This window comes from Actinoalloteichus hoggarensis (assembly GCF_002234535.1).
Lineage (GTDB): Bacteria > Actinomycetota > Actinomycetes > Mycobacteriales > Pseudonocardiaceae > Actinoalloteichus_A > Actinoalloteichus_A hoggarensis.
Genome location: NZ_CP022521.1, coordinates 1,322,108 through 1,783,480, shown reverse-complemented (window position 1 = coordinate 1,783,480; position 461,373 = coordinate 1,322,108). Strand labels below are relative to the sequence as shown.

Annotated in this window: 385 protein-coding genes, 7 tRNA genes, 4 pseudogenes and 1 riboswitch (1 of these 397 running past the window's edge); of the genes and pseudogenes, 151 read left to right on the top strand and 245 right to left on the bottom strand. The window is 70.9% G+C overall.

Features of this window, described 5'->3' with window-relative positions; translation table 11 throughout:
- The 3 genes from AHOG_RS07950 to AHOG_RS07940 form a co-directional block, all read left to right on the top strand.
- Positions 1–1,104 carry the 3' portion of an RNA polymerase sigma factor gene (locus tag AHOG_RS07950; RefSeq protein ID WP_093944265.1) on the top strand. 327 nt of this gene lie to the left of the window's left edge, so 1,104 of the gene's 1,431 nt are visible here — the last part of the coding sequence; its start codon lies off the left edge, out of view; it ends in the stop codon at positions 1,102–1,104.
- A gap of 366 nt (positions 1,105–1,470) precedes the next feature.
- Positions 1,471–1,758, top strand: a complete 288-nt coding sequence (locus AHOG_RS30465) for an SDR family NAD(P)-dependent oxidoreductase (RefSeq protein WP_245856623.1) — start codon at positions 1,471–1,473, stop codon at positions 1,756–1,758.
- Between the two features lie 862 nt (positions 1,759–2,620).
- A complete protein-coding gene (locus AHOG_RS07940; protein ID WP_075739782.1) occupies positions 2,621–2,800 on the top strand; it encodes a DUF7455 domain-containing protein in 180 nt (59 codons plus the stop codon).
- 129 nt (positions 2,801–2,929) lie between these two features.
- On the opposite strand, the gene AHOG_RS07935 is transcribed toward AHOG_RS07940, so the two are convergent.
- From AHOG_RS07935 to AHOG_RS07920, 4 genes are all read right to left on the bottom strand, one after another.
- Positions 2,930–4,090, bottom strand: coding sequence for an ROK family transcriptional regulator (locus tag AHOG_RS07935; protein ID WP_093940768.1), 1,161 nt, complete (start codon positions 4,088–4,090; stop codon positions 2,930–2,932).
- Positions 4,091–4,098: 8 nt separating this feature from the next.
- The gene (locus tag AHOG_RS07930) at positions 4,099–5,538 is read right to left on the bottom strand and encodes a sugar ABC transporter permease (RefSeq protein ID WP_093940767.1); all 1,440 of its coding nucleotides are present in this window, start codon (positions 5,536–5,538) and stop codon (positions 4,099–4,101) included.
- Between the two features lie 103 nt (positions 5,539–5,641).
- A complete protein-coding gene (locus tag AHOG_RS07925) occupies positions 5,642–6,421 on the bottom strand; it encodes an ATP-binding cassette domain-containing protein (protein WP_245856622.1) in 780 nt (259 codons plus the stop codon).
- A gap of 77 nt (positions 6,422–6,498) precedes the next feature.
- Positions 6,499–7,620, bottom strand: coding sequence for a sugar ABC transporter substrate-binding protein (locus tag AHOG_RS07920; RefSeq protein ID WP_093940765.1), 1,122 nt, complete (start codon positions 7,618–7,620; stop codon positions 6,499–6,501).
- 347 nt (positions 7,621–7,967) lie between these two features.
- Here AHOG_RS07920 and AHOG_RS07915 point away from each other — a divergent pair, with 347 nt between their 5' ends.
- Positions 7,968–8,774, top strand: coding sequence for an FkbM family methyltransferase (locus tag AHOG_RS07915; RefSeq protein WP_157736710.1), 807 nt, complete (start codon positions 7,968–7,970; stop codon positions 8,772–8,774).
- 194 nt (positions 8,775–8,968) lie between these two features.
- Here AHOG_RS07915 and AHOG_RS07910 read toward each other — a convergent pair whose 3' ends face one another.
- Positions 8,969–10,726 carry a DEAD/DEAH box helicase gene (locus tag AHOG_RS07910; protein ID WP_093944264.1) on the bottom strand — a complete coding sequence of 586 codons (1,758 nt, stop codon included), beginning with the start codon at positions 10,724–10,726 and terminating at the stop codon, positions 8,969–8,971.
- Positions 10,727–11,020: 294 nt separating this feature from the next.
- On the opposite strand from AHOG_RS07910, the gene AHOG_RS07905 reads away from it, so the two are divergent.
- Positions 11,021–12,481, top strand: coding sequence for a YihY/virulence factor BrkB family protein (locus tag AHOG_RS07905; RefSeq protein WP_093940763.1), 1,461 nt, complete (start codon positions 11,021–11,023; stop codon positions 12,479–12,481).
- A 270-nt stretch (positions 12,482–12,751) separates the two neighbouring features.
- On the opposite strand, the gene AHOG_RS07900 is transcribed toward AHOG_RS07905, so the two are convergent.
- Positions 12,752–13,015 (bottom strand): DUF3039 domain-containing protein, encoded by a 264-nt coding sequence (locus AHOG_RS07900; protein ID WP_093940762.1) that lies wholly within the window; start codon positions 13,013–13,015, stop codon positions 12,752–12,754.
- Between the two features lie 39 nt (positions 13,016–13,054).
- On the opposite strand from AHOG_RS07900, the gene AHOG_RS07895 reads away from it, so the two are divergent.
- From AHOG_RS07895 to AHOG_RS07885, 3 genes are all read left to right on the top strand, one after another.
- Positions 13,055–13,978, top strand: a complete 924-nt coding sequence (locus tag AHOG_RS07895) for a pseudouridine-5'-phosphate glycosidase (RefSeq protein WP_093940761.1) — start codon at positions 13,055–13,057, stop codon at positions 13,976–13,978.
- Positions 13,975–14,898, top strand: coding sequence for a carbohydrate kinase family protein (locus AHOG_RS07890; RefSeq protein WP_093940760.1), 924 nt, complete (start codon positions 13,975–13,977; stop codon positions 14,896–14,898). The genes AHOG_RS07895 and AHOG_RS07890 overlap by 4 nt, the downstream gene beginning before the upstream one ends.
- Positions 14,899–15,062: 164 nt before the next feature.
- Positions 15,063–15,884 (top strand): sporulation protein, encoded by an 822-nt coding sequence (locus tag AHOG_RS07885; protein ID WP_157736709.1) that lies wholly within the window; start codon positions 15,063–15,065, stop codon positions 15,882–15,884.
- 135 nt (positions 15,885–16,019) lie between these two features.
- Here AHOG_RS07885 and AHOG_RS07880 read toward each other — a convergent pair whose 3' ends face one another.
- Entirely contained in the window at positions 16,020–16,346 is a 327-nt protein-coding gene (locus AHOG_RS07880) for a DUF3099 domain-containing protein (protein WP_093940758.1), read from the bottom strand.
- Between the two features lie 185 nt (positions 16,347–16,531).
- Between AHOG_RS07880 and AHOG_RS07875 the strand changes: the two genes are divergently transcribed.
- The 3 genes from AHOG_RS07875 to AHOG_RS07865 all read left to right on the top strand — a co-directional run bounded on the left by AHOG_RS07875 (position 16,532) and on the right by AHOG_RS07865 (position 18,926).
- Positions 16,532–17,200 (top strand): lysophospholipid acyltransferase family protein, encoded by a 669-nt coding sequence (locus tag AHOG_RS07875; protein WP_093940757.1) that lies wholly within the window; start codon positions 16,532–16,534, stop codon positions 17,198–17,200.
- 57 nt (positions 17,201–17,257) lie between these two features.
- Positions 17,258–17,683, top strand: coding sequence for a D-aminoacyl-tRNA deacylase (gene dtd, locus AHOG_RS07870; protein ID WP_093940756.1), 426 nt, complete (start codon positions 17,258–17,260; stop codon positions 17,681–17,683).
- A gap of 268 nt (positions 17,684–17,951) precedes the next feature.
- Positions 17,952–18,926 (top strand): sigma-70 family RNA polymerase sigma factor, encoded by a 975-nt coding sequence (locus AHOG_RS07865; protein ID WP_093940755.1) that lies wholly within the window; start codon positions 17,952–17,954, stop codon positions 18,924–18,926.
- 780 nt (positions 18,927–19,706) lie between these two features.
- On the opposite strand, the gene AHOG_RS07860 is transcribed toward AHOG_RS07865, so the two are convergent.
- The gene (locus AHOG_RS07860; protein ID WP_245856621.1) at positions 19,707–20,174 is read right to left on the bottom strand and encodes a hypothetical protein; all 468 of its coding nucleotides are present in this window, start codon (positions 20,172–20,174) and stop codon (positions 19,707–19,709) included.
- A 127-nt stretch (positions 20,175–20,301) separates the two neighbouring features.
- Entirely contained in the window at positions 20,302–20,697 is a 396-nt protein-coding gene (locus AHOG_RS07855; protein WP_093940754.1) for a VOC family protein, read from the bottom strand.
- A 178-nt stretch (positions 20,698–20,875) separates the two neighbouring features.
- Between AHOG_RS07855 and AHOG_RS07850 the strand changes: the two genes are divergently transcribed.
- From AHOG_RS07850 to AHOG_RS07840, 3 genes are all read left to right on the top strand, one after another.
- The gene (locus AHOG_RS07850) at positions 20,876–21,793 is read left to right on the top strand and encodes an SPFH domain-containing protein (protein ID WP_093940753.1); all 918 of its coding nucleotides are present in this window, start codon (positions 20,876–20,878) and stop codon (positions 21,791–21,793) included.
- Between the two features lie 4 nt (positions 21,794–21,797).
- Positions 21,798–22,040 (top strand): type II toxin-antitoxin system antitoxin, encoded by a 243-nt coding sequence (locus tag AHOG_RS07845; RefSeq protein ID WP_093940752.1) that lies wholly within the window; start codon positions 21,798–21,800, stop codon positions 22,038–22,040.
- A 363-nt stretch (positions 22,041–22,403) separates the two neighbouring features.
- Positions 22,404–23,492 (top strand): 3-deoxy-7-phosphoheptulonate synthase, encoded by a 1,089-nt coding sequence (locus tag AHOG_RS07840; RefSeq protein WP_093940751.1) that lies wholly within the window; start codon positions 22,404–22,406, stop codon positions 23,490–23,492.
- A 253-nt stretch (positions 23,493–23,745) separates the two neighbouring features.
- Here AHOG_RS07840 and AHOG_RS07835 read toward each other — a convergent pair whose 3' ends face one another.
- On the bottom strand, positions 23,746–24,216 hold the full coding sequence (locus AHOG_RS07835) for a hypothetical protein (protein ID WP_093940750.1): 471 nt from the start codon (positions 24,214–24,216) through the stop codon (positions 23,746–23,748).
- A gap of 101 nt (positions 24,217–24,317) precedes the next feature.
- Complete coding sequence (locus AHOG_RS07830; RefSeq protein ID WP_093940749.1) at positions 24,318–25,124, bottom strand: sulfite exporter TauE/SafE family protein; 807 nt, start codon at positions 25,122–25,124, stop codon at positions 24,318–24,320.
- 251 nt (positions 25,125–25,375) lie between these two features.
- On the opposite strand from AHOG_RS07830, the gene rpsT reads away from it, so the two are divergent.
- Complete coding sequence (gene rpsT / locus AHOG_RS07825) at positions 25,376–25,636, top strand: 30S ribosomal protein S20 (protein ID WP_093940748.1); 261 nt, start codon at positions 25,376–25,378, stop codon at positions 25,634–25,636.
- An 895-nt stretch (positions 25,637–26,531) separates the two neighbouring features.
- On the opposite strand, the gene holA is transcribed toward rpsT, so the two are convergent.
- A complete protein-coding gene (holA, locus tag AHOG_RS07820) occupies positions 26,532–27,512 on the bottom strand; it encodes a DNA polymerase III subunit delta (protein ID WP_245856620.1) in 981 nt (326 codons plus the stop codon).
- 413 nt (positions 27,513–27,925) lie between these two features.
- Positions 27,926–28,054, top strand: a riboswitch (SAM riboswitch).
- Between the two features lie 11 nt (positions 28,055–28,065).
- Here holA and thrC (AHOG_RS07815) point away from each other — a divergent pair.
- Positions 28,066–29,322, top strand: coding sequence for a threonine synthase (thrC, locus tag AHOG_RS07815; protein ID WP_093940747.1), 1,257 nt, complete (start codon positions 28,066–28,068; stop codon positions 29,320–29,322).
- A gap of 1,248 nt (positions 29,323–30,570) precedes the next feature.
- Here thrC (AHOG_RS07815) and AHOG_RS07810 read toward each other — a convergent pair.
- From AHOG_RS07810 to AHOG_RS07765, 10 genes are all read right to left on the bottom strand, one after another.
- Positions 30,571–32,940: a ComEC/Rec2 family competence protein gene (locus tag AHOG_RS07810; RefSeq protein WP_093940746.1), complete on the bottom strand. Its 2,370-nt coding sequence runs from the start codon at positions 32,938–32,940 to the stop codon at positions 30,571–30,573.
- Positions 32,937–33,911: a ComEA family DNA-binding protein gene (locus tag AHOG_RS07805; RefSeq protein WP_245856619.1), complete on the bottom strand. Its 975-nt coding sequence runs from the start codon at positions 33,909–33,911 to the stop codon at positions 32,937–32,939. The genes AHOG_RS07810 and AHOG_RS07805 overlap by 4 nt, the downstream gene beginning before the upstream one ends.
- 146 nt (positions 33,912–34,057) lie before the next feature.
- Positions 34,058–34,918, bottom strand: a complete 861-nt coding sequence (locus AHOG_RS07800) for a DegV family protein (RefSeq protein ID WP_093940744.1) — start codon at positions 34,916–34,918, stop codon at positions 34,058–34,060.
- An 8-nt stretch (positions 34,919–34,926) separates the two neighbouring features.
- Complete coding sequence (gene octT, locus AHOG_RS07795; protein ID WP_245856618.1) at positions 34,927–35,766, bottom strand: diglucosylglycerate octanoyltransferase; 840 nt, start codon at positions 35,764–35,766, stop codon at positions 34,927–34,929.
- Positions 35,763–36,377 (bottom strand): histidine phosphatase family protein, encoded by a 615-nt coding sequence (locus AHOG_RS07790; RefSeq protein WP_093940743.1) that lies wholly within the window; start codon positions 36,375–36,377, stop codon positions 35,763–35,765. Before AHOG_RS07790 ends, octT begins: the two co-directional genes overlap by 4 nt.
- Positions 36,374–36,805: a ribosome silencing factor gene (gene rsfS / locus AHOG_RS07785; RefSeq protein ID WP_093940742.1), complete on the bottom strand. Its 432-nt coding sequence runs from the start codon at positions 36,803–36,805 to the stop codon at positions 36,374–36,376. The genes AHOG_RS07790 and rsfS overlap by 4 nt, the downstream gene beginning before the upstream one ends.
- 131 nt (positions 36,806–36,936) lie before the next feature.
- Positions 36,937–37,521, bottom strand: coding sequence for a nicotinate-nucleotide adenylyltransferase (gene nadD / locus AHOG_RS07780; protein ID WP_093940741.1), 585 nt, complete (start codon positions 37,519–37,521; stop codon positions 36,937–36,939).
- Positions 37,522–37,608: 87 nt separating this feature from the next.
- Positions 37,609–37,833: a ferredoxin gene (locus AHOG_RS07775; protein ID WP_093940740.1), complete on the bottom strand. Its 225-nt coding sequence runs from the start codon at positions 37,831–37,833 to the stop codon at positions 37,609–37,611.
- 232 nt (positions 37,834–38,065) lie between these two features.
- Entirely contained in the window at positions 38,066–38,176 is a 111-nt protein-coding gene (locus AHOG_RS29835; protein ID WP_221438501.1) for a cytochrome P450, read from the bottom strand.
- Positions 38,177–39,129: 953 nt separating this feature from the next.
- Positions 39,130–40,515 carry a glutamate-5-semialdehyde dehydrogenase gene (locus AHOG_RS07765; protein ID WP_245856617.1) on the bottom strand — a complete coding sequence of 462 codons (1,386 nt, stop codon included), beginning with the start codon at positions 40,513–40,515 and terminating at the stop codon, positions 39,130–39,132.
- A gap of 93 nt (positions 40,516–40,608) precedes the next feature.
- Here AHOG_RS07765 and AHOG_RS07760 point away from each other — a divergent pair, with 93 nt between their 5' ends.
- Positions 40,609–42,720 carry a RecQ family ATP-dependent DNA helicase gene (locus tag AHOG_RS07760; protein ID WP_093944261.1) on the top strand — a complete coding sequence of 704 codons (2,112 nt, stop codon included), beginning with the start codon at positions 40,609–40,611 and terminating at the stop codon, positions 42,718–42,720.
- 386 nt (positions 42,721–43,106) lie between these two features.
- Here AHOG_RS07760 and AHOG_RS07755 read toward each other — a convergent pair whose 3' ends face one another.
- The 11 genes from AHOG_RS07755 to AHOG_RS07705 all read right to left on the bottom strand — a co-directional run bounded on the left by AHOG_RS07755 (position 43,107) and on the right by AHOG_RS07705 (position 59,790).
- Complete coding sequence (locus tag AHOG_RS07755) at positions 43,107–44,747, bottom strand: DUF7937 domain-containing protein (protein ID WP_157736707.1); 1,641 nt, start codon at positions 44,745–44,747, stop codon at positions 43,107–43,109.
- 429 nt (positions 44,748–45,176) lie between these two features.
- Positions 45,177–46,307 carry a glutamate 5-kinase gene (gene proB, locus AHOG_RS07750; protein ID WP_093940737.1) on the bottom strand — a complete coding sequence of 377 codons (1,131 nt, stop codon included), beginning with the start codon at positions 46,305–46,307 and terminating at the stop codon, positions 45,177–45,179.
- The gene (obgE, locus tag AHOG_RS07745) at positions 46,304–47,746 is read right to left on the bottom strand and encodes a GTPase ObgE (protein ID WP_093940736.1); all 1,443 of its coding nucleotides are present in this window, start codon (positions 47,744–47,746) and stop codon (positions 46,304–46,306) included. Before obgE ends, proB begins: the two co-directional genes overlap by 4 nt.
- Positions 47,747–47,874: 128 nt before the next feature.
- Positions 47,875–48,132, bottom strand: a complete 258-nt coding sequence (gene rpmA, locus AHOG_RS07740; RefSeq protein ID WP_093940735.1) for a 50S ribosomal protein L27 — start codon at positions 48,130–48,132, stop codon at positions 47,875–47,877.
- A 14-nt stretch (positions 48,133–48,146) separates the two neighbouring features.
- Positions 48,147–48,458, bottom strand: a complete 312-nt coding sequence (rplU, locus tag AHOG_RS07735) for a 50S ribosomal protein L21 (protein ID WP_093940734.1) — start codon at positions 48,456–48,458, stop codon at positions 48,147–48,149.
- Positions 48,459–48,602: 144 nt separating this feature from the next.
- Entirely contained in the window at positions 48,603–50,141 is a 1,539-nt protein-coding gene (locus AHOG_RS07730; RefSeq protein ID WP_093940733.1) for a hypothetical protein, read from the bottom strand.
- Positions 50,128–52,401, bottom strand: a complete 2,274-nt coding sequence (locus AHOG_RS07725) for an ABC transporter permease subunit (protein ID WP_157736706.1) — start codon at positions 52,399–52,401, stop codon at positions 50,128–50,130. Before AHOG_RS07725 ends, AHOG_RS07730 begins: the two co-directional genes overlap by 14 nt.
- Positions 52,402–52,596: 195 nt before the next feature.
- Positions 52,597–53,937 carry an ABC transporter substrate-binding protein gene (locus tag AHOG_RS07720; RefSeq protein WP_093940731.1) on the bottom strand — a complete coding sequence of 447 codons (1,341 nt, stop codon included), beginning with the start codon at positions 53,935–53,937 and terminating at the stop codon, positions 52,597–52,599.
- Positions 53,934–54,608, bottom strand: a complete 675-nt coding sequence (locus AHOG_RS07715) for a P-loop NTPase family protein (protein WP_093940730.1) — start codon at positions 54,606–54,608, stop codon at positions 53,934–53,936. Before AHOG_RS07715 ends, AHOG_RS07720 begins: the two co-directional genes overlap by 4 nt.
- A 988-nt stretch (positions 54,609–55,596) precedes the next feature.
- Positions 55,597–58,452, bottom strand: coding sequence for a translation initiation factor IF-2 N-terminal domain-containing protein (locus AHOG_RS07710; protein WP_093940729.1), 2,856 nt, complete (start codon positions 58,450–58,452; stop codon positions 55,597–55,599).
- 195 nt (positions 58,453–58,647) lie between these two features.
- A complete protein-coding gene (locus AHOG_RS07705; RefSeq protein ID WP_093940728.1) occupies positions 58,648–59,790 on the bottom strand; it encodes a TIGR03936 family radical SAM-associated protein in 1,143 nt (380 codons plus the stop codon).
- 387 nt (positions 59,791–60,177) lie between these two features.
- Between AHOG_RS07705 and AHOG_RS30460 the strand changes: the two genes are divergently transcribed.
- Positions 60,178–60,684, top strand: coding sequence for a S8 family serine peptidase (locus tag AHOG_RS30460; RefSeq protein ID WP_157736705.1), 507 nt, complete (start codon positions 60,178–60,180; stop codon positions 60,682–60,684).
- A 677-nt stretch (positions 60,685–61,361) separates the two neighbouring features.
- Here AHOG_RS30460 and idi read toward each other — a convergent pair.
- From idi to AHOG_RS07660, 9 genes are all read right to left on the bottom strand, one after another.
- Complete coding sequence (gene idi, locus AHOG_RS07700) at positions 61,362–61,931, bottom strand: isopentenyl-diphosphate Delta-isomerase (RefSeq protein ID WP_093940727.1); 570 nt, start codon at positions 61,929–61,931, stop codon at positions 61,362–61,364.
- A 182-nt stretch (positions 61,932–62,113) separates the two neighbouring features.
- Positions 62,114–64,081: a TIGR03960 family B12-binding radical SAM protein gene (locus AHOG_RS07695; protein WP_093940726.1), complete on the bottom strand. Its 1,968-nt coding sequence runs from the start codon at positions 64,079–64,081 to the stop codon at positions 62,114–62,116.
- A 100-nt stretch (positions 64,082–64,181) separates the two neighbouring features.
- Positions 64,182–65,036 (bottom strand): ABC transporter permease, encoded by an 855-nt coding sequence (locus tag AHOG_RS07690; protein ID WP_093940725.1) that lies wholly within the window; start codon positions 65,034–65,036, stop codon positions 64,182–64,184.
- A 1-nt stretch (position 65,037) separates the two neighbouring features.
- Positions 65,038–65,871, bottom strand: a complete 834-nt coding sequence (locus tag AHOG_RS07685) for an ABC transporter permease (protein ID WP_093940724.1) — start codon at positions 65,869–65,871, stop codon at positions 65,038–65,040.
- Between the two features lie 2 nt (positions 65,872–65,873).
- Positions 65,874–66,806 (bottom strand): ABC transporter ATP-binding protein, encoded by a 933-nt coding sequence (locus AHOG_RS07680; RefSeq protein WP_245856615.1) that lies wholly within the window; start codon positions 66,804–66,806, stop codon positions 65,874–65,876.
- A gap of 237 nt (positions 66,807–67,043) precedes the next feature.
- Positions 67,044–67,454, bottom strand: a complete 411-nt coding sequence (ndk, locus tag AHOG_RS07675) for a nucleoside-diphosphate kinase (RefSeq protein ID WP_093940722.1) — start codon at positions 67,452–67,454, stop codon at positions 67,044–67,046.
- A gap of 109 nt (positions 67,455–67,563) precedes the next feature.
- Positions 67,564–68,124, bottom strand: a complete 561-nt coding sequence (locus AHOG_RS07670) for a DUF4233 domain-containing protein (RefSeq protein WP_245856614.1) — start codon at positions 68,122–68,124, stop codon at positions 67,564–67,566.
- Positions 68,121–69,488: a bifunctional tetrahydrofolate synthase/dihydrofolate synthase gene (folC, locus tag AHOG_RS07665; protein ID WP_093940721.1), complete on the bottom strand. Its 1,368-nt coding sequence runs from the start codon at positions 69,486–69,488 to the stop codon at positions 68,121–68,123. Before folC ends, AHOG_RS07670 begins: the two co-directional genes overlap by 4 nt.
- Entirely contained in the window at positions 69,485–72,136 is a 2,652-nt protein-coding gene (locus AHOG_RS07660) for a valine--tRNA ligase (RefSeq protein ID WP_093940720.1), read from the bottom strand. Before AHOG_RS07660 ends, folC begins: the two co-directional genes overlap by 4 nt.
- A gap of 185 nt (positions 72,137–72,321) precedes the next feature.
- On the opposite strand from AHOG_RS07660, the gene AHOG_RS07655 reads away from it, so the two are divergent.
- Complete coding sequence (locus tag AHOG_RS07655; protein WP_093940719.1) at positions 72,322–73,290, top strand: hypothetical protein; 969 nt, start codon at positions 72,322–72,324, stop codon at positions 73,288–73,290.
- A 178-nt stretch (positions 73,291–73,468) separates the two neighbouring features.
- Positions 73,469–75,784: an FdhF/YdeP family oxidoreductase gene (locus AHOG_RS07650; protein WP_093940718.1), complete on the top strand. Its 2,316-nt coding sequence runs from the start codon at positions 73,469–73,471 to the stop codon at positions 75,782–75,784.
- A gap of 104 nt (positions 75,785–75,888) precedes the next feature.
- Here AHOG_RS07650 and AHOG_RS28400 read toward each other — a convergent pair whose 3' ends face one another.
- Together AHOG_RS28400 and AHOG_RS07645 are read right to left on the bottom strand one after the other, a co-directional pair.
- Positions 75,889–76,050, bottom strand: a complete 162-nt coding sequence (locus AHOG_RS28400; RefSeq protein ID WP_157736704.1) for an MFS transporter small subunit — start codon at positions 76,048–76,050, stop codon at positions 75,889–75,891.
- A complete protein-coding gene (locus AHOG_RS07645; protein ID WP_093944258.1) occupies positions 76,047–77,426 on the bottom strand; it encodes an OFA family MFS transporter in 1,380 nt (459 codons plus the stop codon). The genes AHOG_RS28400 and AHOG_RS07645 overlap by 4 nt, the downstream gene beginning before the upstream one ends.
- Positions 77,427–77,862: 436 nt before the next feature.
- Between AHOG_RS07645 and fdhD the strand changes: the two genes are divergently transcribed.
- Both fdhD and AHOG_RS07635 read left to right on the top strand, forming a co-directional pair.
- Positions 77,863–78,711: a formate dehydrogenase accessory sulfurtransferase FdhD gene (gene fdhD / locus AHOG_RS07640; protein ID WP_093944257.1), complete on the top strand. Its 849-nt coding sequence runs from the start codon at positions 77,863–77,865 to the stop codon at positions 78,709–78,711.
- A gap of 161 nt (positions 78,712–78,872) precedes the next feature.
- Positions 78,873–79,781 (top strand): alpha/beta hydrolase, encoded by a 909-nt coding sequence (locus AHOG_RS07635; protein ID WP_093940717.1) that lies wholly within the window; start codon positions 78,873–78,875, stop codon positions 79,779–79,781.
- A 138-nt stretch (positions 79,782–79,919) separates the two neighbouring features.
- Here AHOG_RS07635 and AHOG_RS07630 read toward each other — a convergent pair whose 3' ends face one another.
- From AHOG_RS07630 to AHOG_RS07590, 8 genes and pseudogenes are all read right to left on the bottom strand, one after another.
- Positions 79,920–80,525, bottom strand: coding sequence for an RBBP9/YdeN family alpha/beta hydrolase (locus AHOG_RS07630; RefSeq protein WP_093940716.1), 606 nt, complete (start codon positions 80,523–80,525; stop codon positions 79,920–79,922).
- Positions 80,526–80,920: 395 nt separating this feature from the next.
- The gene (locus tag AHOG_RS07620; RefSeq protein ID WP_157736703.1) at positions 80,921–81,370 is read right to left on the bottom strand and encodes an acyl-CoA thioester hydrolase/BAAT C-terminal domain-containing protein; all 450 of its coding nucleotides are present in this window, start codon (positions 81,368–81,370) and stop codon (positions 80,921–80,923) included.
- Positions 81,371–81,800: 430 nt separating this feature from the next.
- Positions 81,801–82,142 (bottom strand): annotated as a pseudogene (locus AHOG_RS30455) (acyl-CoA thioesterase/BAAT N-terminal domain-containing protein); the annotation flags it as partial.
- 478 nt (positions 82,143–82,620) lie between these two features.
- The gene (gene clpX, locus AHOG_RS07610) at positions 82,621–83,901 is read right to left on the bottom strand and encodes an ATP-dependent Clp protease ATP-binding subunit ClpX (RefSeq protein ID WP_093940713.1); all 1,281 of its coding nucleotides are present in this window, start codon (positions 83,899–83,901) and stop codon (positions 82,621–82,623) included.
- 158 nt (positions 83,902–84,059) lie between these two features.
- On the bottom strand, positions 84,060–84,686 hold the full coding sequence (locus AHOG_RS07605; RefSeq protein WP_075739729.1) for an ATP-dependent Clp protease proteolytic subunit: 627 nt from the start codon (positions 84,684–84,686) through the stop codon (positions 84,060–84,062).
- Positions 84,687–84,732: 46 nt separating this feature from the next.
- Complete coding sequence (locus tag AHOG_RS07600) at positions 84,733–85,332, bottom strand: ATP-dependent Clp protease proteolytic subunit (protein WP_093940712.1); 600 nt, start codon at positions 85,330–85,332, stop codon at positions 84,733–84,735.
- A gap of 188 nt (positions 85,333–85,520) precedes the next feature.
- Complete coding sequence (tig, locus tag AHOG_RS07595) at positions 85,521–86,954, bottom strand: trigger factor (protein ID WP_093940711.1); 1,434 nt, start codon at positions 86,952–86,954, stop codon at positions 85,521–85,523.
- Between the two features lie 423 nt (positions 86,955–87,377).
- Positions 87,378–87,454 (bottom strand) — tRNA-Pro (locus AHOG_RS07590).
- Positions 87,455–87,604: 150 nt separating this feature from the next.
- On the opposite strand from AHOG_RS07590, the gene AHOG_RS07585 reads away from it, so the two are divergent.
- Positions 87,605–87,678 (top strand) — tRNA-Gly (locus AHOG_RS07585).
- Positions 87,679–87,758: 80 nt separating this feature from the next.
- Here the strand turns inward: AHOG_RS07585 and AHOG_RS07580 are convergent.
- The gene (locus tag AHOG_RS07580; RefSeq protein WP_093940710.1) at positions 87,759–88,556 is read right to left on the bottom strand and encodes a peptidoglycan recognition protein family protein; all 798 of its coding nucleotides are present in this window, start codon (positions 88,554–88,556) and stop codon (positions 87,759–87,761) included.
- Positions 88,553–88,708: a hypothetical protein gene (locus tag AHOG_RS28395; RefSeq protein ID WP_157736702.1), complete on the bottom strand. Its 156-nt coding sequence runs from the start codon at positions 88,706–88,708 to the stop codon at positions 88,553–88,555. Before AHOG_RS28395 ends, AHOG_RS07580 begins: the two co-directional genes overlap by 4 nt.
- A gap of 503 nt (positions 88,709–89,211) precedes the next feature.
- On the opposite strand from AHOG_RS28395, the gene AHOG_RS07570 reads away from it, so the two are divergent.
- The 3 genes from AHOG_RS07570 to AHOG_RS07560 all read left to right on the top strand — a co-directional run bounded on the left by AHOG_RS07570 (position 89,212) and on the right by AHOG_RS07560 (position 92,713).
- Positions 89,212–91,611: a phosphoketolase family protein gene (locus tag AHOG_RS07570; protein ID WP_093940708.1), complete on the top strand. Its 2,400-nt coding sequence runs from the start codon at positions 89,212–89,214 to the stop codon at positions 91,609–91,611.
- 250 nt (positions 91,612–91,861) lie between these two features.
- On the top strand, positions 91,862–92,290 hold the full coding sequence (locus tag AHOG_RS07565) for an ASCH domain-containing protein (RefSeq protein WP_093940707.1): 429 nt from the start codon (positions 91,862–91,864) through the stop codon (positions 92,288–92,290).
- A 42-nt stretch (positions 92,291–92,332) separates the two neighbouring features.
- Complete coding sequence (locus AHOG_RS07560) at positions 92,333–92,713, top strand: hypothetical protein (protein WP_157736701.1); 381 nt, start codon at positions 92,333–92,335, stop codon at positions 92,711–92,713.
- Between the two features lie 246 nt (positions 92,714–92,959).
- Here the strand turns inward: AHOG_RS07560 and AHOG_RS07555 are convergent, their stop codons facing one another.
- Genes AHOG_RS07555 through modA form a run of 3 tightly spaced genes read right to left on the bottom strand, consistent with a single transcriptional unit; the run spans position 92,960 to position 95,639 of the window.
- A complete protein-coding gene (locus AHOG_RS07555) occupies positions 92,960–94,012 on the bottom strand; it encodes an ABC transporter ATP-binding protein (RefSeq protein ID WP_093940705.1) in 1,053 nt (350 codons plus the stop codon).
- The gene (locus AHOG_RS07550; protein WP_093944256.1) at positions 94,009–94,773 is read right to left on the bottom strand and encodes an ABC transporter permease; all 765 of its coding nucleotides are present in this window, start codon (positions 94,771–94,773) and stop codon (positions 94,009–94,011) included. Before AHOG_RS07550 ends, AHOG_RS07555 begins: the two co-directional genes overlap by 4 nt.
- Before the next feature lie 56 nt (positions 94,774–94,829).
- Positions 94,830–95,639, bottom strand: coding sequence for a molybdate ABC transporter substrate-binding protein (gene modA, locus AHOG_RS07545; RefSeq protein ID WP_093940704.1), 810 nt, complete (start codon positions 95,637–95,639; stop codon positions 94,830–94,832).
- Positions 95,640–95,886: 247 nt separating this feature from the next.
- On the opposite strand from modA, the gene AHOG_RS07540 reads away from it, so the two are divergent.
- A complete protein-coding gene (locus AHOG_RS07540; RefSeq protein WP_093940703.1) occupies positions 95,887–97,107 on the top strand; it encodes a GNAT family N-acetyltransferase in 1,221 nt (406 codons plus the stop codon).
- A 236-nt stretch (positions 97,108–97,343) separates the two neighbouring features.
- Positions 97,344–98,102: a hypothetical protein gene (locus AHOG_RS07535; RefSeq protein ID WP_093940702.1), complete on the top strand. Its 759-nt coding sequence runs from the start codon at positions 97,344–97,346 to the stop codon at positions 98,100–98,102.
- Positions 98,103–98,742: 640 nt separating this feature from the next.
- On the opposite strand, the gene AHOG_RS07530 is transcribed toward AHOG_RS07535, so the two are convergent.
- The 3 genes from AHOG_RS07530 to AHOG_RS07520 are packed head-to-tail and all read right to left on the bottom strand — an operon-like array spanning position 98,743 to position 100,395.
- Positions 98,743–99,552, bottom strand: coding sequence for an Fpg/Nei family DNA glycosylase (locus AHOG_RS07530; RefSeq protein ID WP_093944255.1), 810 nt, complete (start codon positions 99,550–99,552; stop codon positions 98,743–98,745).
- Positions 99,552–99,917, bottom strand: a complete 366-nt coding sequence (locus tag AHOG_RS07525; protein ID WP_093940701.1) for a hypothetical protein — start codon at positions 99,915–99,917, stop codon at positions 99,552–99,554. The genes AHOG_RS07530 and AHOG_RS07525 overlap by 1 nt, the downstream gene beginning before the upstream one ends.
- Positions 99,918–99,921: 4 nt before the next feature.
- Positions 99,922–100,395, bottom strand: a complete 474-nt coding sequence (locus tag AHOG_RS07520) for a ribose-5-phosphate isomerase (protein WP_093944254.1) — start codon at positions 100,393–100,395, stop codon at positions 99,922–99,924.
- Between the two features lie 113 nt (positions 100,396–100,508).
- On the opposite strand from AHOG_RS07520, the gene AHOG_RS07515 reads away from it, so the two are divergent.
- The 3 genes from AHOG_RS07515 (at position 100,509) to AHOG_RS07505 (ending at position 103,514) form a co-directional block, all read left to right on the top strand.
- The gene (locus tag AHOG_RS07515) at positions 100,509–101,273 is read left to right on the top strand and encodes a 2-phosphosulfolactate phosphatase (RefSeq protein ID WP_093940700.1); all 765 of its coding nucleotides are present in this window, start codon (positions 100,509–100,511) and stop codon (positions 101,271–101,273) included.
- Positions 101,274–101,456: 183 nt separating this feature from the next.
- Positions 101,457–102,281: an MBL fold metallo-hydrolase gene (locus tag AHOG_RS07510; protein WP_093940699.1), complete on the top strand. Its 825-nt coding sequence runs from the start codon at positions 101,457–101,459 to the stop codon at positions 102,279–102,281.
- A gap of 345 nt (positions 102,282–102,626) precedes the next feature.
- Positions 102,627–103,514 carry a hypothetical protein gene (locus AHOG_RS07505; RefSeq protein ID WP_093940698.1) on the top strand — a complete coding sequence of 296 codons (888 nt, stop codon included), beginning with the start codon at positions 102,627–102,629 and terminating at the stop codon, positions 103,512–103,514.
- A 19-nt stretch (positions 103,515–103,533) separates the two neighbouring features.
- Here AHOG_RS07505 and AHOG_RS07500 read toward each other — a convergent pair whose 3' ends face one another.
- Complete coding sequence (locus AHOG_RS07500; protein ID WP_093940697.1) at positions 103,534–104,964, bottom strand: aldehyde dehydrogenase family protein; 1,431 nt, start codon at positions 104,962–104,964, stop codon at positions 103,534–103,536.
- A 114-nt stretch (positions 104,965–105,078) separates the two neighbouring features.
- A complete protein-coding gene (locus AHOG_RS07495; RefSeq protein ID WP_093940696.1) occupies positions 105,079–105,708 on the bottom strand; it encodes a mycothiol-dependent nitroreductase Rv2466c family protein in 630 nt (209 codons plus the stop codon).
- Positions 105,709–105,888: 180 nt separating this feature from the next.
- Between AHOG_RS07495 and pepN the strand changes: the two genes are divergently transcribed.
- A complete protein-coding gene (pepN, locus tag AHOG_RS07490; protein ID WP_093940695.1) occupies positions 105,889–108,447 on the top strand; it encodes an aminopeptidase N in 2,559 nt (852 codons plus the stop codon).
- Positions 108,448–108,506: 59 nt separating this feature from the next.
- Here pepN and AHOG_RS07485 read toward each other — a convergent pair whose 3' ends face one another.
- Both AHOG_RS07485 and ctaJ read right to left on the bottom strand, forming a co-directional pair.
- A complete protein-coding gene (locus AHOG_RS07485; protein WP_093944253.1) occupies positions 108,507–108,998 on the bottom strand; it encodes a DUF5130 family protein in 492 nt (163 codons plus the stop codon).
- Positions 108,985–109,266, bottom strand: a complete 282-nt coding sequence (gene ctaJ / locus AHOG_RS07480; protein ID WP_093940694.1) for an aa3-type cytochrome oxidase subunit CtaJ — start codon at positions 109,264–109,266, stop codon at positions 108,985–108,987. Before ctaJ ends, AHOG_RS07485 begins: the two co-directional genes overlap by 14 nt.
- Before the next feature lie 693 nt (positions 109,267–109,959).
- Between ctaJ and AHOG_RS07475 the strand changes: the two genes are divergently transcribed.
- Complete coding sequence (locus tag AHOG_RS07475; protein ID WP_157736700.1) at positions 109,960–110,349, top strand: hypothetical protein; 390 nt, start codon at positions 109,960–109,962, stop codon at positions 110,347–110,349.
- Positions 110,350–110,376: 27 nt separating this feature from the next.
- Here the strand turns inward: AHOG_RS07475 and AHOG_RS07470 are convergent, their stop codons facing one another.
- Positions 110,377–111,048 (bottom strand): HNH endonuclease, encoded by a 672-nt coding sequence (locus AHOG_RS07470; RefSeq protein WP_184450917.1) that lies wholly within the window; start codon positions 111,046–111,048, stop codon positions 110,377–110,379.
- A gap of 214 nt (positions 111,049–111,262) precedes the next feature.
- On the opposite strand from AHOG_RS07470, the gene AHOG_RS07465 reads away from it, so the two are divergent.
- The 8 genes from AHOG_RS07465 to AHOG_RS07430 all read left to right on the top strand — a co-directional run bounded on the left by AHOG_RS07465 (position 111,263) and on the right by AHOG_RS07430 (position 120,233).
- A complete protein-coding gene (locus AHOG_RS07465; protein WP_093940692.1) occupies positions 111,263–113,383 on the top strand; it encodes a prolyl oligopeptidase family serine peptidase in 2,121 nt (706 codons plus the stop codon).
- Positions 113,384–113,664: 281 nt separating this feature from the next.
- Positions 113,665–114,036 (top strand): hypothetical protein, encoded by a 372-nt coding sequence (locus AHOG_RS07460; RefSeq protein WP_093940691.1) that lies wholly within the window; start codon positions 113,665–113,667, stop codon positions 114,034–114,036.
- Positions 114,033–114,671: a DUF3558 domain-containing protein gene (locus tag AHOG_RS07455; RefSeq protein WP_093940690.1), complete on the top strand. Its 639-nt coding sequence runs from the start codon at positions 114,033–114,035 to the stop codon at positions 114,669–114,671. The genes AHOG_RS07460 and AHOG_RS07455 overlap by 4 nt, the downstream gene beginning before the upstream one ends.
- Before the next feature lies 1 nt (position 114,672).
- Positions 114,673–116,076 (top strand): PPE domain-containing protein, encoded by a 1,404-nt coding sequence (locus AHOG_RS29030; protein ID WP_169725782.1) that lies wholly within the window; start codon positions 114,673–114,675, stop codon positions 116,074–116,076.
- 115 nt (positions 116,077–116,191) lie between these two features.
- Positions 116,192–116,971 carry an ESX secretion-associated protein EspG gene (locus AHOG_RS07445; protein WP_093940689.1) on the top strand — a complete coding sequence of 260 codons (780 nt, stop codon included), beginning with the start codon at positions 116,192–116,194 and terminating at the stop codon, positions 116,969–116,971.
- A 73-nt stretch (positions 116,972–117,044) separates the two neighbouring features.
- Positions 117,045–118,001 carry a mechanosensitive ion channel family protein gene (locus AHOG_RS07440; protein ID WP_093944251.1) on the top strand — a complete coding sequence of 319 codons (957 nt, stop codon included), beginning with the start codon at positions 117,045–117,047 and terminating at the stop codon, positions 117,999–118,001.
- A 39-nt stretch (positions 118,002–118,040) separates the two neighbouring features.
- Complete coding sequence (locus AHOG_RS07435) at positions 118,041–118,442, top strand: globin (RefSeq protein ID WP_376700038.1); 402 nt, start codon at positions 118,041–118,043, stop codon at positions 118,440–118,442.
- Positions 118,443–118,637: 195 nt separating this feature from the next.
- The gene (locus AHOG_RS07430) at positions 118,638–120,233 is read left to right on the top strand and encodes a glycoside hydrolase family 13 protein (protein ID WP_245856613.1); all 1,596 of its coding nucleotides are present in this window, start codon (positions 118,638–118,640) and stop codon (positions 120,231–120,233) included.
- 80 nt (positions 120,234–120,313) lie between these two features.
- Here the strand turns inward: AHOG_RS07430 and AHOG_RS07425 are convergent, their stop codons facing one another.
- The 7 genes from AHOG_RS07425 to AHOG_RS07395 all read right to left on the bottom strand — a co-directional run bounded on the left by AHOG_RS07425 (position 120,314) and on the right by AHOG_RS07395 (position 137,113).
- Entirely contained in the window at positions 120,314–120,967 is a 654-nt protein-coding gene (locus AHOG_RS07425) for a DUF8185 domain-containing protein (protein ID WP_093940686.1), read from the bottom strand.
- Complete coding sequence (locus AHOG_RS07420) at positions 120,960–121,376, bottom strand: acyl-CoA thioesterase (protein ID WP_093940685.1); 417 nt, start codon at positions 121,374–121,376, stop codon at positions 120,960–120,962. The genes AHOG_RS07425 and AHOG_RS07420 overlap by 8 nt, the downstream gene beginning before the upstream one ends.
- Positions 121,377–121,496: 120 nt before the next feature.
- Positions 121,497–126,485, bottom strand: coding sequence for an NAD-glutamate dehydrogenase (locus AHOG_RS07415; RefSeq protein ID WP_093940684.1), 4,989 nt, complete (start codon positions 126,483–126,485; stop codon positions 121,497–121,499).
- A 282-nt stretch (positions 126,486–126,767) separates the two neighbouring features.
- Positions 126,768–132,680: a hypothetical protein gene (locus AHOG_RS07410; protein ID WP_093940683.1), complete on the bottom strand. Its 5,913-nt coding sequence runs from the start codon at positions 132,678–132,680 to the stop codon at positions 126,768–126,770.
- Between the two features lie 7 nt (positions 132,681–132,687).
- Positions 132,688–134,364, bottom strand: coding sequence for an energy-dependent translational throttle protein EttA (gene ettA / locus AHOG_RS07405; protein WP_093940682.1), 1,677 nt, complete (start codon positions 134,362–134,364; stop codon positions 132,688–132,690).
- A gap of 205 nt (positions 134,365–134,569) precedes the next feature.
- Positions 134,570–134,998, bottom strand: a complete 429-nt coding sequence (ssb, locus tag AHOG_RS07400) for a single-stranded DNA-binding protein (RefSeq protein ID WP_093940681.1) — start codon at positions 134,996–134,998, stop codon at positions 134,570–134,572.
- 183 nt (positions 134,999–135,181) lie between these two features.
- Entirely contained in the window at positions 135,182–137,113 is a 1,932-nt protein-coding gene (locus tag AHOG_RS07395) for a bifunctional copper resistance protein CopD/cytochrome c oxidase assembly protein (protein ID WP_093944250.1), read from the bottom strand.
- 514 nt (positions 137,114–137,627) lie between these two features.
- Between AHOG_RS07395 and AHOG_RS07390 the strand changes: the two genes are divergently transcribed.
- Together AHOG_RS07390 and AHOG_RS07380 are read left to right on the top strand one after the other, a co-directional pair.
- Positions 137,628–137,703 (top strand) — tRNA-Arg (locus tag AHOG_RS07390).
- A gap of 1,323 nt (positions 137,704–139,026) precedes the next feature.
- The gene (locus AHOG_RS07380; RefSeq protein ID WP_093940679.1) at positions 139,027–139,473 is read left to right on the top strand and encodes a PaaI family thioesterase; all 447 of its coding nucleotides are present in this window, start codon (positions 139,027–139,029) and stop codon (positions 139,471–139,473) included.
- A gap of 13 nt (positions 139,474–139,486) precedes the next feature.
- Here AHOG_RS07380 and AHOG_RS07375 read toward each other — a convergent pair whose 3' ends face one another.
- Positions 139,487–140,608: a cytochrome P450 family protein gene (locus tag AHOG_RS07375; RefSeq protein WP_093940678.1), complete on the bottom strand. Its 1,122-nt coding sequence runs from the start codon at positions 140,606–140,608 to the stop codon at positions 139,487–139,489.
- 841 nt (positions 140,609–141,449) lie between these two features.
- Positions 141,450–142,367, bottom strand: a complete 918-nt coding sequence (locus tag AHOG_RS07365; protein ID WP_093940677.1) for a helix-turn-helix domain-containing protein — start codon at positions 142,365–142,367, stop codon at positions 141,450–141,452.
- 141 nt (positions 142,368–142,508) lie between these two features.
- Here AHOG_RS07365 and AHOG_RS07360 point away from each other — a divergent pair, with 141 nt between their 5' ends.
- Positions 142,509–143,414 carry an MBL fold metallo-hydrolase gene (locus AHOG_RS07360; RefSeq protein WP_093940676.1) on the top strand — a complete coding sequence of 302 codons (906 nt, stop codon included), beginning with the start codon at positions 142,509–142,511 and terminating at the stop codon, positions 143,412–143,414.
- 53 nt (positions 143,415–143,467) lie between these two features.
- On the top strand, positions 143,468–144,907 hold the full coding sequence (locus AHOG_RS07355; protein WP_093940675.1) for a carboxylesterase/lipase family protein: 1,440 nt from the start codon (positions 143,468–143,470) through the stop codon (positions 144,905–144,907).
- A 583-nt stretch (positions 144,908–145,490) separates the two neighbouring features.
- Here the strand turns inward: AHOG_RS07355 and AHOG_RS07345 are convergent.
- Positions 145,491–146,516 (bottom strand): AraC family transcriptional regulator, encoded by a 1,026-nt coding sequence (locus AHOG_RS07345; protein WP_093940673.1) that lies wholly within the window; start codon positions 146,514–146,516, stop codon positions 145,491–145,493.
- A gap of 143 nt (positions 146,517–146,659) precedes the next feature.
- Between AHOG_RS07345 and AHOG_RS07340 the strand changes: the two genes are divergently transcribed.
- The gene (locus AHOG_RS07340) at positions 146,660–147,550 is read left to right on the top strand and encodes an enoyl-CoA hydratase/isomerase family protein (RefSeq protein WP_093940672.1); all 891 of its coding nucleotides are present in this window, start codon (positions 146,660–146,662) and stop codon (positions 147,548–147,550) included.
- Positions 147,551–147,766: 216 nt separating this feature from the next.
- On the opposite strand, the gene AHOG_RS07335 is transcribed toward AHOG_RS07340, so the two are convergent.
- Complete coding sequence (locus AHOG_RS07335; RefSeq protein ID WP_157736698.1) at positions 147,767–148,597, bottom strand: alpha/beta fold hydrolase; 831 nt, start codon at positions 148,595–148,597, stop codon at positions 147,767–147,769.
- A gap of 442 nt (positions 148,598–149,039) precedes the next feature.
- Entirely contained in the window at positions 149,040–149,897 is an 858-nt protein-coding gene (locus tag AHOG_RS07330; protein ID WP_311770139.1) for a helix-turn-helix transcriptional regulator, read from the bottom strand.
- An 86-nt stretch (positions 149,898–149,983) separates the two neighbouring features.
- Here AHOG_RS07330 and AHOG_RS07325 point away from each other — a divergent pair, with 86 nt between their 5' ends.
- Positions 149,984–150,733 (top strand): SDR family oxidoreductase, encoded by a 750-nt coding sequence (locus AHOG_RS07325; protein ID WP_169725826.1) that lies wholly within the window; start codon positions 149,984–149,986, stop codon positions 150,731–150,733.
- Positions 150,734–150,764: 31 nt separating this feature from the next.
- Entirely contained in the window at positions 150,765–150,974 is a 210-nt protein-coding gene (locus AHOG_RS07320) for a tautomerase family protein (protein ID WP_093940669.1), read from the top strand.
- 952 nt (positions 150,975–151,926) lie between these two features.
- Here AHOG_RS07320 and AHOG_RS07315 read toward each other — a convergent pair.
- A complete protein-coding gene (locus AHOG_RS07315) occupies positions 151,927–152,409 on the bottom strand; it encodes a hypothetical protein (RefSeq protein ID WP_093940668.1) in 483 nt (160 codons plus the stop codon).
- Positions 152,410–152,760: 351 nt separating this feature from the next.
- Here AHOG_RS07315 and AHOG_RS07310 point away from each other — a divergent pair, with 351 nt between their 5' ends.
- The 3 genes from AHOG_RS07310 to AHOG_RS07300 all read left to right on the top strand — a co-directional run bounded on the left by AHOG_RS07310 (position 152,761) and on the right by AHOG_RS07300 (position 156,042).
- Complete coding sequence (locus tag AHOG_RS07310) at positions 152,761–154,407, top strand: DNA-3-methyladenine glycosylase 2 family protein (RefSeq protein ID WP_093944248.1); 1,647 nt, start codon at positions 152,761–152,763, stop codon at positions 154,405–154,407.
- 592 nt (positions 154,408–154,999) lie between these two features.
- Positions 155,000–155,440, top strand: coding sequence for a hypothetical protein (locus AHOG_RS07305; RefSeq protein WP_093940667.1), 441 nt, complete (start codon positions 155,000–155,002; stop codon positions 155,438–155,440).
- The gene (locus AHOG_RS07300) at positions 155,437–156,042 is read left to right on the top strand and encodes a flavodoxin family protein (protein ID WP_093940666.1); all 606 of its coding nucleotides are present in this window, start codon (positions 155,437–155,439) and stop codon (positions 156,040–156,042) included. The genes AHOG_RS07305 and AHOG_RS07300 overlap by 4 nt, the downstream gene beginning before the upstream one ends.
- Positions 156,043–156,206: 164 nt before the next feature.
- On the opposite strand, the gene AHOG_RS07295 is transcribed toward AHOG_RS07300, so the two are convergent.
- Positions 156,207–157,067: an SDR family oxidoreductase gene (locus AHOG_RS07295; protein ID WP_093940665.1), complete on the bottom strand. Its 861-nt coding sequence runs from the start codon at positions 157,065–157,067 to the stop codon at positions 156,207–156,209.
- Between the two features lie 399 nt (positions 157,068–157,466).
- Complete coding sequence (locus tag AHOG_RS07290; protein WP_093944247.1) at positions 157,467–157,934, bottom strand: SRPBCC family protein; 468 nt, start codon at positions 157,932–157,934, stop codon at positions 157,467–157,469.
- Positions 157,935–158,256: 322 nt separating this feature from the next.
- Between AHOG_RS07290 and AHOG_RS07285 the strand changes: the two genes are divergently transcribed.
- Complete coding sequence (locus AHOG_RS07285; RefSeq protein ID WP_093940664.1) at positions 158,257–159,048, top strand: hypothetical protein; 792 nt, start codon at positions 158,257–158,259, stop codon at positions 159,046–159,048.
- Positions 159,049–159,097: 49 nt separating this feature from the next.
- Here AHOG_RS07285 and AHOG_RS07280 read toward each other — a convergent pair whose 3' ends face one another.
- The gene (locus AHOG_RS07280; RefSeq protein ID WP_093940663.1) at positions 159,098–159,859 is read right to left on the bottom strand and encodes an AfsR/SARP family transcriptional regulator; all 762 of its coding nucleotides are present in this window, start codon (positions 159,857–159,859) and stop codon (positions 159,098–159,100) included.
- Positions 159,860–160,415: 556 nt separating this feature from the next.
- On the opposite strand from AHOG_RS07280, the gene AHOG_RS07275 reads away from it, so the two are divergent.
- Positions 160,416–161,432, top strand: coding sequence for an LLM class flavin-dependent oxidoreductase (locus AHOG_RS07275; RefSeq protein ID WP_093940662.1), 1,017 nt, complete (start codon positions 160,416–160,418; stop codon positions 161,430–161,432).
- A gap of 509 nt (positions 161,433–161,941) precedes the next feature.
- Here the strand turns inward: AHOG_RS07275 and AHOG_RS07270 are convergent.
- The 12 genes from AHOG_RS07270 to AHOG_RS07215 form a co-directional block, all read right to left on the bottom strand.
- On the bottom strand, positions 161,942–162,706 hold the full coding sequence (locus AHOG_RS07270; protein WP_245856612.1) for an ABC transporter permease: 765 nt from the start codon (positions 162,704–162,706) through the stop codon (positions 161,942–161,944).
- A gap of 145 nt (positions 162,707–162,851) precedes the next feature.
- A complete protein-coding gene (locus AHOG_RS07265) occupies positions 162,852–163,805 on the bottom strand; it encodes an ABC transporter ATP-binding protein (RefSeq protein WP_211290550.1) in 954 nt (317 codons plus the stop codon).
- Positions 163,802–164,344 carry a MauE/DoxX family redox-associated membrane protein gene (locus AHOG_RS07260; protein WP_093940661.1) on the bottom strand — a complete coding sequence of 181 codons (543 nt, stop codon included), beginning with the start codon at positions 164,342–164,344 and terminating at the stop codon, positions 163,802–163,804. Before AHOG_RS07260 ends, AHOG_RS07265 begins: the two co-directional genes overlap by 4 nt.
- 52 nt (positions 164,345–164,396) lie before the next feature.
- Entirely contained in the window at positions 164,397–164,810 is a 414-nt protein-coding gene (locus AHOG_RS07255; RefSeq protein WP_093940660.1) for a lasso peptide biosynthesis B2 protein, read from the bottom strand.
- On the bottom strand, positions 164,807–165,064 hold the full coding sequence (locus tag AHOG_RS07250) for a lasso peptide biosynthesis PqqD family chaperone (protein WP_093940659.1): 258 nt from the start codon (positions 165,062–165,064) through the stop codon (positions 164,807–164,809). The genes AHOG_RS07255 and AHOG_RS07250 overlap by 4 nt, the downstream gene beginning before the upstream one ends.
- Positions 165,061–166,884 (bottom strand): asparagine synthase-related protein, encoded by a 1,824-nt coding sequence (locus AHOG_RS07245; protein WP_093940658.1) that lies wholly within the window; start codon positions 166,882–166,884, stop codon positions 165,061–165,063. The genes AHOG_RS07250 and AHOG_RS07245 overlap by 4 nt, the downstream gene beginning before the upstream one ends.
- A 365-nt stretch (positions 166,885–167,249) precedes the next feature.
- Entirely contained in the window at positions 167,250–167,390 is a 141-nt protein-coding gene (locus tag AHOG_RS07240) for a lasso RiPP family leader peptide-containing protein (RefSeq protein ID WP_157736697.1), read from the bottom strand.
- 86 nt (positions 167,391–167,476) lie between these two features.
- Positions 167,477–168,343, bottom strand: a complete 867-nt coding sequence (locus tag AHOG_RS07235; protein WP_093940656.1) for an AfsR/SARP family transcriptional regulator — start codon at positions 168,341–168,343, stop codon at positions 167,477–167,479.
- A 445-nt stretch (positions 168,344–168,788) separates the two neighbouring features.
- Positions 168,789–169,706, bottom strand: a complete 918-nt coding sequence (locus AHOG_RS07230) for an alpha/beta fold hydrolase (RefSeq protein WP_093940655.1) — start codon at positions 169,704–169,706, stop codon at positions 168,789–168,791.
- 896 nt (positions 169,707–170,602) lie between these two features.
- Positions 170,603–171,817, bottom strand: coding sequence for an NAD(P)/FAD-dependent oxidoreductase (locus AHOG_RS07225; RefSeq protein WP_169725825.1), 1,215 nt, complete (start codon positions 171,815–171,817; stop codon positions 170,603–170,605).
- A 159-nt stretch (positions 171,818–171,976) separates the two neighbouring features.
- The gene (locus tag AHOG_RS07220; protein WP_093940654.1) at positions 171,977–172,768 is read right to left on the bottom strand and encodes an ABC transporter permease; all 792 of its coding nucleotides are present in this window, start codon (positions 172,766–172,768) and stop codon (positions 171,977–171,979) included.
- A complete protein-coding gene (locus tag AHOG_RS07215) occupies positions 172,765–173,739 on the bottom strand; it encodes an ABC transporter ATP-binding protein (RefSeq protein WP_093940653.1) in 975 nt (324 codons plus the stop codon). The genes AHOG_RS07220 and AHOG_RS07215 overlap by 4 nt, the downstream gene beginning before the upstream one ends.
- Positions 173,740–173,850: 111 nt before the next feature.
- Here AHOG_RS07215 and AHOG_RS07210 point away from each other — a divergent pair, with 111 nt between their 5' ends.
- Both AHOG_RS07210 and AHOG_RS07205 read left to right on the top strand, forming a co-directional pair.
- Positions 173,851–174,255: a GntR family transcriptional regulator gene (locus tag AHOG_RS07210; RefSeq protein WP_093940652.1), complete on the top strand. Its 405-nt coding sequence runs from the start codon at positions 173,851–173,853 to the stop codon at positions 174,253–174,255.
- Positions 174,252–175,394 carry a DUF1648 domain-containing protein gene (locus AHOG_RS07205; RefSeq protein ID WP_093940651.1) on the top strand — a complete coding sequence of 381 codons (1,143 nt, stop codon included), beginning with the start codon at positions 174,252–174,254 and terminating at the stop codon, positions 175,392–175,394. The genes AHOG_RS07210 and AHOG_RS07205 overlap by 4 nt, the downstream gene beginning before the upstream one ends.
- Before the next feature lie 57 nt (positions 175,395–175,451).
- Here the strand turns inward: AHOG_RS07205 and AHOG_RS07200 are convergent, their stop codons facing one another.
- Positions 175,452–176,534 carry a LysR family transcriptional regulator gene (locus AHOG_RS07200; protein ID WP_093940650.1) on the bottom strand — a complete coding sequence of 361 codons (1,083 nt, stop codon included), beginning with the start codon at positions 176,532–176,534 and terminating at the stop codon, positions 175,452–175,454.
- Between the two features lie 765 nt (positions 176,535–177,299).
- Between AHOG_RS07200 and AHOG_RS28380 the strand changes: the two genes are divergently transcribed.
- Both AHOG_RS28380 and AHOG_RS29285 read left to right on the top strand, forming a co-directional pair.
- Positions 177,300–177,599 carry a hypothetical protein gene (locus AHOG_RS28380; protein WP_157736696.1) on the top strand — a complete coding sequence of 100 codons (300 nt, stop codon included), beginning with the start codon at positions 177,300–177,302 and terminating at the stop codon, positions 177,597–177,599.
- A gap of 263 nt (positions 177,600–177,862) precedes the next feature.
- Positions 177,863–179,293, top strand: a complete 1,431-nt coding sequence (locus AHOG_RS29285) for a protein phosphatase 2C domain-containing protein (RefSeq protein ID WP_093940649.1) — start codon at positions 177,863–177,865, stop codon at positions 179,291–179,293.
- 184 nt (positions 179,294–179,477) lie between these two features.
- Here the strand turns inward: AHOG_RS29285 and AHOG_RS07190 are convergent, their stop codons facing one another.
- The 3 genes from AHOG_RS07190 to AHOG_RS07180 form a co-directional block, all read right to left on the bottom strand.
- Entirely contained in the window at positions 179,478–179,864 is a 387-nt protein-coding gene (locus tag AHOG_RS07190) for a nucleotide pyrophosphohydrolase (protein ID WP_093940648.1), read from the bottom strand.
- Between the two features lie 162 nt (positions 179,865–180,026).
- The gene (locus AHOG_RS07185) at positions 180,027–181,637 is read right to left on the bottom strand and encodes a carboxylesterase/lipase family protein (protein ID WP_311770138.1); all 1,611 of its coding nucleotides are present in this window, start codon (positions 181,635–181,637) and stop codon (positions 180,027–180,029) included.
- Positions 181,637–182,257, bottom strand: a complete 621-nt coding sequence (locus AHOG_RS07180; RefSeq protein ID WP_093940647.1) for a TetR/AcrR family transcriptional regulator — start codon at positions 182,255–182,257, stop codon at positions 181,637–181,639. The genes AHOG_RS07185 and AHOG_RS07180 overlap by 1 nt, the downstream gene beginning before the upstream one ends.
- Before the next feature lie 283 nt (positions 182,258–182,540).
- Between AHOG_RS07180 and AHOG_RS07175 the strand changes: the two genes are divergently transcribed.
- The 6 genes from AHOG_RS07175 (at position 182,541) to AHOG_RS07150 (ending at position 188,807) form a co-directional block, all read left to right on the top strand.
- Complete coding sequence (locus AHOG_RS07175; protein ID WP_093940646.1) at positions 182,541–182,984, top strand: helix-turn-helix transcriptional regulator; 444 nt, start codon at positions 182,541–182,543, stop codon at positions 182,982–182,984.
- Between the two features lie 10 nt (positions 182,985–182,994).
- On the top strand, positions 182,995–183,405 hold the full coding sequence (locus AHOG_RS07170) for a VOC family protein (protein WP_093940645.1): 411 nt from the start codon (positions 182,995–182,997) through the stop codon (positions 183,403–183,405).
- Positions 183,406–183,468: 63 nt separating this feature from the next.
- Positions 183,469–185,877 carry an ATP-binding cassette domain-containing protein gene (locus AHOG_RS07165; RefSeq protein ID WP_093940644.1) on the top strand — a complete coding sequence of 803 codons (2,409 nt, stop codon included), beginning with the start codon at positions 183,469–183,471 and terminating at the stop codon, positions 185,875–185,877.
- Positions 185,878–186,011: 134 nt separating this feature from the next.
- Positions 186,012–186,590, top strand: a complete 579-nt coding sequence (locus AHOG_RS07160) for a TetR/AcrR family transcriptional regulator (RefSeq protein ID WP_211290549.1) — start codon at positions 186,012–186,014, stop codon at positions 186,588–186,590.
- 238 nt (positions 186,591–186,828) lie between these two features.
- A complete protein-coding gene (locus tag AHOG_RS07155; RefSeq protein ID WP_093940642.1) occupies positions 186,829–187,698 on the top strand; it encodes an SDR family NAD(P)-dependent oxidoreductase in 870 nt (289 codons plus the stop codon).
- Between the two features lie 197 nt (positions 187,699–187,895).
- Positions 187,896–188,807 (top strand): alpha/beta fold hydrolase, encoded by a 912-nt coding sequence (locus AHOG_RS07150; protein WP_093940641.1) that lies wholly within the window; start codon positions 187,896–187,898, stop codon positions 188,805–188,807.
- 306 nt (positions 188,808–189,113) lie between these two features.
- On the opposite strand, the gene AHOG_RS07145 is transcribed toward AHOG_RS07150, so the two are convergent.
- Both AHOG_RS07145 and AHOG_RS07140 read right to left on the bottom strand, forming a co-directional pair.
- Entirely contained in the window at positions 189,114–189,773 is a 660-nt protein-coding gene (locus AHOG_RS07145) for a response regulator (RefSeq protein ID WP_093940640.1), read from the bottom strand.
- Positions 189,770–190,924, bottom strand: coding sequence for a sensor histidine kinase (locus AHOG_RS07140; RefSeq protein ID WP_245856611.1), 1,155 nt, complete (start codon positions 190,922–190,924; stop codon positions 189,770–189,772). The genes AHOG_RS07145 and AHOG_RS07140 overlap by 4 nt, the downstream gene beginning before the upstream one ends.
- Before the next feature lie 577 nt (positions 190,925–191,501).
- Between AHOG_RS07140 and AHOG_RS07135 the strand changes: the two genes are divergently transcribed.
- The 3 genes from AHOG_RS07135 (at position 191,502) to AHOG_RS07125 (ending at position 193,607) form a co-directional block, all read left to right on the top strand.
- On the top strand, positions 191,502–191,858 hold the full coding sequence (locus tag AHOG_RS07135) for an ArsR/SmtB family transcription factor (RefSeq protein WP_211290548.1): 357 nt from the start codon (positions 191,502–191,504) through the stop codon (positions 191,856–191,858).
- On the top strand, positions 191,855–192,364 hold the full coding sequence (locus AHOG_RS07130; RefSeq protein ID WP_093940637.1) for an SRPBCC domain-containing protein: 510 nt from the start codon (positions 191,855–191,857) through the stop codon (positions 192,362–192,364). Before AHOG_RS07135 ends, AHOG_RS07130 begins: the two co-directional genes overlap by 4 nt.
- Before the next feature lie 298 nt (positions 192,365–192,662).
- Positions 192,663–193,607 carry a ketopantoate reductase family protein gene (locus AHOG_RS07125; protein WP_093940636.1) on the top strand — a complete coding sequence of 315 codons (945 nt, stop codon included), beginning with the start codon at positions 192,663–192,665 and terminating at the stop codon, positions 193,605–193,607.
- Between the two features lie 69 nt (positions 193,608–193,676).
- Here AHOG_RS07125 and AHOG_RS07120 read toward each other — a convergent pair whose 3' ends face one another.
- Positions 193,677–193,913 carry a hypothetical protein gene (locus AHOG_RS07120; protein ID WP_093940635.1) on the bottom strand — a complete coding sequence of 79 codons (237 nt, stop codon included), beginning with the start codon at positions 193,911–193,913 and terminating at the stop codon, positions 193,677–193,679.
- On the opposite strand from AHOG_RS07120, the gene AHOG_RS29830 reads away from it, so the two are divergent.
- Positions 193,912–194,304: a hypothetical protein gene (locus AHOG_RS29830; RefSeq protein WP_157736695.1), complete on the top strand. Its 393-nt coding sequence runs from the start codon at positions 193,912–193,914 to the stop codon at positions 194,302–194,304. The two genes, AHOG_RS07120 and AHOG_RS29830, sit on opposite strands and share 2 nt — an antisense overlap.
- A gap of 121 nt (positions 194,305–194,425) precedes the next feature.
- Here the strand turns inward: AHOG_RS29830 and AHOG_RS30450 are convergent.
- Positions 194,426–194,539 (bottom strand): annotated as a pseudogene (locus tag AHOG_RS30450) (protein-L-isoaspartate(D-aspartate) O-methyltransferase); the annotation flags it as partial.
- Positions 194,540–194,599: 60 nt separating this feature from the next.
- On the opposite strand from AHOG_RS30450, the gene AHOG_RS29825 reads away from it, so the two are divergent.
- The gene (locus AHOG_RS29825) at positions 194,600–194,755 is read left to right on the top strand and encodes a hypothetical protein (RefSeq protein ID WP_245856610.1); all 156 of its coding nucleotides are present in this window, start codon (positions 194,600–194,602) and stop codon (positions 194,753–194,755) included.
- Between the two features lie 280 nt (positions 194,756–195,035).
- Here AHOG_RS29825 and AHOG_RS07100 read toward each other — a convergent pair whose 3' ends face one another.
- The 8 genes from AHOG_RS07100 to AHOG_RS07065 form a co-directional block, all read right to left on the bottom strand.
- On the bottom strand, positions 195,036–197,027 hold the full coding sequence (locus AHOG_RS07100; protein ID WP_093944242.1) for a beta-galactosidase: 1,992 nt from the start codon (positions 197,025–197,027) through the stop codon (positions 195,036–195,038).
- 118 nt (positions 197,028–197,145) lie between these two features.
- On the bottom strand, positions 197,146–198,081 hold the full coding sequence (locus tag AHOG_RS07095) for a carbohydrate ABC transporter permease (RefSeq protein ID WP_211290547.1): 936 nt from the start codon (positions 198,079–198,081) through the stop codon (positions 197,146–197,148).
- A gap of 5 nt (positions 198,082–198,086) precedes the next feature.
- Positions 198,087–199,019 (bottom strand): ABC transporter permease, encoded by a 933-nt coding sequence (locus AHOG_RS07090; RefSeq protein ID WP_245856609.1) that lies wholly within the window; start codon positions 199,017–199,019, stop codon positions 198,087–198,089.
- Between the two features lie 85 nt (positions 199,020–199,104).
- The gene (locus AHOG_RS07085) at positions 199,105–200,757 is read right to left on the bottom strand and encodes an extracellular solute-binding protein (RefSeq protein WP_093944241.1); all 1,653 of its coding nucleotides are present in this window, start codon (positions 200,755–200,757) and stop codon (positions 199,105–199,107) included.
- Positions 200,758–200,831: 74 nt separating this feature from the next.
- On the bottom strand, positions 200,832–202,817 hold the full coding sequence (locus AHOG_RS07080) for a glycoside hydrolase family 31 protein (RefSeq protein ID WP_245856608.1): 1,986 nt from the start codon (positions 202,815–202,817) through the stop codon (positions 200,832–200,834).
- Positions 202,818–202,993: 176 nt separating this feature from the next.
- Entirely contained in the window at positions 202,994–204,004 is a 1,011-nt protein-coding gene (locus AHOG_RS07075) for a LacI family DNA-binding transcriptional regulator (protein ID WP_093940628.1), read from the bottom strand.
- A gap of 197 nt (positions 204,005–204,201) precedes the next feature.
- Complete coding sequence (locus tag AHOG_RS07070; RefSeq protein ID WP_245856607.1) at positions 204,202–207,348, bottom strand: glycoside hydrolase family 3 C-terminal domain-containing protein; 3,147 nt, start codon at positions 207,346–207,348, stop codon at positions 204,202–204,204.
- 255 nt (positions 207,349–207,603) lie between these two features.
- Positions 207,604–208,515, bottom strand: a complete 912-nt coding sequence (locus AHOG_RS07065) for a DUF6807 domain-containing protein (protein WP_211290546.1) — start codon at positions 208,513–208,515, stop codon at positions 207,604–207,606.
- Between the two features lie 614 nt (positions 208,516–209,129).
- Between AHOG_RS07065 and AHOG_RS07060 the strand changes: the two genes are divergently transcribed.
- Positions 209,130–211,709 (top strand): glycoside hydrolase family 9 protein, encoded by a 2,580-nt coding sequence (locus AHOG_RS07060; RefSeq protein WP_245856606.1) that lies wholly within the window; start codon positions 209,130–209,132, stop codon positions 211,707–211,709.
- A gap of 302 nt (positions 211,710–212,011) precedes the next feature.
- Here the strand turns inward: AHOG_RS07060 and AHOG_RS07055 are convergent, their stop codons facing one another.
- A complete protein-coding gene (locus AHOG_RS07055; protein WP_211290620.1) occupies positions 212,012–212,404 on the bottom strand; it encodes an NUDIX hydrolase in 393 nt (130 codons plus the stop codon).
- Positions 212,405–212,836: 432 nt separating this feature from the next.
- Between AHOG_RS07055 and AHOG_RS07050 the strand changes: the two genes are divergently transcribed.
- The 3 genes from AHOG_RS07050 to AHOG_RS07045 all read left to right on the top strand — a co-directional run bounded on the left by AHOG_RS07050 (position 212,837) and on the right by AHOG_RS07045 (position 215,652).
- Positions 212,837–213,058 (top strand): heavy-metal-associated domain-containing protein, encoded by a 222-nt coding sequence (locus AHOG_RS07050; RefSeq protein WP_093940624.1) that lies wholly within the window; start codon positions 212,837–212,839, stop codon positions 213,056–213,058.
- Position 213,059: 1 nt separating this feature from the next.
- The gene (locus tag AHOG_RS29020; protein ID WP_169725823.1) at positions 213,060–213,221 is read left to right on the top strand and encodes a hypothetical protein; all 162 of its coding nucleotides are present in this window, start codon (positions 213,060–213,062) and stop codon (positions 213,219–213,221) included.
- A gap of 145 nt (positions 213,222–213,366) precedes the next feature.
- Positions 213,367–215,652: a heavy metal translocating P-type ATPase gene (locus AHOG_RS07045; RefSeq protein ID WP_245856912.1), complete on the top strand. Its 2,286-nt coding sequence runs from the start codon at positions 213,367–213,369 to the stop codon at positions 215,650–215,652.
- A gap of 336 nt (positions 215,653–215,988) precedes the next feature.
- Here AHOG_RS07045 and AHOG_RS07040 read toward each other — a convergent pair whose 3' ends face one another.
- Positions 215,989–216,450: an NUDIX hydrolase gene (locus AHOG_RS07040; RefSeq protein ID WP_245856605.1), complete on the bottom strand. Its 462-nt coding sequence runs from the start codon at positions 216,448–216,450 to the stop codon at positions 215,989–215,991.
- Positions 216,451–217,062: 612 nt separating this feature from the next.
- Between AHOG_RS07040 and AHOG_RS07035 the strand changes: the two genes are divergently transcribed.
- Positions 217,063–218,439 (top strand): acyltransferase family protein, encoded by a 1,377-nt coding sequence (locus tag AHOG_RS07035; RefSeq protein ID WP_093940623.1) that lies wholly within the window; start codon positions 217,063–217,065, stop codon positions 218,437–218,439.
- Positions 218,440–218,719: 280 nt separating this feature from the next.
- Here AHOG_RS07035 and AHOG_RS07030 read toward each other — a convergent pair whose 3' ends face one another.
- Entirely contained in the window at positions 218,720–219,349 is a 630-nt protein-coding gene (locus AHOG_RS07030; protein WP_157736694.1) for an NADPH-dependent F420 reductase, read from the bottom strand.
- Positions 219,350–219,712: 363 nt separating this feature from the next.
- On the opposite strand from AHOG_RS07030, the gene AHOG_RS07025 reads away from it, so the two are divergent.
- The 4 genes from AHOG_RS07025 to AHOG_RS07010 all read left to right on the top strand — a co-directional run bounded on the left by AHOG_RS07025 (position 219,713) and on the right by AHOG_RS07010 (position 227,515).
- Entirely contained in the window at positions 219,713–221,683 is a 1,971-nt protein-coding gene (locus tag AHOG_RS07025) for a maltotransferase domain-containing protein (RefSeq protein WP_093940621.1), read from the top strand.
- A 398-nt stretch (positions 221,684–222,081) separates the two neighbouring features.
- Positions 222,082–224,268: a 1,4-alpha-glucan branching protein GlgB gene (glgB, locus tag AHOG_RS07020; RefSeq protein WP_093944237.1), complete on the top strand. Its 2,187-nt coding sequence runs from the start codon at positions 222,082–222,084 to the stop codon at positions 224,266–224,268.
- Positions 224,269–224,287: 19 nt separating this feature from the next.
- On the top strand, positions 224,288–225,844 hold the full coding sequence (locus AHOG_RS07015) for a neutral zinc metallopeptidase (protein ID WP_157736693.1): 1,557 nt from the start codon (positions 224,288–224,290) through the stop codon (positions 225,842–225,844).
- A 213-nt stretch (positions 225,845–226,057) separates the two neighbouring features.
- Complete coding sequence (locus tag AHOG_RS07010; RefSeq protein ID WP_245856910.1) at positions 226,058–227,515, top strand: neutral zinc metallopeptidase; 1,458 nt, start codon at positions 226,058–226,060, stop codon at positions 227,513–227,515.
- A gap of 883 nt (positions 227,516–228,398) precedes the next feature.
- Here AHOG_RS07010 and AHOG_RS07005 read toward each other — a convergent pair.
- The 4 genes from AHOG_RS07005 to AHOG_RS06990 form a co-directional block, all read right to left on the bottom strand.
- Positions 228,399–229,241: a TrmH family RNA methyltransferase gene (locus tag AHOG_RS07005; protein ID WP_245856604.1), complete on the bottom strand. Its 843-nt coding sequence runs from the start codon at positions 229,239–229,241 to the stop codon at positions 228,399–228,401.
- 887 nt (positions 229,242–230,128) lie between these two features.
- Positions 230,129–231,151, bottom strand: a complete 1,023-nt coding sequence (locus tag AHOG_RS07000; protein ID WP_093940618.1) for a tetratricopeptide repeat protein — start codon at positions 231,149–231,151, stop codon at positions 230,129–230,131.
- Between the two features lie 82 nt (positions 231,152–231,233).
- Positions 231,234–233,081, bottom strand: coding sequence for a coenzyme B12-dependent isobutyryl-CoA mutase large subunit (gene icmA / locus AHOG_RS06995; RefSeq protein WP_093944235.1), 1,848 nt, complete (start codon positions 233,079–233,081; stop codon positions 231,234–231,236).
- A 193-nt stretch (positions 233,082–233,274) separates the two neighbouring features.
- Positions 233,275–233,586, bottom strand: a complete 312-nt coding sequence (locus AHOG_RS06990; protein WP_093940617.1) for an MTH1187 family thiamine-binding protein — start codon at positions 233,584–233,586, stop codon at positions 233,275–233,277.
- A 331-nt stretch (positions 233,587–233,917) separates the two neighbouring features.
- On the opposite strand from AHOG_RS06990, the gene AHOG_RS06985 reads away from it, so the two are divergent.
- The gene (locus tag AHOG_RS06985) at positions 233,918–234,436 is read left to right on the top strand and encodes a MarR family winged helix-turn-helix transcriptional regulator (RefSeq protein ID WP_093940616.1); all 519 of its coding nucleotides are present in this window, start codon (positions 233,918–233,920) and stop codon (positions 234,434–234,436) included.
- Positions 234,437–234,464: 28 nt separating this feature from the next.
- On the opposite strand, the gene AHOG_RS06980 is transcribed toward AHOG_RS06985, so the two are convergent.
- On the bottom strand, positions 234,465–234,800 hold the full coding sequence (locus AHOG_RS06980; protein WP_093940615.1) for a DUF3817 domain-containing protein: 336 nt from the start codon (positions 234,798–234,800) through the stop codon (positions 234,465–234,467).
- A gap of 252 nt (positions 234,801–235,052) precedes the next feature.
- On the opposite strand from AHOG_RS06980, the gene AHOG_RS06975 reads away from it, so the two are divergent.
- Positions 235,053–236,621: a DNA polymerase IV gene (locus AHOG_RS06975; protein WP_211290544.1), complete on the top strand. Its 1,569-nt coding sequence runs from the start codon at positions 235,053–235,055 to the stop codon at positions 236,619–236,621.
- A gap of 143 nt (positions 236,622–236,764) precedes the next feature.
- Here the strand turns inward: AHOG_RS06975 and meaB are convergent, their stop codons facing one another.
- From meaB to AHOG_RS29820, 3 genes and pseudogenes are all read right to left on the bottom strand, one after another.
- Positions 236,765–237,718, bottom strand: coding sequence for a methylmalonyl Co-A mutase-associated GTPase MeaB (meaB, locus tag AHOG_RS06970; protein ID WP_376700037.1), 954 nt, complete (start codon positions 237,716–237,718; stop codon positions 236,765–236,767).
- 19 nt (positions 237,719–237,737) lie between these two features.
- Positions 237,738–238,925, bottom strand: a complete 1,188-nt coding sequence (locus AHOG_RS06965; RefSeq protein WP_184450910.1) for an acetyl-CoA C-acetyltransferase — start codon at positions 238,923–238,925, stop codon at positions 237,738–237,740.
- A gap of 310 nt (positions 238,926–239,235) precedes the next feature.
- Positions 239,236–240,038 (bottom strand): annotated as a pseudogene (locus AHOG_RS29820) (DUF1028 domain-containing protein).
- A gap of 381 nt (positions 240,039–240,419) precedes the next feature.
- Between AHOG_RS29820 and mce the strand changes: the two are divergent.
- Together mce and AHOG_RS29815 are read left to right on the top strand one after the other, a co-directional pair.
- Positions 240,420–240,872, top strand: a complete 453-nt coding sequence (mce, locus tag AHOG_RS06955; protein ID WP_093944233.1) for a methylmalonyl-CoA epimerase — start codon at positions 240,420–240,422, stop codon at positions 240,870–240,872.
- Positions 240,873–241,389: 517 nt separating this feature from the next.
- Entirely contained in the window at positions 241,390–242,811 is a 1,422-nt protein-coding gene (locus AHOG_RS29815) for a coiled-coil domain-containing protein (protein WP_245856603.1), read from the top strand.
- Positions 242,812–242,833: 22 nt separating this feature from the next.
- Here AHOG_RS29815 and AHOG_RS06940 read toward each other — a convergent pair whose 3' ends face one another.
- Both AHOG_RS06940 and AHOG_RS06935 read right to left on the bottom strand, forming a co-directional pair.
- The gene (locus AHOG_RS06940) at positions 242,834–243,619 is read right to left on the bottom strand and encodes an alpha/beta fold hydrolase (protein WP_093940610.1); all 786 of its coding nucleotides are present in this window, start codon (positions 243,617–243,619) and stop codon (positions 242,834–242,836) included.
- Positions 243,620–243,715: 96 nt separating this feature from the next.
- Positions 243,716–244,468: an alpha/beta hydrolase gene (locus AHOG_RS06935; RefSeq protein ID WP_093940609.1), complete on the bottom strand. Its 753-nt coding sequence runs from the start codon at positions 244,466–244,468 to the stop codon at positions 243,716–243,718.
- Between the two features lie 249 nt (positions 244,469–244,717).
- On the opposite strand from AHOG_RS06935, the gene AHOG_RS06930 reads away from it, so the two are divergent.
- Positions 244,718–245,032, top strand: a complete 315-nt coding sequence (locus AHOG_RS06930; protein WP_376700036.1) for a hypothetical protein — start codon at positions 244,718–244,720, stop codon at positions 245,030–245,032.
- Between the two features lie 145 nt (positions 245,033–245,177).
- On the opposite strand, the gene dhaM is transcribed toward AHOG_RS06930, so the two are convergent.
- The 9 genes from dhaM to AHOG_RS06885 form a co-directional block, all read right to left on the bottom strand.
- Positions 245,178–246,035: a dihydroxyacetone kinase phosphoryl donor subunit DhaM gene (gene dhaM, locus AHOG_RS06925; RefSeq protein WP_093940608.1), complete on the bottom strand. Its 858-nt coding sequence runs from the start codon at positions 246,033–246,035 to the stop codon at positions 245,178–245,180.
- Positions 246,032–246,733 (bottom strand): dihydroxyacetone kinase subunit DhaL, encoded by a 702-nt coding sequence (gene dhaL / locus AHOG_RS06920; RefSeq protein ID WP_245856907.1) that lies wholly within the window; start codon positions 246,731–246,733, stop codon positions 246,032–246,034. The genes dhaM and dhaL overlap by 4 nt, the downstream gene beginning before the upstream one ends.
- Positions 246,733–247,731, bottom strand: a complete 999-nt coding sequence (gene dhaK, locus AHOG_RS06915) for a dihydroxyacetone kinase subunit DhaK (protein WP_093940607.1) — start codon at positions 247,729–247,731, stop codon at positions 246,733–246,735. Before dhaK ends, dhaL begins: the two co-directional genes overlap by 1 nt.
- A 102-nt stretch (positions 247,732–247,833) precedes the next feature.
- A complete protein-coding gene (locus AHOG_RS06910; RefSeq protein WP_093940606.1) occupies positions 247,834–249,354 on the bottom strand; it encodes an aldehyde dehydrogenase family protein in 1,521 nt (506 codons plus the stop codon).
- Positions 249,355–249,472: 118 nt separating this feature from the next.
- Positions 249,473–250,492: a hypothetical protein gene (locus tag AHOG_RS06905; protein ID WP_157736692.1), complete on the bottom strand. Its 1,020-nt coding sequence runs from the start codon at positions 250,490–250,492 to the stop codon at positions 249,473–249,475.
- An 85-nt stretch (positions 250,493–250,577) separates the two neighbouring features.
- Complete coding sequence (locus AHOG_RS06900; RefSeq protein ID WP_093940604.1) at positions 250,578–250,865, bottom strand: hypothetical protein; 288 nt, start codon at positions 250,863–250,865, stop codon at positions 250,578–250,580.
- 46 nt (positions 250,866–250,911) lie between these two features.
- Entirely contained in the window at positions 250,912–252,591 is a 1,680-nt protein-coding gene (locus tag AHOG_RS06895; RefSeq protein WP_093940603.1) for a sodium:solute symporter family protein, read from the bottom strand.
- A gap of 167 nt (positions 252,592–252,758) precedes the next feature.
- Positions 252,759–253,418 (bottom strand): endonuclease NucS, encoded by a 660-nt coding sequence (gene nucS / locus AHOG_RS06890; RefSeq protein ID WP_093940602.1) that lies wholly within the window; start codon positions 253,416–253,418, stop codon positions 252,759–252,761.
- A 78-nt stretch (positions 253,419–253,496) separates the two neighbouring features.
- Complete coding sequence (locus tag AHOG_RS06885) at positions 253,497–254,723, bottom strand: S8 family peptidase (protein WP_169725822.1); 1,227 nt, start codon at positions 254,721–254,723, stop codon at positions 253,497–253,499.
- 204 nt (positions 254,724–254,927) lie between these two features.
- Here AHOG_RS06885 and AHOG_RS06880 point away from each other — a divergent pair, with 204 nt between their 5' ends.
- The gene (locus tag AHOG_RS06880) at positions 254,928–255,464 is read left to right on the top strand and encodes an NUDIX domain-containing protein (protein ID WP_093940600.1); all 537 of its coding nucleotides are present in this window, start codon (positions 254,928–254,930) and stop codon (positions 255,462–255,464) included.
- A 332-nt stretch (positions 255,465–255,796) separates the two neighbouring features.
- On the opposite strand, the gene ehuA is transcribed toward AHOG_RS06880, so the two are convergent.
- The 5 genes from ehuA to murA all read right to left on the bottom strand — a co-directional run bounded on the left by ehuA (position 255,797) and on the right by murA (position 261,460).
- A complete protein-coding gene (gene ehuA / locus AHOG_RS06875; protein ID WP_093944230.1) occupies positions 255,797–256,612 on the bottom strand; it encodes an ectoine/hydroxyectoine ABC transporter ATP-binding protein EhuA in 816 nt (271 codons plus the stop codon).
- Positions 256,613–256,644: 32 nt separating this feature from the next.
- Positions 256,645–257,310, bottom strand: coding sequence for an ectoine/hydroxyectoine ABC transporter permease subunit EhuD (gene ehuD / locus AHOG_RS06870; protein WP_093940599.1), 666 nt, complete (start codon positions 257,308–257,310; stop codon positions 256,645–256,647).
- Positions 257,307–258,005 (bottom strand): ectoine/hydroxyectoine ABC transporter permease subunit EhuC, encoded by a 699-nt coding sequence (gene ehuC, locus AHOG_RS06865; protein ID WP_184450908.1) that lies wholly within the window; start codon positions 258,003–258,005, stop codon positions 257,307–257,309. Before ehuC ends, ehuD begins: the two co-directional genes overlap by 4 nt.
- Positions 258,006–258,023: 18 nt before the next feature.
- On the bottom strand, positions 258,024–258,941 hold the full coding sequence (gene ehuB, locus AHOG_RS06860) for an ectoine/hydroxyectoine ABC transporter substrate-binding protein EhuB (RefSeq protein ID WP_093940597.1): 918 nt from the start codon (positions 258,939–258,941) through the stop codon (positions 258,024–258,026).
- A 1,250-nt stretch (positions 258,942–260,191) separates the two neighbouring features.
- Positions 260,192–261,460 carry a UDP-N-acetylglucosamine 1-carboxyvinyltransferase gene (gene murA, locus AHOG_RS06855; protein WP_093940596.1) on the bottom strand — a complete coding sequence of 423 codons (1,269 nt, stop codon included), beginning with the start codon at positions 261,458–261,460 and terminating at the stop codon, positions 260,192–260,194.
- Positions 261,461–261,521: 61 nt separating this feature from the next.
- On the opposite strand from murA, the gene AHOG_RS06850 reads away from it, so the two are divergent.
- On the top strand, positions 261,522–262,097 hold the full coding sequence (locus AHOG_RS06850; RefSeq protein WP_093940595.1) for a cob(I)yrinic acid a,c-diamide adenosyltransferase: 576 nt from the start codon (positions 261,522–261,524) through the stop codon (positions 262,095–262,097).
- Positions 262,098–262,414: 317 nt separating this feature from the next.
- On the opposite strand, the gene AHOG_RS06845 is transcribed toward AHOG_RS06850, so the two are convergent.
- On the bottom strand, positions 262,415–262,825 hold the full coding sequence (locus tag AHOG_RS06845; RefSeq protein WP_093944229.1) for a DUF2550 domain-containing protein: 411 nt from the start codon (positions 262,823–262,825) through the stop codon (positions 262,415–262,417).
- Between the two features lie 54 nt (positions 262,826–262,879).
- Positions 262,880–263,245, bottom strand: a complete 366-nt coding sequence (locus AHOG_RS06840; RefSeq protein ID WP_093944228.1) for a F0F1 ATP synthase subunit epsilon — start codon at positions 263,243–263,245, stop codon at positions 262,880–262,882.
- A 113-nt stretch (positions 263,246–263,358) separates the two neighbouring features.
- Between AHOG_RS06840 and AHOG_RS06835 the strand changes: the two genes are divergently transcribed.
- On the top strand, positions 263,359–263,877 hold the full coding sequence (locus AHOG_RS06835; RefSeq protein WP_093940594.1) for a SigE family RNA polymerase sigma factor: 519 nt from the start codon (positions 263,359–263,361) through the stop codon (positions 263,875–263,877).
- The gene (locus AHOG_RS06830) at positions 263,874–265,271 is read left to right on the top strand and encodes a hypothetical protein (RefSeq protein ID WP_093940593.1); all 1,398 of its coding nucleotides are present in this window, start codon (positions 263,874–263,876) and stop codon (positions 265,269–265,271) included. Before AHOG_RS06835 ends, AHOG_RS06830 begins: the two co-directional genes overlap by 4 nt.
- A gap of 154 nt (positions 265,272–265,425) precedes the next feature.
- Here the strand turns inward: AHOG_RS06830 and atpD are convergent, their stop codons facing one another.
- The 15 genes from atpD to rpmE form a co-directional block, all read right to left on the bottom strand.
- On the bottom strand, positions 265,426–266,847 hold the full coding sequence (gene atpD, locus AHOG_RS06825) for a F0F1 ATP synthase subunit beta (RefSeq protein ID WP_093940592.1): 1,422 nt from the start codon (positions 266,845–266,847) through the stop codon (positions 265,426–265,428).
- 1 nt (position 266,848) lies between these two features.
- Complete coding sequence (locus AHOG_RS06820; RefSeq protein WP_093940591.1) at positions 266,849–267,787, bottom strand: F0F1 ATP synthase subunit gamma; 939 nt, start codon at positions 267,785–267,787, stop codon at positions 266,849–266,851.
- An 11-nt stretch (positions 267,788–267,798) separates the two neighbouring features.
- Entirely contained in the window at positions 267,799–269,448 is a 1,650-nt protein-coding gene (atpA, locus tag AHOG_RS06815) for a F0F1 ATP synthase subunit alpha (protein WP_093944227.1), read from the bottom strand.
- Between the two features lie 232 nt (positions 269,449–269,680).
- Positions 269,681–270,508, bottom strand: a complete 828-nt coding sequence (locus AHOG_RS06810; protein WP_093940590.1) for a F0F1 ATP synthase subunit delta — start codon at positions 270,506–270,508, stop codon at positions 269,681–269,683.
- Between the two features lie 55 nt (positions 270,509–270,563).
- Entirely contained in the window at positions 270,564–271,106 is a 543-nt protein-coding gene (locus AHOG_RS06805; protein ID WP_245856602.1) for a F0F1 ATP synthase subunit B, read from the bottom strand.
- A gap of 29 nt (positions 271,107–271,135) precedes the next feature.
- Entirely contained in the window at positions 271,136–271,411 is a 276-nt protein-coding gene (gene atpE / locus AHOG_RS06800) for an ATP synthase F0 subunit C (protein ID WP_245856601.1), read from the bottom strand.
- 81 nt (positions 271,412–271,492) lie between these two features.
- Positions 271,493–272,296, bottom strand: a complete 804-nt coding sequence (gene atpB, locus AHOG_RS06795; protein ID WP_093940588.1) for a F0F1 ATP synthase subunit A — start codon at positions 272,294–272,296, stop codon at positions 271,493–271,495.
- Between the two features lie 310 nt (positions 272,297–272,606).
- Positions 272,607–273,095, bottom strand: coding sequence for a Cg1360 family ATP-synthase-associated protein (locus AHOG_RS06790; protein WP_157736691.1), 489 nt, complete (start codon positions 273,093–273,095; stop codon positions 272,607–272,609).
- 452 nt (positions 273,096–273,547) lie between these two features.
- Positions 273,548–274,714 carry a glycosyltransferase family 4 protein gene (locus AHOG_RS06785; protein WP_093940586.1) on the bottom strand — a complete coding sequence of 389 codons (1,167 nt, stop codon included), beginning with the start codon at positions 274,712–274,714 and terminating at the stop codon, positions 273,548–273,550.
- A gap of 17 nt (positions 274,715–274,731) precedes the next feature.
- A complete protein-coding gene (locus AHOG_RS06780; RefSeq protein WP_093940585.1) occupies positions 274,732–276,015 on the bottom strand; it encodes a serine hydroxymethyltransferase in 1,284 nt (427 codons plus the stop codon).
- 93 nt (positions 276,016–276,108) lie between these two features.
- On the bottom strand, positions 276,109–276,756 hold the full coding sequence (locus AHOG_RS06775) for an L-threonylcarbamoyladenylate synthase (RefSeq protein WP_093940584.1): 648 nt from the start codon (positions 276,754–276,756) through the stop codon (positions 276,109–276,111).
- 357 nt (positions 276,757–277,113) lie between these two features.
- The gene (locus AHOG_RS06770; protein ID WP_211290541.1) at positions 277,114–277,392 is read right to left on the bottom strand and encodes a hypothetical protein; all 279 of its coding nucleotides are present in this window, start codon (positions 277,390–277,392) and stop codon (positions 277,114–277,116) included.
- A gap of 259 nt (positions 277,393–277,651) precedes the next feature.
- Positions 277,652–278,524 carry a peptide chain release factor N(5)-glutamine methyltransferase gene (gene prmC, locus AHOG_RS06765; protein ID WP_093940582.1) on the bottom strand — a complete coding sequence of 291 codons (873 nt, stop codon included), beginning with the start codon at positions 278,522–278,524 and terminating at the stop codon, positions 277,652–277,654.
- Between the two features lie 305 nt (positions 278,525–278,829).
- Positions 278,830–279,906: a peptide chain release factor 1 gene (prfA, locus tag AHOG_RS06760; protein ID WP_093940581.1), complete on the bottom strand. Its 1,077-nt coding sequence runs from the start codon at positions 279,904–279,906 to the stop codon at positions 278,830–278,832.
- An 83-nt stretch (positions 279,907–279,989) separates the two neighbouring features.
- Complete coding sequence (gene rpmE / locus AHOG_RS06755) at positions 279,990–280,202, bottom strand: 50S ribosomal protein L31 (RefSeq protein ID WP_093940580.1); 213 nt, start codon at positions 280,200–280,202, stop codon at positions 279,990–279,992.
- Positions 280,203–280,471: 269 nt separating this feature from the next.
- Here rpmE and AHOG_RS06750 point away from each other — a divergent pair, with 269 nt between their 5' ends.
- Positions 280,472–280,825, top strand: a complete 354-nt coding sequence (locus AHOG_RS06750; protein ID WP_157736690.1) for a hypothetical protein — start codon at positions 280,472–280,474, stop codon at positions 280,823–280,825.
- Between the two features lie 455 nt (positions 280,826–281,280).
- Here the strand turns inward: AHOG_RS06750 and rho are convergent, their stop codons facing one another.
- From rho to AHOG_RS06715, 6 genes are all read right to left on the bottom strand, one after another.
- Positions 281,281–283,299: a transcription termination factor Rho gene (gene rho, locus AHOG_RS06740; RefSeq protein ID WP_093940577.1), complete on the bottom strand. Its 2,019-nt coding sequence runs from the start codon at positions 283,297–283,299 to the stop codon at positions 281,281–281,283.
- Positions 283,300–283,777: 478 nt separating this feature from the next.
- Positions 283,778–284,656, bottom strand: coding sequence for a homoserine kinase (gene thrB / locus AHOG_RS06735; RefSeq protein ID WP_093940576.1), 879 nt, complete (start codon positions 284,654–284,656; stop codon positions 283,778–283,780).
- Positions 284,653–285,741: a threonine synthase gene (gene thrC, locus AHOG_RS06730; RefSeq protein WP_093944226.1), complete on the bottom strand. Its 1,089-nt coding sequence runs from the start codon at positions 285,739–285,741 to the stop codon at positions 284,653–284,655. The genes thrB and thrC (AHOG_RS06730) overlap by 4 nt, the downstream gene beginning before the upstream one ends.
- A 17-nt stretch (positions 285,742–285,758) precedes the next feature.
- On the bottom strand, positions 285,759–287,066 hold the full coding sequence (locus tag AHOG_RS06725; protein ID WP_281258079.1) for a homoserine dehydrogenase: 1,308 nt from the start codon (positions 287,064–287,066) through the stop codon (positions 285,759–285,761).
- Between the two features lies 1 nt (position 287,067).
- Positions 287,068–288,489, bottom strand: a complete 1,422-nt coding sequence (gene lysA, locus AHOG_RS06720) for a diaminopimelate decarboxylase (protein ID WP_093940575.1) — start codon at positions 288,487–288,489, stop codon at positions 287,068–287,070.
- 2 nt (positions 288,490–288,491) lie between these two features.
- Entirely contained in the window at positions 288,492–289,436 is a 945-nt protein-coding gene (locus AHOG_RS06715) for a DALR anticodon-binding domain-containing protein (protein WP_093940574.1), read from the bottom strand.
- Positions 289,437–289,657: 221 nt separating this feature from the next.
- On the opposite strand from AHOG_RS06715, the gene AHOG_RS06710 reads away from it, so the two are divergent.
- From AHOG_RS06710 to AHOG_RS06695, 4 genes are all read left to right on the top strand, one after another.
- Positions 289,658–290,587, top strand: coding sequence for a thioredoxin-like domain-containing protein (locus AHOG_RS06710; RefSeq protein WP_093940573.1), 930 nt, complete (start codon positions 289,658–289,660; stop codon positions 290,585–290,587).
- Between the two features lie 14 nt (positions 290,588–290,601).
- Positions 290,602–291,408 (top strand): DUF305 domain-containing protein, encoded by an 807-nt coding sequence (locus tag AHOG_RS06705; protein ID WP_245856600.1) that lies wholly within the window; start codon positions 290,602–290,604, stop codon positions 291,406–291,408.
- Positions 291,409–292,265: 857 nt separating this feature from the next.
- Complete coding sequence (locus AHOG_RS06700; protein WP_211290540.1) at positions 292,266–293,579, top strand: NAD(P)/FAD-dependent oxidoreductase; 1,314 nt, start codon at positions 292,266–292,268, stop codon at positions 293,577–293,579.
- On the top strand, positions 293,576–294,508 hold the full coding sequence (locus AHOG_RS06695; RefSeq protein WP_093940572.1) for an RNA polymerase sigma-70 factor: 933 nt from the start codon (positions 293,576–293,578) through the stop codon (positions 294,506–294,508). The genes AHOG_RS06700 and AHOG_RS06695 overlap by 4 nt, the downstream gene beginning before the upstream one ends.
- Before the next feature lie 63 nt (positions 294,509–294,571).
- Here AHOG_RS06695 and AHOG_RS06690 read toward each other — a convergent pair whose 3' ends face one another.
- Positions 294,572–295,495 (bottom strand): cation diffusion facilitator family transporter, encoded by a 924-nt coding sequence (locus tag AHOG_RS06690; protein WP_093940571.1) that lies wholly within the window; start codon positions 295,493–295,495, stop codon positions 294,572–294,574.
- Positions 295,496–295,806: 311 nt separating this feature from the next.
- On the opposite strand from AHOG_RS06690, the gene AHOG_RS06685 reads away from it, so the two are divergent.
- Positions 295,807–295,879, top strand: a tRNA-Arg gene (locus AHOG_RS06685).
- Between the two features lie 288 nt (positions 295,880–296,167).
- Here AHOG_RS06685 and AHOG_RS06680 read toward each other — a convergent pair.
- The 3 genes from AHOG_RS06680 to AHOG_RS06665 form a co-directional block, all read right to left on the bottom strand.
- Positions 296,168–297,253, bottom strand: coding sequence for an amidohydrolase family protein (locus tag AHOG_RS06680; protein WP_157736689.1), 1,086 nt, complete (start codon positions 297,251–297,253; stop codon positions 296,168–296,170).
- A gap of 630 nt (positions 297,254–297,883) precedes the next feature.
- On the bottom strand, positions 297,884–298,306 hold the full coding sequence (locus AHOG_RS06670) for an ectoine synthase (protein ID WP_093940568.1): 423 nt from the start codon (positions 298,304–298,306) through the stop codon (positions 297,884–297,886).
- Positions 298,307–298,349: 43 nt separating this feature from the next.
- On the bottom strand, positions 298,350–299,543 hold the full coding sequence (locus tag AHOG_RS06665; RefSeq protein ID WP_245856599.1) for a Glu/Leu/Phe/Val dehydrogenase dimerization domain-containing protein: 1,194 nt from the start codon (positions 299,541–299,543) through the stop codon (positions 298,350–298,352).
- Between the two features lie 496 nt (positions 299,544–300,039).
- On the opposite strand from AHOG_RS06665, the gene AHOG_RS06660 reads away from it, so the two are divergent.
- Entirely contained in the window at positions 300,040–300,882 is an 843-nt protein-coding gene (locus tag AHOG_RS06660) for a PhzF family phenazine biosynthesis isomerase (protein WP_093940566.1), read from the top strand.
- A gap of 182 nt (positions 300,883–301,064) precedes the next feature.
- Here the strand turns inward: AHOG_RS06660 and tatC are convergent, their stop codons facing one another.
- Positions 301,065–302,021 (bottom strand): twin-arginine translocase subunit TatC, encoded by a 957-nt coding sequence (gene tatC, locus AHOG_RS06655; RefSeq protein ID WP_245856598.1) that lies wholly within the window; start codon positions 302,019–302,021, stop codon positions 301,065–301,067.
- Between the two features lie 95 nt (positions 302,022–302,116).
- Positions 302,117–302,359, bottom strand: coding sequence for a Sec-independent protein translocase subunit TatA (gene tatA / locus AHOG_RS06650; RefSeq protein ID WP_093940565.1), 243 nt, complete (start codon positions 302,357–302,359; stop codon positions 302,117–302,119).
- A 227-nt stretch (positions 302,360–302,586) separates the two neighbouring features.
- Here tatA and AHOG_RS06645 point away from each other — a divergent pair, with 227 nt between their 5' ends.
- Entirely contained in the window at positions 302,587–303,627 is a 1,041-nt protein-coding gene (locus AHOG_RS06645) for a CHAD domain-containing protein (RefSeq protein ID WP_093940564.1), read from the top strand.
- 101 nt (positions 303,628–303,728) lie between these two features.
- Here the strand turns inward: AHOG_RS06645 and AHOG_RS06640 are convergent, their stop codons facing one another.
- Complete coding sequence (locus tag AHOG_RS06640; protein WP_157736688.1) at positions 303,729–306,278, bottom strand: glycoside hydrolase family 5 protein; 2,550 nt, start codon at positions 306,276–306,278, stop codon at positions 303,729–303,731.
- An 816-nt stretch (positions 306,279–307,094) separates the two neighbouring features.
- Here AHOG_RS06640 and AHOG_RS06635 point away from each other — a divergent pair.
- The 3 genes from AHOG_RS06635 to AHOG_RS06625 all read left to right on the top strand — a co-directional run bounded on the left by AHOG_RS06635 (position 307,095) and on the right by AHOG_RS06625 (position 310,479).
- Positions 307,095–308,393, top strand: a complete 1,299-nt coding sequence (locus AHOG_RS06635) for a Bcr/CflA family multidrug efflux MFS transporter (RefSeq protein WP_245856597.1) — start codon at positions 307,095–307,097, stop codon at positions 308,391–308,393.
- A 74-nt stretch (positions 308,394–308,467) separates the two neighbouring features.
- Positions 308,468–309,076 (top strand): LOG family protein, encoded by a 609-nt coding sequence (locus AHOG_RS06630; RefSeq protein ID WP_245856596.1) that lies wholly within the window; start codon positions 308,468–308,470, stop codon positions 309,074–309,076.
- A 77-nt stretch (positions 309,077–309,153) separates the two neighbouring features.
- Positions 309,154–310,479 (top strand): cytochrome P450, encoded by a 1,326-nt coding sequence (locus tag AHOG_RS06625; protein ID WP_093940561.1) that lies wholly within the window; start codon positions 309,154–309,156, stop codon positions 310,477–310,479.
- 1,121 nt (positions 310,480–311,600) lie between these two features.
- Here the strand turns inward: AHOG_RS06625 and AHOG_RS06620 are convergent.
- Both AHOG_RS06620 and AHOG_RS06615 read right to left on the bottom strand, forming a co-directional pair.
- On the bottom strand, positions 311,601–314,867 hold the full coding sequence (locus AHOG_RS06620; protein ID WP_157736687.1) for a S8 family peptidase: 3,267 nt from the start codon (positions 314,865–314,867) through the stop codon (positions 311,601–311,603).
- Between the two features lie 299 nt (positions 314,868–315,166).
- On the bottom strand, positions 315,167–315,973 hold the full coding sequence (locus AHOG_RS06615; RefSeq protein WP_184450906.1) for a DUF6319 family protein: 807 nt from the start codon (positions 315,971–315,973) through the stop codon (positions 315,167–315,169).
- A 168-nt stretch (positions 315,974–316,141) separates the two neighbouring features.
- Here AHOG_RS06615 and AHOG_RS06610 point away from each other — a divergent pair, with 168 nt between their 5' ends.
- Positions 316,142–316,672, top strand: a complete 531-nt coding sequence (locus AHOG_RS06610; RefSeq protein ID WP_093940559.1) for a hypothetical protein — start codon at positions 316,142–316,144, stop codon at positions 316,670–316,672.
- A gap of 51 nt (positions 316,673–316,723) precedes the next feature.
- Here AHOG_RS06610 and AHOG_RS06605 read toward each other — a convergent pair whose 3' ends face one another.
- The gene (locus tag AHOG_RS06605; protein WP_093940558.1) at positions 316,724–316,945 is read right to left on the bottom strand and encodes a DUF3618 domain-containing protein; all 222 of its coding nucleotides are present in this window, start codon (positions 316,943–316,945) and stop codon (positions 316,724–316,726) included.
- A 153-nt stretch (positions 316,946–317,098) separates the two neighbouring features.
- Between AHOG_RS06605 and AHOG_RS06600 the strand changes: the two genes are divergently transcribed.
- Both AHOG_RS06600 and AHOG_RS06595 read left to right on the top strand, forming a co-directional pair.
- Positions 317,099–317,515, top strand: coding sequence for a hypothetical protein (locus tag AHOG_RS06600; RefSeq protein WP_093940557.1), 417 nt, complete (start codon positions 317,099–317,101; stop codon positions 317,513–317,515).
- 79 nt (positions 317,516–317,594) lie between these two features.
- Positions 317,595–317,668, top strand: a tRNA-Leu gene (locus AHOG_RS06595).
- Between the two features lie 269 nt (positions 317,669–317,937).
- Here the strand turns inward: AHOG_RS06595 and AHOG_RS06590 are convergent.
- Both AHOG_RS06590 and AHOG_RS06585 read right to left on the bottom strand, forming a co-directional pair.
- Positions 317,938–318,489: an arsenate reductase/protein-tyrosine-phosphatase family protein gene (locus AHOG_RS06590; protein ID WP_169725821.1), complete on the bottom strand. Its 552-nt coding sequence runs from the start codon at positions 318,487–318,489 to the stop codon at positions 317,938–317,940.
- A 287-nt stretch (positions 318,490–318,776) separates the two neighbouring features.
- Positions 318,777–319,526 carry a chitinase gene (locus tag AHOG_RS06585; RefSeq protein WP_093940555.1) on the bottom strand — a complete coding sequence of 250 codons (750 nt, stop codon included), beginning with the start codon at positions 319,524–319,526 and terminating at the stop codon, positions 318,777–318,779.
- Positions 319,527–319,926: 400 nt separating this feature from the next.
- Here AHOG_RS06585 and AHOG_RS29810 point away from each other — a divergent pair, with 400 nt between their 5' ends.
- On the top strand, positions 319,927–320,928 hold the full coding sequence (locus tag AHOG_RS29810) for a Pr6Pr family membrane protein (RefSeq protein ID WP_093940554.1): 1,002 nt from the start codon (positions 319,927–319,929) through the stop codon (positions 320,926–320,928).
- Between the two features lie 137 nt (positions 320,929–321,065).
- Entirely contained in the window at positions 321,066–325,565 is a 4,500-nt protein-coding gene (locus AHOG_RS06575; protein ID WP_093940553.1) for an nSTAND1 domain-containing NTPase, read from the top strand.
- Between the two features lie 419 nt (positions 325,566–325,984).
- On the opposite strand, the gene AHOG_RS06570 is transcribed toward AHOG_RS06575, so the two are convergent.
- From AHOG_RS06570 to AHOG_RS06550, 5 genes are all read right to left on the bottom strand, one after another.
- On the bottom strand, positions 325,985–327,427 hold the full coding sequence (locus AHOG_RS06570; RefSeq protein WP_093940552.1) for a GH1 family beta-glucosidase: 1,443 nt from the start codon (positions 327,425–327,427) through the stop codon (positions 325,985–325,987).
- 7 nt (positions 327,428–327,434) lie between these two features.
- Positions 327,435–328,313, bottom strand: coding sequence for a carbohydrate ABC transporter permease (locus tag AHOG_RS06565; RefSeq protein WP_211290539.1), 879 nt, complete (start codon positions 328,311–328,313; stop codon positions 327,435–327,437).
- 26 nt (positions 328,314–328,339) lie between these two features.
- Complete coding sequence (locus tag AHOG_RS06560) at positions 328,340–329,329, bottom strand: carbohydrate ABC transporter permease (protein ID WP_093940550.1); 990 nt, start codon at positions 329,327–329,329, stop codon at positions 328,340–328,342.
- Positions 329,330–329,363: 34 nt separating this feature from the next.
- Positions 329,364–330,641 (bottom strand): extracellular solute-binding protein, encoded by a 1,278-nt coding sequence (locus AHOG_RS06555; RefSeq protein ID WP_093944221.1) that lies wholly within the window; start codon positions 330,639–330,641, stop codon positions 329,364–329,366.
- Between the two features lie 358 nt (positions 330,642–330,999).
- Positions 331,000–331,740, bottom strand: a complete 741-nt coding sequence (locus tag AHOG_RS06550) for a DUF305 domain-containing protein (RefSeq protein ID WP_245856595.1) — start codon at positions 331,738–331,740, stop codon at positions 331,000–331,002.
- Positions 331,741–331,909: 169 nt separating this feature from the next.
- Between AHOG_RS06550 and AHOG_RS06545 the strand changes: the two genes are divergently transcribed.
- Positions 331,910–333,394 carry an LVIVD repeat-containing protein gene (locus AHOG_RS06545; protein WP_376700035.1) on the top strand — a complete coding sequence of 495 codons (1,485 nt, stop codon included), beginning with the start codon at positions 331,910–331,912 and terminating at the stop codon, positions 333,392–333,394.
- Positions 333,395–333,673: 279 nt separating this feature from the next.
- Here the strand turns inward: AHOG_RS06545 and AHOG_RS06540 are convergent, their stop codons facing one another.
- The 4 genes from AHOG_RS06540 to AHOG_RS06525 all read right to left on the bottom strand — a co-directional run bounded on the left by AHOG_RS06540 (position 333,674) and on the right by AHOG_RS06525 (position 341,533).
- Positions 333,674–336,817 carry a type I restriction endonuclease subunit R gene (locus tag AHOG_RS06540; protein WP_093940549.1) on the bottom strand — a complete coding sequence of 1,048 codons (3,144 nt, stop codon included), beginning with the start codon at positions 336,815–336,817 and terminating at the stop codon, positions 333,674–333,676.
- Positions 336,817–337,878: a restriction endonuclease subunit S gene (locus AHOG_RS06535; protein ID WP_157736685.1), complete on the bottom strand. Its 1,062-nt coding sequence runs from the start codon at positions 337,876–337,878 to the stop codon at positions 336,817–336,819. Before AHOG_RS06535 ends, AHOG_RS06540 begins: the two co-directional genes overlap by 1 nt.
- Positions 337,879–338,036: 158 nt before the next feature.
- Positions 338,037–339,788 (bottom strand): N-6 DNA methylase, encoded by a 1,752-nt coding sequence (locus AHOG_RS06530; protein ID WP_221438495.1) that lies wholly within the window; start codon positions 339,786–339,788, stop codon positions 338,037–338,039.
- A gap of 413 nt (positions 339,789–340,201) precedes the next feature.
- On the bottom strand, positions 340,202–341,533 hold the full coding sequence (locus tag AHOG_RS06525; RefSeq protein WP_157736684.1) for a tetratricopeptide repeat protein: 1,332 nt from the start codon (positions 341,531–341,533) through the stop codon (positions 340,202–340,204).
- 324 nt (positions 341,534–341,857) lie between these two features.
- Here AHOG_RS06525 and AHOG_RS06520 point away from each other — a divergent pair, with 324 nt between their 5' ends.
- Entirely contained in the window at positions 341,858–342,358 is a 501-nt protein-coding gene (locus AHOG_RS06520; protein ID WP_245856594.1) for a GNAT family N-acetyltransferase, read from the top strand.
- A gap of 617 nt (positions 342,359–342,975) precedes the next feature.
- Here AHOG_RS06520 and AHOG_RS06515 read toward each other — a convergent pair.
- From AHOG_RS06515 to AHOG_RS06505, 4 genes and pseudogenes are all read right to left on the bottom strand, one after another.
- A pseudogene (locus AHOG_RS06515) lies at positions 342,976–343,857 on the bottom strand (EamA family transporter); the annotation flags it as partial.
- Positions 343,858–343,908: 51 nt separating this feature from the next.
- Entirely contained in the window at positions 343,909–344,082 is a 174-nt protein-coding gene (locus AHOG_RS29010) for a hypothetical protein (protein ID WP_245856861.1), read from the bottom strand.
- Positions 344,083–344,194: 112 nt separating this feature from the next.
- Positions 344,195–346,198 (bottom strand): 4-alpha-glucanotransferase, encoded by a 2,004-nt coding sequence (gene malQ, locus AHOG_RS06510; protein WP_093940545.1) that lies wholly within the window; start codon positions 346,196–346,198, stop codon positions 344,195–344,197.
- A gap of 202 nt (positions 346,199–346,400) precedes the next feature.
- Positions 346,401–347,315, bottom strand: a complete 915-nt coding sequence (locus AHOG_RS06505; RefSeq protein WP_211290538.1) for an EamA family transporter — start codon at positions 347,313–347,315, stop codon at positions 346,401–346,403.
- A 712-nt stretch (positions 347,316–348,027) separates the two neighbouring features.
- On the opposite strand from AHOG_RS06505, the gene AHOG_RS06500 reads away from it, so the two are divergent.
- The 7 genes from AHOG_RS06500 to AHOG_RS06470 all read left to right on the top strand — a co-directional run bounded on the left by AHOG_RS06500 (position 348,028) and on the right by AHOG_RS06470 (position 353,603).
- Positions 348,028–348,228 carry a hypothetical protein gene (locus AHOG_RS06500; RefSeq protein WP_093940544.1) on the top strand — a complete coding sequence of 67 codons (201 nt, stop codon included), beginning with the start codon at positions 348,028–348,030 and terminating at the stop codon, positions 348,226–348,228.
- On the top strand, positions 348,225–348,764 hold the full coding sequence (locus AHOG_RS06495) for a GNAT family N-acetyltransferase (protein ID WP_093940543.1): 540 nt from the start codon (positions 348,225–348,227) through the stop codon (positions 348,762–348,764). The genes AHOG_RS06500 and AHOG_RS06495 overlap by 4 nt, the downstream gene beginning before the upstream one ends.
- 31 nt (positions 348,765–348,795) lie before the next feature.
- Entirely contained in the window at positions 348,796–350,136 is a 1,341-nt protein-coding gene (locus AHOG_RS06490) for an AMP-binding protein (protein ID WP_093940542.1), read from the top strand.
- Between the two features lie 29 nt (positions 350,137–350,165).
- On the top strand, positions 350,166–350,687 hold the full coding sequence (locus tag AHOG_RS06485; protein ID WP_376700034.1) for a PH domain-containing protein: 522 nt from the start codon (positions 350,166–350,168) through the stop codon (positions 350,685–350,687).
- A complete protein-coding gene (locus AHOG_RS06480) occupies positions 350,684–352,765 on the top strand; it encodes a PH domain-containing protein (RefSeq protein ID WP_245856593.1) in 2,082 nt (693 codons plus the stop codon). The genes AHOG_RS06485 and AHOG_RS06480 overlap by 4 nt, the downstream gene beginning before the upstream one ends.
- A complete protein-coding gene (gene orn / locus AHOG_RS06475) occupies positions 352,762–353,415 on the top strand; it encodes an oligoribonuclease (RefSeq protein ID WP_093940541.1) in 654 nt (217 codons plus the stop codon). The genes AHOG_RS06480 and orn overlap by 4 nt, the downstream gene beginning before the upstream one ends.
- Before the next feature lie 112 nt (positions 353,416–353,527).
- Positions 353,528–353,603, top strand: a tRNA-His gene (locus AHOG_RS06470).
- Between the two features lie 551 nt (positions 353,604–354,154).
- Here AHOG_RS06470 and AHOG_RS06460 read toward each other — a convergent pair.
- Positions 354,155–355,207 (bottom strand): L,D-transpeptidase, encoded by a 1,053-nt coding sequence (locus tag AHOG_RS06460; RefSeq protein WP_245856592.1) that lies wholly within the window; start codon positions 355,205–355,207, stop codon positions 354,155–354,157.
- A 565-nt stretch (positions 355,208–355,772) separates the two neighbouring features.
- Here AHOG_RS06460 and AHOG_RS06455 point away from each other — a divergent pair.
- Positions 355,773–355,848: transfer RNA gene (locus AHOG_RS06455), tRNA-Lys, on the top strand.
- A 51-nt stretch (positions 355,849–355,899) separates the two neighbouring features.
- Here AHOG_RS06455 and AHOG_RS06450 read toward each other — a convergent pair.
- From AHOG_RS06450 to AHOG_RS06420, 7 genes are all read right to left on the bottom strand, one after another.
- Complete coding sequence (locus AHOG_RS06450; protein WP_093940538.1) at positions 355,900–357,084, bottom strand: tyrosine-type recombinase/integrase; 1,185 nt, start codon at positions 357,082–357,084, stop codon at positions 355,900–355,902.
- Entirely contained in the window at positions 357,084–357,278 is a 195-nt protein-coding gene (locus AHOG_RS06445; protein WP_093944213.1) for a helix-turn-helix transcriptional regulator, read from the bottom strand. The genes AHOG_RS06450 and AHOG_RS06445 overlap by 1 nt, the downstream gene beginning before the upstream one ends.
- Positions 357,279–357,298: 20 nt before the next feature.
- A complete protein-coding gene (locus AHOG_RS06440; RefSeq protein ID WP_093944212.1) occupies positions 357,299–358,888 on the bottom strand; it encodes a replication initiator in 1,590 nt (529 codons plus the stop codon).
- 56 nt (positions 358,889–358,944) lie between these two features.
- Positions 358,945–360,477, bottom strand: coding sequence for an FtsK/SpoIIIE domain-containing protein (locus AHOG_RS06435; RefSeq protein ID WP_093940537.1), 1,533 nt, complete (start codon positions 360,475–360,477; stop codon positions 358,945–358,947).
- Between the two features lie 471 nt (positions 360,478–360,948).
- Positions 360,949–361,401, bottom strand: coding sequence for a hypothetical protein (locus AHOG_RS06430; RefSeq protein WP_093940536.1), 453 nt, complete (start codon positions 361,399–361,401; stop codon positions 360,949–360,951).
- A complete protein-coding gene (locus tag AHOG_RS06425) occupies positions 361,398–361,610 on the bottom strand; it encodes a hypothetical protein (protein ID WP_093940535.1) in 213 nt (70 codons plus the stop codon). Before AHOG_RS06425 ends, AHOG_RS06430 begins: the two co-directional genes overlap by 4 nt.
- A gap of 13 nt (positions 361,611–361,623) precedes the next feature.
- Positions 361,624–362,019, bottom strand: coding sequence for a hypothetical protein (locus AHOG_RS06420; protein WP_211290537.1), 396 nt, complete (start codon positions 362,017–362,019; stop codon positions 361,624–361,626).
- Between the two features lie 184 nt (positions 362,020–362,203).
- Here AHOG_RS06420 and AHOG_RS06415 point away from each other — a divergent pair, with 184 nt between their 5' ends.
- Both AHOG_RS06415 and AHOG_RS06410 read left to right on the top strand, forming a co-directional pair.
- Positions 362,204–362,956 (top strand): DUF5919 domain-containing protein, encoded by a 753-nt coding sequence (locus AHOG_RS06415; protein ID WP_093944211.1) that lies wholly within the window; start codon positions 362,204–362,206, stop codon positions 362,954–362,956.
- Between the two features lie 4 nt (positions 362,957–362,960).
- Complete coding sequence (locus AHOG_RS06410) at positions 362,961–363,431, top strand: NUDIX hydrolase (protein ID WP_093940533.1); 471 nt, start codon at positions 362,961–362,963, stop codon at positions 363,429–363,431.
- 669 nt (positions 363,432–364,100) lie between these two features.
- Here AHOG_RS06410 and AHOG_RS28365 read toward each other — a convergent pair.
- Entirely contained in the window at positions 364,101–364,667 is a 567-nt protein-coding gene (locus AHOG_RS28365; RefSeq protein WP_157736683.1) for a hypothetical protein, read from the bottom strand.
- Positions 364,645–365,619, bottom strand: coding sequence for a hypothetical protein (locus tag AHOG_RS28360; protein ID WP_157736682.1), 975 nt, complete (start codon positions 365,617–365,619; stop codon positions 364,645–364,647). The genes AHOG_RS28365 and AHOG_RS28360 overlap by 23 nt, the downstream gene beginning before the upstream one ends.
- A gap of 1,089 nt (positions 365,620–366,708) precedes the next feature.
- Between AHOG_RS28360 and AHOG_RS06400 the strand changes: the two genes are divergently transcribed.
- Positions 366,709–367,179, top strand: coding sequence for an NUDIX hydrolase (locus AHOG_RS06400; protein ID WP_093940531.1), 471 nt, complete (start codon positions 366,709–366,711; stop codon positions 367,177–367,179).
- Between the two features lie 294 nt (positions 367,180–367,473).
- On the opposite strand, the gene AHOG_RS06395 is transcribed toward AHOG_RS06400, so the two are convergent.
- Together AHOG_RS06395 and AHOG_RS29800 are read right to left on the bottom strand one after the other, a co-directional pair.
- A complete protein-coding gene (locus tag AHOG_RS06395; protein WP_093940530.1) occupies positions 367,474–367,971 on the bottom strand; it encodes a hypothetical protein in 498 nt (165 codons plus the stop codon).
- Positions 367,972–368,284: 313 nt separating this feature from the next.
- Entirely contained in the window at positions 368,285–368,596 is a 312-nt protein-coding gene (locus AHOG_RS29800; RefSeq protein ID WP_245856591.1) for a hypothetical protein, read from the bottom strand.
- A gap of 111 nt (positions 368,597–368,707) precedes the next feature.
- Between AHOG_RS29800 and AHOG_RS06385 the strand changes: the two genes are divergently transcribed.
- A complete protein-coding gene (locus AHOG_RS06385; RefSeq protein WP_245856590.1) occupies positions 368,708–369,400 on the top strand; it encodes a DJ-1/PfpI family protein in 693 nt (230 codons plus the stop codon).
- Here AHOG_RS06385 and AHOG_RS06380 read toward each other — a convergent pair.
- Complete coding sequence (locus AHOG_RS06380) at positions 369,389–369,793, bottom strand: VOC family protein (protein WP_093940527.1); 405 nt, start codon at positions 369,791–369,793, stop codon at positions 369,389–369,391. The two genes, AHOG_RS06385 and AHOG_RS06380, sit on opposite strands and share 12 nt — an antisense overlap.
- An 84-nt stretch (positions 369,794–369,877) precedes the next feature.
- On the opposite strand from AHOG_RS06380, the gene AHOG_RS06375 reads away from it, so the two are divergent.
- On the top strand, positions 369,878–370,222 hold the full coding sequence (locus tag AHOG_RS06375; protein WP_093940526.1) for a hypothetical protein: 345 nt from the start codon (positions 369,878–369,880) through the stop codon (positions 370,220–370,222).
- A gap of 1,106 nt (positions 370,223–371,328) precedes the next feature.
- Here AHOG_RS06375 and AHOG_RS06365 read toward each other — a convergent pair.
- The 5 genes from AHOG_RS06365 to AHOG_RS06345 all read right to left on the bottom strand — a co-directional run bounded on the left by AHOG_RS06365 (position 371,329) and on the right by AHOG_RS06345 (position 380,059).
- Positions 371,329–373,110: a glycoside hydrolase family 6 protein gene (locus AHOG_RS06365; protein ID WP_157736680.1), complete on the bottom strand. Its 1,782-nt coding sequence runs from the start codon at positions 373,108–373,110 to the stop codon at positions 371,329–371,331.
- 736 nt (positions 373,111–373,846) lie between these two features.
- Entirely contained in the window at positions 373,847–374,440 is a 594-nt protein-coding gene (locus AHOG_RS06360) for a flavoprotein (RefSeq protein WP_245856589.1), read from the bottom strand.
- 454 nt (positions 374,441–374,894) lie between these two features.
- Positions 374,895–376,013, bottom strand: coding sequence for an aromatic ring-hydroxylating oxygenase subunit alpha (locus AHOG_RS06355; RefSeq protein WP_093944209.1), 1,119 nt, complete (start codon positions 376,011–376,013; stop codon positions 374,895–374,897).
- Positions 376,014–376,325: 312 nt separating this feature from the next.
- Positions 376,326–378,827: a GcvT family protein gene (locus AHOG_RS06350; RefSeq protein ID WP_093940524.1), complete on the bottom strand. Its 2,502-nt coding sequence runs from the start codon at positions 378,825–378,827 to the stop codon at positions 376,326–376,328.
- 485 nt (positions 378,828–379,312) lie between these two features.
- Complete coding sequence (locus AHOG_RS06345) at positions 379,313–380,059, bottom strand: IclR family transcriptional regulator (protein ID WP_245856855.1); 747 nt, start codon at positions 380,057–380,059, stop codon at positions 379,313–379,315.
- 193 nt (positions 380,060–380,252) lie between these two features.
- Here AHOG_RS06345 and AHOG_RS06340 point away from each other — a divergent pair, with 193 nt between their 5' ends.
- The 7 genes from AHOG_RS06340 to AHOG_RS06305 all read left to right on the top strand — a co-directional run bounded on the left by AHOG_RS06340 (position 380,253) and on the right by AHOG_RS06305 (position 388,099).
- Positions 380,253–380,570 carry a bifunctional 3-phenylpropionate/cinnamic acid dioxygenase ferredoxin subunit gene (locus AHOG_RS06340; protein WP_093940522.1) on the top strand — a complete coding sequence of 106 codons (318 nt, stop codon included), beginning with the start codon at positions 380,253–380,255 and terminating at the stop codon, positions 380,568–380,570.
- Between the two features lie 5 nt (positions 380,571–380,575).
- Entirely contained in the window at positions 380,576–381,847 is a 1,272-nt protein-coding gene (locus tag AHOG_RS06335) for an NAD(P)/FAD-dependent oxidoreductase (RefSeq protein WP_311770137.1), read from the top strand.
- Between the two features lie 644 nt (positions 381,848–382,491).
- Positions 382,492–384,141, top strand: a complete 1,650-nt coding sequence (abc-f, locus tag AHOG_RS06330; protein ID WP_093944208.1) for a ribosomal protection-like ABC-F family protein — start codon at positions 382,492–382,494, stop codon at positions 384,139–384,141.
- A 170-nt stretch (positions 384,142–384,311) separates the two neighbouring features.
- Positions 384,312–384,902 carry a hypothetical protein gene (locus tag AHOG_RS28355; RefSeq protein WP_157736679.1) on the top strand — a complete coding sequence of 197 codons (591 nt, stop codon included), beginning with the start codon at positions 384,312–384,314 and terminating at the stop codon, positions 384,900–384,902.
- Positions 384,903–385,097: 195 nt separating this feature from the next.
- Positions 385,098–385,439 carry a hypothetical protein gene (locus AHOG_RS06320; protein WP_093940519.1) on the top strand — a complete coding sequence of 114 codons (342 nt, stop codon included), beginning with the start codon at positions 385,098–385,100 and terminating at the stop codon, positions 385,437–385,439.
- 307 nt (positions 385,440–385,746) lie between these two features.
- Positions 385,747–386,841, top strand: a complete 1,095-nt coding sequence (locus tag AHOG_RS06315; protein ID WP_093944207.1) for an NAD(P)-binding domain-containing protein — start codon at positions 385,747–385,749, stop codon at positions 386,839–386,841.
- A 502-nt stretch (positions 386,842–387,343) separates the two neighbouring features.
- Complete coding sequence (locus AHOG_RS06305; protein ID WP_157736678.1) at positions 387,344–388,099, top strand: thioesterase II family protein; 756 nt, start codon at positions 387,344–387,346, stop codon at positions 388,097–388,099.
- A 55-nt stretch (positions 388,100–388,154) separates the two neighbouring features.
- On the opposite strand, the gene AHOG_RS06300 is transcribed toward AHOG_RS06305, so the two are convergent.
- From AHOG_RS06300 to AHOG_RS06225, 16 genes are all read right to left on the bottom strand, one after another.
- Positions 388,155–388,397, bottom strand: coding sequence for an MbtH family NRPS accessory protein (locus AHOG_RS06300; RefSeq protein ID WP_245856587.1), 243 nt, complete (start codon positions 388,395–388,397; stop codon positions 388,155–388,157).
- A gap of 121 nt (positions 388,398–388,518) precedes the next feature.
- Positions 388,519–391,695 (bottom strand): type I polyketide synthase, encoded by a 3,177-nt coding sequence (locus AHOG_RS06295; RefSeq protein WP_093940515.1) that lies wholly within the window; start codon positions 391,693–391,695, stop codon positions 388,519–388,521.
- Positions 391,688–395,806, bottom strand: a complete 4,119-nt coding sequence (locus AHOG_RS06290; protein WP_093940514.1) for a non-ribosomal peptide synthetase — start codon at positions 395,804–395,806, stop codon at positions 391,688–391,690. Before AHOG_RS06290 ends, AHOG_RS06295 begins: the two co-directional genes overlap by 8 nt.
- The gene (locus AHOG_RS06285) at positions 395,803–396,408 is read right to left on the bottom strand and encodes a chorismate--pyruvate lyase family protein (protein WP_093940513.1); all 606 of its coding nucleotides are present in this window, start codon (positions 396,406–396,408) and stop codon (positions 395,803–395,805) included. Before AHOG_RS06285 ends, AHOG_RS06290 begins: the two co-directional genes overlap by 4 nt.
- Positions 396,409–396,561: 153 nt before the next feature.
- Positions 396,562–397,446: a beta-ketoacyl-[acyl-carrier-protein] synthase family protein gene (locus AHOG_RS06280; RefSeq protein WP_093940512.1), complete on the bottom strand. Its 885-nt coding sequence runs from the start codon at positions 397,444–397,446 to the stop codon at positions 396,562–396,564.
- Positions 397,443–398,669, bottom strand: a complete 1,227-nt coding sequence (locus AHOG_RS06275) for a beta-ketoacyl-[acyl-carrier-protein] synthase family protein (RefSeq protein ID WP_093940511.1) — start codon at positions 398,667–398,669, stop codon at positions 397,443–397,445. Before AHOG_RS06275 ends, AHOG_RS06280 begins: the two co-directional genes overlap by 4 nt.
- Positions 398,659–398,910, bottom strand: coding sequence for a hypothetical protein (locus tag AHOG_RS06270; RefSeq protein ID WP_157736676.1), 252 nt, complete (start codon positions 398,908–398,910; stop codon positions 398,659–398,661). The genes AHOG_RS06275 and AHOG_RS06270 overlap by 11 nt, the downstream gene beginning before the upstream one ends.
- A gap of 5 nt (positions 398,911–398,915) precedes the next feature.
- The gene (locus AHOG_RS06265) at positions 398,916–399,179 is read right to left on the bottom strand and encodes an acyl carrier protein (protein WP_093940509.1); all 264 of its coding nucleotides are present in this window, start codon (positions 399,177–399,179) and stop codon (positions 398,916–398,918) included.
- Between the two features lie 17 nt (positions 399,180–399,196).
- On the bottom strand, positions 399,197–400,615 hold the full coding sequence (locus AHOG_RS06260) for a class I adenylate-forming enzyme family protein (protein WP_093940508.1): 1,419 nt from the start codon (positions 400,613–400,615) through the stop codon (positions 399,197–399,199).
- Positions 400,616–400,834: 219 nt separating this feature from the next.
- Positions 400,835–401,908: a methyltransferase gene (locus AHOG_RS06255; RefSeq protein ID WP_157736675.1), complete on the bottom strand. Its 1,074-nt coding sequence runs from the start codon at positions 401,906–401,908 to the stop codon at positions 400,835–400,837.
- A gap of 515 nt (positions 401,909–402,423) precedes the next feature.
- Positions 402,424–403,521 carry a tRNA 2-thiouridine(34) synthase MnmA gene (gene mnmA, locus AHOG_RS06250; protein WP_281258077.1) on the bottom strand — a complete coding sequence of 366 codons (1,098 nt, stop codon included), beginning with the start codon at positions 403,519–403,521 and terminating at the stop codon, positions 402,424–402,426.
- 1 nt (position 403,522) lies between these two features.
- Positions 403,523–404,902, bottom strand: coding sequence for a cysteine desulfurase family protein (locus AHOG_RS06245; RefSeq protein ID WP_093940506.1), 1,380 nt, complete (start codon positions 404,900–404,902; stop codon positions 403,523–403,525).
- 204 nt (positions 404,903–405,106) lie between these two features.
- Positions 405,107–406,066 carry an electron transfer flavoprotein subunit alpha/FixB family protein gene (locus tag AHOG_RS06240; protein WP_093940505.1) on the bottom strand — a complete coding sequence of 320 codons (960 nt, stop codon included), beginning with the start codon at positions 406,064–406,066 and terminating at the stop codon, positions 405,107–405,109.
- Between the two features lie 28 nt (positions 406,067–406,094).
- On the bottom strand, positions 406,095–406,877 hold the full coding sequence (locus AHOG_RS06235) for an electron transfer flavoprotein subunit beta/FixA family protein (protein WP_093940504.1): 783 nt from the start codon (positions 406,875–406,877) through the stop codon (positions 406,095–406,097).
- A gap of 502 nt (positions 406,878–407,379) precedes the next feature.
- Positions 407,380–407,715, bottom strand: coding sequence for a hypothetical protein (locus tag AHOG_RS28350; protein WP_157736674.1), 336 nt, complete (start codon positions 407,713–407,715; stop codon positions 407,380–407,382).
- A gap of 596 nt (positions 407,716–408,311) precedes the next feature.
- Entirely contained in the window at positions 408,312–408,980 is a 669-nt protein-coding gene (locus tag AHOG_RS06225) for a TetR/AcrR family transcriptional regulator (RefSeq protein WP_093940502.1), read from the bottom strand.
- A gap of 90 nt (positions 408,981–409,070) precedes the next feature.
- Here AHOG_RS06225 and AHOG_RS06220 point away from each other — a divergent pair, with 90 nt between their 5' ends.
- The 4 genes from AHOG_RS06220 (at position 409,071) to AHOG_RS06205 (ending at position 413,144) form a co-directional block, all read left to right on the top strand.
- Positions 409,071–409,937, top strand: coding sequence for an SDR family NAD(P)-dependent oxidoreductase (locus tag AHOG_RS06220; RefSeq protein WP_245856586.1), 867 nt, complete (start codon positions 409,071–409,073; stop codon positions 409,935–409,937).
- A 197-nt stretch (positions 409,938–410,134) separates the two neighbouring features.
- A complete protein-coding gene (locus AHOG_RS06215) occupies positions 410,135–410,548 on the top strand; it encodes a PPOX class F420-dependent oxidoreductase (protein WP_093944204.1) in 414 nt (137 codons plus the stop codon).
- Positions 410,549–410,841: 293 nt separating this feature from the next.
- Positions 410,842–411,594, top strand: a complete 753-nt coding sequence (locus AHOG_RS06210; RefSeq protein WP_093940501.1) for a class I SAM-dependent methyltransferase — start codon at positions 410,842–410,844, stop codon at positions 411,592–411,594.
- Positions 411,594–413,144 (top strand): 1,4-alpha-glucan branching protein domain-containing protein, encoded by a 1,551-nt coding sequence (locus AHOG_RS06205; protein ID WP_093944203.1) that lies wholly within the window; start codon positions 411,594–411,596, stop codon positions 413,142–413,144. The genes AHOG_RS06210 and AHOG_RS06205 overlap by 1 nt, the downstream gene beginning before the upstream one ends.
- Before the next feature lie 81 nt (positions 413,145–413,225).
- Here AHOG_RS06205 and AHOG_RS06200 read toward each other — a convergent pair whose 3' ends face one another.
- Positions 413,226–413,444, bottom strand: coding sequence for a hypothetical protein (locus AHOG_RS06200; RefSeq protein WP_093940500.1), 219 nt, complete (start codon positions 413,442–413,444; stop codon positions 413,226–413,228).
- 91 nt (positions 413,445–413,535) lie between these two features.
- Here AHOG_RS06200 and AHOG_RS06195 point away from each other — a divergent pair, with 91 nt between their 5' ends.
- Positions 413,536–414,849 carry a glycosyltransferase family 4 protein gene (locus tag AHOG_RS06195; protein WP_093940499.1) on the top strand — a complete coding sequence of 438 codons (1,314 nt, stop codon included), beginning with the start codon at positions 413,536–413,538 and terminating at the stop codon, positions 414,847–414,849.
- Positions 414,850–414,931: 82 nt separating this feature from the next.
- The gene (locus tag AHOG_RS06190) at positions 414,932–417,937 is read left to right on the top strand and encodes an AfsR/SARP family transcriptional regulator (RefSeq protein WP_093940498.1); all 3,006 of its coding nucleotides are present in this window, start codon (positions 414,932–414,934) and stop codon (positions 417,935–417,937) included.
- Positions 417,938–417,992: 55 nt separating this feature from the next.
- Here AHOG_RS06190 and AHOG_RS06185 read toward each other — a convergent pair whose 3' ends face one another.
- From AHOG_RS06185 to AHOG_RS06165, 4 genes are all read right to left on the bottom strand, one after another.
- On the bottom strand, positions 417,993–418,814 hold the full coding sequence (locus tag AHOG_RS06185; protein ID WP_093940497.1) for an acyltransferase: 822 nt from the start codon (positions 418,812–418,814) through the stop codon (positions 417,993–417,995).
- Between the two features lie 401 nt (positions 418,815–419,215).
- The gene (locus AHOG_RS06175) at positions 419,216–420,265 is read right to left on the bottom strand and encodes a class I SAM-dependent methyltransferase (RefSeq protein WP_093944202.1); all 1,050 of its coding nucleotides are present in this window, start codon (positions 420,263–420,265) and stop codon (positions 419,216–419,218) included.
- A 16-nt stretch (positions 420,266–420,281) separates the two neighbouring features.
- Positions 420,282–421,061: an enoyl-CoA hydratase/isomerase family protein gene (locus tag AHOG_RS06170; protein WP_093944201.1), complete on the bottom strand. Its 780-nt coding sequence runs from the start codon at positions 421,059–421,061 to the stop codon at positions 420,282–420,284.
- Positions 421,062–421,166: 105 nt separating this feature from the next.
- Complete coding sequence (locus AHOG_RS06165; RefSeq protein ID WP_245856853.1) at positions 421,167–421,940, bottom strand: ABC transporter ATP-binding protein; 774 nt, start codon at positions 421,938–421,940, stop codon at positions 421,167–421,169.
- Positions 421,941–422,180: 240 nt separating this feature from the next.
- On the opposite strand from AHOG_RS06165, the gene AHOG_RS06160 reads away from it, so the two are divergent.
- The 10 genes from AHOG_RS06160 to AHOG_RS06110 all read left to right on the top strand — a co-directional run bounded on the left by AHOG_RS06160 (position 422,181) and on the right by AHOG_RS06110 (position 432,493).
- Positions 422,181–422,696 carry a YbaB/EbfC family nucleoid-associated protein gene (locus tag AHOG_RS06160; protein ID WP_093940494.1) on the top strand — a complete coding sequence of 172 codons (516 nt, stop codon included), beginning with the start codon at positions 422,181–422,183 and terminating at the stop codon, positions 422,694–422,696.
- Between the two features lie 157 nt (positions 422,697–422,853).
- On the top strand, positions 422,854–423,171 hold the full coding sequence (locus tag AHOG_RS06155; protein ID WP_093940493.1) for a WXG100 family type VII secretion target: 318 nt from the start codon (positions 422,854–422,856) through the stop codon (positions 423,169–423,171).
- 9 nt (positions 423,172–423,180) lie between these two features.
- Positions 423,181–424,281, top strand: a complete 1,101-nt coding sequence (locus AHOG_RS06150) for a WXG100-like domain-containing protein (protein WP_093940492.1) — start codon at positions 423,181–423,183, stop codon at positions 424,279–424,281.
- Positions 424,282–424,374: 93 nt separating this feature from the next.
- On the top strand, positions 424,375–425,241 hold the full coding sequence (locus tag AHOG_RS06145; protein WP_093940491.1) for a hypothetical protein: 867 nt from the start codon (positions 424,375–424,377) through the stop codon (positions 425,239–425,241).
- Positions 425,242–425,715: 474 nt separating this feature from the next.
- Entirely contained in the window at positions 425,716–426,078 is a 363-nt protein-coding gene (locus AHOG_RS06140) for a hypothetical protein (protein WP_093940490.1), read from the top strand.
- A 26-nt stretch (positions 426,079–426,104) separates the two neighbouring features.
- Entirely contained in the window at positions 426,105–426,581 is a 477-nt protein-coding gene (locus tag AHOG_RS06135) for a hypothetical protein (RefSeq protein WP_093940489.1), read from the top strand.
- 420 nt (positions 426,582–427,001) lie between these two features.
- Positions 427,002–429,182, top strand: coding sequence for a glycogen debranching protein GlgX (glgX, locus tag AHOG_RS06130; protein ID WP_245856585.1), 2,181 nt, complete (start codon positions 427,002–427,004; stop codon positions 429,180–429,182).
- 828 nt (positions 429,183–430,010) lie between these two features.
- Positions 430,011–430,610, top strand: coding sequence for a cysteine dioxygenase (locus AHOG_RS06120; protein WP_093940486.1), 600 nt, complete (start codon positions 430,011–430,013; stop codon positions 430,608–430,610).
- Positions 430,607–430,999, top strand: coding sequence for a rhodanese-like domain-containing protein (locus tag AHOG_RS06115; protein ID WP_093940485.1), 393 nt, complete (start codon positions 430,607–430,609; stop codon positions 430,997–430,999). Before AHOG_RS06120 ends, AHOG_RS06115 begins: the two co-directional genes overlap by 4 nt.
- A gap of 324 nt (positions 431,000–431,323) precedes the next feature.
- Positions 431,324–432,493 (top strand): hypothetical protein, encoded by a 1,170-nt coding sequence (locus AHOG_RS06110; RefSeq protein ID WP_093940484.1) that lies wholly within the window; start codon positions 431,324–431,326, stop codon positions 432,491–432,493.
- Between the two features lie 226 nt (positions 432,494–432,719).
- Here the strand turns inward: AHOG_RS06110 and AHOG_RS06105 are convergent, their stop codons facing one another.
- Positions 432,720–433,103 carry a hypothetical protein gene (locus AHOG_RS06105; protein WP_093940483.1) on the bottom strand — a complete coding sequence of 128 codons (384 nt, stop codon included), beginning with the start codon at positions 433,101–433,103 and terminating at the stop codon, positions 432,720–432,722.
- A gap of 11 nt (positions 433,104–433,114) precedes the next feature.
- Entirely contained in the window at positions 433,115–433,753 is a 639-nt protein-coding gene (locus AHOG_RS06100; RefSeq protein ID WP_093940482.1) for an NAD(P)-dependent oxidoreductase, read from the bottom strand.
- A gap of 104 nt (positions 433,754–433,857) precedes the next feature.
- On the opposite strand from AHOG_RS06100, the gene AHOG_RS06095 reads away from it, so the two are divergent.
- Positions 433,858–434,436, top strand: coding sequence for a TetR/AcrR family transcriptional regulator (locus AHOG_RS06095; RefSeq protein ID WP_093940481.1), 579 nt, complete (start codon positions 433,858–433,860; stop codon positions 434,434–434,436).
- Between the two features lie 419 nt (positions 434,437–434,855).
- Here AHOG_RS06095 and AHOG_RS06090 read toward each other — a convergent pair whose 3' ends face one another.
- From AHOG_RS06090 to AHOG_RS06055, 6 genes are all read right to left on the bottom strand, one after another.
- A complete protein-coding gene (locus tag AHOG_RS06090) occupies positions 434,856–435,461 on the bottom strand; it encodes a helix-turn-helix domain-containing protein (protein ID WP_157736673.1) in 606 nt (201 codons plus the stop codon).
- A gap of 318 nt (positions 435,462–435,779) precedes the next feature.
- Positions 435,780–436,061: a hypothetical protein gene (locus AHOG_RS06080; protein WP_093940478.1), complete on the bottom strand. Its 282-nt coding sequence runs from the start codon at positions 436,059–436,061 to the stop codon at positions 435,780–435,782.
- Positions 436,062–436,296: 235 nt separating this feature from the next.
- Positions 436,297–436,557, bottom strand: coding sequence for a hypothetical protein (locus AHOG_RS06070; RefSeq protein WP_157736672.1), 261 nt, complete (start codon positions 436,555–436,557; stop codon positions 436,297–436,299).
- An 8-nt stretch (positions 436,558–436,565) separates the two neighbouring features.
- A complete protein-coding gene (locus AHOG_RS28345) occupies positions 436,566–437,129 on the bottom strand; it encodes a hypothetical protein (RefSeq protein WP_157736671.1) in 564 nt (187 codons plus the stop codon).
- Positions 437,130–437,203: 74 nt separating this feature from the next.
- Positions 437,204–437,764 (bottom strand): flavoprotein, encoded by a 561-nt coding sequence (locus AHOG_RS06060; protein ID WP_093940474.1) that lies wholly within the window; start codon positions 437,762–437,764, stop codon positions 437,204–437,206.
- Entirely contained in the window at positions 437,764–439,008 is a 1,245-nt protein-coding gene (locus AHOG_RS06055; protein ID WP_093940473.1) for a helix-turn-helix domain-containing protein, read from the bottom strand. The genes AHOG_RS06060 and AHOG_RS06055 overlap by 1 nt, the downstream gene beginning before the upstream one ends.
- 260 nt (positions 439,009–439,268) lie before the next feature.
- Between AHOG_RS06055 and AHOG_RS06050 the strand changes: the two genes are divergently transcribed.
- Positions 439,269–439,778, top strand: coding sequence for a hypothetical protein (locus AHOG_RS06050; RefSeq protein ID WP_093940472.1), 510 nt, complete (start codon positions 439,269–439,271; stop codon positions 439,776–439,778).
- A gap of 147 nt (positions 439,779–439,925) precedes the next feature.
- Positions 439,926–440,657, top strand: a complete 732-nt coding sequence (locus AHOG_RS06045) for a class I SAM-dependent DNA methyltransferase (protein WP_093940471.1) — start codon at positions 439,926–439,928, stop codon at positions 440,655–440,657.
- 148 nt (positions 440,658–440,805) lie between these two features.
- Here AHOG_RS06045 and glgP read toward each other — a convergent pair whose 3' ends face one another.
- Positions 440,806–443,364 carry an alpha-glucan family phosphorylase gene (glgP, locus tag AHOG_RS06040; protein WP_093940470.1) on the bottom strand — a complete coding sequence of 853 codons (2,559 nt, stop codon included), beginning with the start codon at positions 443,362–443,364 and terminating at the stop codon, positions 440,806–440,808.
- A 290-nt stretch (positions 443,365–443,654) separates the two neighbouring features.
- Between glgP and AHOG_RS06035 the strand changes: the two genes are divergently transcribed.
- Both AHOG_RS06035 and bcp read left to right on the top strand, forming a co-directional pair.
- The gene (locus tag AHOG_RS06035) at positions 443,655–443,897 is read left to right on the top strand and encodes a hypothetical protein (protein ID WP_157736670.1); all 243 of its coding nucleotides are present in this window, start codon (positions 443,655–443,657) and stop codon (positions 443,895–443,897) included.
- 11 nt (positions 443,898–443,908) lie between these two features.
- The gene (gene bcp / locus AHOG_RS06030) at positions 443,909–444,394 is read left to right on the top strand and encodes a thioredoxin-dependent thiol peroxidase (protein ID WP_093940468.1); all 486 of its coding nucleotides are present in this window, start codon (positions 443,909–443,911) and stop codon (positions 444,392–444,394) included.
- Between the two features lie 165 nt (positions 444,395–444,559).
- Here the strand turns inward: bcp and rdgB are convergent, their stop codons facing one another.
- Together rdgB and rph are read right to left on the bottom strand one after the other, a co-directional pair.
- Complete coding sequence (gene rdgB, locus AHOG_RS06025; protein WP_093940467.1) at positions 444,560–445,195, bottom strand: RdgB/HAM1 family non-canonical purine NTP pyrophosphatase; 636 nt, start codon at positions 445,193–445,195, stop codon at positions 444,560–444,562.
- On the bottom strand, positions 445,192–445,950 hold the full coding sequence (gene rph, locus AHOG_RS06020; protein WP_093940466.1) for a ribonuclease PH: 759 nt from the start codon (positions 445,948–445,950) through the stop codon (positions 445,192–445,194). Before rph ends, rdgB begins: the two co-directional genes overlap by 4 nt.
- Before the next feature lie 277 nt (positions 445,951–446,227).
- Between rph and AHOG_RS06015 the strand changes: the two genes are divergently transcribed.
- Positions 446,228–447,190, top strand: coding sequence for a magnesium transporter CorA family protein (locus AHOG_RS06015; RefSeq protein ID WP_093944200.1), 963 nt, complete (start codon positions 446,228–446,230; stop codon positions 447,188–447,190).
- A 42-nt stretch (positions 447,191–447,232) separates the two neighbouring features.
- Here AHOG_RS06015 and AHOG_RS06010 read toward each other — a convergent pair whose 3' ends face one another.
- The 3 genes from AHOG_RS06010 to AHOG_RS06000 form a co-directional block, all read right to left on the bottom strand.
- On the bottom strand, positions 447,233–448,003 hold the full coding sequence (locus AHOG_RS06010; RefSeq protein WP_093940465.1) for an MBL fold metallo-hydrolase: 771 nt from the start codon (positions 448,001–448,003) through the stop codon (positions 447,233–447,235).
- 191 nt (positions 448,004–448,194) lie between these two features.
- Positions 448,195–448,980 carry a glutamate racemase gene (murI, locus tag AHOG_RS06005; RefSeq protein WP_093940464.1) on the bottom strand — a complete coding sequence of 262 codons (786 nt, stop codon included), beginning with the start codon at positions 448,978–448,980 and terminating at the stop codon, positions 448,195–448,197.
- 1 nt (position 448,981) lies between these two features.
- Positions 448,982–449,641, bottom strand: coding sequence for a rhomboid family intramembrane serine protease (locus AHOG_RS06000; protein WP_245856584.1), 660 nt, complete (start codon positions 449,639–449,641; stop codon positions 448,982–448,984).
- 397 nt (positions 449,642–450,038) lie between these two features.
- Between AHOG_RS06000 and AHOG_RS05995 the strand changes: the two genes are divergently transcribed.
- The gene (locus tag AHOG_RS05995) at positions 450,039–450,956 is read left to right on the top strand and encodes an SMP-30/gluconolactonase/LRE family protein (protein WP_245856583.1); all 918 of its coding nucleotides are present in this window, start codon (positions 450,039–450,041) and stop codon (positions 450,954–450,956) included.
- 126 nt (positions 450,957–451,082) lie between these two features.
- Here the strand turns inward: AHOG_RS05995 and AHOG_RS05990 are convergent, their stop codons facing one another.
- The 7 genes from AHOG_RS05990 to clpS all read right to left on the bottom strand — a co-directional run bounded on the left by AHOG_RS05990 (position 451,083) and on the right by clpS (position 455,619).
- Positions 451,083–451,367 (bottom strand): hypothetical protein, encoded by a 285-nt coding sequence (locus AHOG_RS05990; RefSeq protein ID WP_157736669.1) that lies wholly within the window; start codon positions 451,365–451,367, stop codon positions 451,083–451,085.
- Positions 451,368–451,556: 189 nt separating this feature from the next.
- Positions 451,557–452,507: a PLP-dependent cysteine synthase family protein gene (locus AHOG_RS05985; protein WP_093940461.1), complete on the bottom strand. Its 951-nt coding sequence runs from the start codon at positions 452,505–452,507 to the stop codon at positions 451,557–451,559.
- Between the two features lie 35 nt (positions 452,508–452,542).
- Complete coding sequence (locus AHOG_RS05980; RefSeq protein WP_093940460.1) at positions 452,543–452,821, bottom strand: MoaD/ThiS family protein; 279 nt, start codon at positions 452,819–452,821, stop codon at positions 452,543–452,545.
- 81 nt (positions 452,822–452,902) lie between these two features.
- Positions 452,903–453,358 (bottom strand): M67 family metallopeptidase, encoded by a 456-nt coding sequence (locus AHOG_RS05975; RefSeq protein ID WP_093940459.1) that lies wholly within the window; start codon positions 453,356–453,358, stop codon positions 452,903–452,905.
- A 371-nt stretch (positions 453,359–453,729) separates the two neighbouring features.
- On the bottom strand, positions 453,730–454,755 hold the full coding sequence (locus AHOG_RS05970; protein ID WP_245856582.1) for a P1 family peptidase: 1,026 nt from the start codon (positions 454,753–454,755) through the stop codon (positions 453,730–453,732).
- 4 nt (positions 454,756–454,759) lie between these two features.
- Positions 454,760–455,323 (bottom strand): DUF2017 domain-containing protein, encoded by a 564-nt coding sequence (locus AHOG_RS05965; RefSeq protein WP_093940458.1) that lies wholly within the window; start codon positions 455,321–455,323, stop codon positions 454,760–454,762.
- Complete coding sequence (clpS, locus tag AHOG_RS05960; RefSeq protein WP_075739447.1) at positions 455,320–455,619, bottom strand: ATP-dependent Clp protease adapter ClpS; 300 nt, start codon at positions 455,617–455,619, stop codon at positions 455,320–455,322. The genes AHOG_RS05965 and clpS overlap by 4 nt, the downstream gene beginning before the upstream one ends.
- 102 nt (positions 455,620–455,721) lie before the next feature.
- On the opposite strand from clpS, the gene AHOG_RS05955 reads away from it, so the two are divergent.
- Positions 455,722–457,029, top strand: coding sequence for a nicotinate phosphoribosyltransferase (locus AHOG_RS05955; protein WP_093940457.1), 1,308 nt, complete (start codon positions 455,722–455,724; stop codon positions 457,027–457,029).
- Between the two features lie 387 nt (positions 457,030–457,416).
- Here the strand turns inward: AHOG_RS05955 and AHOG_RS05950 are convergent, their stop codons facing one another.
- Positions 457,417–458,010: a TetR/AcrR family transcriptional regulator gene (locus tag AHOG_RS05950; RefSeq protein WP_093940456.1), complete on the bottom strand. Its 594-nt coding sequence runs from the start codon at positions 458,008–458,010 to the stop codon at positions 457,417–457,419.
- Between the two features lie 94 nt (positions 458,011–458,104).
- Between AHOG_RS05950 and AHOG_RS05945 the strand changes: the two genes are divergently transcribed.
- The 3 genes from AHOG_RS05945 (at position 458,105) to AHOG_RS05935 (ending at position 461,296) form a co-directional block, all read left to right on the top strand.
- Positions 458,105–459,163, top strand: coding sequence for a zinc-binding dehydrogenase (locus AHOG_RS05945; RefSeq protein WP_093940455.1), 1,059 nt, complete (start codon positions 458,105–458,107; stop codon positions 459,161–459,163).
- A gap of 74 nt (positions 459,164–459,237) precedes the next feature.
- The gene (locus tag AHOG_RS05940) at positions 459,238–460,278 is read left to right on the top strand and encodes a S66 family peptidase (RefSeq protein WP_184450901.1); all 1,041 of its coding nucleotides are present in this window, start codon (positions 459,238–459,240) and stop codon (positions 460,276–460,278) included.
- Positions 460,279–460,870: 592 nt separating this feature from the next.
- Complete coding sequence (locus tag AHOG_RS05935; RefSeq protein WP_157736668.1) at positions 460,871–461,296, top strand: Rv1352/Rv1906c domain-containing protein; 426 nt, start codon at positions 460,871–460,873, stop codon at positions 461,294–461,296.
- Positions 461,297–461,373 lie beyond the last annotated feature (77 nt).

Sequence of the window (461,373 nt, the reverse complement as noted above, 5' to 3'; positions counted from 1 at the left end):
GTCGAGCTCGACCCGGCGCCCGGCAGCGACGACCTGGCCGAGGTCGCGGCGGATCTCACCGACGACATCACCGAGGTCGAGGCCACCAGCGAAGAGGTGGCCAAGGCCAACAGCGGTGACTTCGTCTGGGACGAGGAGGAGTCCGAGGCCCTGCGTCAGGCACGCAAGGACGCGGAGCTCACCGCCTCGGCCGACTCGGTCCGTGCCTATCTGAAGCAGATCGGCAAGGTGGCGCTGCTCAACGCCGAAGAGGAGGTCGAACTCGCCAAGCGGATCGAGGCCGGTCTCTACGGCGCCGAGCGGCTGCGCAAGGCCGAGGAGGAGGACGAGAAGCTCTCCCCCCAGATGCGACGCGACCTGCGTTGGATCGTCCGGGACGGCGAGCGGGCGAAAAGCCATCTGTTGGAGGCCAACCTCCGGCTGGTCGTCAGCCTCGCCAAGCGCTACACCGGCCGAGGCATGGCATTCCTCGACCTCATCCAGGAGGGCAACCTCGGGCTGATCCGCGCCGTCGAGAAGTTCGACTACACCAAGGGCTACAAGTTCTCCACGTACGCCACCTGGTGGATTCGACAGGCGATCACGCGGGCGATGGCCGACCAGGCTCGCACCATCCGCATCCCGGTGCACATGGTCGAGGTCATCAACAAGCTGGGTCGCATCCAGCGGGAGCTGCTTCAGGACCTGGGCCGCGAGCCCACGCCCGAGGAGCTCGCCAAGGAGATGGACATCACGCCCGAGAAGGTGCTGGAGATCCAGCAGTACGCTCGGGAGCCGATCTCGCTGGACCAGACCATCGGCGACGAGGGCGACTCGCAGCTCGGTGACTTCATCGAGGACTCCGAGGCCGTGGTCGCGGTCGACGCGGTCTCGTTCACCCTGTTGCAGGATCAGCTCCAGTCCGTGCTGGCCACGCTGTCCGAGCGGGAGGCAGGCGTGGTGCGCCTGCGGTTCGGCCTGACCGACGGTCAGCCCCGCACCCTGGACGAGATCGGCCAGGTATACGGCGTCACCCGGGAACGCATCCGGCAGATCGAGTCGAAGACGATGTCGAAGCTTCGACACCCGTCCCGGTCGCAGGTGCTTCGCGACTACCTGGACTGATCGGACGGCACCGTCCCGGAACCACCGGGCAGGGCGAAAACGCGGCTCCGAGTCGGCTCTCGACTCGGAGCCGCGTCGCGTTCGCGGCCGCCTCCGTCGTCAGCGCCCGCTCGCCGACCAGCTGCCTCCCCGTCGGTGCCGCGTCGACTCCGGGCTTGGCGGGAAGCGCGGCGGGAAACGGCCCCTCTGCCGTGGGACGACGACAATCGGGTTTCGTGCGGAGGAGAGCCGGATGCGGCAGGTCGCCGTCGTCACCGGCGGCGGGCGGCGCATCGGCGAGGCGATCGCCACCGGATTCGGGGGCCTGCCGATCACCACGTCTGCGTTGTCACCAACCACCGCGACGAGCGCGGCGCCCTCGGCGTGGTGGCCGATATCAAGCGACACGGTCAGGCCGCGCGTGTGGTCCGCGTGGACACCTCGGCCGAGAACGACGTCGAACGGCTCTCCGACGACGCCACGGCGATGCTGGGCCCCGTCACCGGCCTCGTCGACGACGCAGGGGTAGCCGGTGTCGCCGGGCCGCTCGCCGAGCTGGAGGCCGCAGCCCTGCGACGGGGTGCTCGACGTCAACGTCGTGGGGTAGTGCTGTGCGCACGTCGGGCCGTGCGTGACATGTCACCGCGTCCGGAGGGAGCGGCGGGGCGACCGTGAACATCCTCGGCGGCTGCCGCACTCGGCAGCCCCGGCGAGTACGTCCACTACGCCGCGGCCGAGGCCGCCGTGGACTCCTTCATGGCGGACCTGCCTCACCACGGCGACGGCGGGAGGGCGGGTCAACGCGGTGGCTCCCGGGATCGTGGGCACCGAGATCCTGGCCGCCACCGTCGAACGGCTGTTCACAGCAGGCGCCTCCTACGTCACAGGCGCCGTTCCGCGGGTGTCCGCCAGGCCGCCGAACCCGGCGGCCCACAGGTGGCCGCCGGATACGGTCGCATCTCGTCCACGGGGCCGCCGACGTCTGCGACTTCGTCGACGAGCACTGCGGGCTCCGCTCGTCGGCCCCGTGCACGCCACGCTGGAGCCCCAGCGTGGCCAGCCGTGTCCCGCCGTACGCCAGGCAGCCCATGAAGGCTGCCGTGCGGAGTGCGGCGATGAGCAGCAGGGCACCGCGGGCGGCGGGCGGGCCTGTGATCGGCGAGCGGACGCCCCTGCCGTCGGCGTCCGATCGAGGATCCGCCGGTGCCGGCTGTAACCTGTTCTGACCTGCCGGTCTTGATCTCGAATCGGGGATGAGGACGCCACCAGGCACCACAAATCGACCGAGGGTGACGATTAGGTCACTCACGGTGATGAACCGTACAGGCGCTAGGCCATCCGGGAAGTGGCGACTGCTGCAACCGGGTGTTAAGACGTGATCCGGCTCGCCGCGACGCGCGGGAACACTGACGAGACGCCGAGCGTCTGTAAGAGTGGGTGGCAGCGAACACCACGGCTCGTCCACGACGAGCCCGCGGTGGACGCGGCAGGCCCGACGGCGTCGGAATCCCCGACCCGGGACGGAGGGAGAGGCAACATGACAGGAACGCTCACCCGCCCCGAGCTCACCGCTGCAGACCGCTGCGACCGCTGCGGGGCGGCAGCCCAAGTTCGCGCCGTCCTCCCCTCGGGTGGCGAGCTGCTCTTCTGCGGCCACCACGCGAGGGAGCATGAAACGCGTCTTCGTGAGCTGGCAGCCGACATCCAGGACGGCTGATACTCACTGTCGGACTCGAACGCTCCGGGCGGGCACCCACGACGGGTCCCGCCCGGACCTCTGTTCGGACCCTTTCGCTCAGCGGCCCGGACCGGTCGAGGGCCTCGAAAGACCGCGCGCCGCGCGATCTCAGCCTGCCGCGATGACCCGTTCGAAGGCGAGTTCGGCGGCGCCCAGCAGGCTGGCCTGGCCACCCAGCTGAGCCGGGCGAATACGCACCGACCTGGCGGCGGCTCGACCGACCAGGCTCCGGTCTCGAGCCCGCGATTCCACGTTCGTCACGAGATCGGGAGGCAGTTCGGCGAGCAGGCCGCCGAGCACGACGAGTTCCGGCGCCAACAGGTTCACGAGGTTGACGACCCCGACGCCGAGCCAGTTCGCGTACTCGCCGAGTCTCCGGTCCGTGTCCTCTCCCTCCGCGATCGCGCGGAGTTCCGTGACAAGGCGACGACGCGAGGCGTCCGAGGGCAGTCCGAGCGCCCGAGCAAGGGCCTGCTCCCCCACCTCGGTCTCCCAACAGCCTCGGCAGCCGCAGTAGCAGAGGCGCCCGCCGGGACGCAGGACCATGTGACCCACCTCGCCGACGTGGCCCGTCGAACCTCGCAGCGGAAGTCCGCCGGTGATCACTCCGCCGCCGACGCCGACGTCGGCGGACAGATAGACCACGTCGCCGACTCCCCGCGCCACGCCGCGGCGGTGCTCGGCGAGCGCGCCGAGATCTGCGTCGTTGCCGACCGCCACCGGGAGACCCAGCGCCGCACCGAGCCGCGCGCCGATGGGCACCTCGCTCCAGCGCAGGTTCGGAGCTTCGTGCACGAGGCCGTCCGCACCACGCACGATGCCCGGCACGGACACCGCCGCCTCGGCCGGTCGCAGCCCGCCGAGGCTGAGAGCCCCCGCCACGGCGGCCACCAGGTCGACGACCGCTCCCGGTTCGGTGTCCCCGCGCTGGGCACGACGATGCCTGCCGACCAGGATTCGACCGCCGAAGCCGACGACCGCGACGGTGATCCGCTCCACCGCGACGTCCACCGCCAGCACGCACAGTGACTCCGGGCGGGGCGAGACCAGCAGCGAGGGGCGACCCGCCGTGCCGTCGGGCGCCACCGCACGCTCGGTGACCAGTCCCGCCTCGGTCAGCCCGTCCACCAGCGCCTTGATGGTGCTGCGATTGAGACCCAGTTCGGCGGCCAACTCGGTGCGGCTGCCGGGACCGAGGGTGTGCAGTCTCCGCAACAGGGCGCTGCGATTGTGCCTGCGCACACCATCCGGCCGGGCTCCGAGTGCCATGGGAGCGACTACCGGCCGAGCGCGGCGGCTCGTCGACGGGAGACGGCGTCGACGCTGGCGGCGAGCAGCAGGACCAGGCCGGTCACGATGGAGACCACGGCCGCGGACTGGCCGAGAAGACCGAGACCGTTGTCGATGGTGGCGATGACGGCACCGCCGATGACCGCGTCGCGGACCCGGCCCTTGCCGCCGAACAACGAGGTACCACCGATCACCGCGGCGCCGACCGCGAAGAGCAGCGTGTTCCCGCCGCCCGCCTGCGGGTCGACGGAGCCGACCTTCGAGGAGTAGATGATCGCGCCGACGGCCGCGACGGTGGAGCACACCACGAACACACTCATCCGCAGCTTCGCGACGTCGATGCCCGCGCGCCGAGCGGCCTCCCGATTGCCGCCGATGGCGTAGAGATGCCTGCCGTACCGCGTACGGTCCAGGACGAACGTACCCAGGACGAGCAGCACCAGCACGATCGGCACGACATAGGGCACGCCCGCGATCACGATGGTGTCGCTGTTGGACCGGTTCGTGGTCAGCAGCCAGGTGGCCAGCGCGCCGAGCACGAGGACGGCGCCGACCCGCACCAACACCAGCGGGGTCGGCTGGGCGACCAGATCGTGACGCAGTCGGTTGAAGTGGCGGACGAGCAGCAGCGTCGCGTAGCCGCCCGCCGCGATGACGAAGAACAGCCAGCTGCCCCAGACGGGCAGGTTGCCGTTGGCCACCGAGAACATCACCTCGTTGCGCAGCCCCAGCGTGCCGCCCTGGCCGATGAGCTGAAGCACCACGCCGCCCCAGGCGAGGAACAGCGCCAGCGTCACGACGAAGGCCGGGATGCCGACGCGGGCGACGAGAAAGCCGGTGATGCAGCCGATGGCCGCACCGACGCAGACGGCCAGCAGCATCTCCAGCCACGGGTTGGCGGGCACACCGAGCAGGACGAGCAGCAGCCCGAGAATCGCCAGGCCCGCGCCCGCCCACACCCGCATCACCAGGGCGAGGGTGGCGGCGACGACCAGCCCGCCGCAGAAGACGATGAACACGGTGCTGCCCATGGCGCCCAACAGGTTGCCGCCCTCGACGAGGTGCAGGGCCATCACGGAGGCCGCCACCCCGGACGCGGTGCCCGCCGACAGGTCGATGTCGCCCATCAGCAGGACGAAGACGAGGCCCATCGCGATCACCGCGGTGCCCGCGCCCTGACTGAGCAGGTTGGCGAGGTTGCCCAGGGTCAGGAAACGGTCCGAGAGCAGGGTGAAGACGACGAAGAGCGTGGCCAGTCCGAGTAACGCGGGCAGCGCGCCGAGCTGTCCGCCGCGCAGGCGGGAGACGTAGTCGCGCAGCGCCCCGGCGGTGTCCCGTCGGGTGGTGTCGATGCCGAAGCCCTCCGCGGGCGGATCGGTCGTGGTGGAGGCCGATGTGCTGGACGAGGCGGCTGGACCCTCTGTCATGTCGTCATCCTTGTGCGATGAGGGCGGCGCTCAGGCGGCGCTGCCATGGTCCGAGTGGCGAGAAGGACCGGATCGCCCGGTCCGGCCCGCAGGCGGCTGCGGGTCAGAGCGCGACGTTCTCCGAACGGCGGAGCCCGATGTCGCCCGATCGTCCTGCGGTGATCAGCTCGACCACCTGACTGTTGTTCGTCTCCTTGACCGGCAGCTCCGCGACGAGCCTGCCGAGGTAGAGGGTCGCCACTCGGTCGGCGACCTCGAAGACGTCGTTGAGGTTGTGGCTGATCAAGACCACGCCGAGACCCTGTTCGGCGAGCCTGCGCACCAGGTCCAGCACCTGTCGGGTCTGAGCGACGCCCAGTGCGGCGGTCGGCTCGTCGAGCAGCACGACCCGGCTCTCCCAGAGCACCGCCTTGGCGATGGCGACGGTCTGGCGCTGCCCGCCGGACAGCGCGGCGACCGAGGTGCGGACCGAGGAGACGGTGCGCACGGACAGGGAGGACAGCGTGCTGCGGGCCGCCTTCTCCATGTCCGCCTCGTCGAGCAGCCCGCCGCGCAGCCGTTCGCGGCCGAGGAACATGTTCTGCACGATGTCGAGATTGTCGGCGAGAGCGAGGTCCTGATAGACGACCTCGATACCGAGTCCGGCGGCGTCCTTCGGATCGTTGATCCGCACGGGCCTGCCGTCGAAGAGGATCTCTCCGGAGTCGATGGGATGGATGCCGGCGATGGATTTGATCAGGGTCGACTTCCCCGCGCCGTTGTCACCGACCAGCGCCGTGACCTGGCCGGGCCGGACGGAGAAGTCCACGTCGTGCAGGACGTGCACCGGTCCGAAGCTCTTGTTGACCGCGCGAAGTTCCAGGATCGGGCTGTCTTCGGACACGGGACACACCTTTCGAGCAGTGGGGGCAGGCCGTCGGGGACCGCACGCGGCGGCCCCCGACGAGGACTGACGAGGAATCAGGAGATGCCGTACTCGGTGCAGGCGTCGGCCACCTCGCCCGCGCACAGGTCCTCGACCGACACCCATTCGTCGTCGACGACCGTCTGGACGTTGTCGGTGGTGATGAGCACCGGTTCGAGCAGCACGGAGGCGACCTCACGATCGCCCTCGGTGTCCACACTGACGTCGGAGGCCAGCGCGTCCGCGGCCTCGGTGTCGCCCTGGGCGAGCGGGACGGCCAGATCGACCAGTGCCTGCGCCTCGGTGAACACCGGCTTGTAGACGGTCATGCACTGGTCGCCGAGCAGGATGGACCGCAGCCCCTCCGGCGAGGCGTCCTGTCCGGTGACCGGGACCTCGCCCGCGAGGCCCGCCTGCTGCAGAACGGTGATCACGGCGCCCGCCAGGCCGTCGTTGGCGGCGACGACCCCGTCGACCTCGCCGCCGTTGCGGGTGAGGATCTGCTGGAAGGTCCGGCCGCCGACCTGGTTCTCCCACTGGTCGATGGGCTGGCTCTGGACCAGTTCGTACTCGCCCGAGTCGTAGAGCGGCTGGAGGATCTCGCGCTGCCCCTCCTGGAAGAGGGTCGCGTTGCTGTCGGTCGGCGAACCCTGGATCTCGATGATCTGAGCGCCGGGCTGATCGCCGAGACAGCCGACGAGGCCCTCACCCTGCAACCTGCCGACCTGGGTGTTGTCGAAGGACACGTAGTACTGCGCGTTGCCGCCGAGGGTGAGCCGGTCGTAGTCGATGGTCGGGATGCCCGCCGCCTCGGCCCGCTGCTGGACGGCCGCACCGCTCTCGTTGCTCAGGTTGGTGAGTGCGAGGACGTCGACACCGCGTTGGATCATCTGGTCGGCGATCGTGGAGAACCGCTGGATGTCGCCCTGTGCGTTCTGGACGTCGGCCTCGACGCCTGCTTCGGCGAAGGCGTTCTCCAGGTACGGCTTGTCGAAGCCCTCCCAGCGAGCGGAACTCTCCGTGTCGGGGAGGATGACGCCGACCACCAGGCCGGTGTCCGCCGCGCCACCCCCGGTCGAACCGGTGTCCTCGGGCGTGTCGGCGGCCTGGTTTGCCCCGCATCCTGCGAGGACGAGAACCAATCCGCTGGTCAAGGCCAACATGCTCCTGACGCGCATGGCCTCCCCTTCTCTTCGTCGAGCACCGAGCGCAGCAGCTTCTGCACTGAGGGTGGGGAAATGTTGTGCGCCACAACGTAACCCCCGAATGAGTGATAGGGAACACGTAAGTGCCGGCAATTTGACGAACTTTGGTCACGATCTGGCAAAACTCGCCGCGATCGACGGACACGACTCACCCATGTGAGCAAGAACCACGCAAGCAGGACACGACAGTTGGTTCGGGGCGCCCCTGTTCCACACGCAGGTCGCCTACGCTCTCCCTACGGTTCGCCGACGGTCCTCTGTGCGCGAACCCGCCCCTGCCTCTGCCAGACGCATTCGGCAGCCAGACTCCGGAGACCAGATTGAGTGACCCAGCGCCCCGCCTGCGGCCGGTCCCGCCCCTGCCGGAGAACTCCGGCCCCTTCGTGAACGGACGGACGAGAAACCTCGTCAGAGTGCTGCGGTGGCTCGCAGGCCGGACCTCCTTCGTGGAGACGGAGATCCTCGGTCTCGACGCGGTCGTCCGCCCGGGAGACGTCTGTCTGGACATCGGCGCCGAATACGGCCTCTACACCTACCAGCTGATGCGACTCGTGGGCGCGCAGGGGGCGGTGCACACCGTCGAGCCGCAGCCGAGCCTGGTCAAGGCACTGCGGCTCGCCCTACGCGGGCTCGGCGCGAACAACGTGCAGGTCCACGCGACGGCCGTGGGCGCCGACTCCGGCGCGGGCGTGCTCAGCCTGCCGCGCCGCAACGGCCTGCCGGTGCACGGCCGGGCCTTCCTCACCACCGGAGCGAAGAACCACGGCCCGAACACGGAGTTCGCCTCCAACCGGCCGATCCGTGTCCCGGTGACCACTGTCGACGAACTGTGCGCGAACGAGGGCCTGGCCGAGATCCACTTCATCAAGGCCGACGTCGAAGGCGCGGAACTCGCGTTGCTGGACGGCGCCGCCCGGGTGCTCAAGGAGAACCGCCCCGCGCTGCTGCTCGAGATCGAGGACCGGCACCTGGCGAAGTTCGAGCATCGCTCGGAAGACCTCCTTGCCCGGCTCGCGGGACTCGACTACGTCCCCTACGTGTGGGAGAGCGGCTGGCGGAAGACCGACCGGGTCACGGAGCGGCATCGCAACTACCTGTTCAGCGTCCGTCCCATCGCCGCCCGCTGAGCGACGGCCCCGCACTCCGATGCGTCCGGCCACACCGGGTTCCCGGGGTAGATCAGGATGCCTCGCGCCGTGGGTTCGTCGCGGCCCTCGGGCTCGCCGCGATCCCCGAGACACCCGTCCGGCGTCTCGCGGCGCGGACCACGCCGAGGCCCGCGCAGGCCGTCGAACAGGGTGACGGTCCGCGCGGTCTCTTGTCACCAGGACCGCAACGTCGCGATGCGCTCCTCGAGCTGATCGATGGTGGCCATCGCGGTCGGCGGACCACCGCAGTACTTGCGCAGCTGATTGTGAATCGCCCCGTGCGGCTTCTTCGTTCGATGGTGGTAGAGGCCGACCAGGGTGTTCAGCTCCTTGCGCAGCTCCGCCAGCCGTTCGGTCTTGTTCCGGCTGCGCGCGGGCACCGCCGCAGGGGCCTTCGCCGCCGCCTGCTGGGCCTGGGCCTGGCGGGCGGCCGCCGCGTCGAGCTGCTGTTCCTGCCGCTGCCGCAGCAGCGCCCGGACCTGATCCGGTTCGAGCAGCCCCGGCAGCCCGAGGTAGTCCTCTTCGTCGGAGGTCGCGGCGAAGGCCGCCGTGCCGAACGACGAGCCGTCATAGATCAGCTGGTCCAGCTCGGCCTCGGCACCGAGCGAAGTGAACGCCTTCTCCTCCTCGCCGGGCTCGTCCCGCTGCCGGTTCGCCTCGGCGAGCAGCTCGTCGTCCCAGCCGTTCTTCTCACGATGCGGCTTGCCGATGACGTGATCCCGCTGCGCCTCCAGCTCGCTGGCCAGGTCCAGCAGCACCGGGACGCTGGGCAGGAACACGCTGGCGGTCTCCCGAGCTCCCGGCGGACCCGCCGCGGGCTTGCGGGCTCGGACGAAACGACCGATGGCCTGCGCGAAGAACAACGGCGTCGAGGCGCTGGTGGCGTACACGCCCACCGCGAGGCGAGGTACGTCGACGCCCTCGCTGACCATGCGCACCGCGACCATCCACCGGTCGTCGGAGAGCGAGAACTCGCCGATGCGGCTGGAGGCCTGTGGATCGTCGGACAGCACCACCACCGGCTCGACGCCGGTCATGGTGGCCAGGATCTTCGCGTAGGCCTTCGCCGAGACGTGGTCCGAGGCGATCACCAAGGCGCCCGCGTCGGGCATCCCGCCCGACCTGAGCTGGGAGAGCCGGGTGTCCGCCGCCTGCAACACGGCGGGAATCCACTCCCCTGCCGGATCGAGGGCGGTGCGCCAGGCACGGGCGGTCTCCTCCGCGCTCAGCGGCTCGCCCAGCCGAGCGACGTACTCGTCCCCCGCGCTGGTCCGCCAGCGAGCCTCCCCGGAGTACGCCAGGAAGAGCACGGGTCGGACCACCCCGTCCCGCAGCGCCTCGGCGTACCCGTAGGAGTGATCGGCGCGGCTGCGTGGCGAACCTTCGCCATCCGGCTCGTACGTGATGAACGGGATCGGCGTGTCGTCGCTACGGAACGGGGTTCCGGTCAGCGCGAGTCGCCGGGTGGCGGGGGCGAAGGCCTCTCGCACGGCGTCGCCCCACGACTTGGCGTCGCCCGCGTGGTGGATCTCGTCGAGGATCACCAGCGTCTTGCGCCGCTCGGTGCGCACCCGGTGCAACGTCGGGTGCGCCGCGACCTGCGCGTAGGTGACCGCGACGCCGTCCAGATCGGCAGAGCTGGCGCCCGCCGCGTTGCGGAACGAGGAGTCCATCGCGATTCCGGCCCCGGCGGCGGACTGAGCCCACTGATGCTTCAGGTGCTCTGTCGGGGTCACCACGGTGACCCGCTCGATCACCCGGTCGGCGAGCAGTTCGGCGGCGATGCGGAGACCGAAGGTGGTCTTCCCCGCACCCGGTGTCGCCACCACGGTGTAGTCCTGCGGCGAGTCCCGAAGGTATTTCGTGAGCGCCCGGCGCTGCCAGGCCCGCAAGGGCCGCTCACGTTGATCGGCCGCCACCGGAGGGTCCATGGTCGGGGAGGCGGCGTGGCCGTCCGACGGCGAGTGAACCACGAGGTGCTGCACCTCCTTGCTGGGCGGGCGTGTCCGGCTGCGGACAGACGAAGGCCCTCGTGACGGAGACTCCCGCGACGGCGTCGGGGCCTCGGTGAGGGCAGCAGGCAGCTTACCCGCCGAAGGTGTCGTCCGGCCGCCACCACGCACGCCCGGCCCACAGCCTTCGCCCGGTCCCCATGGCACCGCGGCACGCCGTGTGGACGGCCGGTGATCGGCGCAGACGGCCCATGAACCATCCTGGACATCACCATGGACCAGGTCGACGACACCGACGCCGAGCAGCGACGCGACGAGTCCTCGCGAACACACCCCGGGGCTGCCGCGTTGACCCGACGGACACTGCGCCGCGCCTGGGAGGACGATATCGGTGCGGAGGCCGCGGAGGCCGCGTTCTGGTCGACCTTGTCGCTGCCGCCGCTGCTGCTCGGCCTGCTCGGCAGCATCGGATTCGTCGGGAGCTGGTTCGGCCCCGACGTCGTCGCCGAGGTCCAGGCCCAGATCCTCGAGTTCTGCGCCCATGTCTTCAGCCCGACGCTCGTCGACGAGATCATCGCTCCCACCGTCACGGACATCCTGACCCAGGGGCGAGGCGGGATCGTCTCCCTCGGCTTCCTGACCTCGCTGTGGGCAGGCTCCTCGGCGATGGCCTCCTACGTCGACGCCATCACCGTCGCCTACCAGCAGTACGACGTCCGCAACCCCGTCTGGCAGCGGGTGGTCGCGCTCCTGCTCTACGTGGCCGGGCTGATCATGGCGATGATCACGCTGCCGGTGTTGGCGCTCGGACCCGATCTGCTGATCTCACTCCTGCCGGAGGAATGGCAGCCGGGTGTCAACCGGCTCGGCGACTGGATGTACTACCCGATCGCCGGGTTGCTGCTCACGATCACCATCACGACGTTGTACAAGGTCGCGCTGCCCCGCAAGCCGCCATGGCACCGAGGGCTGCCCGGCGCCGTGCTCGCCGTGGTGGTGTTCCTCGTGGCCGGAGTCGTGCTTCGGCGCTACATCGCCTGGGTCTCCGACAACGGCTACAGCTACGGCGCGTTGAGCACGCCCATCGCCTTCCTGCTGTTCACCTTCTTCCTCGGCTTCGCCATCGTCCTCGGCGCACACCTCAACGCGGGCATCGACGAGATGTGGCCGCCGCCGCCCACTCACCGGGAGAAGCAGCGCAGGCGACGCGAGCAGTTCGATCGGGTCACGGCCCGGCTGCGACTCGAACGCGGCCGACAGGCCTGGCGCCGACGCCATCGCGTGCCAGGAGCAGGCGGGGACACGGCACCGACGTCGCGCGCTGCCGGGGCGGACGACGCCGAGGACGCCCCAGGCCGGTCCGCGACGGCGCGACGGGCGGAGCGGGCGGCGTCGCCCGAGGTCGCGGCGACGAACCAGCTGCCCGCACCCGGCGGACCGACGGACTTCGAGGGGCCGACGGACCTCAGGGGGCCGGGGACGAACGCGGTGCCGGGCGATGCGGTGGAGGCCGCGTCGAGCAGCGGGGCAGCACCAGACTCGGCCGCATCCACGCGGCGGCGGCCCGCCGAGCCCGATCCCCCGCCGGGGACTCCGCGGATCGACCCGGCGGCGCGGCCGACCGCACGGCCCGTCGACGCCGGAGGCATCGGCACCGACGCCGCAGGCAGGAACGGCGAGATCGAGGCAGGGCCCGACGATCCGACGACCGGGCCGGAGGAGTCTCAGTCCTGAGGCGTCCGACACCGCCGCTCGTCACGCGAGAAGCGGCACGGACCCGAGGGCCCAGCCGAGAAGAGGCGGCACGGGGGCCGAGCGCGCGGTCAGCCAGGCGCGCGATGACACCGGCCGGGCCGAACACGCGAAGGACCGGCTACCGGTTCATACCCTGACGCTGCCGGACCTGGGCCCGTCTCGGCGTCGCCAGGACCGACGGCACAGCAGCTGACCAGCTCGGATGAGCATCACGGAAGCAGTCGTGCGCCGACGGAGCCGGGACCGTGGTCAGTCCTTGCCGCCGGGCGGCAACGACTCGAAGATCTTCTTGCAGTCCGGGCACACCGGCGAACCGGGCTTCGGCGACCGCGTGACGGGAAACACCTCACCGCACAGCGCCACCACCTGCGAACCCGTCACCGCGCTCTCGGTGATCTTGGCTTTGCGCACGTAGTGGAACATCTTCGGCGTGTCGTCGCTGGTCGTGTCGACGCCCTCCGGGCGCGTGTCGACATCGGGGAGCGTCTGCGTCGGAGTACTCACATCGTCCATGATGCCCCAGGCAATCGGCCATGGACTACAGGAGGCGTTGTGACAGCACGGCAACTGCTCGTGAACGAGGAGGTCGCCGACGCTCTCGCGCAGGGACGGGGCGTGGTGGCGTTGGAGAGCACTCTGCTGGCGCACGGCCTGCCCGCCGGGCGCAACCGGGAGGTGGCCGCCCGACTGGAGTCGGTGATCCGCACCGCAGGCGCCGCCCCCGCGACGATCGCGGTGCTCGACGGTGTGGCCAGGATCGGGCTGTCCGACTTAGAGCTGGACCGCGTCTGCGATCCCACCGCCGACCTGGTCAAACTGTCCCGCCGCGACCTGGGTCCGGCCCTGGGCCTGCGCGGCAGCGGCGCGACGACGGTGGCCAGCACCGCGGCCCTGGCCCACTCGGCGGGCATCACGCTGTTCGCCACCGGCGGAATGGGCGGGGTGCATCGCGGTGCGGAGACGAGTTGGGACGTCTCGGCCGACCTGGACGTGCTGGCATCCACCCCGGTGACGGTGGTCTGTTCCGGGGTGAAGTCGATCCTGGACATCCCCGCGACGCTGGAAGTGCTGGAGAGCCGCTCCGTACCGGTCCTGTCCTACCGTACGGACGACTTCCCCGCCTTCTACCTGCGTGATTCCGGTCTGCCCTCGCCATGGAGGGTGGACAGTCCCGAGGCCGCGGCAGCCGTCGTCGCCGCTCATGGATCATCGGTCCCCGGCAGCTCCGGCGTGGTGCTGGCCAATCCGATCCCCGCCGTGCACGAGATGCCCCGAGACCTGCACGACGAACTGTTGCGCAGCGGCCTGGAGCTCCTCGCTGCGCGGGGTGTGCACGGCAAGGACGTCACGCCGATGCTCCTGGAGCACTTTCATCACGCGAGCGGGGGCGTCAGTCTCGATGCCAACGAGGAGCTGGTGGTCTCCAACGCCGAACTCGCGGCGGCCGTGGCCGTGGCGCTCACGGAGTCACCATGACGATTCGGCCGCGCGTGGTCGTCGTCGGCGACACCGGCCTGGACGTCGTCGCCTCGCACCGCCAGCCGCTGGCCATGGGCGGCGACACGAGGTCGAAGGTCAGGCTCACGGCAGGCGGGGCGGGCGCCAACACCGCGGTGTGGCTGGCCCGCGGCGGGGTGGAACCGCTACTGGTCGCCAGGGTCGGCGACGACTCGGCGGGCAGACAGGCCGCCGCCGAGCTGACCTCGGCAGGCGTGCGGTGTGCCTTCACCGTGGACCCCGACGCGGCGACCTGCTGCGTGGTGGTGCTGGTCGACGCCACCGGTCAACGCACGATGTTGCCCGACCGAGGGGCCAGCGCCCGGATCTCGCCGGACGACCTCGATCCGGGGCTGCTCGACGGCACCGCGGGCCCGAAGCCCGTCCACCTGCACCTTTCGGGATACCTGCTGCTCGATCGCACCTCTCGGCCGGCAGGGGTGGCCGCGCTCCAGGCTGCCAGGGCGGCGGGACTGACCACCTCGGTGGACCCGCAGGCCGCGGCACTGCTGCGGGCCCAGGGCACCGAGGACTTCCTCGCCGCCGTCGCGGACGTCGACCTTCTGCTGCCCAACACCGACGAACTGGCGGCGTTGACCGGCTCCGCCGAGCCGGAGTCGGCCCGGGCGCTGCTGGACCACGTCCGTGCCGTCGTGGTCACGACCGGGGCTGACGGGGCGACGTGGATCGACGCGCGACGGCAGGTCTCCGTCGAGGCACCGGCCGTCGAGTGCGTGGACTCCACCGGGGCGGGCGACGCCTTCAACGCGGGACTTCTCGGCAGCAGGCTGCGCGGCGCCGACCCGGTCGAGGCCTTACGGGCGGGCGTCTCCATGGGCAGCAGCGCGGTCCGACACGTCGGCGCTCAGCCGGCGGCCGCTGCCCACGCACCGATCTGACGCCGGAGTCCGCCGACGCCGCCCCGACCACGGCGCCTGCCGCCCCTCGTTCGCGCGACGATCTCGCAGTTCGGCTCCCCTCATCCGATCGGGGGATGAGAAGATCGCGCCCGGCAGGGGCCGACGGCAAGGTCGGGGCGGCCCGCGCATGCGGAGGAGAATCCATGCTCAAGAAGGTGCTGGCCACGTTCGGACACGGTGGTGCGACTGTCGAAGTGCTGCCGTCGGTGCCGGAGATCGCTCCGGGCGAGACCGTGCAGGGCGGAGTACTGCTGCTGGGCGGTCAGACCGAGCAGGAGCTGGGCTCGCTGTCGATCGACCTGGTCGCCGAGGTCCACATGGCGGAGAACAGCACGCTCGCTCCGGCGGCGCACCCGACCGTCACGCTGCCGTTCACGCAGATCGAGCTGGGCAATCGGCGCATGATCGCCCCCGGCGAGTCGGTCATGGTGCCCTTCGAGCTCTCCATCCCCTGGGAGACGCCGATCACGATCAGTCGGACCGGCTATCTCAGCGGGATGGCCGTGGGAATCCGCGCGGAGGCCGACCTGCTGCGGACGATCGTCGACGCGGTGGCGATCGCGCCGATCGTGGTGACTCCGCTGCCCTCTCAGCAGCGCATTCTCGACGCGATGACCAACATCGGCTTCACGCCCAAGGCGGCCGACCTCGAGTACACCTCCCTGCGCGGTGTGGATCAGCAGCTCCCGTTCATCCAGGAGATCGAGTACGAGCCGCCGACGGAGTTCGCGGAGCACGTGCACGATGTCGAGTTGACCTTCATCGCCAACGCGACGGATCTTCAGGTGGTGCTCGAGGTCGACAAGCGCGTCAGGGTGATCAAGAGCGAGGACTCCTCCGCCCGCGGCGAGACGACCATGGGCGACTTCTCCCTGAGCCACGACGACTTCGACACGGTCGACTGGGAGGACCGGCTCCAGTCGTGGCTCACGAACGTGGCTCGGACCCCCGCGATCCTCGGCTGACCTCGTCGACGAACGGACACCGCGCCGATGCCGTCACACCGGGTGTCGGCGGGTGCCCTCCAGGTCCCGCCGTCTGCCCGGGACGGCCTGCCCGTGTCGGGCGCCCGCCACGAGAGCGAGCGAGCAGGCGGCGGCTCACTCGGCGGAGTCGATCACCGGATGGCTCGTGCGCTCCACCGCCCGGGCCTCCCGGCGGAAGCGGTTGACGTCCTCGCGTTTGCGCGGCGGGGCGTCATTGGCGACCAGCACCGCCATCCACGGCAGCGGAATGGACAGCAGCAGGAACCCCAACGCGAGCCACCAGATCTGGTAACTCAGCGCCGCGGCGATCACGCAGCCGAGCCGGACCGACATCATGATCGAGTACTTCCGCCGCCTCCTGGCATGCTCGACCTCGTGCGACGGCGCCGCCTCGGTGATCAGAATCGGGCCGTCGTCCTGGTCGGATCCGCTCACGGTCATCACCCCTGCCTCCGGACGCCATCGTGCCACTGCCGCCCGGGCTCGCGGGCGGACGGCCCGTACGGTGGTGCGAATCACGGGTCACGAGCACACCGAGGAGGCACTCGTCGGGTCAAGATCGTGAGTCGATCCTCACCGGCGGCGCGGGAGCACCGTCGAAGACCAGCGCTGAAGGGAAGACCGCCGTGCTCTACGGGCTGACGAAGAAGGTGCTCGCACCGCTGCTGCGGTGCGTGTTCCGTCCCCGCGTCGAAGGTCTGGAGAACATCCCGGCGACCGGGCGCGTCATCCTGGCCAGCAATCACCTCTCGGTCATCGACAGTCTGATCATCCCCCTGGTGGTCCCGCGTCGCGTCTCGATCCTGGCCAAGGCCGAGTACTTCGAGGCGACGAGCGTGGGCGGCAGGCTGCGCAAGTGGTTCCTCGGCAGCCTCGGCCACATCCCGGTGCGACGCGGCGACGGACGGGCCGCCCGCAACGCCCTGGATCAGGCCGAACAGGTGCTCCGCGACGGCGGCGCCTTCGCGATCTACCCCGAGGGCACCCGGTCGAGTGACGGCAGGATGTATCGCGGTCGCACCGGGGTGGGACGTCTGGCCCTGAGCACGGGAGCCCCAGTCGTCCCCGTCGCGCTGAGCGGCACCGATCAGATGCAGCCCATCGGCAGGCGGCTGCCGAGGATCCGTCCCGTCACCGTGCGGTTCGGCCCCGCGCTGGACTTCTCCCGCTACGACGGGATGGCGACATCGGTGCCGATTCAACGCTCGGTGACCGACGAGGTCGTCTACCGGATCATCGAGCTGTCCGGGCAGGAGTACGTGGACAGCTATCACCGGCAGGCCGATGCGGCCTGACGCGGCTCGGAACCCGACCGTGCATCGGCCGGGTTCCGCGAGTGACGGAGGTGTTCGGTGCGCGCGGTGGTGTCGCGAGTCACCCGAGCGACGGTTCGGGTGGACGACGAGATCGTGGGAGACCTCAGCGAGCCCGGCCTGCTCGTGCTCCTCGGTGTCACCCACACGGATGAGATTTCGCGGGCGGTCGCGATGGCCGCGAAGCTTCATGAGCTTCGAATCCTGCACGGCGAGCGGTCCTGTGCTCAGGCTGGAGCCCCGCTGCTGGTGGTCAGCCAGTTCACCCTCTACGGGGACGCGAGGAAGGGCCGCAGGCCCTCGTGGAGCGCCGCGGCCCGGCCGGAGCGGGCCCGGCCGCTGGTCGACGAGGTCGTCGCTGAACTGCGACGACGAGGCGCCCGGGTGGAGACGGGCCGGTTCGGGGCGGCCATGTCCGTGGAGAGCGTGAACGACGGCCCGTTCACGGTCGTCGTCGAGCTCTAGGCGTCGGGGCGGCCCGCGTCGTCGGCGCCCGTCGGAACTTCTCTCAGGCGATCCTCAGGCACGCCGGAGCAACCGCTGTGATGACGACGACGTCTTCTGACTGAGCGGCTCGGGAACGAATCCAGCCCCGAGCACGTTTGCCATATAGCCGACGTTCCGAATCCACGACCCGATCAACGGCGCGCCCTGGCACGGCGCTCCGCAGCGCTGGCAACGCTGCGGCGTCCTGCCACAGTTTGCCGACATCCCGTGACAGGGAGGGAAGTCCATGACCATCCCGCAGACCATCCCTACCGCCGAAGCCTACGCCGAGGCCGACCTCGACGCACAGGGCCCTGCCGCCGACCTCGTACGGGTCTACCTCAACGGGATCGGCAGAACTGCGCTGCTCACCGCTCAGCAGGAGGTCGATCTCGCCAAGCGCATCGAGGCGGGCGTCTTCGCCCAGCACATGCTGGACACCGCGAAGCGCCTCTCACCTGCGCGGCGGACCGACCTGCGGGCGCTGGTGCGAGACGGTCACCGGGCGAAGAATCACCTGTTGGAGGCCAACCTCCGGCTGGTCGTCAGCCTCGCCAAGCGCTACACCGGCCGAGGCATGCCGCTGCTCGATCTCATCCAGGAGGGCAACCTCGGCCTGATCCGCGCCGTCGAGAAGTTCGACTACACCAAGGGCTTCAAGTTCTCCACGTACGCGACCTGGTGGATTCGACAGGCGATCACGCGAGGCATGGCCGACCAGGGCCGCACGATCCGACTCCCGGTCCACCTCGTCGAACAGGTGAACAAGCTGGCGAGGATCAAGCGCGACCTGCATCAACGTCTCGGGCGCGAGGCTACGCACGAGGAGCTGAGCGAGGAGTCCGGCATCCCCGCGCACAAGGTCGGCGACCTGCTCGACCACTCGCGCGATCCGGTGAGCCTCGACATGCCGGTCGGAGCCGAGGAGGACGCGCCGCTCGGCGACTTCATCGAGGACTCGGAGGCCACCGACGCGGAGAACTCGGTCATCTCCGGGCTTCTTCAGGACGACCTCCGCCGGGTCCTGAGCACCCTGGACGACCGTGAACAGCACGTGATCCGGCTCCGCTACGGGCTCGATGACGGTCAGCCGCGCACGCTCGACCAGATCGGCCGCAGTTTCGGCCTCTCGAGGGAGCGGGTTCGCCAGATCGAGCGCGAGGTGATGGCCAAGCTTCGTCAGGGCGACCGAGCTGAGCGGCTGCGCGCCTACGCGAGCTGATCCTCAGCCGCATCACCCGAACAGCCGCGTTGACTTGTGATGCACATCACGGCACTGTGTGGTACGACAGCGTGAAGCGGGGGCGGGCGGAAGGATGCCGTCCGCTGCCGCATCCTTCCGGGAGGTCGGACTCGTCGGGGGCGGGTCCGACCTCCCGTCCACGTGACCGCGCCCGAGGCAGGCGCCGTGCGCGCTTCTGCGTGCCCTGGCGTTCGCTCTGGGCTAAGGCGCGCGCGGATGCTCACAGCCCGCATCGAGCAGTCCTTCGCCGAGCACGGGGGATTCCGCCTGACTCGCCGGGTCCTTCACACGAAACCGCCCGCAGGCCCGGCCGGACTGCCGAGCGCAGCCCCGCCCGGTCATGTCCTGCCACCACCCGGCTCGCGTCGCCCGAGGGCGATCCGTGGTCGACCTCCTCGACGCGAGAAGTCGGGGCGCCACCCGCCGCGGTCGCGCACGACGCAGGCCGACCACCTCATCGGCGCGAGGCCGACGGCGGCGAACACCTCGTCACCCGCGGCTCTCGCGGCCGACCCCGCCTTCGCCACCGTGGGGACGGCCTCAGGTTCGATGGCGAGGCCGGGACTCGTCCTGACGAGCGCCCACGCCCTCGAACATGACGATGAGCCCCGTCGACCTCCGTCTCCTTCGATCCGCCACCGCGTCATCCCGTCGCTCCGGCGCAGTCGCCCGACGCAGCACGATGCCCGGCCCCGCGGTACGCGGGACCGGGCATCGGCTGGGGGGCTGGCCAGCAGGTCGATTCGGATCCGTTCGATCTCAGCTCGTCTCGAGGATCACCGTGCGCTCGCCGATCGGCTCGGCGAGCTCGACGCTCACCGGTCGGATCCGGATGTCCATGGTGCACACCGCCTCGTCACCCGGTCCGGTCTCGACGAGGGCGACGGTGACCGACTCCGCGGTCTCCTCCACGAGTTCGGCGCTGACGACGGTGCAGCCGCCCTCCTGGCCGTTGGCACCGACCACGGTGCCGTCCTCGCTCGTCCACACCTCCACCGGGTAGTCGTCCGGCAGCGCGGAGCTGTCCACCTGGTTCGTCGCCACCGGCGCGGCGTCCTCCGGAGCCTCGTCGATCGGCGGGATCGGCGGGGAGGACATGTCCCGGCTGTTGGACTCGGTCGTCTCGGTCGGCTCTACCGAGGGCGTCCCGCCGTATCCGACATCGTCTCCAGTATCGGCGCACGCGGAGACTGCCAGAAGCAGGACGCCCGCACTCACTGCATTCATCAGGCGTCTCATGCCACTAGGACGGACCAGCTCGGATCGTCGGTTGCTCCGAATGCGGCAGTTATCCGTTCGTTACGTCAGGAGGTTCGGCGATCCGGAGGCGGCGTCCGACACCGTGGCAGCGCCCTCAGCCTCGAAGCTGCTCCGACGTCCGGACATCCCGACGCAGCGGATGATCGGCCGGGATCTCGACCAAGACGATCCGCATCCCGTCCGGGTCCTCGATCCAGGCTTCGTCAAGACCCCACGGCTCACGGCGAGCATCCCGCTTGATCTCCAGTCCGGCGCCGCGCAGTTCCCGCAGCGTCGCCGCGAGGTCCCGGACCTGCAACCACAACGACTGATCGGGGCTCGCGCCCCCACCGCCCTCTCCCGAGACCTCGAGGAAGCCGGAGCCGAGGAAGAAGACGGTGCCCACGGCGAACTCGCGATGGACCGCCAGTCCGAGAGTGTCGCGGTAGAAGGCGACGGTGCGGACGCGGTCCACCGGCCGCACCAGGACTCGACCGCTCAAGACCTCCATCAGTCCCGCTCCCCGTCTCCGTGCCCTCGGCCTCGCACACGCCGCCTGCCGATCGGACGTCCAGCGTCGCATGATCAGGCCGCCACGACCAGCGCGGGGACACGGAACCTCGCCCGACTGGAAATCTGATATCAGTTTGCTATAGTCGCGGGCAGTCAAGGACAACAGGAGTACACCAATGACCAACACGACCTCGGCCGTCGATCAGGTGGCCATGCCCGCACCGTCGGTTCGCGAGCAACGTGCCTTCGTGCTGCCGGGCGGACTCATGGCACTGCTCGGCATCATCCTCCTCGGCGGAGGCGTCGCCGTGGGCCTCGCGGGCATCGGCGACCAGAACGGCCTGTTCATCGGAACCGCCGTCGGGCTGCTGCTCATCGGGTTCTTCGTACTCGCCGGGCTGATCATGGTGCAGCCGCGTGAAGCGAGAGTGATCCAGTTCCTCGGCCGCTACACCGGGACCGTCCGCCAGGACGGGCTGCGCTGGGTCAACCCTCTCACCAGCCGCACCAAGGTCTCGACCCGGATCCGCAACCACGAGACCACGGTCCTCAAGGTCAACGACGCCGGCGGCAGCCCCATCGAGATCGCCGCCGTGGTCGTCTGGCACGTGGAGGACTCGGCGCGGGCCATGTTCGAGGTCGACAGCTTCGTCCGCTTCGTTCAGACCCAGACCGAGACCGCCGTTCGACACATCGCGACCAGCTACCCCTACGACAGCGACGACCCGACCAGCACGTCGCTGCGGGAGAACGCCGAGGACATCACCGAGCAGCTGTCGACCGAGATCGGCGTCCGTGTCGAGTCGGCAGGTGTCCGCGTGATCGAATCCCGCCTCACCCATCTCGCCTACGCCCCGGAGATCGCGCAGGCCATGCTGCAGCGCCAGCAGGCAGGCGCCGTGGTGGCCGCACGCACTCGCATCGTCGAAGGCGCCGTCGGCATGGTGGAGATGGCGTTGGACAAGATCGCCGAGCAGGGAGTCGTCGAACTCGACGAGGAACGGAAGGCAGCCATGGTCAGCAATCTCCTCGTGGTCCTGTGCGGCGACCGGTCCACCCAACCGGTGGTCAACACGGGCTCGCTCTACCACTGACGCCGTGGCGGACCGCAAGAGCTTCCTGCTGCGCCTGGACCCGGCGGTGTACGACGCGCTGACGCGGTGGGCGAACGACGATCTGCGCAGCACCAACGCACAGATCGAGTTCCTCCTCCGCCGATCACTGACCACGGCCGGTCGGCTGCCCAAGGACGCAGGCAAACCCGCCCGACGCGGCAGGCCGCCGAAGAAACAGACCGACCCACCCCCGAGCACGAATTCCGAACAGGAACCGGAGGACTGAGCCCGGCGGCACGCCGGCCGCCGGGCTCGATCCGGTATGGGGGCGCCCCCGCCAGGAGCCGACAGCGCCACCGACCGGCGGTGATGAACTCGCGTCGACCAGGAAAGACGAGACCGCGACGCCGCGACGGTCGACCGGACGCGGAGGCGGCCGTACACCTCGGGTAGCATCATCGCCGTGCAGCGCTATTGGTGGTTTACCGAGCCGGCCCTGGATGGGCCGGGCGGCGAGACCACCCGCTGACCGCAATCCCATCCAGAGCCGGCGAACAGGGTTCTTCCACCCTGTTCTCGCGTGCACTGCCCACTGACGGCAGGCCGGCTCTGTCGTAGCAAGGGCGCGGTCTGCGGAAAGGCGCCGATCGTGACCCTCACTCTTCCTTCCGACTCCGACCTCATTCGAGATCGCCACATCGCCGAGGTCCGGCCGCTGGTCTCCCCCGCACTGCTGCGCGACGAACTGCCGCTGAGCGAGCGAGCCGCCCAGGTGGTCACCACAGGCCGTGACGAGGTGATCGACGTCCTCACCGGCCGCGACGACCGTCTCCTCGTCGTCGTAGGGCCGTGCTCGGTACACGACCCCGACGCGGCGCTGACCTACGCACGTCGACTCGCGACGCTCGCAGAGTCGGTGCGTGCGGACCTGCGCATCGTGATGCGGGTCTACTTCGAGAAGCCACGAACCACCCTGGGATGGAAGGGTCTGATCAACGACCCCGACCTGGACGGCAGCTTCCAGGTGAACAAGGGGCTGCGGCTGGCCCGCCGCCTACTGCTGGACATCCTCGAACTCGGGCTGCCCGTCGGCTGCGAGTTCCTCGACCCGATCACTCCGCAGTACATCGCCGACACCGTGAGCTGGGGTTCGATCGGCGCGCGAACCGCGCAGAGCCAGGTGCATCGCCAGCTCTCCAGCGGCCTGTCGATGCCCATCGGGATCAAGAACGCCACCGACGGGGACGTCCAGGTCGCGGTCGACGCCATCCGAGCGGCCGCATCCAGCCACGTCTTCACCGGCATCACCGACGGCGGCCTGGCCGCCATCCTCCGCACCACGGGCAACCCCGACTGCCACGTGGTGCTGCGCGGCAGCTCCGCGGGGCCCAATCACGACGCGGAGTCCGTCGCCGCCACGATGGCGCTGCTGGACAAGGCAGGCCTGCCCGCTCGCACCGTCATCGACGCCAGCCACGGCAACAGTGGGAAGGACCACCGCAGGCAGCCGGTGGTCGCGGCAGAGGTGGCCTCGCGCCTCGCGGCGGGTGAGAGCGGGGTCGTCGGCGTGATGCTGGAGAGCTTCCTGCTGGCCGGGCGGCAGGACCTCAGCCCAGGGCGGGAACTGGAATACGGTCAGAGCATCACCGACGCCTGCATGGACTGGGAGACGACCGAGTCGACGCTCCGGGGGCTCGCCGCTGCCATCGCCGAACGCCGGTCGGACCGACGCGGGTAGCCGAGGCCGAACGAGCCAGGCCCGGCAGGACGGCACGGGGAGAGTGAGACAGCGGCCGATGCGGTGGGCGGAGGGTCGGTGTTCGACCTCGCGTACTCGGGTCTCGTCGGCTGCCTCCTCTTCTCCTCGCAGCCGCGCCGTCGTGTCCGCCGGCCGGCCCGCCGTCGCCTGCTCAGCCGTCGCCTGCTCAGTCGTCGCCTGCTCAGTCGTCGCCTGCTCAGTCGGTAACCCACCCGGCCGTCACCGTCAGTGATCAGACGAGACCTTCGAAGGCATCATCGAGATAGGCCCCGAAGTCGGGACCGCTCCGGTTCCCGAGTACGTGCCGCATCCACGCCGCACGCTCGTAGCCGATGACGGCGAGCTCCCACACGTTCGCCACCAGCACCTCCCGGATCTCGGAGAAGGCCTCCGGGCGCTCCACCGACGAGCGGAACGAACGCTGCCACAGTTCGTGGGAGCGCATCCACCAGTCCACGGACACGACACACTGATCCCGAGAGTCATGAGCCATCAGATAGGCGACGCCGTGTGCCCCCTGATCGGCCCGGACCGCCGTGAGGACCTCCACCGCACGTGTGACGCCCGCATCGACCAGCTCCGCTCTCGGATATCGCGAGCCCTCCGCGATCCCGTAGCACTTGATCCGCCAGCCGCCCGCCTCCTCGATGCCGAGGAAGCGAACCGGACGCGGGGTATAAGACGTGTCTGGCCGAGGCTGCACGCGGACATCCTCTGGCGGCGGACACCACTTGTCGACCTCCCGACGAGAACCGATACCGGACCTATGCGGTCGCGGTCGTCCTATCCGTCGAGACATCAAGATCAGGTACCGAGAAACAGGCGTGCGCCGAGGGTCACCGCCATCGCGGCGACCACGGACAGGAAGACCTTCCGGACGAACACCGAACCCCTGCTGGTCGCCAGCAGTGCGCCCGCGACGCTGCCCGCGACGTTGCACACCGCCATCACGAGCCCCAGGCCCCACAGGACCTTGCCCGCCGGGATGAAGTAACAGAGTGCGCCCACATTGGTGGCGGTGTTGACCAGTTTGGCCGTCGCCGAGGCGTGTAAGAACGCGAAGCCGAGCAGGCCGACCAGCAGGAACACCAGAAAGGAGCCGGTGCCGGGGCCGGCCAGCCCATCCCAGAAACCGATCGCCAACCCGCCGAGGCCCGCCAGCACGATCTGCGCGCGCCGGCCGAAGCGGGGCGTCTCCACCGATCCGAGCGACGGCTTGCGCCAGGTGTAGATCCCGACCACGACCAGGGCGAACAGCACCACCCCGTTCAGCATTCGACCGGGCAGCAGATTGGCGAAGACGGCGCCCCCGACCGCACCGACGAAGGCGATCAAGGCCATCGGCACGGCGATCCACCAGTCGATACGGGTCCGCCGGGCATAGGTCGGCACCGCGGACGCCGTGCCCGCGAACGCCGCGACCTTGCTCGTAGCAAGGCTGAAGAGGGTGTCCCCGCCCGGCATGACCAACAGCAGGGCGGGCAGCTGAATGAGCCCCCCACCGCCCACGATGGCATCGACGGCACCCGCCGCGAACGCGGCGACGCAGAGGAACAGCAGCGCGGCCGGCGACACGTCGGCGAAGCCAGGCCAGTCGAGGGGGGTGAACACCTGACGAGCCTACGGAGCGTCGCCCTCGCCCAGAGGGTCGTGCGCGGCGAGAATCGTCACAGCCCTACCGCGTCGACGGGCGCAAAAGCCCTGTTCCGCGTGCTGTTAGACTTCGCCGTCGTGCCGTGTGGCATTCCGCAAGGGAGGAAGGCCGCCCTCGCCCGTCGAGCCTCGTCGCTCGTCGATCCGGCAGGCGGCGCCACAGAGAACGCGGCACGACAGAACACACATCGAGACCGAGGGGTTGTCGCGTGGCGAACATCAAGTCACAGGTCAAGCGGATCAGGACCAACGAGAAGGCCCGGCTGCGGAACAAGTCGGTGAAGTCCTCGGTCAAGACCGCGATCCGCAAGTTCCGCGAGGCCGCCGACGCCGGTGAGAAGGACAAGGCCATCGCGCTGAGCCGCGAGGCCTGCCGCAAGCTGGACAAGGCTGCCAGCAAGGGCGTCATCCACGCCAACCAGGCCGCGAACAAGAAGTCGGCCATCGCGCAGCGCGCGAACAAGCTCTGAGCCGACCCGAAAGGGCCTCGGCCCGCACGGTGTCCGGATGATCGACGACCCGACGAGCTGTCACGGTGAGCAGCCGATGTGACGAGCCATCGTGGCCCTCCGGAACCGACACGGAGCGGTGTCACGCATCAGCGGAAAGGGCGTCTCGGGATAGCCGAGACGCCCTTTTCGCATCCGGCCTGGCTTACCATGCACGGTCCGCCCTCGACCACGAACAGGTTCCCGCCCGGGCGATCCGCGCCTCGTCGGCTGGCTCGCATGATCCCGTGCGACGCCGAGATGCCAGCCGCTCCCTCCCATGTCCTCGGCGAGTCGGCGCCGAAGCCGTGCCACAGCTCACCCGGACGGGACACCCGTCATGCGTTCGGAGGAGAGTCGTCCCGAGCGCCGCTGAACGAGCTGCCGCCGATCTCGCGAAGAAGATCACGAATGCGGGCATCCACGGGCCCCATCCCGCGGCGCACGGTCCCGGCGGTATCCGCCGAGGGCCACAGCCCGAGTCCGGAAGCGTCTCGCGATGACAGGTCGGTCACGCCCGCGTTCGTGGTGGCCGACGTCCGCCGAGTCCGTCCGACAGCGCTGACCGGACGGGTCGCCGCCGGCTGGGGCGCGACAGGAACGACGGCACCGCACCCTCCCGCCGCACCGCCGGTTCGGCCGAGGCCGCTCGCACCCGGCAGCGCATCTCCTCACGACACCACCGCAGGTCGGGCACCGCGTAATCACCTTGATCAGCGGTGCCATCCCGATCCGGCGATCGCTTCCGGCGACCTGCCTGCCCTGATGAAGAACCGCCGGGTCCGTGCAAGCGGCCACGCGGGTCCCGTCGCCGCACGGCATCGGCACGCCCTCCGACTCCGGCCCACTCGCCGATGGCGGCGCCCAGCCTGGCAGGTCAGTGGCGGGCCCGCGCCTCGATGATGCCGAACACCGCACGCTCCAGTGCATAGCTCGCGTCGGCCGCCTGCCCTTTGACCTCCCCGTTGAGCCGAGCGACCAGGCGCATCGCCTCGGCGAGCCCGGACTCCTCCCAGCCGCGAACCTGGGTACGCACCTTCTTGATCTTCCACGGAGGCATGCCCAGCTCCCCCGCGAGTTGGAACGGGTCTCCGTTGCGGGCTCCGCGTACCAACGCGATGCTGCGCACGGCGTCGGCCAAGGCGTCGGCGACGAGGACGGCGGGCACGCCCAGCGCCAACGCCCACCGCAGTGCTTCCAGCGCACCTGCTCGATCCCCGGTCACGGCCTTCTCCGCCACCGCGAACCCCGTCACCTCGGCCCGGCCACGGTGGTACCGACGCACCGTCGCCTCATCGATCGGTCCCTCGGTGTCGGCGACGAGCTGGGTGGCGGCCGCGGCAAGCTCCCGAAGATCGGATCCGATCGTCTCGACCAGCGCGGAGACGCCGCCGGGATCGATACGCCCGCCTGCCTGACGGACCTCGTTGCGGACGAAACCCTCCCGCTCGGCCGCCCTGGTGATCTTGCCGCACTCCTGGACGGCCACGCCCGCCTTCCGCAGGGTGGCAGGAAGCTGCTTCGCCGCCTTGGCGCGGCCGCCGCCTGAATGGACGATCACCAGCACGATCCCGTCCTCGGGCTGCGGGCGATACGCGATCATCGCCTCCGCGAGCTCCTGGCCGGTGTCCTGTGCCGCGTCCACGACGACCACCCGACCCTCCCCGAACAGCGACGGGCTCACCAGCTCCGTGAACCGGGGAAGGGTCAGCTCGGCAGCCTTGACCCGCACCGTCTCGGTCATCGGATCGGTCTGCTTGGCTGCCTCGGACGCCGCCCGCACCGCACGCTCGACGAGCAGCTCCTCCTCGCCGAGGACGAGCTGAACCGGAGCAGGCTGGGCGACTCGCGTGTTCACCCGTTCATCCTGGCACGGGTCACCGACCGACCCTCCCGGAGCCGCATCCAGCCGCTGCTGAGGCTCACAGGCTGTGGATTCGCCGGACCGGTCTCGAGCCTGCGGCAAGAACCCGAGCAGGCGGAACGGCCATCCACGCCTTTCGCCGTGTGTCCGTTCTCCCGGGCGTCCGCTCCCCGGCCGACGAACCCGGGATCGCTGATCACGGCCGTCCTCGCCCGGAGCTCGCCCGCGAGCAGTCCGCCTGGACCGGCTCGTGTGCCCGTCGCCGCAGTGCACGGCGTCCTTCTCCGCGCACGTCGCCACGGTTCCACACCGGGGGCACCGAGTCGCCGCCCTGACCGGTCCCACTCCTCGGACCGAGGCTGGTTCGGACCCGTTTCGATGCCCTAGGGTTGGCGACACAACTGAACACTTCATCCAGAGGGGTAGAGGGTCCGGCCCTGCGAAACCCCGGCAACCGGCGTCGAAGCGCGACCACGTCCTGTGGCATTCGACGATCACGGTGCCAATTCCGGCCCGCACCGCGGGAAAGATGAGGAGAGGCCTCGCCATGACGACGACCCTGCGCACGAATGCCACGCTGGATCTCGGTCCCGCCGCCGCCCTGTCCTGTCGGGAATGCGGCAATCGGACTCCGTTGGCCGCCGAGTTCGCCTGCGCCGAGTGCTTCGGTCCGCTGGAGGTGGCCTATGAGTTCGGCACGATTCGCCGTGAGGACATCGAGGCCGGTCCTCGTTCCATCTGGCGGTATCGCGGACTGCTTCCCGTCCCCGCCGACGTCGACGACCATGCCAACACCCAGCCCGGCCTGACCCGCCTGATTCGCGCGGACCGCCTCGGTGCCGAACTGGGGCTGAAGAACCTGTGGGTCAAGGACGACACCGGCAACCCCACCCATTCGTTCAAGGACCGTGTGGTCGCCGTGGCCCTGGCGGCCGCCCGGCAGCTGGGCTTCACGGTGTTGGCCTGCCCCTCCACCGGCAACCTCGCCAACGCCGTCGCCGCGGCGGCGGCCCGAGCCGGCTGGCGCTCGGTCGTGCTGATCCCCTCCTCGCTGGAACGGGCGAAGGTGCTGACCACCGCCGTCTACGACGGGGCGCTCATCGCCGTGGACGGCAACTACGATGACGTGAACCGCCTGGCCACCGAGCTGGCCGCCGAACACGAGGACTGGGCGTTCGTCAACGTCAACGTGCGGCCGTATTACGCCGAGGGGTCGAAGACACTCGCCTTCGAGGTCGCCGAGCAGCTCGGTTGGCGCCTGCCCGAACAGATCGTCGTGCCGATCGCCTCAGGGGCGCAGCTCACCAAGGTCGACAAGGGCTTCCAGGAACTGGGCACGCTGGGTCTGGTCGAGCCGACGCCATACCGCGTCTTCGGTGCTCAGGCGACCGGCTGCTCCCCCGTGTCGACCGCGTTTCGATCGGGCGGCGATGTGGTGCACCCCGTGCGGCCGGACACGATCGCTCGCTCGTTGGCGATCGGGGCGCCTGCTGACGGCCCGTACGTACTGGACGCGGTGCGACGAACGGGCGGAGCGATCGACGACGTCAGTGATGACGAGGTGGTGGCAGGCATTCGCCTGTTGGCCCGGACCGAGGGCGTCTTCACCGAGACCGCGGGCGGCGTGACCGTGGCCACGACGAAGAAGCTCGTCGAGGCGGGCAAGCTCGACCCGGAGGCCGAGACAGTCCTCCTGATCACCGGCGACGGGCTCAAGACACTCGACGCGGTCGCGGACCATGTCGGCCCCAAGGCCACGGTGCCGCCCTCCTCGAAGGCAGTGCACGAGGCGCTCGGATACTGACCGAGGCACACGCCGTTCCACCGCCTTACCAGCACTCGCGGGGCGTCGGATGCGGGGCAGGGCTCGTGGCGGCGCAGGCGGGCAGAGGGCGCAGGCAGTTGGCAAGGAACAGGGCGTAGGGCACCGGCGATCTGGGTACGTCAGCGGTCACGCTCCAATTGGCGGGTCAGCAGCGAGCTGGCGGGTCAGCAGCGAGCTGGCGAGTCAGTTGATCCGGCGCGGCAAGTCGCTCGGTGCGACGACTCGGTCGGGTGAGGGACGCCGCCTGCGGCAGACGACGTGGCACGCGGTCTTCCGCGGCCACGACTCGATCGCTTCCGACGACGAACCCTGCCGCAGGACAGACGACGTGTCAGGGCCGACGGCGGGCGGCCCGGGCGACAGACTTCGGGCCATTGAGCGTGATCGAAGGCCCACGCCCACGCCCACGCCCACGCCCACGCCCACGCCCACGCCCACGCCCACGCCCACGCCCACGCCCACGCCCACGCCCACGCCCACGCCAGGATGATCGGGTGTCGCTGCTGTCCTCCCCTCCCCTCCCCCTCCCCTCCCGCCCCGCCTACTCGGCTGTCTCCTTTTCCGACATCGGCTTGCCGACTTCCGACATCGGCTTGCCGACGAGTGATGTCGGCGGCGGCCATGCCCCCGGCTTGCTGCAAGGCGCGGGCGGTCTCGTGCGCAGACACCGTGATGCCACGCCACAGCGGTGCGGCACCCCGGTCGATCCGGCGGCCGAAGTCGAACAGCAGCCGCAGGGTGGCGCCCCTCCCACGGACTCAGCTGTTCCTGACGGCTTCAGCGCCGCCGACGGCCCTGACCTGACTCACGGCCTCGTGTCCGTCCTCGAGATCACCGAGTCGCCGGGGTCGCTCGGCGTCGAAGCACGCGGACGCAGGACTGCCCGAACAGCCGTGGACCGAGGGCGGCGGACACGAACGTCGGCGCCTGCCCGTCCCTGCGCCCCTCGGCACGCGAGCATCGACCCACGAACGTCATCCGTTCTCGCCACACGAACGCAGAGGGACTCGCCAGGGCCGGTCCGCTCCTCAGAGCAGGAGCAGCATCCGATCTCCCCGAGAACGGGCATCGAGGCCCCCGGTCGTGGCCGGTATGGCCGCGACCGCGCGCCGTCCCCCCGGCCACGCCGGGGGCGCCGCCCGACGCAGCCCGTCCGCGCAGGCAGGAGAGGACGCGACAGGCTCGCCTCGCCAGTGGTCACCGATCGCCGCGCCCGCGCCCGGCGAGCTACGACGTGCTCCCCGGAGACCGTCGGACGACGACCGGATCGCCGCCGCGAGCGGCCACCGCGACGTCGCCGCCTTGATCGGTACGCAGTACCACGGAGCCCAACGCGGACAGCTCCTCCACCACCATCGTGCTCGGATGCCCGTAGCGATTGTCACCTCCCACACTGATCAACGCCGTTCGCGGACGAACCGCCGCGAGAAATCTCGGAGCGGTGTACCGCGATCCGTGATGCGGAACCTTGAGCACCTCGGCCTCGAGATCCACCCCCGATCGCAGCAGCTCCGCCTGTCCGGCCAGCTCTATGTCGCCCGTCAGAAGCACCCGGCCCGCCCGGGTCGTCGCCCGCAACACCACAGAGTGGTCGTTGACCTCCGTTCCCGAATCCTCATCGACCCTCGACGAGGGGTTCACCGGCCCCAGCACCTCCAACCGCAGCTCTGGCCAGGCCAGCCGTCGTCCGACATCAAGCGCGACGACGGGCACGTCCGCCGCTGCGGCGGACTCCAGCACCTTCGCGTGGGCCCATTCGGGCACCCGGACCGGGCCCACCGCGATCGCCTCGACGTCCCGACCGGTCAACGCCGACGTGAGCCCGCCCACATGGTCGGCATGGAGATGACTCAGGACGATCAGAGCGATGGACCGCACCCCCAGATCGCGAAGACAAGCGTGCACCGCCCCGGTGTCCGGTCCGACATCCACCACCACCGCACGACCGGGTTCCCCCGTGGCCAACACCACGGCGTCGCCCTGCCCGACGTCGCAGGCCACCACCGTCCACTCCTTCGGAGGCCAACCCGAATAGACGAACCTGCCCGGCAACAGGAACAAGACCGCCAACAGCACCGTCGCCACCAGCAGCACACGAAGCCGCCGGAAGCGCACGGCCACCACCAGGGCCAGCAGGACCACCGTGAGCAGTACCCCGCCTGTCACACCGGCAGGCCAGTCGAGCCGTGCCGCGGGAACGGCAGCGGCATGCCTGCCGACCGCGACGAGCCACCACACCGCAGGCCCCGCCAGACGCACGAGCATCTCAGCGGTGCCCAGGTGAAACGGCGAGGCCAGCGCAGCCAACACCCCCAACAGCGTCGCGGGCGCGACCACGGGCCCGGCCAACAGATTCGCCAGGATCGAGATCAGACTGACCTCCCCGGACAGCCCGGCGATCAGCGGTGCCGTGGCCACCTGCGCCGCCACCGCGACCGCGAGCGCCTCGGCGATGCCGATCGGCACACCCCGATCGCGCATCGCCCCCGCCATCCCGGGCGCCAACAGCACCAGGCCCGTCGTCGCCGCGACCGACAGCGCGAAACCCGGATGTGTCGCCAGCTCGGGCAACACCAGCAGGAGCCCGATCACCGCGCCCGCCAACGCGGGCAGCGCACAACGCTGCCTGCCCAGCACCAGCGCGAGCAGGGTCACCGATCCCATCGCCGCCGCCCTGAGCACGCTCGGCTCCGGACGAGCGAGGATGACGAACCCGACCAGTGCCACCGCCGCAGCCACCGTGGACGGAAACGGGCCCAGGCTCGCCGCCCGGCAGACCAGCAGCACCGCTCCGCACAGGATCGCCAGGTTGGCGCCGGACACGGCGGTCAGATGTGTCAGCCCCGCCGCCTGGAACTCCTCCTCCACCTGAGGCGACTGCCGCGTGGTGTCACCGACCACCAAGGCGGGCAGCAGGCCCGCCGGATCGGGATGCAGAACCTCCGACGCCGTTCGCAGGCCGTCTCGCACCGTGTCGGCCGCACGCTGCCACCATGAGACGGGCCCGACGTCGAGCGGCGGGCCACGCACCCGAAGCACCGCCACCGTCAGGTCACCGGGACGGGGCGGCGACAACGTCCCCTCGGCCGTCGCCCGCTGCCCCGGCAGAAGCTCGGACCAACCGGCCTCGTCGGCGAGAGCGATCAGCCGTCCACTCGTCTCGTCCCGCTGTCCGTCGACGTCCATCGACGTCAGCCGAGCCCGCAGCAGCAGTCTCCCGTCGCCCGGGTCGCTCCCGTAGCCCGCGGTCGCCAGCCGTGCCGGGTCATCGGTGAGCCGTATCCGAACCCGTGCCTCGTCGCCATGCTCAGCCGCCTCCCGCAACGGGTGCGTGCTCGCGTGACGCTCTCGTACTCCTACACCCGTCGCCGCCGCGGCGGCGAGCAGACCCGCCGCGAGGACACCCGCCGTCATACGTCTTGCGAGCCGCACCCCGCGTCGCGCGCACAGCAGACTGCCGAGCATCAGCAGCACAGCCAGAGCACCACAGCAGAACGCAGCCGCATGGCCGACGTGCACGCCGATCAGAGTCACTGCCCAGACCGCTACGGCAGAGGGCACCAGGCGGAGATCCCGACGCATAGTCGACTTCGTCATGACCGCACCAGGTCTTTGAGTCGCTCATAGCGCGTCGGACCGATCCCGTCGACGTCCCGGAGGTCCTCCACCGAGGAGAAGCCCCCGTGTGCGGCTCGCCAATCGATGATGGCCTGTGCGGTGACGGGACCAACACCGGGAAGCGTGTCGAGCTGAGCTGCCGATGCGGTGTTCAGATCGAGCGGGGCGGCCCCCGCCGACACCTGGGCGGCCCCGCCGCTCACCGCACCCCCGATCACCCCGCCGTCGGCTCCGGCTCCGGGCGGTAGGGGCGCGTCGACATGGATCTGCTCGCCGTCGGCCAGAGAGCGCGCGAGATTCACCGTGTCGAGATCGGCATCGGGATGTGCGCCGCCCGCCGCCTCGATCGCGTCGGCCACCCGGGCAGGCGCGGTCAACGTGACGAGCCCCGGAACGCCCACCCGGCCGACCACGCTCACCACGAGCTCGGCGGGCTCCGGTGTGGCGCTCGTCGAGATCGCGGCCGCCTGCGGCGAGGCACCGCCGTCGGTCGCGTCGTCGACCGAGGCCAAGGGCAGGGCGGGCAGCCGTTCCTCCGACGACGTGGGCCGCCACAACAGCCCGACCAGGACGACGGCCACGGCGATCACCGCGACGAGCCCCACCGCGAGCGCACCCGAACGGCCCGGGTCGAGCCTGGCGGATCCGATGGCCGCGGGCACCCAGCGTCGGACGAGCCTGCCCGGTCTCGACGGTGCGGCAGGGGACTCGACCGGGGCGACCGGGCCGAATCCCGGCGGGCCCGCGCCGCTGCGGTGTCTGCCGCCCGTGACCGGCCTGCGGGCCGGCACCACACCGAGTCGCGCCGCGTCGGGTCGGGAAGAACCCGGCCGGCCCTCCGCCGCTCCGTCCGCCGGGGTGTCCGCACAGTCTTCGCCCGTGACGATGACATCGAGTCGTCGTCGAGGTGCGGCACTGGTCGGCCTGCGTGCCATCGTCGTCACAGCCATGGACGCACCGTATGGAGCAGAGGGGCGGACAGGAGTGGCGACAAGATCAAGATGTGGATGGACGAGGCGATGTGGACAACTCGCCGGGGCGACACGCACACACGGTCAGGCCGGCGGGATCGGGGCGTAATGTCGAAGGCTTGGGATCAGCCCGCGCCGTCGGGGCCACCGGGGAGGACGACGGCGCCGAGCACGCCCGGCCCGGTATGCGCACCCACCACCGCGCCGAGTTCCGAGATCAGACACGCACGACAGCCGGGCACCCGTTCCTCGATCCTCGCCGCCAGCTCCACGGCACGTTCCGGAGCGTCGAGATGGTGAACGGCGACACCCGTCTGCCCCGGCCCCGCCGCCTCGGCGACGTGATCGACCAGTCGGCTCAGCGCCCGCGTCGAGGTGCGAACCTTCTCCAGCGGCACGATCCGCCCGTCGTCGACGTGCAGCAGGGGACGCACGGCCAGCGCGGTGCCCACGAACGCCGCGGCCGTGCCGATGCGGCCACCACGCCGCAGGTGTTCCAGAGTGTCCAGGCAGAAGAACGTCCTCGTGCGGGCGGCCGTCCGTTCGGCGACGCGTGCCACCTCGCCGCCCGTCGCGCCCGACCGTGCCGCGTCGGCCGCCACGAGGACGGCGAAGCCGAGGCCCATCCCGGTGGACCGAGAGTCGATCACCTGCACGCGATCGGAACCGACCTCCTCGGCCGCGAACCAGGCCGCGTCCCAGGTTCCGGAGAGTTCTGAGGACAGATGGATGGAGACGATCTCCTTCGCCCCGTCGCGCAGCAGTTCGCGATAGACGGCGGCGAACTCGACGGGAGTTGCGCGGGAGGTCGTCACCTGGCGATGTGCTCGCAGGTCGGCGGCGAGCTCGGCCGCGCCCATGTCCACGCCGTCCCGCAGCGATCGACCATCCACCAGCACGTGCAGCGGCACCACCCGCACACCCCTGCGCTCCGCGAAACCCTCGGGCAGGTAGGCGGTGGAATCGGTCACGACGGCCACGGTCACGGTGCGGCCTATCCCAGGGCTCGCTGAGCAGTCGGCGGGCTGCCGCCGTGATCAGGCGCGCACGCGACGTCGATCGGCCGCGCGCCGACGGCGTCGTCCAGCCGGACGGCACGGTCACGACCGGCGGTCGCGGTCAGCAGCTCCGCCACGGCGACACCCACGTCCTGGTGGGCCTGCCAACCCCAGTGCAGCCCGTCGGGGTTGCCCGATCCTGCGTCGAGGTGGCCTCGCACCAGCGTGGGGAGGTCGATCAGCGGGGTGTCGGTGCGTGCCCCCCAGCTCCGGACCGCCGCGACCGCCCGCGCATGCCCGGTGTGGACCAGGGCGTACTCGGCCGCCCGATGCACCGAGGGGAGCATCGCGATCACCGGCAGGTCCGGACGCAGCGCGGCGATCGCCGCCCGGCAGTCCTCCAGGTAGCGCACCGTCAATCGCGGCGGAAGCGCCACCGGTCTGCCGTCCAGCATCCGGACCAGGCTCGGCTGCAGCCGCCGGTAGCCCGCACGGACTCGACGTCGCAGGCCGTCGGGGCGCAGATACCGCATCGCCTCCCGCAGCGCGGTCGGCAGTGGTGAGGGGAGAGTGTCCATGCTGCCCACGGCGAGGATCACCGCCCGCGTCCGCGGGAGCGCCGCCCAGCACCTCGGGTCGCGGGTCAGTGCCCACCAGGCGTCCCGTGCCGTCCACCCGAGTCCCGCGATCAGCTCGGTGGTCGCCCCGAAACGCGCAGCGGCGACGTTCGGCCACAGCCTCGCCTCGTCGGACGGATGCGGCCCGCGTGGTCCGTGGAAGGCGAGGGAGTCACCCAGCACCAGCAGAGTTCCCCTCGCCGGCTCCACCCGACTCACTCGACGACACCCGTGTTGTACTGGCGCAGCCGCCACTGCATGCCGTCGCTCAGCCGTCGTTCCAGCACCGTCCAGTGACAGTTGCCGACGCCGACGAGCAGCCGCCACTCGGCCGGGTTCAGGCCCAGCAACCTGCCGGTGAGCGCGACGATCAGGCCGCCGTGGGCACACAGCATGGCGGTCCCGTCGTGTTCCGCGTCGAGTTCCGCCACGACGATCTCGGCCCGGTCGGCGACCTCGACTCGGCTCTCGCCGCCCGGCGGGCGCCACCGGGGGTCCTCACGCCAGCGCGTCAGGGCGCCGGGCCAGCCCTCCTCCACCTCGATGCCGCTCAAGCCCTGCCAGTCACCCAGGTGCGTCTCGCGCAACCTGATGTCGACCCGCATGTCGATGCCGGTGATGGCGTGGAACGCCGCGGCCGTGTCCGCGGCGCGCCGCAGATCGGAGGTCACCACGATCGCGGGCTCGAAACGAACCAGCGCAGGCGCCGCCCGGCGGGCCTGGGCACGCCCCGTCTCGGTGAGCCGGGTGTCGAGATGTCCCTGCAGCCTTCCCGAGGCGTTGTGGTCGGTCTCGCCATGCCGCCAGAGCACGAGTCGTGACAGCGTCACGCCCGGTCTTCCCCGGTGTCGGCCGTCGACTCGGCGTCCCGCGTCGTCGAGTCCGCCGCCTCACCGGCGGGCCCGTCGTCGAACGGCACCCGAGGGCAGTCCTTCCACAACCGTTCCAGCCCGTAGAAGGCGCGCTCCTCCGCGTGCTGGACGTGCACGACGACATCGACGAAGTCCAACAGCACCCAGCGTCCTTCGCGGGCGCCCTCCCGGCGCACCGGCTTCACGCCCACGGCCCGGAGCTTCTCCTCGATGCCGTCGACGATGGCCGACACCTGGCGCTCGTTGGGCGCCGAGGCGATCACGAAGCAATCGGTGATGACAAGCTGATCGGACACGTCCAGCACCACGATCTCGTGGGCCTTCTTGTCCGCCGCCGCACGGGCGGCGACGAGCGCCGTCTCGCGCGCCTCGTCGGTCGCAACCACAGTTCTCCCTCCGCGGCGGGCACACTCGTCGCCCGCTCGAATGCCTGAGCGTACCGGTGTGGCACGCCGCGCCGACGCGCCGAGAAGGCCCGCCGACGTGCCCCGGCCCTCGGCGGATCACGATGGCGGGATCAGCCCTGGTACAGGCTCCGTTTGGAGATGTACTGAACGACTCCGTCGGGTACGAGGTACCAGACCGGCATGCCGTCCGCCACGCGTGTGCGGCAGTCCGTGGAGGAGATCGCCATCGCGGGGACCTCGATGAGCGTGACCGATCCCGCAGGCAGGTGGTGGTCCACCAACTGGTAACCGGGCCGGGTGACGCCGACGAAGTGAGCGAGGGCGAACAACTCCTCGACACGACGCCACGACAGGATCTGTTCCAGAGCGTCGGCGCCGGTGATGAAGAACAGCTCGGCGTCCGGGTGCCGGTGCTGGAGGTCCTTGAGGGTGTCGACGGTGAAGGTCGGCCCGCTGCGGTCGATGTCGACGCGGCTCACCGAGAAACGCGGATTCGACGCCGTCGCGATGACCGTCATCAGATAACGGTCCTCGGCCGCGCTGATGGTCTGGTCATCCTTCTGCCACGGTCTCCCGGTGGGGACGAACACCACCTCGTCCAGCTGGAAGCGCGCCTGCACCTCGCTGGCGACCACCAGGTGGCCGTGATGAATGGGATCGAAGGTGCCGCCCATCACACCGACACGTCGACGCACAGGACGCACTGCCGAGCTCACCGCCGTCGTTTCGGCCACGAGCGGGCAGCTTACCGGTCGGTGTGACGGGCAGCGGCCGTATCCGACTCAGTCCGTCGGCGCGAGGACCTTCCCGCCCACAACCTCACGTACCAGGATCGCCTCGACGGGGCAGCTCTCCGCCGCGTCGATCACCTCGTCGTGGGCATCGATCTCCTCGGCGACGGCACTGGCCGCCGCGCCCTCCAGCCGGAAGTGGTCCGGCGCGGTGCCCGTGCACATTCCCGAACCGACGCACACACCCTGGTTGACGTCGATCTTCCAGCGACTCATGACGTGATCCTCCCTACCAACCGATCGGCAGGCCGCGAAGCCCCCGGATCAGCATCCCGCTCTTCCATTGGAGAGCATCCTCCTCGACGCCGAATCGAGAAGCCCCGGCATCCTCCGCGGCATCGTCTCCAGCGCGACCTGAAGCCCCATTCTCGCCAACTGCGAACCGGGCCAGTGATGGCTGCCGCACCCGCAGCCGAGATGCGGGTTCGACTCACGAGCCACGTCCATGTCATCGCATCCGCGACGGCGGCTCCTCCATGTTCGCCGAGGACAGCGCCATCAGGACGGCCGCCCCCGCGCCGAGCTGGACGTCCTCCCGTGCGTAACGGGCGGCGGGCACGGTGGAGGGGACACCACAACGGCTCTTCGACGGTCGACGCCGATCAGAGACGGCTCGGCACGCAGCCGCTCCGGCAGCCCCGGCTTCGGGAACAGCAGACACAGGAAACCGGGAATCGGGGTGGCGACGGTCTCGTGTCCCGCCGTGAGGAGGCCCCCCACAGCACCGTCTCGTCGTCGATGAACGGGCCGTCGCCGTCCCTTGACCGGACCGTCGACCCCAACAGGTCGTCGGTCGGATCGCGACGACGGCGAGCGACCGACTCCGTCGGATCGTTCTGCATGGAGATCCGCTGCCGTCGCACCTCCTCGACAGGGGCTCCAGTGGTGGCCGGCGACGTGGGCACCCAGGTCGTCAACAGACCCCGATCCTCGACCGGCCCGCCCGTCAGCTCACGGATCACGGCGATCGGAACCGGCAGGGAGAAGTGTTCGGCCAGGTGGACAAGCGGATCACGCCGCGGCATCTCCCCGATGAGCCGCTCGGCGGTCTCCTGCGCACGAGCCGCAGCTGTCGAACACGCCTGCTGGTGAGTGCCTCGCCCGCCAGCGCACGCACCCGGGTGCGGTGGGGCGGGTCCAGGGCCATGATGCCCACGTCGTTCCGATGTCTGCCGAGCCTCGGATGGTCACGGCCCACGGCGGCGGCACGACTGAACCGGGGCCCGGCCAGGACCGTCCTCGCGTCGTCGTGCCGTCGCGAGCCGGCCGTCCTCGCCGAACGGCAGGCTCACCAGGGAGGGGTTCGGTGGTGCACAGCACCGCGTGGACCGGGTCGAGCACCAGCCGTCGACTCTCCTCGGAGGGCAAGACCTGACCTCGTGGGGTCATCGTTCGCCGAATTCGCCACTCACGGTGTCTGTCCACCCCCGGACAGCACCGAGAGCAGCAAGACGACTCGGTGAATACGCTCCTTCGGGCGGACCGCCCGGCGCGACGGTCCCCGCCGTCGCCTCAGGACCTGGGCCGGACCTGCCCGTCGCCCCAGACCACCCACTTCGTCGAGGTCAGCTCCGGGAGCCCCATCGGTCCCCTGGCGTGCAGTTTCTGGGTGGAGATGCCGATCTCGGCCCCCATGCCCAGCTCCGCGCCGTCGGTGAACCCCGTGGAGGCGTTGACCACCACCGCCGCGGCGTCGACCCTGGCGACGAACCGGCGAGCGGCACGGAGATCGGTCGTGACGACGGCCTCGGTGTGACCCGAGCCGTGCCGGGCGATGTGCTCGACCGCCTCGTCCAAGGAGTCGACGACCTTCACCGCCAGGTCCATCGAGAGGTACTCGGTGTCCCAGTCCGCCTCGACGGCGGGCACCGACTCCGAGAGCAGACCGGCCGCGACGGTGTCGGCGTGCAGGACGACCTCGGCGGCACGCAGCTTCGCACCCACCATCGGCAGGAACGCCTGGGCGACCTCCCGGTGCACCAGCAGCGTCTCCGCCGCGTTGCAGACGCTGGGGCGGCGCGTCTTGGAGTTCAGCACTATCCGGACCGCCTGATCGAGGTCGGCCGCGGCGTCCACGTAGACGTGGCAGTTCCCGACCCCCGTCTCGACGGTCGGCACGGTGGCCTGTTCCACCACGGCGGCGATGAGACCCGCCCCACCGCGTGGGATGACCAGGTCCACCAGGCCGCGAGCGGTGATCAGGTGGCGGACCGACGCCCGATCGTGGCACGGCAGAAGCTGGACGGCGTCCGCGGGCAGGCCGGCGGCGTCGAGCACGTCACGCAGGATCGCGACGAGCGCGGCGTTGGACCGCTCGGCGGAGGACGATCCACGCAACAGGACCGCGTTACCCGACTTCACAGCGAGCCCGGCGGCGTCCACCGTCACGTTCGGCCTGCCCTCGTACACCATGCCCAGCACGCCGAGCGGAACGCGAAGCTGACGCAGTTCCAGGCCGTTGGGCAGCACGCCGCCACGCACCACCTCGCCCACCGGGTCGGGCAGCTCGGCGATGTCCCGAAGACCCTGGGCTACCGTCGCCAGTCGCTCCTCGGTCAGCGTCAGCCGGTCCACGAGGTTCGCGGACATGTCGTTCTCCCGGGCGGCCGCCTGATCCACCTCGTTCGCGGCGAGAACCTCCGGGGCATGGTCCGCCAGAGCCTGCGCCATCGCCACGAGCACGGTGTCCTTCTCCGCGCTCGCCACCAGGCCCATGTCGACGGCTGCCGCCCTGGCTCGCCGGGCCGCGTCCAGAACCTCGGCACGCAGCGCCTCATCCGTGTCCGCGTCGGCGGCCGGGGCCGGGCCGCTCGCCGACTGCTCGGCGGAGGAGCGAGCTGCGGCGGCGTTCGCGGCGGCGTCCTCGGAGAACCGCTCACCCATCGTCGTGCTGGTCATCTGCCCAGCGTAGAGCCTTCGCATCACCGGCATCGAGTGACTTCTCGACGCCCGGTCGAAGGCGCGACGGCGGGCTGCGGTATGCCTGACACCGTGGACGAGCAGGGGTTGCGAGAACTGGCCGAGGAGCGGTTGCGCGCGTTGGCGGGCCCGCACGCACGATTGCGCGAAGACCAGTGGGCCGCGATCAGTGCGCTGGTGGTGGACCGCAGGCGGGCGCTGGTCGTGCAGCGCACCGGATGGGGGAAGTCGGCCGTCTACTTCGTGGCGACCTCGCTGCTCCGCGAACTCGGCGAAGGCCCGACGATCATCGTGTCGCCGCTGCTGGCGTTGATGCGCAATCAGGTGGAGGCCGCCGCCCGCGCGGGCGTGCACGCCGCGACGATCAACTCGGCCAACGTCACCGAGTGGGAGGCCGTGCAGGACTCGGTCGCCGCAGGCGAGGTCGACGTGCTGCTGGTCAGTCCCGAGCGCCTGAACAACCCCGACTTCCGCGACACCGTGCTGCCTGCTCTGACCGAGAGCGCGGGCCTGCTCGTCGTCGACGAGGCACACTGCGTCTCGGACTGGGGTCACGACTTCCGGCCGGACTACCGCAGGCTGCGGACACTGCTCACGGAACTCCCCGAGGGAGTCCCGGTGCTGGCGACGACGGCGACGGCCAACGATCGGGTCGTGCACGACGTCACCGAGCAGCTCGGAATGGGGCAGGCCGACGCGCAGACGCTCGTGCTGCGGGGTCCGCTGGACCGGGAGAGCCTGCACCTGGGTGTGCTGCGGCTGCCGAGCGCCGAGGCCCGGCTCGGCTGGCTCGCCGAGAACCTACCGCGGCTCACCGGCTCGGGGATCGTCTACACGCTGACCGTCGCCACCGCCGACGAGGTGGCCGCCTATCTGCGTGAACGCGGACACGAGGTCGTCGCCTACACCGGGCGCACCGAAGCGACCGAACGGGAGCAGATCGAGTCGGACCTGCTGGCCAACCGGGTCAAGGCGGTGATCGCGACGTCCGCTCTGGGCATGGGGTTCGACAAGTCCGACCTCGGCTTCGTCCTCCATCTGGGTGCACCCGCATCCCCCATCTCGTACTACCAGCAGATCGGCCGGGCCGGCCGTGGCGTGGCCCGCGCCGACGTGCTGCTGCTGCCCGGACGGGAGGACGCCGAGATCTGGCGCTACTTCGCCTCACTGGCATTCCCGCCCGAATCGGTCGTCACCGAGGTGCTCGCCGTGCTGAACGCCGCGGAGCGCCCGCTGTCGACCTCGGCCCTGGAGCCCAGGGTCGAGCTGTCCAGGAACCGGCTGGAGGTCGTGCTCAAGGTCCTCGACGTCGACGGCGCGGTACGGCGGGTACGCGGCGGCTGGGAGGGGACGGGCGAGTCCTGGACCTATGATGCCACGCGATACCAGCGCATCGAGCAGGCCCGACAGGCCGAGCAGCAGGCGATGCTCGACTACCTCGACTCGACGAGGTGTCGGATGGAGTTCCTCCGCGTCCAGCTCGACGATCCGGCCGCGGCGCCCTGCGGCCGGTGTGACAACTGCACCGGCACACGCTGGTCGGGCGCGGTGTCGGCCGCCGAGGAGAGCGCGGCGGGCGAACGCCTGCGCAGGCCCGGTGTGGAGATCGGCACGCGCAGGCAGTGGCCCGCCGGGATGCCCTCGTTGGGCGTCGAGGCCGTCGGCAGGATCGACGCGGGACAGGCCGCCGAGCCGGGACGGGCCCTGGGCAGGCTCACCGACATCGGCTGGGGAACGCGGCTGCGTGAACTGCTCGCGCCGGGTGTCAGGGACGATCGACCGGTGCCCGAGGACATCGTCGCGGCCTGTGTCTCGGTGCTGGCGTCCTGGGACTGGGCACGGCGACCGGTGGGGATCGTCGCCGTGGGCTCCCGCACACGGACTCGGCTCATCCGCGGCCTCGCCGAGCGCATCGGCGCACTCGGCAGACTGCCCATCCTCGGAGAGGTCTCCGCGGTCGGAGAGGCTCCGCGTCGAGCCAACAGCGCACAGCGGGTCGCCGGTCTGTGGGACGCCTTCGCGGTGCGAGAACCCCTGGCGGCCAGGCTCGCCGCCGTCGACGGTCCCGTGCTGCTGATCGACGACCGGGTCGACACCGGCTGGACCATGACGATCACCGCGCGGCTGCTCCGACAGGCGGGAGCGCCCGCCGTCCTGCCCTTCGCCCTCGCCGTCACGAACTGAAGGGCAGACCCGGTCAGGCGGTGGATCGTCGTCCACGGCCCGCGTCGCGCGGCATCCTGCTCGCACCGTCGGCTCGGGTCGAGCCCGCGGGCGGACGCGGCAGGGCGCTCCGGCGGACGTCGCCGGTAGTGCGCCGCAGTCGGTGCGCCCCCACCCGTCGCGCCCGCGCGGGGCAGGCCCGGGCCTACGTCCAGGACCGCGGCAGGACTGTGCTACCCGGGTCCGGTACCGGCCCTCCGAGCGCGGTGCCCGGCTTCAGGCTCCGGCGCACCGAGGGGTGTGCCCGCGCCGAGGCGCACACCGCCCCTGGCGAATCCCGGCGGCCTCCGCGCGCAGAAGGTCCGCGACGCGAGGCGGTCTCCCGTTAGGTTCGGCAGTCCGGTCGATCACTCGGCCTCGGCCGTCGCCGCTCGGGCGGTGTCGGGCGTGGACTCGCTCTTCGTCGCGGCCGCGGCGGCACGACTCGGCACGCTGTCAAGGCTCTGCACGACTGGTGTGGCGCCTGGCTCCGCGTCCGCCCGCGGCTCGGCCGGAACATGCTGACTCACGACCTCGCGCGGCGGCACACCCGTCGATTCCGCGTCCCGGCCCCCGGCCGCGTCGGCGGCCCGACCAGGCTCCGCGGCGGTGACGGACGTCGTCGATCCGGTCGATCCAGCCATGTCGGCCCGCACCGACTCCGGAGACCGAGCGGCCGCCGCCGTGCCGGCGCCGACGCTCGCCGCGTCGAACACCCGGATCGGTCCGGTTGTCGGGGTCGCCTCCTCCGTCCCCCTCGGGACGGCGAATCCGCGAGGCTGCCCGGGGGGACCGTCGAAGCGACGCAGCGTGATCCGACCTTGCAGTCCCGACGGGAAGGCGAGGGCCGCGAGCACGACGGCGGGCAGGGCGAAGCTCACGCCGAGCGACACCGGGTCGACAGGCGCCGCATCGAGGATGACGACCCAGACGACGAGCTCGACCAGTCCGATCATCAGGAACACCACGGCGGCGATCAACGCGGTGACACGACCTCGGTGAGGGTCCCGGCGCAGGACGGCGTGGGCCGTCAACGACCAGACGATCAGGGTCATCGTCGTGATCAGGCTCAGCACCTGTGCGCCACGCTGGGACTCGACGTCGAGGAAGACGATGACGCCGTAGGTGAATCCGGCCACGCCGGTGACGGCGATCAGCTCCAACGCTCGCGACGCCACGCCGAGCCGCAGGGCGTCGGGCGCGGTCTGGTTCATGGTCCTGACCACCCCCGGCGCGGCGGCGAGCGCGGCGGCCGCGGGCCAGAAGACCAGACCGCTCAGCGGGCGGTAGATCGACTCGACGGCTGGAGCGAACAGCATCGCCGCCGCCACCGTCGCACCCAGCCACATCACGACGCGGCGCCATCCGAGGTCGCCCATGACCATCCCGGCGAACGGCGGCACCGTGAACACGATCATGACCACCAGCAGCGACGCCAGGCCGGTCATCGTCGCCGTCGGCACCCCACTCGACACATCGATCAATCCGAGCACGGTGCTCAGCAGCAGGCACAGGACGATCAGCGTCGCGACCGCGACCGCGGCGATCCGCCACGCCTCGTCCACACCGCGCGGCACCCTGGACAGCTCCGCGACGCGAGGGGCCGCGGCCAGCAGCACACCGGCCAGACCGACGCCCAGTCCCGCGCCGAACCCGCCCGCCGTGCCTGAACCGAGCACCAGCCCGTCGATCGAGACAAGACTTTCAGGGACTCGGCCCACCACGATGTCGACGACCAGAGTCGTCACGACCACGGCCAGGTACGGCAGCGCGAACGACGCCCGCAACAGCCAGGTACGCAGCAGGTCGGCTCGCCCGGACAACGCTCCGGAACGGAGGATGTACGGCACGGCGGGCGAGAAGAGCGCGAGTATCGCGGCCAGCACCACGTCGATCCGCTCCGCGGCCAGGCTGTGCCCGTCCCACGGCAGAACCAACGACACGAGGATGAGGACCACCGCGACGCCGTCCCGGACTCGGTCCGACAGCGGGATACGAGGATAGGTCACAGGCACACCGGATCGGCTCGTGTCGAGCCCCCGCCGCGCGTCGCCTGCCTGCGGCCGTCCCGCGACGGGCGGCGGGATCACTCCGCCGGATCGAGCCCGCGCGCAGTCGACGCAGCGGCTCCCACCTGCCGTCGCCCGCCCACAGCCGTCACACACGTTCACGGTCTTCCCCTGTCCGCTCGTTCGCGGGGCGAGCGCAGGCCCGCCCCTGAGCCTCCTCCGGGTGTCGACGTGTCGTCCACCGACACTCTCGGTCACCGGACGCCGCCCATTCTGGCCCTGCCGACCGGACGTCTCGTCGTCGGGATCACCAAGGATGCGGTCGACGGCCGAGGCGACCGCATGCCGGGGGTCGGCAGCGATGTCGTCGAGGGCGTCGGCCTGGCGGAAGTCCTCGGAGCCGCCCGTGCGGTTCCGGGGTGGCGGCGGTCAGTGCACGACGACGAGGTCGTCGGCATGCACGACCTCTCGGCGGAACTCGGCGGGCAGATCACGACTCGAGCGGCCGATCAGCTCCGGAAGCTCAGCCGCGTCGTAGGCGACGACCCCGCGGGCCACGACCCGCTCGGTCGCGTCCACCAACTCCACGACGTCGCCTGCGTGGAATTCGTCCGTCGTCCCGGTGATGCCTGCCGCGAGCAACGACCGGCGACGCTGCGTGACCGCCTCCACCGCGCCGTCGTCCAGTCGCAGTCGCCCGGTCGCGCTGGCGGCATGGCCGAGCCAGAAACGGCGGGCGGACAGTCGAGGACCGGTGACGGCGAAGGCCGTGCCCACGTCGGCGGGGCCCAGTGCCCGCACCGCCGCGTCGGCGCCTGCCAGCAGTACCGGAATGCCCGCGGACGACGCCAGACGTGCCGCGGCGAGCTTGGACGCCATTCCGCCGGTGCCCAGTCCGTCCACCCGACCCGCGCCGGCCCGCACCTCGTTCAGATCCGCGGCCCCCGCGACCTCGGTGATCCGGCGAGCCCCGCCGCGTCGGGGGTCGCCGTCGTACAACGCGTCCACGTCGGAGAGCAGCACCAGCGCGTCGGCACCGACGAGGTGTGCGGCCAGCGCGGCCAGCCGATCGTTGTCGCCGAAACGGATCTCGTCGGTCGCGACCGTGTCGTTCTCGTTGACGACCGGCACCACACCGAGCGCCAGCAGCCGTTCGAACGTGCGTTGAGCGTTGCGGTAGTGCGACCGGCGGACGACGTCGTCCGCGGTCAGAAGCACCTGGCCCACCACCCGTTGATGGCGGCCGAACGACGTGGCGTAGGCGTGGGCCAGCGCGAGTTGTCCCACGCCCGCGGCCGCCTGTTGTGTCGCCAGGTCCTTGGGTCTGCGCGCCAGTGCGAGCGGCGCGAGCCCGGCCGCGATGGCGCCGGAGGACACCAGAACCAGCTGACCGCCGCGCGCGCAGCGCTCCGCGACCGCGTCGACCACCGCGTCCAGCCGTGCCGTGTCCAACCCGCCCGCGGCGGTGGTGAGCGAGGAGGAGCCGACCTTGACGACGAGTCTGCGCGCCGCACCGACTCGCCGTCGAGTCTCCGACCGCTCCTCCGCGCCACCGCTCATCCCGTCGTGTCCTCCACGTCGATCCCGCGCCGCAACCGCGAGGCGGCCTTTCGTTCCTTCGCGGGCACTCGGTCGTTGCGTTCCAACCGCCGGTCGGTTCCCCGGCCGGTCATGGCCGTCGTCACTCCCGCCGGAGTGCTGGGCTCCCAGTCGAAGGTGAGTCCGCCGATGGTCACCGACGCACCGGGCTCGGCACCCAGTGCCGCGAGCTTGTCCTCGACGCCGAGGCGGGCCAGCCGGTCGGCGAGATACCCCACGGCCTCGTCGTTGTTGAAATCGGTCTGCAACACCCATCGCTCCGGACGGTCACCGCGGACCACGAAGGCACCCGGCTCGGCGGGATTCGGCGTGACCGTGAACCCGCTGTCGTCGACGGCGGTGGGGCGCAGCACGAGACGGGTCGCCTCCGGGACGGGCTGGGCGGCCCGGTATTCGGCCACGATCGTGCCGAGAGCGAAGGTCAGCTCGCGAAGTCCCTCTCGGGTGGCGGTGGAGACCGGGAACACCCGAAGCCCCCGCTCCTCCAGGTCGGGACGGACCATGTCGGCCAGCTCCCGGGCCTCGAAGACGTCGATCTTGTTGAGCACGACGATCCTGGGACGGTCCGCCAGATTCCCGCCGAGCGAGGGCGTGTAGCGGGCCAGCTCCTCCTCCAGCGCCTCCAGATCGGAGACCGGATCGCGACCCGGTTCCTCCGTCGCACAGTCCAGCACGTGGACCAGCACCGCACACCGCTCGATGTGCCGAAGGAAGTCGAGCCCGAGCCCCTTGCCCTGGCTGGCTCCCGGGATGAGCCCCGGCACGTCGGCCATGGTGAACACGGTCTCGCCCGCCGTGATCACCCCCAGGTTCGGCACCAGGGTCGTGAACGGATAGTCCGCGATCTTGGGACGGGCGGCGGAGAGCACGGCGATCAGGGAGGACTTGCCCGCCGAGGGGAAGCCGAGCAGACCGACGTCGGCCACCGACTTGAGCTCGAGAACGAGATCGCGTTCCTCGCCGGGCTCGCCCAACAGCGCGAAACCCGGAGCCCTGCGAGCCTTGGACGCCAGCGCGGCGTTGCCCAGCCCGCCCCGGCCGCCCTGCGCCGCGACGAGACGGGTCCCGTCACCGGTGAGATCGGCCAGCACGTTGCCGTCGGTGTCGGTGACGACCGTGCCGTCGGGCACGCGCAGCTCCAGGTCGACACCGGTCGCGCCGTCCCGATTGCTGCCCTGGCCTTGACGACCGTTGGTGGCGTGGGCGTTAGGCCGGTAGTGGAAGTCCAACAGCGTGTGCACGTTGGAATCGACGACGAGGACGACGTCACCGCCGCGCCCGCCGTTACCGCCGTCCGGGCCGCCCAGCGGCTTGAACTTCTCGCGGTGCACGGAGGCACAGCCGTTGCCGCCGTTGCCCGCGGCCACATGGATCACCACGCGGTCGACGAAACGAGACACGGCGGTACTCCTTCCCTGAGTCTTTCGGCCCAGGGATTCACCGGGCCGAGACGACACAGGGCGAGGGGCGGGCCGGAACTCCTGGCCCGCCCCTCGCCCGGGGTCGTTGACGTCGTCTGCGGCGGGACTCAGCCCTGCGCCGGGACGATGTTGACGGTCTTACGACCACGCTTGCTGCCGAACTCCACCGACCCGGCGGACAGTGCGAACAGCGTGTCGTCGTTGCCTCGGCCGACGTTCACACCGGGGTGGAACTTGGTGCCCCGCTGGCGCACCAGGATCTCACCCGCGCTGACGACCTGACCGCCGAAGCGCTTCACACCGAGCCGCTGGGCGTTGGAGTCGCGGCCGTTCCGGGAGCTGGATGCGCCCTTCTTGTGTGCCATGGCTGCTCAGGTCCTCACTTGTCGGAGATGCCGGTGACCTCGACGCGGGTCAGCTTCTGCCGGTGACCCTGCCGCTTGTGGTAGCCGGTCTTGTTCTTGAACTTGTGGATGCGGATCTTGGGGCCCTTGGACTGCTCGACGACCTTGCCGGTCACCGAGAACTTCTCCAGAGCGGTCGCGTCGTGCGTGATGTCGTTGCCATCGACGACGAGCAGCGCCGGGAAGTTGACCTCGGTGCCCGGCTCGCCCTCAAGCTTCTCGACCTCGACGACGTCGCCGACAGCCACCTTGTACTGCTTGCCGCCGGTCTTGACGATCGCGTACATCAGGACGGAAGTCTCCTGCTACTCGACGATGATGGACGGCGTGCGAACACAGAAGAACAAAGCGGATTTCTGTGTGACCTCGCACTGCTGGGTCAGCCCGGACGGGCGACCGGCGCTCAGATTACGTGCCCGCCGGGCAGAGGGTCAAACCGGGGTGGCGTCCGCTGCGGCGGACCCCGGCCCACGGCCAGCACGAAGAAGGCGTTCTGCCTGGTCACGGTGCCGATGAGCGAGCAGAAGTCCGGGCGATCCCGCCGGCTCGGCGTGCCGCAGTCCGATGCTGCGGTCGATGTGCTCGAGCGCGAGAGCCGCCGCGCGCGTCTCGGTCCACGGGCCCGGTTCGTCGGACAGCTCGGCGCCGAGGTCCGGCTGGACGAGCAGCGCCGTGCCCCCATGCAGGAGGCAGCGAGCCAGACCGGCGTCCTCGCCGATCCCCTCGAAGAGATCCCGGGCCGCGCGCCAGCGGCGGCAGGCGTAGGCCCGGTCGCCGAGCCGCCACTCGGCGACTCCGCCGAGCTCCACCGCGTGGGCCTCCGCCGAATGGTCCTCGAGCTGTCTGGCCAGCCATTCCGCCTCGGTGAAATGGTGACGGGCGTGCTGCGGCTCGCCGAGACGCAGGCACAGCACACCCAGGTTGATCCGGACGCCGATCCAGGCGTGCAGGTCGGAGGCGGGCAGGCGCTCGACGGCGTCGCGGAGGCAGCTCTCCGCCTCCTGTAGGGCGTCATCCTCCTGATGGGCCGACAGCTTCCCGTCGACCCTGCCGTGCTCCGCCTCACGGAGGCGCAGTACGGCCCAGGCGTTGTTCTCTCGCCCGGAGAGCGACCCCGAGTCCGTCATGCTGATCGCGCCGAGTTCCTCCTCGGCTCGCTCGCCGTACCCGTCGAGTCGCAGCGCGGCGGCCCGGGTGATCCTCGCGAGGCCGCGCAGCTCGGCGTCCGGCCGCCCGGCCGCCCGACGAGCCGTCCGTCTCGACCATCCGTCGAGACCGCCGCCCCGCCGTCGAACGGCTCGTTCGCAGCCCTCCTCCATCGCGTCCGCGAGTCTCCTCAGGTCGGCGGTCCGCCGCTGCCGGACCAGCCAGGACTCCACCGCCCCCGCGATCACCGCGAGCCGGCGCCGTTCGGCCGCTCGCGCACCACCTCTGCTCAGCAGCTCGATCATTCGATCCGCCTCCGCGGCGAACCACTCCTCGGCCCCGCGTCTGCTGCCGGGGACGACCAGGTCGGCGGCGTGGAACTCGGCCCGCCGGGCATAGAAGCGGATCGCCGCGGCATCGGTGCCTCGGCCGTCCCCTCCTCCTCGACGGCCGGGGAGGACCCGACCCGGGCGGCCCGCGTGTGCGGAACCACCTGCCGCCTCGGTGGGCGCCACATCGGCGGGTCTGCGACGCCGCCACGAGCGCAGCGCAGCGACGCCGATCCACACGAGGGCGGCCGTGCAGGCACACGCGGCGACGATGATCGTCAGCGAGATCCGACTGTCTGGTCGAGCGAGGACGACCTCGGCGATCGCGGCCGAGAGGAGTCCCAGGGGCAGCCATGCCAGGATCTTGACGATCCGTTCCCGCACCTCGTCGTTGCCGCGAGGACCGTCGGGAAGACCGCTGCTGGGAGGACCGCCGTCGCCAAGGCCGTCGGCGCCGCGAATCTCGCCGCCGCCGGGCGCATCACCGCCCGCCACGGCGCCGCACCCCCGTCAGCCCTCGGACGGCCGTCCGCCAACCCGCCGCGAGCACGACCAACGGCACGATGAGCGAGAACACCGCCGCCGCCGCGATCGGACCCGCCGAGGTGTGGAACCAGCGGGTCTCGCCCCACAGCAGCAGCGTCAGCGGCGAGGCGGGCGATCCGCCCAGCAGCAGCCCCAGCACCAGATCGTTCCAGACCAGGACGAACTCGAGGACCGCCACGGCCACGACGGCGTCCCAGTGTCGTCGGACGAGTCCTAACCCGCCGGTCCGCCTGCCGTCCGCCGCGGCCGCCCGTCGATCAGGTGCCGAGGACGTCGTGAGGAAGGCCCCGCGCATCAGCAGGATCGCGAACGGCAGTCCGGCCGCCGTGTGCGCGAGGATCAAGGCGAGGTTGAGCGAGGTCCCGGTCAGGTTGGTGGCGGCGAGCCACTCCGACATCGGCGCGGCGTACAGCTGCACGGGCGCCACGGCGAGCAGCGCAAGCACGATCACGGCGGCGCTGACCAGGCGTGGCCCCACTCCGCTCCAGGCAAGAGCGTGCCCCACCGAGCCCGCGATCACCGCAACCAGCAGCGCGGTGGTCCCCGCCATGAACAGACTCGAGCCGAGCGCGCCGACCAGTCCGTTGTCCAGCGCACCGCGGAACGAGTCGGCTCCCAGACCCTGGACGCCGCCCGCCCAGAATCCCGCCGCGGCGGCGTCGGCGGGTGCCCGCAAGGCGGTCCCGACGAGCACGATCAACGGAGTCAGCCAGATCAGTCCCAACAGGCCGAGCAGGACCGCGACCGACCGGCGCAGCAGGGTCCGCTGCCGCATCGGCGGACCGATCAGCGGCACCCGCTCGGCGGGAGCAGGCATCGGAAGGATCACGCTGGTCACACCACGCGCCCGCCGCACCCCCCACACCGCGGCGAGCGCGACCACGGCGACCATGCCGAACAACAGGGTGGCCATCGCCGCCCGCTCCCCCGGCGTCGCCTCCGGCGATCGCCACCAGAGCAGTGCACCGACCTCGACGTCCGGCTGAAGCGGGCCCGGGACCATGACCAGCACCAGGTCGAACAGACGCACCGCGGCGACCACCAGTGTCAACAGGACGACGGTGATCACCGGCCTCAGCAGCGGCACGATCAGTCGTGTCAAACGCTGTGCGGGGCGCAGTCCCTCCGCCTTCGCGATCCGCACCAGATCCGGAGGGATCGCGTTCAGCCGTGTCCGGAACAGCGAGACGGCGAAGCCGAGCCAGGCCCAGGTGAAGGCCAGGACAAGGGGAATCCAGATCACCTCGGCCCGGTACGGCTGCGGGCCCGGCCAGGCAGGCTCGATCGACGACTGCGGGATGATCAGACGGTGGTCGACGGGCTCGGTCGCCGCGGGCGGTCCGAGCGGGAGGACGAACCTGCCCCGGTCATCGGTCACCGTGTCCACCGGATCGGTTCCGGCGGCATCGGCACGCACCGTGACGCCGGGCAGCGGGCCCGCCTGGTCACGCAGGGTCCCGGTGATCCGGTCGGGCCCGGAGTCGTCCGATTCCGCACAGGCCGCGGTGTCGTGGGCGACAGGCTCCGGCGGGGCCGACGAGCCGACAGCCGACTGACCCGGTGTCGTGCGAGTGGTCAGCACTCGAAGGTCGACATGACAGCCCGCCCGATAGTTGAACGTCGTCACCAGATCGCCCTGGTCGTACAGGCGGGACTCCTCGGGGGCACGCTCGTCAGGCCGCGCGCCCTCGGCGGGGGCACGGTCGGCGAAAGCCTCGTAGCCTGCGACGGCGAGGGCACTGATGACGCCTCGGTCCGGATCGGGATCGATGAGCAGCCGGAAGGCCGCACCCGTCACCAGCATCGAGGCGGCGAGCGGGATGAGCAGTGGCAGGGTGAGCAGCCGCGAGGCTCCGCCGACGAACCGGCCGAGCGCGGCCACGATCAGCCCGAGCAGGGCGACGCCGACGGCCGCCACGGCCCAGAGCCCGCTGCGGAGCAACGCGGCACGCATCGCCGGGTCGGCCAGCACCGCGACGTAGTGCGACATGCCGACTCCGCCGGACGGCCAGTCCATGCGGACGCTGCGCCACACGGTCGTCAGGATCGACGCGACGAGCAGCAGGAACAGCAGCACCGCGACCGTGTTCGCCACCACGCGCAGTCCGGTGGCGGACAGGAAGTGCGCCCGTTGCGGCCGAGCCGCCACGCCGTGCAGCCGAGGTCCGGTGATGTCGCGTCCGGCCGTCTCGAATTCCACGTCGCCCACGTCGGGGACGGGTTCCGTCGCCGAGGGCGTCTTCGGGGCACGGTCCGCCGGTCCGGTGAAATCGCGTCGAGAGCCGGCATCCGACTCCGCCTGCTGTCGCGGGGCGAACAGAGCGGAGCCGTCGACGGGCCGCTCACCGCGCCCGGACGGTCGCTCGGGAGGGTCGTCGCCGCCTTGGACCGGCTCGGCCACGTGTCAGCCCGCCGGCGTTCGGGCGCCGCCGCGCACCGGCCGGTCCATCCGCTCGCCGAGTTCCCACGCGAGCCGGGCGACACGCCGCGCATCGGCGCCCTCGACCTCGCGCAGGAAACGCTGCAGCTCGCCCCACAGCCTGCTCCCGCGCGCACCGAGCTGATCGGAGAGATCGAAGAAGAGTCCGTCCGGCGGGTCGCGAACCTCACCCGCCAGCCGCGCGAGCCGCGGATGCCGGTAGCGGTTGTCCGGCAGGTCGGTCCGGAGCGACAGGAAGCCGCCCTCCCCCGCCCAGATCGCGGCGGCCTCGGCCCCCGCCAGCCATTCGACGAGATCCGTCGCCGCCTGTGGGGCCCGCGTGGTCACCACGGCGACGTCGCCGCCGATCACCAGTGGCGCGGGGCCGTCGGGCTCCGCCCGGGGAAAGGGGAAGAGGTCCCACTGCCAGCGCTGCCCGTGGGCGGTGGGACCGTGCTCGGCGATCACCGAGTAGACGAAGTCGGAGCCGGTCGTCATCACGGCCTCGCCTCTGGCGAAGACGTCGAGCACCGCTTCGTCGAGCTGGGTGGCCAGCGCCGACACCGCTCCGCCCGCCAGCGCGTACGGGGCGCCCCACATCGTCCCGACCCTGCGCAGCGCCTCTTGCACGCCGTCCTCGACCCAGCCGACACCGGTCTTCGTCAGGGCCCGATAGGCAGCGGAGTCGACGCCGAGGAGGACGTTCTCGAAGAAGTCGGTGAGCACCCAGCCGTCGGCAGCGCCCAGGGCGAGCGGTGTGCGACCTTCCTCGGTCAGCGTCGCGTTGAGCGTGATCCACTCCGCCCAGGTGGTAGGGACGGCGACACCGAGATCGGCCAGTGCCTGTGGTCGATACCAGACGCAGGACTTGTGCGCGATCTTGAAGGGCAGTCCGTACCGACGACCGTCGACCGACATCACCGCACGCCAGTCCTCCGGAGCCGCATCATCGTCGAACTCCAGGGGAAGCAGGCTGCCCGAGGCGACACCGGAACGCAGCAGGCCGGGCCTGGGAAGCATGATCACATCCGGGGCGCCCACCGGCCGCTCGCCGAGGGCCGCGGCGATGTCGTCGCCCATCGGCACGATCTCGGTGCCGACACCGTGCTGGTCGGAGAAGACGTCGAGGACTCGCCGGAACGATGCCAGTTCCCGTCCGCTCCAGGTCACCGCGACACGCAGGGACCCGGTGACCGCAGAGCAGCCGGCGATCGGACCGGTGCAGGCGAGAGCACCGAACGGCAGAGCCAGCGCGCCGAGCACGACGCGCCGGGAGACGCCGACTCGCCGGGCACCATCGGCGCCGCACGGCATCTCCCGCTTCACGAGGCCGCCTCACGACGTCGGGTGTGGCGCCGTCCGGATGCCCGTCGCCCCCGGCCCGGCGTGACGGGCTCGGCGGCGGACTCGGCAGGCGACGTGAGGTCGACGACGTCGACGGCGGCCACGAATCCGTCGAGCCGACGTCGATCGTCCGTGACGACCAGCAGCGCGACGCCGCTCCGGGCGGCTGCGGCGTCGAGTCGGCCTGCCCACCGGGGAAACCCTGTCCGGTCCTCCACGATGACGGCGGGACGCCGCCGGAACAACGCTCTGGCGAAGCCCGCCTGCTGGCGTTGGCCGGGAGTCGCCCGATGCGGATAGCGGTCCAGACTCATCAACAGGCCCGCACGCTCGGCGGCCGTGTCGGCCTCGTCGACGAGTCGAGGGGTCGCGCCGCCGCCTGCACGTAGGCGGCCGAAGACGATGTTCTCGCGAAGACTGAGATGTGGGAGCAGCCCGCCGTCGGCCGTGACGAGGCCGATCAGCGGCTGCGCCCCGTCGACGCCGGCGGCATCCGGTCGGGCCCTGGACCGGCCGCCGACGGTGACCCGACCGGCCCCACCATCTCCCGTTCCGACCACCGCGTCGGAGAATCGACGTAACGTCGCCGAATCCGGCAGGACCACACCCGCGAGTCCGCCGACGGCCACGGTGAGGCTCACCGAACGAGTCATTCCATCGACCCGAACGGCGTCGAGAGACAGACCAGCCCCCATCCGATACCCCCGCACGGCACAGTGTTCCGCATCACAGTGAGCATAACGCCCGATCGAGTACCGTGAATTCCGACTGGGGCCGTCCGCGAGCAATGCGTGGCCGCGAGCGGTCTCGCTCGCCGCGCTGAAGTCGCGGAATCGACGTCGACAGCGGCCGTCCGCATCCTCCGACGCGACAGCTGAGCACGGCAGCAGGCCAGGCCGCATCGTCGCGGCGAAGGACGACGTGGGATCGAAGCAGGCCGCGACCGCGAAGGGGCCGCCACTCGGGCGGCGACACCGAATCCCTCGCCAGCCGCCTGCGGCACCTTCTCACCCGATAAGTCGCATTCGATGGGATCGGCGAAGAATCGACTCCGCCGGTCGGCCGAACGTCATTCCGCCGGATCTCGTTCCGTACGCGGAACTCGACGAATCAGAAGCAGGGAAATCAGAAGGGCGACCGTGACGACTTCCGACGGACGTTCATCCTCGATTCGTCGACCGGAGCGTCCGTAGACGCCTCGCAGTCCTCCATCGGGTGGACAGTGCCCGTTCGACGAGAGACCGGGCGGCCCGTTCGACGAAGGACCAGGCCGTGGTCCGCAGACACGGCGGACCCGCATGAGCACCGCGACATGGAACGCCACCGGGGCCGACCGATTCGCCCCAGTCCACGAGTCGAGCCTCCCGCGTGCAGGCAGCGCCGTTCCCGGAGCGCCTTCGTGGCGTCCGCCACAGGCGTTCGCGAGGCACGAACACACTCCACTCGATCGATATCTTGCCGATCTAGAACATGTGTTCGATAGTCGTGTCATGAACGTCTACGTGCTCATCGTCCTCAGCGCAGTCATCGCCCTCGCCTCGTCGACGGCGTTCCAGCACCGACCGTCCCAGCACCGACGACCCCGACTGCGGCTGAGAAAAAGCACGACGGGGCCCGGTGTTCCGAGCCCCGTCGTCATGATCACTCCTCGCCGGCCTGATTCCCCTTCGGCGGCCCTGCCGGGCGGGCCGCGGCACGCCTACGCTGCCGACGGGCGGGGGCCGCCGCAGGCGTCACGGCGGCCGCTGCCGAAGCGGCGGGCTCGGCGGCAGGCTCCAAGTCAGCCGGAGTCTCCACCGGATGCCCGTTCCGGCGGCCCGGCTCGGCTGCCTGCTGCTCCTGCGCCGGCGGCAGCTCATTCGCGGGCTCGGCCGGGCGAGCCGACTCAGTCGCACGAGCGGCCTCGGCCTCGCGTGCCGCCTTGGCCTTGGCCTCGGCGCGGGCCTCGGCCTTGGTCTGCCGACGTCCCTGCCGAGGTGCGTCGCCGTTCTCCCGGCTGTTCTCGGTCTGCGTCTCCACGGCGTGCTCCGTCGCCTGGGCCGGCGTCTCGGCCACCGTGTCGACGACGACGTTGCCCTTGCCCCGGGGACGCGACCGGCGCGAAGAGGCGGAAGCGCTGCCGTTCTGCTTGTCCGTGCTGCCCGCGCCGTTGATCTGGGCTCCCGCGGCAGCGCCATGCTGATGCTGATGGCTCGTCGTGCCGTTGCCCGAAGTGTGGGAGTTCCCACCCGATGTCGATGCGCCGCCCGCACCCACCGGCTCGGTCGAGACGATCACACCGCGGCCCCGACAGTGCTCACAGGTGGTGCTGTAGGCCTCCAACAGGCCGGTGCCGACACGCTTGCGTGTCATCTGCACGAGGCCCAGCGAGGTCACCTCGGCGACCTGGTGTCGGGTGCGGTCCCGGCCGAGACACTCGGTGAGCCTGCGCAACACGAGATCGCGATTGGATTCCAAGACCATGTCGATGAAGTCGATGACGATGATGCCGCCGATGTCTCGCAGCCGCAGTTGCCGGACGATCTCCTCGACCGACTCCAGGTTGTTCCGGGTGACGGTCTCCTCCAGGTTTCCCCCGGAGCCGGTGAACTTGCCGGTGTTGACGTCGACGACCGTCATCGCCTCGGTGCGGTCGATCACGAGGTAACCGCCGGAGGGCAGCCAGACCTTCCGATCCAATGCCTTGGCCAGCTGCTCGTCCACACGATGCTCGGTGAACACGTCCTTCAGTCCGACGTGCCTGCGCAGCCTGCTCACCAGGTCAGGCGCGACGTGATTCACGTACGACTCGATGGTGTCCCACGCACCGTCACCCTGGACGACCAGGCCCGAGAAGTCCTCGGTGAAGAGGTCCCGGACGACCTTGATGAGCAGATCCGGCTCCTCGTACAGCAACTGTGGGGCCTGGGCGCGGGGCACCGCGGCCCGCTCCTTGATGACCTCCCACTGGGCACGCAACCTGCGGACGTCCCGATCCAGGGCCTCCTCGCTGGTGCCCTCCGACGCGGTACGGATGATCACCCCGGCCTCGTCGGGGACGATGCGCTTGAGGATCTCCTTCAGCCGCTTGCGTTCGACATCGGGAAGCTTTCGACTGATGCCGGTGGCTCCGCCGCCCGGCACGTACACCAGGAATCGTCCGGGGAGACTGATCTGGGTGGTCAGGCGGGCACCCTTGTGACCGACCGGTTCCTTGGTGACCTGGACCAGCACGCTGTCCCCGGTGGACAACGCCTGCTCGATCTTGCGGGCCTTGCCCTCCAGGCCTGCGGCGTCCCAGTCCACCTCGCCCGCGTACAGCACGGCGTTGCGCCCTCGGCCGATGTCGACGAACGCGGCCTCCATGCTCGGCAGCACGTTCTGCACTCGGCCGAGGTAGACGTTTCCGACGATGGAACCGGTTCCCGAGGACGTCACGAAGTGCTCGACCAGGACGCCGTCCTCCAGCACGGCGATCTGAGTGCGGTCGCCGCGTTCACGCACGATCATCCGGCGTTCCACCGACTCGCGACGTGCCAGGAACTCGGCCTCCGACAGCACCGGCACGCGCCGACGACCCGCCTCGCGGCCGTCACGCCTGCGCTGGCGCTTGGCCTCCAGCCGCGTCGAGCCGCGGACCGAACGAACCTCGTCCTCGACGACGGTGTCGGCCTTGGCCTGAGCCGGCTTGCTCTCCCTGACGTGCACCACCGTGTTCGGCGGGTCATCGGAACGGGACGCCGTGTCGTCCTCACCGGTGCCCTTCCGCCGCCTGCGACGACGGCGACGCCTGCTGCCCTCGGCCTGCTCGCCGTCGGAGTCCTCCGTGTCGGATTCGGCCGTCTCCGGCTCCTCGGCGGGGGTCTCTGGAGCCGTGTCGGTCGCGGCCTCGGCGGACGTGATCTCCTCGTCCTCGCCGTGCTCGTCGACGCCTTCCGCGTCCTGCCCGCCGCGGCCTCGGCCTCGGCCTCGGCGTCCCCGCCGGCGGCGACGCCTGCCGCCTGCGTCCTCGTCCTCGTCGACGTCCTCCGTCGCCGCAGGGGACGTCGTCTGCGGCTCGACCACCGGCTCGGGCTGCTGCGTCTGCGTCGCCGGCGCCGGCGACTGCTTCGCAGGCGCCGGCCGGGCCGCCGGTGCGGCCGCGGGCTGCGGCGGCAGGAAGACCGGTTGCGGCGGCGCGAACACCGGGGCGGCCGCAGCCCTCGGTCCGACGTCCTCTCCGGCCGGCTCGGCGGCCGGCTCCTCGGCGGCGTCCACGCGCTGCGTCCGGGTGGCCTCCTGCGCGGGAGCCAGCTTCTCGATCACCTGTAGTGCCAGCTCACGGGACACGCTGGACTGGGCGCTGCGGACCTCGGCCCCCAACGTCTCCAGTGCGGTCAGCACGTCTTTGCTCCGCACCTCCAGCAGCTTGGCGAGGGCGTGCACTCGCAACTTGGCGGGCAGTTCCAGCTCCGCCCCGCCCGCCGGCGCCTCGGCAGTCCCGCTGCGCTCGTCAGCGGGCACGTTCTTCATCGACATACAGCTCCTCCGCCCCCGGGCGCGTCCGTTGGTCGGACGCGGCCGCGCAGGGGCCTTCCTGTTCGTCTCCGTCGCGTCGAGCGACGGGAATCCTGTTTGAAGCCTGCCCGTTCTCGAGTCGGAACTCGAAAAGCAGCGCAGGCGGATGCCTACGACGCCGTGTGGGCCCGTCCCACATCCCCTGTGGGACAGGGATTACCCGACGCCAGGTCGGGCAACCGCTCGGTCAGCGGTCAGCGGATCGACTAGACGCCCATCATCGTCGAGCCGCCCCTGCGCCATCCGGGTCGCCTTCGCGGGTACCGGCGGCTCCACAGCAGCGACGACGCGAAGCGCACTCAGCACGTCGTCCGGTCGCACGGTCGGAGTCACCTGCCGCACTACCACCACGAGTATCCCATACGGTCTTTCCACACTGCGGCGATCAGCCGTTCCGGCGCGCCGAGCCACGGATTCATCACTCTGCGTGCAGGACTCTCTCGTCTGCTCCACCATGGGCGGACGGCCTGGGCCTGCCAATACACCGTTCGTCGATGCGGGCGCCTGCGGAGAGTCGTCGTCGACCAAGGCGGTGAGATGTTCGTCGCGCCGAGGCGCCGAGGCCGCCATGGGGCGCGTTGCGAGCGTCGAGTCGGCAGGATGGACCGGGCACGTGGCGTCGTCGGAGACGACCGGCGGCGCCGTCGTGTCCGACGACGCACTGTCCGCCGCCACTCCCGGCGCAGCTGCCGCATCCAGCGCTGCCGTCGCCTCCTCGGCTGCCGTCACGCCAGCGGCCGCCGACTTCTTCGGCTCCAGCGACTTCTCCGGCTCCACCAATACCTCCGGCGGCGATGCGGCGGCCGAGGAGTAGACCTCCGCCCCCACGATCGCGGCCCGCGCATCGATGGTGCGGCGGCCGTTCTTGGTCATCCGCTCCACCTCGACCACGGGTTCGGCGAGCATTCGGCGAGTGGCGTCGCGAAGCAGTTCCGGGTCGACGCCGGGCACCTCGATCCGCCAGATGCTCGCGGTCAGGCGGTCCGCCAACGATCCCGGGCCGGCTTCCACCACGTCGACGATGTCCAGACCCGGCGGCAACGCCGCGTTCAGCTCGCGCCCGAGTATCGAGGGATCGACCCGTTCGACCAAGGCGAGTTCGACGTACTCGGCCTCGCTGGCGGCGCCGGTCGGCGCGGCGCCCGCCCACGAGACCTTCGGATGCGGATTGAAGCCCTTCGAATACGCCATCGGCACACCCGCCCGGCGCAGCGCACGCTCCACGGAGCGCGCCACGTCTCGATGAGAGGTGAACCGGAGCCGGTCACGCTTGGCGAACCTCAGGCGGAGTCGCTGCACCGAGGGTAGGGACGGGTTCGGTTCGGATCTGCCGCTCAGCTCACACCATCCTGGCACCGCATGTCGGGGGTCGCGCAAGACGGTACCGCGCCCCGCACGACGGCCGTTGCTTGTCTCGGCGCCGCCCGGCTGGTCACCGTCCGCACATCACGAGGACCGCTCACCCGAACGGAATCCGGCCATGTCGTGCAGAGGTGGCGGCTACGGCGATGACGCGGGCGAGCGAGGCGACTCCTCCGATACGTGATCGATGCAGACAGGAGCGAACTCCTGGCTGCTGAGCCCGGCGGCAGCGGCCGTGGCGGTCGTCCTCCGGGCCCTCAAGGGCGGTCCGTCGGCCGGGCCCCTCAGGCGTGACCGCCTCCCGACTCCTGCGGACACCCCGACGTGATCACCGTCCCGGCGGTGGCGGCCGACGGGAGGCGCGCTACGGCTCGTACGGGCCGGGCATGGTGGATCTCGCCGCGCCAGTCGGCGCCCGGTGGTGCTCCGGGCGCGGCGGTCCGGGCCGGTGTGTGCGGCCTGGCCGTCCCGGGCGGCTATGAGGGCCGGTGCGGCACCTCGATGGCGGCACCTCCCGTCGCCCAGGTAGCCGCGCTGCCGTTCTCGCGGCATCCCGACGCCTCCCCCGCCGCCGGAGTCCGCTCGAAGCTGCGCGCGCAGGCGAGACCACTCCCTGCCGCGAGGAGTACGACCTCGACCTGGACGGGACGCCGGACGCCGGACGCGCGGTGCCGACTGTGTCGGCAGCCGGTCGTACAACGGCTTCTACGGCGCGGGTCTGGTCGACGCGTTCTCGGCGGTACGCGACTGAACCGAGCGGGTACGCCGACTCCGATCACCCGCCCGGGCCAGCCCGACCAGCCCTGGGCCTCGACCACCACGATCGCGTGAGCTTTCGGCACGGAGCCTGCGCGACTCGCGACGACGGCGAACCGCGCGTCGGCGATGCCGAACACGGTCGGCGTCCCGAGCCGTCGGCAGGGGCCCGAAACCGCCGCGGCACGGTGTCGGGCATCGGAAGGCCGAGCCGGCCGCGCGGCGACGAGACGGCGCGTGGGCGACCTCGATGCCGCGGCGCCGTCCCACGCCTGCCCGCTCCCGGTGGTGGTCGCCGCCTTCCTCGTGTTGGGCCGGACGCTGCGGCTGCCGCTGGTCAGACGCGAGGTCAGCATCGACTGGCTCGGCGCCACGCTGATCGTGGGCGGTGTCTGCCCGCTGCTGGTCTGGGGTGTCCTTCGCGGGCGGCGCCTTCCCCCGGCTCTCGACGACGAGCCTGCTCCTGCTGGGCACCGCGCTGCTCTGCCTCGCGGGAGCCGTCCTGGTGGAAAACGCCGGGTGCCCGAGCCGGTGGGTGCCGTCGAGTCGCCCATCGCGACCTGCTGCGCTGAGCGACACGAAAGACTCGGCCCGTCCGCCGTGCGCCCTGCCAGCGCAACGCCCTTGCCCGCACCGCGCCCCACACCTGCGCGACGCACGCAGGCGGCTCTGCCGGGCGAGACCGATCCCCGCGCGCGAGACGTCTTACTGCCGCGGGCGGCCCCGCGGAGGGTCCCGGCGCGGGATCGGGATCAGCGCCGGGCGATGAAGGCGCGGGTGGCCCCGGCGACCTGCGGGAACCACGGGGTGAAGTCCTCGCGTCCTCCCTCGGCCACGGCCGCGAGCACTTCCGTCAGCGGCTCCCAGCGCAGGGCACGGACCTCACTCGGGTCGACCGCGCCGGGCTCCCCCTCGAACCGACCGATCAGGACATGGTCGTACTCGTGCTCGACGTAACCCTGTTCGGCGTCGGGCGCCCGATAGACGAAGGCGCCCGCGTCGCTCAGCTCGGCGACCTCCACGCCCAGTTCCTCGCGCAGCCGGGCCCGCGCCGCCGTCGCCACCGGCTCGCCGGGCCACGGATGCCCGCAGCAGGTGTTGGTCCACCGAGTCGGGAATCTCAGCTTGGCGGAGGACCTCTGCTGCAGCAGCACGCGATCTCGATCGTCGATGAGCATCACCGAGAAGGCGCGGTGCAGTATCCCGCCGTCGGAGTGGGCGTCGTGGACCGAGGAACGGCCCACCGTCCGCCCCTGCTCGTCGACCAGTTCCACCAGCCGCTCTTCACGGCTGCGCTGCTGTTCCCGTGGCGTGACGGTCATCCGAGTCCTCCTGGTGTCGGGGCCTGATCGTCTGCCCTCGGGTCACACGGCGTGCGATGGGCGACCGCGCCGCCACCGCTCGACCGCCCGACCTTCCGCACCCGACGGAGGAGGACCACAGACCGCATGGGACGGCCTCGACGCGATGGCGCCGGGGCCGCCCGTCCCCCCAGGATCAGACTTCAGCCGCCTGCGGACAAGGAGGGATTACGCACCGGGCTGCCCTGACCGACGGGGCTGATCGGCAGCATCGTCCGGCCGCTCGGTCCGATCTCGATGTCGGTGCCCATCGCCGGACACACCCCACAGTCGAAGCAGGGCGTCCAGCGGCAGTCCTCCTGCTCCTGCTCGTCGAGCGCGTCCCGCCAGTCCGCCCACAACCACTCCTTCTCCAATCCGGAGTCGAGGTGATCCCAGGGCAACGTCTCGTGCTCGGTCCGCTCGCGGGTGGTGAACCAGTCGATGTCGACGCCGTAGGCGGGCAGTTCGGCGGCGCAGGCGTCCAGCCAGCGGCGGTAGGAGAAGTGCTCGGTCCAGCCGTCGAACCGACCGCCCTCGCGCCAGACCCGTTCGATGACCCGGCCGATCCTTCGATCGCCCCGGGACAGCAGCCCCTCGATCAGCGACGGCTTCCCGTCGTGGTACCGCATGCCGATGCTGCGGCCCAGGCTGCGGTCCTCGTTGACGGCGGCGCGGAGCCGCCGAAGGCGCGCGTCGATCGTGTCGGGGTCGAACTGCGCGGCCCACTGGAAGGGCGTGTGCGGCTTGGGCACGAAGCCGCCGATCGACACCGTGCACCGGATGTCCTTGTTGCCCGAGGCCGCCCGGCCCGCGCGGATGACCTCCTTGGCCATCCGTGCGATCTGGAGGATGTCCTCGTCGGTCTCGGTGGGCAGCCCGCACATGAAGTACAGCTTCACCTGGCGCCAGCCGTTGGCGTAGGCGGTGGTGACCGTGCGGATCAGGTCGTCCTCCGACACCATCTTGTTGATCACCCGACGAATGCGTTCGCTGCCGCCTTCCGGGGCGAAGGTCAGCCCGGACCGGCGGCCGTTGCGGGCCAGCTCGTTGGCGAGGTCGACGTTGAAGGCGTCCACCCTGGTCGAGGGCAGCGACAAGCCCGTGTTGGTGCCCTCGTACCGGTCGGCCAGTCCCTTGGTCACCTCGGCGATCTCGGAGTGGTCGGCGCTCGACAGCGACAGCAGACCCACCTCCTCGAATCCGGTGGCCTCCAGTCCCCGTTGCACCATCGCGCCGATGCCCTCGGCGGAGCGCTCCCGAACCGGTCGGGTAATCATGCCCGCCTGGCAGAAGCGGCAGCCGCGGGTACAGCCCCGGAAGATCTCGACGCTCATCCGCTCGTGCACGCTCTCGGCCAGCGGGACCAACGGCTGCTTGGGATACGGCCAGGCGTCGAGGTCCATGGTGGTGCGCTTGGCGACGCGGGCCGGGATGCGGTCGCCGACGGGACGCACCCGGTCGATGGCGCCGTCGGCGAGGTACTCGACCTCGTAGAACCGCGGTACGTAGACCTGCCCGGTCTCGGCCAGCCTCGTCAGCAGCTCCGTCCGGCCGCCGGGTCTGCCGTCGGCCTTCCAGCGGCGGATCAGGTCGGTGATCTCCAGCACGGACTCCTCGCCGTCACCGAGGACGGCCGCGTCCAGGAAGTCGGCGATCGGCTCCGGGTTGAAGGCCGCGTGGCCGCCACCCAGGACGATCGGATGCTCCTCGGTGCGGTCGACGGCGTGCAGCGGGACGCCTGCGAGGTCCAGGGCGGTCAGCAGGTTCGTGTACCCCAGTTCGGTGGCGAAGCTGACCCCGAGGACGTCGAAGGCGCCGACCGGCCGGTGTCCGTCGACGGTGAACTGCGGGACGTCGTGCTCCCGCATCAACGCCTCCAGATCGGGCCACACGGCATACGTCCGCTCCGCGAGCACGTCGGGCTGCTCGTTGAGGATCTCGTAGAGGATCATGACGCCCTGGTTGGGAAGTCCGACCTCGTAGGCGTCGGGGTACATCAGGGCCCAGCGGACAGTGGTCGCGTCCCAGTCCTTGACGGTCGCGTTCAGCTCACCGCCGACGTACTGGACGGGCTTGGAGACCCGGGGCAGCAGCGGTTCCAACCGGGGGAAGACGGACTCGACGCTCACGGCGAACAGGGTAACGGCACGGCTGTCCTCCGACCTCCGGCCAGCACGCAGTCGCCGCCGGACGGATTCGGGAGGCCAGCCGGGCCCGTGCCGCCGACCGCTACTTGAGCAGCAGCCGCTCCAGCCTTCGGGTGGCGACGGCGACGCCGAGCCCGGCCAGCACCAGGAAGTAGCCGACGTGCCCGAGCAGACCCCAGTGCACCACGCCGGTGGTCAGGGCTCGCATGAGCTCCACACCGTGGAAGAGCGGCAGACACTGCACCAGCAGCTGGGCGACCCTCGGGTACACCTCAAGCGGGAAGAAGGTGGTGGAGAACAACGCCATCGGCAGGATCGCCAGCTGCACGAAGTCGAAGTCCTGCGTCGAGCGGATGAAGGTGGTCGCCGCCATCCCCACCGCGGCGAAGGCGAAGGAGACCAGCACGGCCGCGGGAAGCGCGAGCAGTGCCCACGGCGAGGCGATCAGGCCCATGCCCGACATCACGCACAGGAAGCCCGCCGCGTAGACGCCGCCACGCAGCACCGCCCAGGTGATCTCGGCGAGCGCGACGTCCAGCGGCCCCATCGGGGTGGCCAGCACCGCGTCGTAGAGCTTCGCGTGTCTGAGCTTGAAGAAGATGTTGAAGGTGGCGTCGTACACCGCGCCGTTCATCGCGGAGACGGCGAGCAGACCCGGGGCGATGAAGGCGGCGTAGTCGACGGCGACGCCGCCGGGACCGCTGATCTGACCGACCATCCCGCCGAAGGCGACGCCGAGGGAGAGCAGATAGAACAGCGGCTCGAAGAAGCCGGACAGGATCGCCAGCCAGGCACCCCGGCCCGCCAGCAGGGACCGCTCGACCAGCCTGCTCGCCCGGCCCGCGTACAGGCCGGGTGGGAAGATCCGCAGCAGTGGACCCGTCGTAGGCCGCGGCGACGGGACGTCCCGCTCGATCGTCGTCGGTTCGACAGCCATCTCACACCACCAGCCGCTTGCGGAACGTCCGGCAGGACAACACCGTGCCGAGGACGAACAGCCCGATCAGGTAGGCCAGCCGTCCCAGCGCGGGCATCAGTTCGAGAGTGCCGAAGGCGACGCCTCTGGCCAGCTCCGTGCCGTGCCAGAGCGGGGCGATCCAGGCGATCGGCTGCAGCGGCTCCGGCAGCATGCTGACGGGGTAGAAGGTGCCCGCGAACAGCATCATCGGCAGCACGATGAACCGGAACAGCGCGTTGAAGCCGTCGCCCTCGCCCTGCATCGTCGCCGCGATCGCCACCACCGGGGCGGCCAGCGCCATGCCGGTGAGCACCGCGAACACCAGGGAGAGGAGCACGCCGAGGCTGGTCACCGCGCCGAGCAGAGCGGCGACGACGAGGAAGGCAGCGCCCGAGAAGGCGAGGCGCAGCATGATCCACAGCAGCTTCCCGCAGGCGATCTGCGCCGGGGTGATCGGCGTGGCGGCGACCGCCCAGAAGTTCTTCTGCCATTTGAAGCCGGAGAGCACCGGATAGGTGGCCTCCATCGCCGCGGTCTGCACGGCACCCACCACGAGCATGGCGGGCGCCAGGTAGACCAGGTAGTCCAGTCCGCCGGTGGCCTCGCTCGGCTCGACGAGGGCGCCCATGCCCATGCCCATCGCCACCAGGAACAACACCGGCAGCAGCACGCTGGAGATCACCGTGGCGCGCCAGTTCAGCCGGTACCAGACCCACTGGCCCTCCAAGACCAGCAGGACCGACGGGAGGAAGCCCGACGCCCGCCCCGGGGAGGTTCGGGTGGTCACGGGCGCGGTCGAGGTTCGCGTCGTCATCGTCAGTCCACCAGCGTCCGTCCGGTCAGCCGCAGGAAGACGTCTTCCAGCGTGCTGCGGCGAACCAGGCTCGACAGCGGCTCCACGTCGCGGCGGTGGACGGCGGCCAGCGACGCCTCGCCGTCGGCGGTGTAGAGCAGCACGCGGTCGGGCAGCACCTCGACGCGGTCGGCGGTGTCGGCCACCAGCGGCGCGTACCGCGCGACCTCACCGGGGGGAAACCGCAGCTCCAGCACCTCACGGGTGCTGTAGTCCCTGATCAGTTCGGCAGGCGAGCCCTCGGCGGCGATCCGGCCGCCGTCCATGACCACCAGGCGGTCACAGAGCTGTTCCGCCTCGTCCATGTAGTGCGTGGTGAGGATGAGCGTGACCCCGGCCTGTTTGAGTCGGAACAGCCGGTCCCACAGCACATGCCGGGCCTGTGGATCGAGCCCTGTCGTCGGCTCGTCCAGCAACAGGACCTCGGGATCGTTGACCAGCGACCGCGCGATGGTGAGCCTGCGCTTCATCCCGCCGGACAGCGGTTCGACCTTGTCGGCGGCACGGTCGGTGAGCTGGGCGAATTCGAGCAGCTCCACCGCCTTGGCCCGCACCGCCGCGCGGGACAGCCCGAAGTACCGGCCGTAGACGTGGAGGTTCTCCCGGACCGACAACTCGAGGTCGAGGGTGTCCTGCTGGGGGACGACACCGAGCCGGGCCCGGATCCTCGGCCCGTCGACGGCCGGGTCCATGCCGAGCACCCGCAGCTCGCCGCCGGTGCGCGGGGAGACGCAGGCGATCATCCGCATCGTCGACGACTTGCCCGCCCCGTTGGGCCCGAGGAAGCCGAAGGCCTCTCCCGGACGCACGCTCACGTCGATGCCGCGGACGGCCTCGAAGTCGCCGAACCGTTTGGTCAGGCCCTCGGCATGGATGAGGGAGCCGTTCGTCGTCACGAGGGTGCAGCGTATGCGTCGATCCGGGCGAAGGAAATCGATTTTCACCGCCGTCATCGGCGAGGTTCGCGGTCGTCCCCCGCTCCGACGGTTCGGGCGCGGGCGCGCGTCGCCTGTCGAGCCGTCTGCTGCGGCCGGGACGGGCCGTGCACCCCGAGCAGCGCCGGGCTCGGTGGAACCCGGTGCGAGCCCGCGTCGACCGGCCCCGTGCTCAAGGCCGGTCGACGGGGAAGGCGATCAGATGTTCGGGAACCAGAGCTTGATCTCGCGCTCGGCGGACTCCGGGGAGTCGGAGCCGTGCACCAGGTTCGACTCCGTCTCCAGGGCGAAGTCGCCGCGCAGCGTGCCGGGGGTCGCCTTCTCGACCGGGTCGGTCCCGCCCGCGAGCTGCCGGAACGCCGGAATCGCCCTCGGTCCCTCGACGACGAGGGCCACGACCGGGCCGGAGGTGATGAAGTCGAGCAGCGATCCGAAGAACGGCTTGCCGTCGTGCTCGGCGTAGTGCTGCTCGGCGAGATCCCGCGTGACCACCCGCAGTTCGAGCGCGGCAAGGCGCAGGCCCTTGCGCTCGATGCGGGACACGACCTCGCCGACAAGGCCGCGTGCCACGCCGTCGGGCTTGACCAGGACCAGGGTGCGCTCGCTCACTGCCGCTCTCTCCTTGACGTCGACCGACCGGGCGGCCGGTGCGGGGTGACGGCGGGTCCGCCGTCCGATTCGTCGCGAAGCCTAGTCACGTCTCGCCGGGTGATCATCCTCAGACCGGCGGCTGCTGCTGGCTGGGCAGCCTGCCCTCGTCCATCCGGCGGGCGACGTCCGTCTTGAACCAGACGAGCGCCGCCCACACCAGGGCGAACAGCACGCCGGGGATCAGCAGGAACGGCTCGACGAGTCCGGCGGCCAGCAGCAGGCCCTGCAGGCTCAGTGCCGCCGTCAGTCCCCAGCTCCTGCCCTGGACGCCTGCTGCGAGCAGGAGCAGCACGGCGAGGATGAGGACGAAGACCCAGCCGAGGCTGCCCGCACCGCCACCCAGCCTGCCGACGACCAGCAGCGCGAGGGCGACGACGATCGCCTCCAGCACCAGCGCGCCCGCCAGCACGCCGCGCAGCCCCTTCCACGGGTCCACGGCCGGGGTCGGCATCGTGTCGACCGGCTGTTCGACGTCCTCTGCGGCGGGGTCCTCGGTGCCTTCCCGGCCGACCGAAGGCCGCCCGCCGGCCGGGTCCGCGTCCATCTCGACGGCGGCCTCGGCCTTCCCGGTCTCGCCCTGCCCGTGCCCCGTCGCTGCCGGATCGGGGCCGATCGCGTCTGCGCTCATTCCGGTCTCCTCCCGAAGAAGGCACGGGCTTCGCCTGCGGTCACCACGGAGCCGGTGGCGACCACGCCTCGGCCCGCGGCGGGCTCGTCGGGGTCGTCGGTCTCCGCGGACATCCGCAGGGCCGTCTCCAGGGCCTCGCCCAGTGCCGGGGTCACGGTCACCTTCGCCTCGCCGAACAGGTCCACGGCCAGCTCACCCAGTGCCTCGGCGGTCAGCGCCCTCGGCGACGAGTTCTGCGTGATGACGAAGTGGTCCACCACCGGTTCCAGAGCGGTGAGGATTCCTGCTGCGTCCTTGTCGCCGAGGACGCTCACGACGCCGACCAGCCGGTCGAAGGCGAACTCGGCGGCGATGGCCGCGCGCAGCGCGGCGGCGCCGTGCGGGTTGTGCGCGGCATCGACGAGCACGGTCGGCGCCGACCCGACCGGCTCGATCCGGCCCGGGCTGCGCACCGCGGCGAAGCCCTCCCGGATGACCTCGATGTCGAGCATCCGATCCTGGCCTGCGCCGAAGAAGGCCTCCACCGAGGCGAGGGCGACAGCCGCGTTCCGCGCCTGGTGAGCGCCGTGCAGCGGGAGGAAGACGTCCTCGTAGACCCCGCCGAGGCCCTGCAGGCGCAGCAGCTGACCGCCGACGGCGACCGACCGCTCCAGGACGCCGAACTCGGAGTCCTCCCGCGCCACGGTCGCGCCCACCTCGATGCAGTGTTCCAGCAGCACCCGGGCGACCTCGGGCGCCTGGGCGGCCAGCACCGCCGTCGAGTCGGGCTTGATGATGCCCGCCTTCTCCTTGGCGATGCCCAGGATGTCGCTGCCGAGGTATTCGACGTGGTCCAGCGCGATCGGGGTCACCACGTTGACGCGGCCGTCGACGACGTTGGTGGCGTCCCAGCCGCCGCCGAGACCGACCTCGATCACGGCCGCCTCGACGGGCGCGTCGGCGAAGGCCGCGAACGCCATGCCCGCGAGCACCTCGAACTTCGTCATCCTGATGTCGCCGCGCCCGTCGACCATCGACACGTAGGGCTCGATGTCGCGATAGACCTCGACATAGCGGTCCGGCGTGATCGGCGTGCCGTCCACGGCGATCCGTTCGGTCACCGACTGCAGGTGCGGGCTGGTGAACCGCCCCGTGCGCAGTCCGATCCGCCCGAACAGGGCGTCGATCATCCGCACGGTGGACGACTTGCCGTTGGTGCCCCCGACGTGCACGACGGGATAGGCGTGCTGGGGCGAACCCAGGAGGTCGGTGAGGACGGCGATCCGGTCCAGCGACGGCGCCACCGTCGACTCCTGCCAGCGAGTGTCGAGCTCCTCCTCGACCTCCCGCAACGGCTGGAGGCCGTCCGGCTCCGCGCTGCTCATGCGTCGCCCTCCGCGGTCGTCGGCAGGGCCGCGAGCCGCTCGGTCAACCGGACGCGCTCCTCCACGGCCGCGTCACGCCGGGCGGTGATCTTGGCGACCACCTCGGCGGGCGCCTTGCCGATGAACGCCGGGTTGCCCAGTTTGGCCTCGCAGCCCGTCAGCTCCTTCTCCGCGGCCGCCAGGTCCTTGGCCAGCCGCTTGCGTTCGGCGACCACGTCGACGGCACCGGAGGTGTCCAGCTCGATCCGCACCTCCCCGGTCGGCAGCCCGACCTCGAAGGACACGGTGACCGAGTAGTCCTCGCCCGGCTCGGCGAGCCGGGACAGCGCGCGGATCGCGGGCACGTGATCGGAGAGGTCCGCGCAGCAGGCGCCGCGCACGGCCCCCACCACCGGCTGACTGGGCTTGACGCCCTGATCGGCCCGGAAGCGACGGATCTCGGTGACCAGCCGCTTGAGGGAGTCGACCCGTCGAGCGGCGCGCTCATCGGGCTCGTGTCCCGCGTGCACCGGCCAGTCCGCGACGACCAGCGACTCACCGCCGGTGAGCTCCCGCCACAGGACCTCGGTCACGAACGGCATCACCGGATGCAGCAGCCGCAGCAGGACGTCCAGGACGTGTCCCAACACCGCCCGAGTCGCCTCGGCTCGTTCGCCGCCCTCGGCGATCTGCACCTTCGCCAGCTCGACGTACCAGTCGCAGAACTCGTCCCAGGTGAAGTGGTAGAGCGACTCGGTGGACTTCGCGAACTGGAAGTCCTCCAGCCGGTTGTCCACCTCGCCGACCAGCCGGTCCACCGAGTCCAGGATCCAGCGGTCGACGTCGGTCAGCTGCTCGCGCGGCGGCACCGGTCGGGCCACCGTCGCCCCGTTGAGCAGGGCATAGCGAGTGGCGTTCCACAACTTCGTGCCGAAGTTCCGCGACGCGCCGACCCACTCTTCGCTGACGGGGACGTCGACGCCGGGGTTGGCGCCCCTGGCGAGGGTGAAGCGCAGTGCGTCGGCGCCGAACCGCTCCAGCCAGTCGAGCGGGTCCACCGTGTTGCCCGCGGACTTCGACATCTTCCTGCCGTGCTGATCACGCACCATGCCGTGCAGCACGATGGTGCGGAACGGCGGTGTCCCTTCCATGGCGTAAAGGCCGAGCATCATCATCCGCACGACCCAGAAGAACAGGATGTCGTAGCCGGTGACCAGCACCGACGTCGGATAGAAGCGGTCGAGTTCCGGCGTCTCCTCCGGCCAGCCCATCGTGGAGAAGGGCCACAGACCCGAGGAGAACCAGGTGTCGAGGACGTCCTCGTCCTGGTGCCAGCCGGGTCCGCTCGGCGGCTCCTCGTCCGGGCCGACGCAGACGGTCTCGCCGTCCGGGCCGTACCAGACGGGGATGCGGTGTCCCCACCAGAGCTGTCGGGAGATGCACCAGTCGTGCATGTCGTCGACCCAGTCGAAGTAGCGCTTGGCCATCTCCGGCGGGTGCACGGCCACCTCGCCGGAGCGCACGGCGTCGCCCGCCGCCTTCGCGAGCGGCTCCACCTTCACGAACCACTGGAGCGAGAGCCGGGGCTCGATCGGCTCCTTGGAGCGGGAGCTGTGGCCGACGCTGTGCCGGTAGGGCCGCTGCTCCGCCACGATGCGGCCCGCCTCGCGCAACGCCTCGCGCACGGCCTTGCGGGCCTCGAAGCGGTCCATGCCGTCGAACTCGGTGCCGGTTCCGGTGATCCGGCCCTGCTCGTCCATCACCGAGATCATCGGCAGGTCGTGGCGCCGGCCGATCTCGAAGTCGTTCGGATCGTGGGCGGGGGTGACCTTCACCGCTCCGGTGCCGAACTCGGGGTCGACGTGCGCGTCGGCGATGATCGGGATGCGCCTGCCGGTGAGGGGCAGGGTGATGAGCGTGCCGATCAGATGCCGGTATCGCTCGTCGTCGGGGTGCACGGCCACGGCGGTGTCGCCGAGCATCGTCTCGACCCTGGTCGTGGCGACCACGATGGCGGCGTCGCCGTCGCCGTAGCGCATGGAGACGAGCTCCCCGTCGACCTCCTTGTGCTCGACCTCGACGTCGGAGAGCACCGACCGCAGCTCCGGAGACCAGTTGACGAGGCGTTCGGCGCGGTAGACGAGCCCCTCGTCGTACAGCCGCTTGAAGATCGTCTGGACCGCTCTGCTGAGGCCCTGGTCCATGGTGAACCGCTCGCGGCTCCAGTCGACCCCGTCGCCGAGCCTGCGCATCTGCCCCAGGATGGCGCCGCCGTGGCGCTCCTTCCACTCCCAGACCCGTTCGACGAAGGCCTCGCGGCCCAGCTCACGTCGGCTGGCGCCCTCCGCGAGAAGCTGCTTCTCCACCAGGGCGTGGACGGCGATGCTGGCGTGGTCCATGCCGGGCAGCCAGAGCGCCTCGTGGCCCTGCATCCGGCGTCTGCGGGTCAGGACGTCCATCAGGGTGTGCTCGAAGGCGTGCCCGAGGTGGAGGCTGCCGGTCACGTTGGGCGGCGGGATCACGATCGAGAAGGGCGGCCGCTCGCTGTGGGGGTCCGCCGTGAAGTAACCGCGCTCGACCCACTCCTCATAGAGTCGAGGCTCCGCCTCGGAGGGGTTCCACTTCGCGGGCAGGGTCGTCTCCGGCGGGCGGGCATCGGTCTGTGTCACCCGAAAAAGTCTACGGAGCGCAGTCGAGCCTGCTGAGGCGGTCCTCCGCGTCGGGCCGGGCGCCCGCGGCGCGTGGGCCTCCTCGGTGACGGAGCGACCGTTCCGGCTCCGCCCTTGAAGATCAAGAACGTCCGCCCGGACTGTTATCTTGCGGACATTCGCTTGATCTTCTCTAAGGGGGAACCGTGATCGAGCAGCCGGACAGGGGCACGCAGGGCAGGCCGTCGGGTCGCGGGAGACGAGGCCTGCGGATCGTCGCCGCACTGGCGGTCGCCGCCGGTGCGGTGCTCGGGGGCGTGTTGTTCGGCCCGACGGCCCTGGACGCGATGAACGCCGAGGACCCCGACGACATCCGTGCCGCCACCGCGGCGGAGCGGGACGAGACGGCCGCGTCCTCGGCCCCGTCCGCGCCGCCGACGCCCTCGAGACGACCGGCCCAACGGGTCGACCTGGACAGACCTTATGAGCGCACGGCCGCGGCAGGGTGGGCGGAGGGTGCGGCGGGAATCGTGGAGGCCGAGGCCGTGCCCGTCGGGGATCACGACGCCGAGGAGGTGGCCACGGCGGTGGAGGCGGTCCGGGAGGCGGTGATCGCCGCCCGGCTGGACCCCCGTTCGTTGACGGAGCACGACCCGGAGGGCTATCTCTCGTTGCTGGCCCCCGATCTCCAGGCAGGCCTGCGGGAGGCCTTCGCCGAGGACGACGTCGAGACGGGACTGTGGATCACCCGGATCGGCGAGGACGACGCGCTTCTCCCGGTGCCGCCCAGGGTGGAGGGCGAGATGACGGTGGAGCTCGACGAGGACGGCGAGATCCTGGTGCGCACGAACTACCTGTTCGCCTACGCCTTCGAGCCTCCCGCGGACGTCGAGGACCTTCCCGGCCTCTCCAACACCGACCTGGTGGTCTTCCATCGCATCGAGCAGGACTTCTCCTATGTCACCGGGCAGGAGTGGGCGGACAGCTCCCACGGGCTGTGGGCCGAGGAACTGGTGAGCTTCAGCTACGGGATGGCCTGTGACCTGGCCGACCGCGGCTTCCTGGCTCCTGCCTTCGCGGAGACGGACCAGGAGGTGGACGCGATGCCCGACGAGGCTGAGATCCAGGGCATGTTCGACGCCACTCGGCCGATGCCCACGGAGGGCAACTGCTGACGCGACGCCTCGTCGGCGACGCGGGTGCCGGGCCCGGTCGACCCGTCTCCTTCGGAGGAGCGCGCGGCTGACGGCCCTGGGGTCGTCCGTTCGCCGCCGCACCGCACCGCGCACGGCTGTGGCGAGACGGACGCCGAGACCTCTGGCTCTCCTGTCCTGCTTGTCGCAGGATGTGAGGATGACTCGCGAGGCGCCTCGGCAGGACATCGACGAATCGGAGCTGGCCGTCTCCACGCCGAAGGAGTGGGCGGCGGGCATCCCCGGCGTGCTGGTCTCACTGGGCAGGGGCATGGAGCAGATGGGTGCGGGGCGCACCGTCAAGACGCTGCGGCTGCTCAATCAACGCAAGGGCTTCGACTGTCCGGGCTGCGCCTGGCCGGAGGGCCAGGGCCATCGCAGCGTCGCCGAATTCTGTGAGAACGGAGCGAAGGCCGTCGCGGAGGAGGCGACCCGCAGGCGTGTCGACGAGACGTTCTTCGCCGAGCACTCCGTCGCCGAACTCTCCGAGCGCACCGACTACTGGCTGGGCAGTCAAGGCAGGCTGACACACCCGATGGTGCTGAGGCCGGGTGCGACACACTACGAGCCCATCTCCTGGGCGGAATCGTTCGAGCTGATCGCGGCCGAACTCGGCGAGCTGGACTCGCCGGATCAGGCGGTGTTCTACACCTCCGGCCGCACGAGCAACGAGGCCGCCTTCCTGTACCAGCTGTTCGTGCGGTCCTTCGGCACGAACAACCTGCCGGACTGCTCGAACATGTGTCATGAGTCCTCGGGCTCGGCGCTGAACCAGACGCTGGGCATCGGCAAGGGCACGGTCAGCCTCGACGACGTCCATCACGCGGACCTGCTGCTCGTCGTCGGACAGAACCCCGGCACGAATCACCCTCGGATGCTCTCGGCGTTGGAGAAGGCCAAGGGCAACGGCGCGAAGATCGTCGCGGTGAACCCGCTGCCGGAGGCCGGGCTGCTCCGCTTCAAGAATCCGCAGAAGGTGCGCGGCGTGCTCGGCAGGGGCACCGACCTCACCGACGAGTTCTGCCAGATCCGGCTCGGCGGCGACCTCGCCCTCTTCCAGGCACTCGGCCATCTGCTGCTCGCGGCGGAGGAGGAGGCGCCCGGCACGGTGCTGGACGGCGACTTCATCCGGGAGCACAGCCACGGCTTCGCCGAGTACGCCGCCCACGTGCACGCCCTGGACTGGGCTCAGGTGGAGGAGGCGACGGGGCTGGCCAGGAGCCAGATCGAGACGGTGGCCAGGATGCTCATCGCCTCGAAGCGGACGATCGTCTGCTGGGCGATGGGCATCACCCAGCACCGGCACTCGGTCGCGACGATCCGCGAGATGGTCAACGTGCTGCTGCTGCGGGGCATGATCGGCCGCCCGGGAGCGGGCGTGTGCCCCGTTCGAGGCCATTCCAACGTGCAGGGCGACCGGACCATGGGGATCTGGGAGAAGCCCCCCGAGGCCTTCCTCGACGCGCTGGAGCGCGAGTTCGAGCTGCCGATGCCTCGCGAGCACGGTTTCGACACGGTCGCCGCGCTGCAGGCGATGCGGGGCAGGACGGCCGACGACCGCGGTCTGGTGTTCTTCGCGCTCGGCGGAAACTTCGTCTCCGCGAGCCCGGACACCGAGGTGACCGAGGCCGCGTTGCGCTCGTGTGCGTTGACGGTGCAGGTGTCCACGAAGCTCAACCGCTCACACGTGGTGCACGGACGGACGGCGCTCATCCTGCCGACACTGGGCCGAACGGAACGCGACGTCCAGCACACCGGGGAACAGTTCGTCACCGTCGAGGACTCGATGTCGGCCGTGCACGCCTCTCGGGGCAGGCTGGAACCTGCGAGCGAGACCCTGCACTCCGAGGTGTCGATCGTGGCGAGGCTGGCACGCGCCGTCCTGGGTGCCGAGCATCCGATCCCATGGGAGGACTTCGAGCGGGACTACGACGCGATCCGCGACCGGATCGCCAGGGTCGTCCCCGGCTGCGAGGACTACAACACGAGGGTGCGGGCGCCCGACGGGTTCGTCCTGCCGAATCCGCCCCGCGACTCGCGGTCGTTCCCGACGGCGACGGGGCGGGCGAACTTCACGGCGAACCGGCTGGAGGTGCTGCGGGTGCCGGAGGGCAGACTGCTCCTTCAGACGTTGCGCAGCCACGACCAGTACAACACCACGATCTACGGACTCGACGACCGTTATCGTGGCGTCAAGAACGCCCGGCGAGTGGTCTTCGTCAATCCGGCGGACTGCGAGCGGCTCGGCGTGGTGGACGGTCAGCTGGTCGACGTGATCAGCGAGTGGCCGGTGGGCACGCGGGTGGAGGAGCGTCGCGCGGCGGGATTCCGGATCGTGGCGTATCCGACGGCACGCGGGTGCGCGGCGGCCTACTACCCGGAGGCGAATCCCCTCGTCCCACTGGACTCGGTGGCGGAGGAGTCCAACACCCCGACGTCGAAGTCGATCGTCGTCCGGCTCGAGCCCGCGGGCTGAGCGACGCCGCGGCGCACCCCCGGCCGTCCGCCGGGCGGCAGCCCGTCGCCGCCGGTCGGCCCCGCGACCGACCGACACGGCCGTCGACCGGCTCCCCCGGGAAGTCAGCCGACGAAGAGGCGTGTCACGGTGCGAACGAGCTCGGCGAGCCCGTAGGCGAAGGGCAGCCCCACCCACAGCCAGGCGAAGGTCATCAACCCGACCCGCCGCCGGACGGGGGCCGCCCCGGCCGGTTCCTCGGCGCTCCTCGGTTCCTGGGCGCTCATCGGGCGGCTCCCTTCTCCGAGGCGGGCGCGGCCGGACCGGATACGGCCTCGACGGGCTCGTGGTACCGAGAGTCGACCGGACGGATCAGCTCGTTGGCGACGAAGCCGACCACGAGCAGGCCGATCATGACGAACAGCGACACGGTGTAGAGGTCCGCTCCGGTACGACCCGCCGCCTCCTGTGAGTCGGCGACCGCGTTGACGATCAGCGGCCCCAGCACGCCCGCCGCCGACCAGGCCGTCAGGAGGCGGCCGTGGATCGCCCCGACCTGGTAGGTGCCGAACAGATCCTTGAGGTAGGCCGGGACGGTCGCGAAACCCCCGCCGTAGAAGGACAGGATGCCCATCGCGGCGAGCACGAAGACCGGGGTGGAGAGACTGCCCGCCAGGGCGATCACCAGGTAGAGCAGGGCGCCCGCGCCGAGGTACACGCGGTAGACGTTCTTGCGGCCGATCACGTCGGAGGTCGAGGACCAGATGAAGCGGCCTGCCATGTTGGTGAGGGACAGCAGTGCGACGAAGCCCGCCGCGGCGCCCGCCGCGACCGGTGTCGCGGTGTCGGCGAAGAAGTCGACGATCATCGGAGCCGCCTTCTCAAGGATGCCGATGCCCGCCGTCACGTTGAGACACAACACGATCCAGAGACACCAGAACTGGGGTGTGCGCACCGCGTTACGAGCCGAGACGTTCGCGGTGGTGATCATCCGTCGTGCCGCGGCGGGGGCCCGGGGCGGGCTCGGCGGCCGCCAGTCGGCTGCCGGAACCCGGATCAACAGCACACCCAGGGACATGAAGGCGGCGTAGGCGACGCCGTGGACCGCGAGCGTCGTGGCGATGCCCGCCGAGTCGACGCCGAAGCTGCCGAGCATCCACGACGACCACGGCGCGGCGATCAACGCACCGCCGCCGAAGCCCATGATGGCGATGCCGGTGGCCATGCCCGGTCGGTCGGGGAACCACTTGATGAGCGTGGACACCGGCGAGATGTAGCCGATGCCCAGGCCGATCCCGCCGATGCCTCCGTACCCGAGCACGACGAGCCAGAACTGTCCGGTCACCACGCCCAGCGCGGCGACGAGGAAGCCGGTGGAGAAGCAGACCAGCGAGACGAACATCGCCCATCGGGGGCCGTTGCGCTCGACGAGGGTGCCACCGAAGGCCGCGGAGAGCCCGAGCATGACGATGCCCAGCTGAAACGGCAGCGCGCTCTGAGTGCCCGAGAGGCCCATCGCGGATTCCAGCGGGGGTTTGAACACACTCCATGCGTAGGCCTGTCCGATGGCCAGGTGTACGGATAACGCCGCCGGCGGCACGAGCCAGCGGCTCCAGCCGGGCGACGCGACGATCCTCGAGCGATCGAGCAGACCTGAAGACATCGCCACTCCTAGCACGCGACAGACACCGGAACGGGTGAACGGACGCTACCTCGGGTGAGTCGTCGTGACGAGCATCTCCGCCACTGGATTCATTCGCGGCGGCCGGCGAGACTTCGCGGCGGCATCGGGTCGATGTCCCAAGGCGCTCCTCTACCAGCTACATGGCGATGTCGAGAGCGGGCCGACCCCGACCGACGACACCCGCAGATCAGCGCGAACGACACGCTGCGACCCGTTCCGAGACCACATGATCGACACCGAGCGCGCCGAAGAGGGTCCTTTCGAGGGCCATGCGAATGGGCCGAGACTCGCGCGGCCCGCGCCGCGAGCCGCGCCCGGCCGGAGCCGACGGCGCCGACCCGAGTCCGGCGGCGCGGAGTACCGTCGATCCGGGCCCGGTGACGTGCCCGAGCAGACGACGACCGGAGGCACGCGGATGGGACGAGTGACGGTGCGCAGGAAGGTGCTCCGGGTCACCCCGGCGGGTGCCCGCACCCGACCGGACTCGTTGGCGGCCGAGGAGCCGCTGGAGACGCGGGTGAACGGCCGTCCGATCGCCGTGACGATGCGCACCCCCGGCAACGACGTCGAGCTGGCCCACGGCTTCCTGCTCACCGAGGGCGTCATCGCCGGCCGCCGGGACGTCTCCATCGCACGCTACTGCGACGGCGTGGACGACGAGGGTCGCAACACCTACAACGTCCTGGACATCGCACTCGCCGACGGAGTGGCGCCCCCGGAGACGGGGGTCGAGCGGAACTTCTACACCACTTCCTCCTGCGGCGTCTGCGGCAAGGCCGCGCTCGACGCGGTGCGGCTGAGCACCCGGTTTCCCCCGGCGGCCGACGAAGGACGGATCTCCGTCGAGACCCTGACCCGGCTGCCACTCGCGCTGCGCGAGGCGCAACGGGTCTTCGACGCCACCGGCGGTCTGCACGCCGCCGGACTCTTCACCCGGGACGGCACGCTGCTCGCCGCTCGGGAGGACGTCGGCAGGCACAATGCCGTGGACAAGGTGCTGGGCTGGGCCCTGCTCCAGGATCGCGTGCCGCTCACGGGCTGTGTACTCATGGTGTCGGGTCGAGCATCGTTCGAACTCGTGCAGAAGGCGGCGATGGCGGGATTACCGATACTCGCCGCCGTGTCCGCGCCCTCCTCCCTGGCGGTCGACCTCGCCGAGGAACAGGGCATGACGTTGATCGGCTTCCTGCGAGGCGACTCGATGAACGTCTACACCGGTCAGGAACGGGTGTCGACCGAGGCCGAGACGGCGGAGCACGCCTGACGACCGCGCCCGCCCGCACGAAGCCGCCCGCCACGCCCTCCTCCAGGTGAATTCCCTCTGACGTCACTCGCCCGAGCGGGAGCAGCGGTGGCCGACCCGACACGGCTCGACGACGGTGGGTCTGAACCGCTTTCAGGTCCAGACGTCGAGGAGGCCCTTCCATGGCACCTGATCCCATCGTCGACTCGGCGCGCGATCCGGGAAGACGCCGTTTCCTGACCATGGCCGCAGGCCTGGCGGGTCTGGGGGCGGTCGCGGCGGCCGCCGGCACCGCGTTGACGCAGGGCACCGCGCACCATGCCACCGGCCTCACCGGCGGCATGTCACTCGGTGAGCTGCTCAGCGGGGGCACGTCTCGCGCGGTGATCCGACGGGAACAGGTGTGGTCGGAGGCACGTGGCCGGAACGTCGGCCTGGTCACCCTCGTCCCCGCCGGCTCCTACGGCCGCAGGCTCCCGGTCTGCCTGATGCTGCACGGCAGGACGGGCAATTCCGAGGAGGTCACCGCCGCACCGATGCCCGACACCCTGGACACCCTCGTCTCGGAGGGTGCCACCCCGTTCGCCGTGCTGGCCGTGGACGGCGGCGACGACTACTGGCACGAGCACACCAAGGGTGACGACTCGATGGGAATGCTGCTGCGCGAGGTCCCCGTCTGGGCGGCGGCACGCGGACTGGGCATGCCCGAAGCCGCGGTGGGCACCTCGATGGGCGGCTTCGGAGCACTGCTGTACGCACGTCGTCGCCGTGAACAGGGCAGGCCGCTGCGTGCGGTCGGCGCCATCGCGCCTGCGTTGATCCTCACCTGGGAGGAGATGAGCAAGCGCAACGCCTTCCATGACGAGGCCGACTGGGCGAGCATGGACCCGCTGCGCAACATCCCCGCCCTCGGCGACGTCCCGGTGGGCATCTGGTGCGGCACCGAGGACGCCTTCATCGAGGGCGCCCGCCAGTTCATCGAGCAGGCTCGGCCGGAGGTCGCGGAGCTGTCCCCCGGCGGCCACACCCGCGCCTTCTTCGACGCCTCCGTCCCGCCCGCACTCGCCTTCGTCGCGAGCCGCCTCCGCTGAGAGGGGTCCCTGCGCCCGGCTGCCGCACCGCCGGGTGCTCGCCCCGCGCCGGGAATCCCGCCTCGGTGGTCGGGCCGAGGCGCGGAAGACGTCCCCACCCGTCCGCCGGATCTCGTCGCCATCCTCGTCGCGAGACGTTCAGCGCGGTGTGCTCCGGCGGGCGGTGTTCAGATCCGCCGCCGCCGGATCGATCAGCCAGTCCAGCACCTGCGGCCACGGCCCGAAACCGGCCTCGGGGTCCAGATGCCTGCCCTCCGGCACCACGTCGACCTCCACCCCCAACGCGCGTCCCAGGCTGGTCGTCTCGGCGACGCCGCCCCACGGGTCGTCGACCCCGGCGACCAGGCGTGTGACCCCGGCGGCGCGTCGCAGGCTCCACCCGTCCAGGGGCGGGTACGGCATCCCGCTCAGGTCGGGGTGCCGCCAGCGGCGACCCGGCGGCGCGACCAACAGCACCCGGTCCACACGTCTGTCCCGCCCGCCCAGCACGGCGGCGTGATGCATCCAGGTGAGCGCCCCGCAACAGTGCGCGAGCACCACCAGCTCCGCGGCACGCGGAACGCGGGCCACCCGCGCCTGCACCACCGGCAGCCACCGGGACAGCGTCGGCGTGTCCGCCTCGGGCAGACGCGGAAAGTCGACCTCCCAACCACGCTCGTAGGCGCGGGGAGCCAGCCACAGCTGCCAGTGGTCCGGCGGAGGAGTACGCCAGCCGTGCAGCAGAAGCACCAGTCGGTTCGCCATCTCCGCCTCCGTCTCAACCGCTCATCCGGCCCGCCGTCACGGCGGACTCTCGCGCGTCGGCCTCCGAGAGCACGTCGCCCGCCGGGTCCGCCCGAGCCCGGCCCGGTCGACACACCTCGTCGCCGACGGTCCGATCGAACTCTTCCCGGTCCCAGAGGCCACCGCTCGTCGCCGTGATCGAACAGCCGGCGCGGTCCCGCGCCGACACCGGGTCGGGCGCCGCGCGACGGCGGCGGGCTCGAGGCGTCGACGGCGGCGGGCGACACGACCGTCCGCGCCGCAGCGCCACGCGGTCGAGCCACGCGGCCGCCACCGGACCGGCGGCACCGTCACAGCCCATCCCGGCCGGCCTCCTCGCACGGACCTCGGACGAGCCGGCCCGCACCTCGGCCCGTTCAGCCCAGCCTGCGCGCGAAGAAGGCCAGCACCGCGTCCCAGGACTCCTGCTGAGCAAGCGCGATCCCTCTGGCCGAACCGCCCGCCATCAGGGTCTCGCTCCATGCCGCGGTGGTCGGCACCAACGGCGGGCGAAGGAAGTGTCCCGCGTCGGCGAACGTCCGAGTCTCGTCCTCGTGGCCGACACTGTGCGTGCCGCGTCGCTCCACCATCGTCCGCGCCATCTCGCCGGCGGGCCAGAGCTGATCGTCGGCGCCACAGAGCAGGAGCAGCGGAGCGTCGACGCGCTCCACCGGGATCGCCGCCCGCTCCACCTCGGCGAGGCTGCGCAGCCCGGCGGCATAGGACGAGCGCAGATGCAACGCCGTCGGACGCGGATGGCGGGTGACGCGATGCCGGATCGCCTGGCCGAGCATCTCGGGGAGCAGCCGCCCCGCCCGCACCCGCACCCAGGGAAGCGGGCGGCCCGTCCGCCGCGGCAGCCTGCCAGACGACAGAACTGGGCGACACCAGCGCCACGGCGCGAACCGGATGCGGGTCGAGGTATGCCAGCGCGGCCAGGGCTCCCACACAGCCGACCGAGGAGGCGAACACGCCGATACGATCGGCGGCCACCCTCGGATGCGCGGCCAGCCTGGCGAGCGCGTCGGCGATCGTCTCGATCGGCACCTCGGTGAACCCCGGCTGCGCCCGATCGTCACCGAGGTAGTCCACGACCGCCGTCACGTAGCCGTGTGAGGCCAGCAGCGCCGCTCTCGGCAGCACGGCGGCGCCGCCGGTGAAACCCGGCACCACGAGGATGCCTGCACCCCGCTCGGCCCCCACCGGGGTGAAGACGGTGATCGTGTTGCCCGGCACGTCGTGATCCTGGCGTTCCACTCCCTCGGCGGCCCAGCGCCGCACCACCGTCGCCACCGCCGTCTCACCCACCGCCTGCGCGGTGATCTGACAGGTGAGCGAGTCCGGGGCCGCGCTGAAGTCGACGGGCGCCCGGCCAGGCGCGGCGAAGCGCATCGACCACCACGGCCCGGCAGGATCGGCGCCCTCATACGTGCCGACCAGCGGCTCGTGCGTGGCGAGGTCGACAAGCCCGGAAGCGTCGGCGCCATAGGTGTTCAGCGAGGTCCAGGCGTGGCCCGCCGCGTCGGTCATCCGCAGCTCCAGCTTGACCCCGACATGCGAAGAGGCCCGTACTCGGACCACCGGCGGCCGGTCCGCCATGCCGTCGAGCGGATCGATCTCCAGCTCCATCGACCTCCACCGACCTCCTCGCGCCGTCGGCTCGAGACCCGGAGCGCCCGGCGGGGCGACGGGCGACGCCTCGGCGAGACGACGCCGACGCCGACGCGCCGATCTGGGCACGGCGCCAGGAGACTCGTCGACCGCTCACGCCGGATGAACCGCCCTGCTCCGATCCATTCGGGCGGTGCTCCGCAGGCGCGGCTCCGCAGGCGCGCCCGTGCTGCCGCACGCGACATCCGACGGCACGACGTCGCGTCGTCGGGAAGCCTGCCATGATTCGACCGGGTCGGCATGTCGCATGCTTCGAGATCAACGGCCGGGCGACCACCCCGACCTGGCCGGGAAGCGACCACCCCGGCCGAGCCGGGCAGACACGAGCCGCAGCCGACGGGCGGCGGACGATCGGCCGACTCGGCCGTCGCAGGCGGAGTTCGGGCGTCGGGCGACGACCTGCGGGTCAGGCCGACTTCTCGCGGCGTTCCCGCCGGGAGGCCTGACGGGCGACGATGGTCGGGTTCACGTTCTCCCGCACCGTCTGCTCGGTGATGACGACCTTGGCGACGTCGCTGCGGCTGGGGATGTCGTACATCACCGACTGCAGCACCTCCTCCATGATCGCCCGTAGACCACGCGCGCCGGTGCCTCGGAGGATCGCCTGGTCCGCGATCGCCTCCATCGCCTTCTTGGTGAACTCCAATTCGACACCGTCGATGTCGAACAACTTCTGGTACTGCTTGACCAGCGCGTTGCGCGGCTCGGTGAGAATCTGGACCAACGAGTCCTTGTCCAGGTTCGTGACACCCGCGACCACCGGCAGCCTGCCGATGAACTCGGGGATCAGACCGAACTTGATCAGGTCCTCCGGCATGACGTCGGTGAACAGATCCATCGCGTCGATCTCGGCCTTCGATCGGATCTCCGCACCGAAACCGAGGCCGCGTTTGCCGACCCGATCCTGGATGATCTTCTCCAGGCCCGCGAAGGCCCCCGCCACGATGAACAGCACGTTCGTCGTGTCGATCTGGATGAACTCCTGATGGGGATGCTTGCGGCCGCCCTGCGGCGGAACACTCGCCGTGGTGCCCTCCAGGATCTTCAACAGAGCCTGTTGCACGCCTTCGCCGGAGACGTCCCGGGTGATCGACGGGTTCTCGCTCTTGCGGGCGATCTTGTCGACCTCGTCGATGTAGATGATGCCGGTCTCGGCGCGCTTGACGTCGTAGTCGGCCGCCTGGATCAGCTTCAACAGGATGTTCTCGACGTCCTCGCCGACGTACCCCGCCTCGGTCAACGCCGTGGCGTCCGCGATGGCGAAGGGCACGTTGAGCAGCTTGGCGAGGGTCTGCGCGAGATAGGTCTTCCCGCAGCCGGTGGGCCCGAGCATCAGGATGTTGGACTTGGCGAGTTCGACGTTCTCCTCGCGGCTGTCCTTGGCTCGATCGCCCGCCTGGATGCGCTTGTAGTGGTTGTAGACGGCCACCGCGAGCGAGCGCTTGGCGCCGGACTGGCCGATCACGTACTGATCGAGGAAGTCGTGGATCTCGGCGGGCTTGGGCAGCTCGTCGAGCTTGACGTCGCCCGCCTCGGCGAGCTCCTCCTCGATGATCTCGTTGCAGAGGTCGATGCACTCATCGCAGATGTACACACCGGGGCCCGCGATGAGCTTCTTCACCTGCTTCTGACTCTTCCCGCAGAACGAGCACTTGAGCAGGTCGCCGCCGTCACCGATACGTGCCATGACCGCTGACCTCTGTCCCCTCTGGCTCACCCGGACTCGGTGTGCCTGGCCGTGTACGTCATCGACGGTACCTTGCCTGCCCCCCGGTCTTCGGGTGCGCAAGCGTCTCCCGTCGCCGCCGAGTGTGTCGGGACGTCCGACACACTCGGCGTGTCGGGTCAGTTCTGCGAGAGCTTCCGGTACGGAATCACCTCGTCGACAAGACCATATTCCAACGCCTCCTGGGCCGTCAGGATCTTGTCGCGCTCGACGTCCTCGCGTACCTGCTCCGCCGAGCGGTTCGTGTGCCTGGCGAGCGTGGCCTCCATCTGAGTCCGCACCCGCTGGATCTCGTTCGCCTGGATCTCCAGGTCCGACACCTGACCATAGACGCCCTCGATCGCGGGCTGGTGGATCAGCACCCGCGCGTTGGGCAGGATCAGCCGCTTGCCCGCGGTGCCCGCCGCCAGGATCACGGCGGCGGCGGAGGCCGCCTGACCGAGGCAGGCCGTCTTGATGTCGGGGCGGACGAACTGCATCGTGTCATAGATCGCCATCAGCGACGTGAAGGAGCCGCCGGGCGAGTTGATGTACATCGTGATCTCGCGGTCCGGATCGTCCGACTCCAGGCACAGCAGCTGCGCCATGACGTCGTTCGCCGAGACGTCGTCGACCTGCGAGCCGACGAAGATGATCCGCTCCTCGAACAGCTTGCTGTAGGGGTTGGACTCCTTGACCCCGTAGCTGGTGCGCTCGATGAAGGACGGCAGTACGTAACGAGACTGTGGACGGTGAAGCTCGTTCATCGTGGAGACTCCTAGAGGTCGGCCTGAATCAACGCGGCGGCCGGGATCAGCGCCGACTCGTGCCCTTGGTGTTGGGCAGCTGGTTGGTACGGCTGACCACATGATCGACGAAGCCGTACTCCTTGGCCTCCTCGGCCGTGAACCAGCGGTCGCGGTCGGAGTCGGCGGTGATCCGCTCGACCGTCTGGCCGGTGTGCTCGGCGATGAGCTCGGCCATCTCCTTCTTGTCCTTGATCCACACCTCGGCCTGGATGGCGATGTCGGAGGCGGTGCCGCCGATGCCGGACGACGGCTGGTGCATCATCACCCTGGCGTGCGGAAGGGCGTATCGCTTACCGGGGGCGCCCGCCGACAGGAGGAACTGCCCCATCGACGCGGCGAAGCCCATCGCCACGGTCGACACGTCGGGCTCGATGAGCTGCATGGTGTCGAAGATGGCCATACCCGCGAAGACCGAGCCGCCCGGCGAGTTGATGTACAACCTGATGTCGGCCTCGGGGTCCTCGGCCTCCAGCAGAAGGAGCTGGGCACAGATCTGGTTCGCGATGTTCTCCTCGACCTGAGAGCCCAGGACGATGATCCGTTCACGGAGCAGGCGCTCGTAGACCGAGTCGTTCAAGTTGAGACCGCTGTTGCTCGAACGCATCTCAGGGGTGGGGATGGGTGGGTGCTGCGTCACGTCTGCCTGCCTTCTCCAACCAGTGATGGGCGGTTCTCGTCCACATCGGCAGCGCTACCGATGTTCCGCCGTCGGTCATCCGGATTACTCAATCGACAGTAACGAACACGGGCGGCGCTGCCTTCCCAGCACCGCCCGTGTTCGCCCAGAGCGTTCTACTTCTCCGCAGCGGCACCCGCCGCGTCGGACGTGCCGGAGGTCTCCGACCCGTCGTTCTCCACCACCGCGTCGCCCTCGATGACCGCACCGGGCCGGGCCTCGGGCTCCTCGGCGGTGCCGAACAGCTCGTCGAGGTCCAGCGTGTTGCCGGAGGCGTCGGTGACGGTGGCCTGCCGGACCACGCCCGCCAGGGCCTTGCCACGCCGCACGTCGGCGTAGATGGCGCCGAGCTGGTTGGACTGCTGGGCCCGCTGCACGTACTCGTCAGGGCTGATGCCGAAGCGCTGCGCCTGGTAGACGATGCGCTGCGTCAGCTCGTTGTCCGAGACCGCGACCTGCTCGGCGTCGGCGATCGTGTCGAGCACGAGCTGCGTGCGCACCGCCTTCTCCGCCTCGGCCCTGGTCTCGGCGTCGAAGCCCTCCACGGTCTTGTCCTGCTGCGCCAGCCACTCGGCGAACCGGGCCTCGTCGTGGTCGAACGGGTGGATCGCGTCGTGCTTGCGCACCTCGATCTCCGCCTCGACGACCTTCTCGGGCAGCGGAACCTCGGTGGTCTCCAGCAGCACCTCCAAGACCTTGTCCCGTGCCTCCATGCCCTGCTGCATCCGCTTGACCCGGCCGATGCGCTCGCGCAGGTCGCCCTTCAGCTCGTCCAGGGTGTCGAACTCGCTCGCCATCTGGGCGAACTCGTCGTCGGCCTCCGGCAGCTCGCGCACCTTCACCGAGGTGGGCGTGACCTTGACCTCGGCCTCCCGGCCCGCGTACTCGCCCGCGACGAGGGTGGTGGTGAAGGTCTTGGTCTCGTCCTTCGCCGCGCCGATCAGGGCGTCGTCGATGCCCTCCACCAGCTGGCCGGAGCCGATCTCGTAGGAGAGGCCCTCGGTGCGGGCGTCCTCGACCTCGACGCCGTCGACGGTGGCCGACAGGTCGACGACCACGAAGTCGCCCGCCTCGACGGGCCGGTCGACGCCGGTGAGGGTGCCGAAGCGCGCACGCAGCTCGTCGAGCTGGGTGTCGACGTCGGAGTCCTCCACGGCCACGTCGTCGACGGAGACCGCCAGCTCACCGAAGGCGGGGATGGTGATCTCCGGGCGGACGTCGACCTCGGCGCTGAAGGCGAGCAGGTCGCCGTCGTCGATCTTGGTGACCTCGATCTCGGGCCTGCCGAGGGTGCGCACCTCGCCGCTGTTGACGGCCTCCATGTACTTGGCGGGAATGGCCTCGTTGACGACCTCGTCGAGCACGACGCCTCGGCCGAGCCTGCTCTCCAGCACTCGGGAGGGGGCCTTGCCCGGCCGGAAGCCCGGAATGCGGACCTGCGAGGCGAGCTTGCGGTAGGCACGGTCGAAGTCGGGCTTGAGCTCGTCGAACGGCACCTCGACGTCGATCCGTACCCGCGTCGGGCTGAGCTGCTCGACGGTGCTCTTCACGTGATCTCCTTGGGACGTTGCGATCTTGGCGGGCCTGAGGGCGCCCACCACCGGCCTCCTGGGGACAGGAACCTCGGGAGCGCGCCCTGGCCTGCACATCGTGCTGGTCAACGCCGGGAAGCCAGCCGTGGGCGTGGAACGCCCCGGCGAACACGGGGTCGGGCTGGCTCACAGGGCGCCGCCTGTCGGCGCGATTCTAGGCGAAGTCGCCGGGGGCCCGACCGATGGGGATGCCCGCGCGGCCCGACGCGCCCTCGACGGGCGTGGGCTCACTCGATCGACGTCCGCCGAGACGGCGGACGTATTCCGCGTCGCCGACGTGGCACATCGGAGACGCACTCGACGGCGCCTGCCGGTTCTCGTCGCGACCGGAACGGCGATGCCCACCGCTGAGAGACCGCGGGGACTCGCCTGCTCGAACGTTGGTCGGGCTGACAGGATTTGAACCTGCGACCCTCCGCTCCCAAAGCGGATGCGCTACCAAGCTGCGCTACAGCCCGTCGCGGAGATCCTAGCGCAGTCGGGGAGCCGGCAGAGACCGCCTGATCGCGCAGGCGGGCGGCCGGCCCGGGTGATCGAGAGCCGACCCCGCCGCGGAAGGCCCCGGGCGGCACGCTAGACTTCGATCGCGACGCCATACCGGCGCACTCGCGGGCGTAGCTCAATGGTAGAGCCCCAGTCTTCCAAACTGGCTACGCGGGTTCGATTCCCGTCGCCCGCTCCAGTGGCACGGCACCCCGACGGCCGCCCTGTTCGATCCGAGCAGGGCGGCCGTCGTGCGTCGGCGTGTCGAGCCGGGTCGAGCTATCGAGAAGCGGCGAGGGTCTGCCGGGTGAGAGCCTCGACACGGGTCAGCGGCGCCGTCCAGGCAGCGGCCCAGGTCGCGGGGCCCACGACGCCGTCGACGCCCAGCCCCTTCTCCCGTTGGAAGGCGAGGCAGACCTCCTTCGAGCCGGGCCCGTACGCGCCGTCCACGGCGATCGACCACCCTCGGCTGAGCATCTGCTGCTGCCAGGTCCGCACACTGCTGTGCGTCGTGACGGGCGGATAACGGAAGTAGACGCCGGGCCAGGCGGGCGCGGGAGACGGGCCGCCCCCGCCGCCGGGGTTGAGGGAGCCGTCCTGGACGAGCGCGTAGAGCCTGCTGCCCGGACACGACGTGGCGAGGTGGTCACGGTGCCCGTTGATGCCGTTCGCGGCACTGCCGACGCCGCGAAGATCGGCGATGGCCGACTTGATGCCCGCGACCAGGCCTTCCGGAACGGTGTCCGCGTCGCCGATGAGAGCGCACACCCCGTACCAGTTCTGATTTCCCGGATTCGTTCCGTTGGCGGCCGTCCGAACGTTCGGCCCGCGACCGTGGAAGACGTAGTCGTGGATACAGACGAGATACGTGTAGGCGATGTCCGCCCAACCGTTCCCGTCCATGTGTCCGTTCTGAATTCCTCGGACCTGTGCCGCGCACTGCGAATGATCGGGACGCGCCACGTTGCCGCTGCCGACGTAATGCACGGTGACGCCGCCGTTCTGCGGCGTGATGTTGTTCGAGACGTTCCTGGGCGCCCTGGCTCCCCAGCTCGCTCGACTCACGAAGGTCGTCATCGGTGGCCTCCCTGCTGACAGGCGACCCCGGCGTCCAAGGGCTCACCGGTGAACTCGTCCACGGTGCCACGTGCGAGATCCACACCGCCCGGTCCGGCGGGGAGGATGTGATCGACGGGGGCCGCCGTCGCGGCGGGCGCGATCATCGTCATCGCGACACCTGCGGCTACGGCGCCGCCTGCTAAACCCAGGAAGCCACGTCTTGATCGATCTGGTTCGGACATTCGACATCCTCCGAGGGGTGCCTTCGAATGGACTGAACGGAATCGCCGACGATTCGATCCTTCCGGAGAATCGTTTTCACTGAAGCTCGCAGGGTGCCGACGAGCTCGACGGAACCGAATGTCGGCTCACTCCAGAACCGGTGAGAGGCGACCCTCGGTTCCCCCCAGAACCGTGATGAGTAGCTTTGCAATGCATCGAGCAGACGGAGCGTAACCCGCTCCGCAGGGCCGATCAACGGTTCACCGACTCGCCGTCGAAGTTTGTGAATAACCTACAAACCCGTGACGGTCGTCCGACTCACGACGTTCTCCGCTCCCCCGAGTCCGCCCCAGGACCGTGCCCTCGACCGAACGCGTTTCGATCGCCCGCCCAGCGGGCACGCTTCAGCACGGCAGAACGCGGCGGAGCCTGGCGAGGTGGAGGGTCGACGATGACGGTCGGGACCGATGCGCACGGCGAACCCCTCACCGACGCTGAGCTGCGGAGTCTCCACCGCTGGTGGCAGGCCGCCAACTACCTCTCGGCCGGACAGATCTACCTGATGGACAACCCGTTGCTGCGGGAGCCGCTCCGTCCCGAGCACATCAAGCCCCGGCTGCTCGGCCACTGGGGGACCACTCCCGGCCTGACGTTCGTATACGCCCACCTGAACCGAGCGATCATGCGGCGGAAACTGGAGATGATGTACGTGACGGGCCCCGGCCACGGCGGCCCCGGCATGGTCGCGGCCTCCTGGCTGGAGGGCACCTACGGCGAGGTCTACCCGGATGTCGGCCAAGACCTGGCCGGACTTCGTAGACTGTTCACCCAGTTCTCGTTCCCCGGCGGCATTCCCAGCCACGCCGCGCCGGAGACGCCCGGTTCGATCAACGAGGGCGGCGAACTGGGCTACTCGCTGGCTCACGCCTACGGCGCGGCCTTCGACAACCCGCAGCTGACGGTGGCGTGTGTGATCGGCGACGGCGAGGCCGAGACCGGGCCGCTGGCGACCGCGTGGCACTCGACCAGGTTCCTCGATCCCGTTCGCGACGGGGCGGTGCTGCCGATCCTGCACCTCAACGGATTCAAGATCGCGAGTCCCACGGTGCTCGCCCGCATCCCGGAGGAGGAGCTGCGGTCACTGCTGCGCGGCTACGGACACGAACCGTGGTTCGTCAGCGGCCGTGATCCCGTGGCGATGCACCATGGCTTCGCGCGGGCCCTCGACGCCTGCCTCGACGACATCGCCGCCATCCAGGTCCGCGCACGCGGCCGAGGCGCGACGGAGCGGCCCCGTTGGCCGATGATCGTGTTGCGAACGCCGAAGGGGTGGACCGGCCCCGCCGAACTGCACGGCAAGCCGGTGGAGGGCTCCTGGCGCTCTCATCAGGTTCCGCTGCCCGCGCCGAGGGAGGACCCGGAGCAGCTCCGGCAGCTGGAGGCCTGGCTGCGGAGCTACGACCCGGCCACGCTCTTCGAGCCCGACGGCGCCCCGGTTCCCGACATCCGGGAGCTGCATCCCCGAGGCGCACGGCGAATGAGCGCGAGCCCCCATGCCGACGGGGGCCTGCTGCTGCGCGCCCTGCGGCTGCCCGACTTCCGCGACTACGGGGTGCGGGTGGAGCGCGCCGGCGGCGCCAAGGCGTCCGCGACCGGCGTGCTCGGCGAATTTCTGCGGGACGTGCTGCGGGAGAATCGGAACGAGGGGATCTTCCGGATGTTCTCGCCGGACGAGAACAACTCGAATCGGCTCGGCGCGGTGCTGGAGGCCACCGGACGCGCCTGGATGGCCGAGGCGGACGCGGACGACGACGCGGCGCTGGTCCCGGACGGCAGGCTGATGGAGATGCTCTCCGAGCACACCTGCCAGGGCTGGTTGGAGGGCTATCTGCTCACCGGGAGGCACGGTCTCTTCTCGTGTTATGAGGCCTTCGTGCACATCGTCGACTCGATGTTCAATCAGCACGCCAAGTGGCTGAAGGTCTCCCGCGAGCTGCCGTGGCGCAGGCCGGTCGCCTCCCTCAACTACCTGTTGACCTCACACGTCTGGCAGCAGGACCACAACGGCTTCTCCCACCAGGACCCCGGCTTCATCGATCACGTCATGAACAAGAAGGCCGAGATCGTCCGGGTCTACCTGCCGCCGGACGCCAACACCCTGCTGTCGGTGGTCGATCACTGCCTGCGCAGCAGGAACTATGTGAACGTCGTCGTGGCGGGCAAGCAGCCCGAGGACCAGTACCTGGACATCGAGGCGGCGGAGACGCACTGCACCAGGGGGATCGGAATCTGGGACTGGGCCAGCAACGATCAGGAGGGCGACGTCGACGCGGTGCTCGGCTGCGCCGGAGACGTGCCGACCAAGGAGGTCCTCGCCGCGGTGAGCCTGCTCCGGAGAAGTCTGCCGGAGCTACGGCTTCGCGTGGTCAACGTGGTGGACCTGATGCGGCTGCAGGACGAGCGACAGCATCCGCACGGGTTGTCCGACGTCGAGTTCGACGCGCTTTTCACCACCGACCGACCGGTGATCTTCGCGTACCACGGGTACCCGTGGCTCATCCACCGACTGACGTACCGGCGGACCAATCACGAGAACATCCACGTGCGCGGCTACAACGAGGAGGGCACCACCACGACGCCCTTCGACATGCGCGTGCTGAACGGGATCGACCGCTTCCATCTCGCGATCGACGTGATCGACCGGGTGCCCCGCCTCGGCCCGACGGCCGCCTACGCCCGCCAGGAGTTCCAGGACGCCCTGCTCCGGCATCGCAGGCACGTGACGACCCACGGCGAGGACCTGCCCGAGGTGCGTGACTGGTCGTGGCCGTCGTGGACCAGGACGAGCTGACCGCCTTACCGGCGATCGGACTTCGGATGCCGACGCGACTCGATCGCTCCGCCTGTTCAGCACTCCCCGTCCCCGAGGCGCCCGCTGTTCACGAGGCGCTCTCCGCCTCCTAGGCCGCCTCGGCCGGTTCCGTCGAGGGCGAGGAGACGGCGGGCGCGGCACCGCCCACGCATCCGCCGCGGAGCGAGCCGCGAGAACGGTCCACGCCCACGCCGCTCGATCCCGAGGCAGTCGCTTATCCTCCTACCCCATGTCCGAGGTCGATCTTCCCCACGCCGAGTTCGCCTTTCCCGGCCCGCTGCGCGACCGTCTGGTGGCGGCGATCCAGGACGGACGCAAGACCACCACCACGGCGCTGCTCGTCGAGTTCGAGCACGCCGACGAGCCGTTGCCCCGGCCGGGAGACCGTGAACTGCTCATCGACTCGGCCGGTGCACCCGCCGGAGTCATCGAACTGCTCGAGGTGCGGTGCCTCCGGCTGGCGGACGTGGACCTGGCGCATGCGGTCGACGAGGGCGAAGGCCACGCGTCGGTGGCCGACTGGCGGACCGACCACGAGGAGTTCTGGCAGGGCGCGGACCTGCGGGCCCATCTCGGCGACCCAGAGTTCACGGTCGACGACGACACGATGGTCGTCGCTCAGCGATTCCGCTTCCTCCCCACGCGGCCGAATGCGTGAAATCCTCCAGGCGGCACCGCCGTCCGGCCTAGAGTGAAGGTCATGTCCGCAGAACAGCACGCAGGCAGCACCACCCCGACGCACTCCCCTGCCGCGGACGACCTCGCGGGCAGCCTGGCCGCACGCCGCAGCCTCGGCGCCGACGCCGAGGACGCGGTCATCGCGTCGTTCCTCGAACGCACCGGGGAGTCGATCGACCGGCGGGTCGAGGAACGGGTCGCGGCGGAACTGGCCGCCCGCAACGACAAGACCGTGATCGAACGGTCGGATCGCCGACGCAAGGACAGCCAGTCGCTGGCTCTGGCGATCACGTCGCTCGCTCTCGCCGTCCCCATCACCATTCTCGCGCCGGTGGGAGCCGGGACGCTGGTGGTCGTCTGGCTGGCCATCGTCGCCGTGAACATCGCCTTCCGAACGATGTGACCACGAAGCCACACCGACCGGCCTGACGCGGCGACCCGGTGTGGAGGCGGGCGACCGTACCGGCGAGGCTCGAACAGGCCCGCGTACCGCACGGCCCTTCGGCGACCCACGTCGCCGCCCGACCCCGCCGCCGAGAGCCTCCGAGGCAGCGTCGACGACCCGGCGGATCGTGTCGTGGGCGCGACATCCGCCGAGACAGGCGGCACGTCCTCGCTCTGCGCGGTCGGCGAACCGCGGGGCCCGTCGTCAGCGCGGATAGCATCGCAGTTCCTCCGCCCGCACCGTCGCCCACAATCGCGCACCCGCCGCGATGTCGAGTTCGGCCAGCGCCGCCGGGGGCAGGTCCGCCGCGATCCCCGCCCGTCCGGCCAGCCGAACGCGGACGCCGGTGCCGCCCGCACCGATCTCGGCGACGGTGACCGGTCTGCCGTCGGGAACGGCCGTGGGATGCAGGGTCACCGCTGTCGGGGGAAAGGCGACGAGGACAGGCCCGGTCTCGGTCGGCCCCTCGCGTGGCGTCAGGCCGCCGAACCCCTCGATCTCGACCGCCCCGCCGCGCACGACTCCCCGGCACAGGTTCAGCCCGACCAAGGCCGCGACGTAGTCGGTCCGAGGGCGTGTGGCGACCTCGGCGGGCGTGCCGTCCTGGACCACCGATCCAGACTCCAGCACCACCAGCCTCGTCGCCAACGCCATCGCGTCCAGCGCGTCGTGGGTGACCAGTACCGCGCAGCCGTCGAAGTCGGCGAGCTGCCTGGCCAGCTCGGCGCGGACCGCGAGCCGGGAGCCTGCGTCCAGCGCCGCGGTCGGCTCGTCCAGCAGCAGCAGGGCGGGACGCACGGCCAGCGCCCTGGCGAGTGCCACGCGCTGGGCCTGACCGCCGGACAGCCGGGCAGGCGGTCGGTCCGCCAGCTCGGCGATGCCCAGCCTCTCCAACCACTCCATCGCCGACTCTCGCGCGACTCGTCGGCGCACGCCGTGCGCCCTCGGGCCGAAGGCGACGTTCTCCAGTGCGCTCAGATGTCCGAACAGGCGGTGGTCCTGGAAGACGACACCGAGCCGCCGCCGGTTCGGCGGGACGAAGCGGTCCGGCCTGCCCGGTTCGTCGAGCACCTCGCCCGCCAGGTCGATCCGCCCGTCGTCCAGCGGTCGCAGTCCCGCGAGTGCCCGCAACGCGGTGGTCTTGCCCGCTCCGTTGGGGCCCAGCAGAGCCACGACCTCGCCCGGTCGGATCCGGAGCTCCAAGTCGAGTCGGAATCCGGTGTCGCGGCGCACGATCAGCCGCGCGTCGAGAGTCATCGCAGGCCGCCCGTCCACCGTTCACGCAGCGACACCAGCACCAGCACGCAGACGGTCAGCAACAGCAGGCTCAGGACCACGGCGTCGTCCGGGCTGGTCTGGAGGGCCACGTAGACGGCCGAGGGCATGGTCTGGGTCTCGCCGGGAAGGCTGCCCGCGAAGGTGATGGTGGCGCCGAACTCGCCGAGCGCACGTGCCCAGCAGAGCACCGCCCCCGCGAGCACCCCCGGTGCGACCGAGGGGAGGGTGATCCGGCGGAAGACGAGTCGGCGGGAGGCCCCCAGGGTGGCCGCCGCCTCCTCGAACCGCCGGTCGGCGCCTCGGAGGGCTCCCTCCACCGAGAGCACCAGGAACGGCATCGCCACGAAGGCCTCCGCGAGCACGACCGCGAGGACGGTGAAGGGGATCGACACGCCGAACCAGGTGTGCAGGTGTTCGCCGACGAGCCCCCGCCGACCCAGGAACAACAGCAGCGCCACGCCCCCGACCACGGGCGGCAGGACCAGCGGCAGCGTGACCAGCGCACGCAGCACCCGACGGCCGGGGAACTCGGCTCTGGCCAGTATCCAGGCCAGCGGGACCCCCAGCAGGAGGCACAGCACGGTCGCCGCGGTCGCGCACCACAGCGAAAGCCGCAGGGCCGCGAAGACCTCCGGAGTCGCCAGTCGCGCGGGCAGCTCGGCCCACGGCGCCACGATCAGCAGGCCGATCAGCGGCCCGATCAGGAAGGCCACGGCGAGCCCGGCGGGCAGGATCAGCATCGGCGGGACACCGAGGACGGCGCGGGAGCGGCGGCGGACCCGCCTGGCCTCACCGTTCACGGCGGGCCGAAGCCGAGGTCGGCGAGCACCTCATGACCTGTCTCGGACCGCGCGAAGTCCAGGAACTCCCGAGCGAGCCGTGCCTGCGGCGAGTCCGCGACGACGGCGATCGGATAGTCGTTGACGACCTCGTCGGCCTCGGTGAAGTCGATGCCGCGCACGGTCTCCCCGGCCGAGTGGACGTCGGTGCGGTATACCAGGCCCGCGTCGGCCTCGCCGAGGACGACCTTGGTCAGCACCGCCTTGACGTCCTGTTCTCGGGTGTCGGGGGCGGGTTCGAATCCGGCGCGGTCGAAGGCCTCTTCGGCGGCGGCGCCGCACGGCACCTCGACCGCGCACAGCGCGATGGTGTTCCCGGGTGCCGCGAGATCGGCCAGGCGCGTCACGTTCGCCGGGTCGTCCGGCGGCACGGCGATCTGCAGTCGGTTCGTCGCGAAGACCACCGGTTCCGTCCCCGTCAGCCCCGCCTCGACGGCCCGGTCCATGGTCACGACGTCGGCGGTGGCCAGGACGTCGGCCGGGGCGCCGTGCTCGAGCTGCTGCACGAGGGTGCCGCTGCCCGCGAAGCTCGACCGGACCGACACACCGGGATTGGCCTCCTCGAACCGACGAGCCAGCTCGGTGAAGCCCTCGGTGAGCGAGGCGGCGGCGAAGACGGTCAGCTGCCTCGCGGGCACGCCGTCGGCGGGGGACCCCGACGAGGACCGGTCGGCGGCGGCGCCGTCGACGGACCCGGGCACGGCGCCGCAGCCCGCCGATCCCAGTACGCATAACCCGAGGGCGAGCCCGAACAGTGCCCGTGTCATCACGCCTCACCTCCGCGACATCGTCGGCGCGTACCGCGGTGAAGACGGAGATGCGGAGCCGCGCGCCGCGCCGAACCGCATCCTCGGCGATACGGGAGAGGATGTCCACTCCGGGGCGGTCGTCGGCCGCGACGGCACCCGCTGAGGCCGCCGCCGTGGAGCGGCAGGAGCCGCGGGCGCTCGGACCACCACACCTCCGACGCGAATTCAGTTGGTCGTGCCCCTCGGCACCGAGTAGGACAGGCCCATGACCCGAGACGACCTGAGCACCCGCACCCTGACCGACGACGACTTCGAACAGCTGGCCGCGGTGCTGTCCGGAGCATTCCTGCTGGAGGACCCGGAGCTCTGGGAGATCAACCGGCGATTCCTGGAGATCGACCGCGTCCACGGCGTGTTCGAGGGCACGGAACTCCTCGGCAGCGCCGCCGCGCTGACCAGATCGCTCACGCTGCCCGGCGGCGTCTCCGCCCCCGTCGCCGCGGTCACCTGGGTCGGGACCGCGCTCGGCCACCGCCGACGCGGCATCCTGAGCAGACTGATGACCGCGCAGCTCCACGGCCTGCACGAGTCGGGCGCGGAGCCGATCGCATGCCTGGGGGCCTCGGAGGGCGGCATCTACCGTCGATTCGGCTACGGCGTGTCCACCGAGTGGGCCGGGGTGACGGTGCCGGGCAAAGCCCCGTTCCGCCCGGAGGTGGATCTCGGAGAGGACCGGGTTCGTGAGACGTCCCGAGCCCAGGCTCTGCCGCTGATCGCCGCGATGTACGACCAGGGCGCGCGGCACACCGGATGGATGTCGCGTGCGGCGTCCCACTGGGACTTCGCCCTGGCCGACACGCAGGCGACGCGGAGCAGGGGCGGAAGCAGGCTGCACTTCGCCCTGCATCCCGAGGGCTACGCGGTCTATCGCGTGCACCCCGGCGGCACCTTCTCGGCGCCGGAGTATCAGCTCCACGTCCTCGAACTGTTCTCGACCAGCCCGGTCGGCCACGCCGCGCTGTGGCGTTACCTGCTCGACGTCGACTGGATCAGCGAAGTCCGCTACCCGAAGTGTCCGACGACGGACCCGCTCTTCAGTCTGCTGGCCGATCGGCGCCAGGCGGCGAGCAGGCCCGTGGACGCCCTGTGGGTGCGGCTGGTGGACGTCGACCGGGCGCTGGCCGCCCGCCGGTACTCCGCGCCGCTGGACGTCGTGCTGGAAGTACTCGATCCGCGCTGCCCGTGGAATGACGGGCGCCTGCGGCTGCGCGTCGACGAGGCCGGGGCGGCCACGGCGGCGGCCACCTCGGAACCGGCCGACCTGACGATCGGGATCGCCGATCTGGGCGCCGTCTTCCTCGGAGCCGCTCGGCTGAGCACGCTCGCCGCGAGCGGGCTCGTCTCGGAACACCGCGCGGGCGCGGTCGCCGAGGCGTCCCGGGCGTTCCTGACCGATCCGGTGCCCTATTGCACCGTCGACTTCTGACGGCGGCTCCGGCGCACCGCCCGTCCGGAGGGGTCTCCGGACGGGGCCGCCCCGTCGTCTCCACAATGGAGTCCACAGTGGTCGATGCCGGCCCGCTGACGGCCCGATCCCCGTCCCGGCACCGGCTTTCCGGCTAGATCGACTCGGTCGGGGCCTTGACTCGGACGACACCGGCAACCGGTAACGTCTGAATCGTCGGGTTCGCGGCACAGCCGCACCGAGAACAGGAGGATTCCGTGGGCACCGCAATCGTTCTGATCGTCCTTGCGATCGTGGTCGTCGGTGGGGCGGTGGTGTTCGCACAACGACGCGCGAAGCAGCGCCAGCAGGAATTGGACGACGCGAAGGCCGACGCCCGCCGTTGGGTCGAGCGCCTCGGCGGCCAGGTGATCAACCTCACCGGCACGAACGACGCCTCGAAGCAGGCCCTCGCCGATGCCTCCGAGCGCTACACGGCCGCAGGCTCGCAGATGGAGCAGGCCAACACCGCGGAGCAGTGCAACCTCGTCACGCAGACGGCGATGGAAGGCCTGTACTACGTGCGGGCCGCGCGCAGCGCGATGGGCATCGACCCCGGACCCGAGCTGCCCGACCTCTTCGGTCAGACGCGGGCAGGCAAGGTCACCGAGGAGCGCGAGGTCGAGTTCGAGGGCAGGCAGATGGTCGCCTCCCCGGAGCCGAACCAGCACGCCTCCCACTACTACCCCGGCGGCGAGGTCGCGGGCAGGCCGGTGCCGCAGGGCTGGTACAGCGAGCCGTGGTGGAAGCCCGCGTTGGTGGCGGGCGCCTGGGGCCTCGGTTCTGCGCTGCTGTTCAGTGCCATGTTCTCCGGCATGTCCGGGGTGCCCACCGACGTCTATGGCGACGGCTATCAGGACGGTTTCGAGGCGGGTCAGGAACAGGCCGAGGCTGATGCCGAGGCCGACGCCGGTGGCGACGACTTCGGTGGCGGGGACGACTTCGGCGGCGGCGACATGGACTTCGGCGACTTCTGATCCGTGCCGTCGGCCCGCGGGCCCCGAGGCCGGCCGACGACGAACGAGCTACGACGCGATGACCGACGATGCCGTGTCACCCTGGGTCTCACCGGGTGACACGGCATTCGCCGTCGCATGGTCGGAGTCGAGCACCGCTCCCGGCTTGAGCGGTGAGCGCCGCGCCGGGCAGGACGCGCGACGTGCCGCCGTCAGACACCCGCCGGGTCGGTGTGTGGTCCCCTCCACGCCCGACTTCGATCGAGGCCTCGGCACACGTCCGATGCCTGCTCTACGCCACCCGAAACGCACGGCGGGCGAGACACCCGACTCGCGGCGGGACTCTCGGGGCACGTCACGCGGAGGACTCTCGCGGCGGGGACTCACACCGCAGGCCGGGACCACGGCTCGCGGCCGTCTCCGATTCCACTCCGCCGGTCCCGCCGATCGTGACGCGAGCCCGAGCCGGAAGGCAGGCGCCCTGCCGACGGACACGACCACGGCGGCACGCCGACCATGGCTGAGCCGGAAGGCAGCGACAGCCGAACACGGCGGACCGGACCCGCCGTCGGTCCGAGGCGACCGCTGCCACGACATCCGACGGCCCGACGAGACCCGTGGTCGCCGCCGCGGGTCGAGCAGGCCTGCGGCGCGGCCTCGGTCAACCTGCCTGACAGTGTGGACACCAGTACAGCCTGCGGCCCTGCAGGTCCCGCATCAGCACGGTCTCACCGCAGATCAGGCAGGGCATCCCCGCCCGGCGATAGACGTAGACCTCCCCGCCGTGGCGATCCCGTCTCGGCTCCCTTCCCATGACGTGGGGATCGTGCTCTGGACGCACGGTGTCGATCCGCCCGGTGCGGACGCCCTCTTCCATGAGCAGCACGAGATCCGCCCAGATCGCATCCCAGTCCTGCCTGCTCAGGCGCGACCCGGCGAGCATCGGCGGCACTCCGTGTCGGAACAGCACCTCGGCGCGGTAGACGTTCCCCGCGCCCGCGAGAACGGACTGGTCCAGCAACAGAGCCGCGATCGAGGAACGCGAGCGCGAGACGCGAGACCAGGCCGCTTCCGGATCGGCGTCCGGCCGCAACGGGTCCGGTCCCAGTCTCGCCCGCAACGCCGCGACCTCGGGGGCGAGGAGTATTCGACAGGCCGTGGGCCCACGCAGGTCGCTGAAGTGGTCCGCACCGATCATCCGCATCCGGACCTGTCCTGTCGGCTCGGCCACCGGCAGCGGCTGCTCGACGAACGTGCCGTACAGCCCGAGGTGGACGTGCACGGTCAGGCCGTTCTCGTAGTGATGCAGCAGATGCTTCCCATGCGCCTGCGCCTCACCGAGGATCACTCCGTCGAGGCGGGCGGCCTCGGCCGCGAAGCGACCCTGGGGGCTGCTCACCCGCACGGGTGCGCCTGCGAAGAGCCGTTGATGCAGCCGGGCGAGACGATGCAGGGTGTGTCCTTCCGGCATCAGCCGATCATCCACCACAGCACTACCGACACGATGACGTACCCCGACAGCACGCACGCCGCCACGGCGCCCGCATCACGGAGGGCGAGACGGAGGCCGATCGTACGGCCTCCTCGAGCTCGCGATCGTCCCAACAGGACGGCCAGCAGCACAGCCACCAGAACCGATGCCACTCCCGCGACGAACAGCATCACCCCGATGCCGAGCGCACAGTCCGGTGCCCCGCAGACGTTCTCGACCCCGTCCGCCATCGCGGGCACCAACGCCGACTGGCCGTAGTAGAGCAGGACGACGCCGAGAACGGTCGCTGGGACCGCCAGAAGCGGGACCAGCCAGTGGTGCACCGGACGATCGGGAAGGGCCATCGACTCAGCCGGTCGGCATCGGCGGCGGCGTGCCGGTGGCCTCGTACTCCGCGATCAGACCGATCCGCCGAGCGTGACGCTCCTCGGCGGAGAAGCTCGCGTCGAGGAAGGTCGTGACGATCTCGATCGCCTCCTGGCTGGTGTGCATCCGAGCACCGATGCCGATGAGCTGGGCGTCGTTGTGGTTTCGCGCCAGCCGCGCGGTCTCCGGGCTCCACGCCAGCGCCACTCGGGCGCCGGGAACCTTGTTCGCCGCGATCTGCTCGCCGTTGCCCGAGCCGCCGATCACCACGCCGAGGCTGCCGTCGTCGGCGACCACTCGCCGCGCCGCCTCGATGCAGAAGGCCGGGTAGTCGTCCTCGGCGTCATAAGCGTGGGGACCGACGTCGACGACGTCGTGGCCGAGACCGCGAAGACTGTCGGCGAGCTCGATCTTGAGTTGAAACCCTGCATGGTCGGCACCGAGATAGACACGCACGCCCGGCAGTCTGCCATGGCCGCCGCGGCGGAGGCGACGAGCGAGAGCTCCGGCGGCCCGCCTCGGCCGCATCGGTCCTGGCGCGTCACCGAAAACCGATCTTGGATGGCGGCATGACCACAGAGCACGTCCTCCGGCAGGAACACCACCGGATCCGATCGGGCTGGGGAGAAGCGGGGCTCGCCGCCCTCGCCGACGACTGCGCGGTGGTGATCGTCGTCGACGTGCTGTCGTTCAGCACGGCCGTCGACGTCGCGCTCGGACGCGGGGCGCGCGTGCTGCCCCTTCGGTGGCGGGACGAACGAGCCGCCGAGGCGGCGGCGGCCGCGGGCGCCACCCTCGCAGGCCCCCGGGGCGGTGCGGGCTGGTCGCTGAGTCCGACGTCCCTGCACGATCTCCCCGCCGGTCGCCTGCTCGCACTGCCCTCTCCCAACGGCGCCACGTTGTGTGCGGCGGCGGCGACCCGGCGGGTGGAGGTGCTCGTCGGCTGCCTGCGCAACGCGAGCGCGACGGCACACCGGGCCCTGGAGTCCGCGAACGGGGCTCCGATCGCGGTGATCGCCGCGGGCGAGCGCTGGGGGGTGGACGACGGGCCGCTGCGAGTGGCCGTGGAGGACCTGCTGGGCGCGGGAGCGGTGATCGCGGCCCTGAGCGGGGGCACCACCGCAGGCTGTTCTCCCGAGGCGGCGGTGGCCGAGGCGTCCTTCCTGGGCTGCCGCGATCGGCTGGGCGCGCTGATCGCGGACTGCACGTCCGGCCGTGAGCTGCGGGACGGCGGCTACGCCGCCGACGTGGAACAGGCGAGCCGCCTGGACGTCAGCCGATGCGCTCCGCGACTCGTGGACGGCGTCCTGGTCCACCCGGCGACGTCGACCTGACCTCGCAGCTCCCGATGCGCGGTGCGCCGATCGTGCGGCCCGACCACGGCCGGGACGTGTCGCCTCCGCCGTACGGGGCGACGGCAGACTTGACGGCGTCACGAGACGGCAGCCCGCCGATCCACGGCGCGGCAGCACCGAAGCCTCGCCAGGACGCGCCCGAGGACGACCAGAGGAGAAGTCATGAGCCAACCTCCGCCCGCCGATCCCGCCGCCTGGTGGAGCGAGATCGCCGCTGGAGTGCTGGTGCGGCGGCATCGCGAGCTGGACCTGTCGACCGGCCTGATCATCGGCAGCCGGTCGTGCCTGGTCGTCGACACCTGCGGTGATCACCGCCAGGGCACGGCGCTGGCGGCGGCGATCCGGGAACGGACGTCGCTGCCGTGGATCGTCGTCTACACCCACGCGCACTTCGATCACTGCTTCGGCACCGAGCCCTTCCTGCCCTGCCCCGTCTGGGCGCATGCCGGACTGCCCGCGGTGCTGACGGCGACCGCGTCGAGACAACGCGACGAGTGGGCCGCCCGCTATCGCGAGCAGGGCAGGCCCGACCTGGCCGATGATCTCGCCGCCTCCTCCGCCGTGCCGCCGGATCACACGGTGGGTGAGCGCGTCGAACTCGATCTCGGCGGCCGCACGGCCGTGCTCGAACACCTCGGTCGGGGACACACCGACCATGACCTGATCGTCAGCGTGCCGGACGTCGACGTGGTCTTCACCGGAGACCTGATCGAGCAGGGCGCGCCGCCCGCGGTCGAGGACTCGTTCCCCCGCGAGTGGGCGGACCTCGCCACGGCTCTCGCGCGACGCGGGACGGCAGGCACCCGCTTCGTTCCCGGACACGGCCATCCGGTGGACACCGCGTTCGTCCGAACACAGGCGGCCGGACTGCGCACTCTGGTGGAACAGGCCGAGGCGCTCGGGGGAGTCTCGGACGCGTCCGGCGAAGAACCGACCCACCCGTTCGGCGCAGCGGTCGTCCGTGCCGCGGCGGCACGCCTGGCCTGACCAGGACGATCCCCGCCGAGTCCCACCACGTGATCAAGTTGAGGATGCAACGAGGCGGCGGAGTGTCGGGCGGATATCGTGAGCGGGTCGGCAGGCGGGCCGCTCAGCCGACGTCGACCGGGGCCGGGCACCGCAGCCCGCCGGACAGTCGCTGCCCACCACGAATGCGAGGAGGTCCCGATGCAGGGCGACCGGCGACCTCCACACGTGCCACCGCCCGACCCGCCGTCTCCTTCATCGCCGTCTCCCCCGCCGCCACCGCCGTCCTCGCCGCCGCGGCAGGCACACCAGCCCCGACCTGACGGCCTCCACTCGTCGATCAGACGTGACGAGCTCGCCGAGGCCTTGGAGCACGGACCGTTCAGCGACGCGCTCCGCCTCGCGATCGAGGTGAGCGGCCTGAGCCTGGACCGGCTGCAACGACGGCTGGCCGACCGGGGAGTACGAGTCAGCCTCACCACGCTCAGCTACTGGCGCCACGGCCGCAGCCGGCCGGAACGGCCCGACTCGCTGCGCGGAGTACGCATCCTGGAAGACGTGCTCGGTCTTCCGGAGAAGTCGCTCACCGGCCTGCTCGGCCCCCGGCGCCCCCGGGGACGCTGGGTCACCCGAAGCCACGGAACGGTCGATCTCGATCAGCTCTGGACGGACCCCGACACCGTCCGAGAACTGCGGGCGCACATCGACGTCCCGCCGCCCCATCAGCTCAGCCCGCTCAGCGTTCAGGACATCGTGCTCGTCGGGCCACAGCGCGACGAAGAGGCCGTCCGCACCAGGATGGTCGTGGAGGCGGCGGTGGACGACGTGTCTCGCAGCTTCCTGGTCTATCGCACGGAACCGGAGCGCTCCGTCGCGATCACCGCCACCCGCTACTGCGCGCTGGGCGAGGTCGTGCACGACCCGAGCGGCTTCATGGTCGCCGAACTCGTACTCGACCGGGTGCTCGCGGCGGGCGAGGCCACCATCTTCGAGTACGAGGTGACCGGCCCGCCCGGCGAACCCGTGTTGTTCCACGATCGCCGCTTCGCGATGCCCACCCGCCAGTACGTGCTCCAGGTCGGATTTCGACCGGAGGCGCTGCCCGTCCGCTGCCTGCGGTACCACCGGCCCAACGCCGACGCCCCGGAGCAGGGAGTGCGTGAGGTCGCGCTCGGCGCGTCGCACACCGCGCACGTCATCGAACTCGACGTCGCCCCCGGCATCTACGGCATGCGCTGGGACTGGCCGGACTGACACCCGCGACGAGGCGGGCTCATACCTGAATCGACTTGACCTCGAGGAACTCCTCCAGTCCGAAGCGACCGAGTTCGCGCCCCACTCCGGACCGTCGGTAACCGCCGAACGGCGCCATCGGATTGAAGGCCGCGCCGTTGACGTCGACCTGGCCGGTGCGCATCCGCCCCGCCACCGCGAGCGCACGGTCCTGATCCGCGGAGAACACCGCGCCGGACAGCCCGTAGTCGGTGGAGTTGGCGATCTCGACGGCCTCGTCCTCGTCGCGGTACGGCATGATCACCAGCGCCGGACCGAAGATCTCCTCACGCGCGATGGTCATCTCGGGCCGAACCTCGGCGAACACGGTGGGCCGCACGTAGAAGCCCCGATCGAGGTGTTCGGGCGTCTCGGCGCCGCCCACGACGAGCCGGGCGCCCGACGCCACACCGTCCCGGAGATACGCGAGCACCCGATCCCGTTGCGTCGCCGAGGCCAGCGGCCCGATGCGGGTGGCCGGGTCCGTCGGGTCGCCCGGCGTGTAGCGGGCGGCGGCGGCCGCGGCCAGGGACACCGCCTGATCGTGCAGCGTCTCGGGGACCAGCATCCGTGACCAGGCCGTACAGGTCTGCCCCGCATTGATGAAGCAGTTGGCCAGGCCGATCTTCACCGCCTTGGTGAGGTCGGCGTCGTCCAGGATGACGTTCGCCGACTTGCCACCCAGTTCGAGGGCCGTCTTCTTGATCGTCCCGGCCGCCAGCGCGGCGACCCGGGCACCCGCCGCGACGGAGCCGGTGAACGAGACCATGTCGACCAGCGGATGGGTGACGAGAGCCTCGCCCACCACCGGCCCCGTGCCGTGGACGATGTTGACGACGCCCGGCGGAATCCCCGCGGCGGCGACGATCTCGGCGAAGATCCCGGCGGACAGCGGCGCGATCTCACTCGGCTTGATCACGACCGTGCAGCCCGCGGCCAACGCGGGCGCGACCTTCGCCACCAGCTGGTGCAGCGGATAGTTCCACGGCGTGATGCAGCCGACGACCCCGACCGGCTCCCGGACGATGCGCGAGTTGCCGATCTCCTCGCCGAACGCGTAACCGGACTCCAGCAGGTCGGCCACGGCCGCCGACGTCGCCACCGGCAGGCGGGCCTGAACCTTCGTGGCGAAGGAGATCGGCGAGCCCATCTCGGCGGTGATGGTGGCGGCGAGATCGTCGCCACGAGCCGCCAGTCCCTCGGAGATCCGCCGCACGGCCGCCGCCCGTTCGGCGACGGAGACGGCCGCCCAGCCGGGCCACGCGGCCGCGGCGGCGCGAACGGCCGCGTCGACGTCGTCGACGGCCCCGGCCGGGACCGAGGCGATGACCTGCTCGGTGGCGGGATTGACGACCTCGATCCGCTCGGCGCCGTCGATCACCACCCGTCCGCCGATCAGATGACCGGTGCGAGCGGTTGCCGGAGCCGCCATGGGTCCTCCCCGAGTTGTCCGCGGTCGGTGCGTCGACATCGAGCCTGGCATATCCGGCCGCCGTGACGCACCCCTCCTCGGCGGTCTCGTGCCGGGGGCGGGGTGCATCGGGACTCAGGTGAAGTCGAGCTCGCCCGTCCTGGTCCGCTTCAATTCGAAGAAGTACGGGTAGTCGGCCAGCATTCTGGCCCCGTCGAAGACCCGGCCCGCCTCCTCGCCCCGCGGAATCCGCGTCAGCACCGGGCCGAAGAAGGCGGTGCCGTCGATGTGGATCGTGGGGGTTCCCACGTCCTCGCCGACCGGGTCCATGCCCTCATGGTGGCTGGCCCGGAGTCGTTCGTCATAGGCGGTCGAATCGGCCGCCTCGATCAGCTCGGCGGGCAGGCCGACCGCCGCGAGCCCCTGAGCGACGGCGGCGGAGTAGTCCTTCTGCTGCTCGACGTGGATCGACGTGCCGACGGCCGTGTAGTACGCGGCGAGCGCCTCCGGGCCGTGCTGCTGCTGCACCGCGATCGCGACGCGCACCGGGCCCCATGCCCGGTCCATCAGAGCCTGGTAGCTCTCGGACAGCTCCCGGCCCTCGTTGAGGACGGACAGGCTCATCACCCGGAATCGCAGGTCGATGTCCCGCACCTTCTCGACCTCGAGAATCCACCGCGACGTGATCCACGCGAAGGGACACAGCGGGTCGAACCAGAAGTCCACCGTGGTCCCTGCCGTGTTCGTGCTCGAGTTCTGCGGCATGCAGCGTCTCCTCAGAAGAAATTCAGTCTGCCTGTCACCCGTCAAGGTGCACGTGAACCACAACCATGGGGCCTCCGGCGGAATTCCCGACGGAGCCGACCCAGTCGGTCGACTGCCTCGGCCCCGCCGGACGTGATTGGATGCCAGCGACCTGCCCAGACTGCTGACCGAGGTGATCTGTTGCCCGCCCCGAACCTGACCCGCGAAGCCGCCCGCGAGCGGGCCGAGCTGCTGAGCGTGACGTCCTATGCCATCGACCTGGACCTCACCGACGGCGAGGGCGGTCCCGGCGAGAAGACCTTCCGATCCGTCACCACGGTCCGCTTCCGCTCCGCGGAGGCAGGCGCGCGAAGCTGGATCGACCTGGTCGCCGAGCGGGTCGACCGCGCCGTCCTCAACGGCGTCGAGCTCGACCTCGGCGACTACCGCGAGGAGGACGGCATCGCGCTGCCCGACCTGGCCGCCGAGAACGAGCTCGTCGTGCACGCCGACTGCCGATACATGAACACCGGTGAGGGCCTGCATCGCTTCGTCGATCCCGTCGACGGCGGCGTGTATCTGTACACGCAGTTCGAGACGTCCGACGCCAAACTCATGTTCGCCTGCTTCGACCAGCCGGACCTGAAGTCGGTGTATCAGCTCACGGTCACCGCGCCGTCGAGCTGGAAGGTCGTCTCCAACGATCAGATCAGTGAGACGACGACCATCGGCACCGCCGTCCGACACGTCTTCGCGACCACCCGACCGATGTCCACCTATCTGGTGGCGCTGGTCGCGGGCCCCTATGCGGAGTGGCGAGCCGAGTATGAGGACGAGCACGGCGTCATCCCGCTGGGCCTGTACTGCCGGGCGTCACTCGCGGAGCACCTGGACGCCGAGCGCCTGTTCACCGAGACGCGCCAAGGATTCGCGTTCTACAACAAGGCCTTCGGCGTGCCCTATCCGTTCGGCAAGTACGACCAGTGCTTCGTGCCGGAGTTCAACGCGGGTGCCATGGAGAACGCGGGCTGCGTGACGTTCCTGGAGGACTACGTCTTCCGATCGAGGGTCACCCGGTACTCCTACGAGCGCCGCTGCGAGACCGTGCTGCACGAGATGGCCCACATGTGGTTCGGCGACCTCGTGACCATGCGCTGGTGGAACGACCTGTGGCTCAACGAGTCGTTCGCGACCTGGGCGAGCGTCCTCTCGCAGTCCGAGGCCACCGAGTACACCCAGGCCTGGACGACCTTCGCCAACATCGAGAAGTCCTGGGCGTACCGCCAGGATCAGCTTCCCTCGACGCATCCGGTCGCGGCCGACATCCCCGACACCCATGCCGTCGAGGTCAACTTCGACGGCATCACCTATGCCAAGGGCGCGAGCGTCCTCAAACAGCTGGTCGCCTATGTCGGGCTCGACAACTTCCTCGCCGGCCTGCGGGTCTACTTCGCCCGTCACGCCTGGGGCAACGCGACGCTCGCGGATCTGCTGGCCGCGTTGGAGGAGGCCTCCGGCCGGGACCTCTCCTGGTGGAGCGCACAGTGGCTCGAGACGACGGGGCTGAACTCCCTGCGCCCGCGTTTCGAACTCGACGACGAGGGACGCTTCACCCGATTCGAGGTCGTGCAGGGACCGGCTCACCCCGGCGCGGGTGAACTGCGCACCCACCGACTGGCCGTCGGGATCTACGACGAGGACGAACGCGGGAAGCTCGTCCGAACCCACCGCGCCGAGGTGGACGTGTCCGGTCCGAGCACCGAGGTGACCGAGCTCGTCGGAGTGTCCCGCGGCAAGATCGTGCTGGTCAACGACGACGACCTCACCTACTGCGTGATGCGGCTGGACCCGGACTCGCTGGCCGCGCTGATCGACCGGATCGCCGACATCGAGGAGTCGCTGCCCCGAACCCTGTGCTGGTCGGCGGCGTGGGAGATGGCGCGGGAGGCCGAGCTCAAGGCGAGGGACTTCGTCGCGCTGGTCCTCGGCGGCGTGCACGCCGAGGACGAGGTGGGGGTGGCGCAGCGCCTGCTCATGCAGGCACAGACCGCGTTGTCCTCCTACGCCGCCCCCGAGTGGGCGCCCGAGGGCTGGCTGCGCCTGACCACCCGGGTCCTCGAACTCGCCCGAGCGGCGGAGCCGGGGTCCGACCACCAGCTCGCCTTCGTCAACTCCCTGGCCGGCTCGGTGCTCACCGAGGAGCAGCTCACGGTCCTGCGGGGCTGGCTGGACGGCTCGAACCCACTGCCCGGACTGACGGTGGACACCGATCTGCGCTGGCGCCTGCTGCTCGCGCTGGTGGCCCACGGCGCGGCCGACACCGCCGAGATCGAGGCGGAGCTGCGCCGGGACGCGACCGCGACCGGACGCAGGCACGCGGAGCGCGCCCGTGCGCTGCGGCCGACGGCGGAGGCCAAGGCCGAGGCGTGGCGACGGGCCGTGCACGATGACGAGCTGCCCAATGCCGTGAACGAGGCGATCATCCACGGCTTCTCGCATCCGGCTCAGCGGGAGTTGCTGGCCGACTACGTCCAGCGATATTTCGCCGAGGTGGACGACGTGTGGCGCAGGCGGTCGATCGAGCGGGCACAGCCTGCCGTCGTCGGACTGTTCCCGTCGTGGGCGGTGCGGGCGAGCACCGTGGAGGCCGCGGACGCCTGGCTGGCAGGCGACCATCCGCCCGCGCTGCGCAGGCTGGTCTCCGAGGGTCGGGCGGGGATCGTGCGCGCGCTGGCCGCGCGAGCCTTCGACGACCACTGAGCACGATGTCATGAGGGGCGGGGGCCTGACAGGCTCCCGCCCCGGTCGACAGCGGACTCCTACCGGTCCGGCTCGCTGCCCGCCTGGTCGGAGAGCATCCGCAGGCCGCTGAGCAGCCCGCCGACGAGGTCGCCCTCCTTGAAGGAGGCGACCATGCTCATCACCGCGAGCTTGCAGCCCCGGTTGGGCACCCTGCGTGCGGCCTCGGAACCGGTCACCAGTTCCACCACCCGGCCGGCCGGGGACACGGCGATCAGGACGGCGTCCCGTGCCGCGGACCCGATGGAGGCGTGCAGCTCCTCCGCACGTGCCCGGCTGTTCTCGCCGAGACCGCCCAGATAGATGCTGAAATCCAGGCCGGTGGACCGGCCCGCGAGGGTCAGCGCCTCGTCGAGCCGCGCCAACTGCGACGGCGTGAACGGCAGCACGGGCTGCTCGTCGCGCGTCAGCCTGCGTGCCACCGACACCCGGCCGGTGGATGTCACCACGGCGCCGAGGCCGAGGTCGGCGTCGTCGATCTCCACTCGGCGGGTCAGCTCACCAGTTCCCACGAGCACCTCCCCTGGCCGTCGACGCGATCGAGGCGTCGGTCTGCGCTGCCTGGTCGTCGTACTCCTCGGCTGCGGCTGCCCTGGCTCGCTGTGCGTCGCTCAGACCCGCGGGGTTCGCGGTCCACCACACCGGCGGGTAGTCCCATTCCTGGCCGGGGCGGTAGCGCGCAGCCCGAGCAGCCTTCTGCCGCAGGGTCAGCATCATCACCACGCCGTAGATCACCAAGGGGATCAGCACGAAGACGAGGATTGTCTCCACTACGGTCACGCCACGTACGGTAGCCCACGAGTCGACCACCAGGGTGTCTGCGTGTCACGGTCGACTGAGATCGGCGGCGGGCGGCCGTCTGTCGCCGCGCTCGCCGACGCGGCCCGCCTCGAGCGGCCCGCCGCTCTCTCGGCCCCGCCCCGGCGTACGCCCGGCCGATCCCCGTCGCCACGACGAGCACGCATTGTCATCTATCGTCACTCTAGGCGTTCGAGCGCTTATACGCCCGCTACGAGGGGTAATCCTCCATCACGGAGTCAACCCGGCTCGGATCACTCGGTCGGACCAGCAGACTCCCCCGTTCGGACCCGAACCAGAAGGGGGTGAATGCCACTCACATTGGCGGCTTGTCCAGGTCCGCTCAGGCTTCTACTTTCACCTGTACGGGTCTTGCACACATCCAGTAGGCGAAAGATCCGCCCGGATCGACGTCAAGGAGATGACACCATGTCTTTCAACATTCACGTTTGGAGCAAGGGAACCACCCGTCCCGGCGGTAGCCGTCCTACCGCACCGCACAGCGCGACAACGACTCTCCGTGCTGACGAGCCCGCCGCGAGAGCGGGCGTCCGGGTCACGCGCTCGACGCCGTCCGGCGGGGTGCGGGTCACGCGCACCGGTTCGACGCCGTCCGGGCTGCCGACCGCGCTCGGCGTCCGCGTCACCAGGTCCCGTCCACGGTGCGGTGTCCGCGTGACCAGGCTCCCGCTGCCGGTCTCCGGCGTCTGGGTCATGAGCGCGGCCGAGGGCGGCGAGATCAGGCGGCGTGAGCCGGCGGCGGGTGTGCGTGTCACCCGGCAGGGCCCCGAGGCGGGTGTGCGGGTCACCCGGCGCGATATCGAGGCGGGCGTGCGGGTCACCCGAGCGCTGCCCGAGGCAGGCGTCCGCGTCACCCGAGGCTCGCAGGCGGCAGGCGTGCGCGTCACCCGGGCGTCGGCCGCGGGCGGGGTCCGCGTCACCGGGCAGCTGCCCGAGAACGGCGTCCGCGTCACCCGGCAGCGGGTCCGCGCCACCTGTCGCGGGGTACGTGTGACCCGATGCGGTCCGCAGGCGGGCGTACGGGTCACCCCGAGCGGGCGCTGATCGCTTCCCGACTCACACATCGATTCCTCAGGCGGCGGGTTCGCCCAGGTAAGGCAGCCACAGCGGGTCGGTCTCGCCGCCGGCCAGCAGCCGCCAGTAAGGCCCGGAGGGTGCCCGAGGAGTCGTGAGCAGTCGCCATCCCAGTTCACGAAGGAGCCGGTCGGCCTTGCGATGGTTGCACCGCGCGCACGAGGCCACGCAGTTCTCCCAGGAATGACTGCCGCCCCGGCTCCGCGGGACCACGTGGTCCACCGTCTCCGCCCTGCCTCGGCAGTAGGCGCAGCGATAGCGGTCCCGCAGCATCAACGCGGCGCGCGTCAACGGCACCCGGCCGCGATACGGCACCCGGACGAACCGGCTGAGCCGGATCACGGACGGAACGGACTGGCTGACGTGCACTGAATGCACCGCGAGCCCCTGCGGGTCGTCGTGCACCACCTCGGCCTTGCCACAGATCACCAGGACGACCGCTCGACGCAGCGGCAACGCCGCCAACGGCTCGTAGGTCGCGTTGAGCAGCAGGACCTGCCGCCTGGACCAGGGCGAGGACGTCTCCCCGGCGGGCGCGGCCTGCGCGGGCGGAGTCGGATCGGCTCTGACGATGCTCGGCGGACAGACTCTGGGACTCGCCGGGCGTACGACAGCGGTCGGCGCCCACTCCGCAGGAGCGCCGATCGAAGTGGGTTGTCGGTCTGGCACGCAACCACCTCCACCGGTACGGAAACCAGTCGACCACACTTTCGGCCGGTCGCGCACTCCTGAATCGCCGACCGGTCGATGAACACCCGCCCCCGGGCACGGCGAGAGGGGGCGAATGTGATGCGAACGACCGTGGTCAGGAGGTCTGCGGGCGGTCCAGGGCCGCCGTGACCGCGCCACCAGCGACCGACGAGCCGTTCTCTAGAGTGCGGGCGTGGCCGTTGACCCGCCGATCTACCCCGATGCAGTACGCGAGAACGTCGTCGAGACGCTGCACGGCAGAACCGTCGCCGATCCCTACCGCGGACTCGAGGACGCCGAGGACCCCGCCACGACGGCCTGGCAGGAGGCGCAGGACACGCTCGCCGCGAGCATGCTGGGCTCGCTGCCCGGCCGCGAACGGCTGGCCGACCGGCTGACCGAGCTGACCGGCGCGGGCTCGGTGTCCGCCCCCGTCTGGCGCGCGGGCCGGGCCTTCTTCACCCGGAGGCTTCCTGAGGACGACCACGCCGTCCTGCACGTCCGGGAGACGACGGCCGACGGCGCCGTCACCGAGCGCGCACTGCTCGACATGAACCGACTCGACCCCACCGGGCGCACGACCCTCGACACCTGGTCGCCGAGCCTCGAGGGGACCCTCCTCGCCTATCAGCTGTCCGTGGGCGGCGACGAGCACTCCCTGCTCCATGTCATGGACGTGGCGACCGGGGAGGTCCTCGACGGACCGATCGACCGCTGCCGGTACTCGCCCGTGGCCTGGCTGCCCGGCGGCCGGGAGTTCTACTACGTGCGACGGCTCCCGCCCGCGGACGTGCCCGAGGGCGAGGAGCAGTTTCATCGGCGGGTCTGGCTGCACCGGGTCGGCGAGGACGCCGCGACCGACGTGGAGGTCCACGGCGCCGGACTCGACCTGACCAACTACTACGGCGTACGAGTGTCCGCGGACGGGCGCTGGCTGGTCGTCGACGCGCGCCCCGGCACCGCCCCGCGCAACTCCACCTGGCTCGCCGACCTCACCGCGACGGGCGAGCTGCGACAGATCTGCGATGAGCGCGACGAGGGAATGCTCCATGCCTGGGTGAACCCGGACGGCAGGCTGTACCTGCTGACGACGCTCGACGCGCCTCGCTGGCGGCTCTGCGTCGCCGACCCGGCCAGGCCGGACCGCGCGGACTGGTCGGAGCTGATCGCCGAGGACGTCGACTCGGTGCTCAGCGGCGTGGCCTGGCTGCCCGGCACCGAGCGGGTGCCCGCACGGCTCGTCGTCCTGCGTTCCCGACACGCGGTGTCCGAGCTGGCACTGCACGATCCGGGTACCGGTGAACAGACGGGCTCGGTCCCGCTGCCCGGCCCGGGCACCGTGACGGCGTTGTCCACCGTCGACCCCCGCACCGACGCCGAGGGCGACCGCCTCTGGTTCGGCTGGACCGACTTCCTGACCCCGGCGGGCGTCCGGGGCTACTGGGCGGAGTCCGGCCGAGAGGATCTGGTCGAGGCGGCTCCCGGCTCCGTGACGCCGCCCTCGGTACGCAGCGAGCAGATCGTGTACCGCTCCGCGGACGGCACACCCGTCCGACTCTTCCTCGTCAGCCCGGACGGCGCCGTGTCCATGCCCAGGCCCGCGATCCTGACCGGATACGGCGGCTTCTCGGTGAGTCGCAGGCCCGCCTACAGCTCCGCCGCCCTGGCCTGGGTCGAGGCGGGCGGTATCTGGGCGACGGCCTCGCTTCGCGGCGGCGGCGAGGAGGGCGAGTCCTGGCATCAGGCGGGCATGCGCGACCGGAAGCAGAACGTCTTCGACGACTTCCATTCCGCCGCCGACGAGCTGGTCTCCCGTCGATGGACCACTCCCGAGCAGCTCGCGATCATGGGCGGCTCCAACGGCGGTCTGCTGGTGGGGGCGGCGTTGACGCAGCGACCGGATCTCTACCGGGCCGTCGTCTGCTCCGCCCCGCTGCTGGACATGGTCCGCTACGAACGGTTCCTCCTCGGTCGGACGTGGAACGACGAGTACGGCACGGCCGACGATCCCGAAGAGCTCGGCTGGCTGTTGGGGTATTCGCCGTACCACCACGTCGTCGAAGGCGTGGAGTACCCGTCGGTGCTGTTCACCGTCTTCGACTCGGACAGCAGGGTCGACCCCTGCCATGCCCGCAAGATGTGTGCCGCGCTGCAGCACGCCACGGCGGGCGATCCGGAGAAGCGCCCGGTGCTCCTGCGGCGTGAGACCGAGGTCGGTCACGGAGCCCGCTCGGTCAGCCAGGCCGTCGCGTTGTCCGCGGACCAACTCGCCTTCCTCGCGGCACAGACCGGACTCGACCTGACCGGCGGCTGAGCACGAAACGCGCGCAGGCCGACCGACCCACGCCGATCGTCCACCACCACGGCCGATCGCACGGCACGGCACGGCCCGAGATCGCGGCGCGATCGCTTCCGTCGAGGGTTCGTATTGCCGTGATCTCCGTCGGTTCGATGGATTAATCTTGAGGGAGCGCTCGACAGGCCGCCGTCCGGACGGGCTCGGTGGCGCCAGGGGGTCGAGCAGCCACGGGAACCACCGGTCGCCGGTGGACGTCCCAACGGCGACGAGGGCGCGACGAGTCGGAAGGCAGCACCATGGAAGACCGCGGTTATCCAGCCGATCCGGGCCCCGGTCCGGCGGTCAGCGGCGGATCGTTCGAGGTCGACCCGGAGAACATCCAGAAGTTGATCGACGGGCTGAACGAGGCGATCGAGAAGCTGGAGACGATCGACAACCATGCCAGTCGGCGGTTCGCCCGCCTTTCGCCTCCGGGTGGGGACGACTACAGCGAGGGTGCGGTCCGACTGATCACCGAGCGTGCGATGGGTGCGGACGGCGCCCACGCCATCGCCAACAAAGCGTTTCGTGACGCACTAGAGAATACCATCGACAATCTCACCCAGACTCTCAACGAGTACCGGCGCATTGAAGAAGAGAACTCGCAGATCGGAAACATCGACGTATGAACCGCACCCTGCGCAGCACTCTCTGCGCCACAGCGATCGGTCTGCTTGCTCTGACTGGTTGTTCCAGCCAGACCGAGGGCGAAGGCACTGCCGCAGACACCGCCACCGAGACACCCCCCACAAGCCAGATCGACGGGTCACCAGACGACACGAGCACCTCTGAGGCCGAGCGTGCAGTCGAAGACCTCGATCCTGGTCGTGCCACGGAAGATCCATGTCTGTTCGTCACACCTGATCAGCTCACGGCCTACGGCCTCACGGAGCCGGGCGAGGCTGAGGTGAGCCCGGTCGACGACATTCTCGAATGCTCGTGGTCCAACCGTCAGAATGAATCGATCAATCGACTCATCGTCGCCCATGATCAGGTAACAGGTGGAATCGAACGCCTTCGAGAAGCGCCCTTCCCCTATGTCGAGACTGATGTCGAGATCGCAGGGCGTCCTGCCATCCATCACGACACTCTTCCGCATGAGCCCGAAGGTCAGTGCGGCACCTACGTCGATCTCACGGCCGACAGCACCTTGAGCGTTCGTATCTACATCTCCGACGATGACGTCGACGCCTACAGCAACCCCTGCGGAAAGGTTGACGAGGTGGCGGCGATGATAATCGAGAATATTCAAGGGGGGATCTGAGGTGACCGGCCCCATCGTCCCACAGTGCCGCGCGGTCGACGGCGACGAGATCTACGCCTGGTTCCACACCAACGCGAGCGGCCCCGAGAACACCACCGACGAGAACTACCAGGCCTGGCATGAGATCGGCTTGGAGTACCGCGACGTGCAGGAGACCATCGATCGGGCTGTCGAGGCGGCCCAGGTCGGTTGGTCCGGCACGGCGGCCGACAGTGCGGGGAACACGATCCGGCCGTTCAGCGAGTACGCCGTGCACGCGGAACAGACCTGCACCGACGTCTCCTACAAGGTCGCCGCGCAGAGTGGCGCGTTCCGGACGGCGGCACGCAACATCGAGAAGCCGCCGGAGGTGCCGGACGAGCCCTGGTACAGCCCGGTGCCGTGGGAGATCGACTACGACCGTAAGAAGGAGGCCAACCAGGAGCAGAACAGCGCCAACGTCGCCGCGTACAACGCCTATGGCATGGACACCTCGGAGAACGTCAACAATCTTCCGGTGTTCGAGCAGCCCGCCGAGGTGCAGATCTCGATGAAGGGCGCCGACACCCTCGGGGTCAATCCGGGTGGGGGCAACGGTAGCGGTGGCTCCGGTGGCGGAGGCACCGGTGGCGGCGGCCTCGGCTCGCTCCCGTCTGGCGGCGGGGGCGGCGCAGGCGGAGGTGGAGGCGGAGGCGGAGGCGGAGGCTGGACGCCGCCCGGTGAGCTGCCCAACGGTGGCGGCGGCACCGGTGGCGGTACCGGAGGCGGCGGAGGGGGCGGAGGCGGCGGCTTCACCCCGCCCGGGACCTCACCGCAGCCGCCGCCGTCGATCAGTCCCGACGCCAACATCCCGAGCACGCCGAATCCGAATCTTCCCGGCGGCCTCCCCGGGCCGAACGGACCCAATATGCCTGGCGGGCCTTACAACCCCGGCGGGCCGAATGGTCCCGGCGGATTCGTTCCGCCCGGCGGGTCGGGCGGCGGCATCGGCGGCAGCGCGGGCGGACCCGGTGGCGGGCGCGGACCCGGCGGGTTCCGGCTGCCGGGCGGCTTCGGCGGCCCGGGCGGTCCCGGCGGCGGGGGCTTCGGACCCGGCGGCGGCAGCGGCTTCGGACCCGGCGGCGCGGGTGGGGGAATGGGCGGTCGGATGCCCGGCGGCTTCGGACCCGGCGGCGGCGGTTTCGGACCCGGCGGCGGCGGCTTCGGACCGGCAGGCGGCGGCTTCGGACCCGGCGGCGGCGGCGCAGGCGGCATGGCAGGCGGCGGCATGGCAGGCGGCGGACGCGGCGGCCAGGCTCAGGACGGCGAGGACGACAAGGAGCACAAGCGCGCCGACTACCTGGTCGAGACCGACGACGTGTTCGGCGACGGCCAACGAGTGGCGCCTGCGGTCCTCGGCGAGACCCCGCCCTCGAACTACCGCTGAGACGGACGCATTCCACGGGCGTCGGTGTCACTCGCCTCATCTCGGGTGACACCGACGCCCCAGGGACGGGCGGCGCGCCACCGCCGTCCGGTGAAGGACCCAGTCGGGAGCGACGATGTTGCGCAGCAGGATCACCATCTCCAACCTCGCCTATGACGTGCTCTGGGAGCAGGAACGGCTGGAGGAGAAGCATCTGGCGTTGAACAGCCGATCGCCGGGACGCACCTTCGACGAGCGTCGCGAGCTGGTGGAACAGGCCTGGCAGGAACTCGGCGGGCTGGGCCTGGCCCGAGGCCGCGAGGCGCATCCGGATCTGCTCGACGCCCTTCGGCTGATCAAGCGGCCGGACGTCGAGTTCTACGGCTGGTTCAGCCATGGTCAGAAGGACACGAGGTCCGCGCTGGCCCTCGGCAGCGGCGAACAGGCGCTGCTGGCCGAGATGGCCGACGACGAACTGACCCTCCAGCCGGTCCGGTCGACCGGGCTCATCGACGCGCTGCTCTCGGCGCTGCCGCCGAATCAGGGCGGTCGCGGCCGTTCCTTCAACTTCCCGAAGGACTCCTTCGGCGACGGCGGCACCGAGCCTGCCCGCGAGGGCGAGTTCGGCTTCGAGGCCGCACCGGGCGGAGCGGGCGGCGCGGACATGAAGGCCCTGAAGCAGCTGCTGGCCATGCCGAGGGCCAGCGCGGGACAGCTGTACGTGGCGCGGCGGGACCGCTTCGGGAAACGGCATCGCGTCGACAACGCGATCAGCTTCTTCGATCCGCCGCCCGGGCGCTACATGGCGCAGGAGACCCTCGGTCCGGACGGGCGGAACTGGATGGTCGTGGCACCCGCCAATGCCCGGGCCCTCGGTTCCCGGCTGGCCGAGATGGCCGGGCGACTCGCCTCGTGACAGCCGGGTGCATGACTGATCACCGACCCGTGACGTGATGCGGGCACCACGATTACCATGACTCTCTGTGTTCATGCCCACGGCGGCGCCCGACTGCGCCCGTGAAGAAGACTCCTGGTGCGAACGGGTCTACGAGCTCACCGACAATGCCGTCGTCGCGCAGATCTCCCCCGCGCTGATCACCGCCGTCCAGATTCTGCTGATCTTCCTGGCGGCCTTCGTGGTCAGGTTCATCCTGCATCGCGCCATCGGCCGCGCCACGAGGATGAGCGGTGAGCAGAAGATTCCGGCGCTGCTCAGGCCGCTGCGTGACCGGGCCCCCGACGCGCTCGGGCCGTTGTTGTCCGAGCGACGCATCCAACGTGCTCGCACCATCGGCTCGGTGCTGAAGTCCATCACGTCGTTCGTGGTCTACGGCTTCGCCCTGATCCTCTCGCTGGATCAGCTGGGCATCCAGATGGCGCCGATCATCGCCTCCGCGGGTGTACTGGGCGTGGCGATCGGTTTCGGCGCACAGAATCTGGTTCGGGACTTCCTGTCCGGGATCTTCATGATGCTGGAGGACCAGTACGGCGTGGGCGACATCGTCGATCTCGGCGACGCGATCGGCACCGTGGAGGCCGTGGGACTGCGCGTCACCACGGTGCGTGACCTCGGCGGCACGGTCTGGTATGTCCGCAACGGCGAGGTGCTGCGCGTGGGCAACTTCAGCCAGGGTCACGCGGTCGCGGTGGTCGACCTGCCTCTGTCGCACTCCGCGGACGTCGACGCGGCGCTGGAGCTGGCACAGGCGACGGCCGCCGAGGCGGCGGCCCAGGCTCCCCTGGCGGAGAGCGTCTTGGAACCGCCGGAGATGCTCGGCGTGGATCAGATCACGCCGGACACGATCACGATCCGGCTGACCATCAAGGTACGCCCCGGCAGGCAGTGGGCCGTGGCGCGGGCCCTGCGCGCCCGAATCAAGGCGGCGTTCGACCGCGCCGAGATCAGCGCGCCCTATCCCTCTGGCCGTCCGTTCTACCAGGGATGACGGCGTAGACCACCCCCTGAGGAGAAGGGTGTTTCGGGCGTGAGCGAGTATGGACCCGTGGGCGAACCGGAGAACTTCTACGAGGCAGTCGGGGGCGAGCAGACCTTCCGACGGATCGTCGCTCGGTTCTACGTCGAGGTGGCTCACGACGAACTGCTGCGCCCGATGTATCCCGAAGAGGACCTGGGCCCGGCCGAAGACCGCCTGCGTCTGTTCCTGGCCCAGTACTGGGGCGGCCCGCACACCTACTCCGAGCAGCGGGGTCACCCTCGGCTGCGGATGCGTCACGCCGGTTTCACCATCGGCGAGGCCGAGCGCGTCGCCTGGCTGCGCTGCATGCGAGTGGCGGTCGACGAGGTCGAACTCGAACCGGCTCACCGCGACCGTCTGTGGGCGTACCTGGAGATGGCCGCCCAGACGCTGGTCAACTCCTGGCACTGATCCACTGCGGCCGGCGGCCGCCGACACCGATCACGAACGGCTCCCGGTCCGCGGGCCGTATCCTGCTCCGCGCCACCCGGACGGGTCCCGTTCCGGGCAGGTCATGATGCCCGACAGCGCAGTGCCCAAGATCGCGCTACTCAATCACCCGTTTGAGGCAACTTTCCCCCGAAACAGATGGCAGGATGGCTCCCTGTGCGACGATCTGCCGACCTTCAAACCGAGACTGCGGAGAACTCCGCGTGGTGGCGAAACGCAGTCTTCTATCAGGTCTACGTGCGTTCCTTCGCGGACTCCGACGGTGATGGTGTCGGCGACATCGACGGAATCCGAGCCCGGCTCGGCTACCTCGAGCTTCTCGGCGTGGACGCCCTCTGGCTGACGCCGTTCTACCGCTCACCGATGGCCGACCACGGCTACGACGTGGCGGACCCCAGGGACGTCGATCCCCTCTTCGGCGACCTGGCGGCCTTCGACCGACTCGTGTCCGAGGCCCACGCCTGTGGTATCCGGGTCACCATCGATTTGGTGCCGAACCACAGCAGTGACCAGCACCCGTGGTTCCAGCAGGCGCTGCGGGCGGCTCCCGGCAGCCCGGAGCGCGATCGATACGTCTTCCGCCCCGGTCGCGGTCCCGACGGCGCGCAGCCGCCCAACAACTGGACCAGCATCTTCGGCGGCCCGGCATGGACCCGGCTGCCGGACGGACAGTGGTACCTCCACCTGTTCGCCCCGCAGCAGCCGGATCTGAACTGGGCGAACATCGACGTCTGGAACGATCTGGAGCAGACGCTGCGCTTCTGGCTCGACCGGGGCGTCGACGGCTTCCGCATCGACGTCGCGCACGGCATGGCCAAGCCCGACGGTCTGCCGGACATGGACGCCAGAGCCGATCAGGGGTCGGCGGTGCTGCATGACAACCGGCTGGACCCCAGGTTCGACAACGACGGCGTGCACGACGTCCACCGCATGGTGCGCAAGGTCCTCGACCAGTATCCGGGCCGCATGGCGGTCGGCGAGATCTGGGTGAAGGACGACGAACGGTTCGCTCGCTATCTGCGGCCCGACGAGCTGCACCTGGGCTTCAACTTCCGTCTGGTCGAGGCCGCCTTCAACGCGGAGGTGATCCGCGAGGCGATCGAGCACTCCGTCCACGCCCTGGCCGCCACCGACACGCCGCCGACCTGGACGCTGTCGAACCACGACGTGGTGCGTCACGTCTCTCGTTACGGCGACGGTCCGCAGGGCGCGCGGCGGGCCCGCGCGATGATGATGGTCGAGCTGGCGCTGCCAGGTGTCGCGTTCCTCTACAACGGGGAGGAACTGGGGCTGCCGAACGTGGATCTGCCCGACTGGGCGCTGCAGGACCCGATCTGGGAGCGGTCCCGGCACACCGAACGAGGCAGGGACGGCTGTCGCGTGCCCATGCCCTGGGAAGGCGAGACGCCGCCGTTCGGGTTCTCCACTCGGCCCGAGACCTGGCTGCCGATACCGCCGGAATGGGCCGAGCTGACCGCCGAGCGTCAGCTCGAGGACCCCGAGTCGATGCTCTCGCTGTACCGCCAGGCGTTGGAGCTGCGCAAGACGACCTCGGCGTTCTCCGGCACCGAGATCGAGTGGTACGGCGCTCCGGAGGGCTGCTTCGCGTTCCGACGCAAGGGCGGCGGTCTCATCTGCGCACTCAACACCTCGTCGGTGCCCGTGCCGCTTCCGCCTGGTGAGGTGCTGCTCTCCAGCGGTCCGCTCGGGGTCGGGGAGCTGCCCCCGGACACCGCCGCCTGGCTGCACTGATTCGTGACCGCCGGTCCCGTCTGAGAGGTCACGGCGATCGGCGTCCCGGCGCCCCGCTCCCGCGGGGCGCCGGGAACCGTTCAGATCAACAGCGGCAGCATCGCGTGTCGGCGGCGCACCACCGAGCCGAATCGCGCGTCCAGACGAAGCCAGGAGTCGGTCGCGACGACCCGAACCTGGTCCTCGGCCTCGCCGCCACCGACGAAGCCCATCCCGGACAACGCGAACAGGCAGCGCAGCGGGATCTTGACGTCCAGTCCGGCGCCGCTCACGGTCAGCACCGTCTGATCGAGCAGCGCGGCGGGCGGCGTGCCGTGTGGTCCAGGATTGTCCCTGGCCACCGACACTCCCCGCTCGGCGAGTTCCGCGATCGTGCCCGCCGGGACGTCGTCGACCCGCCGCCAGCCCTCCGACGGCGGCAGGGCCGAGCGCCAGAGGAGGTCCTGCGGCAGGCCGGGGTCGAGGCGATCTCCCCGCACCACCGTGAGCGTGGTGAGGAGGTCGTTGGCCCAGACGGTCGTGTCGGCCGGGGCGAGCACGCCTTCGACGGACCGGGTGACCAGCGCGTCGAAGGGTGTGGAGACCCATGCGTCCACCATCGGCGGGGCGCCCTCATCGAGGCCGGGCCGGTTGCGCAGTCGCACCACGGCCTGCTGATCGAGCCGGACCGCGCGGGCGACGAAGGCGCCGAGGTCGTCTCGGGCCGCGGAGTCGTCGAGGCGGAGCTCAGCCACGGACGCCCACCCCCTGCGGCCTGCCGACGGGCAGCTTCGCCCGCCAGCCCGCCAGGAAGTCCCGCTCGGTCTCGGTGAGCCTGCGCGGCCTGCCGCCCGCGAGGTCGTAAGGCACCATCACCGTCTCCGCGGTGGCCGCGATCGGATCGTCGGGAGACCGCCCGCTGCGCAGCACGTAGACGAGCGTGAACGATGCCGCCCGCAGTTCGTCGACGGCGATCTCGACTCGGACCGCGGCTCCGTCGACGATCAGCGGTCGAAGGTAGTCGACCCGCAGGCGGGAGACGACGGTGCCGTCGCCCATCTCGACCTCACCGCGTCGACCGCCCTCGACGAACAACAGCCCGACGCGGGCCTCCTCCAGCAACGTGACCGTGTTCGCGTGGTTGACATGGCCGAACGCATCCATGTCAGACCACCTCGGTGTCACGTCCGCGACATACACACCCAAGGGACGAATGCCTCCCAGCGGATCGACCTCATACCGTTTCGCCTCACCCTATCGGGGTGCCCGAAGGCGGAGACACGGTCACCGGACCATGCTCCGGATCTGTCGGGCGGCCACCGACAGCGTCGCCAGGTCCAGCTTCGTCACCGCGTTGATCGCCGACAGGGTGGTGCCCGCACGCTCCAGCCGCGAGGAGTTGGCCTGCTCCCACTGACCGATCTTCTCCGACACGCTCTGTCCCTGGTCGCTGTTGCGCAGGACGTCGATGGTGATCTTGCGCAACGAGGTGTAGACGTCGTCGCGCAGGGCGAGTCGAGCCAGGGCGTGCCACCGGTTGCCGCGCTCGAGGTCGCTCACCGAGTTCAGGATCCGGTCGATGTCCAGATGCGCCGACACCGCGAAGTACAGCTCCGCGGCCTCCTCCGGGCTGCGTTCCCGGCTGACGCCGCCGTCCCGCTCCGCCAGCTCGGCGACCTCGGTGATGTCGAGCAGGCTGAAGGTGTGCAGGAGCGCGGCGATGCGCTCGGCCGTGTCCTCCGGTACCCCTGCGGCACCCAGCTTCGCCGTCAGCTCCGCAGCGAGGGCCCGCTCCCGACCCTGGAGGAGTTCCAGGACGCGCGGGGTGAGCGCGCGGACGACCGGCTTGAACCGGGCGATCTCGGCACCGACCGCCAACGGCTGCGGCCGGTTCGACAACAGCCAGCGCGCCGCGCGGTCCAGGAGCCGCCGGGACTGCAGGACCAGATCGTCGGCGACGTCACTGGGCACCGTCGTGTCCAGGTCGTCGACAGCCCGCCAGAGCGCGGGAAGGTCGAAGACCTCCGTCACCACGGCGAAGGCGCGCACGGCGTCCGTGGTGGTGGCGCTCATCTCCTCGGACAACCGGAAGGCGTAGGAGATGCCACCGCCGTCGACGACCTCGTTGACCAGCATCGTCGTGATGATCTCGCGGCGCAGCGGGTGCTGTGAGATGACGTCGCCGAACCGTTCCCGCAACGGCGTGGGGAAGTAGCTCGGCAGTCTGCCAGCGAAGATCTCGGCCTCCGGCAGGCTGCTCGCCAGCACGTCCTCCTTGAGAGCGAGCTTGACGTGGGCCATCAGCGTGGCCAGCTCCGGGGAGGTCAGTCCCTCGCCCGCCTTGTCCATCGCCTTGAAGCGCTGGACACCAGGCAGGACCTCCAGCTCGCGGTCCAGCCCGTGCGCGGCCTCCAGGCTGGCCACGAGCCGGGCGTGCACCGACAGCATCGGTGCCGCGTGGGACCGGGACACGCCCAGCACCGCGTTCTGTCGGTAGTTGTCGGCCAACACCAGCTCGGCGACCTCGTCGGTCATCTCCTGCAGCAGGTCGTCTCGACGATCCGGCTCCAGCGCCCCGGCGGCGACGACCCGGTCCAGCAGGACCTTGATGTTGACCTCATGGTCGGAGCAGTCCACGCCCGCCGAGTTGTCCAAGGCGTCGGTGTTGACCTTGCCGCCGGCTTTGGCGAACTCGATGCGGCCGCGCTGGGTCAGTCCGAGGTTGCCGCCCTCGCCGACGACCTTGACCCGAAGGTCTCGGCCGTCGACCCGCAGGACGTCGTTCGCCTTGTCTCCGACCTCGGCGTGCGATTCGTCGGCGGCCTTGACGTAGGTGCCGATCCCGCCGTTCCACAACAGGTCCACCGGTGCGGAGAGAATGGCCTTGACCAGTTCCGGCGACGACAGCCGGGTCACCGACTCCGGGAGTCCGAGCGCGGCACGGACCTGCGGCGCGATCGGGATGGCCTTGACGCTGCGCGGCCACACGCCGCCGCCCGCGCTGATCTTCGTGCGGTCGTAGTCGTCCCAACTCGATCGGGGAAGCGCGAAGAGCCGTCGCCGTTCGTCGAAGGAGTCGGCGCTGTCGGGATCCGGGTCCAGGAAGATGTGCCGGTGGTCGAACGCGCCGATCAGCCGGATGTGCTGGGAGAGCAGCATTCCGTTGCCGAAGACGTCACCGGACATGTCGCCGACGCCGACGACGGTGAAGTCCTCCTCCTGCGTGTTCAGCCCCAGCTCGCGGAAGTGTCGACGGACGCTCTCCCAGCCGCCCCTGGCGGTGATGCCCATCTGCTTGTGGTCATAGCCCGCGGAACCGCCGGAGGCGAAGGCGTCGCCCAGCCAGAAGCCGTAGGACGTCGCCACGTCGTTGGCGATGTCGGAGAATCGGGCGGTGCCCTTGTCCGCGGCCACCACCAGGTAGGTGTCGTCCCCGTCGTACCGGACGACCTGAGGAGCGGGCACGACCTGCCCCGCGTCGAGATTGTCGGTGAGATCCAGCAGACCGGAGATGAACATCCGATAGCAGGCCACGCCCTCGGCCGCGTGTGCCTCCCGGTCCCGAGCCACGTCGCCGGTCGGAGCGGGTGGGCGCTTCACCACGAACCCGCCCTTCGCGCCGACGGGCACGATCACGGCGTTCTTCACCGCCTGCGCCTTCACCAGTCCCAGAACCTCGGTCCGGAAGTCCTCTCGGCGATCCGACCATCGAAGTCCGCCGCGTGCGACGGCGCCGAAGCGCAGATGCACACCCTCCACGCGAGGCGAGCAGACGAAGATCTCGAAGGCGGGACGGGGCTCGGGCAGATCAGGGATCTCGCTGGGCTTGAGCTTGACGGCCAGGTACGGGTGGGGCTCACCGGCCTCGTCCCGGACGAAGTAGTTCGTGCGCAGCGTGGCACGGATCAGCGTCACGTAGGACTGCAGGATGCGGTCGACGTCGAGGCTGGTGACCTCGTCGAGCAGGGTCTCGATCTCGGTGAGCGCGGCCTCGGTGCGCAGCCGCCGGTCCTCCTCGGACAGCGCGGGGTCGAATCGCGATTCGAAGAGCCGGACCAGCGCCCTGGTGACGACCGGGTTCGCCCGCAGCGTGTCCTCGATGTAGTCCTGGCTGTAGGCGATCCGGGCCTGTCGCAGGTACTTGGCGTAGGTACGGAACAGGACGGCCTGCTGCCAGGTCAGGGCCGCGCGCAGGACGAGGGCGTTGAAGCCGTCGATCTCGCACCGGCCCTCCCATGCCGCCACGAAGGCGTCCTGGAAGCGGCTCTGGAGCTCGGCCATGTTCGGCGCTGCCTGGTCGTCCAGCAGCGCGACGTCCAAGCGAAGGCCGAAATCGTAGACCCAGCACTGGACACCATCGTGTCGGTTGACCTCGTAGGGGCGTTCGTCGACGACCTCGACGCCCATCCGCTGCAGGATCGGCAGGACCTGTGAGAGCGTGACCCGCTCACCGACCATGTACAGCTTGAATCGCCGTTCGCCCGGTTCGCCGACGGCGGGCCGGTAGAAGGAGATGTCGACGTCGCCGGGGCCGGACAGGGCGAAGAGTCTGCGCAGATCCGCGAGCCCCTCGGCGGCGGTGAAGTCCTCCTTGTACGCCTCGGAGAACGCGGAGGCGTACTGCCTGCCGCGCTCCGCCGCGGGTTCGAAGCGCAGGTCGTCGCCCTCATCGCCCTTGACGCTCCTGGGCAGATCCGAGGCGATGACCTCCTCGACCATCCGATCGCTCCAGGTGCGCACCGCCGCGGTGAGCTGGTCCTGAAGGACACCGGTGTCGACGCTCACCTCGGCGTCGGGGTCGGTGCGGACCATGAAGTGCACGCGCGCCAGCAACGACTCGCCGATGCGTGCGCTGTACTCCAGCTCGACACCGTGCAGTTCGCGGAGCAGGACCTCCTGCATCGCCAGCCGGGACGTCGTCGTGTAGCGGTCCCTCGGCAGGTAGACCAGGCAGGAGAAGAAGCGGCGGAACTCGTCACGGCGCAGGAACAGTCGCAGCCGACGGCGTTCCACCAGGGACAACACACCCGCGATCGTGTCCTGCAAAGTCTCCGGGTCCGCGGAGAACAGCTCGGCCCTCGGATAGTTCTGGAACTCCTCCAGCATCCGCTGTCCGGAGTAGGACTCCAGCGGGAAGCCCGCGCGACGGATCACCGTGCGCACCTTGCGGGCGACGACGGGAATGTCGAGGACGTCCTCGTGCAGCGCGGTGGTGGTGAAGAGACCGAGGAAGCGGTGTTCACCGTTGACCACGCCGTGCTCGTCGAAGGTCTTGACGCCGACGTAGTACGGGTGCATCGGACGGTGCACCGTCGAGGGCGCGCTGCCCTGGGTCAACACGAGAAGGCTGGGTGCCAGCGCGTGTGCCATGCCGTCCGGCGCGGCGGCGAGGTCCTTGGCGTCGAGACTGTCCTTGCGGAGCACACCGAGGCCGGAGGCCAGGACCGTCCGCAGGACAGGCTCGTCATGTCCGGGCTCGTCGGCCAGCTCGTAGTGCCGGTAGCCGAGGAAGGTGAAGTGGCCCGCCGCCAGCCAACGCAGCAGCCGGGCCCCGTCGCGCACCTCGGTCACGGGCAGCGGCAGGGTGGCCGACTCCAGCTCGGTGGCCAGAGAAAGCGCCCGTTCCGCCATCCGATCGGTGTCCTCGACGACCTCTCGAACGTCGTTGAGCACGGAGTGCAGGCTGCGTTCCAACGCCTCACGCGCCGCCTCGTCGCCGACCGGGGCGATCTCCAGGTGCATCCACGACTCGACCAACGAGTCCGAGGGCGGGTCGCTGGGATCGGCCGCGTCGAGCACCTGGAGCAGTTCGCCGGTCAGGTCGCGTCGCACCACGACGATGGGATGCACGATGCGGGCCACGGAGGCGTTCTGCCTGCTCAGGCCCGCGACGACCGATTCGACGAGGTAGGGCATGTCGTCGGTGACGATCTGGATCACGGTGACGTCGCGGGTCACGCCCGCCTTCTCGTCTTCCGGGGCGAACACACGGATGGCCGGTCTCCCCGCCACTCGGTGCTGGGCCAGCTCGACGTGCGAGGTCAGCATCGCGACGAGTTGGCCGGCATCGTGTGCGACGACCTCCTCGGCGGAGACGTATCGAAAATACAGTCGCAGCAGACTGCCGAGGGCGGGCTCGGATTCGGCCGCCCGGTCGAGCAGCTCCTCCCGAGTCCAATCGAGCGCGGCCGTCCTGTCCTGGCGGTGCGACGGTGCCGACTCGGCGTCGTTGCCGGTGGCGATCATCTCGGACTGTGCTCCTGTCGAGGTCATGGTCAAACGACTCCACATCACGGGTACCTCGGTCGTACCAAGGCCGGGGCCAACCTTAGTGCCTGACTCTGCACCCTCTCCGCAAGGAGCGGGCTGCTCACCGCCCCCGCCGAAACGGAACAAGCGGTCATGACGGTGGTCTTCGTCGACGGTGACACGGAACGCTCCCGCGCAGGGTCGCCAGCCGACGCCTGTGCACGAGATCACAGGTGAACGGACGTCGCCGTCACCTCGCGCACCGGCTCCGAGAGTGCCGCGAAAACCGCTGTGGCGGGGAAGGATTCACCCGCCGCACTCCCTCGGCGGTGTCCAGGCTTGATCGGCGTCCGAGTCGGCCGCGATGTCGGACGCGGGTCGACGGCGGGGCGGGAGCACTGCCCAGTCGCCTGTCTGCCGGTCCGAGCCTGGCTGCGATCGGACGGACGGATCCAGGTCGGCGCGGGCGGCTTCGGGCGGCAGTCGCGGGCCGTCGCCGGGTGCGACGATCCCGGCCGGGCCTTCCCCGCCGTGGTCTCCCTCGCCGCTGCGCGGCCGGGGCGGCGAGCCGCCTGCACCCGGTGCTTCCGCGAACGGCGGATGTCCCGACTCCCCGATCCTTGGTGCGGGCGGCGGCGGGACGGGCAGTTCCAGCCCCCGCAGGGTCGACTCGTAGGCCACCATCGCATCGGCCAGCAGATCGCCGATGCGCAGCTGAGAGCGCACCCGGCGGAGCCTGCCGGTACTGGTCACGTCCTCACCTGACCCCGCGCGGGCCCCGGCAGGCTGATCCTGGGCGAGCCGCCTGTCGTCCGGTGTGCCGGAGCCGCCCGGCTTCGGGGCGGCGGGGAGTTCCACGGGCGCCGGGGGTGCGACCGGCCGCGCCGTCTCGGGCGGTTCAGCCGCCGCGGCCGGGGGCGCCTTCGGCGAGTCGGCGGGCCGCGGGTCCGCGGGTCGCCGGTCTTCCTGCTGTGGAGCCGCGGGCTCCGTGTTCGCCGCCGGTGTGGTCACGGTCCGCGGATCTCCCGTAGGCGCGGCACTCGGCGGTTCGACGGGCGGCGGGAGCGACGTCGCCGGAGCGGGCGGTGAGACAGCGGCCACCGAGGAGGGCGGCGTGGGTGCCGTCTCCGCCGGAGACGGCACGGAGGAGAGGAGCGCCTGCGGAGACTCGGTAGGAGGAGTCTCGGCGGACGAGACCTCGGCACTCGCGAGGCCCGCGCCCGTCGGGTCGAGGTGCGGCGGCGCCTGCCGCGAGAACTCGGCGGCCTGCGACGGCTCCAGCGGGGTCACGGCGGGCGAGACGGCGACCTGCGGCGCCGAGGCTCCCGACGACGACGTGGCGGCCGGCGGACCACTGGGCGCAGGCTGTGGCGGCGGGGAGACGAGCCCCGGCCTGTCCGGGGGCCCGTGTCCGGCCGCCGGCGCGGTATCCGTGACCGGTTGTACGAGGGCGATGCCGAACGGCGGAGTCGACGTCTCACTCGCCTCGGCGAATCCGATCTCGTCCTCCGCGTGAATCCTCGGGATGGGGCCCGTCGGAACGTCCGACGCGTCCTCGACCGCGCGTGAGCCGCGCGCCGTACCCGATGAGAACCCGACGTCAGGCGCCCCGGTGCCGCCCGAGACCCCCGATTTCCGCGTTGCGGCGTCCGCACCTGCCGCACCGACGCCGGAGTCCGCACCGACGCCCGCCGCGGCGTCTCCCAGTGCCGCGTCGCCGAACCCGGCCGCCGAGGGCATCGAGGTCTCTCGGGCGTCGGTTCCGAGGCCCGCCGAACGGGACACGAGGTCGCTCTCCGAAGACTCGTATCCGGCGGGCGTACTCGACTCGTCGGCGGCCGCCGACGCGAAGTAAGGGAGGCCGGGACCGGTCGCCGTTCGTTCGTCGCTCGCCGAGGCCTCCGACTCCGCATCGGTGCCGCCGACCTCGGGAACAGGCATGGCCGGGCCGCCGACTGCCCAGGGCAGCGCCGCCGAGGGCGGGGGCGGCGAGGCCACGTCATTCCCGGGCTCCCAGCCGGAGGTCGATGGTGCGAAGAGCGGGCTCGGTGTGACGGCCTCCGGTCGTATCGGGGCCGGGTCGTCCGTGTGCATCGACCACTCGAACCCGGCGGAGGCCTCGCCGCCCGTCCGTTCGGAGCCGCTGTCGAACTTGAACGCCTGCCCCGACGTAGGTACGGAGACGTGCTGGTCGGAGAGGTCCGCTTCGGTGAGCACCCGACGAATGGGACTCACGGGCCCGTCGGCGGGCGGCTGCTCCGCGGCCTCGGCGACTCCCTCGCCGCCGACGACACGATCGGACTCGGTCGCAGTCTCCCGGTCCCGGTGCCGCGACCCGCCTTCGGTCGCCACGGCCGTCGCGGCGGGCCCGCCCGAGTCGGCCTGCTCCGCGCCCTCGGACGACGGTGCCGCGGCCGGCGGAGAGACAGGCGTGTCCGGCGTGGCCGTTTCCGACTCGGAGGCGGCGAACGGGTCCCCGAGACGGACGTCGGCAGGCGGATCGGTGATCGTCGACCAGGAAGCCGACTGGTCGCTCGCGGTACCGGTCGCCGCGGTCGCTGCTCGCTTCGCCGATGTTCGGGCGTGCCCGGGCCCCTGTGCCCCAGGGGGATGCTCCGGGGACACCGGTGGTTCGGAAGCCGGAGGAATGTGGGGTGCCCCGGCTGTGTCTGTGCCGGTGCCGGTGCCGTCGGCATGGTCGACGGCGGCCGCGCCTGCCGGGTCGCTGACCGGCCCGGCCGCGCCCGATGAGACGACGGAGGGCTCCGCAGCGGCCCGGTCCCCGTCCACGACGGCCGGGGACGCGGCGTCCGACGATGCGATGAACGCCGATCTCGTGTCCGACGGGTTGCTGACCGACGATGCGGCGGCTTCATCGGCGGCGACCGGATCGCCGGTGGTCCGCCCGGCGTCGGCCGGTTCCGGAGACGGTGAGAGCAGCGCACCGCCGCCGAACATGCCGAAGGGAAGCGGCGGCGACGGCTCCTCCGGCTCCTGGTCGTCTTCGGCGGCACGTTCGTAGGCGAGCAACGGGTCGGTGGTGCCGATGCCTCGGAAGAGCGCCAGCGAACTCGGCGCGAGGTCGATCTCGCCGCCCATCGCCGCGAACTCGCTCACGTCGAAGCTGGGCAGCGTGTCACCGCCCGCCGGTGGTGACGGGTCGTCGTCTCGGACGGCAGGCAGCGGCGCCGTGATCTCGCTCGCGAGCAGCACGTCCTCCGTCGAGTCCGAACCTCCCTCGGTAGCCGATGCCGCCCGCCCTGCCGCCGACGCCGTCTCCGCCGGCGCCCACGGGATCGTCGATTCCGGGGTCGGGATGCCCTGCGGTGGTGTGGTCTGGTCCGCGGGCGAGGTCGACCAGGGTGACCGCGCACCGGCCCCGGACCTCGCGTCGGCGGCCCGGGACGAGGAGGGTCCCGCCGCAGGGTCGCCTCGGGCAGGCCCGTCGGCGGCGGACTCTGCTCGCCGCGTCATCGACGATTCCGCGTCGGCCGCCGCGCCGCGCTCGGCGGCCGCTTCGACAAGCCTGCCCGCGGTCTGGGCCGCCCCGTGTCGGTCGGGGCTCCCGGCGGCCGTGGTCGCGGGAAGGGAGAAGAAGTCCGCCTGCCCGGCGGACGGCGTCCACGCAGGCACGCCACCCGTGGCGAACGTCGGGGAGCCGCCGGAGACGGAGGACGGGGATTCCACCGAGGTAGCAGGGGCCTGCGGCGCTGCCGACCCCAGGCTTCCGCCCCCGCTGAAGGGCAGGTCCGCTGGGGCGGAGTGCCGAGGACGGGTCGGCTCGGCCGGGGTGGCCTCGTGTCCTGACGGACGGGCTTCGGTCGTGGCCGTAGACGTCGCTCCGTGGCGTGGCGGACCAGGGACCGTGCTCGCCGGATCGGCCGAATCCGAGAACCGGGACGGCGAGACGTCCGGTGTCGCGGCAGGTTCGACGAACCTCCCCGGCGGTGCCGAGTCGGCGCCGGTCCGCACCGATGCCGAGTCGGCAGGACCCGAGCGGACGGAATCCGAGCCGACGGGCACCGGGTCGGCAGACACCGGGTCGACAAGCGTGGGAGCGGCGTGGGGATCGATCGACGGCTCAGTCGCGTCGTCCTCGGCCGACACCGTGACCGTCGTGGGCGGCACCGGATCGTCGACGTCCCCGACGACGGTCTTCTCGTCCTGCCGGTTCACCGCCGGTCCGCCGACCTGCCAGTTCGATGACATGGCCGGAGAGCGGCCGTCGACGGTCGCTGCCGCCGACGGGACGGCGATGTCCGAGGCGGGCGGCTGCTCGTGCTCGGCCGCCGCGTGCCGGGACGGCAGCTCGGACGCTGTCGAGCGTGCATCGACCGCCGACGACGGCGTCCAGTAAGACGGAGCCGAGCCGCCGCCGGGCGGGTCGACCACGGCCGGTGTCGTCGGATCCGTCCCCACCCGCCAGTTCGAGCCATCGAGCAGCTCGGCGGCCGATCCGTCCGACATCCGGCTGCTCTCGGCGTCGGACCCTTCGACGGCGTCTAGCCGTGTCGCGGCGGGCGGGTCGACCGCGCCGTGCCTGCCGACTGGCACCGCGCCCGCCTGCTCGGCCGGGTCGTCGGCCGCTCGGACGCTCGCCTCGGGAGGCACGGCGCCCCTCGGTGGCACGGCCACGCCGGGCGGCAGGACCGCGGGAGGCCTACCCGGCTCGCCTGCCATCGCGGAGGACCGATCGTCCGCGGACGCCCCGGTCGCCCGATGCACGTCGACCGCGCCGGAGCCGTCCACGGCGTCCGACGAGACGAAGGCGCCCGATCGGGTCGGATCGTTCGTTTCGCCGGGAACACCCAGACCGCTGGAGGCTTCCGATTCGCCGAGGTCACGGGTGCCGGTACCGACCACCGGATAGCGACTGCTCTGACGAGCCGCCGCACCGGAATGGACCGGAGCATCGGATTCGGCGAGATCACCGGAGTCGGCGGGGTCAGCCGCCGTGCCGGCGGAGCGGACCGGATCGGTGATGCGCCATGTCGTCGTCGGAGGGCTGCCCGACGTCGCGCCGCCCGTCTGCTCGCCGGGAGCGCCGGATGTCGTCGAGGCGACGGCCGGCGCACGGCTCTCCGCGGATCCGACGCCCGAGTCCGTGCGCAGCAGGTCGGTCAGAGTGGCCTTCAACGCCGCGGCATCGCCGACGCTGGAGGAGAACTCCGCAGCCAGCTGCAGTCGTGCCGCACTGACGGCGCGCTGCCGACGCTGCTCCGCGGCGTGTGCGGCTCGCAGGCACCGCAGTGCCTCCGGCAGTTCGTCGACGGCTTCGTAGAGGTACGACAAGGCCTGCAGGCTCTCGGAGAGCAGCGGGTCCAGTCCATGCCGCCGAGCACCCGCCGCCGCCTCCAACAGCAGTTCACGCGCGGTCTCGGGCTCGCCTGCGGGCAGGTGCAGTCTGGTGGCCAGCACCACCCGAAGCCAGCCGAGTGCCGAGGCGGCCGCGGCACGGACCGGTCGCGCCAGCGTCGAGCGACAGACTTCCACCGCCAGGTCGGTCCGCCCACCGTCCAACAGCAGATGAGCCCGCTCGAGCCTGAGCCGCGCGTCGGCCTGGCCGCCGTCGGTCGCCGAACTTCGGACGCCGCCGAGGAGATCGAGCCCTCGGAGCACGCACTCCTCGGCGGGCCCCGGCTCGCCACGCCTGCGGTGGAACCCCGCCCGCAACGCCTGGATCATCGCCCGTCGGGGTGCGACGTCGTCGCGAGACGACGCGGCATCCGACTCGTACAGCCGGTCGGCCGCGGACAAGGCCTGAGACCAGCCCTCGTCCCTGCTTCCGCCGGGCAGGCATTCCGCCAGCTCCAACAGCCCTGCCGCACGCACCTCCGAAGGCAGACCGGCATCCTCCAACACCGGACGCAGCAATCCGAAGGCGATCAACGGCGCACCGACTATCCGTGCGCTGTGGGCCAGCTCGACCCGCAGCGGCGCGGACAGCTCGGTGAGCCGCTCGGCCTCGATCTCCCGTAGCGCCGCGATGCCGCGCTCGACGACCACCACGCCCCGACCTAGCCGGTTGAGGGCGAACAGCGCCAACAGCTCGGCGGTGAGCCTGCTGCGGTGGTCACCCTCCTCGGTGGCGAGCCTGCGAGCCCGCTCGCCCGCGAGGAGGGTCACCTCAGGTGCGCTCCAGCGGAGTCGCCAGGCGAGCTCCAGCGCGGAGCCCACCTCGTCATTCGCCGGTGTCGCACCCCAGGCGGACGCCACCATGCTCCATTCAGTCGCGGGTCAGCTTGCGTCGGGTGACGCGGTGCGGGCGCGCCGCGTCGGGGCCGAGCCGCTCGATCTTGTTCTTCTCGTAGCCCTCGAAGTTGCCCTCGAACCAGTACCAGCTTCCCGGCTCGTCCTCGGTGCCCTCCCAGGCGAGGATGTGCGTGGCCACCCGGTCCAGGAACCAGCGATCGTGCGAGATCACGACGGCGCAGCCGGGGAACTGCTCGAGGGCGTTCTCCAGCGATCCGAGGGTCTCGACGTCGAGGTCGTTGGTCGGCTCGTCCAGCAGGATCAGGTTGCCGCCCTGCTTCAGGGTGAGAGCCAGATTCAGCCGGTTGCGCTCGCCGCCGGAGAGCACACCGGCAGGCTTCTGCTGGTCGGGACCCTTGAAGCCGAACGCGCCGATGTAGGCACGCGAGGGCATCTCGACATTGCCCACGTGCATGTAGTCGAGTCCGTCTGAGACCACCTCCCAGACGTTCTTGTCGGGGTCGATGCCGCCCCGGTTCTGGTCGACGTACGACAGCTTCACCGTCTCGCCGATCCGGACGGTGCCGCTGTCGGCCTGCTCCAGACCGACGATGGTCTTGAACAGCGTCGTCTTTCCGACCCCGTTGGGGCCGACCACGCCGACGATCCCGTTGCGAGGCAGGTCGAAGGAGAGCCCGTCGATGAGCACTCGCTCGTCGAAGCCCTTCTTCAGCTTGTCGACCTCGACGACGACGTTGCCCAGCCGCGGCCCCGGCGGGATCTGGATCTCCTCGAAATCGAGCTTCCTGGTCTTCTCGGCTTCGGCGGCCATCTCCTCGTACCGTGCCAACCGCGACCGGGACTTGGTCTGTCTCGCCTTCGCGTTGGACCGCACCCAGGCCAACTCGTCACGCAGCCGCTTCTGGAGCTTCTGGTCTCGCTTTCCCGCGACGGCGAGACGCTCCGCCTTCTGCTCCAGGTAGGTCGAGTAGTTGCCCTCGTAGACGTAGGTCCGCCCCCGGTCGAGTTCCAGGATCCACGCGGCGACGTTGTCCAGGAAGTACCGGTCGTGCGTGACGGCCAGGACGGCGCCCGCGTAGTTCGCCAGGTGCTGTTCCAACCACAGCACGCTCTCCGCGTCGAGGTGGTTGGTCGGCTCGTCCAGCAGGAGGAGGTCCGGTTGAGAGAGCAGCAGCTTGCACAGGGCGACCCGGCGACGCTCGCCACCGGAGAGGACCTTCACGTCCGCGTCCGGCGGCGGGCAGCGCAGGGCGTCCATGGCCTGCTCGAGCTGGGAGTCGAGGTCCCAGGCGTTGGCGTGGTCGAGTTCCTCCTGAAGGACGCCCATCTCCTCCATGAGCTCATCGGTGTAGTCCGTGGCGAGCTGCGCGGCGATCTCGTTGAAGCGGTCGAGCTTCTTCTTGATCGCGCCGACGCCCTCTTCGACGTTGCCCAGGACCGTCTTGTCCTCGTTGAGCGGCGGCTCCTGCTGGAGGATGCCGACCGTGTATCCCGGCGTCAGATACGCCTCGCCGTTGTTGGGCTGGTCGAGTCCCGCCATGATCTTGAGGACGCTGGACTTTCCAGCGCCGTTGGGCCCCACGACGCCGATCTTCGCGCCTGGGTAGAACTGAATGGTCGCGTCGTCGAGGATGACCTTGTCCCCGTGCGCCTTGCGGACCTTTTTCATGGTGTAGATGAACTCGGCCATGCCGGCGATCGTAGAGCGATGCCGAGAGACGAGACACCTCGGACGGCCCCTGCGCGTCTCCCGCGGTCCGACGGCCCGCCAGCCTCGCCCTCGCATGGACGGCCGAAGGGCAGAATCCGCGTTCCCACGCAGGGGTGACATCACGGCGGCGAGGTCGCCGGAAGCCGGGCTGGGAACGGGTCGGGGCCGCCCCCAGCCCGACGTATCAGGTGGCGACCGACAGTGCCCGCTCTGCTGCCGTCGCCTCGTCGTAGGCCGATGGTGAGGCCCGGGCGGTTCCCGGCCGCTCGGGAGCTGCCCGGCACCGGGTGAGGTCCGGCCCGATGGCCGAGGCCACGAGTTCCGTGCAGTGCCGGCGCTGCCCCTCCACGTCGTACTCACGGGTCTGCAGCCTCCCGTGGACGATCACCGGATCGCCCTTCTCCAGAACGGCGATCGTGTGCTCGGCGAGCGCCCGCCTGCAGCGCACCGTCACGAAGAGCCGGTCGCCGTTGACCCACTGTCCTCGGTCTCGGTCGTATCGGCGTTCGGTGCTGCTCAACCGGAAACTGGCCGCCGCCACGCCCTCGGTGTTGCGACGAAATCGCACGCCGCTGGTCAGAGTGCCCATGATCGTGATCATCGTCTCGTGCATCGGAGCGCCCTTCGGTGTATCCGGTCCCTGGTCGTCCCGCCCGTCGAGCCGGGCTGAGATCAGGATCACCGAGCGCCGCGCCGCCTGCAACGACAGGCCGCGGGCCTGTGGACAACTCGTGTCATGTGGATGACACGCCGGTGAGACACCGATATTCGGCGGGGCGGAGGAGACGTCGTGGTATCAGGGCCGCTCGGACAACTTCTTGAGCATCTCGTTGTAGGCCGCACGGTCGGCATCACCGTCGCCGTCGGCACGGCGGTCCTCCCGTCGCGCCGCCCGCCCGTCGGAGCGTGCCCACTGCACCAGCAGCGCGATCAGCACCACCACGACCGGGATCTCCCCCGCCGCCCAGGACAGTCCGCCGCCGAGCCGCTGATCCTCCAGCAGGTCGGTGGCCCAGGGCAGGGCAAGACTCCGATAGAATGTGTCGCCGATCACAGTACTGGAGCTCATCAGGGCGATGCCGAAGAAGGCGTGGAAGGGCATCGAGGCGAACAACAGCCCCAGCCTGCCCAGCGGCGGCAGGTTTCGTGGTGCCGGGTCGACCCCGATCACCAGCCAGTAGAAGAGATAGCCGGTGATCAGGAAGTGGGCGTTCATCGCCAGATGCGCCCAGTGCTCCTGAAGCGCGGCGTCGAAGAGACCGGAGAAGTACAGGATGTAGAACGATCCGACGAACAGACTGAATGCGATCGCCGGGTGCGTGATGACCGTGGTGAATCGAGAATGCAGCGCGGCGAGCAGCCATTCGCGCGGCCCGGGTGGTGCTTCCCGGCCTGCGGCGGGCAGCGCGCGCAGCGCGAGCGTGACCGGCCCGCCCAGCACGAGCAGGATCGGCACGAGCATCGCCAGCAGCATGTGGGCGCCCATGTGCACGCTGAACATGGCGGGTGCGTAGCGGCCGATTCCCGACGAGGTCGCGATCAGCAGCGTCGCACAGCCCGCCAGCCAGGCGAGCGTGCGGCCGAGCTGCCAGCTGTCGCCACGCTGGGCGAGCCTCCGGACGCCGAACAGGTAGAGCCCGGCGAGCACCACGGCGGCGGTGCCGAAGATCAGGTCGAAGCGCCAGTCGAACAGCAGCGCCGTGAGGGTGGGCGGCCCGGCCAGGTCATAGCCGAGCGCGACCTCGGTGCTGGAGGGCCCGACCGGATCGAATTCGCTGGGCGGCGGCGTCTGGCCCAGTGCCACGGACACGCCGACCGTGCCCAGCATGATGAGCACCTCGACCGAGGCGAGCCGGATCAGCGCACGGCCCGAACCCGAGGCGACGACCTCGACGACGCTGCGCCTGCGCTGGAGATGACCGAACACGCCGAGCACGATCAGCGCCGCGATCTTGATGACCAGAAGCCGACCGTAGACCGTCGTGAACAGCTCGCCGAGGCTCACTCGCACGAGTCCGTTGACCACCCCGGAGAAGGCCATGACGATCCAGCAGACGAGCGCGATCTGCGAGAAGCGCGTCGTCGCCAGGGTCAGGTGCGACCCCCGCCGGAGCCCGTGGGCGAGCAGGGCGATGAGGCCGCCGACCCACAGACACGCGGCGAAGAGGTGCATGAGCAGGCTGTTCGTCGCGACGTCGTGCGCGCCGCCGGTCGCCGAGTGCCCGGTGACGACCACCGGCAGCAGCCCGGCCAGCGCGGCCGCGAAGGCCCCGACGGCCCACCGCCAGGTCAGGATGAAGCGGCATGCGATCGCGACGAGCAGCGCGATGCCGCCGGTCAGCATCCACGCGCCGGTCTGCTCCAGCCGAGGGATGAGGGATCCGAGGATCTGCGGGTCGAGCACCTCGTCGAGGGGTCGCCCGACGGCCTCGGCGACGAAGAAGGGAACCACGAGCGCTGAGCCGGTCGCCCACACCGCCGCCGCCCAGCCCGCGGTCCGCACCGCGGCGTAGCCGTCGGCGGCCAGCATCCCCGACTCTCTCGGCGGTATGAGGAACGCCGCCGCGAGCAGCGATCCGATGCAGACCATCGCGCCGAGTTCGGCGATCACGCGCACCACCGGCAGCCCGTACTGGACGAGCGCACCGGGATCGGGCAGGCCGAGCGAGGCATAGAGGTCGTCGCTCGACAAGGCGGTCAGCAGCGCGGCGATCAGCACGGCGAACATCGCGCCGGGCAGCAGGACGCTTGTCAGCGCGGCGACCCGGCGGCGACGTGACGGCGTTGCGTCGGACTTCGACGGCTCACTGGTCGAGGATGTCTCGGGAGGCACCTCACGAGAGTAGGCACTCGACGGGCAGGCCTCGGCCCCGGCGTCGTCGATCTGAGCACGGGAGAAGAAGTACTTGGAGACCCGGCTCACCACGGACCCGCTGCCCGACGGTGTGATGTAGGCAATAAGAACGGGGTGACACCTGGACCGTCTCGACGTCGAGGCGGCCGAAGGGTGGATACTGGCGGCCAGGCCGGAACAGAGCGCCGCAGGTGGGCACCATGCGACGGGCTCCGGCACTGCTCACGTCCAGAAGGGGAAAACCGCTGTCCAGACAGCCGCACGTCCGGTGGGCTTTCCACCGTACAGCGATGCCGAATCAGTTGGATACCGGCTCGGCAACAGACGCGCGCCGACGCTGAACAAGGACTTCACGCGGGTTACCCTGGCCGCGCGTCGAGCACAGAACGCCTCCGTAGCTCAGCGGATAGAGCGAGAGACTTCTAATCTCTTGGTCGCAGGTTCGAGTCCTGCCGGGGGCACCACCGCCTAGCAGCGGAGACAACCGAATCTGATCGCCGGAGTCGATCTGTGGGTGCAACCCTGGGTGCGAATGACCCAGGGTCATGGACAGCGCACGCTCCGAAGGCCGTCAGAGAGGCCGCATCGAGACCCGTGGCGACTCCCTCCGGGGGTCGTCTACGCGGGCATAGACCCGGTACCGGACGCCGCTCATACCGCCGCGAGACCATCAAAGGCACTGACAAGGCTGCGAAGAGGCGAGCACGGAAGGCCATGACTCGGCTCATGGCCGCGGTGGACACGCAACGCTCCCCCTGCTTCTGCGGCGAGTTTCAGCCATGCCATCGACGAGTGGGGGCGGACCGCCGATCTCGAACAGAGCACGCGCGACGACTACTTCGGCCACATCGGCCGGACCATCAGACCCGCGCTCGGCGGGATCGCCGTGAAACGCATCAGCACCCGTGACCTGGAGACGCTGTAGCCGAGCTTCGACGCTGCCGACGTCGTTGCGACAGAACTCCGTTCATCGAGCATCGCCGGAATGCCGGGCACGACTGCGAGCGATCCCGATGCGTAGCCCACCAGTGCAAGCCGATGTCCTCATCGACGATCCGGCAGTCCACTCGATCATCAGCCGCGCTGAACACCGCCGTGCATCGGGAATGAATCGCCTCGAATTCGGCGACCGCAGCGGCCCGCCCGCGCCAGAAGCCGCCAGAGCCGAAGCCGCCGACCGCCGCCGAGGCAGCGCGGCTCATCGACAAGACCTTCGGCGATGGACGAGGCCCCGGGGGGAACGCCGGTGTGGTTCGATCGGATAGCCCGGTTCGGCGAGGCTGTCCGGATCCGCGACCTCGCGGGTCAGCTCACCGTGGACCTTCGTCCACAGTGGCCCGTTGCCCAGTGCGACATCGCGAGCAGGCCTGATCGCGCAGGTTCAGCAAGTTCGAGCAGGTCGACCACTGCTCTGCGGAGGTGGGTCAGCAGCGGAGTGACGTGTCTCGTCGCGGTTGCCCGATAGTGTGGCAGTGACATGAACCCGTGTTCGAAACCGTCGCCTGCTTTGCGTGCGCACGGTGTCCTCACCCCCGCTCTGATCACGGGCCTGCACAGCGAGTGCTATTCGATCGACGCCGTCCGACGCCGGGTCGACCGCGGTCTGGACCGGGTCCGCTTCCCGCGCCCGCTCACGCCTGGCACGGACATCCGTCTCGAGGTGACCCTGGAGGGCATCGAGATCGTCCCGAGCGCCGGCCGCCTGCGGTTGGGCTGCTCCCTCGTCGCCCGGGACGGTGCCCCGTCATGGTCGCGAGCCGGCTGCTGCTCGTCGTCGAGGAGGAGGCATGAACAGCGCCGAGGTGCCTGCCGGATGCGAGCGACTCCGGCAGGACGGCTTCATGGGGTATCTCGACGGAATCCGGGTACGGCGTCACGACATGGGCATCGACACCTGCCTGCTCGTGGTTCCGCACCATCTCAATCCCAACGGGATGGTGCGCGGTGACATCCTGCTCTCCCTGCTCGACTACACCTTGGGTGGCACCGCCGAGCAGATCCTGGCGAGTTCGGACGACGGTGGCTTGGTGGCGGCTCGTCGACACCCGATCACGATCTCGCTGACCACCCGGTTCACTGGTGGCGCCAGGCACGGCCTACCGCTGTCCGGCCGGGCTCGGGTCCAGCGCCGGACCCGGCCCGTCTCCTTCGTCGCGGGCGAGCTCACGAGTGGTGACCTGACCGTCGCCACCACCGCCGCGATCTCCAGGAACTCCCCGGCAGCCAGGGGCTGAACAGGGATGGGCACTAGCCACGAAGGCGGACAGGCAGCCAGGTGACGCCGCGCTGGAAGTCGGATCGCCGTACGACGTCACCGACCGGGATCGCCAGGTCCAGATCGGGGAACCTGGTCATCAGCGCGGTGAAGGCAACCTGTGCCTGCACACGGGCCAGCGGGGCACCGATGCAGTGGTGGATGCCGTACCCGAAACCCAGATGCCGGGTGGGCGGCCGGTCCAACCGCAACTCGTCGGCCTCCGGGAAACGGGTGGCGTCCCGGTTGGCCTCCGCCAGGCTGACCAACACCAGCGAACCCGCAGGAATGGTCCGGCCACCGAGCTCGAAGGTCGCGGTGGCGCGGCGCTGCGTCGTGATGGCGATCGGCGGCTCGAACCGGATGAACTCTTCGACGGCGGTCGGAAGCAACTCGGGGTCGCCACGGAGCCGGATCCACCGGTCCCGATCCTCGAGCAGTGCCGCCACCCCGTTGCCGATCAGGTTGACCGTGGTCTCGTAACCAGCGATCACCAGCATGAACACCATCGACGTCAGCTCGTCCGCGGACAGCCGATCATCCTCATCACGTACCGCGAGCAGACCACTCACGAGGTCGTTGCCGGGACGCGCGGCCCGGTCGGCCAGCATGGCCCGGATCCGCACCAGGAGTTCGGCCAGCGCGTCGGGCAGCTCGTCCTGCCGGGCCGGGCCGGCCGCGATGATCGCGGACCAGTCGCGGAACGCGGTGCGATCCTCGATCGGCACGTCGAGCAGCTCGCAGATGACCTGCAGGGGCAACGGGTTGGCGAACACCTCGATCAGATCGACCGTCTCGTGGACGGTGATCGCATCGAGCAGCTCGGTGGCGATCTCGTCGATGCGCGGACGCAGGTCTTCGACGCGGCGCGGGGTGAACACGGCCGAGACCAGCCGACGCAATCGCGTGTGGTCCGGCGGGTCGAGAAACAACATCTGGCGCAGCATGGCACTGGTGAGCTCCGGCGTCAGACCGACCTCCCCGGCCGTGAGCACCTTGGACAGACGCCGCTCCGACAGTGCCTGCCGGGCGGCGTCGTAACCGGTGACCAACCAGCCCCGCGAACCGTCGGGCAACGCGATCTCACGAACACCATGAGTCTGGTCCCCCGTCATCCCACTCCCCGCACGTCGTCAGCCTCGGGAATACTGGTGCCGCTCGTCCACGGCAACGATCCCGATCGTCAGCGGCCACGACGTCACCGACGCTCCACCAGTATCGGCCTTCCACACCCCCGTTTCCCAGGGGCGCCGTCACCAGTGTGAGCGGCACCTGGCTGGGTGTCGACGAGACCGCGCCGAGCGGGTCCCCACCGGGGACAGGAGGGTGTCGCCCGGCGGCGATCGTGCGCACGGCGTCGAGCAGGCCTTGCGCCTCGATCCCCTTGCCGATGAAGCCGCCGGCCCCCGCGCGCAGAGCCTGTGCGATGTACTCGTCCGTCTCATACGTGGTGAGGACCAGTACGCGGGCGGCACGCAGATCCGGATCGGCGCAGACCTCCACGGTGGTGCGTACCCGCTGGTGTCGGGAGCGGACGCGGTGGCCCGGACCGAGGACGGGCGCCTGGTCCGCACGGGTCCGGGACCGCGGCGCCGCTGCCGACCGCGTCGCCGCGGAGCCGTCGGACCCGGCTGACCGGCAGCGGTGCGGGCTCGATCTCGAAGGTCCGCATGATCCCCGAGGTTCCCGAGATCGTCGCTCGATTCGGCGCCGGGACCTTCGACGCGCCGTACGCCGTCATCCGCTCCGGCCCAGGGCGGCATAGGTGACGTCGCTCAGGTAGTCGTTCACGGCGAGGGCCGCGGCGACCGCGGCCGGTCCTCGTCGCCCGCTTCCCCGGTCTCGTCGCGGCTGATCCCGCCGACCTCGCCGGGCGACGGCCGCCGAAATCGGTCCGCGTGCCCCGGCGGCGGACCGCCGTGACGAGGCACCGGGCGGCGCCCAGCGCCGGCCGGGCTACGAGGTGGTCACCGGGCGGCGGTGGAGCGATCGGGCCGGTCCACCGCTCCGGCCGGACCGCTCCGCCGCACTCGCCTGCCGCAACAGGGCCATGGCCGCCTCCGACGGTGACCCGGCGGGCGTCGTGCACACCACGACGGACTGCCCCGGCGAACGCGCGAGGGCGAGGGTCTGCTGGGTGACCGTCACCGTGCCGACGACCGGATGGCGCAGCTCATAGGTGGCGGCGTCGCACGGCGTCACCCGGTGGTCACCCCACAACGCCACGAATTCCGGGCTCTTCATCGTCAGCTCGCCGATCAGCTCGGCGAGCAGCCGGTCCTCCGGATGACGGCCGACGGCGATCCTCAGATTGCCCACGACCGCGCGCACCTTGCGCCGCCAGTCCCCGTAGAGCTCCCGGCAATGCGGGTCCAGGAACAGCATCCGGCTCATGTTCGGCCGACACGCGGGGTCCTCCGGGCTCAGCGGGTCGACGTGGCCGGCGAGCAGGGCGTGGCCGAGTGGGTTCCACGCCAGCACGTCCGTACGCCGGCCGAGGACGAGCGCCGGGATGCCGTCGAAGGAGCGCAGCAGGTCCCGCGTCTCGTCGGCGAGCTTCTCGGGGCGGGGCCTTCGCGCCTGCGGTACCCGGCGGGAGGCCCCGGCGAGGCGTTCCAGGTGGTCCCGCTCGTGGTCGTCGAGCAGCAGGGCGCCGGCGATCGCCTCGAGCACCTCCGCCGACGCGCCACGGGACAGGCCCTGTTCGAGCCGGGTGTAGTAGGACACGCTGACCCCCGCCAGCTGCGCCAGCTCCTCCCGGCGCAGCCCCGCCACCCGACGGCGCGGCCCGAGGTCGTGGAGCCCCACGTCTTCCGGGCGCAGCCTGGCCCGCCGTGCCTGCAGGAAGTCGCCGAGCGGGCCTGGTCCGTTCATCACTTCACTATCCACGCCCGCGGCACCGCCCAGCCAGACCCTGCCAGGGGTAGGACAAGGCGGGGCTGGTCGGCGTGCGCGGACGCGATCAGGCTCGACCTGGTCAGGGCGGCGGCAGCCCGCGACTCATGAGGAGTGAGCATGGATCAGATCGAACTGGGCGACGTCACCGTCACCCGTGTCAAGGAGTACTACGGCTCGGTCGAGATGGGCCCCGCGGACTTCTTCCCCGGGAGCCCCGATGACGCCTGGGACGAACACCAGAGCTGGCTCGCCCCGGACTTCCTCGACGCCGGCACCGGCGAATGCCGCTCGGCCATCCAGACCTGGCTGCTGCGCAGCGAAGGCCGCACCATCCTCGTCGACACCGGGGTCGGCAACCACAAGGACCGCCCCTACGCGCCCGTCTGGAACCGGCTGTACACGAACTACCTGGACAACCTCGCCGCCGCCGGAGTCCGGCCCGAAGACGTCGACATCGTCGTCAACACCCACCTGCACATCGACCACGTGGGCTGGAACACCTACCTCGACGGCCGGACCTGGGTGCCGACCTTCCCGAACGCCCAGTACCTGATGACGCGGCAGGACTTCGACTTCTGGAACCCGGCCGACAACCACGAACCGGTGCTGGGTCGCGGCAACCAGAACGTCTTCGAGGACAGCGTCGCCCCGGTGCACGAGGCCGGGCTCGCCCACCTGTGGGACGGCTCATACCGGATCGACCGAAACCTCCGGCTGGATCTCGCGCCCGGCCACACCCCGGGGTCGTCCGTGCTGACCCTGGAGTCGGCCGGCGACCGAGCGCTGTTCGTCGGCGATCTGGTGCACACCCCGCTGCAGCTCGTGGAGCCGGAGACCAATTCCTGCTTCTGCGAGGACCCGGCCGAGTCCCGGGCGACCCGCCACAAGCTCCTCGGCCGCGCGGCCGAGGACAACACGCTGGTCTTCCCAGCTCACTTCGGTGGCCATGGCGGTGCGGTGGTCGAGCGGGACGGGTCGAGGTTCGCCATCAAGGAGTGGGCGGGCTTCTCCCGCATCGCCTGAGCCCGTGGGGGCAGGCCCCTGCCCCCGGTGACCCGAGAGAGGAAGTGTTTCCCGTGCCCCAGCAGGCAGATCCGATCGTCGAGACCCCGGCGGGCGCCGTGCGCGGTGTTCGTGACCGCTTCGGCGAGCTCTACCGCGCCGTCCCGTACGCGGCGGCACCCACGGGCGCCGGCCGGTTCGCGCCACCGGCGTCCCACCCGGGTTGGTCCGGTGTCCGGGACGCCACCGCACCGTCGCCGACCGCGCCGCAGCCGGCCCGGGACTTCGGGCGGCTCGACATGATCCCCTACTTCGGTCCGGGCTGGATGCGCGGCGAGGAGTACCTGACCGTCGACGTCCGCACGCCCGGCACGGACCGCGGGAAGCGGCCGGTCATGGTCTTCGTGCACGGCGGCGGGTTCGTCACCGGCTCCACCCGCGCCGCGCTCTACGACGGCCGGGCGTTCGCCCGCGACGGCGTGGTGCTGGTGACGGTGAACTACCGCCTCGGCATCCCCGGCTTCCTCGACCTGGAGGGTGCCCCCGCCAACCGCGGGCTGCTCGACGTCCTCGCCGCGCTCGGCTGGGTGCGGGACACGATCGCCGCGTTCGGTGGCGATCCCGCGAACGTCACGCTGTTCGGTCAGTCCGCGGGTGCCACCATCACCGGAGCTCTGCTGGCGACGCCGGAAGCCAGGGGGTTGTTCCGGCGCGCGATCATCCAGAGCGGCAGCGGCACCGGCGCCTTCACCCCCGAGCAGGCGCACCGGGTCACGGCCGTGACCGCGCAGGCACTGGGCGTGCCGCCCACAGCGGAGGCCTTCGCCGAGATCCCGGACGAGAGGTTCCTCGAGATCCTGCCGGATCTCGCGGGGATCGACCTGCGGACCGCGACGGCCACGGACCCACTCGTCGAGCTGAGCCCGTTCTCCCTGGTCCTGCCCGTGCAGCCGGCCGACGCCCTGGCGGAGGGGCCTGCGGGAGAGGTCGGCCTGCTCATCGGCACCAACACCGAGGAGGGCCACCTCTACCTGGTACCGCAAGGCAAGCTGGAATCTTCCACGGACGACGACGTACTCGCCGTCGCGGCGAAGGTCGGCTCGGACCCCGCCGCGGTCGTCGCGGCCCATCGGGCGGCCCGGCCGGGGGCGACCCCGGGCGAGCTGCGCTCCGCGGTGCTGGGCGAAGGCCTCTTCGGGGCCGGCACCGCGCGGCTGACCGATGCCCACGCCCGGCTGTCCGGTGGCCGCACCTACGCCTACTCGTTCGGCTACCGCTCGACGGCGTTGCAGGGGCGGCTGGGCGCCACCCACACGGTCGAACTGCCCTTCGTCTTCGACATCGCCGATGAACCGCGGCTGCACGGCGACGCCGGTCTGCTCGATCCCGACCCGGCGCCCGCCGGGCTCGCGGCCCGCGTGCACGGCGCCTGGGTCGCCTTCGCGACCCACGGCGACCCTGGCTGGGCCGCATACGACCCGCAGCGGCCTCAGGCGGAAGCCCTGGGTAGCTGAGAGATCCATCGGGTCACGTGCAATCGATGGCCGAGCCGAGCGCAGGCTCCGGGGATGCGTACCGTCCGCACCCAACACCAGGTCGACCGTGCGTTGGCCGCCGCGGAAAGTGACGTCGGCCCCGTCGCCGGACTGGTTCGCGTTGCAAGAGCGGCACCGTCGGCTGCACCACCGACTCCAGGCCACCACTGGCGAGGGCCGGCATGCCGAGAGCGCCGACCGCGACCTTTCCGGCGCCGGGGCTCGCAGGTGAACAGGCGTCCCGGCCCGGCCGGCGGGCGACCGGCTCCTGCAGGCCCTGCTCCGGCTGGCGGTGCCTGACGCCGAACTCGACAGCGTCGGCCGTGATCTCGGTTCGTGGGGCGAGACGCGGTTGTTCGCATCCTCACGCTGAACGGTCCGGTGCTGGACGCCGACGGCCGCTCACGGCCGATGACATCACCGTGGTCGGCGAGGCGGGCGGCGGCCGGGAGGCGGTGGCATCGACCCGCGTACTGATGAGCGCTTTCACCGTTCGCGCCCACGTGCAGCGCGCCATGACCAGGCTGGAGGCACGTGACCGCGCGCAACTCGTCGTCATCGCCTACCAGACCGGTCCGGTGACCGGAACAGAGAGTCCCGCCTGGACAGGGTCCTCACTGATCGTCAGGCTCGACGGGGTGGGCGTCTCCAACCGGAAGGCCGTACCACCGTGGCTGCGCGTCTCGCTGCGGTAGCGCCCGGGCGTACGTCCGTGGGCCCGGGTGAAGGCACGGGTGAACGCCGGCACCGACCCGTACCCGACTGCCTCGGCGATCACCTCGAGGGAGTCATGGCTGTCGCGTAACCGCACGGCGGCCAGATCCATGCGCCAGTTCGCCAGATACGCCGCGGGGGTGTATCCCGTCGCGGCCGGGAAACGGCGGGCGAGGGTCGCGCGGGAGACCGAGATGGCTTCCGCGAGCATCGAGGTCGTCCAGGGAACGGCCGGATTCGCATGCAGGTGCCGTAGTGCCTCGCCGATGACAGGGTCGTAGAGCGCACCCAGCCAGGTGCCGAAGCACTCGGGGGGATTCACCGCGAGCCAGGCACGCAGCATCTGGACGAGCACGATGTCGACAAGGCTCTTCAGCACGGCAGACGTGGCGAGCTGCGGATGGGCGAGTTCCCGGGCGAGCATGCGCACCGTATCGGCCAGTCCCGGCGTCCCCGCTTCGGCTCGCACGTGCACGAAACCCGGTAGCAGAGTCAGGATCTGGGTGAGCGCGGCCGGATCGCAGTCGTAGTGGATGGTGACGATCCGCGTGGTCGCGGGCCGGGACCCGAGGCTGATCACCTCACCGGTACCGCGCCCGCGAGCGGCTACGTGTTCGCACCGGCCGCGAGTGTCCGTGGGATCGTCGGTGAGGCCGTGCGGGGTGCCTGCGGACAGCAGGACCACGTCACCGGCCGCCAGTTCCACCGGTTCGCGGCCGACGACCGTGAGCCAGGTGCTGCCCGCGGTCACGGCATGCAAGGCCACCCCGGGATAGTCGTCCAGGGCGATCGCCCATCGGCCACCCGCCTCGACGCGGGTGCTCAGCGCCCCTTTGACGCCCGAGATCGCCAGGGCGTCGCTCAGTGGATCCACAGGGTGACCTTAGCACCCGGATCCGAGCAGATGAGTCAAAGAATCAATCATCTGAGCGTTGCGGGCATGGTTCGCCTCACTGGTCGCTACATATGGTCTTGGGAGCCGGGACGCACATCCGGCCTCGTCGAGAAGGAGCCACCATGGATTACCGCAGCTGGGCAGGCCTCAAGATCACCGTCGCGCACGGTGTGGCCACCGTGTCGCTCGACCACCCGCCCCTCAATCTGATGGACGGCGTGCTGCTGCCGTCATTGCGTGGGTTCGCGCATCATGTGCGCACCGACGCGGACGTCCGGGTGATCGTGTTTCAGAGCGCCGATCCGGAGTTCTTCAGCGCTCACGGCGACATGGCCTACCTCACCGACCCGGAGGCCCTGCCCGCCGCCACCCAGGCCGCGATCGACGCCGCGCCGGGCGCCGTGATCCCCCACGGCCTGAACATCCTCCAGGCCATGGGAGCGGAGATCCGCGACCTCCCGCAGGTCACCATCGGCAAGGTGGCCGGTTTCGCCCGTGGCGCCGGCAACGAGTTCCTGATGTCGCTCGACATGCGATTCGCCGCGATCGGCAGATCGGGCCAGGCACAGCCCGAGTCCACCCTGGCGATCCTTCCCGGGGGCGGTGGCACGGTGAACATGACCCGTCTGCTCGGCCCGGCCCGGGCCCTGGAACTGCTCATCGGTGGCCAGCTCGTCGGCGCCGAAGTGGCCGAGCGTTACGGCCTGGTGAACCGGGCGCTGCCCGCCGACGAGATCGACGCCTTCGTCGACGCCCTGGCCCGCCGAATGGCGGGAGTGCGCCCCGAGGTCGTCGCCGCGATCAAGGCCACCGTCAGGGCCGCGACCCCGCCCGCCTCCGACACGGCCTACGTCGCCGAAAACGCCTTCCTGTACTCACTGTTCACCGAGGACATGGTCGAGGTCGCCCGCAAGCAGCTGGCAGCGGGCGTGCAGACCCGTGAGGGCGAGCGGGATCTCGAGGGGCTCGTCGACAGTCTGTCGCCTGGCTTCCGGAACGCGGCTCAGCAGTAGGGCCTCACGTCCCGGCGAAGAAGCTCACACGAGTCTCGTCGTTCTGTCGGCCGCTTGTTCGTCGCGCTTCGATGCAGTCGCCCGTCGGCAGCGCGATGGCGACGCACCGGCCGAGCATCTCTCCCACCCGGACGGCTCACGCTCTGGCATCCGATTGACCTATGGCCTGGTGCTGGGCCGGCGGTCCGGATGAGCTTGTGCCCGGCCGGCCGCGTGTCACCCGACGTGAACAGCCTCACCGACGAACTCACTCAACAGGGCAGCGAACTGGCGAGGTGCCTCCTGATGTAGTGCGTGGCCGACACCGGGGATCACCTGGACCTCGTCACGCCACAGCGCGGGAAAGTCCAGCTTGCGCAGGTAGGCGAGGCTCACCAGCTGCTCGGCTTCGCCGTGCACGATCCCCAGAGGTTGCTCCAGAGCCGAGACGATCGCGATCTCGTCCGCGAAGCGGCCCGCTCCGAGGCTGGCTCCGAGTCCCGTGCGGGCCGCACCGTCTGTGCTGAGAATGTCGGAGACGAACTCTTTGACATCGAACGACGAGCCGGTCGCGACGAAGCACCCGGCGACCGACTTCGCCTCGGGCTCGGAGACCTGGTCGTCGAACAGTGCGGCCATGTCCGGGTTCGGCAAGAACGCCTCTGACAGTTGTGCCGGCGTTGCGACAGGTGGGGCACCGAAAACGACGAAGCCGGCCGCATCGGGCAGCTCGGGCGCTGCCTCCATGACGATCTGCCCGCCCAGACTCCATCCGACGACGACCGCATCGGCGATATCGAGCTCCCGCATGAAGCCGGTGAGTACGGCCACGTATCCCGGCAGTGAGTAGTCGGCAGGATGATGAGCCGGATCGGAGTGCCCATGCCCCGGCAGATCCAGCGCGAAGCAGCGGAACCGCCGCCCGAGATCACCGGTCAATTGCGGGAGCCACGTACGAGCTGACGAGGAATTGCCGTGGACGAACACAACCGCCCGAGCGTCGTCGTCGGCCGAGCTTTTCAGGTAGGCGACTCTCGTTCCGCCGACATGCACGTCGAGTCGATCCACTGAAGCACCTCTCATTATATCGGGCGTTCCGCTGAACGGTGCCTCGATCTGGACTTGGTCCTCTCGAGAATCTACGCCGGTCGACGCTACGTTCCAGGTATGGAGACGTGAGCACGGCGCAGGCTGCCGGCGCACCGGACTGCTGGTCCTGCGCTTCCCGCGGACGATGCCGTCCCTGCCGTCACGGGACCTACCAGAGCTGCATCGGCGCCGTCTGCCCGGTGAACACGGTGTTGCCGCGCTGGCATCGCGTTTCCGCTCACCCTCTCCTGTCGCCTCCACTCGCCGCATCTTGACGACCGGCGCCGGCATTATCGCGAGTTCCCGAGGCCACGCCCTCCGCACCAGTTCCACGTGGTGGTCTGGAGTATCCCGGCGTGATCCGGGTCGTCGCCGCGCGGCTTGCCGGAACCACTGTTCGACGGCACGCTGGGCGGTACGACTAGTCGGGGTGCGGCGTGAACTCCTGGGTGCCGATGACGGCGAGCAGCTCCAATCTGTCGACGCTGTCGGTGCCCAGCACGGGGGTGAACCACAGCAGACGCTGACGACCGTCCTCGCTGAACAGGGTGAGACAGTTGACCTCGACCAGCCCGAGCACGGGATGGTCGATGCGCTTGCGGTCGTCGCGGCGGAACGCCACGTCATGCTCGGCCCACAGCCCGGCGAACTCGGCGGAGCGGTCGAGAAGTCCGGCGACGAGCGCGCTCGCCCCGGTGTCCTTGGCGTCGCGGCGTGCGGCGGCGGCCCGCAGGTCGGCGGCGAACGCCTTGGACTGGGCCGGGTGGTCCTCCTCGGGGTAGAGCCGCCGCGCCTCGGGGTCGGTGAACCAGCGGTGGACGAAACTGGCTTCCTCGCCCCGGAAGCGGGAGTGGTCCCCGAGCAGCGCGATGGCGAGCGGGTTCTGCACGAGCGTCACGTGCAGGTCGGTGATCACCTGCGCGGGGGTGGAGGTCAACCGGGTGAGCAGGTCGAGCATTCCGGGGTGCACGTGCGAGCCCGCGCCGCCACGCGGCACCGGACGGTTGGCCAGGTGGTAGAGGTGGTCGCGCTCGTCGGCGGTCAGGCGCAACGCACGCGCCAGCGCCGCCAGCATCTGTTCCGACGGTTGCGACCCGGCTCCGCGTTCCACCTCGTTGTAGTAGTCCGCCGACGCCCCGGCGAGGTGGGCGACCTCCTCGCGGCGCAGTCCCGGCACGCGCCGTCGCGGCCCGGAGACCAGTCCGACCTCCTCGGGGCGGATGCGCTCACGCCGCGAGCGGAGGAACGCGCCCAGCTCGGCGTACTTCATCGCGTTCATGTCCTCCAGTCTGCAGCGCAGCGGGCCACGGACACATGGGACGGCGTCCCCTGTCACCGGTCCGCACGGTCCTGCACGGTGGAGGCATGACAAACACCGACCTCGCTGTCGGACGAGTCGCCATCGTCACCGGGGGTTCGCGCGGCATCGGCCGGGCGGTCGCCCGCAGGCTCGCCGCGGACGGACTGGCCGTCGTCGTCAACTACGCCGGCGACGACAACGCCGCGGCGGAGACCGTGCACGCGATCATCGCCGCGGGTGGGAACGCGACCGCGGTCCGCGCCGACGTGGCCGACGAGACCGCGGTGGCGGAGCTGTTCGACCGCGCCGAAACCGAGTACGGGGGCGTTGACGTCGTGGTCAACTCCGCGGGCCGCCTCGCCCTGTCCCCCATCGCCGAGCTTGACCTGGACGTGCTGGACCGGTTGCACCGCGTCAACATCCGCGGCACCTTCGTCGTCGCGCGGCAGGCCGCTCAACGGCTGCGCACGGGCGGCGCCTTCGTCAGCTTCTCGACCTCCGTGGTGGGCACGCGGGTCCCCGGCTACGGCGCGTACGTCGCGAGCAAGGGCGCTGTCGAGGCGATCACCCTGATCCTCGCCCGCGAGCTGCGCGGACGCGGGATCACCGTCAACACGGTCGCGCCCGGCCCGACGGCCACCGAGCTGTTCCTGGACGGCAAAACCGAGGAACAGGTGGCGGCGCTGTCCAAGGCGCCGCCACTGGAGCGACTGGGCACCCCGGAGGACATCGCGGGCGTCATCGCCTTCCTGACCGGTCCCGAGGGCCGCTGGGTCAACGGCCAGATCCTGCGCGCCAACGGCGGCCTGGTCTGACACCCACTGAACGACGACGAGGAGAACACCTGTGCCATTCGCCAACTTCAAGGTCCCTGCGGGCACCATCGGCGCCGAGGACAAGAAGAAGATCGTCGAGCGAACCACCGAGCTGTACGTCGAGATCTACGGAGAACGCGCCCGGCCGACCACGGTCGTGCTCGTCGACGAGGTCGAGGACGGCGGCTGGGGCGTCGGAGGCGACGTCCTGACCGCCGCGATGCTCGACAGCGAGGCCTGACACGCCCCCGCGTACGACGGCTTGCCCCCGTTCGAGGGGCACCTGAGATCAGGGACGCGCGTGGTCCCGGAATGGGATGTCCATGGTGGAAGCTATGGGCAGGAGGAAAGCTCGGCGCCGGGTCCGGCGTGAACTCACGCCGGAGGATCTCGTTGACGAGCCGCAGTTCACGATTCTCCGTTCGAACCGGACGATCCGCGGCGCATCGCTCGTCGACGTGCCCGACGGTCTCCCGCCATCGGCCGCATGAGGTTGTGGACAGTCGAGCCGCCCGCGAGCGAAGTCCCGTCGTCCCGCCGCAGGTGGCCGTCACGGGTGCGTAGACGACTCGGAACGTGATTCGACTACCAGGCTGCCGGTACGAAGCCAGCTGGTCAGCACTGTTCCCGTCCTTCGGCACTCCCGCCGGGGGCACCAGAGCGCCGTTGTTCACACAGCGACGTTCCCGGTTCGAGCGGCCCCGTTCTCGCCTTCCACGTGGCGGGCGAGGGCGGTGGCCGCACCCCGGCGCCGAACACGGTGTCGAACGGCGCTGTCAGCGCGACGTGGACGGCGTCGTCGGTACGGTCGGTCATCCGAGAAGGCTCGGTAGGCGATGCGCCGCAGCGGGTCGTCGATGTCCGCGAAGCCGCAGGGGGGCTGTGTGCCGGCGACGGGCAGTCATCGAGGCGAGCACGGGGCCTGGTCGTTCCGATCTCGACCGCCTCGATACGGGAGTCCGGTACCACGACTCGGCGAGTGGCGGCCTTGTTCGGTTTCGAGCAGGCACAGTGGCACGGCTTCGGTGCAGTGGAGTCTGAACCAGCCTGGTGCATTCGTCGTAGTGGCGGCCGCGCTCGGCGATCCGGCCTCGGCCGGCGGGAAGGTTCGTCGAACTCGCCGGCGATCGTGGCAGGGGCGCGGATAAGGCGACGCACGCGGAAGAGATGTGGGAACCCTCAGCGCCACCGCGCTACGTTCTGCCGTTTCCCGGCGGCACCCGCACGGGCTTCGCCGGGGACGTCGATGCCCCCACCGCGCCCCCCATCGCCCAGCGGCGCACGAAGACCCGGACCACCGTGCCCGCCCAGGCGAGGAGCAGCAGCACGCCCACCCCGCCGACGACGGTGAGGATCAGCCAGTCGGCGGAGCCGCCCGCCGGGTAGACGCCTCGGGGATGGCCGGTGTCGACGGCGGTGATCCGCTCCCCCGGCTCCAGGGAGCCGCCCGGCACGAGCGCCACGTCGAGGCGTCGTGCGGAGCCGTCGTCGGGAACGAAGTCGCCGTACGGGGCCGCGTGGCCGCGGCCGCCGCTCACCACCCTGGTCACGGTGAAGACACCGTCCGTGCCGGAGCCGAAGGCCGCCTCGTAGGCGGGCCTGGCGTCCCGCACCGCGAGGACGATCAGCAATGCGGCGATGGCGGGCGCCGTCAGCCACCAGATCCACTTCAGCATCGCCGGCAATGTACCCCCGGTCGGTTCGGTCGTCCTCCGCCGGCCCGAGCCCACACACACTCGTGTCCGATTCCCGCCAGACCGGGCGTGGGATCGGCGGTGGAATGGGTCTCGTGAACACCGCGTTGGGGACCGGTGCGGGCCCCTTGCCCGGCCTGTCCGGGCAGGTTCCGGCGCGGCGGAGGTCGACAACGCCGTGCGGACGGCGGCGGCGCCGGGCCCGCCGGCGCGGAGTCCGACCCGGCGGGATCGCACGGCGCTGTTCTCGGGCGACGCGGCCGCGACGGCGACGGCAGGCGGAACAGGCCGGATCGATCCGGGGTCTGTCCGGCGGGGCGAATGGAGAGTGTGATGTCTGAGCGTGGTGTGGCCGCCCGGTCGAGGCCCCGACGAACCGGCGGCGAGGCGGGCGCGTACTGCGTGCTGGGCGATCCGTCGTTCGCCGAGCGATACCGGGCGATCGACGCCCGCGACACCCGCTTCGACGGCCAGTTCTTCACGGCGGTGTCCTCGACCGGCGTCTACTGCCGCCCCTCGTGCCCGGCGCGCACGCCGAAGATGCGGAACGTGACGTTCTTCCTGACCTCGGCGGCCGCGCACGAGGCGGGATACCGGGCATGCAAACGCTGCCTGCCCGAGGCCGCGCCCGGCACCCCGGAGTGGGATCTGCGTCGGGATCTCGCCGGGCGCGCCATGCGACTGATCGCGGACGGCGTCGTGGACCGGGAAGGGGTGGAGAGCCTGGCCGCCCGCCTGGGCTACAGCGGACGACAGGTGCACCGCCTGTTGTCGGCCGAACTCGGGGCGGGCCCGCTCGCGTTGGCCAGAGCGCGCCGGGCACAGACGGCCCGCAGCCTGCTCGTGGGCACGAACCTGCGGCTGGCGGACGTCGCCTTCGCGGCGGGCTTCGGTTCGGTGCGGCAGTTCAACGCCACCGTCCTGGCGGTGTTCGATGCCCGGCCCGGTGAGCTGCGGTCTCGCGGTCGAGGCAGAGCCGCCGGGGAGGTCCCCGGAGGCCGTGTCGACGTACCCGCGGTCGACGGCGCCCCGGTGCGCCTGGACCTGGCGCTGCCCGTGCGCGGGCCCTTCGACGCGCCCGGCCTGTTCCGTTTCCTGGCTGCCCGCGCGGTCGGCGGGGTCGAGGCCGCCGGGTCCACGGCGGGCGGCGGCCTGCGATACGCCCGGACGCTTGCCCTGCCGCACGGGCCGGGGGCGGTGGAGGTCGTGGCGACGGAGACGCCCGCTTCGGGATGGCGGGTCCGGGCGGAGCTGGAGCTGTCGTCGCTGGCGGACGTCGCCACCGCCGTGGCTCGGGTGCGCCGCATGCTCGACCTGAACGCCGACCCGATCGCGGTCGACACCGCGTTGTCGGCCGATCCGACACTGGCCCCGCTCGTCGCGGCCACACCGGGCGTCCGCCTGCCCGGAGCCGTGGACCCGCACGAACTGGTCATCCGCGCGATCGTGGGGCAACAGATCTCGGTGGCGGCGGCCCGGACCCACCTGACCCGCCTCGCCGCCGTGCTCGGCAGGCCCTACTCCTCGTCCTTCGCCGGTCTCGATCGCCTCTTCCCCTCGCCTGCCGACATCGCAGGCGGCGTGTCCGAGCCGGTGGCGGGCGAGCCGCTGAACCCCGAGCGACCGCTGCGGCTGCCTGCCCGGTCGGTGCGCACCGTCGTCGCCACGGCGCGCGCCCTGGCCGACGGCACGCTCGCGGTCGACGTCGGGGCCGATCCCGAGGCCTTGCGCGTCCGGCTCGCGGGTGAACCGGGCATCGGGCCGTGGACCGCCTCCTACATCACCATGCGGGTGCTCGCCGACCCGGACTCCTGGCTGCACACCGATGTGGCGCTGGTCGCGGGCGCCCGCGCTCTCGGGCTGCTCGATCGGGACCTGCCCAGCCGGTCGGCGCACCGGGCGCTGGCCGACCATGCCGTGGGCTGGGCGCCGTGGCGAAGCTATGCCGTGCTCCGTCTGTGGCAGCGGGCGGCCGCGTGACGCCGCCGCCCTCGAGGGGGTGCGTCCGTCGAGCTCCCGAGGCACGCTCGCGTCCGACCAGACGGTGAGCCGCGCGGGACGAGACTCGAAGCGATCCCGCAGCCGACGGCGTTCGACATCGTGGCGTTCCCCGCGGTCTCGTCGCGCCCCCGCGATGGAGTCGTCAGCCGCTTCGGCCGCAAGGAGAGGCACCGCCCGGGCGACGACGGCGGGGCGGCCGCGCCGACACACCCGCCGCCCAACCCGCTGGAGCACACCGGCATCGGTCCGGCAGGCGGCTTCACGGCCTTGTACGACGAGACGTCGTCGCGGCGGAGGTGCCGGACACGCCACCCCGCCGTGCCGCGGTCTCCTACGCGCAGGACGTCGGGAGGTCTCCCGCGTTCCTCCGTCGCCCCACCGGTGCTCCGGGCCGTCACGCCACGGAGTCACGGCCCTGCGAGAGGTACGAACGCGGGCGACCAGCCGTGGTGCCGCGGCTCGGGCACCCCGTCCGCCTCACCCGCCCCGCCGCCACGGGTTCAGGGGCAGGTCGAGGCCGGAATCGATCGGTCGATGTGTTCGGCGGTGCCACGCGGGGTAGTCGAGCGGCATGGACTCCGACGCTGCTCGGCCGTCGACGGCCCCGTACCTGCTGCGGTTCGCCTTCGCCCCCCGATTCCGGCCGTTGCTCGCCGTGGTCGGTGTGCGCCCCACCACCAGCGGCGTGGTCATCGGCATCGACGGGCTCGATGTCCGCTTCGGTGCCTGGCGCGTGCGCACCTCGCTGGCGAATCTCCGATCCGCCGAGGTCACCGGCCCGTTCCAGCCGGCGAAGTCGGTGGGACCTCGGCTCTCGATGGTGGATCGAGGCCTGACCTTCGGCACCGGCGGCGATCGGGGGGTCTGCGTCCGATTCCACGAACCGGTGACCGGCATCGAGCCGTTGGGCCTGGTCCGCCATCCAGGGCTGACCATGACGCTCGCCGAACCCGAGCTGTTCGTCCGCTGCCTGACCCAACTCCACGAGGACGTCGACAGGAGCAGAACATGACCACTCTTCGCGCACTGGCACTCGTCTGCACCCTCAAGCCCTCCCCGGCGCGCTCCAGCAGCATGCTGATGGCTCGGCAGGTACTGGATCAGCTCGCCGAGAACGACGTCACCGGCGAGCTGATCCGTGTCGTCGATCACGACGTCCGGCCTGGGGTGGAGACGGACATGGGCGCGGGCGACGCCTGGCCGGACATCCGCCGCAAGATCGCTGCCGCCGACATCCTCCTGATCTCGACGCCGACGTGGCTCGGTCACATGTCCAGCGTCGCGCAGCGGGTACTGGAACGACTCGACGCCGCGCTCTCCGACACCGACGACGAGGGCAGGCCCGCGATGTTCGGCAAGGTCGCGATCGCCGCCGTCGTCGGCAACGAGGACGGCGCGCACAAGATCATCGCCGATCTGCTCCAAGGCCTGAACGACGTGGGATTCAGCATTCCCGCCCAGGGCTCGACCTACTGGAACGGGGAGGCCATGAAGCCGGTCGACTATCAGGATCTCGACGAGACGCCCTCGGCCGTGGCCTCGACGAACACGACCTCCGCGCGCAACGCGGCTCATCTCGCCCGGCTCCTGCGTGCCCAGGGATATCCGAGCTGAATCGGACGCCGAAGGCACCCGGCCGAGAGCGAAAGGAACGGCCTGCCGCACGGCGTGGTGCCCGCCGGCCCCTGCACGGTCGCGTCGGAACGACGTTCTCGGCGCGGCCAGGGGGGCCGTCCCTTCCCGCTCCCCCGGACAACGGGTCGACCGTCTTAGAGGACTCAACCCGGCGTGGTCTCACCGCCGAGCGCGGCGATCACCTCGCCGCTGTAGTAGCCGGAGAGCCGATTGGAGGCCAGGAACACGTAGGAGGGCGCGAGGTCGTCGGGATGGGCCGCCTCCTCGAACGGAACCTGCTTGCCGAACTCCTTCACCTTCTCCGCAGGGAAGGTCGACGGGATGAGCGGTGTCCACACCGGACCCGGTGCGACACAGTTCACCCTGATTCGCCGGTCGGCCAGGGCCTGCGCCATCGCGTACGTCCAGGCATGGATCGCGCCCTTGGTGGCCGAGTAGTCGATGAGCGACTTGTTGCCGCGCAGACCGTTCACCGAGCCGGTGTTGATGATGACGCTGCCGTCGGACAGGTGGGGCAGTGCCGCCGCCGTCACGCGGAAGTAGCTGTGCATGTTGACGTCGAAGGTGTGCATCCACTGTTCCTCGGTGATCTCCTCCGGCGTGTGCACCGGCCACTGCGTCGCGATGTTGTTGACGAGGATGTCGAGTCCGCCGAGCTCGCGCACCGTGTCCTCCACGATCCCGCGGCACTGCTCGGCGCCCGCGAGGTCGCCCGGCAGCAGCACGCAGCGACGCCCCTCGGCACGGACCAGCTCGGCCGTCCGTTCCGCGTCCGCGTGCTCCTCCAGGTAGGCCACCGCCATGTCGGCGCCCTCCTTGGCGAAGGCAGCCGCGACGGCCCGACCGATGCCCGAGTCGCCGCCGGTGATGAGCGCTCGTCGGCCGGTGAGCAGACCCCGGCCCTCGTAGTCGGCCATGGAGTCGCGGGGGTGCGGGTCCATGGCCGCCGTCACTCCCGGCGGCTGCTGTTGCTGGTGGGGCTGCTTCTCGTTCGGGTCCGACATGCGTCCTCCTTGCCTGGTCGTCCGCCGGGACACGGTCGCGAGACGGCGAGAACGCTCGCCCGGACTCGTCGACGTCGATCCGGCGCTGGTCGGCGACGGTGCGGCTCGCGCGGCCGGCCGAGGCCGCAAGATCGGAGACGCCGGCGTCGACGCCGTACTCGATCGGTTACCCGTGGCGTCCCGGCACGAAACGGCGGCAGGCGTGTCTGCGGCCTCGAGCGCCTCGCGCCGAGAGGCTTCCGTCTTCGCGCCGCGTTCCGCGCGGCGCACGGTGCCGCCGAGACGCCCACGACGCCGCCCGTCCGGGAGTCTGTTCCCGGCAGAGGCCGCTCCGGGACGGCGGTCTCACGTCACCACGGGGTTCGCCGTCCCGAGGGCCCTGCAACGCCGAGATCTCGGTCAATGACCAGGCGAGGGATTCACGTCACCCCGCCACGCACCGGTCGGCTGACCGCCTCGACCCTCGATGAACTGCTTGAACCGTGACATGTCGCCCTTGACTCGGTTCTCGACGATGCCGAAGCGGTCGCCGACCTTCTCGACGAAGCCCTCCGGATCGATGTCCATCTGCGCGGTGATCCGCGTCGTCGTGTCGTCGAGCCGATGGAAGGTCACGACGCCCGCGTGGGTGGGTCCGTTGTCGGATCGCCACGCCACCCGCTCGTCCGGGTGCTGCTCGGTGATCGTGGCGTCGAACTCGCGGCTGGCACCGCCGAATCCGACCCGCCAGTGGGTGTGCGTGTCATCGACCTGGCGGATGTCCTGCACGCCTTCCATGAAGTACGGGAAGGACTCGAACTGGGTCCACTGGTCGTAGGCGGCGGACACGTCGACGTCGACGTCGATCGTCTCGGTGATGGTGGTCAAGGCTGCCTCCTCCGTCGGATCGTTGTTCTGCCTTCCTGGCCCTTGTACCCGGGTCCCCCGGCGGATGAAACGAGTGGCGGACATGTTCGGCACGCGCGGCGGCTTGACCGGAAACCCCCGGCTGCTCGCCGAGGACTCGCGGGCGTGGTCCGGTCGTCCGAGGGCGGCGCCGGAGCCGGCCGCGCCGACGGGCACTCGGCCGGCCGAGATCCGCCGCACTCGGGCATCGAAAGCCGGGCATCGAAAGCTGATAGGGCGAATACAGCCGTCACTCCTATCGTCGGTGCCCGCGATCGGGCGCAGCGAGAAAGGAACGTCGACGATGTCTCGACACCTCGACCGACGACGACTGCTGACGATGTCCCTCGCCGCGGCGGCTTCGGGCGTCCTCACCGGGATGACCGCCCGGTCCGCCGAGTCGGCCGAGCTCGGCCTCGAGCGGGAACTGCCGCCGGTTCCCGGTATGAGCGGCGACCGCCGGGCGAACGAGATGTGGTTCCAGTTCGACGACATCACGCTGTATCACCGGATTCCCGAAGTCGAGCAGGCGTTCCTCGACATGCACGCCGTGTTCGGCGACGGCTTCGTCACACTGGTCTACGACACGTGGCTCGAACTCAGCGCGTCGCCGGGTTACTCGGCCGAGTTCGCCGAGTTCGCCGCCCCGATCCGAGCCCCGTTGCGAGTCCTCTCCCGCGTCCAGCTCGGCGTCGTCGACGCCTTCTACCGGCCGCGATCCCCACGGTTGGTCGATGCCTTCTCCTTCTTCGGGCAGGGTCTGCTCTTCGATCCACGGCGTGCCGAACTCGGCCTCGAGGTGCACATGATGGAGGGCGATCCGACCCTGAGCTACCACCTGTGGCATGCGTTCCTGCGCGCGATGATGGTCTTGGACGTGGACCGTGCGCGGTGGGCCGAACTGGACCGGCTGATCGGCCTCGCCTGGGCGCTCCAGTCGATCGCCAAGCCGCGGGCGCGGGAGATCAATCCGCCGCTGCCTGATGAGACGGTGCGCAGGCTGCGCGGGATCTGGCTGCCTCGGACCAGCGTGCAGACCGACCTCGCGTTCCGGGAGTGGCCCTACCCGGCGGAACACGACTCCACCACGGTCTAGCGCGGCACGGGGCCGCCGTGTCCGGTCCCCGCGTGCGGCGCGGACACGGCTAACCCGTGGCCGGGCCCTGGATCGCTCGGCGGTAGGCGTCGCGCAGCGCCGGGCCCGGTGTGATGCCCAGCTCCCGGTCCAGGATCAGTCTGCCCTGGCCGTACACGCCGAGGGCGTCGGCCCGGCGGTTGCTGCGTTGCAGTGCGGTCATCAGCTGGGCACGCAGCCGTTCCCGCAGCGGCCGGCGGGCGACCAGCTCGACCAGTTCCGGCACCACCTGCGCGTGTTCGCCGAGCGCCAGCCGGGCCTCGATCCGATCCTCCACCGCGGCCAGTCGCATCTCCTCCAGCCGGGGCGTCTCGAGATCTCGCAGGGCCTCGGACACGTCGGTCAGTGCCGGGCCGTACCAGAGGGCGAGGGCGGCGTGCAGCAGTTCCACCGCCGAGGCGGGACGGCCCTCGGCCAGCGCACGGTGCCCGAGGCCGCTGAGCCTGGCGAAGTCCTCGGCGTCGGAGGGCCGATCGCCGATGTCGAGCCGATACCCGGCGCCGCAGCGGGTCAGCAGGGCGTCAGGGGCCAGTGCCCTGCGCAGCCGGGAGGCGTAGGTGTGCAGCTGGGCCCGGACCGTCGCAGGCGGACGTCCGCTCCAGAGCAGGTCGATCAAAGACTCGTCGCTCATGATCCGGCCGTCGGCCAGCAGCAGCGCGGCCAGCATGGTGCGCGGCTTCTCGCCGCCGAGGGCCACCGCCCTGCCGTCGGCCGTGGACACGGTCAACGGGCCGAGGACCTGGAATCGCGGTCCCGGTCGATCCTCACTCATCGGCGGTCGCCTGCGCGTGCGGGCGTGCCGACGACGCCGGGCGGCGGTCGCCGCGCGTCCGCCGCCTATCCGGACGACCGACGAGGCCGTGTCGCGGGCGGTCGCACGCACGGCGAGGAGATCCCGACCGTCGGGAGCGGACGCGGCCGATCAGCGGTGCCCACCCGGCCGCCGCCCGGTCTCTCGTCGGCCGCTCGCGACCGGCCCGCGTCCCCGTCCCGCACGAATCCGCGATCATGACGAGCCCTTCCTCATCGGACGATGTCCGGCCGACCACGCCGCGACACGCCGCACGACGATAGGTCGTCGAGGTTGTGCGTCCCTTGCCTCGCGCTTGGCATTCCGAGCACACGCCACGCCGGAAGTGCCGGCCAGGGCGTCGGGTGCCGCCACGGCAGGAGTGGCGTGGCCGCGTGCACCGACTCCCGGACGACACCGCGGATCGGGGGCGCCGCCGTCCGAGGCAAGCGCGGGACAAGAGGCGGGCAGGGGACGCGGCCTAACGTCCCGAGGACGACCCCGGTCGTGCCCGCGATCGCCTTGGGAAGGGACAGTCATGACACCGGCGCCCGTATCGGTCTCCGTGCTCGACCTGGCCCCCGTCGGATCGGACTCGACCCCCGCCCAGGCACTGCGCGACAGCGTCCGGCTGGCCCGCGAGGCGGAGGCACTCGGCTATCACCGGTACTGGTTCGCCGAACACCACGATGTCGCGAGCGTCGCCAGCTGCTCGCCCGCGGTGCTGATCGCGGCCGCGGCCGGGGTGACGACCACGCTGCGCGTCGGGTCCGGCGGGGTGATGCTGCCCAATCACCCACCGCTGGTGGTGGCGGAGCAGTTCGGGACCCTGGCGGCGCTGCATCCCGGTCGGATCGATCTGGGCATCGGCCGGGCGCCCGCCGCCGACCCGGCGGTCGCGAGTGCGCTACGACGGCCCGCGACGGAGGACTTCCCAGCACAGCTGGGTGAGCTGCTCCGCTACTTCGGTCACCGGGGCGACGACGAGTCGTCGGTGTCGGCCGTGCCCGCCCTCGGCAGCAGTCCTGCGCCGTGGCTGCTCGGCGTCAGTCCGCGCAGCGCCGCGCTGGCGGGCATGCTCGGACTGCCGTTCGCCTACGCCCACCACATCAATCCACGGGCCGCCCGCGCCTCACTCGACGTCTACCGCTCGACGTTCCGTCCGACGGACCGGCTGCCCGCGCCGCACACCGTGATCTCGGTGGGAGCGGTGTGCGCCGAGACGGACGAGGCGGCCCGCAGGCTTGCCGCGCCCGCGTCGCTGCTCTACGTCCGACTGCGCCAGGGCGACCGCGACCGACCGTTGCCCTCCCCGCAGGAGGCGGCCGACCATCCGTACACGGCCGAGGAGGCGGCCCTGGTCGCGGCGCAGAGCGCGGGCCGCTTCGTCGGCTCGCCTGCGACCGTCCGCGCGGGGATCGAGGAGCTGCTCGCCCTGTCGGACGCCGACGAGCTGATGATCACCACTCAGGTGTCGGGGGCCGCGGAACGGCTCCGGTCCTATGCCCTGCTGGCCGAGGCGTTCTCCCTCGGCCGCGCCGCCGTCGTCGCCTGAGGCCTGGCGAGCCGGTGCGGTCTCGATCCGCCGCACCGATCCGGCCGCCATTCGCGGCTCACCCGCTCGCGCGGGGATCACACGCCGATCACGGCCGACGCAGCCCGCCGGCTGGGCTCACCCCCGCTTGCGCGGGGATCACAACTCGGTGCCGGGTTCCATGCCACCGGGCTGCGGCTCACCCCCGCTTGCGCGGGGATCACCTTCGCTACCTGGAGTCTCAGAGACGCGTTATCGATTCGTGATGCGCCCGGGCGGGTCCGGTCGGACGCACGTCGATCACCGTAACGCAGCGTCCAGGCGACGACTGTCCGCGGAGCAGGCTCGATTCGCACCGGTCCGCGCCGGTCAGCTCCGTACCCCGCCGAGCAGCGGGCCCGGCCTCGGTCGGCCCCGGTGATCGCCAGCCCCGGCGCGGTCCCGGCCACGCCGCGACGTGCTCCCGGCCCGCACCCGACCTCGCCGGGCGGCACCCGGGCCGGCCGCACGCGAGCCGCACGCACGGCGGGTCACGACGGACGGCGGAAGCCCCGCACGGCGAACACGCCCGCGACGACGCCCACCACGAGGCTCGTGACGACGGCGGCGAGCACGCCGCCGGCCGCGGGCTGGTCGAGGACCAGGGCCCGTGCCGCGTCGATGCCGTAGGACATCGGGTTGACCTCGGCGACGCCGCGCAGCCAGCCCGGCAGGCCCTCGGTCGGGATGAAGGCGTTCGAGCAGAACATCAGGGGGAAGGTCAGCAGCGTGGTCACCGTCTGCATGACCTGGACGTCGCGCACCCGACAGGCGACCGCGATGAAGATCCAGCCGAGGCCGGTGCCCACGGCCAGGGCCAGGGCCCAGGCCGCGAGGGCGCCGGACATCCCGCCCGGCGGTCGGAAGCCGAGCAGGGCGGCGGCCAGGACGAGGATCAACAGCAGTTGCACGGCCGTGCGCACCAGGTCGGCCAGGCTTCGCCCCAGCAGGATGGACCCCGGCCAGACGGGCAGCGAGCGGAACCGGGCGACGATGCCGGAGGTCAGGTCGTCGGCGAGGCCGAACGCGCTGCTGATCGCGGCCTGCAGCGTCGCGTTGATCAAGATCGCGGGCACCAGGAAGGCGACGTAGTCGGTGTCGGGCGGGAAGCTCGGCGTCTGCGCCACGCTGCCGAAGATCTGGCTGAACACCACCAGCATCAGCAGCGGCGTGAGCAGGTTGGCCAGGAGCAGCCGAGGATCGCGCAGTATCGCCCGCAGCGACCGGCCTGCCAGGATCAGGATCTGATCGCGCACCGGCGCCCCGTGCAGGGTCGGGCGGGCGTGCCGCGGCCGAGCATCGCTGCCCGCGGGGCCCGACGGCCGCGGCGGGTGACCGACGCTCGGCGCGCCTGCCGTGTCTGGCGAGTCGACGGGCATCGCCGGACCACCTCCGATCGAGTCAGCCCGCATGCGCGGCACCGTTGTTCATGACGAAGAGGTAGACCTCGTCGAGTCCCGGCTCGGTGAGTCCGAGCTCCTGGGCCTCGATGCCCGCCGTGTCCAGGGCCCGCACCACCGCCGTGATCTCGCGGGCGGCCTCGACCGCGACGGTGAGTCCGGCGCCCGCGCCTTCGCCGCGCACCGGGTGCAGCCCGGCGGCGCGCAGCGCGTCGAGTGCCCTGGCCGTGTCCTCCTCGAGCAGCCGCACCGTGACGGCGCGGCGGCCGACCCTGGCCTTCAACTCGTCGGGTGTGCCCGTCGCGACGACGCGCCCGCCCGCCAGGACGGTGATCACGTCGGCGAGCCGGTCGGCCTCGTCGAGGTACTGGGTGGTGAGCAGCACCGTGCTGCCGTCGCGCGCCATCTCGGCGACGGTCTGCCAGAGGCTCAGCCTGCTCGTCGGGTCCATCCCGGTGGTCGGCTCGTCGAGCACGATGACCTCGGGACGACCGACGAGGCCGAGGGCGAGGTCGAGTCGGCGCCGCATCCCGCCCGAGTAGGCGCGGGCCTGCCTGGTCGCGACCGCCGTGAGGTCGAAGAGCTCCAGCAGTTCGTCGGCCCGGCGTCGAGCCGCTCGCCTGCCCGCACCCAGCAGGCGTCCGATCACGACGAGGTTGTCGAGGCCGGAGATCCTCTCGTCCAGGGCGGCGAACTGGCCGGTGAGGCCGATTCGGCTGCGGACCTGGGCGGCCTGGTCGACCACGTCGAGTCCGGCTATCCGGGCTCGGCCGGAGGTGGGGCGGACCAGCGTGCCGAGGATGTTGACCAGCGTCGTCTTGCCCGCCCCGTTGTGTCCCAGGAGACCGAGGACCGATCCGCGCCGCACCGCGAGGTTCACCCCGGTCAAGGCGGTCACCGTGCCGAAGCGCCTGCCGAGGTCGACGGTCTCGATCACCGTCTCGGACGCGGTCACGTGTCGACCTGCGGCGACAGCCGCCCGAGCAGCAGTCGTACCAGCGCGTCGTAATAGCGAATGAAGAACACGGCGAGCGCCACCCCGATCGCCCCGGCGACGAGGAGCAGACCGACATCGGGCACCGGGGCGCCGGGCGCCGTCGCCACGCCGGTGACCGCGGCGGCCATGAGCAACAGGTTCCGCAGGACCATCGCGCTGCTCATCACCGATCCGCGGCCGAAACAGCGGCACTCCGCAAGCACGCCGACCTGGACCGCCCGGAACACCACGGCGATGAACACGGCGAGCAGCCCGGCGGCCGCCGCGAAGCCGAGCCGGACGGTGCCGGGCAGCACCACCAGGATCGTCGTGATCGCCTCACCCGCCACGACCAGCGCCGCGATGCCCGTCGCCGCGGGCCGCCGAAACCTCGTCAGAGTCCGCACCGTGTCCGCGAACCGCCGGAACGCCGCAGCCCCGCGCACCTTGGTGACGAAGGCGACCCCGAAGATCACCGCGATCAGACACCGGTCCGCGATCAGCACATAGTCGGCCATGACACCCGTCCTCCCTCTCCCGTCGTCGTTCGACGAACGGGCCCGTGCCGACTCACCGCAGGCGGACGGCCAGCACCGTTCGGTAGGCCTTGATGTCGTTGCGCTCGCCGATCGGCTCGCCGTCCACCTCCACCCACGCATGGGCACGGAACGGCTCGACGCACACCCCCGTGCACCAGTCGGCCCACCGGCCGGTGAGCCTGGTCGACAGCACCACGGCGATGGACCGTTGCAGACAGCCCTGCCCCGCGCAGCGCACGCTGACCGACACCACGGCGGCGCGCGCCGCCACGGCCTGTTCGGCGGTGGCCGGGCGGGCGCCGCGCCGCAGCACCTCCAGCACCGCTCGGAGCCTGCGCGGCGAGAGCGAACAGAGCGGTGCCGCCGCCGCGACGGCGATCCGGGCGAGCAGCCTGCGGTGCCAGGGCACGGGCACCGACGGCTCGAGCATCACGGGCATGGTCATCGGACGACCACCTCCGCCGCGCACAGCGAGTCGATGATCCCGCTGACGTCGTCGGCCACGCGACCCGCCGCGTCGGGGTGCCGGTCGCGGAGTTCGGCGACCACCGCGTCGACCGCGACGCCCGCCAGGACACGCCGCAGCACGAGCGCCCCGGTCTCGTTGAGCTGGAAGTATCGACCGCCTCGCTCGTCCAGCAGCACCATGCCGTCGCCGACGTCGGTGATGGAGACGTCGGGGCTGAGGGCGAAGGTCATCGGGCTCCTCCGGTCAGGGTCGTGGTCCGCGCGGCGGACAGCGATCGCAGCCACGTCTCGCAGGCGAGCGTCGCGACGACGAGACTGAGACCCGCCGACGAGGTGTGCATGCCGAGCAGGGTCGCGCGGAACTTGTCGACGTCGAGCAGTCCGCGCCGGGCGAGGACCATGTCGTCGCACAGTTCGACGAGATCGCGCCTGCACGCGCGCAGCCCGGCGTAGACGTCGGCGCTGTACTCGGATTTCGTGCCCCGGCCGAGCAGTTCGGCGGGCACGACGTCGCGCATCGCGGCCGCGAGCACGGGCTTGTATCGGTACGGGGTGGCGGAGTCGGCGAGGCGGACGGCGAGTGAGGCCTCGACGACGTGATCGTCGAGGAACGGCGCCTGCCAGCTCACTCCGGATCGGGAGGTCAGGCGATCGACCCGTCGCACGGACTCGCCGCACTTTCTGACGTCCTGCATCGTCGCGTGCTGGGGTCGCAGCGGGCACATCGGCTCGGGGTCCTCCGCCGCGGCCCTCCGCAGCAGCGTGCGCACGGCCTCCACGCCCGTCGGGCTGATCCACCGCGGGGCGAGGAACGGGCCTGCCCAGCCGAAGTCCGGAGCGCGCCGCAGCTCGCGGACCGTCGCGGTGAGCCGGTCGGCGGAGGACGACAGCCACCGACCGAAGCTCGGGTCGCGGGCGAGGCCGGTCATCATCGACCACACGGTCCAGCGGTACATCGACCGATAGCCACGGAGGTAGCCGATCGAGGTCAGCGGCTCGCTGCGCACCAGCGCGTGCAGGTGCGGCGGGCTGGGGAAGAACAGCTCGTCACCGCCGTGGCCGGTCAGGTGCATGGTCGAGCCGAGGGCGGCGAGCCTGCGAGCCTGGTGTGCGAGCCTGCTCCTGGTGCGAATCCAGGCGAACGGGGCCTCGACGTCGGCGTCGGGGGTGGTGAGCCCGGCGAAGTTCATCGGAGTCTCGGCCCGCGTGAGCACGACGTGCTCGGCGCGGGGCAGGAAGGCGGCGGCCTGCGCCGCCCACGTCTGGTCCTCGTCGTCCGGGTTCGCCGCCTCCCAACGGGTCGTCACCAGTCGGACGAACTGTCCGGCGGCGAGGAAGGAGACGCTGGTCGAGTCCATCCCGCCGGAGAGGTCGGCGCTGAGCGACCGCCGCGGCCCCGTGCGTGCGGCCACGGCGTCGTGCAGGGCGGCGCCGACGCGCTCGGCGCTCTCGGGGAGCGCGACGTCCGGTGGCGGCGGGTTCCACCAGCGCACGACGCGACCGACGCCCTGACCGTCCACGTCGAGGCGGCACCCGACTCCCAACGCCTCCACGCCGCGCCAGAGGCAGTGATCGCTCAACGGCCATGGCGCGAAGGGCGACACGAGTTGGAGGGCGAGCAGTTCGTCCACGATGTCCGCTCCGGTCGCCGAGGCCAGGCTCTGCGGCCGGTCGGCGGCCACGACGACCCCGCCGATCCTGGTGTGGAAGATCTGGCGGACCGAGGAGAGCGTGCCCTGGGCCAGGACGCGCCCGTCGATCGAGGCGATCAGATGGAAGCTGCCCGCCGCCGCACGTCGGAGCCGATCGAGGTCGACGCCGTCGGCTCGGTCCAGCCGCGCGGTGAGGTCCCGCGTCGTCATCGAGCAGACGCCGAGGAACGCGACGCCTCGGGTCCCGACCGAGGCATGGCAGACCTCGTGGTCCGACCACGTACCGACGATCCAGGGACGGCCGCCGGGATGCGGGATCACTCGGACGTCCGGTCCGACGGCGACCGTCTCGGCGACGGCGGCCCCTGCGGGGCAGTCGGGGAAGATCAGGAAGTCCATGTCGTTCGCCCCGTTCCGATCCGTGGACCACCTTCCCTGGTGGCCACCGTGCTGTGTCCGCACCACCGGCCCGCGGCCCGGCGGGCTCGATGAAGACCCTCTGGCGGGGGTGCTCGGCTCGCCACCGACGAGATGCGGCGGCCCCTCCCTCAGCTCGCTCTCGGGCGGCGAAAGTCGCCTGCGCCGTGCGAGGTAGTTCGATCGTGAGACCCGCACCGACCGTCGGAGAGGGCCCGCCGACTCCGCGCCGCCCCGACCCGGGGGACGGAGCGGCTCGGGGACCGCGTCGGGCCGGGACCGTGTCGACGCGCCGGGGCCCGTCGACACGACCGCGCTCAACCGTGGTCCGCGTCGTCCCGACGTGATCAGCAGACCATCACGCACGACCAGTCGGCTTCGAAGCCCCAGGACGGACGTCCCAACGTCACCTTGTCGAAGACGCCGACCTCCTCCAACGCAGGCGGCTCGTACGAACCGAGTGCCTCCACCCTCGACTCATCGTTCATGAGCTTCTCCTTCAGGCAGGATCGGTAACCCGTAGACCCCGAAGAGATCCGGTGCCGCACCATGTCGCTTCAGGGCCGTCGACAATCTAAGCGCGCCGACTTGCGAAGTCCTTGTCCGCGCCTTGCCGGGGCCGATGTCCGTCCCGGTCGACGGCGGCCAGCCAATAGCGACCGTCGACCACGAATCGGTCGTCCTGCACCAGGGAATCGTTACGCAGAATCGCCGTCTCCAACCAGCGGAGCCGCGCGGGAGGATCGAGACCGAACTCCCGATCCATTGATTCCCGAGCCCGACGAAAGGCCTCCAGCGCGTCCGCGGTACGCCCGCAGCGATGCAGCAGGATCATGAGCTGCGCGGCGTATCTCGGCCTGCTCGGATATCGGGACGCCAGCGCGGTCAGCTCGGCGATCAGTCCTGTCCAGGCACCGAGCGCGATCCTGAGGTCGATCTGGTCGGTGAGCACGTCGAGCCTGCGCTCCTCCAACGGCAGGCAGAGTTCCAGCCGAGCCCGGTCGTTGGTGATGTCCGACAACGGCGGTCCGCACCAGAGGTCGAGTGCCTGGCCGTACAACGCGAGCGCCGTCGCCGCCCCCGCGGAGCGGGCACGACACACCAGGGCTTCGAAGCGATGGACGTCGACGTCCTCGCTCGGCACCGTGATCTGGTATCCGGCGCCCACGGTTCGCAGGGCCACCTCACAGGAGGCGGCGCTTCCCCGCCCCAGCCCCAGCCCCAACGCCGACCGCAGCCGCGACACGTGCGCCTGGAGCGAACCGGTGGCCGATCGCGGCAGCGGATCGCCCCACAGCAGTTCGAACAGCCGCTCGCGGTGCACCGACTCGTTGGCGTTGAGGAGAAGCACGGCGAGCAGCAGTCGACGCTGCTGCGGACCGATTCTGATCTCCTGACCGCCCCGCCAGAACCGCGTCTCGCCTAACAGTTGAAAATACATGATCCCCCGATCACGAATTCTCAGTCCACATCGGATTCCGGATACTTGACGCGGCCCGCGCACTCACCGTCGACAGCCGCGGTCACACACCGGGAGGCGACGGCGCTTCACCCCGATCACCCGGTCATATTCGGTGAAGATTCACCAATTGAAGCGTTCCGGCTGCGTTAACGGCAGTTCACCTTCTCGACTCGCGGATCAGACCACGGATACTAAAGATCAAGATCGGCAATGCGAAGACAGGGTATCACCACATCACCTGCCGAACGGGTGAATGATTCACCACAGTAGGCGGAAGCATGATGCACGGAATGACCGTTCACGCCGCCGATCGGAAGGCCGTGTGCACCGGGGACACACCACGATCCCGGCGATTCCGGCGTGTTCGACGCGGGAACGGGGTCGCCCGCCCACCCGGAGGCGGACGGGCGACCGGGGGTGCCGGTCAGAGCGAGAGACCGGCCAGCAGCGCCGCCACCTCCCGCGCCCGATAGACGAACCCGACGTGCGAGGCGTCCATCGTGTGCACGTCGTAGGGATTGTCCGGGGTGAGGGCGTCGGCCTCCGCGATCAGGCGGTCCTGCATCGCGATCGGCAGCGATCGGTCACCGGTCAGCCGCAGGTAGCTGCGGGGAACGGTGCCCCAGGTCGCGGCGTCGACGGTGGCGTCCGCCGTCATCACCGCCAGCGACTCGTCGGGCTGGAGGATGTTGAGGAAGGCGAGGAAGCGCGCCTCGTCCTCCTCCGCCAGCACGGCCGCCTTGAGCGCCGCCAGCAGCTCGGGGTCCGCGCTGCGGTAGTTCGCGCGGCCGACTCCGAGCACGCCGGGGTCGCCGACGTTGAGCGCGGCCAGCGGCGCCAACAGGTTGTCGGCGAACTCCGGTTCCGCCATGTACTCGATCGGATTCGCCCGCCGCACACAGCTCCAGGCGGAGATGTAGACGAGCCTGCGGACCAACTCGGGGGCGCGGTCGGCGACTCCGCTGATCGTCAGCCCGCCGAGGCTGGCGCCGACGAGCACCACCGGGCCGTGCCGTTCGACCGTCCTGACGACCTCGAGGACCTCCGCCACGTTGTCGGCGAGGGTCACCCCGGCCAGTGTCGACGGCTCGACCGCCCAGGCGTCGAGATCCTGTGGTGCCTGGTAGGCGGGCGAGTACTGCGCGTCGAAGCCGTGGCCCGGCAGGTCGACCGCGTGGCTGCGGTGGCCGAGCAGCGCCAGTTCGCGCTGGATCGGAGCCCACATGAAGGAGTTGGACCCCGAGCCGTGCACCAGCACGAAGGTCGGGGCGCCGTGGATCGGCGGGACGGGGCCGGACGGCGTCGCGGCGGGTTCGGTAGCGGGCTCGGTGTGGGGAGTCATAGGTCGGTCCTGTCTTCCTCGGGGTGCGTCGAGCGCACCCCGGGTCACCGACACGTCCGTGTCGGTAAGGGGTGTGCGGGATGCTGCGCTACGGATGCGGCGCCGGGCGGGAGCTCGGGCCCGCCCGTGCTCGGCGGTCGTCCGACGTCCACGGGCACCATGAGTCGGACGGCTCACACGGCCCGCGGGCACGATGCGCATCAGCGGGTGTGGACGAGCCGTCAGCGCACGACGACACCACTCAGGACGAGCGGGGCGGTCGTGTCAGGTGTCGTGTCGACGACCGGCGGGAGACCGGCTCGGGGTCCGGCCGCGCCCGAGGGCGCGGCGACTCGCCGGAGACGATCTCTCAGGCGGCGCGGAGCCGACAGAATACGTGTGCGGGGACCATGTCGGGCAGTCTACCCAGACCGGTGGAAGCGTCGTGTGCACCGCTGTCGGTCCACTCGTCATCGCACAGGCCGGAGCCGGCTCTTTCCGATCGCCGTCGCAGGCCCGTCCTGTCGAGGCACGCGGATCGTGTCGCGGCGCCGGGCAACGCGCGGCGGACATCGCCTGCCGACGCCGACGTGCGGAGGATCGACCGGCGGCGGCGCGGCGGCCGAGACTGAGCGGAGAAGGACGGTCCGCGCGGAGGCTCGGGCGGTCGCCGCGCCGCCGAACGCCGCGGTCCGAAGTGGTCGGATCGCCGAGGGTTCGTCCCCGCCGCTGCCGCGATCCGCGCCTTGCACGGTGCGGCACTCCGCCTGGCGCGCCGGGACGGGCCCGCACGGCACCGACCGGCATGGTCGGCGAACACTTCAGGCCCGATCGCCGGACCCTCCGAGGCGGTCGACGGTTCCCGTACGCGGGCCCCCGCCGATCCGCGGGCCCCTGGAACGTCGGCGCGGCACGGTTCACTCGGCGGACAGCGCGTCGTTCCACTCGGGGTCGGCGTCCAACACGGACCGCCAACGGCGCAGCCCTCGAAAGTCCCCGACGCCCAGCACGCCCGCGAGTCGACCGCCCCGGCGGTAGAGCGCGATGAACCGGCGGTCGGCGGGAGAGCCGGAGACGATGCGCACCTCGTCGTGGCCGTGCAGGAACCCGTGGGACTGGATCTTCACGTCGTACTGGTCGGACCAGAAGTAGGGCACCGGGCTGAAGGGCAGCGGGTCGGACTCGACCAGCGCGCCCGCGACGTGGCGGGCCTGCTCGGCGGCGTTGGTGCGATGTTCGACGCGCATCTCGACGCCGTAGCGCGGGTTGAACCAGCGGGCCACGTCGCCCGCCGCGAACACGCCCGGAGCCGCGGCGCAGGTCGCGTCGCAGTGCACACCGTCCGCACAGTGCAGACCACTGGCCGTCAGCCAGTCGACCGACGGCCGCGAGCCGATCGCCACGGCGACGACGTCGGCGGGCAGCACCTCGCCGTCGGCGGTGTGGACGCCGGTCACCGCGCCGTTCTCGACGCGGAGGGCACGCACCGCGGCGGTCGGCCCGGTGCGCAGGTCGACGCCCTGGTCGCGGTGCAGCCGCGCGACGAAGCCGCCGATCTCGGTGCCGACGACGGCGGCCAGCGGCGTCGGCGCGGGCTCCAGCAGGCACACCTGTGCGCCGTGTCCGCGGGCCGCTGCCGCGATCTCGGTACCGAGGAATCCCGCTCCGACGACGACCAGCCGGGTGTCGGGCCGCAGCGCGGTCCGCAGCGCCACCGCGTCGTCGAGAGTGCGCAGCGTGTGCACGCCCCGGACGCCCTCCGTCGCGGGCAGCCGCCGCGGCGTCACGCCCGTGGCGATGACCAGCCGGTCGTAGTCCGCCTCGCCGCCGTCGGACAGGGCGACCCGTCGGGCGGCCGGGTCGAGCCCGGTCGCGGCGACGCCGAGGCGGAGATCGACGTCGAGTTCGTCGAGATCCGTCTGCTGTCGCAGCCGAAGGCGTTCCGGTTCCCAGGAACCCGCCAGGATCTGCTTGGACAGCGGCGGGCGGTCATAGGGCAGGTGTACCTCGTCGCCGATCAGCGTCACCGCGCCGTCGTACCCGTGCCTGCGCACCGCGTCGACGACGGTCAGCCCCGCCACGGACGAACCGACGACCACGATCCGGCGTGGGGCGGCCCCGTTCTCAGTCATGCCTCGACGGTAGCCGCGAGCCACGGCGCACGTGATCGTCTTCGCGTGTTCATCGCGACTCGGCGGCCGTCAGGCCGGATCGGACGGCCTCACGTCGGGCCAGACGGCGTCACGTCAGCTCAGACGGCGTCGCACCAGCTCAGACGACGTCGCACCAGGTCAGACGACGTCGCGGCGTAGCGGCCGAGCGATCGCCGCCGCGGTGGCGATCAGGAGGTAGCCGAGCAGCAGCAGTGCGGCGGCGGGCGCGGAGAGCATGCGTATCCCCGTGCCTGCGATGTCCGCGGCCTGCTCGGCGAGCAGGGTGAAGCCGAGCAGCGACGACGTCGCCCCGCCGGGCAGGTAGGGGTAGGCCACGCCGGCACCGGGAACGAACAGCAGCAGGTTCTCCACCGCGTAGAACCAGATTCCCACGACCGCGAGGGCGACGATCTGGTTGTCGACCAGCGCGCCGACGGCGACACCCAGCACGGCGAAGACCGCCATCGCCACGACGATCCGCAGCCCGGACCCGACCAGTTCCGCCGACGACAGGCCCGGTTCGACGCCGTGCAACGCCGCTCCCGCGGCAAGGCCGCCCACCGCCGTGGCGGCGACGAGTGCTCCGTAGCACAGCCCCGCCACGGCGTGGACGACGATCTTCGCGACGAGCACCCTCCAGCGCCGAGGCGCGAAGAGGAATGTCGTCGTGATCGTCCGGTGTCGGTGCTCCGATCCCATGGCGGTGGTGCCGAAGAGAGCGGGAACGAAGGTGGTGAGCCCGGCGAGGCCGAGTAGGACCCGCGCGCCCTCGGCGGTGTCGAGCCCCGGCAGGGGCGGGGTGGCGTTCTGCGGGCCGATGACGGCGATCAGTCCGGTCAGGCCGCCGCAGGCCAGGGCGGCGAGGACGGCCCAGATCCAGAGCCGGGTGGAGGTGATTCGATGGAACTCCGCGTGCAACAGGCCGATCATCGGCTCGACTCCTTGTCGGAGGTCAGTCGGAGGAACACCTCTTCGAGGCCCTCCTGCCTGCTGGTCAGCTCGTGGACGCGCAGCCCGTGCGCGGCGACGAGGTCGGCGAGCGCCGCCGCGTCGAGTCCGTCGATGTGCAACCGGTCCGATCCGACGGGTCGCACGCTGATCGGGGAGCCGCGCTCGCCGGACTGGGCACCGAGGACACGGGCGAGGTCGTCGGCGTCGGGGGTGCGCACGACCAGGGTGTCGGCGGCCGAGGTGAGCTCGGCGGTCGGCGCGTCGGCCACGAGCCTGCCCGCCTTGACGACCACGACGCGGTCGGCCAGCGCCGCGACCTCGGCGAGGACGTGGCTGGAGACCAGGACGGTGCGGCCCTCGTCGGCCAGTCCCCGGAGCAGCCCGCGTAACCAGGCGGCGCCGGCGGGGTCGAGCCCGTTGCCCGGTTCGTCGAGCAGGAGGACGCGCGGATCGCCGAGGAGCGCGACGGCGAGGTTGAGGCGTTGCCGCATCCCGGTGGAGTAGCCGCGGGCGGGCCGATCGGCCACGGCGGTCAGTTGGAGCAGGTCCAGCACCTCGGACACGCGGGCACGTGAGTGGCCGCCCATGGCGCAGTAGAGGCGTAGATGATCGCGGCCCGTCCGGGTCGGGTGCAGTCCCGAGGAGTCCAGAACGGCGCCCACCGTCGACGTCGGCCGCGGTAGTTCCTCGTACCGCCGCCCGCCGATGAGCGCGTGACCGGCGTCGGGACGCACGAGCCCGAGCATCATGCGCATCGTCGTGGTCTTGCCCGCCCCGTTGGGACCGAGGAAGCCGGTCACCATGCCCGCGTCGACGCGGAAGCCGAGGTCGGCCACGGCGGTGACGGGACCGAAACGCTTGGTCAGGCCGGTGACCTCGATCGAGCCGTCGTCGCGAGGCCGTCCTGTGCCGGGAGAGGGCGGCGAGACGCCCGCCGGGGAACGTGTCATGAGGTCTCCTGCTCTCGAGGACGCCGGGCGGCGGACCGGAGCCGGGCGACATCCGCCCGACCGCCTTAGCGGCATCTGTTGTAGATTATGTATAACAGATAGCATGACGGGGTGCAGCTCACCATCGACCTCGACAGCGAGGTGCCGATCTATCAGCAGATCCGGGATCGAGTCGTGGAGGCCGTGGCCGTGGGCGACCTCGTCGAAGGCGACTCGCTGCCCTCCACTCGGCAGCTGGCCGCCGACCTGCTGATCAATTTCCACACGGTGAACAAGGCCTACGACCTGCTCCGCAAGGAGGGGGTCATCCGTGTCAACCGCAAGAGCGGTGCCGTCGTGCGGCGTGACGGCCGCTCGGGCCCGCCGGAGGCCTCGATCACCGAGGAGTGGCAGCGACGCCTGCGGACCCTGCTCGCCGAGGGAGTGGTCCACGGCCTGACCGACGACGACGTGCTCGCCCGGTCGGCCGAAGTGCTCGCGGCCTTCGACAACCGACGGGAGAACCCCACACCATGACCGCGCACACCCTGCTGACGTCGCTGCACGTCCTGCTCATCACCGGGGTCTTCTGGTCGATGCCCGCCCTGGCCAGACCGACGCTGCCCTTCGGCATCCGCGTGCCCTCGGCACGGTCCACCGATCCGGCGCTCCTCGCGGTGCGTCGTCGCTTCCAACGCCGGGTCCTGCTGGCGGGCGGACTGGCCATGCTCGTCCTCCTGCTCGCCATCCCGGCAGGGGCGACCGTGCCGGGATGGGCACTCGCCGCCCTGGGAATCGCCGATCTCGTCCTCTACCTGCTCGCCTCACGCGGCGTCCGAGGGATCAAACGAGGCGCCGGGTGGTACGAGGGCCTGCGGCAGGCCGTCACGACCGACACCACCCTGCGCACCGATCCGGTTCCGTTTCCCCTTCGCTGGCTGATCCCCGCGCTGCTGCTCGTGGCCGGCACCGCCGCGCTCGGCGTCTGGCGTTATCCCGCGCTGCCACCGACCCTGCTGGAAATGGGCACGCTCGGCGCGGACCCGGCACACCGGACACCCACCTCGACGTGGAGCGCGTTCCTGCCTGTGCTGACCCAGGCGGGCGCCACCCTGGTGACGGCGTCGCTGACCCTGCTGATCCTGCGGGCACGGCCTGAACTCGACGCCGAACGGCCCGCCGACTCCGCACGACGGTTCCGGGTGTATCTCAGCGGTGTGAGCAGGCTGCTGCTGTTCACGGTGACGTGCCTGAATCTCGCGCTGCTGGTCGCAGCGTGCGTCGTCTGGGAGCTGCTGTCCCCGGGCGCACCCGCGATCGTGCTCATCGCCGCCTCGGTGATCCTCGCCGTCGGCGCGTGGGTGCTGTTCATGATCCGAGTCGGCGAACTGGGCGGCAGGCTGCCCGGTAGCGCGAGCGGCGAAGCGGACCCCGACGCCTCGGCGGACTCCGGGCTCGTCCAACGCGATGACGACCGGCACTGGTTCCTCGGCGGCATGGTCTATGTGAACCGGCGCGATCCGGCGTTGCTCGTGCACCGAAGGGTCGGCGTCTACTGGACGCTCAACCTCGGCCATCCGGGCGCCTGGACGATCCTGGCCCTGATCGTGGTGGTCGCCGGGACGCTCGGTTGGCTGAGCGCCGCAGGCGTGATCACCCTGCCGGTTCGGGGTTGAGCCGTGTCTCCGTACCTCCGACGTCCCGCCGCCCGCGCCGAGAACCGAGCGGAGCACTCAGCCGTCCTGCTCCTCCACCCCGACGGCGCGGGACTTCTTCCACCGGGCGTCCTGCTGCGCGAACGCGCCCCACAACAGGTTCAGCGGGTGATCCTCCGGGTGCGCCGCACGCTCACCCCGACGGGCGAACAGCCCCGCCAAGACCTGCAGTCCCGGTGCGATGTCGTCGATCAGCCCGATCGTCCGCAGCCCACGACCCTCCGGCAGCCTGCCCTGCTCCGCAGCCTCACCGATCCCCCTGGTGACCAGCATCGCACCTCGGCTCAGCTCCGAACGCAGCAGCTCGAATCCGTAGTGCACGGTGTCGATCTCGGCCGAGATGTCCAGCGTCGCCCGGTAGTCCGGGCCGAACCAGCCGTGCAGGAAGTCCGTGATCAACCCGCTGACCGGTGCCACCAGGGGCAGGGTGGGCAGTTCGCTCGTCCGCAGTGTCGGCCCCGGCAGCACGGCGGACGGCAGATTGGTCACCAACGACAACCCGCTGCGTCGCCATTCCATGACGTCGTAGTCGGCCAGCTCGTCGATATCGTCGGTCCTGGTCACCACGCTGCCGCATACCAGGTCGACCTGCTTCGCCCTGAGTCTGCCGAACAGATCACCGGAGCGGACGTGCACGACCTTGAGCTCGACGCCACGTCGGTCGAACTCCGCCGAGACGTACTGCCCCGCGTCGGCGAGGTAGCGCAGGGTGAAACGAGTGGTGGCCACCGTCAGGGTTCCGCCGAGCCTGCGTCTGCACTCGTGAATCTCGTCGAGCCAGCCGCCGAGCGTTCGCCGGGCCAGCTCCACCAGAGCCTCGCCGGTGTCGGTGAACAGCACGTCCTTGCCGCGCCCCTGCTTGAGCACCAGCGGCTCGCCACACAGGGTGCTGAAGTTGCGGTTGAGGGTGTCGAGCTGCTTCTGCACGCTGGACTGCTCGCGACCGAGCGTCCTGGCGGCGCCGAGCGCCGTGCCCGCCTCCCGGACGGCGAGCAGCGTGCGGAGCTGGTCCATCGTGGTGTCGAGCAGCGGAAGCGGCGACTGCAGGAGTCGACTCCTGCCGCTCGCCGAGGAGATTCTGAGTGGACTGTTCGTGGACATGCTTCCTTCCCGTCCTCCAAGCCGTGCCGCCGACGACCAACGAATCGTAGTAGAGGGAACTGATCTCGACTACGCACAAAATTTTCTCCAGATCAGATCGACCATCCGGCGAATGCGAAGCGATGCGCTGTGTAACATCTGTCCCGCTCCCCCTACCGGGTTCGGTACCCGCCGGCCGCGAGCCCGGTCCGCTAATCGGGCCGGAATACCACACTGCCGAGGTCGTTCGGACCAGAAAGGACGAAATCCAGCCTCGATCGCACCAGCCCGTCCACCGAGGCGACCTTGTTCGAATCATTCGAACTGTTCGAACCGTTCGAATGACGACGGCAGCGGACGCGGCCCATTCTTCGTCGGACGCCGTCGACCCGCCGGGCCCGTCGCCCCGCCGTCCTACTCCAGACCGGAGCACCGCCGGGCTTCACCGGACCACGTCGTCCTTGGTCACGCCCCCGCGCTGCCCGGACCACACCGCTGCTCGAACCACAGGGAGAGACCACCCCCGATGAAGCGACCTCAGCCTGGTCCGTGCCCTCGGCCTGCGACCTTGCCTGTTCACGCGCCGAAGGCCGCGGCCGGGCCGCCGGTGACGGTCCCGGTCACCGTGCCCGACCACGCGGTGCCGATCCATTCCGGCGGCGACATCACCGCCGCCGCCGCCGGCGTCGGACCGACGATCGACGAATCGGCGGAAACCCGGTCCCCGGTCGAGGAAATGTCGGCTTCGGGAATACCGCAACCGTCGGATCGTCATCCGGAAATGAGATGTTCGGCGCGTGGCCGGGCACGCCTAATGTGTGGTTCCCCGCAGCGGCGTCTTCGCTGGAGAGACCGGCCGCGCACGGGTTGGCGGCGCCGACCGACTTCATGATCAAGATCTCGGTACCGCTCTGCGCATTTCCGACCCCACTGTTCGCCGGGGAATATCCGATATCCACGCTCGGCACGTCGAACATGGTCGCATTGTTCGCCGCCGTCGTTTCGGCTGCCCGTCGCGGACCGCCTGCGAACAACCGATATGCGAAAGCCGCCGAGGCGGCGCGCCGCCGGATCGGCGCGCACTGAACTCGGCACCCGACGCCTGCGCGAGGGGTCAGGCGACGGGTGCCGTCTCCCGTGTCGACCAGGGGGCGACACGGGAGGAGGCCGTTCCCTCGCTCGGGGCGACGAGCGGCTCCGGTGTCGACACCGGAGCCGCGCCGCGGCACTGAGCGAGGGAACCGTCTCCGCTCTGCGTTAACCTGCTGTGGTCGGCGGTGGTGACGACCCTCTTCCGCAAACTGACCGTACGTCTCCCCAAGAGGCAGGACGGGTGAAGGAGCTGCCCCATGACCCTCGCTCTGCGTTACACGGCCCGCAGTGACCGGGGGCTGGTCCGCTCGAACAACGAGGACTCCGTGTACGCGGGCCCTCGGCTGCTCGCGGTGGCCGACGGCATGGGCGGCCATGTGGGCGGCGAGATCGCGAGCCGGGTCGTCATCGCCTCGGTGACCCCGCTCGACGACGCCGATCCCGCCGAGAACCTGCTCGCCGTGCTGCACGACGCTGCCGTCGACGGCAACACCGCCATCGCCTCCACCGTCGAGGAGGAGCCCGAACTCGCCGGGATGGGGACCACGCTCACCGCCCTGCTCTTCGCCGATGACAAGGTGGGCCTGCTCAACGTCGGCGACTCGCGCGCGTACCTGCTGCGGGACGACGAACTCGTCCAGATCACCCATGACGACACCTTCGTCCAGTCCCTCGTCGACGCCGGACGTATCACCATCGCCGAGGCCGAGGTCCACCCCAAGCGCTCGCTCGTGCTGCGGGCGCTCACCGGCGACGAGGTCGTGGAGACCACCACCGAGCTGCGCGACGTCCGACCGGGCGACCGTTATCTGCTGTGCTCCGACGGACTCACCGATGTGCTGAATCACGCGGCACTGACCGTCGAACTGCGCGTCGGGGACCACGAGACCTGCGCCGACCGACTCATCGAGGCGGCGCTGGCGGGCGGCGGGCCGGACAACGTGACGGTGATCGTCGCGGACGTCGTGGAGGTCCCTACGGCGTCGGAGGTCCCTGCCGCCTCAGAGGAGGGCACCGCCTCGGAGAGCCGGGCCGCCGATTCGGCCGCCGGGCCGGGTGCGGCCGCATCGAGCGAACAGGACGTGGACTCCGCCGCGGAGACGGCTCCTGGTTCGCCCGGGGTGGAGCCGGCCGGGGATGCGGCGAGCGGTCCCGCCCTCTCGGCGTGGTTCACCGAGGCAGGCAGGCCGGATCCCGCCGTGGAGGCCGTAGAGGCCGTAGAGGCCGTGGAGGCCGTGGAGGCCGTGGAGGCCGTAGAGGCCGTGGAGGCCGTGGAAGCCGTAGAGGCCGAGAGAGCGAAGTTCGAGGAGCCGACGGCGGCGAGCCGTCCGGAGGCGCGGAAAGTCGACCAGGACGGTGTGACCGCGACCGGCGAGGCACACGAGGCCGATGTCGAAGCCGCCGTCCCGGCGGCGGAGACGTCCAGGACGCAGGCAACGGCGGAGACGCCCGAGGCATCAGCGGAGCCGAGGGCTGCCGAGGACCCCGAGACCGACACGGCGGGCGCCGAGGCCGCAGGCATCGGGCGGGCGACGGCGGCGGAGGAGGGCCGGTCCTCACCGGCTGAACAGCCCGCCGTCGACGGACGGCGGCAGCCGCGTTCGGCGCGATCGCTGCTGGTCGGCGCGGCCGTGATCGGCGTCGGCGCCGTGGCGACGATTGCCGTGCGGCGCAGATTCGGCCGCTAGACCGGCGCCGCCCCCGCTCCCCCCACGTCGGAGCAGACTCGAGGCGCGGAACTCGCGACGGGCGCGAAAGACGCCGCTCACCACCGTCGGGTGGGAATGATCCCGCTGTCCGAGCCGGACGGCGCCCGGTGTCGGTGAGAGCAGCGACGCCTCCCGACACCGGACCGCTGGTCCGCCGTCCGTCTCAGTCCGTCGGCTCCCCGCACACCGCCGTCGTCGACGCCGGTTCCACCCGGACGATCGTGCCGCGTTGCAGTTCGGCGGGGAATCGCCGTTCGTTGCGGTCGATCTTGGCGTTCGCGGCGTCGAGGAGGTCGATGCCGCAGGAGTCGGCGAAGCGCAGCAGGTAGAGCAGCACGTCGGCAGCCTCGTCGGCGAGCCGATCGCGCAGCGGTCCCTCGGCCAGCGCGGTCGGGATGTCCGCCGGATCGAGCCATTGGATCTCCGAGACCAGTTCCCCGACCTCGCCGGTCAACGCCAGCGCGAGGTTCTTCGGAGTGTGGAACTCCTGCCAGCCCCGTGCCTCGACGAAGGCCGCCTGCCGCGCGCGCAGCGCGCTGAACTCGTCCATGGCCTCCAGACCGTAGGCGCCCGACCGGGCGGACGACGACGCGGGCGACAGCCCGAGGGCGCCGCCCGCGTCATCTCCCCGTGAACCTCCCGAACCGCCGGGCAGCCCCGCAACCCGGCAGGTCCGGCAGGCCCGAGGAATCGACGGCCCGGGAGCCGGGGCTCAGGCGATGTCCTGCCAGAAGTCGAGCCGGTGTGTCGCGACGTAGTCGACCGGTGCGATTCCCCCGTCACCGGGGGCCAGCGAGAGGACGTCGTCGGTCTCGTTGAACGGCGCCCACTCGGGCAGGTCCGCTCCGTTGGGGTCGCCCGTCCTGGCGAAGTTCGTCCAGTAGGCGATCATCTGATCGGACAGCATGCGCTGCGGCGGGGTGAGCTGTTCGGCGAACTCCTCGGTGCGGAACAGGTAGCTCGTCTCGGCGCTGTGGAAGGCGCCGGAGGGGAAGTCCTCCGGGAAGGGGATCTCGCTCGGGGCGTCGGCGTCGGCGAACTCGTAGGCGTAGGTCGGGACCTCGGCGGCGAACATGCCGTTGTGCCGATACGTCGACAGCGCCCACATGCGATCGGTCATCACCGCCGCGAAGGCGAGGCTCGGCGAGTCGTAGTCGGACAGCGGATACTCTGCCGCCACCCGGGCCGCGTCGTCGCCGAAGGCCTCCGCGAGCAGTTCCGGATATTCCTGCGCCGTCACCGGCTGCCCGATCAGGTCGCGGAACGTGCCCACGAAGGTGCGGTGTTCGTCGCGGGTCGCGCCGGAGAGCACCGGCACGTCCGCGAACTCGCCCGCGGACAGCAGGTCGGCCGGCACACCGGGGAGCACGTCGTTGCCGTAGGCCATCTGCTGGAACATGTTCATCACCTGCGGGTAGTCGAGCAGAGTCTCGACCGGCAGCGCCCGCAGACACTCCAGCGCGGTCTCCGGATCGGCGCAGCCCAGTTCGCCTGCCAGCATCGCGCCGACCGCCTCGGTCTCCGCCGAACTCGTCCAGCCGAACCAGGGCAGGGCGGGCACGCCGGGGAAGACGGCGCCTGCGGGCGCGTCCATCAGCGGGAATCCGCTCTGGAGGATCGCCCGGTGGAACAGGCCGCGGGAGGCGGGGGAGGCCAGGTGGGCGCTGGTGGCGGTGGCCCCGTAGGAGACGCCGAACAGGGTGACGTTGTCGGGGTCGCCGCCGAAGGCCGCCGCGTTGCGCCGTACCCATTCGAGGGCGGCCCGCTGGTCTTGGAGCCCGAAGGTGCCCGAGTCCGCGAGGCCGGGCAGCCCGAAGCCGCCGAAGAGGCCGAGCCGGTAGTTCAGCGTCACGACCACCACGTCGCCGTCCACGGCGAGCCGGGTGCCGTCGAACAGGTCGCCGGAGCCCACGGCGCCGTCGCCGTGCAGCCAGACCATGACGGGCCGGGGCTCCCCGTCGCCCAGGGGCGTGGTCACGTTGACGAAGAGGCAGTCCTCATCGGTGCTGCCCGTGTCGGCGTAGGACGCGCCGACCTGCGGACACGGCGAGCCGGGAGTGGTGGCGTCGCGCACGTCGGACCAGGCGGGGGCGGGGCGCGGCGGGGCCCAGCGACCCACTCCGGTCGGCGCCGCGGCATACGGGATGCCGAAGAACGACCGGTGGTCGTCGGCGACCACGCCGCGGACCGACCCGCTGTCGGTGGTGACGAGGTCGTCGCTCATCGGGGCCTCCTGGCCGACGTCGATGGTCTGTGTCCCGCAGCCTGCGAGCAGGACGGCGCCCGCCGCCACCGCGGCCCATCGGTTCACTCGCGGGCGCATCAGGGATTCCCCCGAGTGGCGAGGTCGATCATGGTCGTCAACTCCTGTCGAATAACGTCGAGTTCGTCGGGTTCGTGGTCGCGTAGCCGGGAGAGCACCCCGTCGCGCAGGGCGAGGACGAACACCGCCATCGCGTCGGGATCGAACTCGCGGAACTCGCCTCGCCGGATGCCCTGGCGCAGCAGTTCGGCGAGGCCCTTGTGGTCGGACTCGACCAGTTCGGCGAAGGCCTGGTTGGGCGAGTCGGTGATGTCGGCGTCGGCCTGGATGCGTCGCAGGGCACGCATCGCGGCGCGGTTGCCCGCAGAGAAGTCGATCTGCGCGGTGAGGAACGCCCGCAGTTGCGCGGCGGCGGTCTCGTGCTCGTCGAGACGCGCCACGACGAAGGCGCCGAAGCGGCCGAGCACGTCGCGGACGACCTCGGTGAGCAGTTCCGCGCGGTCGGCGAAGTGGTACGAGATCAGCCCGGTGCTGCTCAGCCCCGCCCGCGCCGCGATCTGGCGATAGGTCGCCTTCGAGCAGCCCAGCTCCGCGATGGCCTCGATCGCGGCGGACACGATCTGCGCCCGTCTGGCGCGCTCGGTCACCGTCAGCTCAGTCGAACCAACTCTTGCTTGCATGAGCTGAAGTTAGCACAGGTGAGCAAATCGCGCGGACCCGGGCACGTCGCCGAGCTCCGCCGCTCGGCGTCGCACCCGACGTAGCGCACCCGGACTCCGCGTGCTTGGACTCCGTGCGCTTGAACTTCGTGCGCTCGGACTCCCTGCGCCCGAGCCTGCGTGCCCGAACGCCGCCGTCGCTCCGGACTCGCGGACGGACTCGGACCGACCACGGCCCTGCTCACGGCGCCCGCCGGGGCCGCAGCCCCCGGATCTGACGGTCCGGCGACGTACCATCCCGCGCGTGACCAGCGAACCAGCCGACGACCGACGGCTGACCGACCTCGTGCGACTGCGCCGTGTCCGCGACCGGATCGACCGGGAGTACGCCCGCCCACTGGACGTCGAGGCGCTCGCCAGGGGCGCGCACATGTCGGCGGGTCACCTCAGCAGGCAGTTCCGGCTCGCCTACGGGGAATCGCCCTACGGCTACCTCATGACCCGACGCATCGAGCGCGCCATGGCACTGCTGCGACGCGGCGACCGCAGCGTCACCGAGGTCTGCTTCGAGGTCGGCTGCCAGTCGCTCGGCACCTTCAGCACGCGGTTCACCGAACTGGTCGGCGTGTCGCCCGGCGCCTATCGGCTCCGCGCGGCACGCGAGACGGCGGGGATGCCGACCTGCGTGGTGCGGCAGGTGACACGGCCGATCAGGAATCGAGAAGCACGCTCATCAAGCCACACCTAGCCTGACCACCATGAACGTCACGATTCACTCCAGTTTCCTCCCGCATGACGACGCGGAGGCCGCGCTGGGCTTCTACCGCGATCTTCTCGGCTTCGAGCTGCGCGACGACGTCGGTTACGAGGGCATGCGCTGGCTGACGGTCGGTCCCGCCGGGCAGCCCGACACAGCCATCGTGCTGACACCGCCCGCGGCCGATCCGGCCGTGACCGATCAGGAACGCCGCATGATCACCGAGATGATGGCCAAGGGCACCTACGCGGGTGTCCTGCTGGGCACGGACGATCTCGACACGACCTTCGCGCGGCTCCAGGCGCACGACGCCGACATCGTCCAAGAGCCGACCGAGCAGCCCTACGGCGTCCGAGACTGTGCCGTCCGCGACCCCGCGGGCAATCTGATTCGCATTCAACAGCTGCGCTGAGGAGCCGACGAGCACGGCCGGGCACCACCCGGTCTGATCGGCAGACATGGAGAAGGAGACCCGATGAGTCCAGCCGAGAAGACGGCTGCGCGATCCACCGCACCACACGTCGCCGACACCCACGAACTGATCCGGGTGCACGGCGCGCGCGAGAACAACCTCGCCGACGTCAGCGTGGAGATCCCCAAGCGCAGGCTCACGGTGTTCACCGGGGTGTCCGGCTCCGGCAAGAGCTCGCTGGTGTTCAACACGATCGCCGCCGAGTCGCAGCGCATGATCAACGAGACCTACAGCGCCTTCGTGCAGGGCTTCATGCCGACGCTGGCCCGCCCGGACGTCGACGTCCTCGAGGGCCTGACGACCGCGATCATCGTGGATCAGCAGCGCATGGGCGCCGATCCTCGCTCGACGGTCGGCACGGCCACCGACACGGGCGCGATGCTGCGCATCCTGTTCAGCAGGATCGGACGGCCGCACATCGGCTCGCCGCAGGCCTTCTCCTTCAACGTGGCCTCGATCAGCGGCGCGGGAGCGGTGTCCTTCGAGCGGGGCGGACGAACCGTGAAGGAGCGTCGAGACTTCGCCGTGCTGGGCGGGATGTGTCCGCGCTGCGAGGGCCGGGGCACGGTGTCCGACATCGATCTCACCCAGCTCTACGACGACTCCAAGTCGATCGCCGAGGGCGCGTTCACCATCCCCGGCTGGAAGTCGGACAGCTGGTGGACGGTGCGGACCTACGCCGAGTCGGGCCTGCTCGACCCGAACAAGCCGATCCGCGAGTACACGAAGCGGGAACTGGACGACTTCCTCTACCGCGAGCCGACCAAGGTGAAGGTCGAGGGCACGAACCTCACCTTCGAAGGCCTGATCTCCAAGATCCAGAAGTCCTTCCTGTCGAAGGACAAGGAGGCGATGCAGCCGCACATCAGGGCGTTCGTGGAGCGTGCGGTCACCTTCACCACATGCCCGGAGTGCGACGGCACTCGGCTCACCGCCACCGCCCGGTCGTCGAAGATCAAGGGCGTCGACATCGCCGAGCTGTGCGCGATGCAGATCGACGACCTGGCGGCCTGGGTCCGCGACCTCGACGAGCCCTCGGTGGCTCCGTTGGTGGAGACGCTGCGGGACACGCTCGACTCGTTCGTGGAGATCGGCCTCGGCTATCTCTCCCTCGACCGCCCTGCGGGCACGCTGTCGGGCGGCGAGTCGCAGCGGGTGAAGATGATCCGACACCTCGGCTCGTCGCTGACCGACGTCACCTACGTGTTCGACGAACCCACCATCGGCCTGCATCCGCATGACATCCAGCGGATGAACGGACTGCTGCTCCGGCTGCGCGACAAGGGCAACACGGTGCTCGTCGTGGAGCACAAGCCGGAGACGATCGCCATCGCCGATCACGTCGTCGACCTCGGGCCGGGCGCGGGCACGGCAGGCGGCACGATCTGCTTCGAGGGCTCGGTCGAAGGGCTGCGGGCAAGCGGCACCGTCACCGGCCGTCATCTCGACGACCGGGCGGCGCTGAAGACGTCGGTGCGGACGCCGACCGGAGTCCTGGAGGTGCGGGGCGCGTCGACGAACAACCTGCGTGACGTCGACGTGGACATCCCCCTGGGCACGCTGGTGGTCCTCACGGGTGTCGCGGGCTCCGGCAAGAGCTCGCTGGTACACGGCTCGCTGCCCCGCCATGCCGGGCCGGCCGGAGCCGAGGTGGTGTCGATCGACCAGAGCCCGATCAAGGGCTCTCGGCGCAGCAATCCCGCGACCTACACGAGCCTGCTCGACCCGATCCGCAAGGCGTTCGCCAAGGCCAACGGCGTCACACCGGCATTGTTCAGCGCGAACTCCGAGGGCGCCTGCCCGAACTGCAACGGCGCGGGCGTGATCTACCTGGATCTGGGCATCATGGCGGGCGTCGCCACCACCTGCGAGGAGTGCGGCGGGAAGCGGTTCCAGGCCTCGGTGCTGGAGTATCACCTCGGCGGGCGGGACATCAGCGAGGTCCTCGCGATGCCGGTCACCGAGGCCGAGCGGTTCTTCGGTTCCGGCGAGGCGGCCGTCCCCGCCGCGCATCGTGTCCTGACCCGGCTGGTCGACGTCGGACTCGGCTACCTGCGGCTCGGTCAGCCGCTCACCACGCTGTCCGGCGGCGAGCGGCAGCGACTCAAGCTGGCCACCCGGCTGACGGAGAAGGGCGGCGTCTACGTCTTGGACGAGCCGACCACCGGCCTGCACCTCGCCGACGTCGAACAGCTGCTCGCCCTGCTGGACCGGCTCGTCGACTCCGGCAAGTCGGTCATCGTCATCGAGCATCATCAGGCGGTCATGGCGCACGCCGACTGGATCATCGACCTCGGTCCCGGCGCGGGTCACGACGGCGGCCGGATCGTCTTCGAGGGCACGCCCGCCGACCTCGTCGCGAGCCGTTCGACCCTCACCGGGGAGCACCTCGCGGCATACGTGGGCGGCTGAGCCGGGGCGTGCGTCCGGTGGTATGACGTGGCCGGGCGGCCCTTCCGTTCGGCTGCCTGCCACGTCCGGCTCCCCGGCGCACCGCCCGCAGGCTGTGGCGCTTCGCCTCGCAGGGTCGTGGTTATGCTGACTCGGTGCCCCCGCGTGCCGACCGAGGACCCGTCCTACGGGCGGATGCCGCGCGCAATCGCGCTCGGGTGCTGCGGATCGCTCGAGAGCAGCTCGCCGCCGGGGACGACTCCCTCCAGTTGAACACCATCGCCCGGCTCGCGGGCGTGGGTGTGGGCACCGTCTACCGCCATTTCCCGGATCGGCACGCGTTGATGGAGGCCCTCTCGGCGGAGCGGTTCGACGAGCTGGTCGCCGAGGCGCGGGCCGCCGCGGGCGAACCGGATGCCGTGGCGGGCCTGCATCGGCTGTTGCGCTCCACCCTGGCCTGCCTCCTGGCGGATCCTCGGCTGGCCGCCGTCTTGAAGTCCGCCGATGACGCCGAGGTCCGGACCTCGGCGATGAAGGCGGAGCTGGACGAGGTGGTCGCGGGGCTCCTCGAGCGCGCCTGCCGTGCGGGCGCTGTCCGGGCCGACGTCGGGGCGGACGACCTGCGCAGGCTGCTGTGCGGCGTCGAACACGCCGTCCGGGCGGGTGACGGCGATGCTCGTCGTGCCCAGCTCTATCTCGACGTCCTCGTCGTCGGTCTGCGGCCCGCGGGCTGACGCGGACTCCGGCGTTCCCAGCGGGGTCTGGCGCCGCCGCGGGCGGACCACATCGTTCCGCTCCGCCCGCCGCGCCGATCCGGCCGCCACGCTCGGCTCGGCCCACCGCCCTCGGCGTTCGGCGGCCGCCCGCCGCCCGCCGCCCGCACCAGAAGCGGATAGTCATCCGATCGTGCTACCGTCGACGGCCGAAACCGGATGAACATCCGGATAAGCATGCGGCGAGAGGACGGCCCCCATGACCAGACGGGCAGTGGTGACGGCGGGCACCGGAGGAATCGGCCTGGAGACCGCGGTCGGGTTGGCGAGGACCGGTCTCGCCGTCACCGTGGTCGGCCGCGACGCCGAGCGCGGCGCCCGCGCGCTGGACCGGATCGGCGCGGTCGCCACCGAAGCCGCGCCCATGTTCGTGGCGGCCGACCTCTCCTCACTCGACGACGTACGGTCGCTCGCCGACCGGCTCGCGGCCGAGGGGCCGCTGACGCTGCTGGTCAACAACATCGGCGGGATGTTCGCGGAACACGGCCGGACCGTCGACGGCATCGAGAAGAGCTTCGTCCTCAATCACCTCTCCTCGTATCTGCTCACCGAGCTGCTGCTGGAATCGTTGAGCGCGGCGGAATCCAGTCGGATCGTGAACATCAGCTCCGGCGCGGTGCGGGCCGCGAAAGCCGTCTTCGACGCCGCCGAGCCGCCGGGCCGGTATTACGGCTTTCACTGGTACGGCCGGGGGAAGCTCGCCAACCTCGCCTACACCTGGGAGCTGGCCGAGCGGCTCGGCGACACCGGAATCGCGGTGTTCGCCGCCGACCCCGGCGGCGCGGCCACCGACATGACCGACGGCACGATGCGCTCACCCCGCATCGTCTCCCCGGCCTTACGCCTGGTGTGGCCCGTGGTCGATCGCGTCTTCCGGCGGTCCACCTCCCGGCCCGCGTCGTCGGCCGCCCGTTCGCCGATCTTCGCCGCCACCGATGCGTCGCTCGCCGGTCGGACCGGCCTGCTCATCGGCCCCGAATCCCGCCCGGTCACCCCCTTGCGCAGCAGCACCGACCCGCGCACGATCGGCGACGTCCGCAGGCTCAGCAGGACGTTGGCGCCGCTCTAGCCGCCGAGCGACGATGGCGCCCGCCGGCGGTGTCCCCCGAGAGAGCTACCCGCAGGTGTCCACCCGACGGTGACGATTTCCGCGCCCGTCGTCCGTACCGTTCCTCCCATCAGCACCGGCGGTGGGCGGACTTCACCGGAGGACCGCGTGGCTCGCCTTGTTCGCCGACGATTCTTCTTTCTCGGGAGTGGCTTTCGATGATCCGCACTGGCAGGGCGTCCGCTCTGATCGCGTTGTTCGCCGTGGCGGGGGTGGGACTGGCCGGTTGCGGAGACGCCACGTCCGAGGACGCGGCGCCGAGCACCGAGGCCTCGGCGCCCTCGGAGACCTCGACGCAGACCGAGGGAACGGGCGACGTGCGGCAGATCGACGTCGACGGCAGCGCGGTGACCGTGTCGTGCTCGGGCGGCGAGGCCGACGGCAGGCCGGTCGTCGTCCTGCTCCACGGCGGCGGACACTCACTGGACACGATGGCCGACCTGCAGGCGAGCGTCGCCGAGACGGAGCGGGTCTGCTCCTATGATCGGCTCGGCGCGGGCGCCAGCGACGCACCGACCGAACCGCAGACCATCGAGAGCAGCGGCGCCGTCCTGACCGCCGTGCTCGACGAGGTCGCGGGTGACACGCCCGTCGTGCTGGCCGGACATTCGCTGGGCGGGCTGCTCGCCGCCAGGTACGCGCCCGATCATCAGGATCGGGTCGCCGGACTCGTCCTGATGGACGCCACCTCGCCGAGCCAGGCGGCCGACCTCGCCAGGGACGTCCCCGAGTCGGCCACCGGACCGGCCGCCGATCTCCGCGAACAGACCTTGGCCGTCATCGACGGCGAGAACCCGGAGATGCTCGCGTTCCCCGACGCCGACGTCCGGTCCGCCGGGGACATCCCGGTGGAGGTCGTCCAGCACGGGGTTCCATACCTGGCGGAGGTGCCCGAGTACGGGGCGGCCATGGAGCAGGCCTGGGCCGAGGGGCAGGAGAAGTGGCTCGCCGTCTCCAGCGACAGCACGCTGATCACGGCCGAGAACAGCGGGCACGAGATCTATCTCGACGAGCCCGAGGTCGCCGTCGAGTCGATCCTGCGAGTGGTCGACGCCGCCGCGCAGCGCTGAGAAGCACACGGAGAATCCGCACGAGAGCGGAGATCCGCACCGGACGGGGGATGCGGACGGCGGCGCCGGGCTCGACTCGGCGCCGCCGTCCCCGTCGTCGTGCCGGAGGCGCCGGAGCCGGGTGCCGCGCGCGGTCGGTCGGATGCCGCCGTCGCCCGGCCCGCAGGGGGCCGCCTGCCCGGCAGACCGCTTCCATGCCGGCCTGCCGTGGGAGTCGGGCACGCGACGGCCGAGCGGCGCACGACGACTGCGGCCGGAGATCCGCCCGACGTGTGCGAACCCGGTGCCGGGCGCCGGTGCCGTGTGTCAGGCGACCATGCCGTGCCGGTAGGCGTACACGACCGCCTGGACACGATCTCGAAGGCCGAGTTTGGCGAGAATGCGGGAGACGAAGGTCTTGACGGTCTCCTGGCTGATCACCAGCCTGGCCGCGACCTCGCCGTTGGAGAGACCGTCGGCGATCAGCCGCAGGACCTCCTGTTCGCGAGGCGTCAAGGGAATGTCGGGCGAGGTGCCGTCGAGCGGTCGGATGCGCGCGGCGTAGCGGCCGACGAGCTGCCGCGTCACCTCCGGGTCCAGCAGCGCCGCGCCCGTCGCCACGGTGCGGATGCCGTGCAGCAGTTGGGCGGGCGGCGCGTCCTTGAGCAGGAAGCCGCTCGCCCCGCAACGCAACGCCTCGTAGACGTACTCGTCGAGGTTGAACGTCGTCACCACGAGCACCTTGACCGGCCGGGCGACCCCCGCCCCGGCCAGCAGGCGGGTGGCCTGGATGCCGTCGAGCACCGGCATGCGCACGTCCATCACGACGACGTCGGGCCGCAGTCGCCGCGCGAGTGCGACGCCGTCCTGGCCGTTGTCGCACTCGCCGACGATCTCCAGGTCGGGCTGGGCGTCGATGATCGTCACGAGCCCGGTGCGGATCAGCGCCTGGTCGTCGCAGACCAGCACCCGGATCGGCGTCGTCACGTCGCACGCTCGAACGGGATGCGGGCCAGCACCCGGAAGCCGCCGTCGGACTGGGGTTCCGCGCTGAAGTCGCCGCCGAGGGCGTCGACCCGGTCGCGGAGACCTGCCAAGCCTCGTCCGCTGCCACCGGGATTCGCGGCGCTACCGCCGGAACCGTCCGTGCCGACCTCCACCGTGATCTCCCCTTCTCCGTGACGCAGCCCGACGGAGATGCGGCTGCCATGGTCGTGTTTGAGGGCGTTGGTCAGGGCTTCCTGCACGACCCGGTAGGCCACCAGGTCGGCGCCGCCTGCCGAGACGGGTGGCGTGCCCTGTTCGCTGAACTCCACCGGCTGCCCCGCGCGCCGGGTCTGCTCCACGAGCGCGCGAACGCGCCCGACGGCCGGTGTCTCGGCCGACGACCCGTGATCCGGGTTGAGCACGTCGAGCAGGTGGCGCAGCTCGGTGATGGCCCGGCGGCCGGTATCGGTGACGGTGGTCAGCGTCTCGTCGAGCCGGTCCGGCGCGGCCGTCAGATATCGCGCCGCCTCGGCCTGCACGACCATCGCGGTGACATGGTGGGTCACGACGTCGTGGAGTTCGCGGGCGAGCCGGGCGCGTTCGGCGTTACGGGTCTCCTCGGCGACGAGGCGGCGGCGTTCGGCCTCCATGGCACGCATCGAGCGCAGCCACGCCCCGATGCCCCAGACGAAGGCGACCGCCAGGTAGAACGTCACGAAGCCGACCACGGTCTCACCCGTGCCGAGCTGGGAGAGCACGATCGCCAACGGCACGTACGCCGCCGAGAACAGCAGCGCGGCCAGGCGCCGGCGGTGTTCCAGGTGGGCGCCCGCGCTGAGCACCGCGATGGCGAACGCGGTGCCGCCGAGCGTGTGATAACCGCCGAGCTGGTCGACGGCGAAACCCGCCGAGGCCAGGCCGAGGCACCAGGCGGGCCACCGTCGTCGGACGGCCAGCGGCAGACACTGCAAGGCGATCGCCACGACGGCCGGCGCGTCGAACGGGCGATCGGGCATGCCGCCGAGCTGCGTTCCGTGGTGGTGGAACGCGGGCACGAAGGAGCAGCTGAGGATGAGCAGTGCGGCTGGGAGGTCTCGGATCGAGACGTCAACCGTTCGCCAGAAGTCCCTCACTTCCCGACGGTTGATCACGGAGGGGAGTGTAGAGGGTGAGATCATCCGTCCGGGTGAGCGTGCGGGGGTGGGCCGGGCAGTGCGGCGGGGCCGACCATCGGGCGGCGGGGTACGGGCTGACGGGCCGGGCGTCAGAACACGCACGGAGGAGATCTTGCCCGGGGTGCCTGCGGAGTCGTCGGCTGCGCGGACTGACAGGCGATCGTCTGGGAGGAGCCCGACGCGCCTCGGTGGACCCCCGGCAACGGCTGTGCGTCCGCCGAGTCGGCACCGTGGGCGTCCATCTGGTCGACGCCGCGGGCCTGACCGCCGTCACCATGACCGCCCGGTGCGGCGCGGTCTTCCACCTCGGCGACGCACTCGAACAGCTCCCGCCGGGCACGGTCGCCCCTGCACCCGCTGCCTGCTCACCTCGTCATCGATCTCACGCGGCGGACGACGTCCTCCCGTGTCGTCGCGCCGATCCGCCACCCTCCGGTGACACTGCTCCGCATCCGACCTCGGCGGGCAGGCGTCGGGGCCCGGCGGCCTTCGAGGCTGCGTGGAACGGGGTCGGCAGCACACGGGCACGGGCCGACCCGATCCGACTTGCCAGATGCGTAAGTTTTGGCTTACATATCTCCCCGTGGATCGATTCGAGGCACTCGGCGAGCCCCATCGGCGGCGGATCGTCGAACTCGTCGCCGACCGGGCCCGCAACGCGGGCGAGATCGCCACGCACTTCACGATCAGCAGACCCGCCGTCTCCCAGCACCTCCGGGTGCTGACCGAGACCGGCGTGCTCGCCGTCACCGTCCACGGGAGGCAACGGGTCTACTCGCTCGACCCGACCGCGTTCGAGGAGGTCGAGAACTGGTTGGACGCACAGCGAGAACGTTGGGCGCGGGCGCTCGACTCGTTGGAGGAAGCCATGGAAGCAGCACACCGACCCTCTGGAGAGACCGACACATGACCACTCGACACGCCTCCCGGCGCGGCACGCTCGGCGTCACGGAGGACGGCCGCTTCCGCGTCCACCTCGAACGACGACTCCCCTACACCCCCGCCCTGGTCTGGGAGTGGATCGCCGACCCGGGCCGGCTGGCCCGCTGGCTGCCCGGCAGCCGGATCGACGCGACCGTCGGCGGCGAGGTGCGCTTCGACTTCGGCGAGGAGGGCACCGCCACCGGCACGGTCCTGGAGGCCGTCCCGCCCGGCGCCGACGGCCGCCTCACTCACACCTGGGTCTGGGCCGGCGTGCCGGAGTCGACGGTGCGCTGGACGGTGACGGCAGGCGACGCGGGCGAGGGCAGCGTGCTCACCGTCGTCCACAGCGAGGTGCTCCGCGAACCCGCCGCCGACTTCGCGGCAGGCTGGCACGTCATGCTCGACGCACTGGAGCTGATCATGGCGGGCGACCCCGCCGACGCGGCATGGGGCGCCATGGAGGAGATCGCGGGGCTTTACCCGTCGAGTTGACCGTGCGACGGTAGATCATCGGCGGCGTCTCCGGATTCGCCGGTGGGGGCACGCCGCCCAGGCTGTCGGCCCGCGCCGGGCGCTTCCCCGGGTGCGCTCGGCGCCGTCGAATCCAGGCACCTGGCGCGCTGCTCGACGCACCGGGAGTCCGGGGCGTCGGGGTGCACGACGTGGTGCACGACGTGGTGCACCAGCCGACGAGTCCACCGGTCGGTTCGACGGCGCGGCGTCGGTGTCGGCCAGAAGTCCGGTTCGCGGACAGGCGAGGCGCCTGTCCAGAGAGATCTGAGGTGTCGCGGTGCGGGTACTGGTGTACGGGGCGGGCGGAATCGGTCTGTACTTCGCGGCGCGTCTGTCCCTCGCGGGCGTCTCGGTCACTCTCAAGGGCCGCACCGCCACCGTCGCCGCCGTCCGGCGCACGCCGATCACGATCCGCCACGGATCGGACGTCGCCGTGGCGCCCGCCGTGCGGGTCGTCGACCACCTCGAATCCGAGGAGAGCTTCGACGCGGTGATCCTGGCCGTCAAGGCCTGGCAGGTCGAGGAAGCGGCCCGTGAGACCGCGCCCGTGCTGGCCTCGGGAGGCCGGCTGATCACGACGCAGAACGGCGTCGACTCGCCCGCGCACGCCGGAGCCCACGTCGGCGAGGACAACGTCATCGCGGGCACCTGCGTGGTCATCGCCCGACGACTGGACGCCTCCACCGTCGAGTATGTCGGCTCGGACGCGACCATGACCCTCGGCTACCTCGCAGGCGGCGAGGCAGACGAGCCCGCGCGGAAGACCATCGCCGCCCTCGCCCAGGCGGGGATCACGGCGGACTGGACGGGGGACATCCGACGGGCACTGTGGAAGAAGCTGGCCCTGATCTCCTCCTACGGCGGCGTCGGCGCGATCAGCGGCGTCACCGTAGGCGAGACCCGTGCCGTGCCGGAGACCCGCGAACTGGTGACGACGGCGATACGCGAGGCCTTCGCCGTGGCGGACAGCCTCGGCGTGGCGCTGACGGACACCGATCTCGACGACGTCCTGCACACCTACCTGCACGTGTTCTCCCCGGAGACCACGGCGTCCATGCAGCGCGACCTCGCGGCGGGCCTGCCCTCGGAACTGGCCGACCAGAACGGCGCGGTGGTTCGACACGGCAGGGAACAGGGCGTGGCGACGCCGGTCCAGGCGACCATCTACGCCAGCCAGCTTCCTCGCGAGACGGCGGCGCGGGAGCGCGGAAGCGGGTCGTGATCACCGGCCCCGGTCGACAACCGCGCCCCCGCCCCGTCACCCGAGCCGCACCCGGTGCCCAGCCGCTCGTCACCCCTGATCGGTCGGCCAGACGAAGCCGCGCCCCGGTGGGATCGTCGACCCACAGCAGTGCGCCGCGGGGGTGACGGTGAGGCCGAGCCGGGTGATCTCGGGGCGGCCGTGGCGATTCCATCGGTCGACGAGTTCGAGATGCCCGGTCCACGGGGCGCGCGGCCCGTGCTCGATGACATCGGCGGTCCGGCCGTCGGAGCGGGCGGTGACGCGGGCCCAGGAACCGGAGGGCATGTCCGAAGAGGTGGTGATCGCCGTCCTCGCGATGGAGGACGATCTTCACCACGTCGGGAAGCGCGATCGACACGAGGAAGTCGACAGGGGCTTCGTCGACGTCGGAGGCGAAGCGGTCGAGCCTACCGAGGTGGTCGAATCGGCCGCGCGTAGCCGTGGTGAGGAGATCGCGACTGGTCGGCGCGATGTGATCGACGGCGGGACGAAGGTGCATGAAGGCCGCGTGGTCCAGGACTCGGCCGGTGGCGCCGCACCGACCGTCGACGCGGAGCAACGCCAGACCGAGACCGAGATCGGCGAGGATCAGGCCACCCGGCCGAACCTGATCGAGCCAGACCGGGGGGACACGATTCAGTCCGCAGGCGGTGATGGGCCGGTCGAAGGCGGGTGATCCGGTGCGCCTGCCGACCCGTCCCCACAGAGCACCCTCGGGTGAAGACCCGCCGTGTCCAGCGCCTGTCGGGCCGCTGCGACGAGATCGGGGGCGTCGATCGTGGAACCGCGCTCTCGCCCAGCGCGTGGCTGAGCAGGGCCGCGTTGTATCCGGTGCCTGCGCCGATCTTCAGCACCCGGAGACCGGGATGGGCATCGAGGGCTCCGAGCATCAAGGATGTCGACGAGGGCACGACGCTGGAGGTGATCGGTGCCCCACCGCCGTCATGCCGGATCACCGACGAGACGTCGGAGTGGACGAGCCGCAGGGCGGCTCCCTCGGGATCGGCGTCGAGGTCGTAGCGGATGTTCGACCGCTCGGCCAGGCTGAACCGCCGCACGAATTCATGGCGAGGAACGGCATCGAAGGCGGCGATCCATCGTGGAGAAAACAGTCTTCCCCCGACTGACCAGCACTGCGGTCGCCGACGCGGGCTCAGGGCGTCGACGAGGGGCGGCGGTCCTCACGGCGGGTCTCCCACGGTGAGGGCGTCGGCCGAAGCCGACCGGGTCGGAAGGCCGAGGGCGGTGTGCGACCAGCCCACCGGCCAGTGGGCTTGATCTCGAGGAACACCCGTTCATCGGCAGGTGTGACCACGAAGTCCAGAGCACCGAAGATCAGCCGCACGTGCCGCATCAGGTGATGCATCCGGGTCGTGACGTCTTCGGCGGGCGGGTCGACGTCCGCCTCTACTCCGCCACCAACGCCAGCACCCCGAAGCCGGGCAACTCCGTCCGCCCCGCCTGCCGCCCGCCGCGCAACAGGTCGACGCCCGCCGCAGGCAGCTCCACGGAGGCCGGATCGGGTCCATGGTTGATCACGAACAGCACCCGGCCCCGGCGGGTCGCCGTCACCCCGGCGGGCAGGCCGGTCAGGACTCCGGTCACCCCCGCGCCCGCGCACACCTGCCGTGCCAACGCGCCCACCGCGGCGGGCTCCGGTTCCGTCGCGACGTACCAGGCCGTGCCCGCGCCGAAGCCGTGCCGCAGCACCACCGGTCGGCCCTTCCGTCGACCCTCGGCGACCTCGGCGACCACCTCGGCGCCCTCGACGCGCAGGTCGTCCAGCCAGTCCCGGGCCTCGAAGTCACCGAGCAGCGCCGACGAGCAGCGCACCGACTCCCCGTCGTCCAACGGGTCGAACTCCTCGATGCGCAGGCCCAGCAGCTCGCGGAACGGCGCGGGATAGCCGCCGAGGCGGATGTGGTCGTGCTCGTCGACGATCCCGGAGAAGCAGCCGAGCACCAGCGTGCCGCCGCGCCGTACGAAGGACGTCAGGTTCGCCGCCGCGTCATCGGTGACGAGATAGAGATTGGGCACGATCACCAGACGGCGGCCCGAGAAGTCGGCGTCCGAGGCCACCACGTCCGCCGTCACGCCGAGCCGGGCCAATGCCGCATGCCAGGCCCGCAGCCTGCCGAGGACGTCGACGTCGGCCGTCGGATGGGCGTCCAGTCCCACCGCCCACCAGCTTTCCCAGTCCAGCACCAGGGCCGCCTGGCTTTCGACATCGGCGCCGACGACCTCGGCGAGCCGGGTCAGGTCGACGCCCAGCTCACACACCTCGCGGAAGATCCTGGTGTCAGGCCCGGCGTGCGGCACCATCGCCGAGTGGTACTTCTCCGCCCCGGCGCGGGAGGCCCGCCATTGGAAGAAGCACACGGCATCGGCGCCTCTGGCCACCGCGTGCAGCGACTCGGCCCGCATCCGTCCCGGCGCCTTGACACCGTTGCGCCGCCGCCAGTTGACCGCGCTGGTCGCGCCCTCCATCACCATCCACGGCCCGCCCGCCAGGGACCGCATCACGTCGAAGCTCAGCCCCGCGAGCTCATGCGCGGCCGGATCGGTCGGGTCCGGATACCAGTCGTGAGAGACGACGTCCTCCCGCTCGGCCAGCGCCCGGTAGTCCAGCGGGGCGTCGAGACCGAGGAAGTTCGTCGTGATCGGGATGTCCGGCGTCGCGGCGCGCAACACGTCCCGCTGCGCCTGGAAGCACTCCAGCAGCGCGGCGGAGCAGAAGCGACGGAAGTCCAGGCGCTGGCCGGGATTGACCAGATACGGTGCTCGCCTCGGCGGCAGGATCTCCGCCCAGTCCGAGTAGCGCTGGCTCCAGAACACCGTGTGCCAGGCCTCGTTGAGTGCGTCCAGGTCATCGTCATAGCGACTGCGCAGCCAGTGCCGGAAATGTGCTGCGCTGACGTCGCAGTGGCAGACCTCGCAGAGCTCGTTGTCCACATGCCACATGGCCAGGGCCGGATGGTCGCCGTAGCGCTGGGCGAGGTCCGCGACCAGTGACAACGCATGTCGGCGATAGACCGGCGAGGACGGGCAGAAGTGATTGCGGGAGCCGTAGACCAGTCGGCGGCCGTCGGCGTCCACGGGCAGCGTCTCCGGATGTCGACGGCCGAGCCAGGGCGGCGGGCTCGCGGTCGGCGTCGCCAGGTCCACCGCGATCCCGCCGGCATGCAACAGGTCCAACACCTCGTCGAGCCAGCCGAAGTCCCGCGCGCCCGGCGTCGGCTCCAGCCTGGACCAGGAGAAGACACCCACCGTCACGAGGGAGACTCCGGCCCTGCGCATCAGCTCGACGTCCTCGCGCCACACCTCCGAAGGCCACTGCTCGGGGTTGTAGTCGCCCCCGAACACGATGCGGCCCCGGGTCACGGCAGAGATCCCGGCCACGACGTCCTCCACTCCTCGTCGGCTCGTCGGTCGCGGCCCGCGGCAGGAAGGCCCCGCGGCCGGACTCGGTATGCACGGTCGCTCGACGCAGGGCTCGCCGCGCCTGCCACGCGCGACCTCATCCCTTGACCGCGCCGATGATGACCCCCTTGGTGAAATGCCGCTGCACGAAGGGATAGACGAACAACACCGGCAGCACGGCCAGCACGACGACGGCCATCTTCACGGCCAATGTCGGCAGCGGGCCGCCCGCCACCGAGTCGATCGGACCCGCGCCGGGAATGGGAATCCCCTCCAGGACATAGGTACGCAACACCAGTTGCAACGGCCACTTGTCGTTCGTGCTCAGATACAGGAAGGCGTTGAAGAAGGCGTTCCAGTAGCCGACGCCGTAGAACAGGGCGATCACCGCCGTGACCGCCTTGGACAACGGCAGGACCAGGGACGTGAGGATGCGGAACTCGCCCGCCCCGTCGATGCGGGCGCTGTCGGTCAGCTCCTGCGGAATGCTCATGAAGAACGAGCGCATCACCACGAGGTTGAACGCCGCCACCGCCGTCGGCAAGACCAGCGACGCATAGGTGTCCAGCAGTCCGAAGGCCTGCACCGTCAGATAGGTCGGGATGAGTCCCGGTCCGAACAGGAACGTCAGCAGCACCGCGAAGAGCAGCGGCCGGTGGGCGAACGAACCGCGCCGCGACAGCCCGTAGGCCGCGAGCACCGTCAACGTGGTGCTGAACAGCGTGCCGAAGAGCGTCAACCCGGTGCTCACCAGCACCGACCGCGTCACCACTCCCCCGGAGAGGATCTCCTCGTAGGCCGCGAAGGTGAATCCGTCGGGCACCGTCACCAGCCCGCCCGCCCGGGTGATCGCCTCCTGCGGCGAGAGGCTGGTCAGCACGACCACGTACAGCGGGAACGCCACGGCGAGCACCACCAGGGTGAGCACCACGGCCTTCGCCGTCCGCCCCAGCGGCGTGGGCTCCTCCTCCCAGGCAGGCCGCAGCGGATGTCGACGACGACGCGGCGCGGCCGTCTCGGGTCTCTCGGCCATCGTGGTCATGAGCGCGAATACACCCCCTGCTGACCGAGCAGATGCGCGGCCTTGTTCGCCCCGAGGACCAGCAGCAGGCCGACGACGCCCTTGAACAGGCCCGCCGCGCCCGCATAGGCGAAGTCGCCGTTGACCACGCCCTCGTAATAGACGTAGGTGTCGAGCACCTCCGAGGCGTCGACGCCGACGGCGCCGCGTTGCAGCAGGAACTGCTCGAAGCCGACCGACAGCGCGTCGCCGAGGCGCATGATCAGCAGCAGCACGATCACCGGCACGAGTGCGGGCAGCGTGACGTGCCACAGCCTGCGCCATCGGTTCGCGCCGTCCACGGCCGCCGCCTCGTACAGATCGGCGTTCACCGTGCTCAGCGCGGCCAGGAAGATGATCATTCCCCAGCCCGCGTCCTTCCAGATCCCCTCGGCGGTGACCAGCAGGATGAAGGTGTCCGGGTTGGTCATCAGGTCGACGACGCCGAGATCGTGGGTCCGCAGGAAGTTGTTCACCACCCCGGCGCCGCCGAGCATCTGCTGGAACAGCGTGATGACCAGCACCCAGGAGAAGAAGTGCGGCAGGTACACCACGCTCTGGATGAACAGCTTCAGGCGGGCGCTCAGCAGACTGTTGATCACCAGCGCCAGCATGATCGGCACGGGGAAGAAGAAGACGAGCTGGAACGCGGTGATCCCCAGGGTGTTCCCCGTCGCACGCCAGAAGTCCGGGTCGCCGAACAGCCGCTCGAAGTTGGCGAAGCCCACGAACGGGCTCTCCAGGATGCCGACGAACGGCGAGTAGTCCTGGAAGGCGATCACGTTGCCCAGCAGCGGCAGGTAGTGGAACGCTCCCAGCACCAGGATCGTCGGCGCCACCATCAGCAGCAGCGGCCAGTCTCGACGGAGCCTGCGACGTCGGTCGGCCCGGCGGAGAGCGCGCTTCGACAAGGGTGAGACGCGCCTGCGGGGGCCTGCCGGCGTGCCTGCCCCCGCGGCGGGTTCCGCGGCGTGGAGAGTCATCGAGGCGCCGTTCTCAGCGTCCGGCCTCGTCCAGTGCCGCGGCGTAGAACTCCCGCAGCTCGTCACCGCCGTCCCGACGCCAGCCGTCGAGGACCGAGGGCAGTTCGCTCACCGAGGTCCGGCCGCGCAGCAGATCCTGAATCCGGTCGTCGAGCTGCTGGGCCAGGCCCGTCAGCCTCGGCGGCTCCTCGATGCGCAGCCCGTCGGTGAGCTTGTCCACCTGGAACGGAGCCACCTCGGCCTCCCAGGCGTGCATCGCCTCCACATAACCGGGGTACTGCGACTGATCGACGATGTAGGGGGGCTTCGCGAGGAAGCCGTAGGTGACGGTGATCTCCCGCGATCCCAGATCGGTGAGCGAGGGCGCCCCGGCGGCGTCACGCTCGCTGTGCTCGCCGTCGACGCCGTAGTTGATCAGGTGGTTCTCCTCCGAGCCGATCGGCGCGGCGCAGAAGTCCAGGATGCGCAGCAGCTCCTCCACCCGTTCCCTCGGCAGGTCGGAGCGGAGGAAGGTCATCAGGTTGGCCGCCTCCTGGGTGTAGTAGACGGGTTCGCCGCCGTCATGGGAGAACGCCGGGAACGGCCGCATGTCGAACGTCGGATTGGACGGCAGCTGCCGCGCCAGCGCCTCCTGCCAGGCGCCCATGCCGTCGCTGAGCATCCACATCGCGCCGCTCTCGAACAGCTCCTTCTCCTGTCCGGTGGTGCTGCCTGCGACGGTGGGATGCACGTGGCCCTCCTCGAAGAGCCGGGCCATGAAGGCGACCGCCTCGGCGAAGGACTCGGTCTCCGCCTCGTTGACGAGATTGCCCGCCGAGTCCCGACTCCACTCGGCCGGAACGTTGAACATGCGCTTGACCTCTAAGAAGATGTTTCCGCAGGCCCAGCGCCCCGCGTCGGGATCGGTGATCTCGGTGCACAACCGGTAGAGGTCGTCGGCGCTCCGCGGCGGCGCCAGCCCGGCCTGCTCGAAGAGGTCTCGGCGGTGATACAGCGCCAGCGGGAACAGTCCTGCGGGCGTCGGAACCGCACGCAGGCCCTCGTTCCAGACGCAGTACGCCCACGCCCGGGTCGGCAGGTTGGCCAGGTGGGGGTAGGCGTGTGCCGCATCACCCTGGAGGTATTCGGTGAGGTCGGTGAAGGAGCTGCCGACGGCCTCGCCGAAGCGGGCGGGCACGTCCCAGTCCGGGATGACGGTCAGTTCGGGCAGCTGGCCGCCTGCCAGCTGGGCGTTGAGTCGAGCCGCGTAGTCGCTGCCGTTGACGACGCTGAAGCTCACATCGGCACCGAGCCGCTCGTTGACCGCCCGGTAGTAGGCGTTGTCCGATGGCGCCAACGGCCAGTAGGCCGGGGTCATCGCCGTCACCTCGCCGCCCGTGCCGGGCGGCTCGGCCACCGCCCGGATCAGCTCGGCGGGGTAGCTGGTGTAGCCGGGAACGGAGCCCAGCACGCCGGGCAGGTCCGGCGCGGCGTACTCGATGGGCGAGTACGAGGGCAGGAGGGCACCGAGACTGTCCTCGTCGGTGACCGACCCGCCGGGTGTCGAGCCGCCGCCCCCGGATGAGCAGGCGCTCAGCAGGGGCCCCGCCGCGGTGACGGCGGCGCCCGCGCCGAGGGCGGAGAGCAGGGTTCTTCGGCTGATCCTGGACTCGCTGAACCTGTTCACGGATTCTCTCTCTCGTGTGGCGACGGTGCGGGACGCCGCCGCACGAGGCCCGCGGGCGGCGGAGAACGCCGAGATCACTCCCGGATCGGCACCTGCGCACCCGCACGCAGGTACACCGGGATGCGATGCAGCGGGGCGTCGGCGGTCAGGGTCTGCCCGCCCTCGTGCACCTCGCCCGTCCAGGCGTCGGTCCAGGCCTCGCCCGCTGGGAGACGCACCTGCCTGGTACGGGCGCCGAGCGCGTAGACCGGGGCCACCAGGATGTCGGGGCCGAACAGGAACTGGTCGTCGACCGACCAGGCGTCCGGGTCGTCGGGGAAGTCCACGAACACCGGCCGCATCGGGGGCAGGCCGGTCTCGTGGGCGACGCGCATCTGGTCGAGCACGTAGGGCCGTAACCGCTCGCGCAGCGCCAACGACGCCGTGATGTGCTCGTAGGCCTCGTCGCCGAAGCTCCACACCTCGTTCGGCCCGCCGCTCATCGCCGGGCCCAGCCCCATCCTCGGCGCGCGGTCGCCGTGCAGGCGGAACAGGGGACAGAAGACGCCGTACTGGAACCAGCGGACCACCAGCTCGCGGAAGTAGTCCGACTCGGGGTCGCCGCCGTGGAAGCCGCCGATGTCGGTGGTCCACCACGGGATGCCGCTCACGGCGACGTTCAACCCGGCGCGGATCTGCTCACCGAGCGATTCGAACGTCGCCGCGATGTCACCCGACCAGAGCGCGGCGCCGTACCGCTGGCTGCCCGCCCAGGCCGATCGGCACAGGGAGACGATCTCGGTCTCCCCCTCCGCGCGCATGCCCTCGTAGAAGGCTCTCGCGTTCTCGGTCGGATAGCTGTTGAGGACCTCCAGCCCCGGCCCGGCGTGCAGGCGCAGGTTGCCGGGCGTGCCCGGCTTGATCTCCGGTTCGCAGGCGTCCAGCCACCAGACGCGGACCCCGTGCCGGTAGTAGTTCTCCCGGACCCGATTCCACACGTACTCCCTGGCCTCGGGGTTGGTGGCGTCGTAGAAGGACACCCCGATCCCGACGGGCGACTCCACACCCTTGTCCGGCCAGTCCGCGTGCACCGGCGGCCCCTGATCGGTGGCGATGAGCAGTCCCTTGTCGAGCATCTCCGGGTAGTTCTCCGCCAACGGGCTCACCGACGGCCAGATGGAGACCATGAGCCTGACGCCGAGTTCGGACAGCTCGCGGACGGCGGCGGCCGGGTCGGGCCACTCCACCGGGTCGAAACGCCATTCGCCCAGGTGAGTCCAGTGGAAGAAGTCGCAGACGATCACCGACAGCGGGAGGCCGCGCGCGTGGTACTCCCGCGCGACGCCCAGCAGCTCCTCCTGGCTGCGATACCGCAGTTTGCTCTGCCAGAAGCCCGCCGCCCAGTCCGGCAGCATGGGAGTCCGGCCGGTGGCCGCGGCGTAGTTGCGCAGCACGTCGGCGGGGCCGGGGCCGGTGGTGATCCAGTAGTCGATCTGTCGGGCGGAGTCGGCCACCCAGCGGGTCCCGGTGACGCCGAGTTCGACGCGGCCGACGGCCGGGTTGTTCCACAGCAGCCCGTAACCCCGGTTCGACAGCAGGAACGGGATGGTGACCTCGGAGTTGCGCTGGATCAGCTCGACGACGGCGCCCTTCTGGTCCAGCAGGCCGTGCTGGTGCTGGCCGAGGCCGAAGAGTCGTTCGTCCGGGTAGGCGCGGAAGTTCTGCTGGATGTGGTGGTAGCCGTTGCCGACGCCGGAGAAGAGGCGCGGACCGGGCCACCAGAAGTGGATCGGCTCCTCGGCGAGCAACTCCTCTTCGGTGTCGGTGCGCAGGAATCGCAGCCTGCCTCTGCCGTCGACGTCGACGCGGATGGCGCCGTTGATCATGCTCGCGCTCTCGGCGTCGATCTTGTACTCCGCGTCGGCGGGAGGTCGTTCGCCGAGTGCGCCGGGCAGATCGGGGTTCAGCACGGTGTGTCCGACCCGCACGCGGACGCTGTCCGCACCCCACGGCTCGATCCGCACCACCTGGTGGTCACCACGCCACTCCAGGCCGTCCGGGATCTCGCGAAACTCGCTCACGCGGCTCTCCTCCATCGTGTCGCGTCCGGTTGTCGAAGCGATTCGACCGACGGCGCATGCGGGTTCGACGCAGGCGGCGCGGTCGCACCGTCACACGGGTGCTCGGGGTTCGAGGGTTCGGGTGCTCGGGGTCGGGGCTCCGGATGCTCGGGGCGCGGGCGCCCAGGCCCCGGGTGTCAGCCGACGCGCGGTCGGCCGGTGCTGTGTCGCCCGGTGAGTCGGGGCGGCAGGAGCGTGACGGCAGGCGCCCGGTCGCCCGCGGACTTGGTCATCAGCAGTTCCACGGCATGCCTGCCCACGTCGGCCGACGGGATCTGCACCGAGGTCAGCGGCGGGAAGGGCAGTTCGGCGGCCTCGTCGGGGCAGATCGCCACCACCGACACGTCCTCCGGCACTCGGCGGCCGAGCCTGCGCAGCACGTCCAGCAGCGGACCCAGCGCCGACTCGTTGTGCACGACGAGGCCGGTCAGCCCCGGCTGTTCGGCGAACAGCTCGCCGACGGTGGCTGCGACGGCGTCGCGATCCAGTTCGCAGGACCGCGTGGTGCTGACCACGCCCCGGCGCAGGGCGGCGCTGGTGAAGCCGGCCATGGTGCGGTGCGCGTAGCCGGTGTCTCTCTCGTAGACGACCTTCGGGGCGCCCAACAGCGCGACCTCGGTGTGTCCGAGGTCGGCGAGGTGGTCGACGCAGAGGGCGCCCGCCGCGACGAAGTCGAGGTCCACACAGGTCAGTCCGGTCGAGTCCGACGGGAAGCCGATGAGCACCGAGGGCTGGTTCAGCTCCCGCAGCAGCGGCACCCGTTCGTCGTGCATCTCGACGTCCATCACGATCAGCGCGTCGGCCATGGCGCTGCCCGCGACGCGGCTGATGCCCTTGGCCCCCTGATCTGCGGTGACGAGCAAGACGTCCTGGTCGTGTTCGCGGGCGGAGGTCACCACCGACAGCACGAACTGCATGACGACCGGGACGTTCACCCCGGTGCGCAGCGGCAGGACGAGCGCGATCACGTTGGTGCGGTTGCTCGCCAGCGCCCTGGCCCCGGCGTGCGGGTGATAGCCGAGGACTCGGATGCTGTCCTGGACCCGCGACCGGGTGCCCGCCGAGATGGCCCGCCGTCCGGTGAGGACATAGGACACCGTGCTGGGCGCCACTCCGGCGTGGCGGGCGACATCGGCGATGGTGACCACGTGGCACCCCTGACTTCGGTCGTGAGTTACGTCACGCGAAACGGTTCGATTGACTGGACGTTACGCCCGCGATTCGACGGCGGGCAATACGCCGTTCAGCCGCACACAATCCGCCGTTAAACAGCCATTGACCAGGCATGACGCAGCGCACCGACCGGGCGGTCCCCCCGCCCGGTCGATGTGGTCGCCGCGTGCCGCTAATCGATGACGCGCTCCAGGGGTTCGATGCACAGCTCGGTCACCGTCGTGCCCTTCTCGACGAGGACCAGATACAGGTCGACGGGCTCCGGCGGCACGGTGTCGGCGTGCGCGACGACGTCTCGCTCGGCGCCGGGGCCTGCCGCTTCCACCGCTCCCGGGCCTGCGGTGACCGGTCGAGGGCCCGCCGAGGAGGAGCGCCTGCCCGCCGCCACGGCGGCACGGAGAACCCGCCGATCGCCCTCGCCGGTCACGGCCCACTCGGTCAGCACGGCGCCGTGCACCGGGTCGCCGATTCGCAGCAGGATCGTCGCCGTCGTCGTGTCGTCCCTGGCTGCCGTCACCGTGCAGCGCAGCGGACCCGCGGGCAGCACCACCCGGTGGAAGGCAGCCCAGGCTCCCGGTTCGGCCGCCCGCACCGCCGTGCCCTCGGTTCGGGACTCGTCGACCAGCCGGACGCCGTGCGCGGCGTCGAAGTCGACGGCCCGTACGCGGCGGCCCGCCAGCGACACCGGCGGAATGATCTCGCCGAGCACGTCCAGTTCGGCATGCACCCGTAGATCGGCGGAGGAGGCGCCCGCCGAGAGTCGATGCCGAGCGGTCTCCACCACCATGCGGGAGCTGGTGACGTCGTACAGCGCGAGGTCCCGGACGGGCACGGCGAACGTCACCGTCTCGCTCTGTCCCTTGGCCAGGTGCAGTCGGCGGAAGGCGCGCAGCGCCAGCACCGGCTGCGCGGCGCGCGACTCCTCCTGCCGGGAGTAGAGCTGGACCACCTCGTCGGCCGCCCGACGCCCCACATTGGTCACCGTGACACTGGCGACGACCGTGTCGTCGGGCTCCACTCGGCTCGTGTCCAACCGCAGCTGCCCGTAGTGGAAGTCGGTGTAGCTCAGCCCGTGGCCGAAGGGGTACAACGGCCTGCCTCGGTAGTAGAGATACGTGCTCTGGGCACTGATGATGTCGTAGTCGAACAGGTCGGGGAGATCGGCCGTGGCCCGATACCAGGTCTGCGGCAGCCTGCCCGCGGGCGAGTGGTCCCCGAAGAGCACCTCCGCCAGCGCCGTGCCCGCCTCCTGACCGCCGTGCGCGGTCCAGAGCACCGCGGGCAGATTTCGCTCGGCCCAGGGGACGGCCAGCGGATAGCCGCTGACGAGGACCAGCACCGTGCGGGGGTTGGCGGCGCCGACGCGCCGCACCAGCTCCTCCTGCGACGGCGGCAGTTCCAGGCGGGTCCGGTCCTCGGTCTCCCGGCCGTTGATGTGCGGATCGTTGCCGACGACGAGCACGGCGACGTCGGCGCCCGACGCCGTCTCCACGGCCGTCTCGACGCCGTGCCGATCGACACGGACCGTGAACGGCGTCGCGGCGAAGCTCGCGGGATCGCCGGACCGCGCCGACACCCCGGCGGCCTCGGCCGTCGCGGTGCCCCGGTCGTCGTCGGCGACGTCGGCCCGCAGCACCCCGTCGGCGTCGACCCGGACCCAGCGGCCGAGCGCCCGGTTGAACAGCCGGACCTGCCCGGAGTCGGCGGCCCGGAACTCGAAGGTCTCGTGCACGACCCACTCGCCGGGCATCAGGCGGTCGTTGACGAGGCTGCCGTCCGGTCGGGCCGAGACGTACCGCGTGTTGGCCGCCGAACGCAGCGTCCGCACACCCTCGCCCCAGTCGAACAGGTCGAATCGACAGTGCTCGCCGCCGTCGTCGGCCGCCTCCGCCGCGTCGACCAGTCGGAGCGCGCCGCCCTCGGCGGAGGTGCCCGCGCCGACCACCCGGCCGTCGGCGGCGATCAGACTGATCCGGTCGACGCCCTCGGCGACGACCACGTCGGCGTCGGTGGCGGCGGCCAGCCCGCCCGCGGGCGTGACCTGATAGGGCAGTGTTCCGCTGTACCAGTCCTCGTAGAGGACGTCGGCGTGCGTCCCGATCACCGCGATCCTCTGGATGTCGGCGCGGCGCAGCGGCAGCATCTCGTCCTCGTTACGCAGCAGGACGATCGCCTGTCTGGCCGCCTCCAGCGCCAGTTCTCGATGCTCCGGCGAGCCGATGACGGCATCGGTGATCGAGGCGTAGGGATTGATCGCGGCGAAGTCCGTGTCCGCGTCGCGTGCGACCGCGTGGGGCTCGGCCTCGGGCGGCGCCGTGCGCGACGGCGGATCGAACTCGCCGAGCCGCAGTCGCAACAACAGCAGACGACGCAGCGCGCGGTCCACGTCGGCCTCGGTGATCAGGCCGCGACGCAGCGCCGTGCGCAGCGCCTCGGCGGTGAACTCCGCGTCGGTGTCGTGGTCGGTGAAGCTGTCCACCCCGGCCAGCAGCGCAGCCGCGAAGCCCGTCGGATGGTCGGGGTGATATCCCTGGACGCCCGCGATGTTCGACGGCGCGTGCGCGTCGCTGAACACGACGATCTCATCGTCGGTCCAGCCGCGCAGCGTCCCGAGCAGTTCGCCGTCCAGATGCGCGGGCCTGCCGTTGACCAGGTTGTAGGACGGCATCACGCCGACGGCGGCCCCGGCGGCGATGGCGGCGCGGAACGCGGGCAGCTCGTACTCGTGCAGCACCCGGGGCCGCAGGTCGGAGGAGGTGGTGTCTCGATCGGTCTCGTTGTTGTAGCCGAGGAAGTGTTTGAGGGTCGGCGCGGTCTTGAGATAGCGCGGATGGTCGCCGCGCAGCCCGCTCGCGTAGGCCGTCGAGAGGACGCCGGTGAGCAGCGGGTCCTCGGCGTAGCCCTCCTCGTTGCGTCCCCAGCGCGGGTCGCGCAGCAGGTTCACCACCGGCGCCCACACGTTGAGGCCGCCCTGGACCGGGTCCCGGTGGTGGAAGCCTCGGGCCTCGTCGCCGGTCGCGGCGCCGACGCGCCGCAGCAGCTCGGGATTCCAGGTGGCGCCCAGCCCGACGGCCTGCGGGAACACCGTCGCGGGCCCGACCCAGGCCAGGCCGTGCAGCGCCTCCATCCCCGTGTGAAAGGAGGCCAGGCCGGCCTCGGGCACGGCGGGCTGGAACTGATGCAGCATGAGCAGCCTGGTGTCGAGGTCCAGCAGTCCCAGCAGGGCGTCGACGCGGCGGTCGGCGGGCAGCGTGGGATCGAGATGCGGCAGGCGAGACGGTCTGCCATCGGTCGGGTCGTCGGGCTGATCCGGGCTCACTGACGGACCTCCTCTTTCGCCGAGCGACGTCGGGCGAGAATCCGGAAACACGTTCGACGAACGTCTCGAACACCTGTCGAACGAGGCGGTCGAATGATTCGAATGCATTCTTCGAATTCCGGTGTCGAAGCGCTTCGATCGTCACCCTCAAGTCAGAATCGGCTCAGCATCGTTCTGCTTATAGAATGATCGGGATTTCGAAACTCGCAGATCGGAGCCCGGCCGTCAAGACCTCGTCGTCGTGCGAACGGCGGATCAAGCGGGGCGGGACGAGGCGGCGGCGACCGCGGCCCGAGCCGCCTCCTCGGCGTCGAGATGCCCGTCGGCGACGACGATCAGCAGTCGGCGTTCGAGGGCACGGGCGGCGGCCAGCCGAATCGGCTCGGCGACGGCGAGCGAGGAGCCGATGCCCGGATAGTCGGCGATCCGCACGAACCACGGGTCGGCGGCGGTGCGGGCGTCGCCCGCCGCGAACACCAGGGTGTAGTCGGGTCCGTGTCCGTGCACCGCGAGCCAGTCGGCCGTCGACTCGTGGACCGCCGTCTCCCCCGCCGATTCGGCGGTGAACACCGTGGGTGCGACGGTCGAGGCGGGCAGCCGCCAGAAGAAGCCGCCGTAGCCGCCGCCGACCTTCCCGTTGGTCGCGGGACTGCCGAGCTCCAGTTCGGCCTGGGCGGCGTTGGTCAGGGTGAAGGCGAGGTCCAGCACCCAGGCCCCCGGTCGGATCGGTGACGGCCGGACGGCGATGCGTCGGTGTTCGACGATCTGGAGCGCGCCCGCCGGGCTCCGCCAGTGCAGTTCCTCCGACAGCGTGTCGGGACGCCCGGGGTCCGACCCGATCTGAAGCAGCCGATGCCGCTCGATGCGGCCGTGGTCGTCCCGCCACGTCGGACCGCCGTCGCGGAGGAAGGTCCGACCGCCCCAGAAGTTGGTCTTCGCGACGTCCTGGAGGGCGACCGAGACGCCCAGGTGCCAGGGGTGATCCTCGGGTGCCGCGTCCGTCACCACCGCGCCCGCGGCGGTGCGGATCGGATGCAGATACGGCCGAGGCCCCTGGGTGGGCCGGAGGGCGGGATCGGTCACCACGTACCGAACGACCGGGTCGGCGCCGCACCACAGGTCGATCTCGGTGCGCGCCTCGGCGGGCATCGTCTGCTCGGACATCATCGACCTCACCTGGACGGAGCGGACGGCGGCCTGCCAGCCCTCGGAAAGCGCTTGCCGAAGCTAGAAGAGCGCACCCGACCCTGTCAACCGAGCCCGTCTTCCTCGTCGACACGGCGAGGTCCGGTCGTTCGACCAGGTCAGCTCGCCGACGCCGCCGCGGGCGCCGTCGGCCCGCCGACCGCGACGACCGCGTCCCACTCGTCCGCGTTCGACAACCAGGCGTCTCACCAGGACGGACGATCCGACCACACATCCGGGAGCGCTCCCACATTGACACCGACGGACGAGCGCGACCGGCGGGGGCGACGACAGGACCCGCTTTCGGCCGGGTTCTACGCTCGCCTCGATTCGACATCGAAACGTCACCACCAGCCATGACGTCACTCGGTGAGATCGGAGTCACAATCCGATATTGACAGTGGGGCAACTCGGGCGCAACCATCAACCCCAACGCGAGCGTCCGGGATTGGGAGCGCTCCCGAATTCCGGCCGACGTCGATCGCCTCCATGACGACGGCCGGATCGCGTCGCCGGAGCACCTCTTTCTCAGAGGAAGGAACGAGCCAGTGCGCCGACCATCCAGACGCCGTCCTGTCCCGCTTCTCGTCGCCGCCGTGACGATCCCGATGCTGGGCACCCTCGTACCGCAGGCGGGTGCTCAGGAGGATCGCTCTCCCGAGCCCGCGGCCCAAGAGGAGACGGAGCAGATCCGCAACGGAGACTTCACCGAGGGGACGGCCCCCTGGTGGTGGACCCCCACCGCGCCCGCCGCCGTCGTCGACGGCGCGCTGTGCGCGGAGATCGAGGGCGACACGATCAATCCCTGGGACGCCATCGTCGGTCACGACGGCATCCGACTCCAGGCGGGCGAGTCCTATGACCTGTCCTTCACCGCCTCCGCCTCGGCACCCGTCATCGTCAACACCAACGTCCAGCTCTCCATCGAGCCCTACACCCAGGAACTGAACGAGCGGACCACGCTGAGCGCCGAACCCGTCGAGTTCTCCTACGCCTTCACCTCCGGCGCCGACACCGAGACCGCACAGGTCGCGTTCCAGGTCGGCGGCGCCGTCGACCCGTGGACGTTCTGTCTGGACGACGTGTCGCTGCGCGGTGGCGACCCGCCGCCGCCCTACGAGCCGGACACCGGACCGAGAGTGCGGGTCAACCAGGTCGGCTACCTGCCCTCCGGCCCCAAGCAGGCCACCGTCGTCACCGACGCCGCCGAGGCCCTGCCCTGGGAGTTGACCGACCCGACCGGAACGGTGGTCGCCGAGGGACTGACCGTCCCGCAGGGCATCGATCCCAGCTCCGAGCAGGCCACGCACGGCATCGACTTCACCGAGGTCACGACGGAGGCGACAGGCCTGACGCTGAGCGCCGACGGCGAGACCAGCCATCCCTTCGACATCGACGCGGGCCTGTACGACACGCTGCGCACCGACGCGCTGGCGTTCTTCTACCACCAGCGCAGCGGGATCGAGATCGAGGCCGAGTACGTCGGCGCGGACTACGCCCGCCCGGCGGGTCATGTCGGCGTCGCACCGAACCTCGGCGACATCGAGGTGCCGTGCCAGCCCGGTGTCTGCGATTACACGCTGGACGTCAGCGGCGGCTGGTACGACGCGGGTGACCACGGGAAGTACGTGGTGAACGGCGGCATCTCGGCCGCCCAGGTGATGGGCGTCTACGAACGGGCCCTCGTCGCGGGCGACACCGACGCCGTCGCCGACGGGACGCTGTCCATCCCAGAGCAGGCCAACGGGGTGCCCGACGTGCTCGACGAGGCGCGCTGGCAGCTGGAGTTCCTGCTGAGCATGCAGGTCCCCGAGGGCGAGGAGCATGCGGGACTGGTCCACCACAAGATCCACGACGCGGCCTGGACCGGGCTTCCGCTGCTGCCGCACCGTGATCCGCAGCTCCGGGAGCTGCATCCCGTCTCCACCGCCGCCACCCTCAACCTGGCGGCGGCGGGCGCCCAGTGCGCACGACTGTTCGGGGACTTCGATCAGGACTTCGCCGACCGGTGTCTGACCGCGGCCGAGACCGCGTGGACGGCGGCCGAGACGAACCCGATCCACTACGCCGATCCGCTCGACGGCATCGGCGGCGGCGCCTACAGCGACGACGACGTGACCGACGAGTTCTACTGGGCGGCGGCGGAGCTGTTCCTGACCACCGGCGAGCAGACCTATCTCGACGTGGTGACCGGCTCCGAGCACCACGGCGCCCAGGCCTTCACCGACTGGGGCTTCGGCTGGGCGGTGGTCGGCCCGCTCGGACTGCTCAACCTCGCGACCGTGCCGAGTGACCTGCCCGCCGACCAGCTCGACTTCGTGCGGGACGCCGTCGTCGATGGCGCGAGCCGCTACGCCGCGACGGCGGCCGACGAGGTCTACGGCCTGCCGTACGCACCCGCCGACCACGCCTATGTCTGGGGATCGAACAGCCAGGTGCTCAACAACATGGTGGTGCTCGGGGTGGCCTACGACCTCACCGGGGACGCCGAGTTCCGCGACGCGGTCCTCACCGGCTGGGACTACCTGCTCGGCGGCAACCCGCTCAACATCTCCTATGTGACCGGCTACGGCGAGCACGACGCCCGCAATCAGCACCACCGCTTCTGGGCCAACCAGCTCGACCCCGCACTGCCGAACCCGCCCCCGGGCTCGGTCGCGGGCGGGCCGAACGTGAGCCTGGACGACCCGGTCGCCGCGGAGGCTCTGGCGGGCTGCGCACCCGCGTTCTGCTACATCGACGACATCGAGTCGTGGTCGACCAACGAGGTGACCATCAACTGGAACGCTCCGCTCGCCTGGGTGGCGGCGTTCACGGCCGACGTGGCGGGCGACGACGGTCCGCCGACCGAGCCGCCCGCCGGGACCTGCTCGGTGTCCTACCTGGTGCAGAGCCAGTGGAACAACGGGTTCACCGCCGAGGTGTCCATCACCAATCTCGGTGACGAGCCCGTGCGGGGCTGGGCACTGGACTGGACGTTCGACGGCGACCAGCTCGTGACGCACTCGTGGAACACCCGGCTCGTCCAGCGCGGTGCGACGGTCTCGGCCTCGGACGTGGACTGGAACTCCACGATCGGCCCCGGCCGGTCGGTGACCTTCGGCTTCAACGGCTCGTTCAGCGGCACCAACGGCAGCCCTGCGGCGTTCACGCTCAACGGAGACGCCTGCGGCTGAGTGCCGCTGACCATGACGGCGGGGCCCGACGAACCAGGACGTCGGGCCCCGCCCCCCTTTCCGGGCATGCCGATGCGGCAGCGACGACGAGCCGTCGGCAGCCGCCCGGCGGCCGGTGGCGGACGGAATCGACCACCACACGTGCCTGATCGGCGGGGGCATGCCCGCACGCAGGCACGCGCCGCCGCCCGGCCGACCGTCGCAGGCGGCCGTGTCCTCCGGCGGCCGCCTCGGCGCCGCGGGCGCCGATGATCGGGGCCGGCCGCCCGGCCGCCCGACCGCCCGGCCGGCGGCGACGGAGCTCAGGCGAGCAGGTCCTGCTCGTGCAATCGGTCGAAGACGATCTTGTCCACGGCCGAGACCCGCTCGCGGTCGGCATAGGAGAGCATCGCGATCTCCTCGATCTCCGCCGACGCCGTCGGCGTGCCGACGACCTCGGCGGTGTAACAGGTCAGCCGGACCAGGTCCCCCGCAGGTCTCCCGTGTGCCTGCGCCTCGAAGGTCCCCAGGTGACGGGCGGTGTCGGGCACGACGTCGACGGCGAGTTCCTCGCGTATCTCGCGGACGAGCGTCTGGAGGTCGGACTCCCCTGCCTCGCGTTTGCCGCCGGGGAAGTAGAAGACGTCTCTGCCTCTGGTGCGGGCACTGAGCACCCGCCGGTCCTCGAGTCGGATCCAGGCCACCTTGTCCACGATCATGACCCGGCCTGCCCGCGCGCTGATCTCCTGATCATCCTCATACGCTCATCCTGCCCGGGCGGCGCGGCTGTCTCCTCGGCGACGGCGGCTTCTCAGTGACGGCCGTCGCATCGGGGCACCGGGCCGGAGGGCGGCGGCGGGATCGCCTGTCCGCCCCGTGGCGGCACGGCCACCGGGCAGGCGGGCACCTGCGGCCCTGGCCATGGGAGGCATCACCCGATCGAGCGGGATACCCCCCGGGCCTATGCTGCACGATCGCAGGCCGGCGAGGCACTACCTCGCACTTCTCCCGGTTGCGATACATACCCCTCGGGGGTAGGGTTCCGCATGGGCGTCGGCGCCCGAGCGGGCGGACTCCCGCACCGGATTCGACCGCACCGCCGCCCACGACGAGAAGACGACACACGACAGCAGGCCGAGGAGACCACGATGACCACCGATCAGTCGACCGTCAGCACCTACACCGTCACCGGCATGACCTGCGGACACTGCGTCAGCTCGGTACAGGAGGAGGTCGGCGGGCTGACCGGGGTCACCGACGTCGCCGTCGACCTGCCCACCGGCCGGGTCACCATCACCAGTGCCGGGGAGCTCGACGCCGAAGCCGTGCGGGGCGCCGTGCGGGAAGCCGGCTACGAGGTGACCGCCTGAGATGAGCGTCGCCACGCGCCTGGGCGCGTTCCTACTGGCCGTGGCCGCCGCGTTCGGCCTCGCCTACGCGGCCGGGCAGTTCGCGGGCCCCGTGGGCGAGGCCCCGCCACCCGCCCATGAGGCACCCGGCGTCCCGCACGACGTCCACGATCCCGGCCGCTGACGGCCGCCGAACCCGCCGATCCACGGCACCGAGAGACTCCAGGGGAATGGTGATGGCCGCAGTCGCGCACGGCGAACAGCAGGCGACGGACGTCGAGGACGCGCGCCGGGAACGGGACGCACAGGTCGAGCTGATCATCGGCGGCATGACCTGCGCCTCCTGCGCGTCCCGGATCGAACGCAGACTCAACAAGCTGACCGGCGTCCAGGCCAGCGTGAACTACGCGACCGAGAAGGCGCGGGTGCGCTTCCCCGACACGCTGTCCCCCGACGAGCTGATCGCGACCGTCGAGCAGGCCGGGTACACCGCCGCCGTGCCGCCGCCGCCCGCACCCCCGCAGGCCGCCGACGACCCCGACAGCCGGGAGCCCGCGTCCGAGGACGTCCGCGCCGACGCCGCGCTGGCGGTGCTGCGCCAGCGGATGCTGGTGAGCGCGACGCTGTCGCTGCCGGTGATCGTGCTGGCGATGGTGCCCGCGCTACAGTTCACCTACTGGCAGTGGGCCTCACTGACGCTGGCCGCGCCGGTGGTCGCCTGGGGCGCGCTGCCCTTCCATCGCGCCGCCTGGACGAACCTGCGCCACGGCACCGCCACCATGGACACGCTCGTCTCGATGGGCACGATCGCGGCCCTGGCCTGGTCGGTGTACGCCCTGTTCCTCGGCACCGCGGGCGTGCCGGGCATGATCCACCCGTTCGAGCTGACCATCGAGCGCACCTCCGGCGCGGGCGACATCTATCTGGAGGTCGCCGCCGGAGTCACCACCTTCATCCTGATGGGCCGCTACTTCGAAGCCAGGGCGAAGCGGCGCAGCGGCGCGGCGCTGCGGGCACTGCTGGCGCTCGGCGCGAAGGACGTCGCGGTGCTGCGCGACGGCGCCGAGGTGCGAATCCCCGTCGAGCGGCTCGCGGTCGGAGACCACTTCGTGGTCCGGCCCGGCGAGAAGATCGCCACCGACGGCGTGATCGTCGAGGGCTCGTCGGCGGTCGACCTCTCCATGATCACCGGCGAGTCGGTGCCCGTGGAGGTCGTCGCGGGCGACGCCGTGACCGGCGCCACCGTCAACGCCGCGGGCAGGCTGGTCATCCGGGCGACCCGCGTCGGCGCGGACACGAAGCTGGCGCAGATGGCACGGCTCGTCGAGGACGCCCAGACCGGCAAGGCCGAGGTGCAGCGACTGGCCGACCGGATCTCCGCCGTCTTCGTCCCGATCGTCATCGTGCTGGCCGCCGCGACACTGGGCTTCTGGCTCGGCGCGGGGGCGGGCGCCGCCGGGGCGTTCACCGCCGCTGTCGCGGTGCTGATCATCGCCTGCCCCTGCGCCCTCGGCCTGGCCACGCCGACCGCGCTGCTCGTGGGCACCGGACGAGGCGCCCAGCTGGGCATCCTGATCAAGGGTCCGCAGATCCTGGAGTCGACCCGCCGGGTGGACACCGTGGTGATCGACAAGACGGGGACCGTCACCACCGGACGGATGGCACTGGTCGACGTCGTCGCCGCCCCCGGCATGGACGCGGACGAGGTGCTGCGGGTGGCGGGCGCGTTGGAGGACGCCTCCGAGCATCCGATCGCCTCGGCCGTCACCTCGGGCGCCAGGGAGAAGACGGCCACGCTCCCCCCGGTCACCGGGTTCGCCAACGTCGCCGGGCTCGGGGTCGCGGGCCGGGTCGAAGGCCGCTCGGTCGTGGTCGGCAGGCCTGTGCTGCTCGCCGAGCGGTCGATGCCGCTGCCTGCCGAACTGGTCGCCGCGCGGGAGTCGGCCCAGCGGCAGGGCCGGACCACGGTCGCCGTCGGCTGGGACGGCGAGGCGCGAGGCCTGTTGATGGTCGCCGACACCGTCAAGCCCACCAGCGCCGCCGCGGTCCGGGAGCTGCGAGGCCTCGGCCTCACCCCGGTGCTGCTGACGGGCGACAACGAGGCCTCGGCGCGGGCGGTGGCCGACGAGGTGGGCGTCGAGCAGGTGCACGCCGAGGTGCTGCCCGCCGAGAAGGTGGACGTGATCGCCCGACTCCAGGACCAAGGACACGTGGTCGCCATGGTCGGTGACGGCGTCAACGACGCGGCCGCGCTGGCCAAGGCCGATCTGGGCCTGGCGATGGGCACCGGGACGGACGTGGCCATCGAGGCGAGTGACCTGACCCTGGTCGGCGGCGACCTGATGTCGGCGGCCGACGCCATCCGGCTGGCCCGACGCACCCTGACCATCATCAAGGGCAACCTGTTCTGGGCGTTCGCCTACAACACGGCCGCGCTGCCGCTGGCGGCGGCCGGACTGCTCAACCCGATGATCGCGGGGGCGGCGATGGCCGTCAGCTCGGTGTTCGTGGTCAGCAACAGTCTCCGGCTGCGCGGCTTCACACCGCTGCGACGGCCCGCGGCGGGCGACGCCGTCCCCGGCCGCTTCCAGGCAGCACCTGCCGACGTCGGCTGACCGGGCCGACCGACGCCCCCGGGGACCCGTCCCTCGGGAATCGACGTGCGGACGCACGACGGGCGACACCCTGCGATGCGAGGGGGCGACTCCCTGGCTGCCCGCGGTCCCCCGCCGGGCCGCGGGCGCCCTTGACGGTGCCGCCGTTCGGGCTCCGCCGGGACGACCGGTGCGGACGGGACGGGCACAGGTCGGACCGGCACCGCGACGACCGATGAGGATTCGGGGTGTCGCCCGACCGCCATGGCGAGCTGTCGTCCCTCGCGGACCGTCGAGGGACCGGCCCTCCGTTCCGCCGCCGGTGCGTCACGTCACGGCGGGCGAGAGGATCGAGGATCATCCGTCGCCGGATCGAACGGACACCGGCTGGGGGGCGACGCGACCGCTGGGGGGCCGCCGCCGGTCCAGTTCGAGGGCGATGCCGACGAGTTCGAAGCAGTCGAGCGCGGCCACCTCGGCGACATCGAACCAGCGAGCCTCGTCGGTGGAGCCGCCGACCTCGTGCCGCAGCTCGCCGCCGACGATGTGCACGGCGTAGAAGACCTGAAAGGCATGGTGATCGATCGACGTCCCGCCCCGGACCACCTGCCGCCGTTGACTGTTCACCCCGAGTAGCGCGTCGACCTCGACGTGATAACCGGTCTCCTCCTCCACCTCGCGGCGGACCGCGTCGAGCGGATCCTCCGCGTGGTCCAGGCCGCCTCCCGGCAGGGTCCAACGGACGCCGCCGCGCCCGACGAATCTGGCGAGCAGGACACGATCGCCCTGCCGACACACCGCGTACGACCCGATTCGCACCTCGCGTATTGCGGCGGAGTCTTCCCTGACGACGCCCAAAGCGCACCCCCGTTCTCGGCCGTGTTCGGTCGGTGATCGCGACGACACCGTCCGCGCGCGAAGGCCTCGGACGCTATCGAGGCGACGGGCCCGAGCGTGTCGATCCGCGCTCGGCCCACCTGATCGAGACGGCCGCCGCGGATGTCGGCCGCCCTGCCCGTGGTCGCGATCACGGTAGACCGCTCGACGCCACCCTGCCGTGTCCTGGGTCACTCCGACTCGGCCGGGTGACCCGGGACACGGCGGGGATGCCGTGTGCTCCTGGCTGCCACGGCGAGAAGATGCCGTACCTCAGCCGGTAGAGTATGGGGACAACCGCGTCACGGACGTCCTGGACACGTCTCGACCTCCGCAGCCCGTCTGCGGGAGGACTGCCGAAGTGCTTCGAGAACTCGGCCGAGCCACGTCCGGATTCCGATTCGAGAACGGTCATGACGGTGCTGACCACGGCCGTTCCACGGCCGCTCGCACGCGGACGAAGCACGTTCCCGTAGGGCTCCTGGTCCGATCATCGGGTGACAGATCGCACCTTCTGTCCGGCATCCGAGGTGACGACGAGGAGACGACGAGCGTATGACGGTCGGCGAGAACAGCCCCACGAAGAACCCGCCCTCCAAGCCGAGCACCCGACGGGTGAGCTGGGACGTGCTGCGGGCCGTCGCGATCGCCCTCGTGGTGGTGCAGCACGCCACCTGGGGCGGACCGTTCCTCGTGCCCGAGCTGGAGGAACGACCCGTCTTCCTGAGCCTTCAGGCGGGCGCCTCGGTGCTGATGATCATCTCTGGATACTTCATCTGCCAGACGCTCAGTTCCAGCGGCTCGCGGGCCCTGTTGCAGAACCGGCTGGTCCGGGTGATCCCGCCGATGGCCGTCGCCGCCGTCCTCACCCACGTGGTCGTCCACCTCTGGGGTCCGGAGTCGCTGGAGCGCAGCTTCGCCTCGCTCATCGGCACGATCCTGGTGTATCCGCCAGGCCTGATCGAGGGCATCAGCCGCACCGACGGCAGTTACTGGACGATTCCGCTTCAGGTCACCGCGTTCCTGGTCACGGCGCTGCTCTGGCCGCGTGGCTGGCGTCGAGGCCTGCGGCTGCGCCTGGTGCTGGCGGTCTCGGTGATGGTGCCCGTGGCGCTGGACCTCATCAGGAGCGCGGGTCCGGGCCCGACCGTCACCCGAGGCATCGAGATCGCCGAGACCGTGGGCGCCGGCCGGGTACACCTGCTCGCGGCAGGCGCCGCCCTGTGGCTGTGGGGCACTCGCCGCTCCGGCAACGGCGTGCTCGTCATCGTGGCAGGCGCGACCGTCACCCAGTTCTTCACCTCGTCCGACGTCGCGGGCGCGGTGGCGATGGCCGTCGCGACGGTGGCCATCGGCGCGGCGGCGCGGGGCCCCGACTGGGATCATCCGTTCCTGCGCCCCGTGGTGTGGCTGGCAGGCATCTCCTACGGCGTCTACCTGGTCAATCACAACATCGGATACAGCGTGATGTACCAGCTTTCCGAGGCGGGCGTGCCGCCGATGGTGCAGTCGGCCGTGATGATCGTGTGCTCGGTGCTGTTGGGCTGGCTGTTGACCCGGATCGTGGAGGAGCCGATCGCCCGCCGGTTCCGGTATCGCCGCAAGAAGACGGCGAGCCCGGCGGGGACACCGGCCCACGGCTTCGCCGCGCCCGGAGACGATCCGACCGGCACGGCGGGCGGGCACGAAGCGCTCGAACCGGGTGCCAGGACCGATCCGGCCACCCGGCTCGTCGCCGAGCCGGGCGCGGCATCGCCCGCGCACACCGTCTCGACGACGCGGTCCGAGGCCGACGACGCGGCCTCCGTATCGAGTGGGGATGCCTCGGTGCGGCGAACCGGCTCCGACTTCGGGCCGGGCCACGACGACGACCGTCCCGCGGCGAAGCCCCCCGGACGACGAGCCGACTCGGAGGCCGCGCTGTACCGCTGAACAGCCGACTCAGGTCGTCGGCAGGCACACGCGGCGGAGTCGACCCACGATGGATCGACAGGAGGCGGGCAGGCTGTCTGCTGTCGGGGAACGCCACCCGTGTCTCGATCGGGCGGCCTCTCGTCCGGGACGGCGGGGCAGGACGCGGGCGGGCTCCCCTCCCGTCGGGGGTGGGCCGGCCACCCGTGGCGGTCCCGCTGTGTACCGGCTCCGATCAGCCGTCCCCTCCCTCCCGGCGTGACCGACCCGACATGATCGGCCCGCGTGGCGATCGCCGACGTCAGAGCATCCGCAACGAGATCGTCGTGGTGTTCCGAGTGCCCAGCAGCCCCTGAAGGTTGTGGTGCAGCCATTGCATGGTCTCCAGTGCCCTCGCGTGATGCAGGGGGCCCGCGTCGATCGGCACGCAGTCGATGCTCTGCACGAGGCGCACCAGTGTCATGCGGGCCTCCGGGTCGTCGGTGGCGATGAAGACGTCGAGCGGCTCGTCACCGGCGAGGGTGCCCGCGAACGTGGTGTTGAAGGCCTTGACCACCGCGGTGCCCATCGGCACGAGCGCGGCGATGCGCTCCGCCATCGAGAACCCGGCCGGACTGTGCAGCTCCACCAGCGGGCCGGCCGGGTTGGTCGCGTCGACCACGAGCTGCCCCGGCAGCTGCTCGCCGTACTGCTCCATGAGGTCGGGCACCGCCTCGGCAGGGACCGCCAGGATCACCAGGTCGGTCTCGGGCAGCGGATCACCGACGGTGCTCGCCACCACGGCGCGCGGTCCCGCCGCGCTGAGCAGCCCCGCGAGTCGCTCGGCCCGCTCGGTCGTTCGGCCGAACACGACGACTTCATGACCGCCACGCAGCAGTCGATCGGCGAGCCCGCCCGCCAGGGCGCCGGTGCCGAGAATCGCGATCCGCATCGTCGGCCTCCGTTCCGGGCTCGTCCGCCACCCGGTCAGCCAACCCTTGACGGCCCGGGTCCGCTTGACGAGCATCGACGATGCGGCACGTGATTCACACCGTCCGTGCTTGGCGGACCACGGTGTGCTGCCACGGGAGTGCGGGAAACTCACGCCGACGGCGGATGTTCCACGACGCGTTCACCGCAGGCCGCCCGCCGTCTTCCACCGATCCGGTGGTTTCAGGCTCAACAGGCAGAGAACGGCCGGTTGACGCAGGATTGATCACCGATGCGGCCGAGAGCCGGGCCGCCCCGTGCCGATCTTCCCGAGCGTCGGCAGGGCAGGATGAGACCGTCAACCCACCACGGAAGGGACGTCGCGGTGAGCGGACGACTGGTCGTCGACGAGGTGTCACCAGTGATCAGCCTCGGTCGGTATCCGGCCAAGGCGGTGGTCGGCGAACACGTTCCGATCCAGGCCACCCTGTGGCGGGAGGGCCATGATCAGCAGGCGGCCCACGTCTCCTGGCGAGGCCCGGACGACCGCGTCGCGCGGCAGACCCGCATGCTGCCGGTCGATCCCGGCCTGGATCGCTGGTCGGCGGTGATCCGCCCCGACCGGCCGGGGCTGTGGACGTTCCGAGTGGACACGTGGTCGGATCCGTGGGCGACGTGGCGGCATGCGGTGGAGACGAAGATCGGCGCCGGTCAGGACGCGGTGGAACTGGCCAACGACCTGGAGACCGGCGCCCGACTGTTGGAGCGCGTGGTCCGCAGGCCGGGCAGCAGAGCAGTGCGAGCGGCGCTGACCACGGCGGTCGAGGCGTTGCGCGACCAGGATCGGCCGCTGCCACAGCGGGTGGCTCCCGCGTTCGACGAACCCGTCGACACGGTGATGACCGAACAGCCGGTGCGCGAACTGGTCACCAGGGGAGTGGTCCATCAGCTCTGGGTCGATCGGGAACGGGCTCTGTTCGGTTCGTGGTACGAGTTCTTCCCCCGTTCCACCGGGGGCAGGGATCAGACCGGCAGACCCGTCCACGGCACCTTCCGCACCGCCATCGCCGAACTCGACCGCATCGCCGACCTCGGCTTCGACGTCGTCTACCTCCCCCCGATCCACCCCATCGGCCATACCCACCGCAAAGGACCCAACAACACCCTCACCGCCACCCCGCGGGATGTCGGCTCCCCCTGGGCCATCGGCTCACCCGACGGCGGACACGACGCCGTCCACCCCGACCTCGGCACCCTCGACGACTTCGACCGCTTCGTCACCCGCGCGGCCGAACTGGGACTGGAGGTCGCCCTGGATCTCGCACTGCAATGCTCACCCGACCATCCCTGGGTCACCCACCACCCCGAATGGTTCACCCGCCGACCCGACGGCACCATCGCCTACGCCGAGAACCCGCCCAAGAAATACCAGGACATCTACCCGCTCGACTTCGACAACGACCCCGACGGCCTCTACGCCGAGATCCACCGCGTCCTCACCCACTGGATCGACCACGGCGTCCGCATCTTCCGCGTCGACAACCCCCACACGAAGCCGCCCGCGTTCTGGCACCGGCTGATCATCGACCTCAGAACCCGCCACCCCGACGTGCTGTTCCTGTCCGAGGCCTTCACCCGACCCGCCCGTATGTACGGACTCTCCCGACTCGGCTTCACCCAGCACTACACCTACTTCACCTGGCGCACCACCAAACACGAACTCACCGAGTTCGGCCGAGACCTCGTCGACCACGCCCACGAAGCCCGCCCCAACCTGTTCGTCAACACCCCCGACATCCTTCCCACCTCACTGGCCCACGCGAGTCCCGCCGCCTTCGCCATCCGTGCCGCCCTCGCCGCCACCCTCTCCCCCAGCTGGGGCGTCTACGCCGGTTTCGAACTCGTCGAGAACCAACCCGTCCGCCCCGGCTCCGAGGAATACCTCGACTCCGAGAAGTACGAACTCCGACCCCGGGACCACACTCGGGCGTTGCGCGAGGGCCGGTCGCTCGAACCGTGGCTGCACACCCTCAACGAGATCCGCCGGCGCAATCGGGCGCTGGCGACGCTGCGCACCCTGCGCTTCCATCACGTCGACAACGAGGCGTTGATCGCCTATTCGAAGACGGACCCGGAGACCGGGGACGCCGTCATCGTGGTGGTCACCCTTGATCCCGATGTGCCACAGGAGGGCACGGTGTGGCTGGACCTGCCCGAGCTGAGGATGGCGTGGCAGGACCGCTTCACGGCCCATGAGGAGGTCACCGGGGCACGGTGGGACTGGGGCCGGACCAACTACGTCCGGCTCGATCCGCACCGCGCCGTCGCGCACATCGTCTCGGTGCGACGGCGTTGAGCGGTCCGCGCGCGACATCGACGACCACGCGGTGAGACCTGGTCCGGCCCGCCGTCGCTTTCGCTCGTGGCACGGCACGGCACGGCACGGCGCAGCCGGGCCGCAGGCCGACCCGGCTGCGGTGTTCCGGAATCCCGGTCCCGACGGCAGGCATCCCGGTCCCGACCGAGGAGCGCCCATCCCGGTCGCGGCGGTACGGCGGCTGCCCGCCCGGCTGGACGGGACCCCGCCACCGCTCCGCGGAACGGCGCACGGCCACGACAAGCCCTAAGATCGTCGGCACGCCACGAACTCCGGTGAGGCCGCTCGGTGTCGTCCGGTCGATCAGCACCCGGCGCGACCGCGCCGCTCACGCCGACACGACGGCCGCTCGTCCCAATGACCGAGGTGACGCTCAGATGCCGACCACGCAGTCCTGCCCACCGCACCCGGAGGAGACCGGCCGGCTGCTGTCGGGAGCCCACCACGACCCGCACTCGGTGCTCGGCGCCCACCCGCATCCCGACGGCACGCTGATCCGTGCCCTGCGCCCGCATGCCGACTCGGTCACCGTGGTGACGGCGGACGAGCGCTACGCGCTGACACCCGTCCACTCCGACGGGCTGTTCTCCGGTGTGATCCCGGAGCCGCCCGGCGACTATCGCCTGGAGATCGGCTACGGAGCACACGTCGAGCTGGTCGACGATCCCTACCGCTGGCTGCCGACCCTCGGCGAGCTCGATCTGCATCTCATCGCCGAGGGCAGGCACGAACGCCTCTGGGACGTGCTCGGCGCTCATCTCCAGAGCTACGAGACGTCGCTGGGCGTCGTGGAGGGCACCGCGTTCACCGTCTGGGCGCCACGTGCCCAGGGCGTCCGGGTCTGCGGCGACTTCGACGGCTGGGACGGGACACGCACCCCGCTGCGCTCGCTGGGCGCCACCGGCGTGTGGGAGGTGTTCCTCCCCGGCGTAGAGCCGGGCAGCCGGTACAAGTTCCGGCTGCTCGACGCCGAGGGCCGCTGGCATGAGAAGGCCGACCCGATGGCGTTCGCCACCGAGGTGCCGCCCGCCACGGCGTCCGTCGTGACGGTGTCCGACCACATCTGGCAGGACGACGACTGGGTCGCCCGCCGCGACGCCGCCGACCTGTCCCGGAGTCCCGTCAGCATCTACGAGGTGCACCTGGGCTCGTGGCGACGCGGACTCGGCTACCGAGAACTCGCCGAACAGCTCGCCGAACACGTGACCGAGCTCGGCTTCACCCACGTCGAACTGCTGCCCGTCGCCGAACACCCCTTCGGCGGCTCCTGGGGTTACCAGGTGACCTCCTACTACGCGCCCACCGCCCGCTTCGGCTCGCCCGACGACCTGCGGCATCTGATCGACGTGCTCCACCGGCGCGGCATCGGCGTGATCATCGACTGGGTGCCCGCCCACTTCCCCCGCGACGAATGGGCCCTCGCGCGCTTCGACGGCTCGCCCACCTACGAGCACCCCGACCCGCAACGCGGCGAGCACCCGGACTGGGGCACCTACGTCTTCGACTTCGGCAGGCCGGAGGTGCGCAACTTCCTCATCGCCAACGCGCTCTTCTGGGCCGAGGAGTTCCACGTCGACGGGCTCCGTGTGGACGCCGTCGCCTCCATGCTGTACCTCGACTACTCCCGAGACGAGGGCCAGTGGACGGCGAACGAGCACGGCGGCCGGGAGAACCTCGACGCCGTCCGATTCCTTCAAGAGCTCAACGCCACCGTCTACAAGCACCACCCCGGGATCATGATGGCGGCCGAGGAGTCCACCGCATGGCCCGGCGTCACCCGCCGCACAGACCTGGACGGCCTCGGCTTCGGCTTCAAATGGAACATGGGTTGGATGCACGACTCGCTGCGGTACCTCTCGCACGATCCGATCCACCGCGCCTACCACCACGGCGAGCTGACGTTCTCCCTGATGTACGCCTGGAGCGAGAACTACCTGCTTCCGCTGTCTCACGATGAGGTGGTGCACGGCAAGGGCTCGCTGTGGTCGCGGATGCCCGGTGACGACTGGAACAAGGCGGCGAACCTACGCGGCCTCTACGCCTACATGTGGGCGCATCCCGGAAAGCAGCTGCTGTTCATGGGAGGCGAGTTCGGCCAGGTCTCCGAGTGGTCGGAGTCGGAGTCGCTGGACTGGGGGCTGCTCGATCAGCCTTTGCACGCCGGGCTGCGTCGACTGGTCCGCGACCTCAACGACGTCTACCGAACGCATCCGGCACTGTTCACGCACGACACGTCCTCGGCGGGCTTCTCCTGGCTGACCGCCGACGACGCGGCGAACAACGTGATCGCGTTCCTCCGCCACGGTGAGGACGAGCGGGGCGGGCCCGTCATGCTCGCCTGCGTCGCGAACTTCGCAGGCATCCCTCGACACGACTACCGCATCGGCCTGCCGAGATCGGGGCGGTGGCGAGAGATCCTCAACACCGACGCGACGACGTACGGGGGGTCGGGCGTCGGCAACGCGGGCGAGGTCGTCGCGGAGCCGGTCCCCTCCCACGGCAGGCCTGCCTCGGCGGTCCTGCGACTGCCGCCCGCCGGGGTGATCTTGCTGGTGCCCGCCTGATGACGTGGACCCCGGCGAGGTGAGACGCTCGTCGATCCGCGACGGCCGCCTTCACGCGGCCGTGCTCGTGCTGCTGCTGGTCTTCGCGCTGGTCGCCGACGGCGTGGTACGACGCGGCGGCAGCGCCGAGGAACGCCGCGCCGCGGACGACGGGGCGAAGGTCTCGACGGACGCGGCCGCCGCCGCGGACACCGGCGACGGCGAGATCGGGCCCGACCCCGCGGTCGCCGTCGACGCCGATCGACTGGCGGCCGCGGCTGTCGACGACCTGTCGAGCTACTGGGCCGCGACCTTCGAACCGACCTTCGCCCTGCCCTGGCCGGCCCTCGCAGGCGGGCTGCACGCCGCGGACGGCGTCGCCGACGTCGGCACGAGGGCACCGCCGTGCCTGGCGCGGACCGCCGAGATCGCGGGCACCGCCTACTACTGCGAGTCGGCCGACGCGCTGGTGTGGGATCGCGGCGTCCTGCTGCCGATGCTGGCCGAGGAACACGGACTCGCGGGGGTGACCGTCGTCCTGGCTCACGAGTTCGGCCATCGCGTGCACACCAGGCTCGGCGTGGACGAGGCCCGCCGCCGGGCCGAGCCCGAGCGACTGCCTGGATGGCTGACCGAGGCCATGGCCGACTGCTATGCCGGGTCCTACTTCCGCTGGTCGGTCGACGGCGGCGGCCGATCGGCATTCGGCGGCGGCGAGGTGGACGACGCGCTGACCGCGCTGACGCGATTCCGCGATGCCGTCACCGACGGCGAGGAACCGGCACGCAGCCACGGCAGCGCGCTCGACCGGGTCCTGGCCTTCCACGAGGGCTATGCGCAAGGGGCTCGACGGTGCGCCGCGCTGACGATCGAGGATCTCCCCTCGACGTCCGACCGACGAGACGTGCCGACGCCCCGACCGTCGACCGGACCACCCGCCCACGACGTCGGCGGCTACTTCGCCGAACTGGCGATCCGCCACGGCGGCACCGGACTCCCGCCCGAGGTGCGCACGACGGCGGAAACCCCGGACTGCGGCGCCGGGCAGGGACCGGTCGCCTACTGCGCGGCGGAGAACGCCGTGGTGCTCGGAATCGGCGTCGAGGACGGCCTCACGGCGGTGACCGACCGGATCGGCGATCACGCGGCCGCCACGCTGGTGGCGAGCAGACACGCACTGGCCGCCGTGGCACGGCTCGGACTGCCGATCGACGATGCGGACACCGGCAGGCGCACAGTGTGTCTGCTCGGGGCATGGTCCACGGGCGAGGCCGTCGGGCATGCGAGCGGCCCCGAGGAGGAGAGCGCACCCGCGGCCGACGCCGAGGGGGCCACGCGCGCGGCGGAGCCCGGTACGCAGGCGAACGGGCAGGCGGCCGGGCGGACAGCGAAGAACGGACCGGGACAGCCCGGCCGCGCGGCAGAGGCGCCCCGGTGGGACGCGAAGGCCGTCGACGAGGCCGTGCTGCTGCTCCTCGCCGACGATCGCCCCGCGCGGAATGTGGCCGGGCTCGCACCGGAGAGCAGCGGACGCGGCCGAGTGCTCGACTTCGCGTCGGGTCGCCGCGCCGGGCCGACGGAATGTCTTCGTTCCTGATCAGGGCGGCGATCGGAAGACGGGTCGCGGGCGGGCCCTCCAACCCTGCGGAGCGGCTTGCCTCGCCGCCTCGGATGGAGCGGCCGGATTCCCGCACACAGGAATCTCGCGGCCAGTATGGTGCACTCCGGGTGAGATGTCCTGTCCGGTTCATCCAGTGAGGACGTCATCCAATCAGTGACGGTTCACGATCGGTCAGGACGAAGGTTGCGAGTGTCCCTCTCCCGGCGAAACACCTCCGCACTGACGACGGGCATCGCCTTGATCGCCGCCGTCAGCCTCCTGATCGGCTGCGGCCCGCAGCGCGTGGCAGGCAACGCCATTCCCTTCGGCGGCCTCGATCCGGCCACCGTCGCCGGACTGCCGGTGACGCACGGACCCAGTGGCCCCTTGGCGGGAGCACCACCCATCGACTTCACCTACGAGAACGGCGACAACGGCGAGATGGACCAGATCGCGATGAGCGCCGTCGCCGATCTGTACCTCTACTGGGCCGACGAGTACCCGGACACCTTCGGCGGGATGCCGTTCGAACCGGTGGCGCGGCTGGCGTCCTACCACGCCGAGGAGTCGCCCATCATGATCTGCGGGATGGACACCGGCGGCGTGCCCAACGCCTTCTACTGTCCGCCCGAGGACGCCATCGCCTGGGACCGAGGCGTGCTGATGCCGATGCTCGACCAGCAGTTCGGCCCGATGGCGGTGGTCACCGTGCTGGCCCATGAGATGGGGCACGCGGTGCAGTACAAGTCCGGGAACATGACGGCGGACATGCCGACGATCCTCGCCGAGCAGCAGGCCGACTGCTACGCGGGCGGCTACTTCCGCTACATCGCCGACGGGAACTCGCCGTACTTCGAGGTGTCGACCGGCGAGGGTCTCAACGCCATCCTGGCCGCGCTGTTCTCTATTCGCGATCAGGCGGGCACCGACTTCCGGGGCCCCCAGGCGCACGGCAACGCCTTCGACCGCACGACGGCCTTCATCTTCGGTTTCAGCGACGGCGCGAGCCGCTGCGCGGAGATGGACGTGCCGGAGATGCAGGAGCGGATCACCCAGTTGGAGTTCGCCCCGAGCGATGATTCCGGCGAGCTCGAGGTGAACGAACAGCACGTGGCACTCGTGGAGCAAAGCCTCGCCGAGGTCTTCGCCGAGGAGCTCGACGAGGCACCGAGGCTCGATCTCTCCGGTACGACCTGCGGCGAGACCGAACCCGCCGCCTACTGCGTCGACGGCAACAGCATCGGCCTGGACATGCCGGAACTCGCCGCGATCGGCACCCCGCCGACTCCCGGCGGTGATCCCGCCGCAGCGGGCATCGGCGACTTCGCCGCCTTCGCGGAGATCGCCTCGCGATACACGATGGCCGTCCAGGAGCAGGCGGGACTGTCGTTGAAGGGCCCGTCCGCCGGACTGCGGACCGCATGTCTGACCGGGTCCTGGGCAGGCATGCTGATGCCCAACCGTTCGACCGACACGACGTCCTACGGCGGACTGCGCATCTCCCCCGGTGACCTGGACGAGGCGGTGGCCGAGCTGCTCGGCGAGGACAGCCTCATCGCCGCCGACGTCGACGGTGCCAGTGTTCCCTCGGGATTCGCGCGCGTGGAGGCCTTCCAGGTCGGCTTCGAAGAGGGCAGCGACCCGTGCACGGAGCGATTCGGGGACTGATCAGTCACCGCACGCGGCGTCTCGACACGCCGGAAGACGGCCCCGTCCACCGGGGGCGAGCCGCCCATCACGCGGCCCGCCCATCGCACGCCCGCGCACTGGACGGCCGCGCACTGGACGACCCGCGGCGTGGGCCGTTCGCGGCCCGCAGCGCAATCCGCCTACCGCGCGGCCCGCCTACCGGGTGATCGCAAGTCTCGGGAAGCGGACCCGAACGGCATCCGCTCGGCCGCCGCCTCGCGACACGGCCATACGACGGCTGAGCACACGGGTCGGCCGCGCAGGCCCGATACCGGACGACCGCTCATCGAACGCCCACACGCCCTGCCGATCACCATCCCTTCCGACGGCCGTACCCGTCGGCCATCGCCCCGCCCGCCCACCACTCCTGTCGACTATCACTCCGTCAGCCGTCGCTCTCACCAGCCATCACTCCGGTCGGCCGCCGACCTGCCGACCACCATCCCTGCCAGTCGCCGACCCGCCGAGCATCACGGCCGGCGGCCACTCTGGAACCTCGTTGCGCTCCCTCGGCTGGGGCGGTGTCGGGCAGCGTGGCGGCTGTCTTCGGCGGTCGGTGCGACAAGCGCCGGCCGAACAGCCACAGGCTGCTTCGCAGGCCTACGCCCTCACCACGGGGGCGACAGCACGGAGATCGACTCCGCATCGGCGTCCTCCGACAGCGGCGAACCTCTAGCGGCAGGAGAGGAATCGGGGTGTGTCCACGGATGAGCAGCGCGTATCCGCGAGGCACGACAGACACCGGTCGACGACCCTGGCCCCACCGAGGCCACCGACGACATCGCCCGCGATCAGCCTGCGGTTCGGCCCGCCTACTGCCACGCAGCTCCCAGACCCGGCGCCATGCGTCGCCGGAGACGGATCAACCGGCCGCGCCCGCCCGCCTCTGTCGAGCCGCCTCGTACAAGGCGATGGAGGCCGAGGCCGCGGCATTGAGGGAGCTGGCCGAGCCGACCATCGGAATACGCACCAGCTCATCGCAGCGAGCGGCCCATGCGGAACTCATCCCGGTGGTCTCGTTGCCGATGACCAGCATCGTCGGGCCACGGAGATCCGCGTCGGCGATGTCGCAGGCGCCGTCTTCGCTCGTCCCGATCACCCGCAGCTCGATGCCGCCTGCCCGTACCTCGTCCACCCAGGCCGCCGCCTGCTCACCTGCGGCGACGCGAACAGCGGGCATCGCGAAGAAGGAACCCGTGGTGGCCCGAATGGTCTTCGGGTCGTACAGGTCGGCGGCGTGCCCGGTGATCAGCACCCCGCAGGCGCCGAGCGCGTCGGCGGAGCGGATCACCGTGCCCAGATTGCCCGGGCTCGTCGGCCGGTCGAAGGCGACGACGAGCATGTCCGGTCGGATCGGGATGCGTGTCAGGTCGTCGGCGGCGATCTCGGCCACCGCGATGAGTTCCGGCGGCTTGTCCTCCTTCTGCCCCAGCTCCGCCATCAACTCCGGCGAGAGCTCATGGACGAGGTCGACGTCCGCGGTGGCCAGGATCTCCGACGCCCACGCGGACAGTCGACCCGAGACCCGCAGAAGCGAGCGCAGCGGCCACTGCTGCCGCACCGCGATGCTGATCGGCCGCACGCCCTGCACGAGGAACTCCCCCAGCCGCGCACGCTTGTTCCGGTTCGTCACCAGCGCCTGCCACTGTTGAAAGGCGGCGTTACGAGTGGTGATGCGCAGCGTCTTGGCGGACCGGACCGTCACGCGCAGGACCCTAACAGCGTTGATCCGCAGGCCACCGTGTGGCGCCAGCGCACCGGGCGCCACGAGCCGAGGCGGAGTGAGCACGGCTCTCGCGCCCGCCGGCCGCTGCCTCGGGCGGTCGCCGCCGAACGGGCCACCACGCGTGCAGGCACCCTCCGGTGCGCACGGTGACGCTGTGCCCGGAGGACACCACAGGCCGCGTGGCGGCGCGACCGGGCCGGAGGCCGAACGGCGGACATCGTCACGAGCCGGGAGGCAGCCGGGACGACGGCGAGGAGGACCGATGCGGCGAGCGCGGCGAGCACGTGAATGTCCATGACAGAACTATCGAACACATGTTCTACCCAGGCAAGATATCGATCGGGTGGAACACACGGGCCTCGGCTGCCTCGCCCAGGCCGGGACGACGACGGAGCACGGTCCACGACGCTCCGAGCGTCGGCTGATCGGCGGGCCCTTCGGGACAGGCAGGCCCTCAAGACGGACAGCCCCTCGGACGGTCGGTTCGTCCCGCCGGGGCCGGCCCGTCGTCAACGAGGAGCCGCTGCGGCGAAGAGGATGCCGCACGACTCGTCCGGCACCGTCGCCGAGCGGAACGGAGGGCCGAGCGGAACGGAGGGCCGAGCGGAACGGAGGGCCGAGCGAAGCGCGACTCCGAGCCGCGTGGAGCGCCGGCCTCAGTCCGCCCTCGACGACACCCCGCGACGCCCCGCCCGGCACGACCATCCGTTCGCGGAATCCGGCGACGAAAGGCGGAACCGCTTCGCCACACCGCCCGATCGGCGCACCCGAGCCTGCGAGAACCGGCGCTCGGCCGGCCGGGCGATCCCACCGGGCGGGCTCGGGGCAGGCTTCGCCGTCACAGCGGGCTCGGGTGCGGCCCCGCGTCAGTACAGGGCGTTGGCCAGCGCGCGTCGGGCGGCGATCACCCGTTCGTCGCCGACCGGGAACAACTCGAACAGCTCCACCAGGTGGCTGCGCACTCGGTTGCGGTCGTCTCCGGCCGAGCGTCGCACCGTCTCGATCAGACGATGGAAGGCGGCCTCCGCGTTCTGGACGGCCACCTCCGCGTCGGCGGCGGCGAGTTGGGCGTCGATGTCGTCGGGCGCGGCGTCGGCCGCGGCCACCGCCGACGGGTCGACGTTCTCGGCCCTGGCCAGGAACCGAACCTGGGTCAAGGCGGCCTTGGCGTCCTCGTTCGCGGGTTCCTGATCGAGGATGCGCTGGTAGGCCGCCTCCGCCTCGGCGTAGTCGCCGCGTTCGACCGCCGCCTCCGCCTCGACGACGCGCGGGTCCTCGACGGGCTCGGCGGGCTGCGCGGCATCCGAGGCGGCCGCCTCGGCGGCGGCGATCCCGGGCAGCTTGTCCCGCAGCGCGTCGCGCAGCTGGGTGATCCACTGGCGGAGCTGCGGCTCCGGCTGAACACCGGAGAAGGCGTCGACCGGCTGGCCGCCCGCGATGGCCACCACGGTGGGCACCGACTGGACGCCGAAGACCTGGGCGATGCGCGGATTGGCGTCCACGTCGACCTTCGCCAGGATGAACGTGCCCCCGCCCTCGGCGGCCAGCTTCTCCAGGACCGGCGACAGCTGCTTACAGGGCTCGCACCAGGTGGCCCACAGATCCACGATGACCGGGACCTGCATCGACCGGTCGACGACCTCGGCCTGGAAGTCGGCCTCGGTGACATCGATGACGTACGGGGTGGCGGCGTCGCCGCCTGCGGGTGCTGCCGCGCCGTTCGCCGCGCCACCGGCACCGGCCGTCGGCGCGGATCCTGCGCCTGCCGGACGCGCGCCGGGACGGGCGGCCTCGGCCCTGGCCTTGAGCGCGGAGAGATCCAGCGCGCCGGACAGGGCGGCGGACAGGGCGGCGGACTTACGTGGGTCTGGCCTCGTCACATTCACCATCCTGACACGAACGACCGCGGCCTCGCCGGGCTGGTGGCAGAGATCGCGGGGAAGCGCTCCGCCACCCGCCCGACAGACGTGGTCAGAAGCGTGCGGGCTCGGTGTAGACACCCCATTCGGCGCGAAGGGCATCGCAGATCTCGCCGAGCGTCGCCTCCACCCGGACGGCCGCCAGCATCGGCTCGATCAGATTGCCCGTTCCTCGGGCGGCCTGGACGAGATCGGCGAGGGTCCTCTGGACGGCCTGCGTGTCCCGCGCCGCGCGGCGCTCGGCCAGGACGCGGTTCTGTTCGCGTTCCACCTCGTGGCTGACGCGGAGGATCTCCAGTTCGTCGGAGATGGACCCGGTGTGTCGGTTGACTCCGACCACGTGCTTCTCGTTCTTCTCGACGGCCTGCTGGTAGGCGAACGCCGAGTCCGCGATCTCACCGGTGAACCAGCCGTCCTCGATGCCACGCAGGATGCCCGAGGTCATCCTCCCGATCGGATGCCTGCCCGAGGGCACCGCGAGCGCGGCGAGGTCGCCGATGTGCTCGAAGACCCGCTCCGCCTCGGCCTCGATGCGGTCGGTGAGCGCCTCGACGTACCAGGAGCCGCCGAGCGGGTCGGCGACGTTCATGACGCCGGTCTCCTCGGCGATCACCTGCTGGGTGCGCAACGCGATCTGCGCCGACTTCTCGCTCGGCAGTGCGAGCACCTCGTCCAGGGCGTTGGTGTGCAACGAGTTCGTGCCGCCGAGCACGGCAGCCATGGCCTCCACGGCGGTGCGCACGATGTTGTTCTCCGGCTGCTGCGCGGTCAGCGACACCCCCGCCGTCTGGGTGTGGAACCGCAGCGACTGCGCCTTGGCCGTCTTCGCGCCGTAGACGTCGCGCAGCCAGCGCGCCCAGATCCGCCGCGCGGCGCGGAATTTCGCGATCTCCTCGAAGAAGTCGATGTGTGCGTCGAAGAAGAAGCTCAGACCGGGAGCGAAGGCGTCGACGTCCAGGCCTCGGGACAGGCCCAGTTCCACGTAGCCGAAGCCGTCGGCGAGGGTGAAGGCCAGCTCCTGCGCGGCGGTCGCCCCGGCCTCGCGGATGTGATAACCCGAGACGGACAGGGGCTTGTAGGCGGGGATGCCCGCCGCGCAGTACTCCATGAGATCGCCGATGAGCCGCAGATGCGGCTCCGGAGCGAACAGCCACTCCTTCTGCGCGATGTACTCCTTGAAGATGTCGGTCTGCAGCGTGCCGTTGAGCCTGCCGATGTCGGCGCCCTGCCGTTCGGCCGACACCAGGTACATGCAGAACACCGGCACGGCGGGCCCGGAGATGGTCATCGAGGTGGTGACCTGGTCCAGCGGGATGTCCGCGAAGAGCAGGTCGGTGTCGGCGGCGGAGTCGACGGCGACCCCGCAGTGGCCGACCTCGCCGAGGGATCGCGTGTCGTCGGAGTCGTGCCCCATCAGCGTGGGCATGTCGAAGGCGACCGACAGTCCGCCGCCACCCTGAGCCAGGATCATCTTGTACCGCTCGTTGGTCTGCGTGGCGTTGCCGAAGCCGGCGAACTGTCGAATGGTCCACGGCTTTCCGCGATAGCCCGTCGCATGCAGCCCTCGCGTGAAGGGGAACTCGCCGGGCCAGCCGATCCGGTCGAAGCCTGCGGGCTCCTCACCGGGGGCGGGGCCGTACAACGGCTCGACCGGCGACCCGGAGAGCGTGGTGAAGTCGACGTCACGGACCCGGCCCGCCGCCTCCGCCTCGGCGTAGCGCTTCTCCCACCGCTCTCGGCCCGCCTCCGCCGCCCGGTGTCGGGCGGCGGCCTCGGGATCGGCTCGCCGATCACCGACGGCGGCATCCGCCACCGGGGTGTCGGACGTGGCGCCGTCGGCCGCCGCGCCGTCTGCTCGGCTGTCCGACTGGGTCCCCCTACGCGGCGTGTCCTGCTGCATGGCTGTCTCCCCGGATCTGGGCCTGCGGTCGGCGGTGGCCGACGACACCATGGTAGGACGTCCTACTATCGGATGGCCATCGAGAGGCGAGGACCCCGGAGATCGTCGGGATCGGGGCCCGGCCGGAGCGCCGGGAAGGGCCCGCCCAGCGACACCGCCGCACACGGCGTCGCCGTCGGGCCCGACCGGGCGTTCACACGGACGGGTCGGTCCCGGCCAGCCGCTCCTCCACCCGCTCCACCTTCGCCCGCAGCTGACCGACATGCCCCGGTCGGATGTCGGCCTTGATGACCAGGCTGGCTCTCGGCGCCGCGGCCAGGACCGCGTCGGTCGCCCGGCGCACCACGTCCATCACCTCGTCCCACTCCCCTTCGATGAGGGTGAACATGGCGTTCGTCTCGTTGGGCAGGCCCGAGTCGCGGACGATCCGCACCGCCTCGGCGACGGCGTCGCCGACGCTGTCCGACCCGGCGCCCGCCGGGCTGACGCTGAACGCGATCAACATGTGACGCTCCTCTTCCGCGCCGCGCTGCGGCGCTTCCACGGCCGGGTCATGAAGGGACGCCGATCTGGTGGCGCCCACGCCCGGACACGCCCGAGTAGATCGCGTCGGTTCCACTCGAGTACACCCGTGTCGCCCGTCGATCTGTCTCGGACGTCCCTGGCGCGCCTGCGAGCGACACGGACACGCCACGGCTGACCACGGCGAACGACACGCCGTGCCCCGGCGTGTCGGATTCGCGAGCCGTCGGACGATGCCCGACACGCTCGGCGTTGCTACCCGTCGGTACGGCCGTCACGCTCGCCGGGCCGAGACGCTGCTAGCGTCGATCCTCATGACCGGCCACCGACCACTACCGTTCGACCCCATCGCCCGTGCGGCCCGACTCTGGTCCGACCGCATCGGCTCGTCGGGAACGATGGCCGCGGTGACCAGTGTGATGCGGGTGCAGCAGATCCTTCAGTCCGCCGCCGACGCGGCACTGCGCCCGCTCAACCTCACCTTCGCGCGGTACGAGGCGCTCGTGCTGCTGTCGTTCTCCCGCCAGGGGGCGCTGCCCATGCGTGTCATGGGCGAGCGGCTCCAGCTGCACCCCACCAGCGTGACCAACATCGTGGACCGGTTGGAGAAGGACGATCTGGTCAAACGAACCCCGCACCCGACCGACCGCCGCACCACCCTGGTCGCCATCACCGAGGCGGGTCGCGAGCTGATGCAGGCGGCCACCACCGCCGTCACCGAGGTGCGCTTCGGCCTGACCGGCCTCGACGACGCCGAACTGACACAGCTCACCGCGTTGCTCGCCAAGGTCCGCCTGGCCGCGGGCGACTTCGACGCCGACGGCGAGGACTGACCCGCCACGATCGAGAAGGCGTCGCGGCTCAGCTCACGACCTGGGCCCGAGCCTGCGGCGTCGGCTCCTCGAGTCGGCCGGTCCGGCGCGCCCACCGCTCGAACACCACCGTGCCCAACGGCGGCACGCTGGAGATCAACGCCCACAGCGTCGTCTTCGCGTCCCAGTTCAGCGAGCGCCGGACCAGCACCACCGATGCCACGTACAGGACGAAGAAGGCACCGTGGATCGGGCCGAACACCTCGACCCCGATCTCCGTGTTGACCACCACGTATTTGAAGAACATCCCGATCAGCAGGCCCGTCCACGACAGCGCCTCGGCGACGGCGACCAGGCGGAATCGGGCGGCAATCGTGGCGAACACGGTCTTCCTCCATCGCTCGGCGGTTCTCGCGTGCGTCGTGGCGAGTCCCGGCCGTGCCGGGGCGACGACCGAGTGAGCCGCCGGAAGGCGTCCATCGCAGCTGTGCTCTCCCGACGCGCCCGTCACTGTAGAACGGCGCCGCTGGTGGGCCGGGCCGCCCCCTTGCGCATTCCCGAGCGGGACCGGCGACGCACGGCGGGGCGGAGAGCGTGTCCGAGCGGGATCGTCGGTCTGACGGGCTTGAATGGCCGGGTGACGCGGTGGGTGCTGCACATCGACATGGACGCCTTCTTCGCCGCCGTCGAACAGCTCACCCGGCCCACCCTGCGGGGCCGGGCCGTGCTGGTCGGCGGTACCGGCCCGCGCGGCACGGTCGCCGGGGCCAGTTACGAGTCCCGACGCTACGGCGCCCGCTCGGCGATGCCGATGGCCCAGGCACGCAGGCTGTGCCCGGTCGCCACGGTGCTGCCCCCGAGGTTCCGCGTGTACAGCGTCGCGAGCGAGGCGGTGTTCGCCCAGCTCCGGGAGTTCTCCCCGGTGCTGGAGCGCGTCTCGCTCGATGAGGCCTTCACCGAGCCGCCGAGACTTCAGGGAGCGACGGCGGGCGAGGTCGCCGCCGAGATCCGAGGGCTGCGCGAGCGCATCAGAGACGAGCTGGGCCTCGTGGCCTCGGTGGGCGCGGCGAGCGGCAAGACCATGGCCAAGATCGCCTCCGACCTCGCCAAGCCCGACGGGGCGTTGGTCGTCCCGCCGGGTGAGGAGCGCGAGACGCTGCGCGGCCTGCCGGTGCGGGCTTTGTGGGGCATCGGACCGGTCTCCGAGGCGAAGCTGCATCGCATCGGCGTGCGGACCCTGGGCGAGTTCGCCGCCCTCGACCTCGGCGACGTCACGGGTCTGCTCGGACAGGCCGTCGGCACCGAACTGCACGCGTTGGCGCAGGGCAGGGACGACCGTCCGGTCGCGGAGCGCTCCGAGAGCAAGCAGGTGAGCGCCGAGACGACGTTCGAGGAGAACCTGACCGATCCGATCCGACTCGCCGACGAGGCGCGGTCCATGACCGAGGCGGCGCACGCCCGTCTGATCAAGGCACACCGCGCCGCCCGGACGGTGACGGTGAAGGTGCGGGACGCCGACTTCACGACCATCAGCCGGTCCGAGACGATCAACGCCGCGACGACCGATCGGGGAACGTTGACGGCGATGGCCCTGCGCCTGGTCCGCCTCGCGGTGCCCGCCGGGACTCAGGTACGGCTGGTGGGCGTCTCCCTGTCCGGCCTCAGTGTCGGCGAGCAGGAGCCGCTGTTCGAGTCGGTCGGTCCGACGGCACGCCGCGCGTTCGGCGCCGCGACCGGGCGGTCGTGGCCGGGCGCGGCGTGGGAACCGGGGCCTGACGACGCCGAGCCGCCGGACGTGACCGTCGCCGACGTCCCCGTCGAGACCGCCCCCGCGGGCGTCGAGCCCGCCGCCGAGACCGCCGGGCAGGCAGCCGGCAGTGACTCGGTGTCGGGCCTCGGGCCGGAGCACGGCCCTGAGCGGGCGGAGCCAGGCGGACATCACCCCGGCGGCAGGCCGCGCGGCCATACGACCGGCGCGGCGATCGCCCGGCGAGCGGGTGACGACGTGTCGCATCCCGAGTTCGGCCACGGCTGGGTGCAGGGGGCAGGCGTGGGTCGGGTGACGGTCCGGTTCGAGACCCAGACGACGGGACCGGGGGCCGCCCGCACCTTCGCGCTCACCGATCCGCTGCTGACCACGGCCGACCCGCTGGACAGCCTCGGGCCCGCCTTCCGACCGTGGCGAGAGCCGGACCCGCCGACGTAGGCGACCCCGGTCAGCGGACGTCCGAGCGTGCCCGCCGAACGCGGCGCGGGCCGAGGTCGGACCGGGGCGCCGAGGTCGCCGCGCACGTGCTCGCCGGTGTCGCGCCGAGGCCGGCTCCGCGGCCCAGGGTCGTCGGAGTCGACTCAGCCGCGCAACTCGGTGATCAGCTCCTCGGCGGCGGAGTAGGGGTCGCTCCGGCCGTCGACGACACGTCTGGCGAGCTTCTCCAGGACGGCCCCGCCCCGCAGCTCGCCCATCTCGGCACGGAGCCGGGCCGCCGTCACCGCCTGGATCTCGTTCTCGGCCCGCCGCACCCGTCGCGCGTCCAGCTCGCCGTGTTCGACCATCCAGTCCCGGTGGCCGGCGATGGCCGCGACGACCTCGTCCACGCCCTCGCTCCTGGCCGCGACGGTCCGCACGATCGGCGTCCGCCAGCTGGGCCCCTCCTTCTCCCGCCTGCCCAGCGAGATCATGTACTTCAGCTCGCGCACCGTCTGGTCGGCGCCCTCGCGGTCGGCCTTGTTCACCACGAACACGTCGGCCACCTCCAGGATGCCCGCCTTGGCCGCCTGGATGCCGTCCCCCATTCCGGGAGCGAGCAGGACCAGCGTCGTGTCGGCCAGCGACACGACATCGACCTCCGACTGTCCGACGCCGACCGTCTCGATGAGGACCACGTCGAAGCCCGCGGCGTCGAGCACCCGCAAAGCCTGCGGGGTGGACCACGCCAGCCCGCCCAGGTGCCCTCGGGTGGCCATCGAGCGGATGAAGACGCCGTCGTCGGTCGCGTGCTCCTGCATCCGCACCCGGTCACCGAGCAGCGCACCGCCCGAGAACGGCGAGGAGGGGTCCACGGCGAGCACCCCGACGCGCCGTCCCGAGGCACGCAGCGCCTTGACCAGCGCCGAGGTGGAGGTGGACTTGCCGACTCCCGGCGGCCCGGTCAGGCCGACGACCTGTGCTCGCCCCGTGTGCGGGGCGAGGGAGGCCGCCACCTCTGCCAGCGAGGGGCTTCCGTCCTCCACCAGCGAGATGAGCCGGCCCAACGCTCGAGGCTGTCCGTCCCTGGCTCTGCGGACCAGCTCGGACACCGTCATACCGCGCGTCATGAGCGGCCTACGCCTTCGGCACGCGCAGCAGCAGCGCGTCGCCCTGGCCGCCGCCGCCGCACAGGCCTGCCGCCCCGACCCCGCCCCCGCGTCTGCGCAGCTCCAGAGCGAGATGCAGGACGAGCCGCGCGCCGGACATGCCGATCGGATGGCCGAGTGCGATGGCGCCGCCGTTGACGTTGACCCGGTCGGCGGGCACGCCCAACGCCCGGGTAGACACGATGCCGACGGCGGCGAAGGCCTCGTTGACCTCCACCAGATCCAACTCGGTCGGGTCGACGCCCGCCTTCGCGCAGGCCGCGGCGATGGCGTTCGACGGCTGCTCCTGAAGGCTGGTGTCCGGGCCGGCGACCATGCCGTGCGCGCCGATCTCGGCGATCCACTCCAGTCCGAGTTCCTCGGCCTTCGCCTTGCTCATCACCACGACGGCCGCGGCGCCGTCGGAGATCTGGGAGGAGGAGCCCGCGGTGATGGTGCCGTCGGCGGCGAACGCGGGTCGCAGGCGTGCCAGCGTGTCGACGGTCGTGTCGCCCCGAATGCCCTCGTCGGCGTCGAAGACCACCGCGTCGCCCTTACGCTGCGGGATCTCCACCGGGACGATCTCCTCGGCGAACACCCCTCGACGTGCCGCGGCGTCGGCGGTCTGATGCGACCGGGCCGCGAAGGCGTCCTGCTCGTCCCTGGTCAGCTCGTGGCGCGCGTTGTGCTTCTCCGTGGAGAGACCCATCGCGACCTGGTCGAACGCGCAGAACAATCCGTCATGGGCCATGTGGTCGACGAGCTGGACGTCACCGAACTTGAAGCCGGATCGCGACCCGGGCAGCAGGTGCGGCGCCTGACTCATGGACTCCTGCCCGCCCGCGACGATCACGTCGCACTCGCCTGCCCGGATGAGCTGGTCGGCCAGCGCGATGGCGTTCAGGCCGGACAGACACACCTTGTTCACGGTCAGCGCGGGCACGGTCATCGGGATTCCCGCGGCGACGGCGGCCTGTCGCGCCGGGATCTGCCCCGCTCCGGCGGTGAGCACCTGACCCATGATCACGTACTCGACCTGGTCGGGGGTCACACCCGCGCGGTCCAGCGCGGCCTTCACGGCGAGGCCGCCGAGCGAGGCGGCAGAGAAGTCCTTGAGCGATCCGAGCAGGCGCCCGATCGGCGTCCTGGCCCCGGCGACGATGACGGAACCGGTCACGACTGTCTCCTTGCGTGTGAGGGAGAGATGGCGAGCGGGATGCGGTGACATCGGCTCGGTTCGGACCCTACCCGGCGGTACCCGATCATCGGAGTCCCTGTCCGCGAGATCATCGTGTTCCGTCGTCCGTCCCACCGGAGCCACGCCGTCCCGGGCCGGGTAGGCCCGCTTCGCGAGCCGCGGGCGATCCGGCGCTGGAGCTGGCCGGCCGACGCGGCCACGTGGTGTGGACGCGGCCCGCCGCGCGGCCGATGCGGCCGGGCCGCCGCCGAGCCGGGAGCGCCCGGCACCGCTCGTGGTGGCGCGGGCCTCAGCCCACCGCGCCGAGGCTCCGCCAGGCAGGCGTCAGCGGCCCGCCGAGCGAGGCCTGATGCGCACACCAGGCGGTGAAGGTCGGCGAGAGGAGATCGGCGGCCGCGGCCAGGATCGGGGCCTCGGCGAAGTCGTGGGTCACCGCGCCGACCGCCGCCCAGCCGGTCAGCAGGGCGTCACCGGGAATCCGCTCGGCCGCGTCGACGAGCCGTCGTGCCAGGTCGGGGTCCTCGTGCAGGCGGTTGACGTTGGAGGCGAGCAGGTCGTGGGCGCGGTGGACGTCGAGCAGCCTGCTCAGCTCGCGCAGTGGATCACGGTGGTCGTCGACGCGCAGGTCGAGCGGCAGCACCTCGGCGCCGTCCGGACTCCGGACCACCAGGCCCGCCGACTGCTGACCTCGGACGTCGCCGCCCGCCTGCTGCCCGGCGCGCAGGGCGGCGAGCAGCCGCCGCGCCAACGGGCCGGTGGTGTCCAGGAACGTCTCCGACATCGCCTCGCACACGCTCGGCAGCGCGAGCAGGTTGCCCTGCACGGCGTAGTGCTCCTCCGCGAGGCCGGTCGCGTACGCGGGGGCGTCTCCACCGGTCCGGTCGCGGCGCCGTCCCTGCCGACGGCGCCGCACTGGACCTCGGCGCCGGGTGCGGCGTGCGAGAGGGCCTGCTCCGGATGTGCTCCGGACGCGATCCGATCGATGATCAACCGCTGTTCGGCGGTGCCGCCCGCTGCCAGCGCCGCCACGGCCGCCACACCCGGCTCCACGACGATCGCCCTGGCTCCGATCGCGAGCACGCAGCCCGCCACGGCCGCGCCCAGCTCACCGGTGGTCGAGTCTCTGGCAACGATCGAGAAGGTCACGGCGGAACCGTAGTTCACCGACGCCCGCCGCGCGGCTGCGACAGGTGGGCCGGTCGCGATCGTGAGGTCGTGATCGATCGGGACGGGCGGCGCCGGGTTCTCGTCGCGACCGCGCCGGCGGCGGTGCGGGTCCGGATCGCGCGGTGACGACCGCGGCGCACGGAACAGGCCTGAGAGGACCGCGATCGGGCCGCGAGTACCGGCGAGGGCAGGGACGTGATCGTGACGGGAGACCCGTGCCGCCGGGGGTCTCGCTCGCCGCGGCAGGCGGACGACACCCCGTCGGCGGCTCCGCTTCCCGGTCGAGCGTCATTAGGCTGGGTGACCATGCACAGCGAGATCTCGTCCTACGTCACGGCGGTCGATCACGTCGGGATCGCGGTTCCCGACCTGGACGCCGCCATCGCCTTTCATCACGAACACTTCGGCCTCGCCGCGGTGCACCAGGAGGTGAACGAGGCGCAGGGCGTGCGGGAGGCGATGCTGCGGGCTCCCGGCGACGACGGAGAGGGCACCGCCGTGCAGCTGCTCGCCCCGCTGCACGAGGAGTCGCCCATCGCACGGTTCCTGGAGCGCGGCGGCCCCGGCCTTCAGCAGCTGGCCTACCGGGTGACCGACGTCGAGACCGTCGCGGAACTCCTGCGCGCACAGGGCCTGCGTGTGCTCTACGAGACGGCCCGCCCCGGCACCTCGAACAGCCTGGTCAACTTCGTGCATCCCAAGGACGCGGGCGGCGTGCTCGTGGAGCTCGTGCAGCCCGCGGCCGGGACCGAGGCCTGATCCCGCCCCGCGGGGACTCCGCCGCTGTCGGGGCGGTCGCTTCGACGGCGGGACGCACTCGACTCGCCGGATTCGGCGGAACGGCCGGGCCGTCGACACCCGCGAGGGTGACGCTATGCGGATCGTCTCACCACATCGGGCGGTCGATCCCCACGATCGTGGAAGTCGACCGCCCCGGTCGGCTGATGCCGCGACCCCGGACGACCGACGTCGACCGCTCGGCATGCCGCCGTCGCCGCTCGCGCACCCGCCGTCGCCGACCACGGGCGGACGACACCTCGAACGAATGCCGGTCGCCGACGAGCCGACCGAGAACCACAGACGGGTTACTCTCCGCATCCACAGTGGACCATATCGTGTGCGTCACGCTCGACTAACTCGCGATCGCCGAAACGGCAAGCCGAACGGGCCGCCGTCAACAGGTCGGCGGACATGGTGAGCAGAATCGCGAAATCCGGGTAGACATTGACCAAGAGTCATCCCGGATTCACCGTACTGGGCAGGTAGCGTGACAACCATGGGCCTCGCTGACGACCGTGATCTTCTCCCGTTGGGCTCCGGCTTCGAGACAGTCCGGCGCGGCGGCTACAACCGTGCCCAGGTCGACGAACATCTGGAGCGACTAGACACCGACCTGCGCATCCTGGCCGCCGACCGCAACGCGGCGCTCTCGCAGGCCACCGACCTCGCTCGGCAGCTCGAGGGCGCCCGTGCCGAGGCCGAGACGCTGCACGCTCAAGTGGAGCGGCTGAGCCAGCCCCCGACCAGCCTGGAGGGGATGAGCGAGCGGCTCCAGCGGATGCTGCGCCTCGCGCAGGAGGAGGCGAACGAGATCCGCGCCCGCGCGGAGTCCGACGTCGCCGAGATCAAGGCACAGTCCGAGGCGGAGATCGCCGAGCTTCGCAATCATTACGATCGCCTGATCACCGAGAACGAGAATCGGCGTCAGGAGATGGAGACCGAACACCGCACCGTCCTGGAGAACGCGAACCGCGAGGCGGAACGCACCGTGACGGAGGCCAGGAACGAGGCGGGCAGGCTCGTCGCCGACGCGGACCGCGCCAGGAAGGCCGCGGACGACGAGGCGGAGGCCCGCCGCGTCAAGGTCGACGAGGACTTCGAGATCGCGATGTCCGCCCGTCGGACCGACGCGATGCGAGCACTGGCAGAGCAGGAGGCGCACAGCAAGGCCGAGGCGGAACGTCGCGTCCGCGAGGCGACGCACGAGGCGAACCGACGCCTTCAGGAGGCCACCGGCGAATCGCATCGCCGCGTCCGAGAGGCCACCGAGGAGTCCAACCGACGGGTCAGCAAGGCACAGAACCAGGTGGAGACGCTACGTAAGCACCGCGCCCGCCTCGCCGAGCAGGTCAGGTCGATCAACGCCCTGCTCGCCGACTCGCTGCCGCTGATCCAGCGGTTCGAGGAGGAGACGGACGCACCGTGGCCGCACTTCGCGCCGCCCGCACCGCAGCAGCAGAATCAGCAGGCCGCCGCCCCACAGCAGAACCAGGCGTCCGCCGCCTCTGGGGCGCCCGTGTTCGACCCGCCCACCCAGCAGCTCCGACTGCCGGACGGGCCGCTCGCCTCGGCACGCCCGAGCGAGGGGACCGAGGCGGGCGCAGGCGGACACACCACCATCCTCGCGAAGCCGACGGCGAACGCGGAGTCCACCGAGGTCCTGCGCACCGACGGCGCCGGGGCATCGAACGAGACCGAGCTGTCCGACGCCCCGGGAGGCTCCGAATCGGGCGCGCCCGCGAACCAGGAGATCACCCTTCGCTGGTCGGAGTCCTCGGGCGGCGGCACGCGCATCCAGGAACCCGTGGGCACCGGTTCCGACCCCGCTGCGGAGGAGGGCGTGACGGCCGCCCCCTTCACCGCGCAGCAGGAGGAGCAGGCGACCGCCACGCTGCCTCGACCCGGCAGCCAGACCTGAGGCGACCGCGGCGGGGCCGCCGTCATAGGCCCCGCCGCTCGGCCAGCCACGGCAGCACGGCGGCGAGAAACGCGGCCGGTGTCTCCATCGGCACCAGATGCCCCGCGTCGGGGACGATCTCCAGTCTGCCCTGCGGCAGCAGCTCGACGAGTCGTTCGGCCGTCTCCGGCGGGGAGAGCTCGTCCTGTTCGCCGATGACGATCAGCGTCGGCAGCCCGGCGTCACGCAGCAGGGCGGTGGAGTCCGGTCGAGCGGCTATCGCCCGCTGCGCCCAGGCGATGCCCGCGGCGGGCTGAGCGTCGATCAGGCCGCGCAACCGGTCGACGACCGCCGGGCGCGTCGCATGCGTCGCGGCCCCCACGAGCTTCGGCAGCATCTCGGCGGCGAGCCAGTCGGCGCTCCCCTCGGCCTCGATACGGGTCGCCGCGTCGAACCGGGCCTGCCTCGGCCCCTCCTGATCGGCCTCCGACTTCGTGTCGACCAGCAGCAGACCCGCGACGCGCTCCGGTGCCAGCCGCAGGAGCGCCATCGCGGCATAGCCGCCCATCGACGCACCGCCGACGACCGCCCGTTCGATCCCAAGCCGGTCCAGCAGCGCGACCACGTCGGCGGCGACCACCGCCAGATCCGCGTCGGGCGCCGCCGCGTCGCCTGCGACGAGCGGCGCGGTTCCGAGGCCGCGCTGATCCGGAGTGATCAGGCGGACCTCCTCGGCCAGCACGGCACGGACGTCGTCCCACATTCTCGAGTCGAGGGGGAAGGCATGCAGCAGGACCAGAGGCAGACGGTGCTCGGCGGCTGTCGACATACGGCCATCCTGCCGGCGGACCTCGGCCGATCCGGCGAGACACCCGGCCCGCCCGACGGCTCCGGACCGGTCCGCGAAGACGATGCGACCGGGGACTCAGCCTCGGTGAACGGAGAAGTGCACGGACTCGCAGCGTCCGTCCCAACTGCGGGGCAGGGGCGTCGGCACGGCGGGCGCCACGATCGACACGATCCCGTCGAGCACGTCGTCCGCCCGACCGACCCAGAGATGTCCGGCGCCCGGATACCCGACGATCTCGGCCTGTGGCACGACGCCGAACCGTTCCCGAGCCTCGGCAGGCCGCAGCCGATCGTCCAGCTCGGGTACCAGGGCGTGCAGCGGCCTGCCCCACCGAGCCCAGGCATCGAGGTCTTCCGGGCCGCTGGAGCGCAGCGGCGGCGACAGCAGCACCGCGCCGCGCACGGCGGGAACACGGCCGTACCTCACTGCGAGATCGGCGCCGAACGACCAGCCGACGATCCAGAGTTCGGGCAGTCCCCGGCGTACCGCCCAGGCCACGGCGGCGGCGACGTCGAGCCCCTCCAGCCCACCGTGATCGAAGACCCCGTCGCTGCGACCCGCGGCGCTGGCGGTCCCTCGGGTGTTGAAACGCAGCACCGCCAGGTCGGCCAGAGCGGGCAGCCGCCAGGCGGCCTTGCGGTAGAGCTGTGAATCCATCATCCCGCCGTGAGTCGGCAGCGGATGGAGGCATATCAGGGTGGCCTGAGGCGGCCGGTCCGCGGGCAGCGCCAGCTCGCCGACGAGCGCCAGACCATCCTCGGTGCGCAGGGTGATCGGCGTTCGGCGGCCGGGAAGCACGGTGCCCGACCGGATGGGAGTGCTCGTCATCGTGGTCGATGCTGCCGGCCGACGCGGGCGGAGGGACACACGGCGTGCGGGACAGGTTGGGTGCCGCCCGGCGCCGAAGGCATCGCTTCGTCCCTCCTGTCGACCTGCCACCGGAGACGAGCGGTCGGACGGCATTCGGGCGCGTGATTCGCCAGCGGCGATGACGGCGGTGACGTGCGTCTCGCCGAAGCACCCTCCCCGGCGCGCTGGTCGCCGACCATCCCGGCGGAACGGCTAGCCTGTGCCCCCGTGCCACGCCGTAACCATCCCCGCCGTGCGGGCTCCGCCGCAGCGTCGAGTGAGCCCCGCGGCATCGGAGCGACGCTCGGTTCCGCCCGTCGGGTGGCCGCGCCCGACGGCGACTGGCTGGTTCGCACCGTCCCCGGCACCCAGGCCGCCAAGATCTACCGGTGCCCCGGCTGCGACCACGAGATCCGGGTGGGCATCTCCCACGTCGTCGCCTGGCCCGCCGAGGACCACGGCGGTGTCGAGGACCGTAGGCACTGGCACACCGGCTGTTGGAACGCGCGAGGCCGACGCGGCCCCACGGCCCGGCGGCGCTGACCCGGGCCGGCCACCCACGAGACACCGGAGGGACGGCGCTCGGTGCCCGACCGGACGGTCCTGGCACAGGGACGAGGGCCGCGCGTTCGTCAGCGGAGTCGAACCGCCCCGAGTCGCGTCGTCGACGGCGCTCCGGGAGGCCGAGTCACTCCTCGAACTCCCGTGCGGCCAGGTCGGTGACCCGGCGCAGTGCCTCGCCCGCGTCCGGACCGACGGCCGAGACCCGTACCGTCGCGCCGCCGCCCGCGCCGAGTCCCATCAGGGCGAGGACGCTGGCGGCGTCGGCTTCACGCTCCCCATAGCGCACGGTGACGCGAGCGTCCAGCCCGGCGACGCGGCGGGCGAGGAGGGCCGCGGGTCGGGCGTGCAACCCGACATCGTTGCGCAGTTCCACCTCGACCGCGCCGCCGTCGGGCAGCGCGGACGGGTCCGCGGCGGCGTGTTGCGCGGAAGGCTCGGACTCGGCGGCACGCCGCGACGACTCCGCCGCGTGGCTGACCGCCTCTTCCACGGTGGGCGGGCCGGCATCGGCGGCACCGGCCTGCTCGGCGGCGCCCGCCATCGCGGCGGCGCCCGCGGCGGGCTCGGCGGTACCGGAGGCGGGATCGGCCAACGCCCATTCCGCGTCGGCGGCCGCCGAGGAGGCCGTCAACGCCACCGAATCCAGATCCGCACCGCCCTGCGCGGCGACGGCGGCCGCGACCGCGCCCTCCACGAAGGGGGCGTCGGCGACATAGGCCCTGCCGGGGTCGTCCAGCGCCTCCACCGCCAGTTCAGCCGTCATCTGGGCGCTGCCCAGGTCATAGAGGATCACCACGCCACGCCCGTGTTCGGCCCGTTCCACGGCGGCGGAGACCAGTTCGAGGTCTGTGCCGAGCCCACCGCCGGGCAGCCCGCCCGCCGCCTCGATGCGGACGTCGGGCGCCATCTGGCCCGCCAGCTCGGCCAGCCCCGCGGCGAGCTGTGCGCTGTGCGAGACGAGCACCAGGCCGACGAGGCTCATGCGTCCTCCCCCGGCGCGGCGGCAGGCTCGGCCGACGCGCCGCCGTCCTCGGCCGACCGGGCCGACTGCGACGCGGCGGACCCGGCCAACGACGCCAGGATCAACGCGGTCGACCGGGCACCGGGGTCCAGGTGTCCGGCACTGCGCTCACCGAGGTAGGAGGCACGGCCCTTGCGGGCGACGAGAGGGACGGTGGCCTGCGCGCCCGCGTCGGCGGCCGCCGACGCCTCGGCGAGCACCTCGGCGATCGTGGCGCCGCGTTCGGCGGCCGCCGCGGCCGCCAGCACGGCGGGCCGCAACGCGTCCACCATCGTCTTGTCGCCCGGCTCGGCCCGTCCGCGCGCCACGACGCCCTCCAACGCGGCCTCCAACGCCGCGGCGACGGCCGTCGCATCGAGGTCGGGGCGGTCCCCGATCGCGTTGCCCGCGCGCAACAGGGCCGTGCCGTACAACGGTCCGGCCGCACCGCCGACCGTGGAGATGAGAGTGGCGGCCACCTGCCGCAGGACCGCGCGGGGAGTGTCACCCTCCGCCGAGGTCACCCGGTCCACGACCGCGTCGAAGCCTCGACGCAGGTTCTCGCCGTGGTCTCCGTCGCCGATGGCGCGATCCAGCCGGACGAGTTCGTCGCAGTGCTCACGGACGACCCCGGCCACCCGAAGCCACGCCGCCGCCGTTCCCGCCCCGTCGCAGTTCATCATCGCCCCCATCGCAGCGCGGGCGTGCTCACCGGCGCGTCCCACCACTCGATCAACTCATCCGTCAGCCGGAGCAGCGTCAGGCTGATGCCCTGCATCTCCAGGCTCGTCACATACGGCCCCACCAGACTGCGCTCGACGAGCAGTCCTCGCTCGATCAGCAGCGCGGTGGCGCTCCCGTGGGCCAGGTACAGCTCGACCAGCGGGGTGCCGCCCATCGAGTTGCTGAACAACAGCACCCGATCGCCCGGCTGCCACTCCAGGTCGTCGAGCACGGGCTGCAGCAGCATTCGCACGAGGTCTCGAGCAGGGGCGAGCCGAGTCCGCTCCCGGCCGGGCTCGCCGTGGATGCCGATGCCGATCTCGATCTCGTCCTCGCCCAGCACGAAGCTCGGCTCGCCCGCGTGCGGCACGGTGCAGGGAGCCAGCGCCAGTCCCATGCTCCGCACGTTCGTCACCACGGTCCTGGCCAGTCGCTCGCAGGTGTCGAGGTCGGCGCCTGCCTCCGCGGCGGCTCCGACGATCTTCTCGACCAGCAGCGTGCCCGCGACGCCCCGTCTGCCCGCGGTGAACAGCGAGTCCCGCACGGCGACGTCGTCATCGACGATCACGGTGCGGACGTCGACGCCGTCCGCCTCGATCAGCTCCGCGGCGGTCTCGAAGTTCAGCACGTCGCCCGTGTAGTTCTTCACCAGCAGCAGCACACCCGCTCCGCCGTCCGCCGCGGCGACGGCCGCCTGAATCTGGTCCGGCGTCGGAGAGGTGAACACGGGTCCGGGGCAGGCCGCGGTGAGCATGCCCGGCCCGACGAAGCCGCAATGCAGGGGTTCATGCCCGGAACCGCCGCCGGAGATCACGGCGACCCGGCCGCGTACCGGCGCGTCGGCCCGCACGACGAAGGCCGGATCGGTGTGCACCCGCAGATCGGGATGCGCGGCGGCCATGCCGTGCAACGCCTCGGTCACGACGGCGGCGGGATCATTGATGATCTTCTTCACTGCCGTGCTACCCCCAGACCGCCCGCCGGATCGTCGGCCCGCCGCCTGCGCGAGCCGCCGCCCGACGGCCGTGACACTCGAATTCGGGTGAAGTGCCAGGACTCAGCGACCGTAACGCATTCGGACCAGGCGCAACAGCCGACGGACGGTGCCCGACCTCCTGCCGAAGGTCAGGGCGTTGATCAGCGGCCTGCCTCGGCGTCTGGTCACCGACTTGACCCTGGCGAACTCCCGTAGCCCGTCCGCACCCCGCACCCGGCCGTGACCGGACGCCCCGACGCCGCCGAGCGGCAGGGCGGGCACGATGCCGATCGTCCCGGCGCTGTTCACCGCGATCGCGCCCGCACGCAGGCGCGCGGCGATCTCCTCACCGCGGCTCGTGGAGAACACCGAGGCGCCGAGGCCGAATCGGGAGGCATTGACCAGCCGGACCGCCGTGTCCAGGTCGGGCACCCGGTTGATCACCAGCATCGGCCCTCGGGTGGGTTCGGTGAGGACGCTGGAGTCCTCCGGCACGTCCAGCAGCACCACCGGTTCGACATAGGGCGGCCGCAGCGACTCCAGCCCGCCCACGAGGCAGCGCGCCCCCTGATCGATCGCCTCGGCGAGCTGTCCGCGGATCACCTCCACCTGCCCTGCCTGCTGCACGGGGCCCAAGTCGGCGCCGGGCTGGCCGCCCGGCCGGAGCCGTCGTGCCCGCTGCTCGACCAGATCGATGAACCGGTCCGCGACGTCGTCGAGGACGTACACCCGCTCCAGGCTGGTGCTGCTCTGACCCGCGTTGGACATCGCGCCCCAGACGGCGGACTCGGCCGCGGCGACGAGGTCGGCGTCGGAGTCGACCAGCATCGCGTCCTTGCCACCGCACTCGACCACGACCGGCGTCATCGTCCGCGCACAGTCGATCAGCACCTGACGGGCGGCGTCGGCCTTGCCGGTGAAGGAGATCTTGTCGACGCCCGCCGAACACAGGTCGGCTCCGGTCCTGCCGTCTCCCGTGATCACGGTGAGCACCGGGTGTTCCGGCACGAGTTCGCCGAACGCCTCGGCGAGCGCGATCGCCACGCCGGGCGTGAGTTCGCTGGGTTTGAGCACGACGGCGTTGCCCGCGGCCAGCGAGTCCACCACCGCCCCCATCGGGGCGAACGCGGGCCTGCTGGCCGATCCGATGACGCCCACCACCCCGACCGGCTGATACTCGACGGTCGAGGCGTGGTTGGTCATCAGCCGTCCGGTGGCCACCCGCCTGCGCCGTAGGACACCCTCGGCGTTCTCCGCCGCCCACCGCAGGTGTTCGAGCACCATGAGCAGTTCCAGCCGCGCGTCGTCCAACGGTTTCCCGGTCTCGGCACAGATGAGGGCGGCCAGTTGTTCGATCCGGCCGAACAAGGCGACCCGCCAGCGGTCCAGCCGGGCCCGTCGACCCGCGAAGCCCAGCTCATGCCACCAGCGGGCGGCCGGCTGCGCGTCGGCCACGACGGCGAACACCTCGGCGCGTGAGGCGAGCCGATGCCTGCCGACGACCTCGCCGGTACGCGGGTCGTAGGAGACGAACTCGTCCGTATCGTCCCCCGCCGGGGCGGCCGCCGAGTCGGCGGGCCGATCGGTGTGGCTCTGTCGCATCAGCGTCCTCCCACCGGGGCCGAAGTCGGATCTGGGCGAAGATTACGCCGCACGGCCGAGGAACCGCTCCGCCTGCCGAGGCGGACGGACGCGCGGCGCGCGGTCGGCGGTCCGGTGATCACGCGGGGATGCGAGTCTTGATCACTTCGGCGGCCTCGGTGGCCAGTGCGCAGGTGTCGACGCCCTCTTCCAGGATGTCGGCCATCGAGACGGTCACGACCTCGAACTCGGCGCCGTCGCCGAAGGGTCCGTGTGCCCAGGACACCTTGCACTCCGGGTAGACGTTGCCGTCCAGGACGCGGTAGGCGGTGGCGCCGGCCAGGTCGATCTCCTCGACGTCGGCGGCGTCGGCCGGGTCATAGGAGATGCGGAACCCGACCTGGAGCTCCACGCCGGTGCGCGACCACGTGCAGTCGTGCAGGCCGTAGGCGTGCTGCCGGTGTTCGTCGCCGATCCAACCGGCGACCTCGTCGGCCTCGGCCGTCTCGCAGGCATCGAGGCCCGCCAGCAGACCGGTGCCCTCGGCGTTGTGCGGCGGGTCCTCCCGGACGAGTTCCACCGCGTGCTCCGCGAACTCCCTGCCGGTGGCGCAGACGTCGTCGACCTTGGCGGTGAGCTGGATCGTCAGCGACTTCGCGTTCTCGCCGTCGGTGGTGATGACGCGAACGAAGCACATGCCGCCGCCGTCGCCGTCGACGGACTGGACATGGGTCTTGAGACCGGCGACCTCCTGGCTGGCCTGCTCCGCCTCGGAGAAGACCGAGTCGCCGAGCGTGTAGGTGAGGCCCACCGACTCGCCCTGCTGGTCGACGCCGTAGTAGCCGCAGCGGCTGTAGTCCGCGCGCATCGCCTCGGGGGTGTCACCGAACTGGGCGAACTCCGCCTCGTCCAGCAGCGCGCAGGGGTCGATCGGGCGCAGGGCCTCGGGCGTGAACGCCGCCTCTTGGGCCTGCGGCTCGCCGCCGCCCTGGTCGTCGCCGGTCCCCGGTGCGGAGGCGACGACGTTCTCGCGTTCCGCCGCGGGCACGGTGGTCCGTTCGAAGGTGACCTTGGCGAGATCGGTGCTGCCCGCACAGCCTGCCGACAGCAGCAGCACGGCCGGGATCAGGGCAAGTCGAAGACGGCGAAGACGGCGCACGGACAGCACGGTAGCGCCCGACATCGGTCAGTGAGGCCGCAACAGAACATCCCCACATCAGCCGTCACTCTACAGAGATAATTCGTCACGGATTGTCGTCATCGCCGTGGTCGATGAGCCGGGGGTCCACCACCACGGGACGCAACCGGGCCCAGAGTGCGAAGAGCGCGGCGGCCAGCAGCATCGCCAGACCTGCCCACAGGTTGATCGCGACGCCCGCCGCCTTCGCGAGGTCCTCCTCCGTCGTGAAACCGACGCCCAGCACGGTGAGCACCCCGCCGTAGACGATGAACAGCAGGGCCAGTATCCACCGGAGGTCGAACAGTCCGGCGCCCCGATGAACCTGTGCCGCCCGGGCGTGATGCGGGGCCATGGGCGTCCTCCTCACGATGAGTCGTCCGTTCGGCGGCTGCCGACGGTCAGCCGAAGATGACGTTCAGGATCACGACCGCCACGAGCGCTCCCCCGCCCAGCAACGCCGGAGAGCGATACCAGCCCGCGTCCCGCCCCGTCGTGGAGTGCGTGCGATCGGCCTTGGGCGTCAGACTCCAGACCAGGCCCGCCAGCTCCGATTCCGGCTTGGGCCTGGTGACCATCGTGACGGCGACGCTGACGACGATGTCGACGACGAACGCGGCGCCCGCACCGAGGAAGCTCGCGCCCTGCCCCGGCAGGTCCCACACCCCCGTCTCCGCCAGGACGGAGACCATGACGGCCGCCGCGGTGCCCGAGACGAGCCCGATCCAGCCCGCCGCCGGGGTCATCCGCTTCCAGAACATGGCCAGGATGAAGGTCGCGAACAATGGTGCGTTGAAGAAGGAGAAGAGCTGCTGGATGTAATCCATGATGTTGTTGTAGCCGGCCGCGATGAAGGCGGTTCCGATCGCGATGATCGTGCCGATCACGGTGGCGCGGCGACCGATCTTGAGATAATAGCCGTCCGGTCGATCACGGCGAACATACGTCTGCCAGAGATCATAGGTGAAGACCGTGTTGAAGGCGCTGATGTTGGCCGCCATGCCCGCCATGAATGCGGCGAGAAGCCCGGTGATCGCCACCCCGAGGATGCCGTTGGGCAACAGGTCGCGCATGAGGACCGACAGTGTGTCGTTATAGTCCAGATCGCTCTCGCCGCCCGCCTTCAACGCGGCGAGCTCCGGCGACAGCACGCCGGCCACCATGCCGGGGATCACGACCACGAAGGGAATGAACATCTTCGGATACGCGCCGATCAGCGGCGTGCGTCGAGCCGCCGACATGCTGGACGCCGACATGGCCCGCTGCACTTCGACGAAGTTGGTCGTCCAGTAACCGAAGGAGAGCACGAAACCCAGGCCGAACACGATTCCCAGGGTGCTCAGAAAGGAGCTGCCGAAGCCCGTCAGCTCGTTGCCCGGCCACGCGGCGAGCTGCTGCTGCCCGGCCTGCTCGGCGACGCGATCGGTGAGGCCCTGCCAGCCGCCGACCTGAATGAGACCGACGATGGTCAGCGGCAACAGGGCCGCGACGATCACGAAGAACTGCAAGACCTCGTTGTAGACGGCCGCCGAGAGCCCCCCGAGGGTGGTGTAGCTGAGCACCACGGCCGCCGCGACGACGACCGACACCCAGATGGGCCAGCCGAGCAGTACGTTGATCACGAGTGCCAGGGCGAAGAGATTCACGCCCGCGATCAGGACCTGCGCGGCGGCGAAGCTCAGCGCGTTGACCAGATGAGCGCCTCGGCCGAATCTGCGACGCAGATACTCGGGAACACTGCGCACCTTGGACCCGTAGTAGAAGGGCATCATGACGATGCCCAGGAACACCATCGCCGGAATGGCGCCGATCCAGTAGTAGTGCATCGTCGGCATGCCGTACTGGGCGCCGTTGGCCGACATTCCGATGATCTCGATCGCCCCGAGGTTCGCCGAGATGAACGCGAGCCCTGTCACCCACGCGGGTAGCGATCGACCGGAGAGGAAGAAGTCCAGACTGGTCGACACCGAGCGACGCGCGAGATAACCGATCAACAAGACCAGTACGAAATAGACGACGATCAAGGCGTAGTCGATCGGACCCGCATTCAGGCGCAGCGTCTCTTGCGCAAGGATCGCCACTACACGCCACCTCTCGACGCGGGAACACTCGGCGTGCCCGGAACGTCATACAGGGCTGTCTCGGGAAGACTAGCCCGGCGAGAGGGGTACCGCTCTGCCAGCGGACGCCGAGACCGGCTCGGGTGAAACCGGCCTGACGCGCGCGGGAGAGCCGACTCCGCGGCGGATCAGAAGAGGCGGAACTCGTCCGGCTCGATGCCGCGGAGGGCGTCGTAGTCCAGGACCACACAACGGATGCCCCGGTCCTCGGCCAACGTCCTGGCCTGCGGCCTAATCTGCTGCGCGGCGAAGATGCCCCGCACGGGGGCGAGCAGGGGGTCCCGATTGAGCAGTTCGAGATACCGGGTGAGCTGCTCGACACCGTCGATCTCGCCGCGCCGCTTGATCTCGACGGCCACCGAGGCCCCGCCCGCGTCGCGGCACATCAGGTCGACGGGGCCGATCGCCGTCGGGAACTCACGACGGACCAGCGTCCAGCCTTCGCCCAGGGTGGCGACGTGCTCCGCGAGCAGCTCTTGGAGGTGAGCCTCCACGCCGTCCTTGACCAGGCCCGGCTCGACACCCAGTTCATGGCTGCTGTCATGCAGCACCTCGTCGATGGTGATCACGACACGCTCACCCGCCTTGTTCTGCACGGTCCAGATGTCGGGGTCCTCGATCAGCCAGCAGGGCGGGCTCATCCAGTTGAGCGGTTTGTAGGCCCGGTCGTCGGAGTGCACCGACACCGACCCGTCGGCCTTGATCAACAACAGCCGATTGGCCATCGGAAGATGGGCGGTGAGCCTGCCGACGTAGTCGACCTGACAGCGAGCGATGACGAGACGCACGCGCCACAGCGTAGAGAAGCCGATCGTCCGTCGGCCGACGCCCCGCCCACGGCGACGACGCCGACCGACGTGTGCTGGTCAGTCGCCGGTGTAGAGCAGCAGATTCGGCGTGCCCTCGCCCGCCTCCGTGATGACGTCGACGGTGGCGTGAGCCAGGGTCGCCTCGGCGACCTCCGCGGGCGTCGCCTCCGGGGCGGACTCCAGGAAGAGGGCCACCGCGCCCGCGACGTGCGGCGAGGCCATCGACGTCCCGCTGATCACATCGATCGCGTCATCGGAGCCGATCCAGGCCGAGGTGATGTTCAGCCCGGGGGCGAACAGGTCGACGCACTCGCCGAGGTTGGAGAAGCTCGCCCGGACGTCGGCCTCGTCGGACGCCGCCACGGTCAGTGCGGCGGGCGTCCTCGCGGGCGAGGTGCCGCAGGCGTCCTGAGCGTCGTTGCCCGCCGCCACCACATAGGTGATGCCACTGGCGATCGACTCCTCGACGGCCTCGTCCAGCACGTCGGAGACGCCGCCGCCGAGACTCATGTTCGCCACCGAGGGCCCCTCGGCGTTCGCCGTGACCCACTCGATGCCCTGGAGGACTCCCTCGATGGTGCCCGAGCCGCCGCAGTCGAGGACCCGGACGCCGTGCACGGCGACCTCCTTGGCGACGCCGAACTCCGTGCCGCCGATCGTGCCCGCCACGTGGGTGCCGTGGCCGTTGCAGTCGACGCCGTCCTGACCGTCGCCCACCGAGTCGAAGGCCGCGACCGCCCGGCCGCCGAACTCGACGTGCGTCGGCTGGACGCCGGTGTCGATCACGTACGCGGCGACCCCGGCCGCCGTGTTGCCATAGGTGTAGGAGTCGTCGAGCGGCAGCTCGCGCTGGTCGATCCGATCGAGTCCCCACGTGGGGTCCTGCTGGGTGTCGTGGATGGAGACGCGCTGGTTCTGCTCGACGTAGGCGACCGCGGGGTCGGCCGCGAGCAGTCGGGCCGCCTCCGAGTCGAGTTCGACGGAGAAGCCGCGGACGGCATGCTCGAAGGTGTGGCGCAGCGTCCCGCCGTAGACCCCGATCAGCGATTCCACGGCGGTGTCCACCGACTCCGGCGCCACCGTCTCGGGCAGCACCACCAGGTAGCTGTCCTCGATCGCCGTCGGGGAGGCCGACGCGCGGATGTCGCCGGGCGCGGTCGCTCCGACTCCCTCGTCCGATGCTCGGGGACTCGCCGACTCGGCGCCTGCCCGCTGCGCCACCGTTCCCTCGTCCACAGCGGCGCCGTGCGCGCTCGCCGTGCCGATCACCAGCCCGACCGTCACCGCACTCAGGCAAGCGGCCCATCGCCTCCGTTCGTGGTGCACCATCCGCCGTCTCCTCTCGTCGAGCTGATCACTACGTCACTCCCCCTGCGTACCGGGTGCCGGAGACGACGACCAGCAACATCACGCCATGGCGACGAGCGATCACCCGCCCGTGGAGACACCGCCGTGGTTTCACCCGCCGGTGCGGCATCATCGGCGGGTATGGAGACAGTGAGTTCTCGCCAGGTGTACGCCAATCCGTGGCTGACGGTCCGAGAGGACGAGATTCGGCGGCAGGACGGCTCGGCGGGGATCTACGGGGTCGTGGACAAGCCGGACTACGCGCTGATCATCCCGATGGACGGGGACCGCCTGCACCTCGTCGAGCAGTTCCGCTATCCGCTGGGCCTGCGGCGCTGGGAGTTCCCGCAGGGCACCGCGCCGGACCGGGTCGCCGTGGAGCAGGCGGCCCTGGCCGAACGGGAGCTGCGGGAGGAGACGGGGCTGCGCGCGGGCAGCATGGTGGAGATCGGTCTGCTCGACGTGGCGCCCGGCTGCTGTAGTCAGCGCGGTCGGGTGTATCTGGCGACCGAGCTCACCGAGGGTGAGGCGGACCGAGAGCACGAGGAACAGGACATGCGGACCGGCTGGTTCACCAGGATCGAGTTCGAACGCATGATCGGCGAACAGGTGATCACCGACGCGCAGTCCATCGCGGCCTACTCGCTGCTGCTGCTCCACGAACGCCGCACGGCCTGACCCGGCGGCGACGGCGGCAGGCCTCGGCGAGCACCGTGCACCGCCGACCGGATCGGCACGTCGTCCCCCGCAGCGCGGACCCCGGCGGGCAGGCACCACCGTCGCCGATCACGGCCCGCTCGGGGCGGGCCGCTACGACGGACGCCCGAAGCGCGAGGGGCCGGGGTCGGCCGGGTGTCCGAGGCACGGCCGAGGCCGACACCGGCCGTCGACCTCTCGCGGCCCGCTTCTCTTGACCGACGCGCCGGGTCGACACAGCCCTGCCCGCACGACTCTGCACGGCCGGCCCGCGGACGACGTTCGGCGGCGGACCGGCTCCGGGCGGACGCGAGTCAGCTCTCGGCGAGCACCGACTGGAGGAAACGCTGGGTGCGCTCCTGCTTGGGCTCGTCGAAGATCTCGGCGGGCGGCGCGGCCTCGATGATCCGGCCCGCATCGAACATCAGCACGCGGTTCGAGACGTCCCTGGCGAACTTCATCGCGTGCGTCACGCACAGCATGGTGATGTCGCTGGACTTCGCGACGTCACGCAGCACGTCCAGCACCTCGGCGGCCAGCTCCGGGTCGAGCGCCGAGGTGACCTCGTCCAGCAGCAGGATGTCGGGGTCCATCGCCAGTGCGCGGGCGATGGCGACACGCTGCTGCTGCCCGCCGGAGAGCTGCGAGGGATACGCGGACACCCTGTCTCCCAGCCCGACCATGTCGAGCAGCTCCTTGGCGCGTTCCTCGGCCTCGTCCTTGGACTTGCCGAGGACGTGGATCGGGGCCTCGGTGACATTGCGCAGCACCCGCATGTTGGGAAACAGGTTGTACTGCTGGAACACCATGGTGATCCGGCCGCGCACCTTGCGGATGTGAGCCTCGCTCGCGGGCGCCAGCGAACCGTTCCGCTTCTCGTGGAAGAGATAGTCGTCGCCCACCCTGATGGTGCCGCTGTCGGGCTTGATCAGCGTCATCAGCATCCGCAGGATCGTCGTCTTGCCCGATCCGCTCGGTCCGATCAACGTGACCCGCTCGCCCGTCCCCACGGAGAACGAGAGGTCGTCGAGCACCACGTTCTTGCCGAAGCGCTTGCTGATGTCGTCGAAGCGGATGAAGTCGTCCTGCTTCGTGCCCGTCTCGGCCGCGGCACTGCTCGCCTCGGTCATCGGCTTGTTCCCCTTCTCAATCTTGTCGCCGGTCACGCGGCTCGGACCTGACCGAAGCGGCGTTCCAGGATCCTGGCGAGCCAGGACATGACGAGCGCGGTCACCAGGTAGAGGATCCCGGCCATGGTGATCGGCTCGGCGTAGAGGAACGTCTCGGAGCCGATCGCGCGGGCCACGGTCAGCATCTCGACCACGGTGATGGCGACGAGCGTCGGCGTGTCCTTGAACATGGCGATCACGTAGTTGGCCAGCGCGGGCATCGCCCTCGGCAGCGCCTGCGGCAGGATCACGCTGGTCCAGGTCCGGCGGGCGGGCAGGTTCAGCGCCCGCGCGGCCTCCCACTGTCCGACGGGCACGCCGTCGATGCCGGAGCGGTAGACCTCCGACACGTACGTCGCGTAGTGGACGCCGAGGCCGATCGCGGCGGTGACCAGGGTCGAGAAGCTGATGCCCACCTCGGGCAGCACGTAGAACAGGAAGAAGAGCTGCACCAGCAACGGGGTCGATCGAATGAACTCGATGACGATCGACGCGGGAACGCTGATCCACAGCTTGGAGCTGCGGCGCAGCAGCGCGAAGCCGAGGCCGAGGACGAGCGCGATCAGGTAGCCGAGCACCGTCGCCTGCAACGCGACGACGAGCCCGTCGAGCAGGTCCGGGACCGAATCCCAGAACACGTCCCAGTTCCATCCGCTCATGCCGTGGCCTCCGTCCTGCGGAAGATGCGGGCGATCATGCCGGGCGGAACCGTCCGGCCGAGGGATGCGGCGGCCCGTCGTTCCAGGAATCGCATCAACACGGTGAAGATCAAGGCGATGACTCCGTAGGCGACCAGCAGGCCGCCGAACACGCCCGCGGTGTTCTGCGTGGAGGCCCTGACCAGCTGGGCGCCGAAGGTCAGGTCGGAGAGATAGACGATCGACACCAGCGCGCTGGCCTTGAGCAGCTCGATCAGGTTGTTGCTGAAGGCGGGGATCATCGCGACGATCGCCTGCGGCAGCACGACCTTGCGCATCCGCTGCCAGGGGGTGAAGTTGAGGGCCGTGGCGGCCTCAAGCTGGCTCTGCGGGATGGCGCGGACCGCGCCGCGCACCACCTCGGCGCCGTAGGCCCCGATGTTCAGCGCCAGCGCGAGCACGCCCGCGAACAAGGGTGCCAGCTGGTAGCCGAACCTCGGCATCACGAAGATCAGCCAGAACAGCACGATCAGGGCGGACATCCCGCGGAAGGTCTCGGTGTAGAGAAAGCCCAGCGCGCGCAGGAACTTCTTCCTGCTCAACCTGGCGAGCCCGGCGGCGAACGCGAAGACGAGGCCGAGCAGGGCACCGAAGACCGTGAGCTGGAGGGTGACCACCAGCCCCTCGATCATGTATTGCCAGAGTCCCGGAGACAACGGGGCAACTCCTTCCGGTCAGGCCTGCGGCGCCTGGCACAGTTCTTCGGCGGTCAGGTCCGTCATCTCGTCCTCGGTGAAGCCGAAGGGCTCCACGATCGGCAGGAGCAGGCCCTCGCTCTTGAGGGTCGCCAGCTCGCTGTTGAAGGCCTCGACGATGTTCGCCTCTCCCAGTCGGAAGCCGAATCCGCCCGCGCCGTTCTGGTCGACGCCGTCGACCGTCGGGATGAAGGGCGGCTCGGAGAGTTCGAGGCCGGAGTCGGTCCTGCTCGCGAGCGCGGACCGCAGCGAGAGCGTGGAGAGCAGGAAGGCGTCGGCCCGCCCGGCGGCGACGCCGTCGAGCCCGGAGACCTGATCGGGGAAGACCACGATCTGATCGGAGGGCACGCCGACTCCGGTGGCGACCGACTCCTCCACTCCGCCGACGATCACGCCGAGCACGACGTCGGGGTCGGCCACGACGTCGTCCAGGGTGGTGAGGCCGAGCGGGTTGCCCTCCGGGACGAGGAAGGCATACGGCGCGTTGTAGTCGGGGTTCGTGAAGAGGATCTGTTCACAGCGGGCGGGGGTGATGTACATGCCCGCGGAGATCACGTCGAACAGCCCGGCGTTGAGGCCGGGAATCAGGGAACTGAAGTCGGCGAGCTTCGGCACGAAGCTGTCGACACCGAGCCGTCGGAAGATCTCCTTGCCCACTTCGGCGGCCTGCCCCGTCAAATCGCCCTCGGAATCGATGAAGGCGAAGGGGGTCTCGTTGGCGAATCCCATCCGGACGTTGCCGCGGTCGCGCAACTGATCCAGCAGATCACCGCCGTCGCCCGCCGTGGAGAGATCGATCGTGCTGCACCCGGCGACGCCGACGCCGAGCCCGACCGCCAGAAGGCCCCCGGTGGCGCCCCGGATGAAGTTTCGTCGGGTGACGTTCGCAGCTTGCACGGAAGGCCGCTCCCCCGCTCGGTGACAGGACGATGCGAGTCGTCACGCTGCGGCGACTCGGCGTGTCGAACGTAGGCGGAGCACCTGGTGCGGTCAAAGGTCGGCACTGACCGTAACGCATGGCGTTATACGAACGAGATAGGAAGTGGCGGCGGTCATTCGGCCATCGGATCAAGCTGCAAACTGTGGGTCACCAGCGATTTCACCCGTTTGCCTGACACGGCGGCCACTCTTGTGCTATATGGGTCACTATTGGGTCACGATCGGACGCGCCGCTGGCTGATCGAGGTGAGCCGGACGGATTCGACGGGCGCTCCGAGCAGTGTGCGAGCACGGCGGTTCACCAGCTGTAAAGGACTATTCACACCACCGAGAAAGATCGGTGGGAATACCGAGAGCCACCCGCCGTCGGGTGATTAGTCGACTACTGGGCGTTCGCACGGAGTAGGTCGTTCCCGCCCCCTCGAACTGGTGGAGAACGGTCATTTACCGAAACAGCCGCAGAACTCGGCGCACCGGCGGGATCGCCATCGCTCGATCGGATGACCGCCCGACAGGCGATCGACCCGGCGAAGCCGATGGCGCCGACCGCGGCGGCGTGTCGTGGCGCGGTTCGACGCCGGGAGCGCGGCGGCAAGGCAGGCCGCCGTCACGTCGGCGATCGAGCGATGCGGCACGCGCCTGGGACCGATCTCGGCCGCGGCATGGTGCGGAGTCGCCGCCGGACCGGAGGTCGTCGCCGGATGCGGAGCGACTCACCGGCGGCACGGCCCCGGCGCGCGGATCGGCGGGTGCGGCGCCGGGCGGTGTCCCGAGGCCGTTCCGGCGCACGTTCCGAGTGCGAGCGGCGCCCCGGGCGCCCACGGGGGTTCTGAACGGAGGCATGTCCGGCGCCCAGGCCGGCGGTGCCGTCCGGTTCCGCCACCGGAGCGACCCGCGGCACGCCTGACCCGACCACGGGACACCACCATGACCCGACCCCGATCCGCGCGGGCGCTCGACCACCACTCGCGCAGGAGTCGCCCAGCGCCGTCGACCAGCCGAAGGCGGCACCGGCGACCCGGTGGCCCAGCGCCGTCGACTCTGTGTACCGGCCGCATCACCTGCCCGACCGCGTACTGACGCCCGAGACGGCAGGCGCGTGACGCCCGGCCCCGTCTACACGGGGACCGGGCGCGATCGAGCGGCCTCGCGCCAGGGGCCGCATCCCTCACGCACGCCCGTCGGCGAGAAGTCGGATATTCCCGCGCTCAGCGCTCAGGCGGAGCCGACACCCGTTCCACCGAGGCGCCGAGCGCGACGAGATTCTCGACGAACCTCGGGTAGCCGCGGTCGATGTGGAAGACGTCCCAGACCTCGGTGACGCCGTCGGCGCACAACCCGGCCAGCACCAGGCCCGCGCCCGCGCGGATGTCCGAGGCCCATACCGGGGCGCTGGAGAGCCGCTCCACGCCCCGCACGACCGCGTGGTGACCGTCGGTCCGCGCGTCGGCGCCGAGCCGCACCATCTCCTCGACGAAGCGGAAGCGGGCCTCGAAGACGTTCTCCGTGATCATCGACGTGCCCTCGGACACCGCCGACAGCACGATGGCCATCGGCTGGAGATCGGTCGGGAAGCCGGGGTAGGGCAGGGTCACGAAGTCCACCGACTGCGGTCGGCCCGCCATGACCACGCGGAAGCCGTCGGTCCTGGTCGTCACCTCGGCACCCGCGGTGCGCAGCTTGTCCAGCACCAGTTCGAGGTGCTGCGGGTTCACCCCGTGCACGTCGACGTCGCCGCCGGTGGCGACGGCCGCGATGGCCCAGGTGGCGCCCACGATGCGGTCGCCGATGACCCGGTGCTCGGTGGGCTGCAACGCGCTGACGCCGTGCACCGTCAGCGTCGAGGTGCCCGCGCCCTCGATCTTGGCCCCCATCTGCTGGAGCATGAGGCAGAGGTCGACGATGTCGGGTTCCCTGGCGGCGTTGTCGATCACCGTCGTCCCGTCGGCCAGCACCGCGGCCATCAGGATGTTCTCGGTGGCGCCGACGCTGGGGAAGTCCAGCCAGATCTGCGCGCCGTGGAGGCCCTCGGCCTCGGCGACCACGCAGCCGTGCTCGATCTCGCTGGTGGCGCCGAGCTGCCGCAGCCCGTTCTGATGCATGTCGAGCGGCCGCGATCCGATCGCGTCACCACCCGGCAGCGCCACCACGGCCCGCCGACAACGGCCCACCAGCGGTCCCAGGACGCACACCGACGCCCGCAGCTTGCTCATCGAGGCGAAGTCCGCCCGATGGCTCGGCTCGGCGGGGGTGGTGATGGACACCGTGTCGCCCTCGATGGACACGTCGCAGCCCAGGCCCCGAAGCACGTCCGCCATCAGCGGGACGTCCAGGATCTCGGGACAGTTGGTGATGGTCGTGGTGCCCTCGGCCAACAGCGCCGCCGCCATCAACTTCAACACGCTGTTCTTGGCCCCGACGACGTCGACCCTGCCGACTAGCCGGGCACCGCCCCGGACCTGGAAGTGCTCGCTCACAGACAAGCAGGGTAGAGGTCGACTCCTCGCCGTCGCCTGACGGGTTCGCTAGGCTGCCCGCATGTCGGTGCACCTGACCAAGATCTACACGCGAACGGGCGATGGCGGCATGACGCGCCTGGGCGATGCCTCCCAGGTGCGCAAGACGGACGTGCGGCTGGCCGCCTACGCCGACGTCGACGAGGCGAACTCCGCCATCGGCGTGGTGCTGGCCATGGGCGCACCCGGCGAGTCGGTGGCGACGGTGCTCCGGCAGGTCCAGAACGACCTGTTCGACGTCGGAGCGGATCTCTGCGCGCCGATCGTGCCCGACCCGAAGTATCCGCCGCTGCGGATCACCCAGGACTACATCGATCGGCTGGAGGGCTGGTGCGACGAGTACAACGCCGACCTGCCCAAGCTCGACTCGTTCATCCTGCCCGGCGGCACCCCGGCGGCGGCGCTGCTGCACGTGGCCCGCACCGTGACCCGACGGGCGGAGCGCACCACCTGGGCTCTGCTGGAGAGCGACGCGGCCGAGCAGACCAACGCGCTCACCGCCAAGTATCTGAACCGGCTCTCCGACCTGCTGTTCATCCTCTGCCGGGTGGCCAACCCCGACGGCGACGTCAAGTGGCGACCGGGCGGCGGACGGTAACGGCGGCGATCTCCGGAGTGGTTCGCGGCCGTTCCCTGGTTCGCAGCCGCTCCCTGGTTCGCGGTCACGCCGGGACGGCGGCGCAGGCAGCCGCAGCCGTCCGACGGCAGGTCGTCGCCTCACCGGCGTGACTCGACCGGAATCCCGACGCGCCGACGGCTCCCCCGCTCATCGGACACGGCCCCGCTCAGCAGACAAGGCCCTGTTCCTCGGACATCTCCTCATCCGACGGGGTCTCGCACATCGGACGCGACACGAACGCGACGGCGCGGTGCCCCGTCCAGCGCGGCGCCCCCGGTCCAGGCGAGGACGTCGGCTCAGGACGCCCAGGGGACGCTGTGGCCGGGCGGCGCCGACTCCAGCCAGGAGAGGAAGCCGGTCAGCGCGTCCTGCGTCATGGCCAGCTCGATCTCGCGGTCGGCACCCTCGCAACGCAGCACCGTCGACCCGACGGGCATCGCATAGGCCTCCGGGGCGGACGGTGCCCGGCGACTGGAGATCTCCAGACCGGTGCGGCGCACCACCTGGTCAGGGCCGGAGCGCAGGCTCAGGACCCGAAACCAGAGGAAGTCGTCCCCGCGATAGTGGCCGACCCCCAGATGCCAGCCGCGCGGGCTGTCCTCCAGCCGCGTGCGCAGCGCCACGTCGATGCCGCCCGCTCGACGCAGCAGCCTGATCCTGCGGAGTACGAGTAAGCCCAGTACCAGCGCGGCAGCGAACAGGCCCACTCCGACGGCCTCGACGACCCACACGGCTCGGCCCCCGTCCCCGTCGCGCTGGGCTCAGGCCGCCTGTCCGGCTGCCCGCAGCCTCGCCCTGGCTCGGCTCCGGATGTCGGAGTCCGCACTCTCCAGATCGGCGCGCGCCTCGTCCACGTTCACCTCGCCGCCCAGGTCGGCGTCCTCGGCGAGCACGCTCACCCCGTCACCGGTGACCGACAGGAAGCCGCCGTGCACCGCGGCGGAGACGACCTCGCCGTCCGTGGTGGTGATGCGGACCAGGCCGCCCTCGGCGAGCTGGGCCAGCAGCGGTTCGTGGTTGGGCAGGATGCCGATCTCGCCCTCGATGGTCCGGGCCACGACGAAGCTCGCCGTACCCGACCAGAGACGGCGCTCTACCGCGACAAGCTGGACGGACATCTCTGCCACACGCATCTCCTTCGTCGGCTGCCTCCCCGCAGTCTAGACAACGGACTTCCAACCTTCTCCCCCCTCCCGGTGTCTCTACCTGTGACGTTCACCGACCGAACGAGGAGTGATGAGTGAGACGAACCGAGGCGGAGTTCGAGGACTTCGTCATACATCGATCAGGAGAGCTGTTACGCACGGCCTACCTGCTCTGCGGCGGGGACAAGGGGGCTGCCGAGGACCTGCTCCAAGACGTCCTGGAGCGCATGTTCGTCCGCTGGCGCCGCATCACCGGGGCTCCCACCGCCTATGCCAGGGCGGCGCTGGCGAACACCGCCGCGAACCGGTGGCGGCGGCTGTCCCGGCGGGTAGCGGAGGCGCCGTGGGAGGAGCGCATCCACCCCCCGCAGGCCGGTCCGGAGGAGTCCGTCACCCAGCGGGATGAGCTGCTGCGAGCCCTGCGCACGCTGCCGCCGCGAGCCCGCGCCGTGATCGTCCTGCGGTATTTCGACGACATGAGCGAGGCGGACATCGCTCGAGCCCTGAGCTGCCGCCCCGGAACGGTCAAGAGCCAGGCGGCACGCGGTCTGGCGATGCTGCGAGACGCCTACCCACGATCAGCCGCCCACACCCAGGAGGAGGTCCGGAGATGACCGATCAGGAATCCGTGAAGGACGCGTTGGCGGACGCCGCAGGCGAGATCACGCCGAGCCCGGCCTTCACCGACCGAGTCATGGCGGGCGGACGCCGCCGCAGGCGCGCGGGACGGCTGCTCGCCGCGGCGACGACGGTCGTGGCGCTGTCGACCGCAGGTCTCCTGCCCACGCTGCTCCGGAACACCGACGGCACCGACCTCGGGCCTGCGGACTCCCCGCACTCCGGCGTGAACCCAGGCGAGAATCATCCGGCACGCCACTGGCTCGCGGCGCCCACCCGAGGCGATCTGCGGGACGACCAGGCCTTTCTCGACGAGGTGATCGAGGCCTGGGGGCAGGACCTTCCGTACCCCGAGCACTCGGTCCCCGCAGGCGAGGGCGAGCCGAACGTCGTCGTGGCGTCGGACACCGCGTCGGGTCCCGTCGCGGTGGTCGTGCAGGACTTCTGGTGGGAGGACGGATACGAGGTCCTCTCCGGTGTCCTGGCCACGTCGGACGACGGCGGTCTGGAGGTCCTGCGGACGAACCCCGAGTACGGCGACCCGCTGGCGCTCCTCCTCGGACCCGATCGACCGACGCTGCTCGCCGTGTCTCCTACGGATCCGCTCTACGTCTCAGTCGAGTTCGCGATCGACGAGCACTCCGGCATTCCCGAACCGCGGGACTGGGATGAACTGCCCCTCACCGAGGGCCTCGCCCTGACCGAGCTGCAACCCGACCTCCAGCCAGCGGATCTGCTCTTGTCGACGCACCCGGGGGGAGACGGTCACCCTCCGCCGCAGTTCGTCATCCGACCGTGGCTCGCCGTCGACGGAGACGCCCCCCATCACGAAGGCTGGGACAGCCCCCCGGCCGGCGGCAGACTCCAACAGGGCTGGGCTCCCGAGTCCGGACCACAGGGCCTCACGCTTCGTGTCGACGCGGAGGGCGACACGGTGTCCGAGAACGGGATGGACGTCATGCACGCCTTCGACGAGGCGCTCCACGAGGCCGGCGCCATCGCCCCGGATTACTCGCCCCGTCCGCTGACGCTGTTCGCGCTGGACGTCAACCTCCCCGACGGCAGGCGGGCCTATGTCGGGGAACTGATGCACAACTCGGAACGAGCGCACCTCTACGCCACGATCCGCGACCAGGACCGGGTCGTGGAGATCGTCCATGCCGGGCGGACGCCGACGGACTCCCCGTTGCCGGTGCGGGTGCGCATGCCCGACGACCAGGGGTGGGCGGTCTTCAGCTACCAGGCCGAGCTGCGGTACCGCGACAGCCCCGAGTCGCCGTGGCGGGACGTGCACACCGAGTGGGGCGCGGCCCTGCTGCCCGACACGGCCGTTCAGGTCGAGGTGACCGACGCCGAAGGACGGGTGGCCGTGGTCGAACTGGCGGACTGACCCGACTGGCGGCGACGCCCGCGGACCGGCCGGGTCGAACGTGATCCGGTCGTGCTCAGCCCGCCGACGCCTCCTCGACAACGACGAACGGGCCGGACTCCCACTGGGAGTCCGACCCGTCTCAGTCCGCGGCGCGGTGCGCGTGGGGCTCGGCTTACTTGGTGAGCTCCTTGTGCCTGCGCTCCAGGTCCTCCAGGCCACCGATGGAGAGGAAGGCCTGCTCCGGGACGTGGTCGTACTCGCCCTTGGCGATCTTGTCGAAGGCCTCGATGGTGTCCTTCGTCTCGACGAAGGACCCCTCCTGGCCGGTGAACTTCTGCGCGACGAAGAAGTTCTGCGACAGGAACCGCTCGATGCGGCGAGCGCGGTTGACCGTCAGGCGGTCCTCCTCGGACAGCTCGTCCAGACCGAGGATCGCGATGATGTCCTGCAGCTCCTTGTTCTTCTGCAGGATCCGCTTGACCTCCTGCGCGACCCGGTAGTGCTCGTCGCCGACCACCGACGGGTCCAGGATCCGCGAGGAGGACGTCAGCGGGTCGACCGCCGGGTAGATGCCCTTCTGCGAGATCGGCCGGGACAGCTCCGTGGTCGCGTCCAGGTGGGCGAAGGTCGTCGCCGGGGCCGGGTCGGTGTAGTCGTCCGCGGGCACGTAGATCGCCTGCATCGAGGTGATCGAGCGACCCCGCGTCGAGGTGATCCGCTCCTGCAGCTCACCCATCTCGTCGGCCAGCGTCGGCTGGTAACCCACGGCCGAGGGCATCCGGCCCAGCAGGGTGGACACCTCCGAACCCGCCTGGGTGAACCGGAAGATGTTGTCGATGAACAGCAGCACGTCCTGGTTCTGGACGTCCCGGAAGTACTCCGCCATGGTCAGGCCGGACAGGGCGACCCGCATACGGGTGCCGGGCGGCTCGTCCATCTGGCCGAACACCAGCGCGGTGTCCGGAAGAACGCCCATCTCCTCCATCTCCAGGAAGAGGTCGGTGCCCTCACGGGTCCGCTCGCCGACTCCCGCGAACACCGAGGTGCCGCCGAAGTTCCGGGCGATACGGGTGATCATCTCCTGGATGAGCACCGTCTTGCCGACACCGGCACCACCGAACAGGCCGATCTTGCCGCCCTTGACGTACGGGGTCAGCAGGTCGATCACCTTGACGCCGGTGACCAGCACCTCGGTCTTGCCCTCGAGCTGGTCGAAGGCCGGGGGCTTGCGGTGGATGCCCCAGCGCTCGGCGTCGTCGGCGTGGCCGGGCTTGTCCAGGCACTCGCCGAGCGCGTTGAACACGTGGCCCTTGACCGCATCGCCGACCGGAACCGAGATGGCCGCGCCGGTGTCGCGCACCGGAGCGCCTCGGACCAGACCGTCGGCCTGCTGCATCGAGATCGTGCGGACCATGTTGTCGCCGAGGTGCTGCGCGACCTCGAGCGTCACGGTCTTCTTCATCTGCTCGAAGTCGATCTCGACCTTCAGAGCGTTGAACAGGGCGGGCACCTCGCCACGGGGGAACTCGACGTCGACGACCGGGCCGATCACCCGGACGACGCGACCGGTGCCAACAGCGGTAGCAGCCGTCATCTCACTCATCACTTCCTGCCGCGGCGAGCGCGTCAACGCCACCGACGATCTCGCTGATCTCCTGGGTGATCTGGGCCTGGCGAGCCTGGTTGGCCTGCGTCGACAACGCTGTGATCAGCTCATTGGCGTTGTCGGTAGCGGCCTTCATCGCCGTCCGGCGTGCCGCCGACTCCGACGCCGCCGCCTCCAGCATCGCGGCGAACAGCCGCGTGTTGACGTACTTCGGCAGCAGGGCGTCCATCAGCGTCTCGGCATCCGGCTCGAACTCGTACGCGGGAGGCGGAGCCGTGGAGGCATCCGTCTCCTCGACGTACTCGACCTCCAGCGGCGCCAGCCGGTGGGCCACCGGCCGCTGGGTGAGCATCGACCGGAACTCGGTGTAGACGATGTGCATCTCGTCCACGCCGAGCACGCCGTCGGAGCCCGCCGAATCGCCCTCGTCGTCCGCGCCTGCCAGGAACGCCTCGACGAGGGTGTTGCCCGCCTTGGCCGCGTCGGTGTACTCGGGCCGCTCGGAGAAGCCGGTCCACGAGCCCGCGATCTCACGGCCGCGGAAGGTGAAGTACCGCAGTCCCTTGCGGCCGACCACGTACAGCACCGGGGTCTTGCCCTGCTCCCGGAGCAGGGACTGCAACTCCTCCGCCGCCCGGATCACGTTGGCGTTGTATCCGCCGCACAGACCCCGATCGCTGGTGATCACCAGCACGCCCGCCCGCTTGGGCTGCTTGCGCTCGACCAGCATCGGGTGATCGAGCGTCGCGGCGCCCGCGAGGGCGGACAGCACACTGGTGATCTCGTCGGAGTAGGGACGGGCGGCCTGGACTCGCGCCTGAGCCTTGCTGATCCGCGAGGTGGCGATCAGCTCCTGCGCCTTCGTGATCTTCCTCATCGCCTGCGTCGAGCGAATCCGCTGACGCAGCTCACGTATCTGGGCAGCCATCCGTCACCACGTCACTTCTTGGCCGGAGCCGGTCGGTGAACCTTCACGGATTCCTGACCGACGTTGTCGGCGTCCATCGCCTCGGCCTCGGCCTCGCGCACCACGACCGACGAGCCGTCGGAGGCGGTGAACTGCTCCTTGAACTCGTTGATCGCCGTGGCGAGCCGCTCCTCGTTCTCCGAGGAGAGCTTCTTGGTCTCGAAGATCTCGCTCAGGATGCCCTCGTGCCTGCGGCGGAGGAAGTCGTGCAGCTCCGACTCGAAGCGACGCACGTCCGCGATCGGCACCGAGTCGAGGTAGCCCTTGGTGCCCGCGTAGATCGAGACGATCTGCTCGGCGACCGGCACCGGCGAGTAGGCGTCCTGCCGCAGCAGCTCCATGAGGCGCGAACCCCGGTCGAGCTGTGCCTTGGAGGAGGCGTCGAGGTCGGAGGCGAAGGCCGCGAAGGCCTCCAGCTCGCGGAACTGCGACAGGTCGATCCGCAGGGTGCCGACGACCGACTTCATCGCCTTGGTCTGCGCGGCGCCGCCGACTCGGGAGACCGACACACCGACGTTGATGGCGGGTCGCTGACCTGCGTTGAACAGGTCGGACTCCAGGAACACCTGTCCGTCGGTGATGGAGATGACGTTGGTCGGGATGTAGGCCGACACGTCGTTGGCCTTGGTCTCGATGATCGGCAGACCGGTCATCGAGCCCGCGCCCAGCTCGTCGGAGAGCTTCGCGCACCGCTCCAGCAGCCGCGAGTGCAGGTAGAACACGTCACCGGGGTAGGCCTCGCGGCCCGGCGGGCGACGCAGCAGCAGCGAGATGGCGCGGTAGGCCTCCGCCTGCTTGGTCAGGTCGTCGAAGACGATCAGGACGTGCTTGCCCTGGTACATCCAGTGCTGACCGAGCGCCGAGCCGACGTACGGGGCGATCCACTTGAAGCCCGCCGAGTCCGAGGCGGGGGCGGCGACGATGGTGGTGTACTCCAGCGCGCCCGCCTCCTCCAGCGCGGCCTTGACGCCCGCGATGGTGGAGCCCTTCTGCCCGATCGCGACGTAGATGCAGCGCACCTGCTGCGTCGGGTCGCCGGTCGCCCAGTTGGCCTTCTGGTTGATGATCGTGTCGACGCAGACCGTGGTCTTGCCGGTCTTACGGTCGCCGATGATCAGCTGTCGCTGGCCGCGGCCGATCGGCGTGATCGCGTCGATGGCCTTGATGCCGGTCTGCATCGGCTCGCCGACCGGCTGCCGCTGCACGACCGAGGCGGCCTGCAGCTCCAGCGGACGAGTGGTCTCGGCGACGATCTCACCGAGTCCGTCGATGGGGGCGCCCAGCGGGTCGATGACCCGACCGAGGAAGTTGTCACCCACGGGAACGGACAGCACCTGCCCGGTCCGCTTGACCTCCTGGCCCTCCTCGATGGTGTCGTAGTCACCGAGGATGACCGCGCCGATCTCCCTGGCCTCCAGGTTCAGCGCCACGCCGAGCACGCCGCCGGGGAACTCCAGCAGCTCGTTGGTCATCGCCGAGGGCAGGCCCTCGACATGGGCGATGCCATCGCTGGTGTCGACGACGACGCCGACCTCTTCCCGGTTGACCTCCGGGGAGTAGCTGGAGACGTACTTCTCGATCGCACTGCGGATCTCGTCCGACGAGATCGTCAGCTCCGCCATGTCGTTCCTGCTCTCGCTTCGTTCTATGAGCCTGTCCTCGATCCCGCATTCCTGTCGCGCGGGGCCAGCGTGGCGATCTGCGGCGTTGTCGTCGGTCACCATAGCTCCGCTATGGCTCACTCCTCCGCCTTGCAGCTCGTCCACGCCGATCCCCGCTCACGACGGAGAGGGATCAAAGACAGGCTCTCAGGCATTGTCGGGTGTGCGGTGGGTCGTGATCGAGGCGTCGTGGTCAGCCCGCGAGCCGACGACCGAGTGCGGCCAGCCGCCCCGCGGCGGTGCCGTCGATCACCTCGTCGCCGACTCGGATCAGCAGTCCACCGCCCACCGTCGGGTCCACCTCCAGGTGCAAAGCCACCTGACGTGCATAGATTCGGGTCAGCGTCGCGGCCAGCCTGGTCTGCTGCGCCTCGGTGAGAGGCACGGCGGTCCGCACGTAGGCGACCGAACGCTCTCGCCGGGCGGCAGCCGCACCGGCGAGCTCGTCGATCTCCTCGACCACGTCACCGCCGCGCAGGCGGTGTAGCAGGTCTTCCACCAGCGACAGGGTCACGGACTCGACCTTGTCGGCCAGCAGGCCGCGGACCAGCGCGGTCTTACCGCCGACGTTGCCCGCCGGATCGCTCAGCAGCTGTTCGAGATCCGGCCTGCTCGCCACGATGCGCCCGAGCCGGAAGAGCTCGTCCTCCACCGCGTCGAGACGCCCGTCCTTCTCGGCGCTGATCAGCAACGCGGTCCGGCCGAGCAGCACGATGCCGTGGACCAGCTCACGCGGGCTGGACCAGCGAGCGGTGACCGCGGCGGCCAGCACCGCGAAAGCCCGCTCACCGACCTTCTCGCCGAGCACCGCCCGGACGAGACCCTCGCGGGTAGCGGAGTCGGCGGACGGGTCCCCGACCGCCCTCCGCAGGCCGGTCTCCCGGCCGAGCAGCCGAGCCACCGCACTCAGGTCCTCGCCCAGCCCGGCCGCCACCTCGGCGGTCGTGCCGTCGAGTTCGGCGAACAGCCGTCGCTCGGCTTCGGCGAAGGCGTCTCGACTCGCGGCGTTGAGTGTGGTCACCGCAATCTCACCGTCCTCATCTTGAGCTGGCGCGTGCGCTGCTCACGGCATTCGTTCACGACTTGGCCGGCGCCGACACGGAGTCCAGCTCGTCGAGGAACCGGTCGACGGTCCCGCGCTGCCGGGCCTCGTCCTCCAGGGATTCGCCGACCACTCGTCCGGCCAGGTCGACCGCGATGCGCCCCAGGTCGCCCCGGAGCTCCGTGACGATCTGCGCCCGCTGCGCGTCGAGCTGAAGCTGCCCCTGCGCGAGGATGCGGGCGGACTCCTCCTGAGCACGCTGCCGCATCTCCTCGACGATCTGCTCGCCTTCGGCTCGAGCGTCGTCCCGAATCCGGGCCGCCTCGGAACGCGCCTCGGCGAGCTGGGCCTTGTACTGCTCCAGCAGCTCCGCGGCCTCGGCCTGTGCGGCCTCCGCCTTGGCGATGCCGCCCTCGATCTTGGCCGCGCGCTCGTCGAGCAGGGCGCCGAAGCGGGGCATCACGTACTTCCAGAAGAGGAAGGCGATGGCGACGAAGCAGACCAGGGACCAGATGATGTCGTACGAGGCAGGCAGGAGCGGGTTCTGCGCCTCCGCCAGCACTGCGTCAATAGCCACGTTGGTCACCTAACTCGTTGAGTGTCGGCTCAGCCGAGGCCGCCGAAGAGGATGCCCGCGACCAGGCCGAGCAGGCCGAGCAGCTCGACGAAGGCGATACCGAGGATCATGGTGGTACGCAGCTGGCCCGCGATCTCGGGCTGACGGGCCATGCTCTCGACGGTCTTCCCGACCAGGATGCCGATACCGAGGGCCGGGCCGAGCGTCGCGAGGCCGTAGCCGATGGTCGCGATGTTTCCGGTGATGCCGGCCTGACCTTCGGTCGTCTGGGCGAGGATGTCGACCGACTGCGCGAGGATGTCCACTTTCCTGTCTTCCCTTTCCTTTGGCCTCTCGACAGTCCTGTCGAGAGGTCGTTCCTGACTCCGCTCTGACGCTGCCCGCTCTTAGTGCTCGGCGTGCTGCGAGAGATCGATGTAGACCGCGGCGAGCAGAGTGAAGATGTAGGCCTGCAGGACGGCGACCATGATCTCGAAGAGGGTGAACGCGAAACCCATGGTCAGGGTGAGCAGGCCGGCAGGCGCGATCAAGGCGGAGCCCGCCTCGAAGAACAAAAAATGGGTGGCTGAGAAGAACAGCACCAGGATGATGTGGCCGGCGAGCATGTTCGCCAGGAGCCGCACCGTGAGCGAGAACGGCCGGACCACGAAGGCCGAGGCGAACTCGATCGGGATCATGATCGGCGCCATCCACCCCGGGACCCCGGGCGGCATCACGGTGTTCTTCAGGAAGGCGCCGCCGCCCTGAGCCTTGATGCCCGCGACGATGAAGACCACCCAGACGAAGAGGGCCATCACCAGTGGGAAGCCGATGAGACTGGTGGCACCGATGTTGAGGAACGGGATGACACCGGTGATGTTCATGCCGAAGATGCCGAAGAACAAGATCATCAGCACCGGAAGGAACCGGCGTCCCTGGACCTTGCCGAGGATCTCCTCGGCGATCTGCAGCCGGACGAAGTCCAGGCACCACTCGGCGAAGTTCTGCAGGCCGCGCGGCACCAGCCTGGTCCTGCGCAGCGCGAAGATGAAGAACAGCGACAACGCCAGCACCACGAGCAGGCGGATCAGCATGATGCGGTTGATCTCGAAGATGGTGCCTTCGAACAGGACCGCAGCGGGGTAGAACTCCTCCAGGCCCGGCGCGTGGAACTCGGGCGCTCCGCCTGCGGCCAGCGTGGCGGCCAACACTTGCGCGTTCAGTGTGGTCTCCCTGGTCGGAGCCGGCTGTCGATCCAGCCCGGCCGAAACGGACGTCGTTGATGGGGCACACCGTGGCCATGCTGGAGCACAGGCACGAAGCCTCGGCCTGAAGCGCGTCCATGGTGGACCTGCGTGATCCGGACATCGCGGCTGCGATACGGACGTAGGTGACGGACCGAACAGGTGCCCTCACCCATTTGGGGAGAATGTCCGTTCGATCTCGTCCTGAGGCGAACACTACCAATCGGCTGCCGGAACCCCGAACACCAGGGTCATCACGCTGACCCAACCCCGGTGGTCAGGCGCTCCTGTCACCCGTTGGAGAGACGCCGGTCACGTCCATTTCGTCACCTTCGGTGGCCTTCGCGGCACTCGATGGGTTCGGTTCGACATACAGGGTCTTCGCTCGGAGCAGTACCCGCGTCTGCACGGCCAGGATGCCGATCACCGTCACCACCAGGACGGCGAACAACACACCGCGCGAATAGAACTCCTGGTCGCGGATGAGGAACAGCACCACGAAGAGCACCACCATCTTCCCGCCCCAGGAGCCGAGGACGGCGGCGGCCATGGCCACCGGGGAGGCGTTGGCCGTCGCGAGGGTCGCCACCAGCGTGACCAGCAGGAAGCCCGCGGCGATCGCGACGCCCAGCACCGCGCCCCAGACGCCGGGCAGATCGGCGACGAGCCAGCCGATGCCCACGGCGGGCAGCGCGAGGATCAGTGCCGCGAACGACGCCTGTCGCAGCGCGGAGCGCATCGCTTCCGTCGTGGAGACAGCGGTCACCGGAGGCTCCTCTTTCGTGCGGTCATTCACCCATTGTGCCCAATACGCCCACCGGCCCCGCACCCCCGGCCCGGCCTCGCCGCCCGTCGCGGGCCGGACAGGCCCGGCGGCGGTGGCGCCGACGGTGGGGCGAGAGTGGCGGATTCCGGCCGCCGCCAACGGGTTCTCGGACCGTCGCCAGGCCGTTGACCAGCACCGACGCCGCTCCCGGGTCGACGGCGGACCGGACCGCCGAATCGGTCGGGTCGTCTACTGGGTGCCAGGCCCGCCCAATCTCGCGGCGGCACGGCCGGGTGAGCCCGAGACGGGGACCCGGCCGGGCAGGACCGCCGACCGACCCGACACCGGAGGTGGAACATCGGACGAACTTCAGGCGAACATCGGCTCGCGCGCCCCCGCGTTTGACACACTCCGACCTGCGGCCGACGGCCCCGCCGGCCGCTCGGCGGTCCTCAGCCCGCCTGGGTCCGCTCCCGTCGGCGGGCCCGCAGCCTCGGGATCGCCGACGTGGTGATCACGACGATCAACGCCGCCCCCATGCCCCAGCCGACCACGACCGGCTCGAACAGCGTCAACGCCACGGCGCCGAAGGCCAGCACGGCCGCCCACAGATAGATGAGCAGCACCGCGCGGCGCTGCGAATGGCCGATCTCCAACAGCCGGTGATGCAGGTGCATCTTGTCGGCGCTGAACGGGCTCTGCCCGCGCCGCGTCCGCCGGATCACCGCCATGATGAGGTCGAGCATCGGCAGGAACAGCACCGCCGCCACCACCACCAGCGGCGAGAGCAGCGCCAGCGCGTCGGAGCCGCCGTAGCGCGAGTAGTCGATGCGACCCGACGCGGTCGTGCTGGCCGCCACGAGCATCAGGCCGATCAGCATCGACCCCGAATCTCCCATGAACAGCTTCGCCGGTTGGAAGTTGTAGGGCAGGAATCCCAGGCAGCCGCCCGCCAGCGTCGCGGCGATCAACGCGGGCGGATAGGCGACGACGTCTTCGAGCAGGGTCATCGAGAAGGCCCAGATCGCCAACGCGGAGATCAGTCCGATGCCCGCCGCGAGTCCGTCGAGACCGTCGACGAAGTTCATCGCGTTGATCATCGCCACCGCGAGCAGGACGGTCAGCACGCCGCCCTGGTTGTCACTGAGCGACAGCAGCGAGCCGACGCCGCCGTCGACGCCGCCCCACGGCACCCAGAAGAAGAACCACTGGACGCCGTAGAGCACCAGGATTCCCGCCGCGGTGACCTGCCCGGCGAGCTTGGTGAGCGAGTCGAGCTCGAAGCGGTCGTCGAGTCCGCCGATCATCACGATCACCGCGCCCGCCACGATCACCGCGATGATGTCGTTGGAGTACTCGAAGGCGCGGCTGAGCACGGGCAGCCGGAAGGCGAGCAGCATTCCGGCGAGGACGCCGATGAAGATGGCGATCCCGCCCATCCTCGGCATCGGCTTGACGTGCACGTCACGTTGCCGAGGATGGGCGACCGCGCCGACCTTGATGGCGAAGAGCCGGATCACCCCGGTGATCAGGAAGGTCACCGCCGCCGCCGTCAGGCAGACCAGCAGGTATTCCCGAACAGGCAGTCCCACTGGGACGAAAGCGGACGGAACGCCCACGGAACTTCCTTGTCAGCTCAGGCGGGGCGCGGGTAGGCGGGGTGGGCGGCGACGAGTTCACCGACCGCGGCGGCGACCTCGGCCAGCTCGGCGTCGCCGGCCTGCGTTCCCGGCTCGGCCCGCACCGCACGGGCGATCAGCGAGCCGATCCGCACCATGTCGGCCTCGACCATGCCCTGAGTGGTGACCGACGGGGAGCCGACCCGGATGCCCGAGGCCGTCATCGGCTTCTCGGGGTCGTACGGGATCGCGTTCTTGTTCAGCGTGATGTTCGCGGCGTCCGCCCGCGCCTCGGCCTGGGCGCCCGTCACACCGAGACCACGCAGGTCGATCAGGGCGAGATGGGTGTCGGTGCCGCCGGAGACGGCCCGCATCCCCTCGTCCTCCAAAGACTTGGCCAGCGCGCCCGCGTTGGTGACGACCTGGGCGGCGTAGGCCTCGTACTCCGGGGTGGCCGCCTCCTTGAGCGCCACCGCCTTGCCCGCGATCGAGTGCATCAGCGGGCCGCCCTGGTTGAACGGGAAGACGGCCTTGTCGATGGCCTTCGCGTGCTCCTCGCGGCTCAGGATCATGCCGCCGCGCGGCCCGCGCAGGACCTTGTGCGTGCTGAAGGTGACGACGTCGGCGTAGGGCACCGGCGAGGGGATGGCCTTGCCCGCCACCAGGCCGATGAAGTGGGCGGCGTCGACCATCAGGATGGCGCCGACCTCGTCGGCGATCTCGCGGAACGCGGCGAAGTCGATCAGCCGGGGGTACGCGGTGGCGCCTGCGATGATGATCTTCGGCTGGTGCTCCCTCGCCAGGTCCCGGACCTGGTCGTAGTCGATCAGCTCGGTGTCCTTGCGGACGCTGTAGGAGACCGGGTTGAACCACTTGCCCGAGAAGTTGACCTTCGCGCCGTGGGTCAGGTGCCCGCCCTGCTTGAGGTCCATCGCGAGAATGGTGTCGCCCGGCTTCGCGAACGCGGCGTAGGCGGCGATGTTCGCACTGGCGCCGGAGTGCGGCTGCATGTTGACGTGCTCGGCGCCGAAGAGCTCCTTGGCGCGCTCGATGCCGATCAGCTCGGCCTTGTCGACCTCCGCGCAGCCGCCGTAGTAACGACGACCGGGGTAGCCCTCCGCGTACTTGTTCGACAGCGTCGACCCGAGCGCGGCCAGGACGGCCGGGCTGGTCAGGTTCTCGCTGGCGATGAGCTGGAGGCCGCCGCGCAGCCGGCTCAACTCACCCAGGACGACGTCGGCGATCTCCGGATCAGTGGACTGGAGGGCACCGAAGTCCGGGCCCCAGAACGGCGTGCTCACTCTGCTTGCTCCTCGCGCCTGGCTCAACGACGTGCGAATGCTTCGGCAACGCTACTCGGGGCGGCCGGCGCTGCGGAAACCGGCCGTTCAAGATCATTCCACGGCGACGTCGACGCCGAGCGCCTCCGAGATCGCCGCCGTGGAGACCGCCCCCTCCCGCAGCACCCTCGGCGCGCCGCCGGTGAGATCGACGATCGTGGAGGCCACCGCGTGCTCGGCCGTCCCGCCGTCGAGGTAGACGCGGACGTCGTCGCCGAGTTGATCGCGAGCCGCCTCCGCCGTGGTGGCGGGCGGACGGCCGGAACGGTTCGCGCTGGACACGGCCATCGGACCGACGTCACGCAGCAGTTCCAGCGCGACGGGGTGCAGCGGCATCCGCAGCATCACCGTGCCGCGCGTACGTCCCAGGTCCCACGCCAGCGACGGCGCGTGCGGCAGCACCAGCGACAACCCGCCGGGCCAGAATGCCTCGATCAGCGTGCGGGCCGATCGGGGCACGGTCAGCACGAGTCCGTCGATGGTCGTCCACGAGCCGACCAGCACCGGTACGGGCATGTCCGGTCCTCGGCCCTTCGTGGCGAGCAGCGAACGCACCGCGTCCGCGTCGAAGGCGTCGCAGCCTATGCCGTAGAGCGTGTCGGTGGGCAGCACCACCAGTTGGCCCGCGCGCACCGCGTCGGCGGCGGCGGACAGCCCTGCCTGCCGGGTGTCCGAGCTGTTGCAGTCGTAGCTGATGCTCACCGGACGATCCTGGCACTGCCTCGTCGAGGATCGGTCAGGGGGCCGGAGCGAACGGCTTCGGAGCGGCGCGCGGCCTGCGCCGGGGACGGGCCGCAAGCGTGGCGAGCCGGGCGTCGACGGTGCGCGGCGGACGGCTGCGGAGGTCCGGAGTCAGCGGCGGGTCGCCGGTTCGCCCATCCCCCGGTCGCCTGGGTCCGCCGCGGTGAACCGACTCGCTGCGGCCCGCCGCACGGGCGTACCGGAGAGCGGCGGACGACGGGTGCGAGCGACGTGACGTCCGAGACCGAGACGGGCCGAACACTCACCCGCGGCGGCGGGATCCACCTCGGTCTCGGACGTCCGCGACGCGGGTCGGACTCAGTCGTCGTCCCCGCCTCGCAGGTAGCGACGTGCCTCACGCCTGCCTGCTCGGCGTTCATCGCGGTTGGCGGTCTTGTTCATCCGCTGTCGCTCATTGCGGCAGAAGCGATGCGGACAACCGGAGCAACACGTGCGGCCGAACGGCGACAGGCTGTCGGTCTCCCATCGGCAACGGGTGTCGGTCTCCTCCCGCGTCGGGCGGTCCGGGAGGTCACAGGCGCCGAAGCGGTGATCATGAATCGGCGGGGCGGCGTGCTCGATGCAGCGCACCCACATCGGTTTCGTCCTGTCCGAACGGGACATCTCGATCTTTCTCAGACCCGCCGCCCGTGCTCCCGGAGTCTCCGGGCGGGCGGCTAGGTGTGGCATCGCACGGCGTCACGTTCCCTTCTGCTGTCGTGCCGTCTACTGCTGTGCCGTCTACTGCTGTGTCCTCGCCCGCGCGGGCACGGCCACGCGCTGCGCGGAGCCGATCAGGCTATCGGAGACGGGCGGACCAGGACAAGATCGAGGCGCGGAGAACCGGCGGGATCGATCAGCGCATCCCGGTCCGGCGAGCCGTGGCGAAACGCGGCCGCCCGGCGAGATCCGGGTGGTCGGCGACGTCGGTGAGGACCCGCCGCGCCGCGAGCAGCGCGGGAACGGCCTCGCCGTGGGTGTCGTCATGCTCGATCGCCACCGCCCCGCCCGGCCGCAGCAGCCGTGCGGCGGTGGTCACCACTGGGCGGATCACGTCGAGCCCGTCCGGTCCGCCGAACACCGCCTCGAAGGGATCGTGCTCGGCGACCTCCGGTTCCACCCGCGTGGCCAGCGGCACGTACGGCGGGTTGCACAACACCAGGTCCACCGTCGCGTCCAGGTCGGCCAGCGTCGCGGGATCGGTGACGTCGCCCGCGTGAAGCCGGATCGGGGTGTCCCCCTCCGCCACGCGGGCATCGGCGTTCTTGCGTACCCAGGCCAGCGCTCGCGATTCGCGTTCCACGGCATGCACGATCGCGTCGGGGCGGGCGTGGGCCACTCCCAGCGCCAGTACCCCCGATCCGGTGCACAGATCGACCACGACCGGCTTCTCGATTCCCGCCAGCGCGGCAAGTCCCCATTCGAGGAGCAGCTCCGTCTCCGGACGGGGAATGAAGACGCCGGGGCCGACACCCACCGTGATCGCACCCGCCGGGGCCCAGCCGAGGAGATGCTGGAGCGGGATGCGCTCCGCTCGCTTGCGAACGAGATCGCGCAGCTTCTCGATCACCGCCGTGTCGACCAGGGTCACCAGTGCCAGCCTGCCTCGTGACACGCCCAGTACCTCGGCGGCCAGCAGCTCCGCGTCGGTTCGCGGGCTGCCCACCCCGGCCGCCCGGAGAATCCGCTCGGCCTCCATCAACGCCATCCGCAACGGCTGTCTGCTCACAGTCCGTCAGCTTGCCATGTCACGGCGGGCACGCAGCCCGGTCGCCTCACGACGCGACGCCCGACCGGCGGCAGGCGGCGCCGACGCTCCTCCCGGACCCGTGTGAGCAGGCGGGCCGTCACCCGGCGCGGGCCGGCCCGTGGTGGCGGCGATCGCCGCCCGGGGCGACCCATGAGACGGGGGCGCGGACGATCCTGGACGGCCGAGATACGCGACGCGGCGTCCGTCGTGGGCGCAGCCGACCGCGTGCGGCAGCCGACACCCCCGGACCTCGCCGCTCCCGCGGCGGGCACCGGGCACGCGGATCAGCGAGCGTGTCCGGCCTGTTCCAGCCGCTCCCGACGATCGGCGTCACCGAGTGCGTCCAGCACCGGGTCCAGTTCGCCCGCCAACACCTGGTCCAGGTTGTGTGCCTTGAACCCGACCCGATGGTCGGAGATCCGGTTCTCCGGGAAGTTGTAGGTACGCACCCGCTCCGAACGGTCCACCGTGCGGACCTGACTGCGCCGCGCCGCCGACGCGGACGCGGCGGCCTCCTCCTCGGCCAGGGCCAGCAGCCGGGCCCGCAGCACGTGGAGCGCGCGTGCCTTGTTCTGGAGCTGGCTGCGCTCGTTCTGGCAGGAGGCGACCAGCCCGGTCGGCAGGTGCGTGATGCGGACGGCCGAGTCGGTCGTGTTCACGCTCTGCCCGCCGTGTCCGGACGCGCGGAACACGTCGATCCGCAGGTCCTTCTCCTCGATCTCGATCTCGACGTCCTCGACCTCGGGGAATACCAGGACCCCCGCGGCCGAGGTGTGGATCCGCCCCTGCGATTCGGTCACGGGCACCCGCTGGACCCGGTGCACCCCGCCCTCGAACTTCAGCCGCGACCACACGCCGTCCGGCCCCATGGTCGAGCCCTTCACCGTGACGGTCACGTCCTTGTAACCGCCGAGGTCGGAGATGTTGGCGTCGAGCACGTCGGTCCGCCAGCCCTGCCGTTCCGCGTAGCGCTGGTACATGCGCAGCAGGTCCGCGGCGAAGAGAGCCGACTCCTCGCCGCCCTCGCCCGCCTTGATCTCCAGGACGACGTCGGAGGCGTCATGCGGGTCTCGGGGCAGCAGCAGCTCGGTGAGGCGATCGCTCAGGATCGGGATGCGCTCGGCCAGCTCGTCGGCCTCGGCGGCGAACGCCGGGTCCTCGGCGACCAGTTCCCGGGCCGCCGTGAGGTCGGCTCGGGCCTGTTCCAGTTCACGCGCCGTGCGGATCACCGGAGCGAGCTCGGCATGCCGTCTGCTCAGCTTGCGCAGCAGGGCGTGGTCGGCATGCACCGCGGGATCGGCGAGCCGCTCCTCGAGGTCGCCGAACTCGAAGGACAAGGCCTCCAGAGCCGAGGTGTCCATCCACCGATCCCTTTCGTTGAGCAGCCGACACGACAACGGCGCCCGACCACTGCGCAGGCAGCGGTCGGGCGCCGAAGGAGCGGCTACTTGGCGCGCTTTCCGTAACGAGCCTCGAACCGGGCGACGCGGCCGCCGGTGTCCAGGATCTTCTGCTTGCCCGTGTAGAACGGGTGGCAGTTGGAGCAGACCTCGACGGTGATCGAGTTGTTGCTGCTGCTGCTCCGCGTGCTGAAGCTGTTCCCACAACCACAGGTGACCTGGGTGGTGGAGTACTCGGGGTGGATGCCGCTCTTCACGTCTTGTCCCTTTCATCGTGGCCGCCGGGTCCCCCGCTGCGGCGTTGCGCGCACAGCATTCTCGACCAGGGGTGAACCGGTGCCGGACTCGACTGTTCAGTCTGCCAGACGCGCAGACCGACCCCTGCAACGCCATGGGATGCCGACTTGTTCCACGACCGTCCCGTGCCCGGCCGCCACGCTGCCATCCAGCGCGTGAGGACGACCGTCCGGCGAGATGCGGCAGCGTCGGGCATGCGGATTCGAGGGCGAACCCTCATCCTGTCCCGGTGTTGTGTCGCGTGGCCGATCAGGTGACCGTGCGGTCGTGGCTTCTCCTGCCGCCGCTGTTCCTGGCGACGGTCGTCGGACTCGCGGGCGCGATCTGCGCGGTCGCGAGTTCCGAGGTCGCCCTGTCCGGCCCGATCCTGTTCGGTTCCGCCGCGGCGATAGCCATGGTGACCAGCGTCGACGTCGACTGGCACGGCATTCGCGCCCTGCGCTGGGCGGGATGGGCGTACGTCTGCCTGCTGCTGGTGCCCGCGCTGATGATCGACGGCATCGAGCTGCCCGTGCCCATCGCGCTGGCGATCGGACTGGTCGGGGCGGGCTGTTGGGGAGCCTTCCGGGTCGGCTGCCGCTGACCCGTGGTCACGCGGGAGTCCCGGCGTCGCGAGACGTCGGCCGCCTGTCAGCCCGCGTGACCCGGCCGGGCAGACGACGCCCGCGGAACCGTGCGAGCCGTCCCCGAACGCACCGGTGGCCGCTGGACCGTCGACGGCGGCGTCGGCTCGTCTCGGACTCCGGCGCCCACGCTCGTCGTCGGCGCGACCACCCGGGCCGCGACGGAGAGCGGGCGGCGCGGTCCGGCGACGAGTCGGCGCGCCACGCTGACGCGCGATCGGCTCGCCGCACTGACGCGGGCCGGCCGGCCATCGTGATGACGAAGAGGACGGGCGACTCCAGACACGGCTACGCCCGGCCACCCTGGAGACGAGTCGGCCCGGCCTCCCTGGAGACGAGTCGGCCCGGCCACCCTGGAAACGAGTCGGCCCGGCCTCCGTGGAGAGACCGGGCCTGCTCCGCTAGCGGTGAGCGATCACTGATCGCCGTTGCCGGGCGTGTTCTTGGCCACCTGCATGAGGAACTCGATGTTGGTGCGGGTCTTCCGGAGCTGCGTGAGCACCAGGTCGAGCGCCTGCTGGTCGTCCAGCGCGGCCAGCACCCGACGCAGCTTGTGCGTCACGGCCAACTCGTCCGGGGAGAGCAGCAGCTCTTCCTTCCGGGTGCTCGAGGCGTCCACGTCCACGGCCGGGAAGGTCCGCTTGTCGGCGAGCTTGCGATCCAGCTTCAGCTCGGCGTTGCCGGTGCCCTTGAACTCCTCGAAGATCACCGTGTCACCCGTCGATCCCGTCTCCACGAGAGCGGTGGCGAAGATCGTGAGCGAGCCGCCGTTCTCGATGTTGCGTGCCGCGCCGAGGAACCGCTTGGGCGGGTACAGCGCGGTGGAGTCGACACCACCGGAGAGGATTCGGCCTGAGGCGGGCGCGGCCAGGTTGTAGGCCCGGCCCAGACGGGTGATCGAGTCCAGCAGCACGACGACGTCGAAGCCCAGTTCCACCAGCCGCTTGGCACGCTCGATCGCGAGCTCCGCGACGGTGGTCTGATCTGCGGGCGGCCGGTCGAACGTGGCCGCGATGACCTCGCCCTTGACCGAACGCTGCATGTCGGTGACCTCTTCAGGGCGCTCGTCGACGAGCACGACCATCAGATGGCATTCGGGGTTGTTCGTGGTGATGGCGTTCGCGATCGCCTGCAGCACCATCGTCTTGCCCGCCTTGGGCGGGGAGACGATGAGCGCCCGCTGTCCCTTGCCGACCGGCATCACCAGATCGATGACCCGCGTGGTGAGAACGTGCGGCTCGGTCTCCAGACGCAGCCGCTCATTCGGGTACAGCGGCGTCATCTTGGTGAACTCGGGGCGGTTGCGGACCGCGTCCGGCTCCAGGCCGTTGATCGTGTCGACCCGGACCATCGGGTTGAACTTCTGCCGCTGCTGCTCGTTGTCCCTCGGCTGCCGCACGGCGCCGGTGATCGCGTCGCCGCGACGAAGGCCGTACTTGCGCACCAGCGACAGCGAGACGTAGACGTCGTTCGAGCCCGCGAGGTAGCCGGAGGTGCGGACGAAGGCGTAGTTCTCCAGCACGTCCAGGATTCCGGCGACCGGAAGCAGCACGTCGTCCTCGCGGACCTCGGGCTCGTTCGCGACTCCGCCGCCACCGCCGCCCTCGGCACGGGTGCGACCGCGCCTGCGGTCGCGGAAGCGCCTGCCGCGCCGCCTGCCGCCGCCGTTCTCGTCATCGTCGTCGTCGCGGTTGTCCCGGGAGTCCCTCGGCTCACCGCGATCCCGGCCCTCGCCCCGGTCGCGGCCCTCGCCGCGGTCACGGCCCTCGCCGCGCTCGCCTCGGCCGCGGCCCTCGCCGCGGTCCTGACGCTCGCCCCGCTCCTGACGCTCGCCCCGCTCCTGACGCTCGGTGCGGTCCCCGCGCTCGGTCCGCTCGCCGCCGCGATCGTCGCGCCCGTTGCGCTCGGCACGGTCCTCACCCGTCGTACGGTCGCCCCGGGCGTCGCCCTGGTCCGGGCTGCCCGCGGAACGGGTCGACGAGCGACGACGGCGCCCGCGACGGCCGCCCTCCTCCTCGGCCTCTCCGCCGGACTGGGCAGGAGCCTCCTCGGTCTTGGCGGGCTGCGGAGCCTCTGCCTTGGGCGCGGCAGGCTTCTCCGGGATCTCGACCGCCAACTGCGCGGGCGCCTCGGCCTGCGGCGCGGAGGCCCGTCGGGCGGGACCACCCTGACGTTCCCGGATCGCGGCGATCAGATCTCCCTTGCGCATTCCGGTCGTGTCGGAGATTCCCAGCTCGCCCGCGAGCTGGCGCAGTTCGGCCAGCACCATCCCGGACAGGCCGCCCCTACGACGAGCAGGCGTGCCATTCGACTGAGTCACGGCATCCCCCCGGCCTGCGACATCCCGGCCTGCACTCGGTTCACTCGTCGCTGTCTGGCCCGCGGCTGATCCGGCGGTGGCCGCCTCGCCGCTCAACAATTCGGTGTTGCTCACTCATGTCCTTCCTGACCGGTCCGCGCCTCTCTACGCGGGCCAGCGGACCTGTCGCACTGCGGATGCAGGGCGACAGTGTGGGCGAAGGCGAAGATTCCTGGCAGCGACCTGCCCTGGAGGTTCCGTACCTACGCGCACCCTGCTCGCTCGCTACCGGCGATTCCTGACGCTGACACCCCGTATCCACGAGGACGACGGGACCGCTTTCGCGGGCTCCCTCTGCCACCAGGGCGTTCGGGTACTCACCAGCGTTGACCTCGTATGAAGAGTGAAGAGACCAGCGTAAGGTGAGAGATGCGGCCCGAATACAGATGATTCGGGCACTGCACCGGCGCCCGTGCGCCCGGTGACTGATCTCCTTCGAGGGTAGACCGCCGACCAACCACATGCAACAACGGAACGGCCAGCGTGTCCCCCCGTAGTGACCGCAGCCTACGGCACCTCGATGTCCGGCCTGGTCGGGGGCCCGACCACGCGGTCATTCACACACCACACGGACCCCCGCCTGATCGACCGCCACCGGATGCGCCGCGAAGCCCGAGACGTCGACCGAGCCCGGCAGCGTGCCCGCCCGGGTCAGCGCGAGCACCGACGGACCCGCGCCCGAGACCGCCGCAGGCACACCCGCCGACCGCAGTTCCGTCACCAGCGCCATCGTCGCAGGCCAGGCCGCCGCCCGGTGCGGCTGATGCAGTCGGTCGTCGGTGGCGGGCAGCAGCAGATCGGGCCTGGTGGTCAGCGCGGTGACCGCCAGTGCGGCCCTCCCCAGCGCGAAGACGGCGTCCGACAGCGGCACCCGCTCCGGCAGCAGACCCCGCGTCACCGCCGTCGCCGACTCCGTGGCGGGCACCAGCACGACGGGCCGCAGCGCCTCGTGCGGTTCCAGCCGCGCCGCGCGAAACGGTCCCTCGGTCCCGTCCCGCCAGGCGACGACCAGTCCGCCGAGCAGACTCGCCGCCGCGTTGTCGGCGTGCCCCTCGAAGCGGGCGGCCAGGTCGAGGGCCCGCTCGTCCAGCGGACGACCCGCCAGCGTGCAGCCCGCCGCCACGCCCGCCACCACCGCGGCGGCCGACGATCCGAGGCCCCTCGAATGCGGGATGGTGTTGGCGCAGCGGATGACCAGGCCGGGCACCGGCTCCCCGGCCTCCTCCATCGCGGCGCGTAACGCCCGGAACAGCAGATGGCCGTCGTCGGTGGGCACCTCACCCGCCCCGGCACCCTCCACCTCGATCGTCAGGCCCGCCGCCGCCGTCTGGACCGTCACGACGTCATACCAGCCGAGGGCCAGCCCGAGGGCGTCGAACCCGGGCCCGAGGTTGGCCGTCGAAGCGGGCACCGTGACTCGCAGCCGCGTCACACCAGCTCCAGGGCCCTCGCCACGGCCGCCGGGTCCACCGGCAGGGGCTCGACCCGCACCGGCGTGCCCAAAGCCGTGTCCGGATCCTTGAGCCCGTGCCCGGTGACGGTGCACACCACGACGGAGCCGGGCGGCACCAGGCCCTCGGTCACGCTGGTCAGCAGCCCCGCCACGCCCGCGGCCGAGGCGGGCTCCACGAACACGCCCTCCCGCCGCGCGAGCAGCCGGTAGGCCGCCAGGATCTCCTCGTCGGTCACCGCGCCGAAGCGGCCGTTCGAGGCGTCCCGTGCCGCCACCGCACCCGCCCACGACGCCGGGCTGCCCACCCGGATGGCCGTGGCGATCGTCTCCGGCCGGGCGACCGGCTCGCCCGAGACGAGCGGGGCCGCCCCCGCCGCCTGGAAGCCGAACATCCTCGGCGTGGACGTCACCACGCCGTCCGCCGCGTACTCGGCGTAGCCCCGCCAGTAGGCCGTGATGTTGCCCGCGTTGCCCACCGGGAGGAAGTGCAGGTCCGGGGCGCGGCCCAACTCGTCGCAGACCTCGAAGGCCGCCGTCTTCTGCCCCTCGATCCGTACCGGGTTCACCGAGTTGACCAGCGTGATCGGATGTTCGGACGCCGTCTTGCGCGCGAGTTCCAGGCAGTCGTCGAAGTTGCCGTCCACCTGGAGGATGCGAGCCCCGTAGGCCACGGCCTGGGCCATCTTGCCCAGGGCGATCTTGCCGCTGGGCACCAGCACGGCGCAGGTCAGGCCCGCGCGGGCGGAGTAGGCGGCGGCCGAGGCCGAGGTGTTGCCGGTGGAGGCGCAGATCACCGCCTTGCTGCCCTCGTGGAGGGCGTGCGTCATCGCCACCGTCATGCCCCGGTCCTTGAAGGAGCCGGTGGGGTTCGCCCCCTCGACCTTCAGATAGACCGACGCGCCTGCCCGATCGCTCAGGTACGGCGCGGGCAGCAGCGGCGTCCCGCCCTCGTGCAGCGTCACCACCCTGGCGTCCGCCGGGATCGACACCCGGTCGCGGTAGGCCTCGATCACGCCGGGCCGACCCGCTCGCGCGGGCCCTCGGGCCGCCGCCGGGTCGACCACCGAGACGTCGTCGCCGCTCACGTTTCCTCACCCTCCACTCGCATCACGCTGACCACCTCGCGCACGGCGGGGAGACCGGCGAGTCTGTCCACTGTCGACCGCAGGGCGGCGTCGCTCGCGGTGTGCGTCACGAGAACCAGGCTCGCGTCGTCGCTGCGGCCCTCCTGCCGCACCACCGCGATGCTGACCTCGTGCTCGGCGAAGACCGTCGCCACCTGGGAGAGCACACCGGTCTTGTCGGCCACGTCCAGGCTGACGTGATACCTCGTCGGCGTCTGCCCCATCGGCCGCACCGGCAGCTCCGCATAGGCCGACTCGCGGGGGCCCCGGCCGCCCGCCACCCTGTTGCGCGCGACCGCGACGACGTCGCCGAGCACGGCGCTGGCGGTCTGCGCGCCGCCCGCGCCCTGGCCGTAGAACATGAGCTGCCCCGCCGCCTCCGCCTCGACGAACACGGCGTTGAACGCGCCGCCGACGGAGGCGAGCGGATGCTGCCTCGGGATCATGGCGGGGTGTACGCGCACCGAGACGGACTCGGTGCCCGTGCCGTCGACCACCCGCTCGCAGATGGCCAGCAGCTTCACCGTGCGACCGAGCGTCCGTGCCGCCGCGACGTCGGCGGCACGGAGGCCGCTGATGCCCTCCCTATGCACGTCCTCGGCACGCACCCGCGTGTGAAAGGCCAGCGAGGCCAGGATCGCGGCCTTCGCCGCGGCGTCGAAGCCGTCGACGTCGGCGGTGGGGTCCGCCTCCGCGTAGCCCAGCCTGCCCGCCTCGTCGAGCGTCTCGGCGTAGCCCGCGCCCGTGGCGTCCATCGCGGAGAGCACGTAGTTGGTGGTGCCGTTGACGATGCCCATCACCCTGGCGATCCGATCCCCCGCGAGCGATTCGCGCAGCGGGCGCAGCAGCGGGATCGCCCCGGCCACCGAGGCCTCGAAGTAGAGGTCCGCCCCGGAGGCGTCGGCCGCCGCGTACAGCTCGGGACCGTATTCGGCCAGGAGGGCCTTGTTGGCCGTGACGACCGAGGTGCCCGACTTCAAGGCACGCAGCAGCAGCCCGCGGGCAGGCTCGATGCCGCCGATGACCTCGACGACCACATCGGGACCGCTGTCCACGAGCGCCTCGGCGTCCGTGGTGAGCAGCTCAGGGGCGACGTCGGGATGCCGGTGCGGCCTGCGCACCGCGACGCCGGTCACCACCAGGGGTCTGCCGACCCGTGCTGTCAGGTCGGCGGCCTGCTCGGTCAGCAGCCGGACGACCTCGCTGCCCACGGTTCCGCAGCCCAGCATCGCGATGGTGATCGGAGCACCGGTCTCCTCGGGCACGTCAGGACACCTCCAGCCGCAACAGATCGTCTTCGGTCTCCCGGCGCAGCAGCACCCGATCGGCACCGTCGAGCACGGCGACCACCGGCGGGCGAAGCACCCGGTTGTAGCCGTTGGCCATCACATAGCAGTACGCGCCGGTCGCACCGAGCGCGATGAGGTCGCCGGGCGCCAGGTCGTCGGGCAGCCAGCAGTCGCGGACCACGACGTCCCCGGACTCGCAGTGCTTGCCGACCACTCGACAGAGCGTGCCGGGCGCCTCCGCGCCTCGGGAGACGAGCCTGCAGTCGTAGACGGCGTCGTACAGGGCGGTGCGAATGTTGTCGCTCATCCCGCCGTCGACGCTCACATATCGTCTGCGGGTGTCGTGCCCGAGTTCGACGTCCTTGATCGTGCCGACCTCGTAGACGGTCACGGTCCCCGGCCCGACGATGGCCCGCCCCGGCTCCACGGCGATCCTGGGCACCCGCAGGCCTGCCTGGACGCACTCGCGCGAGACGATGTCCCGCAGCTGGCCGGCCACCTCGGCGATGGGCGGCGGGTCGTCGTCGACGGTGTAGGCGATTCCGAGGCCGCCCCCGAGGTCGATGGTCTCCACCGAGGCCGTGGCCGCCGCGCCGTGCTCGGCCACCAGGTCGGCGAGCAGGCCGACCACCCGGTGCGCGGCCACCTCGAATCCCGCGACGTCGAAGATCTGCGAGCCGATGTGACTGTGCAGGCCGACCAGGCGGAGCGTGTCGCCCTTGAGGATGCGGCGCACGGCCTCGGCCGCGTGGCCCGCCGCCACGGAGAAGCCGAACTTCTGGTCCTCGTGCGCGGTGGCGATGAACTCGTGGGTGTGCGCCTCGACGCCCACCGTGACCCGCACCATGACCGGCTGGACCCGTCCCAGCCTGCCCGCGATCTCCTGCAGGCGGGCGATCTCGTGGAAGGAGTCGACCACGACCACGCCGACGCCCGCCCGGACCGCGGCCTCCAGTTCGGCGACGGACTTGTTGTTGCCGTGCAGCGCGATCCGCTCCGCGGGGAAGTCGGCGCGCAACGCGACCGCCAGTTCACCGCCGCTGCAGACGTCCAGACTGAGGCCCTCCTCGTCGACCCAGCGAGCCACCTCGGTGGAGAGGAACGCCTTGGAGGCGTAGTGCACCAGCGTCGCGTCGCCGAAGGCGGCCGCGTACTCGGCGCAGCGCGATCGGAAGTCGGCCTCGTCCATCACGAACAGGGGCGTGCCGTGCCGGGCGACGAGGTCGCGGACGTCCACCCCCGCGAACGTGACGGCGCCGTCGGCTCCTCGGGCCGCGTTACGCGGCCACACCAGGGGGTGCAGCTCGTCGAGCTGCGTGGTCCCGTCGGGACGGGGGCCCGCCGTGTTGGCGGGCAGCAGCACGTCGGCGTGCCGGGGGCCAGCGGGGTGCGCTCGCATCATCACATCCGTTCCGGAGCGCTCATGCGCAAGAGGGCAAGACCGTTGTTCAGCACCTGGCGACCCGCCGCGCAGAGCAGCGCGACGGCGGCGTGCTCCGCCGAGGGCCGCTCGTCGCCGCCGGGCAGCAGCCGCCCGGCGACGGCGGGACATCGGACGTCGTCGGCCAGGTCCTCCAGATAGCGGGCCACCCGGTCGGGCCGGGCAGGCACGGCTTCGGCCACGACCGAGGAGAACTCGCTCAGCCTACGGGTGAGGGCGACGTCTTCCGGTCGACCGCCACCGTCCTCGGCGTGCCCGTCGCCCCGCTCGGTCGGCCGGGGCGCCGCGACGCCGAGCATGGTCGCGCCGTGGAGCAGCATCGTCAGCCTCGCGTGGGCGTACTGCACCCGAAAGAGTGGATTGCTGTCGGTACGCCCCCGCCAGCGCTCAGGGTCGAACCGCACCGAGCTGTGCGGTCGGGCCCGCAGCACCAGATAGCGAGCCGCCGCGTCGCCGACCATCGCGACGCGCTCGGCGGCGTCGACCGATGCCCCCGTTCGGTCGACGACGCGCACGGTCCGCGCGTGAGCGGCCAGGTCCAGGCCTCCGGAATCGGGCAGACCGTGACGGGCGCCCGCCCGCAGGACGTCGCGCAGCACGTCGGAGCCCCCGGGCGCGTCGACGGCGATGTTGACGAAGCCCGGCCCCGCGACGGTCGCCGCGCGCACCCCGTCTCGGCAGGCGAGCCCCGCCGCGAGCAGCTCGGCGAGGGCGCGAGGCGCCAGACCCAGCGGACCGGCCGACCGCAACGCGAACGTGGTCGCGTACTCGCCGTCCGTGTCCGCCTGTGAGCCTCGCCGACGAGTCACGATCGGCGTCGGCAGCGCCGCGAGGGCTCGGCCCCGGTCGGCCGCCACGGCCGCCGCGACGTCCCGGACCAGCTCGGCCAGCTCCTCGACGTTCACCTGGTGGATTCTAGAGTCGGGTATTCCCAGCTCATCATGCCCTTACCCTGCTCTCAACAAGTGGGACGAGCACGCGAACAACGGGCGGTCCGTGCGACGAGGAACACACCCGACGACGGCATTGGTCCATCTAGCTGACTCTGCGATGACGAGACATCCCTACACTGGCGCCCGGCAACCGTCAGGAATGTGCGCGGTACGAAAGACGAGGTCCGGCAGGGATGGCCAGCGGAAAGAGTGCCAAGGCACTACGTAACGCCCGAGCAGCAGTGGTGACCCAGAAGCAGCGGCCGTGGGGCACCGTGGCAGCGGTCTTCGCCGTCATCGTCTTCGCGGCGGGTGTCTTCTTCTACGTCTACAACCGGTACGAGGACACGGCGGACATCCGGGCCTTCACCCCGACGGCGGAGAATCCCGATCCGTCCACGGAGATCGACGGCATCGTGATCGAGGAGTTCCAGGCACAGCAGCACGTGCTCTCTCCCCAGCGCGTCGCCTACGAGTCCTCCCCGCCCTTCGGCGGGCCGCACGATCAGATCTGGGCGGGCTGCGACGGGGTCGTCTACGACCAGGCCGTGCGCACCGAGCACATGATCCACTCGCTCGAGCACGGTGCGGTGTGGATCGCCTACAACCCCGACCAGGTGGAGGGTGAGCAGCTCGACCTGCTCGCCGACCGGGTGCGCAACCAGCCCGCGATGATGCTGTCGCCGTATCCCGACCTGGACAGCCCGATCTCCCTCCAGGCCTGGGGGCACCAGCTGAAGCTCGAGGACGCCGCCGACGAGCGGATCGACCAGTTCATCATGGCGCTGCAGCTCAACGCCTACTCCTACCCGGAGGTCGGCGCGACCTGCCAGGCCAATCCCGCTGCCTTCGACGTCGACGACCCGCCCCCCTTCGACCCGAGCGAGCCGGGCCCCGACGCGATGCCGATGAACGGCAACCCCGAGGACTTCGGCGGCTTCACCGGCGAGGGCGACCAGGACATGGGTGCCATCGACCCGGACGCCCCGGTCGACCCGGACGCGCCGGTCGAGGACGGCGAGAACGCCGACGAGGCCGAGAACGGCGCCGACGGCGACCAGACCGACGAGGAGGCGCCGTCCGGTGACGACGAGGGCACCTCGGACGGCACCGACAGCGACTGAGGATCGTTCCCACCGTGACTGAACGCCTTCCCGAGGGCACGCGCGCCCCCGAGACGCCCGAGTCCCCCGCAGGCGGCGGTGCCGCCGAGCGGGGCGACGTCGGCGCCGAGCAGGTCTCGACCGATGCCGATCAGGCCGGGGCCGACACCGACGCCGGGGCGGGCTCGTCGAGGAACTGGGTACGGATCCTCGTCGCCTCGGCGACGGCGCTCAGCCTGCTGCTGCTCGGCGCCGCCGCGGGCATGCTCATCGGGCTGCCGGGTGGCAGCGACGCGCCGCCGGAGAACTCCGTGGACGTCGGATTCGCTCAGGACATGACGGTGCACCATCGGCAGGCCACCACGATGGCCACGCTGTACCGCGTCAACGGCGAGGACATCGGCATCGACACGCTCGCCTTCGACATCGACACCAATCAACGGACCCAGATCGGCTGGATGCAGGGTTGGCTCAACCTCTGGGATCGGCCGCTGCACCCCACCGACGGCTACATGGCCTGGATGCGTGACGGCGCGGGTCACGGACACGGCGGCGACGCGGGCGACTCCGCGGCGGAGGCCATGCCGGGCATGGCCAGCCCCGAGGAGCTGGAGCGGCTGCGATCGCTGCGCGGCAGGGAGCTCGACGTCTACTTCCTGCAACTGATGCTGCGACACCACGAGGGCGGCGTGGAGATGGCGAGCTATGCCGCCGAGCGGGCCGCCATCCCGCAGGTCCGCAATCTGGCGAGCAACATGCTGCGACATCAGACGGCGGAGTCCGAGAAGATGATCGGCATGCTCTCCGAGCTGGGCGCCGAACCGCTCCCCTTCGAAGACTGAGGACCGCAGGCCGTTCTGTCTCTGGCCGGTCCTGTCTGCTCCGTCGCCCCGCGCCAGGTGGGGCCGCGCGCGGAGCCGTGCGCAGGGGCCGTGCCGGTCGATCGACGACCCGCACGGCCTCGCGGCGACGACCCGGGACCTTCTCCGCCCATCGCGTAGCGGACCTCATGCGCCCCGGACGGCCTGAGCCAGTGACACCGTCGGGTACACGCGTCCCGCCCCCCTTCCGGTGAGGAGACGAACATGGTGCGCGCGGGCGCCGACGCTTCCAGCAGGCCCGTCCGAGATACGCCGAACATCGTCCGCGCCGCCGTCGGCGACGCTCGCCCGCGCCCGGTCGGTGATCGACATCGACTCTCGACGCATTCCTGCCCACGCAGCCCCGATGCATCACCAGCCTCGCATCTACCGCAGCGGAGGGCCGCCGATGGCACCCGTCGAAGGGGCGCCTGAAGGCTTTCGCGCTCGCCGACGCCGACCACCAGGTGACCTCGGTCCGGCGGACGACCCTCCACAGCGTCACAGACGCCGGGAGGGTGGATGAGGACGCCTTTCCGGTCGCTGGACATCGGCGACGACGGACTCGTCGGCAAGGACGAGTGCCCGGCCCGCGTCGCCCGTTTCCCAGCACATCGGCTCCGACGCCGCGGGCATCGGTCTGGGCGGGCCGCCGCCACGCGGACACGCTCCCGGCCGCTCTCCGGCCGCGGAGTCCGCCGGCCGCCCAGGCGACGGCGGCCGCGCGCCCGTCTCCGGTTTCCACGCCACCGCGCTGTCACAGCCGGACCCGCTGTCCTGTCTCTCCAGATGACGGCGATGTCCGGCGATGGGGCGCAGGCCGCCTCCGAGGAGACGAGATGAAGACAGTGGTGATCGGCGCGGGCTACGCGGGGCCCGTCGCGGCGAATCGACTGGCCGGGAAGGCGCCGACCGCCGAGATCACGGTGCTCGATCCTCGACCGGAGTTCGTCGAACGGGTCCGACTACATCGGCACGTCGCGGGGTCCGGTGCCGTCACGGAATCGCTGACGACGATGCTGCGGACCGGGATCGCCTCGATCGTCGGCACCGTGGACCGGATCGACGACGGCCGTGTCCGCCTCGACGACGGCCGCACGCTCGGCTACGACCACGTGGTGCTCGCCGTGGGCAGCACGGCCGGTCCGATGCCGGTCGGCACGTGGGAAGGAGCGGAGCGGTCCCGCGTCGCCCTGGCCACCCTGACGACGGGCAGCACGGTCACCGTGATCGGCGGCGGTCCCACCGGGATCGAGACGGCGTCCGAGGTGGCGTTCACCCGGCCGGACGTCCGAGTGCGGCTCATCGGGCCCGCCGTCGCCTCGAGTTTCTCGCAGCGCGCGCATCGACGGATTCGCGCGAGCCTGAAGCGGCTGACCGTCGACCTCGTCGACGACGAGGTGACCTCGGTCGAACGGGACTCTGGCGAGTTCCGCGGTGTCGTCCGGCTACGCTCCGGTTCGATGTTCGCCTCGGACCTGACCCTGTGGGCGATCATCGGCGAAGTCCCGGATCTCGCGGCACGCAGCGGTCTCGCCGTGGACCATCGGGGACGAGTGGTCGTGGACGAGTTCCTGCGCAGCGTGACCGACCATCGGATCCTCGCGGTCGTGGACTGCGCGGCCGTGCCGGGCGCCCGGATGGCCTGCCGGGTCGCGGGCCCGCCGGGCGCCCACGCCGCGGACACGAGGGCTCGCACGATCGGCGGCCGCGATCTCGTTCCCTATTCGGTGCGTCATCTCGCGCGGGCGGTCTCGCTCGGCCGCCGAGACGCGGTGGGCCAGTTCACTCGGCGTGACGACACACTGCTGCCCGCCTCTCGCCGGTGGTGCGGGAGCCGTGGTGACGGAGCTGGTGACCGGGGGTGCGAAGCACGCCGCACGCACGGGAATGGCCGCATGATCGCGCCCCGAGGCAGGCGAGGCGACGCAGGCGCGTCCGAGCCGGGCGGTCGACGAACCCGCGGGGCACATCGTGGCCGAGCATCGGCGGCTGCTCGGGCGGGGAGAGAGCACCGAACCGGCCGAGTCGTACACGGCGACGGCCGCGGGGACGGGGCGCCCGCCGTCGACCGCAGGGGGCGTCCGCCCGCGTCGAGGGCACGCGACGCGCACGCGGCTGCCGGCGCGGTCCGACTGGAGGGCGCGGCATGACCGATCACGAGCGGCTGCTCCAGGAACTGCGACCGGGCGCCTTCGCCATCGCCTACCGGATGCTCGGCAGTGTCTCCGAGGCCGAGGACGTGGTGCAGGAGGCGCTGCTGCGGGTGCATCAGGCGTTGGTCACCGGGACGTCGATCGAGGTGCCTCGCGCCTTCATCGCGACCGTGACCACCCGGCTGGCGATCAACGCGCTGCGCTCCGCGCGGGCCCGCCGGGAGCGCTATGTCGGCGAGTGGCTGCCGGAGCCGATCATCACCGACGGCGGGGACGACCCGGCTCGGCACGCCGAGACGGCCGACTCGCTGTCGATGGCGCTGCTGGTGCTCTTGGAGAGCCTGTCTCCGGAGCAGCGGGCGGTGCTGCTGCTGCACGACGTGTTCGGCTACGGCTATGCGGAGATCGCGACGATCGTCGACAAGAGCGAGGGCAACGTGCGGCAGCTGGCCAGTCGGGCCCGGCGGCACGTCACCGAGCGCAGGCCGCGCTTCCGGCCGACACGACAGCAGCAGGAGGAGTTGACCAGGCGGTTCTTCGCGGCCGTCGAGCAGGGGGACCTCGCCGGGCTGGAGGCGCTGCTGGCACACGACGCGGTGCTGACCGGCGACGGCGGCGGCAAGGTGCCGAGCCTCACGAAGCCCGTGCACGGCCGCGGCCGGATCGCCGGAATGCTGGTGACCACGTGGGGTCGACTGAACGCCTTGATCCCCGGGTTGTCGGTGCGGCTCGTCGAGGTGAACGGCGGCCCGGGAGCGCGTCTGCACCAGGGGAACGAGCTGCTCGCCGTCTGGGCGCTCGACATCGTCGACGGGCGGATCGCGGACGTCAGGTCGATCACCAACCCCGAGAAGCTGGCACACCTCGGACCGGTCGCCGACCTGAACTCGATCGTGCGGTCGTCGTCGCGACGGCCGGAGCGTTGACGGTGTGCGATCTCGCGTGGCGCCGACGCGGGGGCGTCCGCGCCGGCTCGACTCGGCTCGGGGCTACCAGCTCAGCTGGTGGCAGTGGGCCGAACCGCCGCTGGACTCGATCTGCAACGTGGCGTGTTCGATCTCGTACCGATCGACCAGCATCCGTCGGGCCGAGGTCAGCACGGCGTCGGCGTCGGCGCCCTCGGCGATGGTCAGGTGGGCCGCCAGCACCTCCATCCCGGAGGTGAGGGTCCAGACGTGCAGGTCGTGCACCTCGGTGACGCCCGGCAGGTCCCCGAGCCGTCGGGTCAGCTCGGCGACGTCGAGGCCTTCCGGGGCCTGTTGAACCAGGATGCGCAGGGCCTGCGCGGCGAGTCGGAGTGTGCGGGGCACGACGAAGAGCGCGATCCCGACGGCGACGATCGGGTCGGCCAGCGCCCAGCCGAAGAGCAGCGTCACCGCGCCGCCGATCAGCACGCCGATGGAGGCGACCGTGTCCGCGAGGACCTCGAGATAGGCACCCCGCATGTTGATGCTCTCGGAGGCTCCCGAGCGCAGGAGCTGGAACGCGATCAGATTGGCGACGAGGCCCGCGCCCGCCGCGAGCATCACGGGCCCGCCCGCCACCTCCGGCGGGTCGGCGAAGCGCCCGACGGCCTCCACCAGGATGAAGCAGGCGACGGCCAGGAGCAGGACCGCGTTCGCCAGGGCGGCGAGCACCTCCAGCCGGTAGAGCCCGAAGGTGCGGGAGGAGCCTGCGGCCTTGCGTGCCGAGGCCCGCGAGGCCGCGATGGCGGCCAACGCCATTCCGATGCCCAGGACGTCGGTGAGCATGTGGCCCGCGTCGGAGAGCAGCGCCAACGAGGAGGTCGCGAGGCCGACCACCACTTCGACGATGAGGAAGACGAGCAGCACGACGAAGGCCAGGGCGAGTCGTCTCATCTGTCTGCCCGATGCGCTGACCGCGGGCATCCCGTGCCCATGACCGTGTCCCATGACCAGAACATATAGTGACATGCGCATGAATGCAAAGATCTCGTTCCCCGCTCCCGGCCCGTGGACGACCGTCGAGCCGGACGCAGGGCGGAGCGTGCCCGGCCCGCCCCGCATCGACGACCGATGGGCAGCCGGCGGTCTGGTCGCCGAACTCCGCGGGGCGCGACGCCCACGCTCCGGCCACCTGGCGGTGACGCAGACATCCGAGCCGCACCCGACCTGCGAGATCACTAGCCCAAGCCCAAGACCATGACCCCGGCGAGGCCGCCGTTCGGCATGCGCTAGGATTACTCCCGTCGCCACGGCGACACGCCGTCGTAGCTCAGGGGATAGAGCACTGCCCTCCGGAGGCAGGTGTCGCAGGTTCGATTCCTGCCGACGGCACAAGCGAGAGAAGACGAAGGCCCGCAGGCGGTGATTCAGCGCCCTGCGGGCCTTCGTCGTTCTCGGCGGAGACAGCACGCGACGGACCCGCCCGCCGATCGTCCCGGCACACCAGCCCCCGCCTGACCGGACACAGGGCAGGCCGAGGCGCGCTGGACACGATCACACACCGGGGGTCGCTCCACGTCTCGCAGTCGAGGCGGCCGCACGAGAGGCCCGCATCCGACGCCGCCCGCCGCACCGGAACAGGAGACCGCCTCGTCCAGGGGCCGACACGACCCGGCAGGCTCAGCGGATCTCGTGCCCGCCGAGGAGCACCAACGGCGGTGTCCGCAGCAGTTCGACGTCCGCTCGGGGATCGTGCTCCAGCCAGACGAGATCGGCACGATCACCGTCGCGCAGCCGAGGGAGATCGAAGAACTCTCGCGCGGTCCAGGAGGCGGCGCCGAGGGCGTCCTCGACCGGCAGGCCGGCGTCGATCAGCCAGCGGATCTCGTCGACGAGCGCGCCGACCGGCAGGTCGGTGCCCGCGAGAACGGTGACGCCCTCCTCCCACGCACGCCGGACGAGGCCGGGGTGGGCGGCGAGTCCTTCCGCGTACCAGTGCCGAAGGGCGGGCGGCACCGCGTCATCGGTCATCTCGGCGGCCGACGTGGCGAAGACGAAGCCGGTCGGCACGAGCGCCCCGCCCCGCGCCGCGAGAGCGGGCAGAACGGACCACGGCAGGTGCATCCCGTGTTCGATCGTGTCGGCGCCCGCCGCCACGGCGTCCCGGCCTGCCGCGGCGCTCTGCGTGTGCACCGCCACCCCGGCGCCCCGTCCATGGACGCCTGCCACGGCCTCGGCCAGCGCCGACGCCGAGAAGGCGGGCCCGTACCCTCCCGCGTCGTCGAACCAGTCGGCGATGATCTTGCTCCAGCCGAAGCGCGCCTCCGCGACGCAGGCGGCGGCCAGCTCGATGTCGGAGGCGCGCCGCCCCCAACCGGGAATGAAGCGCTCGGGCGCGGCGACCGGCACCCCGGCCGTGAGGACGACCGGTCCGCCGGGCCTCGCCAGTGCGTCGGCGGGAAGCGGCCGCGGACTGCCCAGCACCCGCACGGCGCCGACCCCGCTTCGGGACAACCGATCCAGGTCACGGTCGAGCGCGTCGAGTTCGAGGGGTCCGCCGGCCTCGACCACGCCGATGTGCAGGTGCGCGTCGACGAGCGCCGGGAGCATCCAGCCGCCGGACGCGATCGTGCGGGCGCCGTCGACCGGCTCTCGGCTGACCGTCCCGTCCACGATCCACAGATCGGTCTCCCGGCCCTCCGGGAGCAGCCGGGCACGCAGATGCGCCGCCGCCGCGTGATCGGAGCGCCGCGTCGTACTCGTCACCGTCATCTCTCCCCCGCACCGTCTCGGCCAGCGTGACATACGGATCGGCCGGCTCCGATCGGGCGCCGGCGATCCGATGGCACCCGAGTGAGTACCGCCGCCGGGACCCGGTGGTGGCATCGGCTGGCTGACGAGGACAGCGGGCACCGGACGGTCGTCGGCCCGCCGGTCTTCTCACGACCCGCCGGACGCTCGCCGGTCCGCCGGGCCGCCCGCCCATCGTGGGCTCTCCGAGGGCAGACAGGATCGGCCTCCCCGCCCGAGCGGTCCGCCACGGCGTGCCATCGGTCGGGTGAACGCCTGGGCGCAGCAGCAGTGCGGCCTCTGGCCGGACAGGCAGGCCTCCGGGGCCCGGCCGAATCCGCTCGCCCGAAGTCGGCCGATCTCGACGACGTCGGTCACCGCGGCGGCTCGATCGACCGGGGTGCGGAGTGCGGGGCAGATTCGCGCCGTGTCGGCGCGGCGTTCCCCGCCGGTCCGGGCGTCGCCACGGAACGACGACGAGCAGGCGGCCGTCACGTGCGCCGCCTGCCCGCCGAAGCGATCCCACCCGCCGAGCGGTCCGCGGGTTCCCGGCTCGCCGGGCGGCGGATCGGCAGGCCCGGCGACGGGGATCGATCTCGCTCCGGGTCAGCCGGTCGGCGCCGCCTCCTCGGCGGCCGGGACCTGCTCGACCACCAGCGGGTAGACGCCGTTCTCATCGTGGACCTCGGCGCCCGTCACCGGCGGGTTGAACACGCACACCGTGCGCATCAGCGTCGTCGGCCGGAGCTGGTGGCGTTCGTGCCCGTCGAGCAGATAGAGCGTGCCCGGACCGAGCTGGTGAACGATCCCGGTCTCCTTGTCCAGAAGCTCGCCCTCGCCTTCGACCACGAAGACGGCCTCGATGTGATTCGCGTACCAGAAGTCGTTCACCGTTCCGGGATACAGCGTGGTCTCGTGGACCGAGAAGCCCACGCCCTCCTTGGCCAGCACGATGCGCTTGCTCCGCCAGTTCGGTGTCTTGACGTCTCGGTCGCCGTCCTCGATCTCGGCCACGGAACGCACGATCACTACTGCCTCCACTCTCGTCCACCGGACTCGTCCGCCGGTCGTCTCACGGGATCGTCACCAACCGCATGCCGTCGGCCTCGGCGGCGCGCTGCCGCTCCACCTGCAGATCCGCCAGCGCCAGCGCGGTGACCCTCGGCGGTACCCGGCCGTGATCCCAGTCGGCCACCAGCGGGGCGATCCTGGCGAGCATCTCCTGACGCAGGACGGAGAACGACAACGCCGGATCGGCGTCCACCCGGCCGAGCAGCAGCCACCATGCCCAGGCCACGGCACCGGCGTTGGCGACGAAGTCGGGCATGACGGGGATGCCGCGTTCGGCCAGTCCGCGCTCGGCGGCGGGGGTGGTGGCGACGTTGGCCGCCTCCACGACGACCCCAGCCGCCACCGCGTCGGCGGTCTCCTCGGTGATGGCGTAGGACACCGCCGCCGGGACCAACAGATCGACCTCGGCGCTGAGCACGGCCTCCCTCGGCAGTCGGGCCACCCCCGCGGGCACCTGGTCTCGGTCGATCTCGCCGTAGCGGTCCCGGGCGTCGAGCAGCGCGGGCACGTCCAGCCCCGCCGGGTCGAACAGCGCACCCGCGGCGTCGGCGACCATCACGACCCGCATTCCCGCCTCGTGCAGGTACCAGGCCGCGCCACCGCCCATCGTGCCGACGCCCTGCACGGCCACCGTCGTGTCGGCGGTGCGCCTGCCGCGCGCCGCCGCGACGCCGAGGCAGCTCTGCGCGACGCCGTAGCCGCCCACGACGTCGCCGAGCAGGTAGCCGCCGGGCACCGGCGAGTTCAGACCCGCCCGGACGCGGCGGAGGGTCAGCTCGGGATTGGCGGACCGGCGGATCGCCGCGTGATAGGACTGGTCGAGCCCGACCTCGCCGAACACCTCGTCGATCAGGTGTTGGGGGACGCCGAGGTCCTCGGCCGTGACCCAGTGATCGTCGAGCCACGGGCGCATGGCCTGCACGAAGCGGCTCAGCACGCCCCTGGCCCTCGGGTCCTTCGGGTCGCAGTCGATCCCGCCCTTCGCACCGCCCACCGGCAGGTCGAACACCGCGGCCTTGATCGCCATGCCCCTGGCCAGGTCTTCCACCTCGGACAGGGTGCAGCCTGCGCGCATCCTGGTGCCGCCGGTGGCCAGGCCGGACACCAACGTGTGCACCACCAGATAGCCGCGTACCCCGGTCTCCCGATCCGTCCATGTCACCCGAACCAGCGGGTCGTCGTCGATGAGAGCCACCAGCCGAACCTCCTCCCGTGTGCCGTGCAGCCGCCGAACGCCGTAGGCGTCCGGCCGAGGCCGAATGAGGGATGCGTGCACCGGCGGCGCGATCCGCGCCGCCGCACGCCGCTGCGTCGAAGACGGACTACCGCAGCCTGAGTGAGAAGACCCGCAGCAGGCAGAGCCAGGCACGCAGACCATCACTGATCGTCATGGATGGCACCTCCACACTCCGCCGCCGGGACGTCACCGAAAGCTAGCTCCGGTACCGATTTATTGTCAACAATCTGACGATCGCACGACCGGCGGGCTCTGTCGCGCCCGAGCGGGAGGCGCACGTCACAGGCCTGTTCGAGCCGTCTGCCGCACGGAGATCACCCACTCGGCCGTACACCGGCCTGCGACTGCGAGCGCCCGAGGGCGTGCGCCCGCCGACAATGCCATCGGATTGCCCGATGCACTAGATCTTGTTTCATCGTTGGACTCGATGACGACTGGTGCGCAGAATGGCCGCATGACCATCGGAATCCAGCGCTACGTCGCATTCAGCAGCCGGCCGGACGGCGGGAATCCCGCCGGGGTGCTCCTCGACGCCGACGGGCTCCCAGAGGAGGACATGCTGCGGATCGCCGCCGAGGTGGGTTACTCGGAGACGGCCTTCCTGACCCGCCGGACCGATCGGCGACACGGCGTCCGCTACTTCAGCCCGCTCGCCGAGGTCGCCTTCTGCGGCCACGCGACCATCGCCGCCGCCGTCGCACTCGCCGAGTCGATCGGGCCCGGCGCCCTGACCTTCGACACCCGGGCCGGGGAGATCCCCGTGGACGTCCGCCCCGGCGCGGACGGCGACCTCTGGGCGACGCTCACCAGCGTCCCGACCTTCGCGGAACCGCTCGCCCCCGAACAGACGGCACGGGCACTGGAGCTGCTCGGGTGGTCGGCGGCGGACCTGGACCCCGCGTTCCCCCCGTCGACGGCGTTCGGCGGCAACCGCCATCTGATGCTCGCGGCGGCCGGCAGGCGGCGGCTGGCCGACCTGGACTACGACGTCGACGGCCTCGCCGCGCTGATGCGCGAGCAGGACTGGACCACGGCGAATCTGTTCTGGGCGGAGTCGCCGACCCGCTTCCACGCCAGGAATCCGTTCCCGGTCGGCGGCGTCGTGGAGGACCCGGCCACCGGAGCCGCCGCCGCGGCCTTCGGCGGGCTGCTGCACGCCCTCGGGCGGGTGCGAGAGCCGCTGCGGGTGCGGATCACGCAGGGCGAGGACCTGGGAAGACCGAGCGAACTGCTCCTCGATCTGACGCCCGGCGACCGGCGATCGCGAGTCTCGGGGACGGCGACGTCTATCGGCTGACCGGCCGAACTGCCCCGCGGATCGAGGTCGCCCACGCGGGCCGCGCACCGAGCCGGACGGCAGAAGACCCGAGTCGACGGCAGGTGTGAGTCGACAGGGCCCCTCGCGCCGCGTCACTCCGAGGATGCCCGGCCCGGCCGAGCCCGCGGCCGGGCCGAGCCCGCGTCACCGGCGGGAACGGGTCACGGGGTGTCGTCGTAGCGGTTCCGATCCGGCGGCGGCAGTTCGCTGGGCGTGGTGTCCACCTCGGAGGGCGTGTCCGGGTCCAGCTCGGTGAGGCCCGCCGCGGCCAGCTTCCGTGCCTTGCGTTTGTCGTGTACCCGGGCGAACTGACTCGCGATGCCGAACAACAGCACCAGCGCGCAGGCCAGGACCACCATCGACAGCGGGTCCTGACCGGGCGTCGCGAAGGCCGCGAAGACGAACAGGCCGAAGACGATGCCCCGCCACCACTTCTTGAGCTTGGCGTAGGGCAGCACGCCTGCCCGGTTGAGCATGACGATCAGCAGCGGCAGCTCGAAGCTGATACCGAAGATCATCAGCAGCAGGAGGATGAAGCCGACATAGGCGCCGCCGGTGAGGGCGGTGAAGAAGTTCCCGGCGCCGAAGCTGGCCATGAAGTACAGGCCCTCGGGCGCGACAAGGTAGGCCAGCACGGCACCGAAGATGAACAGGACGCTCGCGCATCCGACGAAGATGCCCGCGAACTTGCGTTCCTTGGCGTAGAGACCGGGCGTGATGAACGCCCAGATCTGGTAGAGCCAGAACGGCGAGGACAACACCGCGCCCGAGGCGAACGCCAGCTGGAAACGCAGCCCGACGACCTCGAACGCCGTGGTCTGCATGAGCTGGCAGGTTCCGTCATTGGCCTCGAAACGCATGTCCGTGGGCAGCGAGCAGTACGGCCCCGTGATCAAGGCCGACAGCGTCGGAATCGGCCCGGGCCCGAAGTCGAACCAGATGAACCCGATGATCGCGCCCACCAGTACGGCGGCGAAGGCCATGGCCAGCCGGAAACGCAGCTCGTAGAGGTGCTCGATGAGCGGCATCGTGCCGTCGGGATTGCTCTTCCCACGGCTGCCGCGTCGGCCGAACCGAAGCACCTTGAACCAACGCAGCGACCGAATCCATCGGACCACGATCAGGCGACCTGCCTTCTCTCTGATGTGTAGCAGCCGGTCTCACGGCGACCGACGGTCTCCCACCACAGGCGTCGATGCCGAAGCGAGACGGCTCAGCGCTTCTCGTCCTGCACGGGCTGCGCCGCCTGCACGGGCTGCGCCGCCGCGACGGGCTGCGCGCCCTCGACGGCGGGCGTCTCGGCCGTGCCGTCGTTGCGGAGTCCCCTCGTCTCGGCCTTGAGGATGCGGGCCGACTGGCCGAGCGACCGTGCCATCTGCGGCAGCTTGGTCGCGCCGAACAGCAGCACCAGCACTCCGGCGATGATCAACAACTCGGTTGCGCCCAGACCGAACATTCGCGGGCCTCCCATCAGCGACTGGGGCCGATCGTACGCAGCCGACCCCGGCGATAGCGAGAGCGGTGGCACATCGTTGTCCGCGACTTCTCCTCGGGTTCGGCGACGAGGGACCACCACGGCCGGGGCCGCGGGCCGCCCGCCGCCGATCTCGACCGTGTATCGCTCCGACTCGGCGGGTACCGGACAGGGCAGACCCCCGCGTCACGTCCGTCAGGAGATCGCCGATGAGCACCGCCGCCCGATCCGGTCCGCCCGCGCCCGCCGCGCCGAAGAAGAAGTCGCCCGGGCTGAACACGAGGTCGCCCGCCGGGGACGTCGTCCTCGACCATCTGCGTGGACAGGCCGCCGCGTTGTTCGAGAACGAGCAGGGCTTCCATCGGGGCGAGCCTGGCTCCGTGCACCGGATGCGCGTCGCCACCCGCCGACTGCGCAGCGCGCTCCAGTCCTTCGGCACGATCGTCGACCGCGAGCAGACCAGGGAGCTGACCGACGAGCTGAGGCGGCTGGGCCGCGTGCTGGGTAGGTCGCGAGACGCCGAGGTGGTCACCAGGCGGCTGCGCGACCGTATCGAGGAGACCCCCGCCGAACTCGTGTTGGGCGAGGTCGACCGGCAGCTCACCCGGCGGACGGCACGGCGACAGGCCGCGGCGGACGAGACGGTGATCGAGGAGCTGGCGAGCGAGCGGTATCGGGCGTTGACCGAGTCGATCCGGCAACTGCTCGACCGCCCGCCGCTGACGTCGACGGCCGCTGATCGGGCCGGTGCGGTGCTGCCCGCGCTGGTGGCCCGCAGCTGGCGCGGGCTGGATCGGACCGCCCGAACGGCACTGTCGATGCAGGCCGAGGCGTCGGCGGGCACCGGTACGGCGGGCATCGATTCGACAGGCGCAGGCGAGACGAGGACCACCACGAGCGGATCCCGCGAGCAGGCCGCCCTGACAGCGGCGCTGCACGAGGTCCGCAAACGGGCCAGGCGCACCCGCTACGCGGCCGAGGTGGCTCGTCCCGTCGCTCGCCGGAAGGCACGCAGGCTGAGCCGGGCTCTGCGCAGGCTGCAACGCACGCTGGGCACCCATCAGGACACGGTGCTCAGCCGTGCGGCGCTCCGAGAGCTGGGCGCCCAGGCCCGGACGCAAGGACAGAACGGATTCACCTTCGGCCTCTGGTACGGGCGCGACCAGGAGATCGCCCGACGGATCGAGGAGGACTTCGCCGAGCACTGGCACCGTGCCGCCCGCCCTCGGCTGCGGCGGTGGACACGCTGACTCCCGACGGACCACGCAGGCGAGGGCGTCGGGCCGTACGTCGCCGTCCGGCAGACCCGAGGCCCGCGCCGAACGAACTCCCCCGGCCTCGGACGCGTCGATCACCGCACCGCGAGGCGGTACTCCCCGGTGGCGCACCCCGTGATCCGCCAGCCTCCCGGAACCGCCCGGGTCAGGACGTCCCGGACGCCGTGGGCCCGCACCTCCGGCTCGACAGGCCCCGGGACCCAGACGTCCAGCACGCAGCTGGACGCCGTCTGCCGATTGCTGCCCGCCAATTCCATCGTGCGGCGGACCGGATCGGACTCCAGCCGACGCAGCGTGCCCGGCGCGGCGCGCGGATAACTCCTGTTCAACACCGCCGCGGCCTCGGAACCGGCCACACCCTCGCCCAAGGCGCAGCCGTCGAGAGGCACGTCCGCGCTCGTCCGAGGACCGGCAGGCGCGGGCGGCGGCGCGCAGCCGGGATCGCGCCAGAAGGCGCCGCCGAGTCGGTGGTCGTCCGCGACGGCGGCCTGGCGCCGCAGCAGTTCCCCGTCGCCTGCCACGTCCGCGGCCGCGCCCCATTCGCTGATCCAGAGTGCCGCGCCGTGATCGGCGGCCAGGCGTTCGGCCAAGGCCAGGCCCCGGCCGAGACGGAGCGTCCCGGCCCCGGCGTCGCCCTCGAGCCCGTCGGTCTCCCCGGACGGCGGGGCGAACACCAGCCGGGGATCGTCGGTGAAGCCCGGCGGCGGCGGGACGTCGACTCCGATGGCGGGCCAGGTGGCGCTCGGCTCGACGAACACCGGATGCGGGAACCCGCCTGCCGCGGCGTCCTCCGCCGCCCGAATCGCCCGCACGGCCCGGTCGTAGAAGCGGCCCAGCAACAGGCCCGAGGTCAGCGGGGGCTCCCCGCCCAGCCGAGGATCGTCGAGCAGGTGGAATCCGGCGATCGCCGAGTTCGTCGCGAACTCGGCCGCGAGCCTGCCCCAGAGGTCGACCAGTCGGGTCTGGCTGCCGTCGTCGTCATAGGCGAAGTCGGTCGCGTCGACGAGTCGATCGGCGTGGACGTCCAGACAGGGTCCGTCGGTGATCCGCCGCGGGCGGCCGGGCTCGGCGGGACAGGGCACGGCGGGCCGGAGGAGATCGGCGTGCAGTGCGAGGACGGTGTGGATCTCATGCCGGGCGGCCCGCTCCACCAGCTCGTGAATCTCGGCGAGGTACGTCTCGTCGACGTGTCCGGGCCGCGGTTCGAGCCGGTGCCAGGAGATCGCGACTCGGATGACGCCCGCGCCGCGAGCCGCCAGCGCGGCAAGGTCGTCTCGGTTCGGGTCGGCGCGGCCTGCCGGGTCGGCGGCATCGGTGAGCAGATCTCGGATGTTGACCCCGCGCAGCAGCACGGCCCGACCGTCGCCGGTGCCGAGCACCGCGGGCTCGCCGGGATGGACGGTGAGCCGAGGCAGACCGGTGCCCGGCGGCAGCCCCGGTTCGGCCAGCAGTGCGTCGTCCCGTCCGATGCGGCTCGGTTCCGCGGGAAGCAGCGCCAGCGGCGCCGCGAGGATCACGACGAGGACGAGCGCGGCGATGGTCGGGAGGCCCCGGACGAAGCGCAGGGCCGTCATCCGACGCCCGGTGCTCGGCCTGCCCGAGATCGGACGCCAGAACGCGCTCAGCACCACCGCACCCGCGGCGAACACGCCGACGAACAGGGCGTACGAGAGCCCTTCGGCCTGCCGGATGAGCAGGAGCGAGAGCCACCATCGATCACCGTCGAGCCGGTCCGCCGGGCTCGATGTGCCGAGCAGCACCGTGAGCTGGGCGAGCCCGAGCGCCGAGGCGCCGACGGTGGTGGCGATCCAGCCCGCCAGGAACGCCGACCGAGCCCGCCGCCGCGCGCCGATGTGCCGGACGAACCGGGCGAACACCATGATCGAGACGGCGGACAGGAGGGCCAGCGCGGTGAGGAAGCCCGCGAGGCCCGCCGCGTGACTCGGAGCGAGAAGCCGGAAGCCGTGATCGTAGGTGAAGCCCAGGGCCGAGCCCGCCCACCAGCCGCCGCCCGGCCACGGGCCGACCAGTCCGGCGAACCCGACGAGCACGAATCCGAAGACGAGCACCATCCGGCGGTCGGCACGGCGCACCAGCGGATTGGCCGCGTCCCGCAGCCCGTCGTGCCTCGGCCCGCGCCGCGACAGCGCCGCCGTCAGCGCGGCGGGCCAACAGCACAGCAGCGCCTTGATCCCCGTGAAACCGCTCGCCCATACGAGGTGCCTGAGCGTCTCGGCGACGGAGAGCGCCCCCATCCCCGAGGGCGAGGCGAGCAGCGGCGCGACGGCGAGCAGATCGGCGGCGGCCCGGCCGATCATCGCGGACAGCACGCCCGCACCCCAGACCAGGAGGAAGACCCACCACCACGGCGTGTGCGGCCCGGCGTCCCGCAAGGCGATCGAGGCCGCCGCCGCGGTACCGAGCAGCAGCGTCGGTAACAGGAGCAGCAGCGGCGCGACGTCCCGGAGTCCGCCCGCGGCGACCGACCCGGCCTGCGGCGGGGTGTAGATCGCGAACAGCCCGGTCGGATCGAGAGCCGCGCCCACGCCGACGATCAGCAGGAGGACGACCACGGACGCGAGGACCGGGGAGCGACTCAGCCAGACGAGTCCCGGCATGCGCATGCTGTGTTCCTCCACGGCGGCGATGTCGCTGAGGCGCCCCGCGAGCCGGGCCCGCGTCGCCCGGCCTCGCGGCGACCGATCGGCGCCGCGCCGCTTCGTCCACCGTCCCGTGCCGGGGCACGAGCAGGTCGGCGACCCGACCGGCGCTCCGCCACCGGACCCTAAGGGCAGAGCGGTCCCGATAGTGCTCAAGTCACCGGATCGTTGGCAGATCGGTGACGACCGTTCGACTCGATGGCGACGGTCCCCGTCGCCTGCGGGGTCGTCTTCCTCGGTGTCGACGATCAGCCGCCGTCTCGGCGGCCGCGATGCTCGGTCGGGTGTCGGGGCGAATCCCTCGGCGACGCGAGCGGCAGGCACGGGCACGGGCGGACACGGACCCAGGCGGGCAGGCACCGACGCGGACGCGGGCACCGGCGCGAGTGAGGAGCCGGGCCCGGACGGGCCCCGGACCACCTTCGTGGTGCGGCACGAGACGACGAGCCGGGCCGAGGCCGCTGCGGGCGGGCGCGGGCGCCGGGCGGTCTCGAGCCCCGGCGGGCTCAGCCGGTCCCGTCCTCGTGTCCGAGGACGTCGGGTCGCGGCGCACCACCCGTGCCCCGGTGCCGCCCGCGCCGTGCGGATGTCGCCGCAACCGACCATCCCTCGTCGATCGGGCGAACCATTCCCCGATCGGGCCAGCGCATCTCACCAGGCGGAACGCCAGTTAGCCCTATCGGGTTAGCTGCATCACGTTCGAGATGAACCTGAGTCGAGATCGTGTTGGACCGCCGGGGGTACCGCGCCCAGACCCCCTGTACTCGTCTGGAGAATTCGTTGAGCTTCACCGGTCGACTCACCGACACGACTCGAACCGCCCCGTCCGTGCCCTCCCGTTGGCGCCTCGCCCTCATCCTCGGTGCGATCACCGCCGTCGGACCGCTGTCCATCGACATGTACCTGCCCGCGTTCCCGGACATCAGCGTCGAGTTCTCCTCGACCGCGGCTCAGGTGCAGTTGACCCTCACCGCCTGTCTGATCGGCCTCGCCTTCGGCCAGCTGCTCGCCGGTCCCGTCAGCGACGCACTCGGCCGTCGCAGGCCGCTGCTGGTCGGCGTCGCGGTCTATCTGATCGCCTCGCTGCTCTGCGCCTTCGCGCCGTCGACCACGGTGCTCGTGGTGCTGCGCTTCGTGCAGGGCATGGCGGGCGCCGCGGGCCTCGTCATCGCCAGGGCCGTCATCCGCGACCTCTACACCGGCGTGGCCGCGGCGAAGTTCTTCTCGATGCTCATGCTGGTGACCGGCGCCGCACCGATCCTGGCCCCGATGATCGGCAGCCAGCTGCTCAGCTTCACGTCTTGGCGCGGCGTCTTCGTCATCCTCGCCGTCTACGGCGTCGTCATGGGCCTCGCCGCCCTGTTCAGCCTGCCGGACACCCTGCCGAGGGAGAAGCGACGCCGAGGCGGGGTGAAGGACACCCTCGGCAGCTTCGGCCGTCTCTTCCAGGACCGCTCCTTCGTCGGCTACGCGTTGGCGGGCGGGCTCAGCTTCGCGACGATCTTCGCCTACGTCTCGGCGTCCCCGTTCGTGCTTCAGGTGGTCTACGAGGTCTCGCCGCAGGTCTACGGCCTGCTGTTCGCGCTGAACTCCGTCGGCATCCTGATCTTCGGGCAGGTGAACGGCTGGCTCGTCGGCCGGGTCGCCCCCCGAACTCTGCTCAACATCGGCATGGCGTCGTCGGTCACGGCCAGCCTCGTGCTGCTGTTGCTGGTGAGCACCGGGCTGTTCGGGCTGCCCGGCGTGATGGTCGCCTTGTTCGTGGGCGTCTCCAGCCTCGGTCTGGTCATGCCGAACGCGACGACGCTCGCCCTCGCGGAGTATCCGAACGCCGCGGGCGCGGCGTCGGCGCTGCTGGGGACGTTGCAGTTCCTCCTCGGCGCGCTGGCTGCTCCGCTGGTCAGTCTGGGCGGAGAGGACACCGCGCTGCCGATGGCGCTGGTCATGGCCGTCGTCTCGGTGGGCGCGCTGGTCGTCTACCGCACGATGACCCGCCCCATTCCGGCCGAGGAACAGGAGCTCGCGGCCGTGGTCACCGAGCAGACCGGGGCGGAGATCGCCGCGAACGGCGTCCGCTGATTCGCTCGCTCGTGTCGCCGCGTCCCTGATCGGGTTCTCCCGATCGGGGACGCGCGGTCGATACAGTCGGCGCTGTGCGAATCTGTGTGTTCTGCGGGTCGTCGACCGGCCGAGGCCAGGAGTATCTCGACGCGGCGCGCGCGCTGGGGCAGGTGATCTCCGGACGCGGCGCCGAACTCGTCTACGGCGGTGCCGCCGTCGGCCTGATGGGCGCGGTCGCCGACGCGAGCCTCGACGCCGGTGGTCGGGTGATCGGTGTGATCCCCCGCCAGCTGGTGGAACGCGAGATCGCTCACCCGAGGCTGACGACGCTCCACGTCGTCGGCGACATGCACGAACGCAAGGCCATGATGGCCGCGAACGCCGACGCCTTCATCGCCATGCCCGGCGGGGCGGGCACGCTGGAAGAACTGTTCGAGATCTGGACGTGGGGACAGCTCGGGCTGCATGCCAAGCCGATCGGGCTGCTCAACGTCAAGGGCTACTTCGACCCGCTGCGGACGATGATCGAGCATATGACCGGCGAGGGGTTCCTTCAGGACCGGCACCGCGAGGCGCTGCTGGTCGACTCCGATCCCCGACGGCTGCTCGAACGCTTCGACGACTACCGCGCCCCGGGACCGAAGTGGGCGCCTCAGGAGTCCGCCAAGGCGGCCGACCTGTTCGGACTCACGGAGAGGTGATCCGCAAAGGATGACCCTGAGCGGGTGACCGCGATACGCTCGTTGATTATTTGGCGGGCGATGCGTGAGGTGATCCGATGGTGAGCGACGGCGGCCCCGGCACGGTCTCGACACCACACCACTCCGGAGAACCCGGTCCCGATGCGGCGGGACCGCGCTGTCCTTACGCAGGCGGCGCCCCGGCGTCGACGGGCTCCGACACCGCCGACGAGCCACGGTCTCTGCCGTTCCCCGATGCCTTCGGCCTGGACCCGTCCCCGACCTGGGCTGCTCTGCGCGCCGATGAGCCGATCTGCCGGGTGCGGACCCTGACCGGCGACGAGGTATGGCTGGTGACCCGTCATGCCGACGTCCGCGCGGTGCTGGGCGATCTCCGGTTCTCCCGGGCGCTGACCGTACGGCCGGGGGCACCTCGGACCGCCGTGGCCACGCCGAGGGCACAGGCCATGACGGCGATGGACCCGCCGGACCACACCCGGCTGCGCAGGCTGGTCACCAAGGCCTTCACCCACCGTCGGATGCAGCGGATGCGGCCGTGGATCACCGCGACCGCCGAAGCCCTGGCCGACCGCCTCGCCGAGCAGCCGCAGCCGGTGGACGTCAGGGCGCACTTCGCGCTGCCGCTGCCCATCGCCGTCATCTGTGAGCTGCTGGGGGTGCCGGTCGACGATCGCCCGCTGTTCCAGCGATGGTCCGAGCAGATCTACAGCATGGACCCTGCGCGGCGAGGCCAGGTGGAGGCGGACTACGGCAGCCTTGAGCACTACGTCGGCGAGCTGGTCGCCGCGAAGCGCCGAGACCTCACCGAGGATCGTCCGCCCGCCGACCTGCTGGAGGAGCTGATCCTCGTGCGGGACGAACGCGACGCGCTGTCGGAGGACGAACTCGTCTCGCTGGGGCTCACCCTGCTCGTCGCGGGCCACGAGACGACGGCGAACCAGATCGGCAGTTTCCTGATCACCCTGCTGCGGGAGCCCGTCCGGTGGCGGCGACTGGTGTCGGCTCCGCAGGACATCCCGGCCGCCGTCGAAGAGCTGCTGCGGTTCAACAGGCTCGGCGAGACCGGCCAGTACCGAGTGGCGGCGACGGATGTCGAGCTGGCCGGGGTGCGGATTCGCGCAGGCGAGGGGGTGATCGCGGCCATCGGCTCGGCCAACCGCGATGACGCCGCCTTCGAGAGGCCCGACGAACTCCGGCTGGAACGGGCGGACAATCCGCACCTCGCCTTCGGGCACGGCGTCCATCACTGCCTGGGGGCGCCCCTGGCCCGTGTCGAACTCCAGGAGACCCTGCGAGTGCTCACCGCGCGGTTCCCGCGACTGAGCCTCGCGGTGGCTCCGGAGGAGCTCCGCTGGCGGCGCGTGTTGATCAGCGGCGTCGCCGAGCTGCCCGTGTCGCTGTGACTCTCCGAACACGCCACCGGACAGGAACGGTGCAACTGCTCCCTTCGGGTGAGACGCCGGCGCCCGAAAGTCGGTAGCCGGTTGCTGCGTTCACTCGTCGCAACGATCTCTACCAGGCCGTACCGTGAAATCACTCTCCTTCCTGGAGTCGAAGTCGGACGTCGGTTCTCGACATCCGAACCCCATGGCGGGACAGGGACCGCGCCCTTCCCTGTCCCGCCCTTCATGTCCCGCCCTCAAGCCCGGCGCCGTCCCGCCGTCCCGCCGCGCGACCGCCCGCGCGGCAGGCGCATCGCGCGTCGCAGTCGGCCGCTCGCCTGCCGTCGACCGATCTCGATCCCGCATACGGCCTGCCGCGTCGACCGTCGGCGTTGGTCGCCATGCCGAGCAGGCCGTCATGAGCCGTCGACCGCGGGATCGATCGGCTCGGCCGGCGGGAGCCAGCGCGGCCGTCACCACCGCACGGCGCGAGGCGGATCGCCCGGCACCCGGGTGCGTGCCGTCCGGCCCCGCCGTGCCGCCACGATCAGCTGCCGTGTGAGCGGGGTCGGCGGCGAGACACAGGCCGAAGGCGAGCGGATCCGAGGCCGCGAGCGATCGGCGATGCACCCGAACCACGCCGAGACACCACCGTGATCCGCGGTCCGACTCGCTCGAATTCCGGTGGGCAGGTCGAGAGAAGTCGACCCGCGTATTCTCGCAACCGCCGACACTCCCTTGGTACGTCGGGCGGAAAACCTGCTAGGCCGAATCCCACGCCGCGCCGACGGCTCGGAATGAGTCCTCCTATTGAATGCGACGCACCAGCCGGCTAATTCACGGCGAATCGCGCCGCGACACCCGAGGATCGAGCACCGGACCGGCGGAGGGATTCGCGGTGCGGCGCACGGCGACACCGGCGCGGCAGGCCGTGCGGCGCGACACCGGGCACGCGAACACCGCCCTCGCCCCGCACCGGCAGGGCGGCGAGCACCGGCCGCCCCCGTCCGCCGAGATCGCGTCCCGGCGGAGGCCCGCCCCGACAGACGACGACCCGGCCCGCACCGAACCGGGGTGGTCTCGGTGCGGGCCGGATCGTCTCAGCCCAGGCTCACACGGTCGTGCGCGCTGGCGGCCGGCGGTCAGCCCGCCGTGATGCCGTAGGCGCGCAGCATGGTCTGCTCCACGCTGTTGCCCTCGCCGTCGGCGGCGCTCGCCCGAAGCGAGACGAACCCGTCCTCGGCGGGGTGCTCGAGCAGCACGGTCGAGTCCGCGGTCACCTCGACGGCCGTCCAGGTGACGCCGTCGTCGTAGGAGACCTCCATGCTCAACTCGGTCGGCTCGCCGTCCAGGCCGTTCACCTGGACGGCCAGCGGGTACTCGACGCCTGCGGGCGCCTGCCCCAGCTCGTTCACCTCGCCGTCGAATCCGACGCCCAGCAGCGGCAGCGCGCCGGGCAGCTCCGCGTCGACGGTGTCGGAGGAGAAGGTCCACGAGGCGTCGATCTCGGTGCCGTACGCCGACCACGGCAGGTCACGGGTTCCCTCGACGTCCAGGGTGAACACCTCGTCGCCCGCGGGCACCGAGAACAGCGCGCCGCCCAGACCGTCCTGGGTCCCGATGACCTCGCCGTCGTGCGTCAGCGTGGTGGCGCCCGCGATCCGCGTCTCGTCCCCCGCGAGGAGATAGCTCACCGGATCGCCGCTGGGCGCGAACACCCCGGGGCTCACGAAGATCTCGTCCCCGAGCCGCTGGCCCGCGGGATTGGACGCGGTCCCGACTCCGACGCCCAGCGGTGCGCTGTTCCACGTCGCCGTGCTCTCGCCCACCTCGTAGGTCTTCTCCGTGGAGAAGTCCTCGAAGCCGTTCAGGTCGGAGAAGGTGAGGAACTCGATCCAGGTGATGTCGCCCGGGGTGAAGAACTCCAGGCGCTCGGCGGGCAGATCGATCGGGACCGCGATCCCGAAGCCCCCGTTGTCCGCGGGCAGAATGGCCATCGAGCCCCGCGATCCCGACGCCTCGAGGCCTTGGGTCCGGTAGTCGGCCTGCACCCGCGCCAGCTCGGCATCCTTCACGACGAAGCTCGGCGACTCGGGGATCCCCGTCTCCTCGAACACGAGGTTGTAGCCGTACACCTCGTCCGCGCCCTCGGGCGAGCCGAGCATCGGCCGAAAGACGAAGCGCATGCCGCTGTCGCCGACGTCGCCCGTCGGCACGGCGTACTGGTCGACCGAGTCGAGGTCGAAGGAGCCGACGACGTTCTGGCCGACGACCATGTCGACGACGGTCGCCTCCACGATGGTCTCGCGTTCCGTCTCGGCGGTCAGCAGGACGCCCTGTGTGCCGTCGAGGGTGATCGTCGCGTCCGAGGTGACGTCGACGCCCAGTTCGACCACGTGGGTGACCGCGCCGCCGACGATCTCACCGTCCTCCTCGAACTCCTCATCGAGGACCCCGAGGACGTCGTAGGTGCCTGCGGGCAGACGGGCCGTGAAGTCGCCGTCGGCGCCCGAGCCGATCAGGACGCTGTCACCGGTCGCGCGGTCGGCCGCGAGAATGAGGGGATACTCGGCGGGGGCACCGGACTGCGTCACGGCCTCGATCGACAGGTCGTAGCTCTCGGGCTCGACGAACGCGCCCGCCGCCGTGGACACCGTCGTCTCGCCGTCGACGCTGGTGGCCAGCACCGAGCCGCCGAAGAAGCCGGTCTGCTCGTTGACGGAGGGGTCCACGGTCAGCTCGACGGTGGCCTCGCCGCCCGCGGGCACGGTCACCTGGTCGGCGCTGAGGCTGAACAGCCCGTCGGGGGCCGCGGCTCCGTCCGGTCCGAGCGGCTCGAAGGTCAGGTCGAAGGTGACGTCCTCGCCGCCGGTGTTCCGGTAGGTCAGCTCGTGCGTCACGGGCTCCTCGGTCTGGGGGTAGGGGAACACGCCCAGGCTCAACGAGGAGGGCGAGGCCAGGACCTCGGTCGACACCGCGGCGGCGAGGTCGAGTCGGCCCGCGCCCTGCGCGGTGACGCCGATGCCCTCCAGGGGCACCGACGATCCCGTCAGCGCGGCCTTCAGCTCCTCGGCCTGCCAGTCCGGGTGCTGCGCGGCCAGCACGGCCGCCGCGCCCGCCACATGCGGCGACGCCATGGAGGTGCCGCTCAGCGAGGTGTAGTCGCCGCTGCCGGGCGTGCCCGCGGCGCGGGCGGAGAGGATGTCAGAGCCGGGCGCCGCGATCTCCGGCTTGATCGCCTTGTCGCCGACCCTGGGCCCGCGACTGGAGAAGGAGCTCAGCTCGTCGGACTTGGTGACGCTCGCGACCGCCAGCGCCGCATCGGCGGAGGCCGGGTTGCTCACCGTCTCGTCGGCGCCGAAGTTGCCCGCCGCGATCACGTAGAGCACGCCGCTCTGCTCGGTGAGGGCGTTCACCGCCAGCGACATCGGGTCCGTGCCGTCGGTGGGCCCGCCGCCGAGACTGAGGTTCGCGGCGTCGACGCCCTGCTCGGCCGCCCACTCCATCCCGGCGATGATCGCGTCCTCGGTGCAGAAGCCGTCGTCGCCGCACACCTTGCCGATGAGCAGTTCCGCATCCGGAGCGACGCCTCGGTGAGCGCCGTCCGAGGCCGCGCCCGTGCCCGCGATCGTCCCGGCGACGTGCGTGCCGTGGCCGTCGCCGTCCTTCGGCCCGTCGGGGTTGCCGGTGAAGTCCTCGGCGGCGACGACGACGTCCGCGAGGTCGGGGTGCTCGGCGTCGATGCCTGTGTCGAGCACGGCCACGGTCGCCCCCGCACCGGTGAATCCGCCCTCCCAGGCCTCGGGCGCGCCGATCTGCGCGTTGGACTCCTCGTCCATGACGCGGGCACGACCGTTCAACCAGACTCGTTCGACGCCGCCCGCGAAGGTGGTCTGCTCGGCACCGAGCACGTCCCAGACCTCCTCGGCGGAGTCCGGGTCGGTCCGCACCGCGACGCCGTCCAGGCTGGGCAGCTCACGGACGACCTCGGCGCCTGCCACCGACAACGGATCGGCGAGGGTGCGTTCGGCTCCGGGCGTGTAGGACAGGATCAGCGGCAGCGGACCCGAGTCGCCGAAGCCCTGCTCGATCAGGCCGGTGACGTCGAAGAGCCGTTCATCGAGTCGACCCGCCTGGATCAGGCCGAGCGCGTCGGAGGGAATGACCGAAAGCCGGTCAGCCCTGACGATCCGGTGGAAGGTGACGGACTCGCGTCCCGCGCCGGGCAGCACCGTGACGGTCGGCAGGCCGTTCGACGTCGCGGCGACTCGCAGCTGGTCGCCCGTGATCAGGGTGAGGATCTCGGAGCGCGCGCTCGCGAAGGCCTCGGCGCCTCCGGAGGTCTCCTGTGCGCCTGCCTGCACCGTCCCCGCGGTGAGGCCCGCGCTCAATGCCAGTCCTAACACCACTGCCGATACTTTTCTGCTCTTCATTGACACCGTCCCCTCGATCGACCGTTCGGCCGCCATGTTCTGACCCTTTTGCCGGACAGTTCAATGGTGATCGTTCAGTCGGCAATCAGTAATTAACGAACTGATCACGAACATAGCGTCGGATACACATCGAAGAGAGACGATGGTGATATAGATCACTTCTTATAAAGGATATACAACCATAGTGCGAGAAATGCGTCGTGACCTCTCCGAAACAGGACGGTGCCCGGTCGACCGACCGTCGACCGGGCACCGTCCTGGGCGGAGTGGGCGGCTCAGGCGCCCGCGCCCTCCGGAGAGGACTCGGCGGGCGCGGCGTCCGCCGCGGCGTCGGCGTCGCCGGACCGCTCGGCCGACTCCGTCTCCGTCTGCGACGCGGGCTCGTCGAGGTCACCCAGCAGGCGCCGGGCCTCCTCCAGCTCGGCCTGAAGCTGCTCCACCTTGGCACGCTGCTGCTCACGCGCGGCGTCGAGCACCGGCTGCACCGCGGCGTCGGCCTCGGGATGCAGGATCTTCACGGCCTGCGCCACGGCACTCATGCTGATCGTCGTCGGCTTGAGCGCCTTCTTCGCGCCGACGGTCACCTCTGCCGTCCACAGCCCTTCGGCAGTGGAGGTGAGGACGATCGTCGCCGCGGCACCCGGCTTCGCTCGCTTGCCTGCGGCAGGCTTACGAGTCGCGGTCGGCTCGGTCACTGAATCTCCGTTCTCCGTGCTGGATCGAGACTTGGCACCCCGGCTCGTCGGCGCAGGCGGCGGCTCGGGCGTCCAGACCGGCTCGATCGGGCCGGGGGCCGTCGGCCCGTCGGACTGCACAGGCTCCGGCGTGTCCGGCTTGCGCGGCTTGCGAGCCGGCTTGGTGAGTGTCACCTCGGCAGCCGAGAACGAGAGCACATCCTGCGAGCCGGTGGGGCGAACCTGGATGAACTCCCCTTCGGCGGGCTCGTCGAGAGCCGTCACCTTGCCGGATCGACCGGACTCGACGCCGACGGCGCGGGAGGTGAACCACACCATGGGTGGGCGCCCCGCCGCGAGTTCCGTCGCTAAGTATTCAAGGTCCTGCTCGGACAGCACTCGGGGCATCGTCTCTCCTTGATCAACAATTAGCCCTATCAGGTTGCCTTATCGCACTGACAGGAACGTCACGTGGTCGACCGGAGTCGGCGATACTCCGATCAGCCCAGTGACCGATGGACCGTTTCGCCTACGCCCCGTCGTGCGAAGGGCGCAACGCCGTCGGACGATAGGCCCATGCGGAAAGCGAGCCACCAGGCCGACGGGGCGCAGGCCTCCTCTCATCTCGTCGCCGAGTACGCCTCGGACGGCGACGACTGGACCGTCACCGTCTCGGACGGGGTCCAGAGCCGCAGCGTGCACGCGGTCGACATCCTCACCGCCCGTGAGGCCGCCGACCGACTCGCCCGCGAACTTCACGCCGGAGAAGGAGACCCCACCGTCGTGCATCTGCTGGACGGGGACGCGCTGGCGTTCACCTCCGCGTACCTCACCGCCCGACACTTGACGCCCAGGTCCGACGAATCCCGGATCACCGAGCGGGCCGAGGCCGCCGACGAGCTTCCGGCCGACGCCGCGGCGGCCGAGGAGAAGACCGCGGGCGCGACACCACGCAAGAAGAAGGACACCGCATCACGGCGCCGTCGCGGCAGCCGCACCACGGCGATGCCCGTCGAGGCCGCCGCGCCGGAATCGACGTCCGACGACGCCGCCGATTCGGCGACCGGGTCGGACGATACCGAGCGACCGGCGGCCGACTCGGCGTGAGGACGGTGGCGTTCGGGGGCCGCCGCACCCCCGAACGCCGCTCATCCGACGTCAGCGGAAGAGCCTGCGCAGAACGGCGAGCACGACCAGAGCCGCGATCACCATCACTGAGATTCGGACCTTGGGATCGTCGAACTTCGCGAGCACACTGCTCTGTGCGGTCTCGACGAACCGCTTGGGATGGGCACGAGTGCTCAGCTCGTCCAGGGTCTCGGCCAGCGCGTCGCGGGCCTGCTCGATGTCACGTTCGATCTCTTGGGGATGGCGGGCCACGTCTCCTCCTCGCACCGATGCGGCGCGGACAACGTTAGATCACCAGCTCGCATGCCACGACGGGACGGTTGACAGCCGTATCGAAACACTGTTTCATAACGGCGTTATCAGCGCGCGACGCGCCCACCACGCCCATCAGGGGGATCAAGGCTCATGACGACGACGCTCCAGCCGCACACTCGGATCATCGCGGGCCTGGTCCTGCTCACCGTGGTGGGCATCGCCGTAGGCGGCTGGTTCATGACCCGCATCGTCACGGGGCGGGTCGCGATGACCGACTTCCAGAAGTCCTTCGCCCGCGCCGGACACGGCCACGCGGGCGTGCTCGTGATCCTCAGCCTCGTCGGACTGCTCTACGCGGACACGATGACCGGCGTACTCGGCTGGTCCGCCCGACTCGGCCTTCCGCTCGCCGCCGCCCTGATGTCCGGCGGCTTCTTCGCCGCCTCGGCGGGCAGCGGGCGCACCAGCCCCAACAAGGCCGTCGTGCTGCTCTGGGCAGGAGCGCTCTGCCTGGTCGTCGGCGTCGTCAGCCTCGGCATCGGACTGCTCACCGGCTCCGGCGGCTGAGCAGGGCGAGCATGGAGCCGAGATCGGCCACCCGGTAGGCTTCGAGACCGGTGTGAGCCGGTCCACGGCACACGCTCACGGGGCCGTGGCCCAATTGGCAGAGGCACACGGTTTAGGTCCGTGCCAGTGTGGGTTCGAGTCCCACCGGCCCCACCGCGTCGGTCGTCATCCGCAGGAGCGGGACAGGACGACGGAAATGCTCGTGGCCGCCCTGAGCCTCGGCGGCGTTCGTCGTGCCGTTTGAGCGCCTGTCCTGTCTCACGGGAGCGGCCGGGTCCACGCCGCAGGCAACGCACGCCGCCCGCCCGGAGCCGAGTGCGCGGTCCGACCGATCCCGACGCACCGGCGGGTCCGGCACCCCGACGGTGAATCGAGCCGTGGCGGGCAGGACCGTCGAAGCCGGCCGGACGACGGCGTCGGGCTCACCGCGAGTGCGTCGCCACGATGTCGAGCAGCGCGTCGGCGAGGGTGTCGATCTGTGCGGCGGCGGCCGCATAGGCCGGGTCGCCCCGACCCGCCGGGTCCGCGAGGTCGATCTCCGCCGCGGGCATCGGCAACGGCGGGGAGGCGAGCAGTCCCGCCAGGTCGGTCTCCGGTGCCGCGGCCCGCGCCCTGGCCACGAACTCGGCCCAGACGACGATCCGAGCGGCGAGGTCGCCCGCGTCGGCGTCCGCGTCCGTCGCGGGCAGGAACTCGGCGCACACCAGCTCGCGGTGCGCGACGGTGGCGCAGAGGATCAGGTCCGCCGATCGCACCAGGTCCGCCGTGGCCTGCACCGCACGGCGGTCGGCCGCCACGTCGATGTCTCGGGCGCGCAGCACCGCGACGGCGGGCGGGGCGATCGTGTCCTCGGCACGAACTCCGGCCGAGGACACGTCGACTCGGAGGCCCCTGGCCTGCGCCTTGGCGGCGGTGATCGCCGCCGCCATCGGGGAGCGGCAGGTGTTGCCTGTACAGAGGAAGAGGAGGCGCATCCGCACAACGCTATTCGAGCGGCTCGGCGGGTCGGCCGACCGGCAGGTCGGTGACGGCGGCCGGGTCGGTCGGGCGGGGTGCCGTCCGCGCGGTCCTCGCCGGGCGGACGTCCTCGGCTCGCCGTGCCGCACCACGGTCATGGGCAGGGGTGGGACCGGGTAGTCGGTCCGCGGCGAGCCGAGGAGTCGGCGCCGGGCGAGATTCGGCGGGGCGGGACGAGTACACACGGTTCGGCTCTACCGACTCGTCACCGCCGGGCCGATACGGTGTCCGGCCGTGGGGAGGCTCAGCAGTACAGGTTCTCGCCAGGGGTGGTGCCGAGGATCGCGGTGAAGTTCCGGTAGGCGCTCACCCTGGCCTCGACCTGCGCCGGATTGCCGCCGTTGCACTCGATGCTGCCGTTGATGCTGCGAATGGTCTCGCCGAAGCCGTGACCGTTCACGATGGACTCGTGGGCGGGGCGATGTCCCGCGCCGGGCTGGGTGTTCCAGAACCAGAGGGCGGTCTGCCAGGACACGGCCGCGTCGTTCTGAACCAGCCACGGGTTGTTCAGCAGGTCGATGCCGAGCGCGTCGCCCGCCGCCTTGTAGTTGTAGTTCCAGCTGAGCTGGATCGGGCCCTTGCCGTAGTAGGCGGCCTGCCCCGCCGGGCAGCCGAAGGGCTGACTCCAGTCGCAGTAGTGCGGGTAGTTGGCCTCGTTCTGTTCGACGATGTGGACCAGCCCGCCGGTCTCGTGGTCGACGTTGGCCAGGAACGCCGCGGCCTCCCGTCGGCGGGTCGTCTCGTCGCCGGTGTTGGTGAAGCCGGGGTACGAGCCCAGCGCCGCCGTCAGCCCGCCGTAGGTGTAGAAGGGGTTCCGGTTCGGGAACATCTGGTTGAACTGAGCCTCGCTCACGATGAACGACTGCTCCACCGCCGTCGAGTTCGCCTCGGGCGACGGCGCCGCCGCGGAGGCGACGACCGTCGGCACCCCGACGGTCAGCGCGCCCGCAAGGGCTAAGGAGGCCAGTGCGGCCAGGAGACGCTTCCTCGGCATGTGATCGCTCCTTCATTCGGTGCGAAGCGCACCCGGTGAGCGCCGATGCGGATCGCCATACCGAGTACGTCGCTGGAGGTAGCCGGATGGAACGACTACCAGGGAACCGGATTGGTCTACACCAGTCAAGGAAAGAACGAGATTGAACCGAATCTGGTGATCTCCTCACCGCCAAGCGGTCTCCCGGCACGGCCCAGCGGTCGCCGCCGCACGCCGCGAGCACCCGCCGCCGAGTCGATCACTCGGGTCTCGGCCTGACTGCCTGCCCGGGCGCACGGCCCCGGCGCCGATGCCGACCGGCGGGAACCAGACCGCGATGCCCGACGTCCCAGGCCTGCACTCGAACGACCGCCATGAGCGTTCGAGCACAGCGGAACGTCGATTCGAAAGGCCTGCGCAGATGCCCCGTGTCCATCCCGGAGTCCTCATCGGAGTGAGCATCTGGCGGCTGCTGATCGTCGCGAGCGCCTTCACGGGATTCTGGCTCTACTACGGCGGCCACCTGCCGAACCTGACCTTCCTCACGCAGCTGGGCAACCTCTTCACCAGCATCGTGTACCTGGTCCTGCTGCTCTATCCGCTGTTCACCGGCGGACGCCGACACGAGCCGGCCTCCTCGTGGATTCGAGGCGCCACCACCGTGTTGATGACGCTCGTCGGCGGCACCTATCTCACGATGATGAGCGGCAGCCTGACACACCCGCGCGACCTGCTCACCCACGCGGTCACCCCGTTGCTCGTACTCGTCGACTGGGCGGCGGTCGGCCGGGGGCAGCAGCGCACCCGCTGGTGGCATCCCCTGACCTGGCCGGTGTTCCCGCTGCTCTACATCGTCTGCTACGTCACGGCGGGATGGGACAACTACCCCTTCCTCGATCCGCGAGACGGCGGATTCGCCGGCGTCGTCGTCGGATTCCTGGTCGGACTGATCGTGGTCGGCTACGTGCTCTACGGACTCGCCGCACTCGTGGGCGCGATCCGGCGGAGCGTCGCACCCGACGCGCCCGGCGGCACGGCCCCGCCGGGACATCACCCGCCGCATCCCGGCGGCGGCCCGCAGCGGTTCGGCCCGCCGCCGTCGGGCTCCCCCCAGCCCGATCCGCCCCAGTTCGGCTCACCCCGGTCGGGCCCGTCGCAGTACGGCCCCCCGCCGGGGCCGGCCGGGGCGCCGCCGCGGCCACCCGGCGATCCCCGACTCCCGGCGGGCGGCCTGCCGCCGTTCGCGGGCGGCGGTGGGCCATCACGGCCACCGCAGGACGGGCGGCCGCCGTTCACCCCGGTCACGGGCTCGCCATGGCCGCCGTCGGGCGGCCGGCCGAGGCCGGGACAGCCCGGCGGAACACCGCCGCAGCCGGGACCGCCTCCGCCGAGTCACGGCGGGTCACCTCTCCCACCGCGGTGAGCGAGCCGCCGACGCCACTCCCCGATCCGCGTCGCACCGTAGTCGTATCGTGACCCATAGATCACCCGTCGGACGGTGCAGCGGCTACCCTTCCCGGTCCTAAGGTGACCTTTTCTTCTCTCCGGGGGGCGCGAAGAATGCAGGGCGAGGGTGACTCGAACGAGGATTCAGCGATCGACCCGACAGGCGATCCCGCCGAGCGCCCCGCAACCGAGACGCCCGATGACGAACCGGCCGCGCCCGAGCAGGCACCACACGACTCAGGACGGGACGAGCCGAGACCGCGGGTCGGGGAGTCGAGCAGCTCGGGGCCGAACGAACCGCGACCCGCCGACGATGCCGAAACCGATGCCGGCGCCGCTCCGTCGGACGCAGGCGATCCCGTCGCCGACCTGACGCTCCGACGGCGAGCGGAGCGCGGGGTCCGTTCGTGGATTCGCGGTGCCGGACGGGGGCTCCGCAAGGCCACGCCGTACGGGATCATCGCGTTCCTGGCCGCCTCCGCCGTCGCGCCGATCGCCGCGCCCTCTCTCGAGACGACCGAGGAGTTCTCCGCCGCGCTCGATCAGCTCGGCAACATGGGCAGTGGCTACCTCGGGGACGTCCTCGCCGACACCGCCGACCGGATGCGTGACCGAGGCGGGGGGTCCGACGACGCGGAACCTCCGTCGGAGGCCGCCTGGCGGGAGGCCGTCGCCGAGGCGGTCGCCCCGCTGCTGGCCGCCACCGATGAACAGGGCCGGGCGATCCGAGCCGAGATCACCGCGCTGCTGCGCGCGGTGAACGCCGTCCCGGTGGCCCTGGCCGAGGCGACCGGCGAGCTGCACCGCGACCTGACCAGCGCGATGGCCGCTGCGGGCGGCCGGTTCGACGAACTGAGCTGGCTGCTCACCGATGCCCAACGGCTGTTGGCAGAACTGGTCGTCGTCCAACGTCAGCAGACCGATCTGGCGATGCGCACCCTGTTCGAGGTGACCGAGACCCGCCGCCGGGCACTCGCACCGCCCCGCCGACCGGCGGCCCCCGGCACGCCGCGGCCGGAGCCGTCGGCGGGTCCCGGTGCCGATGCCGGGGGGCCCGCGGGCCGAGCCGGCTCGTCGGCTCCGGACGCCGAAGCCGACGAACCGATCGACGCGCCGACCCCGTTCCCCGGCCTCACCAGTTTCGGCATCGCCGACGCCGAATGGTTCTTCGGTCGCGAAGAGCTGGTCACGCTGTTGCTCAGCAGGCTCGCCGAGCAGCTGGACGGCGGCGGCCCGCTGCTGGTGGTCGGCGACTCCGGCGCGGGGAAGTCCTCCCTGCTCGCCGCCGGGCTGCTGCCCGCCGTGGCCGACGGCGGGCTCCCGGTCGAGGGCGCGGGCTCCTGGCCGTGGCTGCGGATGACGCCCGGCCGGACGCCGCTGGCCGAGCTGGTCGGCCGGACGGCCGCGCTGGCACGGGTGTCGGCGGCGCGCGCGATCTCGGACGTGCGGGCGGAGCCGTCGGCGTTCGGCGCGCTGGCCGTGCAGGCCGCCGTGACGGCGGGTCGTCCCGACGCCCGGCTGCTGATCGTCGTCGATCAGCTCGAAGAGCTGTTCACCCTGTGCACCGATCCGGCGGAGCGGGCCGCCTTCGTCACGGCGTTGACCACCGCGGGCTCGGCGCTGGTCGTGGCGGCCGTCCGGGCCGACTTCCTCCCGGACTGCCTGCGGATCGACCGGTTGGCCGCGCTGCTGAGCGAGGGTCACGTCTCGGTCACCGCCATGCGACGCGCCGGGTTGCGCAGTGCGATCGTCGAGCCCGCCGCCCGCGCGGGCATCGAGCTGGAACCGGGCCTGACCGAGCTGCTGCTCGCGGAACTGGTCGGCGATCACGGCAGGCCGCCGCCTGCGGGCGCCCTGCCCCTGCTCGCCCACAGCCTGCGGACGACCTGGCTGCGCGGCGGGGGCCGCCGCATGACCGTCGCCGATTATCGCGCGGCGGGCGGCATCCACGGCGCGGTGGCCGAGACCGCCGAGCGCATCCACCAGGATCTCGACGAGACGGATCGCGGTGTCCTGCGCACCACCATGCTGAGTCTCGTCGCCCTCGCCGAGGGCGACCGGCCGGTCCGCCGCCGGGTTCCGCGCTCCGCCGTGCCCGACTGGCTGCTGACCAGGCTGGTCACCGCGCGACTGGTCACCGCGGGCGACGAGAGCGTCGAGTTCGCACACGAGATCCTGCTGTCGGCGTGGCCCCGGCTGGCGGGCTGGGTGCGGGAGGACCGAGCGGGGCTGGTGATCCGCCGCAGACTCGACGACTCGGCCCGCTACTGGGCGGAGTCCGGGCAGGACCCGAGCGGTCTCTATCGCGCGGGCAGACTGGCCACCGCCCGGGAATGGGCGGCGGGACGGGACGACCTCACCGAGGAGGAGCGTCGCTTCCTCGACGCGAGCACGGCGGCGGAGCGAGCCGAGCGGCTGGCCGAGATGCGGGTCACTCGTCGGCTTCGCGGCCTGGTCACCGGGCTCGCCGTCCTACTGGTGGTGGCGGTGGCCGCCGGCGGGCTCGCGTGGCGGTCGAATCTGGAGAGCGAGGCGCAGCGTCGTATCGGTCAGTCCCGCCAGTTCGCCGCCCAGACCATGACGGCCCTGGACGTCAATCCCCGCCAGTCGATGCTGTTCGCGTTGGCCGCGCTGCGGGCGGCGCCGACCGTGGAGGCGCGAGGCGCGGTGCTGGCCGCTCGACGCACCGACTACGCGGGACGCTACGGCGCCGACGAGCCCCAGTCCGCGTGGGCGGTGGCCGCGTCCGGCGAGACCCGCCGGATCGCCGTCGGCAGACCGGACGGCGTGCTCGACGTCTATGACGCCGACAGCAGGGAGCTGGTCGCATCCGAGTGGGACTGCCACACGGCGGACATCCTCGGCACGGCGTTCTCCGCCGACGGGGAGTTGCTGGTCACCGGATCGCTGGAGCCCGACGGCCTCTGCGTCTGGGACATGCGACGCGAGGTCCTGCTGCGGCACCTGCCCGGTTACGGCGTCGTGGACGTGCGGCTGGACGGCGGCGCGATCGCCGCGACCGGCGGTGCGGCGGGCGACCGGCTGACGGTCTGGGAGCCGCGTTCCGGCGAGGTGCTTGCCGAACTGCCGATCAGCGCCCCGCCCACGAGCATCGCGTTCTCCCCCGGCGGTCATCGACTCGCCGTGGGGTTCGGCGACGGAAGCGCGCTGTTATGGGAGCCTGAGACAGGCGTCGAGCCCGTTCCGCTCGACGGCCACGCCGCCCCCGACGGAGCCGAGCGTGCGGGCGGCGAGATGGTGACCGTCGCCTTCGCCCGCGACACCGGGATGCTGGCCACGATGGGTCCGGACGGCCTGATCCTGCTGCGGGACGGCATGACCGGCGAGATCGTGGACGAGTTGCGTGAGTCCTCGGGAACCGGGGGCCCGTTCGCCTTCAGTCCCGACGGCTCGATGCTGGCCACGGGCGTGGGCAGCACCGTACGGCTCTGGTCGATCCGATCACGGACCTGGGAACCGGTGACGATCCAGTTCGCCACCGCCTGGGACGTCGACTGGTTGAGTCACACCGATCTGATCGTGACCACCCTCGATCGAGGGACGTTCCGCCGCAACATCACGCCTCGGGTGTTGTCGGGCGGCGACGAGCCGTTGGCCGGCGGCGACTTCTCTCCCGACGGCGACGTCCTGGCGGCCGCGGACGCCCTCGGCGCCGTGCGCTTCTGGAACCCGGCCGAGGGGTCGCTGGTGGCCGAGTCCGCCGGGGACGGCGGTCCGGCCATGGTCGCCTACGATCCCGGCGGCGGGCACGCGGTGGGCCGGTCGGACGGGACCATCTCGCTGCACGGTCCCGACGGCGAGGAGTACGAGAGGTGGACCGCCGAGCCCGGTGTGCCGGTGGCGGAACTCCGATTCTCGCCGGATGGATCGCGTCTCGTCGCGATCACCGATGATCGGGTGGAGTCGGTCGTGACGGGGAACGCCCCGAAGCTGTGGATGTGGCGGGTCGGCGTGGCGGCTCCGCCTCGGGTCCGCGAACTGTCGGGGATGGCCGACGTCCAGTTCCTCCGCGACGGCACCGAGCTGGTCGTGTCCGACGACGTGAGCAACGACGCCGACCGCGCCGATGACCCGCCGATGCGCATCGAAGTGCTGTCTGCCGAGGACCTGACTCTCCGGCACGTCGTCACAGCGGATGAACCGACCGTCATCGACATCGCGGTCTCCCCGACGGCGCACTCGGTGATCAGCGCCCACGACGACGGCCGCCTGCGTGAATGGGACCTGACCGACGGCGCGCTGCTGCGCACCTTCGCCACGCATCCCGTTCCCGTCCGGGGTCTCGCGATCTCGGAGAACGCCGGCCTGATCGCGACGATCTCCCCGGACGATCGCGTGATCCGACTGTGGGACCTGGACTCCGGTGAGCTCTTCGCCACCCTGAGCGGCCATCAGAACAGCATCAACCAGGTGCTCCTCGTCGAGGATCCCACGGGCGGGACGACCCTGGCGGGTCTGGGGGAGGCGGGGGCGGTGAGCCTCTGGCGGTTGGACGTCGACGATGCGGCGGCGGAGCTCTGCGCCGCGCTCGCGGGTCCGGACCTGGCCGGGGAGTGGGCGGCCCTCGACGTCCCCGAGCCGCCCTGCCCCTGATCGCCGTAGGCTTCCGCGCCGCGTGGACGCCGAAGACGGGCACGACGGCACGACGGGACCGTGCCCGCCCGCGGCCTGTGGCCCGCCCGTAGCCGGGAGACCATGCCGGCGAAAAGGTGGATCACACCGGACGACGGATCCGGCCTGGTGTCCCTCGTGATCGAGCCACGTCCCGTCCGCCCGGTGGAGCAGCGCCGCCGGCATCGGCTGCCCCGGCCTCTCCACCCCACAGCGACGACACGAACCCCGGACACCGCAGCACGGTCGGTGCCGCGGCCGTCTTCGAGCCGAGTCCCCTCGAGCCCGCGCGTCGGAAGGACGCGCGGGCTCGCAACCGGCCGCCGACGACCGACGATGGGGAGCCCGACGGCGCGGCCGTCTCTCGACGGCCCCGATGTCGGCGTTCGAAGCCCGCCGCCTCAGCCGGTCGGCGGAACCGCCGGGGGCACCGCGTTGTCCGCGATCACCGAGGCGAACCGACGGCCGCTGCTCTTCACGGTCCGCCGCTGGGTCTGGTAGTCCACGTGGACGAGTCCGAACCGCTGGCTGTACCCGGCGGCCCACTCGAAGTTGTCCAGCAGCGACCAGGCCAGGTAGCCCCGGACGTCCGCGCCCGCCTCGATGGCGGCGTGCACGGCGCGCAGGTGCTCCAGCAGGTAGTTCTCGCGGTCGGGGTCGACCACGCCGCCGTCGTCCTCCACACGGTCCGGCCACGCGGATCCGTTCTCGGTGACCATCAACGGCACCTCGGGATAGTCCCGGCTCACCCGCACCAGCAGGTCTCGGAGCCCGGCGGGCTCCTGCTCCCAGTCGAAGCCGGTGAGCGTGCCGCGCGGCGGCAGGTGCCGGACACCGCGCAGGCCGGGCATCCCGCCCGCCACGGACTCCGGATCGGCGGGCGCGACCCGACTCGGGCTGTAGTAGTTGATGCCGAGCAGGTCCAGCGGCGCGGCGATCAGCTCCTCGTCACCCGCTCGCACCGCGGTGTCCCAGTCCCCCAGCCAGCTCACGTCCGCCAGCACGTCCGCCGGGTAGGCGCCGCGCAGCAGCGGGTCCAGGAAGAACCGGTTCTGCAGGCCGTCGACCCGCCGGGCCGCCTCGCGATGCGCCTCGTCGTCCTCGTCCACCCGCACCGAGGCGAGGTTGAGCACGATGGAGAGTCGATGACGCTCGCTCATCGAGGCACGCAGGGTCGACGCCGCCAGGCCGTGTCCGAGGAGCAGGTGGTGAGCGGCGGTGAGCGCCGCCCTGGCATCGGTCAGACCCGGCGCGTGCAGGCCGGTGAAGTGACCGAGGTAGGCCGAGCACCACGGCTCGTTCAGCGTCGTCCAGTGAGCGACACGGTCGCCGAGCCGCGCGAAGACCTCTCCGGCGTAGTCGGCGAAGCGGTGGGCGGTGTCGCGGTTCCGCCAGCCGCCGGTCTCCTGCAACGCCTGCGGCAGGTCCCAGTGGTACAGCGTGAGCATCGGGTCGATGCCCGCTGTCAGCAGCTCGTCGACCAGCCGGTCGTAGAAGTCCAGTCCCCGCGGCTCCAGCGTGCGACCGTCCGGCTGCACCCTCGGCCAGGCGACCGAGAAACGGTAGACGTCGATGCCCAGCTCCCGCATCAACGCCACGTCCTCGGGATACCGGTGGTAGTGGTCGCAGGCCCGCTCGCCGCTGTCGCCCGCGTGCACCCGGCCGGGCTCCGCGGCGAAGACGTCCCAGATGGACGGGCCCCGGCCGTCCTCGGTCACCGCGCCCTCGACCTGGTAGGAGGCGGTGGCGGTCCCCCACCGGAAGTCGGCGGGGAAGACCAGCGACCCGGGGGTCGCGACGGCGCCGGAGGTCGCGGCTCGGCCCGCCGAATTCGTTACGGCCATGTTCTCCTCATCCCTTCACAGCGCCTTGCATGACTCCGCCGACGATGTAGCGGGCCAGCAGGATGAACAGCACGACGACCGGGAGGACGCCCAGCGTCGCCCCGGTCAGCATGAGCGAATAGTCGGTGAAGTACCCGCTGGCCAGGTTGGACAGCACGATCTGCACCGTCGGGCTCTCGTTGGGGTCGAGCACGACCAGCGGCCAGAAGAAGTCGTTCCAGGCCGTCATGAACGTCAACATCGCCAGCACGGCGGCCTGCGGACGCACGGCGGGCAGCGCCACCGTCCAGAAGGTCCGCAGCACCGAGCAGCCGTCGACCCTGGCCGCCTCGATCAGCTCGTAGGGCACGGTCTCCTCGCACGCCTGGCGCATCCAGAACACGCCGAACGCGCTGACCAGCGCGGGGACGATCACGGCCTCCAGCCGGCCGTACCAGCCCAGCTCGCTCATCAGCATGTAGAGCGGGATGATGCCGAGCTGCGTGGGCACCATCATCGTCCCCACGACGAGCACGAACAGCCAGCGGCTGCCGGGGAAGCTCAGCCGGGCGAAGGCGAAGCCCGCCAGAGCGGAGAGGAACACGTTGGAGGCCGCGACCGTGGTCGCCACGATCAGCGAGTTCTGGATGGCCAGCCAGAAGTCCACCGTGTCGAAGACCCGGCTGATGTTCTCGAACAGGTTGCCGCCGGGCAGCATCGGCGGCGTGGCCTGGGCCACCGCGCTGTTGTCCCGGCTCGCCACGACGAACGACCAGTACAGCGGGAAGATCGAGGCCACCGCCACGGCGGACAGCACGCCGTAGACGAGCAGGCCGGGCCTGCCGCCGCCGCGCCGGGAGTCCTCGGAGCGCGGCCGGGCCCGGCGTACGGGCGGGGTGGGGGTCATCGTCGCCATCTCGTCGGCACGCCCCTTCAATCCTTGGACGCGATGCGTCGAGACAGTCGGTAGTTGAACACGGCGAAGACCAGCACGATCAGGAACAACGCCCAGGCGATGGCGGAGCCGTAGCCCGCGTCACCGAGCCGGACGCCCTCCTCGTAGAGGTACATGGTCACCGTCTGGAACTCGCGGGAGTTGCCGCCGACGCCTGCCGTCCCCTTGGGATCGAAGAGCTGCGGCTCGGCGAAGAGCTGCAACCCGTAGATGGTGGACACCAGCACCGTGAAGATGATCGTCGGGCGGATGCTGGGCACCGTGATCGCCCAGAAGGTCCGCCACCGGGACGCCCCGTCGATCTCCGCCTGCTCGTACAGCTCGCGGGGGACGGACTGCATCGCGGCGAGGTAGATCAACGCGTTGTAGCCGGTCCACCGCCACATGACCATGACGCTGATCGCCAGGTGAGAGGCCCAGGTGCCGGAGCGCCAGTTGATCGGGTCGATGCCGACCCAGCCCAGCACGTGATTGACGACGCCGTAGTCGCGCCCGAAGAGCTGGGCGAAGACCAGCGCGACCGCGACCACCGACACGACGTTGGGCAGCAGCACCCCGGCTCGCCAGAAGGTACGGCCGCGCAGCCGTCGATCCAGCAGTGCCGCCAGCCCCAGCGCGGCCAGCAGCTGCGGCACCGTGGAGATCAGGAAGATGCTCAGCGTGTTGAACAGCGCGTTCCAGAAGTTCGGGTCGCCGAGCAGCCTGGCGAAGTTCGCCAGGCCGACGAAGCCCTGATCACCCAGGACGACGTGCCAGTCGTGCAGTGACACCCAGCCGGTGTAGAGCAGCGGGAACAGCCCGAAGCCCAGGAACACCGCGAAGAAGGGCAGGATCAACAGGTACGGCGTGCCCTTGAGATCCCAGCGGGCCAGCCGATCCCGCCACGATTCACGCTTCGGGCCGGGCTCGCCGCCCGCCGGAGACGACGCCTTCGGCGTCTCCGGCGGCGAGGTCGACGCAACCATCATCAGTTCTCCCGATCAGGGTCCGAGGCGACCTCTCTCAGCCCAGGTCCCGTTCGGCCTGCTCCAGCGCGTCGGCGAGGGCCTCGTCGGCGCTCTGCACGCCCTCCTCCACCCGGCCGAGGGCCTCCTGGAACCGGCTGCGCACCGAGAAGTCCCGGGTGCCCCGGTAGTTGGGCGCGAGACTGTCGGCCGAGGCCGCGAAGATCTCGCCGACCGGAGCGTCGTTGAAGTACTCGTTGACGTCGCCGAGCACCTCCGGATCGCGGTACACCTCCGGCTGGCTCGGCAGGATGCCCTTCTCCAGGAACAGCGTCTTCTGCTGTTCGGGCGCGGTCAGCCACTCGGCGACCCGGTAGGCCGTCTCGGTGTCGTCGCCCTGTGCGGGAATGGTCAGGATCGAGCCGCCCCAGTTGCCGCCGCCGCCGGGCACCGAGGCGATGTCCCACACCCCGGCGTTCTGCTCGCCCGCCGCGCTCTCGATCTGCGCGAGCATCCAGGCCGGGCAGGCCATCGTCGCGAAGCCGCCCTGCGCCAGGCCGACGTTCCACTCCTGGGTGAAGGGCTTGACCTGGGCGGTCTGTCCGGCCTCGGCCAGCCCGCCCGCCAGCGCGAACGCCTCACTGATCACAGGGTTCTCGTCGGCGATGAAGCTGTCGTCGGCCGCGGCGAAGTAGCCCTCGGGGGCCTGGTTGATCATGCTGCCGTAGACGTTCTCCGCCGAGTCCGCGAAGGCGACGTCGGGGGTCGCGGCGCTGAACTCGTCGGCCACCGCCGCGAAGTCCTCCCACGTCGGCCACAGCGCGGAGACCTCGTCGCGGTCGGTCGGCAGGCCCGCCGCCTCGAACAGGTCGGTGCGATAGCACATCGCGAGCGGGCCGGCGTCGGTGCCGAGGCCCAGGACGAACTCGCCGCCGTCGGCGACGCCCTGCTCCCACTTCCACTCGGCCCAGCGGTCCTTGATGTCGGACGCGCCGAGGGCGCCCAGCTCGACGAACAGCTCGTGGGACTCCCGGTACTGGGGTATCCAGCCCTCCTCGATGGCGACGATGTCCGCCGCGCCGCGGCCTCCCGCGAGCTGGGTCTGCAACTGCTGGTGGTGGGCGTCGAACTCGGACACCCTCGTCTCCAGCGTGAGATCGGGGAACGCCTCGGCGAAGTCGGCCTGGAGCGCGTCGTAGCCGAAGTCCCCGAAGGTCGCGACGACGATCGTGTTCTCGTCGCCTGCTGCCCGGCCTCCGCCGCAGCCCGCGAGCAGGGTCGCCGCTGCGGCGGTCAGCGCCGTCGCCACGACCCGACCCGGTCGAATGCCTCCCATGACGTCCTCCTTGACGTGTGCGACCACCCACCGTGGTGAGAGCGCTCTCACAGTCATGCATCGGCGGGGCACTGTCAAGGTCTGAGTCGATCGTCGAATTCGATCCGTGATCTGTTCGCGTCCTCCGGGCCCGCGGCCCGTGGTCGACCCCGAGACAGGCACCCGGGACGACGGGGATGCGACACGCATCCGGAGCGCGGCCCGGCTGCCGGGATCGACCACGGAGGTCACCCGTCCAGCAGCACGACCGGCGCGCATCCGGCATCCGGCACCCGGCACCCGGCACCCGGCACCCGGCACCCGGCGAGCATCGGCCGGCGGCCGGGCGACGCCTACCGCACCCGGCCGCCGACGGGGGTCACAACTCGGCCAGCAGCCGCCGCATCGTCTCGATCTCGTCGACCTGGGTGACGAGGACGTCCTGCGCCATCGCGACCACCTGCACGTCGGCGCCCTCGGTCAGGACCTCCTCGGCCATCGTGATCGCTCCCTCGTGATGCGTGATCATCAACTCGAAGAACAGTCGGTCGAAGTCGGTGCCGTCCGCCTCGGCCAGCTCCGCGATCTCCTCCTCGGTGGCCATCCCCGGCATGCCGTCGTGCGCCGATGCCGGATCGACGCCGTCGGCCGTCGAGTCGGCGTCGCCGCCCTCGACCCCGCCGTGACCCTCATGGCCGTCGTGTCCGTGCGAGGCGGCGTGCTCGCCGTCGCCGGCCGCGCCCTGGTGGTCCAGCCAGCCGGCCAATGCCTCGATCTCCGCGCCCTGAGCATCGGAGATCCGACTCGCCAGGCCGCGCAGCTGCTCATGATCGGTGCGATCGGGCACGAGGGCGGTCAGCTCTCCCGCCTGCTCGTGGTGCGGGATCATCATCCGCACGAAGCGCACGTCGGCGGCGTTGGCCGCGGGCTGCCCGCCCGCCGAGGACAGCTCGTCCTCGGTCGCGTCCCGGGGATCGTCGCCGGGGGCACCGGGCATGATCACCGGCGCACCGTCTCCTGTCGACGCCGCCTCTTCCGGAGGATTCGTCGTGCAGCCCGCCAGGCCGACGACCAGCAGACCAGCGACCGACAGTCGCGACAGGACGTGTGAGAGACGCACTGTTCACCTCTTCCTACTGGTCCCGACTTTCCCGCCGTCGTGATCTCCGGCGGGTTCCCAGAGCGTGAATCCGACTCCGAACAGCCCTTGCCTGCGATCTCGTGACGGCCATACTGCAAAGACCCATGTTTTCTCCAGGCCACGCGCAGCACAAGTGAGGGAGCAGCTGGTGAGACGAGTCCAACGAGGAAACTCCCGTCGTCATGCCCGCGGAGCAGGCGTCTTCGCCGGGGCGATCGCCCTACTGGCGTCGTCCGTCCTGGCGGTTCCGGGGGCCGCCGCACAGTCCACCGGGGACGCCGACGGCCCGGACGGCCCGCCCACGCCCGCCGTGGCCGAGCACATCGCGCAGGGGCCGGGCGACGGCATCTCGCACAGCGCGAACATCCGCAGGCTGGCATCGGTTCCCAAGGCACCGCCCTTCGACAACACGGCGGCCTTCGGCACCGACATCGGGTTCCAGGGCAGATACGCCTACGTCGGCAACTACGACGGATTCGTCGTCTACGACATCCGCAACCCCCGCAAGCCCAAGATCGCGGCCCAGGTCTACTGCCCCGGCGGCCAGGGCGACGTGTCGGTGAGCGGCGACCTGCTGTATCTCTCGGTCGACTATCCCCGCAGTAACAACACCTGCGACAGCGAGGCGACCACGGCGGCCGACCCGAACGCATGGGAGGGCATCCGCGTCTTCGACATCAGCAAACCCACCCGGCCGAAGTACGTCGCCGACGTGGCCACCGACTGCGGTTCGCACACCCACACGCTGGTCCCCGACCACGAGGGCGACGCCGACTATCTGTACGTCTCCTCGTACGCGCCGTCGGTGAACTTCCCGAACTGCGCCCCGCCGCACGACAAGATCTCGATCGTGAAGGTCCCGCTGGCCGACCCGTCGGCCACCGAGGTCGTCGCCGAGCCGGTGCTCTTCCCGGACGGCGGGAATCCCGGACCGCCGGAGGGCGCCCGCGCCACCACCGGCTGCCACGACATCACCGCCTACCCGGAGAAGGATCTCGCGGCCGGCGCCTGCATGGGTGACGGCATCCTGCTCGACATCTCCGACCGAGAGTCCCCCGTGGTCATCGAGCAGGTCCGCGACGACGTGAACTTCGCGTTCTGGCACTCGGCGACGTTCAACAACGAGGGCACCAAGGTCGTCTTCACCGACGAGCTGGGCGGTGGCGGCGCCGCCACCTGCAACGCCGAGATCGGGCCGACGCGCGGTGCGAACGGCATCTACGACATCACCGGTTCGGGCACCGATCTGAACCTGGAGTTCCGCAGCTATTACAAGATCCCCCGCCACCAGGGCGCCACCGAGAACTGCGTGGCGCACAACGGCTCCCTGATCCCCACCCGCGACGGGGACTACATGGTGCAGGCCTGGTACCAGGGCGGCGTCTCCGTGTGGGACTTCACCGACTCGGAGAACCCCGAGGAGATCGGCTACTTCGATCGGGAGGCCTTCGACCCGGAGAACCTCCGGACGGCGGGCTCCTGGTCGGCCTACTACTACAACGGCTACATCTACTCCAGCGACATCCAGATGGGCCTGGACGTGCTGGAGATCAAGGACCGCAGGCTCAACGACGCCAAGCGGGTCCGCTACGACGAGTTCAACCCGCAGACCCAGCCGAGCTACCGGCGCTGACGGTCTCCGCCTGCGGCGTGGCATCGACTCTTCGGGTCGGTGCCACGCCGGCTTCTCGGGCGGAGTCGACCCTGGCCGCACGATGCTCGCCCACCAGGATCGCGAAGATCGCTACGGCGTGATCCCTCGAATCACGAACGGAGGCGCTGTTCGCGCGCCGAGTACGGCGCTGCACACACCGGCACGATGGCGTGGGGGTTCGCCACCGGCATATCCGCCTTCTCGCGCGGGGTACTCGGCCGCTCCCCTGAGCGTCACCAGGTCAGCGCACGCCTGCCATCAGCCATCCGTGGGTCGGTCGATCGCCGCCTCGTAGAAGGCATCCGCGATCGCCAGGATGACGCCGTTGATCGCGGGCCCGTCGCTGAAGAAGTAATCGGCCATCGCGTTGTGGGCGTCCTGGTTGTCCACCACCGCCTCGGTGACGGCCGTCTGGAAATCCTGCGACTCCATGAACTGCTTCTTCGAGTTCACCCTGGTCTGCATGACCAGTTCGGGGTGGTCGAGCAGGCGCTGGACCAGTCCCTGCACGAACTCCCGGACCTGGGACTGGGTGAACGACTCGGCCCCGAAGAGGTCGTTCAGCTTGTCGATGACCACCTGCATCGCGACGTACTTGGGTTCCTTCCTGGTCCCGGTCCCCGCCGCGGTGATTCCCGTCAGCTCGCCGTCCCCCGACAGCGAGATGTCCATCGCCCTCGCCTTGTCATGCTTCACCCCGACCAGGACCACGTCGGAGAGGTCGACTTCGGCGGCCCAGGCGGACTCGGCGATGACCTTCTCCAACAGACGCAGGAAGATCGAGAGCATCTCCAGATACGGGTCGCCGTAGTCGACGATCTGGCTCATGAAGTCGTAGAGCCGCACGTAGGTGGAGACGTCCTTGCGGAACATGTCTAGGGTGCTGAGCGTGACCTTGTCGTCTTCGTCGATGGCTCTGGCGTAGCGGCGTCGGAAGTCGTGCTGCGCCGGGCTGATCGCCGAGGAGACCGCGTTGTTGCCCTTCCGGGTGACCCACAGCCCGGCGACCGTGCGGACGTCGTCCTCGGTGTAGATCCCGGCCTGCGCGAGCTTGGCGGCGAGGTGGATGACGACGTACGGGTCGGTCTCGGTCTCCAGCGTGGCGTTCGTGAAGTACGGCTCGAACGACTCCCTGATGTCCTCGGGCTTGTTCACGAAGTCGAGGACGAAGGTCTTGCGTTTCTGCTCCCCGCCTGCGGTGCGGTGTGTGCGGTTGAGTCGGGAGAGCGTCTGCACCGCAGTCACTCCGGACAGCTTCTTGTCGACGTACATCGCGGAGAGTAACGGCTGGTCGAACCCGGTCTGGAACTTGTTGGCGACCAGCATGATCTTGTAGGTCTCGTCCTGGAACGTGGCGGCCAGATCGGTGGCTGCACCGGGGTTCATGTTCCGCTCGCTGAACTCGTCGTCCTTGGTCGGTGCCGGACCCCACTCCGTGACCCATTCCTCATCCTCGGCCATCGTCACGGCTCCGGAGAAGGCGACCAGGGTCCGGTAGTCGTAGGCGGGGTCGGCGGCCGCCCGCTTGGCGATGTAGGCGTCGATCGCCTTCTTGTACTTCACCGCCGCCTTGCGCGAGCCGGTCACCACCATCGCCTTGGCCTTGCCGTCCAGCAGGTGGGCGACGTTGGCGTGGAAGTGCTCGACGATGATCTGGACCTTCTGGCCGATGTTCGTCGGGTGCAACTGGACCCATCGCATCAATCCCTTGCGGGCAGCGGCCTCCTCGACCTCGTAGCCGTCGCTCCCAGCACCAGCACCGTCCGCCTTGGCGGCGATCTTCAACGCGGTGTCGTAGGACTGGTAGCCCTTCAACACGTCCAGGATGTAGCCCTCCTCGATGGCCTGCTTCATCGAGTAGAGGTGGAACCCGACCGGCTTGCCGTCGGGACCCTTGCGACCGAAGAGCTCCAGCGTCTTGTTCTTCGGGGTCGCGGTGAAGGCCAGGTAGGAGATGTTCGGCGACTCGGCGCGCTCGGTCATCTCCGAGGCCAGGACCGACTCGACGTCGACTTCGCCGCCGTCCTCGATCTCCTCGAGTTCGTCGGCGGTCAGCACCTCCCTGAGCTTGGTGGAGGTCTGGCCGGACTGGGAGGAGTGCGCTTCGTCGGCGATGACGGCGAACCGCTTTCCCTTCAGGCCGGAGTGGGCCCGGATGGCCTCGAGAGCGTGCGGGAATGTCTGCACCGTCACCGCGATGATCAGCTCACCGTTCGTCAATGCCTGTGCCAGCAGGCCGGACTTCGACTTGGCGCCCGCCTTGCGGACGTCCTCGGGACTGATCGTCGCCACGATCTTGCCCGTGCCGTCGATCTGCCGGATCGCGTCCTGCAACTGCCCGTCGAGCACGGTGCGGTCGACCACCACGATGACCGAGTCGAAGACCTTCTCGTCCTCGACGTGCAGCCGCGCCAGGCGATGGGCCGTCCAGGCGATGGTGTTCGTCTTCCCGGACCCGGCTGAGTGCTCGATCAGGTAGCGATGGCCCACGCCCTCCTCGGCCACCGCGGCCACGATGTTCGTCACTGCCTCCCACTGGTGGAACCGGGGGAAGAGCATGCTCGTGCGGCGCACCGAGGTACCGGTGGTGACGTCCCACTCCTCCTTCGTCCGCACGATCATCAGGCGGCCGATGATGCCCAGCCAGGCGTGCTTCTCCCAGACCCGCTCCCACAGGTACGCCGTCGAGGACCTCCCGTCCTTGCCGGGAGGGTTGCCCGCACCGTCGCAGCCGGTGTTGAACGGCAGGAAGTGGGTCTTCTCCCCCTCCAATCGGGTGGTCATCGCGGCGAGGTCGTTCGACACGGCGAAGTGGACCAGCGCCCGGTGGCCGAAGGACAGCAGCGGCTCGGGGCGGCCGTTCGTCAGCGCGTTGCGGTTCTTCTTGTACTGGTTGATCGCCGCGTCCAGGGACTGGGTGAAGTCGGTCTTCAACTCGACCGTGGCCACCGGGAGGCCGTTGACGAAGAAGACCAGGTCGATGCTGCGCTGGTCGGCTGTGGAGAAGCGCACCTGCCGCATCACCCGCACCCGCATCGCGGCGTACTCGGCGTTGGTGGTCTCGTTCAACGTCGTCTCGGGGCGGAACTGGGCCAGCTTGAGCCGCCCGCCGCCGATGTACTGCACGCCGTTGCGCAGGATGTTGAGCGTGCCGCCGCCGTGTTCCAAGGGCTTGTCGAGCGCGGCGACCAGGACGTCGAGGAATTTCGCCGGTGAGCCTGCGGCCTTCAGGGCCTTCTCGTACTTCGGCTGCTGGGTCGCCGCCAGCCAGGCGAACAGGTCCTCGGGGAACAGGGCGCGCTCGCGGTCGTAGCCGGTGTCCTTGTCCGAGTACAGCCAGCCGTGGGCGTGGAGGTGTCGGCAGATCTCGGCCTCGAAGACCACCTCGTTGTGGTCGGCCATCACGCCACCTCTCGTAGGTCGATCTGTCCTGTGACGGCGGCGGTGATGAGGGCGGCGCGGCGTTCTTTTGAAAGCTCGATGAACTGTTCGGCCTCCGCGATCAGAGCGTCGATCTTCGCGGTTTGCGCGTCCAAATAGGCAGCGATACGTCGCTGCTCGTCGAGCGACGGCAAGAGCAATTCGATCTCGCGGAGCTTCTCAGCAGTCAGATGGACAAAGGACACAGAACCGTAGTGATTCGCATAGTAATCCGATTCGTATAGCCGGAGCATTGACCAGTAGACGAACCGTGCGTCCGCAAGTTCCCCAACCCTGAGCCTGTTGACCGTCTTCTGGAACGCGATTCCCGGAGCCGCGTCGAACAGGAATCCGGGTCGCCCGGTAGCGCCGCCTTCGACGAGTAGAATATCTCCCGCACGGAGTTCGAAGGTAGCCATCTCGTCGACCGAGAAGGGCATCTCATTGAGGTCAGCGAGGTTCACAGACCCGCCTGCGCGCACATCCGCTGCACGCACGTACGGCCTAAATTCGTCGCCCTCGCGGATAGCACGTCCCGAATCAAGCATCTTTCCTAGGATTGCCTCGCCAATGTGCTTGATTCGGTAACGAACCCATCCATGGGTCGACTCCAAAGAGGATGAAAGGATAGCTGCACGCCGCTCGCGGAGGAGGTCGATGAGGCGCTGCTGTTCCTCAATGAGCGTGTCGATGCGGGCGGTCTCGCGGTCGAGGTATGCGACGATCTTGTCTTGTTCGCTGCGGGGTGGGCGCGGCAGAGCCATGTCCTTAAAAGTCGACTTATCGAACGAAGTTGACCGTTCTCGAATGCCCTTCGCCAACGACTGGATGAAGCCGCTACCCGCAGCGACACGCAACACATGAGCAACATAGTACGGATTGTCGTCAGGAACTGCGTAGATGTGTACGACCGGCGACATCTTCCCGTCCGAATCCGAGACACCCATCGCGCCCGCGAACCCGTCCATGCTATGAATTACCAATTCACCTGCGCGGACCCCTTGGTACCCGATCTCCTTCAATGACTCCGTGAAACCGTCCACGCGCCTATTGACCCGTAGGGTCACTTGACCATCCCGAAATGCAGTCACAACGCCCTCTCTCACGGACGGGGAACGCTGGACTAGGCGGGCAATTTTCCCACCGCGCGTCAAATGCCAATGCTCGGGCATCAAGGGCAGCCACGACGGAGGTTCCGTTCTCATCCTTCCACCTCCCGCAGCAGCTCAAGAATCTTCGCAACCTGCTTTTCCAAGTCCGCATCGATCTCGGCCAACGGCCGGGGCGGGACGTACTTGTAGAAGTGGCGAGTGAACGGGATCTCGTAGCCGGTCTTGGCCTTGGCCCAGTCGATCCAGGCGTCGGGGACGTGTGGCTTCACCTCGGCGTCGAAGTAGGCCTGAACGACGTCGAGCTTGCCTGCCGGGCCCGCGGTGGAGCCGCCGTAGGTGAAGGGCACGTTCTCGGTGTCGCGCTTCTTGGCGTCGGCCTTCATCTTGCCCTTGCGGTCACGGACGGGCGTGCCGTCCTCGTCCAGCAGGGGCCGTTCGACGGTGATGGTCCAGTAGCCGAACTCGTCAGTGCGCAGCACCTTGGAGAAGTCAGGGTCGGCATCGGTGAAGTCGGCGTACAGTTTGACGACCTCGGCGCGGTCGCGGTCGCTGATCTCGCGGCCCTTGGCGCCGAGGTTCTTGCGCATCTTGGTCCAGAACGACGAGCCGTCGATGAGCTGAACTCTGCCCTTGCGGTCGGGGTGCTTGGCGTTGTCGAGGATCCAGATGTAGGTGGCGATGCCGGTGTTGAAGAACATGTTGGTGGGCAGAGCGACGATCGCCTCGACGAGGTCGTTTTCCAGCAGCCACTTGCGGATGTTCGACGGGCCGGACTCGGCGCCGCCGTTGAACAGTGGGGAGCCGTTCATGACGATCCCGACCCGGCCGCCGCCGTCTTCTGGTGCCCGCATCTTGTGGGCCAGGTGCAGCAGGAACAGCATCTGACCGTCGGAGGTGGCCGGGAGGCCGGGCGTGAAGCGGCCGTAAGGACCTGCGGAGTCGCGCTCCGCCTGGACGGCCTTGGCGTACTGCTTCCAGTCCACACCGTAGGGCGGGTTGGACATGCAGAAGTCGAACTGGCGACCTTTGAAAGCATCGTCGGTCAGCGTGTTGCCGAAGGCGATGTTGGTCGCGTCGTGCCCCTTGGCCAGCAGGTCGGACTTGCAGATGGCGTAGGACTGCGGGTTGTACTCCTGGCCGTACAGATTAAGCCGGGCGCCCGCATTATACGCGAGCAGGTGTTCCTCCGCCAGCGACAGCATGCCGCCGGTCCCCGCCGTGGGGTCGTAGAGCGACCGGATGATGCCCGCCTCGCTCAGGTCGGTCTCCTTCTCGGCGAAGAGCAGGTCGACCAGCAGCCGGATCGCGTCGCGCGGGGTGTAGTGATCACCGGACGTCTCGTTGGCGGCCTCGTTGAACTTGCGGATGATGTACTCAAACGCGTCCCCCATGTCCGAGTTGGACACCACGGCGGGATGGAGGTCGACGGCTCCGAAGGCCTTGACGACCTCGCGCAGGAGCCCCGCCTTCTCCAGAGCGAGGATCTCCTTCTTGAAGTCGAAGTAGTCGAACACGTCGACGTCCGCGGAGAACCGGTCGATGTAGTCGACGAGGTTGTCCGCGAGACCGTCGGCATCGGCCAACAGATTGGCGAAGGAGTAGCGCGAGGTGTTGTAGAACGGCCGACCAGTGACCTTGGTGACTTCGCCCCTGAGCCGGTTGGGGTTGTGGAATCTGGTGGCCAGCTCCCGCACGGTCTCGCGGTCGGGTTCGAGGATGCAGTCGAGCCGGCGCAGGATCGTGAGCGGCAGGATCACGTTCCCGTACTGGTTGGGGCGGTAAGGGCCCCGAAGCTGGTCGGCGATCGACCAGATGAAGCTACCGAGTGTGCTCACAACCATCCTTACGAGGATCAGTCAGCTGCATGTCATCGTGCCCGAGACTGCCGCGCGCCCGACCTTCAGGCGTGGCGAGACCGGGCTGTCCCGCTGCACAGGAGAGATGCTCCCGTGCCGGGTACCGGCGCAGCAAGGGCCTCGTCGCAGCTGAGGAATCGGGATATCCTACGTCCGACTGCCGGGGCCCGCGCATGCCCGGCTCCCGCCGAAATCGGAGCAGCTCGGTCCCGAGACACTCTGCGGTCGGCCACATCCAGTCCGGATGAGAACAGCCTTGTCCGGCCATCTAGATCCTGATCGAATCTCGAAGCTCGGAGTGCCGGACAGGCTCAGTGGGCAGTGCGGCAGGCTCGGCCGTCACCGATCGCCAGGTCCCCGCCTCGGCAGGCCGCCTCAGTCGACTCGGGCACCCGCGATCAGCGACGCCTGCCCGCCCCGGTGATCAGGCTGAGGATCGCGCCCAGGGCGGTGCAGCCCATCGCCAGGCTCAGCGGCGACAGCGTGCCGGGGCTGATCAACACCGACACCGCCCACCAGAGGAGCAGCAGCAGGCCCGCCGCCAGCGGCGCCCCCACGATCAGCACCCTGGCGTCGCGCACCTTGACGCGAGATGTGGACGCCGCCGCCCGGCCGTCCAGCACGATCGGCCAGGCCACGACGCCGATCGCACCCGCCAGCAGCAGGCCGAGCCCGCCGTCGAACCGGCTCGAATCGGGACTGGCCTGAATCATCAGCGCCAGCGTGCCGAGCCCCTGGACCAGCCAGACCCGCCGCAGCAGGGTCGGCACGCCCGCCGTTCGAGCGGTCCGACCCCGGCCGGCCGAGGACGGCGCCGCGGCCCGGCCAGACCGCCCCGACGTGGTGCGACCGTTCGAGTTCCGGGCCGCGTCGTCCCGAGCGACGGCGGTCGTCCTGCCGGACGCGGCTGTGTCCGCATCGGCTCCGTTCGCTCCAGGGAGGGGCCCACCGGCCAGAGATCCATCGGCTCGAGACGCATCGGCCGTCGGCCTGTCGCGGGGACCCGCGCGCAACATCGCGACCATGCGCTTCCAGGCGGCGACGCCCGTGGCGGGGGGTGCCGCCGCGCCGCCGGACTCGTCTGTCTTCGCACTGACCGGGGCGGGGCGCCTGCCCACCGGCTTGGCGCCGCGGCCTGCCTGCCCTCGACGTTCCTCGGCGATGCGAAGGTTCGCCTCGATGTCGGCCTGCTGATCCTCGGCCAGTGGGAACGCGAGGGCACGCCGGTAGGCCGCCGCGGCCCGGGGCCGGTCCCCGTCGCGCAGCAGCGCGTCACCCAGCACCTCGTGCGTCCTCGGTTCCTCGGGGGCGAGCTCCACGGCGCGGCCCGCCGAGGCCACCGCCTGCTCGTAGAGCCCGCGATCGCCTCCCCAGATCAGTGCCTCGGCCAACGCCACGTGACAGCGCCATTGCGAGGGGTCCCGGCGAACGGCCTTGCGTGCGGCCTCGGCGGCCTCGGCGTGTCTGCCGAGATCACTCAGGGCGAGGGAGCCGAGCAGGTGCGGCCAGTGGTGAGTCGGGTCGACCACCGAGGCACGCCGCGCGAACTGCTCGGCCTCCTCGGGGTTGCCCGAGTGCAGACAGGCCACCGAGAGCTGACACAGCGCCGAGGCGTGATTGGGCACCGCGTCGACCACCGGCCGCAGCAGGCGGATCGCGGCGGCGTGCCTGCCCGCCTCGCTGAGTGCGGCGGCCCGGCGGACGGTCGCGTCCGCGTCCACCTCAGACATCTCGCTCGCCACCCGTCGGCCCGATCCGTCCCTGACTGCGCTGACCCCTCATACCCAGGGGCGGGGCCTCACCGATGGTCACACCCCGTTATTACCACGTCACCATGATCGCCAGGCAACGCGGCAGGACACGAGGCGTTCTCGTCCCGACGGAAAAGCGGTTGCCGTCGCACGTCGGTGCTCCCACACTCACCGCGTGATCCTCAGCCCGCGACGGGCCGCCTGTCCGGACCTCGCTCCCGTCTCCCCTCGGTCACGACGACGTCGGGACCGCCCCCGGCACGACATCGCCTCCGTCGGAATCACACCGGACGGAGCCGCGCGGTGAGCGACGAGATCGTGCGACCGCTGCTGGCGAGCGACGTGCCCATGCTGGTCGCGGCCAGCACGGCAGCGGGTCGACTGTTCGCCGAACACGGCATCCTCCTGCCCGAGGACGATCCGGCTGCGACCATCGCCGAGGCCGACGACGTCCTCGTGGCCGACCTGCCGTCGGCCGGGCCGGTCGGCTTCGCCGCGACGACCGTGCTCGACGGTGACTGTCATCTCGCGGAGCTGGCCGTGCACCCCGCCTACGGCCGACGCGGGATCGGCGGCTCGCTGCTCCGGGCCACGATCGACCGCGCTCGACGGCGCGGCTTCGGCCGGGTCAGCCTCACCACCTTCGCCGACCTGCCGTTCAACGCGCCCTGGTACGCGCATCGCGGCTTCCGCGTGCTCGCCGAGCGCGACCACGGCCCCGAACTCGCCGCCCAACGGCTGTTGGAGATCGAGGCGGGGATCACGGTGGCCCCGAGGGTGGTCATGGTTCACGACCTGCGCTGACGCGGCGGGGCCGCACCGGTGGCAGGAGCGGCCGCGCTCGCCCCGGCGAGGTCGACAGCCGACCGAGCCGGTCACTCGGCTGCCGCGGTCACCCGCTGGTCGAGCGGCAGCCCGACAGGCCGCCCCGACGCCGCTCCGTCCTCGGCACCGCTCATCGGCAGGCCGTCGTCGTGGGCGGGGCGGGGATGCGGGCCGCTGCGGACCGCCCGTCGTGGCCGCCGCCCGATCGGCCACGGCGGGGCAGCCGATCCCGTTCCTCGGAACTGAAGCTTCGTTGCCGTCCTCGATGCCGATGCCGACCCGGTCGAGACCTGGCTACGGCCGGACTCGGACGACGGCCGCGGGCAGGACACGCCCTGCCCAGCCGATGCGGCGCGGTGGAACGACGCTCAGCTCGACGAGGCGGGCGGACTCGGCAGCTCCGCCGAGGTGGCGGACTCGGCCGACTCCACCACCGGCGCAACCTCCGTCACCGGCGCAACCTCCGCCACCGGCGCGCCGGCGACCTGCGCAGGCGTAGGGGCGAGGACCGCTGCCGGCGCCGGCGCGACCGGCCGAACCCTCCGCCCGGCGGCCGTTCCCGCGCCGACTCCCGCCGATGCCGGGTCCCCGGCCTCCGCTCCCCCGGCGGCCCGCGGTGCGGGCGGTATGCCGAGCAGCACGCCGACCACCACGACCACGCCGGCGATCAGCTCCACCGCCGTGGGGACCTCCCGCAGGACCAGCCAGGCCGTGGCGATCCCCACCACCGGCACCAGCAGCGAGAAGGGCGCGACCACCCCGGCGGGATGTCTGCTCATCAGGGTCGTCCAGATCCCGGTGCCCACCACCGTCGCCAGTCCGACGACGTACGCCAGGCCCGCCAGCGCGAGCAGCCCGCCGGGCTCGCCGACGGTGCGCAGGGCGTCCCAGCCCGCGGTCGGGCCCTCGAACAGCAGCGACAGCGTGAACATCGGGATCGGCGGCACCACCGACATCCACAGGGTCAACCGCAGCGGGCTCTCCGGGCGGGCCTGCCTGCTGCACAGATTGCCGAACGCCCAGCCCAGCGCGCCGCAGAGGGTCAGCAGCACGGGCAGCAGGGCGGCGAACTGCGCCCGCTGCCAGCCGATCAACGCCATCCCGGCGACGGCGAGCAGGATGCCGCCGACCTGGCGGGCGGTGATCCGCTCCCGCAGCAGCAGGCCGCCGAGCAGGACGGTGAACGGGGCCGACGCCTGAAGCACCAGGGACGCCAGTCCCGTCGGCATCCCGACGTCCATGCCGATGAACAGGAAGGCGAACTGCACGGTGCCGAAGCCGAGCCCGTACCCGACCAGCCAGTACCAGCGGACCCCGGGTCTGCGGACGAACAGCATCGTGGGCACCGCCAGCACCGCGAAGCGCAGCCCGCCGAAGAACAGCGGCGGGAAGTGATCAAGGCCGTAGCGAATGGCGAGGAAGTTGAGCCCCCACAGCAGGGCCACGATCAAGGCAAGTCCCCGGTCACGCATCGGCATGGCACCCAGCCTGCTTTCCCGGCGGCGGGAATTCCACCGGAAAAGCCGCTGTCACCTGTGTCTTCGCCGACACGCGCCGGTGACCCGGGCCGTCGCGGCGCCGTCTCGATCGAGTCCGTCGGGCAGTCGACCCGCCGGGGCCGTCACGGCGAGCCGGTCGATCACCGCCTCGATGTCGTGCTTCTCCTGCCTCGTCGGTCTGGGCGGCTCGGTGAGCGCGTGCATCGCGCCGTCGACCCGCACTCGCGACCGCAGGCACACTGCGACGGAAACGCCCGGTCGGGACATCGGGAGACGCTGTAGGGACCGGCCTCGTCGGGCGGGCGGACGCCCGTACTCACCTCGGCCGGGCGCGACGCAGCAACGCGGCGGCGGCGCGGACCCTGGGATCGGTCAGCAGCTCGTCGAGCGTCACCGGCAGCGGCAGCCGCCAGTTCGGGTACTCGTCCACCGTGCCCGGCAGGTTCGGTTGTCGGGGCTCGCCGACGAGGTCGTACGGCGAGGCGAACAGGAGGCGGGCGGGCGTCCTGGCGAGCAGGGCGTGCATGGCCAGGATGATCTCCTCCTCGCTCGGCTCGGCGGTGCGCTCCGCGACCGCGCCCGGGTTCGTCGAGCCGCGCACGGGCAGCACGCCCTCGTCGCTCAGGTAGGCCACGAACTCGGCGCGTTCGGCGTCGGCTCTGGCGCGCTCCGTCTCGATGTCGGCCGTGAGGACCCCCAGTTCGGCCCGGACCCGGACGTGCTCGCCGCGGAGGAAGCCCGCCGCCGTCGGAAGGTCGTGGGTGGAGACGCTGGCCGCGGCGAACTCGCGCCAGCGGCTCGGCGGCAGCAGCGTTCCGGCGGGCAGTTCGGGATCGTCCTCCTCGGCACGCTGGAACCACAGCACCGAGGACGACAGGATCTCCCGCTCGTGCAGGGCCTCGGTGACGCCGTCGGGGACGGTGCCGAGGTCCTCGCCGATCACCACCGCCCCCGCGCGGACGGCCTCCAACGCGAGGATGCCCAGCATCGCGTCCGCGTCGTAGCGGACGTAGGTGCCCCGATCGGCGGTCTCGCCCGGCGGCACCCACCACAGCCGCCAGAGTCCCAGGACATGGTCGATCCGGATGCCGTCGGCCCGGCTCAGCACGGCACGCAGCATGTCGCGGTAGGGGGCGTAGCCGAGTTCCGCGAGCCGATCCGGTCGCCACGGCGGCAGCCCCCACCGTTGTCCCTGCTGGTTGAAGTCGTCGGGCGGGGCGCCGACCGAGACCTCGGTGGCGAGGACGTCCTGCAATGCCCAGGAGTCCGCGCCGTCGGGGGTGACGCCCACCGCGAGGTCCGCGATCACCCCCACCCGCATCCCCGCGTCCCGACCCGCCCGGTGCGCCGCGTCGAGCTGCTCGACGCAGCACCGCTGCGACCAGGCATGGAAGCCCACCCGGTCGGCCAGCTCCGCTCGTGCGGCGTCGACGGCGGGTGAACGGGGATCGCGCAGGTCGGCGGGCCAGTCGCGCCAGTCGGCGCCGTGTCGTTCCGCCAGCGCCGCGAAGGTGGCGAAGTCCCGCAGCGCGGGCTGGTCGGTGAGGTCGAGCGGTCCCGCCGAAGGCCACAGCAGTTCCAACGCGGCCTGCTTGGCCTGCCAGACGGCGTCGTAGTCGATGCGGTCGGCGGCCGCCGGGATCGCGAGGGCGTCGATCCGCTCGCGAACCGATGCCGGGGCGGCCTGGTATTCGGCGAGTTCGGCGATGCGCAGATAAAGCGGATTGGCGAACCGTCGGCTCGACGGCGAATAGGGCGAGGGCTGCACCGGCTCGGTCAACGCCGGTGCGTGCAGCGGGTTGAGGAGCACCACGTCGGCGCCCAGTTCCGTCGCGGAGCGGCCCAGCAGTTCACGCAGGTCGCCGTAGTCGCCGATGCCCCAGGACCCGGTGGAGTGCAGGGCGTACAGCTGCACCATCCACCCCCAGGCACGCGGCACCCGCGGCACGGCGCGTGGCGCGACGACCAGCGTGGTGAACTCGTCCCCGGTGCGCAGTCGATGCCAGCCGAGCGGCAGATCGGTGGGCAGCCGGTCGACGACGGCCCTGACTCGGCCGTCCTCCAGCTCGATCACGGCGGGTCCGGTGAGTCCCGACGACTCACCCTGACGCAGCACGATGGTGGCGGGCATCCGGGAACGTCGCTCGGCCGCCGCCGCGAGCGCCGCGCGCACCGCGACCGGCGTGCTCGCGTCCACGCCGAGCCTGCCGAGGACCGCGACGACCACCGTCGGGTCGACGTCGACCCGCTGGTGTCGCCAGTCCTCGTACCAGGTGGCCACGCCGTGCTCCTCAGCCAGGGCCGCCAGTTCCTCGTTCACCCGTGCACCACCGATCCCGCGTCCGTGCGATCCGACGTGGCGGTCGTCCCGCCCGCCCGCCGGAACGCGGGCCGTCTTCTTGATCGTCGCCCACCAGGTCCGAAGCCCACAAGCTCAGCGGTTCCGATCCACTCCATGCGTGGCCGCCGCCCCCCGGTCCGCCGGGTCCGGCCGCCGGGTCCGGCCGCCCGCACGGCAGCCCTCAGACGGGCGGCGGCTCCGCCTGCGGTCGGGAGAAGAGGGTCGCGCCGCCGCTGGCCACGATGACCAGTCCGATGGCCGCCACCTCCGCCGGGGAGAGCGTCTGCCCGAGCACGAGAAGCCCCGCGAGCGCGGCCATCGCGGGCCCGAGGCTCATCAACACCCCGAAGACGCGCGCCGGGATCCTGCGGAGCGCGTGCATCTCCACGGAGTACGGGAGCACGGAGGACAGCAGCGCGACGGCGAGGCCGACGGCCGCGTTCGCCGGGGTGAACAGCGCGGCGCCCGCCGACGCGATGCCCGACGGCAGGACGATCAACGCCGCGACGCACATGGCCAACGCCAGGCCCTGCACGCCGGGGAATCGCCGACCCGTCTGGGCGCTCAGCAGGATGTAGCAGGCCCAACCCGCCCCCGCCCCGAGAGAGAACAGGACGCCGACCGGGTCGAGTCGGTCGAAGCCGCCGCTGCTGAGCAGGAGGACGCCCGCGCCCGCCAGGAGCACCCAGGCCACGTCGCGCAGCCGCCGGGAGAGCAGGACCGCCAGTCCGAGCGGGCCGAGGAATTCGAGGGTGACGGCGGGTCCGAGGGGCATCCGCGCCATCGCCTCGTAGATGCCGATGTTCATCGCGGCGAGCGCCAGCCCCAGCCCGAGCACCGCGAGCACGTCGCCTCGGGTCCGGCCGCGCAGCCTCGGCCGGGCGATCGCCAGCAGCACCACGGCGGCCAGCCCCAGCCGGAGCGCCACCGTGCCCACCGGGCCGAGGACGACGAAGAGCGAGACGGCCACCGCCGCACCGAACTGGACGGAGAAGCCGCTGGACATCACCATCAGCAGGGCGGCGGGCCTGCCGCCTGCCGGGGGAGGCGAACCGCCCGAGGGTCCCGGCGGTGTCCCGTTCGTCAGTTCGCCCACGGCGTGACGGTAATCCTCCGCGCGGCGTGGCGGGAGTGCCTGCGGCGGCCGTGGGGCGTGGGGCGGGCGACGTGGGGTCGGCCGCCACGAGTCTCGATCCGAGGCCGAGCGCGACGAAGCCGCCGGGCGCGGACCGAGGGTCGGAGCGACGATGGCGTATCGCCCGGCCGGGTGATTCTCGCCGACTCCGCTCCCGGCGTCTCGTGCGCGCGGCCGGGACGGGCGGGCGACCTCGGCGAGCTCTGCTCGGAGTCGACATGCCGAGGATCGACGGCGACGGCCGGGTGGCGCGGCGTCACGGACCGGTCCGACGTCGTCGGCTCGGACCATCGCACCTGTCGGCGACCGCCTCGACCAGCGACGGCGGGGCGTGACACGGACGTCGCAGGCGTGCCGCGGCGCCGGGCGCCGAGGCTCGGCGGGGCGCGCGGACCGGCAGCACCGACGCCTGCCCCACCGCCCCGTTCGGGGCGAAAAATCTCACACAGAGCAAACTTTCCGACCGGCAACGCCAGGGATTACCCGAAAACGAGTGAGTCATACATCACAACCGACGCCTGGCGTCGCTGTTCGGTGCGTCGACTCAATGAGAAGGTCGACATCGCCCCGAGCAACCGTCGTCACAGGACCGGGCTCGTGGAGTCTCCCTCGGGAGGGCCTGCGAAGGCACAACAGCGAAGACAAGCCGGGGACGGCGGAATGTGGGGTCGTAGTGGTCCGCAACCAATGGTCGGTGAACTGCCGGGATGTGGCGGGCAGAAAGCGGGATCTGACCGTCTACGTCAACGAAGGTCAGATCGTCATCGTGGCGCCTCCAGGCGAGACCGCCGTACTCGCCCCGTTAGAGGTCGGCAGGCTTCGCGCCGCGTTGCGTGACGCGGTGGTCACCGCGTCCGTAGCCTCTAGGGAATGAGCGGAACCGACACCGACGACCGGCTCGCCCGGTCCATCAGGATCGCCGACACCTCGGACATCGCGGGCGTCCTCGCGCTGCTGGACGATGCCGTGAAGTGGCTGTGCGAGAACGGTTCCGAAGGGCAGTGGGGTTCGACGCCGTTCTCCGCGCGCGAGCAGGCGGTGGACCGCGTCACCAGCTGGGTGCGCGCCGGCTACGTCCGCGTCGCCGAACAGGACCATCGGCTGCTCGGCGCCATCGCGCTCGGCCCCGCGCCCGACTACATCCCACCGACCACGATGCCCGAGCTGTACGTGATCGCGCTGGTGTCCGGCCGCGACCCGGCTGCCAGGGGCGTCGGCGGCACGCTGCTGGAGCTGGCCGGACGGCTCGCCGTCGGACAGGGTGTCGACCGGCTGCGCCTGGACTGCTGGGGCGGCGGCGAGGGTCGCCTCGTCAGGTACTACCAGAGCCGAGGCTTCGAGCCGGTCGAGACCTTCGATCACGACGGCTGGCCCGGTCAGATCCTCGAGCAGCGGCTGGACCGGCGATGAGCAGCCGTCCGACGGGCGGCGGGCGCCCGCGATGAGCCGGTCGGCGCTGAACAGCGCCCGAACCGGGCTGCGCGGTATCCGGACGCTGATCGACAACGGCGTGCTCCGCCCGATGCGTCCCGACCGACTGATCCGGATGCTCGCCGCCATGTGGCGGTGGAACACCAGCCTTCCCCTCGGATACGCGACGGGCGCGGTCCGCCATCCGGATCGACCCGCGGTGATCGACGAGCACGGCGCGGTCAGCTACGCCGAGCTCAACGAGCGCACCGCCCGGCTGGCCAACGGGCTGGCAGGCCAGGGCGTCCAAGAGGGCTCCTGGCTGGGCGTGCTGTGCGGCAATCACCGCGCGCTCGTCGAGACGCTGGTGGCAGGCAGCAAACTCGGCGCCAGGATCCTCCTGCTCACCGACGCCCTGTCCCCCGCCCAGGTCGCGCGGTTCCTCGAAGACCATCAGGTGGACACCGTCGTCATCGACCACGAGTTCCGCCCGAGGCTGCGTGCCGTCGACCGGGCACTGACGACGATCACCGCCTGGTCGGAGACGCCGGTCTCATCGATCACCATCGAGCAGTTGATCATCGACTCGGAGTCCACGCCGCGAGCCCGCCGCCAGAATCCGGAGGACGTCGTCGTCCTCACCTCCACCAGCCACGGGCTGGCCACCGCCGTCCCCAGCCGGACGCCCTCGCGCATCACACCCGCCGCGACCGTGTTCGGCCGCATCCCACTGGAGGCGGGCGAACGGACGCTGATGGCGGCGCCGCTCTCCCACACCTGGGGGATGTCGGCGCTGCATCTGACGGTCGTCCTCGGCGCGACGCTGATCCTGCTGCGCGAACCCGACTCGGCCTCGATGCTGTCGGCTCTGCGCCGCTATCGCTGCACGTCGATGTTCACCAGGCCCACGATGCTGCGCGGCCTCGTGGAGGCGGGGCCGCCGCCGGAGGGGCTGCCCGCCCTGCGGGCCGTGGTGTCCACCGGCGCTCAGCTGCCCGGCGAGATCGCGGCCCGCTTCCACGACGAGTTCGGCCCGGTGCTGCACAACCTCTACGGCACGACGGAGCTGTCCTGGGTCAGCATCGCGACCCCGGCCGACCTGCGTCGCGCCCCGGGCACCGTCGGACGGCCGCCGCGCGACATCCGGGTGACGATCCGCGACGACCAGGGCACGCTGCTGCCACCCGGCGAGACCGGCCGGATCTTCGTCGAGGGCGCGGGCTGGGAGCTGCAACGGGAACAGGACACCGTCGCGCAGTCCTTCGGCCCGGCGGGCCGGGCGTTCACCGGCGACCTCGGGCATCTCGACGCGACCGGTCTGCTGTTCGTGGACGGCAGCGCGTCGGAGCCCCGTTCCACCGACCAGGAGTGAGGCACACGGCGATGAGGCAGGCTGAGGCCGTGACTTCGACAGAGACCGGCGCCGGGTCGCCGCACGGCCCGCGGCTGCGCCCGCCCGAGCACCGTGTCAGCGGCAAGGCGATCGTCTGGTGGACGCTGCGCTGCGCCTTCGGCTGGGTCATCGTGATCGCGCCGCTGCTGGCAGGCCGTTGGCTGTGGCCCGACCCGCCGATCCCGCTCGGCACGGCCGCGGCGATCGCGGGCGGGATCGCCGTGCTGCACGTCGCCGTCATGCCGACCTGGCGGTACCGGGTGCATCGTTGGGAACTCAGCGAGCACGCCGTCTACACGCAGAGCGGGTGGCTGAATCAGGAGTGGCGGGTCGCCCCGGCGTCGCGGATCCAGACCGTCGACACCGAACGCGGCCCGCTCCAACAGCTGCTCGGCCTGTCGACCGTCACCGTGACCACCGCCTCGGCGGCCGGGCCGCTCCAGATCACGGGGCTGGACCGGGACACGGGCATCCGCATCGTCGAAGAGCTGACCGCGACCACGGAGGCCAATCCGGGAGACGCCACGTGACCAGCGGTGATGCCGAGAGCCATGCCGCGGGAACGAGCCGTAGGCCCGAATCGGGGGAGAACGGCGTCCGGCACGCTCGACCGGGCCCGACTCCGGGGGACGGCGAGCGGTCCGATCTCTCCGGTCCGTCTCCGGACCCGGCCGCCGCGGTGAACCCCGATGCGGTGCGCGACGATCAGGCGACCCCGGCCTACGGCATCCGATCAGTCGGGCCGTCCGCCGACGGCTCGCCCGCGTCCCCGACGGCGGGTTCCACGGCCGACCCGTGGGAACAGGCGCCCCCGCCCGCCCGGCCGTACCCGACCGGCCCGTGGTATCCCGCCGCACCGCGGTACTCCGCAGGGCCGCCGTATCCCGCAGCCCCGGCGTACCCCGCGGGCCCACAACCGGCAGGGGGCGGATTCACCGGGCATCCCGGCGGGTCCGCGCCACCGCCGCCCGAGGCTGAGCTGATCGCGGCAGAGCAGTCCGATCAGCGGCTCGACGCGCGGATGATCGCCGTCAAGCCCCTCAACGAGGCCTTGGGTCTGCTCCCCGTGCTGATCCTGGCGCTCGTGGTACAGGGGGCCGATCAGTGGCAGTTCCGCCTCGCCGCGGTCGTCGCGGGCCTGTTGTTGGTCAACGGCCTGATGCGCTGGCTGACCACGCGATATCGCATCACCGAGGACCAGGTGGTGCTGCGCACCGGCTGGCTGTTCCGTACCCGACGTGCCGTCCCGCGCGAACGCATCCGCACCGTCGACCTCACCGCGAGGCTGATGCACCGCGTCTTCGGCCTCACCACGGTGAAGATCGGTACCGGCGGCCGGAAGGGCGCGGGGCTGAGCGATGAGATGACCCTCGACTCGGTGTCGCGGGCCGAGGCCGAACGGCTGCGGCAGGTCCTGCTGCATCGCGCCGCCGCGACCGCCGCCACCGCCTCGCGGCCCGGCGCGGACGCCGAGGGCGTCGCGGCCGGGGACGGTCCCGAGGCGGACGCCGCCGGACGGACCGACGTCGAGCAGACCGGTACCGTGCTGTCCCGGCTCGATCCCCGCTGGCTGCGCTTCGCCCCGCTCACCCTGGCGGGCCTCACCGCCGTCGGTGTGCTGGCCGGGCTGAGCATGCAGTGGATCCAAGAGCTGTCGCTGGACGAGGTCGGGCTGATCCAGGACGGGTTGAGCTGGCTCGACGCGCTGCCCGTCGGGGTGCTCGTCGGCGGCGTCATCCTCGCGCTGCTGCTCGTCAGCACCATCCTCTCGCTGGTCGTCTACGCCATCCGGTACTGGAACTACGTGCTCACGCGCGAGACGGACGGCACCATTCGCGTACGGCGCGGCCTGTTGACCACCCGCGCGGTCTCCCTGGAGGAGAAGCGGCTACGCGGCGTGGAGTTGCAGGAGCCGCTGCTGCTCCGGGGGGCGCGGGCCGGTCAGGTCAACGCGGTCGCCGTCGGCATCAGCGCCGTCTCGCCCGACAGCAGCCAGCTGCTTCCGCCCGCGCCGGTGGACGAGGCGCATCGCGTCGCCGCCGGTGTGTCTCGCCAGGAGCGATCCCCCACCCAGACCGACCTGAGCCGGCATCCGGCCGCCGCGCTCTCCCGTCGGCTGGTCCGCGCCGTGGTCCCCACGCTGCTGCTCGCGGGCGGGCTGTGGGCGCTCGCTCTGCTGGGCACCTGGCCGTCCTGGCCCGCCTGGGTCGCGTCGGCGTTGATTCCTGCGGCAGTGCTCCTCGGTGTCGACCGCTACCGCAGTCTCGGGCACTCGCTGGACTCGCGGTACCTCGTCACCCGCCACGGCTCGCTGAGCCGCAACACGGTCGCGCTGGAACGCGAGGGCATCATCGGCTGGAACATCAGTCGTTCGGTGTTCCAACGCTCGGCCGGCCTCGTCACCCTCACCGCCACCACCGCGGCGGGCGGCAACGCCTACTCCGTGATCGACGTCGGCGAGCAGGCGGCCCTGGGCATCGCCGACGAGGCGGTCCCCGACCTGCTGCAACCGTTCCTGATCGGCGCGGAGTCGACCGGCGACGGCACCGCGACACACCAGCCGCCCGTCGGGACGGGGCAGGTCGAGCACCTAAACTCCTCCTCGTGAATGACCGGTTGGTATGGATCGACTGCGAGATGACCGGCCTCGATCTGAAGTCCGACGCACTGATAGAGATCGCCGCGCTCGTCACCGACGCCGATCTCAACGTGCTCGGCGAGGGCGTGGACATCGTGATCAGGACGGAGGAGTCCGCACTGGACGGGATGCCGGAGGTGGTCCGTGAGATGCACTCCCGCTCCGGGCTCACCGAGGAGGTCCGGCGCTCCTCGGTGACGACGGCCGAGGCGGAACGCCGGGTGCTGGAGTTCATCCGCGAGTACGTCCCGGACGCCCGCACCGCGCCGCTGGCAGGGAACTCGATCGCCACCGACCGCGGCTTCATCGCCCGCGACATGCCGGAGCTCGACGCCCATCTGCACTACCGGATGGTGGACGTCTCCTCCGTCAAGGAGTTGTGCAGGCGCTGGTACCCGCGCATCTACTACGCGCAGCCGGAGAAGGGACTGGCGCATCGCGCGCTCGCCGACATCAAGGAGTCGATCCGCGAGCTGCGGTACTACCGGCAGACGGCGTTCGTCGCCCAGCCGGGGCCGACGACGGAGCAGGTCCAGGCCGTGGCGAAGAGGCTGCTCGGTGAGACCACCGAGGTGGGCGGCACCGCGCTGGCGCAGGAACGGACGAACGGTACGGCCTGATCGGAGGCTTCGCGACGGGGCGACCCGCTGAAAGGGGAACCCGTTTCGAGCGCCGCACAGGGACGCGCTAAGCTATGTCACGTCACGGCGGCTTCGACACCGTCGAGTCGTGGTGGGTGTAGCTCAGCTGGTAGAGCGCCGGGTTGTGGTCCCGGAGGCCGCGGGTTCAAGTCCCGTCACTCACCCCATCGGAAAGGGCCCGGATCTCCCACGGCAGTGCCGTGGCCTGGAGATCCGGGCCCTTTCTCGTGTCCGCCGTGGTGGCGGGTTCGCAGGCACCGCCCTCGACCATGACCGGAGTAGGCGTCGGCGTCGTTCATCGAGATCCGACTCGGAGGCGTGGAGAGGCACGTCCCTCGATCGCCGCTTCAGGCCGGCCGCACCGAGCCGCCTCGGCACCACTTCGGACCGGCCGACTCGGCGACTCGCGCCGTGTGGCGCGGCAGGCCTGATGAAGACGGCCACGCTCCACCGCGGCATGCCGCGCCGTCCGGTCACGCACAGCGGCGCGGCGGATCGGGAGGCGCCGCGATCCGGTCGCTCCCGTTCGGGACCGGCAGGCTACGAGTGCGATGCCGACTGCGCGTCGGCTCGGTCGATCGCCGACGTCCCGACGTGCTCCCGCCGCAGGACGCCGGCCCGGCGTCGTCCTGACCATGTGGGCGGGCCGGTCGCCCCCGGGAACGGCGTCATCGAATCGGTGCGACGAGGGAATCGGTGCGACGAGGAGCCGTCCGGGTCAGCGTCGGCCGCCGGTGCTCCACTCGTCCCAGGAGATCTGCCAGTCGTTGTAGCCACCGCGTCCACCGTCACCGGGCAGCTCTCGGCCGCCCGCGTTCTCGATGATCACCACGTCACCGCTCTTGACGTTGTCGTAGAACCACTTGGCATCCTCCAGGGAGAGGTTGATGCAGCCGTGGCTGTCGTTGGCCTGGCCTAGCAGCCCGTTCCACGGCGCCGCGTGCACGAACTCGCCGTTGTTGGCGATCCGCGTCGCCCACTGGACGTCGGTGACATAGCCGCCCGAGGCGACGTCGAGGCCGTAGGTCGAGGAGTCCATCGTGTACTGCGCGTGCTTCTCCGTGACCACGTGCACGCCGTTCCAGGACTGGAAGTCGGCCTTGCCCAGCGAGGTCGGCATCGTGCGGACCACCTCGCCGTTGATCTCCACGGTCAGCTGATGGGCGGCGCCGTCGGCACGCGCGATGAAGGAGTCGCCCACGGTCAGGGTCGACTGCCTGCTCTCCTTGCCGTAGACGCCGTCGCCGAAGTGCTTGCCGTAGATGTCGGCGTCGATCGTGATCACCGTGCCCGGCTCCCAGTACTCCTCGGGGCGCCAGTGCGCTCGAGTGTCCTCGAACCAGTAGAAGGAGCCTTCGACCGCGGGTTCCGTGGTGATGGAGATGGCCTCCTCCACCGCGGCCTTGTCCTGGATCGGCGTGCCGTCGAAGTAGAAGGCCAACGGCTGCCCGACCCCGACGGTCGCGCCCGGCAGCGGTGAGAAGCCGACGTAGGCCTGTTGGACCGGCGTGGCGGTGGTGAACTCCGAGGTCTCGGTGACCGGCTCGCCGTCCGCGTTCTCCCCCGTGGCGGTGAGCGTGTAGGTACGGCCGTACCCGAGCGGCTCGGCCAGCGACCAGCTCGAGCCGTCCTCGGCCAGTTCCCCCGCGACCTCCTCGCCGTCGGGATTGATCATCACGACCTCGGTGAGCACGCCGTCCTCGGCGGTGACCTCGATCGGGTCCCCCGGTGCGACGTCCGTGGCCGCGTCGGCGGGTAACGCAAGCGTCACCGGCGGCGCGGGCGGCGCGCTCGACGTCTCGGGGCCGCCCCCGCCCCCCGCGCTCGCGCCGGCCCCGCCCGCCGAGCTGCAGGCCGCGACCAACAGCGCCACAAGCCCGGTGGCGACAGCCGACGCGGTCCGGCGCACCGCGCGCGGCCCGCCGTGGTCACCGACACGAAGCGATCTACTCACTGTTTCCCCCATGCCGCTATCGAGCGGCTCGATACCTAGCCTGAACGGAGGCATGCGTCACGCCTGCCCCGGGCCTGACCGGTGACTCCCGAAACCTCTTTGCCCAGATAGACGCCGCAACACCGCACCTGGTTGCATCCCCGGGTCAATCGACGCCGAGGTTCTTCGATCAGCCTAATGGGGGAGCCCGTCAGTCTCGATCCACTTCCCAGTCACCGCAGGCCGCGGCGGCTCCCGCCCGACCGCCGCGCCGGCCGTCGCCCGCCCTTCCCGGCACCGGTCCGATGGAGAGGGGGGCCGGATTTCAGGGTCCGACGATGCCTGTGTTACTGTTCTGCCGCACCGCACGGAGGGCCTCCGGCGGAGCGAGAGAAGTGAACATGCGGCATTAGCTCAATTGGCAGAGCAGCTGACTCTTAATCAGCGGGTTCGGGGTTCAAGTCCCTGATGCCGCACCAAACCCCAGGTCAAAGGCCTGGGGTTTTTGCATTGGAGATCAAACCCCGCGTTTACCCCGCCTTTTCGCGGGCTGTCCCGTCGAGCCCGCCGAGGGCATCGGCCCCGAGGCGGGACACCGACCGGCGGCCCATGTAGACGTCCTGGGTCATCGAGGGGCGTGCGTGCCCGAGGATGTCCGCGATCTGTCGAGCGGTCAAGCCTGCGTCGTCGAGCAGGGTCGCCACGGTCTTACGGAAGGTGCGGAAGGTGACCCAGTCGTAGCCGGATCGCACGGTGAACGGCTTCCACGCCCGATTTCGGACGTTGGATGCCTCGCGAACGGTGCCGGTCGTGCTCGGGAAGATCGGCCCTTCCAGCGTGCGAGCAGTGGCCCGCCGCTCGACGAGCATCCGCACGCACCAGTCGGGTAATGGGATCGGACGGCCGGAGTTCTCGGTCTTGCCGTCGTTGCGGATCTTGCCCCGTCCCGTGGCCCGGATGACGTTGCCGGTCATGGTGATCAGCTTTGCTTTCTCGTCGAAGTCGGACCAGTACGCCCCCAGGGCCTCCCCGGTGCGCTCCCCGGTCGCGAGGAAGAAGCGGATGAGGTCGGGAAGATCCGCATCCACCGCCGCCGAGTCCGCGTCCAGCTTGCCGAGGAGATCGACCACCTGCTCAGCGGTCAGGGCACGAGAGACCGAGGGCTTGTGCCGGGCTTTCCGTGACTCCAGTTTGCCGATGTCACGCACGGGGTTGGTCTCCAACGCGCCTACACGTACGGCGTAGGCGCAGATGCCAGCGAGCACGGCCCGCACGGTTCTGGCCGAACTGGCGCTGGACTGATCACGGATACGACGGCACAGAGCGTCCAGCACCTGGGGCGAGGACTCCCGCATCCGCAGTTCGCCCAGTGCAGGAACGACCGTTCCATTGAGCCGACTTCGATAGGTGTCCACCGTTCCCCAGGACAGATGCCCACGTTCGGCGTCCGCTTCCAGCTCGGCCAGCCAGGCCGCGCCGACCACCGCAAGCCGAGTATTTCCGGTGATCTCGGCGGAAGCCAGCGGCGGGACCCAGTCGCGGACGGCCTCTTTGAGTCGTGTCTCGGCCTTTGCTCGTGTCGAGTCGTACCGTTCGACTTCGTAGGTTCGTCCGTTGACGTCGCGGTAGCGGCAGCGAGCCCGGTATCTCTTCGGGCCGACGTGATAAGTCTTGATCTTGCCGTGGGTGCCCAGCGGGAGCGGTGGTCGCGGCATCAGGCCGCCTCGGTGTCGAGGGCATCCACCCACTGGCGGACGTCGTCGGGTCGGTATCGGAGGTACTTGCCGATGCGGCGGGCGGGTGGGCCGTAGTTCTTGGCTCGCCAGCCGTAGAGCGTGTGCACCGGGATGCCGAGGTAGGTGGAGACGTCGTCGACGGTCCAAAGTGGTTCGAGTCGGGTCGCGGTCATGTCGTTGTTCCCCCAGGTCATCAGGCTGCGAGCGGAGTTGCCGAAAGTTCTGTGTCGCCGCCTGGTGGTGGTTGTGCGGCGAGTAAGGCCCGGTCGTATTCGGCTTTCCAGGTGAGGCGTTCGGAGATGGCGTGCAGCAGGACGTGTGCGCGTGGTGGTACGCCGGGGTCGCCGGGTCGGACTTTCTGCCAGCCGAGTCGGGAGGTGTTCTGTGGTGGTTTCTCGATTCCGGCGGCTGCGAGGGTTTCGGCGACGAAGCGCTTGCGGTCGGCCCGGTGGTCGGCCAGCGACTTGCCCGACCACTTCCGTGACACGAGCACTCGGCGGCCGGGGAGGCCGAGGGTGGTGCGTCGGTGTGCTTTGCCCTTGCAGTGCGCCGAGGCCGTCTGAGACCGAGCCCCGAGAGGCTGAACGCCATAGCGCAGCCAGATCGGGCACCGGGGTGAGCAGGGGGTGACGGCCAGCTCGGTGTGGAGTCGGTCGGCGTGTTCCCGTTGCCGGGTGGTGTCTTGTTCGACGACCTCGGAGACGGATTTGGTGAGGTATTTGGTGAGGTAGCCGATGTGGCGTCCGGCTTCGGGGGTGCCGCCGAGGATGCCCTTGGAGTGGACCTGCTCGCCGAACGTCGAGACATGCGCGGGTGCATCCAGGTTGGCGACAGCCTCGTCCCAGGTCGGTAGGGCCTGTCGGGTGCCAGGGTCGACGAAGCTGCGTCGTTCGTGATCCCAGACCGGCAGCCGATCTGTCTCGTAGAGCAGCCGATCATGGTTCGGCCACCACACCTGGTGATACGTCGCCGCCGTCACGTCTTTGATCACCGAGTGGGGGATAGAGCCCCGGAGTGCGGCGTGCAGATGCGGAGCACCGCGTTTCTGCGGTTCTACCGTCGCGAAGTATTGGACGTCCCAGCCGACGCAGCGGCGGAGGTTCTGCCACCAGCGGTCGACCAGTGCGGCGAAGTGGACGACGTCGCGTGCGGCGCGTCGGTAGTCGTAGGTGGCGAAGTCGACGGGTGTTCCATCGCGTCGGACCCGCCCGTAGGTGTCCAGGGTCAACGTGAGGAACATCGAGGGCCGGAACTTTCCGGCGTACTCGCGGCCGAGGGTGCGTTTCTCCACTCGCCGTCGAGGGAGGTTCGGCGCGTCCTGCCGCCGCCGAGTGGACCGCTTACGCACCGCAGTGGCCGGGGCGTCCGGGTTGGGCAGCTTCCCCCGCACGCCGAGGTTGCGGAGGTCGGCGTCGGCGGTGTGGATGGCTTCGCGGAGTTCTTCGGCGTCGGTCTCGGCACCCTCGGCGAGGGCCTTTCGGTATTCGGCGACCAGGTCCGCGCGGTAGGCGACGAGGAGTTTCTGTTGGTCGGTGGGGGGTTCGGGGGTGAAGTCGGGTTCGTCGTCGAGGTGCCATCCTTCGCGGCACTGGGTCTGCCGCAGGGCACGTGCCTTCCGAGCGCACGGCCCGCACTGGGTTTCCACGGTGGAGCCGCAGGGGACGCCGACGTAGCGCATCTCCCCGGTGTCGTAGTCGACGGTCTCCATCATGAACGGCCGGATACACACCCCGTGGTGATCCGCAGTCGCCTCCAAGACCTTCCCCGCCAGGGGTTGGCGCATCCGCTCGGCACGGGTGAAGCCCTGCACGTCACCGGGAACGGTCGTCAGATCGGCACTCACGCGGCCTCACCCCGCACGGCCGAGTCCGGACCCGGAATCTCCGGCAGGGTCGGGAAGGCGTGCACGATCGCCGACTGTTCGGCCGAGGCGGGTTCGGTGACGTAGTCGACGAGTCGGTCTAGGTCGGTATCGGTGACGTGGAACGCTCGGACTCGGAGGGGTTCGCGTCGGTCGGTGTACTTCACCCACGCCACGCCCGGAGTCGTCTCTGAAATCTCGTGTGCCGCCGCACCGCGTTCCCGGACGCCGTCGCCCAGGACCATGTCCACCTGGCCCGGTTCATCCACCCGCAGCGCTACGCGGGTCGGGAATAGGTGCCGGAAGGACAGGACTTCCTTGCGGGGGTCTTGGAGTTCGCCGATGACGCAGACGCCGGGTGCGCGCCCTTGGCTGGTGATGGTCTGTAAGGCCGAGTTCGCGCGTTCCTTGAGCTTGCGGTCGGTCGGGTAGGCCACGACATCGGCCAACTCGTCCACGATGAGCAGGAGGAACGGTTGACCGCAGTCGACCGACCACCCTCGCCGCTGCCCCCGGAACGCTGCGGCCCGCTGCTTCACCTCGGCCGCAACCTCTTCCAACAGCTCGACAGCCTCAAGTCCGTTGTCGAACACCAGCCGGTGGAACAGGCCGGGTGCCTTGCCGAGTTCCATTCCACCTTTGGGGTCGATCCCGTAGACCCGGACCAGCCCCGAGCGCAGGAGCGGGGCGAGGGACCAGAGCAGCGACCAGACCACCGAGGCCTTGCCAGCGCCGGTCGCTCCGACGGCGAGGATGTGGGAGCCGAGGAGTCGAAGCAGCCACGGCCGACCCGCCTCCGTCACCCCGACCGGGACCCGCTCCAGGTCTTTCGCAGTGAAGCCGGTGACGTCGTCGGCAGTGTCGGGCAGCGGAGGAGGCAGCACCGGCCGTGTCAGCGGGTCACCGTGCAGCAGATCCAGGACGATCCGCCGAGGACTGAGTACCCGGACTCGGCAGGACCGAGCGCCGAAGGAGTGCGCCAACGCCTCAGCTCGTGCCTCGAACTCACCGGGTGCTTGACCATGCAACAACGCGACCGTGACCCGGTCTCGCCACCCGTCGGCACGGACCCGCACGAACACCGGAACGTGGGTCTTGCGGTCAACCTTCCGGTCGAGATGGCAGAACAGCATCGTCCGATGCCACACCGGCGCGTAGACCACGAGCCGCCGCCACTCCGACCGCACCTCGCCGAGCACCAGGCGCAGGAACGACGGCCGAAACCGCCACCACCAGCCGACCAGCACCAGAGCCAAGACCGCACCAAGGATCAGGGCGACGGTCCAACCCCAGAGCGGGCCGATCACGACGAGCACCAGGACCACGAACGCGACGACCGGATACCGGGAGGCCTTGCGCAGCACCACCACCGATAACCACACCACCAGGCCGACAGCGAGGAACGGCACCGCCAGGACCAGCGCCCACCGGGGCGAATGGGTCCACCACGGCAACCGAGGCCGGGAGACCTCCAACGGGGCGGGATCGATCCACCTGGAGCGCTCAGGCATCCCGACCACCCCGCCCCAGGGTGTTCACGGCCGGGCCGAAGTCCAACGGCAGCCACCCAAGACACCGCAGACAGCGCGCGTGGCCGGGGGCGAACTTGCCGAACTTGTGGCAGGCAGGACACCTGCGCGGAACTGACTGTCCGTGAGGACTTGACACGTTCTGTGGTTGCTCTAAGCTCATCGTTGTTCACTCCGGTTAGAAATGGTTGAAGTGGACAGCGCAGAGGCGGCCGGTTTCCAGGCCTATAACCGCCTCTGCGCCTTTCCTTTCCACACCCGCGTTGGTGTTCAGCGGGTGGTCTTCTCAGTCACCCGAGTGACAGTTGCGAAACGCCCCCGGCGACACCCCCATGCGTGGCGTTGTGGCGCGGCAGTCTTCACATAGCCAGCGCGGAGCCTGCACCCACGCGCGGCATCCCGAACGAGCACAGAACCGGCCGATGTTGCGCCGCCACCAGGCGAATAGCCGTCTCATGACCACCACCCCCGCTCGGCCCGTTCGTTCGAATCCTGCGGTGAGGGCGGATGATCTGACTCCTCCGGCCAGGCATGACGGCCCTGCGGCAGCACACCCGGATTCGGCGGCGACCCGTCCTCGTTCCACTGGCCTCGGACCTCCCGGTATCCCGAGGTCAACCCGCCCGAGGGCGGCCGTTGGTCCGTGTGGATCAGTGGTCCGGCTGCCAGTCCCGCCGTCTGTTCCAGCCACTCCACCGCCCGCGAAGCCGAGAACGCCACCGCCCGCAGCAGATCCGCGACGATGACGCGGCCGGCGGGATCGGTGAGCACGGGAACCTCTACATGCACCGAACCCAGGTCCATCAGGAAGATGGGGCCGTGGCCGGGCAGGTTCGCGAAGAACACCGCCGTCGAGGCCGGTTCCGGGATGGCCACCAGTCGAGGAATCGGCCGCTGCGCGTTCATCGTGGCCCCCGCGTGTGCTCATCGGCCGACGCAAGCGCGTCGATTCCCTCGGCCACTGCCCCGCCCAGCCGGTGTAGTGCGTCGCGGTCGACGACCAGGGCCACCGGGAACGCCTTCCCGAACCGGATCTCCACCCGCGCCGCATACGGCAAGGCCATGACCCGGATCGGGAGATCGTGGGTGATGTGGACGGTCACCATGTCCCGCATCGGTGCCACGCCCTCACGCCGCTTCCTGCGTCGACGACGCGGACGACTTCCCCGACGAGGCCCTACCCACGCCGGTACCAGCGCCGGGAGCGCGCATCGACGCCGCCCGCAGGCTGAACGCGACCCGCCCGTTCTGCTCATACGCCGTCGCCGTCAGCCCCTCGAAGAACACCGGACGAAACGGCGTCCCCGGCAATGCCTCCGGCGGAACCGGCTGCACGTCAGCGGCGATCTTGACCACCACACCGGTGTTCCGCCCGTTCGCAGCCGGGTCGGTGACCTGCACATTCCACACCAGACGACCCGTCACCTTGTCCTTGGCCGGACGCCGCTGGCCGTTGTCGAAATCCATCCCCTGTTCCACCCCCAAGACGAACGCCCCGTCCGGGAACACGTCGTCGAAGGGCACCGCGAACCGATAACCGTTGGGCACAGGCATAACCAGCCTCCAGGCGTCACGTCGCCGAGCTAGTACGGCGACTCTGACCACCACCATCGGCGTTCCAGCGGGACGTACACACCACACCGTGGGACTTCTCGGGACGTCCCTGCTACCGTCGAAGACGTCCCTACGTGTCCCCAAGAGGGTGGTCATGCCCAACGAACGACTCCGTGACGCCTTGCTCCGCCAAGGCCTGAACCTCGATCACGTCGCCCGTGCGGCCAAAGTGGACCCGAAGACCGTGGAGCGGTGGATCACCAAGAACCGCATCCCGTACCCGAAACATCGCCACACCATCGCCGCCATGGTCCGCGAATCAGAGAACTACCTCTGGCCCGACGCGCTTCCCACCGAGCGCAAGGCCGAGGTCGCGGTGTCGGAGGTCATCAAGGTCTACCCCCACCGACACGCCGTCCCGCGCGAGCTCTGGTCGCGGCTGATCGACAACGCACATGAGGACATCGAGATCCTCGTCTACGCAGGCATGTTCCTCACCGAGTATCCGAAGCTCATTCACCAGTTCCGCGAGAAGGCACAAGGCGGAACCCGTATCCGACTGCTCTTCGGCGACCCCGTCAGCCGCGAAGTCACCCGCCGCAGCGAAGACGAGGGCATCGGTAAGACCACGCTCGCCGCCAAGGTCCGTAACGCACTCGCGTTCTTCCGCCCGCTCCGCGATGAACCCAACATCGAGATCCGCTGCCACGGCACAACGCTTTACAACTCCATCTACCGCTTCGACGACGAGATGGTGGTCAACACCCACCTCTACGGCTTCCAAGCCGCACACGCACCAGCCCTGCACCTCCGACGGCTCTCCGCAGGCGACCTCTTCGAGAACTACTCCGAGAGCCTGGAATCCGTCTGGAAGTCCGCCAAAGAACCCAAGTGGGCAAAGGAGTAACACCATGGCACGCACCGACTACTACCAAGACCCCACCGCACCCCAGGCCAACAGCATCGTCGTCGCCGTGACCGCCGTCATCCAGGACGAGACCGGCCGACTCCTCATGATCCGTCGCACCGACAACGACCTCTACGCCATCCCCGGCGGAGCCCAAGACATCGGCGAGACCATCTCCCACACCGTCGTACGCGAAGTGAAGGAAGAGACCGGCATCGACGTCGAAGTCCAGAAAATCACCGGCATCTACACCGATCCCGAACACGTCATCGCATACACCGACGGAGAAGTACGACAAGAGTTCTCCATCTGCTTTCGAGCCATCCCCACCGGCGGAGAACTCCGCACCAGCAACGAAAGCAAAGAAGTGCTATGGGTCGAACCTGATGACCTCGACGCCCTCAACATCCACCCATCGATCCGACTCCGCATCACACACGGCATCGAGCGCAGCGGGGAACCCTACTTCTCATGATTCCCCGCAGCGAGCAAGCGTCTCTCCGTTCTCTCAACAGCGGCCCGTAGCTCAGGCTCAGCCTCTCGGATGAAGCGGGACACAAGGTCTTCAGGGCCGTACCGGCGCTGAATCTCCGATATGCGCTCATCGAAGGTCACCGGAACACCATCCGGAGACGTCGTCATGTCCGCCCACCACAAGGCATCCCGCACTGGAGTCGGCCCCTCATCGGGAAACTCGTCGAGTTCGGCCGACAAGCCGCGCAGCCGAGCCTCCAGCCGCGCACAAGAGTGGTGAGCTACGAGGTTCACTACTCGCTGTGAGACACCGGCACCGCGAAGCCATCGAGCACCATCCAATGGATGAAAGCCTGTAACTACCAGTCCAGGAGAATAGCCCACGTCGTGCAAAAACGCTGCGGAAACTATCTCGGACCCGTTGCCAACGACTAGTGCAGAAGTTTTAGCTGCGCGATCCGCGACACCCTGAACGTGGCGCCACCGGCGAGGCATTATCACCGCCAATTGGTCAAACGCGAGCTGGCGAGCCTGCCGCTGCAATCTCATTCAGTTACTGTATCTGAAGTCTCCACGCGACGTCACCAGGGTGGCTAATCAGACACCACCAGCTGAAGATCGGATGAGGAGAATCATACCACTGGGACGCGATCTACACGAAATGATTCATTCAGATCTTCACCCCGATAGATCTTTTCCTGAGAGCCTTAGGTCTGCCATCAATCACAATGGTACCTAGAAAAATAGCAAAAACCACCGCGAGTCTGGTAAATTTTGCGACAGACAACACCAGGCTTGTTAAAAAGATTGAAAAGGATGCACTGTAGAATCTATCGGTGTCTAAAAGCATGGCAAGCAAGCAAAGTAGGGCACCGCCGAAAAGCCACTTTATTATGCTCATATAATTCTTATTCAGCACGCTTCCATGCCGCTGGCGCACAGCTTCGAAAGTCGCTCCCCCTGTGGACAAATACTGAGATACGCTAACACTTACGAAGCCACCAAGAAGCGACATCACCCCCGCCCCCGCCGCGTAGGCGTCGGTTCTTTGTCCACTATCCATCCATGATCCAAGCTCCTTTTTCGCCAGACTCGAAGCCACATGCGCTGCAAGTACCAACATAATAGAAATTGCCAGATCGAGATTTGGATGCCGAAGCCACCATTCGCGAATCTTTAAGCCACTCCTTTTGAGGATACTTTTTTCTTGCACTTTATCGACATATCTGCCGTCCATGGCCCTCAACCACCTCCGACACGATACTATCCCAACCTACCGACAGAACGTCCGGTCGGAATAGCTGATCGTGGAGCTGCTCGGTAGCAGCGTCAATAGCCTCGATGTACATTCTTATTTTGCTCGATTCGGGATCGTCCCCACGAAACACGACCGATATTTTGGTCGTAAGCTGATTTTCGTAGAAGTCAATCTTTTCCCTATCAAACTTCCCATTTTTCAGCGGCTTCGGCAAGTACACGGCAGCCCTCATTGCCGGCAAGTTTACATAAGCCTTCGCTATCTCTGCAATTTCTCTGCGTTTTTCCGCGTCGGCCTTAACTATACGCCCTTTCGATTTGAATTCGAGACGCAGGCTCAAGCTAGACGGTGCAGACTTAATGATATCAGAAGTAGCAAAAACTCCTGAGGACGACTGAATTGCAGACAAATGATCTGGTTCAAGGACAACTTCAAACGAGACCGCCTCCTCGGCCGCAAGAATTCTTTCCTTAGCGTCCGCCCCCCAGTCTGGGCCAATAGTTATCTCCTCGCTGAATATATCAGCTTTGTTCAAGTAAGACTGAAGAGATGCCGTGCGCGCGGACGCATTGGAACCCAAGACGAAGCCAAACTTGTTGGTTCCGGAAATAAACTTAACAACCGAGTACTCCACGTAGGGCCTATCGACATCGACTGGATCATTTTCGATAACCTTGTCGGCTATTAGATTGTAGGACGAGACACCTTCGTCGCGGTGGCGCAGAAATACAAACACGTCTTCGCCATCATGAGTCTGCACATTGTACCAATAGGAGGTCCCGCCTATTTCGCGAAGCCTTTCCATGTGTCCGCGATTCGCCAACCGGCTAAGAATGTGCTTCCAGTCGATCGGCTCCTCGATAGCTTCCCCATCCTTGCCGCGCACCTCGAAGAAGGAAACCGTCTTCTTTCGGGACTTGTTTTTACCCATTCGATTCTCCATTCTTTTACTCGACTTTAGCACGATTTTCATTAGGCACGCCACTACTGTCGCTGCGAGAAAATTTCTTCCTGATTAACTGTACTTTTCGTTGCCGAATCTGGCTCTAGGGGATCAAGGCGCGCCGCCGTAGGCGGCGCGCTGCCGGGTCACCTCGGGTAGGCCGGGCGCGCGGCTCAGTCCTGCGGGCGCGCTGACGCGCGTCCTCGGCCTGGCCGACGCCCAGCCGCCGGGTTCCGGGATGCGCCACCGCAGACGACGCGCGAGAAGGCTGAGCAGGGCTAGGCCGCGACTCCGGTCCGACAGAGCGCCGAGCGGGGCATCCTGGCAACGCTGGTCATGGCGCTCGACTGCCGCGACGGCTTCGCCGCCTTGCCACCGGATGACCGGCTCATCTCAAGATCACGACCCCGGAATACCCCCAGAGAACAACGCTGAACGACGAAGGGCGCCGATGCTCGACAGTGGACCCGGCTACCGCGTCCAAGCAGGTGAGGGGCCATGTCGAGCACCGACGCCGAACGACGATGAAGAGAGATCATGAATCAGCGGGTTCGGGGTTCAAGTCCCTGATGCCGCACCAAGGTCAAGATTCCGTTGGCCAGTGCGTATGTCACAAACCAAGATCACACCAGCGCCGGTCTGCCGGGCATCTGTCCTACACGGTGTCCCATAGATCGGCGCTAGCGTGCGTCCATGGCCAGAACGAAGCGCGTCAAGGACCTCACCGGCTATGCCCCGGGCACCGGAACGCTGATCATGGTCGCCCGTTCTGCCGGGGCCGGCGGCGAGGCAGGGCGATCGGGATACCGAACCGCCTCGGGACCACCTGGGACCGGACACCACGGCGACGCTCGATCAACGTCGAGACCGGGTTCGAGTGCCGCCCTGCGCGGCGATCTCCTGCTTCTCACGACGCGGCACCCTTCACTACGCTCGTCGGCGACCTCCCCCGCAGGCGCGATCCTCCCGCACGCCGTTCCTCCTGCGTGGACGCTCCACAGCTGACGTACTTCGGGCGTACTCCGCAGTGCTGTGGATCGCGTCGACGGCAGCCGCTCTCCGACGAGGAGCCGCCCCATGGCACGCACCGACTACTTCCACGATCCCGACGCGCCCCCGCCGAACGGCATCGCCATCGCCGTCAGTGCCTTCGTACTCAACGAGACGGGCGAGCTGCTGATGATCCGCCGCAGCGACAACGGCCTCTACGCCATCCCCGGCGGACAACTCGAACTCGGCGAGACCCTCGCGCGGACGGTCGTCCGGGAAGTCGACGAGGAGACCGGGATCGCCGTCGAGCCGACCGGCGTCATCGGCCTGTACTCCAACCCCGCCCACCTCATCGCCTACGACGACGGCGAGGTACGACAGGAGTTCTCGATCTGCTTCCGCGCCCGACCCGCCGGCGGCGAACTTCACACCAGCAGCGAAAGCACAGAAGTGCTCTGGGTCGCGCACGCGGATCTGGACAGGCTGAGCATCCACCCCTCGATCCGACTCCGCATCCGACACGGGTTCGAGGACCGCCGCGAGCCCTTCTACACCTGAGCCCCCGTAGCGCGCGGTCGCGATTCCGTCCGGCGCACCGTCCCCGGCCGCTCGCAGGCGGGAAGGCCCTGCACGACCACCTGGGAAGGAGGCTCGCACCGGGCGGCCCGAAACAGCCTCGGGTTGGGTGTCCCCTCGGCGGAACGTCCGGATCAGCGGCGGCTCTCGTTGCGGCCGACGCTGGCACCGCGTGCGCGCCGAGGTAGCGCCCCGATCCTCCCCGTCTATGCCGCATGATCCGTGGGAGTGGGGCGAGGCTGCCGAGCTGACGGCGGTGCGGATGCCGGGGGCCGCTCAAACGGGGTCGGGATGACCAGCGACCGGCGGGGCGACGCGATCCTCGGCACGAGCGCCTCCGGGCCAGAGCTGGATGAGGTGCTCCTCGGTGTGCTGGGTCTCTCTGGTCACGCTGGTCTCGTCGAGGCCCAGTGGATTCCGATAATGCGCCCGGAAGCGTACGGCTCCACACCACGGCAGGTCGACGGCGGAGTCGTTCGGCGCCCCGGTCGTGCACGCGAGTATCAGCGTGTTGCCCCTGGTGGAGAACTCCCCATCGGCGACGGCATCCCATTCGCTCGGGTCCTGCTCCGGCGGGGCATCCCAGATCTGAAGGTGGACCGTCGGTTCATGCGCGTTCACCGCGCTATGCAGGAGGACTCCTCGGGGAAGAACACCGTACACCGGAGGTCGTTCTTTCCCGCCGGGGACGACGTCGTCGAATCCGTCCTCGCCGACCAGTCGGAAGATATGAAAATCAATGAAGACCGTCGTCGTGATCGCGTGCACCAGCACGATGCCCCCTCGCCGGCTCGTACGGGCATCATGGCCGTCGTGTCCGACAGATCGTGATCGCCTGTGGTCATGACCGCGGTGACCTCACCGGACCTCGCCGTACTGACCGGCCCTGACGGGCGACGTCCCGCTTGGCCGTACCGATCCGACCTACGATGTCCCGCGTGTCGCACCCGGAGCCTGCGTACATGAGATCGACTCTGTGAGCGGCCTCTCGGCGTGGAGTCCCGGCGTACTCGCGGGCCGTCTCGTCGAGCCCCGGGTCCGAGGGCATCGACCCTCGTGGTGAGAGCGTCGCCGACTCCGCCCGGCGCTACTCGATCCGTTCGACGACCGTGACCTCGATGGTTCCCGTTCCCGCGCTGAGCAGGAAGAGCATCGCCAGGACCCCGAGCACCACGCCGAAGACTCCGACGGCCAGGATCGTCTGATACAGGCCGCGATGGCGGCGCGCCCCGCGGCGCAGCCCCAGGACTCCGAGCACGATCGCCGCCACGCCCGGGAGCGGTGCCAGCGGGAAGGAGACGACGAGCAGGACGACGGCGAGGGCTGCGGACAGGCCGCCGACGACGATCAGCCAGCCGCCGAGCGATTCCCGCGCCGCAGAGTCCACCGGAGCCGACATGCGGGCGAAGTTAGCAACGATCACGCTGCGCGGTCAATCGTGGACCGGCTCGGGAAACCCACGTCGGGCACGGGCTTTCGGCGCCGATCGGAGCTGCCTAGGCTCACCTCCGTGAGCCCTTCGCCGCTGCGGATCGTCGCGTTGTTGTTCCCGAACGTCACCCAGCTCGACTTCACCGGCCCCGCGCAGGTCTTCTCCAGGCTGCCGGGCGCCGAGGTACACGTCGCCTGGCACGACACCCGGCCGGTGGCCACCGACAGCGGGTGGTCGATCGTGCCGACGACGACGCTGGCCGACTGTCCACAGGCCGACGTGTTGTTCGTCCCGGGCGGCCAGGGTGCGTTCGATCTCTTCGACGACGCCGTCGCGCTGGACTTCCTGCGCAGGCAGGCCGGCGGTGCCTCGTGGGTCACGTCGGTGTGCACCGGCTCGTTCACGTTGGCGGCGGCCGGGCTGCTCACGGGTCGCCGCGCGACCAGCCACTGGTCCGCGCTGCCCATGCTGGCCGAACTAGGGGCGATCCCGACGAGCGAACGAGTGGTGATCGACGGGAACCGGATCACCGGGGCCGGGGTGACCTCCGGGATCGACTTCGCGTTCGTGCTCGCGGCGCGGCTCTTCGGCGAGGACGTGGCGAAGCAGGTCCAGCTACGACTCGAGTACGATCCCGCGCCGCCGTTCGACGCGGGGTCACCCGCGAAGGCGGACCCGGAACTGGTGGCGTCGACGGTCAGCCGCGTGGACGACGCCCGCCGGGAGGCGGTCAGGCGGGCTGCGGCGCGCCTCGGCCGGTCAGCTCCCTGACGAGACCGTCTCGGCGCTGAGACAGAACTCGTTGCCCTCGGGATCAGCCAGGACGATCCAGTCGTCGGTCCTGCTCAGCACTCGAGCGCCCAGCTCGGTCAACCGGTCGATTCCGACGGCCAGGTCGTCACACCGCAGATCCAGGTGCAGCCGATTCTTGCCGGCCTTGGATTCGGGTACGAGCTGGAAGAACAGCCTGGGGGCGCCGTCGGCGGCGGGCTCGACCAAGACGAGTGGATCGTCCTCGGGACCGTCGATGCCCTCGGCACGCAGCCGTGCCAGTTCCTCCTCGTCATACGGGGCGATCTCGTAGTCGTCCAACGCCGCCGCCCAGAATCGGGCGAGTGCGGCGGGTCGAGCACAGTCCACGACGATGTCATGCAGTCGGATCACGCGGACGATTCTGCGACACCGGGCAGGGCGGCGACGACGGCTCTTCGCCGGTCGCGTGGCGCCCCCATCGCCTACAGTCGTCCCATGTCACCGTCGGAGGCCAGGGCAGCGCTCTCGGCGAGGCGTCCCCGACTGGTCCTCTGGCTCGGGCTGGGCGGTCTCCTGGCGATCGGGCTGGTGCTGGCCTGGGTGAACTACCTGCTCGTGGCGGCCGTCGCGTTCTCCTGCGTGGACGCGGCGACCTGCCCGATGGCGCGGGTGTACTTCGTGGCCTTCGGGCCGACGGCGACATTGTTGATCGGCGTGATCGCGGGCGGGATCGGCGGCGAACGGGCGATCCGCGCGGGCCTACCGGTACCCGGCTGGGTGGCCTGGCCCTGGCTGTTCTACGGGGCCGTCTTCCTGGTCGCCGTGGCGGTCGCGTTCTGAGCTCGCGACCGTCGTCCCTCGGCCCGTCGCTACAGGTTCTTCTCGATGCTCGCCAGTATCGATCCATCGGGTGATCCCGGAGTGCGTCGCTGCCCGGCGACAGCAGCTCGTCCGCATGGCCTGCCACCTTGTCGACCACGCCGCCCCACAGCGACGGCGGCTCGGGCAGCGTCCCGGAGCGGTCGAAGCATCGAGGGACCTTCACCCGCCGGAACACCGACTCGGGCGGGAGCTGAGGCACGATGTCGTTGCTGTCGACGAACCGGAGGCTCCGGTCCTTCAATGCCTCGGCGTAGGCGCGGGCAGCGGATCACAGACACGCGGCTGCCCGAAGGCGTAGACGCCGTCGGTAGCCGGATTCGGCTCCGCGAGGTGCGGTTCGCCGCCTGCACTGCCTGCGCGCCGCCGAGGCTGTGGCCGGTCAGCCAGACGCTCCGGCCGTGGTGCGCGGTTCCTCGATGCCCTGCCGCACCAGAGGAGGCACCGTCGCAGGCGCGGTCGAAGCCAGATGGACCAGGCCCTTGGCGACGGACTCCGGAGCGACGGGGGGAGGTCGCATCGGTCAGCCCAGTCCTTGAGCGGAGTGACCTCGGTGCCTCGGAACGCCAGGATGACCAGGTGCTCGCCGGCCGCCAGGTACGCCTGCGTGTCGCCGAGCGGCACGGGGAGGCCCCGCGCGACCTGCGGGAGGCGGCAGTGATCGAAACCCCATCGCGCCGTCTCCGCCCGGATCTCCTTCCCTGTGGAGTAGGCGGACTTCGCGGCCCTGGCCGGCCGGTGGACGTGGTCGAGCCGGCAGCCGGTCACACGGTGATCGAGTCGTCTTCTCCGTGGGGAGGTTCGCTGCCTCGCCCGGCGACGACGGACGCACCGTGCCTGTCGGAGCACCGGCCAAGGTGGGCGGGGTAGCCACGACCTCCCCACGAGCTCGATCGCGATCCGGTCCGCCGGGTCGGCGGGGTCTGGACAGCGCGACCATGCTTTCCAGTGACGTCCGGTCGGGTGAGAATCGCCCGCCCTGGTAGTAGGACCGATCGGAACAGACCGGGTGGGGAGAGCCTGGTCAGGCTCTCCCCACCCGTGGTGGTGCGATGGGACGTCGAGCGTCAGCTGCACACGGAGTCGTTCAGGCTGAACGCGGCCGGTGCGACGTGCGCCCCGTTCGACGTGCCCTGGAAGCCGAAGCTCACCGAGCCGCCCGCCGGGATGCTTCCGTTCCATCCGCTGCCGCTGGCGGTGACCTGGGTGCCCTGCTGGGTGACCGAGGCGTTCCAGGCGCTGGTCACCTGCTGACCGTTCGGGTTCGTCCAGACGAGCGACCAGCTGGGCAGCGCGGTGCTGCTGGTGTTGGTCACCGTCACCTCGACGACGTAGCCCGCGTTCCACTGCGACTGCAGGCTGTAGTCCACGCTGCAGCCGGTGACGGGGCCGGGCTCGCCAGGCTCACCGGGCTCACCGGGCTCGCCGGGCTCGCCGGGCTCGGAGCCCAGCGGCGGGTGGGCGTTGGCGAGGAGCTCCTGGAACTGCGCGGAGAACCAGTGACCGGAGAGCGGCGCGTGGTCCAGCGCGCCGGACATGTTGTACTGGTTGCGCGGGTTGCCCTCGTAGGTGGGGTCGCACATCCGGTCGAAGCCCTTGCCCTCGTCGTTCGGGATCTCCTCGCTGGATCCGTCCGACTCTCCCGGCGGCTTCGCCCAGACGTAGGCGTCGATGCCGGGTTCGGGGGAGGCGGTCGGCCGCTCGCCGAGGCCCGCACCGGCCTGGTTGCACCAGTTCCCGAGGTGGATGCGGCGGTCGTAGCGTCCGCCGTCGACGTACTCGTCGGCGCTGGTCTGCGGGCCGGGGCCGCTCGGCCGTTCGCTGCCGCCCCAGCCGTTGCGAGAGGTGTCGATCAGCATGCCGATGTCGGAGTTGAAGCCCGCCGAGATCGCCTCCTCACGGAAGGCCTGGGCGAAGGACAGCTCGTCGACGTAGTTGTTCCAGTCGATCCAGCTCGCCTCGCCGCGGATCGGCTGGCCGTTGACGATGTCGCCGACCGCGAAGTGATCTTCCTTCAAGGCCGAGTAGTTGGCGGTGTTGGCGATGAAGCCGTGCACGTCGTCGGGAGACGCTCCGTTGGCGTTGGCCGCCTCGAAGAACAGGTCGGCCGAGGCCCCGAAGTTGTTATCCCAGCCGATCCAGCCGTGGTGACCCGCGTCGACGTAGTTGTAGACGTTCGGGATCGCGCCCAGCTGCGCCAGCGCGTAGCCGACGCCGTTGACGTAGTTGCCGTTGGCCAGCATCTCGTCGCACTGGGGCGTCGCGGTCTCACGGCTGCCGACGTTGGTGATCAGGTTGGGCAGCGAGTCGATCTCGATGATCGTCGCGATGCGCAGGCCGGCGTACGCCGGGTCGGCGAGGATCTCCGCGATCGGGTCGATGTACTCCGACTCGTACCTGTCGAGCTCGTCCGGGCCCAGTTCACCGTTGGAGGCGAGCGCGGCGCAGTCCCGACCGGGCAGGTTGTAGATGACGACCTGGAACAGGTCCGCGCCCTGGGAGACGGCCTCGTCCAGGTGGTCGCGCAATCCGTAGTCGCCCGTCGTCGGGCTGTCGTTGCCCTCGATGGCGCCGATCCGATCCAGCCACACGTAGGTCGGCTGGTCGGCGATGGCCGATCCGCCGGGCTCGGCGGCGGCATTGGCCGCCCAGACCGGGTTCACATAGACCTGAGCACCGTCGTACGGGTTGTCGACCCGCTGCTGTGCGGGTGCCGGATCATTCTCGGCACCGCTGGCCGTCTGTCCGACGGCGAGGAGGAGTCCGGCGGCGAGAACCACGGCCGATGCTGCGGCGGTGCCGCGACGGCGACCTGATTCCCTCGCCTTGCTTGGGGAGTCATATCTCATTTCGGCTCCTTGCTTGTTACCTCACGACACCCTTGTCCGAGGCGGGTAGCGCTACGCCGTAGACCATTGGGAGCGCTCCCAGAACGGACTGTACCAATGCGGTAACAGGCTGAAAAGAGGGCGTAACGCGAAAATTGTCTCGTCGATCATCAAAGCTGATCTACCTTGACGTCGGACCGGACAGAAAACACCAGGTACGGGCAGCGGAGGCCGCTCGGGCGGCGGCGAATAATTCTCCTCCACGAGATCCGTGATCGCGAAAACGCTGCGGTTGACACGAAGGAGTCCGACCGACGACACCCGACCGACCCCATCGACACCAGCGGACGCCGACACCCCTCACGCCCGATGAAGTGCTTCTGAACTGGGGTTATACTCGACTCCGCAGCGCATGTCTCGCGCTGTGCACGATCGACTTCTCGACCCCGAGGCTACATTCCGGCGCTTCGACATTCGAGAGAAAGGGCGTCGAATTCGACGCGGCGAATTCGACGATGTGCGCGCCTAAATCCAGAGACGACCAGGCTCTCTCGCGTCGATCGAAGCGATTCGCCACGCTACGGAGCACCACCGACGACCACCGGGCGCCCTACACGGAGTACGAGCGGCACCGGACGATTCGCGGTCCGCCTTGGGAACGCTCCCATAGTTTGGACGCGACCTGGGGCCCATTCCGTCCTCGCGCGGAACCTCCCCGTCGACCGGCGCGGCAAGGGCCGTCGAGCCACAGGAGCGGTCACTTCCTCGCGTCGACCGCCTCGACCACCGCGGCCAGGACGGACGACCACGGAAGGCCGCGTTCCGGCTCGTCCGCAGGCTCGGTCAGCGGGAACTCCCCGGCCCCGTCGACCAGACGGGCCCCCGCCAGCCGCAGGGCGGCCAGGTGACCGGACCAGGCCGGATGCCGTGCCTGCGCGGCGTTGACCCGAGGAGACACCACCACCGGCACCCGAACATCACCCAGAGCCTCCCCGACCTGAGTCAGCGCCTGGTTGTCGCCGATGCCCAGCGCGAGCTTGGCCACGGTGTTGGCCGACGCGGGGGCGAGCACGTAACAGTCGACGGGCGGGTGCGGTCGGGGCTCTTCCGGCAGCCGGGACTCCGAGCGCACCGGAAAGCCGGTGGCCGCGGCCAGCGCCTCGACCTCGCCGATCGCGGTCAACCACCGCGCGGCCGTCGGGGTGAGCGTGACGCCGACCCGCCATCCCCTGGCCAGAACGGGTTCCACGAGGCCGATGCGCAGCCCTGACAGGCCGCCCGCGGCGGCGGCCACCACACCGACCATGGGCGGTCGGACCGCGGATTCCGTCGCCGTCCGACCTGCCGTCATGATCCCGTCCTCCGACGTAGCACGCCCGGGAGGCGCGGTCCCCGAGGACCGTGATCTCCCCCGGGCCCGGCGGCCCGAACCCGGCGGCCCGGCTGCACCGGGCCCTGCGAGACGCCCGGCACGGTGCCCGCGCGTCGCCGGAGGCTAACAGCATCCGAGAACAGACGACGCCGAGAAGGGACCACTCCGAGCCCGCCGCCCCTTCGACACCTGCCGACTCCCTGTGGTGGGACGCGGCGTCGCGCGGCTCGGCGACCCGTCCACGATGCCGCCGCCCACGCGGTCGGTCGTCCGCCTCGCCCGTCCCCGCCTCACCCGTCCCCGCCTCGGCACGCCGCCCGGCTCAGACCACCGCCCGCACGGGCACGGTGCGGAGGCCGAGATCGCCGCACCCGCGTCCGTGTCGACCGGCGCACGCCGCCGCACCACGCCCGCCGCCGTCGCTCGCCCGACCTCACCCGAGTCGATCGAGAACCCACTCATGGAAGCGGCCGATGTGGTGCTCGACCGGGACGAGCACGCCGCCTCGGGCATAAGCCCTCGAGCTCATCGCGGGCTGACAGCGTTCGCATGCCTCGAAGTCCTGCCGATTGACCCGATCGAACAGCTCGACCGACGCCGAGAGATCCGCTCCCGAGTCCACCACCTCCGGGGCGTAGAGCCAGTCGCACTCCACCAGCGTGCGATCCACGGCGAGGGGATACATCCGGTGCAGGATCACATGGTCCGGAACCAGATTGAGGAACACCTGCGGCCGCACCGTCGCGGCGTAGTACCGGCGGTCCTGGTCGGCCGTGATCCCCGGCAGCCTGCCGAAACCCGATCGACCGTCGACGGTGAACCCCTCGGCCTCCTCGGCGAACGCGGCACCGTGCCCCACGTAGTACTGCGCCGCGTACCCCTCCGCGAACTCGGGCAGCACGTCGGTCAGCTCGGGATGGATCGTCGCGCAGTGGTAGCACTCCATGAAGTTCTCGACGATGAGCTTCCAGTTCGCCCGGACGTCGTAGGAGATCCGTCTGCCCAGCGCGAGGCCCTCCACCTCGTAGCGCCGCACGGCGGCCGGATCGCCGAGTCGCTCGGTCACCGCCTCGATCACCGTGTCCTCGAAGGAGGGCGGCTCCGACGCCAGGCACACCCACAGATAGCCGAGCCAGTGCCGCAGCGCCACCGGGATCAGGCCGTACTCGGTGCGGTCGACCGCACCGAGGGAACTCAGGTTCGGCGCGGCCGTGAGTCGGCCGTCGAACCCGTAGGTCCAGGCGTGGTAGGGACACTGGAGGCTGCGCCGCGCCGTTCCCGACTCCGCGAGACACAGCCGGGCGCCCCGGTGGCGGCAGACGTTGAGGAAGGCGCGCGCCACGCCGTCCCGCCCCAGCACCATGAGCACGCTCTCGCGACCGACCCGCACCGTGCGAAAGTCCCCGGGGTCGCGGAGATCGGCGGTACGGGCGGCGCAGATCCACTCGGCCTCGAAGATCCGCTGCCGCTCCCGCTCGAAGACGGCCGGATCGGTGTAGTAGCGGCCGGGCAGGGTGGCGACGAGTCCGGTGGGGTCGTCGGTGGTCGTCATGATCACTCACCTCTCGGATGCCGAGTCGAGACGCGATCGCCGGACGAGGTCGGTCCGGCCCGCGGCGGGATGCCGCCCGCGGCGAATCGGCCCTCGTACAGGGGCTGCTGTCCTGGTGTGCACGCCGCGCCGGAGTGGGCGCACGGTGCGGGGCCCGCCGTCACGTCCCGCGGGCCCGACGGAGTCGGATGCCGCGCGGCGGATCGCCCCGCCGCGCGCGAGGTGCCTGTCTCTCGCCCGTGCCCTGCCGAGGACCCGGAGACCGGTCTCGCGGGCACGGGCGGGCGCCGCGGCCTGTTCGTCCTCGGGCGGTCATCGGCGCATTCGGCTGCCCTCCGGGTCGAAGAGCGGTTCGGCCGCGACCGTGTAGGGCAGTCGCTCCCCGAAGTACTCGATCTCGACCGGCACACCCGGCACCGCGTGCTCGGCGGGCAGCCAGGCGTAGGCGACGGCCAGGCGCAGGGTGTGGCCGAACCCCGCGCTGGTGACGTAACCGAGGGGTCGACCGGCGACGAACACCGGCTCGGCGCCGACGACGGTGGCGGCCGGTTCCGGCGAGACCAGGGCACACAGCCTGCGAGTCGGCGAGGTCGCCCGCCGCGCCTCGATGGCGTCGCGGCCGACGAAGTAGCCCTTGTCCAGGCGCACCGCGAAGTCGACGCCTGCCTCGTCCGGGGCGTGCTCGGTGGTCATGTCCAGACCCCAGGACCGATAGCCCTTCTCCAGCCGCATGCTGTCGAAGGCGCCGCGGCCCGCCGCGATGAGACCGTGTGGCCGTCCCGCGTCCCAGAGCGTGTCCCACAGCAGCCTGCCGAGGTCGGCGGTGGTGTACAGCTCCCAGCCGAGTTCGCCCACATAGGAGAGCCGCATCGCCGTCACGGGGACGCCGCCGACGTGGATGTCGCGCGCCCGGTAGTACCGCAGGCCCCGATGGGACACGTCGTCGTCGGTCAGTCCGCTCAGCACCTCGCGGGCGTGCGGACCCCACAGGCCGAGACAGCAGGTGCCCGCGGTGATGTCGCGGACCTGCGCCGAACCGTCGCCGGGCAGGTGTCGCCGCAGCCAGTCCACGTCGAGCGGGCCGTTGGCGCCGAGCTGGAAACGCTCCTCCCCCAGCCGGGCCACGGTGAGGTCGCTGCGGATGCCGCCGTCCTCGCCGAGCAGCAGCGTGTAGGTGACCGAGCCGAGGCGACGGACGACGTCGTTACTGGTCATGGCCTGAAGGAAGTCGGCGGCGCCGGGCCCGGTGACCTCCAGGCGCGTCAGCGGCGTCATGTCGAACAGCGCCGCCCGGCGTCGGGCGTGCAGGGCCTCGGCACCGACGGTCCGCGACCAGTGCCGCGCCGCCCACTCGCCGGGCGCGGCGACCTCGGCCAGCTCGGGAAGGTTCTCGTTCTCGGCATACCACTGCGGCCTTTCCCAGCCCCGCACCTCGGCGAAGCGGGCGCCGAGCCGCTGCTGGCGTTCGTAGAACGGGCTGGTGCGCAGGGCCCGCGGGGCCTCGATCGGCCGGTGCGGGTGGACGACGTCGTAGACCTCGGCGAAGCTGCGCGCACTGCGTACCCGGACGTAGTCCGGCGTGGTCTGCACCCGCTCGAACCGATTGAGGTCGCAGCCGTGCAGGTCCAGGGAGGGCTGCCCGTCCACCAGCCATTCCGCCACGGCCCGCGCGACGCCCGCCGAATGCGTGATCCACACCGCCTCGGCGAACCAGCATCCCTCCAGGTCGGGATGCTCGCCGAGCAGCGGCATCCCGTCGGCGGTGAAGGAGAAGAGGCCGTTGATCCCCTCGTCCACCTTGGCATCGCCCAACACCGGGAGCAGATCCTGCGCTGCCGACCACGACGACTCGAAGTCCTCGGCGGTGAACTCCAGCACCGACGGCAGCCGCGTGAGCGGCCGGTCCTCGGCGGCGAGGTCGCCGCGCACGGGGTACCGCTCGTCGGCGATCTCCCATGCCGAGATCGGCATGGGGCGGTGTCCGTAGGCACCGATGCCGAGTCGGTCGCCGTGGGGTCGGAAGTAGAGTCCGGCCTCCTGATGCCGCAGGATCGGCAGCCCCGCTCCCGAGTCCGGTCGGCCCGCCGCCTCGCCCAGCACGGGAAGCGCCGTGGTCCTGGCGTACTGGTGGGCCATCGGGGTGAGCGGGATCCGCAGATCGAGCAACGCGCCGACGCGGGGTCCCCACATGCCCGCGCAGCACACCACGACGTCGGCGCGGAAGCGTTCGTCCTCGGTCCGCACCGCGCTGACTCGGCCGCCCGCGCGGTCGACGCCGATCACTCGCCGACCAGCGAGGAGCCGGGCGCCTCGGCTCGCGGCCCGCTCAGCCTGGGCGCGGGCCGCCGCGACCGGCGCGGCGAGGCCGTCGGAGGGAATGTGCAGTGCGCCGAGGATGCGATCCGGGTCGAGCAGCGGATGCAGGCGGGCGGCCTCTTCGGCGTCGACGAGCATCGAGGGCACGCCCCAGGACGTCGCCCACCCGTGCCGACGTCGCAGGTCGGCCCATCGCCCGGGAGTACGGGCCACCTCCAGGCCGCCGACCGACCGGAAGCAGCGCGCGCCGACCGTCGACGTCCGGTCCGCCAGTCCGCGGTACTTCTCGACGGTGTAGCGGGCGAACCGCGTCATGGTCTGATCTCCGGTGGTCTGGAACACCAGACCGGGAGCGTGTGAGGACGAACCGCCGGTCTCGAACAGCGGTCCCTGTTCCACCACGGTGACGTCGGTCCAGCCGCGTTCGGTGAGTTCGTCGGCGAGCGCGCAGCCGACGATTCCCGCGCCGATGACGACCACCCTCGGGGATGCGGCCACCTCGGAACCTCCTACGGATTCGACAACGAGACGCCTGCGATCTCCGTGTGGAGTCAGGCGGAGGACGAGACCCCGACGGGGTCGCCGAGACGTGGATCAGTGCGACGGGAGAGTCCGGACCGGCCGGACGAGACGGGTCGCCGCCGTTGCGCGGCGGACCGAGCGGCCGACGTGGAGGTCCGGACCGGGTGAGGCATCGTTCATCCGACCCCGTCCTTCCACGACGCGACCGCCCCAAGGTGTTGCACAGCACGAAGTGTGTCGCTCAATACGCAACAAAATCCTCGCCCCGCCGGGCAGTGTCAATAGGCCGTTTCGGCGTCCCCGTACGGCATGGGCGGCCCGGATCTGGTGCCTGGCGTCGACGCCGCACGGACCATCGCGCGGGGTGGGCGGCTGACGACGCAGGTCGCGGCGGGTGTCGCCCGAGCCATGACCGTCGGGGCAGTCCGGGTGGGGGTTCCGAACGAATGACGCGGTGCGGATCAGTCGCCGAGGTAGCCGAGCCGCTGGGAAAGCTCGCCCGCTGCCGCGATGAGTTGCGGCGCGACCTGTCGAATCCGCCTGCGCGACAGTCGGTAGGAGGGCCCGGAGGCGCTGATCGCGGCGAGCACGCCGCCGTCGGGCCCTCGGACCGGCGCGGCCAGCGCGTTGAGTCCCAGCTCCAGCTCCTCGAAGCAGGCGGTGTAACCGTCGCGCAACACCTGGTCGAGTTCGGCCCGCAGGTCGGCGATGTCGGTGACGGTCCTGGGGGTGTAGCTCTCCAGTTCCTCGCTCAGCAGTTCCTCACGCTGCCGGTCGGGCAGGTGGGCGAGGAGCACCTTCCCGCTGGACGTGGCGTGCAGCGGGGTGCGCTGACCGACCCAGTTGTGCGTGGTCACCGATGCGGCGCCGCGAACCTGACTGATGTTGATGGCGACCCCGCTGTCCGGCACGGCGACGTTCACCGTCTCGCCGAGCTGTTCGGCCAGCGACTGGCACACCGTCTGCGCCAGCTGGGCGAGGTCCATCCGTCCGGTGGCCGCGCCCGCCAGGCGGACGATGCCGAAGCCGATGACGTACTTGCCGCGCTGCCCGAGCTGTTCGACCAGGCCGCGCTGCTCCAGAACGGTGAGCAGCCGGGAGGCCGTCGACTTGTGCACGCCGAGTTCGGCGGCGATCTCGGTGATCCCGGACTCGCCGTTCTTCGCGAGCAGCTCGAGGACGCTGATCGCCCGGTCCACCGACTGCACCAGGTTTCCGCCGGTCTTGGCCGATGCCCTGTCCCGCCCGTTCACCACCGTGTCATCGCCCATGGCGCCAACCGTAGCCGCCGGGAGAAGCCCCGTCGGACAACCCGAGCGGCGTATTGACGGCGGCGGAAGCCACGCCGCAGAGTGTTGCGTACTCCACACCTTGTTTCGCTCTGCGCAACTGGAGGCCGCCATGATCCCCGTCTGCACCCTGGCCGAACTCCCGCCCGGCGAATCCGTCCGTATCCTCGCGCCCCGCCCCGTCGCGGTCTTCAACGCCGACGGGGAGCTCTACGCGATCGACGACACCTGCTCGCATCAGGACGCCTCGCTCTCCGAGGGCTGGCTGGAGGGCTGCCTCGTCGAGTGTCCACTCCACGCCGCGATGTTCGACCTGCGCACCGGGATGCCGACCGGGCCACCCGCCCGACGGCCGGTCCGCACCTATCCCGTGGTCCTCGTCGACGACGTGATCCACGTCGACACGTCGGTACGGGAGCCGGTTCCGTGAGAGCCGTGACGATCGTCGGTGCGGGACTGGCGGGCTGGCACGCCGCCCGCGAACTACGCGCGCAGGGCTTCGACGACACGATCACGGTGATCGGCGCGGAGCCGCGGCTGCCCTATGACCGGCCGCCGCTGTCCAAGCGGTTCCTCCGCGGGGAGGTCGACGAGGCACGACTGGCCCTGTCCGACGAGGCGGAACTGACCGAGGTCGACGCGCACTGGATCACCGGTCGCCACGCGACACGCCTCGATCGACGTACCAGGACGGTCGAACTGGACGACGGCACGGCGATCCGTTCCGACGGGGTGGTGATCGCGACCGGTGCTCGGGCCACGACGCTGCCCGGCCTGACCGGGGTCGCCGGAGTGCACACCCTGCGCACGCTGGCCGATGCACGGGCGTTGCGTGCGGCCTTGACCGAGGGCACGCCGAGGACCGTGGTGATCGGCGCGGGCTTCATCGGCGCCGAGGTGGCGGCCACCTGCCATGCTCTCGGTCTGCCGGTCACGGTGGTGGAGGCCGCCGAGGTGCCGTTGGCGCGAGTTCTCGGTCCGACGGTGGGCGCGATCTGCGGCGAGCTGCATCGGGACCACGGCGTGACGATGCACTGCGGCTTCGGCGTCGCCGGACTGCGGACCGCGCCGTACCGCCGCGACGGCGCCGGGGACGGGACCCGCTGGAAGGCCCCGCGTACCGAGGGCGCGTCCCGCGTCACGGCCGTCCTGGGTCGCGACGGACGGGAACTGGCCGCCGACGTCGTCGTGGTGGGGATCGGCTCACGGCCGGAGGTGGAATGGCTGGCGGGCTCCGGGCTCGACATCACCGACGGCGTCGGCTGCGACGCCGTGGGGGCCACCGCGCTCCCCGGGGTCGTCGCGCTCGGCGACGTCGCGCGCTACGCCGACCCCAGGGGCGGCTCGCGGCGGCACGAACACTGGACGGCGGCCGTGGAACAGGCGCCCGTCGCGGTGCGGACACTGCTGACCGGTCGGTCGCACGGCGAGGGCGGCACCGACCCGGTGCCCAACCGCGTGCCGTACTTCTGGTCCGACCAGTACTCGACCCGTGTCCAGCTCGCCGGGTGCCCCGACGCCGCAGACGATCTGGAGGTGGTCGAGGGCTCCTTCGTCGACCGCGACTTCGTCGCCGTCTATCGCAGGCGGGGCAGGCTCACCGGCGTCGTCGCGATGAACCGGGGCCGAGGCTTCACTCGGCTGCGGCGCGAGCTGCGCACCGCGACCGACCGGGCCGTCGAGTCGTCTCCGGCGGCCTCGACGTGACGACCGCACCGGATCACGCGTCGAGGGCGTCGGCACGATCGGGCCGCGGGCCGCCGGTCTCTTCGCAGGTCACGGCCGGGCCACGCTCCAGGCTCGGCGTGCCGCGCGACCACTCACCTGCCGCGCGGGAGGAAAGCACTGGACATCATCGGTAGGGTGGACCGCATGACATGCTCCGGCGCCCGCATCCTGCGCTTGTACTTCCACTGAAGCTCCTCCTCGGAGCTGTGACGTCGCCTGATCAGCCGCCGCGTCCTGGGCCTCGCCGGCCCCGACGCCGCGCCCGGCGACCTCCTCGGTGCAGCCGACCCGAGTCGGCACGACGGCACACCCCGCAGGCCGCTCCCCGCTGAGCCCTGCCCGCCGGGCTGCTCTCTCGCCGGACCGTTCTCCGCTGATGCGCAGCCGCTCAAGGCTGCGTCCGGCGGGCCGTCCGGCGCCGAGCGAACCCTCCACGCCGCGCCCCGCGCCGATCACGGTGCCGCGCGGCCGGATTCGTCGTGCCGCCCGCAGCTCCCCTCGGTGATCTCGTCTCTCCTCACACCGAAGGTGGATTCACCATGCGCACCAACCGACCGAGAACCACTGTGCTGACCAGCGCCGACCCCCGAGAGACCGCCGAGGCGGCAGCCGGGGAGATCCCCATGACCCCCGCCGCCCGCACGGGGCGTGTCTTCCAGCTCGCCCTGCGCGACGCCGTGCGGGCGCCGGGCGGACGGACGCTGCTCGACGGCGTCACCGTGTCCGTCGCCGCAGGCGAGCGAGCCGGCGTGATCGGCGAGAACGGCTCGGGCAAGTCCACGCTGTTGCGGCTGATCGCGGGGCTCGACCGACCGGACGGCGGGGAGGTGACCGTCACCGCGCCCGGCGGCGTCGGCTATCTCGGTCAGGTCCCGGACCTGCCGCCCTCCGACACCGTGCAAGACGCGATCGACCATGCCCTGGCCGATCTCCGCGAACTGGAACACCGGATGCGGACGGCCGAACAGGACCTCACCGACGCACCGCCGGAGGAGCTGCCCGAGCGGCTCGTCGACTACGGGAACCTCGTCGAGGCCTTCGAGCTGCGGGACGGCTATGCCGCCGACGCCAGGGTGGACGCCGCGATGGACGGGCTGGGGCTCGTCCACATCGACCGCGATCGACTGCTCGGCTCCCTCTCCGGCGGCGAGCAGTCCCGGCTGGGTCTCGCCTGTCTGCTGGCGGCGTCGCCGGAGCTGCTGCTGCTCGACGAGCCGACCAACCATCTCGACGTCGGCGCGCTGACGTGGTTGGAGGATCGGCTGCGTACGCACCGGGGCACCGTGGTCGTCGTGTCGCATGATCGGGTGTTCCTCGAACGGGTGACCACGGTCCTGCTCGCCGTGGACGCCGATCGGCGTGTCGTGGAGCGGCACGGCGGCGGATATCAGGGCTATCTGCGGGACAAGCAGGCCGAGCGCGACCGCTGGGAACAGGCGCATCGCGACTGGCTGGCGGAGATCAGCCGACAGACGACGCTGGCGTCGTCGGCGGCGAACGTCCTGGCGGCGGGGCCGCGCCGTGATGCCGAGAAGTCGCCGCAGCGCCACCAGCGCTCGGTCGAGAAGCAGATCTCCGCCCGTGTGCGGCAGGCGAGGGAACGGCTGCGGCGGCTGCACGAGTCGCCCGTGGAGCGTCCGCCTCAGCCGTTGCGGTTCCGCGCGACACTGCGGGGCGGCGAGGCCGACGGCTCACGATCGGCGCTGCTGCACGCCGACCAGGTGTCCGTGGGCGATCGTCTCGACGTCGCGTCCTTCGCGGTGGGCGGCGGGGAGCGCGTCCTGATCACCGGGCCGAACGGCGCGGGCAAGAGCACGCTGCTCCGGGTGCTCGCGGGCGACCTCCAACCCGATCAGGGTCGGGTGCGCAGGCCGAGACGGCTCGGGTGGCTGCCGCAGGACGTTCCGATCGGCGACCCGGACCGCACGCTCGCGGAGGCCTTCGCGGCGGGCCTGCCGGGACCGTCGACCGAGCATCGGGGCGGGCTGACGGCCTCGGGCCTCTTCCGCGCGGGCGAACTCGACACACCGGTGGGGCGTCTCTCGATCGGGCAGCGCAGGCGACTGCTGCTGGCTCGGCTGTTCCGCCGCGAGGTGGACGTCCTGCTGCTCGACGAGCCGACCAACCACCTCTCCCCCGCGCTGGTGGAGCAGCTGGAGGAGGCGCTGGCCGAGTACGCGGGCGCGGTGGTGATCGTCTCGCACGATCGAATGCTGCGCTCCCGCTTCACCGGCCGGATCGTCACGATGCAGGCGGGCAGGCTGGTGGGCTGACCCGAGGGGGCGGGCGGTACGAGCGCTCGGCGGGCCGCCCGTCCCGTCCCTCTCCCGCTTTTCCGCCTGCGCCTCCGGGAAATGGGTCGCTCGGGCGAGCGGGAGGCGCTGGACGCACCGTTTCTCCGCTACGGCGCCATGGCTGAACACACGCCGTGAGGAGTCGAGCCGTGTCCGTCACCGAGATCGTCGCCCGCCTTCGTCACACGCATGCCCGTCTCACCGACGAATGCCGAGCTGCCGCCCTGGCCTGCACCGCCATCGCCGACGGTGCGACGATCTTCGCCGCCGCCACCACCGGCTCCGGCCGACCAGAGGTCGAGAGAATCCACCGTCTCGCCGCTGCCTCCGGAGCTGAGGTCCGGGCCGCCCACATCCTCTTCATCCAGACCCAGGACCTCATCGATACCTACTGTCATGACCTCACCGGACATGGCATAGCGGAGCACGAGGTCACAACCACCGCGCTGGCGAGGAACGACGGACGCCTCGTCCCGGACGAGATCACACCGCGCCCACCCGAGGCGACGCTCGCCGATCCGGCCACCCGCCATGCCGAGTGGATCGCCGAACTCCGGCGCGCAGGGGGACGAAGATCAGTCCGGAGCGCATCGTCCGGATGGGACGCCATCGAGGTGGACGAATCGTCTGGCTGGAAGAGAGCCGCGAGGATTCGTCAGGGCGGGCACATATACTCCGCCCGGATCGTCGTCTGCAATTCATGTCAGCAGGGGTCGCCCCCTCCGACGTCATCTCTATGATCTTCAGCCGACTTGAAGAAGGGGACCCCGTCGGTTACAGCGGACGTGATGGATCGATCTACGAAGTGAGCACGACTCGGGGAACTCGCCTGGTGTGAATCGTCGTAGCAAGCAATGGGTACATAGTCACCGCGCACCCTTGGAAAGGAAAGATCAGCATCTCACGGTCACATGACACGGGAAAGCAGGCCTTCGATGCAGGGTGACATCTCCATGCTGGCCGGGTTCTTCGAGGGACCACTGTTCCACTTCGACGAGGACGGCGATTGGATGAATCACTCGCCGACACAGGCAGGCGAAGACCTTCGCCTCAGCACAGAACTCGTTGCCGACCTCGCGGCATGGGACGACGAGTATCAGGCGACCTACGACGACGACTACCCTCCTGACTCACGATTTCCGTCCCCCGAGGCGAGAGCCGCCTGGGTCGAGAGGGGAAAGGAGCTGGCCGCTCGGATCAAACAGGAGTCGCCGTTCGTCACCAGCGTCGATTACCAGGCCAACGGGTCGTACAAGAACGGCGAATGCGTGATCTGAGCACGGACGCCGGACCGTTCTCATTCGCGATCCGCAGCGGCGGGCAACCACGGAACACGGCTCCGTCCTACCGTGGTCTCTCGATCCCCACGGTGTTCACTGATCGGAGGTTGCCCGAGTATCGACACGCGATCGACCTCGCCGCGCGAGGTGATCGGAGGTCGCTCATCGACGCCCGCGTTCCGCGCCGAGGCCGGTTACCGGCTGCGCGGGCGCGGGTCTCGGCACGCCGTCGCCGACCCGCGGCGTGTCCCGGACGTGCCTCGGGAAGACACGATGCCCACCGCTGGTTGCACCGGAGGTGAGGATCGAGGCAGAACCCACCGCCGTCGACGTGGTGGTGATCGGCGCCGGCCAGGCCGGGTTGTCGACGGGCTACCACCTGCGACGGACCGGTCATCGACCCGAGGCCGGCTTCGTGCTGCTCGACGCGCCGTCCGCACCCGGCGGGGCGTGGCGGTTCCGCTGGCCGACGCTGCGGATGGCCACCGTGCACGGCGTTCACGACCTCCCCGGACTGCCCATGGGTCCGGTGGACGAGGACGAGCCGGCCGCGACGGCGGTGCCCGCGTACTTCGCGGCCTACGAGCAGCACTTCGCGTTGCCGGTGCACCGTCCGGTGCGGGTGCGATCGGTGTGGCCCGAGGACGACGACCCGATGGGGAGGCTGCGCGTCGCGACCGACCGCGGCGACTTCTCGACACGGGCGCTGATCAACGCGACGGGCACCTGGACGCGCCCGTTCTGGCCGAGGGTGCCCGGGCAGGCCGTCTTCCGGGGCAGACAGCTGCACACCGTGGACTATCAGGGCCCCGACGAGTTCGCCGGGCGGAAGGTGATCGTCGTCGGCGGCGGCGCCTCGGGCGTCCAGCTTCTCGCCGAGATCGCGACCGTCGCCGAGACGACCTGGGTGACGCGGCGCCCGCCGGTCTTCCACGAGGGCCCGTTCACGCACGAGCACGGCCGGGCGGCCGTCGCGCGGGTGGACGAGGCGGTGCGGGCGGGACGTCCGCCGGAGAGCGTGGTCAGCGTGACGGGCCTCCTGCTCACACCGGAGGTTCGGCGGATGCGGGCGGAGGGCCTGCTGGACCGACTGCCGATGTTCGACGAGCTGACGGCCGACGGGGCGGTGTGGCACGACGGACGGTTCGAGGCCGCCGACGCGATCCTCTACGCGACCGGCTTCCGGGCCGCCCTGGACCATCTGCGTCCGCTGCGGCTGCGCGAGCCGGGCGGCGGCATCGTCGTGGAGGACACCCGTGTCCCGGCCGAGCCGCGCGTTCAGCTGGTGGGATACGGGCCCTCCGCCTCCACCGTGGGCGCCACCCGCGCGGGCCGGTTCGCGGTGCGGGAGGTCAACCGGCTGCTGGGGCGTGTCCCCGCAGGGATGACCGGGCACTGAACCGGGACGGCTCGGCGCGCCGGCGTGACGACCCGGTCGGCCCGCGTGATGTCGGCGGCACGGCGCGGCGAACCCCGTTCCGAATCGGCGCCGATCGGATGGGTCGAGGCGTGCGGTCGACGGCGGGTCCGTCGGCGGGCGGCTCCGAGATCGGGCGGCCGACTCCGGAGACGGGCGGGTGCCCTGCGGCGGGCGGTTCGCCGGGTTTCGGCGCACCGCGCGACGGACGGCGGAACCCCGGACGCCGCGTGTCCCGTGGACGGCGCTCCGGCGGCGAGCGTACGCACGACAGGAGGCGGGCACGGGCACCGATTCGCGGCGCGATCGCCGTCGTTCGTTCGCCGCCACGACGCCAAGCCGTCCGGCTCGGCTGACATCACGATCGCCGTGCATCGCACTTTCGAGTAGAAAAATGCCGTCTGACCGAACCTGCGTCGTATGGTCGCTATAGTCCGGCAGTCAATCAGCCGAGACCAGGGGTTTTCTCGTGACCATTCCCGTCGTGCCCGCAGAGGTATTGTGGTTCCGCCGTTTCCTGCCGATCACCGCGCCCCGCGTCCGGCTTTTCTGTTTCGCGCACGCGGGCGGCGCCGCGAGCGCATTCCGCAGCTGGCCGAAGGGCCTTTCCCCGGATGTCGAGATGCTCGCCGTCCGTTATCCCGGCAGACAGGACCGACTCGGCGAAGCCGGGGCCGAGCGGATGGGCGATCTCGTGGAACCGATCGTCGCCGCCCTGGAGCCGTTCCGAACGGAGCCGATCGCCCTCTTCGGCCACAGCATGGGGGCCGCGGTCGCCTACGAGGTCGCCGTGCGGCTGGAACAGCTCGGCACGCCCGCGGCGGTGCTGTTCGTGTCCGGCTATCCGGCCCCCCTGCATCACGACGTCCGGGCGTTCGCGCCGCAGGACGACTCGACGATGCTCGCCGAGATCCGATCCATCGGCGGACCGCAGCTGGCCGACCTGGACCCGGCGCTACTGGAGTTGATGCTGCCCGCGCTGCGCGCCGACTGGAAGGTGCTCACCACCTATCGCCCCACTCGAGGCCGCCCGCTGTCCACTCCGGTCGTCGCCTACGCCGCCGCGGAGGACACGCTGGCACCGATCGATCGGGTGGTGGACTGGGCAGAGGTCACCACCGCGATGTTCGCGCACCGCACCTTCCGCGGTGGACACTTCTACCTCGTCGATCAGGAGGCGGAGCTGACGAGCGACATCACCCGACACCTCTCCTCGACAGGTCGGGCGACCCGACGCTAGAGCGGTCGGGGAGTCACCGGCCCGCCCCGCTCCCGGCCGGGGCAGCCGGGTGCTCTCACCGGGCAGCGCCCTCGACGGGGCAGGCCGGTTCGCCGCCGACCACCGGGCCCGACCAGTGTGCGACCACGTGATCGCGGCACTCGGCCGGGGTGCCCTCGGCCATGCCGATCAGCCAGCCGGGCGGAACCGGGGCACGCGCGGGCCACAGCGCGTGTCTGCCCGCGTCGTCCACCAGCACCCGGACCCGCGATGCCGGATCGGCGAAGAAGTCGGTCATCGTGGCACTCCTCTCGTTCACACGCCGCTCCCCGCCTGCCCCAGGCTCCGACGGCCACCGGCGCCCACGCCGGTCGTGTCCCGTAGGCGCCCAGCCCTGTTCGGCGTCTCGCGGGGTCTGCCTGCCGCGTCCCAGAACCCGTTCAGTCGTGGCTCGGCGCGGGCTCCTCGGCCGCCGCGATGGCGGCGATCACGCCGCCCACCGTCGGCGTCTCGAAGACCCTCCGCACCACCATCGAGACCCCGAGCCGCTCGCGGACCGAGGACACCATGCGCAGCAGCAGCAGCGAGTCGCCGCCGAGCTCGAAGAAGCCGTCGTCCACGCCGATCTGATCGATGCCCAGGACCGTCCGCCAGCATTCGACCACCGCCCGTTCCAGCTCGGTGACCGGCTCGCGGAACGCGGTGGTGAGCATCGGACGCGGCTGGAGGCTGGGACGGGTGAGCATCCGCCCCAGCTCGGCCTGTCCCGGGCCGTCGTGCGCGGCGAGATCGCCGAGGCGGGCCTGCCCCGACCCGCCGTCCGCCCGCGACGTCGGTTCGCCCGTCGGTTCGCCCGTCGGTTCGCCCGTCGGTTCGCCCGGCGAGACCTGTCCGCTCGCCCGACACCCGCGGCTCGACGAGGCCCGGTTCGCCCCGTCCCGGCGATCCGGTGCCGCGAGGGGCGCATCCACCGAATCGCCGGGCAGGACCGTGCCCGTCGCAGGACGGACGACCCGGTCCAGCCAATGGCGTCGTCTCGCGAACGGGTAGCGGGTGAGGGGGACGCGTCTGCCGGGCGGCAGCACGCTCGACCAGTCGACCGCCACGCCCTCGGTCCACAGTCGGCCGAGGGCGCCGAGCAGCACGGCCGAGTCCGGGCGCTCCTCCTCCCGGCTCCTGGCTGCCTGGACGACGATCGCGTCCGGGCCGAGACACTCGGTGGCGAGCCTGCCCAGCCCGCGGCCAGGGCCGATCTCGACCAGGATCGGATCGTCCCGGCCCGCCACCGCGGCCAGGCCGTCGGCGAACCGCACGGTCCCCCGCAGGTGTCCCAGCCAGTAGCCCGGGCTGGTCGCCTGCTCCTCGGTGGCCCAGTCACCGGTCACGTTGGAGACGTAGGGCACGGTCGGGGGGCGCAGCGTCACCCGTTCCACGGCCGCCGCGTAGTCGGGCAGGATCGCGTCGAGCAGCCAGGAGTGCGCGGCGCCCGCCACGTCGAGCCGACGGTTGCCCACTCCGGCCAGATCGAGCCTGCTTCGCAGGTCGGCGACGTCGTCGACGGGACCGGACACCGAGCAGACCTGCGGTGCGTTGATCGCCGCGAGCGACAGTCGATCGGTCAGATACGGGGCCGTCTGCTCCGCACCGAGGAACACGCTGAGCGTGGCACCGCCCGCCTGCCTGATCAGTCGTTCCCGCTCCACCATGAGCGGCAGGACGTCCTCCAGGGAGATCACTCCGCTGAGGCACGCGGCGGTGTACTCGCCGAGGGAGTGCCCGAGCAGGGCGGTCGGTGTGATGCCCGCAGCCGTCAACAGCCGGGCGATCGCGTACTGGGTGGCCAGCAGCCCGGCCAGTACGGCAGGCACGGCGACCTGTTCGCCCTGGTAGAGCACCGCGCGCAGGTCGCCGTCGAGCACGGGCCGCAGGATCTCGGCGCAGCGGTCCAGCTCGGCGCGGAAGATCGGCTGCGTCGCGTAGAGCTCTCGCCCCATCCCGTCGTACTGCGCGCCGCCCCCGCCGAAGAGCAGGACCACCGGGCGCGGCCCCGCCGCGGCCGTCTGGGGGCCCAGGGGCGATCGGAGCCGATCGATAGCGCCGTCCCGGTCGCGACACACCACCGTCCGCCGGTGCGGCAGGAGGCGCCTGCCGACGCGGAGGGTGTGTCCCACGTCGTGGAGGTCGAGTTCGGGTCGAGCGGCGAGGTGGTCGGCCAGGTCGGCGCTCATGCGTTCGAGATCGGCGGGTGTACGGGCCGACAGCGGCAGCACCGTCCACTCCGCGGACGACTCGGTCCGCGCGATCTCGGGCGCCTGCTCCAGGATGACGTGCGCGTTCGTTCCCCCGACGCCGAAGGAGCTGACGGCCGCCCGCCGAGGTCCCGGCCCGGTCCAGTCGATCGGCTCGGTGTTGATCCGGAAGGGGCTGCTCTCGAAGTCGATCGCCGGATTCGGCCGGGTGAAGTTCGGATGCGGCGGGATCAGACCGTGTTCCAGCGCCAGCACCGTCTTGATCAGGCCCGCCACTCCCGCCGCGGCGTCCAGGTGCCCGATGTTGGCCTTCACCGAGCCGAGCGTGCAGAAGCCTCGGCGGTCGGTGGTGCGCCGGAAGGCGTCGCTCAGCGCGGCGACCTCGACGGGGTCGCCGACGAGCGTGCCGGTGCCGTGTGCCTCCACGTAACCGATGTCGGCGGCGTCGATCTCGGCGTTGGCCTGCGCGGCGAGGATCGCGGCCGTCTGGCCGGACCGGCTCGGCGCGGTGAAGCTCGCCTTCCCCGCGCCGTCGTTGTTGACGGCCGAGCCCTTGATCACGGCCCGGATGTGGTCGCCGTCGGCGAGGGCGTCGGCCAGCCGCCGCAGCACGACGACGCCGACGCCGTCGCCGCCGATGAAGCCCGCCGCCTCGCGATCGAAGGGCCTGCACCGACCGTCCGGCGAATAGGCGCCCTGCTCGACGTAGCGATAGCCCAGCTTGTCCGGGATGACCGTGACTCCGCCCGCCAGAGCCGTGTCGCACTGCAGGTTCAACAGGTCCTGGCAGGCGAGGTGGATCGCGACGAGGGAGGTGGAGCACGCCGTCTGCACGGCGAACGCCGGGCCGGTCAGGTTCAACGCGTAGGAGACGCGATTGGCCAGGGTGTCGGGCAGGTTCGCGACCTTGGCCACCATGCTGGACATCGAGAACTCGCCGCCGTAACGCGGGTAGACATGCGACAGGTAGTACTCGTTCTGGCTGGAGCCCGCGTAGACGCCGACGGGACCGGCCGGGCGGTCCGGGTCGTGGCCCGCGTCCTCCAACGCGTGCTGGCAGGTCTCCAGGAAGACGCGCTGCTGCGGATCGAGCATCGCCGCGTCGGTGGGCAGGAATCCGAAGAAGTCCGCGTCGAAGAGGTCGATGTCCGGCATGGACAGGGCGACCCGGACGTGGGTCTCGTCGGCGAGCAGCGCGGGATCGCCCCCGGCGGCGAGGAACTCCTCGTCGCCGACGGGGCGCAGCGCCTCGCGGCCCGCGACGAGACCGGCCCAGAACTCGTCGACGTCCCGTGCGCCGGGGAACCGGCCTGCCATGCCGATGATCGCGATGTCGAAGTCACGAACGCCGGGGGAACCGTCAGCCATCGTGCGGTGCTCCTCTTCGTGTCCTAGCCGAGTTCCTGGCTGCGATGGTCCGACGGCGGCGGGCCGCCAGATCCGACTCCGGGCGGGCCGCCAGATCCGACTCCGGGCGGGCGTCCGGCCCCGAGGTCGGCCCGGCGTTCGCGTCGGGGCCCCGGCCGACGGCGGGCACTTCCTCCCCGACCGCGACCACGTCCTCGCCAGGCCGGACCGCGAGGAAGCCCGCGAAGCCCGCCCCCGGCCCGGAAGCCCCCGACCCCGACGCGGAGGGACCCGCACCGGGCTGGGGCCGGATCGGCGTCGACGCCGAGGGCGGCAGGCCTCGTCCCGGCTCCTGCCACGCCGCCGGGCGTGCCGAGGCGGAGTCCGACCGGTCCGCGAACAGCCGGGCCTGTTCGGCCACCGTCGGATGCGCGTACAGATCGGCGAGCGAGACGTCCCGGCCGGTGAGTTCGACGAGCGCCTTGTGCAACCGGGTCATCGACAGCGAGTGCCCGCCGAGGTCGAAGAAGTTGTCGCCCGATCCGACCATCGAGCGCCCGAGCACGTCCCGCCACACCGCCGCGATCCGCTCCTCCCCCGCGCCTCGGGGCGGGACGAAGCGCGCCGAGACGACTTCGACGGGCGGGATGCGGCCTGCCAGCGCACGCCGGTCGACCTTGCCGGACGGAGTGCGCGGCAGATCCGTGAGGAACTCGCAATGCCAGGGCACCAGATGTCGGGGCAGGGTTCTGGCGCAGTGCTCACGCACCGCCGCCGAACTGGGCGACGTTCCCTCGACCGGTCGCGCGTACGCGAACAGTCGGGGATCACCGGGATCGTCCGTGCGGAGGATGACGGCGGCGGCGGCGATCTCGGGATGGTCGAGGAGCACCGACTCGATCTCGCCGAGTTCGACGCGGACTCCCCGCACCTTGACCTGGGCGTCCGTCCGGCCGGTCACGTGCAGTCTGCCCTCGTCGTCCCACCAGGCCAGATCGCCGGTCCGGTACATCCGGGCGCCTGTGGGATCGAACGGGTCGGGCAGGAAGCGCAGCGCCGTCAACGCGGGCTGGTTCAGATAGCCCCTGGCCACGCCCGGACCGGCCAGGTACACCTCGCCCACCGTGCGGGGCGGGACCAGCCGCAGCGAGGCGTCCAGCACCAGCACCCGCATCCCCGACACCGGACGGCCGACGGCGGGGCGATCCGTCGTCGCCAGCGGGTCGCTCATCGCCGAGCACACCGTGACCTCGGTCGGCCCGTAGGCGTTGATCAGCACTCGGGTTCCCGCCCGCTGCCGGACCAGGTCGGGCGGGCAGGCCTCGCCGCCGACCACCAGGGTGCGGACCTCGGCGAGGCCGTCGGGCGGCAGGGCCGCCACCGTCGAGGGCGACAGCACGACGTGGGTGATGCGCTGATCGGCGAACAGCCTCGTGAGTTCCGGGCCCGGTCGCAGCCGGTGGGCGGGCGCGCAGACCAGCGCGGCGCCGTGGGTGACGGCCTGGAGCAGTTCCCAGACGGCGGCATCGAAGCCCGGCGAGGCGAACCGCAGCAGGCGGTCGCCCGGTGCGAGGGTCCACCCGGTGCGCCGGGTGGTGGCGAGCGCGGCGAGGCCGCGATGCTCGACGACGACGCCCTTGGGCAGGCCCGTCGAGCCGGAGGTGTAGATCAGGTAGGCGGCATCGGCCGGGCTGGTCGGCGCGAGACGGTCGGCGTCGCCGAGCGGTTCGGCGGAGATCGCCGCGAGGGCGGCCCGGACCTCGGCCGATTCCTGATCCAACGGTGTCCAGCTGCGGTCCACGTCGTCCTGCCGCGCGACGGCGCCCGCCTGATCGGTGATCAGCAGCATCGGTCGCGCATCAGACAGCATGGTGCGGATGCGGTCGGGTGGAAGCTCGCCGTCGATCGGGAGGAAGGCACCGCCCGCCACCGCGACGGCGAGGGTCGCCACCACCGAGTCGGGCGTGCGGGGCAGCGCTATGCCCACCACCCGTTCCGGTCCGACGCCTTGGGACACCAGCAGCCTGGCCAGTCGGTTGACCCGCGCGCTCAGCTCCGCGTAACTCCACTCCCGGTCCTCGAAGACGAGGGCGGGCGCCGCCGGGGTGGCGGCGACCTGTGCGGCGAACAGCTCGGCGAGGGTCTGTTCCGGCGGCGGTGGACAACCCGTTCCCCACCGCAGCAACCGCTCCCGTTCGTCTTCGGATACTCGCGGGATCGACGCGATCGGGCGGTCGGAGTCCAACGCGACGAACGCGGTCAGATAGGCCGCCAGTCCGCGGCCCAGCTCGTCGAGGCCGAGCTCCGCGCCGACACCGCGATCGCCGAGGAGGTCGATGTCGATCCCGCCGTCGGGGCCGTCGTGGACGTCGATGCTCAGGCCCGCGTGGCGCCCCCCGGACTCGAACTGATGCAGGCTCGCGACGTGCTCGCCGAACCGGAGCGGCCTGCCGACCCGGTTGATGTTCACCGTCGCGCCGTAGAGGGGTCCGCGGTCGCCGGGATCGCGCATGGCACGCAGTTCGCGTTGTGGAAGCCGCTGATGAAGCACCACTTCCCTGGCCTCGGCGGCCACCTGACGGACGAGTTCGGCCTGCGTCTGCCACGGCGACACCGGTATACGCAGCGGGAGGATGTCGGCGGTCATGCCGGGCACGCTCAGAGCGAGCCCGCCCGCCCGGCCCTTGACGGCCAGGCCCAGCGTCACCTCCTGCGGCCCGTTCGGCGGTGTCAGGAAGCCCGCGAGGGCGGAGAGCAGGAACACGCTCCATCCGGTGCCGGTGCGACGAGCGGATGCCGACAGCCGGGCGGCGTCCTCGGCCGACCAGCTCAGCCGCCATCGGCTTCGTGTCCCCGAGACGGGCAGCGCGGCGAGAGCCGAGGAGACCGACGTCGCCGCGGTCGCGGTCGGCAGGCCGGGCGACGTACGTCCGGAACGGTCCGTCGGAAGGTTCGGTTCGACGTCGTCGGCCGCCGCCTCGGAACCGACGCGGTCGAGCCCGGTGCTCGCCGCGGAGCGAGCGGCGGGCTCCGCCGGGATGACCGGCGCGAACGTCGGGCCGTCGGTGATCGGTCCCGCGTCGGACGGCCCCGCGTCGGACGGCACGGCGTCAGGTGGCGGAGAGTCGGCCGCTGCGGCGGTGTCCACCACGGTGGTCGCGGCCGCGGCGGGTTCTGTCGCGGCGGGTTCCGAGACCACCGCCGACGGCAGGAGTCGGGCACCCGTCGACTCGGCGGCGAGCGCCCCCGAAGCCCGGCCGCCGGACGGCGTCTCGGCGGCGCCGCCGGTGGTCGAGTCGCCGCCGAGACACTGCGAGGCGACGGCGGACGCACCGCCCGACTCGGCTGCCTCGGCGAGTCGATCCGCCCAGAAGCGACGGTCCCGCACCGCCGCCGGAGACTCCCGGTAGGCGGCCTCCTCGGCGAGCAGGACGGCCAGCGGCCCGAACGGCGTCGCGGGCGGCGTCGCTCCGGAGGCCGCCGCCGAGTACAGCGCGGCGACCCGACGCAGCAACAGTGCGCTGCTGTACCCGTCGAGCAGCAGATGATGAACGCGCTGATACCAGAGCGTCCGATCGTCGGGCAGGACGAACACCGCGAACCCGAACAGCCGGTCACGCAGCGGATCACGTGGCACGGCGAGGTCCTCGTGCATCCAGCGCACCGCCGAGGCCGCCGGAGCGGGGTCGCCACGCAGATCCCGCACGATCAGCCACTCGCCCACCGCCCGGTCCAGCTCGGCCGCGTCACCGACCGTCTGTCGGACCTCGCCGTTCGACTCGGTGAACCGAAGTCGCAGTGACTCCGTCTCCCGCACCGCCGTTCGCAACGCCGCCACGAACGCCGCCCGCCGCAGCGATCCGGGGATCTCCAGGCAGCCGCCGGTGTTGTACGTCGGATCGGCCTGCCGGAGCCGCTGCGCCAGCCAGACCTCGTGCTGGGCGGCGGTGAGCGGCAACGCCGGTGCCTGAGTGGCACCCGGGTCGGCCGATTCCGGGCCGGCCGGTGGCGGCGGACCTGTCTCCTCCGCCGAGAAGGAATGCACCGCAGCGGCGGGGTTCGTGGCGACGGCGGAGGAGGCCCCCATCCCGGCGGCGCCGACCGGCGGCCGCGGGTCGATCACGTCCGTCATACCGATCGACCGTCCACCGCGCCGAGCACCAGGCTCGCGGAATCGGATTGCGTGGTGAAGGCGGGCGTCGGCCCGACCGGTACTTCGCCGACCGGGAACACGGCTGGATTGAAGGCCTCGTGCACGAACAGCACGGGCAGTCCGTCCAACCGGATCACATACTCGCGAAAGGCGCAGCGACCCTCGGCCCGCCCCGGCCACCGGGTGCGTCCCCGCGCGAGGAAGTCACGTCGTTCCACGCGTCCCAACGCGCTCAGTCCGATTCCGATCGGTACCTGCGCACTAGTCAGCGCCGCCGCCACGGCCGCGGGCAGTCCGGCAGGCGCGACGGTGCGGTTCAGCGAGAGCAGCCGAGCCCCGGCGTCGAGCAGGGCGGACCTGCGCAGGATCATCTCGGCGTGCTCGGACGTCGTGTGCAGTGCCGAGCTGACGGCGTCGGGCACCAGGAGCCTGCCGACGATCCGCTGTTCCAGCAGCCGCAGGGAGACCGGCGCGCCCGACAGTTCGCCCAGCAGTGCCGTCGTCGAGCCGCGATGCTCCAGTATCCGCCGGGTGACCGCGGGTTCGAAGGCCGCGATCCATCCGTCGACGGCATCGTCCACCGGACGGGTCGGTGTCGGTTCCGCGGCGGGCCGTGGCGAGGTCTCCACGGCCCCGGTGCCCGCGGCTCGCCTCTCAAGCGTCTCCGCGGCTCGCCGCGGTGGAGTCATCGGGTCGCTGCCCGTTGCTGCGGACACGGTGGTACTCCCTGCTGATCACGGGTGACGACGGGACTCAGATGTGGACCGCACCAGCAGCGGGCCGGTGGGGTCAGCGGTGTGGACTCGGTCCAGGGCCGAGTGGATCGCGGCGAGACCGGCGAGGTGTCCCAGCCGGTCACGCTGCGAGTCGGTGGGCACGGGCAGCCCCGGATCGGCCGTCGCGGGACGTTCCGGGGCGCCGCGGCTCGCCCGGCTTCCCGGGCTCCCCTCGTCCGACCTGGTGGACGACGCCGAGGCGGTGGACCCGTCGGCGGCCGGACGCCGCACCAGCAGCGCGACCCCGACGTCGTCCACGGGCAACGGCTCCCGGTGCCCCTCCGCCGCCCACCGCCGATGGACGGCGCTGGTGCGCTCGGTCGGTGCCAGCTCGGCCCCGATCAGCACCACCCGCTCGACCGCGTCGTCCTCCAGCAGCAGATCGGCGGCCGCCAGCGCCTCGACGGTGAACTCGCGGCGCAACGACAGGCAGGAGATCGGGCCGCTGATGCCGTACTCGATGCTGATCATGCCGACGCAGGCGCTGTGCACCGACTCGTAGAAGAACAACGGGTTGTGCGGGAGCCCCCGAAGCTGCCTGCGGGTGTGCTGGTCGACCGTGGTCGAGTCCCCGAACAACGTGGCGAGCACGATCCCGGTCGTGCCACCGCCGATCGACGCTCCCGACTCCGCCGTGAGCAGGAGCCGGGCGGTCGCCACGACCAGCGGCGAGAACCTCGACATCGCGAAGCCGGGCAACGCGGGCAGCGCGCGCCCGGCCGCGCCGGGCAGCCCGGCGGCGGCCTCGCCCCAGGGCAGCAGGCAGGACGCTCCGACGACCTCCAGGCTGCCCGACCAGCCGGTCGACGACGCCGCCACGTCGGCGTCTCCCTCGGCGATCACGGCCTGCCTGCCAGGATCGCGGCGTTCAACCCGCCGACCGCCGAGTTCAGCGTGAGCACTCGACGTAACGCGATCCGTCTGCCCCGCCCCGGCACGTAGTCCAGGTCGCACGCCGGATCGGGATCGCCGTAGCCCACGGTCGGCGGCACCAGACCCTCGCGCAACGCCAGCAACGCGATGACCAGTTCGACGGCGCCGGTGGCCTCCAACAGGTGCCCCGTGCTGCCCTTCGTGGAGCTGACCGGGACCAGTGGAGCGTGCGCGCCCAGCACCCGGTGCAGGGCGGCCGTCTCCGCGGTGTCGTTGGACCGGGTCGCGGTGCCGTGGGCGTTGACGTAGTCGATCTGTTCGGGACCGACGCGCCCGACCCGTAGTGCCGAGGCCGCCGATGCGGCGATCCCGATGCCCGCCGGATCGGGGCGGACCAGGTGATGCGCGTCGGCGGACATCCCCCAGCCTTCCAGTCGTCCGAGCAGGTCGGCGCCCCGCCGCCGGGCCCTGCTCTCCGACTCCAGCACGAGCATCGCGGCGCCGTCGCCCAGCAGCAGGCCCGCGCGTTGCGCGGAGAAGGGCTGCATCCGCGGCGATCTGGTCAACGCCTTGGCCGCGTCGAAATTGCGAAAGGCATGCGGACCGACCAGCGACGCGCCCCCGCAGACGACGGTGTGCGCCCGGCCCGCCCGAATCAGCTGCGCGCCCTGGATGATCGCCGTGGTCGACGCGACGCAGGCGTTGACGAACGCCTGGACGGGTCCGGTCAACTCCAGGCTCGCGGCCAGCTCCTCGGCCAGGTGGGCGGGCACGCAGTCGGCGAGATCCGCGGCCGTCTCGTCCGCCCGGGACGAGGGCCCGGGGTCGGCGTCCCGTCTGGCCAGGTCGAGCCAGAAGTCCGTGTGCGCCGAGTCGTCGCCCGCGGTGCCCAGCAGCAGCGCGGCGTCCGTCGGGCCCCGCAGCCCGGCCTCCGTCAGGGCATCCTGGGCGCAGGCGAGCAGCACGGCACGTTGTTGCGGCCTGCCGCCCGCCCGGCCCGTGAGCCTCGCGGCGTCCGGTCCGTCGGCCGGGTAGATCGCGGCGTTGCGAGCCCGGAAGCCGCCGATGTCGAACCGTCGAACCGGCCCGAACGCCGCCCGTCCGGCGAAGACGCCGTCCAGCAGCGCGTCGAGACCGAAACCGAACGCGGTGAAGACGCCTAAGCCGGTCACCACGACCTTCTCACCAGACACTGCGTGCCTCCGAGACCGACCGCCCGGCCCGACCGAGGTACTCGTGCAGCCCGCGGATCGACGTGCACTCGGTCAGTTCCTCGTCGCGTGGATCGATCCAGACGCCGTGCCGTTCCTCCAGCACGTACAGGAACCAGACCAGAGAGAAGGAGTCGAGCACCAGTTCGTGGGCATCGACGTCGACGTCCTCGGTCGCGGCGAGCACACCCGCCTCCGCCAGCAGGGCACGCAGAACCGCCATGCCGATCACGTGACGACCCCGGACGGCTGCGCCGCCATGCGCCGCTCCACGATCAGCTGGACGAGCCCACCGACCGTGGCGGGCGGGTCCTGGTAGACCTCCTCGTCGTCCAGTCCGATGCCGAACCGCGCCTCCGCCTGCACGATCAGCTCGACCAGGAACAAGGACTCCAGCTCCAGCGGGGTCTCGTCGGTGACGTCCTCCCCGAGTTCCAGATGCAGCACGTCACGCAGCACCCCGATGACGAAGTCACGTACCTCTGTCTTCACTCGCTTGTCCTCTCGGTTCAGTCGACGATCCTGGATCGGGCGGCGTGCAGGCGGTCACGATCGCGTATGAGCTTCCCGGTGGCGGTGCGCGGCAGCGCTGGTCCGAGATGGACCCGTTTGGGCACCTTCACGTGGCTCAGCCGCTCCCGGCACCAGGACAGGAGGTCGGCGGTGCTCACCACCCCGGACACGCCGACGTGGGCCTCGATCACCTCGTGATAGGTCACCACGGCCTCGTGAACCTGTTCGTGCTCATGCAGCACGGCCTCGATCTCGGTCAGGTCGACCTTGAGTCCGCCGATCGCGATCACCGAGTCGGTCCGACCCAGGATGCGCAACGCCCCGGTGTCGGGGTTCTGATCGGCACGGTCGAACGTCCGCAACCAGCCGTCGACGACCCGCGCGATGCCGTCCGACCGCAGGTAGGGGCTCTCCTCGACGGCGACGAACAGCTCTCCGTCCGAGCAGCGCACCGCGATCCCCGGGAGCGGCACGCCGACCGAGTGCGGGCCGAGCCGTCCGGTCAGGTCGGCGGCGACGACCCCGACCTCCGTCATTCCGTAGACCTGGCCCAGCCGGATGCCCAGCCTGCGTTCGACCAGGTCGAAGACGCCGCGATCCAGTACGTCGCCCGCGCACACCGCTCCCCGCAGGCTCGGCAGCGGCGGCGGGTCGAACACCGAGGCGAGCAGTTCGAAGTGCGTGGGAACGCCGAGGATCATGGTGACGTCCTGTCGCGCGGCGAGATCCAGCAGCTCGCGCGGTCGGACGCTGAACGTCAGCACGAGCCTGGCCTTCGCCCGCAGCGAGTGCAGCACTCCGACGATCAGTCCGAAGGAGTGCAGCATCGAGCCGAGCAGCAGGACCCGTTCGCCCTCGGCAGGCGCGCCGGGCAGCGCGGCGATGCGCTCCAACTCGCGCTGCACCGAGTCCGCCGTCCTGCCGATGATCTTGGGCCGCCCGGTCGCCCCGGAGCTGCTCTGCACCAGACAGTGCGGTCCCGCTGCCCGCGTTCCGCCGCCGGTCGACCTGGTCCGCACCTCGCGGTCGGCCTGGAACACCGCCCGGACGTCGCCGATGGTGTCCGAGTGCACCTCGAACTGCGGCTCGTACCGGCGGAACAGACGGTCGACCTCCGCGGGCTTGGCTCGTGAGTCGACCAGGAGGACCTGAGCGCCACAGCGCCAGAGCCCGAACAGTACGTAGAACAGAGTGCAGCTGGGTCCGATGCGCAGTGCCACCGTGCAGCCCGGACCGATTCCGTCCCGTTGCAGAAGGTCCGCGAACTCCTCGACCCTGGCGATCAGATCGCCGCGAGTCACGTTCCCGGCATCGTGTATCCACACCACGTCGTCGGCCGCGCCGTCGATCAGCTCGGCGATCCAGGTGGACAGGGCCTCCCAGTCCGCCGGTCTGTCCTCTTTCGTCACGATCATCCGATCTCGCCACGGGTGACCCGACCGTTCCGATCGAGTCTTGAATAATCGTCATGCCGAATTCCGATCGGCAGCGAAGTCGATCCGACCTCAATCGTCGAATGGAATGGGTCCGGCAGTCGAATCCCTTTCTCTCGACTGCCGTCGGTTCAGCGGCACAGCCGAGCCGACGATCAGAGCGTCGCCTGCACGGTTGCGGGTACGGCTGCTCCCAGGGGGTCAGTTCGCGGCGGTCGCAGCCGAAAGCCGACTTTCTCGGCCGCACTCGACGGCGACCGGCTCGACCACGAACTCGAGTAGGCCGAGTTCGCCGACGCGGTCTCGGGTCCGCAGGCTCAGTCCCGCGTCGGCGGCGAGCCGCGCGAACTCGTCCGCGGACCGCTCCATGCTGCCGAAGAGGAGCAGCATCCGGAGGTCCATCGCGGCAAGCGCGGCATCGACCACATCGTCCGGCGACTCGTCGGCCCGGACCCGCTCGATCACGAGAAGCCTGCCGCCCGGCCCGGCCGCCTCGGCGCAGCGCCGCAGGATGGCGGTGGCCTCGGTGTCCGGCCAGTCGTGCAGCACCTGCGCGAGGATGTACAGGTCACCGCCCTCCGGCAGCCGTTCGAAGAAGCTGCCCTCCACCACCGTGGCGCGGTCGGCGACCCCGGTCTCGGCGAGCCGTTGCCGGGCCGCGAGCGCGGTGGCGGGCAGATCGACGAGCACTCCGCACATCGTGGGATGGCCGCGCAGCAGCGTGCTGATCAGCGTCCCGTCACCGCCCCCGACGTCCACGACCTTCGACACGCCGGACCAGTCTCGTCTTTCGGCCAGTTCGGGACCCCATTCGCCCGCCAGCTCGGCGAGATAGGCACCGAACGACTCCGACAGGCGGGGGCTCGATTCGAAGTCGCGCCACACCGAACAGCCGAAGGCCTTCGGATAGGCCGCCTCGCCGGTGCGGATCGACTCCAGCAGGCCGGAGTAGGCCGTCTCCATCCGTCCGCCCGCACCGTCGAGGTCGAGCCACCTTCTGGCCGCCCCGCCCATCATCTCGCGGGAGACGTCGGTGAGCGCGAGAATGCCTGTGGACGATTCCACGAACACGCCGCGACACACGAGCAGGCGAAGCAACCGGGTCAGCGCCACCTCGTCCGCCGAGACTCGCGCGGCCAACTCGCTCACGGTGGTGACGCCCTCGTCGACGAGTTCGGGAAGCCGCAGGGTCGCGGCCACTCGAATTGCCCAAGGAGTGAGCAGATCGGCCAGATCCGACAACGTCTTCGGCCGATCGTGTTCGACATCGATCACAGTCAGAACTGTAACAGCGAGTTTGCCACCCGAATGGCCGTATTACCTGAAGGTGTCCAAAATAAGTTCCCCGCCGGGCACATCACACCCTCGGTGATTATTCACCGAACCGATTCGCCTTTCCGAGGCAGACGGCTTACCCCTGCCCACTCAGGCATCCGTTCACTCGATAAGGGGGCAATACAAGTACACACGGCGACGAGTCCGCGTCTTTTCCAGGAAACACCACCCGACGAGCAGATCGTGAGCGATCGCCGGGTTTCCCCGCCGGGCAGCGTTATCACTCCATCGGGCGGGCTGCGGGGAGCCGGGCCGCCACGCGCGATGCCGACGCGTCGAGCAATCCGCCCGCACCGCCTCGCCGGCCGGCACGTCAGGCGCGGGTCGGCCGCCTCGACGAGATCACCGAGGACTGCCGCCGGCGGCCTCGGCTCGAATCCGAGCCCAGATCGAATCCGGGCTCGGTCGGTCCCGGGCCGGTCCGGGACCGAACTCGACCGAGCCCCGGACCCGGTTCAGCGTGTCGAGTTGATGCGCGCCGCGCCGAGCACCAGATCACCCGCGGCGGCGTCCGGTCGATAGAGGACGGCGACCTGACCCGGCGCCACCCCGCGAACCCCCTCCGCGAGCCGCAGCCGGAGCGCGTCGCCCTGCTCGTCGACGACCGCCGGAGCGGTGCCGCCATGCGCCCGGATCTGCACCACGCACTCGGCGGGTCCGCCCTCGGGACGTCCGCCCGGCCAGACCGGCGCGTCGGTGATGATCTCCCGGACCTCCAGCCGCTCCGCGGCGCCGACCCGCACGGTGCGCGAGACCGGCTCCACCGAGAGCACATAGCGGGCGCGGCCGTCGGCGGCGGGCGTGCGCAGGCCGAGGCCTTTGCGCTGGCCGACGGTGAAGCCGTGCACCCCGCCGTGGGTGCCGAGCACCTCGCCCGTCTCGTCGTCGACGAGCGCACCGCCGGTCGGCCCGATCCGCGAGTCCAGGAACCGACGGGTGTCGCCGTCGGGAATGAAGCAGATGTCATGGCTGTCGGGCTTCTCGGCCACCGTCAGACCACGTCGCTGGGCCTCGGCTCGGATCTCCGACTTGGGTGTGTCACCCACCGGGAACATCGAGTGTCGCAGCTGGTCGCCGGTCAGCGACGCGAGCACATAGGACTGATCCTTGTCCGCGTCCACCGCGCGCCGCAGTTCCACCCGACCGTCGGCGTCGACGGCCAGCCGCGCGTAGTGCCCCGTGCACACCGCGTCGAAGCCGAGACCGAGAGCCTTCTCCAGCAATGCCTCGAACTTGATGCGCTCGTTGCAGCGCATGCACGGGTTCGGCGTGCGCCCGGCCGCGTACTCGGCGACGAAGTCCTCGATGACGTCCTCGGTGAACCGCTCGGCGAAGTCCCAGACGTAGAAGGGGATGCCCAGCAGATCGGCCGCCCGACGCGCGTCGTGCGCGTCCTCGACGGTGCAGCAGCCCCGGGAGCCCGTCCGCAGCGTCCCCGGCTTCGCCGACAACGCCAGATGGACGCCGACGACGTCGTGGCCCGCCTCGACCGCCCTGGCCGCCGCCACGGCGGAGTCGACGCCGCCGCTCATCGCCGCGAGTATCCGCGCCACCTCACACCTCCGCCGACACGGTACGTGCCGAATAGTCCGAGCCCTCACCGGTCGCCGCGTACGAAGGGCCGCCCTCGGTCGACCTGCCCCCGTCTGCCTGGCGCGCGGTTTCCGGCGGCGTGCCGCCTCGCGAGCCGTCGTCTGCCGAGGAGCCGGCCCGCGAACTCGACGTCGTCTCGCTCCGGCGCCGCCGGAGAACACCGCTGTTCCTGGCCCGATCGACCACCGAACCGATCACCGCGCCCAGCTCCAGGACGTCATCGAGCGTGGAGTCGTGCCCCAGGGAGAACCGCAGCGAGCCCCTGGCCGCCGCCCGGTCCGCGCCCATGGCGAGCAGCACATGACTCGCCTCGGCGACGCCCGCCGTGCAGGCCGATCCCGTCGAGCACTCGATGCCTCTGGCGTCCAACAGCATCAGCAGGCCGTCGCCCTCGCAGCCGGGGAAGGTGAAGTGCGCGATGCCCGGCAGCGCGTCCGGTGGCGAGGCATCGGCGGTTCGGACGCCTGCCGCGCCGTTGACCACCGCGTCGGGAACGGCCGCCAAGACGCCGGCGATCAGTTCGTCACGCAGTGCGGCGATGCGAGCCGCCGACTCCTTCCGCTGCGCCGCCGACTCCTCCACCGCCGCGCTCAGCGCGATCACGGCGGGCACGTCCAGCGTCCCGGACCGGACGTCCCGTTCCTGACCGCCGCCGTGGAGCAGCGGTGTGCAGGCGACGTCGCGGCGCAGCAGGAGCGCCCCGACGCCGACCGGACCGCCCAGCTTGTGCCCGGTGAGCGTCAACGCGGCCGCACCGCAGGCGCCGAAGTCGATCGGCAGCATTCCGGCCGCCTGCACGGCATCGGTGTGCAGCGGAACGTCGTACTCGGCGGCGACCCCGGCGAGCTGATCGATCGGGTTGATCGTGCCGACCTCGTTGTTCGCCCACATCACCGTGACGAGGGCGACCGTCTCCGGTGCCGAGGCGATCGCGGCGCGCAGGGCGGCGGGCTCGACACGGCCCGTCCGATCCACGGGCAGCCAGTCGACCTCGGCGCCCTCGTGGTCGGCAAGCCACTGCACGGCGTCCAGTACCGCGTGATGCTCGGTGGGCGAGGCGAGGATGCGGCGTCGACGGGCGTCGGAATCCCGACGGGCCCAGTAGATGCCCTTGACGGCAAGGTTGTCGCTCTCGGTGCCGCTTGCGGTGAAGATGATCTCCGAAGGGCGGGCGCCGAGGGCGACGGCGAGTCGTTCCCGACACTCCTCCACGTGCCTGCGGGCCCGCCGGCCGGACGCATGCAACGAGGATGCGTTGCCCAGCACGGTCAACGCCTCGGTCATCGCGAGAACGGCCGACCGCCGCATCGGAGTGGTGGCCGCGTGGTCGAGGTAAGCCATGGTCTCATCAGCGTAACCGCGAGGGTGCGACGGCGTGTCGCCGCCAGACCCTCCGTGCCCGACGCTGTGAACGGGGTCTCACCGCAGGCAGGCGACGGACGTGGGCGGACGGCCCGGCCGCATCTCGGCCGAACCGTCCCGCCCCGAACCCGACCCGACGCCCACATCGTTCGTCGGGCCGTCGTCCCCAGGCGTCCGGCCCGGTCAGGACTTGCGCCGGGTGACCTCCTCGGTCAGCTGCGGTGCGACCGAGAAGAGGTCGCCCACCACGCCGAAGTCGGCGATCTCGAAGATCGGCGCCTCGGCGTCCTTGTTGACCGCCACGATCGTCTTCGACGTCTGCATCCCGGCCCGGTGCTGGATGGCACCGGAGATGCCCAGCGCGATGTAGAGCTGCGGAGACACCGACTTGCCGGTCTGGCCGACCTGGAACTGACCGGGGTAGTACCCGGAGTCCACGGCGGCGCGCGAGGCGCCCACCGCGGCGCCGAACGCGTCGGCGAGCTGTTCGACCACGGAGAAGCTCTCGGCGCTCCCGACGCCACGACCGCCCGCGACGACCACCGAGGCGTCGGTCAGCTCAGGACGGTCGCCCCCCACGATCGGCTCGCTGCCGGTGATGCGGGTGACGAGCCTGGCGTCCCGCTCCGGGACCTCCACGGACTCCTCGACGCCCGCACCCGCGACGGCCTCGGCCTCCACGGCGCCCGGGCGGACGCTGAGCACGGGGACGCCGGTGGTGACCTTGGACTTCACCACGTAGGCGCCGCCGAACACCGCCTGGGTGGCGGTGCCGTCCGCGTCGACGCCGTCGACCTCCACCAGCACGCCGGAGCCGGTGCGCACGGCGAGCCTGCCCGCGACCTCCTTGCCGGTGATCGTCGCGCCGACGAGCACCGCGGCGGGCGCGGCGCGCTCGACGAGCAGTGCGAGCGCATCGACCGACGGGGTGATGAGCCGGCTGTCCGCGGTGTCGGACTCGGCGGCGTAGACCTTCTCCGCGCCGTGACCCGCGAGCGCCTCACGGGCCTTGGCCGCGACGCCGGGTGCGCCGACCACGACGGCCGAGGGCTCACCGAGCCCGCGAGCCAGGGTCAGCAGTTCGAAGGTGTTCTTCTTGACCTCGCCGTCGGCGTGGTCGACGAGGACCAGGACCTCGGACATGACGTTGCCTTCCTCTCGTCGTCAGCCGTCAGATGAGCTTCTGGCCGACCAGGTACTCGGCGATCTGCGTGCCGCCCCGTCCCTGGTCCTCCACCCGCTCGCCCGCGCCGCGCGGCGGCTTGGGCGCGGACTCCACGACCGCGGTCCAGGAGCCGCCCAGCCCCACCTCGGCCGGTTCGACACCGAGGTCGGCCAGCGTCAGGGTGGTGGTCGGCTTCTTCTTCGCCGCCATGATCCCCTTGAAGGAGGGGTAGCGAGGCTCGTTGATCTTCTCGCCGACGCTCACCACCGCGGGCAGCTCGGCCTCCAGGTGCGTGATGCCCTCGTCGGTCTCCCGCTCCACCTTGACGGTCCGGCCGTCGATCTCGACCTTGCGGGCGTGGGTGAGCTGCGGCATGCCGAGCAGCTCGGCCAGCATCGCGGGCACGGCGCCACCCCGGCCGTCGGTGGCCTCGTTGCCCGCCACGACCAGGTCGACGTCGGCCACGGTGCCGATCGCCTTGGCCAGCACCGTCGCGGTCCGGATCATGTCCGTCCCGTGGAGGGCGGCGTCGGAGACGTGCACGGCCTTGTGCGCGCCCATCGCCAGGCCCTTGCGCAGTGCCTCGGTGGCGCGGTCCGGCCCCATGGACAGGACGGTGACCTCGCCGCCGTGGGCCTCCTGAAGGAGCAGCGCCTCCTCGACGGCGCGTTCGTTGATCTCGTCGATCACCGCGTCCGCCGAGTCACGGTCCAGCGTGTGGTCGGCGTCGTTGAGCTTGCGCTCGGAGTAGGTGTCAGGCACCTGCTTTACCAGCACGACAATGTTCATGGGTCCTCGTCGACCTCCTGCGGAATCGGGGTTCGCCCGGCGGATCATCGCCATGACCATGCCAGGTCCATGCCCCAGCGGCACGGTGGTGTCAGCCACAACCGACACCAATGTTACTTGCGAGTAGCCTCTCCCGGCCCGCAGGTGGACGACAACCGGCAGGTGACCGTGGTCACCAGTCGGCCCGCGAGCGACCCGCGACGGGAAGGACCTGCCCGAGAGGATCGCCTACCGCGAACGCCTGCCGCGCGGCGCACCCGCGAAGCGGAACGATCATCGCCTTCCGGCGACGCGAGGCAACCGCTTGCCGACGCTGAGTAGCCGAGAACGGCGCTCTCTCCTAGTGTCGATCGTGCCCGACTCCCAGCTCGTCCCCAGCCAGCGGAAAGGCAGTCGATCACATGCTTGTGTGCGCCACCTGCAATGGAACCGGGACCGTGATCGACAGGGAAAGGCGGCCGGTCGAATGCCCGTTCTGCCAGGGAACCGGTAGCAACTGATCTCAATAGAAGTCGGCGTCGCCCTCATCGCCGTTCCACGGCGCCTGCGGCGGGATCTCGTAGACGTGATCCCTGGCCCACTGGGCACAGCGACCGCAGCGCGCCACGATCGGATCGAGATCGCTGGCCGCCGGAACCATCACTCGGCCGCAGACCGGGACATAACCCGCCGGGTGCGCGGGCTGGCCGATCTGCGAGGTCTTGATCCCGTGTTGCACGGGCTGGTCATGTGCGCGCACCCACCACAACGGATACTCGGTCTGGCGCGGGCGAGCCCGGCGCTGCCATTCCACGGTCTCGCCCGACCGGCCGAGCCATCGTCGAAGCCCATCGAACATCGTGGCCACCATCCCCCCGATCTGTGAGCAGGCTAACAAGCCGAATGGACGAGTGACGCGGGAACCGGTGGTCCGCCCACGTCGATCCGAGGTGATCGCCGACCCGGTCCACTCGACGGCGGATTCGACGACGACGGCGACCTCCGCTGCCTTCGTCGAATCGCGGCCTCGGAATACGGCGGCCCTTTCCCGGTGCCGCCGCACGACCGCCATATCTGTTCGTCGGTCCTTCATCGGCGTGTTCGGCTCGTGGTGTTCCGCCGTCGATCACCGCCGTCACCCACGGCGCGGCCGGTTTCGACGAGGTCTCCGCGCCGTCCGCGTCAACGGAGGAGCCGTCCACGCACAAGCCGGGTACGCACGAGCGACATCTGCGGGGATCGTCGTCGGTGTACGCCGACGAGACGCCGTCGCGTCGGCGCACCGGAGCGGTCGACGTCGAGGACCGACCCCTGCCGCCCGTGTCTCGACAGCGACGTCGCCTTGCCCCGGGGGCGGATGCGCCTGCGCGAGACCAGGCGACCCCGTGCCCGCCTGCCGCCGCCTGGCTCGCTCGTCCTCGGCTCGTTCGACGTCGGTTCCCACGCCCCCGCCGATCAGACCACCTCGGCGACCTCGGGACCGTAGGCGCACAGGAAGGTGCGGACCGCCGTTCTGGTCACAGCCGACAGCTCCGTCTCGGGAACGCGCCGGGTTCCGAGCCGAGCCCGCCCCTCCAGCGGCCCGGTGAGCAGGGCGCTGAGCTGCTCGGCCGCCTCGACGGGATCGCATCGACGAAGCCTGCCCGCCAGCGAGAGCCTGGCCAGGCGGTCGGCGAGGGCCTCGGTCACTCGGTCGGTGGCGCGACCTCGCACGATGTCGATCAGGTCGGGGAACCGGGCGAGTTCGGCGTAGAGCAGCCTGCGCAGCGCCCACGAGCGGTCATCGCAGTAGCAGCGGACCAAGTGCTCGCCGACGTCTTCCAGCAGCACCCGGACGTCCGTTCCGTCGGCCGACAGCCGCTCGACCACGGCGAGGTTCTCAGCCATCGCCCGATCGGCATCGGCCGCGATCGCCGCGCGGAACAGGTTCTCCTTGTCACCGAAGTGGTGGTAGACCGTCGGCTTCGCCACCCCGGCCTCGGCGGCGATCACACTCACGCCTGCCTGGGCGTATCCCTCCCGGGCGAACACCGTGAAGGCCGCGGCCAGGATCGCGCGCCGCTTGTCGATGCGCCCGCGCGAGACGAGCCGACTCGGGTCGGCAGGGGGCGTCGCTCCGGTCATGGTCGCCAGCCTATCGACCGAAGGCAGCGTCGATGAACCCATCGGTTCATCGCACTGGACCGACTAATACACCCAAGCTAAACTGAACCGGTGAGTTCAATTCCATACACCAATGAGTACGCCAGGGCGACCGCCGAGACGATCGTCGTCACCGGCGGCACCGACGGCCTGGGCCGAGCCGTCGTCCGACACCGTCTCGCCGCGGACGCCACGGTGCTGATCATCGGTCGCGATCCGGCGAAGGGCGCCGCGCTGCTCGCGGAGGCGGCACGACTCGGGACGGGCCGCGCGCACTTCATCACCGCCGACCTGAGCCTCGTCGGCGAGACGAGAGAAGCGATCGAGGAAGTCCGATCGCTGGTCACCGAGGTCGACGCCCTCGTGCTGTGCGCCCGGCACTTCAGCTCGGCCAGGACGGTCACCGCGGAGGGCTTCGAGAGCACGTTCGCGTTGTCCTATCTGAGCCGTTTCGTGGCGTGTCACGAGATGTCCGATCTGCTCGAAGCGGCTCCAGCACCGGTGATCCTCAACGTGGCCGGGCCCACGGGCGCCGCCCCGCCCGCGATCCGCTGGGCCGATCCGGGCCTCGAACACGATTACGACGGCGGGACGGCGATGCGACAGGCAGGCCCGCTCAACGATCTCCTCGGCGTCGGATTCACGCTGCACCGGCCGTCGACGACGGTGCGCTACGTGCTGTTCCACCCCGGCGTCGTCGACAGCGGATTCGCAGGCGAGTACGACGCGGCGGACGCGGCCCGCATCGCCGCGCTGCGTCAGACCGCCGTCCCCGTCGAACAGGCGGTGCACCCGCTCCTCGCCGTGCTGGACGAGCCGCCCACCGCGCCGCTCAGCGCCTTCATGACAGGCACGCCGATCAGCGTCGACGGGCCCGCCTTCGACGTCGAGGACGCACGACGACTCCACACGGCGACGCTGCGCCTGCTCCGACGATGAATCGTCTCGGGCGGCGACGAACCGACCTCACCGCCTGTCTGCCGACGAAGCGCGTCTGCGGCGAGCCCGCCGTCACCGCGGTCAAGCCGTGGCGGCCACCACGCCCGAACGACCTCGACCACGGTCTCGCCCCGCGACGACGAACACGGCGTCGCCCGCGACGATCGACCACGCTCTCTCAGCAAGGAGACCCCGTCATGCGGCCCGTGACGCCCCGGAACCTGCGACGACTCCTCGACACGCCCGTCTTCGGCATCGTCGCGACGATCCAGCCCGACGGCACCCCGCAGCAGTCCGTGGTCTGGATCGGCCGAGACGGCGACGACGTGCTGTTCTACCTCGCCGCGGGGAGCCGCAAGGAGAAGAACCTGCGTCGCGACCCGCGAGTGAGCGTGCTGGTGAACCCCGTCGACGCCCCCTACACCTACGCCGTCATCCAGGGCACGGCGACCTTCGAACCGGATCGCGCCCTGGCCCTCCGCGACGAGCTGACGGCGAAGTACGTCGGGATCTCGCACGCGGAACACATCGCACGAACGCCGGAAGCGGCGTACGCGGGCGAGGTGACGGCCGTGCGCGTGACGCCGAACAGGATCCTCGGTCGACTCTGACGCACAAGGGAGGGCGGTCGTCCGGTGCGGCGGGGCAGGGCGCGCCACCCGCGGACCACCGCGTCGGCGTTCGCCCGCCCCGCACGGCCTGCCCCCCACACCGACCGTCCGCGTCCGCCGGTCCGCTTCGCCGAGGCTCGGCGCGGGCGCGGCACCCGGACGGAGACGGCGTCCAGCGCCGACAGGCCCCGGCCGCTCGGGCGGCCACCGCTACCGGCGGGACGAAGGGCCGATGCGCGAAGACGGTGGAGCTGGTCGCGTTCCCCCGCGGCGCGGCCCGATAGGGTGCGGCGATGTCCGCCGATCACGTCCTCGATCCGCTGCCGCTCACCGGGGAGCGCACGCTGCCGGGCATCGCCAGAGAGAACTACTGGTTCCGCCGCCACGAGGCGGCGTATCGGGCGCTGCTGCCGCACTGCCGCGGGGCGCGGGTCTTGGACGCGGGCTGCGGGGAGGGCTACGGGGCCGCCCTGTTGGCCTCGGTGGCGGAGCTGGTCGTCGCGGCGGACCTCGACGCGCCGACCGCCGCGCACGTCGGCCGGTCCTATCCGGCGGTCGGCGTCGTCCAGGCGGAGCTGACCAGGCTGCCCGTCGCGACGTCGAGTGTGGACGTCGTGGCGAATCTCCAGGTCATCGAGCATCTGTGGGATCAGCAGGCCTTCCTGGCGGAGTGTCGGCGAGTGCTGCGGCCGGGCGGGCTGCTGCTGCTCACCACGCCCAACCGGCTGACCTTCTCGCCGAACGGCACCACGAACCCCTTTCACACCCGCGAGCTGGACCCGACCGAGCTGGCGGAGCTGCTGACCGACGCAGGCCTCGTCGTGGATCGGCTCGCCGGGCTGCACCACGGTCCGGCACTGCGCGAGCGGGAACGACGCCGGGGCGGCTCGCTGATCGACGAGCAGATCCGGCTGGCGGTCGAGCAGCGGGACTGGCCCGCCGACCTGATCGACGAGGTCTCGGCCGTGCGCGCCGAGGACTTCGTCATCGCCGACACCGAGCAGACGTCCAGTCTGGATCTGCTGGCCGTGGGACGGCGGCCGTGATCGGCGGCCGATCCGCCGAGCCGCTCGGCGAGTTCTGTCTCGTCCTGCACACCCATCTGCCCTGGCTGGCGCGGCACGGCAGCTGGCCGGTCGGCGAGGAGTGGCTCTACCAGGCCTGGGCCGACTCCTACCTGCCGCTGATCGAACTCCTCGAACACCTGGCCGCCGAAGGCCTGCGTGATCAGCTGGCCCTCGGCGTCACCCCGGTTCTCGCCGCTCAACTGGACGATCCCTACAGCCTGCGCGGCCTGCACGACTGGCTCGGCGATCGAGTGCTGCGCACCCGCCACGCCGCCGTCCGCTGGCAGCAGGGCAGGCCCGAGCTGCGTGCCCTGGCCGCAGCCGAACATCGTCGGGCTGTCGACGCCCTGGGACTGTTCGAGACCCGCTGGCGCCACGGGGCGTCACCGCTGCTGCGGCCGCTGGTGGACTCCGGAGTGATCGAGCTGCTGGGCGGCCCGGCGACGCATCCGTTCCAACCGCTGCTGCACCCGCGTCTGCGCGCGGAGGCCCTGCGGGTCGGGCTGGCGGACGGGGAGCTGCGGCGGGGAAGCCGCGGCACGGGGATCTGGGCGCCGGAGTGCGGCTTCGACCCCGGGATGGAGCTCGGCTACGCCGACGCCGGGGTGACGCACTTCCTCGTCGACTCCCCCGCGCTCGCGGGCCGGACCTCGGCGGCACGACCGGTGTGGGACTCCGAGGTCGTCTGCTTCGGCCGGGACGGCGAGATCGCCGAGCGGGTGTGGTCGCCGAAGGTCGGCTATCCGGGGCATCCCGCCTATCGGGACTTCCACACCTACGACCATCCGACAGGGCTCAAGCCCGCGAGGGTCACCGGTCGGACCGTCGCGCCCGAGGACAAGCAGCCCTACTTGCCCGACGTCGCGGCGGCGGCGGTGGCGGAGCACGTCGCGGACTTCGTGGACGCGGTCGTCACCCGGTTGCGGGAGCATCGCGACGCCGCCGACACCGCACGGCCGCCGCTGGTGGTGGCGGCCTTCGACACCGAGCTGTTCGGTCACTGGTGGCATGAGGGTCCGGCGTGGCTGGCGGGCGTCCTGCGCGGCCTGCCCGAGGCGGGTGTCACGGTGACCACGCCGCGGCGGGTGCTCGCGGCCGGGCATGTCGGCGCCCCGGTCGAACTGCCCGCGTCGTCGTGGGGCTCGGGCAAGGACTGGCGGGTGTGGAACGGCCCCGCCGTGGCGGATCTGGTGGCGGACAACGATCGGCTCCAGCATCGGCTGCTCGCCGTGGTCGACGGCCACCGCTTCGGCGCGGGCCGTGACCGGGTGCTCGATCAGCTCTGGCAGGAGGCACTGCTGGCCTGCTCCAGCGACTGGGCGTTCATGGTGACCCGCGATTCGGCGGCCGACTACGCGCGGGCGCGGGCGGCCGAGCACACCGCCGCCTTCGATCGGCTGGCCGATCTGGTGGAAGCGGGCGACCGCGCCGAGGCGGAGGCGGCGGCGACCCGCCTGCGGGTGGTCGACGGGCCCTTCGGCGCTCTGGACGCGCGCGGTCTGCTGCGCGGGCGCGGCGCCTCCCACTGACCGTCCGGGGCCGGATCGCGCCGCCCCGATGCTCACCCTCGGCGCGGGCCGCCGACCAGTCCGCGTGGCATGTGGTGTCGATCAGCCTGCGTCGACGCCCTGGCCTGCCTGCATGACCTTGTAGTGCTCGCCCTGGGCCTGTCGGGCCGCGCGCAGTCCTCCGACGGCGACGGTGCGGATGCCCGCAGGGGTGTCCGATGTGGAACGGGTGCCGAGGAGGCCGTCCTTCGCGGCGATGTCGACCACCCTGGCGACCAGGAAGACGCCCAACGCCGCCAGCGCCCATCCGGACGGTTCCATGCCGCTCCCTCTGCCGTGATCATCGGTTGATCACCGTGATTCCACTGTACCGACCGGGTGATCCTCCCAGCGGGTTTGCGAGGATCTGTGGATGCGGGTCCTGATGTTGTCCTGGGAGTACCCCCCGGTGGTCGTCGGCGGGCTCGGCAGGCACGTCCATGCCTTGGCCGAGCAGCTGGCCGCCCAGGGGCACGAGGTGACCCTGCTGTGTCGACAGCCCACCGGCACCGATGCGAGCACTCACCCGACCGAGGTGGACAGCAGGGCGGGCGTGCGGGTCGTACGAGTCGCCGAGGACCCGGCTCATCTGTCCTTCGAACGCGATCTGGTCGCCTGGACCCTGGCGATGGGGCACGCGATGATCCGCGCGGGACTCGCGCTGCTGCGGGAGCGGCGGCCCGACGTAGTACACGCCCACGACTGGCTGGTGGCTCATCCCGCCATCGCCCTCGCCGAGGCCGCCGAGGTGCCGCTGATCGCGACCCTGCACGCCACCGAGGCCGGTCGCCACAGCGGTTGGCTCTCTCAGCCGCTCAATCAGCAGATCCACTCGATCGAGTGGTGGCTGGCCCATCGGGCGGATCGACTGATCACCTGCTCGGCCGCCATGCGGCAGGAGGCCGCGCAGCTCTTCGACGTGGAGCCCGCGGACGTCGCCGTGCTGCACAACGGGATCAGCCCGAGCCCTTGGCGAGTGTCACCCGCCAAGGTGGCGCACGCGCGGACCTCGGTGCAGCCGAAGGACGCGCCGCTGCTGTTGTTCTTCGGCCGCATCGAATGGGAGAAGGGAGCCCAGGACGCCGTCGCAGCGCTCCCCGCGATCCGCCGAAGCCATCCGGGCGCCGTGTTGGCGATCGCCGGGCAGGGCGGCTACCAGGAAAGACTCGTCGAGGAGGCCCGCAGACACCGGGTGCGGCGAGCCGTGCGCCTCACCGGCCAGCTGTCCGACGAGGAGCTGGCCGCACTGCTCGCCGCCGCCGACGTCGTCGTGCTGCCCAGCAGGTACGAGCCTTTCGGCATCGTGGCGTTGGAGGCCGCCGCGGCGGGCGCCCCGTTGGTGGCCTCCACGGCGGGCGGCCTCGGCGAGGTCGTGCTCGACGGTGAGACGGGGCTGTCCTTCACACCCGGCGACGTCGCCGGGCTGACCTCGGGGGTCCGCCGGGTACTGGCCGATCCCGCGAGCGCGGCCCGGCGGGCCTCGGCGGCGCGCGACCGGCTGAGCACCGATTTCGCCTGGCCCGCCATCGCCGCCGCGACGGCGGACGTCTACGCCGCCGCGCTCGACCACGAGCAGGCACGCCGCCGGACCGCTGCCCCGACCGCCGCCGTCGACGGCTGGCCTGCCTGCCGCGGCGCCGAACTGTCCCGGCCCAAGATTCCCTCGGGGAACCTGCTGTCCGGGTGACACACGGTCAACCGGTGACACAGTGTGTCGCGACGGCCGCGCGGCCGATGGTCTGCGATCGACGACGGTGCAAGGATGAACCGTGCGCTACCGACTGCTCGGCCCGCTGGAGTCTCGCACGGGCGTCGAGTGGGTCAGTCCTGGCTCACCCCAGCAGCGACTGACCCTCGCCGTCCTACTGCTACACGCGCCTCATCCCGTCTCCGTCACCGCCCTGCTCGGCGAGCTGTGGCCGGAGCGATCCCCGCAGGACGGCGCGGAGGCCGTGCGGCGGGACGTCGACGAGACCCGCGCGTTCCTCCGCGAGCACGGCGACGACCCGATCCACCAGGACGACGACGGCTACCGCATCGACGTCGGCGCGGAGGACCTCGACCTGACGATGTTCACCGCCGCCGTCGACGCGGGCGGGAGGCAGATGCGCTCCGGACTGTTCCGTCAGGCGATCGACTCCTTTCACCGGGCGCGCACCCTGTGGCGCGACACCCCGTTCTCCGACGTGCCCGCCTCGCCGCTGATCCTGACCGAACGACCCCGCGTCCTGGCGACGATGCGCCGCTGCCAGCTGGGACTGATCGACGCGCGGCTGGCCACCGACGATCTCGGCGACCTCGGCGGGGAGATCGACGCGGAGCTGGCGCGGCATCCCCTCAGCGAGGACCTGTGGATTCGCAAGGCGCTGCTGTGCAACCAGCTCGGCAGCCGCGCCGACGCGATGAACGTCTTCCATCAGGCGCACGCCACACTGGCCACCGAGCTGGGCATCGAACCGAGCGAGGAGATGCGGCGGCTCTACGCGGGCATCCTCGACGGCGAGTCGCCCGCCGCGCTGCTGCACATCCTCGGGGTGAGCGCACCCACCTCGGCGGTCAGCGCCCTCTCGGCCGTGCCGCCGCGTCCCGAGGCGTTCCCCTCGGAGCTGCCGCCCGCCTCGCCGTACTTCGAGGGACGGGCGCAGGAGATCGCCGTCCTCGGCGACCTGCTGGACACCACCGATGCGCGGGCCTGCACGGTGGTGACGGTCAACGGCATGGCGGGTTCGGGCAAGACCACGCTGGCGGTGCGCGCGTGTCGCGCCGCGGCCGAGCAGTATCCGGACGGGCAGCTGTTCGTCGATTTGCGCGGCCATTCCGGGGACGAGCCGTTGAGCCCGCTCGCCGCCGTGGGACGAGTGTTGTACTCGCTGGGCGTCCCCGGCGACGAGATCCCCGGCGACCTGCATGAGGCCACCGCCCGCTACCGCACGATCTCGGCGGGTCGACGACTGCTGATCCTCGCCGACGACGCCAGAGACGTGGCACAGGTGAGTCCCCTGGTGCCCGCCGGTGCGGGCTCGCGGCTCGTCGTCACCAGCAGAGGCAGACTCGGTGGGCTGCCCGCACCGAACGGCGTCCGATCCCTGCCGCTGGACCCGCTGCCCGAGGCCGAGGCGCGGGCCCTGCTGACCGAGATCATCGGCCCGGAGCCCGCGGCACGGCCCGATGTGCTCGACACACTGGTCCGACTCGGCGGCGGCCTGCCGTTGTCGCTGCGCATCCTGGCGGCGCAGCTTCGTCAGGCGCCGGAGCGGCGGTTCGCGGAACTGACCCGGCGGCTGGCCTCCGGGCGACTGCTGAGCGCCCTGGAGATCCTGGGCGACCCGCAGGCGTCGGTCCGCACCGCCCTGGACCAGTCGTACGCGACGCTGCCCGAGGAGGTCCGTCGCCTGTTCCGCAGATTGAGCTGGCTGCCGGGTCGGGAGATCGACGCGCGAGCGGCGGCGGTCGTGCTCGGCTGCGACGTCGAGAGCGCCGATCGGCTGCTGGCCCGACTCGAGGCCGATCAGCTCCTCCAACAGCACGGCACCCACCGGTACCGCCTGCACGACGCGGTCCGCGAGTTCGCCGAGGAGCGCAGCGAACAGGAGGACCCGCATCACGAGCGCACGACGGCCGTGAACCGGGTGCTGCGCTGGCATCTGGGACGGGCCTGGACGGCGATCGGGCAGGCCCGCACGTTCTGCCCGGCGGGTCTCGACGAGGAGTTGACCGAGTTCGATCCCGCGACCTTCGCGCTGCCCGCGGGCTGGACCACGCTCCGCTGGTGGGACCTCGAACGTGCCACCATCGCGGCCGCCACCAGGTGCGCGATGCAGTACGGCCTGCACCGCGTCTGCTGGATGCTCAGCTACTGCCTCACCACCTACCTGCAACAGCGGCTTCGCCTGACCGAATGGCAGGAGACCTCGGACCTGGGCATGTCGGCGGCGTTGGCCGCGGACGACCGGGAGGGCCGCGCCTGGCTGAAGAACGCCGAGGGCAAGCTCTTGGCCCAGCTGCGTCGGCTGCCGGAGTCCATCGAGGCCCTGACCGAGAGCGTGCGCACCTTCGGCGAACTCGGCCGCGCCGAGGCGGAGCTGATGGCCGTGGGCAACCTGGGCATCGTGCACTCGCTGCACGGGGACGACGCACTCGGCGTGGAACTGCTGGAACGAGCCGTGGCCCAGAGCGAACGGCTGGACGCGCCACAACGCCTGCACATCGGGCTGAACAACCTGACCATGGGCTATCTCCAGACGGGTCGCGTGGACGAGGCCGTCGCCACCGGCCGACGCAGCCTGGAGGTCCTGGTCGGCCTGGACTATCCCCAGTTGAACGACGATCGCGGACGGGCGCTGGACTCGCTCGGACAGGCGTATCGACGCGCGGGACTTCTGCACGAGGCGGTGCGGGCGCATGCGGCGGCCCTGCGCGACTTCGAGATCGCGGACAACTCGGTCGACCGGATCGTGTGTCTGAACAACCTCGGCGAATGTCAGCGACTGCTCGGCAATCACGACAGCGCGGTGGCGATGTTCTCCCTCGCGTTGGACTACCAGCGCATCGCCGAGGACGACTGGAGCATCGCCCACGCCCTCGGCAGGCTCGGCACTGAGCTGATCGAGGCGGGTCGGGCCGGGGAGGCCAGGGCGCCGCTCACCGAGGCCGCAGAACTCCTGCGCAGGCTCGACGTCGGCCGAGCCGACGAACTCACCACGTTGGTGAGCGCCGAGGACCTCACGGGTCGGGCGGACGCCCTCGCGGAGCTGTTCACGATCCGACGGAGCTGAGGCGCGTGAGCGGCGGATTCCGGCTGAGCGACGATCTTCCGGACGACGGCCGGGCTCAGCATGGATCGGCGTCGCGCTCGGGCGGGTCCGCGGCGGCGCGGCCGGGGACGGCGGTGGCAGGCAAGGCCTCGGCGGCCGTCGCGGCGGCGGTGCTCGCGGCCGCCTCCGCCTTGCGGGTGATGTCGGCGAGCGCGGCGGCCCGGCGGGCGCGGGCGTCGGCGCCCGCGACGAAGTCGGCGTACCGATCCCGGACGACCCTCGCGGGCGCGCCGACGGCGACCGCGAAGTCCGGGATCTCGCCGCGCACCACGGCATGGGCGCCCAGGACCACGCCCCGGCCGACCCGGCTGCCGCGCAGCACCGTCACCTTGGTGCCCAGCCAGCAGTCCGGTCCGATGCGCACCGGCGTCTTGACGATGCCCTGGTCCTTGATCGGCCGTTCGACGTCCTCGACGACATGGTCGAAGTCGCACACGTAGACCCAGTCGGCGACCAGGGTCGCGCCGCCGATCTCCACGTCCAGGTAGCAGTTCACCGTGTTCTGTCGGCCGAAGACCGCCTTGTCCCCGATCCGCAGCGAGCCCTCGTGACAGCGGATGGCGTTGCCGTCGCCGATGTGCACCCAGCGGCCGATCTCCAGCCTGCCGAGACCGGGTTCGCAGTCGATCTCGACGTTCTTGCCGAGGAACACCATGCCTCGCAGGACGATGTGCGGGCGGGTCAGGCGAAGCCGCAGCAGCCGCCAGTAGCGCACGAGATACCAGGGGGTGTAGGCGCGATGGCGCAGCACCCAGCGCAACGACTCCCTGGTGAGGAAGCGGGCCTGCCTCGGGTCCGGGCGCAGCCAGGACCGCAGGCGGATCAGCAGTGTCGACATACCGCTCACCGCTCCAGAAGCTAGCATCCGGGCGCGCGTCGCCGGGCAGGTGACACCCGTGGGATCGAAGGCCGGGCGAGCCGGTGTCCGCCCGTTCGGGGCGACCGAGCCCGGTGGGCACCGGAGGCCGAGCCGTGGCCGTCTCTCCGACGGCGCCCCGACCGATTCGTGTGCCCGTGGACGCCCGGCGCCGGACGCGGTCATGGGGCCCGATCGGAGCAGGCGCCCCGCCCCGGCCACGGCGGACGTCCGCCCGCACCGGCAGACGACCGAGCGTTCCACCGGCGAGCCGGTCCCGACCACGGCGGAGGCGACGGCGGACGGCGCCGTCATCGCCCCGCCCGCCGCGCTCCGTCAGCCCGTCGTCACACGTCGAACCACCGCGCCTCGCGCACCGCGGGTCACCGTCGGTCGGTTCGCGCGGCCTTGCGCCCGGTGATCAGCACGTTGTAGAAGACGTCCCTCGGCAGCAGCCCCCGCAGCTTCTCGTCCAGCCAGGACAGTCGCTGCCAGGTGCGATAGGCGAACATCGCCCAGCCGAAGCCCAGCTTTCCGGGCGGCACCGCCGCCTCGAAGGTCCGCACCGGCCAGCCGAACAACGCGGCGGTGAACTCCTCGGTCCTGGCATGCACGCGCACCGCGCCCGCCGCCCGAGCGGTCTGCTCCAGTTCGGCCGGGACGAAGGTGTGCAGGTCGACGACCGCCTCCAGCGCCGCGGCCCGCGAGGACTCGTCGAGCTCCTGCTGCGGACGGCGCCAGGCCGCCAGCGCGGGCAGCCGGGTGATCCTGGTGGTCAACCACCAGGTGGCCCTGCCCAGCCTGCGCGCGTAGTAGTCGCCGATCCGCGTGGGGTCGCCGGCGAAGACGAACCGGCCGCCTGGCTTGAGCACCCGCAGGACCTCGCGCATGGCCGCCTGCACGTCGGGGATGTGGTGCAACACCGCGTGCCCCACGACCAGGTCGAACGTGTCGTCCGGGTACGGGATGCGCTCCGCGTCGCCGACCCGCCCGTCGACGTCCAGGCCGAGGTTCTCCGCGTTGCGCAGCGCCGCCTTCACCATGCCCGGCGACAGGTCGGTCACCGAGCCCTTCTTCGCGATCCCGCCCTGCATCAGGTTGAGCAGAAAGAATCCCGTTCCGGAGCCCAGTTCCAACGCCCGTTCGAAGGGCTTCGCCGGCACGCCCGCCGCGTAGTGGAAGCGGCCGACGGCATAGTCGACGCAGCGTTCGTCGTAGGAGATCGACCACTTCTCGTCGTAGGTCTCGGCCTCCCAGTCGTGATAGAGGACGTTCGCCAGCTTGGGGTCGGCGTAGGCGGCCGCGACCTCGGCCTCGGTCGCATGCGGATTCGGCACGGGATCGGTCGCGTCGTGGCGCGGGCGGTCCGACTCGCACGCGTCCCCGACCACGTCGGCGCGCGTGGCGGCACGGCGGTCCGTGTCCGGTCGCATCGGCGTCTCACTCATCTCAACGGCCCTCGAACTTCGCCTTGCCGGGGCCGTGCTCGACGAACGAGCGCATCCCGGTCTTCTGGTCCTCGGTGGCGAACATCGCCGCGAACAGTCTGCTCTCCAGGGCCAGCCCGCTGGCCAGGTCGATCTCCAGCCCGGTGTCGACGGCCGTCTTGGCGGCGGCCAAGGCCTGGGCCGCCCCGGTGGTGAAACGGTCCGCCCAGCTCAGCGCGGTGGCGTAGACGTCGTCCGGCGCCACGACCTCGTCGACGATCCCGAGTGTCCGCGCCTCGGCGGCCTCGACGAAGCGCCCGGTGAAGATGATGTCCTTGGCCTTGGCGGGGCCGATGAGTCTGGCCAGCCGCTGGGTGCCGCCCGCGCCGGGTATCACCCCGAGCAGCACTTCCGGCTGGCCGACCTTGACGTTGTCGCCCGCGATCCGCCGGTCCGCGCACAACGCCAGTTCGAGCCCGCCGCCCAGCGCGTAACCGGTGACGGCGGCGACCACCGGCTTCGGGATCTCCGCGACCGCCCGGAACGCCACGGAGAGCTGCGGCGCCCGATCGGCCATCTGCGCGTAGGTGAGGTCGGCCATCTCCTTGATGTCGGCCCCGGCCGCGAACACCTTCGGGCCGCCGTAGATCACCACGGCCCGGATGTCGGTACGCAGCGACGCCTCGGTCGCGGCGGCGCGGATCTCCTCCTGCATCTGGATGTCGAGGGCGTTCATCGGCGGCCGGTCCAACCGGATGGTGCCGATTCCCGCGTCCACTTCCAGCCTGACGAACTCGCCCACGCCCGCGTCCTCCTCGACGTCGATCCCGGCGCACTCGGCGCCGCCGACAGTCGAAGATCGACCGTCGCGCACGCAGGTTACCGCGCGGTAGACCGGGCGGGCGGTCTACTCGGCCGGGCGCCGCCAGGCGAAGAAGCGGCCGCCGGAGCGTTGCAGGACGAGGTCCTGGCCGAAGGTCGCCGAGAGGTTCTCCTCGGTGATGACGTCCGACAACAGCCCCTGCGCGACGATCCCGCCCTCCCGCAGCAGCAGCGCGTGGGTGAAGCCGGGCGGGATCTCCTCGACGTGGTGGGTGACCAGCACGAGCGCGGGGGCGTCCGGGTCGGAGGCCAACGCGGCCAGCCGGGCCACCAGGTCCTCGCGCCCGCCGAGGTCGAGTCCGGCGGCGGGCTCGTCGAGCAGCAGCAGCTCGGGGTCGGTCATCAGCGCCCTCGCGATGAGGGTCCGCTTGCGTTCGCCCTCGGACAGCGTGCCGAACCTGCGGTCGGCCAACGCGCCCATGCCCAGCGAGTCGAGCAGTTCGGTCGCCCGGTCGAGATCGAGGCTGTCGTAGTCCTCCCGCCAGCGACCCATGACCGCGTAGCCCGCGCTGACCACGACGTCGCGCACCACCTCGTCCGGCGGGATGCGGGCGGCCTGCGCGGCCGAGCACAATCCGATCCTCGGCCGCAGTTCGAAGACGTCGACGCCGCCGAGCCGCTCGCCGAGCAGGTGCACCGTGCCGTCGCTGGGATGCAGCTCGGCCCCCGCGAGTCGCAGCATCGTGGTCTTCCCCGCACCGTTGGGTCCGAGGATCACCCACCGTTCGTCGACCTCGACGCGCCAGTCGACGCCCCGGACCAGATTCGTCGGTCCGCGCCGCACTCCGACGTCGTCCATGCGGATCACCAGGTCCGTGGTGTCCGCCGCCTCGTGGCCGCCGCTGTGCGGCCGTCCGTCTGTCGTGCCCTGCAAGCCCCGGTCGGTCACCAGGCCATTCTGACCGCTCCGACCGGTCATGCCCGCACCGGGAGGTCGTCGGCCGCGATTCGAGTGGTTTTCGGCCAGAACGCCCCGGTGGCCGGCGGAGTTGTCTACTGTCCGCCCTAGCAGCTGCCAGAACGACGCTGAGAGGGCGGGATGAGCGAACAGACCGACCGGCGTGCCGCGTTGGAGGCGCGCAACGCGGCGATGCGCGAGCAGGTGGCGAATCTGACCACCCGTTTCCACGAGCAGATGGCGGATTTGAAGGACGCGCAGTCCAGGGCCATGACCGTGACCGGCGAGGCCGTGTCTCCCGACGGGCTCGTCACCGCCGTCGTCGACGCGGCGGGCACGATCACCCGTCTCGACTTCGCGGTGACGGCGTTCAACCGCAGCACCCCGGAGAAGCTGTCCCGCACCGTGGTGGAGACGATCGTGGCGGCCACCGCCCGTGCCAGGACTCAGGTCAACGAGTCGATGGCGGTGACCCAGCAGAGTCTGGGCATGGACCTGAACGACCTGATCGAGGGCGCTCCCCCGCTGCGCGACCTGGCTCCCACGCTGCCGCCGCCGCCCACGCCGCCGACTGCCCCGCCGCCCGCGCCGACCCGCAGGTCACGCCCCCCGGAGGACGACGACGAGGACTTCGGCAACAGCTCTTTCATGCGCTGAGCCGCCGTCCGGACGAACGCGAACCCGCGGGTTCGCCTGCCACGAACTCGCCGGGCCACCCGAGGGACGACTCGGTGACTCCGCCGCACCGTGTCCCGCCGACTCCGACGCCGACCGGTGCACCGCTATCCGTTTCTCATCGAGAAGGACCCCCGCCATGGGAAATGACAACATGGAAGTCGATCCGGCCGCGCTGCGTGCGCGGTCGCCGCAGTTCGACGCGGCCGCCGACCAGCTGGAGGGCGCCGGGACGGCCATCGACGGCGTCGTCGGCGCGGAGGGAGCCTGCTGGGGTGGCGACGAGGCGGGCACGACGTTCGCCAACGACTATCTCCCCGCCGCCCAGATGGCCCAGGAGAACATCACCGCGTTGACGGAGGCGCTGCGCGGCATCAAGATCCAGCTGGACGCGGCCGCCGACACGTGGGAATCGATCGATCAGGACGCCGCCGACGGCTTCAGCCGGCTGGTGTGAGGGGTTGACATGGGCATCGAGATTCCCGAATGGCTGCAATGGCTGACCCCCATCGTGGTGGGCGCGAGCTGGCCGGAGGGCGACGAGACGGCGCTGCGCAGGCTCGGTGAAGGCTGGGCGAGCACGGCCACCGAGGTCGGCTCCGTCGCCGAGGCCGCCGAGGCGGCGGGGCAGGCCGCGTTGGCGACGATGGAGGGCGACACGGCCGACGCCTTCCGCGAGTTCTGGGGCCAGTACGTCGTCAACGACCCGCAGTTCCTGCCGAAGCTTCAACAGCTGTGCGACGAACTCGGCGCGGCGTGTGACAACGCGGCCTTGGAGGTCGAGTACACGAAGCTGAGCATCATCGCCGCGCTGGTGATGCTGGCGGCCTCGATCGCCAGCATGATCGCCGCCGCGTTCGCGAGCTTCGGGGCGAGTACGGCGGGCATCCCGATCGCACAGGCGGCGACGCGCTCGGTAGTGCAGATGATCTTCCAGGAGCTCATCAAGCAGCTCGTGATCAATCTGGGCGTCGACATCGCGATCCAGAGTGGTCAGATGCTGGCCGGAGACCGCGATTCCTGGGACATCGGCAAGACTGTCAGTGCAGGGATCACCGGCGCGGCTTCCGGTATCGCCGGAGGACTCGGCGGGCGCTTCCTGCCGTCGGCCCCCTTGGGCAGTTTCGCGGCCGATGCGGCGCAGGGAGCGGTGAACGGCGCCATCACCGGCGCGGGAGCCAACGTCCTCGACCGCGCGATCAACGACGTCCGCAACGGCGAGCTGTCCTCCTTCGGCGACTATGCCCAATCAGCGGTTCAGGGCGGAACCGTCGGCGGGACGAGCGGCGCTGTCTCCGGTGCGAACGGGCATGCTCAGAACCTCTGGGATGGCAATCCCGGCGGCCGAACCGGAGACCGACCTGGCGACGTCCTCCCACCGAACTACCCGATCTCGCTCAGCCACGACGACCAGCAGTTCACGACGCAGCCGACACCCGGCAACGTGCCGCACTTCGGGCCGCCCGGCACGGCGCCGCCCACGATGCCGGAGATGCAGAACGACGGAGACCCGGTACCGATGCCCGAGGTGCAGGACGCCGGAAACTCAGGAACGCAACAGGCCTGAACCGTCGCCGGTGGCGACTCACGGCGGCGGAGTCGCCACCGCCACGACGACGTGGTCGCCTCCAGCTCGCCCTGACGGAAAAGAGGCTCCACCGTGTCGCTGATTCCTCGCACGGTGCCGGGCGACGTGCCCGATCACAATCGCGCCGCCCTGCAACGCCGCTGGAACCGCATTCGTCCGATGCTGATCACGGCACTGTTCGGCCTGCCCGTGTGCCAATTGGTCATCTTCGGAGTGCTCTTCGTCGAACGGATGGGGCCCGGCGGTGTGTTCGCGACGATCCTTCCCGGGATCTCGACGATCGTCGTACTGGTTCAACTCATCCGGGGCGATCTGCTGACGATGCCGTCCGAGTGGAAGTACAGCACCCTGCTCAACGGACTGCTGTCGGTGATCTTCCTGGTGCTGCCGTTCTTCGGCGATTCACCGAGCACGTACGGCAGCGGATTCCAAGGGCCGCTCATCATCATCGCGCTGCTGATCCCCGTGGCGTGTCTGCTGCTGGTACGCCAGGCCAGACATATCCTCATCGCCGCACCGGTATCGGTGGTGGGTGCCAGCGCGTTCACGCTGACCTATCCCCTGCGCTCGAATCGCTGGTCGGCATCCGTCCATCTGGATGGGGAGAGAATCAACTGGCAGGCCGCACGCAATACGATCAGCAGAAACGCGGGCAACATGGGAAGTCAGATCGACGTCGACGGCTCGTTCCCACTCGCGGCCGTCCGTGACACCAGCGTGCGCATCGTCCGTGACGTCGACGACGGCAGAGCATGGATGCGCGGCCACCTCTGGCGACTGCACTGTCCTCCAGGTCCCGGCCTCGTCCTGCACACCAAAGACGGGGAGTGGGTGCTGCCCGTCAAGAACGCCGACGAACTCGGCCCCCTCCTCCTTGCACGCGCCGAATCCGTCCGCGCCCGGTCCCGAGGCGACGACGATCGACACATGTCGTTCTGAACAGCATGCCCTCGGCCGCCCGGCTGATCCCTCGTCGACCGGGCTGAGCGCGGGCTGCCGTTCCAGCGCTGCTCGCGCTCCTCGCCCAGCACAGGTGATCAGCCGGCCGCACCGACCCCGCCTCATCCCGGCACGCCGCCCGTCCGTCGCCCTGCGGTGCCTCGTCCCGCCGAACCGTCCTGTCGCCCGACGACTGCGACGATCAGCGGATCCGACACAGCCGACACCCGGCAGCGTCCCTCACCTCGGGCCTCATTGGCACGGCCTGTCCACCATGCCGGCGACGCGGACCGACGGAGATCCGATACCGATAGCCTGAGGTGCGGGAGTCGGGTGGGTCGGGGACCCGACAAGCCTGACGGGGCGCACAGCGACCGCTCGATCCGGTGGCCGCCCTCGCAGGAGGTCACCACCAGAAAGCCACGGATACATGGTCAGGTCACCGCAGAGGGAGACGAGGGTCCACTCGTGTCATTGATCCCCCGCACGGTCCCCGGCGCGGTTCCGGAGAGCAACCGTGCCGCGCTGCGTCGACGATGGAATCAGATCCGCCCGATGCTGATTCTGGGACTGCTCGTACTACCCGTCTGCCAATTGGCGATCTTCGGCTGGGTATTCATCGACGGCATGGGACCGGGTTCCGTGTTCCTCATGCTCGTGCCCGGCTTCTCGACGGTGTTCGTACTGCGCCCACTGGCCAGGAAGGACGCCCTGCTGACACCGTCCGAGTGGAAGCACAGCACCCTGCTCAACGCGCTCCTGTCCCTCCCCTTCTTGATCCTTCCCGTCCTCGGCCGAACCGCGTCGCCTACATCGCGGGCGTACGCGGCCCGTTGATTCTCACGGCCGTCCTTCTTCCGGCGGTGTGTCTTCTCCTCGTCATTCAGGCCAGACGCATCCTGCTGGCCACCCCCGTCTCCGTCGTCGCGGGCAGCGACTTCATGCTGACCTATCCGCTGCGCTCCGAGCGCTGGTCCGCCTCGGTCATCCTGGACAAGGACCGGCTCCGCTGGGAGGCCTCCACCAACCAGCTCGGCAGCGGGTATGGATCACCAGGCTCCCGCATCGACGTCACAGGCTCCTTTCCGCTGTCCGCCGTCGTGGACACCGGCTTCCGCGTCGTTCGAGAGGACGACGACCACCGCTCCTGGATGCGGGGGCAGCTCTGCAAGCTGCACTGCCCGTTGGGTCCAGCCCTGGTGCTCCATACGAAGGACGGCGAGTGGTCGATGCCGATGAACGCACCGGACCGGCTCGCGCCCATCGTGCTCGCGCGCGCCGAGCACCTTCGCGCCGAACGCGCCCGTGCCAGGCGGGACGGCGAGACCACGGCCTTCTGACGGCCCGAGACGCACGCCGAAGGGCTGCGCTGTCCGCACGTGGTCGTCCCTCCGCGTGACGGTCTTTCGGTGTGGTCCCGCCATGCCGCCGTGGTGGTTCCTGCCGCGGCGCCGGATCCGTCCTCGGCCGGTGTTCACAGGGTCCGTCAGCCGACTGGTCGGGGTTCGGCGGGATGTCCACCGCTGTCGCGGTCTCGGCGGCGCCGACGGCGGGACCGGCGACGGTGCAACGGGCCGGAACGTGGAATGAGGCCGCGTTTCATCCCGGTAGGCGACGACGCGGGCGTCTCCGGTCTGCGCCCTGCTCCCCCGCCCCGCGCCACGCCCCCGCCCGTCGCCCTGGGGTATGACGACGGTTACCCCGGAGCGCAGACCCCGGCTAACCTCATCCGACGGCCGGATCGAGGTGAAGGAGTCGACGTGACGCAGACCAGGCACGTCGAACTGCCGACGCGGGCGGGCGGGCCGTACCCGCTGGGCGCGCACCTGACCCCGGACGGCGTGCGGTTCGCGCTGGCCTCCTCGGTCGCCGACGCCGTCGAGGTGTGTCTGATCGACTCCGACGACGGCGGCCTCGTCGAGCGTCGGGTCGAGCTGACGCAGCGGACCTACGGCGTCTGGCACGGGATCGTGCCCGGCGTGACGCCCGGCACCCGCTACGGCTACCGGGTGCACGGCCCGTACGAACCGACGCGGGGGCTGCGCTGCAACCCGAGGAAGCTGCTGGTCGATCCCTACGCCCGGCGGATCAGCGGCATCCTGACCGACGTCGACGCCGCGCTGGGCTACCGCGACGATCCGATGACCGGCAGGCCCGACCACGTCGACTCGTTGGGCGGCGTCCCGCTCTCGGTGGTCACGGCTCCGTCGGCGCCGCTGCGGGACGTGCGGCCCGAGGTGCCCTGGGAGGAGACGGTCGTCTACGAACTGCACGTCCGGGGGTTCACCCGCAGGCACCCCGACATCCCGGAGCACCTGCGTGGCACGTATCTCGGCGTCGCCCACCCGGCCGCGCTGGATCACCTGTCTCGGCTCGGCGTCACGGCGGTGGAGCTGCTTCCCGTGCACGCCGCGTCCTCGGAGGCGGGGCTGCTGCGCCGGGGCGCGCGGAACTACTGGGGCTACTCCACTCTCGGCTTCCACGCCCCGCACGCCGGGTATGCCAGCGTGCCCGGTCGGGAGGTCGCGGAGTTCCGCACGATGGTCACCGCCCTGCACGCCGCCGGGATCGAGGTGCTGCTGGACGTCGTCTACAACCACACCTGCGAGGGCGGGCCGGACGGGCCGACGCTGAGCTTCCGAGGTATCGACGCGCCCGCCTACTACGTTCACGACGCGGCGGGCCGCATGGTGGACATCACCGGCTGCGGCAACACGGTCGACGCGGCGTCGCCGACGGTGATCCGGCTGGTCACCGACTCGCTGCGGTACTGGGCGGAGGACCTCGGCGTCGACGGGTTCCGCTTCGATCTGGCCAGCGCGCTCGGCCGTGGTCGCGGCGGCCCGTTCGATCCGGACGGCGCGTTGTTGACGGCCATCGGCTGCGATCCGGTGCTCTCGCGGCGCAAGCTGATCGCGGAGCCGTGGGACGCGACCGGCGAGGGCTATCGGGTCGGCGGGTTCGGCGTGCAGTGGTCGGAGTGGAACGGCCGATATCGCGACACCGTCCGCGACTTCTGGCGCGGCGCCACCGGAGTGGCGGACCTGGCCTATCGGCTCGCAGGCTCCTCGGACCTGTATCACGACGGCGGGCGCAGGCCGTGGGCCTCGGTCAATCTGATCACCGCGCACGACGGCTTCACCCTGCGGGACCTGGTGTCCTATGAGCGCAAGCACAACGAGGCCAACGGCGAGGACAACCGGGACGGCACCGACGACAACCGCTCGTGGAACTGCGGCGTCGAAGGCGAGACGACGGACGTCGCGGTGACGAGGCTGCGGGCCCGCCAGGCGCGGAATCTGCTGGCCACGCTGCTGCTGTCCACCGGGACGCCGATGCTGACGGCAGGCGACGAGCTGTGGCGGACACAGGGCGGCAACAACAACGCCTACTGTCTCGACGACGAGACGTCCTGGCTCGCCTGGCCGAGCGTGCGGACCCACTCGGGGGTCGTGGACCCCGTGGACCGTGCGGCGCAGCGGACGGCGCGGGAGATGACCGAGTTCACCCGCAATCTGATCGCCGTCCGCCGGGCGTGTCCCGCGCTGCGGCAGGCCGAGTTCTTCGAGGGCCGGACCACGGCCAGCGGGGCCCCCGACCTGGCCTGGCTGCGTGCCGACGGCGAGGAGATGACCGAGATCGACTGGTTCGACGTCGATCGGCGCACCCTGGGCATGTGGATCGACGGCGGCGACTGCCGCTCACACACCCGCGACGGGCTGCCGCTGACCGACCATTCGTGGCTGCTCGTGCTGCACGCGGGCGGCGAGGAGGAGCTGCTGACGCTGCCCGGTCTCGCCTTCGGCGCCGTCTACACCCCGGTGTTGACCACCGGCACGCCCGACGGGATTCCCTCGGACACCACGCCGCTGCCCTCGGGCGGCACGCTGGCCCTGCCCGCCCACACGCTGCTGCTCCTCCGGGCCGACGCCGCGAGCTGAGCTCATCGCGGCGAGGGGATCGACGCCGGCCGTGCGGGCCGGTGTCACGTGCCCTTCGCCGGATCACCTCCCGACCGGCGTCGGGCGCCCGCCTGGACGCCCCGCGAGGCCGCCAAGTCGGCGCAGCGGTGCCACGCGAGGCGGCGCGATCGATGCAGCGTCGCCGGGTGCGGCACCGGCCGCCGAGCGGATCGGCAGGCGCATCGGTGCGGCGTCCCGCTCGCTACCCGCCGCCGACCGACACCCGACCGTCCCCACCGGCCGGACACCCCACCAGGCCAGACATGCAACCAAGCCCGGCGCGCAACCAGCCGGTACTCCCCGCACGGCGAGTGGTGCCGACAGCCCGAATCGCCGTCACCGCGAGGACAACGCCTGTGTGTCACGCGCAGGCGAAGGGCCGGCGTCGTCATCGGACGGGACGGGACGGCCGGGGACGACGTCGTCTCTCGGCGCGGACCGGCGGGGCGTTCCGGCGGTCTCTCGGCCGACGGCACGCCGGGATGGTCCGCCGACCGGGCGAACGCCGTCGGCCGTCTCAGTCAGTGAGCGCCGGGTGACCACGGCGTCCGGCCGTGTCACCATCATGGTCATGTTCCGCTCGCTGTCGACGTGGTCCGACCGCCCGGTCGACCTCCAGCGGGTCTCCTCGAGCACCTGTATGCCGGGAGCGGTCGAGACCTCCCGCTGATCCGTGTGCCCCGACGACCGTCGTCCCACGGCGTCGGGCCTGCCGGAGCGAGGTCGGTCCGCCTCCCTTTCGTCGTGTCCCCGAGTGTGGGAGCGATCCCGGACTCGGCAGTCCGTCTTCACGCCGAGGAGCATCCGATGACCAGCACGCTGTCCGAGTCGTCCACTCCGGCCGAACCGTCCGACGCTCTCCCCGGGCAGGCGCCGCCCGCGCCGCCGGAGTTCGAGGCGCACCCCGCCTTCGACCATCCGTGGCTCCACGCGCGCCTCCCGGCGGGCCGTCTGCTGTGGACGCCCACCGAGCTGCGCGATCTGACCATCGCGGTCGCTCGTGATCTCGCGGCGCCGCTGCACGAGCTGGCCGAGTACGTGCCCGAGCGACGCTGGTGGGCACGGCTGGCCCTGGCCCGCGGCGTCGAGCTGTGGCTGCTGACGTGGCTGCCCGCGCAGGGAACGGAGCCGCACGACCACGCGGGCGCGGCCGGTTCGTTCACCGTGCTGCGAGGCGAGTTGACCGAGCATTACGTGTATCCGCCCGGCCCGGTGCGCACTCGAGTCCATCAGTGCGGAGCGGGGATCGGCTTCGGTCCGCGCCGCGCGCACCAGGTCCTCAACCTCGGCACGGCGCCCGCCGCCACCGTGCACGCCTACTCCCCGCCGCTGCTGCCCACCCGCGACTACGCCGATCTGAGCCAGGTGCCCGCCGACCTGCCCAGCGTGGTCAGGGCGACGTCGTGAGCATCGAGGAACGGCTGGCCGCCGCCAGGGTGGGACTACGCAGGCACGATCCCGAGGAGGCCGCCGAGTTGCAGCGGGACGGTGCGCTGCTGGTGGACATCAGGCCGAGGGACGACCGGGCGGCCGAGGGCGAGATCCCGGATTCGATCCCGGTGGAACGGATCGTGCTGGAATGGCGGCTCGATCCGGCGAGCGCGCACCGACTGCCGCAGGTGGACGCCGAGCGGCCGGTGATCCTGCTCTGCAACGAGGGTTACGCCTCCAGCCTGGCGGCGCGGGACCTGCGCGAACTGGGTCTCCGGCGGGTCGGCGACCTGATCGGCGGCTTCCGTGCCTGGCGGGCGGCGGGGCTGCCGGTCGTCGACGGAGGCGGACCCGCCGTTCCCTGAACGCGGGCGCGGGCGGCGGGCCTCTGCCGTACCGGGATCGTCGCGGGTCGGCTCGGCGGAGCCGCGTCCATCGACGCGCCGGGCACCGTCGGCACCGCTCCTACGGCACCCCGTCCGCGGGGCAGGCATGGCGGGCACAGGCGGAGAGTGAACGCGGGCTCAGGCCGTGCCTCGCCCGCCGGGACACGGCCACCGTGGAGAGAACGCACGACCGGGCGAGCGTGACTGCGGCGGACGCGGCGCGGCCGGCGGGATGCGCGGCGGGCCGGTGGCGAGATCAGTCCCGGCCATCGACGGCGCGGCGGCGTCGGGCATCGTGTGTGCGTGCGACTCCTGCGCTTGCTGCGACGTCCGGCGTCACTCCTGCTCATCGGGAGCGTGCTCGCCGTGATCGTGATCGAGACGGTCCTGACGGGGCTGCCGTCGGCACTGCCGGGCACGGTGACGGCACTGCTCGGTGCCGTGGCGGGTCTGATCGCCGGGCAGCTCGTGCTCCAGCTCGGGATGCTCACCGGGGGCCTGCTCACCGGGGCGTCGATCTCGCGGGTGATCATCGGCGTCGGCCCTCGGCTGCGCGCGTGGACCTCGGCCCGCCGGACCGTCGTGCTGCGCGCGATCCCGCTGTTCCTCTCGGTGAGCGTCGCGGGCGGCCGTGAGCCGGTCCGGCTGCGCATGTGGGGCACCGGGGCGTGGGCGGCGCTACTGGGTCTGGTGGGCGTCGTCGCCTCCTGGCTGTGGCTGTCGGGGGACTCGCCGGGCCGGGGCGCGGCCGTCGGCGTGACGGCGACCGTGCTCGCGTCGCTGGTGCCGCGCCGGGACAGCAGCGGGACCTCCATCGGCTGGCTCGTACTCAGCCTGCCCCGGCTCGGGGCCGCCGAGGTCGCGGAGATGTCCGCGAGCGTCCTCGCCGGGCGGGTCACCGAGGCCCTGAACGCGGGCAGGCTGCCCGAGGCACGAGCGGCGTTGGCGGAGATGGGCGACCGGCACGGCGACAGCTGGGCCACCGCCGCCTGCCGGATCGCGGTGTGGGAGGCGGAGGGCAACTACGTGGAGGCGGTCACGCTGGCCATGCGGCTGAGTGCCGACGAGTCCGTCGAACTACGCAGGCGCACCGCGACGCTGGCGGGCCTGGCGGGTCTGGTGGTCTCGGCGGTCGAGGCGGACCAGCTGCCCGCCGCCGCGGCGCTGCCCGCCGGCGGTCATGCCCTGGAGCAGGCCGAGAGACTCGGCTTCCCCGCCTACAAGCTGCACGGCACGAAGGCGGCCTTCGCCCTGCTCGACGGCCGCACCGAGGAGGCGATCCGGCTCGCCCTCCTCGCCGACGACTTCTCCCACGGCCCCCTGGCCCGCGCTGACAACTTCGCCACGCTGGCCCGCGCCAGGATGGCCGCGGGTGACAACCGCTCCGCCCGCCAGGCGCTGGCCCAGGCGGAGGAGCACGCCGCCTGGTGGCCGCGCGTCGTCGCCTTACGGGCACGGCTGGACATCGCCTGAGGGGTGGACGGACGGGCCGCCGCGCCACGGAGCACGTGTTCCTCCGGCCGACCTCGCGACGGCCGCCGGCGGGCGGTCCGCGCGGCACGGCCTCCACGCGCGTCGACCGCCGTGCGAACGGAACACGGTGTTCGCCGCGCCGGCCCGCCGGCGGAATCGAGCCCTGCCCGCCCGCGAGGTCGACCCGGCGTAGGCCCTGCCGAGGCGGCGCCCCTTCGTCCTCCGGTCACTGCCAACCGAGGGCGACGGCGATGTCGGCCATGGCGAGGAGACCCGCGGCGAGCAAGAGGGGCTTCAGTCCCGCGTCGTCGGCCTGTTCGCGTGCGAGTCTCCTGGAACGCACCAGCCCGACGACCGACAAGGCGAAGACCGCGGTCGCGACACCGAGCTTGACGACCATCTTGAGCCGGTCGACCTCGAGCCCGGTCATCTCGCGTACCGCGATGAGGGCGCAGCCGGTCAGCACAGCCACCACGGACCCGACGACGAGGGGACGGAAGTCGAAGCCGCGCTTCCAGTGCATCTGCAGGATGTAGGAGCCGATGATCGCCGCGTGCCCGATGAGGTGCGCGAACAGCAGTACGAGTCGGATCACTTCGGCGGTGGTCATGTCGTTTCTCCTCAGGTCGCGACCGAGATGCGCCGACGCACCGCGGTCTCATCGTCGAGCACGTCGAGCAGTGCCACGGCCAGATCGGCGCGGCGGATGGAGTAGCGCCACCGCACGTTGCCGTCTCGCCGAGAGCGGTAGGCCCCGCGTCGCGGGCCGTCCGTCAACATCGGGGGGCGCACGATCGTCCACGCGAGCGTGCTGCTCGCGACCGCCCGCTCGGCGGCCTCGAAGGCCGTGTTCTCCGAACGCAGCGCTCGGGCCAGGATGGGTTTGGCCAGGTACCGACTGAGCGGGTCGTCCCCGTCCACGATCCAGCCGCTGGCCGTGACCATCACCAGGCGACGCACCTCGGCCGCGGCCATCGACTCGATCAGCGACGCGGCGGCCTCGGCCAGGATCGTCGGCTCCTCGCCCTTGACCGGGCCCACACACATGATCACGGCGTCGACGCCGTCGATCGCCCGGCCGAGGGCGACGGGGTCGCGGGCCTCGGCGATCCGCACTTCGGCGGGTGGCGGGCCGGGGTGGCGCCTCTGGTAGCGCTCGGCGTCCCGCACGACCGCGATCACCTCCAGGCCTCGTTCGACGGCCAGGCGGGTGGTCTCGATTCCGGTGCGTCCGCCTGCACCGATCACCGCGATCCTCATCGGCGTCCTCCTGCGTCAGACTGGGTGAGTGAGCGTTTACTCACCCCTAGAGTGGAAGATCCGCGGTGCGGCTGTCAAGCCCGAGGTTGTGGGAGGGTTCGCCCATGAGTGCTCGCGAACGGATCCTCGACGCGGCAGCCGAGGTGATGCAGAAGAGCGGGGTGGCCGCGACCACCACCCGCCAGATCGCACGCGCCGCCGGCTGCTCCGAAGCCCTGCTCTACAAGCACTTCGCCCACAAGCAGGAGCTCTTCGTCGCCGTGCTGAACGAACGCCTGCCGCGGCTCAGCGATCCGCGGGAGCTTGCCGGCACGCGGACCGTCGCCGAGAACCTGGCCACCCTGGTCGAACAGCTGTTGGCCTTCTACCTGCGCAGCTTCCCCATGGCGGCCTCCGTCTTCAGCAGCCCGAGCCTGCGAGACGCCCACCGGAACAGCCTCTCCACCATGGGCGCGGGACCCGACCAGCCCGCCCGCCTGCTACAGACCTACCTCGAGATCGAGTCCCGCCGCGGACGCCTTGCCCCGGACACCGACTGCCACGCACTCGCCCGCGTCCTCACCGGCGCCGCCCTCTTCGAGGCCTTCCAGGCCTCCTACGCGGGCGCGGATGAGATCGACGACGCCGGCACGCTCGCCGCCCGCATCGTCGCCGTCGTCGGCACGGACATCGGCGGCCGCTGATCGAACGCGGCCGCCCGCCTGCCCCCGCCCCTTTCCGTCGTGCGCGCTGCCGTCGTGCGCGCTGCCGCCGCGTGCCCTGCCGCCGTGTGCCCTGCCGCCGAGTCGGGGTGACGGCGAACCGGGGACGGCGTCGACTCACCGGTCCGGCGCGGGAGCGACCCGGTGATCGACGGTGTGAGGGTGGTCAGGCGGCGGCGCCCGCTCCGACGTGGCGGAATCGTCGTCGTCGGGCGTTGTGCCACCGTGAGGCGCCGACGGCGGCCACGACGGCAGCGTTCTCTACGACCGGGCTGGAGTCAGCGAAACCCCGGCGGGCAGGCCGAGTATTCGGGCCGTTCGACACGGTCGACGTGCCGCGTCTCGCCCCTCCACCGGGGCACGGACCGCCGGGTCGCCTGCGGCGTGGTGGAGTTCGCAGGCTAGCGCCGCAGTCGGTTCAGGAGAGCGATCAACACGGCCCGTTCGCGGGGCGGCAGCGAGGCCGCGCGGGGGCCGTCGGCCGTCGCCGCGCGCAGGGTCTCCACGACCGCCTCCAGGAACTCGATGCCGAAGTCCGTGAGCGCCAGCCGTTTCTGTCCTCCTCGCCCGGTGACGGTGAGGTAGCCGCGCTCGGCGAGCCGGGAGATGCTGTGATCGAGGCTTCGCGGCGGCAGATCCAGCGCGGTGTGCGCGATGGCCTTGCGCATCGGCTGCGCGGCTCGCGCCAGCAGCCGCAGCAGCCGGAAGTCGTAGACGGTGATGCCATGGTGGTGGCGCAGCGCGTCGGCGGGCTGCACGGTCCAGCGTTGGACGGCGGCGATCAGCGTCTCCCACATCACCCACGGTTCGACCGCCACCGCCCCCGCCCCCACGGCGACGTCGAGCGGGACGCGGTGCGAGACAGGCGCGGGTGCGGCGCTCGGAACTCCGAGGCGGCCGGTCCTCGGCGATGCCACCGAGGGCCTTGCGCCTCGGGCGTCGAGCGTGGTCGCGCCGGACGGGGTCCCGTTGGACGGGGTGGAGTCGGTCGAGCTGGTGGCGGACATACGCCGTTCTCTCCTCGGGGTTTCCTGGTCGGTGGTCGGTGGTCGGTGGTCGGTGGTCGGTGGTCCGGCCGTCGGTGAGCAGTGGTCGCTCGTGGGTCGTCGGCCGTGGGTTTCGGTTCGGCCGTCGGTGGTCGGTGAGCAGTGGTCGCTCGCGGGCCGTCGGCCGTCGGTCGTCGGTGATCAGTGGTCGGTTCGGCTGTCGCTCGTCGATCGTCGGTGATCAGTGGTCGGTTCGGTCGTCGGTGGTCGGCCGTGGGCGGTCGGCGGCCCTTCGTCGGTCGTCGGACACGGTGCGGTCGGCAAGGGGTCAGGGGCGGCTCAGCCGGTGGCGCGGTGTCTGGTGGCGCGGTGTCTGGTGGCGGCGCCGGGAGCCCGCCCCATCGCCCGTTCGGCGCAGGCCCAGCACGGTCGCAGCCCTGTCAGCCGAAGGCCGTCCACATCGCACTCCGGGGTCGGCCCCACCCGCAGCTCTCTCCCGCAGGCCGCCGTCACACGCGTTCCGTCGGCGGGCCTGGTTCCGCGGACGAGATGTCGATCGAGCCACAGTCCGGCGGCGGGCGGGGCGTCCACGGTGAACCACGTCGGGTCGGCCGCGCTCATGACGGCGCCGCCGCGATCAGGTCACGGGCCGTCGGCGGGGTGCCGGCGTGTCGCAGGCACAGCGGACAGCGCTGCTCGTCGTAGAAGCACATACGCAGTGGTCGCCGGTTCATCGCACGGAACTCCACCGTCGGAGCGCACACGGGACGGATCGGATCGGAGCCGTTCCACTCCGCAGCCGCCAGGTGGGAATCCCCCGACCGCACCGTCCGCACGTACCACGCCAACCCCGACATCAGCCCTCCACCGGAAAACACGTCGCACACCGCAACAGCCGCACCCACTCCGCCACCGACACCACCACCGCCCCGCACACCGCCACCTCCACGGACTCGTACGACTCGTCCCGGCGGTGCTCCAACCGACGAAACCGGCCCGCCCACCGCGACGGCGGCTCGGGCGACGACCGGGCGACCACGCCCGACGACGGGGACACCGGGTCCGGCACCGCGGCCTCGGCGTCCCGCGCCCGGCCCGTGTCCGTTGCCCTCGACACGACGCCCGTCACGGGAGAGTCCCGGAGAGCACCCGCGTCCATCCCGGTTCCGGCCGGTCGACGGCGGTGTCGGCCACCACAGCCGACTGCCGCCACTGATCGGCGATCACGTCGAGCCGCCGCCGCACGTCGGCCCGGCGCGCCCGCACCTCGGCGGCGGATCGGTCCCGCACCTGCCGCGCCGATTCCCGCAGGCGGGCGGCCCGCTGTTCGGCGGCCCGAATACGTGCCCAGTCACGGCGCGAGGGCGACCGCCGAACCGGATGCCTGCCCCGCCGCCATCGCCAGATCAGGTCCACCGCAGGCAGACCGATGCAGAGCACGAGGAGCAGGGCGAAGAGGGTGTCGGAGGCGGCTCGCGATGTCGACAGCGCGAAAAACGGCTCGACAGAAGCGAAGCTGACGTCGCCTTGCCCGAACGGGCCGTGCAGTGATGTCGACCTCTCGCGGAGAGCAACGGCTGAGAAATCAAACTCTCGAGCAATCCGCGTCAGCGAAAGAACAACACTCGTTGCAGCTTCATTCATATTCCCTGGCATCGTGTCCCCTGCCGTCGCGAGCAGCACCCTCATCTAGTGCCTCGCCAACAGCAGAACCCACAGCCTCGCCCGGTACCCGGACAAAGTGTCCGGGTACCTGACCATCTTCACTCTTTGGCGTGTAGCAGGCCCTTCGTGATTTCCAGGATCTCGCTCCACGGGTGGGGCCTACGCAGGCCGCTCCGGGGCGCTGTAAGCGGCCAGACATCCTCACCCTCGATCAACTGGACACCTGCGCTGCGGAGTCGCCGCAGATGCTCCGGCCAAGCCGGATGACCAGCGTGGGCGGCATTGATACGCGGGAACACGATGATGGGCACAGATCGGAGGCCAATTGCCTCACACACCTGAGTCAAGGCCTGGTTGTCCCCGATCCCGAGCGCAAGCTTTGCGACGGTGTTCGCAGACGCGGGTGCTACCACGTAGCAGGTGACCTTCGGATGCGGACTCGCCTCTCCGGGCAACCTGGACACCGAGCGAACGGGTAAACCGGTCACCGATTCGATCTCAGCTGCAACACCGGTTGCCGCCAGCCACGACACGGCGGTCGGAGTCATCGTCACAGCGACTTGCCAACCCTGCCATTGGGCGGGGCGGATCAGACCGTCCAGTACCTCCTCAGCCCCGCCGGCGGCACTCACGACCAGTCCGAGAACCCGTGAAGTCATCAGTTTCCGCCAATCGCGTGACAGCGCAGGGCAAGCGCGATCAAAGAGGACGATCTCCTACCGGCGCTCGTCGAGCGCCGGTACAGGGTCCGAACAACGCCTCGAACGAGAACACTGTTCCGCACCATCTGCGCTGATTTCTGTTCTGCCGTCAGCAGTACCTGCAGTGCCTCGTCTTCCGATGCCGTAGCACTCAGCGCACGTGACAAGTCGATCAGATGAGTTACCTGCCTCTCCACTGGGAGATGCGTGGCGCTGATGCGCCGAGCCTGTGTGACCGCAGCCGCCATATCACCAAGGTCCAGCGCCGCAGACACGCGGTGCAGCGCCACGTTCGTCGGTCCGAACCCCGTCTGCCAGTGATTCGCATCCGTACCGACTGCATCACCCGCCCGCTGCGCCTTGCGCAGCAGTTCCTCCGCAGCCGACCGGTCCTGTCGGCGAGCTGCGGCGACTGCGGTACGCAGATACAACATCCCCAGCAGACTCAACGCTGCTGGATCGTTCGTGTGCATCTGTGGGCGCAGCCACCGTGCAGCCGTCTCTCCCAGTTCCACCGCGTCGCCGAAGCGGCCGACAGCCAGTAGAGCATGTGTTCCGGCGCGTGCGGCGGAAGCCAGCACGAGTGGATCATCTGCTCGGTCTGCGGCTTGCATGGCGCGTTCCGCGGCGATCCAAGCCAGGTCGACCTCGCCGAGCTTGCTCAGCGCTGTGGTCGCGAGATGGTGAATCCGAGCTGAGACCGCAGCGCCGGCACGTTGCTGACAAAGTTCGCTCCGTGCCGAATCCAACTGCTGTGCAGTGTTGATCAGCCGAGGCAGGACCGCAATCACCCGTCCGAGTCCGCCATTCTGATATTCGAAGAAGGCACTCTCGGCCCATCGAGCAACGGTCTGAGGATCGAGCGGTTCCGTCGTATCGGATCGTGTGGAGGCGAAGAGTTTCGCGGACAATCTGCGCGGCGTCATCAGAGCATCTCGCACTGCAGGCACATCGTCGTTCTGTGCGCCGTCTTCCAGGAAGACCGGCTCACCAAGGAGATCGCCCAGCATCACACGTAGCGCCTTGGCCAGGTCGACCAGCACGTCAACCCGCCGTATCTCACGATCCCCTCGCTCGATCTTGCTGAGCCAGTCTTCGGATCGTCCGACCAAGCCTGCCAACACAGTCTGGGAGAGTCCCCGCCTCCGCCGATAAAAAGCGATTCGCTCCCCGATCGTCAACGGGTCACCGACACCTCGCATGAATAGAGGCTAGCAGCGGTTCAAGGACGAAGATCCGGTCCTCACGCCAAGCACCGTGGCACGCATCACCGCCCCTCACTGGGGATGTGTCCACAGAGTCGACCGACATCGTGTCGCCATCTCGCATAGTGGCGACAGCCGGCTACATGCGAAGGCATGGCATCCAGGACCGCAGGGTTTCATGTCACCACCCCGGCCGTACGCTGGGCCCGTTCCGCCGAGGGCCGGTCGCCTGCGGCCTGACCGCCGAACGAGACGAGGTGTCGGACGTGCACGAGCAGTCGGAGTGGGATCTGGGCTTCGCCCCGCCGCTGGTGGACTTCGACGAGCTGCGGACGGGATCGGACTTTCCCGTGGTGACGGTCAGCGGCGCCGAGATCGTGGAGAGCGAACCACGGCTGGTCGGCGGCATGGTGACCTCGATCAGCCTGCGGCTCTCGCTGCCCGATCAGGAAGTCCTCGTCGTGTCCGATGCGGACGATCGCGGGGAGTCCGAGATCGGCGTGCTCGCGGCGGGCTTCCTGAGCGGGCCGGGACGCGCGAGGGTCCGGCCGTCGTGGACCGTCGTCGAGGAGAGGACGCATGCCTCGCCGCGAGTGAACGGCCGGACTGTGGACGCGAAGCTGTTGCGTTCGCGGGCCGCCGCCTGCCTCACGTTTCACCATGCCGGTGTGTTCGTGATCGTCGTCGCCGCGCGGTCCACCCCCGTTCCGGTGCAGGATCTGCCGTTCACCCTCGCCACCGGACAGGCGCCCCGCATCGAACCGTGACTCTCACCCGATGAGCACGGCCGGGCGGCCTTCCCGGCATCGCGAGCCCGGTGCCTCGGCGAGGGTGCCCCGTCACGAGGGCCGCGGACATTCGGCCCCGCGATATTCGCTGGTGTCGCCTGCGGCTATCCCGCTACGTTGCCAGGCGTGATCGAATTCGGTGATCCGGCATTCTTCGATCGTTATGCGGCCGACTACGACCAGGGAACGATTCCCGACCCGGCTCCGGCCGTGGACTTCCTCGCCGATCTCGTCCCCGACGGCGGACGCGTCCTCGAACTGGCGGTGGGCACCGGGCGGGTCGCGCTTCCGCTGGCGGCGCGGGGCATCGCCGTGGAGGGCATCGAGGGTTCTCCCGCGATGGCCGAGCGTCTTCGAGCCAAACCGGGGGGCGACGCCGTCCCGACGACCATCGGCGACATGGCCGAGGTGGCCGTGACCGGCCCGTTCCGGCTGGCCTACCTGGTGTTCAACACGTTGTTCAACCTCGTCACCCAACAACGACAGATCGACTGCTTCCGCAACGTCGCCTCGGTGCTGGAGCCGGGCGGGCTGTTCGTCGTCGAGTGCTTCATCCAGGACGTCACCGAGTTCGATCGGAACCAGCGCGTCGCCACCCGCGCGCTCACCGAGGACTCGGTGCGGATGGAGTACCAGCTGCACGACCCGGTGGCGCAGACCGTCACCTATCAGCGGGTCCGCCTCGGCGCCGAGGGCACCACGCTGAGCCCGATACGGCTGCGGTACTGCTGGCCGAGCGAGCTGGATCTGATGGCCCGGCTCGCCGGGATGCGGCTCCGCGAACGCTACGACCACTGGGACCGCCGCCCGTTCACCGCGGCCAGCCGACGGCACGTCTCGGTGTACGAGCGGACCTGACCCCGACTCGCGAGCGCGGCCCGGAGTCGAGGTTCGGCGTCATCGGTGACGGCCGTGGCGTGCGCCGCCGGTGTACGGGCCGACGTCTGCCGCGCGGGGGCGTCCCCGGCCCCGCGCGGACGCCCCCGCGAGGCCGGGTTGTGGCAGGTCAGTCCGCCAACACCACGCGACCGAGCTCGGCCGGGGTGGACAGCAGACGATGCCGGGGCAGCACCCGCACCGTGTAGCCGGCCGGCCCGGCATGCGGCAGCGGGACCTCGGCACGGTAGTCGACGCCGCCGAGGTGGCCCATCGACCGGGTGACGACGTCGCTCAGCTCGCCCGCCTCGTCCGCCCGACCGACCACCGCCTGCACGTCCACGTCGGCCGGGTCCAGGCCGCCGAGCTCCACCCGTGCCCGCACCAGCGCCGGCGTGCCCAGCGAGGGCGCGGGCTCCCCGTCGGCGACCAGCGTGCTGTCGACGATCCTGATGTGGGGCCACGCCGCCTGAAGCCGCGCCCGATAGCCCGCCAGCTCCTTGGCGCCCTGATGACCGTCGGCCCGCATCGCCGCGGCCGCCCGCGCCGCGGGCAGATAACAGTTCTCGACGTACTCGCGGACCATCCTGGAGGCCTGCACCTTGGAACCCAGGCCCGCCAGGGTGTGCCGCACCATCGACATCCACCGCTGCGGGACGCCGTCGGCCGCGCGCTCGTAGAACAGCGGGGTCACCCCGGACTCCAGCAGACCGTACAACGCCTGCGACTCCAGGTCGTCCCGCCGCACGGGGTCGGTGACGCCGTCGGCGGTGGGGATCGCCCAGCCGTTGCGGCCGTCGTAGAACTCGTCCCACCAGCCGTCGCGGATGGACAGGTTGAGCCCGCCGTTGAGCGCCGACTTCATTCCCGAGGTCCCGCAGGCCTCCAGCGGACGCAGCGGGTTGTTCAGCCACACGTCGCAGCCCCAGTAGAGATAGCGGGCCATCGACATGTCGTAGTCGGGTAGGAAGACGATGCGGTGGCGGACGTCGGCCTCGTCGGCGAAGCGGACGATCTGCTGGATGAGCGCCTTGCCGCCGTCGTCGGCCGGGTGCGACTTGCCCGCGACGACGAGCTGGACCGGGCGGCTCGGGTCGAGCAGCAGTCTCCGCAGCCGGTCCTGATCGCGCAGCATCAGGGTGAGCCGCTTGTAGGTGGGCACGCGGCGGGCGAAGCCGATGGTGAGGATCTCGGGGTCGAAGACCGAGTCGGTCCAGTCCAGTTCCAGCTCGGCGGCGCCGCGTTCGATCCAGGCGGCGCGCAGCCTGCGGCGGACCTCGTCGACGAGCCTGCCGCGCAGGGTGGAGCGCAGCTCCCACAGCCGGGCGTCGCTGACCGGTTCGAAGCCGTGGGCGCCCTCGCCGTGTTCGACGCCCTGTTCCGGATCGCCCAGGAGGTCGATCATCTCGCGGGACGACCAGGTGGGGCCGTGGACGCCGTTGGTCACCGAGGTGATCGGCACCTCGGCGGCGTCGAAACCCGGCCACAGCCCTCGGAACATCTGCCGACTGACCTCGCCGTGCAGGGCGGAGACGCCGTTGGCCCGCTGCGCCAGACGCAGGCCCATGTTCGCCATGTTGAACATGGCGGGGTCGTCCTCGGCACCGAGGGCGAGCACCCGATGCGTGGGGACGCCGGGGAGCAGGTCCGGTTCGTGGCCGTCGCCGAAGTAGTGCCGGACCAGGTCGACGGGGAAGCGGTCGATGCCCGCGGGCACCGGGGTGTGCGTGGTGAACACGGTGCCCGCCCGCACCGAGGCCAGGGCCTGATCGAAGTCGAGTCCGTCGCCCGCGATCAGCTCGCGGGCCCGCTCCAGGCCGAGGAAGCCGGCGTGGCCCTCGTTGGTGTGGAACACCACCGGCTGTGCGCGACCGACGAGGTCGCAGTAGGCACGCACGGCGCGGACCCCGCCGATCCCCGCGAGGATCTCCTGTTTGATGCGGTGGTCCTGGTCGCCGCCGTACAGCCGGTCGGTGATGCCGCGCAGGTCCGGATCGTTGCCCTCGACGTCGGAGTCCAACAGCAGCAGCGGGATGCGCCCCACCTGCGCGCACCAGATCCTGGCCCGCAGCACTCGGCCGTGCGGCATGCCGACGTGGACGAGGATCGGCGCCCCGGACGGGTCGGTGACCAGGTCCAGCGGCAGGCCGCGCGGGTCGATCACCGGGTAGTGCTCCAGCTGCCAGCCGTCCCGCGAGAGTGCCTGGCCGAAGTAGCCTGCCCGGTAGAGCAGGCCGACCGCGACGAGCGGCAGGCCGAGATCCGAAGCCGCCTTGAGGTGGTCGCCCGCCAGCACGCCGAGGCCGCCGGAGTAGTTGGGCAGCGCCTCGGTGACGCCGAACTCCATCGAGAAGTAGCCGATGCCCGTGGGGAGTCCGTCGGCCTCGCCCGCGCGGCGCTGATACCAGCGGTCGTCCTCGCAGTACCGCCGGAGGTCGTCCGCCGCGGCGGCGACCTTCGTCAGGAAGTCCGCGTCCTCGGCGAGCCGGTTCCAGCGCTCGACGGAGACCTCCCCGAGCATGCGCAGCGGGTCACCCTTGACGCGGGACCACGCCTGCGGGTCGACCTCGGCGAAGAGGTCCTGCGTCGGCGGGTGCCAGGTCCACCGCAGATTGGTGGCCAGGGTGCTCAGGGCGGCGAGCGGCCGGGGCAACTGGGCCCGCACGGTGAAGCGGCGCACTGCTCTCACGCCAGCGGACCTTACGGGACACGCGGCGCCGGGCGAGAGGTCACCACACGCGGCCGGGAGAGCGGATCGATCTCCCATAGCCAGGAAAGCGCTTACCCACTCCGGTGATACCAATCCGTTACCTGGAGTGCCGTCCTCCCGACACATTCGCGCGATCGACGTCCTCCCAGAATCACCCTTATTGGCTAATCGGTCGCCCTGCGCTCGCAGCACCCCTCGAACGGGGAAACCATGGTGTCTTCGGCCCGGTGCGAAGTGGGGGAAGGCACGAGTAGTCAGGATGTAGAGCGATGGGACTTCGATTCTTCCTGGTCAGCGCAATTGCGATGATCGCGTCGGCGATCGTGGGGATACTGCTCGGGGCGGTGCTGTCGACACTGCACGCCGACGTCCGGGGCTCCGACCGATCGCTCGGTCCGCCGACCTCGCAGACCATCAGCCGGCCCGAGAACTCCCTCGCACCACCCGCCCACACCGTCTGGACGCCCCCGCATAGCGCGACCCCGACGAACGGCGTCGGCCGGACGGGCTAGCGTCGGCGGCCATGAGCGAACAGACACGCCTGGCCGAGGGAGACGAGGCCCCCGACTTCACCCTCACCGACTCCGAGGGCAACCCGGTCTCGCTGCGCGATCACCGAGGCGGCTCGGTGATCGTCTACTTCTACCCGGCGGCCAACACGCCCGGCTGCACCAAGCAGGCCTGCGACTTCCGCGACAACCTCGCCGAGCTGAACGAGGCGGGCCTGACCGTCCTGGGCATCTCCCCCGACCCGGTCGCCACCTTGCGCGGCTTCCGTGAAGACCAGGGGCTGACCTTCCCGCTGCTGTCCGACCCGGACAAGACCGTGCTCACTCGGTGGGGAGCCTTCGGCGAGAAGAAGCTGTACGGCAAGACCGTGACCGGCGTGATCCGGTCGACCTTCGTCGTCGACGAGTCTGGTCGTATCGCCAAGGCCCAGTACAACGTCAAGGCCACCGGCCACGTCGCCAAGCTGCGCCGCGACCTGGGCCTGCCCGCGTCGGCCTGACGTCGAGGGCGTTCACGGCCCTCGGTCGTCCGGTCGGGCGAGGGCCTGTCGTCGGCGACTCCGCCGCCGGGAGCCTGTGGCGGACCGCCGTCGCGAACCGTCCTGCGGCGGCTCACCGTCGGGATCACCGTGACGGCCCCGCCGCCGGGAACCCCCACGACGACGTCACCGCCGGTCGTCGGCCAGCGCCCGCAGTCGCGGCAGCAGGGCACGCAGGGCCCGACCCCGATGCGAGGCCGAGTCCTTCTCCTCGGGCGTCAGCTCCGCCGAGGTCCGAGCCTCCCCGGCAGGCAGGAACACCGGGTCGTAGCCGAAGCCGTTCTGCCCGCGCGGTGCCCGCGCGATGCGACCCGGCCACTCCCCCCGCACGACGTACTCCGAGTCGGGTCCGTCCCCGGGCAGCGCCAGCGCCGCCACCGCCACGAAGGCCGCCCCGCGCCGCTCGTCGGGCAGGTCGGCGAGCTGGGCGAGGACGAGTTCGAGGTTGGCGACGTCGTCGCCGTGGCCGCCGCTCCAGCGGGCCGACAGCACACCGGGCATCCCGTTCAGCGCGTCGATCGCCAGCCCGGAGTCGTCCGCCACCGTGGGCAGACCGCTGGCCGCCGCGCCCGCCCTGGCCTTGATCAGCGCGTTCTCCTCGAAGGTGGCGCCCGTCTCGGGCACCTCGGGGTATTCGGGGACGTCGCCGAGCCCGACGACCTCGATGCCCGCGACTCCCTCGGAGAGCAGGATCCGCCGGAGTTCGCCCAGTTTCTTCTCGTTGCGGGAGGCGAGCAGCAGCCGCACGGTCGACGCCGTCATCGGGCCACCCTCGGCGGCAGCTCACCGGGGTAGGGCGCGGCGAGGGCCTCGTTCTGGAGGTCGTTGAGCCGCGCGCAGCCTGCCAGTGCGACGTCGAGCATCGTGTCCAGCGTCGTGCGGGCGAAGGTGCCGCCCTCGCCCGTGCCCTGCACCTCGATCAGGGTCCCCGCGTCGGTGGCGACCACGTTCATGTCGACCTCGGCACGGGAGTCCTCCTCGTACGGCAGATCCAGCCGCACCTGTCCGTCCACCACTCCGACGCTGACCGCGGCGACGGCGCAGGACAGCGGCTTGGGATCGGCCAGCAGGCCGCCCGCCTCCAACCAGGTGATCGCGTCGGCCAGTGCGATGTAGGCGCCGGTGATCGCGGCCGTGCGGGTGCCGCCGTCGGCCTGCAGGACGTCGCAGTCCAGCGCGATCGTGTTCTCCCCGAGCGCGGCGAGGTCGACACAGGCCCGCAGCGAACGCCCGATCAACCTGCTGATCTCGTGGGTTCGGCCGCCGACGCGACCCTTCACCGACTCGCGGCCGGAACGGGTGTGCGTGGCCGAGGGCAGCATCGCGTACTCGGCGGTCACCCACCCGAGGCCCGAGCCCGCCCGCCACCTCGGCACCCCGGCCTGCACGCTCGCCGCGCACAGCACCTTGGTCCGGCCGAACTCCACCAGCACCGATCCGGCCGGCCATTCCTGGTAACCCCGGGTGAAGCGGACATCCCTGAGCGCGTCGTTCTCTCGACCATCTGCACGTACCACCCGGTCACCCTACCTATCGAGTGGCGGCGATCCGAGCGGCGTGCCGCCGGGGTTCACCCGGCGTCGCCTGCGGCGACCCGAGCACACCACCCGACCGTGCCGAGCCGTCGACACCGGTCTGAGCTGCTCCGACGGGTCTCGAGCAGGCCCGGACACGGCGACGGCCGCCCGCTCCGCCGAGGTCGGCGCCCGCGGCGCGTCGGGCCCGGATGCCTCACCCGATCGACACGCTCACGTTCCGCACTCGATCGGACACCAGGAGCTAGCCTCGGTGACCATGGCGGAGTTCACCCTGTTCCAGGACGGCGAGCGGGTGACCGGTCGGCTGCCGGACGGCGAACTCGGCGCCCGGCTCGCCGATCCCGGCGTGGCCGACTGGCTGGATCTGTCCGCGCCCGACGCCGACCTGGTCGATCGCATCGGCGAGGCGCTCGGCCTGCACGAACTGGCCGTCGAGGACGCGGGTGACGAGCGGCAGCGCCCGAAGCTGGACCGCTACGACTCCCACCTCTTCCTCACCCTGCATCGGGTCGTCCTCGACGACCAGGATGACCTGCGGGTGTCCGAGCTGGCCCTCTTCGTGACCCCGCACGCGCTGGTGACCGTGCACAAGGACACCGGCCTCGACCCGTCCGACGTGGCGCGTCGATGGTCGACGGCGGGCCGGGACCGGGGTATCGCCTACCTGCTGTACGCCCTGCTCGACGACATCGTGGACAGTCACTTCGACGCGGCGCAGGCCTTGGAGGACGAGGTCGAGGCGCTGGAGGACCTGCTGTTCGCCGAGCCGTCCCAGCTGCACGCCGTCCAGCGGCGGTCGCTGCGGCTGCGCAAGAACCTGCTGCGGCTGAGTCGGGTGTCGGCGCCGATGCGGGAGGTCCTGCTGGGCCTCATGCATCGCGACATCGGGCTGATCGACGAGCAGCTGATGCCCTACTACCAGGACGTCTACGACCACGTGCTGCGCGTGACCGAATGGGTCGAGGGGATGCGCGAACTGGCGTCCGGCGTGCGGGAGACCCAGCTCGCCCTACAGGGCAACCGGCTCAACGTGGTGATGAAGAAGGTCACCAGCTGGGCGGCGATCATCGCCGTCCCGACCGCGATCACCGGCTACTTCGGGCAGAACCTGCCGTACCCGGGCTACGGCGACCAGGCGGGGCTCGTCGGCTCCTCCCTGGCACTCGTCGGCTCCTCCGTCGTCCTGTATCTGCTGTTCCGGCGGCGCGGCTGGCTGTGAGCCACCGTCGAGGCACCCCGAGGACTCGGCCTGCCTCGACGATCAGATCTCGTACCGCCGTCCCGCCTCGGCCCGGGCCGTCGGGCCCGCGAACGCCGCCGCGGCCTCCCCCGCCACCTGTTCGGCGTCGAACCAGCTCGCCACGTGGGTGACCAGCAGCCGCCGCGCCCCGGCCGCCCTGGCCAGCTCCCCCGCCTGGGTGCCCGACAGGTGCAGGTCCGGCACCTGATCGGGATGGTCCGGCCAGGTCGCCTCGGCAAGCAGGAGGTCGGCGTCGGCGGCCAGCTCCCGCAGCTGCGGACACGGCCCGGTGTCGCCCGTGTAGGCCAGCACTCGGCCCTCGTGTCGGATGCGGAAGCCGTAGGCCTCACACGGGTGCGCGACGGGGACCGCCGTCACCTCGAACGGCCCGATGTGCCGGGTTCCCGCCGCGAGCGGCCGGAAGTCGTACACGTCGGAGAGATCGGTCTCGGACCGCTCGGCCGCCGAGGGAGCGTAGGCCGCCCCCAGCCGGTCGGCCGCCTCCGACGGTGCGTGCAAGGGCAGCCGGCGCACCCGCGGATCGTAGGGCGGACGCGGGTGATACCGCCGCAGCACCGTCAGCGCGCTGACGTCGGCGCAGTGGTCCGGGTGCAGGTGCGAGAGGAGCAGAGCGTCAAGGGCGAAGGGGTCGCGACGGCCCTGGAGCGCGGCGAGCGTGCCGTTGCCGAGATCGACGACGAGGCTCGCGCCCTCGGCCTCGATCAGATAGCCGGAGGCCGCGGCGCCGGGGCCGGGTGCGCTGCCGGAGCAGCCGAGGATGGTCAGCAACACCTGTCCAGCCTGCCCGTCCCCGCGCCGGGGCACCAGGGCGAAACGGGTGGCGGCGGGGCGGCGGGCAGATCGCACCACCAGACTCGGCGCCCGCTCGTTCCGCCGGTGCGTCTCGTGCCGACACCGCGCCGCACGTGTCGGCCCGCGGGCATGGAGCGGCGGTACGAACCTCGCAGGTGCCCGGCCCGGCCTCAGGCGAACGCGGGGCCGAGAAAGCGCCTGGCCAGCCGTTGAAAGGAGATCGGGTCGCCGGTGGCGGCGAACTGACGGTCGGCGGGCTCGTCCGGATCCGCCTCCCGCAGCAGATCGGTCTCGGTGAGCACCCGGACCACGTCCTTGGCCGTCTCCTCCGCGCTGGACACCAGCGTGACCTCCGGCCCCATGGCGATCTGCAGGACGCCGGTGAGCAGCGGATAGTGCGTGCAGCCGAGGACGAGCGTGTCGACATCGGCGACCTGCAACGGTTCGAGGTAGCCCTGCGCGAGTCCGAGGACCTGTCGGCCCGAGGTGATGCCGCGCTCGACGAAGTCGACGAAGCGGGGACACGCGACGCCGTGCACCACGATGTCGCGGGCGGCGGCGAAGGCGTCCGGATAGGCACCAGACCGGATGGTGGCGGTCGTGCCGATGACGCCGACCCGGCCCGACCTGGTGGCGGCCACCGCCCGCCGCACAGCGGGCAGCACGACCTCCACGACGGGGACGGGATAGCGCTCCCTGGCGTCCCGCAGGCACGCCGCCGAGGCGGTGTTGCACGCCACGACCAGCGCCTTCACCCCGTCGGCGACCAGCCGGTCCGCGACGGCCAGCGCGTGTTCGCGCACCTCGTCGATTCGCAGCGGCCCGTACGGGCTGTGGGCCGTGTCGCCGACGTAACGGAGCCGCTCGGCGGGGAGCTGGTCGGCGATGGCCCGCGCGACGGTCAGGCCGCCGACGCCGGAGTCGAAGATCCCGATGGGCGCATCGCGGTCGGGCATCTCAGCTCAGCCCGGGGGTGAGGCTCGGCCTGCTCTGCCTGCTCGCGAGGGACTTCGCCACCAGCCAGGCCGCCAGCGCGCCGCCGAGGGCGCCGAACAGGTGACCCTGCCAGGAGACGCCGGGCTGGCCGGGCAGGACGCCCCACAGGATTCCGCCGTAGAAGAAGAACAGGACGATCGCCACGCCGATCTGCGGCAGGCTGCGGCTGAACAGGCCGCGCACCAGCAGGAAGGTCAGCCAGCCGAACACGACGCCGGAGGCGCCGATGTGCAGGGTGCCGATGCCGCCCGCCACCCAGACGCCCATGCCGCCGACCAGCCAGATCAGCGAGGTCACCGCGAGCCACTGGCCGACGCCGCCGGACATCGCCAGGAAGCCGAAGATCAGGAAGGGCACCGAGTTGCCCATCAGGTGAGCCCAGTCGCCGTGGAGGAACGGCGCCCACAGCACCCCGGCCAGACCGGAGAAGTCCAGAGGCCGGATGCCGTGGATGTTGAGTCCGCCCGGTGACATCGGCGTGCTCAACAGGACGTTGATCAGGTGCACCACCCACAACGTCGCCGTGAACCCGACCATGACGATCGCCGCCTGCTTCGGCTGCGGCGGGAGGACCCGCTTGGCAGGCGGGCGAGGCGGCTTGGCATGAGCGAGTGAGTCCACGAGAACGAGCCTACGCACGAACACCCACGCCGCATCGGGGTCGACCCCGAGATGGCCCGGATCGTCGCCGATCCGTTTCCCGCCGCGCTTCGGCTCGCCTCCCGTGAGAACGCCCGCGGGCTCGGCGCCGACGTCGGATCTCGCCCCGCAGAGCCGGACAGGGAGCCGACGTCGGCTCACGCATCGTGACGACGGACATGTCGACGGGAGTCTCCGACGCCGGGTGTCCGCTCGAGCGGGTCGTCGGCCCCGTCGTCGGGGGACGAGCGGCGTACTGATATCGATTGTGGCGGTAACAGTCGATCAGGTCGACGGCGGAAGCCACGCACCGAAGGGTCCACGCCGACCAGCCGACCCCCCGGCCGGCCGTCAGGACATGCCGAAGGAGCCAGTCGCCGTGGTGAATCATGCGAACTGCGAGGTGGCGGTGGACGAGGCCGCCGCCGAGGGTGCCTGTCCGACCTGGGACATCACCGCCGAGTCACTGCTCTGGGTGGACACGCCCCACTCCCGCGTGCACCGGTATCAGCCGATCACCGGGGTCGACGCCACCATGGACCTGCCGCAGCGAGTCGGCGCGGTGCGACCCCGGGTGCGGGGCGGTCTGGTGGCGAGCCTGCGCGACGGCATCGCGCTGATCGACTCCGACGACACTCGACGCTGGCTGGTCTACTGGGCACGCCCGGCCGGCGAGCCGGGCACCGCGGCGGTCGATCCGGCGGGCCGGCTGTGGGCGGGCAGCCACGCGGCGGCTTCGACGCCGGACGGGACGGCCGCGCACTCGGCGCCGGCGGGCGGCACCGCGTCGAGCGGCGCCACCGGGCGCGGCTGGCTGGCCAGGGTGGAGCCCGACGGTGCGGCGGCCACCCCGCTGAATCCGGCGGCCGAGATCACCGGACTCGGTTGGAGCCCCGACTGGCGGTCGCTGTACGTCGCCGAGCGCGGCACGCGGCGCGTCGACGTGCTCTCCTTCGACCGGGCGACGGGCGCCGTGCGGGATCGGCGACCGTTATTCGAGGCCGCCGACGTGCCCGGTGAGCCGAACGGGTTCTGCGTCGACGCCGCGGGCTGTCTGTGGGTGCCGATCCGGGGCGGCGCGGCGCTGCACCGCTACACGCCCGAGGGCGTCCTGGACCGTCGGATCGAGCTGCCCGCCGCCGAGCCGACCGGCTGCTGCTTCGGCGGCTTCGGCTTCACCGACCTCTACGTCACCACCGCCACGCCCGCGACGGAGTCGGGACGGCCGCAGGACGGCAGGCTGCTGGTGCTGCCGGACCTCGACGTCGGCCTCCCCGACACCCTGTTCCTCGGCTGAGCCGAAGCCGCCGGCGCGGGCTCGGCGCCGCTCGGTTTCGAGGCGGGCCTGATGCGGTGCCGTGCGGGAGCGCTGCGAGCAGGCGGATTCGGCCCTCGGCGCGGCCGCGTCGGCCCGTCCGCGTTCTCATTCGTACGGCGACGGTCGGACGGTCGCGGACTGGTCGGTCTCACAGCCCGGTGATCGTCGGGACTGCCCGGCGATGCGGTTGATCGACGGTGCGAAGTCGAACCGATGACGAAGCCGACGCGGTGGCAGCGACGCCTCGACGCGGGGTGCGACGACACCGACCCGCATGGCGGGCAGGGTCGACACCGCGGAGGCGGACTCGACCGCGGGCACCCGGCACGTCCGTCCCGCAGGCCGCTCACCGCGTGCTCCGGAGCCGCCGAGCAGGGACGCCGTCGCCACGATGCGACCTCGGCCCCACCCGCTTCGCGCGGGCGTCCGCCACCGCCGCCGCGGTCCTCCCCGACGCCTTCGTCGCCACGACGACCACTCCCGGCCGTCATCGGCGGCGCCCGCCACGGCCCCGGGCCGCCCGCCGTCGAGCGACGCCGGGATTCGGCGACTCCGGGCGACCAGGGCCGCCGATCGCCGTCAGGCCCAGAGCTGGGTGTCGAGCCGTTCCGCGGCGTCGTCGAGATCGCCCGAGTAGACGCCGGTGGAGAGGTACTTCCAACCCGCGTCGGCCACCACGAACACCACGTCGGCGGTCTGCCCCGCCCCGGCCGCCTTCTCCGCCACGCCCAACGCGGCGTGCAGGACGGCTCCCGTGGAGATGCCCGCGAAGACCCCCTCGGCGGACAGCAGCTCCCGGGTCCGGCGCAGCGCGTCCCGAGAACCCACCGAATAGCGGCCCGTCAGCACGTCGGGGTCGTACAGCTCCGGCACGAAGCCCTCGTCGAGGTTGCGCAGCCCGTAGACCAGCTCCCCGTAGCGCGGCTCGGCGGCGACGACCTGCACGTCGGGCTTGTGCTCTCGCAGGTAGCGGCCGACGCCGACCAGCGTCCCGGTGGTGCCCAGGCCCGCCACGAAGTGCGTCACCTCGGGCAGGTCGCGCAGGATCTCCGGCCCGGTGCCCCGGTAGTGCGCCTCGGCGTTGGCCGGATTCCCGTACTGGTAGAGCATCACCCAGTCCGGGTGCTCCTCGGCGAGCCCGCGGGCGGTGGCGACGGCCTGATTCGACCCGCCCGCCGCCGAGGAGAGGATGATCTCGGCGCCGTAGGCCTTGAGCAGCTGCCTGCGCTCCACCGACGTGTTCTCCGGCAGCACGCAGATCAGCCGATAACCCTTGAGGGAGGCGGCCATGGCCAAGGCGATCCCGGTGTTGCCCGATGTCGGCTCCAACACGGTGTCGCCCGGCCGCAGCCTGCCGTCGCGCTCCGCCGCCTCGATCATGGCCAGCGCGGGCCGGTCCTTGATCGAGCCGGTCGGATTGCGGTCCTCCAGTTTCGCCCAGAGACGGACCGACGGCCCCGGCGACAGGTTCGGCAGCCCCACCAACGGGGTGTCTCCGAGGGCGTCCAGCAGCGAGTCGTACCGAGCCATCAGTCAGTCCTCACCGGGCTCTCGCGATCGCGTGCTCAGCGCATCCCGCCCGCGACGGCGGGCAGGATGGTGATGTTGTCGCCGTCCTTGACCGCCGCGCCGAGGCCGCCGGAGAACCGGACGTCCTCGTCGTTGACGTAGACGTTGACGAAGCGGTGCAGGGCGCCCTCCTTGACCAGGCGGCCCTTGAGCCCCGAGTAGCGGTTGTCCAGGTCGTCGATGACCTCCTGGAGCGTCGCGCCGTCGGCGGGCACCGACTTCTCACCCTCGGTGTGGGTGCGCAGGATGGTGGGGATGGACACGGTCACTGCCATGGTCGGACTCCTGTCGTGGCGGAAGGAAGGTTCCAGCGTGATCCGGGCACACGTCGGGGGACGGAGTGCTGCGCGAGGAGATCAGCGACAGTCGGGCACGTCGTCGGCGCCCGTGTGCGAGAACATGTAGGACTCGACGACCTCGACCGGCTCTTCGGTGATCTGGCCGTCGACGATCCGATAGGAGCGCAGCTCGTGCTCCTCGGGATGTCTGGTCGACACCAGCACGTAGTGCGCCCCGGGTTCACCCGCGTAGGACACGTCGGTGCGCGAGGGGTAGGCCTCGGTGGCGGTGTGCGAGTGGTAGATGACCACCGGCTCCTCGTCCGCCTGGTCCATGGCCCGCCAGACCTGGAGCTGTTCGGTCGAGTCGAAGCGGTAGAAGGTGGGCGACCGTTCGGCGTTGACCATCTCGATCAGCCGCTCGGGACGATCCGAGCCCGCCGGGCCCGCGATGACGCCGCATGCCTCGTCGGGATGGTCCCGCCGGGCGTGCGCGACCATCGCGTCCACGAGGTCGCGTCGGATCACCAGCACGTCGCCAATCCTACGTGTCACGTCCAGCAGGTCCAGTGCTCCGGACTGTGACATCCGCGGCGGACGGTCCGATGCGGCCGGAGCCGGTCCGGTCGGTCGGCGGTTCGAGAGGCGAAACCGGCGGTCGGCAGGACGGCCGGGTGACGCGGGCGAGAAGGACGAGCGGGCCTGTCTGCGACGCGGTGGATCGGCGACGCGAACGGCCCGGTGTCACGCCGCCCGTCCGGGTCTCGTCACCCCGGACACGATGCGTCGGCGCACCACGATTCGGCGCGCCGTGCCGCCATCCGTCGACGCATCAGGCCATCGGGACACCGTCGGCGATGCACCGGGCGGCGATGCGCCAGGCGACGTGTCAGCGACGCGGCGGGTCAGTCCCGGACGGCGGACGGATAACGCTCGCGGTAGGCCGGTCGACCCGCGAGCCCGGTGGCCGTGAGGACGCCGCGCACCACGGCCCGCGCGAAGACGTCGGCCGCGGCCTGGGCCAGCTCGTCCACCGCGACGACTCGGGTCGCCGCGTCGACCGCGGGCCGGGCGCCGGTGGCCAGCACGAAGACGGCGTCGCCGTCGAAGATCGAGTGCGCGGGCCGGATCGCCCTGGCGATGCCGTCGTGGGACACCGTGGCCACCCGCCGGCACTCGGCCTTGGTCAGCTCCGTGTCGGTGGCCACCACGCCGATGACGGTGTTCAACGGGCGACGGCCCCGCGGCGGCGCGGTCCGCCGTGCCTCGGCCGGGTCCGGGTCGGTCAAGCCGAGCGCGGCGCGGGTGGCGGCGTCGTCGTACCAGGGCAGCCCGGTCGTCGGATCGATCACCTCGCCCACCGGGTTGACCGCGACGAGCGCGCCGACGGTCGTCCCGTCGGCGAGCACGGTGCTCGCGGTGCCGATGCCGCCCTTCAGCGTCCCGGCGGTCGCCCCGGTGCCCGCTCCGACGGAGCCCTCCTCGGGTCTCTCGGCGGTGGCCCGTTCGCAGGCCCGATAGCCGAACTCGGCGTCCGGGCGCAGCTCCCAGTCGCCGAGGTCGAGGTCGAAGAGCACGGCGGCGGGCACGATCGGCACCACACGGCCGGGCACGGACGACACCGCCAGCCCGTGGCCGCGTTCGGCCAGCCACCGCAGCACGCCGTCGGCCGAGGCGAGCCCGAAGGCGCTGCCCCCGCTCAGGCACACGCCCTGTACCCGCTGGACCAGGTTCGACGGGTCGAGCAGGTCGGTCTCCCTGGTGCCGGGACCGCCGCCCCGGACGTCGACGCCGCCGACGGCCCCGTCCGGGACGAGCACGACCGAGCAGCCGGTGGCCCAGCCGCCGTCCGTGCGGCCGTACTGCCCGACGAGCAGCCCGCCGACGTCGGTGACGGCGTCATGCGGGCCGGGGTTCAGGTCGCGGCGCACGGGCTCAGTCGACGGTGAGGCCGTGGACCAGGGTGTCCTGCACGACGGTGAGCCAGTGGTAGACGCTCAGATGCGGCTGCCGGGGGTCATCCTCCGGCAGCTCCTCCGGCATGTCGTCACTGACCTCCAGCACGGTGCCCAGCGCCAGGCGGACGTCGTTCAACGCCGCCAGCCACGCCGAGGCCTGCTCGTCGTCGAGCCTGATCCGGCCGCCGTCGGGCGGGCAGGTGGCCAGGACGACGCCCGCGACGCCCGTCTTGAGGTCGACCACCTCGGGCTCGTGCATCGAGCGCAGCGCCGCGGCCGAGTCGGCGTCGCCGGGGCTCAGCTCCTCGCCCTCCGGCGGCCGGTGGAAGTCCGGCAGCAGCCTGCGCAACACCCGTTCCTCCGGAGGAGTGCTCGGCCCGGTGCGGATGCCCGTCAGCGCCGACAGCTCGTCCTGCGGGGCCTCGTCCGCCCTGGCGGTCAGCATCTCGCGGAGCTGGCCGACCAGGCCACGCAGAATGGCGGCCTCCTGCGGCGAGAACTCCGCCACGATGGCGTCGCCCCGACGCCACCAGCCGTTCACGAGTCCCGCTGCATGGTGGCCCAGAGGCCCGCGGCGTGCAGCTTCGCCACGTCACCCTCGACTTTCTCCTTGGAACCCGAGGAGACGACCGCGCGGCCCTTCTGATGGACGTCCAGCATCAGCTTGGTGGCCTTGTCGCGGTTGTAGCCGAACAGCTTCTGAAAGACGTACGTGACGTACGACATGAGATTGACCGGATCGTTCCAGACAATGGTCATCCAGGGCTTGTCCTCCGCGCCGAGCGTCTCGGCGCTCGGGTCGACCTGGGTCTGCTCCAGTTCGACTGGCGTGCTCATTCCTCCATGGTGTCACGTCCGGAGAAGGCGTCGGCGTGTACCTGCCCGCCTCACTCGTGAACACATCCCTCGTGTAAAGCGTTCGCCACGTACGCTCCGCCCATGAACGCTGGCCTGGGGAAACCGAGCACGGGAATGCTCACCGACCGTTACGAGCTGACGATGCTCGCGGGGGCGCTGCACGACGGCACGGCCGCCCGACGCTGTTCCTTCGAGGTGTTCGCCCGAAGCCTGCCCGGCGGACGTCGATACGGCGTGGTCGCCGGAATCGGCAGACTGCTGGACGCGCTGGCCGACTTCCGGTTCGGCCCGGACGAACTGCGGAGTCTTCGGGAGAACGGCACCGTCGACGAGGACACGCTGGCCTGGCTGGCCGATTACCGCTTTCGGGGCGAGATCGACGGCTATCCGGAGGGCGAGCTGTACTTCCCCGGTTCGCCGGTGCTCAGCGTCACCTCCGACTTCGCCGACGCGGTGCTGTTGGAGACGCTGGTCCTGTCCGTGCTGAATCACGACTGCGCGGTGGCCTCGGCCGCCGCCAGGATGGCCAGCGCCGCGAACGGACGCAGGCTCATCGAGATGGGGTCGCGGCGCACCCACGAGGAGTCGGCGGTCGCCGCCGCCCGCGCCGCCTATCTGGCGGGCTTCACCGCGACGTCGAACCTCGAGGCGGGCAGGCGGTACGGCATCCCCACCGCCGGGACCTCGGCCCATGCCTTCACGCTGCTGCACGACACGGAGGCCGCCGCGTTCCAGACGCAGGTCGACGTGCTCGGCGTGGGCACCACGCTGCTCGTGGACACCTACGACATCACCCAGGGCATCGCGACGGCCGTCGAGGTGGCCGGACCGGGGCTGGGTGCGATCCGCATCGACTCCGGTGAGGTCGGCGTGCTCGCCAGGCAGGCTCGTGAGCAGTTGGACTCCCTCGGCGCGACCGGCACCCGCATCCTCGTGTCCGGCGACCTGGACGAGTACGCCATCGCCGCCCTGCGGGCCGACCCGGTGGACGGCTACGGGGTCGGCACCTCGGTGGTCACCGGGTCGGGGGCGCCCGCGGCGGGCATGGTCTACAAGCTGGTCGAGGTCGACGGCAGGCCGGTCGAGAAGCGCAGCCAGAACAAGACGTCGATCGGCGGCCGCAAGGCGGCGCTGCGCAGGCACCGGTCCACGGGAACGGCCGTGGAGGAGGTCGTCTACCGGGTGCGCCCGGACGCCGAGCCCCCCGCGCTGGGCGAGCATGATCGCAGGCTTCAGGTGCCGCTGTGGCGCGACGGCGCCCGGGTGCCGGGGCTGCCGACGCTGGAGGAGGGCCGGGAGCGACTCCGGCAGGCACTGGTCAGCGTCCCGTGGGAGGGATTGACGCTCTCACGCGGCGAGCCGGCGCTGCCGACGACGTTCCTGCCCTGACGGGCGCCGCCGGGCCGAGGGCGCCGCGTCGGGAACCCGCCGGTCGGGGCGCCGGGACCGGCGGTCCGGGGCGGACGTGCCCGGCGGTGTGGCGGGGCCTTCCGGGGTGACGGCCGGCCCGGCGCGCGCCGGGCCGGTGACCCGGTGCCACGAGCGGAACGGCCCCGCGCGGCGGAGGGCGGGATCGCGGGATGGCGATCCGGCCGCCCGGCCGCCCGCGCACCCGCCGAGGTGACCTGCCGAGCTCACCTGCCGAGGTCCTCGGTGCGGGGGCACGCCGATGCGGCCGGACGCTGCGCGGCCGGGTTCGGACCGTCGGGACGACGCCGGGCGGGCGACGCCTGCGCACCGCGACGATCCGACGAGCCCTCGCAGTCGGGGCGCCCTTCAGGCGGGTCGGGCGGCGGCGGCCACCAGCGTGGCGGCCACCGCGCGAGCTCGGCGCGGCGCGTCGGGGACGCTGCCGGTGGTCCTGGTGACCACCGCGCCTTCGTGCAACAGCAGGATCAGTCCCGCGAGGTCCTCGGGCTCGGTGAGATCGGCGGCGACGGCGAGCTCCGTCAACAGTCCGAGCAGTCGGCGCTTCTGTTCCAGCACCGCCCGGTGGCCGGGGTGGTCGGCCGAGGGCAGCTCGGCGAGCGCGTTGACGAATCCGCAGCCACGCGGGTCCTCCCGGTCCATCCAATCCTGGAGGACGTCGAAGCTCGCGAGGAGCGCCCGGGCGGGATCGTCGGCGTAGGGGGCGAGCCCCTCGGTCAGGAAGTCGCGCCACCGTCGGTCCCGTTCGCGCAGGTAACGGGCCACCAGGGCGTCCTTGGAGCCGAAGCAGGCGTAGAGCGTCTTCTTCGTGACGCCCGCGGTCGCCGCCAGCTCGTCGACCCCGACACCGTGGATGCCGCGCCGGTAGAAGAGATCGGAGGCGGCGTCGAGCACCCGGCGGCCTGCCGGAGTCAATCGCTCCGCATCGGTTCCAGCACTCATGCCGGCGACTATACCGACCGGTGAGTTGACAACCCTGGGCGCCGCATGGCGCCGTGGACGTATCCACACCGATCGGTATACCTCAGGAGGCTTCATGCGTGCCGTACAGCTCACCGGCTTCGGCGGACCGGAGCGACTCGTCTACCGCGACGACGTCCCCGACCCGGTGGCGGCACCCGGTGAGGTCCGAGTGCGCGTCGCCGCCGCCGCGATCAACAACACCGACATCTGGACCCGCGAAGGCGCCTACGGCACCGCCTCCGACCCCGCCGCGACGACGGGCCGGCGGCGCGAACCGCTGGTCTTCCCCCGAATCCAGGGCGCCGACGTCGTGGGCCGCGTCGACCAGGTCGGCCCCGGCGTCGACGAGGGCAGGATCGGCGAGCGGGTCCTGATCGACCCGATGCTCTACGAGGGCGACGAACGGGCGCTGGTCACCACCGACTACCTCGGGTCCGAACGCGACGGAGGCTTCGCCGAGCTGGTCACCGTGCCCGAGGGCAACGCCCACCGCGTCGACAGCCCGCTCAGCGACGTCGAGCCGGCCTCCGTTCCGACCTCCTCGGCCACCGCGTTGCGCATGCTCGACCGAGCAGGGATGACACGCGGGGACACCGTGCTGATCACCGGCTCCGCCGGCGGCGTCGGCGTCGCCGCCCTCCAACTCGTCAAGACCAGGGGCGGCCGGGCGATCGCCGTGGTCGGCGCGGGCAAGGAACGGCGGGCGCTGGAACTCGGCGCCGACGCGGTCATCACGCGCGGCCGCGCCGGACTGGACGAAGAGGTCCGAGCCCTCGACCTGACGGGCGCGGAGGGACAGGTCGACGTGGTCGTCGACCTCGTCGGCGGCCCGGAGTTCGCCGCGATGCTGCGCAGCCTCCGTCCGCTCGGGCGGTACGTCGTGGCGGGAGCCATGGCGGGTCCCCTCGTCGAGACGGACCTGCGGACCGTCTACCTGCGACAGCTTCAGATCATCGGATCGTCGTTCGGCACCCACGACCAGTTCCGCGCCCTGATCGGCCACCTCGCCGCAGGCGAGATCCGTCCGACGGTCGCGGCGACCTACCCGCTGCGTGAGCTGCGTCGAGCACAGGCCGACTTCGTCGCCAAGAAGCACGTGGGCAAGCTGGTGATCCTGACGCAGGCCGACTAGACGAGCGCACCGAGTCACCACTCAGGCACCGAGAGCGGTCGCGGCGGTCCCGCCGAGCCCCTTACGCTGTGATCATGTCGCTGCGGTATCCGCCCAAACCCCGGCCCGGCGACCGGGTCGCCGTGCTGTCCCCGTCCGGCGGGCTGCCGGAGCTGCTACCGCTGCCGTACGAGACCGGCCTGCACCGGCTGCGCACGGACTTCGGCCTCGTCCCGGTCGAGTATCCGACCACCCGCAGGCTGGCCGCCACGCCGCGGGAGCGGGCGGCCGACATCCACGCCGCCTTCACCGACCCAGACATCCGCGCGGTGATCTCCTCGATCGGCGGCGACGACCAGATCACCGTGCTGCCGTACCTCGACGCCGAGGTGCTGCGCGCCGATCCGAAGCCGTTCTTCGGCTTCAGCGACAACATCAACCTGCTGGCCTTCCTGTGGGACGCGGGCATCGTCGGCTACCACGGCGGCGCGGTGATGACTCAGTTCGGCAGGCCGGGCGCGATGCACCCGACGACCGAGGCGTCACTGCGGGCCGCGCTGTTCGAGGCAGGCGATCATCCGTTGGCCCCGGCCTCGGAGTACGGCGACGTCGACCTGCCGTGGGACGACCCGGCCTCCTTCGAGACCACCCCGCCGATGCTGCCCTGCGACGGATGGACCTGGCACAACGCCGAACGCGTCGTGGAGGGCACGACGTGGGGCGGCAACCTCGAACTCCTGGGCTGGCTGCTGATGGCGAACCGGGCGATCCCGGCGGGCGAGCGGCTCGACGGCGGCGTGCTGATCCTGGAGACCTCCGAGGAGCTGCCCCGCTCGGAGGAGGTGTACCGCATCCTCCGCAACATGGGCGAACGCGGGCTGCTGCGACGCTTCGACGCCGCGCTCATCGGCCGCGCGAAGGCCTGGTCGCTGTCGCACCCGGCCACGCCGGACGAGCGCACCGAGTACGTCGCCGCGCAGCAGAACGCCTTCCGACGGGCCTTCGGCGAGTACGCGCCCGAGACGATGCTGGTCTTCGACGTCGACCTGGGACACACCGATCCGCAGGTGGTCATCCCGTACGGCGGCACCGTCCGAGTCGACGGCCCCGGCCGGGCCATCACGGTCACCTACTGACGACCCCCACCGGCGAGGGGCGCACGGGCGCTCCGGCCGTACGCAGTCCGGCTTCACCGCTGTTCCGTGGGCGCCCGCGGACCGGCGGCGTCGCCGTCCGACGGGGTGACCGCCGTTCCCAGCGGGGACCGGTGCCGGAGCGCCTGGACGGAGATCGATGCACGGGGCGATCGCATGAATCGAGCCTCCGATCAGTCCCGATGGCGAACGGCCGTGTACACGCGGCGACGGCGTCCGTGCCGAGGTCCGTTCCCTCGCCGTAGCCGGCCCGCTCGGTTTCGCCCCGCCGAGACGGGGCCGCTCCGGCGGGCGGCGCTCCAGGCATCGCCGGCGAGGACGAGGCCGGGCGGTCGCCGCCCGCACCCGACCCTCGCCGCCACCTGCGACGACAGCGAGCCCCGCGGGCATTCCGCCCGATCCCGGCCGAAGCGATCACTCTGAGTACCTGGCAGCGGACGCATGACGAGCCGGTCTCAAGCTGGTCACCTCCCGTAACAGGCCGCCGCCTTCGGCGACAGGCGAGGTGTCGGCTGAGGGAGCCGACCATGTACGAGGGGAATCAAGAGTGGCCGTGAACTGGCGGGGATGGCACGTGGCAGTGGTCGGAGTCCTGGGGGTGGTGGTCGGGGTCGGCCTCGCGAGCGGGGGTTCCGACGACGGCGACGACGGAGGACGGTCGTCGACCGCGGCCACCGAGACGCACACCGAGACGGTCACCGAGGAGGCACCGGCCCCCGAGACCGCGGCGGCGGCCGTGGAGGAGGAATCGGGACCGGCCGTCACCATCCAAGGGGGCAACTACGTCGTCGGCACGGACATGGTCGCGGGCACCTGGCGCACCGACGGTCCGGCCGACTCGGTCATCCCGAACTGCTACTGGGCGCGGAACTCCGATGCCAGCGGTGAACTCGGCGCGATCCTCGCCAACGGGAACACCGAGGGGCCTGCCACGGTGACCGTGTCCGACGGCGAGGTGTTCGAGAGCTCCGGCTGCGAGCCCTGGTCCCTCGTCGAGTGACCCGGCCGCGCGTCGACCTCGCGGCTCCGCGCTCCGCCACATCGTGATCGGCGGACTGGCATGCGGGCTCGACGGCG

Coding starts and splice junctions, on each gene's coding strand:
- AHOG_RS07940 (WP_075739782.1), top strand. CDS start 2,621: ATGACAGGAACGCTCACCCGCCCCGAGCTCACCGCTGCAGACCGCTGC.
- AHOG_RS07935 (WP_093940768.1), bottom strand. CDS start 4,090: ATGGCACTCGGAGCCCGGCCGGATGGTGTGCGCAGGCACAATCGCAGC.
- AHOG_RS07930 (WP_093940767.1), bottom strand. CDS start 5,538: ATGACAGAGGGTCCAGCCGCCTCGTCCAGCACATCGGCCTCCACCACG.
- AHOG_RS07920 (WP_093940765.1), bottom strand. CDS start 7,620: ATGCGCGTCAGGAGCATGTTGGCCTTGACCAGCGGATTGGTTCTCGTC.
- AHOG_RS07910 (WP_093944264.1), bottom strand. CDS start 10,726: ATGGACCCTCCGGTGGCGGCCGATCAACGTGAGCGGCCCTTGCGGGCC.
- AHOG_RS07905 (WP_093940763.1), top strand. CDS start 11,021: ATGGACCAGGTCGACGACACCGACGCCGAGCAGCGACGCGACGAGTCC.
- AHOG_RS07900 (WP_093940762.1), bottom strand. CDS start 13,015: ATGGACGATGTGAGTACTCCGACGCAGACGCTCCCCGATGTCGACACG.
- AHOG_RS07890 (WP_093940760.1), top strand. CDS start 13,975: ATGACGATTCGGCCGCGCGTGGTCGTCGTCGGCGACACCGGCCTGGAC.
- AHOG_RS07885 (WP_157736709.1), top strand. CDS start 15,063: ATGCTCAAGAAGGTGCTGGCCACGTTCGGACACGGTGGTGCGACTGTC.
- AHOG_RS07880 (WP_093940758.1), bottom strand. CDS start 16,346: ATGACCGTGAGCGGATCCGACCAGGACGACGGCCCGATTCTGATCACC.
- AHOG_RS07865 (WP_093940755.1), top strand. CDS start 17,952: ATGACCATCCCGCAGACCATCCCTACCGCCGAAGCCTACGCCGAGGCC.
- AHOG_RS07860 (WP_245856621.1), bottom strand. CDS start 20,174: ATGAATGCAGTGAGTGCGGGCGTCCTGCTTCTGGCAGTCTCCGCGTGC.
- AHOG_RS07855 (WP_093940754.1), bottom strand. CDS start 20,697: ATGGAGGTCTTGAGCGGTCGAGTCCTGGTGCGGCCGGTGGACCGCGTC.
- AHOG_RS07850 (WP_093940753.1), top strand. CDS start 20,876: ATGACCAACACGACCTCGGCCGTCGATCAGGTGGCCATGCCCGCACCG.
- thrC (WP_093940747.1), top strand. CDS start 28,066: ATGACGACGACCCTGCGCACGAATGCCACGCTGGATCTCGGTCCCGCC.
- AHOG_RS07810 (WP_093940746.1), bottom strand. CDS start 32,940: ATGACGAAGTCGACTATGCGTCGGGATCTCCGCCTGGTGCCCTCTGCC.
- AHOG_RS07805 (WP_245856619.1), bottom strand. CDS start 33,911: ATGGCTGTGACGACGATGGCACGCAGGCCGACCAGTGCCGCACCTCGA.
- AHOG_RS07775 (WP_093940740.1), bottom strand. CDS start 37,833: ATGAGTCGCTGGAAGATCGACGTCAACCAGGGTGTGTGCGTCGGTTCG.
- AHOG_RS07765 (WP_245856617.1), bottom strand. CDS start 40,515: ATGACCAGCACGACGATGGGTGAGCGGTTCTCCGAGGACGCCGCCGCG.
- proB (WP_093940737.1), bottom strand. CDS start 46,307: ATGAGCGGTGGCGCGGAGGAGCGGTCGGAGACTCGACGGCGAGTCGGT.
- rpmA (WP_093940735.1), bottom strand. CDS start 48,132: ATGGCACACAAGAAGGGCGCATCCAGCTCCCGGAACGGCCGCGACTCC.
- rplU (WP_093940734.1), bottom strand. CDS start 48,458: ATGTACGCGATCGTCAAGACCGGCGGCAAGCAGTACAAGGTGGCTGTC.
- AHOG_RS07715 (WP_093940730.1), bottom strand. CDS start 54,608: ATGACTCGTTCGGTGAGCCTCACCGTGGCCGTCGGCGGACTCGCGGGT.
- AHOG_RS07710 (WP_093940729.1), bottom strand. CDS start 58,452: ATGTCGATGAAGAACGTGCCCGCTGACGAGCGCAGCGGGACTGCCGAG.
- idi (WP_093940727.1), bottom strand. CDS start 61,931: ATGACCGTCACGCCACGGGAACAGCAGCGCAGCCGTGAAGAGCGGCTG.
- AHOG_RS07690 (WP_093940725.1), bottom strand. CDS start 65,036: ATGGCTGTCGAACCGACGACGATCGAGCGGGACGTCCCGTCGCCGCGG.
- AHOG_RS07685 (WP_093940724.1), bottom strand. CDS start 65,871: ATGACGACGCGAACCTCGACCGCGCCCGTGACCACCCGAACCTCCCCG.
- AHOG_RS07670 (WP_245856614.1), bottom strand. CDS start 68,124: ATGAGCGCAGACGCGATCGGCCCCGATCCGGCAGCGACGGGGCACGGG.
- folC (WP_093940721.1), bottom strand. CDS start 69,488: ATGAGCAGCGCGGAGCCGGACGGCCTCCAGCCGTTGCGGGAGGTCGAG.
- AHOG_RS07650 (WP_093940718.1), top strand. CDS start 73,469: ATGACTCGCGAGGCGCCTCGGCAGGACATCGACGAATCGGAGCTGGCC.
- AHOG_RS28400 (WP_157736704.1), bottom strand. CDS start 76,050: ATGAGCGCCCAGGAACCGAGGAGCGCCGAGGAACCGGCCGGGGCGGCC.
- AHOG_RS07645 (WP_093944258.1), bottom strand. CDS start 77,426: ATGTCTTCAGGTCTGCTCGATCGCTCGAGGATCGTCGCGTCGCCCGGC.
- fdhD (WP_093944257.1), top strand. CDS start 77,863: ATGGGACGAGTGACGGTGCGCAGGAAGGTGCTCCGGGTCACCCCGGCG.
- AHOG_RS07635 (WP_093940717.1), top strand. CDS start 78,873: ATGGCACCTGATCCCATCGTCGACTCGGCGCGCGATCCGGGAAGACGC.
- AHOG_RS07630 (WP_093940716.1), bottom strand. CDS start 80,525: ATGGCGAACCGACTGGTGCTTCTGCTGCACGGCTGGCGTACTCCTCCG.
- clpX (WP_093940713.1), bottom strand. CDS start 83,901: ATGGCACGTATCGGTGACGGCGGCGACCTGCTCAAGTGCTCGTTCTGC.
- AHOG_RS07605 (WP_075739729.1), bottom strand. CDS start 84,686: ATGAACGAGCTTCACCGTCCACAGTCTCGTTACGTACTGCCGTCCTTC.
- AHOG_RS07600 (WP_093940712.1), bottom strand. CDS start 85,332: ATGCGTTCGAGCAACAGCGGTCTCAACTTGAACGACTCGGTCTACGAG.
- AHOG_RS07580 (WP_093940710.1), bottom strand. CDS start 88,556: ATGACGACCTTCGTGAGTCGAGCGAGCTGGGGAGCCAGGGCGCCCAGG.
- AHOG_RS28395 (WP_157736702.1), bottom strand. CDS start 88,708: ATGACGATGATCGCGCCCGCCGCGACGGCGGCCCCCGTCGATCACATC.
- AHOG_RS07570 (WP_093940708.1), top strand. CDS start 89,212: ATGACGGTCGGGACCGATGCGCACGGCGAACCCCTCACCGACGCTGAG.
- AHOG_RS07565 (WP_093940707.1), top strand. CDS start 91,862: ATGTCCGAGGTCGATCTTCCCCACGCCGAGTTCGCCTTTCCCGGCCCG.
- AHOG_RS07560 (WP_157736701.1), top strand. CDS start 92,333: ATGTCCGCAGAACAGCACGCAGGCAGCACCACCCCGACGCACTCCCCT.
- AHOG_RS07555 (WP_093940705.1), bottom strand. CDS start 94,012: ATGACTCTCGACGCGCGGCTGATCGTGCGCCGCGACACCGGATTCCGA.
- AHOG_RS07550 (WP_093944256.1), bottom strand. CDS start 94,773: ATGCTGATCCTGCCCGCCGGGCTCGCCGTGGCCTTCCTGATCGGGCCG.
- modA (WP_093940704.1), bottom strand. CDS start 95,639: ATGACACGGGCACTGTTCGGGCTCGCCCTCGGGTTATGCGTACTGGGA.
- AHOG_RS07540 (WP_093940703.1), top strand. CDS start 95,887: ATGACCCGAGACGACCTGAGCACCCGCACCCTGACCGACGACGACTTC.
- AHOG_RS07530 (WP_093944255.1), bottom strand. CDS start 99,552: ATGCCGGAAGGACACACCCTGCATCGTCTCGCCCGGCTGCATCAACGG.
- AHOG_RS07525 (WP_093940701.1), bottom strand. CDS start 99,917: ATGGCCCTTCCCGATCGTCCGGTGCACCACTGGCTGGTCCCGCTTCTG.
- AHOG_RS07515 (WP_093940700.1), top strand. CDS start 100,509: ATGACCACAGAGCACGTCCTCCGGCAGGAACACCACCGGATCCGATCG.
- AHOG_RS07510 (WP_093940699.1), top strand. CDS start 101,457: ATGAGCCAACCTCCGCCCGCCGATCCCGCCGCCTGGTGGAGCGAGATC.
- AHOG_RS07500 (WP_093940697.1), bottom strand. CDS start 104,964: ATGGCGGCTCCGGCAACCGCTCGCACCGGTCATCTGATCGGCGGACGG.
- AHOG_RS07495 (WP_093940696.1), bottom strand. CDS start 105,708: ATGCCGCAGAACTCGAGCACGAACACGGCAGGGACCACGGTGGACTTC.
- AHOG_RS07460 (WP_093940691.1), top strand. CDS start 113,665: ATGGAAGACCGCGGTTATCCAGCCGATCCGGGCCCCGGTCCGGCGGTC.
- AHOG_RS07455 (WP_093940690.1), top strand. CDS start 114,033: ATGAACCGCACCCTGCGCAGCACTCTCTGCGCCACAGCGATCGGTCTG.
- AHOG_RS07445 (WP_093940689.1), top strand. CDS start 116,192: ATGTTGCGCAGCAGGATCACCATCTCCAACCTCGCCTATGACGTGCTC.
- AHOG_RS07440 (WP_093944251.1), top strand. CDS start 117,045: ATGCCCACGGCGGCGCCCGACTGCGCCCGTGAAGAAGACTCCTGGTGC.
- AHOG_RS07420 (WP_093940685.1), bottom strand. CDS start 121,376: ATGGATGCGTTCGGCCATGTCAACCACGCGAACACGGTCACGTTGCTG.
- AHOG_RS07415 (WP_093940684.1), bottom strand. CDS start 126,485: ATGACCTCGACAGGAGCACAGTCCGAGATGATCGCCACCGGCAACGAC.
- AHOG_RS07410 (WP_093940683.1), bottom strand. CDS start 132,680: ATGGTGGCGTCCGCCTGGGGTGCGACACCGGCGAATGACGAGGTGGGC.
- ettA (WP_093940682.1), bottom strand. CDS start 134,364: ATGGCCGAGTTCATCTACACCATGAAAAAGGTCCGCAAGGCGCACGGG.
- ssb (WP_093940681.1), bottom strand. CDS start 134,998: ATGCACGAGACGATGATCACGATCATGGGCACTCTGACCAGCGGCGTG.
- AHOG_RS07395 (WP_093944250.1), bottom strand. CDS start 137,113: ATGTTCGCCGTGCTGATCGCCGCGCTGCTGACCGCCTTGTCGAGCGAC.
- AHOG_RS07380 (WP_093940679.1), top strand. CDS start 139,027: ATGAACAGCGCCGAGGTGCCTGCCGGATGCGAGCGACTCCGGCAGGAC.
- AHOG_RS07375 (WP_093940678.1), bottom strand. CDS start 140,608: ATGACGGGGGACCAGACTCATGGTGTTCGTGAGATCGCGTTGCCCGAC.
- AHOG_RS07365 (WP_093940677.1), bottom strand. CDS start 142,367: ATGAACGGACCAGGCCCGCTCGGCGACTTCCTGCAGGCACGGCGGGCC.
- AHOG_RS07360 (WP_093940676.1), top strand. CDS start 142,509: ATGGATCAGATCGAACTGGGCGACGTCACCGTCACCCGTGTCAAGGAG.
- AHOG_RS07340 (WP_093940672.1), top strand. CDS start 146,660: ATGGATTACCGCAGCTGGGCAGGCCTCAAGATCACCGTCGCGCACGGT.
- AHOG_RS07330 (WP_311770139.1), bottom strand. CDS start 149,897: ATGAACGCGATGAAGTACGCCGAGCTGGGCGCGTTCCTCCGCTCGCGG.
- AHOG_RS07325 (WP_169725826.1), top strand. CDS start 149,984: ATGACAAACACCGACCTCGCTGTCGGACGAGTCGCCATCGTCACCGGG.
- AHOG_RS07315 (WP_093940668.1), bottom strand. CDS start 152,409: ATGCTGAAGTGGATCTGGTGGCTGACGGCGCCCGCCATCGCCGCATTG.
- AHOG_RS07310 (WP_093944248.1), top strand. CDS start 152,761: ATGTCTGAGCGTGGTGTGGCCGCCCGGTCGAGGCCCCGACGAACCGGC.
- AHOG_RS07305 (WP_093940667.1), top strand. CDS start 155,000: ATGGACTCCGACGCTGCTCGGCCGTCGACGGCCCCGTACCTGCTGCGG.
- AHOG_RS07300 (WP_093940666.1), top strand. CDS start 155,437: ATGACCACTCTTCGCGCACTGGCACTCGTCTGCACCCTCAAGCCCTCC.
- AHOG_RS07295 (WP_093940665.1), bottom strand. CDS start 157,067: ATGTCGGACCCGAACGAGAAGCAGCCCCACCAGCAACAGCAGCCGCCG.
- AHOG_RS07285 (WP_093940664.1), top strand. CDS start 158,257: ATGTCTCGACACCTCGACCGACGACGACTGCTGACGATGTCCCTCGCC.
- AHOG_RS07280 (WP_093940663.1), bottom strand. CDS start 159,859: ATGAGTGAGGATCGACCGGGACCGCGATTCCAGGTCCTCGGCCCGTTG.
- AHOG_RS07275 (WP_093940662.1), top strand. CDS start 160,416: ATGACACCGGCGCCCGTATCGGTCTCCGTGCTCGACCTGGCCCCCGTC.
- AHOG_RS07260 (WP_093940661.1), bottom strand. CDS start 164,344: ATGGCCGACTATGTGCTGATCGCGGACCGGTGTCTGATCGCGGTGATC.
- AHOG_RS07255 (WP_093940660.1), bottom strand. CDS start 164,810: ATGACCATGCCCGTGATGCTCGAGCCGTCGGTGCCCGTGCCCTGGCAC.
- AHOG_RS07250 (WP_093940659.1), bottom strand. CDS start 165,064: ATGACCTTCGCCCTCAGCCCCGACGTCTCCATCACCGACGTCGGCGAC.
- AHOG_RS07245 (WP_093940658.1), bottom strand. CDS start 166,884: ATGGACTTCCTGATCTTCCCCGACTGCCCCGCAGGGGCCGCCGTCGCC.
- AHOG_RS07240 (WP_157736697.1), bottom strand. CDS start 167,390: ATGAACGATGAGTCGAGGGTGGAGGCACTCGGTTCGTACGAGCCGCCT.
- AHOG_RS07235 (WP_093940656.1), bottom strand. CDS start 168,343: ATGTATTTTCAACTGTTAGGCGAGACGCGGTTCTGGCGGGGCGGTCAG.
- AHOG_RS07230 (WP_093940655.1), bottom strand. CDS start 169,706: ATGACTCCCCACACCGAGCCCGCTACCGAACCCGCCGCGACGCCGTCC.
- AHOG_RS07225 (WP_169725825.1), bottom strand. CDS start 171,817: ATGACTGAGAACGGGGCCGCCCCACGCCGGATCGTGGTCGTCGGTTCG.
- AHOG_RS07220 (WP_093940654.1), bottom strand. CDS start 172,768: ATGATCGGCCTGTTGCACGCGGAGTTCCATCGAATCACCTCCACCCGG.
- AHOG_RS07215 (WP_093940653.1), bottom strand. CDS start 173,739: ATGACACGTTCCCCGGCGGGCGTCTCGCCGCCCTCTCCCGGCACAGGA.
- AHOG_RS07205 (WP_093940651.1), top strand. CDS start 174,252: ATGACCGCGCACACCCTGCTGACGTCGCTGCACGTCCTGCTCATCACC.
- AHOG_RS07200 (WP_093940650.1), bottom strand. CDS start 176,534: ATGTCCACGAACAGTCCACTCAGAATCTCCTCGGCGAGCGGCAGGAGT.
- AHOG_RS28380 (WP_157736696.1), top strand. CDS start 177,300: ATGTTCGGCGCGTGGCCGGGCACGCCTAATGTGTGGTTCCCCGCAGCG.
- AHOG_RS29285 (WP_093940649.1), top strand. CDS start 177,863: ATGACCCTCGCTCTGCGTTACACGGCCCGCAGTGACCGGGGGCTGGTC.
- AHOG_RS07190 (WP_093940648.1), bottom strand. CDS start 179,864: ATGGACGAGTTCAGCGCGCTGCGCGCGCGGCAGGCGGCCTTCGTCGAG.
- AHOG_RS07185 (WP_311770138.1), bottom strand. CDS start 181,637: ATGCGCCCGCGAGTGAACCGATGGGCCGCGGTGGCGGCGGGCGCCGTC.
- AHOG_RS07180 (WP_093940647.1), bottom strand. CDS start 182,257: ATGCAAGCAAGAGTTGGTTCGACTGAGCTGACGGTGACCGAGCGCGCC.
- AHOG_RS07170 (WP_093940645.1), top strand. CDS start 182,995: ATGAACGTCACGATTCACTCCAGTTTCCTCCCGCATGACGACGCGGAG.
- AHOG_RS07165 (WP_093940644.1), top strand. CDS start 183,469: ATGAGTCCAGCCGAGAAGACGGCTGCGCGATCCACCGCACCACACGTC.
- AHOG_RS07155 (WP_093940642.1), top strand. CDS start 186,829: ATGACCAGACGGGCAGTGGTGACGGCGGGCACCGGAGGAATCGGCCTG.
- AHOG_RS07150 (WP_093940641.1), top strand. CDS start 187,896: ATGATCCGCACTGGCAGGGCGTCCGCTCTGATCGCGTTGTTCGCCGTG.
- AHOG_RS07135 (WP_211290548.1), top strand. CDS start 191,502: ATGCGTAAGTTTTGGCTTACATATCTCCCCGTGGATCGATTCGAGGCA.
- AHOG_RS07130 (WP_093940637.1), top strand. CDS start 191,855: ATGACCACTCGACACGCCTCCCGGCGCGGCACGCTCGGCGTCACGGAG.
- AHOG_RS29830 (WP_157736695.1), top strand. CDS start 193,912: ATGTCCGAAGAGGTGGTGATCGCCGTCCTCGCGATGGAGGACGATCTT.
- AHOG_RS07120 (WP_093940635.1), bottom strand. CDS start 193,913: ATGCCCTCCGGTTCCTGGGCCCGCGTCACCGCCCGCTCCGACGGCCGG.
- AHOG_RS07095 (WP_211290547.1), bottom strand. CDS start 198,081: ATGGCCGAGAGACCCGAGACGGCCGCGCCGCGTCGTCGTCGACATCCG.
- AHOG_RS07065 (WP_211290546.1), bottom strand. CDS start 208,515: ATGATGTCCGAGCAGACGATGCCCGCCGAGGCGCGCACCGAGATCGAC.
- AHOG_RS07050 (WP_093940624.1), top strand. CDS start 212,837: ATGACCACCGATCAGTCGACCGTCAGCACCTACACCGTCACCGGCATG.
- AHOG_RS29020 (WP_169725823.1), top strand. CDS start 213,060: ATGAGCGTCGCCACGCGCCTGGGCGCGTTCCTACTGGCCGTGGCCGCC.
- AHOG_RS07045 (WP_245856912.1), top strand. CDS start 213,367: ATGACCTGCGCCTCCTGCGCGTCCCGGATCGAACGCAGACTCAACAAG.
- AHOG_RS07035 (WP_093940623.1), top strand. CDS start 217,063: ATGACGGTCGGCGAGAACAGCCCCACGAAGAACCCGCCCTCCAAGCCG.
- AHOG_RS07030 (WP_157736694.1), bottom strand. CDS start 219,349: ATGCGGATCGCGATTCTCGGCACCGGCGCCCTGGCGGGCGGGCTCGCC.
- glgB (WP_093944237.1), top strand. CDS start 222,082: ATGCCGACCACGCAGTCCTGCCCACCGCACCCGGAGGAGACCGGCCGG.
- AHOG_RS07000 (WP_093940618.1), bottom strand. CDS start 231,151: ATGGTGAATGTGACGAGGCCAGACCCACGTAAGTCCGCCGCCCTGTCC.
- icmA (WP_093944235.1), bottom strand. CDS start 233,081: ATGCAGCAGGACACGCCGCGTAGGGGGACCCAGTCGGACAGCCGAGCA.
- AHOG_RS06990 (WP_093940617.1), bottom strand. CDS start 233,586: ATGTTGATCGCGTTCAGCGTCAGCCCGGCGGGCGCCGGGTCGGACAGC.
- AHOG_RS06985 (WP_093940616.1), top strand. CDS start 233,918: ATGACCGGCCACCGACCACTACCGTTCGACCCCATCGCCCGTGCGGCC.
- meaB (WP_376700037.1), bottom strand. CDS start 237,718: ATGACGGTGTCCGAGCTGGTCCGCAGAGCCAGGGACGGACAGCCTCGA.
- mce (WP_093944233.1), top strand. CDS start 240,420: ATGCACAGCGAGATCTCGTCCTACGTCACGGCGGTCGATCACGTCGGG.
- AHOG_RS29815 (WP_245856603.1), top strand. CDS start 241,390: ATGGGCCTCGCTGACGACCGTGATCTTCTCCCGTTGGGCTCCGGCTTC.
- AHOG_RS06940 (WP_093940610.1), bottom strand. CDS start 243,619: ATGTCGACAGCCGCCGAGCACCGTCTGCCTCTGGTCCTGCTGCATGCC.
- AHOG_RS06935 (WP_093940609.1), bottom strand. CDS start 244,468: ATGACGAGCACTCCCATCCGGTCGGGCACCGTGCTTCCCGGCCGCCGA.
- dhaM (WP_093940608.1), bottom strand. CDS start 246,035: ATGAGCCTCGTCGGCCTGGTGCTCGTCTCGCACAGCGCACAGCTCGCC.
- dhaL (WP_245856907.1), bottom strand. CDS start 246,733: ATGAACTGCGACGGGGCGGGAACGGCGGCGGCGTGGCTTCGGGTGGCC.
- AHOG_RS06910 (WP_093940606.1), bottom strand. CDS start 249,354: ATGCGACAGAGCCACACCGATCGGCCCGCCGACTCGGCGGCCGCCCCG.
- AHOG_RS06900 (WP_093940604.1), bottom strand. CDS start 250,865: ATGGCCCCGCATCACGCCCGGGCGGCACAGGTTCATCGGGGCGCCGGA.
- AHOG_RS06880 (WP_093940600.1), top strand. CDS start 254,928: ATGGAGACAGTGAGTTCTCGCCAGGTGTACGCCAATCCGTGGCTGACG.
- ehuA (WP_093944230.1), bottom strand. CDS start 256,612: ATGACCGAGGCGAGCAGTGCCGCGGCCGAGACGGGCACGAAGCAGGAC.
- ehuD (WP_093940599.1), bottom strand. CDS start 257,310: ATGAGCGGATGGAACTGGGACGTGTTCTGGGATTCGGTCCCGGACCTG.
- AHOG_RS06850 (WP_093940595.1), top strand. CDS start 261,522: ATGTCGGTGCACCTGACCAAGATCTACACGCGAACGGGCGATGGCGGC.
- AHOG_RS06830 (WP_093940593.1), top strand. CDS start 263,874: ATGACCGATCAGGAATCCGTGAAGGACGCGTTGGCGGACGCCGCAGGC.
- atpD (WP_093940592.1), bottom strand. CDS start 266,847: ATGACGGCTGCTACCGCTGTTGGCACCGGTCGCGTCGTCCGGGTGATC.
- AHOG_RS06820 (WP_093940591.1), bottom strand. CDS start 267,787: ATGGCTGCCCAGATACGTGAGCTGCGTCAGCGGATTCGCTCGACGCAG.
- atpA (WP_093944227.1), bottom strand. CDS start 269,448: ATGGCGGAGCTGACGATCTCGTCGGACGAGATCCGCAGTGCGATCGAG.
- AHOG_RS06770 (WP_211290541.1), bottom strand. CDS start 277,392: ATGTGGGTGCGCTGCATCGAGCACGCCGCCCCGCCGATTCATGATCAC.
- prfA (WP_093940581.1), bottom strand. CDS start 279,906: ATGGACACCTCGGCTCTGGAGGCCTTGTCCTTCGAGTTCGGCGACCTC.
- lysA (WP_093940575.1), bottom strand. CDS start 288,489: ATGCGAGCGCACCCCGCTGGCCCCCGGCACGCCGACGTGCTGCTGCCC.
- AHOG_RS06710 (WP_093940573.1), top strand. CDS start 289,658: ATGGCCAGCGGAAAGAGTGCCAAGGCACTACGTAACGCCCGAGCAGCA.
- AHOG_RS06700 (WP_211290540.1), top strand. CDS start 292,266: ATGAAGACAGTGGTGATCGGCGCGGGCTACGCGGGGCCCGTCGCGGCG.
- AHOG_RS06695 (WP_093940572.1), top strand. CDS start 293,576: ATGACCGATCACGAGCGGCTGCTCCAGGAACTGCGACCGGGCGCCTTC.
- AHOG_RS06690 (WP_093940571.1), bottom strand. CDS start 295,495: ATGGGACACGGTCATGGGCACGGGATGCCCGCGGTCAGCGCATCGGGC.
- AHOG_RS06660 (WP_093940566.1), top strand. CDS start 300,040: ATGACCATCGGAATCCAGCGCTACGTCGCATTCAGCAGCCGGCCGGAC.
- tatA (WP_093940565.1), bottom strand. CDS start 302,359: ATGTTCGGTCTGGGCGCAACCGAGTTGTTGATCATCGCCGGAGTGCTG.
- AHOG_RS06645 (WP_093940564.1), top strand. CDS start 302,587: ATGAGCACCGCCGCCCGATCCGGTCCGCCCGCGCCCGCCGCGCCGAAG.
- AHOG_RS06640 (WP_157736688.1), bottom strand. CDS start 306,278: ATGCGCATGCCGGGACTCGTCTGGCTGAGTCGCTCCCCGGTCCTCGCG.
- AHOG_RS06625 (WP_093940561.1), top strand. CDS start 309,154: ATGGTGAGCGACGGCGGCCCCGGCACGGTCTCGACACCACACCACTCC.
- AHOG_RS06615 (WP_184450906.1), bottom strand. CDS start 315,973: ATGCCCCGAGTGCTGTCCGAGCAGGACCTTGAATACTTAGCGACGGAA.
- AHOG_RS06610 (WP_093940559.1), top strand. CDS start 316,142: ATGCGGAAAGCGAGCCACCAGGCCGACGGGGCGCAGGCCTCCTCTCAT.
- AHOG_RS06600 (WP_093940557.1), top strand. CDS start 317,099: ATGACGACGACGCTCCAGCCGCACACTCGGATCATCGCGGGCCTGGTC.
- AHOG_RS06590 (WP_169725821.1), bottom strand. CDS start 318,489: ATGCGCCTCCTCTTCCTCTGTACAGGCAACACCTGCCGCTCCCCGATG.
- AHOG_RS06585 (WP_093940555.1), bottom strand. CDS start 319,526: ATGCCGAGGAAGCGTCTCCTGGCCGCACTGGCCTCCTTAGCCCTTGCG.
- AHOG_RS29810 (WP_093940554.1), top strand. CDS start 319,927: ATGCCCCGTGTCCATCCCGGAGTCCTCATCGGAGTGAGCATCTGGCGG.
- AHOG_RS06575 (WP_093940553.1), top strand. CDS start 321,066: ATGCAGGGCGAGGGTGACTCGAACGAGGATTCAGCGATCGACCCGACA.
- AHOG_RS06570 (WP_093940552.1), bottom strand. CDS start 327,427: ATGGCCGTAACGAATTCGGCGGGCCGAGCCGCGACCTCCGGCGCCGTC.
- AHOG_RS06565 (WP_211290539.1), bottom strand. CDS start 328,313: ATGACCCCCACCCCGCCCGTACGCCGGGCCCGGCCGCGCTCCGAGGAC.
- AHOG_RS06560 (WP_093940550.1), bottom strand. CDS start 329,329: ATGATGGTTGCGTCGACCTCGCCGCCGGAGACGCCGAAGGCGTCGTCT.
- AHOG_RS06555 (WP_093944221.1), bottom strand. CDS start 330,641: ATGGGAGGCATTCGACCGGGTCGGGTCGTGGCGACGGCGCTGACCGCC.
- AHOG_RS06540 (WP_093940549.1), bottom strand. CDS start 336,817: ATGGCCGACCACAACGAGGTGGTCTTCGAGGCCGAGATCTGCCGACAC.
- AHOG_RS06530 (WP_221438495.1), bottom strand. CDS start 339,788: ATGGTTGTGAGCACACTCGGTAGCTTCATCTGGTCGATCGCCGACCAG.
- AHOG_RS06525 (WP_157736684.1), bottom strand. CDS start 341,533: ATGTCTGAGGTGGACGCGGACGCGACCGTCCGCCGGGCCGCCGCACTC.
- AHOG_RS29010 (WP_245856861.1), bottom strand. CDS start 344,082: ATGCACGCGCTCACCGAGCCGCCCAGACCGACGAGGCAGGAGAAGCAC.
- AHOG_RS06495 (WP_093940543.1), top strand. CDS start 348,225: ATGAGCGGAACCGACACCGACGACCGGCTCGCCCGGTCCATCAGGATC.
- AHOG_RS06490 (WP_093940542.1), top strand. CDS start 348,796: ATGAGCCGGTCGGCGCTGAACAGCGCCCGAACCGGGCTGCGCGGTATC.
- AHOG_RS06450 (WP_093940538.1), bottom strand. CDS start 357,084: ATGCCGCGACCACCGCTCCCGCTGGGCACCCACGGCAAGATCAAGACT.
- AHOG_RS06445 (WP_093944213.1), bottom strand. CDS start 357,278: ATGACCGCGACCCGACTCGAACCACTTTGGACCGTCGACGACGTCTCC.
- AHOG_RS06440 (WP_093944212.1), bottom strand. CDS start 358,888: ATGCGCCAACCCCTGGCGGGGAAGGTCTTGGAGGCGACTGCGGATCAC.
- AHOG_RS06435 (WP_093940537.1), bottom strand. CDS start 360,477: ATGCCTGAGCGCTCCAGGTGGATCGATCCCGCCCCGTTGGAGGTCTCC.
- AHOG_RS06430 (WP_093940536.1), bottom strand. CDS start 361,401: ATGAACGCGCAGCGGCCGATTCCTCGACTGGTGGCCATCCCGGAACCG.
- AHOG_RS06425 (WP_093940535.1), bottom strand. CDS start 361,610: ATGCGGGACATGGTGACCGTCCACATCACCCACGATCTCCCGATCCGG.
- AHOG_RS06415 (WP_093944211.1), top strand. CDS start 362,204: ATGCCCAACGAACGACTCCGTGACGCCTTGCTCCGCCAAGGCCTGAAC.
- AHOG_RS06410 (WP_093940533.1), top strand. CDS start 362,961: ATGGCACGCACCGACTACTACCAAGACCCCACCGCACCCCAGGCCAAC.
- AHOG_RS28365 (WP_157736683.1), bottom strand. CDS start 364,667: ATGGACGGCAGATATGTCGATAAAGTGCAAGAAAAAAGTATCCTCAAA.
- AHOG_RS28360 (WP_157736682.1), bottom strand. CDS start 365,619: ATGGGTAAAAACAAGTCCCGAAAGAAGACGGTTTCCTTCTTCGAGGTG.
- AHOG_RS06400 (WP_093940531.1), top strand. CDS start 366,709: ATGGCACGCACCGACTACTTCCACGATCCCGACGCGCCCCCGCCGAAC.
- AHOG_RS29800 (WP_245856591.1), bottom strand. CDS start 368,596: ATGTCGGCTCCGGTGGACTCTGCGGCGCGGGAATCGCTCGGCGGCTGG.
- AHOG_RS06375 (WP_093940526.1), top strand. CDS start 369,878: ATGTCACCGTCGGAGGCCAGGGCAGCGCTCTCGGCGAGGCGTCCCCGA.
- AHOG_RS06365 (WP_157736680.1), bottom strand. CDS start 373,110: ATGAGATATGACTCCCCAAGCAAGGCGAGGGAATCAGGTCGCCGTCGC.
- AHOG_RS06360 (WP_245856589.1), bottom strand. CDS start 374,440: ATGACGGCAGGTCGGACGGCGACGGAATCCGCGGTCCGACCGCCCATG.
- AHOG_RS06355 (WP_093944209.1), bottom strand. CDS start 376,013: ATGACGACCACCGACGACCCCACCGGACTCGTCGCCACCCTGCCCGGC.
- AHOG_RS06340 (WP_093940522.1), top strand. CDS start 380,253: ATGATCCCCGTCTGCACCCTGGCCGAACTCCCGCCCGGCGAATCCGTC.
- abc-f (WP_093944208.1), top strand. CDS start 382,492: ATGACCCCCGCCGCCCGCACGGGGCGTGTCTTCCAGCTCGCCCTGCGC.
- AHOG_RS06320 (WP_093940519.1), top strand. CDS start 385,098: ATGCAGGGTGACATCTCCATGCTGGCCGGGTTCTTCGAGGGACCACTG.
- AHOG_RS06295 (WP_093940515.1), bottom strand. CDS start 391,695: ATGGCTGACGGTTCCCCCGGCGTTCGTGACTTCGACATCGCGATCATC.
- AHOG_RS06290 (WP_093940514.1), bottom strand. CDS start 395,806: ATGACGGACGTGATCGACCCGCGGCCGCCGGTCGGCGCCGCCGGGATG.
- AHOG_RS06270 (WP_157736676.1), bottom strand. CDS start 398,910: ATGGCGGTTCTGCGTGCCCTGCTGGCGGAGGCGGGTGTGCTCGCCGCG.
- AHOG_RS06260 (WP_093940508.1), bottom strand. CDS start 400,615: ATGATCGTGACGAAAGAGGACAGACCGGCGGACTGGGAGGCCCTGTCC.
- AHOG_RS06245 (WP_093940506.1), bottom strand. CDS start 404,902: ATGGCTTACCTCGACCACGCGGCCACCACTCCGATGCGGCGGTCGGCC.
- AHOG_RS06240 (WP_093940505.1), bottom strand. CDS start 406,066: ATGTCCGAGGTCCTGGTCCTCGTCGACCACGCCGACGGCGAGGTCAAG.
- AHOG_RS06235 (WP_093940504.1), bottom strand. CDS start 406,877: ATGAACATTGTCGTGCTGGTAAAGCAGGTGCCTGACACCTACTCCGAG.
- AHOG_RS28350 (WP_157736674.1), bottom strand. CDS start 407,715: ATGTTCGATGGGCTTCGACGATGGCTCGGCCGGTCGGGCGAGACCGTG.
- AHOG_RS06225 (WP_093940502.1), bottom strand. CDS start 408,980: ATGACCGGAGCGACGCCCCCTGCCGACCCGAGTCGGCTCGTCTCGCGC.
- AHOG_RS06215 (WP_093944204.1), top strand. CDS start 410,135: ATGCGGCCCGTGACGCCCCGGAACCTGCGACGACTCCTCGACACGCCC.
- AHOG_RS06210 (WP_093940501.1), top strand. CDS start 410,842: ATGTCCGCCGATCACGTCCTCGATCCGCTGCCGCTCACCGGGGAGCGC.
- AHOG_RS06200 (WP_093940500.1), bottom strand. CDS start 413,444: ATGGAACCGTCCGGATGGGCGCTGGCGGCGTTGGGCGTCTTCCTGGTC.
- AHOG_RS06195 (WP_093940499.1), top strand. CDS start 413,536: ATGCGGGTCCTGATGTTGTCCTGGGAGTACCCCCCGGTGGTCGTCGGC.
- AHOG_RS06185 (WP_093940497.1), bottom strand. CDS start 418,814: ATGTCGACACTGCTGATCCGCCTGCGGTCCTGGCTGCGCCCGGACCCG.
- AHOG_RS06175 (WP_093944202.1), bottom strand. CDS start 420,265: ATGCGACCGGACACGGACCGCCGTGCCGCCACGCGCGCCGACGTGGTC.
- AHOG_RS06165 (WP_245856853.1), bottom strand. CDS start 421,940: ATGGACGACGTCGGAGTGCGGCGCGGACCGACGAATCTGGTCCGGGGC.
- AHOG_RS06160 (WP_093940494.1), top strand. CDS start 422,181: ATGAGCGAACAGACCGACCGGCGTGCCGCGTTGGAGGCGCGCAACGCG.
- AHOG_RS06155 (WP_093940493.1), top strand. CDS start 422,854: ATGGGAAATGACAACATGGAAGTCGATCCGGCCGCGCTGCGTGCGCGG.
- AHOG_RS06150 (WP_093940492.1), top strand. CDS start 423,181: ATGGGCATCGAGATTCCCGAATGGCTGCAATGGCTGACCCCCATCGTG.
- AHOG_RS06120 (WP_093940486.1), top strand. CDS start 430,011: ATGACCAGCACGCTGTCCGAGTCGTCCACTCCGGCCGAACCGTCCGAC.
- AHOG_RS06105 (WP_093940483.1), bottom strand. CDS start 433,103: ATGACCACCGCCGAAGTGATCCGACTCGTACTGCTGTTCGCGCACCTC.
- AHOG_RS06100 (WP_093940482.1), bottom strand. CDS start 433,753: ATGAGGATCGCGGTGATCGGTGCAGGCGGACGCACCGGAATCGAGACC.
- AHOG_RS06095 (WP_093940481.1), top strand. CDS start 433,858: ATGAGTGCTCGCGAACGGATCCTCGACGCGGCAGCCGAGGTGATGCAG.
- AHOG_RS06090 (WP_157736673.1), bottom strand. CDS start 435,461: ATGTCCGCCACCAGCTCGACCGACTCCACCCCGTCCAACGGGACCCCG.
- AHOG_RS06080 (WP_093940478.1), bottom strand. CDS start 436,061: ATGAGCGCGGCCGACCCGACGTGGTTCACCGTGGACGCCCCGCCCGCC.
- AHOG_RS28345 (WP_157736671.1), bottom strand. CDS start 437,129: ATGAGGGTGCTGCTCGCGACGGCAGGGGACACGATGCCAGGGAATATG.
- AHOG_RS06060 (WP_093940474.1), bottom strand. CDS start 437,764: ATGACTTCACGGGTTCTCGGACTGGTCGTGAGTGCCGCCGGCGGGGCT.
- AHOG_RS06055 (WP_093940473.1), bottom strand. CDS start 439,008: ATGCGAGGTGTCGGTGACCCGTTGACGATCGGGGAGCGAATCGCTTTT.
- AHOG_RS06035 (WP_157736670.1), top strand. CDS start 443,655: ATGGGACTTCGATTCTTCCTGGTCAGCGCAATTGCGATGATCGCGTCG.
- bcp (WP_093940468.1), top strand. CDS start 443,909: ATGAGCGAACAGACACGCCTGGCCGAGGGAGACGAGGCCCCCGACTTC.
- rdgB (WP_093940467.1), bottom strand. CDS start 445,195: ATGACGGCGTCGACCGTGCGGCTGCTGCTCGCCTCCCGCAACGAGAAG.
- AHOG_RS06015 (WP_093944200.1), top strand. CDS start 446,228: ATGGCGGAGTTCACCCTGTTCCAGGACGGCGAGCGGGTGACCGGTCGG.
- murI (WP_093940464.1), bottom strand. CDS start 448,980: ATGCCCGACCGCGATGCGCCCATCGGGATCTTCGACTCCGGCGTCGGC.
- AHOG_RS05985 (WP_093940461.1), bottom strand. CDS start 452,507: ATGGCTCGGTACGACTCGCTGCTGGACGCCCTCGGAGACACCCCGTTG.
- AHOG_RS05980 (WP_093940460.1), bottom strand. CDS start 452,821: ATGGCAGTGACCGTGTCCATCCCCACCATCCTGCGCACCCACACCGAG.
- clpS (WP_075739447.1), bottom strand. CDS start 455,619: ATGAGCACGCCAGTCGAACTGGAGCAGACCCAGGTCGACCCGAGCGCC.
- AHOG_RS05955 (WP_093940457.1), top strand. CDS start 455,722: ATGAACGCTGGCCTGGGGAAACCGAGCACGGGAATGCTCACCGACCGT.
- AHOG_RS05950 (WP_093940456.1), bottom strand. CDS start 458,010: ATGAGTGCTGGAACCGATGCGGAGCGATTGACTCCGGCAGGCCGCCGG.
- AHOG_RS05945 (WP_093940455.1), top strand. CDS start 458,105: ATGCGTGCCGTACAGCTCACCGGCTTCGGCGGACCGGAGCGACTCGTC.
- AHOG_RS05940 (WP_184450901.1), top strand. CDS start 459,238: ATGTCGCTGCGGTATCCGCCCAAACCCCGGCCCGGCGACCGGGTCGCC.